The organism is Serratia sp. NGAS9, assembly GCF_009905295.1.
Taxonomy (GTDB): Bacteria; Pseudomonadota; Gammaproteobacteria; order Enterobacterales; family Enterobacteriaceae; genus Serratia; species Serratia bockelmannii.
This window is the reverse complement of record NZ_CP047605.1, coordinates 514325-973333: the sequence shown is the minus strand read 5'-3', so window position 1 is coordinate 973333 and position 459009 is coordinate 514325. Positions and strand designations below refer to the sequence as shown.

Genomic DNA, 459009 nt, shown 5'->3' with positions numbered 1-459009 from the left:
CCCGCTTTCAACGCGAGCGGCACAGAGCGTCACCTGCGTGCCGTCCAACAGGCGCGACACCAGCAGCTTATCGCCCTGTTGCGGCGCATAACGCTCGGCGATCTGCCCGGCATCCAGGCCGTCCAGCAAACCGACGTGCCTCACCCGCTCCGCCGGCAGATAAGCAGACAGCAGCGGCATGATATCGCTGCGCGGCGCCTGACCGAGGGTCAGCGTGGCGAATGAAGCCGTCATGGGTCTATCTCCTTTTTTGCAGGTGGCTCAGACTGCCGTACAGCGCCAGCAGCTGGCCGAATTCGGCAGCATCGTAGAACCGGCAAGTGCCGCGGCCAAATTCTTTGGCGACCTCCACCGCGAATTTGACCACCAGCGCGATGTCCGTTTCGTGGCTGGCGCCGGTGCCGCAGCCCGGCACCACAGATTCGCTGCAAATCGCCACGCCGACCACCGGCGCCGCAGTAGCGGTCGAGGGCTGCAGGATGCTGTTGAGGTGATGCACGCCGTTGCCATAAGGGGTGATATCCTGCGTGGTGATCGGGAAGGTCACCGCCGGGCGGCCGCTGGTCATCTCCATGATGCGCAGCAGATCTTCCGCCACCCGCAGGATGTAGCCCTCTTTCACCGTCGGCGACAGCGCATAGCCTTTGTGGTTGATGATGCGATTGCCCTTGGTGGTATCGATCGACAGGATGGCGTCAGCCTCCGGCACCACTTCATTATCGTTCATCGTCACGTCATCGATCGGCGAATCCATAAAATCGACCGGATCGTGCGGCCGGGTCGGCGCGTTCGGGCAAATATGAGTGGTGACGATCACATCGCCCGGCAGCGTGTCGCCCTTACGCTGCATCTCTGCCAGCTTCAGCGCGGCGGCAATGGCGGCGATCGCGCCGTCGCCGTCAGACACCAGCCCGATACGCGTCGGCCGCGCGCCGATGCCGCCCAGGCGGCCGATAATGCCCAGCGTCGGCGCCGCACCACCAGCGAATTGGCCTGCGCTACCGGGGATCTCGATGCGCACGAAATCGGTACCGCCCTTCGGCCCGTCGGCGCGCAAGGTGCTGGCCCGGATCGCCGGGTAAGGCGCAAACAGATCGACGACGTCCTGGCCGCTGACGAATGCGCTATCAATCAATTCAAAAACCTGCAGCGTTTGTTGCAAACTCATGGTCGTTTTACCTCACCAATGTCATCGGCAGGGGCTATTTGCCCTTGCTGGAAAAAATCGAGCTGAAGAAGTTGTAGAGCGCGTCGCCGGCGATAAACCCGGCCGCCATGATCTCCATCGGTGTGCGGCCACGATCGCCCCAACGGCGCAGGATCGCCACGCGCAGCGCGATACCCACCAGCACCGCCCACCCGGCCAAGGCGTTATTGATCAGCAGACCGGTCGCCAGCAACACGCCGAGCTGGCGCTTAGGGCCGCCGATCAGCTGTACCACGGCGCCGGGGATCGCCCAGATCAAAAGGCTCCAGGCGATGCCCGGCTGCGCACCGGCCTCGATGGTCTTCGCGTAAACGCGCGCGACCGGCGGGATCAGGTCCTGCAGGAAATAGCTGTGATAAGAGAGGTAAACCACCGGAATGGCGATGAGGAAGGCAATCAGCGCCGCAAACAGCTGAATGCGGCGCCCCAGCAGCTCCTGCCGCAGATCCTCGCCGTAGCCACGCAGGATGAAGCCGGCTTTCAAATCAAAGCCCATGTCGGCGAAGGCCGGCCCGGTGGCGGCGGTAAAACCGGTCAGGATGCACAGCGCCAGCGGTGGGAAACCGATCAGGATACCGACGATCAGGGTGATCAACGCCACCGCGAACGCAGGAAACCAGCCGGAGTGCATGGCGGCGATACCGACGATCAGCTCATGAACGAAAGCGGCGAACGCCGCGTATATCACGAACAGCGCCAACATCGGCAGCGACATCTCGCTGAACAGCCCGCCGATCAGAGCTAAAAACGCGGCGATGGCGATGTAGCCGACCGCGCCCAGGCCGAGCGCTTTGCTTACCGCACTGTCCGGTTGGGTATAACCGGCGCTATCGGCGCGGCGGCTGCGGATCACCTGCGCAACCTGGATCAGCGCCACCAGGCCGGCGCCGACCATCACGCCGTGCGGAATAAAATGGGCATTGATATCGAAACCGGCCACCGGATCGGCGTAAGCCCGCAACAATAACCCGACGCCAAACATGCTCAGCGCCCAGATATTGCCGATAAAGGCGGTGCCGAAGGCCGCCATGGGGATCTTGAGCATTGATCCGGCGATACCTACCCCTACGCCCACCACCAAAAGCCAGGCCTGCTTGCCGCCGCGATCGCCGGCTTTAATCGCTTCCGCGGCGGCGACGCCGGGCGGCCAGGCATTGGCGGCGGGGAACACTTTGGTATCGAACAGGCGATAAAGCAGATAGGCGTCAAGCAACATCGCCGCCGCCACGCCGCAGAACATCGGTAAAATAAGCTGCGGTTGCCCCATCACGTAAGGCACCGCAATCGGCATCAGCAGACAATTGGCCGCGCCGAAGGTGGCAGAGGAGATCACCGTCTGCGCCAGGTTCTGAGTGTGCACCGAGCGGTAGCGTTGGAACATTTTCAGCGGAATGCGTGCCAACAGCATGGCAATCAGCGCACCGATGATCGAGGTGTTGGGCGTCACGCCCAGCGTGGTGATCAGCTGAACGCCGATGATCGCCCCCACCACCGAAAGTAACGCCATGACCAACAGCGTGCCGGCCTCTTTTAGCGGATTATTTGATTTCATGCTTGGTTTCCCTGAATATTTCCTACTGCGTGGCGGAAATAACGCCAAACGATAGCTCGCCGCGGCAGTTCCATTATTTGGAACTACCGGTGTCACAACGTGATTATTTTCTTATTCAGCCTGTCTATTTCTTACCAATAAAATACGGTGAAATATAATTAATGAGTTCCCTGGTGTCGGCGCTCGTTAATTATGATGCAACACGATAGCTCAGGCGCGTTATTTGATCTGCTGCCAATAATCATCGCCATATTTTTCCGCCAGTTGGCGGCTGACTGCGGTTAATTCGGCCAAGACTTCCGGTACAAACGGCTGCTCCTCGCCCTGCGAGGGGAAGGACAGGCACAACCCCACCGTCTCGCTGCCGTGCTTGTTCACCAGCGCGGTCGCCAGCGAACTGATGCTGTTCAAGGTTTCATTGCGCGCCAGCGACCATCCCTGACGCCTCACCTGCTGCAACGTCTGCAACAGCGCATCCAACGTTTGCGGCGCATTGGGCGAAGTCGCCCGGTAACCGCCGGCGTAACGCGCCCGAACCTGCTCGTCGCTTTCACGCGCCAGTATCGCCCGGCCGACCGAGGTTTCCGCCGCTGGCGAACGGTAACCCGCCGGGGTGACCACCTGCAAAAAGTGGCGGCCGGGAAACATGCGCATCACCATGATCTCCTGCCCTTCCAATATAGAAAGGTAGCCGGTACAGGCCGTCTGGCGGCACAGCTGCGCCATACTGGCCGCCAGGTTGTCCACCAGCGGCATCGACAGATAGTGGCTGGATGCCGCCAGCAACAGCGCGCCGATGTGATAACGCCGGCTATCGGGATCGCGCTCCAGCATGCCCTGATTTTCCATGGTCTGCAGCAGGCGCGATACCGTGCTTTTCGGCAGCGCCAATTGCTCAACCACGTCGCTGAATGCAATACCCGGTTGGCCATGCATCACACGTTGTTGAGAAAAGAGTTTTAATACCGCAGCGGCATTTTCCAGCGTTGTCATGATCCGCCTTGTTCCACTATATGGAACTCAGTTCCTGTTTTATAATTAAAAACTAAAACCCGAACTCCGCAGCGTCAAGCTGTTTATTTTTTGTCAGCCGCAAAATAAAAGGCATTCGTGCTTTTCAAATGAAAATATTGCGTAGAACGCCGACTTATCCGCGCCGAATAAAATAACGATACGCTCTGAAAATAATGAATAGCAGGACAAGCTGCTGAAAAATGATTTTCTCAGGAGGAGATATTGCCGCGGCTCAGAAACCCGCGCCGCGCAAACTGAAATCGATCGGCAACGTCAATTCCACCGTGCCGTTGACGTAGGCGTCCGCCGGCGGCGTGGGCAGCGGCGAAGCGCGTTTGACCAGCGCCTGGATTTCGCGATCCAGCGACGGCAACCCGGCGCTGCTGACCAGCGTCACCGCCAGCACATGGCCCTGCCTGTCCAACGTGAAACGCACCTGCCCGACGCCCTGGCGCTTTAGCCGCAATGCGTCTTTGGGGTAACGTTTAAAACGATTCAGGCGGCCGCTGATGCGGCTGCGCCAGTTGTCCACCCCCGCCTGAGCATAGGGCGTCAGGCGAGTTTGCGGCGCGGCCGTTTTATCCGCCCGGCCCGGCGGTGGCGCACCGACGCTTTGCTCCTGAACCTTCGGCGGCGCGATCGTTTTCTCCTGCGGCGGTGTGCGCGGCAGGGGGGGAGTCTTCACCGGCTTGGGCGGTTTTTTCTGCTTCGGCGGTACGGCGATGTTCGGCCGCACGGCTTCAGGCACCTTCACCGTCGGCAAGGGTTCCGGCGGCGACGGCGGTTCAACCTGAGGCGGCGGCGTCATTTGCCCCGGCGGTTGTTTTACCTCAGCCGGGGCCTGCGGTGCGGCGGCCATCACCACCATGACCGCCGGCGGCGGCACCCACGCCGGCGCGGCCTTGTCTCGCCAGGGCCAGAACAGCGCCACGACCAGCAGGTGCAATGCCAGCACCAGCACCAGGCAACGGCGCCAGGGCATGACGGCACCGGGTGCGGCGAAAGGCAGCGGCGAAACCGACATGCTCACTCTTCCGTCAAGGCCAGATGAAGGCGATCGGTCAGCGGTTTGAACAGGTAGTTCATCATCGAACGCTCGCCGGTGCGAATGAAGCCTTCGACCGGCATCCCCGGGCGGATTTCCAACCCGTTCAAACGTTGCAACCCTTCTTCGCTGACCTTGGCGCGCACGCTGTAATAGGGCGCGCCGCTTTTCTCGTCGGTCAGGCGATCGGCCCCGACCAGCGTCACCTCGCCCTCGACGCGCGGCGTGGTGCTTTGGTTGAACGCCGAGAACAACAGTTCGACCGGCAGCCCTACCTGCACCTTGTCGATCAGTTCGACCGGGATACGCGCCTCCACCTGCAGCCCCCGATCGCTGGGCACGATCTCCATCAGTTGCTGACCGGCGCCGATCACGCCACCTTCGGTGAACACGCTCAGCCCCACCACGGTGCCCGCCACCGGCGCTTTCACCTGCGTATGACCCAGATCGGCCTCCGCCTTGGCCAGGCGGTTATCCAGTTCGTCCAGCTTCATCCGCACCTCGGCCAGCTGGCTACTGACCTCTTTCTGATACTCTTCCCGCCGCTGGATCGCCCGCAACTTCAGCTCCAGTATTTGGCGGCCCAGGCGGCCGATATTCCCGGTGTCCTCGGACGCCTGGCCGTCGATCTGCGCATGCTGCCCTTCCAGATCCAGCAGCCGATTGCGCGCCACATACCCCTGCGCAGCCAGTTTGCGCATACCGCTCAGCTGCTCCTGCAACATGGCCTTTTGCCGTTGCTTGCTGGCGTAAGACTGACGGATCCCTTCCAGCATCGCCTGCGATCCGGCAATGCTCTCCGCGATCGCCGCCAGCTCACTCTGCAGCGCCGCTCGGCGGCTGGTGAACAGCTGCTGCTGCAGCAGCATCAACGACATCACCTCTGGCTCCTCCCGCCGCGCCTGCAGCAATGCCGGGAAAGCGATCGCCTGCAAGCCGTCGCGTTCGGCCTGCAGCCGCGCCCGCTGCGCGGCGTTGCTCAACTGCTGGCTGCGCAGCGCATCGCGCTGGGTGCGGCTGTCGACGGTATCCATCAGCAACAGCACCTGCCCGGCGCGAACCCGGTCGCCTTCATGCACCTGAATTTGCGACACCACGCCGCCGCTCGGGTGCTGCACCGCCTTACGGTTGCCGGCCACCACCACGCTGCCGGAAACCGGCACGCCTTTGTCCAGCGGCGCCAACAGCCCCCACAGCAGGAAGCCGCCAAACCCCAACAGCACCAGCCAGCCGCCGAGCCGCAGATGGCGCCCTTCGTCGAACTGTCGGGAAAGGGCGTCGATATCGCCGGGGATCACACTCTGATTGCTCATACTTTTCGTTCACCGCTGGCCGTTTTGGCAAAGTTGGCGTAGTTGACGTTGAAGCCGCCGCTGCTGCGGCCGACGTTGGCCGGTACGGCTGCAGGCGCAAAACCAGGCAGTTTCTTCAGGATGGCGTCGCTGGGGCCGAAGTGCTGCACCTGGCCGGCGGCCAGCACCAGCAATTTGTCGGTGGTCGCCAGGATCGCCGGTTTGTGGGTCACCAACACGATGGTGGTACCGCGCGCCTTCAGCGCTTCGATCGCCCGCTGCAGCGCCTCTTCCCCTTCACGATCGAGGTTGGCATTCGGTTCGTCCAACACCACCAACGCCGGAGAGCCATACAGCGCGCGCGCCAGCGCCACCCGCTGACGCTGGCCGCCGGACAGGCCGCTGCCGCCCTCGCCCAGCTCGGTTTCATACCCTTTGGGTAAATGCAGGATCAATTGGTGCACGCCGGCCAGCGCGGCGGCGGCCACCACCTTCTCGGCGTCAACCTGGCCAAAGCGGGCGATGTTTTCCGTCAGGGTGCCAGCGAACAGCTGGATATCCTGCGGCAAGTAGCCGATATGCGGCCCCAGCTGCTGTTTATCCCACTGCCGGATATCTGCACCGTCCAGCCTCACGTCGCCGCTGAGCGGCGTCAACGCGCCGACCAGTTGGCGCATCAGCAACGTTTTGCCGGAGCCGGATGCGCCAATGACGCCCAGCACCTCGCCGGCCTCCAGACGAAAACTGACGCCGTGCAATACCGGTGCGCTCCCGCCGGGCGCGCTGGCGGCCAGCTGATTCACGGTCAATGTCCCGTTGGGCGCCGGCAGCGGCAGGCTCGCCGCCCGCGGCGGATTAGCGGCCAACATCACCTCCAGCCGTTGCAGGGACTGGCGCGCCGACGACCACTGCTTCCAGGCGCCGATCAGCTGATCGATCGGCCCCAGCACCCTGCCGATCAGGATCGATCCGGCGATCATCATGCCCGGCGTAATGTCGCCGTTCACCGCCAGCAGCGCGCCGCAGCCCAACATCAGCGACTGCAATGCCAGCCGCACGGTTTTCGACCAGGCGGTGACGGCGGCGATTTTCTCGCTGGCGCGGTTCTGCAACAGCAGGAACTGCTGATGCTGCCGCAGCCAGCGCAGGCGCAAGTCGGTCAGCATCCCCATGGCGGCGATAGCTTCGGCATTACGCAGGTTGCCGTTGGCCTGCTGCGTGGCGCTCAGCGCGACCCGGCCGGCCTCCGCGAGCGGCGCCTGCGACACCCGCTGGTTGAGCCAGGCCAGCAGCACCAGCACGATCACTCCGGCGCTGGCCAACGCGCCAAGCCAGGGGTGGAGCAGAAACACCACCAGCAGATAAACCGGGAACCAGGGGGCATCGAAAAAGGCGAACAGCGCATTGCCGGTGGCAAATTGGCGCAGGTTGGTCAGATCGTTCAGCGCCTGCCCCGCCAGCGGGTTGCCGGTTTTCAGATTGGTTTCGAAGGCGGCGTCGTAGACCCGCTGATTCAGGCGCATATCCATCTGGGCGCCGAGGCGGATCACCACCTGGCTGCGCACCCACTCCAGCAGCCCCATAAACAGGTAAAGACCGACCACCATCAGGGTCAGCATCGCCAGCGTCATGCGGTTGCCCGACGGCAACACGCGATCGTAGACCTGCAGCATGTACAGCGCCGGTGCCAGCATCAACAGGTTGATCACCGCGGTAAACAGCGCGATGCCCCAAAATCCGCGCCGGTATGCGGCCAGCACGCTCATCACTTCTCCGCGCCTGACGGCGTTTTTCATGGCGTTTTCCATCGGCTAAAAACGAGAAAACGCCCGCCGGGGCGCGCGGCGCCGGCGGGCAAACGGCCGCGATCAGGCCGCCAGCAGTTCCGGGCTGTCGGCGTGCTGCACGCCCACCGCCGTCGCCGCCGCCACCTGATCGAAGGTGGAATTGACGCTCAGGCCGTAGTCGTCGAGGATGCCGTTCAGCGCGGTTTCCAGCGCGCCGGTATCGCCGGACATCAGGCCGTACACTACCTGGTGCACCACGCCATCGTGGCCCTGCGCCTGCAGGCTGCTGAGGTTCAGGCCGCCGAAGCTGACGTCAGGCACCTGGATGTTGTACGGCGTGGAGCCGCCGCCGTTCAGGCCGTCGCCGAACGACAGCGAATCCAGCTGGCCGTACAGGGTGTGCGCCGGGGCATTGAACAAGGTGTAGGTCAGGTTGCCGCCCGCCACGAACGAGGTAACGTTGTTGGCGGTGCTGGTCACGGCGTATTGGCTGCCGGACAGGCTGCCGCCATAGAAGCCGCCGCTGTTGGAGTCGGTGACGTTACCGTTGGTGTGGTTGATATCGCCAAATGACGACGCCCACTCGTTCAGATAGTTATGGATGCTGTAGCTGCCGAAGCTGCTGTCATAGTTGACTGAAAATGCCATTTCTCTATCTCCATTGATGAATGGCGCCCCTTGCGAGGCCGCCCTTGTGCTCAAGAATGAGCAACGCCCTTTTACTGCTTAAAAACGGTATTCCACCCCGCCCTGCACGGTGCGGCCGCGCCCCAGCGTGTTGGCCAGCGTCTCGCCGTAGCTGACGACGTAGGCGCGGTTGGTCAGGTTCTCCACCGAGCCGCGCAGCGTCAGGCTGTCGGTCAGCTTGTAGCTGGCATACAGATCGAACAGGGTGTACTTCGGCCAGTCGGCCAGGTACGGGTAGTTGGACGGCACCGAACTGTCCTGATAGCCCGGCGCGAAGCGCACGGTCACCCCGGCGTCCAGCTTGCGATCGAAAGCGCGGCCGCCCAGCGTGACCGAGCCGCGATCGCCCGGCAGATAGGCTGCCGTGCCGAACTGCGAACCCCCGTCGCACGTGACGGCATCATTGGACGCGGCATCCGGTTCAACATAGAAGTTGCCGCGGCGCGATCCGTCGCCATAGCGCAGACGCCCTCCCAACCAGGCCTTGTTCGAGCAGAACTCGTTTTTGCCGATCATGTGGGTGTAGGTCAGGTCGGCGTAGAACACCCCGGCGTCATAGTTGAGCTGGTACTCCAGCCCGCGGAAGCGGGTTTTCGACAGGTTGTTGACGTAAGCGGCATTGCCGATGCTCGGCTGCACCAGCCCCGGTTTATTGCGGTCTATCGCCAGGTTGATGTAGTTATCCACTTTGGTGTCGAAGTAGGCCACCTTGGCCACCAGCCGATCGCCCTCAAACCACAGATCCGGCTGCTGCACGTTGAACCCGACTTCCCAGGCGCGCGAGCGCTCGGCCTGCAGAAACGGGTTGGGGTATTGCGTGGAGGAGCCGTGCGCACTGCCGTTGGTCAGCGTTTCGGTGATCGCCGGCGGCCGCCAGGATTTGCCGTAGGTGGAATACAGCTCCAGCCACTCCACGCCGGGACGCACCGCCACCGCCAGCGTCGGCGACAGCTTGCCCTGATCGCGGTCAACCGCCCAATCTTCGCGGGTGGTGGTTGAACAACCGGTCAGACGCAGCGCTTTGCAAGGATTGTCAATCGTGTAGCGTTGCCCATCCTTGGCCAAATCCGGATAGCTCAGGCCGGTCTGGCCGCGCAGGCGATAGCGGTCGTAACGCAGCCCGCCCTCCAACGTCAGCCAGCCGTCGTAGTCGTAGGTCAGGTTGGCGAACAGGCTGGCGACCGAACGGTTGCCGGCCGGCGTCACCCCTTCCATGCCCTGACGAGAAGAGTCGCTGGTCGCCTTGTCGTAATAGAACTCCAGCCCGTAGTTGGCGCGGAAGTCATGCCCCGGCGCCAGGCTGAAGCGCGAGGTGTTTTGCGCCTGCGCGCCATAGGTACGCAGCCGGGTACGCGTCGCGTAGCCGTTGTCCAGCAGCGAGCTGGTGCTGTAGGTGTCGCTGTCGTCCTGAGTATCGACGTAATACAGCTTGGCCTGAAAATCGAGCCAGTCGACGCCTTCCGGCGCCAGGCTGTAATCAAACGCCGCGTTGCGCGCCATCACGTCGCTGTAACCGGTGCGCTTCCAGCCCAGTTCATAGGGTGGGCGAGTGCCCAGGTTGGTCAGCGTGCCGGCGATCGGCGACGCAGTCTGGGTCTGCAGATAGCTCAGCTGCAGGCGCTGATTGGCGGGCAGATTCCAGCCCACCTTGGCCAGCCGCGAGTGCATGCGGTAATTTGTGTCGGGGATTTTGTTGTTCTTGATGCTCTCGGCGTAGCGATCGTAATTGCCGGTGTCATTATTGATACGAATGTTACCGATATCGCCCTTGTTGCCGGGCCAATAGTCGCCGAGGTGGCGTTCGCTGGCGGCCAGCAGGATATCGCCGGTTTCGTTGCCCAATGCCAGTATGCCGCTGCCGATGAAGTGGGTGCCGTTATCGCCGGTGCTGGCGTGCAGCTTGCCGCCCAGCTCTTTGCCCGGCGCCAGGAAATCGCTCGCGCTGACGGTATTGAAGGTGGCGATGCCGCCGAGCGTGCCGGCGCTGCCCATGCCGCCGGTGGTGCCCTTGTCGATGGTCACGCCGGACAGCAGTTCGGAATCGATGTACATGGTGCCATTACGCTGGCCATGGCCGCTCTTTTGAAAATTCTGCCGCATGCCGTCGATGTTCATGTTCACCCGGCCATAGTCTTGTATGCCGCGGATGTTGACCGACAGCGCCGGATCTTGCTGGCTGACGCTGGAATAGGCTCCCGTAGTCTGCTCCAGAATATCGGCCGCGTGCCGCGCCGGGCGGTTATCCATCTGTTCGCGGCTGATGACGCTGACCGAGCGCGGTTCGTCGTAAACCCAATCGTTGGCGTTGATGCCGCCGGCGCCCAGCACCGTCAGGCTGTCCAGCGCCAGCGCGCCACCGTCGCCGTTTGCCGCTGGCAACCGGCTCAATACGATCTGCCCCTGCGGCTGCAGGCGGAAAGCCACCGGATTGTCGCCAATCAAGCGCCGCAGGCCCTGTTCAACGCTCATGCTGCCGTTCAGCGCCGCCGCCTGCATGCCGTCGAGCTTCACCTCGTCGAAAAATACCTGCATATCGGCCTGCTCGGCGAAGCGCAACATGGCGCTCTGCAGCGGTTGCGCCGCAATGTTGAAATTCTTTTGCTGTGCGGCCTGCGCGCTGCTCGCATCAGCCTGGGCGGCGAGCGCTACCGCCGGCTGAGTCAGCATCATCGCCGCCAGCGCGGCGCGTACCGCCGTGGCCAATCGGCCGGCCGGCGTGGTTCCCTTGTGAATAAACATGCGTGTGTGTTCCACCCGAAAGAATGCCAAACTAAGTGATAATGGAAATCAATCTCGTTTAAACATAAGGACGTTCCGGGAGGCAAAAACCCGTAAAGATTTTTTACAGAAAGTGAAAATAGCGGCGAAGCGGGCATCCCGGCCCGCCTTTAGCCGCTCAGTAAAGCAATGTGATGCCGGGGAGATTCAGTTGGCGGGCGGAGAGTTCCTGACGAATGGCGCCGACGCCGTCGTCGAGTTTATTGAGCGCGAACACGCCGCTCACCGTGCGCGCTCTTAGCGCGGGATTGACCGCCACGATGCGGGTTTCGCGATAGCGATTGAGCTGCACGAGCGCCTGCGTCAGCGGTTGGCGGTCGATCACCAGCCAGCCGCGTCGCCAAGCGTCATCACCGGCCGTTTGCCGCGTCAGCTGCAGCTGCCCGTTGCGGTAATGCGCCGCCTGGCGTTGCGCGACCACCAGCGAGCGCTCGCCGCGCTCAAGCGTCACCCGCACGCTGTGCTGATGCACGCTGACGTCCACGCCCTGTTCAGTGCGCGCCACGCTGAACTCGGTGCCCAGCGCCTGGGTGACGCCGTTTTTCGCTTCCACCCTGAACGGACGGCTTTCCGCCCCGCCCAACGGCGCGACGATAAAATAGGCGGCGCCGCTCAGCAGCCGCACCTTGCGCTCATCTGCGGAATACGCCAGCGCGATCGCGCTGCCGCTGTCCAGCGCCACCCGGCTGCCGTCCGGCAAAGCAACTTCGCGCACCTCACCGCGAACGGTTTGATAATCGGCCTGCAGGCCGATCCACAGATCCGGCCCGCGATAAACGCCGAACGAAACGGCGAGCGCCACCACCGCTGCCACCGCCCAGCGGGGCCATCGATGGCGAGAGGGCGTTTTCAGCGCCGCCACCTGCGGTTGTAACGCCTGCCGCTGCTCAGGCGGCAGTTGCCCAAGCGTCGTCCACAGCAGGCGAGCCTGACGCAGCGCCGCCGGATGCTGCGGATCGGCGGCCAGCCAGGCGTCCAACGCTCGCCGCCGATCGGCCGGCAGCGCCCCTTCGGCCAGACTCACGGCCCAGGCGGCCGCCTGCTGTCGCGCCTGTGCGGTTAGCGGTTTCATAATGGCATAGACCTCTGTTTTTTCTGGTTATAGGTTAAGACGTCTGAGCGCGGATAAACCCGTAAAAAAATTGCCATTATTGTTCTTCCATCCGCGCCATCAGCCGCTCGAGCGCGCTGGCCAGGTGTTTTTCCACCGTACTGAGCGACACGCCCAGCTGCGCCGCCACCTGCGCCTGGGTCAGGCCATCGAGCCGGTTAAGGCGGAAAATTTGCTGCGTGCGCGGCGGCATGTCCGCTAGCGCCTGCTGCAACAGCTGCAGCAATTGGCTATCGATCGCCCGTTGTTCAAGCGCCGGTTCACCGGAGGGATACTGCGCCAGAATGTCGTCTTCGACCGCTTCGGTCTGCCGCCGCTGCTGCTGCCGCAGATGGTCGAGCATCAGGTTTTTGGCGGTTTTGTACAGGTAGGCTTCGATATCGAGAATGTTACCCTGCGGATATTGCTCGGTAAGGCGGGTAAAACTTTCCTGCGCCAAATCCGCGGCCAGCTGAGGGTCGCGCAGTTTGGCGTTCAAATAGGCTTGCAGCGGCCGCATATGGCGCAGAAACAGCGCCTGCAACTCGGAATTGGACATCTCTTTTCCCAGAAGTGAAACACCCAATAGGGGCGATAAAAATCACATAAATGATTATCATTATCAATATTGTTCTGGGAAATATATGCTAACGCGGGGGGATAAACAGGAAACCGGCCTGGCGCCGGTTTCCGCTGTGCAGCAGGTCAGAGCTCTAGCGCCTCGTCTTCATAGCGGTGCTTGGCGTCGAGCGCTTCCTGCTCGGTTTCATGTTCACTGAGCAGCGTATTCGGCTCAATGTCGTCGGTGCGCACTTCAAAACGGCGCAGATGCAGGTTCGGGTCGCCCCGAAACACCTCAACGACGCGGGCGCTCCGTGGATAAGCAGGTTGATCATTTTCGCGCATGCCGTTCTCCCGTGTGTTTCACACAGTAGCAAGTATAGCAGCCGCCCTCATTCCGGCACGCGCGAGCCAAGATCGCGATCGCCGGGGGCGCCCGCCAACAGCTCGGTCAGTTCGTCGCAGGCGCAAATGCGACCTTCACGCACGGTGAAGTGCGCCAGCACCCGCACGCGGCTGCGGGTACCGTCGCGCTTTTCCACCTCGACCAGATGGTGGGTCAGCACTGCCTCGCCCTGCTCCGCCGCCGCGATCACGCTCAGCGTCATGCGGCGGGTTTGCCGTTTCAGCAGCGCCATATGTTGCTCAAACTGCGCGAAGTTCAGCACCTTGCCATCCACCTGCTGGCGGTAGTCTGCGCTGAAACGGGCAGCGAGCTGCGTCGGCCGATGCTCCGGGCTGGCGACGACCTGCTGCAGCGTATCGAGCACCAGGTTCAGTGGGGTAACTTGAGTCATCACGTTTCTCCGAAATAGGGTGAACGGCGATCCTATCCCGGCCAGGCGATGGCATAATAACCACATCAAGACTTTCAATAACGTTAAACGGCCAACATGACGCAGATCCGCAGCCAACGCCTTCAGCATGAAAAAAAGCACCTGACGCCCTGGCACCGGCACGAAGGCGGCCAGATCTATCTCTTGACGCGTGGCATGCTGGCAATGGAACTCCCGGGCCGGCAATGGGCGATCACCGGCGGTACGCTGGGCTGGCTGCCGCCGGGATGCGCCCATCAGGCGCTGGCCTGCGGCGACGTGGCGGGCTGGAGTCTGTATCTACCGGGGGAAAGCGTGCCGGAGATGCCGCCGCAGCCGCAGCTGTTCACGGCCTCTGCGCTGTTGCAGGCCCTGGTGGAGCGTATCGCGCAGTTCCCCGCCGGCCCACTGAGTGCGCCGCAACGGCGGCTGCTGCAGGTGCTGCTGGATGAAATGCATACGGCAAGCCACGCGCCGTTGCAATTGCCGCTGCCGCAGGACGCCCGGTTGCTGAACATCGCCCGGGCGCTGCTGAACGATCCCGCCAGCCTGCGCAGCCAGCGCGACTGGGCCGACTGGGCCGGGCTCAGCCCGCGCACCCTGAGCCGCCGCTTTGTGCAGGAAACCGGCATCAGCTTCGCGCTGTGGCGCCAGCAGGCGCGGGTATTGCGTTCACTGGAGGGATTATCACGCGGCGCAGCGGTCGCCGAAGTGGCCGACACCTGTGGCTACGACAACGTCAGCGCCTACATCGCCGCCTTTCGCCGCCGCTTCGGCGTCACGCCCGGGGCGTACTTTGCGGCCGCTCGGCAAACGTAATAGGAAAACGGGCACCCAGCGCCCGAAGAGAAGAAAGGGTTATTTCACCGTCTCACGCGGCAGCACCGCGAGGATTTGCTCCACCACCCGCTGCGGATCGGCGGCGCCGTCCATCACGTAATGCGCGGCGTCCTGATACAGCGCTTCACGCGCCGCCAGCACCTCGAGCATCTCTTCGGCGATCGGCCTGCCGGTGAGCGTCGGGCGCTGCGCATCTTCCGGGTACTCTTCCAACCGCTGCGCCAACACGCTGGCCGGCGCGCGCAGATAGATAACGGTGCCATGCTGGCGCATAAACTGACGGTTCTCTTCCGCCAGGATCGCGCCGCCACCGGTGGCAACTACAGTTGACGGTTTGGTCACGGTTTGCAACGCGATGGTTTCGCGGCGACGGAACCCCAGCCAGCCCTCGCGCTCGACCATTTCCGCCACGCTCATCTGTACCGCTTGCTGCATAAACAGATCGGTATCGACAAACTGATAGCCCAACGCCAGCGCCAATGCGCTGCCTACCGTGGTCTTGCCGGCTCCGCGAGCGCCTATCATGAACAGGGTTTGTGTCATTACGGGTTGTCCCTTATGCGGTGACTTGAGTGCATTGCATACCAAAATACCGAGCGGGTGCGATGGCGTGGTGGCTGCATCATACCCTGCCCGCTCTGTATTTCAATATTTACGATAGTGTAAATTCCATGGCACAGCGACTGCCGACGGCAAAGCCGTGCGCCAGATCCTCATCCAGGTGCCGCCGCAGGGCGACCGTGAGCCGCGCGTCGTCGAGCGGCCGGAATCCCAGCCGCCGGTAGTAGGGCGCATTCCACGGCACATCAATGAAGGTGGTGAGCGTCAGGCGAGTGGCGCCCTGCCGTTTGGCTTCTTCCACCACCGCGCCGATCAGGCGGCGGCCGACGCCCTGCCGTTGCCAGGCAGCGGCGACCGATAATTCGGCGACATGCCAGTCTTCCCCCTGAGCCAACACGGCGATAAAACCGGCGCACTCACCGTTGTCGCTTTCCGCCAGCCATTCACGGCGCTCGGCGATAAACGCGGCGTGCTGTTTCGGGGCCATCACCTCGCCTTCGGCGATAAAGCGCCATTCCGGCTGCTGGCGAAACAGCTGCGCCGCCGAACGTTCAACCGCCATCAGATGCGCGATATCTCGCTGCTGCGCCAAACGGATCTGCAGGCTCATGAGTTCTCCTTAACGTTGGGGCGGTTATTTAAACAAATTCCACCGCCCGTGGCTCAGATATCGATACTGCCGCGCAGCACCACCTCACGCGGCTCTCCCACCGCCACGCGCAGATTGCCACCGCTGGACGGATAGTAGGTTTTATCGAACAGGTTCTTCACGTTCAGCTGCCATTTCACCCGATAGCCGTTGATCGGCATGGTGTAAGCGGCGAACGCATCGGCAACGGTGTAGTTATCCAGGTAGAAGCTGTTGGCGGCGTCGCCCGGGCGCCGGCCCACGTAGCGCGCGCCGGCGCCGATACGCACCTCATCTCCGCTGTACAGGCCCAGGCTGCCGAGGTTCTGGGTCAGAAACAGCGAGGCGGTATGGCGCGCCACGTTGGTCATCTCTTTCCCCTTGTTGTCCGGATCGTCCACCACGCGGGCGTCGGTATACGCATAGGAACCGATCAGGCTCAGCGAGTCGGTGAGATTGCCGGCCACGTCCAGCTCCACGCCCTGCGAACGCACGCGCCCGGCGGTGCGCGTCACGGTTTCGCCCTCCACCAGCTCATTGACCATGACGTTACGCTTGGTGATGTCGAACAGCGCCAGCGTGCCGGTAACGCCGTTCGGCAACGCCAGCTTGCCGCCGACTTCCCACGACTTGCCCTGCTCCGGCGGCAGCGAATCAATTTGGGTGGCGATGGAAGAGTTCGGCTTGAACGACTCGGTATAGCTGCTGTACAGCGACACGTAAGGCGTCAGCTTGTAGACCACCCCGGCGCGCGGCACCAGCTTGCCGTCCGAGCTGTCGGTGTTGGTCTGGAACGGCCGCCCCTTGCCGGCATAGACGTCGAAAGCGTCGTAACGCAGCCCACCCATCACCAGCCATTTATCAGTCAATTGGATAGAATCCTGCATAAACCAACCGTAGCTGGTGAGGTTTTCCCGCTGGTCGCTGTCTTTGGCGCTGACCGCGGTCGACGGCGGCATCAGGCCGTATACCGGATGATAGATATTGAAATCGCTGTTCTTTTTACCGCGGATCATATCGCCGCGGTAGGTACGGTTATCTTCAAAATCAAAGCCGAACAGCATCTGGTGGTTGATGCTGCCCCAGTCCACGTCGCCATTGAGCGTCAGCTGCACCGCGTTGGCGTGGCTGACGGCGTTGGCGGTCGAGTCGGCCTGGCGGCTCAACACGCCGGTCACCGGGTTCAGCGCCGTGGCGCGCGCCTGGTTGTCACTGTAGCTGTTGCGGCTGTAGGCGTAGGTCAGCGAGCTTTTCCAGCGCTCGTTGAGCGTTTGATCGATCTGCAGGGTAATGCTGTCCTGATCGCCGCGGGTAGCATTATAGGCTTCGTCGAAACGGCGATCGCGCGGCGTATTCACCGGTTTGCCGGTGCGCGAATCGATAATGGTGCCGCGATCGAACGGCACCAGATATTCCATATGCTCGTAGGCCAAGCGCACGGTGGTGTTCTCGCCGTACCACATCAGCGAGGGCGCGATCACCGTCTGGCGGTTGCGGCCAAAGTTGCGCCAGTAGTCGGTTTCATCGTGATCGACGATCATGCGATAGGCGAATCCCGACGTGCCGAGCGGCCCGGTAACGTCGAGCTGGCCGCCGCCGCCGTTGAAGCTGCTGCCCCAGCCTTCCACGTGGGTATGTTGCTGCAGCTGGGGCTTTTTGGTGATCATATTGATCATCCCGCCCGGCTCGCCCATGCCATACAGCATCGAGGCCGGCCCCTTGAGCACCTCCACCCGCTCGGTGGTCGGCGTAAAGTTGCGCGCCTGCACCGAGCGCACGCCATCGCGCAGAATAGAGCCGTCGCGGTTGTCGCCAAAGCCGCGTTTCATGACCGCGTCCTGAGTGCCGCCCAGCGTGTTGGCCTGGGTAATGCCGCTGACGTTGTACAGCGCTTCGTCCAGGCTGCTGACCGCCTGATCGGTAATCACCTGCTGCGGCACCACGTCGATCGCCTGCGGCACATTCAACAGGTTGGTTTCGCTGCGGGTGCCGGTGACGCTGGTCAACGGCTGATAGCTCTGCACACCGTCGGCGTCTTTGCGGCCAATCACCGTCAGGCTTTCTTCTTTCGACGCGACTTTTTCCGCCGCCCACGTCGGCAATGTTGCGCAGGCCGCCAAAGGCAATGCGCACCACCAGCCGCGCTTGTTGTTATTCATTATCTAACTGACTCCAATAGGTCCCTGAAAAAGGTAACGGTAAAAACTGCTGATACAGCTGTTGGAAGGTCTGCTGCGGGTTGATGTCGGCGAACAGATCCGGGTAAAACGCTTTGGCGAACATCTCGACCAGCACCACGTGGTACGGGCTGAGGTAAAAGTTGTGCCAGACGCTCCAGGCACGGTGGTTTTTCACCGCCTGCAGGTTGGTCAGCATCGGCTGTTTGGCGATCAGCCGGCGGAAGCTGTCGGCGGCCTCCTGTGGGCTGACCTGCGGCCCGAGGCGCAGATCGGACAGCCGTTTGCCCTGCGGGCCGGCCATGCCGGTGGCGAGGTACACATCAGGATTGGCGCTCAGAATGGTTTCCGGGTTCAGTTCGCCATACACCCCTTTGACGCTGGCGTTGGCGATGTTGTCGCCGCCGGCGAAGGTCAGCAGATCGCCAAGGTTGCCGTGTGCGGCGGTGGTGCAACAGGTATCGCGCCGCCCCAGATGCAGGTGCAGCATCACTTTGGGCTTCGCCCCCTGATAGCCCGCCAGCCGTTGCTGAACCACCGCCATATGCTGCTGATAAAACGCGATGAACTGCTCGGCGCGCTGCTGGCGATTGAGCACTTCGCCCAGCAGCCGCACACTCGGCACGGTGTTGTTCAGCAGATCGATACGCAGATCGACGTAGATCACCGCCACACCGGCCTTGTTCAGCGCGGAAACCAGCAGATCGTTGTTACCGTCTTCACGCGCGTAGCGCGCCAGGATCACCAGATCCGGCTTCAGCTGCAGCAGGCTTTCGATGTTGACCTGGCGGAAATTATTGCCGCTGATAATGGGGATCGCGGCGATCTGCGGGAACTTCTGCGTATAGCGTTGCCAGCTTTGCGCATCGAAACGCGCCAGATCCGCCGGCCAGCCGACGATGCGCTGCGCCGGGTTGCCCGGCTCCAGCAGCGCCAGCGTATACAACATGCGGCTCTCCCCCACCACGATGCGCTGCGGATTGTCCGGCACCACAACCTGACGGCCGGTGATATCGGTCACCGTCTTCGCCTGGGCGGAGAACACGCCGAACCACAGAGAAAGCAGCAGTAAAATGAGGGAATTGCGCATGATTGAGCCGAAACGGGGGAAATAATGTGCGCATGATAATCACTCTCATTAACACTTGCAATCCCACGCCGCGATTGCCAAAAGAAATCCGGGAAACGGCGCCGGGCGCGCGGCAAACACGGCGAAACCGCTAAAATAACGGCTTTAAAAAGTTAAAAAAATGGCGGGGAAATCGGTTAAATAGAACGGGGAAACAGCTAAAAACCGGGAGACCTCCATGACTCAACGCATCATTCCGCTGTCGGATTGCCCGCAGTTTGCCGATGTGTGCGCCGCCTGGGCCTTCGGCCAATGGGGCTCACAGCGTGGCGGTTCGCTGGAGCGCACCCAGTTGCGCTTCGCCCACTGCAGCCGGCCAAGCGACGATCACCTGACGCTGATGATGATCGACGGCGATCGTCCGGTGGGCATGGCCAGCCTGTGGCCCAGCGACGATCATCAGCGCCAGGATCTCACCCCATGGCTGGCCGGCGTCTTCGTGCATCCCGATCACCGCCGCAAGGGCATCGCCCACCGTCTTGAGATGGCCATCGTCGAGGCGGCGCGGCAACGCCATCACTCGGTTTTGCATCTCATCACCGACAAATCGGAAGCGCTGTACGCCGGCTGGGGTTGGCATCCCGTGGAACGCCGGCGGCAGCATGACGAAGAAGTGGTAGTAATGGCGAAAACGCTGTAGCTAACGCGGCGTACAGACATACACCAGCGCCGGCGGGAAGTTGCGCACCACCCGCAGGCGCTTCCAGTGAAAATAGCGGGACAGCAATTTTTCCGACAGGTGGCTGTATTGGAACAGCACCAGCGTGCCGTTGCGCGCCAGCAGCCGCTGCCGGGCCTGCTGAAGAATGCGCACGCTGATCCTGACCGGGATCGACAGCAGCGGCAGGCAGGAAAACACCACGTCGTAATCCGTGGCCATTTGGGTCGCCGAATGGGGCATCACCTGCAGCCGCCGATCGTCTATCCCCCGCAGCCGATGCACGAAATGCGGTTGAATTTCGAAAGCCTCCAGCGCCGCATCGGCGCGCATCCGCCCCAGGATGCGTTTGGTCAGTACGCCGTCCGCCGCGCCCAGCTCCGCGATCGACAGCGCACGGGTCCATTCAATCTGGTTCAGCATCGCCTGGCACAGCCACGGGGAAGAAGGCGCCAGCGTACCGACGGTGCGCGGTGAAGCCATAAATTGCTGCAGGTAAGCGAAGTGATTCATCAGTTGCAGCCGGGTCGCATTTAACATTGAGGCCTCCTTGGGTTAAGCCCCCAATGTGAGCCGAATTTCTTAAGTAATCATTAACATGATTCCGAAAGCGGCAGACACAGTTGTAATAAAATGCGACCTCAGCCACGACGGCACAAAGAAAAACGGTCGTAATAATGACCTGAAAATAAGCCGTTTATGCGCCGACTGTTCAGATAATTATTACGACCGTTTATTTTATTGGCCACGTTGCCGTGGCCAGAGAGTAACAATCAACGCTTAGCGATAAATTTCCGCATTGCCGCGCCAGTTACTGGAGTCCCCGGGGGTGTCCAGGCCGATAATGCGGTAATGGCTGGCGCCGTCCGCCGCGGCTTTTTCTTTCAGGGCGGTGATGGCGTCATGCGGTGAGCCGCTAATGCCGGAAACCGACACGACGCCGATGCTTTGCAGATTGGCGGCCTGCTCGCTGTTGACCTGTTTCACCGACGACAGCGGCGCGGCGAAAGTGGAGAAGGAAGCGGCGGCGATCAATACGGCTGCGATGCTTGGGATAAGTTTCATGATTGACTCCAGGTGTTCTTGTTTATTAGCTCGTTGTCAGTGATGTTAATTATCCGCTAGCCAATGAAAACGGACGTCATGCAACGTAAAGAACATCAATCATTGTGAGGAGAATAAGGAGGATATGAGTGCGAGTGTGTATTTTCAGGCAGGAATGACTTTATTGAGTTCACCTTACCCCTATTTGATGAACAATTAAAGACAGGGCGAAAGAAAGAACGCACGCCGCCGCTATTTAAGATTTTTTACCCGCCGAGGCGCGCTGAGCTACGCTGATTTTGTGGCTTACCCTTTTAAGGAAGAACGCTTATGTCGCAAAACCTGCTGCGCGTGCGTGACGGTCAGGGCGCGTCGGTCTCATTCTCCGAACTGCTGTTCGATCTGATCTACGTTTTCGCCGTGACCCAACTTTCCCACTATCTGTTGCATCACCTGACGCTGACCGGCGCGCTGGAAACCCTGCTGCTGTGGTTCGCCGTCTGGCTGGCCTGGCAATACACCGCCTGGGTCACCAACTGGTTCAATCCCGATACCCGTCAGATCCGCCTGCTGCTGTTCGCGATCATGCTGCTAGGGCTGTTCGCCGCCGCCGCGCTGCCACAGGCGTTTGGCGAACGCGGTCTGATCTTCGCGCTGTTCTACGTCGCCATTCAGGTTGGCCGCTCCGTCACGGTGCTACGCCTGCTGGCGCCCGATCATCCGTTAAAACAAAACTTTCGCCGCATTCTCGGTTGGCTGTGCATCTCCGCCGTCTTCTGGATCGTCGGTGGGCTGGCAGAAGGCAATGCCCGCCTGGCGCTGTGGGCGATCGCCGTCTTGTGCGAATACGTCTCGCCGATGTTCGGCTTCCGTTTACCGGTCCTGGGGCGCTCGGACAGCAGCAGCGAATGGACCATCGAAGGCCACCATCTGGCAGAACGTTGCCAGCTGTTCGTGATCGTAGCGCTGGGAGAAACCATTCTGATCACCGGCGCCACCCTGAGCGAGATGGAAAGCTGGAGTCTGCCGGTGCTCATCGCCTCGCTGGTGGCCTTTCTCGGCAGCCTGGCGATGTGGTGGGTTTACTTCGACACCAGCAGCAAAGCCGGCAGCCACGCCATCAGCCAGGCGGAAAACCCCGGCCAACTGGGCGCTTATTTCCATTATGTGCACGTCGCGCTGGTGGGGGCGATCATCGTCTGCGCCGTGGCCAACGAGCTGGTGATCGCCCATCCCGACGGCCGTATCCAACACGCCACGGCGGCGGTGCTGCTGCTCGGCCCGGCGATTTACCTGTTCGCCAACGCGCTGTACAAACGGCTGGTGTATCACCGTTTTCCGCTGTCGCACCTGGTTGGGCTGCTGGCGCTGGCGGTATTGGCCCCTATCGCCTATTTAACCGATCTGCTGATGGTCAATGGCCTGACGACGCTGATCATGGTGATGGTGGCGGTGTGGGAGAGCATCTCGCGCGGCAGAGCGCCGCAGCAGCATGCGGAAGCCTGACACAAACGGGGGCGCTATCGCCCCCGCTGTGAGATTGATGACAAACCTCATGCCATTGCCGGGTTTGCAAAGAGCAGCGGATAAAAAACAAGGAAAATCAATTTATTGATTTTCGGCTGATGGCCACAAAGGAGGAAAAACCACGTTTTTTCCTCCTTTGTCAACGGTCTGACGGGGGCGCTATCGCCCCCCTATCTCGGTCACTTCAAGGGTTGCGGCAAGGTGAGCACCCAAAGCTCACTCAGCGATTCCGGCTGCTCCAGAGGGCGCAATTCGATGCGGGCGTCGGTTTTGTCGCCTTCGAGGCTCAGCCGCCCTCCTTTCTCCAGCTGATAGTCACCGATTTTCTTGCTCTTTGGCGACGCATCCACCAGCTTGGCCTGCAAGCCGAAATCGTTGTCATTGATCACCGCCAGCGTGCGATTGTCGATCAGCGCCAACCCTTCCGCTTTCTCCTGGCGCCAACCCAACTGACGCAGATCCGCCACTTCCCGTTTCTGCGCCAGCTTCACGCCGCGTTTAGCCAGATCTTTCGCATCATCGAACTCCAGCGCTTTACCCTGGCCGTCAAACGCGCTCAGATCGCTGGCCTGCGCGAGATCCACCAGATAGATCTTGTTGATCATCGTCTTTTCTTTACCGGTTCCCTGTTCAATCAACAGGATGCGCTGGTTGTCCAACGCCACGACATCGCCAATTTTGGCGTCTTTGGCTTTTTTATAGCTGTCGATATCGATGGGATAGCCGTACATCGCGGTTTTGCCACTGCGCGGATCGAAGCTCACCAGCCGGGTAAACTGCGCCTTGTTTTTGCTTTTGCCGTCGACATCCAGCGTGCTCTGCACCGCCGCCAGAATGCGCCCATCCGGCATCCGGGTCAGCCCCTCAAAACCGCGGTTAGGCTGGCGCCACTTCAGGATGTTCGGTAACCCGCTCACCACCGCCTGCTCGCCGGCCTGCGGCGTTGGGCCATATTTGGCGAGGATTTTACCTTTGCCGTCGACATGGATCAGAAACGGGCCGTACTCATCGCACAGCCAATAACCGCCGTTACCGTCACCGATGATGCCTTCGGTATCCAACCCGCGGCGATCGCCGGACAGCGGTTGCAGCGCGTCGTTCAACGCCACTTCGTTCGTGGAACCAATCAGCTCACTCGGCAGCGGCAGCCCGCTAATCGGCCCTTTTTCGTCATGCAAGGGCCGCGCATTCTCGGCCACGGCCTTGCCGCCGCCGATACGAATGTCCATCAACAGAGGCGTGAATTGCGGATTGGCGAAAATCTTGGCCTCTTGCTTGCCTACCGCCGGGGCATCGGCATTCGGGCCGCGATCGGTCAGCGTCGTCAGCACCAAATCGTCGCCCTGCTTCTTGTTGAACATCAACCCGGAGCCGATCCCCACCGGCAACCCCTGCGGGAAATGCTTGGCGAACGCCCCCTGATAGGCGACGCGTTCCCCACCGGGGAAGCCGACCACATAACGCGCCACCTCAATGTCGGCAGCGTGGGCCAATACAGGAAACAGTGAAGCCAACAGCAGGGAGAGCGATTTTATTTTCATATTTATTACCCGAGGTTAAATGAAGCGTTGTCAGGCAGAAGACGATATTAATTTAGCATGACACTTAGATGACAATAGGCAATTCGTCAAATGCACATCAGGCAATAAGGCTGGCTGGCAAATAGAAATTAGCAATTAACCTGAGCGTATTGAATGGAGAAAACCGCTGGAAAAAACCGCCCGGAAATAACCCGTCATTTTGCTTAGGGTAAATTCTGATAACAAAGATAAAAAAATCGGCAAACGCGCGTCAACACGGCGAAAAACGGTGTTTTCTCATAGACAAAATAAAATACCAGGGATTTAATACCGCCGTTATTCAAGGTGCATTAAGAAAATTCTATAGAATATCTGCATGAACTGAAAAAGCTGTTCTATAGTTTTTAGTGCTAACGCCCGTTAGTCAATTCCGCAGGATGGAATCTATGTCAAAGCGACTTTTTGCTGAATTTTTTGGCACATTTTGGTTGGTGTTTGGTGGTTGTGGTAGCGCAGTATTAGCAGCGGCATTCCCACAACTGGGTATTGGTTTCCTCGGCGTCGCGCTCGCTTTCGGTCTGACCGTGGTGACGATGGCCTATGCCGTCGGCCATATTTCCGGCGGGCACTTTAACCCGGCGATCACCGTCGGCTTATTCGCCGGCGGCCGTTTCGCGGCGAAAGACGTGATCCCTTACGTGATCGCACAGGTGATCGGCGGTATCGCCGCAGCGGCGGTGCTGTATCTGATCGCCAGCGGCAAAGCCGGTTTCGACGCCACCGCGGGCGGTTTCGCCTCCAACGGTTACGGCGAACACTCACCGGGCGGTTATTCTCTGCAATCAGCCATCGTGATTGAGCTGGTGCTGACGGCCTTCTTCCTGATCGTTATTCATGGCGTAACCGACAAGCGCGCGCCGGCAGGCTTTGCCCCGCTGGCGATCGGCCTGACGCTGACGCTGATCCACCTGATCAGCATCCCGGTGACCAACACCTCCGTCAACCCGGCGCGCAGCACCGGCGTAGCGATCTTCCAGGGCACCTGGGCGCTGCAGCAGCTGTGGGTGTTCTGGCTGGTGCCGCTGGTCGGCGGCATTATCGGCGGCCTGATCTACCGCTGCCTGCTGGAAGACAAAAAATAAGCGTATCGCAGTCGATCGCGTTTCACGGGGCAGCCTTCATCGGCTGCCCCGTTGCTTTCAGCCCTTCGTCACTTCAAACATCATGATATCGCTGGTAAAGGAGCCATCCAGCTGAATCGCGAAATGCTCCGCCACCTCTTGCGACACGCTTTGCTGCAGCGCGCGGATCGCGGTGACGAAATGCGCCGGGGTGCGCATGCGCGCCACCCAGCTGTCGAACTCCAGCATCAATCGATCCGACGTCACCTCACGCACCACCAGCCCGGCTTCGGTCAATAACGCCAGCCACTCGCCTGGCGCATAGTTGCGCACATGCGAGGTATCACGCAGCACTTCCACGGTTTGCAGGTAGATATCCAGCAGCGGATGCCCCGGCGAGACCACGTCCATAAAGATCGCTCTGCCGCCCGGTTTGAGCACCCGCCTGACCTCACGCAGCGCCTGGCCGACATCGTGCCAGTGGTGCGCCGAATAGCGGCTGATGACCAGATCGAAGCTGGCGTCCTCAAACGGCAAAGACTCCGCCACGCCTTGCTGCAGCTGAATGTTACCCAGGCCTTTTTCCGCCGCCGCCAGCTTCACCACCGCCAGCATTTGCGCCGACAGATCGTAGGCCACCACCTGCGCCACCCTGGCCGCCGCGGTGAAGCTGGCATGCCCGGCGCCGCAGCCCAAATCGAGCAGACGCGCGTCGGCATGCGGCGCCAGTAACTGCGCGAGGCGTTGCAAATCCTTGCCCTGCGCATGTACCGCGCTGGTTAAGTAGGCGTTGGCCTGCTCGCCGAACTGCCGGTCTACCGCGTTTTTGTGGCTGTTGCTGTTGCTCATGTTTGCTCCTGTTATTATCCGGCTTGCGCCTGTGCCTGAAGGCTTTTCGGCTACTATAATCAGGCTACTATACGGGTACAATATGAGCAGTTATCCTGGTATAAATAGGTACCACGCTATGTCATCAGAAGCCTTATCCGGGCCAAAAGCCCTCGGCGCATTTCTGCGCGCGCACCGCGAACGCATCACGCCGGAAATGATCGGCCTGCCTAGCTCTTCGCGCCGCCGCACCAGCGGCCTGCGCCGCGAAGAACTGGCGCAAATCAGCGGCATCAGCGCCACCTGGTATACCTGGATCGAACAGGGCCGCGAGGTGTCTATTTCCCCCTATACGCTGGCACGCATCGCCAAAGCGCTGCGGCTCGGCCCGGCCGAACGCCACTACCTGTTTACCCTGGCGCGCATCGCCGATCCCGAGCAGGAAGCGCACCGCGAAACCGCCAACGACGCGGTGCTGCAGAGCGTGCATCAGATGACGGTGCCCTGCTATCTACTGGACGTGACCTGGAACGTCGTCGCCTGGAACCCGCAGGCGGCGGCGCTGTTCCGCGGCTGGCTGGATGTGGCCAACAGCCCCAACCTGCTGCACTTCATGTTCTTCCACCCGTTGGCGAAAACGCTGGTCAGCGATTGGGAGGAACGCGCTCGCCGCGTGGTGGCCGAGTTTCGCGCCGAGACCAGCCATCATCAAAATACCGAAGAGATGCGCGCCTTCGTGCGCAACATGACGCACAACAGCGCGGACTTTAATCACTGGTGGAAGCAGCATGACGTGATGGCGCGCGAAGGCGGCGAAAGAGCGTTCGAACATCCTCAGCAAGGCGCACTGCGCTATCGCCAACTCACCTTCCATCCGGCGGAGCACGCCGGTCTGAAGCTGGTGATGCTGATCCCGCTGCCGCAATTGGTAACAAATTCATAGGCAGGTTTACCCACCATTTATTTATTGGTTCATGTAAACGCGCTAGGGTGATTGTTACCGATGATAGTCATCATCCAGCAACGTTATTTATCTCCCGAGGTACGCCTATGCAATCCGAAGAACAACGCCTTATCGATGGTCTGTTTGGCCGCCTGAAAGACGCCGAGACCAAGACGGGCCCACGGGATCTCCAGGCAGAGCAGCAAATCAACCAGCATATTCGCGAGCAGCCTTCCGCCCCTTATTACATGGCGCAGGCGATGATCATTCAGGAAGCAGCGCTCAAGCAGATGGACCAGCGGGTCAAAGATCTGGAAGCCCAGGTCGCGCAGCTGCAGCAAACCGCCCACGGCCAGCAAAGCAGCGGCGGTTTCCTGGCCGGTCTGTTTGGCGGCGGCAGCCGCACGCCAAGCCCGCGCGAACAGTATCAGGCGCAGCAGCAAAATACGGCGGCCTGGAACAACGCGCAGCAACAGCCTCAGCAACCGGCCTATGCCCAACCGCAGCAGGCGGCGCCTTCACGTGCCGGCGGCTTCCTGGGCGGCGCCTTGCAAACGGCGGCGGGCGTCGCCGGCGGCGTGGTATTGGCCGACATGCTGACCGGCATGTTCCGCCATTCGCAGCCGCAGGAAATCGTGAATATTATCGAAGAAACCCCGGCGCCGCTGGACGACAGCGCGATGCGCAATTTCGACGCCTCCAACAACCTTGATACCTTCAACAACGGCGACGGTGGCAGCTTCCTGAACCAGGACAACGGCTTCCAGAACGCCAACTATCAGGACGACACGGACTACGCCGACGACGATTACAGCGACGACGACGACTCCTTCCTGTAATGCCCTCTCCCCCTCTCACCCGCAGAGGGGATTTCCCGTTTCGCCAATCTGGTCTACAGTGAACACTGTTCATTTATCCAGCGGAGAGAAACGATGACAAGCTTTAATCCTGCCACCCCTTTCTTCAGCGAACGCCTGCAGATGCGCCCACCGGTAATGGCGGACCTCGCACGTTTCTACGCCATCTTTGGCGATCCGCAAACGCAGCGTTTCAATCCCGCCGGCCCACTCACCAGCGAAGCGCAGGCCGCATCGGCGCTGCACGAGAGGATTGCCGGGTGGCAACAACACGGTTACGGTTCCTGGGCGATCGCTCTGCGCGAACGGCCGGATTGGATTATCGGCTTTGGCGGATTGTCCCGGAAAGCGCTCGGGGCGCAGCGCACCGTGAACCTCGGCTATCGCTTCGATACTCGCGTCTGGGGCATGGGATTGGCCACCGAGATGGCGCGGGCTTCGCTGCAATACGGTTTTGTCGGATTGGCGCTGGAGGAGATTTCCGCCATTGTACGTGCGGAGAATCAGGCCTCGTGGCGAGTATTGGAAAAGGTCGGTTTACGGCGGGTGGATACGCTGGATGACGTGCCCGGCGCAGCGCCGAGCCTGGTGTATACGCTAAAGCGCGGCGACTATCAGGGTTGATCGTCGCTGATTTTGGCCAACGCCATGCGGTAAGATTTGACCTTCTGACGCTTTTTCAACCAGGTGGTGGTAGACACGATAAACACCGCGCCCGACATCGCCAACACGCCGGTCGGGTGGCCGTAAAACACCATCAAGGCAAAGTACACGGCGGAAACGATCGCCACCCATTTCGCCGTATTGCCCATGTCGTTCTTCTCCTGGGTCAAACGGCGGATGTGCTCTTCTTCACTGATTCCCATACGCGCTCCTTGTTGGCTGAACGCTCCATTATATGGAGCTGGAGTGTTGATATTTCAAGCGGTTGGATGGTAAAGAAGCGTAAAGCTCAGGCCGGCGGTTCCTGCCGCCGGGGCAGATAACGCCCGGGCTGATCGGTGCCCGGCAGGCCGGTGCCGTCGTTGCGGCCAAACAGCCGGTAGCGATTGCCGGCGACCGCATCATAGACCTTGTCCGCCAGTCGCGGCGGCAGGTAACGCGCCAGCGCCAGTACGCGGTACGGCCACCCCACTTGACGCAGCGCCTGAAACAACGCCGCCGAACGTAGCCAACAGCGCCCCTGCTCAACATAGACCACGGAATCGAAACGATCGGTAGGCAATCCCAGCGCCTGCAGGATCGCCTGCCCTTCGGCGGATTGCACCGTCGCCAACAGAATGCGCCGCTGCCGATCGGCGCGAATAAGATACCTCACCAGCCCGTGACACAGATTACATTCGCCGTCGAACAACAGCGCGCGATCGCCGGGCTGGAGATAAGGCAGATGTGATAAAGGGGTCATCCCGCCTCCCGAAAAACGCTCGCCTTAGCCTAACGCGCCTAGCGCGCCCAGGCCAGAGCGGGATGACAGGGCGTGTTAAGGCGCGGGCGGTGCGTCAGGCACCGCCACCACCGCGACGCGAACTTCGTAATGTTTGGCGCTGCCCGCCGGGATCACCGCCGTCAGTTTGTTGATGGTTTCCACCGGATTGTCGCTGGCCGAGGTGGCGCAGAACAGCTCGCCGCCGTGGCAGAACCCCGGCTTGGGCGGGTGCCCGCCCGGGAAAGGCGGCATGCGCATCGGTTCATCCGCCACAGGCGGCAACGCTTTGGCCGCAGGCGCCTCGGGGGCCGACATCGCGCTCGCGCTGAACAACAGCGCCATGCCCATGCAGGGCAGCGCCAGGATCTTGATTGCTTGTTTCATTGAATTAGCCTCATTTGCCGGGTTCGGGATTACGCTACCCCGCCCCCGGCCCATGAGAAAGCCGCTTTTCGCTATCTTTTCGCCCCGCTACGTTTTGCTTACATCCCGCGTCTAACGTGATGAAAGGCGAAAGGTTGGGTAAAGGGCCGTCGCGTTACTTGCCGTTCGTCAGCGTGTTGTAGCTGGTCATCAGATTGCGGTAGTCCGGGATATGGTTGGAGAACAGCGCGCCCAGCCCTTCGATGTCATTGCGCCAGTCGCGGTGCAGCTCGCAGGCGACGCCGAACCAGGTCATCAACTGCGCGCCGGCGGCCTCCATGCGGCTCCAGGCCGACTGACGCGTCAACTCATTGAAGGTGCCGGAGGCGTCGGTCACCACAAAGACCTCGAAACCTTCATTGAGCGCCGACAGCGCCGGGAATGCCACGCACACTTCGGTTACTACTCCGGCGATGATCAGTTGCTTGCGGCCGGTGGCTTTTACTGCCTTGACGAAGTCGTCGTTGTCCCAGGCGTTGATCTGGCCAGGGCGAGGAATGAAGGGAGCATCGGGGAATTGGGCTTTCAGTTCCGGCACCAGCGGGCCGTTGGGGCCGTTTTCGAAACTGGTGGTAAGAATGGTCGGCAGGTTGAAGTATTTCGCTAAATCACCCAGCGCCAGCACGTTGTTTTTAAACCGATCGGGATCGATATCACGCACCAGCGAAAGCAGCCCTGCCTGATGATCCACCAGCAATACGGCGGCCTGGTCTTTGTCGAGGCGCTTGTAGTTTGCAGTCATGGTTTTACTCCTGTGGGGTTGATGTTGCGGATGAAACGCCCCGCCTGGCGGCGGGGCGTTGAGGTTTAAGTGTAGCGCCTGAGCCGGGGAACACGGCCCGCCCCAGGCGCCAAAGTTCAACCGGCGCTCGCTTCGGCGTTCATGCTGCCGAACTTACCGCTGTTGAAATCGCGGAACGCCTGCTGGATTTCCGCGTCGCTGTTCATGACGAACGGGCCGTAGCCGACGATAGGCTCATCGATCGGTTCGCCGCTCAGCACCAGCAGTGCGACGTCATTGTTAGCTTCGATGGTGATCGAATCCCCCGCCCGGTCGAAACGCACCATTTGGGTTTCGCGCACCACGTCTTCGCCGTTGACCAGGATCGCACCGTGCAACATCACCAGCGCCAGCGTATGGCCTTCTTTCACCGTCAGCGTGGTGGTATGGCCGGCATTCAGCTTCATGTCCCACACGTTGAGCGGGCTGAAAGTGCGTGCCGGGCCGGCGTGGCCGCCAAAGTCACCGGCAATCACCCGCACCTGCCCGGCGCCGTCCGCCAGCGGAACCACCGGAATATCGGCGTTCAGCAGCGTCTGGTAACCCGGCTCGGCCATTTTGTCCTTGGCCGGCAGGTTAACCCACAGCTGCACCATTTCCATGGTGCCGCCCTTGCGCGAGAAGTCCCGAGAATGGAACTCTTCGTGCAGAATGCCAGAGGCGGCGGTCATCCACTGGACGTCGCCGGGGCCAATCACCCCACCGCTGCCGGTCGAGTCGCGGTGTTCCACTTCGCCCTGATAGACGATGGTCACCGTTTCAAACCCGCGATGCGGGTGCTGACCCACGCCACGAGTGCCGGAGGCGGAGCGGAATTTGGTTGGCGCTGCGTGATCCAGCAGCAAGAACGGGCTCATTTCCGCCCCCAAATCGTTATAAGAGAACAGCGAATTCACCAGGAAACCGTTACCGACCCAATGTGCTTCCGGGCTGTTGTGAATACCGAGGATTTTTTTCATCTTGAACTCCCGTTTCAGACCTCACGGCCTTAAGTTGATGTCAGAAGTTTAATCCGCCGGGGTTTGCTGCAGTAGTAGGCAAGATGTACACTCAGCGTTCTACTGATAGAACGATAAGGGATGCGATGCTGACCGATCTGAACGACCTGTTTTTCTTCGCCAGCGTGGTCGATCACCAGGGATTCGCCCCCGCCGGCCGGGCGCTGGGCATTCCCAAATCCAAGCTCAGCCGCCGCGTGGCGCTGCTGGAAGAGCGGTTGGGCGTGCGCCTGATCCAGCGCTCGACGCGGCGCTTCTCGGTGACCGAGCTCGGCCAAACCTATTACGCGCACTGCAAGGCGATGCTGGTGGAAGCGGAAGCGGCGCAGCAAGCGATCGAGCAGACCCGCGCCGAGCCCTGCGGCACGGTGCGCATGTCCTGCCCGGTGGCGATCTTGCACACCCGCGTCGGCAGCATGGTGGCAGCTTTTATGGCCGATTACCCCAAGGTGACGGTGCATCTGGAAGCCACCAACCGCCGGGTGGACGTGGTGGGGGAAGGGTTGGATCTGGCGATCCGCGTACGGCCGCCGCCGCTGGAGGACAGCGATCTGGTGCTGAAGATCCTCGCGCAGCGCACCTGGTGCGTCGCCGCCAGCCCGGCGCTGGTGCGCACCCTCGGGCCGGCGCAAACGCCGGAAGACCTGCGTAAATACCCGACGCTCGATCTCGGCCCGGCGCGCGCTCAGCACCAATGGCGGCTGACCGGCCCGCAGGGTGAACGGGTGGAGTGGGAACACACGCCGCGGCTGGTCACCGACGACATGCTGATGCTGCGTACCGCCGCCATCGCCGGCGCCGGCATCGTTCAGCTACCGGCGATGATGATGCGCGACGACATGCTGCGCGGCGAGCTGGTGCAACTGTTGCCGGGCTGGCAGCCACAGGGCGGCGTGGTGCACGCAGTCTACCCGTCGCGCCGCGGCCTGCTGCCGGCAGTGCGGCTGCTGCTCGACTATCTGGGGGAGCAATTCGCCAGCATTGAAGAAGAGTGATCAGGCGGTGATTTCGATCGCGTTGCCATCCGGATCGCGAATGACGGCCTCGTAGAAGCCGTCGCCGGTCCAGCGCGGCGCGGACAGCAAAATGCCCTCCTGCTGTGCGCGCTGCGCCAACCGATCGACCTGCCGCTCATCCCCCAGCGACAGCGCGATGTGCGCCCAACCGACCCGCTCCTCCTGCGCCTGCGCCGGCAGCAACGTCGGCACGCACATGATCTCCAGCGACGGCCCGGCCGCCAGTCTGACGAAGCGGGAAACGAACCCCGGCCGGTTGCGGCTGACATACTCCTCCCCCGCTTCACCGTTGAAATAGCGCTGCCAGAACGCCAGCTGCGCGTCGATGTCATGGGTCCACAGGGCAACATGGGCTATTTTCATCATCATTCTCCGATCGATAAATCGCTGTGCCAGATCTGGCCGCCGCCTTGCGCCACCTGCAACTCAAGCTGCGGGTGCGCGCCGCGCGCCGTCACCAGATGATCCACCCGCCCGGCGGGCAGGAAGGGGTAAGGGGCATAGGTATTGAGTTTGTCGCGGGTGCACAGCACCGCCACGCTGCCGGCGCGCGTCAGTAAGCGCTTTTTGAACGTGGCGTCCTGATAGCTCAATGCGGAAAAGCCACCGGCCGGGTCGTATGCGCAGATGCCGGTGAACACCAGATCGAAATGGAACCCGTCTATCTCTTCCGCCGCCTTGGCGTCCACGCAGCCGCCGACCTGCGCATCCAGTTCGCCGCCGATCAGGATGGTGCGGATCCCCGGCCGTTCCAGCATTTTGCCGGCGATGCTCAACGCATTAGTTACCACCGTCAAACGCCGATCGCGTGGCAACAGCTCTGCCAGATACAGGTGGGAGCTGCCGGCATCGAGGAAGATCAGCTGTTCTTCGCCGATCACCCCCAGCGCGGTCTGCGCCAACGCCAGCTTCTCATCGCCGCTGAGGGCAATGCGCGCCGTCATGGGGCCTTCGGCCGGGGTCGGCGCCAGCGCACCGCCATAGATGCGTTTGCACAGGTTCTGCGCCGCCAACTGGCGCAGATCGCGGCGGATGGTCGCTTCGGTGGTATTCAGCCGCTGCGCCATCTCCAGGGCCAGCACCCGCCCCTGTTGGCGAAGCGTGTCGAGAATGGCCTGATGGCGCTCATTGGGTAACAGTTTGGACATCGCGGGGATCCGGTGGCGCTAAAGTGATCATAAATGTACACAAACGTACATAATCGAACAATCACTTTTTTGGTAACACTCGAGCGGCAGTGCTCGTCTAGACTGAAAGTGACATCACCAATAAGGGATTATGACGCGATGACCTCCGCCGTGCTTTATACGCTGTTTCCCGCCGCAGCCACCGTCGTCGGCGCAGCGGTGGCGCTCTATCGCCGCCCCGGTGACGCCGCAATGCGCGTCATCCATCACTTTACCGCCGGCATCGTTTTCGCCGCCGCCGCCACCGAAATCCTGCCCGATCTCAAGCAGCAGTCGCCTGTGGCGGTGTTGCTGGGCGGCGCTGCGGGGGTGCTGTTAATGCTGCTGGTTCGGCGGCTGGGTGAAAAAGCGCAGGGGCCGGTCGGTTTTATCGCCGCGGTCGGCGTCGATATCTTTATCGATGGGCTGGTGCTGGGTATTGCCTTCGCGGCCGGCGCCAAGGCCGGCCTGCTGTTGACGCTGGCGTTAACGCTGGAAGTGCTGTTCCTCGGATTATCGATCGTCGGCGATTTGAAAGACTTTCTCGGCAGGCGGCTGCGTGCCATGGCGGCGATAGTCGGCCTGGCGCTGCTGCTGCCCATCGGTGGCCTGCTGGGGGCGCCGGTGGCCATGCTGGGCACATTTTGGCTGACCGCCTTTTTGGCCTTTGGCCTGATCGCCCTGCTCTACCTGGTGACCGAGGAGTTGCTGGTCGAAGCGCATGAGGGCGGGAAAGAGACACCGTTCGCCACCGCGATGTTCTTTACCGGCTTCCTGCTGCTGTTGTTGCTAGAGGAAGGTTTGGGGTAAAAAACGGGAATTTCATGGCGCATGCCGCCCGATGGCAACGCTTTGGCTATACTGTGGCAAGCGAAGTTACCGCAGACGTAACGGCTTGGGCGTAAAGGGAAAACGATGTTATTGACGATCGCAAGGTGGCTGTTTCAACTCCCCGGGAAGCTGTTCGGGCTGATTTTCAAAAATCGCCTGAGGATATTTTTGTTCTTCATGCTGGTCGCCATCGCGGTGCTCGGCGCCAAGCGCTATCTGCGCGCCCACCAGTATGACGACGAGTTCAGCCTCGCCGCCCCCGCCGATTACAACCGCGCAATAAAGCGCGAAATGCCGTTGCGCGAAGCGCGTGAACAGTGCGGTGGGCCGTTGCACGACAATGCCGGCCAGCCGTGGCCCGCCTCAGCCGGTTATCTGCATCAGCCGACCAGGCTGCCCGCGACCAGTCTGCATCGGCTGACGCTGGATAATCAGGGCAACGATTTCGCGGTGCTGGTCAAGCTGGAAACGCCGGCGGCGCCGCAGCAGCTGGCGGAAGTCTTTATTCCGCCCGCTGGCAGCTTCGAGGTAAAAATCAATGCCGACGCGGAACACGTGATGAAAATCAAGAACATCAAGACCGGCTGCATGTTCCGCTCCAGGTCATTCAACCTGGATAAACAGCGCGATTGGCGCATGCCGCTGACGCTACAGAAGGACGGCAGCCTGCAGCTGCAATCTATAGGCGATCGCCAATTCTGATCGGGCGCCGGGCAGAAAGAGCCGGCGCCGCATAGGGTTACTTTTTCACCGGATGATCGCGGCGGAACAGTTCCCAGCTTTCAATTTCCTGCCCACTCGGCAAGGTACAGGTGGAATACTGGCCTGCCGCATTCTCTTTGGCGTTCAGCTTGCCGCCGATTTTGGTGCAATACACGTCGGCCGGGTTCGCCATGCCGATCGGTTTCACCTGCGGCGGTGGTGGCGCCTCGTTGGATTTCACGGAACACCCCTGCAACATCGTCATCCCTGCCAGCAGGGAAAGCATCAACGTTTTTTTCATTTTTTCAGCTTATGCAAAAACGAACGGCGGAGCGCTCCGCCGTTCGCTCATCATGAAATAAAGGATTTGCCCTGTTTCAGCACCAGATCGCAGGCTTTTTGCTTCACCTTCTCGGTGATCTGCGAGGTGCCCAGGCTGTTCAGATCCAGACTCTTGCCTTCGCCAGTCTGCAGCAAGCCGCCCAGGCCCTGCTGATAATCCTGGCTCTTGGCGTCTTCGGTGCTGGTGATGCCCAGCTTGCTGAGCAGCTGATCTTTCACCCCTTCGGCGCCGTTAGCCGACAGCACGTTGTTTTTCACGCAGTACTGCAGGATACCGGCGGCATTGGTCATGCTGCTGGAGCTCAGCGCCTTGTCGCCGCCGTTCAGCAGACCGGTCAACGAGGAGAGTGACATGCCGCTGCTGCTATCGCCGCCCGACTTGCTCAGTTCACCCGCCGCGCTGCTGAGGGAATCCATCAGCCCGGCGGCCTGGGAGGCACCGCTGGCCAGGGTAGCGGACAGCGCCAAGGCCAGCAGTAAACGATGTTTGGTGATCATAGTGGTGAAACTCCTGTAATAACGGCATGCGATCGGCGCAGCGCGCCGGGATACCCTTCCGACGCCGCCGACGGCGACAAGTTCCTTTTATCTCGCCACCGCGCCGTTTTTCGGAATTCAGGAAGTTTAGAACTGCCAGCGCAGCCAGGCGAAGAACACGTTGCCGTTGTTATAGGTACCGGGAATGTAGGTCGCCTGGAACGTCAGCCGCTGATAGCCGATAGAGGCCAGCGGCAGCGGCGCCGGAATAGGGATGTATTTCCAGTTGTCGCGCGCGGTGACGCTGGCGGTGAAGCCCAGCCCCAGGCGGAAATCCTTGTCATCCAGCGGGCGCCAGATCTTCTCGTAGGCGTAACCACCGATCGGCTCCCATTTGTTGAAGGAGTCCTTGAACGCCATGATGTAGATGCCGTGCCAGTCACCGTCGCTGTCGTAGCGGGAGATGCCGTAACCGGCGCCCCACGGGCGCTCGTTGTACTTATCGATATGTTCATCATCGTAAGTCCAACGGTTGTGCCAGGTGATGGCCGGGATATAGAGATCGTGGTTAGGCGAGTTGTTCCAGGTCTCCGCCACGTTATCGGTAAAACGCTGCCATAGACCCGGTTTTTCAGCCTGTGCGGTATTGCCACTTTCTGTACCAACCTCAGCGTAAGAAGGCAGTGCAGGAAATATCAACGCCAGAGAACATGCCAAAAGAGTCCGTTTGAGAAACATCGTAAAGCTCCTGTAAAAATACGGCCGCAGATTCTTACCGATAGCCCAAGCAAGATCAAGCTGTATCTAATTTATCCAACGCCCGTTGTGCTTTGGTTAAGTTTAGCACCGGAATATTCCCAATAATTTTTAACAGGTTGCACCGGTTTCCCCTATGCTATCGCCTTTAGGAGGGCAAAACCGTGGGAAAAGTCCGCTTTGTCGTTCGCTACTCGCGGGCCAGGTGCTTGACCAATACATCGACATCGAGGCGGTTCACAAATTCCAGAGAATATGAGGAATAGAGGCCGAACAGGCGGTTTTGGTGCCCGACCACCACCAGATCGATGCCAGCCTGATGAATGAAATCGCTCACGTCCTTAAAGCGCCGGATGGTGACGATTTCCTTGACCGCAACCGGCGCCTCGACGGCGCTCACCAGCCGGCTCAGCATCGCCTTGGCGGCGATCACCTCCTGCGCCTGGCGATCTTTGACCAGCGCATCGCTGCCGTACTCCAGCTCGGCGTAGTCGGCGTTAAGGTGGCCGACGGTGAGGGCAATCGGCAGCCCGCGCACCATCGCCACCGTTTGACGCAGCAACGGCAGCCCGTCACGCTCATCATGAATCAGTACCAGAATATGTCGATAGCTTTTCATCGCAGTTCCCCCCACAGGCCAGTACCGCTGGGACATCATCCCCTCTGGTAGGTATACGCCATCTGCGCGCACGTAGAGAAAAGTTTACGTATCACTTCCTACGGAATGTGATGGCCACCACGTTATATTAATGCCCGTGACGGCACATTTTAGCGCCGGCCCGACGTGGCGCGCACTGCAGGCCCGTAAAGCAAAGCTGACGAAAAAAGGCGGACAAAAAACGATCGTTGTTAATTTTTTGTTTTTGATTGGTTACAAGGTGGTTTCATGAAATAAGCGTGCGGCGGATCACCAAAATCCCCCTTTACGCCAGGTTCTGCTTTTCTTTCCCAGGCAAAAAGCGTTACGCCACCCGATGGGATTTAACGCGGCGTCAAAAGTACCGGATGACTCACCCTGCATCACGATAAATGCCAATGCGCCGCCGCTTCTCTAGCGATATACCGACAATGAAAAATACCGTCTCTTTCCAATATCCAATACCCCTACTTTTTATGTATTACTCAATCGCGTAAAGCGCCGAATACAAACCGCCTATTCACCGGCCGCCCCCCTTATCTTGAACAAGCTGAGACTTTAAATAACTGTTAATGCTAACGACACAACATCGCCAGCAATTTATTTTTGCTGATTTTCGCCTGACAAAATAAAGATAAATAATCCGGAGCAATCAATGAAAATAACTATCGGGTCATTCATTCTGCAACAGCTTCACGCCCTGAACGTCGATCGTATTTATGGCGTGCCCGGCGACTATAACCTCAGCCTGCTGGAGCTGCTGGAAAACGACGAGCGGCTGGCGTTTGTCGGCAACTGCAATGAATTGAACGCCTCCTACGCCGCAGACGGTTACGCCCGCATGAAAGGCGCCGGCGCGCTGATCGTCACCTACGGCGTCGGCGATCTGGCCGCGCTGTCCGGCATCGCCGGGGCCTATGCCGAATCTTCGCCGGTTATCTGCATCGCCGGCACGCCGCCGCTGCATGCGATGAAGAATCATCAGCTCTTGCACCATACCCTGGGCGATGGGAATTTCGACAACGTCATGAACTGCTTTAAACAATTCACCGTCGCTCAGGCTCTGATCACGCCGGAAAATGCCGCACAAGAAATACCACGCGTTATTTCCCGCGCCTGGATAGAGAAGAAACCGGTGTATTTACAGCTGCCGTCGGATATTTGCGATGTGGAAATTGAAATCGCCGCGGCGGCGACGGCACCGCAATTACCGGCCAGCGATAAATACAATGTGCAATTAGCGGCGATGGCGCTGTTAACCAAAATCAAACGCGCACAGCGCCCAATCATGTTGGTCGATCAAATGGTGGATCGCTACCAGTTGCAGCAGTTGGTCATCGCGGTCGCTCACCGCTTCGCCATTCCGCTGACCAATATGCCCACCGCCAAATGCATTATCCCGGAAAACACCGCCGGTTGGATGGGCGGCTACAGCGGCAATCTGTCGCGCCCCGAACTGTATGAACACATGGCCCACTCGGACTGCGTGCTGAGCTTCGGCGTACGTCTGGTAGACTCCACCACCGGCTATTTCTCGCAGCAAATTCCCGCCGCCGCTCAGGTGGATATTCAGCCGTTTTCGATGAAACTGGACAACACCTCCTACCCAGCGGTAGCGACGGCGGATCTGCTGCAGGCACTGCTGGATCTGAGCGAAGACGCGCCGGCGCAGCGTTTATCACCGCTGGCCGATCCCCGTGAGAAGCTGGCGACGCCGAGCGACGCGCCTATCGACCAGGCCTATCTGTGGCGACGCATCCAACGCTTCATCCAGGCGGATGACGTGGTAGTGGTGGAAAACGGCACCTCAGGCGCGGCCATCGGCGGCATGCGCATGCCAGGGGGCGTCAAGGTGGTCAACCAACCGATTTGGGGCTCGATCGGTTATACCCTGCCGGCGCTGCTCGGCACCCTGATGGCGGCGCCGGAGCGCCGCCACCTGCTGTTCATCGGCGACGGCTCCTTCCAGCTCACCGCGCAGGAAGTGTCTACCCTGCTGCGCTGCGAGCAAAAGCCGATCATCTTCCTGATCAACAACGACGGCTACACCATTGAACGCTATATCCTCGGCGAAAACTCGTCTTACAACGACATCAGCCCGTGGGACTACGCCAAACTGCCGGCGGTATTGAATACCCAGGCGCAGCCGTTCAGCGTGGCGGTGGAAACCACGCAACAGCTGGAAATGGCCCTGGAACACGCCTCGCGGCAGGATCGGCTGGCGTTTATCGAGGTGAAAGTGCCGATGATGGACACGCCGCCGGTGATGAAAGAGTTCTGTAACCGCTGCAACAGCTTTAACTTTGGCCTGACCAACCCGCGTCGCAGCGCCTGATGCGCGATCGCGCCGCCGGTGGTTCAGGAAACCGGCGGCGTTTTTTTATGCCGTTACCCGCCGGCGCGCGCCATGCAGCGCTGGCGGCGTTCGTCCACCCGCTTGGCGAACCAGGCGGTGGTCAGCTTGCGGGTGATTTTCGGGCTCTCCAACTGGATACCCGGCAGCATCTCGCGCGGCAGCTTGCCGCCCGCCAGCGCATAGACCTTCTTATACAGGTCGGTATCGGCAAAGTCGGCCGTGTCGCCTTTCTCGAGCGCCCGGCGAATGGCGCTGTCGCTCATGTTCAGGCGCTTGCCGAGCGTGCGCACCGCCAGCTCGGTCGAACCGGGCTTGTCGCTGCCAAAGTCGATCAGATCGCCGTCCAGCGCCAGCGGAATGGCGCTCGCCCGGCTGACCGCGTTTTGGAACGCCGCGTTGCGGCTGGCGTACCAGCCGGCGTTGAAGTCGGCGAAGCGGTAAATCGGCCGGCTGTAATCGGCCGGGTACCCCAGCAAATGCATAATGCCGAAGTACATACCGCCGCGCCGGCTGAAAACTTCGCGGCGAATCGAGCCGTCGACCGGATAAGGGTACCCTTTGGCGTGCACCTCGGCGAAGGCGATGCTCACCTGCATCGGGCCGCCGGTATGTACCGGATTTAAATGGCCGAACAGCTTCTGCCCCATCGGCACGCGGTCGATCATGTCATCGAAGATATCGCTCAGATCCTTCTCGGTGCGCACCTTATCCAGCCGCTCGCTGTAGCTCTGGCCGTTCGACGACGAAATCTTCAATGCGGTGTGCACCAAAAAGTTCGGGATGTGCATCTGATCGGCGCGGCGGTCGATCTCCTTCCAAGCGATCTTCGGCAGCCCCGGCACCTGCGGGTTAGCCTGGAACGTCGACTCCTGTTCGGTCACCGCCAGCACCGAACACAGGTTCTCATCGCTCGGCTCGATGCCCTGCGCGGCGAAGGCGGCGGTAATATCGGTAGCCCAGCCCTGCCGATCGCCGGCGTTGGCCGGGATCAGCATCATCAGCCGGGCTTTGACGTCGGCGGGGCGCGCCGCCGGTGCCGTGGTGGTGGTTTTGCTGGTACAGCCCGCCAGCGCCAGCAGCGCGGCCAGGCTTAGCAAACGGAAGGGCATCGGGTGGAATAAACGAAGTATCGGCATCTTTTCCCTGAACGTGATGACATGAACAGCACTGAAATTAGCCCAGCCGCCGCGCACAATCCAGTATAAATATACCCGTTCCGCCGCACAGGTGGGCCGGGAAATACCCAACAACGCAGGGAGAACAAAATGATCGAACTCAAAGAAATGACGGCGCAGGAACTGGATCACTACCGTAAATACGGGGTAAAGGCTTACGCAGACGATTTGGCGCGTTCGTTTCAGCTCAGCCAGGAACACGCGTTGATCGAGGCCGAAGCCAATTTCAAACGAGGGCTGGCGATGCCCGGCCAACGGTTGGTATGCGCGAGGCTGCCGAATGTCGAGGACAGCATCGCCACCGTCTGGTACGCCATTGAGCAACGAACCTTCGGTAAGCAGCTGTTTATCTATGATTTTGAAGTGACGCACGCCTGGCGTGGCAAAGGCTATGGCGAGCGGGTACTAAATGCGGTGCTGGACGCGGCGAGAGCACAGGGGGCGGAATATGCCGAACTGACGGTGTTCAACGATAATCCGACGGCCGCGCGCCTGTATTCCAAGTTAGGTTTCGATGCGGTCACCACCCGTATGCGCCGCCGTTTGTAGCAATAGGTTTGCGAAGCTCGGGATTTTCAAATGACGAATAAAGATGTATTTTATATGCATCATATAAATCACTTTGCTTGCCCAGCCAAAGGAGCCCCCTATGGAGCAGCAGCTGCTTTGCTATAAAACCCTGCCAGAATGGAACAGCGACACGCTGCCGGCGGCCTTCCGCCAGCGCCACAACACCCAGAGCGGCACCTGGGCGAAGCTCACCGTACTGAGCGGCAACCTGACGTTCGCCATGATGACCGAAGACGGCGCCACCACCGAGACCTGGCAGTTCAGCCCCGAAAGCCAGCCGCCGTTTATCGCACCGCAGCAGTGGCATCGCATCGTTTCCTTTTCGGACGACATGACCTGCCGGCTGGCGTTTTACTGCGCGCCGGAAGATTACTACCACAAGAAATACGAACTGACGCGCACCCACTCCGAAGTGATCGAAGCGGCGGCGCGCATCGCGCCGGGCAAGGCGCTGGATCTGGGCTGCGGCGGCGGGCGCAATTCGCTCTATCTCAATCTGAAAGGTTTCGACGTCACCGCCTGGGACAAGCACGCGCCGTCGATAGCCCGCCTCAATCAGATCGTCGACGCCGAGCAGCTGACCCGCCTGAGTGCCGGGGTGCAGGATCTCAATACCCATCGCTTCAGCGGCGACTACGACTTCATCCTGTCCACCGTGGTAATGATGTTCCTCGAGCGGCAGCAGATCCCGCCTATCGTGCAAAACATGCAGGACAGCACCGTGCGCGGCGGCCATAACCTGATCGTGGCGGCGATGGATACCGAGGATTATCCCTGCCCGCTGCCGTTCCCGTTCACCTTCAGCCCGGGTGAGCTGAAGCATTATTATCGCGACTGGGAGATCCTCAAATACAACGAGGACGTCGGCCAACTGCACAAGACCGACGCCGCCGGCAACCGTATCTCGCTGCGCTTCGCCACCCTGCTGGCGCGCAAGCTATAGCGCGTCGTGAAAGATAATCCCCAGCGTGTGGCGTTGGCCGGCGCGTATTCGGCTGACGCCGTGGCGCAGATTGACCCGATAACAGCCTTTCACTCCCTCCACCGGCCGGTGATGCACGGCGAACACCACCGCGTCGCCCTGTTGCAGCGGCACCACCTCCGCCCGGCTCTGCATCCGCGGCCGCTGTTCGGTCAGCACGAACTCGCCGCCGGTGAAGTCCTGCTCGGGGGCGGAGAGCAGAAACGCCACCTGCAGCGGAAACACTCGTTCGCCGTACAGGTCCTGATGCAGACAGTTGTAATCCCCCGTTTCGTAGCGCAACAGCAGCGGCGTCGGCCGCCGCTGGCCGGCCCGGTGGCATTCCGCCAGGTAGGTTTCATGTGCGGCGGGATAGCGCGCCGCCAGCCCCAACAAGGCGTTCCAACGGTTGGCCACCGGCGCCAGCCGCGCATACATCAGGCTGCGCGCTTCGGCCACCGGCGGCGGCAGCGGATAGGCGAAATAGCGGTACTCGCCGCGGCCAAAACCGTGCTTCGCCATCACGACGCGGCTGCGAAAATGCGCATCCTGCGGGTAGAGCGCTGTCAGCTCGCGGCACAGCTCTTGGCTGAGCACGCCCGGCAGACGCGCGCAGCCCTGCGCATCGAGTTCACGTTCAATTGCCGCCCAGTCCAATTCGGCCAGCCGGGTCGCCAGCGCGCCGCTCATCGCTGCGCCTCTTTTTCCAGCAACGCTTTCTTGCGATCGACGCCCCAGCGGTAGCCGGACAGCGTGCCGTCGTTGCGCACCACCCGGTGGCAAGGGATCGCCACCGCCAGCATGTTGGCGGCGCAGGCGCCGGCCACCGCGCGCACCGCTTTGGGCGCGCCGATGCGCCGGGCGATATCGGCATAGCTGACGGTTTCCCCGACCGGTATCGCCTGCAGCGCCCGCCAGACCCGCTGTTGAAACGCGGTGCCGCGAATATCCAGCGGCAGCGCCAACCCGTTCTCCGGCGCTTCAATCAGGCCCACCACCTGCGCCATCAGCGCTTCATACTGCGCGTCGCCGCCGATCAGCTCGGCGTTGGGGAATTTGTCCTGCAGATCCTGCACCAGCTGCTGCGCATCGTCCCCCAGCAGAATGGCGCAGATGCCCACCTCGCTCTGCGCCGCCAGGATCTCGCCCAGCGAACAGCGCCCGACGGCGAAATGAATGCGCATGCCTTTGCCGCCGGCTCGGTAGGCCTTCGGCGTCATGCCCAGCGCGGCGTTGGCTTGCTGGTAGAAGCGGCCGTTGGCGCCATAGCCGGCGTCGAAGATCGCGTCGGTCACCGTTTCCTGCTGCGTAAGGCCGGTGCGCAAGCGTTGGCTGCGCTGCGCGTCGGCGTAGCCTTTCGGCGTCAGGCCGGTGATCGCTTTGAACAGCCGGTGGAAATGGTATTGGCTCAACCCGACGTGGCGCGCCAGCGTCTGCAGCGACGGCGCTTTCTCCGCCCGTTCGATATAGCGGCAGGCCTCGGCTATCTGCCGCGCATGCTGTTCCGTCAACGGCGTCAGCCCCTGGCGGCAGCGTTTGCAGGGCCGATAACCCGCCGCTTCCGCCTGTTCGGCATCGTCGAACAGCTCCACGTTTTGCCGATTCGGCTGACGTGACGGGCAAGAAGGCGAGCAATACACGCCGGTGGTTTTCACCGCGTAGATAAAGCGGCCGTCGGCGTGCTTGTCGCGGCTGACGATCGCCAGCCAGCGCGGATCGGCGCTGTCGATTACGTTTTTCATCATCCGTTCCTCACTGCGGTTTCGATGTTAACCAGCATAGTGACGGGCCGTTGGCGAAACACGCCGACTCTTGCTTTTTAATTCGGCGCCGACGTTTTCAACAATGTTTCGACAATTTTTAACCAACAACATGAAGTTTATTACGTTGCCAACCTGGTTGCACGGCGTTAGGATCGCGGCCGGCCACGGGCGTGGCCAGTGTTTTTGCCTGTTAGTTGCGCGCATGGAGAGGTTATTGTGTTAGAGAGTTTTGGCGTCCTGAATTTATGGACCTATTTGGCCGGGGTGGTCTTCATCATCATTCTGCCGGGGCCGAATACGCTGTACGTGCTGAAAACCGGCATATCGCGCGGCGTGCGCGCCGGCTATACCGCCGCGCTGGGCGTGTTTATCGGCGATGCGATCCTGATCTTCTGCGCCTATATCGGCGTGGCGTCGCTGATCCGCACCACGCCGTTCCTGTTTACCCTGGTGCGTTTTCTCGGCGCAATTTACCTGCTGTTCCTCGGCGCAAAAATCCTCTACGCCACCTTCGTGCAGAAGGCGCAGGCGCAACAGCAGCAGATTGAGGGCGGCCACAGCATTCTGCGAAAATCGCTGACGCTGAGCCTGACCAACCCGAAGGCGATCCTGTTTTACGTGTCGTTCTTCGTGCAGTTCATCGATTTCAACTATGCGCACACCGGGCTGTCGTTCACCATTTTGGCGCTGATCCTCGAAGCCGTCAGCTTTATCTACATGAGCACGCTGATCTTCTCCGGCGCGATGCTGGCGCATTTCTTCAATCACAAGAAAGGCCTGGCGAAGCTCGGCAACGGCCTGATCGGCCTGCTGTTCCTTGGTTTCGCCACCCGTCTGGCGACCCTGAGCTCGTGATCCCTCCCGGCCGGCGCCCGCCGGCCTCGGTTTACCCTTCCGTCACGGCAAAATGACACGCAGGACAAACCGAATGTCAGGCAGACCAAAGCCGCCGCTTTCCCGCTGATCTAGACTTGCAGGGTTAACGATAACCTGATGAGCCTGATCGGAGGATGTATGTCTGACAATACCGTAGCCGTGCTGGATAGCGTATCGCGTTTTCTCGATCGTCAGCATGGGCTGTATATCGACGGCCAGTGGCGCGCGTCCGCCGCGGAAGGCCGCCTGGCGGTGTATAACCCCGCCAATGGGCAGCAGATCGCCACCACCGCCGACGCCAATGAACACGACGTCGCACTGGCGGTGCAGTCCGCCCACAAAGCCTTCAGTGAAGGCGTCTGGGCGCAGCGTCTACCGGTCGAGCGCGAACGTATCCTGCTGCGCTTCGCCGATCTGGTGGAGCAGCACGCCGAAGAGCTGGCGCAGCTCGAAACCCTGGAGCAGGGCAAATCCATCAACATCGCCCGCGCTTTCGAAGTCGGCAGCACCCTGAACTGGATGCGTTACACCGCCGGGCTGGCGACCAAAATCACCGGTCAAACGCTGGACGTCTCTATTCCGATGCCGCCGGGCGCCAAATATCAGGTTTATACCCGTAAAGAGCCGATCGGCGTGGTCGCCGGCATCGTGCCCTGGAACTTCCCGCTGATGATCGGCATGTGGAAAGTGATGCCGGCGCTGGCCGCGGGCTGCTCCATCGTCATCAAGCCGTCGGAAACCACCCCGCTCACCCTGCTGCGCATCGCCGAGCTGGCGAGCGAAGCCGGCGTGCCGCCGGGCGTGTTCAACGTGGTCACCGGCCGCGGCACCGTGTGCGGCAAAGCGCTGACCGAACATCCACTGATCGCCAAAGTCAGCTTTACCGGCTCCACCCCGGTGGGCAAAAGCATCGCGCGCGCGGCGGCGGATCGCCTGACCCGCGTGACGCTGGAGCTGGGCGGCAAAAACCCGGCCATCGTGCTGAAAGATGCCGATCCGCAGCAGGTGATCGAAGGCCTGATGCTTGGCAGCTTCCTCAATCAGGGGCAGGTATGCGCCGCCAGCTCGCGAATTTATATTGAAGCGCCGATTTATGATCGGTTGGTGGCCGGATTCGAACAGGCGGTGAAATCGCTGTCGGTCGGGCCGGGGATGGATACCGGCGCGCAAATCAACCCGCTGGTGTCGCTCGCGCACCGCAACAAGGTGGCGGCCTACCTGGACGACGCCCGGGCGAAAAACGCTGAGCTTATCGGCGGCGCGGCCGGGCCGGACGCCAACGGCTTCTACATTCCGCCGACGCTGGTGATCAACCCGGACGATCGGCTGAACCTGACGCGCGAGGAAGTGTTCGGCCCGGTGGTCAACCTGATTCGGGTGGCGAGCGCCGAAGAGGCACTGAGCAAGGCCAACGACACCGACTTCGGGCTGACCGCCAGCCTGTGGACCACCAGCCTGCAGCAGGCGATGGCGCTGACGCCGCGCATTCAGGCCGGCACCGTGTGGGTCAACACCCATACGCTGATCGACCCGAACATGCCGTTCGGCGGGTTCAAACAGTCGGGCAGCGGCCGTGATTTCGGCCCGGATTGGCTGGATGCCTACACCGAATCGAAATCGGTCTGCATCCGCTATTGAGTGAAGCGGCGCGGGCCTGGCCCGCGCCCTGACTTACTGATACTGCCGACGGTATTCGCTCGGCGACATGCCGAAACGCTGCTTGAAAGCGGTCGAGAAATGGCTGTGATCGGTGAAGCCCCAGTCGAGGCCGACGCCGGCCAGTTTTTCCTGCCCGGCGGCGCTGCGCAGCGCCTGCGCGCACAGATCCAGCCTGCGGTTCCTGATGTACTGCGCCACCACCAGCCCCTGACGGGCGAACACCCGATACAGACTGCGTAACGACACCCCCAACTCGGCCGCCACCCACTCAGGGCGCAGCTGCGCCGACTGAATATGCCTGTCGATCAATGCCAGCGCCTTGTCAAAGACCGGTTGCTGCCCCTCCGGCCGCGCCTGCTCGAGCGCCAGGGCCGGGCGCAGCAGCGCCGCCAGCGCATTCAGCACCGCCTCGCTTTCCGCCGCGGCAAGCTGAGGATCCTGCATGCTGCTCAGCACCAGCTGGCGGCTGAGGCGCACCGCGCTGAGCTCGGCTCCCAGACGCTGAGCGCAAGGCGGCGGCAGCGGCAGGCAGCCGCGCGGCAACAACAGGGAGATTTGGCGCGAATCGCGCTGGAAAGTGAAACTGCTGGGCTGTGAGGCATCGATCAGCGTCATGTCGCCGGGAGAGAGCACCGTTTGGCGATCGCCCTGCTCCATCAATGCGCTGCCGCGCAGCTGGATGACGGTGAAAAAGTGCGCACCGTCGCTGCGGGCAATTTCACGCGGCGTGCGGTACAGCCGAGCCTGGGACACATCGACCACGCTCAGGCGCAGGGCATGGGCGCGAAACTCCTGCATCGCCCCGCTGAAGCCGGGCCCCAACGTTTTCGCGCAGAATCGGCCGCAGGCGGTGTTGATTTTCCCCAGCCACTCTTCGAAGCCGACGTCCCGGAGCGTTGCCAATGCCGTCATGATCTCTCCCTTCAAACAGCAGCGGTGCTGCGCCGTTGAACAGAAAAACACCATAACAATCCGTTAACACACAATCAATGGCGAGCGGGGGATTTGGCGCCGCGATCACAGATCATCGGGCGCCCGTCATCAATCCGCCACGAAACCGTCATCTCATCGTCACAGGCCTCGCCAAAAATACAGGCTGTTCCCCCTTCACGTTGACTCCCTGGACATGACCCGATGAAATCGTTGCAGAAATCCATTTTAGCGCTGTGTTTGTTTACCACCAGCGCCCTGGCCGCGTTCCATGCGCAGGCGGCAGAGGAAGCCCAACCGTTCACCACCGCGCAGCAGGTGGATCTGACCCACATCCTGCCGCCGCCGCCGGCCAACGACTCGGCGCAGACCCAGCGCGAACTGCGGGAAGTGCTCGACATGCAGCAGAAACGCACGCCGGAAATGGCCAGCCAGGCTAAGGCGGATGCGGAAGAGAACGTCTGGGTATACAGCAACGTGATGGGGCCGAAGTTCAACGCCGAAGCGTTGCCGGCCGTGAGCGCCTTCTTCGATCGCATCGTCGCAACCGAAGCGGCGGTGGTCGATCCGGCGAAAGATTTCTGGAAGCGCCCGCGCCCGCATATGCTGGACAGCCGCATCGAGCCGATCGTCAAGCGCTCCAGCTCCGGCTCCTGGCCTTCCGGCCACACCACGCTGGGCACGCTGATGGGCATCACCCTGGCCAATATGGTGCCGGAGAAGCGTGCCGCCATCATGACGCGCGCCTGGCAATACGGCGACAACCGGGTGGTGGCGGGGATCCACTACCCTTCCGATATCGAGATGGGCCGCATCGCCGGCAGCGTCATCAGCCAGCAGCTTTCACAGCAGCAGGATTTCCAGCAGCAGTACCGGCAAGCACGCGACGAGCTGCGCCAGGCGCTGGATTTACCCGCGGCGAAATAGACCCGGCGGCTAGCACCGGGCCCTGACGGCCCGGTTTACGGCTGTTTGTCCAACAGGTAACGCACCACCGCCGCGTACTCTTTGGCGTAGCCTTCAACGCTGGTGCTGGCCATGCCGGCATTGTCTATCTTGTATTTGCCGGCCACGTAGAACGACGGGGTGCCGCGCACCTCGAATGCTTTCACCGCTTCGTTCTGCTTGGCGATCAATCCTTTGACCAGCAGGCTGTGGCGCGCGTTTTCATAGGTAGCGGCATCGATGCCGGCCGCCGTAAACACCCGCTGAATATCGTCGGCGCCGTTGACGGCGCGCTGTTTCTGCACCGCGTCGAACATCGCCCCTTCAATCTTGTCTTCCACGCCCAGCACCGTCGCCACCGCCCAGGCTTCGGTCAGCTCATTGCCCAGTTTGCCCATCAGGCTGACGTGATATTTGGTGACTTTCTCACCGGCGGGCAGCGCCTGCGCCACGGTACTGCCTACGCGATAGGTATCGGCGAACTGATAGCAAGGGCCGCAGTAGAAGGAGAAGAACTCCACCACCGCCGGCGCGGCGGCCACCGGCTTATCCAGCCGGGTGTATTGCTCGCCCGCACGGTAATCCGCGGCCTGAACCGCAGGCAGCGCCAACATCAATACGACGGCGGCGGCGAACGAACGCTTAACTTTTGCCAACATAAACACTCCTGGTTTCATCTATGAACATCGTCCTTAGCGGCGGTTTTTATAATCAAATAACCGCCAGAAGACCAGTTTTTATTACCTTCTATTTGTGAGGGATTATGTTCAGCGACCTTCGTAACCGTCCCAGTACGCACCTACCGCTTCCTGTGAGAGCACCTGGCGGCGCTTAGGATTGTCGGCGCTGCTGTAGGCGCGATTAATGAAAATGGTTTTGTGTTCCATGTTCTGCTGGAACTCCGCGCTGGCCAGGTAATCGGCCTTTTTCTGCGCCTCGCTGCGCGCCACGCCTGCCGCGCGATCCTTTTTCCCCAGCTGGTAGAACTGTTCGAACATCGGCACGGCGTTCTTAATACTGCCGTTCACATCGGTGCGGAATTGCGGATCAAAATCGTCGCGAGTTTGATAAACGTAGTGTTTGGCATGCTGCTCGGCACTGCTGAGGTGATGGGTGCAGGCGCTGAGCGCCAACAGCGGCAACAACAGCGCCGCGCTTTTCAGTCTTTTCATGTCGTCTGTCCCTGTCAGTGAGGAAGGTTCCTTTAGCGCCACGAGCATAGCGCCGCCACCCGGCAAACGTCAAACGACAAAAAACGCATCACATTGTTTTATATTAATATTATATACACTGATTGGTATTCATTGCCTGAAACACTATGCTTTAACAGAACAGGGTAAACACTCACCGACAGCGAGGCGGCCAATGAAACCGATCGACAAAAACGTGGGGGAGTACGACCTCACGGCGGAAAAAAAAGCGGGCATGATCACCGGCACCATCCGCGGCGAACTGCCGGACAGCGACGCCAATCTGCCGCTGCTGCCCTTCTCCGGCACTTTCGCCGGCCCCAGCGTGGCCGAAGCCATCGCCGATATTCAGCAACAGTTCCCCGACATCGAACCGGCGATTATCGACGATTTGCGCGAGGAACTGCTGAAGGCCGGGTTCTAATCCGGATCGCGGTGCCGCACGAACGGACTGTAGACCGGCGCGCCGGGCTTCAGCGCCAGATCGGCGTCAAAATCTTCATTGCGATTGAACGGCACCGCCGGCCAGGTGGAAAACGCGTTCAAACCGTCCCGGTACGTCTGTGTCACCTGTGCCAAAGCGACATTTTGCGCCTCCAGAGCTTCGCCCGCCAACCCGCCGCGCACGCCATAGACCAGGAACGGCTCCAGCACGCTAAAGCCGATATAGTGCAGCGCATGCATGATTGGCCACAGCATCAGCCGCATATCGCCGTCGCGCCCGTTCGGCGCGCAGGCCTGTGCGGAAGCGCCGGCGGTCACGGTCAGCAGCGCCCGCTTACCGCACATCACGCCGTTCTCATGGCGGTGGCGGCTGTCGTAGATCCCGCCGTAAACGAACACCCGATCCATCCAGCCCTTGATGATGGCCGGCGCGCCGAACCACCAGAAAGGGAACTGCAGCACCAGCGTATCCGCCCAGCGCAACAGCTCGATATGCCGCCGGATCTCCGCCGGCAGCGCCTGGATCGTCCAGTGATGGCGCTGCTCCTGCATCGCATCGAACCGGTCCACCTGCTTTCTGCTGGGGTAATGGCCGGCGCCCTCGCGCGGATCAAACCCCTCCTGATACAGATCGACCGTTTTCACCTGATGCCCCTGCGCCAGCCAGGCCTGCCGCGCCTGTTCGGCCAAATGGGCATTGAAAGAATGCGGCTCGGGGTGAGCCAGCACAATCAGCACGTTCATCCTGTGTCTCCCGTTGTAAGGTGGTGCTGTTATGCTGTGGCTTTATCGTCCCCTTGGCAATTACGCACCTGAAGGTAACCCCCAATGGCTTATCCCGGCGACGTCTATTCGAGCAAGTGTTCCGCACGCGATGCGCTGGCGCTGATTTCCGGCAAGTGGGTGATGCTGATCCTGCCTGCGCTGGCGCAGCGCCCGATGCGCAACGGCGAGCTGCTGCGCCGCATCGACGGCATTTCGCAGAAGGTGCTGACGCAAACGCTGCGCCAGCTGGAACGCAACGGGCTGCTCGAACGGCTAGATTTAAGTGAAAAGAATCAGGCGCATGTGGAATACCGGCTCAGCGCCGTCGCCTGCTCGCTGGTCGAGACGCTGGCGGCGCTGGACCGATGGGCGGAATACCATTTCCCCGAGCTGGACGCCGCCCGCGAGCGCTATGATGCCGACCGCGGACGCGAGACCGATTAAAGCGGTTTGGCCCGCAGCGTCTCGCCGCTGCGCACGAAGTTGCCGGCCCCCAGATGATGAATGGTGTGCAGATCCGCATTGGCGGCGGTGAAGTTCCAGCGCCCTTGCTGGAACACCCGCTCGTCCGCTGCCGCGCTCAACACCTCGCCGAAGCAGGTGTCGTATTTTTCCTGTGCGCCGCTTTCCGGCAATAAGCGGCACTCCAGCCACGCCACGCAACCCTGTTCGATCAGCGGCACCTGCAGCGTGGCGCTCGGCGCTGCGGCGATGTGAAAGCGGGCAAACTTGTCTTCATCCAGCCCGGACACGCTGCCAACCGCGTAGGTGGCGTCGATGAACATGGCCGCCGGCACGCAAATGCCGAATGCGCCGCTCTCCTCGATCATTTGCCGGCTGTGCGCCCCTTTGTCCACCACAATGGCGATGCGCGGCGGGCTGAACTCCACCGGCATCGACCAGGCGGCGGCCATCACGTTGCGTTTGGCGCCGTCGTGGCTGCGGCTGGTGATCAATACTGTCGGGCCGTGGTTCAGCAGGCGGCTGGCGTGTTCGAGGGCGACAGGACGAAAGTGGCTCATCGGGAAATCCTTGCGAGTGACTGACTGTCCCGCAGTGTAGATCTGCGCTGCGGCGGCAGGCAACGCGGGGCGCACAGAATGCGCAGGTGAGACGCTTGTTCCCCGTCTCGCCATCCGTTATCTATAGTTAGATCAATTCGCCGGTAACGGCCCACTCCACCTGAGGATCTTGCCTTGACGTTTTTAAAACACCCTATCGCCGGATTGGTGCTGGCCGGCTGCGGCCTGCTGTCGGCGGGCGGCGCGCTGGCCGCTTCCGATGCGCTGGTGTACTGCACCGTCGCCTCGCCGGAATCGTTCAACCCGCAGCTCTCCAGCTCCGGGCCGACCTTTATCGCCACCTCGCAGGTGCTGTACAACCGCTTGGTGACGCTGCGCGAAAGCGATAAAACCCCGGCCCCGTCGCTGGCCACCGAGTGGAGCGTCAGCCCGGACGGCAAGACCTATACCTTTACCCTGCGCCAGGGCGTGAAATTCAACAGCAACAAATACTTCACCCCGACACGCGACTTCAACGCCGAAGACGTGGTGTTCACCGTGATGCGGCAGAAGGATCCCGCTAACCCTTATCACAAGGTCTCCGGCGGCAACTATGAATACTTCACCGACATGGGCCTGGATAAGCTGATCACCAAGGTGGAAGCGGTGGACGAGCATCACGTGCGCTTCACGCTGAGCCAGCCCAACGCCGCCTTCGTCGCTGACTGGGCGATGGATTTCGCCTCGATCCTGTCCGCCGAATACGCCGACGCCATGCTGAAAAAGGGCACGCCGGAATACGTCGACAACTGGCCGATCGGCACCGGGCCGTTTGCGCTGCAGCAGTACAAGCAGGATTCGCTGATCCGCTACATCGCCAACCCGCACTACTGGCAGGGCGAAGTGGCCAGCAAGCACCTCATCTTCTCCATCACGCCGGATCCGCAAACCCGGCTGGCCAAGCTGAAAACCAACGAATGCCAGATCATCCCCGCGCCGCTGCCGGAACAGTTCGCCGCCATCAAGGCCGACGGCAACCTGCAGCTGCACGACATTACCGGGCTGAACGTCGGCTATCTGGCGTTCAACACCCAGAAAAAACCGTTCGACAACCTGCTGGTGCGTCAGGCGTTGAGCTACGCGGTGGACAAGAAAGCGATCGTCGCCGCGGTGTTCAAAGACAGCGGCACGCCGGCCAATTCACTGCTGCCGCCGGGCATGCTGGGCTACAACGACAAACTGCCGGAGTACGCCTACGATCCGCAGAAGGCGCGCGAGCTGCTGAAGCAGGCCGGGCTGGAACAGGGCTTTGAAACCGACATCTGGTCGATGCCGGTACAGCGCCCTTACAACCCGAACTCCAAGCGCATCGCCGAGATGATCCAGAGCGACTGGGCGAAGGTGGGCGTGAAGGCCAAGATCGTCACCTGGGAGTGGGGGCAGTATCTGGCCGGGCTGCGCAAAGGCGAGCAACAGAGCGCGCTGTACGGCTGGGTGTCGGACAATGGCGATCCGGACAACTTCGCCACCCTGCTCGGCTGCGCCGGCGTGCAGAGCGGCGCCAACGTGGCACGCTGGTGCGATAAGGATTATGACCGGCTGATCCAGCAGGCGATCCAGGAGAACCAGCCGCAGGCGCGCGCCAAGCTGTATCAACAGGCGCAGGTGATCTTCGCCAAACAGGCGCCGTGGCTGCCGCTGGCCACCGGCAAAGTGTTCTACGCCACCCGCAGCAACCTGAGCGGCTATGTGGTGGACGTGAACGGCAGCGATTTCGCCAAGGCCAAATTGAACTGATCTTAGGCGCCGCAGCGAGGGCTGCGGCGTAACCCGCTTCATCGCTTAATAAGCTGCCAGCCTCTGAACCTATCATTATTAGCTTCATAACTTACGGCGCTCACCTATCACCAGACGCATATCCCACTAAACCAATAGCTTAATAAGCGAGCTGAACCTGGCGTTTTGCCTAAATTGCGCGCACGCGCTTTCCTCCGATGTAACATTTCGTTACCATCGACGCACAGACCCTTTAACATCAAAAGGTAACCCGGTGCAGAACACCTACATGCCGTGGCAAATTCGCCTGCACTGGCTGGTGGCGATCCTGCTGGTCATCACCTGTGTCACCATCGAGCTGCGGGGCTTTGCCGAACCGGGCAGCGCCCCTTGGTACGTGCTGGTTGTCACCCACTTCAGCTGCGGCGTAACGGTATTTGCGCTGATGATCGCCCGCCTGTTCCTGCGCTGGCGCCACCCCTCGCCCGCCATCGCGCCCAAACCGCCGAAGTGGCAAACCGGCCTGGCGCACCTGACGCACACCCTGATCTACCTGCTGCTGCTGACGCTGCCGGTGCTGGGGGTCTATTCGCGCTATCTGGGGGGCAAAGAGTGGTATCTATTCGGCCTGCCGATGCCGTTCGCCGACGTGGCCGATCGGCCGCAGGCGCGGGCGATTATCGGCTGGCACAAAACGCTGGCGTCATTCGGCTACTGGCTGATCGGCCTGCATACCGCCGCCGCACTATTCCACCACTATATCGTCAAGGACAATGCGCTGGTGCGCATGCTGCCACTGATGAAAAAGCGCTGACCATCCGGCGCCAGGGATGAATTTTCGGGCCACGCCTGCTGACAGGGAATGATATGCAAACCCAATTTTTTCATGTGACCGTCGAGCAATGCGCTTGCCAACAGACGGCGCCCGACAATCTGGTGAGGATCATCGCCTCCGGCCAGACGTTCTTTTTTTATCGCGATGACTTCAGCGACAGCGAAAATCTGCTGGCCAGGCTCGCTGCCGGCGATCGGGTGAAGATCGGCGCCCACCGCCTGCGGGACGGCAGCTACTGGCTGCACTGGCTGCTGCACGGCACGAAAGGCCGGCTGGAGCCTGACAGAACGCTGAAATATAAGCTGAAATACTTCGCCCTGCTGCTGCTGGGCGCGGCGCTGGCCGGCGGTTTCCCGGCGGCCTTTTTCATCATGGACCGGGAAGATTCCTGGCTGACCATCGTCCTGTTCTTTATCGCCATCATCGCCGGCCTTATCGGCATCGGCATGGTGCTGTTCGTCGGTTCGGAGCTCCTGTTGATTGCGCACCGCGGCCGCAGGCGCCTGCTCAGAGCGCTGGATCGCGTGCTGCAGGGGCAAGACGTCACGCCGCCCGGCTCGCTCAGCCTGAAAATCCCCGGCATCAGATACCGGGCCGTCCGCGCAGACGCCGCGCCAGTGCCCGCAATGCCACAAACCGAGTTCCCCCTCCCCGAGGGCGTCGAGGCCTCCAGCATAGAGACGGTCAACGCCCTGAGCTACGAACTCTGCCACTATGAGATCCCGCGGCAGGTGCAGTATTTGGACACTTATGCGTGGCGTCAGAAGGAGAGGCACTTCGCGTTGACGACCCGCGCGCTCAACGTCCCCAATACCAAACTGCACCCAGTATTTCGTCGGCAACATCCGCTTTTCATCGCCAAAGGCGATCCGCTGCAGGTGCTGTATTGCGAAAACGACACCGTCCCCGAGTTGCCGACGGTGCGTGGGATCATCAATCATCGCGATCGCCAAACCTATCTCATCGGCGGCAGCCGCTACTTCACCGAAGCCGGCCTTAACCTGTGCGCGCGCGTTGTCTTCATTTTTGGGGCAATCGTGGCGTGTTTTGTGCTCGGCATGACGGTGGTGGATAACGCCGATACCCCGGCGGGCTTTTACCTGGATGCCTGGACCCTGAAGCGCCTCGGCAGTGAATTGCCGCCGATTATTCTGCTGCTGATGCTGATGGTCAGCGGCCTGGCGCTGCTGATCGAGGGTTTCGCCCAGATCTGTCGCCTGTACTCTTTTGACCAGCACCGCACGTTTAAAACGTTTAAATACCTGCGAAATCTGCGCCGCAGGTTGTGGCGGCAGGCTCAGGTGACGGAGCTGAAATGATGACGTTAGCGCTTTATAAAAGACCCCTTATTATCCTGACGCTGTTTTTAGCCAGCGCGCTGGGCGTCTATTTGCTCGCCCCTGAGCAACGCTATGCGCAGTGGCAATGGACTCGGGGCGACCAGGCGTTGCCGACGATAGCCCGTTACGATCTCATCCACAGCTACCCGGCGCCGGACGGCGCCCTGCTGCTCACCAGCAAAAGAAGTGAAGACCGCGCGTACAATAGCTTTTACGGTTGGGCGGCCAACTACCTCAGCCAGGTGCTGTTTGCCGGCCCAAAAGGGTTACAAATGCTGGGGGAACTCGACGACTTGATCCACGATGCGGTTTGCGGCGAGCAGGAGTGCGTGCTTTTTCTCTCTGAGGGCCGCAGGCTGGTTGATGTGCAACGGGGTACCATCGGGGCGCTGATCCCCTGGCCGGAGGGCGACGACAACCGGCCTTCCTTTGTCGGCGGCAAACTGGTGGCGCAACCGGGAAAACGCGCGCTGTATCTCATCAGCACCGAAGGCGTATTCTACAGCCCGGACTTCGGCGCCCATTGGCGGCAGACGCTGGATCTGCCGGCGCTGCTGGACGCGCGGCAACTGCTGGGCTTTGAGCGCGGCGAGGAGGAGTCACCGACGGCTTACGCCTCCGGTAAGCGCAAATCCGTACCCGAGATATTCACCGCCATTGATGGCGACCGCGTGCATTTCTGGATGAACCCGGTGCTCGGATCTGGCGCGTTACACATCGCCGTTAACGGTAAAACCGGCGAGGTGATTGAAATGCATTGGCTGCTGGTGCGCGTGGAGGAAAGCGCGCAAGCCCCGGACGGCGGCATCTACCTGATCGCACAAACGCTGGACAGAGGGCTGTATCAGCTTCTGCGTTATCAATCCGACGGGCAGTTGAAGGTGCTGCTGGAGACCGGCGATAAATCGCTGTATCAGCTCTGGGCGGGCAACGATAAGCTGGTCGCCCAAACGGATAACGGCGATGCGCGTCTTTCGCTGATTTTCGATCTGCGCTCATCCGACGTGCACTACCGACAGCCGTTGGAGTACCGGTACAACGGGCGCGACGACGCGCGCCAAACCGTGATCGAACCAGAAAGCCACTATGACGATGACGGGGAGATCCCGGCGCTGCCCTACTTCGTTCGCTATCGCTCCACCACGCCGTGAACATAAGGAACTTGCCATGCTGTTAGGTTATGGCGCCGGCGCCGCCGGCCTGCTGGCGCTGTTATTGGCCCTGCTGCTCGCCGGCATCCTGCTCGCCTGGTGGGGCTGGCGCTACGCCGCCGCCCGCTGCGGCCGCCCGCGCCCGCCGCTTTCCTGGGGCGGCTATCTGTTGGCCTCGGCGCTGGCGATCTACCCGGTGGCGTTCGCGCTGATGCTGATCGGCATGGCCATCCAGGACATCAAGAGCCAGCGGGCGGAAGATCGTTGGAATCAACGCAGCTACTTGACGCTCGACGAGGCAAAGCCGTTCGGTGAAACGACGCTGCCGAAAGGCAGTTGGGTAAACCGCCAGGAGCCACGCCTGCCCGGCACCGAAGACAGCCCTATCACGATGAACGGCGTGACCGCCGTGCGTTTTCCTCAGCCGCAGAGCGTGGCCGGCGTGCCGATCATCGCCTTCGAGGTTTTACCGCCGGTGATGGAGCTGGCGAGCGCGCACACCTTTACCCGCCCGAGCGGCCAAAGGGTGCACTGCGAAGCGGGTTGGCTGGTCTCTTTCTCTTTACCGCCGGATAAGCCGACCCCGCAGTGGGAGGAGTGGCAGGCCGGGCTGCCTGCGGCGGCGTTTCGGCCCAGCGACTGGATCTTTAGGGAGTGCTTCTCCGGCAGCCCGATCGCGGTGCTGACCTTGCACGACGGCGAAGTCAGGGTGCTGCCTTAAGCCTTACGCCGCGGCGTTGGGCAAGCGCACGGTCACGCGGTTGTTGGCCGTTGGCAACTGCAGCGGCGTTTCCTGCCAACTCACCGCGATAACCAATACCGGCGGGGCCGGCACGCGCGGCTCACGCCCGTCGGGCCCCACGCTGTAGGCATCCCACTCAATCACAAACACCCCGCCGTCTTGCGGCTCGACCCGCTCGACGAAAAAGGTGGTGTCCGAACCGCGCCCGCCCGCCGGTTTATGCGCGTAAGAGAGCAGGCTGAACCACTCGCCGGCGAAGTACAGATGGTAAAGGCCATCGACGATATGCTCGCCGCGGAACTGGCAGCCGCCGACGCTCAAACCGTCACCCGCCGGGGATTCCGCCACGCGTTCGAGATCGCGCACGAAGCGATCGGTCGGCCTGTTATCCAGCAACAGTTCATAAGGCGGCGTATGCAGCAGCGCGGCAGGATCGTCCGCCTGGCGCAGATCCGCCGGCAACATCGAGCGCGCCGCCAGCACGCGGCCGCTGGGCAACGTGATCTCCAGCCGATCGGCCGGATCCGCTACCCACTGCGGCACCCACAGACCGCGCACAAGGTGCAACGGCGTGGCCTCCACCTGCCGACACGTCGCCCGCAGCCGCGCCAGCGCCTCGGCGGTACCGGCGGCCAGCGCGTCCTGCTCGCGATCGGTCAATGCCGGCAGCGCGTACATCATCCGGGCAGCAGGCTCGTACACCGTCAGCCCCTCACCCTCACGACTGCGGGTCGGGATCAGGCGCAGCTTGCCATCGTCCACGTCCTGCGGCGCCGCACAGGCGCCATGCACAATCGCCCCGTCACGCAGCAGCAGCGTCCAAAAACTGGGGCCGCCCATGCCCAGCTCCCCCACGCCGCCAATCTGCCGATCGCTGTCGCCGGCGTGCGCCATTTCAATCGGCTGCGAATGCCAGTCGGTTTTGCGCCACTCTGCGGCCTCTTCGGGGTCTTGCACGCCTTTAGCGGCGTACTTCACCCATTGCAGCACGGCAAACAGCGCGATGCACAGCACGCCGAAAATCGGGTGATCCTGCCAAATCAACCCCCAACCGACGATCAAAAAGGCCCAGGCGGCCATGGCGATATCCTTTTCCACGAGAAAACCGCCTGATTCTAGCGCAGGAAACGCAAAGGGTTGAAGCCTATGCCATGAATAATTAGCCGTTAAATAGAAAGATAATAATTTCAGCGTTATTTCTGTGACTACAAAGATCACATAAATAACGCTTCAAAGAGTGATTTGAACGTAGAAAAGACAACTCCCTGTATCTCAATGCAATATTCGCAACCCTATTAAAAACCAAAAGATAAAAGGGAAAAAAACTGCAGTAATTTGTGCATATTCTAAACATTGACTATGTTTATACATACTCTTTATATGCAGGTAAACAGACTGAAAAACAAAAGAGAAAGGCTCCCAATATAATTAAACAAACCTCGCATACCGTGTGGGTGAAACGCTATTAATTATAAAAATTCCGAGGGTATTTTATCTCCGCGGAACGGGTCACTTTGCATTTTATCGGACCAATAGGCTACACACCGCAATTAATATCATTATTAGCATTCCGGAGACCGACAATGAAAATCGTTACGGGCATTATCCTTACCTCTGTGGCCGCCTTCAGCGGCGCGGCTTACGCGGCCGATGCGCAGCCTACCACAGGCAGCGCGGAAGTGACGCTGGAACACGTGCACGCCGTGATGGAAAACGGCAGCCCGGCGCCACAGCACGACGCCGCCTGCCAAAAAGAACTTTCCATGCCGGAATCGAAATATATCGGCATGAAGGTTAAAACCGATTACAGCATCAACAGCAGCACCATGATGATGTCGGCCAAATCGATGTTCCCATCGCCGAATGACAAACAGCCGATGGAACTGACGGTCGATCTCTCCGCGCTGGGCCTGGCGGATGTGTATGCCTTCGGCGCCTTTAAACCGGCCGCGTTGCCGCAGGCCTATATTTATTTCACCATCGACAAAGATTTTAAAAATCCGGTCAGCACCTTTATGGTCATCAACCAAGGCAAGCAATATAACTGCGTGATCTCCAGCTCGAATAAAATGATGAGTGAAGAGATGCGCGGCAAGATGATGAAGAAACAGTAGCGGAATGAAAAACGGCGCTTCCCGCAACAGGAAGCGCCGTCAGCAAAGCCTTAAATCAGACCCGGATTGTATTTCTGGTTGAACTTCTCTTCCGATTGGAACAGATAAATAATGCCTTCGATAAAGCCGACAATCGCCGGGATCCCCGTCCAGCAGAACAGCAGGTAGAACAGCCCCCACCACTTCATACCTAAGTAAAACTTGTGAATGCCCAGCCCACCCAGGAAGATGGCCAGCAGGGCCGCCGCGAGCTTGTCTTTTCTGCTCATAGTGCACTTCTCCTTACTTCTCACCGAACCACCGGCATGTCCAAAAAACGGATGCCGCTCCGCAGAGCGCCGCATCGCAGTGCTTGAGGAGAAAACATTCACCCATCAAGGCTCAACAGGGGTAATTATAACAGTGATTAATTAAACGGTTGTTTAACCGACGAAAAGGTAAGCAAAGGGAATCTGAAGGAGAGATGGTGCCGATAATAGGAGTCGAACCTACGACCTTCGCATTACGAATGCGCTGCTCTACCAACTGAGCTATATCGGCATCGAGCCGGGCCTGCGGGGCAAGCCGGAAGTGCGTTGAACAAGGTAGACCTGCGCGCGAAATGAGTCAATAGCCGCCGGGGTGTTTGGTTGTTTTGCAAGCAACCAGACTGTCGTGCAGACCCTCTTTTCCAAAAACAATCAGGGCACAGCCTGCTGCGCCCTGACCTCTTTATGAATGACCGCAATGCGGCCTTAGCTGCGCACTAGATCGTCGCCGTAGCCGATCCACTTGTAGGTGGTCAGCGCGTCCAGGCCCATCGGGCCGCGGGCGTGCAGTTTCTGGGTGCTCACCGCCACTTCCGCGCCCAGGCCGAACTGGCCGCCGTCGGTGAAGCGGGTGCTGGCGTTGACGTACACCGCCGAGGAGTCCACTGCGCGCACGAAATGCTCGGCGCTGTTCAGCGAACGGGTGAGGATCGCGTCGGAGTGGTTGGTGCCGTGAGTGCGGATGTGGTCGATGGCCTGATCGATATCGTCCACCAGCAGCACGTTCAGATCCAGCGACAGCCATTCGTCGTCGTAATCCTCCGCGTTCACCGGCACCACCGTCGCCGGGCCGCCCTGCAGCAGCGGCAGCGCGTTTTCCGCCGCGTGCAGCGTCACGCCCGCCGCCGCCATTTTGGCGCTCAGCGCCGGCAGGAACTCGGCGGCGATGCCGCGGTTCACCAGCAGCGTCTCCAGCGAGTTACAGGCGCTCGGGCGCTGGATCTTGGCGTTTTCAATCACCGTCAGCGCCTTGTCGAAATCGACATCGGCATCCACGTAGGTATGGCACACGCCGATGCCGCCGGTGATCACCGGGATGGTCGATTGCTCGCGGCACAGCTTGTGCAGGCCGGCGCCGCCGCGTGGGATCAGCATGTCGACATAGCGATCCAGGCGCAGCAGTTCGTTCACCAGCGCACGATCCGGGCTGTCGATCGCCTGCACCGCCGCCGCCGGCAGGCCGCACTGTTCTAGCGCCTGCTGGATCACTTTCACCGTCGCCTGGTTGGTGTTGTGCGTCTCTTTCCCGCCGCGCAGGATCACCGCGTTGCCGGTTTTCAGGCACAGGCTGGCGACGTCGATGGTGACGTTCGGCCGCGCCTCGTAAATCACGCCGATCACGCCGAGCGGCACCCGGCGGCGCTCCAGCTTCAGCCCGCTGTCCAGCACGTGGCCGTCCAGCACGTGGCCGACCGGATCGTTCAGGCGGCATACCTGGCGCACGTCGTTGGCGATCGCCGCCAGCCGCGCCGGGGTCAACAGCAGGCGGTCGAGCAGCGCTTCGCTCATGCCGGTGGCGCGCGCCTGCGCCATGTCTTGTTCATTCGCCAGCAGGATCGCTTCACTGTTGGCTTCCAGCCTGTCGGCCATCACCGACAGCACCTGATTTTTCTTCGCCGTGCTCAGCACCGCCAGCTGCCAGGAGGCCTGCTTGGCGGCCTTCCCCATCTGCTCCAGCATGCTCACTCCTTAACTGACAATCATATCGTCGCGGTGCACTGCCACCGGACCGTATTCATAACCGAGGATCTCGCTGATTTCCTGCGAGTGGTGCCCGGCGATCATGCGCATCGCGTCGCTGTTGTAGCGGCTGACGCCGTGCGCCAGATCGCGCCCCGCCAGGTTGCGGATGCGGATCACTTCGCCGCGCGAGAAGTCGCCCTTCACTTCGCGGATGCCCTTCGGCAACAGCGAGCTGCCGCGCGCCATCATCGCTTCCACCGCGCCATCGTCGACGGTGATCTCACCGGCCGGTGGCGCGCCGAAGATCCAGCGCTTGCGGTTTTCCAGCGGGGTTTCCAACGCGTGGAAACGGGTGCCCACCGGTTTGCCTTCGATCACGTCCGCCACCACGCCCGGCTTGCTGCCGGCGGCGATCACCACGTCGATGCCGGCGCGGCAGGCCACGTCGGCCGCCTGCAGCTTGGTGCCCATGCCGCCGGTGCCCAGACCGGAGACGCTGTCGCCGGCGATGGCGCGCAGCGCGTCGTCGATGCCGTGCACTTCACGGATCAGTTCGGCCTGTGGGTTGTTGCGCGGATCGGCGGTGTAGAGGCCCTGCTGATCGGTAAGCAGCAGCAGTTTGTCAGCCCCGGCCAGAATGGCCGCCAGCGCCGACAGGTTATCGTTGTCGCCCACCTTGATTTCGGCGGTGGCGACGGCGTCATTCTCATTGATTACCGGCACGATGCGGTTATCCAGCAGCGCCGTCATGGTGTCGCGCGCGTTGAGGAAGCGCTCGCGGTCCTCCAGATCGGCACGCGTCAGCAGCATCTGCCCGACGTGAATGCCGTAAATGGAGAACAGCTGTTCCCACAGCTGGATCAGCCGGCTCTGCCCTACCGCTGCCAGCAGCTGCTTGGAGGCGATGGTGGCGGGCAGCTCGGGGTAGCCCAGGTGTTCGCGCCCGGCGGCGATGGCGCCGGAAGTGACGATGACAATGCGGTGGCCCGCGGCGTGTTGCTGCGCACATTGGCGCACCAATTCGACAATGTGGGCGCGGTTCAGACGCAGCGATCCGCCGGTCAACACGCTGGTGCCCAATTTCACAACCAATGTCTGGCTGCCGTTCATAGTATTTCTGCCGTGTGTAATGATGAGAAGAAGAGTGCAAAGGTCTTTGTAACAGGAGAGACGCGTTATGCCAACAGGCACAACGCGAAATCAGCACAATACGTGGTCAAACGGGGTCAGGCGGAGAGTTTGATCAGTTTTTCTTTGAAATCGTCGGCGGGTTCCAGCCCCAGTTCCATGGTCGCCAGCAGCTCGCCCAGGCGGCGATGGAAGTCGCGCAGGGTGTCTTCCAGCTTGGCGTTTACTTCATCATCCTTAATGTTTTGCGCCGTCCAGTCGCCTTCCTTGTCGAACAGGCCGAATTGGTACGAATAGGTGAAGCGCGCCTCTTCCGCCTGCAGCTCCATCCACCAGCCCCAGAACTCACGCTTCTCCGGAGCGGGCTTTACATTGACGCAGACGGCCAAACAATCAAAGAAAAAACGGTCGTTTTCACATTGCCCTTCACGCAGGTACGGCCCCAAGCTGGCAAAACGTTTCATTAGTCGGCTTTTAGGGTGACCACTCGGTAACGTCATTCTCTAACCTCCTCAATGTAGACCACTCTTTTTAACAAACTGTTAAAATTTAGCAACTAATTAACGCATTTTGTCCCTCAGCCAACCGGACATCTGCAGCAACGCCCGGTGGAAGCTGTCGTACACCGGGGTGCGCGGGATGGCGACCAGCTTGCCGCTCACCGAGGAGGTGACGATCAGCTGCGACTCCTCTTTCGGACTGAGCGTATCGCGCTCCCAGTAGCCGGAGATCATCGGCGTCGGGCAACGGCGCCCCAGCAGCCCCTGCATTTTCAGCGAGTAGCTGTTCAGCTCCACCTTCAGCACGTTGTCCGAGGCGTTAGCCATGCCCATGCGGCTGGCCAGCACGTCCATATACATGTCCGGCACGTTCAACTGGGTGCTGCTGTCGCACAGCAGGCGATGCACCACCGGCCCCAGGCAGGCTACGCCGCGCAGCCGCTGCGGCTCCAGATAGGCCAGCCGCACCGCCACGTTGGCGCCGAAGCGGAAGCCGAAGGCGCTCACCCGCTGATGATCCACCCACGGCACCGAGGCCAGCTGGATCAGCACCTGTTGGTGCAGGTAGCTGGAGTCCTGCGTCAGCTTCCATTTGCACGAAGAACCGATCGACGGCATATCGAGCGTCAGCATGGCGATGCCGTGCGGCGCCAGGTAGTCGCGGAACAGGCGATGATAGTCGGTCTGCAGCGTATCGAGGCTGCCGCACATCAGCACCGTCGGGAACGGCGCCTCGCCCTTCTCCGGCATGTGCAGGAAACCGGTGACGCTGCCGCCGCCTTCGATGCGGAACTCCAGCTCTTTCAGCTGATACGGCAGCAACAGCGCCGCCTCTTCGTAAGCGCGGTTGGCGAGCATCTCCGCCTGTTCGGCCAGCTCGTCGCCCTTCAGGTGCGGGTAACCGGCGATGCTGTACAGGCTCGCGGCCTTCAGCCAGTACTCGCCGCCGAGCAGCGGATCCTGCTGTTCCGTCGCCCGCTGCTGCCACTGCATGCCCTGATGGATCCACTCGTAGATCCAGTTGCCGTTGCGGTAGCCCACCACGGTATCCAGCCGCTGCGGATTGCTGCGCTCGGCGTCCGAGGCGGCGATGCGCGCCAGCACTTCGTGGATTTCGATCGGGCTGACGCCGCGCCAGGCCCACAGCAACGGATTCAGCATGCGATACCAGCTGCCGGTGGTGTCGCCTTCCAATGCGGAATGCATGGCGGCGCTCACTTTGTTGCGCGCGCGCAGCACCAGCGTCGAGGTTTCAGGGTGTTTGAATTTGGGCTTGAAAAGAATTTCAGAAAGGTTGGCCTGTGCCATGGTAACAACAGCCTCCGTAAATCTGGCGATAGGCCGCAAAAGGCCTACTTAACTGGAGGTAGTGTACCTAACTCTGGCGGGATAAACCAAGATAACGCAAACGCCCGGCATAACCGGGCGTTGGGCTGGAACTGGCTGGACTTAGCGACCGCCGATCGGGGGAACGAAGCTGACGCCCATGTCCCACGGCTGTTCGATCCAGGTATCCTGCGGGATGTCGACTTCGTAGTCGTCCACCAGCGGACGGCCCGCCGGCTTGGCGAAGATGGTGACGAAATGCGCTTTCGGGTACATGTCGCGGATCGCTTTCGCGGTGCCGCCGGTATCCACCAGATCGTCCACCACGATGAAGCCTTCACCGTCGCCTTCGGCGCGCTTGAGCACTTTCATTTCGCGTTGGTTGTCATGGTCATAGCTGGAAATGCAGACGGTATCCACATAGCGGATGCCCAGTTCGCGCGCCAGCAGGCCCGCCGGTACCAGACCGCCGCGGCTTACGGCAATGATGCCTGTCCATTTGTCGGCAGGCAGCAGGCGGTGCGCCAGCTTGCGTGCGTGCATTTGCAGCATATCCCAGGTAACAACGTATTTTTCGCTCATAGAATCGTGTCCCAGCCGGCGGTGAAGCGGCTTATTTGTAGTTCAGGGGAAAAAAGGTTGCGCGAGATTATAGAGACTGGCCGCGTTGAATTCCAGCTGTACCGAGGAAAACCTCGCGATTTCCGCCGGGCGGCTTTTCGGTGATTGATGCTGAAAAAGCGAGCGTTCCCGCAGCGAAGCCATGTGATCAAGCGCTTAAACCGCACAATACGGGGGGCGCACCGCCGGAAATAAAGTGATATTCTCTGACGATCGTGCCACGACGCACAGATACCCGCTCACCTTAACCGCGCGGCATGCCCGTCCTGTCGGAGCCTGCCGTCACAGGAGACTTATAGTGTCTGAATTGTCTCAGCTTTCGCCACAGCCGCTGTGGGATATTTTCGCCAAGATCTGTTCTATCCCGCACCCTTCTTATCATGAAGAAGCGCTGGCGCAGCACATCCTCACCTGGGCCAAAGAAAAGAACCTGCACGCCGAGCGTGATCAGGTCGGCAATATCCTGCTGCGCAAGCCGGCCACCAAAGGCATGGAAAACCGCAAGCCGGTCGCACTGCAGGCGCACCTGGACATGGTGCCGCAAAAGAATAACGACACCGTGCACGACTTCGCCAAGGATCCGATCCAGCCTTATATCGCCGGCGAGTGGGTGAAAGCACGCGGCACCACGCTGGGCGCCGACAACGGCATCGGCATGGCCTCCGCCCTGGCGGTGCTGGCCGACGACAGCGTTGAGCACGGCCCGCTGGAAGTGCTGCTGACCATGACCGAAGAAGCGGGTATGGACGGCGCCTTCGGGCTGCAGCCGAACTGGCTGCAGGCGGATATCCTGATCAATACCGATTCCGAAGAAGAAGGCGAAATCTACATGGGTTGCGCCGGCGGTATCGACTTCATCACCACCCTGCCGCTGCAGCGCGAAGCGGTGCCGGCCGGTTACCAAACCCTGAAGCTGACCCTCAAGGGCCTGAAAGGCGGCCATTCCGGCGCCGAGATCCACGTCGGGCTGGGCAACGCCAACAAACTGCTGGCGCGCTTCCTGTTCGCCCATGCGGCGGCGCTGAACCTGCGCGTGCTGGACCTGAACGGCGGCACCCTGCGCAACGCCATCCCGCGTGAAGCCTCCGCGGTGGTAGCGGTGCCGGCGGACAAGGCCGACGTACTGAAAGCGCTGAGCCAGGAGTTCCTGGCCGTGCTGCAGAACGAACTCTCCGCCAAAGAGAAGAACATCACCGTGCTGTTGGAGCCGACCACCAGCGCTTCGCTGGCGCTGAGCGCCGACAGCCAGCAGCGCTTCCTGGCGCTGCTGAACGGCACGCCGAACGGCGTGATCCGCATGAGCGACGCGGTGAAAGGCGTGGTGGAAACCTCGCTGAACGTCGGCGTGGTCACCACCAGCGAAAACGAAGCGGAAATCATCTGCCTGATCCGCTCCCTGATCGACAGTGGCAAAGACTACGTGGTCGAGATGCTGACCGCGTTGGGCCAGCTGGCCGGCGCTAAAGTGGCGCCGAAGGGCGGCTACCCGGGCTGGCAGCCGGACGCCGACTCGCCGGTGATGCACCTGGTGCGCGAGCTGTATCAGGATCTGTTCGACAAGACGCCGAACATCATGGTGATCCACGCCGGTCTGGAATGCGGTCTGTTCAAAAAGCCATATCCAAACATGGACATGGTATCGATCGGGCCAACCATCACCGGCCCGCATTCGCCGGATGAGCAGGTGCATATCGAAAGCGTCGGCCTGTACTGGAAGCTGCTGACCTCGTTGCTGAAAGCAATCCCTGAGCGCGCGTAATCTGCACGCTTAACGCAAAAAGCCGGCGACCGCCGGCTTTTTTATTCCCACGACAGCGCCAGCTGCCGCTCCAGCTGCGGATCGAGCAGCGTCACATGCAACCCCACCAGCCGCACGCCGCGCCCTTCGCGCCGCTCGCGCCACGCCTGCCGCGCCACCTCCAGCAAATCCTGCCGGTTCAGCACCGGGAACACGTGCTCCTGGGTGGTTTGCTGAAAATCCTGAAACTTCAGCTTCACGCCCTGCCGGGCGATGTGCAGATCCGGCTTCACCTTGCGCAGCCGCATCTCCAGCTCGGGATAGAGTTTGTCGATAATCAGCGTTTCGCAGTCTTCCCAGTCGTGAATATCCTCCGCCAGCGTGCGCTCCACCCCCACCGATTTGCGCAGCCGCTCAGGAGAGATTTCGCGCCGATCGATGCCCTGACAGCGCTCCCACAGCACCCGGCCGAACTTGCCGAAGCGCTTGAGCAGCTGCGCCAAATCGTATTGCTGCACGTCGGCGCAGGTGATAAGCCCCACTTCCTCCAGCCGCTTGGCGGTCACCTTGCCGACGCCGGGGATCTTGCTGAGCGGCAGCTGCTGCAAAAACGCCGGCACCTGCGCCGGCGTGATCACGTATTGCCCGTTCGGCTTGTTCATCTCGGAGGCGATTTTAGCGAGAAACTTGATTGGCGCGATGCCGGCCGACGCGGTGAGGTTCAGCTCGTCGGCGATCGCCTGACGGATTTCCTGGGCGATCAGCGTCGCCGAACCGTTGCATTGCGGGCTGTCGGTCACGTCGAGGTAGGCCTCGTCGAGCGAAAGCGGCTCGATCAACGGGGTATAGCGGGCAAAGATTTCGCGGATGTGCAGCGAAGCTTCTTTGTAGGCCGCCATGCGCCCCGGCAGCAGGGTGAGATGCGGGCACAGTTTGAACGCCATCGCCGTGGACATGGCACTGTGCACGCCGTAGCGCCGCGCCGGGTAGTTGGCGGTGCTGATCACCCCGCGGCGATCGGCGCTACCGCCAATCGCCAGCGGGATATCGCGCAGGTTGGGATCGTCGCGCATCTCCACTGCCGCGAAGAAGCAGTCCATATCGACATGAATGATTTTACGCATCGCACCCTCCAACAATACTGTATAAGTATACAGCCAGGCACCAAAAGCTCAAGGCCGCAGAGCTCGAGGAAAGCGGCGTTTCTGACAGATATTTCCGCGTTGTTAAAAAAGCTTAATTTTTCAATAGTATGATTTCCGCCATCCCGTGCGGCTCACCACAACGATAACGACAAGGTACCCTACATGATCAGATTTTCTCATTTGCTGCTGGCTTCCGCGCTGTCGCTGAGCGCGCTGGCGGCCAGCGCCGCCGCCGGTCATGCGCCGGCGATCGTCGCCCATCGCGGCGGCACCGCCGATGCGCCGGAAAACACTCGCATCGCCATCGAAACCGCGCTGAAAAACGGCGCCGACGCCATCTGGATCACCCTGCAAGCATCCAAAGACGGCGTCATCGTGCTGTATCGCCCCTCGGACCTGAAAGCGCTGACCAACCGGCAGGGCCCGGTTTCTGCCTATACCGCCGCCCAGTTGGCCGAGACCGACGCCGGTTGGGCCTTCGCCAAGGGTGATGCGCACCCGTTTCGCGGCCAGGGTATCGGCATTCCACGGCTCGACGACGTGCTTAAAGCGTTTCCGCACGTCACCTTTTATCTGGACATCAAATCCCCGGACGCCGATCCGACGCAGTTTGGCCAGGCGCTGCTGGCGACGCTGGAAAGCACCGACAGCCTGAATCGCACCCGCGTCTACTCTACCGACGCCAAATACCTGCAGGCGCTGCCACCGGCCATCCCGCGCTTTGAAAGCCGCGACGAAACCCGCACGCTGCTGGCCAATATCACCATGGCGCACCAGTGCGACGTCAAACCGGACAACCGCCAGCAGCGCTGGTACGGACTGGAGCTGAAGCGCGAGGTGGAAGTGGTGGAGAAATATACCCTCGGCGAAGGGCGTTCTAAGGCGTTTCTGACCTGGGATAAAGAGTCGATAGACTGTTTCCGCTCGCAGGGTCCGGCGCACATCATTCTGTTCGGCGTCAACTCGCCGCAGGAATATCAGCAGGCGCTGGCGCTGGGCGCCGACGGCGTGATGGTCAACTCACCGGCCGAGGCGAAAAGCTTCCGCAAGGCGAAATAAAAAACCCGGCCAAGGCCGGGTTTTCGCTACAGAATACGGTGCTTTTCCAACTGCTCGCGCCGCTGCGCCGCTTTGGCTTCGCGCTTTTTGCGCGCATCGCACGGCTCCGGGCAGTCGCAGACTTTCTCCATGCCCAGCGCGGTGATGCCGCCGCAGCTGCCCTGCAGGCTTTTGCGTTTGAACACATAGCCCAGCGACATGCCGCCGACGATCAGCAGAAACAACACGAAAGTAGCGGCGAATACCGTCAACATAGCAACCTCACGAACGCTTTTTCAGATAGGGCTTGAACGCGTCTGAGTAACGCTCCTCAAACCCGTCGGCGGTTTTCACGATCATGAACACCGGGATACCGAGCAGGTTGGCCAGCGCCAGGCCGCGCTCCGGCCCCATCACGTTCAGGCCGGTGGACAGGCCGTCGGCGGTCATGCAGGTCGGGCTCAGCACGGTGATCGACACCAAACGGTGGTGAATGGGTCGGCCGGTGACCGGATCGATGGTGTGCGAATAGCGCACCCCGTCCTGCTCGAAGTAGTTGCGATAGTCACCCGAGGTAGCGATCGACATCTCCCCCGGCTGGATCACCAGCTGCGCCTGCTGTTGCGTACCGGCGGTCGGGCGCTCGATGGCGATGCGCCACGGCTTTTGCTCGCCGTTATGCCCGCGCGTGCGCACCTCGCCGCCGATATCCACCATGTAGTTCTTCACATGCCGGGACTGCAGATATTCCGCCACCACGTCCACGCCATACCCTTTGGCGATCGACGACAGATCGACGTACAGCTCAGGGATGCTTTTCACCAGCGCGCTGCCCTGCACCGACAGTTTGTCGGCGCCGGTCCAGGCGCGGCGGTGCGCCAGTTCCGCCTCGCTCGGCACTTTGTCCGGCCGCCCTTCCGGGCCGAAGCCCCACAGGTTGACCAGCGGCCCGACGGTCACGTCCAGCGCGCCGTCGGTGACGCGGTTGATGCGCAGCGCTTCGCGCACCACTTCGGCGGTGGCCGGCGAAACCGGGAACGGCCGGTCAATGTCGCGGTTGGCATTGAAGCGGCTCAGCTCGGAATCCGGCCGGTAGGTGGACATCTGATCGTTCACCTGCTCCAGCCGTTTGTCGATCTCCGCCTGCATCTCGCGCGCCGACGGCGTATCTTCGCCGGTCACGTAACGGATCGAATACGAGGTGCCCATGGTTTTACCCATCAGGTCCACCTGTTCCGGCCCGCAGCCGGTCAGCAGCAGGGTGGCGCTCAGCGCCACACCCGTCAGCCAGTTCTTCATCGCCAATGCGCGCAATTTAGCCACCAAAGTCATCCAGCATGATGTTTTCGTCTTCGACGCCCAGATCTTTGAGCATCTTGATCACCGCGGCGTTCATCATCGGCGGCCCGCACATGTAAAACTCGCAGTCCTCCGGTGCCGGGTGGTTCCTCAGGTAGTTCTCCAGCAGAACATTATGGATAAAGCCGGTGTAGCCGGTCCAGTTATCTTCCGGCTGCGGATCCGACAGCGCCACGTGCCAGGTGAAGTTTTCGTTCTCCGCCTGCAGCTGGTTGAAGTCGTCTTCATAGAACATCTCGCGCAGCGAACGCGCGCCGTACCAGAAGGTGATCTTGCGCTTCGAGTTCAGGCGCTTGAGCTGGTCGAAGATGTGCGAACGCATCGGCGCCATGCCCGCGCCGCCGCCGATGAAGATCATTTCGGCGTCGGTGTCCTTGGCGAAGAACTCGCCGAACGGCCCGGAGATGGTCACCTTATCACCGGCTTTCAGCGACCAGATATAGGAAGACATGATGCCCGGCGGCACGTCCGGATTGTTCGGCGGCGGCGTGGCGATACGCACGTTGAGCATGATGATGCCCTTCTCTTCCGGGTAGTTGGCCATCGAGTAGGCGCGCACCGTGGTGTCGTTCACCGTCGAGCGGTAGCGGAACAGGTTGAACTTGTCCCAGTCGCCGCGATACTCCTGCGGCACGTCGAAGTCGGCGTAGCTGATGTCGTGCGCCGGTGCTTCGATCTGGATAAAGCCGCCCGCGCGGAACGGCACGTCCTCGCCATCGGGGATCTTCAGCTTCAGCTCTTTGATAAAGGTGGCTTTGTTATCGTTGGAGATAACCTCGCACTCCCATTTCTTCACGCCGAAGATCTCTTCCGGCAGCTCGATCTTCAGGTTCTGCTTCACGTTCACCTGGCACGCCAGGCGGCACCCTTCTTTCGCTTCGCGCTTGTTGATGTGCGAAAGCTCGGTCGGCAGGATATCGCCGCCGCCCTCTTTGATCACCACCCGGCACTGGCCGCAGGAACCGCCGCCGCCGCAGGCCGAGGAGACGAAGATCCCCTGGCTGGAGAGCACGTTGAGCAGCTTGTCGCCCGCCGGCGCATGGAAGCTCTTATCCAGATCGCCGTTGATTTCCACCGCGATGTCACCGGTGTTCACCAGCTTCGATTTGGCGAACAGGATCAGCAACACCAGCACCATCACGATGGTGGTGAACATTGCTACGCCTAAAATAATTTCCATAAATTCTTCCTGCCTTTACAACTGAACACCGGAGAAGGACATGAAGCCCAGCGCCATCAGTCCGGTGGTGATAAAGGTAATGCCCAGGCCGCGCAGCCCTGCCGGCACGTTGGCATACTTGAGTTTTTCGCGGATCCCCGCCATGGCGACGATCGCCAGCATCCAGCCGGTGCCGGAACCAAAGCCGTACACCACCGATTCGGCGAAGTTATAGTCGCGCTGCACCATGAAGGACACGCCGCCGAAGATGGCGCAGTTCACGGTGATGAGCGGCAGGAAGATGCCGAGCGCGTTATACAGCGACGGGAAGAAGCGATCGAGGATCATCTCCAAAATCTGTACCAGCGCCGCGATCACGCCGATGAAGGTGATGAAGTTGAGGAAGCTCAGATCGACGCCTTCCACCAGCGCGCCGTCGCGCAGGATCAGGTTGTAGACCAGGTTGTTCACCGGCACCGAAATGCCGAGCACGATGGTCACCGCGATGCCCAGGCCAAAGGCGGTCGAGACCTTCTTCGACACCGCCAGGAAGGTACACATCCCGAGGAAGAACGCCAGCGCCATGTTCTCGACGAACACGGCGCGCACAAACAGGCTGATATAGTGTTCCATCGGCCTTTACTCCTTTTCGATCTGCGCCGGCTTCAGGGTGCGCAGCACCCAGATCAGCAGGCCGATGATGAAGAACGCGCTCGGCGCCAGCAGGAACAGGCCGTTCGGCTGGTACCAGCCGCCGTTCTGCACCGTTTCCAGCACCGGGACGCCGAACAGCTTGCCGGAGCCAATCAGCTCGCGCAGGAAACCGACCAGCACCAGGATCACCCCGTAACCCAGCCCGTTGCCGATGCCGTCCATAAAGCTCTCGATCGGCGGCGACTTCATGGCGTAAGCCTCGGCGCGCCCCATCACGATGCAGTTGGTGATGATAAGGCCGACGAACACCGACAGCTGCTTGGAGATCTCGAACGCATAGGCGCGCAGCAGCTGATCGACCACGATCACCAGCGAGGCGATGATCGCCATCTGCACGATGATGCGCACGCTGTTGGGAATATGGTGACGGATCAGCGAGATGAAGAAGCTGGAGAACGCGGTCACCAGCGTCACCGCAATGGTCATCACCACCGCCGTCTCCAGCTTGGTGGTCACCGCCAACGCAGAACAGACGCCCAACACCTGCAGGGCGATCGGGTTATTGTCGAACAGCGGCCCCAGCAGGACCCGCTTTATCTCTTTGGAATCAGCCATTTTTCAGCGCTCCTTCACGAACTTTTTTCAGGAACGGGCCGAAGCCGTGCTCGCCCAACCAGAAATCAAACGTATGCTGCACACCGTTGGAGGTCAGCGTGGCGCCGGATAGGCCGTCCACTCCGTGCACATCCCCCTGACGTGCGCCGCCTTTCACCACGCGGATCGCCGGCTGGCCGTTGTCGTCGAACAGCTGTTTACCGACCCACTGCTGGCGCCAGGACGGATTCTCGACCTCACCGCCCAGCCCTGGGGTTTCCCCCTGGTCGTAGTAGGTGATGCCCTTGACCGTATTGCCGTCGTTATCCAGCGCCACGAAGGCGTACATCATCGACCACAGGCCGGTGCCGTATACCGGCAGCACAAGCTTGTTCACCTGGCCGCTTTCGTCGCGCACCAGGTAGATTTCCGCCTGGTTGCTACGGCGTTTGATACCGGCCGGATCGTCGCCCGCGGGCAACGCCACGCTTTTGGCGTCGTCGCGCAGCGCGGCGCCCAGATCGAACGCCGCCGCCTTGCCAGCGACAAACTCGCCGCTGTTCAGATCCACCAGGCGCGGTTCGATGCGCTCGCTGTACAGACGCTTGACCTGCTCGCTCTCCATTTTCGGCTGCAACAGGCCGGCTACGTCGAGAATATTGCGCTGCTTATCGAGCAGCTTTTGCTCCTGCTGTTTGGACTTCAGGCCGACGGCGGAGCCCGCCACCACCACTGAACACACCAGACACAGCAGCAGCACTACCAGCAGCGTTTTACCGATGCCGTCGTTTTTCGCTTCATTCGCCACGGGCTTTTCTCCGCTTGATGTTGGCCTGCACCACCAGGTAATCGAACAGCGGTGCGAACAGGTTGGCGAACAGGATCGCCAGCATCATGCCTTCCGGATAGGCGGGGTTGACCACCCGGATCAGCACGCACATCACGCCGATCAGAATGCCGTACCACCATTTCCCCTTATTGGTGAAGGAGGCGGAAACCGGGTCGGTCGCCATAAAGATCATGCCGAAGGCGAAGCCGCCCAGCACCAGATGCCAGTACCACGGCATGGCGAACATCGGGTTGGTGTCCGAACCGATGGCGTTGAACAACAGTGCAGAAGCCACCATGCCGAGCATCACGCCGGCGACGATGCGCCAGGAGGCCACGCGGCCGAACAGGATAATCGCCCCGCCGATCAGGATCATCAGCGTGGAGACTTCACCGATGGAGCCGGGAATGTTGCCGAGGAAGGCGTCCAGCCAACTGATGGACTGGCCGGTGGCCACGTTGCTCAGGCTGTGCGCCCCGCCTGCACTCCACTGCGCCAGCGGCGTCGCGCCGGAGAAACCGTCCGCGGAGGTCCACACCAAATCGCCGGAGATCTGCGCCGGATAGGCGAAGAACAGGAAGGCGCGGCCGGCCAGCGCCGGGTTGAGGAAGTTGCGCCCGGTGCCGCCGAAGATCTCTTTGGCCACCACCACGCCGAAGGTGATGCCCAGCGCGGCCTGCCACAGCGGCAGGGTCGGCGGCACGATCAGCGCAAACAGGATTGAAGTGACGAAGAAACCTTCGTTGACCTCATGCTTGCGGATGATGGCGAACAGCACTTCCCAGAAACCGCCGACGACGAACACCACGGCGTATATCGGCAGGAAGTAACAGGCGCCCAGCACCATCTTGCTGACCCAGCCGGCGTCGGCCGCCAGCGAGGCGCCTAGCCACTGCGCCAGACGATAATGCCAGTCGCCCGCCAGCACCTGTTGCAGCGCGTCGCCGCTGTACAGATGGTGCAGCGCCGGGATCGCCTGCTGGCCAACGTTGTACATGCCCCAGAACATCGCCGGGAACACCGCCAGCCACACCAGGATCATCATGCGTTTCAAATCGATGGCGTCGCGCACGTGCGAAGCGCCGCGCGTCACCGTTCCGGGGGTATAAAACACCGTGGTGGTCGCTTCATACAGCGGGTACCACTTTTCCAGTTTGCCGCCCGGCGTGAAGTGATGCTCTATCTTCTCAAAATAATTCTTCAGGCCCATCGGTTATCCTTCCTGCTCAATCTTGGTCAGCACCTCGCGCAGCACCGGCGCGTACTCATACTTGCCGGGGCAAACGAAGGTGCACAACGCCAGATCTTCCTCGTCCAGCTCCAGGCAGCCCAGCGCCTGCGCACTGTCGCTGTCGCCCGCCAGCAAATCGCGCAGCAGCAGCGTCGGCAAAATATCCAGCGGCATCACCCGCTCGTAGTTGCCGATCGGCACCATGGCGCGTTCGCCGCCGTTAGTGGTGGTCGAGAAGGCGAACAGTTTGTTTTTCAGGAAGTGGCCCAGCGTGGTTCGGGTAATAGAGAACTTGTTCGGCGACGGCACGATCCAGCCGAACAGCTCTTTGTCGCGCCCTTCTTCCAGCACCGACACCTGCGAGTGGAAACGGCCGAGCCAGGCGTTCGGCCCGGCGGCGTGCATGCCGTTCAGCACCGAACCGGAGATCACCCGGTTCTCGCCGTCTTTCAGGCGGCCGGCGGTCAGCTCCTCGAGGCTGGCCCCCAGGCGGGTGCGCAGCAGCGCCGGCTGCGCCACCTGCGGCCCGGCCAGCGCCACGACCCGGCGGGTATCGAGCTTACCGGTGGTGAACAGCGTGCCGATGGCGATGACGTCCTGGTAGCCGATGTGCCAAACGATTTTCTTCAGGCTAACCGGTTCAAGGAAGTGAATGTGGGTGCCCACCAGCCCGGCGGGATGCGGGCCGGCAAATTCGCTGTAGGCGATCTGCGGGCCGCTCTGCTGGCCAACGGAGGCGCCGGCGGCGTGACATACGTGCACCTTGCCCGCCGTCAGGCGTGCCAAGACCACCAGCCCGGCGTTGAACGCCGCCTGCTGCTCGGCGATGATCACCTGCGGATCGGCGGCCAACGGTTGGGTATCCATCGCGGTGACGAAAATGGCGCGCGGTTCGCTGCCGGGGCTTGGCGTTTTACTGAACGGGCGGGTGCGCAGTGCGGTCCACAGGCCACTGGCGATCAGTTCGCTCTCGACCTGTTCGCGTGGCAACTGGGCCAATTCCCCCTGCGGGTAGTGCGCAAACTCGAGCTGATCGTCGCCGCCGTTTTCCAGCGCAATCACCACCGATTGCAATACGCGCCGCTCGCCGCGGTTAATCGCGACGATGCGGCCGCTGGCGGGAGCCGTGAAGAAAACCCCGGGGTTTTTCTTATCTTCGAACAACGCCTGGCCTTTCTTAACGGTATCGCCTTCCTGCACCAGCATGGAGGGGCGCATTCCGACATACTCTTCCCCAAGCAGGGCGACATGCTGAATGTTCGGGCCATCTTGGATCGCCTGAACCGGGGCTCCGGCTATCGGCAGATCTAACCCTTTTCTGATCTTAATCATAGGATTTATACGATGTAGTTGGGTTTACACGTCTGCCCGGCCCCAGAGGCGGGTGCTGACGATGCCAGGATTGCCGGGCAGTGCGCACAACGGCACGCCCAACATGAACTTTCTCGCAGTGAAAAACTGGGGTAACGCGCATTCCCTTGAGTCCCCCTTTCCGTTGTTTGCGCGACAGTCGATGTGTTAACGGCATGTAGCCAAATAACCATCAAAACGGCCGGGTTATATGCAATAACTCTTGCCGCTTCAATCGCCACAGCGCGTTAAATTGAAGAGAGAATATTAACATTGTTCGCAACATTGTTCTGCGTTACGTCGTGACTTGGGTCAAGCAAACGCAATTAAATTTCGCCTGTTTTTCACTACTTATCGTTAAAATCTGCCGGTCATTTCACTTTTATCGAGCTTTGTCGTTTTTTTATACATATCACGTATTGCTAAAAATAAACGCGCTGGTAATCTGGCGGTGTTTTGCAGCAGTAAAAACAATAATCAGTGGCATGTTGGCCAACCTCAATTGCGCCGGCAGATAAATATAAGCAGGAATAATAATGAGCAAAATCGCGCTGTTGTTTGCGATGCTTGTTTCTATGCCGATGATCACGGCCTGCAGCGCCAGCGAGCAGGTACCCGAAGCACCGGTAGTTAAACAGCAATTATTGGGTTCGCCGGTCTATATTCAGATCTTCAAAGAGGAACGCAAGCTGGAATTGTATGCCAAAATGGGCAATGAATTCCGCCTGGTCAACACGTTCCCGATCTGTAATTTCTCCGGCGGGCTGGGTCCTAAACGTCGTGAAGGCGACTTTAAAAGTCCGGAAGGCTTTTATAGCGTTGACGCACGCCATCTGAAACCCGACAGCAAGTATTATCGGGCGATCAATATCGGTTTCCCTAACGATTACGATAAATCGCAGGGCTATTCCGGCGCTTATCTGATGATCCACGGCGAATGTAAATCGATCGGCTGTTACGCGATGACCAACACCTATATGGATGAGATCTATCGCTACGTCGAAGCCGCCTTTGCCTATGGCCAAAGCCGCGTCGATATCAGCATTTATCCGTTCCGCATGACCGAGCAAAACCTCAAGCGCCATGCGTCATCCAGCTATATCGCCTTCTGGCGCCAGCTGAAGCCGGGTTACGATTACTTCGCGAAGAACCACCAGCCGCCGATGATGACCGTAGACAACGGCCAGTATGTGCTGGGTCAACCGTTGATGAGCAGCGGCCAGATGACGCAGTACGCGTCAGCCAGCCCGACGCCCAACACCAATCCCTTCGCTCAGAACAAGCCGCTCACCGAAGTGAAATAACGCGAACTCGCCTGGCTCAATCTTGTGCCAGGTTTCGTTGGCGGTCAGCGGTTGGGTGGCGATCACCGTGACCACATCGTTCGGTGTGGTCTGCTGCTGAAAATCGATCTCCACATCCTGATCCAGTAACGTCGCCTTACCGAACGGCGCGCGGCGCGTGATCCAATACAGGTTGGTGGAGCAATAGGCCATCACGAAGCGCCCGTCCGACAACAGCATGTTGAACACCCCTTTCTTGCGCAGCTGGCTCGCCAACAGGCCGATATAGCGGAAGACCGCCGGCCATTGGCTCGGGGTGCGCGGGTATTTCAGCGCCAGCTGATGCAGCAGCCAGCAGAACGCGTATTCGCTGTCGGTCTGGCCGACCGGGCGGAACGTGCCGGTATCCAGCTGACGATAGCCTTTTAATTGGCCGTTGTGCGCGTAGGTCCAGTTGCGGCCCCACAGTTCACGGGTGAACGGATGGGTGTTTTCCAGCGCCACTTCGCCGCGGTTGGCCTGGCGAATATGGGACACCACCGCGCAGGACTTGATCGGATAGTCCTGCACCAGGCGGGCGATCGGCGAGTTGAAGCTCGGCTGCGGATCCTTGAATGTGCGGCAGCCGTTCCCTTCATAGAAGGTAATGCCCCAGCCATCCTTATGCGGCCCGGTGCGGCCGCCGCGCTGTACCAGGCCGGTAAAGCTGAAGCAGATATCGGTCGGTACGTTTGCGCTCATCCCGAGCAGTTCACACATCGCCAGCACTCCTTAACCACACTGACACAGGCTGTGCGGACGCACCATGCGGCGTCCGCCGTCTTATTCATGGGGAGCCGCAGCTCCCCGAAGGCTATCAAGCCTTAACCATCTCTTTTTCGATCAGCTGAATCAAGATGTGAATCGCTTTGATGTGGATTTCCTGAATGCGGTCGGCGTAGCCGAAGTGCGGCACGCGAATTTCCACATCGGCGGAACCCGCCATCTTGCCGCCGTCCTTGCCGGTCAGGGTGATCACTTTCATCCCCTTGGCACGCGCCGCGTCGATGGCCTTGATGATGTTGCCGGAGTTGCCGGAAGTAGAAATGCCCAGCAGCACGTCGCCTTCGCGACCCACCGCTTCCACATAGCGCGAGAACACATACTCATAACCGAAGTCGTTGCTGACGCAGGACAGGTGGCTCACGTCCGAGATGGCAATTGCCGGGTAGCCCGGGCGGTTTTCACGGTAGCGGCCGGTCAGCTCTTCGGCGAAGTGCATCGCGTCGCAATGGGAACCGCCGTTGCCGCAGGAAATCACTTTACCGCCGGCTTTGAAGGAATCCGCCAGCAGCACCGCCGCACGTTGGATGGCGTCGATGTTGGCGTCGTCATTGATAAATTTCGCCAGGGTATCAGCTGCTTCGTTCAGTTCACTGCGAATAAGGTCGTGGTACATGAGGAACCTCTTGTTATCGTCAAATCTTCCGCTTCGCAGTGTACCGGATCGCGGAAACAGCGAGAAGCATTCTCAGCCAAACAGCGCGCCAGTTAAGGAAGCGGAGAGGTTTTTGATGATTGGTGCTGTCAGTTTGTGACCTGAGTTGTAATTAAACTGTAAACGCATTGATAAAAATTCTGCCTTGTACTAAAACCTATTACATACACACAACAGGTCAGACCTCTTACTACTTCGGAGCTTCTTATGATGGTTCTTAGTATCGTCGTTTTCCTGGCTCTCCTCGGCGTGGTGTTCTACCACCGAGTGAACCTTACCCTCAGCAGCCTGATCCTGGTGGCGTACACTGCCGCCATGGGTGCTATCGGCCTGTGGAGCTTCTGGCTGTTGCTGCCGCTGGCGATCGTGCTGCTGCCGCTGAACCTTTCCTCTGTACGCCGTTCCCTGCTCTCCGCGCCGGCGCTGCGCGCCTTCCGCAAGGTGATGCCGCCGATGTCCACCACCGAGAAGGAAGCGATCGACGCCGGTACCACCTGGTGGGAAGGCGATCTGTTCCGCGGCGCGCCGGACTGGAACAAGCTGCACAGCTACCCGAAACCGCGCCTGACGGAAGAAGAGCAGGCGTTTATCGACGGCCCGGTGGAAGAAGCCTGCCGCATGGCCAACGACTTCCAGATCACCCACGAACTGGCCGATCTGCCGCCTGAACTCTGGGCGTACCTGAAAGAACACCGTTTCTTCGCGATGATCATCAAGAAAGAGTACGGCGGTCTGGAATTCTCACCTTACGCTCAGGCGATGGTGCTGCAAAAACTGGCCGGCGTTTCCGGCATCCTGGCGATCACCGTCGGCGTGCCAAACTCCCTCGGCCCGGGCGAACTGCTGCAGCACTACGGTACCGAAGAACAGAAAAACCACTATCTGCCGGGCCTGGCGCGCGGCGACGAAATTCCTTGCTTCGCGCTGACCAGCCCGGAAGCGGGTTCCGATGCCGGCGCGATCCCGGACGTGGGCACCGTGTGCATGGGCGAATGGCAAGGCAAGCAGGTACTGGGCATGCGCCTGACCTGGAACAAGCGCTACATCACGCTGGCGCCGGTCGCTACCGTACTGGGCCTAGCGTTCAAACTGCATGACCCGAATCGCCTGCTGAGCGACAACGAATCCCCGGGCATCACCTGTGCGCTGATCCCAACCAGCACGTCGGGCGTGGAAATCGGCAACCGTCACTTCCCGCTGAACGTGCCGTTCCAGAACGGCCCAACCCGCGGCACCGACGTGTTCGTGCCGATCGATTACATCATCGGCGGCCCGAAAATGGCCGGCCAGGGCTGGCGCATGCTGGTTGAATGCCTGTCGGTCGGTCGCGGCATCACCCTGCCGTCCAACTCTACCGGCAGCCTGAAATCCATCGCCCTGGCGACCGGCGCCTACGCGCACATTCGCCGTCAGTTCAAGATCTCCATCGGCAAGATGGAGGGGATCGAAGAGCCGTTGGCACGCATCGCCGGCAACACCTATGTGATGGACGCCGCCGCTTCGCTGATCACCTACGCGCTGGTGCAGGGCGAGAAACCGGCCGTGCTGTCGGCCATCGTCAAATACCACTGTACACACCGCGGCCAGCAGTCGATCGTTGACGCCATGGACATCGCCGGCGGTAAAGGCATCATGCTGGGCGAATCCAACTTCCTGGCTCGAGCCTATCAGGGCGCACCGATCGCCATCACGGTGGAAGGCGCGAACATCCTGACCCGCACCATGATGATCTTCGGCCAGGGCGCAATCCGCTGCCATCCTTATGTGCTGGATGAAATGGCAGCGGCACAGAACAACGATCTGAACGCCTTCGATAAATCGCTGTTCGGCCACTTGGGCCACGTCGGCAGCAACAAGGTACGCAGCTTCTGGCTGGGCCTGACCAACGGCCGCACCAGCGCCACGCCGACCAAGGACGCGACCCGTCGTTACTATCAGCAGCTGAACCGCCTGAGCGCCAACCTGGCGCTGCTGTCGGACGTTTCCATGGGCGTGCTGGGCGGCAGCCTGAAGCGCCGTGAGCGCATCTCCGCTCGCCTGGGGGATATCCTCAGCCAGATGTATTTGGCTTCCGCCGTGCTGAAACGCTTTGACGACGAAGGCCGTCAGAAAGAAGATCTGCCGCTGGTGCATTGGGGCGTGCAAGACAGCCTGCATAAAGCCGAACAGGCGCTGGATGACCTGCTGCGCAACTTCCCGAACCGCTTTATCGCTGGCGCGATGCGCTTCGTGGTCTTCCCGTTCGGCCGCGTGCATACCGCACCGTCCGATCGCCTGGATCACCAGTTGGCCAAGATCCTGCAGGTGCCTTCCGCCACCCGCAGCCGCCTGGGGCGCGGTCAGTACCTGACGCCGAGCGAACATAACCCAATCGGCCTGCTGGAAGCGGCGCTGGCCGACGTGATGGCCGCCGAGCCGATTCACGAACGTCTGTGCAAGGCAGCCGGCAAAAACCTGCCGTTCACCCGTCTGGATCGTTTGGCGGAACGCGCGCTGGAAGAAGGCAAGATCAGCGCCGACGAAGCGAAGATCCTGGTGAAAGCCGAAGAGAGCCGTCTGCGCTCCATCAACGTGGACGACTTTGCACCGGATGCGCTGGCGGCCGCTAAGCCGGAAAAGCCGGCGGCGCAGTCTAAGCGCCAACAGCAGACCGAAGCGGCTTAACGCCAATTCCCACTCCACGCATCCAAGGGGCGATCATCATCGCCCCTTTTTCTTTTCTTGCACCACAAACTGCGCACCGCGCCGCAGGTTGGCGCAACGGCAGATTTCACGGGAAGGAAGTTCGAGTAGACTGCGCAGCGGGTGCTCTGGATCTTTCTGTCCGGAGCCTTGGCAAAGGAGAGAAAGAGAAAGGCCCCGAGTCGATATTATCAACCCGAGGCCACTCTGATGCCAAGCAACCTCAGGTTAGCCTCTTGCCCGCCGCAAGGCAAGGATAGGGAGGTCAAAAATGCAGCAAAAACGGGTCGTACTTAAACTGGTGATCGTCTGTATGACGCTGATCGCGTTCATCTGGCTAACCCGCGGTTCGCTGTGCGAACTGCGCATCAGGTTGGGAGACTCGGAGGTTGCGGCCACTTTGGCTTACGAATCCGAACGGTAAGGCAACCCAACGGCGGGGTTCGCCCCGCCCGTTGGCTGATAATGTCAGGCAGGATCCACGAGCACCCGCCTTTTCAGCCCTGCTGGCGAATACGCGCCAACAGCGCATCGATATGCTCGATCTGCGGCGCATTGACGATCAGCGTGCGCCCCAATCCCAGGGCGTGACGCTGACAGTCGAGGCGCATGTCGGCGTCGGCGATGCTGTCCAGATCGGCGACGTGCGCCAGGCCGATGGTGCGCCGGATCAGTTCGGTGCCACAGTACCCTACTGCGTCAGCCCAGACCTGCTGCAGGAACTGCTCGGCGTAACCCGGCGTCGCCAGCGCCGCATCGCGGCTTTGCTGATGGCACAGCGCCAGGAAGCGATCGGCGAAAATCAGCCACAGCTCGCGCACATCCTGCAGGCGCTGCTCGCGTCCGGCGGCGGCGTCGCGCGGCCCGAACAGCCCCGGCTGGCCACAATAGTTGAGCAGCAAGTTGCCTAACGCAGTGCCGACATCGAAACCGATCGGGCCGTAGAAACCGAATTCAGCGTCGATCGCTTTCAACCGCCCTTCCGCCACGAAAATTGAACCACTGTGAATATCGCCGTGCAGTAGCGCCTCCGCTTTGCTGAGGAAACGATGTTTCAGGCCGGCGACCGCCAGCTTCAGCGGCGCATCCTCACGCAGCGCCTGCACCTGCGGCAACAGCGCCGCCTCGAACTGATTGCGCTCATGGTCGGTATAGGGGTCGGTAAAGAACAGATCTTCGGTGATCTGGCACAGCTCGGGGTTGGTGAAACGGCTGACTTCCGCCTTCTTCTGCTGCGCCGACTGATAAAAATCGGAGGTGTGAAACAGCGTCTGCGCCAGGTATTCCGCCAGTTGCCCAGCCGCCAGCGGGTGATAGTTCCCCTGCACCAGTTCACTGCGCCAGATGCGATGATCGGAGAGATCTTCCTGCACCATCACCGCCAATTCGGGATCGTGATGCAAGACTTTTACCGTATGCCTTGGGCAGAAACTGCCGTGGACCAGCAGCGTTTCCGCTTCGATGCGCGCCCGATCCAACGTCAGCGGCCAGGATTCGCCCACGCAGCGCACGTAGGGCAGCGCCTGTTTGACGATCACCCGACTCACGCCTTCGCGATCGCGGATCTTGAACACCAGGTTCAGGTTGCCGTCACCGATCTCGTCGGCGCTCACCAGCGCCTGCGGTTCGGCCACCTGCCCGTATTGGCGGGCATATTCAACGGCATCGGCAGCCGTAAACGTACGATAAAGCGACATTCCCCAACCCCTCTGTTCTCTCTCACTGACCCAGCGACTCTGATTATTTAGACGTAAAAGCATTTGGACGTCTATACATCTGGAAGTCATGTTGGCAGAATAGCGTTTCAGATGCAATAACCACGCAACAAGGAATTAACCGCCGATGCAAGCGCTTAACACCACCAGTTTGACCCTGCGAGATAACCGCCTTTGGATCCTCGATCAGCAAGCTCTGCCGCAGGAAAAGCGGTGGCGGGCCTGCGACAGCGTGGAAGAGTTGGTCGGGCACATTCACAGCCTGCGGGTGCGCGGCGCGCCGCTGATCGGGCTGTCCGCCAGCCTGCTGTTGGCGCTGCTGGCGGAACGCGGTCTGCCGCGCGCCGAGCTGGAACAGGCGCTGCACACGCTGCGCGCCGCGCGCCCGACGGCGGTTAACCTGATGAACAATCTGGATCGCATGAAGCTGGCGCTGGCGGAGCCTGACTGGGCGCCGGCAATGGTGAACGAAGCGCTGCGGCTGGTGGAGGAAGATCGCCGGCTGTGCGATCGCATCGCCGATCACGGCGCTGGGCTGGTCAAGCCCGGCAGCCGCCTGCTGACCCACTGCAATACCGGCGGGTTGGCCACCGCCGGCGTCGGCACCGCCATCGGGGTGCTGCTGCGCGCCCACCAGCAGGGCAAAGTGCAACAGGTGTGGGTCGATGAAACCCGGCCGCTGCTGCAGGGCGGTCGTCTGACCGCCTGGGAACTGGGCGAGCTGGGCATTCCCTATCGTCTGATCTGCGATTCGATGGCCGCCAGCCTGATGGCGCAGGGCCAGGTCGATGCGGTGTGGGTCGGCGCGGATCGCATCGCCGCCAACGGCGACGTCGCCAACAAGATTGGCACCTACAGCCTGGCGGTGCTGGCGCACTATCACGGCATCCCGTTCTACGTGGCCGCCCCGCACACCACCCACGATCCGCACTGTCCGGACGGCGCCGCCATCCCGATCGAGCAACGCGCGGCGGCCGAAGTCACCGGCGTTTCAGGCAGCTTCGGCGCCTGCCAGTGGGCGCCGAACGAGGCACCGGTGTACAATCCGGCGTTCGATGTCACGCCGGCGAAGCTTATCAGCGGGTGGGTGTTCGACAGCGGCGTGATCACGCCGCAACAGGTTGAAGCGGGGATTTTCCAGCGGGCGCTGGGGTAACGCCCGCCGGTTGACGATCAGTCCAAACGCGGATAGGCATCGGCGATCGTGTCGCCGGTGAAATGCGCCACCCAGCCTTCCGGGTTGTCAAATACCCGGATCGCGGTAAAGTGCGGCGCCGAGCCCATATCGAACCAGTGACGGGTGTTGGCCGGCACCGAGATCAGATCGTTCTTTTCGCACAGGATCTGGAAGATCTTGCCGTCCAGATGCAGGCAAAACAGCCCCGCCCCTTCAACGAAAAAGCGCACTTCATCCTCGCCGTGCGTGTGTTCGGACAGGAATTTTTCGCGCAGCGCCTGACGCTGCTCGTGGTCCGGCCGCATGCTGATCACGTCCCAACTCTGGTAGCCCTTTTCCGCCACCAGCCGGTCGATCTCATGCTGGTAGGCGGCGATCACTGCCTCCGGCTGCGGGTTGTCGCCCAGCTCGCGATCCGCCTGCCAGCGCTCAAAGCGCACGCCGATTTGCGCCAGCTGGCGCTGGATCTCCTGCGCGTCGCGGCTCTGCCACAGCGGCTGCTGCGGCGCTTTATCGCTGAAAATGGTCAATCCACTCATGAGACGAACTCCCCTAAATCGATACGATCAAAACGGTTAACCTGCGGATGCCGGCTTTGCTCGTCCGCCTCATCGCGGATCAGCTGGCAGGTATGCCAGCCGGCGGCCTGCGCGGCGTCCAGCTCCTGGTGGATGTCGGACAAGAACAGCAGCTCGTCGGGCGCGATGCCGATAGCCTGCGCGATGTTGCGGTACGACGCGGTTTCACGCTTGGCGCCGACGTGCGTATCGAAATAGCCGCTGAACAGCGGCTGCAGATCGCCGGCGTCGCTGTGGCCGAACAGCAGCTTCTGCGCTTCCACCGAACCGGAGGAATAGACGTAAAGCTTCACTCCCTGCCGCTGCCAGGCGGCCAACTGCCCGGCGACTTCCGGGTACAGATGCCCGCGAAAATCCCCTTCGCGGTAACCGCTGCGCCAGATGATGCCCTGCAACGCCTTGAGCGCGGTGGATTTGCGATCTTCATCCATAAAGCGGTACAGGGCGGCGATCAGCGCATCGAGATCTGCCTGCGGCTGGTCAATTTCAGCGCGCAGCGCCGCCAGCGGCGCGGCGACTTCGCTCTCAGCGGCATGGCGGCGCACAAAATCCGCCAGCCGTTCGCGGGCATAAGGAAACAGTACCTGATGCACAAAGCGAATATCGCTGGTGGTGCCTTCAATATCGGTCACGATGGCGCGGATCATTTCGCCTCCAGTAAGCGGCGTTGCAGTTCACACTGGAATAGGAATTCCAGCCCTTCGAGATGGCGGCGGGCTTCCGCCACCTGGCTTCCCCAGCAATACAGACCGTGGCCGCGCACCAGAAAGCCGTATTGCAGCGGCGTGGCCTCGGCATAGGCCGCCACGCGCGCCGCCAACCGGGGGATATCCTGATCGTTATCAAAAATGGGGATCGCCACACTGTCCAGGTGGCTGCGCTGGCCGGCCAGCGACTTCTGCATTTCGTATCCCTGCAGCACCAGCGCATCGCCGCGTTCCACCCGCGACAGTACGGTAGCGTTGACGGAATGGGTATGCAGCACCGCGCCGATGTGCGCAGACAGGCGGTAGAGCAGCGTATGCAGCCCGCTCTCCGCCGACGGCGTGCGGCCGCTCGGCACATGATTGTCGGCGATATCCACCCGCAGAAAATCGGCGGCGCTCAGGCTGCCCTTGTCTTTGCCGGACTCGGTGACCAGGCACTGACGTTCGTCGAGGCGCAGCGACATGTTGCCGCCGGTCGCCGGGCACCAGCCTTTGTCGCCAATCCAGTGGCAGGCCGCCAGCAATGCGGTAAATTGCGGATTATCCGTCATTATTATCATTTCCCGTTCTGTAAGGCGGCCGGCAGATGAAACTTTGCCTGCCGCGTGGCGGGCTAAGCACTTTTTCGCATTTAGCCATCTAAGCGTCTTGATTGCCAAATACTAGCATCGTGTTATATTGACGGCAATATAAGCGCCTGGAGTATTCACCTGCTATGAGCACTTCCGCATTGATTCCCGAAAGTAAACTGCCTGCCCTGGGCACCACCATCTTTACCCAAATGAGCGCGCTAGCGCAGCAGCATCAGGCGATCAACCTGTCTCAGGGCTTCCCTGATTTCGACGGGCCGGACTACCTGAAAGAACGCTTGGCCTGGCACGTCGCCCAGGGCGCCAACCAATATGCGCCGATGACCGGGGTGGCGCCGCTGCGCGAAGCCATCGCCGACAAAACCGCCGAGCTGTATGGCTGGCAGCCGGACGCCGCTGCTGAAGTGACCGTCACCGCCGGCGCCACCGAAGCGCTGTTCGCCGCCATCAGCGCGCTGGTGCGCCCCGGCGATGAGGTGGTCTGCTTCGATCCCAGCTACGATAGCTATGCGCCGGCGGTGACGCTGGCCGGCGGCGTACTCAAACGCCTCGCCCTGCAGCCGCCCGCGTTTGCCGTGGATTGGCAACAGTTCGCCGCCGCGCTGTCGCCGCGCACCCGCCTGGTGATCGTCAACACGCCGCACAACCCGTCCGCCACCGCCTGGCAGGCGGAAGATATGCAGCAGCTGTGGCACGCCATTGCAGAACGCGAAATCTACGTGCTCAGCGACGAAGTCTACGAACACATCTGCTTCGCCAAAGGCGGCCACGCCAGCGTGTTGGCCCACCCGCAGCTGCGCCAACGGGCGATCGCGGTGTCCTCCTTCGGTAAAACCTTCCACATGACCGGCTGGAAAGTGGGTTACTGCGTGGCGCCCGCCGCGCTGAGCGCCGAGGTGCGCAAGGTGCATCAATACCTGACCTTTTCGGTCAACACCCCGGCGCAGCTGGCGCTAGCGGATAGCCTGCGTGCCGAGCCGGAGCACTGGCGGCAGTTGCCGGCGTTCTATCGCGCCAAGCGCGATCGCTTTGTGCAGGCGCTGGCGCGCAGCCGACTGGAAATTTTACCCTGCGCGGGTACATACTTCTTACTGGCGGACTACAGCGCCATCTCCGATCTGGACGATGTGGCGTTCTGCCATTGGTTAACCGAGCACGTGGGCGTGGCGGCCATTCCGCTGTCGGTCTTCTGTGCCGATCCTTTCCCCCATAAATTGATCCGGCTGTGCTTCGCTAAACAGGACGCCACGCTGGATGCAGCTGCGGAGCGGTTATGTCGACTTTAAAAATTACCCTGTTGCAGCAACCTCTGGTCTGGCGCGACGGCCTCGCTAACCTGGCCGCCTTCGACGCGTTGCTGGCGCCGATCGCCGGGCGCGATCTCATCGTTTTGCCGGAAATGTTCACCACCGGTTTTGCCATGGATGCCGGCGAGAGCGCCCTGCCCGAACAGCAGGTGATCGACTGGCTGCGCAGTTGGGCGGTGAAAAGCCACGCGTTAATCGGCGGCAGCGTGGCGCTGAAAACGCCCGAAGGCGCGGTCAACCGCTTCCTGCTGGTAGAGCCGGGCGGCCAGGTGCATGCCTATGATAAACGCCACCTGTTCCGCATGGCCGGCGAACACCTGCATTACCAGGCCGGCAACCGGCGTGAAATCTTCGAGTGGCGCGGCTGGCGCATCCTGCCGCAGATCTGCTACGACCTGCGTTTCCCGGTCTGGGCGCGCTATCAGCAGGATTACGATCTGGCGCTGTACGTCGCCAACTGGCCGGCGCCGCGCAGCCACCATTGGCAAACGCTGCTGACGGCGCGGGCGATTGAGAATCAGGTGTATGTGGCGGGCTGCAACCGGGTGGGCGAAGATCCTAACGGACTGAGCTACAGCGGAGACAGCTTAATCATCAGCCCTCAGGGCGAGATCCTGGCGGATGCGGAACCCGGCGCGGCCACGCGCCTGGACGCCGAGCTGTCGCTGGAAACCCTGCAGAGCTACCGCAGCGCCTTCCCGGCCTGGCGCGATGCCGACAGCTTTCTGCGTCTCGACTGATTAAACACGCTCCCAGCCGGCGATTAGCGCGTCGATCTTCGGCAGAGAGATAAAGACTCCGCGCCGATGCCGGAAAAGGACGGCTCGTTCAGCACCAATAGGCCATGAAGTTGACGGTGGAGCGATCCAGATCGCGTTCGCCAATCAGGTAACGCCGCAGCGTTTTCACCGCAGAAGATTCGGCCGCCACCCAGGCATAAAAAGCGTTGCTGCCGGCCGCCCGCTCCCACAGCACCTCATCGCTCAGGCTGCTTTCCGCCAGTGACTGCGCCTGTGCGCACGCCGATGCGGGGATATCCACCCGCTGGCGCACCGCTTCCACCAGCAGCGTACCGTGTGCCAGCTGGCGGCCGACGTCACGCGGCAGCCAGTAGACCTCGGCGAACGGGAAATGCGCCAAATCCAGGCAATCCCCCGCCACCGGCACCTCAAAAAACGCCTGCACCCGCGGCGGATTGGCCTGCTGCGCCAGCTGTTCCAGAATCGCCATCGCCGCCGGCACCGCCGTCTCATCGGCGATCAGCAACGCCTGTTGCAACTGCGCCGGCGGCGCCCATTCGTAACCGCCGCTGTCGCCGTCGAAGTCACCGTTGGGGGCGACCGTTTGAATCGTGTCTCCGGGTTCGGCATGGGTCGCCCAGGCGGAAGCCGGGCCGTTCACGCCATGCAACACGAACTCGACGTCCATCTGATTCTGCTCGCGGCGCAGCGCACGCAACGTATAGGTGCGCATCACCGGACGCTGTTCTTTGGGGATCGCCATGTAATCGCCGTACCAGTCAGAGCTGTTGACCAACTGCGGGATCTTGCCGTCCGCCGCCGGGAACAACAGTTTGATGCGCTGGTCCGGCGCTTCGAGCTTCATCCGATGAATATCCGCACCTTCAAACACGCAGCGCACCAGCGAAGATGAAATCAGCGTTTTGCTTTTCAAGGTGATATCAAAAATTCTGTAGCTGGCGGACATGTTCTCGATTCTCCGGCAACGGCTGTCGCTTGTGCGTATGGCCGATCGGCTGCCGTGTTGACGGCGTGGGGTGCTCGATCGCGCAGCGGGCAAAATGTTAATAAAACTAATTAATTACGTTAATGTATCGCAAAAAATCATATCACGATTTTATTGATAACAAGAAACGTTATTGATAAAAGAAGCATTCTCAAAAAAACACAATAACAATATCACCAGGAAATAACGATGAAACGCAAACACCTTTGGGTATTGAACCCTTGTCTGCTGGCAATGCTTGCGCCGGCGGCTTGGGCTGAAGATCAGAAAGCCGGCACCGAAGAGCAGATGGTGGTCTCCGCCAGCCGTTCGCACCGCAGCACGGCGGAAATGGCACAGACCACTTGGATTATTGAAAGCCAGGAGATCGAACAGCAGGTTCAGGGCGGTAAAGAGATCAAGGACATGTTGGCGCAGTTGATCCCCGGCATGGACGTCAGCGGTCAGGGCCGTACCAACTATGGCATGAATATGCGCGGCCGCTCGATGATGGTGATGATTGACGGCGTACGCCTGAATTCATCGCGCAGCGACAGCCGCCAGTTGGATTCGATCGATCCATTCAATATCGATCATATCGAGGTGATTTCCGGCGCGACCTCTCTGTACGGCGGCGGCAGCACCGGCGGCCTGATCAATATCGTCACCAAAAAAGGGCAACAGGAACAGCAGGTCGAGTTGCAGGTCGGCGGTAAAACCGGCTTTGGCGGCCATAACGATCACGACGAGAACGTGGCGGCGGCGGTCAGCGGCGGCAACGACAACGCCTCTGGGCGCCTGTCCGTTTCTTACCAGCGCTATGGCGGCTGGTATGACGGCAAAGGCAATGAGGTACTGATCGACAATACCCAAACCGGCCTGCAGTATTCCGATCGCCTCGACGTCATGGGCACCGGCACCCTCAACATCGACGATCATCAACAGCTGCAGCTGACCACCCAATACTACAAAAGCCAATCCGACGGCGATCACGGCCTGTTCCTGGGAGAGAACTTTGCGGCGGTGACGGGCAACGCCAAGGCATATAACAGCGGTAACTTAAATTCCGACCGCATCCCCGGTACCGAACGCCACCTGATCAACCTGCAGTATTCCAACACTGATTTCCTCGGCCAGGATTTGGTGGCGCAGGTCTACTACCGCGACGAAACGTTGACCTTCTACCCGTTCCCGACGCTGGCGGGCAAAGCGCCGAACTATTACGTCAACAGCATTGGTGCTTCACAGCAAAAAACCGATTTCTACGGCGGCAAGCTGACGTTAAACAGCAAACCTGTCGACGCACTGACGCTGACTTACGGCATTGACGCCGAGCATGAAAGCTTCAACGCCAATCAGCAGTTCTTTAACCTGGCGAAGGCTCAGCAGTCCGGCGGCATGATGCTGGAGAACGCTTACAGCACCGGCCGCTACCCGAGCTATACCACCAGCAACCTGGCGTCGTTCCTGCAGGCCAGTTACGACATTAATCCCATTTTCACCCTGAGCGGCGGCGTGCGTTACCAGTACACCGAAAACAAGATCGACGACTTCGTCGGTTATAACCAGCAGCAGGCGATCGCCACCGGCGCCGCGACATCCGCCGACGCTATACCGGGCGGGAAAACCGACTACAACAACGCGCTGTTCAACGCCGGCCTGTTGGCACATCTGACCGAGCGCCAGCAAACCTGGTTCAACTTCTCTCAGGGCTTCGAGATCCCGGATCCGGGCAAATATTACGGTAACGGCACCTACGCGTTGAACGGCGGCCATTACCAGTTGTTGAAGAGCGTCAACGTCGGCGATTCCAAGCTGGAAGGCATCAAGGTCAATGCCTACGAGCTGGGCTGGCGCTATACCGGCGATAACCTGCGCACGCAAATCGCCGCTTACTACTCGCTGTCCGACAAGAGCATCGCTATCAACAAAACCGACATGACCATTAACGTCAATGCGGACAAGCGGCGCATCTATGGGCTGGAAGGCGCGGTGGACTACTTCTTTGAAGACAGCGACTGGAGCGCCGGCACCAACTTCAACGTTATCCGTTCCGAAACCAAGGTCAACGGCGAATGGAAGAAGCTGGTGGTCGATACCGCCAGCCCATCGAAAGTCACCGCTTACGTCGGCTGGGCGCCGGGCGACTGGAATCTGCGCTTGCAGTCGCAGCAAACCTTCGATGTGTCGGACGACGGCGATTACACCAAGGCCAACTCCACCCAAGGCCGCAAAATCGATGGCTACAACACCCTCGATTTTCTCGGCAGCTATACCCTGCCGGTAGGGAAAATCAGCTTCAGCGTGGAAAACCTGCTGGACAAGGAATACACCACCGTTTGGGGCCAACGCGCGCCGATCCTGTACAGCCCGACCTACGGCTCGCCTGAGCTGTACAGCTATAAGGGCCGCGGACGCACCTTCGGTTTGAACTACTCGGTGTTGTTCTGAGGAATAAGGGGCCGGTCTGCCGGCCCCGTTCATTGGGCCGTACCGTTTTGCCGAGAGCAGAAACGACGAAGCCCTGAGTTATCGCTAACTCAGGGCTTCTGAATAGTGGCGGAACGGACGGGGCTCGAACCCGCGACCCCCTGCGTGACAGGCAGGTATTCTAACCAACTGAACTACCGCTCCGCGCCATTCCCTCTTGCGGGGGAACGAGGCGCATATTACGGACGCCTCTCGGTTCCGTCAACGCCTTTTTCTCACCAAATGAACCGTTTGCACAGTTTTTCAACGAAGGTTCATCCGGTGCGTTTTTTTCGTGCAAAAATGCCGTTACTCGGCCGGCGCACCGCGCCACAGGCAGCTGCCGCCCTTTTTCGCCACCAGATCCAGACGCGCCTCGTGCGCCTTCACTTCTTCGTCGCTGGCGTAGACCACTTTCATCGCCGTCGCCGGGCGGACGATGCGCTGAATTTCTTGCGTGGCGTCGTTTTGCTGGGTATCGCCTTCCATTTGGAACGCTATCGAGGTCTGACCGCCGGTCATCGCCAGATAGACTTCCGCCAGGATCTCGGCATCGAGCAATGCGCCGTGCAGCGTACGCTTGCTGTTGTCTATCTCATAACGGCTGCACAAGGCATCGAGGTTGTTGCGCTTGCCCGGGAACAGGCGGCGCGCCATCAGCAGGCTGTCGGTGATGGTGCAGAAGGTCTCGGTCTTCGGGATGCCCTGCTGCAACATGCGGAATTCGTGATCCATAAAGCCGATATCGAACGCCGCGTTATGGATCACCAGCTCGCCGCCGCGGATAAAGTCGAGGAATTCGTCGGCAACCTGATCGAAGGTCGGCTTGTCGGCCAGGAAGTCGTCGCTGATGCCGTGTACGCCGTACGCTTCCGGATCCACCAGCCGATCCGGCTTGATGTAAACGTGGAAGTTGCGCCCAGTCAGGCGGCGGTTAATCACCTCCACCGCACCGATTTCAATGATACGGTGCCCTTCGTAGTGCACCCCAAGCTTGTTCATACCGGTGGTTTCGGTATCGAGGACAATCTGTCTGGTGGTTGTAGAGATCATATTGCAGTGCTCACAGCGCTCGTTTATGTCAGACTTGGCTTTTATAAAACTGATAGGAAGAGTCTACCAGAGATGCTCAAACAGGTAGAAATTTTCACCGACGGCTCCTGCCTTGGCAACCCCGGCCCCGGTGGCTACGGCGCGATATTACGCTATAAGCAAACGGAAAAAACCTTCAGCGAGGGTTTTCGTCTGACCACCAATAACCGCATGGAAATGATGGCGGCGATCGTGGCGCTGGAAGCGCTGACCGTGCCCTGCGCCGTGACGCTCAGTACCGACAGCCAGTATGTGCGCCAGGGCATCACCAGTTGGATCCATAACTGGAAGAAGCGCGGCTGGAAAACCGCCGACAAAAAGCCGGTCAAGAATGTCGATCTGTGGCAGCGGTTGGATCTGGCCATTCAGCGCCACGAGGTGAAATGGGAATGGGTCAAAGGCCACGCCGGCCATCCGGAGAACGAACGTTGTGACGTGCTGGCGCGCGAAGCGGCCGGTAAGCCGACGCAGGAAGACGTCGGTTACCAACCGGAAGCCTAAGGCAGCTTGCGATAGCTCTTGGTCGCGCCCACCGCGCGGCTAAGAGACGGCTTTCTCGCCCCCAGTTTCATCGGCGTAGGCGTTAGCGGCAAGGTGCGTTTGCGCGCCACAATCACGCTCATGCAGCCCAGCGCTGGCAAATGGGTACATAAAAACTTGCCGCCCTTGCGGTGCCACGGCAGCACGTGAAAACGCGACTGATGCAGCACCTCATAATTCAGCAGGCTGAGCCAATCCAACAGCCGCATCTGGGTAAACATGCGGCTGACATAGGGCTGGCGATGACGCAACCCGGGCACCAGCTTGCCCAATCCCAGCAGGCTGAACGGATTGAAGCTGCTGATAACCAACCAGCCGTCGTCGATCAATATCCTGTCCACCTCACGCAGCATGCGGTGCGGATCGTCCGCATAGGACAGCGTATGCGCCAACAGGCAGGCATCCACCGACTTGGCGGCGAACGGCAGTTGATAGGCATCGGCGATCACCTGCAGCCCGTCCCCCTCCAGCCCTACGTTGACCTGATGGGAAATCGCACATTTGTCCGTGGCCAGCTCGGCGCTGAGCATGCCCATCTTCAGCAGATGGAAACCGAACAGCTTGGGCCACCAGGGTTGCAACTGCCGCTCGAGCGCTTCACGATAGTACTCCCCCCACGGCAGCTCAGCCCAGGACTGCGGGCCGGTGAGCTTTTGTAGAGTATGGGCTGGTTTCATGATTTATTATCTTCTTTCAAGCCGTTGCCAACGAGAGGTACACCATGAATCTTATCAGCATTCCCGCCTTCCAGGACAATTACATTTGGTTATTGGATGACCGACAGGGGCGCTGCATTATCGTCGATCCGGGTGAAGCGCAGCCCGTACTCGAAGCGTTGCAGCGCCTGCAGCTGGCGCCGGCGGCGATCCTGCTGACCCACCATCATCACGATCACGTCGGCGGCGTGGCGCAAATCGTAGCGAAGTATCCCGGGCTGGCCGTCTATGGGCCGCAAGAAACCGCGGACAAAGGCGCCAACCACATCGTCCGCGACGGCGACACCTTTGACATCGATGGCCGCCAATACAGGACTATCGCCGTTCCCGGCCATACGTTGGGCCATGTGGCATTCTATAGTGCCCCTTATCTGTTCTGCGGCGACACCATTTTCTCCGCCGGCTGCGGCAGGCTGTTTGAAGGCACCGCCAAACAAATGTACGACTCATTTCAACAACTCGCGCAACTTCCCGATAACACCTTAATTTGCTGCGCGCATGAATATACTCTTTCTAATCTTAAGTTTGCGCGGGCTATTTTGCCGGAAGATCGAGAGATTGAAACATATCAACAACATGTTGAAGCGTTAAGGGCAAAAGGCCAAGCCAGTGTGCCGACCACGTTGCAATTAGAGCGCAAAATTAACCTGTTTTTACGTTGCCATGACGCTGATTTACAAAAGAAATTAGGCTTTAATTCACCACCGAAAAGCCTTCATTCAGTTTTTTCCGAATTACGCCTGCGGAAAGATAACTTCTAAGCTTTTAGTTGTGTTATTTGGCGAAGCAAAGTATTATTGCTCGTCTTTTAAGCAACTACATTGACACACACATGAAGGCTAAAGCGATATTTCTCGCCTCAGTCTTGCTAGTGGGTTGCCAGTCGTCCAGGCAGGACGCACCGGCGCCAGAACAGCATGCACAGAGTTTGTCTTCGGCTGGTCAAGATGGTGAAGCAGGAGAGTACACAGCAAATGGCCGAGCGAGCTCGGCGCGGTGGTTGGATAACAACAGTCCCGCCGCGCAACAGGACCTGTGGAACTTCATTAGCGACGAGCTGAAGATGGAGGTTCCGGAAAATTCCCGGATCCGTGATCAGAAAAGAAAGTACTTAAAAAGTAAGAGCTATCTCCACGATGTAACATTACGGGCAGAGCCGTACATGTACTGGATAGTCGGGCAGATTAAGAAACGTAATATGCCGATGGAACTGGTACTGCTACCCATAGTGGAGAGCGCTTTTGACCCACACGCCACGTCAAGTGCCAACGCCGCAGGGCTATGGCAAATCGTGCCGCAAACGGGTCGCAATTATGGTTTGAAAAACAATCAGTGGTATGACGGTCGACGCGATGTCGTCGCCTCGACAACCGCTGCGCTTAACATGATGCAGCGCTTGAACCGCATGTTTAACGGCGACTGGTTACTGACCGTAGCCGCCTATAACAGTGGTGAAGGCCGCGTGATGCAAGCGGTGAAGGCAAACAAACGCCAGGGTAAGCCAACCAATTTCTGGGCATTGTCGCTTCCGCGTGAAACGTCAATCTATGTCCCGAAAATGCTGGCACTGAGCGACATCATCAAGAACAGCAAGAAATACGGCGTGAAACTCCCGAAAACGGATGAAACCCGTGCGCTGGCTCGTATCGATGTCGGGCAGCAGATCCAGCTAACTCAGGCGGCTGAGATGGCAGGGCTTTCAGTCACCAAGATGAAAGCGTATAACCCAGGCTACAAAAAAGGCGTTACGGCACCCAACGGGCCCCATTACATCATGGTTCCCAAAGGGCATGCCGATCAGCTGAAAGACTCGCTGGCCGATGGCCAGATCGCCGTGACTCAGCCAACGACGCAGTTGGCGAAGAACAGCGGTTTGACCGGTGGCAGTTCGTATAAAGTGCGCTCAGGCGACACTTTATCGGGCATTGCCAAGCGGCTGAACGTTAAGACCAGCGATTTGCAGAGTTGGAACAACTTACGCGCCAAGAGCGCCATAAAAGTTGGGCAAACCCTGCAAGTGGCCAGCAATACTGGCAGTAACAGCAGTATCACCTACCAGGTTCGTAAAGGTGATTCGCTCGCCAGTATCGCACGTCGTCACGGCGTCGATATTAACGACGTGATGCGTTGGAATTCAACGCTCGCCAAAGGCAACCTGCAGCCAGGTCTGAAGCTGACCCTGTTTGTCGGCAACAAGATGACGCCGGATACTTAAATGTTCGTGACTAGTCCTGATATAGGTTGACACTTTTCAGCCGGATAACGCCCGATGAACCTCATCGGGCGTTTTGTATTTCAGCGACAAGTGCGGCCGCCGCGTGTTGTAGAGGTTCACCGATTCCCTGACCATCTTTCTTGCCTGCGCGATATCTTCTGGCCTGCCGAGCAGGTATTCCGTTTTGAGTATCCCGTTTATCCGTTCCGCCAGCGCGTTCTGATAACAGTCATACCCGTCCGTCATCGAGCAGATGACGCCATACTGCTGATGTAACGCCTGATATTCCTGCGAGCAGTACTGGATACCCCTGTCCGAATGATGCACCAACGGCAACGCCGTGCGTCTGCCGGCCAGTGCCATTTTGAACGCGCAGGCGACATGCCGGGTATGCAGACTGTCATGCACGTGATATCCCACGATTTTTCTCGACCAGGCATCCGTTACCAGGCTGACATACGCCGTCCCCGTTCTCAGCGGCAGGTAGGTGATATCCGCCACCCATACCTGTTCCGGACGGCTGGCTATTACTTGATTGTCTCCCGCTTTTAGCAGGTTGGGATGGCGATAAAAACGATGATGGCTGTGCGTCGTCTTGTGATATGCCCGTTTAGGCATCACCAGTAACCGCGCGCAGCGCAGGATACTGAACAGCCGGTCACGGCCCACATGCAACGCCGGTTCAGGGTGTTGCCGCAACAGGTGATGCAGCTTACGTGTCCCCAGTCGGGGTTGGTGCAAGCGGATGGCCGTCACCTGTTCGACGAGATGCCGGGCCTGCTCCTCTTTGCCTGCTTCACGCTGCAGGGACTGATACCACGCTTGTCGGCTGATGCCCATCCATCGGCAGGCCCGCGTTACTGTGAGTCCCGGTACTTGTGTTTGCGCGATAAGGCGGTTAGCTGCTTTTTTGTCAGCGTGGCGCCAAAGTCGGTGTTCATCACTTTGACGACAGCTTCGAAGAACTGGGCTTTGACTTCAGATTCAGCCAGTTGCTGCTCAAGTTCTTTAATACGCTGTTCGGGCGTCAGGGGGAGTTTGGGCATGTTGTCTCCGCACGTTCTGGTGGAAGGAGAAGTTCGCCAGTCAAGTTGACCGTATTTGCGCAGCCAGTTCATGACAGTCTGGCTGCCCTGGATACCGTAGCGATCTTGCGCCTGGCGGTATGTCATCTCGCCTTTTTCGACCTGTTCGACGACAGCCAGTTTAAAGGATAGAGAGTAATCGCGTTGTGTGCGTTTAATATACTGGTTCATCACATTTTCCTCTGTGCGTGAGTAAAATGTGTCAACGCTATTCAGGACGGGTCATCGGCACAAAAAAAGCACCCTTCGGGGTGCTTTTTTATTACCTGCGATTCACCATACCGGCGAGTCTTTCTCCGGATGAAACTCCACCAACAACGGATTGTGATCCGACGCGCTGGTCACCAGCACCGACGCCTCTACGACCCCAAGATTGCGGTAAAACACGAAGTCCAACGGACGGCCAAAAGCCTTGCGGCGGTGATCGTCGGTGAAGCTCACTTCGCGCAGCGCCATTTCGCCGGCGAAGTCATACAGCGCATTGATGCGCTTGCGGCTCCACGCGTTGAAATCCCCCGCCATAATCACCGGCCCCCGGTGACTGGCGATCTGTTCGCCTATCGGCCCCAACTGCTTGCTGTAGACGTCGACGCCCAGGCTAAAGTTCACCGCATGAATGTTCACCACCATCAACAGTTCGCCATTGTACAGCGGATAAACGGTGATCAGGGCCGACTTGGACAGCCGCAGCAGCGGCTCTCGCTCGCGCAGCGGGCAGCAGTAAACCGGATGAGCGGCCGCCAGCGTCATCACGCCGGAAGGATGCTGCGGCAGCACAAAGGCCGGAACCTGATCGGCCGCCAGATAGTTGGCGGTAGCGTAGCTCACCAGTTCCGGCGTGGTTTGCGCCTCTTGCAACAACACCAGCTGCGCGTCTTTGCCATGGTTTTTCAGCACCGAAAGCCAGTCGGCTCGCTGCTGTTTGAAAATATTCCATACCATAACGCGCAGAGCGCCGGTCGTCGGCAGCGCCGCCCCTGGCGGCAACGGCTGGTTAACGGCGCCAGGAAAGATTCGCTCAACTGGCTGACCTGCAACATACCTCATTGCATAAGTTCGTTTCGGCACGCGATTCGCCTATTACCCATTAACATGAAAACTGGCGATGAAGACTCGCCAACGATGAATTGATTATACGCCTACCCCGCATAGAGGGCATGGCTTTTGCGGGCATCACCTTTTCAGTTATAGGGGCCACCTGCAGCGATTTCAATCTTCTGACGGTATAGCTGTGTAAAGACAGGGAGTAATAGGTGAAAAATGCGAAAAGGCCCGCAAAATGCGGGCCAGACAACAATGATTTTGTGTATCAAGCTGTTTGCAGCTGAGACTTTTTATCCAGGCGGCCGCTGAGGCTAACCAGCAACAGTGCAACTACCACGATCAGCGCGCCAATCCAGGGGGTCTGCGCCAGCCCCAGTGAGGCGACGGTCTGACCGCCAATCACCGAACCGAGCGCAATACCGATGTTGAACGCCGCGATATTGAGACCGGACGCCACATCCACCGCATTTGGCGTGTATTGCGCGGCTTTCTGCACCACATAGACCTGCAGCCCCGGCACGTTACCGAAAGCGAACACGCCCATCGCAATCACCGTCAGCAAAGCGGCAATACTGTGGCTGGCGGTAAACTGAAACACCAGTAACAAAACAGCCAGCGCGGCAAAGATAAAGCTCAACGCACGCACCGCCCCATGGCGATCGGCCAGCTTGCCCCCCCAGATGTTACCCACCGCCACCGCGACACCATAAGCCAACAGTATCCAGCTCACGGTCGGAGCAGAGAAGCCCGCCAGTTCCTGCATCATTGGCGCAAGGAAGGTAAAGGTCGTGAAGACCCCGCCGTATCCCAATGCGGTAATTGCGTAAATCAGCAGCAGACGAGGATGGGTCAGTACTTTCATCTGTTCCCGCACGCCGGCGCTGCCCTGATTCTTGATATTGTTCGGCACCAGAATAATGCTGGCCACCGTAGCGACCGCGCCAATCAGAGAAACGGCCAGGAAGGTTTCACGCCAGCCAAACTGCTGGCCGATGAACGTCCCTAACGGTACGCCGGTCACCAGCGCCACCGTCAGGCCGCCAAACATGATGGCGATGGCGGAAGCCGCCTTCTCTTTCGCCACCAGGCTCGTCGCGATAGTGGAGCCGATAGAGAAGAACACGCCGTGCGCCAGGCCGGTCAACAACCGGGCAATCACCAGCGATTCATAGCTGGGTGATTGCCAGGCCAGCAGGTTACCGAGAGTGAACAGCACCATCAGGCCAACCAGCAGCAGCTTGCGCGGTATACGGCTGGTCAGGGCCGTCAGCACCGGCGCGCCAATGGCCACGCCGAGGGCATAGATAGTCACCAGCAATCCAGCGGACGGTACGGTCACCCCAATCTGCTCCGCGATAGTCGGGATCAACCCAACAATCACGAACTCGGTCGTGCCGATAGCAAAAGCGCTGATGGTTAAGGCAAGTAATGCGAGTGGCATTTTTTACTCCGAAATAGCATTCAAGTTGATGACGGCTATTATCTGCCTATGCTTAAATGATAAAAATGCTCAAAATTTCAAATTAACTTTGCTATCGGAGCAAAAATGAAAGCAAACTCAGACGAGCTGATCACTTTTGTCACCGTAGTGGAAAGTGGCAGTTTCAGCCGGGCGGCCGAACGCCTGGAACAAGCGAACTCCGTAGTCAGCCGAACGGTAAAAAAACTGGAAAGCAAACTGGGCGTGACGTTGCTCAACCGCACCACGCGCCAAATCAGCCTGACTCAGGAAGGAGAGAATTACTTTCGCCAGGTGCAGAAGGTACTGAACGACATGGCCGCGGCGGAAAATGCGCTGATGGAAAGCCGCCAGCGTCCGCAAGGTCTGCTGCGCGTCGACGCGGCAACGCCGGTGGTGCTGCACATGCTGACGCCTTTAGTGGCGGAGTTCCGCGAACGTTATCCTGAAATGTCGTTATCGTTGGTGTCTTCGGAAAACTTTATCAACTTGATCGAGCGAAAAGTGGATATCGCAATCCGCGTAGGCGAACTGACCGATTCCACACTGAAAGCGCGCAAACTGATGACCAGCTACCGGCATGTGCTCGCCTCTCCCGCCTATCTGGCTCAACACGGCACGCCGCTAACGGTAGAAGATCTTGAACATCACTGCTGCATCGGCTTCAACGACCTTCCCAGCTTGAACCGCTGGCCACTGGCTTGCTCAGATGGCAGCCAGTTGGAAATCACCCCAGGCTTGACGACCAATAGCGGAGAAACCCAGCGCCATCTCTGTCTGCATGGCAACGGTATCGCCTGCCTGTCGGACTTTATGAGCGACGAAGATATCAAACGTGGAGATTTGGTCCCGATTCTGGTGGAAGCGACACTGCCGGTCGCCATGCCGATCAACGCGGTTTATTACAGCGACAGCGCCGTCAGCAACCGTCTCCGCAGTTTTATTGATTTTGTGAGTGAATACCTGAAACGATAAAAAAGGCGCCCCGATGGACGCCTTATGCTGACTACTGCGAGGAATGATTAATCCCAGTTTGGCGCCAGACCTTCTGGGCTAACCAGACGGCCGTTGCACTCCAGTGCGGCAATCTGCGCCATATCTTCGTCGGTCAGCGTCAGTTGCTGCGCCAACAGGTTGCTCGCCAGGTTTTCACGCTTGGTCGAAGAAGGAATAACCGCATAACCCAGCTTCAATGCCCAAGCCAGGACAACCTGTGCTGGGGTCGCATTGTGACGAGCAGCAATGCTTTTGATCGTTTCGTCCTGCAGCGCTTTGCCGTAGGCCAACGTCATGTAAGAGGTGATGGCGATGTCGTGCTGCTGCGCAAATTCTACCACCTTGCGGTTCTGCAAGAACGGTGACAGCTCGATTTGGTTGGTGGCGATTTCATCGGCGCCAATCGCGTCAATCGCTTGCTGCATCAAGTCGATGGTGAAGTTAGATACGCCGATTTGGCGGGTCAGCCCCAGCTTTTTCGCTTCCAGCAGCTCAGCCATAAATTCGGCAACCGGCACTTCGTCGTTGGGTGACGGCCAGTGGATCAGCGTCAGATCAACGTAGGACGTTTGCAGTTTTTTCAGGCTTTCTTGCAGGCTTGGGATCAGCGCGCCTTTCGCCAGGTTCGCGATCCAAATCTTGGTGGTGATGAACAGGTCTTCACGTTTCACGCCGCTGGCAGCGATAGCCTGGCCAACAGCCGCTTCGTTTTCATAGATCTGTGCAGTATCAATAGTGCGATAGCCCAGCTCGAGTGCGGTGCTGACAGAATCGATAACAACCTGATCCTGAAGGCGGAAAGTACCTAAACCAAATGCAGGGATGCTCATAATGTTTTCTCTCATTAATGGGTAGATGTGGTATGAGGAAGATTATGGCAACTTTTTTATTGATCAAAAACGCCTGGTTCGGCATAAGACTTTTGATCTAAAGGCAACAATATGGGGAGTAAGGCGGTAAGGAAGGACAATTCCGGCCTGAAAATCGCAAAATATAGATATGAAAAAGCCCTGAGTCAGAGACTCAGGGCTTATCAATTAAGTGGCGGAACGGACGGGGCTCGAACCCGCGACCCCCTGCGTGACAGGCAGGTATTCTAACCAACTGAACTACCGCTCCACCGATTCTTTTACGTTGCATCTCTCGATGCCGGCAAATTCGCGCTTTGCGATTTGCGCATTACCAGTCGTCACACTGATAACGTTTATTTGATGCCTGGCAGTGTCCTACTCTCGCATGGGGAGACCCCACACTACCATCGGCGCTACGGCGTTTCACTTCTGAGTTCGGCATGGGGTCAGGTGGGACCACCGCGCTATTGCCGCCAGGCAAATTCTGTTTCATTCCAACCGTCTCACTTCCGTGAAGCCATCAGAACCAATCTCGGAACTTCGCTGAAAATCTCTCTAAAAACACCTTCGGTGTTGTAAGGTTAAGCCTCACGGATCATTAGTACTGGTTAGCTCAATGCATCGCTGCACTTACACACCCAGCCTATCAACGTCTTAGTCTTAAACGTTCCTTCAGGGGCCTTAAAGGCCCAGGGAAGACTCATCTTGAGGCAAGTTTCGCGCTTAGATGCTTTCAGCGCTTATCTTTTCCGCACTTAGCTACCGGGCAATGCCATTGGCATGACAACCCGAACACCAGTGGTGCGTTCACTCCGGTCCTCTCGTACTAGGAGCAACCCCTCTCAATCTTCCAACGCCCACGGCAGATAGGGACCGAACTGTCTCACGACGTTCTAAACCCAGCTCGCGTACCACTTTAAATGGCGAACAGCCATACCCTTGGGACCTACTTCAGCCCCAGGATGTGATGAGCCGACATCGAGGTGCCAAACACCGCCGTCGATATGAACTCTTGGGCGGTATCAGCCTGTTATCCCCGGAGTACCTTTTATCCGTTGAGCGATGGCCCTTCCATTCAGAACCACCGGATCACTAAGACCTACTTTCGTACCTGCTCGAGCCGTCACTCTCGCAGTCAAGCTAGCTTATGCCTTTGCACTAACCTCACGATGTCCGACCGTGATTAGCTAACCTTCGTGCTCCTCCGTTACTCTTTGGGAGGAGACCGCCCCAGTCAAACTACCCACCAGACACTGTCCTCACCCCAGATTATGGGGCCGAGTTAGAACATCAAACATTAAAGGGTGGTATTTCAAGGATGGCTCCACGCAGACTGGCGTCCACGCTTCAAAGCCTCCCACCTATCCTACACATCAAGGCTCAATGTTCAGTGTCAAGCTATAGTAAAGGTTCACGGGGTCTTTCCGTCTTGCCGCGGGTACACTGCATCTTCACAGCGAGTTCAATTTCACTGAGTCTCGGGTGGAGACAGCCTGGCCATCATTACGCCATTCGTGCAGGTCGGAACTTACCCGACAAGGAATTTCGCTACCTTAGGACCGTTATAGTTACGGCCGCCGTTTACTGGGGCTTCGATCAAGAGCTTCGCCTTGCGGCTGACCCCATCAATTAACCTTCCAGCACCGGGCAGGCGTCACACCGTATACGTCCACTTTCGTGTTTGCACAGTGCTGTGTTTTTATTAAACAGTTGCAGCCAGCTGGTATCTTCGACTGGCTTCAGCTCCATCCGCGAGGGACTTCACCTACATGCCAGCGTGCCTTCTCCCGAAGTTACGGCACCATTTTGCCTAGTTCCTTCACCCGAGTTCTCTCAAGCGCCTTGGTATTCTCTACCTGACCACCTGTGTCGGTTTGGGGTACGATTTAATGTTACCTGATGCTTAGAGGATTTTCCTGGAAGCAGGGCATCAACTACTTCTGCACCGTAGTGCATCGTCATCACGCCTCAGGGTTAGTATGCAACCGGATTTACCAGGTCACACCCCCTACACGCTTAAACCGGGACAACCGTCGCCCGGCTAGCCTAGCCTTCTCCGTCCCCCCTTCGCAGTAACACCAAGTACAGGAATATTAACCTGTTTCCCATCGACTACGCTTTTCAGCCTCGCCTTAGGGGTCGACTCACCCTGCCCCGATTAACGTTGGACAGGAACCCTTGGTCTTCCGGCGAGCGGGCTTTTCACCCGCTTTATCGTTACTTATGTCAGCATTCGCACTTCTGATACCTCCAGCAACCCTCACAGGCCACCTTCAACGGCTTACAGAACGCTCCCCTACCCAACAACGCCTAAGCGTCGCTGCCGCAGCTTCGGTGCATGGTTTAGCCCCGTTACATCTTCCGCGCAGGCCGACTCGACCAGTGAGCTATTACGCTTTCTTTAAATGATGGCTGCTTCTAAGCCAACATCCTGGCTGTCTATGCCTTCCCACATCGTTTCCCACTTAACCATGACTTTGGGACCTTAGCTGGCGGTCTGGGTTGTTTCCCTCTTCACGACGGACGTTAGCACCCGCCGTGTGTCTCCCGTGATAACATTCTTCGGTATTCGGAGTTTGCATCGGTTTGGTAAGCCGGGATGGCCCCCTAGCCGAAACAGTGCTCTACCCCCGAAGATGAGTTCACGAGGCGCTACCTAAATAGCTTTCGGGGAGAACCAGCTATCTCCCGGTTTGATTGGCCTTTCACCCCCAGCCACAAGTCATCCGCTAATTTTTCAACATTAGTCGGTTCGGTCCTCCAGTTAGTGTTACCCAACCTTCAACCTGCCCATGGCTAGATCACCGGGTTTCGGGTCTATACCTTGCAACTATTCGCCCAGTTAAGACTCGGTTTCCCTACGGCTCCCCTATACGGTTAACCTTGCTACAAAATATAAGTCGCTGACCCATTATACAAAAGGTACGCAGTCACACCACGAAGGTGCTCCCACTGCTTGTACGTACACGGTTTCAGGTTCTATTTCACTCCCCTCGCCGGGGTTCTTTTCGCCTTTCCCTCACGGTACTGGTTCACTATCGGTCAGTCAGGAGTATTTAGCCTTGGAGGATGGTCCCCCCATATTCAGACAGGATGTCACGTGTCCCGCCCTACTCATCGAACTCACGACCTGTGCATTTTAGTGTACGGGGCTATCACCCTTTGCTGCGCGACTTTCCAGACGCTTCCACTAACACACAAGCCGATTCAGGTTCTGGGCTCCTCCCCGTTCGCTCGCCGCTACTGGGGGAATCTCGGTTGATTTCTTTTCCTCGGGGTACTTAGATGTTTCAGTTCCCCCGGTTCGCCTCATGCCACTATGTATTCATGACATGATAGTGTGTCGAAACACACTGGGTTTCCCCATTCGGGTATCGCCGGTTATAACGGTTCATATCACCTTACCGACGCTTTTCGCAGATTAGCACGCCCTTCATCGCCTCTGACTGCCTAGGCATCCACCGTGTACGCTTAGTCACTTAACCTCACAACCCGAAGATGTTTCCATCGTTCGTGCTGCAAACATTTGAGAGACTCTATGACAGGTTACTCTTTATCCCAGTACATCTACGGAGGGATAAATTTCAGCCGTCATGTTTCAATTTTCAGCTTGTTCCAGATTGTTAAAGAGCAATATCTTAAACATGACTCGCAAGTCATCTTTAAGATTTTTTCGGTTATCGCTAACCGGTGATAATGTCTTTCACTCATTATCGGAATGGCGTCCCCAAGGGGATTCGAACCCCTGTTACAGCCGTGAAAGGGCAGTGTCCTAGGCCTCTAGACGATGGGGACACGAAAATCCGATTAAACTGAATAACTTAATCGGTTCGTATCAGCATGAATGACTCATGGCATCAACAGGTAGCGCTTTGCTCGTTACTTTTCATCAGACAATCTGTGTGAGCACGCCACTCGAACTAATATCTTTAGGTAAGGAGGTGATCCAACCGCAGGTTCCCCTACGGTTACCTTGTTACGACTTCACCCCAGTCATGAATCACAAAGTGGTAAGCGCCCTCCCGAAGGTTAAGCTACCTACTTCTTTTGCAACCCACTCCCATGGTGTGACGGGCGGTGTGTACAAGGCCCGGGAACGTATTCACCGTAGCATTCTGATCTACGATTACTAGCGATTCCGACTTCATGGAGTCGAGTTGCAGACTCCAATCCGGACTACGACATACTTTATGAGGTCCGCTTGCTCTCGCGAGGTCGCTTCTCTTTGTATATGCCATTGTAGCACGTGTGTAGCCCTACTCGTAAGGGCCATGATGACTTGACGTCATCCCCACCTTCCTCCAGTTTATCACTGGCAGTCTCCTTTGAGTTCCCGGCCGAACCGCTGGCAACAAAGGATAAGGGTTGCGCTCGTTGCGGGACTTAACCCAACATTTCACAACACGAGCTGACGACAGCCATGCAGCACCTGTCTCAGAGTTCCCGAAGGCACCAAAGCATCTCTGCTAAGTTCTCTGGATGTCAAGAGTAGGTAAGGTTCTTCGCGTTGCATCGAATTAAACCACATGCTCCACCGCTTGTGCGGGCCCCCGTCAATTCATTTGAGTTTTAACCTTGCGGCCGTACTCCCCAGGCGGTCGATTTAACGCGTTAGCTCCGGAAGCCACGCCTCAAGGGCACAACCTCCAAATCGACATCGTTTACAGCGTGGACTACCAGGGTATCTAATCCTGTTTGCTCCCCACGCTTTCGCACCTGAGCGTCAGTCTTCGTCCAGGGGGCCGCCTTCGCCACCGGTATTCCTCCAGATCTCTACGCATTTCACCGCTACACCTGGAATTCTACCCCCCTCTACGAGACTCTAGCTTGCCAGTTTCAAATGCAGTTCCCAGGTTGAGCCCGGGGATTTCACATCTGACTTAACAAACCGCCTGCGTGCGCTTTACGCCCAGTAATTCCGATTAACGCTTGCACCCTCCGTATTACCGCGGCTGCTGGCACGGAGTTAGCCGGTGCTTCTTCTGCGAGTAACGTCAATTGATGAGCGTATTAAGCTCACCACCTTCCTCCTCGCTGAAAGTGCTTTACAACCCGAAGGCCTTCTTCACACACGCGGCATGGCTGCATCAGGCTTGCGCCCATTGTGCAATATTCCCCACTGCTGCCTCCCGTAGGAGTCTGGACCGTGTCTCAGTTCCAGTGTGGCTGGTCATCCTCTCAGACCAGCTAGGGATCGTCGCCTAGGTGAGCCATTACCCCACCTACTAGCTAATCCCATCTGGGCACATCTGATGGCAAGAGGCCCGAAGGTCCCCCTCTTTGGTCTTGCGACGTTATGCGGTATTAGCTACCGTTTCCAGTAGTTATCCCCCTCCATCAGGCAGTTTCCCAGACATTACTCACCCGTCCGCCGCTCGTCACCCAGGGAGCAAGCTCCCCTGTGCTACCGCTCGACTTGCATGTGTTAAGCCTGCCGCCAGCGTTCAATCTGAGCCATGATCAAACTCTTCAATTAAAAGCTTGATTTGCTTCCACTCGAGAAGCGATGCTCAAAGATTTACTGCATGAATTTTACTTCAGTTAGTCACTCTTCAAGACTTGATATTTTTTTGCATCCGAAGATGCTGGATATCGTCTTGTGGAGTGCCCACACAGATTGTCTGATAAATTGTTAAAGAGCAGTGCCGAGAAACTCATCGGCGCGGGCTGCGTATATTACGCCTTTCGCCCTGAGAGTCAAGCGTTTATTTCGCTTTCTTCTCGCTGACCCGGCGGCTTGTCAGTCGTTGTTCCCGGTCAGTGGAGGCGCATTATAGGGAGTTCTCGGCGGGCCGCAACCCCTAAATGCAAAAAACTTTTCAAGCGTTCAAATAATCACCAAAAACGCCTTTTTAGGATGTTTATTAGTCAGAAAATACCGGTTTTAGCACAGTAATAGCGGCAAACCCTGTAAACAGGGGCAAACGAAGGTAAAGAAAAGGGAGCGGTCACCCGCTCCCTTTCATCTTTATTACGCTTAATTGCCGTTATTGTCGGGCAACGATATGGTCGTTTTCCACATCCAGCGTTACCAGCTTGCCGGGGATCAGCTTGCCAGACAGGATTTGCTGCGCCAGCGGGTTCTCGATCTCCTGCTGAATAGCACGCTTCAACGGACGCGCACCATACACAGGGTCGTAACCGGTTTTGCTCAACAGAGCCAGGGCCGGTTCGGTCATGGTCACTTCGTAACCGCGCTCTTCCAAACGCTTGTACAGACGCGACAGCTGAATCTTGGCGATCGCGGCAATGTGTTTCTCGCCCAGCGGGTGGAACACCACCACTTCGTCGATACGGTTGATGAACTCCGGACGGAAGTGGTGACTCACCATCTCCATCACCGACTCTTTCATCTGCGCGTAGTTCATCTGACCGAAATGCTCCTGGATCAGATCGGACCCCAGGTTGGACGTCATGATCACCACAGTATTGCGGAAATCGACGGTACGGCCTTGACCATCGGTCAGGCGGCCGTCATCCAACACCTGCAACAGAATATTGAACACGTCCGGATGCGCTTTCTCGACTTCATCCAGCAGAATCACCGAATAAGGCCGGCGACGTACGGCTTCCGTCAGGTAGCCGCCCTCTTCATAACCGACATAACCTGGAGGCGCACCGACCAGACGCGACACGGAGTGTTTCTCCATAAACTCGGACATATCGATACGCACCATAGCGTCGTCGCTGTCGAACAGGAACGAAGCCAGTGCCTTGCAGAGCTCGGTTTTCCCCACCCCGGTCGGGCCGAGGAACAGGAACGAACCGATCGGCCGATTAGGATCGGACAGCCCCGCACGGCTGCGGCGGATCGCATTGGAGACCGCGCTGACCGCTTCGTCTTGGCCAATCACTCGCGAATGCAGTTCTTGCTCCAGGCGCAGCAGCTTGTCGCGCTCACCTTCCAGCATTCTGGCCACCGGGATCCCGGTGGCACGCGCCAGCACTTCAGCAATCTCCGCATCGGTCACCCGGTTACGCAACAGCTTCATGCTCTTGCCTTCGGCCTGCGTAGCGGCGGCGAGCTGTTTCTCCAGCTCAGGGATCTTGCCGTACTGCAGTTCCGACATCCGCCCCAGATCGCCGACGCGGCGCGCCTGCTCCAGGGTGATTTTGGCCTGCTCGAGTTCAGCCTTGATGTTCTGGGTGCCGGAGAGCGACGCTTTTTCCGCTTTCCACTCTTCTTCCAGCTCAGAATATTCGCGCTCTTTCTGCCCCAGCTCATCGCTGAGCATGTCCAGGCGTTTCTTGCTGGCGTCGTCAGACTCTTTATTCAGCGCCTGCTGTTCCAGCTTCAATTGGATGATGCGGCGCTCAAGCCTGTCGAGCGACTCCGGCTTGGAGTCCATCTGCATACGGATGCTGGACGCCGCTTCGTCGATAAGGTCAATAGCCTTGTCCGGCAATTGACGATCGGCGATATAACGGTGCGAAAGCGTTGCCGCCGCCACGATGGCCGGGTCGGTGATTTGCACGTGGTGGTGCAGTTCATAACGCTCTTTCAGGCCGCGCAGGATAGCGATGGTGTCTTCCACGCTCGGCTCCGCCACATACACTTTCTGGAAACGACGTTCGAGCGCCGCATCCTTCTCTATATATTGACGATACTCGTCGAGCGTAGTCGCGCCAACGCAGTGCAGCTCGCCGCGCGCCAGCGCCGGCTTCAGCATGTTGCCTGCATCCATCGCGCCATCCGCCTTACCGGCGCCGACCATGGTGTGCAATTCGTCGATAAACAGGATAACGCTGCCTTCCTGCTTGGCCAGATCGTTGAGCACGCCTTTCAGACGCTCTTCAAACTCGCCGCGATATTTGGCCCCGGCGATCAAGGCGCCCATATCGAGGGACAATACGCGCTTGTGCTTCAGCCCTTCCGGCACTTCGCCGTTGATGATGCGCTGCGCCAGGCCTTCGACGATGGCGGTTTTACCCACGCCAGGCTCGCCGATCAGCACCGGGTTGTTTTTGGTACGACGTTGCAGCACCTGGATGGTGCGGCGGATCTCTTCGTCACGGCCGATCACCGGATCAAGCTTGCCCTGCTCGGCGCGCTCGGTCAGATCGATAGTGTATTTCTTCAATGCTTGCCGTTGGTCTTCGGCGCCTTGATCTTCCACGCTGTCACCGCCTCTCATTTGTTCAATAGCTTTGCTGATTTTGTCGGCCGTCGCGCCGGCCGCTTTCAACAAGTCGGTCAACGAGCCGCGATCTTCCAGCACCGCAAGCACAAACAGCTCGGAAGAAATGAATTTGTCCGCGCGCTTCTGCGCCAGCTTGTCGCACAGGTTCAGGACGCGCACCAGCTCATGGGACGGTTGAACGTCGCCACCGGTGCCTTCTACCTGCGGTAAACGGGACAGCGCCTGTTCGATCTCGGTGCGCACACGCCCGGCATCGATACCTGCGGAAGTTAATAGTGGACGAACCGTGCCCCCTTCCTGATTAAGCAGGGCGCTCATCAGATGTAGCGGTTCAATAAACTGGTTGTCGTGCCCAAGGGCTAGTGACTGGGCATCGGCGAGGGCAAGCTGGAATTTGTTGGTAAGACGATCCAGACGCATAACACCTCCAAGATGGGTCGAAATTGCTACTGGAGATTAAATGAGGTCATCCCTCAAATTTTCAAGGTTATCTCGACGCTAAATTTTCGGTACAACGCCATGCGTCGTTGGATCGTCCTAATTCAATAGGTTATATCAGCCAGATTAAACTTGCCAGACGTCCGGTTATTCCGTCGCGTCGATAGGAGAAAAAATGGCTCGTTTCGTTAACCGTGCAGCGATCGCCACCATAGATGGCCTGAACGCCTGCACGCAACAAGCGTTGGCGAGCCAGCAGGTAGATATTAGCCAAAAACTTATCGCCGTGCGGGGTAAATGCCGCTGCAGCTTCAGCATCTTCCGCCATGAAAGCGGCCCGCACCTCTGGCCCGACCTCAAACTGCTGCGGACCGATCGCCGGCCCCAGCCAGGCGCTAATCTGGCTCGGTGCGGCGCTGAACGCCGCCACGGTTTGCTCCAGCACGCCGTGGCACAATCCGCGCCAGCCGGCGTGGGCGGCAGCCACTTCGTCACCGTGCTGCGAGCAGAACAACACCGGCAGACAATCCGCCGTCATCACGGCACACACCTGCCCCGGCACATTGCTGTACACCGCATCCGCCCGCAAATCGGCAGGTGCTTTCCCCGTCAACGTCACCACGCGAGTGCCGTGCACCTGCTCGAGCCACACCGGCATCTGCGGCAAACCGGCGGCGATAACCAATCGTTCCCGATTGCGTGTCACCGCTTGCTCCTCGTCACCGACGTGGGTGCCGAGGTTCAGCGAGTCATAAGGCGGCAGGCTGACGCCGCCGCCGCGCGTGGTACTGCAGGCCTTAACGCCGGGAGGCAACGGCCAGTCAGGCAGAATGAGCGAGCTCATTACCAGTCCATCTGATCTTTGAATTCTTCGGTGTCCGCCTTCAGCGCGTTGATCAGATCAACCATGTCCTGCGGCAGCGGCGCATGCCACTCCATCTGGATGCCGCTGATCGGATGATACAAACGCAGCATGGTGGCGTGCAGCGCCTGACGGTCAAAGCCGCGCAGCGTGTTGATGAAGGCTTCCGAAGCGCCTTTCGGCGGACGTGGACGGCCGCCGTACAGCGGATCGCCCACCAGCGGATGGCTGATGTAAGCCATGTGTACGCGGATCTGGTGAGTACGGCCGGTTTCCAGACGCAGACGCAGGCGGGTGTGCGCACGGAAATGCTCCATGATGCGATAGTGCGTTACCGCCGGTTTACCCATCGGGTGCACCGCCATATGAGTGCGTTTGGTGGAGTGACGCGCGATAGGCTCTTCTACCGTGCCGCCAGCGGTCATGGTGCCGATCGCCACCGCTTCGTATTCACGGGTGATTTCACGCGCCTGCAGCGCTTCCACCAGCCGGGTTTGCGCCGGCACGGTTTTCGCCACCACCATCAGGCCGGTGGTGTCTTTATCCAGACGGTGCACGATGCCGGCACGCGGCACGTCGGCGATTTCCGGATAATGATACAGCAGCGCATTGAGCACCGTGCCGTCTGGGTTACCGGCACCGGGATGCACCACCAAATCGCGCGGCTTGTTGATCACCAGGATGTCGCTGTCTTCATAGACGATATCCAGCGCGATATCCTGTGGCTCCCAACGCGCCTCTTCTTCAATCTGTGCATCGATGGCGACTGTCTCTCCGCCCAGCACCTTCTCTTTCGGTTTATTTGACGTTTTGCCATTGACCTTCACCCGATCGCCCAGGATCCACTCTTTTATGCGAGATCGTGAATAATCAGGGAACAATTCGGCCAAAGCCTGATCTAAACGTTGTCCGAGTTGAGATTCGGCCACCGTTGCGGTGAGTTGTACTTGTTGTGCCATATGCAGCTTCTTCGTTAACGTTGGGTTTTCACGGCGATGCCGTTTAATATAATGTGCTATTGTACCTGGTCTTTGTCGGGAGCTTAACGGACAGTCTCCCGGAATAACACCCTGAGGATAATCAAAACGTCATGACGCGTATGAAATATCTGGTGGCGGCAGCCACGTTGAGCCTGGCGCTGGCAGGTTGCTCCACATCCAAGGATGCGGTTCCCGACAACCCACCTTCGGAAATCTATGCTACCGCGCAGCAAAAACTGCAGGACGGTAACTTCAAGGGCGCGATTACGCAACTCGAAGCGTTAGATAACCGCTATCCTTTCGGGCCGTATTCCCAGCAGGTCCAGCTGGATTTGATTTACGCCTACTATAAGGCCGCCGACTTGCCGATGGCTCAGGCATCCATCGATCGCTTCATGCGTCTGAACCCGACGCACCCGAACATCGATTACGTGATGTACATGCGCGGCCTGACCGACATGGCGCTCGATGACAGCGCGCTGCAGGGCTTCTTCGGGGTTGACCGTTCTGACCGCGATCCTCAGCACGCTCGCGCTGCGTTCCGCGACTTCAGCCAGTTGATTCAGCAATACCCGAACAGCCAATACGCGACCGACGCCAACAAGCGTTTGGTGTATTTGAAAGACCGCTTGGCCAAGTATGAGCTTTCGGTGGCGGAATACTACACTAAACGCGGTGCTTACGTCGCGGTCGTTAATCGCGCCGAACAGATGTTGCGTGAATTCCCGGATACCAAAGCGACGCACGACGTGTTGCCGCTGATGGAAAATGCCTACAAGCAGCTGCAGCTGAACGGCCAGGCTGACAAAGTGGCCAAAGTGATCGCCGCCAACCCGCAATAAGCGCGCGTCGGTAACGGCAGAAAAACAAAACGGCAGCCTCGGCTGCCGTTTTCATTGGCGTCGACCGGGTTTTCACTGGAAAAATACACAAGTAAAAACACGGTGTTAGCTAGCGCTCCTCACCGGTCAACTCATCGATAATGCGCCATCCGGCGGCAACTCTCAAGCATTAGATAGCCAATTCAAATGCTGAATCACAGATTGAACTAACTTTGCAAAAAGTGACAAAAAATCGTGATTTACATCACGCATTTAAACAAAAAGCGGGGTATGCTGGGTTCACCAAGACGGAAAGACAGAGAGGTAAGTTATATGACATTGAACATTACCAGCAAACAAATGGATATCACTCCCGCAATCCGCAATCACGTCGAAGACCGTCTCACCAAACTGGAAAAATGGCAGACCCAGCTGATAAACCCACATATCGTCTTATCTAAAGAACCGCAGGGGTTTGTCGCCGACGCTACCATTACCACGCCTAACGGCCCGCTGGTCGCCAGCGCCAAACATGATGACATGTACACCGCCGTTAATGAGCTGATCGCCAAGCTGGAACGCCAGTTGAACAAGGTGCAGCATAAAGGCGAAGCGCGCCGCTGCAATGCCAGCGTGAAAGACATCGTGCCGGAAGTCACGCAAGAGCAGGAATAACCGTCCGACAGCGATTGCCGCATCAAACGCGCCCGAGGGCGCGTTTTTTGTCGGGTATTTTTGTTGACGGGGTAAAAGCCAGCGGTTACTTTAAAACCTGTTCGCATTAACCTTAGGTAGACCATGCCACGCACACCGTTTTTCTTCGCATTCTTTTTTACCTTCCCCTGACTGGGAGGCGTTTCGTCGTGTAAGAAAGAATGCGAAGACGAACAACAAAGCCTCCTGGAAACAGGAGGCTTTTTTTATGGCTGTTTTACAACGAATAAGAACTGAAGGCGGAAGCTGATTATGACTGACAACCCGTTATTGGTGCTGCGCGAGCGCATCAGCGCACTGGACTTGAAACTGTTGGCCCTGCTGGCGGAACGCCGTGAGCTGGCGATCGAAGTCGGCAAGACCAAGCTGCACTCTCATCGCCCGATCCGCGATAAAGAGCGCGAGCGCGATCTGCTGGATGCGCTGATCGCCGCCGCCAAGCCTTACGACCTGGACGGCTTTTACGTCACCCGCCTGTTTCAACTGATCATCGAAGATTCCGTCCTGACCCAGCAGGCGTTGCTACAGCACCAGCTCAACCCCGTCAGCCAACATTCCGCCCGCATCGCCTTCCTCGGCCCAAAAGGCTCTTACTCACATCTGGCAGCACGCCAATACGCTGCCCGCCACTTCGATCAGCTGATCGAATGCGGCTGCCAGAAGTTTCAGGATATCTTCACCCAGGTGGAAACCGGCCAGGCGGACTATGCGATTCTGCCTATCGAGAACACCAGCTCCGGGTCGATTAACGAGGTGTACGATCTGCTGCAGCACACCAGCCTGTCGATCGTCGGCGAACTGACCAACCCGATCAATCACTGCGTTCTGATTGCCGGCGACAGCGATCTGAGCCAGATTGAAACCGTCTACAGCCACCCGCAACCGTTCCAGCAGTGCAGCCAGTTCCTGAACCGCTTCCCGCACTGGAAAATCGAATACACTGAAAGCACAGCGGCCGCGATGGAGAAAGTCGCCAAGCTGAATTCGCCGAAGGTGGCTGCTCTGGGCAGCGAAGCCGGCGGCGCACTGTATGGGCTGCAGGTGCTGGAACATAACCTCGCCAACCAGCAGCAGAACATCACCCGTTTTATCGTCCTGGCGCGCAAAGCGATCGACGTCTCCGAACAGGTGCCGGCCAAAACCACGCTGATCATGGCGACCGGCCAACAATCCGGCGCACTGGTCGAAGCGCTGCTGGTACTACGCGACAACGGCATAATCATGACCAAGCTGGAGTCACGCCCGATCAACGGCAATCCGTGGGAAGAGATGTTTTATATCGATGTGCAGGCCAACCTACGCGCCGAGGCGATGCAAAAAGCGCTGCGCGATCTGACGCCAATCACCCGCTCGCTGAAGGTGCTGGGCTGTTACCCGAGCGACACCGTGGTGCCGGTCAACCCATCCTGAAACCATAAAAAAAGGGTTCGGCTTGGCCGAACCCTTTACGTTTACTGCCCGCGTTTCACTGCCGGCTGTCGTTAGCCTGCCGCAACAGCGTGCGGCTCTCCACCAGAAAGCGCTGGGCGTAATCGCCGAACCAATGCTCTACCTTGCGGAAGCTATCGATAAACGCCTGTTTGTCGCCATGCTCCAACAGCTTGATCGCCTCGCCGAAGCGCTGGTAGTAACGCTTAATCAGCGCCACGTTTTCTTCCGACGACATGATGATGTCAGCGTACAGCTGCGGATCCTGCGCGAACAGGCGGCCAACCATCGCCAGCTCCAGCCGGTAGATCGGCGAGGAGAGCGCCAGCAGCTGCTCCAGTTGCACGTTCTCTTCCGCCAGGTGCAGCCCGTAGGCGAAGGTGGCGAAGTGCCGCAGCGCCTGAATAAACGCCATATTCTGATCGTGTTCGACCGCGCTGATACGATGCAGCCGCGCCCCCCACACCTGCAGCTGTTCAAGCAGCCATTGGTAAGCCTCCGGTTGGCGGCCATCGCAGTAAACCACCACCTGCTTCGCCACGCTGCCCACGTCCGGACCAAACATCGGATGCAACCCCACCACCGGGCCGCTGTGCGCCGCCAACATAGCATGCAGCGGACGATTCTTCACCGACGCCAGATCCACCAGAATGCAGTCGTCGGGCAACGGCGGCAGGCGGCTTATCACCTGCTCGGTCACATGGATCGGTACGCTGACAATCACCATACCGGCGTCGGCCAACAGCTGTTCCGCCTGCGGCCAATCTTCCTGATCCAATACCCTGACCTGATAACCCGACAGCGTCAGCAGACGGTTGAACAGCCGGCCCATCTGGCCGTTGCCGCCGATGATGACGATCGGCCGCAGCTGCGGGCACAGAGTTTTAAAACCTTTATCGTTCTCGCTGACGTACGATTCGCGCATCACACGGCGCAAGACGTCCTCGATCAAATCCGGCGGCACGCCGAGGTTTTCCGCCTCCTGGCGGCGCGAGGCCAGCATCGCCGCCTCGCGTTCCGGCACATAAACCGGTAAACCGTGGCGGCTTTTCACCTCCCCCACTTCCGCTACCAGATGCAGGCGTTTCGCCAGCAGATCCAGCAACGCTTTGTCCACCTCGTCGATTTGATCGCGCAGCGCGGTCAGTTCTGCCACCATAACTTACTTTTCTCCCGTGCGTGCCTTCAGCGCAGCGCCGAGTTCCTGATGCATGTGGCGCAGCAGCGTTTCCGTGCTCTCCCAGTCGATGCAGGCGTCGGTGACGGATACGCCGTAACGCATGTCAGCACGCGGCTGTTCGGAAGACTGATTGCCCTCATGCAGATGGCTCTCCAGCATAATGCCGGTAATCGAGCGGTTACCCGCTTTAATCTGCTCCACCACGGACTCGGCCACCGCCGGCTGACGGCGATAGTCTTTATTCGAGTTGCCATGGCTGCAATCTATCATCAAGGACGGATGGAGTCCCGCCTCGAGCATCTGTTTTTCACAGGCCGCAACGTGCTCGGCGCTGTAGTTCGGGGTTTTACCGCCGCGCAGGATCACGTGCCCGTCCGGATTGCCCTGAGTCTGCAGCAAGCAAACCTGGCCCGCCTGGTTGATGCCGACGAAGCGGTGCGGCATAGCGGCGGCGCGCATGGCATTGATGGCGGTACCCAGGCTGCCGTCGGTGCCGTTTTTGAACCCGACCGGCATCGACAGGCCAGAAGCCATTTCACGGTGGGTCTGCGATTCGGTGGTACGCGCACCGATCGCCGACCAGCTGAACAAGTCCCCCAGGTACTGCGGGCTGTTCGGATCCAACGCTTCGGTAGCCAACGGCAAGCCCATGCCCACCAGATCCAGCAACAGGCGACGCGCGATATGCAAGCCTGCTTCAACGTCAAACGAACCGTCCATGTACGGATCGTTGATCAAACCTTTCCAGCCGACAGTGGTTCTGGGTTTTTCAAAATAAACGCGCATAACGATATACAGCTGATCGCTCAAGTCAGCCGCCAGGGTTTTCAAACGACGGGCGTAGTCCAGTGCCGCATCCGGATCGTGGATCGAACAAGGCCCACACACGACCAACAGGCGATGATCGCGCCCCTGCAAAATGTTGGCGATGGTGTTACGCGCGGTGGCGATTTCATTTTCGTCGTCGGCGCTGAGCGGGAACTGGTTCTTCAGCTCCTCCGGCGTGATGAGAACCTGTTCTGCACTGATGTGTACGTTATTGAGCGCGTCTTTTTGCATGATGCTATTCCTGTCGTTTGGCGTTATGCGTTGAAATGGAACATTGAGCGTTTCAGGGCTCTACCCTATCACGATATGTAAAGTTTTCAATCCAATTTCCGTAAATAAAAAATTACCATAATTTATCTTATGAAAGAACATGCATAAATACATCAAGAAAATACAATAAAAACAAACAAATTCAATTAAATAATAAATTCACGAACGCCTCAAAACGCACCTGTTCGCCTTCCCGGCGAAAGCCCCATATCGTAAACATATGTGTACAATTTGTTTTACAGGCAAGATACGCCGCCCGGTCTCGGCGCCAACGAACGGGCAGGCGCGGATACCGTCAGACTCAGCACGAAATGCCGCCGAAAGCGATGAATTTCAGTAGAAGAAAAGCGAATAAATGAGGAATAAAAATTAAAAACTTAAGCTAATAGCGGCTATTTTTGTCGCTGAAATGAACCGATATAATGTGACCGTCATCAACAATAACCACCCTTAACAACTGGATCCAAGATGCTCTCTTCTCGCGCTCGTCGCGCTTTTCCGCTGTATATTTGCTGCTTAACGACTTTCACCAGTGTTTCAGCCTTTGCCGACAATACGCTTTTCACCGCGATGGACGATCCGGCCACCGCCAAGAAACCATTCGAAGGCAACGTGCAGGCGGGCTACAACGCCCAGTCAGGCAACTCGCAGAGCTCCACCCTGCTTGCCAACACCAACATGACCTGGTTCAACAGCGACGCGGCGTACAGCCTGTGGGGGGCGGCTAACAACACCACCTCCTCCAACGTGCGCTCGTCCGAAAAATACCAGGCCGGTGGCCGTACGCGCTATAACCTGACCGATCGCAACTACCTGTTCGGCCAGGCCAGCTGGCTGAGCGACCGTTTCAACGGTTACGACTCACGCTCCACGCTGACCGGCGGCTACGGCCGTCAACTCCTCAACGGGCCGCTTAGCGATCTGCGGGTGGAATTCGGTCCCGGCGTGCGCCATGACGAATACCATGGCGGCGGCCGCTCGACCAAAGGGTTGGCCTATGGCGCGGCCAACTATTCCTATCAGCTGACCGACAACACCAAGTTCATTCAGGGCGTTTCCGCACTGGCGAACGAAGAAACCACGCTGAACTCGGAAAGCGCGTTGAACGTGGCGATCAACGATCGCTTCTCGCTGCGCGTGGCTTACACTGTGACCTACAACAGCAAACCGCCGGCCTCGGCGCCGAAGAACACCGACACGACGACCTCGGTCACGCTGGTCTACGGCCTGTAATTTTCCCCCAATATTTCTCAAAGCCCATCATTGATGGGCTTTTTTTTATGCCTGCCGCCCTCTTTTGCACAATCTGCTAAAAATATTCACCCCACCCATTGACGACTTTAGCAAATAGCTTAATACTGTATGCATATACAGTAATTATTATACAGCCTCGGGGCATGATGGATTTCGATAGAGAGTGGCCAGAAACGCATCGATAGCCGCCACAGTTCCCGAGAGACTGTAAACAAAGCGAGCATAAGCTATGGAGAAAATCACCTCATTCATCACCTACGCCATGGCGTTGTTTCTCGCCTGGCTCGGCAAGCTGTCACCGCAGGACATTGCCTTTCTAGTCGGTGCGGCGGTAGGCATCGGCACGTTTCTGGTGAACTGGTACTACCGACGTAAAAGCCTGCAGATCTTGAAGGCTATTGAACGCAATGCGGCATCACGGAGGAAAATTTACGATGAATGCAATCGTTAAGCGCTGCAGCGTCGCCACCGTTTTGGCCATCGCCGTGCTATTGCCGTCATTTGGCGAGCTGCAAACCTCAGAAGCCGGCCTCAGGCTGATCGCCGATCTCGAAGGCTGCCGCCTGTCGCCTTACCAGTGTAGCGCCGGGGTGTGGACACAGGGCATTGGACACACTGCCGGCGTCATCCCAGACAAGATGATAGATGAACGCAAAGCCGCGGTGGATTTGGTAGACGATGTTCGCCGCACCGAACGCGGCATGGCCGCTTGCCTGCCGCATACGCTCTCGCAACAAACCTATGACGCAGTGATCGCCTTCGCCTTCAATGTGGGCGTCGGCGCAGCCTGCCACTCTACGCTGGTCGCGCTGCTGCAACAGCGCCAATGGCGGCAGGCCTGCGATCAGTTACCACGCTGGATTTACGTAAACGGAAAGAAAAATAAGGGGCTGGAACAGCGACGCGCCATGGAACGCGCACTGTGCTTGCAGGGGATTGCCTCATCATGACGAGTTCGCTCGCCAAAGGGTGATGCCACAACAATTTCACTTAATTTGTTCAAGGGGGTTCTTATGATGCACTGTCCACTATGCGGTCACGTGGCCCACACTCGCTCCAGCCGCTATCTGAGCGAGTCGACCAAAGAGCGTTACCATCAATGCCGCAACATCAATTGCAGCTGCACGTTCGCCACGCACGAGTCCGTCGCGCGGGTGATCGTCAAACCTGGCGATGACATTATCCCGGCGCAGCCTCACCCGCCGGAGAGTCAGCATAAACAAAGCGCCGCGGCGCTATAATGCAAAAAGCCTGCTTATGCAGGCTTTATTATGTTGGCGGCGCGCAGACGAAATCTCGCAAATGTAACCAGTCGAGATTTAAGATAAAAAAAGGGGTTGGCATAATGCCAACCCCTGATAACTATTAACTTTTGGATGCAGCGTTAGCCAACGCGGTTCAGACGCTCTTTGATACGAGCAGCCTTACCAGTACGCTCACGCAGGTAGTACAGTTTAGCTTTACGAACGGCACCACGACGTTTCACAGCAATGCTGTCGATTACTGGGGAGTGAGTCTGGAATACGCGCTCAACACCTTCGCCGTTGGAAATCTTACGAACAGTGAATGCAGAGTGCAGACCGCGGTTACGGATAGCGATAACCACGCCCTCGAATGCCTGCAGACGTTTTTTGCTACCTTCAACGACCCATACCTTCACTTCCACGGAATCACCCGGACGGAATGCAGGTACGTCTTGTTTCATCTGCTCTTGTTCAAGTTGCTTAATAATGTTGCTCATAATATGTCTCTTACCCTAGGTAAACTGATATATCGGTCCCGTCTGTTGTCAGACGTTTCCTTCATAGTCCTGTTGCCTGGCCTGATGTTCCCGTTGGAACTCAGCCAGCAACACCGCTTGCTCGTCAGTCAGAGCTAGGCTTTCTAGAAGTTCAGGTCTTCTAAGCCAGGTTCGGCCCAGCGACTGCTTTAAGCGCCAGCGACGTATCTCGGCATGGTTACCCGACAGCAGAACTGGCGGTACCTCCATCCCTTCCAACACCTCTGGGCGGGTATAGTGCGGGCAGTCCAGCAATCCGTCGGCGAAGGAGTCTTCCTCCGCTGAGGCCTGATGGCCCAGCACACCCGGTATGAAACGGGCGACTGAATCAATCAGGGTCATTGCCGGCAGTTCCCCGCCGCTGAGAACGTAATCGCCGATTGACCATTCTTCGTCAATTTCGGTTTGGATTACGCGCTCGTCTATCCCTTCGTAACGGCCGCATACCAGAATCATCTTCTGATTGGCCGCCAGTTCGCACACGCCGGTTTGATCCAGCTTGCGCCCCTGAGGTGACAGATAAATCACCTTTGCTCCCTCGCCTGCCGCTGCTTTCGCCGCATGAATGGCTTCCCGTAAAGGTTGCACCATCATCAGCATTCCCGGGCCGCCGCCGTAAGGGCGATCGTCCACGGTACGATGCCGGTCGTAGGTGAAGTCGCGAGGACTCCAACACTGCACGCTCAGCAGGCCATTTTTTACTGCCCGGCCAGTCACCCCGTAATCGGTGATAGCGCGGAACATCTCAGGAAACAGGCTTACAATACCGATGAACACAAGCCCATCCCCTTACCGTTATTCCACTTGCTTCGACCGTTTGATCCGGGGGTCAAAAACCAGGATCCCAATCTGCCTCAATCACGCGGGCAGTGAGATCGACTTTCTTGATAACCTGCCCATGAAGAAACGGAATCAACCGCTCCTTCATGCCGAACGCATCTTTCAGGTTCGCTTTCACAACCATCACATCGTTCGAGCCGGTTTCCATCATATCGATGACTTTACCCAGCTCGTAGCCGGCGGTGGTGACTACCTGGCAGCCCATCAGGTCTTTCCAGTAGTAATCGTCACCCTCCAGCGGAGGAAGTTGCTCAGAATCCACCATAATCTCGCGATTAGTCAGCAGATTCGCCGCGTCCCGATCGTCAATGCCTTTGACCTTGATGATCAGATCCTGACTGTGGCGCTTCCAGTCTTCCAACTCGATATGCTGCCACTGACCCGCCTGCTGGATAAACCACGGCTGATAGTCAAAAATGCTTTCGGCGTTCTCGGTGGATGAAAACACTCTGAGCCAACCACGAATGCCGTAAGCGGACCCCATTTTACCGAGTACAATCGGCTGCTTAGGCGCTACCGGTTTGAGTTGCTTGCTCATTGCCACCACCGCGACAGATTAAGCTGCTTTCTTAGCGTCTTTGATCAGCGCGTGAACGCGATCAGAAACGGTTGCACCCAGACCAACCCAGTGCTCGATGCGGTCCAGGTCCAGACGCAGTGCTTCAGCCTGACCGGAAGCGATCGGGTTGAAGAAGCCAACGCGCTCGATGAAACGACCATCACGAGCGTTGCGGCTGTCGGTCACTACTACTTGATAGAACGGACGCTTTTTAGCGCCGCCACGTGCCAAACGAATTGTTACCATAACATCCTCTTTAGTTAATAAAACAGCCGGGCCCCATTGAGGGACGGGGCCCGGTTGCAATATAAAAAGCCCGAAAATTTTACTCATTTTGGCGCAAAAAGCAATCTAAAGCGTCGATCGCAGGGGATAACTTTTGCAGCCTGTCAAATTTCGGGCGGTTTTCACCGCGAACGGCGAATCCTGAAAGCGCCCGCACTCAGCGTGCGGAGGCCCATCAGCGGCCTGGGAAGCCCGGTGGCATCATACCTTTCATGCCGCGCATCATCTTCGCCATACCGCCTTTCTTCATCTTCTTCATCATACGCTGCATTTCGTCGAACTGCTTCAGCAAGCGGTTGACGTCCTGCACCTGCATGCCGGCCCCCATCGCGATGCGGCGCTTGCGCGAGCCCTTGATGATTTCAGGTTTGGCGCGCTCTTTCAGCGTCATCGAGTTGATGATCGCCTCCATGCGCACCAGCACTTTGTCGTCCATCTGCGATTTGACGTTGTCCGGCAGTTGGCCCGCGCCCGGCAGCTTGCTCAACATGTTGGCCATACCGCCCATGTTGCGCATCTGCTTGAGCTGCTCCAGGAAGTCGGTCAGATCGAAACCGTCGCCCTTCTTCAGCTTGTTGGCCAGTTTCTCCGCCTGCTCGCGGTCGACCTTGCTTTCGATATCTTCGATCAGTGACAGCACGTCGCCCATGCCCAGGATGCGTGATGCCACGCGATCCGGGTAGAACGGCTCCAGCGCTTCGGTCTTCTCGCCCACGCCGAGGAATTTGATCGGCTTGCCGGTGATGTGGCGGATGGACAATGCGGCACCGCCGCGCGCGTCGCCGTCGACCTTGGTCAGCACCACGCCGGTCAGCGGCAGCGCTTCATTAAACGCCTTGGCGGTATTGGCGGCGTCCTGGCCGGTCATGGCGTCAACCACGAACAGGGTTTCCACCGGCTTGATCGCCGCATGCACCTGTTTGATCTCGTCCATCATCGCTTCGTCAACGTGCAGACGGCCGGCGGTATCGACGATCAGTACGTCGTAGAATTTCAGCTTGGCCTGTTGCAGCGCGCGATTGACGATGTCGATCGGTTTTTCTTTGACGTCAGACGGGAAGAAATCGATGCCGACACCTTCCGCCAGCGTTTCCAGCTGTTTGATCGCCGCTGGGCGATAAACGTCCGCGGAAACCACCAACACTTTCTTCTTCTGTTTTTCTTTCAGGAACTTGCCGAGCTTACCGACGCTGGTGGTTTTACCGGCGCCCTGCAGGCCCGCCATCAGCACCACGGCCGGCGGCTGAGCCGCCAGATTCAGCTCGGTGTTGACTTCGCCCATCGCGGCGATCAGCTCGCCCTTGACGATCTTGACGAACTCCTGCCCCGGCGTCAGGCTCTTGTTGACTTCATGGCCAACCGCGCTCTCTTTGACGCGGTTGATGAAGTCGCGCACCACCGGCAGCGCAACGTCCGCTTCCAGCAATGCCATACGCACTTCACGCAGGGTTTCCTTGATATTTTCTTCGGTCAGCCGCCCGCGGCCGCTGATATTGCGCAACGTGCGCGACAATCGATCGGTTAAATTTTCAAACATCGTCTCATGCTCAACGTGTAATGACAGGCCGCTCCGGCGACACAATTGCGCCGATGATAACACGAAGCGAGCAGGATCTCTGCCTCAGCGTTGGAGATAGGTTGGAGTGAAACGCGCGCAACGTTATACTGACACTCCAATTAACCACGCCGAAGCAAAATTAAACGCTATGCCAGTTTTCTCCATTGTGGCTTTGATGGCCTACCTGCTCAGCCTTGGACTGATCATTCCCAGCTTGTTGCGGAAGAACAGCGCATACCGTCGACTGGCCCTCGTCTCGGCGGTGGTGGCGCTGATTTGCCACGCCATCGCGCTGCAGCAGCGCATCTTTGACGTCAGCGCCGGGCAGAATCTCAGCCTGCTGAACATTGGTTCTATCGTCAGCCTGATCATCTGCTCGGTGATGACCTTCGTCGCTTCGCGCGACCGCGGCTGGTTCCTGCTGCCGATCGTCTACAGCTTCGCGATGATCAACCTGGCCTTCGCCAGCTTTATGCCCGGCGAGTTTATCACTCACCTGGAGGCCAGCCCGGAATTGATGGTGCATATCGGTCTGGCGCTGTTCTCTTACGCCACCCTGATCATCGCTGCACTCTACGCCTTGCAGCTCGCCTGGCTCGACTACCTGTTGAAAAACAAGAAGCTGACCTTCAGCGCCGACATGCCGCCGCTGATGAGCATCGAGCGCAAGATGTTCCATATCACCCAGATCGGCGTGGTGCTGCTGACGCTCACCCTGTGTACCGGCCTGCTGTACATGGATAACCTGTTCAGCAAAGAGAACGTGCATAAAGCCGTGCTGTCGATCATGGCCTGGTTCGTGTATATCGTGCTGTTGTGGGGCCATTACCATGAAGGCTGGCGCGGCCGCCGCGTCGTCTGGTTCAGCTTCGCCGGCGCCTTCCTGCTGACGCTCGCCTATTTCGGCAGCCGTCTGATTCAGCAGGTGATGGTGCGCTAGGCCAGCCTGGCTCAATTCTCCCTCTCTATAAGGAATACTGCATTGGAGCATGTGTCGACGGGGACCCTCATCATTATCCTGGTGATCATGATCGTGGTCTCCGCTTACTTCTCCGCCTCCGAAACCGGCATGATGACGCTCAACCGTTATCGCCTGCGTCATCTGTCCAAACAGGGCAACCGCTCGGCGCGTCGGGTGGAGAAGCTGCTGCAAAAACCGGATCGGCTGATCGGCCTGGTGCTGATCGGCAACAACCTGGTCAACATCCTCGCCTCGGCGCTGGCGACCATCGTCGGCATGCGGCTGTATGGCGATCTCGGCGTGGCGATCGCGACCGGCATACTGACCTTCGCCGTGCTGCTGTTCGCCGAAGTGCTGCCGAAGACCTTCGCCGCCCTCTATCCGGAACGTATTGCCTTCCCCAGCAGCGTCCTGCTGGCCCCGTTGCAAAAGGTGATGTTCCCGCTGGTCTGGTTGCTTAACGGCATCACCAGCCTGACCTTGCGCCTGTTCGGCATTCGCACCAACGTGCGCATCAGCGACGCCGTCAGCAAGGATGAGCTGCGCACCATCGTGCGCGAATCCCAGTCGCAGATCTCCCGCCGCAATCAGGACATGCTGATCTCGGTGCTGGATCTGGAAAAGGTGACGGTCAACGACATCATGGTGCCACGCACCGAGATCGTCGGCATCGACGTCAACGACGACTGGAAGTCGATCATGCGCCAGCTGACCCACTCGCCACACGGCCGCATCGTGCTGTATCGCAGCTCGTTGGACGATGCGATCGGCATGCTGCGCGTGCGCGAAGCCTATCGCCTGATGACCGAGAAAAAAGAGTTCAACAAAGAGAACCTGCTGCGCGCCGCCGACGAGATTTATTTCGTGCCGGAAGGCACGCCGCTCAACGTGCAGTTGGTGAAGTTCCAGCGCAATAAAGAGAAGGTCGGCATCGTGGTCGACGAGTACGGCGACATTCAGGGCCTGGTCACGGTGGAAGACATCCTCGAGGAGATCGTCGGCGACTTCACCACCTCGATGTCACCGACGCTGGCGGAAGAAGTCACGCCGCAGAGCGACGGTTCGGTCTTGATCGACGGCACCGCCAACGTACGGGAGCTGAACAAAGCCTTCAACTGGACCTTGCCGGCCAATGAAGCCCGTACCGTCAACGGTATGCTGCTGGAAGAACTGGAAGAGATCCCCGAAATCGGCACCCGGGTGCGTATCGGCCATTACGATATCGACATTCTCGACGTACAGGGCAACATGATCAAACAGGTGCGAGTCACGCCGATCACCTCGCTGCAGTCCAGCGTCGGCCATCACTGACCGCCGGCCAGAACGTAAAAAAGACGCGAAATCGCGTCTTTTTTGTTTCTGCGGGAAACGTACGGTCAGATATGCAGCTCCTGCAGCTTCTCTTTCGGCAGCGCCAGCTCGTCGTTGTGGTTCACCACCACGCCGTTATCCAGAATGTGCTTGGCGATTTCCTGCGCTTCTTCCAGCGAGTGCATGTGGTAGGTACCACACTGGTACTCGTTCAGCTCAGGGATCTTGCGCTGGTCGGTCACTTTCAGCACGTCGGCCATCGCCGCTTTCCAGGCATCGGCAACGCGCTGCTCTTCCGGCACGCCGATCAGGCTCATGTAGAAACCGGTGCGGCAGCCCATTGGGGAGATGTCGATAATCTCCACGCCCTGGCCGTTCAGGTGGTCGCGCATAAAGCCGGCGAACAGGTGTTCCAGCGTGTGAATGCCGCGTTCGGGCATCACTTCCAGGTTCGGGCGGCAAAAGCGCAGATCAAATACCGTGATGGTATCACCATGAGGCGTTTTCATGGTTTTCGCAACGCGGACAGCCGGGGCTGCCATACGGGTATGATCGACGGTAAAGCTATCCAGCAATGGCATTTCGCTACCTCCTCGTAAAAGAGCATTTATTTCGAAACTTTTTTTCCTAACCGGGAAACCTTTTCCAACCCTGCGAGTCTGAGTATGTGAAAGACGCGCATTTGTTATCATCATCCCTGTCATCAGAGATGCATATTTGGCCACATTGATGTGGCCTTTTTCTTTTTCAGCTTCCGCCGTTTTGCTTCAGGAACGCTTCAAAGCTTAGCGTATCATTGGCTTCTATGTCGCGTTGGCGCTGCCACGAGGCTTCCCGCTCTTTATCCAGCTCGGCCTCATTCAGGATTTCCAACGGTTCTTCCAGCAACGTCTGGCGATACTGCTCCGCCAGCTGCAGACCGACGCGCCCAGTGCCTTCCGCCTTCATCGCCTTCAGAATGCGCGCGGAGAAGGTCAGCTCAGGATCGTCAAATGCGGCGACCAGCTCATCGCACACCTGCTGGTATTGACGGTTGCCGGCTTCGCCGTCCAACACTTCCGCGACCCGACGCAGATCGGCGAACAGCGCCTTACCCACTTTTTCCAGCGGCTCATGGCTGGCACCACAGCCGATGCCGATGGTCTGGCCCGGCTTGCGCCCTTCCAGAATCACCCGGTTCCAGTTCTTGCGCGTGCACAGCAGTTCATCGCTGCTCATCTCCGGCGCATCGGCCAGCGCGCACCACACCAGGAACAGATCCAGGAAACGCGCCTGCACCGCATCCACGCCGATCGGCGAGAACGGGTTGATATCCAGCGAACGCACTTCGATATATTCGATACCGCCGCGCAGCAGCGCGTCTGACGGCGTCTCGCCGCTTTTGGTCACGCGCTTCGGCCGGATCGGCGCATACAGCTCGTTTTCGATTTGCAGCACGTTACTGTTCAACTGCAGGTAGCGGTCACCCTCTTTCACGCCCAGCTTGGCGAACTCTTCGGAAGGCGTAACGATCGCCCGCTTCAGACCGGCCACATAGCTGTGCAGATCGTTGAAGGTGATGCCCAGATTACTCTGCGACTTGTTGGTGTAACCCAGGTCGCTCAGACGCAGCGAGGTGGCGTACGGCAGATAGCACATCCCCTGCTCGGTGCGTTCGAACGGCAGAGTGGTCTCGCGCCCTTTGAGGAACGAAGAACAAATGGCCGGCGATGCGCCGAACAGATACGGGATCACCCAACCGAAACGGTAATAGTTGCGGATCAGGCGGAAATACCCCGCCGAGATCTGCTCTTTACCGCTTTCTGCGTCCTGCACGCCAGCCCAGGCCTGCCAAAACTCCAGCGGCAGCGAGAAGTTGTAGTGCACGCCGGAAATGGTCTGCATCAACGCGCCATAGCGATTCTTCAACCCTTCGCGGTACAGCGTCTTCATGCGGCCGATGTTCGACGAACCGAACTGCGCCAGCTCAATATCCTGCTCGGCTTCGATAAAGCACGGCATGCTGAGCGGCCACATGCGCTCATCGCCAATATTGCGCGCCACGTAGCGATGAATATCGCGCAGGAACGTCAGCAGGTGATCGATATTGTCATCAACCGGCGTAATAAACTCTAACAGCGCCTCGGCGAAGTCCGTGGTGATCCAGTGGTGCGTCAATGCCGCCCCCAGCTTTTCCGGATGCCCGGTGGTCGCCAAGGTGCCGTTCGGCGTGACTCGCAGCGTTTCACGCTCGATGCCGCGACGAATGCCTTTTAATGCCTGAGGATGGGCTTCCAACCAAGAAAGCGCCTGTGATACGTCCGGGATCAAATTGACCTCCCGCTTCTAAAAACAATAACTCGTAAGCATACTGAATCCGCACCCGAGAGAATATTGAGTTATATTCACTTGGTTACTGCCACCAGGCGATGCCCTGTACCGTTATCATAGTCAAAACGATGTAACGCAGCGCCTTTCCGATACACAGAAACAGCGCGACAGAGCCCCAGGGCATGCGCAGCCAACCTGCCAACACGCACAACAAATCGCCCACCACCGGCACCCAACTGAGCAACAGCGCAGCCGGGCCGAAGCGTTGCAGCCACCCGAGCGCCGTTGCCAGCCCCCGCTGTGGTTTCAACGCCGGTAACAGGCGCCCGATAATGACATTGGTCAAGCCGCCCAGCGTGTTGCCCAGGGTCGCGGCCAGCACCAGCAATTCCGGCGAGACGCGACTCTGGGTCAGCAAGGCGACCAGAACGATTTCTGAATTTCCCGGCAGCAGCGTCGCACTGAGGAAGCTACTGCCAAATAACGATATTACGGCTAGCGTACTACTCACAGCGTGCGGACGTCTACCACAGCCATACCGGCACTTTTCGCCGCCTGAATGCCAAATTCGGCATCTTCAAACACCACGCATTTTTCCGGCGGCACGCCGATCAGTTCAGCACAGCGTAAGAAGGTATCCGGCTCCGGTTTATGGCGCTGTACGTCGTCCGCGCCGACGATCGCGTCGAAGCAGTCGAACAGGCCGAGATGACGCAGCAGCATTTCCGCCATGCGGTGCTCGCTGCCGGTACCGACCGCCATCGGACGGCGACCGTGATAGGACTTCACCACCTCGATCAGCGGCAAGGGACGCACGCTATCCAGCAGCATCGCTTCCACCGCGCGGGTTTTCTCCGCCGCCAGGTGATGGGGATCGAGGTCGGCCTGATGGCTGGCGATAATCGCCTGAGCGATGCGCCAGGTCGGCGAACCGCTCAGCGCCACCATGGCCGTTTCATCAAACGTCATGCCATAACGGGACAACACTTCATGCCACGCTTTACGGTGCGTTGGCTCGGTGTCCAGAATCGTGCCGTCCATGTCGAAAATAAGACCCTGATAGCGGTCGTACATCGTTACTCCATGATCGTTGAGGAAAGAAAACTACTTTAGCGTAAAGCCGATGGGTTGTCGCTGACTGCGTCATAGCGGAATGTGCTGTGCCTAATCGTACACAAAGGGGAAAGAGGGGGAGATAGATAAAGGCTGAAAAGCGAAAAACCCGCCGAGGCGGGTTTCTCTTAGATGGTGCATCCAGGAGGATTCGAACCTCCGACCGCTCGGTTCGTAGCCGAGTACTCTATCCAGCTGAGCTATGGATGCATGTCTATTTTTTTACTGCTTGCCTGCTTCGCTAACGAAACACGACAGAAAGAATGGTGCATCCAGGAGGATTCGAACCTCCGACCGCTCGGTTCGTAGCCGAGTACTCTATCCAGCTGAGCTATGGATGCACAGGAATTCTTTTTTGATACCGTATGGTACGTTGTTACTACCCCACCATACTGCAAAATATGGTGCATCCAGGAGGATTCGAACCTCCGACCGCTCGGTTCGTAGCCGAGTACTCTATCCAGCTGAGCTATGGATGCAAATGGCGGTGAGGCGGGGATTCGAACCCCGGATGCAGCTTTTGACCGCATACTCCCTTAGCAGGGGAGCGCCTTCAGCCTCTCGGCCACCTCACCATACGCTTCTTTCGAATTGTGCCTAACTTGCTTTGGAGAAGCTCATCGGCACTGCGTGGCGCACATATTACTTTCTCCGACTTTTAAGTCAAACAATTTTTCCCAACTCATGCGCGTTTGCACAATTCACACCCAACATGGGCGATTTCACGGCAAAAAGGGCGTTTTATCAACAGGCAACCGCAGCGTCTGTGGCAACAAAGCAGGAAACTCACCGGGAAAATAATCACGAAAAAGAGAGGGGGGAACGAAAGAAGTGGGTAAAACGATGCAGTAGCGTCTCGTCTGGCAACGAGACGCTGCTTCGGAATCAGTAAGTCGTCTGCTGAGACTTCTCTGCCTGAATGCGCTGATAGATTTCTTCACGGTGAACCGAAACCTCTTTGGGGGCATTCACACCAATACGCACCTGGTTGCCTTTTACCCCTAGCACAGTGACCGTAACCTCATCGCCAATCATGAGGGTTTCACCAACTCGACGAGTCAGAATTAACATTCTTTGCTCCTTGAAAGATTAAAAGAGTCGGGTCTCTCAGTTTCCCCGTCATTATCCATCATATGTGGTGAAAACGTAAGCCGCGCAATCCACAATAAGTGTAAGCAGACTTGGTCCCACCTCAGATAATGGTAAGTTTAGCCGACCTGAAAAACTTTGTTCCCGCAATTGTAACTAAATTGTGTTAGCACAGTATGAAAACGCCATAATCAACAAAGTATTATGGCGTTTGTGCGTGCTATTTATTTATGTTCACAGCTTCGAGGCCACCCAGGCTTCTACGCTGTTTAACGCCGCTGGCAGGGCGTTGATATCCGTCCCCCCCGCCATCGCCATATCTGGGCGACCACCGCCCTTGCCGCCGACCTGCTGCGCCACGTTGCCGATCAACTCGCCGGCTTTCACGCGGTCAGTCAGATCCTTGGTCACGCCCGCGACCAGGCTGACTTTGTCATCAGCCGTCGTCGCCAACACGATAATGGCCGAACCCAATTGATTTTTCAGGTCATCCACCATAGTGCGCAGCATTTTGGCTTCGACATTGTCCAACTGGCTGACCAACAGCTTCACGCCGTTAACCACTTTCGCCTGACTGGACAGCGACGCGCTTTCCTGCGCCGCCTGCTGATCTTTCAGTTGCTGCAGTTCTTTTTCCAGCACGCGGGTGCGATCGAGCACCGAGCGCACTTTATCGGTCAGGTTGTTGCTATCGCCCTTCACCAACTGCGCAACGTCTTGCAACAAATCGCTTTGCTGATGCAGCGTAGCGATAGCGCCAGCGCCGGTTACCGCTTCAATACGGCGGATGCCCGCCGCGGTGCCAGACTCGCTCAGAATGCGGAACAGGCCGATATCGCCGGTGCGGCTGGCGTGGGTGCCGCCGCACAGCTCGGTGGAGAAGTCGCCCATGGTCAGCACGCGCACGTTGTCGTCGTACTTCTCACCGAACAGCGCCATCGCACCCTTCTCTTTAGCATCTTCCAACGCCATCAGCTCGGTCTGCACCGGCAGGTTACGACGCACCTGCTGGTTAACCAGATCTTCCACCGCGCGAATTTGTTCCGGCTTCATCGCTTCGAAATGCGAGAAGTCGAAGCGCAGGTATTTGTCGTTAACCAGAGAGCCTTTCTGCGCAACGTGCTCGCCCAACGTTTGGCGCAGCGCAGCGTGTAGCAGGTGGGTCGCGGAGTGGTTCAGGCGGATGCTGTTGCGGCGCTCAGTGTCGATCTGCGCGTCCACGCGATCGTTCAGCTTCAGCGAACCTTGCGCCAGCTTGCCTTGATGGCCGATAGCCTGACCGTATTTCTGGGTGTCGTTGACCACAAACTCGGCGCCTGCGGTTTTCAGCACGCCTTTATCGCCGACCTGGCCGCCGGATTCACCGTAGAACGGCGTCTCGTCCAGCACCACCACCGCCTCTTCGCCAGCGTTGATCTGATCGACCGGCTGGCCGTCGCGGAACAGCGCAATGACCATCGCCTGCTGCTCGTCGTGATCGTAGCCGCTGAACTGGCTGCTGCCGTCCACACGGATCAGGCTGTTGTAGTCGGCGCCGAAACCGCTGGATTCGCGCGCGCGGCGGCGCTGTGCTTCCATCGCCTCTTCAAAGCCCGCTTCGTCGACTTTCAGACCGCGCTCGCGGCAGACGTCAGCGGTCAGGTCCACCGGGAAGCCGTAGGTATCGTACAGACGGAAAGCGGTTTCGCCGTCCAGGGTATCGCCCTGCAGCTTGGCCAGCTCTTCGTCCAGCAGCGCCAGACCACGCTCCAGCGTACGGGCAAACTGCTCTTCTTCGGTTTTCAGCACCTGCTCCACCAGCGACTGCTGGCGTTTCAGTTCATCGGCCGCCGGGCCCATCACTTCGATCAGCGGCGCCACCAGCTTGTAGAAGAAGGTGTCTTTCGCGCCCAGCATGTTGCCATGGCGGATCGCACGACGAATGATGCGACGCAGCACGTAGCCGCGGTTTTCGTTAGACGGGATCACGCCGTCAGACACCAGGAAGGCGCAGGAACGGATGTGGTCGGCGATAACGCGCAGAGATTTATTGTCCAGATCGGTCGCACCGGTCACTTTCGCCACGGCGGCAATCAGGGTGCGGAACAGGTCGATCTCATAGTTGGAGTTCACATGCTGCAACACCGCCGCGATGCGTTCCAGGCCCATACCGGTATCCACCGAAGGTTTCGGCAGCGGCAACATGGTGCCGTCGGACTGACGGTTGAACTGCATGAAAACGATGTTCCAGATCTCGATGTAGCGATCGCCGTCTTCTTCCGGGCTGCCCGGAGGACCACCCCAAATGTGATCGCCGTGATCGTAGAAAATCTCGGTGCACGGGCCGCATGGGCCGGTATCGCCCATCTGCCAGAAGTTATCGGAAGCGAAAGGCGCGCCCTTGTTGTCGCCGATGCGGATAATGCGCTCGGCCGGTACGCCGATTTGCTTCTGCCAGATGTCGAATGCTTCGTCATCGGTTTCATACACGGTGACCCACAGTCGCTCTTTCGGCAGGTTGAACCAGTTTTCACCGGTCAGCAGTTCCCACGCGTAGCTGATCGCATCGTGCTTGAAGTAATCGCCGAAGCTGAAGTTGCCCAGCATTTCAAAGAAGGTGTGGTGACGAGCGGTATACCCGACGTTTTCCAGGTCGTTATGCTTGCCGCCTGCGCGCACGCAGCGCTGCGAGGTAGTGGCGCGGGAATAGGCGCGTTTGTCGAGCCCCAGGAAAACATCCTTAAATTGGTTCATGCCGGCATTGGTAAACAGCAATGTCGGATCATTGTTAGGCACCAGGGAGCTGCTTGCTACAACCTGATGACCCTTACTATGAAAGAAATCGAGAAACGCTTGACGGATCTCAGCGGTGCTCTTGCTCATAATTTTCCTGGAAAGGCTAGAATAACGACACGTGAGCCGGTGGCGCGTCATCCCGACGATGACAACCAGCTCACGAACAAAAAGTGGGGATAAGATAAATTTTCTTCAGAGGGAAGTAAAACCCCGTGTGCGCTCATTGCGCAAAATCACGGTAAATTGACTGAATTTCTTCCTGGAAAAAGCCGCGATAGAGCAGATAACGCTGCACTTTGGCTTTCTCTTTCCAGTCAGTTGGCAACGCATCGCCAAATTTTCGCTGCGCCACCTGTTTCGCCTGTTCACACCAGTCGATGTCGCATTCCGCCAGCGCGTCCTGTACCAGCGCTTTGTCGACGCCCTTTTGCATCAGTTCGCTGCGGATGCGCTGCGCGCCGTAACCTTTGCGGCTGCGGCTGCCAATGTAGCTGTGGGCGAAACGCTTATCGTCCAGCCAATTATGCTGATAACAGTAGGCGATAACCTGCTCGATCAGCGCAGGATCTACCGGCTCTTCAGCCACCGGCGGTGATGTCGACGCATGTGGCCCCTTGCCGCCAAAACGGGCTTTCGCCACAAACGGCTGCGCCGCAAGTTTGCGGCGCAGTTCAGCTTCACTATGATCGCGTTGCGACAGCAGGCGCATGGCGCGGCTTAGCAAGTCATTCATCATTTGAGCCTGAATTCAGGGGATGTGCGCCACATAAACGGCGGCGCACATCTTCAGCGATTAAAACTGCTCGCTGGTTTCCGCTTCGTCATCTTCGAAGTCGTCACCGGAGGCAGCCACCAGCTCACCGCCGCTGTGCAGCAGCAGGTCGCGCAGTTTCTTATCCAGCTCGGCGGCGATAGCCGGGTTTTCTTTCAGGAAGTTACAGGCGTTCGCCTTGCCCTGACCGATCTTCTCGCCGTTATAGCTGTACCAGGCGCCGGCTTTTTCGATCATCTTGTGCTTCACGCCCAGATCGACCAGCTCACCACGGCTGTTGATGCCTTCGCCGTACATGATTTGGAATTCAGCCTGTTTGAACGGCGCAGCGATTTTGTTCTTCACCACTTTCACGCGGGTTTCGCTGCCCACCACTTCGTCGCCCTCTTTGATGGCGCCGATACGACGGATATCCAGGCGTACCGAAGCGTAGAACTTCAGGGCGTTACCACCGGTGGTGGTTTCCGGGTTGCCGAACATCACACCGATCTTCATACGGATCTGGTTGATGAAGATCAGCAGGGTATTGGCGTTTTTCAGGTTGCCGGCCAGCTTACGCATCGCCTGGCTCATCATGCGCGCCGCCAGACCCATGTGCGAATCGCCGATTTCACCCTCGATTTCCGCCTTCGGCGTCAGCGCCGCCACGGAGTCGACGATGATGACGTCAACCGCGCCGGAGCGGGTCAGCGCATCACAGATTTCCAGCGCCTGCTCGCCGGTGTCCGGCTGGGAGCACAGCAGGTTGTCGATATCAACGCCCAGCTTTTTCGCATAGATAGGATCCAGCGCATGCTCAGCATCAATGAACGCACAGGTTTTTCCTTCGCGCTGCGCAGCGGCGATCACCTGCAGCGTCAGGGTAGTTTTACCGGACGATTCCGGGCCGTAGATTTCGACGATGCGGCCCATCGGCAGGCCGCCAGCGCCCAGAGCGATATCGAGTGACAGTGAGCCGGTGGAGATCGTTTCCACGTCCATGGAGCGGTCTTCACCCAGGCGCATGATGGAGCCTTTGCCGAACTGTTTCTCAATCTGGCCCAGTGCCGCAGCTAACGCCTTTTGCTTGTTCTCATCAATAGCCATTTTTGCTCCTTCGTTTCGCAATGCCGGTGTTACCCCACACTGCCACTGAATGTATGTTGTGCAGGAAATGTCACTAATTATACTGTATGGTCATACAGTATCAAGCCTAATTTACAAAAATTCGTCGATGGCGGTTTGCAGCGCGAAAATCGTCGCCTGCAGCCGCACCGCATCGCGGTCGCCCTCGAATTGCATCTTGCGCGACAGCCCCCGGCCATCGCTGCCGGCGAAACCGAACCACACGGTGCCGACCGGCTTTTCCGCGCTGCCGCCGTCCGGGCCGGCGATGCCGCTCACCGACAGCGCCAGATCGGCCTGCGCCGCACGCAGCGCCCCTATCGCCATCTCGCGCACCACCTCTTCGCTGACCGCGCCGTGCGCCGCCAACGTCGCTTCGTTCACCCCCAGCAGGTCATGCTTTGCCGCATTGCTGTAGGTGACGAAACCGCGATCGAAATAGGCGGAGCTGCCGGCGATATCGGTAATGGCCTTGGCGATCCCCCCCCCGGTGCAGGATTCCGCACAGGTGATCCAGCGGCCCTGAGCCTTCAGTTTCTCCCCTGCCAGCACGCTGAGCTGACGCAGTTGGTTTTCACTCATAATCCCTCCCTCGCGAATTCAGGTATATGCGCCCGATAGTAGCATTTATCAAGGCGCTGCAGCGGCTGACACGTTGAAATGCGCAGCGCCTCGCAGGAGGTGCGGTTTTAAGCGCCCGGCCAAGCTGCTAGTATCAAAAGAAGCGCCCCATCGAGCGGCGGCGCACCAGCACAAGGAACATCACGGAGGCGGCACGCTGCGGCGGCGGCCTCAGGGCGCACCAGAAGAGATTAGGATGATAGCGTGAAAAAAACGTTGGGCGTATTCTTGCCGTTGTACACCACCACCCTGCTGCTGCTGTTGGGCTCGGGCCTGCTCACCACCTACGTCTCGCTGCGGCTGACCTCCATCCACGTCAGCAGCGTGCTGATCGGCGCTATCATCGCCGCCAACTACATCGGGTTGGTGATCGGCGGTAAGGTCGGCCACTTTCTCATCGCCCGCGTCGGGCATATCCGCGCCTACGTGGCCTGCGCCGGCATCATCACCGCCGCGGTGCTGGGGCACGGCCTGACGGAGTTCATTCCCGCCTGGGTCGCGCTGCGTCTGGTGATCGGGCTGTGCATGATGTGCCAATATATGGTGCTGGAAAGCTGGCTGAACGACCAGGCGGAATCCAACCAGCGCGGCATGGTGTTCGGCTTCTATATGGCGGCGACCTATCTCGGCATGTCGCTGGGCCAGATCGTGCTGATGCTGCAAAGCAATCTGGGCATCACCACGCTGCTGGTGATCGCGCTGTGTTTCGCGCTCTGTCTGGTGCCGATCGCTCTCACCACCCGCACCAATGCGCGCCACATGTCGCCGGCCCCGATGGAGCTGCGCTACTTTGTCGGCGCCATTCCCAAGGTGCTGGCCACCACGTTGGTGATCGGCATGGTGGTGGGCTCGTTTTACGGCCTGGCGCCGGTCTACGCCAGCCTGCAATCCTTAACCACTCAGCAAACCGGCCTGTTCATGGCGCTGGCCATCTTCGCCGGGTTGGTGGCGCAGTTCCCGCTCAGTTGGCTGTCGGATCGCTATAACCGCCCGTTGCTGATGCGCTTCAACGCCATTTTGCTGATCGTGGCGGCGCTGCCGCTGGCGCTGCTGCCGCACATCGATTTCCCGCTGCTGCTGGCTGTGGGGTTCGTCGTCAGCATGCTGCAGTTTACGCTCTATCCGCTGGTGGTGGCATTGGCCAACGATCTGATCGAGCCGGAGCGCCGCGTCTCGCTGGCCGCCTGTCTGCTGATGGCGTTCGGCGTCGGCGCCAGCATCGGGCCGTTGGCGGTCGGCGCACTGATCGAACCGCTTGGCGGCAATATCCTGTACGCCTTCTTCGCTCTGTGCGGCGTACTGCTGGCGGCCCTCGGCCGTACGGCGAAAGCGGAGGAACCGCAGCTGGCACAGGACGCGCCGGTGCCGCACATTGCGCTGCCAGACAGCCTCGCCAGTTCACCGCTGTCGCCGGCGCTCAATCCGACCTTCGATGAGCAGATCATTCACGACACCATGCCGCCGCCGGAAGCGGCGCCCGATGTCGAGGAGCCACAGCCCGAAGAACAGGAGGAGGAACCCTTGCCTCAGGGAGCCGATCCGCAAGAGGACACCGGCCTGAAAAAGGCGCACGCCATGCTGTAAACGGTGGTGCTACAGATCCTGGAAGGAGCCCAGCATAAAACCGCGTTCGGCGATCGCCGCTTTCAGCGTCGGCGCGGTCAACACATCCAGCTCGACGAGGCGCGGGTGGCAGTATTTGCTCTGCAGGATCGTCGCATCGAGGAACGCCGGGTGGCACATCATTTCCAATGACTCGGCGCCCTGCGCGTCGGCGCGCGCCAACCTCTGCAGGAACAAGGCTTCGGAAATCGTTTCACCGTAGAATCCCGCGTCAAACGCGTCGGTGCTGTAGGGCGTCTGCAACGCAATACCGCGCCGTTTCGCCTCTTCGCGATCGAGGCGCAGCGGCAGACCCTGTGCCTGCGCAAACGCCTCCACCAGCGGGTAAATCTGCGGCTGCATATGCACATGGTGGTGGCTGTCGATGTGCGTTGGCGCCCTGCCGAACAGCGTCACAAACCGCGTGAACTGGCGCTGCAGCTCCTCCTGAATCTCGTCCAGCTGCAGCTCGCCGGCCTCGGCGCGGTGCCACAGCCATTTGCCCAGCTCGCCATGCTCATTGACCAGCGAAGGCATGGCGCCCAGCGGCCTGCCATGGGTCAAAACGAAATGCAGCCCGATCGGCAATCCGGGATATTGCCGGCTGAGCGCTGCAGCATGCTCCGCGCCGCCGCCGTTCACCATCGTCGTGGTGGAGGAAACGACGCCATGCTGATACGCCTCGACGACACCGTAGTTCTGTCCTTTGCTCAGGCCGAAGTCGTCGGCATTCACGATCAGTAGTTTTTCCATAATGGCTCCCGCAGGATGAATTTTCGGCAAGGAAAGGCCGACCGACCGGCGCGGCATTCCCCTTCTCGAAGGTAAAAATCGAATGATTAACCGGCCGGCGGCCTAAAGCTCATCGGCATATCGGCGTTAATACTGATCGGGAGCGGCCCTAAAGAGGGCCGTAACACTTTTTTCGGTAGTTGCCTGGGGTCACGTCGGTGAGCCGCTTGAAGTTTTTAATGAACAGACTGACGTCGCCATAGCCAGAATCAAAGGCGATATCGGAAACCGAATAGTTGGTGACCTCCAGCTGCGTCTTGGCGAAGTTGATGCGGATCTCGTTGATCACCTGCATCGGCGTCTTCTGGTAGTAGCGCCGCATCGCCCGGGTCAGATATTCCTGGGTTTTCCCCGACAGCGCCACCATGTTCGCCAACCCCCTTTCGCCGAACATCGCCTTGTCATGCATGCCGGCGAGGGTGTTCTTCAGCCACTGCGGGATATCATCGCCGCCGTCATTGTCTTCTTTATAGTGACGAATACGGCTGATCACATAGAAGGTCAGCGTTTCGAGAAATTCGGCGAAGTCATCCTCGCGAAACTGTGGCGAACTCACCACCGACTCGATGTAGGCCAAGAACTCGCTTCTCAGGCTGTAGGCTTGCGAGGCGACAAAGCAACGCGGCAGCTGCTGCAAATAGTGCTCTTCAAAGAACGCTTTGCTGACCGCCACGTTGAAGATTTTCGTCGCGCCGAACTCGTAAAAGCTCTGGTGGTAGGAGCCGATAGGGATAAAGACGAAATCCCCGCGTTCCAGCAGCACCCGCTTGCCGTTGATCTCCTGATAACATTTGCCGCTCAGCACGATGGTGAACTCGTAATAATCGTGCTGATGCAGCCCGGTGGCGCTTTCCACCTTGTTGTAGATAAACAGGTGAAAATCTTTGCAGTTAAAGAAATCCTGCTCGCGAATCAGCTTCACGTCGTTGGCACTCAGCGAAATTCGGTTATCGGACACGGCACCGGCCTCCCGTTAGTCAAACCCGTTGCGTCTGGCCGCCTCGGCAAACCAGTAGCCGCTTTTCTTGATGGTGCGGCGCTGATCTGCCCGATCCAAGCGCACCAGCCCATAACGATTCTTGTAGGCATTCAGCCAGGACCAGCAGTCGATAAAGGTCCACAGATGATAGCCCTTGCACTGCGAGCCTTCCGCCAGCGCGCGGTGCAGCCACTTCAGATGCTCGCGAATAAAGTCGATGCGGTAATCGTCCTCCACCCGCCCATCGGCGCCGATAAACGCCTCTTCGCCCTCGACGCCCATGCCGTTTTCGGAAATATAACAAGGCAGATTGCCGTAGTTCTCTTTCAGATCCATCAGGATGTCGTACAGCCCCTTCTCGTAGATCTCCCAGCCGCGGTGCGGATTGATTTTGCGGCCCGGCATTGCATAGTAACTGAACAAATCCTCCGGCGATGCGATCGGCCCCTCGGCACGACGCCCCTCTTTCGCCTGTACCCTGCGCGGCTGGTAGTAATTGACGCCGAGGATATCCACCACGCCGCCTTCGATCAGTTGCGCATCCTGCGGCTCGCAGTAGGGCATCAGCCCATGGCGCTCCAGCAAGTGCAGCAACGCCGCCGGATAACGCCCTTTGGCGACCGGATCGAGGAAACTGCGGTTGAGCAGCAGATCGGCGTCGTATGCGGCCTGCCGATCCTCCGGCGCGTCGGAGCGCGGATAGGTCGGGCTCAGATTCAGAATAATGCCGATGCTCCCCGGCAGCCCGCGCGCTCTGAAACGCTGCACCGCCATGGCGTGCGCCAGTACGCTGTGATACGCCACGGTGATCGCCCGTTTGAAATCCACCACGCAAGGGTAATGCAGGTCATTCAGGTAACCGGCCTCCACCGGCACGATCGGCTCGTTGAAGGTGAACCAGTGGGTGATCCGATCGCCAAACAGACCGAAGCAGATGTCGGCATAACGCGCATAGGCTTCGACCACTGCCCGGTTTTCCCAGCCGCCGCGCTGCTGCATGCACAGCGGCATATCGAAGTGAAAGAGATTGATAAACGGGGTGATGCCCTGCGCCAGCAGCTCGTCGATCATCGCGTTATAGAAGGCCACCGCCTGCGGGTTCACCTCGCCGTCGCCGTCCGGGATCAGCCGCGACCACGAAATCGAGGTTCTGAAGGTATTGTGGCCCAGCGTTTTGAGCAGCCCGATATCGGTACGGAAATGGTCGTAAAAGGTCGAGGCCTCGGCCGGCCCCACCCGATCGTGAAAGCGCTCGGGCGCGATCTCGTACCAATAATCGAAGATATTGCGGCTCTTGCCGTCCCGCGCTGCCGCACCTTCAGACTGCGGCGCGGAGGTGGCGCTGCCCCACCAGAACCCGTCGGCAAATTGATATTCCATACTCGTGTCCCTCGCGGGGCGGCCGCGCCGCCCCGTTCCACAGTTAGAATTTCAGCGCCTTGGCGATGTCTTCTTCGCTTTCCGTCGCCGCGTCGATCTGGCTCTGCGCCTTGTTGGAGATCGCCACGAACGGCAGATAAATCACGGTGGCGACCGCCAGGTTGAACAGGCTCAGCAACATGGCCATGATGCTGCCGTTGGTGTTGAAGAATGCCCCCAGGCCGACCGGCATGGTCCAGGGCGCAATGTTGGTGATCGGCGGGATCAGCCCGGAGTAATAAGCCAGCGAGGTGATAATGGTCAGTACCGGCTGCACCAGGATGAACGGAATGAACATCACCGGGTTCATGATCACCGGCAGGCCGAACAGAATCGGTTCGTTGATCTGGAAGATGCCGGACGGCGTCGCCAGCTTGGCGACCTGGCGGTAATCTTCGCGGCGCGAGGCGATGAAGATGGCGATGATCAGGCCCAGCGTCGAGCCGGTGCCGCCAAGGTAGATGTAGGAGTCGACGAACGGTTTCGCCCACATATGGAACTCTTTGCCGGCGGCCACCGCCGCTTCGACCGAACCGTATTTGTTGTACAGCTCCACGTTTTCCAGCGCGAACGGCGTCATGATGCCGCTGTCCAGCGCCGCCAGCGCCATGGAGCCGTGCACCCCGAAGAACCACAGCAGCGAGGAGAACAGCACGTACACCCAGCCCACCACGCTGCCCATCTTGGCCAGCGGCGCCGAAATGCCGTCCATGATGATCTGGTGGAAGTTGGTGCCCCAGTGCGCCAGCGCGAACGCCACCAGCCCCATGATGGAGAGGATGATAAAGCCGGGGATCAGCGCCGAGAAAGAGCGCGACACCGAAGCCGGCACGCTGTCCGGCAAGCTGATCACCCAGTTGCGCCGTACGATGAAAGCAAACATCTCAGCCACCGCCAGCCCGATCACCATACCGGAAATGATGTTGGCGCCGCCCAGCCAATTGGCGCCCACCGCATAGGCCTCGCCGACGTTGAACGGCGTGACGGTCATGAAGGCCGCCACCGCCAGCAGCGCCGAGGCCAGTGGATCGACCTTGCGCTCTTCGGCCAGCGCCATGCTGATAAAGAACGGCGTCATCAGGGACATGATCCCCAACGTACCGTTGTAAACGCTGCCGCCAATACTCTTCAGGCTATTGAGCGTCTCGATGGTGGACGCGTCCAATCGCACGCCCAGCGAATAGAAGAACGATCCCTCGCCAAAGCTCAGGAACACGTTATTGATCAACACGAACATCGCCCCGGTCAAGGTCAGCGGCATCAGGCGGATAAAGCCGTTTTTGATGGCGTTGACGTGGGGCTGCTTACCGATTTTTACGGCGAAAGGCAGGATAACCTTCTCGAGCGAGGCAATGAGGGTATTCACGGCGGCCTCCTGTTATTGATTGGCTTTCTTGATGGCGGCCACCGCGGCCTTCAGTACGCCCAGCCCATCGACCTTGCCGTACAACAGCGGATCGATGACTTCAACAGGTTTATTGGGCAGCTGTTTCTGCACTTCCGGCAGGGTGTAGGCGATCTGCGGCCCCAGCAGGATCAGATCCGCTTCAACGCCTTTCTCCGCGGCCAGCGCTTCCGGATAGGCGGCGATGATCACCGGCACTTCATATTTTTCGGCCTGCGCCTTCATTTTTGATACCAACAGGGAAGTGGACATACCGGCAGAACAAAACAGATAGATTTTTTTCTTTTCCATACCAAGCACCTCAGATAATCAAAAAAACCCGGTGTTATTTGTATGCCAGATGCAATCACGATTGCTTCACGCACATTCCTTATGAAAATTTCCGTCACGTTGCCCTGGTTACAGACAGTATACGGAGCATGAAAAACGGATCGGTAAGCCAAGAGGAGACAGAACCGTCTCTCATTGACCTGATGGATTGACCCTCTTCACATTTTGCACAAAAAAATAGTGTGACCGGGCTCTCAAATAACCGCCAAAAACTCAGAATATTCTTAATAAATAATCAAATAACAATTATAAACAGCAAGTTATGAACTCGCTGAGAATTTAAGAGGTTATTTGCGCCTGAACAAACGGCGAGGGAATAAAAATAGTTCAAGCTTGATTCGGCTGCTGCCATCCGAACGCGACGGCAGCAGGCGAAGAGGATTACATGGGCAGACGCAGCAACTCGATCACCGTGGCCAGCGCCACGGAATGGTTCCTGCGGTTGGGGTAATAGAGGTAAAAACCGGGAAACGGCGCGCACCAGTCGGCCAGCACCCGCCGCAACCGCCCGCTCGCCAGGTATTCTTCCACCTCCTGCTCGATGGCAAAAGCGATGCCGACGTTCGCCAGCGCCGCCTGCACCATCATCCTGCCGTCATCGAGTATCAACGGGCTGTTAACCGCCACAGAAAATCGCTGCTCCCCCTGCTGAAAAGCCCATTTGTAGCGCTCGCCTGAAGAGGCTTTGCGCCAACCGATGCAACGGTGCTGCAGTAAATCCCGCGGATGCGTCGGCTCGCCGTGCCGCTGAAAATAGTCCGGCGTGGCGACGATGGCAAAACGCAGATCCGGCGTCAGGCGCACCGCGCGCATATCGTTGTGCAGATCCTCGCCGAGCCGGATGCCGGCGTCAAAGCCTTGCTCGACGATGTTGGCGAACCCCTCGTCCGCCACCACTTCCAGCGTAATGCCGGGGTACTCGCTGGCCAACCGCCCCAGATGCGGCACGATGGCGAGATCGATCGCCGAACGCGGCGCGTTGATACGCACCAGGCCGCGTGGCCCTTCGCGAAACGCATTCAGGCTCTCCAGCGCGGCGTCGATGTCGGTAAAAGCGGGCACCAACTGTGCCAGCAGATGCTCACCGGCCTCCGTCGGCGAGACGTTGCGGGTGGTGCGATTCAGCAGGCGAATGCCCACCTGCGCTTCCAATTCGCGCAGGGTGTGGGTCAGCGTCGGCGGCGTCACGCCCAATCGGGCGGCGGCACGGCGGAAGCTGCGTTCACTGGCGATAGCCACGAAGGCCGCCAGGCCGGACAATTCGGGTTTCTTCATGCTATTAATATAAATTATCTAATAGTGAGATGAATTTTTAGCGGATAGTTATCCGTCATCTAACAACATAGCATTGCGATCGAACCCATTACCAGGTATCGAAGCGATGATTAATGCTACAGCTCCAACTCATGAAACACCGCGCCGTTTGGCGGACAAAGTCGTACTGGTGAGCGGCGGCGGTACCGGTATCGGCCGCGCTGCGGCGCTGGCCTATGCCCGCGAAGGTGCCAACGTCGCGCTGGTCGGCCGTCGCGCGGCGGAAATCGAAGCCACGGCGCGCGACATCGCGCTGGCCGGCGGCGACGCCCTGCCCATCGTGGCCGACGTCTCCCAGGAAGACGATATCCGCAGGCTGCTCGCCACGGTGAGCGCCCACTACGGCCGGCTCGACGTCGCCTTCAACAACGCCGGCATCATCGGCAACTTCGCCCCCATCACCGAACAGAGCAGCGAGGATTTTGACCGCGTGATCGCCATTAACCTTCGTGGCGTCTGGCTGGCGATGAAATACGAGATTGAAACCTTCCTGGCACAGCATTCAGGCGGCGTGATCATCAACACGTCCTCCTGGCTGACCCACGGCGCGCTGGCCGGCTCATCCAGCTATTCCGCCAGCAAAGGCGCGCTCGATGCGATGATCCGCGCGGTGGCGCTCGAATACAGCGGCCAGGGCATCCGCGTCAACAACATCAACCCCGGCATCATCGACACGCCGATGGCGCGCGGCAGCGTGGCCGACAGCGCGGCGTTCGCGCCCTTTATCGCCCACACGCCCGCCGGCCGCCTGGGCGAATCGGAAGACATCGGCGATGTGGCGCTGTGGCTGGCGACGGACGAAGCCCGCTTCATCACCGGCCAAAGCCTGCTGGTGGACGGCGGTTACACCATCGCCGGCATGCGCTGAGGAGACGACGCCATGAACTACGTACGGCTTGGCGACAGTGGTCTGCAGGTGTCCCGCCTCTGCCTGGGCTGCATGACCTACGGCGATCCGGCCTGGCGGCCCTGGGTGCTGAAAGAAGATGAAGCGCGCCCCTTTATCCGCGAGGCGCTGGAAGCAGGCATCAATTTTTTCGATACCGCCAACATTTACTCCGGCGGAGAAAGCGAGCGCATTCTCGGCCGCGCGCTGAAGGCGTTCGCCCGCCGTGAAGACGTGGTGATCGCCACCAAAGCCTACTTTCCGATGGACGCGCAGCCGAACAGCCGCGGACTGTCGCGCAAGCACCTGCTGCACAGCGTCGACGCCTCCTTGCAGCGGTTGGGGACGGATTATCTCGATCTGTTCGTGCTGCACCGCTTCGACACCGAAACGCCGATCGAAGAAACTGCCGACACCCTCGACGGCCTGGTGCGGGCGGGCAAAATCCGCTATCTCGGCGCCTCTTCGCTGCACGCCTGGCGCCTGATGAAAATGCTGGCCTTTCAACGTCAACACCGCCTGGCGCCGTTTATTTCGCTGCAAAGCCAATACAACCTGGTGACGCGTGAAGACGAAGAGGAGCTGATCCCGCTGTGTCTGGAGGAGGGCCTTGGCCTGACGCCCTGGTCGCCGCTGGCCCGCGGCGTACTGGCCGGTTCCGGCAGTGGCGGCACGCTGCGCGCCGCCACCGACGAACAGGTCCCCCGTTGGTATAACGGCAGAAACGAGGTAGAGCGCACCGTCGATGCGGTAGCGGAGGTGGCGGCCGCGCGCGGCGTTCCACCGGCGCAGATCGCGCTGGCCTGGCTGTTGGCCAAACCCGGCGTGACGTCACCGCTGGTGGGCATGTCCAAGCCGCACCATCTGCAGGATGCGCTGGCAGCGCTCACCCTCAGGCTATCGCCGGAAGACGTCGCCGCACTGGAGGCGCCAATGGCACAGGCTGCCCGCCCCGAGCGCTGGTAGCCCCTTTTCCCCCATTCCCGGAGAGAAACATGTCATACGCTGTTACCGCGCGAGCGGCGTTGTTCACCCTCGCTACCGCACTCACTCTTAGCCCACCGGCGCAGGCCGCCGTCAGCGCAGACTGCACAGAAAGCAGCATAACGCTGCCGCCCGGCGCGCTTTACCCCAACGGCATCGCCCGCGCAGCGGACGGTACGCTGTATGTCGGGCTGATCACCAGCGGCAACGTGCTGCGCAAACGGCCGGGTAAAGCGTGGGAAACCTTTTTCCCCGGTGCGGACACGGTGTTCGCCTCAAATGCGCTGCGGCTGGACGAACGGCGCGGGCTGCTGTGGGGCAATTCGCCGGACTTTCTCTCCGGCGGCAAAGCGCGCGCCAACCGCATCTATGCGCTGAACGTCGCGGATGGCACCCTCAACCGCAGCCTGGCGCTGCCGGCGGGAGAAATGGGCAACGATATCGTGCTCGGCGCAGACGGCACGGTGTACGTAACGGAAACCCGCGGCGGCGGCATCCTGCGCCTGCGGCCGGGCGAAGCGGCATTCAGTACGCTGTATCGGGATCCGCAATTGGCGGCTCCCAGCGGGTTGGGGGCCGCCGGGATCGTGCTGCTCGACGACCGGCTGATGGCAGTCGCCAATTTCGGCACCGGTAAGCTCTACACCCTCAGCTATAACGATCCAAAGCCGCAGTTGACGGAAATGCAGCTGCCGCGCCTGATTGAAAACCCGGACGGGATGGGATTGGCACCGGACGGCGCGCTGATCGTGCTGGAAAACGGGATCCAGAGCGGCCAAGGGCGGATCCTGCGGATCCCGTCACCCAAGGCGGCAGGGATGCACCAGCTTGAGGTCTTGCGCGAAGGCATGGAGTCGCCGGTCAACCTGACTATCACCCCGCAAGGCTGCGCCTTCGTCAGCGAGTCGCGCATCCGCCACCGTCTGCTGCCCGGCCATGAAACCGAAGTGCCCGACAGTTTCCGCCTCTATCAACTGCCCCTGCCTCTCACCGCCGCGCAATAAAGTCGCCCCCCCACTGCGGGCGGCGACTTGCGTTGTTGCCCGCAGGCGAACGACAATCTCGCTGCGTTACAAACCGGCCTTGCGCAGCGCTTCCCATTTTTACCTGTGACAGCCGATTGCCCGCTGGGCTAGTATAAGCGTCTGTGCAAACCTTGGGTTTGAGCGCGCCGTTTGGCGTTTTGATGATTTGATTTGCGCCGCCCGGCAAGCGCTAAAAGGGGCGGCGTCTGCTGAAACAATGTGATAGCGAATGACGACAATGAAAATCACAGTTCCCTTTACATTCAATGGATTGGAAAAATAATCGCATGAATAGCACCGATAAACTCGATTCGCACACGCCGATGATGCAGCAGTACCTGCGCCTCAAGGCCCAGCATCCTGAAATCCTGCTGTTCTACCGCATGGGCGACTTCTACGAGCTGTTTTACGACGACGCCAAGCGCGCTTCCCAACTGCTGGATATCTCGCTGACCAAACGCGGCGCCTCGGCGGGTGAACCGATCCCGATGGCCGGCGTGCCGCACCACGCGGTAGAGAACTACCTGGCCAAGCTGGTGCAGCTTGGCGAGTCCGTCGCCATCTGTGAGCAGATCGGCGATCCGGCCACCAGCAAAGGGCCGGTCGAGCGCAAAGTGGTGCGTATCGTCACCCCCGGCACCATCACCGACGAAGCGCTGCTGCAAGAACGCCAGGACAACCTGCTGGCGGCGATCTGGCAGGATGCGCGTGGCTTCGGTTATGCCACGCTGGACGTCAGCTCCGGCCGCTTCCGCGTCGCCGAGCCGCAGGATTTGGAAACCATGGCTGCCGAGCTGCAGCGCACCAATCCAGCCGAGCTGCTCTACCCGGAAACCTTCGAACAAATGGCGCTGATCGAACAACGCCACGGCCTGCGCCGCCGCCCGCTGTGGGAATTCGAACTGGAGACCGCACGCCAACAGCTCAACCTGCAGTTCGGTACCCGCGATCTGACCGGCTTCGGCGTCGAGCAGGCGCACCAGGCGCTGCGCGCCGCCGGCTGTCTGCTGCAGTACGTCAAAGATACTCAGCGTACTTCGCTGCCGCATATTCGCGGCATCACCATGGAGCGTCAGCAGGACGGCATCATCATGGACGCCGCCACCCGCCGCAACCTGGAGCTGACGCAGAGTCTGTCCGGCGGCAGCGACAACACGCTGGCGGCGATCCTCGATCGCACAGTCACGCCGATGGGCAGCCGCATGCTGAAACGCTGGCTGCACATGCCGACCCGAGACATCAAGGTGCTGACCGCCCGCCAACAGGCGATCGGCGCATTGCAGGAGCTGTTCGCCGATCTGCAGCCTTCGCTGCGCCAGGTGGGTGATCAGGAGCGAATTTTGGCGCGCCTGGCGCTGCGTACCGCGCGTCCGCGCGATCTGGCGCGCATGCGTCATGCTTTCCAGCAACTGCCGGACATCCGCGCGCTGCTGCAAGACGTGGACACCCCGCACGTGCAGCAGTTGCTGTCGCAGGTGGGCCAGTTCGACGAGCTGCGCGAGCTGCTGGAACGCGCGGTGATTGAATCGCCGCCGGTATTGGTGCGCGACGGCGGCGTGATCGCCCCCGGTTACAACAGCGAGCTGGACGAGTGGCGCGCGCTGGCCGACGGCGCCAGCGACTACCTCGACCGGCTGGAGATCCGCGAGCGTGAAAAGCTGGGGCTGGATACGCTCAAGGTCGGTTTTAACGGCGTACACGGCTACTATATTCAGGTGAGCCGCGGCCAAAGCCACCTGGTGCCGATTCATTATGTACGCCGCCAGACGCTGAAAAACGCCGAGCGCTACATCATCCCGGAATTGAAAGAGTACGAAGACAAAGTGCTCACCTCCAAGGGCAAGGCACTGGCGATCGAGAAAAGCCTGTACGACGAACTGTTCGATCTGCTGCTGCCGCACCTGGCGGAGCTGCAGCAGAGCGCCACCGCACTGGCCGAGCTGGACGTGCTGGCCAACCTGGCCGAGCGCGCCGATACCCTGAACTACGCTTGCCCGACCATGAGTGAGCAGCCGGGGATCCGCATTACCGAAGGCCGCCACCCGGTGGTGGAGCAGGTGCTGAGCGAACCGTTTATCTCCAACCCGCTCACCCTGTCGCCGCAGCGCCGCATGCTGATCATTACCGGCCCAAACATGGGCGGTAAAAGCACCTATATGCGACAAACGGCGCTGATCGTGCTGATGGCGCACATCGGCAGTTACGTGCCGGCCACCAAGGCCACCATCGGCCCGGTGGATCGCATCTTCACCCGCGTCGGCGCGGCGGACGATCTGGCTTCCGGCCGCTCCACCTTCATGGTGGAGATGACCGAAACCGCCAACATCCTGCACAACGCCACCGAGCACAGCCTGGTGTTGATGGATGAAATCGGCCGCGGTACCTCCACCTACGACGGCCTGTCGCTGGCCTGGGCCTGCGCCGAGAACCTGGCTAACCGCATCAAGGCGATGACACTGTTCGCCACCCACTACTTCGAACTGACGACCCTACCGGAGAAAATGGAGGGCGTGGTCAACGTGCATCTGGACGCGCTCGAACATGGCGACACCATCGCTTTTATGCACAGCGTACAGGACGGGGCTGCCAGCAAAAGCTATGGCCTGGCGGTCGCCGCGCTTGCTGGCGTGCCGCGCGACGTCATCAAGCGCGCCCGCCAGAAGCTGCGCGAGCTGGAGTCTATCTCCAGCCACACCGCTTCGGGCAGCGTCGATGCCACCCAGATGACGCTGCTGCAGGAAGAGGCCTCGCCGGCGGTTGAAGCCCTGGAAGCGCTGGATCCGGATTCCCTGTCGCCGCGCCAGGCGCTGGAATGGATCTACCGGCTGAAAAATATGGTGTAATCAGGCGCCAGACGCAGGCATAAAAAAACGGTGAGCATAATGCTCACCGTTTTTATTTGATGCGGTTCAACAACCGGCGTTATTCGCGGAACAGCGCCTCAATGCTCAGGCCCTGCATCTGCAGAATCTCACGCAGACGGCGCAGACCTTCAACCTGAATCTGACGGACGCGCTCGCGCGTCAGGCCAATCTCCCGGCCTACGTCTTCCAGCGTCGCCGCTTCATAGCCCAGCAGGCCGAAACGACGCGCCAACACTTCACGCTGTTTGGCGTTCAGTTCGAACAACCATTTGACGATGCTTTGTTTCATATCATCGTCTTGCGTGGTGTCTTCAGGCCCGTTGTCCTTCTCGTCGGCCAGAATGTCCAGCAGCGCTTTCTCCGAATCCCCGCCCAGCGGCGTATCCACCGAGGTGATGCGCTCATTCAGGCGCAGCATGCGGCTGACATCATCCACCGGCTTGTCGAGTTGCTCGGCAATCTCTTCAGCGCTCGGTTCATGATCCAGTTTATGGGAAAGCTCACGCGCGGTGCGCAGATAGACATTCAGTTCTTTGACGATATGGATAGGCAAACGAATAGTACGGGTTTGGTTCATGATCGCCCGTTCAATCGTCTGACGGATCCACCAGGTTGCATAAGTGGAGAAGCGGAAACCGCGCTCCGGGTCGAATTTTTCCACTGCGCGAATCAAACCGAGGTTACCTTCTTCGATCAGATCCAGCAGCGCCAGACCGCGGTTGCTGTAGCGACGGGCGATTTTCACCACCAGCCGCAGGTTGCTTTCAATCATGCGACGGCGGGACGGCACGTCACCGCGCAGAGCACGCCGCGCAAAATAGACTTCTTCCTCTGCGGTCAGCAGAGGTGAATAACCGATCTCACCCAGATAGAGCTGCGTCGCATCCAATACGCGTTGCGTAACGCCTTGAGACAACAGCTCTTCTTCCGCTAAATCGTTCTCGCTGGTCTCTTCTTCTACCAGCGCTTTTTCATCAAACGACTCGGCCTCAGCTCCATTCTCGTCGAAATCCGCATCATCATGTAACTCGTTAACTTTCAGCGTATTTTGGCTCATATGCTGCTCCTACCCGTGATACCGCGAGCAGAATCTCAGCGTATTCTGCCCAATCTATCGCTGCGGAAGATAACGCAGCGGGTTTACGGATTTCCCCTTGTAACGAATTTCAAAATGCAAACGTACTGAACTGGTACCGGTGCTACCCATGGTGGCTATTTTTTGACCCGCCTTCACTTCTTGTTGTTCCCGGACCAGCATTGTGTCGTTATGAGCGTAGGCGCTCAGGTAATCATCATTATGTTTGATGATGATTAGATTACCGTAACCCCGTAAAGCGTTGCCTGCATACACTACGCGACCATCGGCGGTAGCAAAGATAGGCTGCCCACGAGAACCGGCGATATCGACACCTTTATTCCCACCTTCTGATGAGGAAAAGTTATCAATAACCTTACCGTCAGTCGGCCATCTCCAGGTACTGACCGGAGCGCTGTTGCTGACGGTGCTGCTCACGGGAGGAGCGGCTTCCGGCGCGGTAACAGGCGCAGTCGCGGTCCCAACCGCTGCGGCACCTGCTGCAGGTAACATCTTACCTACATTCTGTTTACCCGAGTTTTCAGAATACGCGTTAGTTGATTGAGAATCAACCGTTGCCGTCTGGATCTGGGCGCTGGAAGGTGGCTTCGGAACGCCGCCTTTGGTCGCGTCTGTCGTCGTCAACATGCCGCCGCCGCCGTTGGCAGAACCATTACCAAGCTGAATGGTTTGGCCAACATTCAGGCTGTATGGCTCGGGAATATTGTTGCGCTGCGCCAGGTCGCGGAAATCGTTGCCGGTGATCCAGGCGATGTAAAACAGCGTGTCGCCGCGCTTGACCGTATAAGTTTCGCCGCCGCTGTAGCTCCCTTTAGGGATGGCGTTATAACTGCGATTATAGACAATGCGGCCCTCTGGGCTGGCCTGCTGCGCTCCGCCATTATTATTGCCGGATGGAACGGCGCCGCCGCCCACGCTGCTGATAGGGGCCGACGTTGAGGCCGTATTCGTACAACCCGCCAACCACAAACTTACCATCGTACACACCGCTACCCGGCGTAACGTAATCATTGGGCTTCCCGTGCTCATGCTTCCCCCATGACAGCAATATCAGTGATATATCCAAAATACCCTTTACATCGTAGCCGAGCTTTTGCCACTTCCCAGTTTCTGCGATGTAAAGGCGCCGCCGGCCGATCCCTGAACGCCAGGTCATCTCCCGCCGGAGCATCAAAACGCGCGCCAATGCTAACCACATTGGCGTCGCCGCACCATAAGACAACTACGTAGAAAGGCCAATTCTAGTGAAAATTAGCCTGATTGGAACGAGAAAACCTTATCCGCACGTGATGAAAGTGCAACAGATTTTGCAGACGGTCGAAAAATCAGACAATCGCTAGGCCAATTCGCCTTTCACCAGCGGCACAAAGCGCACCGCTTCTACCGCATCGACCACGAAATCGTTGCCATGACGCTGAATGCGTTTGAGGGTTTGGGCCTGCTCGCCCACCGGCAACACCAAAATGCCGCCGTCGTCCAGCTGCTCCACCAGCGCCTGCGGGATCTCCGGCGGCGCGGCAGTGACGATGATCGCATCGAATGGGCCGCGCGACGCCCAGCCCTGCCAGCCGTCGCCGTGGCGAGTGGAAACATTATGAAGATCGAGCTGCTTCAGGCGGCGCTTGGCCTGCCACTGCAGCCCCTTGATGCGCTCGACAGAACAAACGTGTTGCACCAGATGCGCCAGGATGGCGGTTTGATAACCGGAACCGGTGCCGATCTCCAGCACCCGTGAAGTGGGCTTCAGATTCAGCAGCTCGGTCATCCGCGCCACCATATAGGGCTGAGAAATGGTCTGGCCGGAACCGATCGGTAATGCAGTGTTTTCGTAGGCTTTGTGATCCAGCGCTTCGTCGACAAAACGCTCGCGCGGCACCGCCTCGATCGCTCTCAGCAGCTTTTCGTCCCGGATCCCTTGCTGACGCAGCTGCGTCAGCAATGTTTGCATACGCTTGTTCACCATTCCCCGCTAACCTCTGCCTTGGTTAACCATGTTGTCACGACTTCCTGCGCCGCGTAGGCGGTCAAATCCACCTGTAGCGGCGTGATCGCCACATAGCCTTGTTCCACCGCCGCAAAGTCGGTATCCGGCCCGACATCAAATTTATCACCAGGCGGCCCGATCCAGTAGAGATTTTGTCCACGCGGATCCTGCTGGCAGAAGACCTTATCGGCAGGATGGCGGCTACCACAGCGAGTGACGCGCAGGCCTTTGACCTCCGCCAGTGGCAAATCCGGCACATTGATATTCAGGATTTTTCCGGTGCGTAACGGTTCACGCTGCAGCGCACGCAGGATGCGGCAGGTAATGGCCGCTGCGGTTGCGTAGTGTTGGTGACCGTTCAGAGACACCGCCAGTGCGGGCAGCCCCAGGTGCCGGCCCTCCATCGCCGCCGCGACGGTGCCGGAATAGATGACGTCATCACCTAAATTCGGTCCGGCGTTAATGCCGGAGACGACGATATCCGGCGCCGGGCGCATCAATGCGTTGACGCCAAGATAAACGCAGTCGGTCGGCGTCCCCTGCAGCACCGCGATATCGCCGTTGGCCAGCGTCTGCGTGCGCAGCGGCGACTCCAGCGTCAGGGCGTTGGAAGAACCGCTGCGGTTACGATCCGGCGCCACGACCTGCACCTCGGCGAACTCCCGCAGCGCCGCCGCCAGCACCTGAATGCCCGGGGCGCTAACGCCGTCATCGTTACTCAGCAATATCCGCATCACTGTTATCCTGCTGCATGATTTCGCGAACTACGCTGGTGGCGAAGCTGCCTGCTGGCAGCCAGAAGCGCAGTTCCACGGTAACGTCATCCCACCAGTTCCACTGCAAATTTTGCGGCTGCAACAGCAGGGCCCGACGAGCGGGTTCGACACGCTCGCGCTTTAAAAGCGTAAGCAATTCCGGTTGTTCCGCCAAGCATTGTTGTTCAAAAGCCAAGGCTTTGCCGGCGGTGCCCGGCTCGCCGTCGCCCGGCAACGTCGCGGTGATAACCAGCTCACCGGCATCCAACCGCTGTTGCAGCGTCTCCAGCTCATCGGCCTTGGCGACGAACCAACTGCCGCGGCCGCTCAGCTGCAGGGCGTCCCCTTCCAGTACCGTGCGCTGCAGGCCATCGGCCAGGCGCCTGCTCGCGACCTGATTAAACAGCGCGCTGCGGCTGGCGGACAGGTAGAAACTGCGCTTGCTGCGCTCTTTGACGCGGATTTCGTCGTTCGCCCAGCGGCGCGCCATCACCAGATTGTTGCCGCCACGGCCGAAACGCTGGCTGCCGAAGTAGTTCGGCACGCCCTGCGCAGCGATGGCCTGCAGACGGCGCTCTACGTCCTGACGATCGGAAATCTGGCGCAGCACCAGCGTAAAGTGGTTGCCCTTCAGGTTGCCGATGCGCATTTTACGCAGGTGGCGGGCGAACGAAAGCACCTCGCAGCCTTCCAGCGCAAACTGGGAGAAATCCGGCGTGTCCTTGCCCGGCATGTGCAGGCAGAACCACTGTTCGGTCACCGCGTGGCGGTCTTTCAACCCCGCATAGCTGACCGAACGAGCGTGAATACCGGCGAAGCGCGCCAGATAGTCGGCCACGAACTGGGTATTGCAGCCGTTTTTACGGATGTTCACCAGCACATGCTCGCCTTCGCCGTCCGGCGCAAAGCCCAGGTCTTCCACCACCACGAAATCTTCCGGATTGGCTTTCAACACCCCGGTGCTCTGCGGCCGGCCATGCAGCCAGGTCAGATTCGCCATATCCATGCGGTTATTCCTTGATCAGCAAGGCGACCGCTTCGCAGGCGATGCCCTCGCCGCGCCCGGTGAAGCCGAGCTGCTCGGTGGTCGTGGCCTTCACGTTGACGTCATCCATATGGCACTGCAGATCTTCCGCCAGGAAGACGCGCATCTGCGGGATGTGCGGCGCCATTTTCGGCGCCTGAGCGATAATGGTGATATCGAGGTTACCGAGGCGGTATCCTTTGGCGCGAATGCGTTTCCAGGCTTCGCGCAGCAGCTCGCGGCTGTCGGCGCCTTTGAACGCCGGATCGGTATCGGGGAACAGTTTGCCGATATCGCCCAGCGCCGCCGCGCCCAGCAGAGCATCGGTCGCGGCGTGCAGCGCAACGTCACCGTCCGAGTGGGCCAGCAAACCTTTGTCGTAAGGGATGCGAACGCCACCGATCACCAACGGGCCTTCGCCGCCGAATTTATGTACGTCAAAACCGTGACCGATACGCATGATGCGCTCCTTAATTGTCTAACTGAGTCAAATAGAACGCCGCCAGCGCCAAATCCTCCGGCCGCGTTACTTTAATGTTGTCCGCCCGGCCGGCGATCAGCTGCGGATGATAACCGCAATGCTCCAGCGCCGAGGCTTCGTCGGTGACGTTCGCACCTTCATCCAGCGCGCGCTGCAGGCACTGCTTGAGCAGCGGCAGCGGAAACAGCTGCGGCGTCAGCGCGTGCCACAGATCCTGCCGTTCGACGGTGTGGGCGATGGTTTCGCGGCCGGGTTCGGCGCGTTTCATGGTGTCACGCACCGGCGCGGCGAGAATGCCGCCGACCTTGCTGTGTGCGGTGATCGCCAGCAGGCGCTCGAGATCGTCGGCGTGCAGGCAGGGGCGTGCAGCGTCGTGCACCAGTACCCAGTCCGCATCGCCCGCCAGTTTAAGTCCGGCCATCACCGAATCGGCGCGCTGTTTGCCGCCCTCAGTGACGGTCACCCGCGGATCCTGGGCGATGGGCAACCGTTCGAACTGGCGATCTTCCGGGCTAATCGCCACGATCACCCGTTCAATGCGCGGATGACGCAATAGGGCATGGATAGCGTGCTCGACGATACTGTGTCGGCCAATGGTTAAATATTGCTTCGGGCATTCCGCCTGCATGCGGCTGCCGATACCGGCAGCGGGCAGGACGGCAATCACCGAGGGAAAGGTGCCTGCGGAGTGATTCATGCGTTATTTTTGTGCGTTATTTTGCGAGGAAGACGCCGCGTTGCGTCTGGATTGGTCAGGAACCAGACGATAGAAAGTCTCACCGGGCTTGATCATGCCCAGCTCATTACGCGCTCGCTCTTCGATCGCTTCCTGACCGCCGTTCAAATCATCGATTTCGGCAAACAGCTGATCGTTACGCGCTTTCAACTTGGCGTTACTGCCCTGTTGGACCGCAACGTCTTCATTGACTCGCACGTAATCGTGAATACCATTTTTGCCCAGCCACAGTGAATACTGTAACCAACCGAGCAATGCCAGCAATAGCAGCGTAAGTTTTCCCATCTCCGCCCCCTGAAAAACCGACCAATCATCCCACAACTTCTCGTTGGACTCCACACTGAGAGCGGCATTTCAACGCCAAATTCAGAATACGGATGAAGGATTCCCGACTTTATCGCCTAATTCCGCCGCGAAAGCGGTAAAAAAAGCCCCTTTTGCCCGGCATGCGCGACGCATTTTCCGATGAGACATACACTGCCCTCCCCCCATTATGCAGCAAGAACCACTGCATCGCCGCTTGCTGACCCATCGCTTACGCCAAAGCAACGTCAAAAGTGAATATTTAACACCATAGAAAGAATAATCCTCATGCAGTGGTTGCACTTTCATTCATTGAAGCTTATTTTTATGCATTCATAGTGCATAAATAACTCCAATATATAACCATTCATTATCGGGGATCGCGATGTTAAAACGTTTAGTTCTGATCGGCGCCTGCCTGGCCGCCACCTTCTCCACCGCCGCGTTAGCGGCTGAAACGACCTACGTCGTCGGCTCCGGCGGCACCTATCGGCCGTTCGAGTTTGAAAACAGCCAAAAGCAGCTGGAAGGTTTCGACATCGACATCATCAAAGCGGTGGCCAAAGCCGAAGGCTTCCAAATCAAACTGATCAATACGCCGTGGGAGGGGATCTTCGCCACGTTGAATTCCGGCGATCGCGACATCATCATTTCCGGCATCACCATCACCGACAAGCGCAAGCAAATGGTTGATTTCTCGGCGCCTTACTTCCCGGCCGAACAGGCTATCGTGGTGCCGCAAGACTCGACGGTGGACTCCATCGCCGCGCTGAAGGCGCTGAAGGTCGGCGTGGTGAACTCCAGCACCGGCGACATCGTGGTGTCCGACGTGCTGGGTAAAAACAGCACCGCCATCAAGCGCTTCGACAATACCCCGCTGATGCTGCAGGAGCTGTATGAAGACGGCATCGGCGCGGCGGTCGGCGACGTCGGCGTGGCCAAGTTCTATATCAAAACCCACCCTGAGAAAGCCTTCAAGTTGGTGCCCGACGCCAAGTTTGAGCGCCAGTATTTCGGCATCGCCGTCGCCAAAGGCAACGATGAGCTGCGCAACAAAATCAACGCCGGCCTGAAGAAAATCGTCGCCGACGGCACCTACGCCAAGATCTACCAAACCTGGTTCGACAGCAACGTACCGACGCTGCCGGCGGAATAATGCCCTGCCGCCGGCGCCCGCATGGGCGTCGGCGCGCCACCGTTTCAGCCTACCAAGAAGGAACACCCTTTGAACTTCCGCTGGGAGATCATCCAGGAATACGCGCCGTTGTTTATGGAAGGCGCCTGGATGACCATCAAATGCACCATTATCTGCGTGCTGCTGGGCACCACCTGGGGCTTGATCCTCGGGCTGGGCCGCTTGGCGCAGGCGCCGCACGGCATCTGGAAACCCATCCTGCATTACGGCGTTCAGTGGCCGGTACGCATCTACATCAGCGCCTTTCGCGGCACGCCGCTGTTCGTGCAGATCATGGTGGTGCACTTTGCATTGGTGCCGCTGTTCATCAATCCGCGCGACGGCCTGTTGGTCACCAGCGGCCTGATGAGCGTCGATTTCGCCCGTGCTCTGCGCGCCGACTACGGTGCCTTTCTTTCCTGCGTGGTGGCGATCACGCTCAACGCCGGCGCCTATGTGTCGGAGATCTTCCGCGCCGGGATCCAATCGATCGATCGCGGTCAGATGGAGGCTTCGCGTTCGCTGGGCATGAGCTACGGCAAGACCATGCGACAGGTTATCTTGCCGCAGGCCTTCCGCCGCATGCTGCCGCCGCTGGGCAACAACGCCATCGCGATCGTCAAGGATTCGTCGCTGGCCTCCGCCATCGGCCTGGCGGATCTGGCCTATGCCGCCCGTACCGTCTCCGGCGCCTACGCCACTTACTGGGAGCCCTATCTGACCATTTCGCTGGTCTATTGGGTCATCACCTTCCTGCTCTCGCTGCTGGTGCAACACATGGAAAAGAGGTTCGGTAAAAGTGATTCGCGTACATAACCTGCAAAAACAGTTCGGCGAAAGCCACGTGCTGCGCGGCATTTCCTGTCAGATCGCCGCCAATGAAGTGGTGTGCGTCATCGGCCCTTCCGGCTCAGGGAAGAGCACCTTCCTGCGCTGCATCAACGCGCTGGAAACGCTCTCCGGCGGCGAGATCGAGGTGAATGGCTTCGCCGTCCACGATCAGAAAACCGACCTGAACAAAATGCGTGAAAGCGTGGGCATGGTATTTCAGCGCTTCAACCTGTTCCCGCACATGACGGTGTTGGAAAACATCATCATGGCACCGGTAAGCGTGAAGAAACTGCCGCGCGCCGAAGCCATTACGCAAGCTGAACAGCTGCTGCGCAAGGTCGGCCTGCTCGACAAGATTGACGCCTACCCCAACAGCCTGTCCGGCGGCCAGCAGCAGCGGGTGGCGATCGCCCGCGCGCTGGCGATGGAGCCGAAGATCATGCTGTTCGACGAACCGACCTCCGCGCTCGATCCGGAGCTGGTGGGCGAAGTATTGGCAGTGATGAAATCGCTGGCCCACGAGGGCATGACCATGGTGGTGGTAACGCATGAGATGGGCTTTGCCCGCGAGGTGGCCGACCGGGTGCTGTTTATCGATCAGGGGATCATTCAGGAAGAAGGGGTGCCGCAGCAGATCTTCAGCCATCCGACCAATCCGCGCACTCAGGCATTTCTAAGCAAAGTTTTGTAACCTTCGGCACCGCTTTGCAATCCTTCGGGCGCCGGCATCGGCGCCCGCTCTCTTACCACCCGGTCAGGAAGCTGAACACCAGCCAGAACAGGCACAGCACAATGGTGCCGGTCAGCAGCAGCGTCAAAATCAGACGACCGCGCAACAGCATGCTGAGGGTGATGCCGATCAGCACCGACAGCGGCATCAGCGCCAGGAAGAATGGCCAGGTATAGAGCAGGAAAAACAGCGTGTTGGAACCGTAAACCAGAAACGGCAACGCGAACGCCAGCCAGTAGAAAACAAAGCCGCTAACGCCGCCCAGGAAAGAATAAGAAGGCTCCTCTCTCTCCTGTTTTGACTGCTTGGCGTCGATCAAGATAGGCGTGACATTTTGCATAGTGATCCCTGGTTATTCGGCTCGCTCTGCGGCGGCTTAGAGTAAAAAGCGCATGGCGAAAAACGCCACACGCTTTTTTTGAATTCAGGGTTTGATAATAGCCTGACCACGCAACACGTCTAACAATTGCGCAATCAAATTTGTTACCAATTGTTGGCCATCAAGGTGGATTTCCGGCTGCTGCGGCGCCTCGTAAACCGCGTCGATACCGGTGAAATTGCGCAGCTCGCCGGCGCGCGCTTTCTTATACAATCCCTTCGGATCGCGCGCCTCGCAGATCGCCAACGGCGTATCGACAAACACCTCGATAAAGCGATCGTCGCCGAGCATCTCGCGCACCATTTGCCGCTCGGCGCGGTGCGGCGAAATGAACGCGGTCAGCACCACCAGCCCGGCGTCCACCATCAGCTTGGCCACTTCCCCCACCCGGCGAATGTTCTCGCGCCGATCCTCGTCGGAGAAGCCGAGATCGCGGCACAGGCCATGGCGCACGTTATCGCCGTCCAGCAGGTAGGTGCTGACGCCGAGCCCATGCAGCGCCTGCTCCAGCGTGCCGGCGACGGTGGATTTGCCCGAGCCGGACAGCCCGGTAAACCACAGCACCGCGCCGCGATGGCCGTTGCGCGCTTCGCGATCCGCGCGCGTCACCGCGTGCGGATGCCAAACCACATTTTCGTCGTCCGGCCCGGTCGCCCTCAGTTCAACGGCCACCTTATCGGCCACCGAGCAGATCGCGCGCGCCCCAGTGCGGGAAGTGCTTGCGCACCAGCGCATTCAGCTCCAGCTCGAAGGCGCTGAATTCGCCGCGCGCCGCCGATGCGGCCTGCAGCGTCTCACGCACCAGACCGGCACCAACCGTCACGTTGCTCATGCGATCGATAAAGATCAGCCCGCCGGTGTCGTGATTGTTCTGGTAGCTGTCCAGCACCAGCGGTTCGTCGAAGGTCAGTTCCACCAATCCGATGCCGTTGAGCGGCAACGTGTCGGCCGGATGCTGCGTCAGCGTATTGATCTCCACCTGATGACGGATGCTCTCCACGCGTGCGCGGGTCTTTTTACCGGCGATCTTGATGTCGTAGCTCTGGCCCGGCACCAACGGCTGCTCGGCCATCCATACTACGTCCACCAGCGCGCTCTGCGCCGCCTGCAGACTTTCGCCAGCGTCGACCAGCAGATCGCCCCGGCTGATGTCCACTTCATCCTTCAGCACCAGCGTAATCGCCTCGCCCGGCACCGCTTCTTGCAGATCGCCGTCGAAGGTCACGATGCGCGCCACGCTGGACTCCACACCGGAAGGCAGCACTTTGACCCGTTGCCCCACCCGCACCACGCCGGCAGACAGCGTGCCGGCATAGCCGCGAAAATCGAGGTTCGGGCGGTTGACGTACTGCACCGGGAAACGCAGCGGCTGGTTTTCTCGCTCGCTGATCACGTCAACGCTCTCCAGCACTTCCAGCAGCGTCGGGCCGCTGTACCACGGCATATGGGCGCTTTCGCTCGCCACGTTGTCGCCGTCCAGCGCCGACAGCGGCACAAATTTGATGTCCAGGTCGCCTGGCAGCTGCTGGGCGAAGGTCAGGTAATCCTGTTTGAACTGCTCGAACACCGCTTCCTGATAGTCCACCAGATCCATCTTGTTCACCGCGACCACCAGATGGCGAATGCCCAGCAGGGTCGCGATAAAGCTGTGGCGGCGAGTCTGATCCAGCACCCCTTTGCGAGCGTCGATCAGCAGGATCGCTAGATCGCAGGTAGAGGCACCGGTGGCCATGTTGCGGGTGTACTGCTCATGCCCCGGGGTATCGGCGATGATAAACTTGCGTTTTTCGGTCGAGAAGTAGCGATAGGCCACGTCGATGGTGATGCCTTGTTCGCGCTCGGCCTGCAGGCCGTCCACCAGCAGCGCCAGATCGAGCTTCTCGCCCTGGGTGCCGATGCGTTTGCTGTCGCTGTGCAGCGTCGACAGCTGATCCTCGTAGATCTGGCGGGTATCGTGCAGCAGGCGGCCGATCAGGGTGCTTTTGCCGTCGTCGACGCTGCCGCAGGTCAGAAAGCGCAGCAGGCTCTTGTGCTGCTGCGCGTGCAGATAGGACTCGACGCCGCCCTGGTCAGCGATTTGTTGTGCAATTGCGTTGTTCATCCGGCGGCTCCTTAGAAATACCCTTGACGCTTTTTCAGCTCCATCGAGCCGGACTGATCGCGATCGATCATCCGCCCCTGGCGTTCACTGGTGGTGGAGACCAGCATTTCTTCGATGATCTCCGGCAGGGTTTGCGCCTGCGAGTCCACCGCGCCGGTCAGCGGCCAGCACCCCAGGGTGCGGAAACGCACCATGCGCTGGCTGATCACTTCGCCCGGCTGCAGATCGATGCGATCGTCGTCCACCATCATCAGCATGCCGTCGCGCTCCACCACCGGGCGTGGTTTCGCCAGGTACAGCGGCACGATGTCGATCTTTTCCAGGAAGATGTACTGCCAGATATCCAGCTCGGTCCAGTTCGACAGCGGGAAGACGCGGATGCTCTCCCCTTTGTTGATCTGGCCGTTGTAGTTGTGCCACAGCTCCGGCCGTTGGTTTTTCGGATCCCAGCGGTGGAAGCGATCGCGGAACGAATAGATGCGCTCTTTGGCGCGCGATTTCTCCTCGTCGCGCCGCGCACCGCCGAAGGCGGCGTCGAAACCGTACTTGTTCAGCGCCTGCTTCAGGCCCTCGGTCTTCATGATGTCGGTATGCTTGGCGCTGCCGTGCACGAACGGGTTAATGCCCATCGCCACCCCTTCCGGGTTTTTATGCACCAGCAGCTCGAAGCCGTACTCCTTCGCGGTGCGATCGCGGAATTCGTACATTTCGCGGAATTTCCAGCCGGTATCGACGTGCAGCAGCGGGAACGGCAGCGTGCCGGGGAAGAACGCCTTGCGCGCCAGATGCAGCATCACGGAAGAGTCTTTGCCGATGGAATACAGCATCACCGGGTTGGCGAATTCAGCGGCGACTTCACGGATGATATGGATACTCTCCGCCTCCAATTGCCGCAAATGAGTGAGTCGTTTTTCGTCCATAACAGGTCCTTAAAAGCCTTGCCTATGCCAAATTCACGACGGCCGGGCGCGCTGCCCCTTCCGTCTGCGATTGATGCCCGAACCAGGCGATTTGATGGTGCAGTTCCACCACTTCGCCGATCACCAACAGCGCCGGCAGCGGCGCCTGTTGGGCCAGGTGTTCCAGTTGTTCCAGCGTGCCGATCTGCACCTGCTGATCGGCGCGCGTGCCGCGGCTGATCACCGCCACCGGCGTCGCGGCAGCGCGACCGTGGGCGATCAGCCGCTGGCTAATGTCCGCCGCCTTCATCGTGCCCATATAGATAGCCAACGTCTGCCGCGCCCGAGCCAGATCGGCCCAGTCCAGGCCATCGCCGTCGGGGCGGCAGTGGCCGGTGATAAAGGTCACGCTCTGCGCGTGGTCGCGGTGCGTCAGCGGAATGCCGGCGTAGGCGGTCGCCCCCGCGGCGGCCGTGACGCCCGGCACCACCTGGAACGGGATGCCGGCGGCGGCAGCCACCTGCAGCTCTTCGCCGCCGCGGCCAAAGATGAACGGATCGCCACCCTTGAGGCGCACCACGCGTTTGCCCTGCTGCGCCAGTTCCACCAGCAGCCGATTGGTCTCCTCCTGGATCACCGAGTGCGCGCCGGCGCGCTTGCCCACGCAGATGCGTTCGGCGTCACGGCGCACCAGATCGAGGATTTCGCCGCTGACCAGATGGTCATACAGCACCACGTCCGCCTGCTGCATCACCTGCAGCCCACGCAGGGTCAACAGCCCCACGTCGCCCGGCCCGGCGCCCACCAGAGCGATCTCGCCCTGCGCGCCTTCATCGCCTGCGGCGAAGCGGTGCAAATCCTGCTCCAGCTGCCGTTCCGCCTGCGCCGTCTGGCCGTTGGCCACCAGCGTGGCGAAACGACCGCCAAAGGTTTTCTCCCAGAAACGGCGACGCTCGCCAATCGAGGCCAGCCGCTGTTTGACCTGGCCGCGCCAGCGGCCCGCCACCTGCGCCATCTGCCCCAAACTGGCGGGTAGCAACGCCTCCAGCTTTTCGCGCAGCAACCGCGCCAGCACCGGCGCCTGGCCGCTGGACGATACGGCCACCACCAGCGGCGAGCGATCGATGATCGACGGGAAGATGAACGAACAACGCGGCTGATCGTCCACCACGTTGGCCAGCACCCGGCGTTTATCCGCCTCGGCGAACACCGCGGCGTTCAGCGCGTTGTCGTCCGTGGCGGCGATCGCCAGAAACACGTCGTCCAGCTGCTGCGGATCAAAGCTTTTCCCCAGCCAGAGCACCTGCCCTTGCTGACGTTGTTGTTCCAGTTCCGGTGAGAGCGACTGCGCAACTATCCGTATTTCAGCCCCGGCGCGCTGAAGCAGATCGACTTTGCGCGCCGCCACGTCACCACCGCCAACGACCAGTACCGGACGTTGTTTCAGGTCGGCGAATATTGGTAGATAGTCCACAACAGCCTTTTCATATAACAGAAAGATAGTGTGACTATACGGGCTGAGATTTAGCCTCTGAAATGACGAAAAGGAATGATTAGTTCCTTTATGGAATATAGGCCGCAACGCCGAAGGCAAACGGTGATACTCACGACAGCAGTTTGCGCGTTGGCGCGAAAATTAAGAGACAGGGAAATTGTGTAATGCCGCCCGGCGTCTCATACTGGGTGCCGAAGAAAAATGATCGGCAGCGCCGATAGCAAAGAAGGATTTTTCGGTATGTTTTCCCGTTTTTACCTGAAGACCAGCCTGCTGGCCCTCGCACTCGGCGGCGTCTTCAGCGTGTGTGCCGCACAGCCCGTAAAAGACGCGCCAATGGGCCGTTTCGCCGCCGAACAGACCCGCCACATCGCCACTTACTTCCCCGGCCGCATGGCGGGCAGCCCGGCCGAATTGCTCACCGCCGACTACCTGAAGCAGCAATTCAGCAAGATGGGTTACCAAAGCGATATTCGCAGCGTCAATACGCGCTATCTCTACACCAGCAAAGACGGCAAGAAGAACTGGAACAACGTCACCGCCAGCTCGGTGATCGCCGCCCGCAACGGCGACAGCCCGAAACAAATCGTGGTCGTCGCCCACTTCGACACCTATACGCCGCAGAGCGACGAGGATCTGGATAACAACCTCGGTGGCCTGACGCTGCAGGGCGTCGACGACAACGCCTCCGGCATCGGCGTAATGCTGGAACTGGCGGAACGCCTGAAGAACATCCCCACCGCCTACGGCCTGCGCTTCGTCGCCACCAGCGCCGAAGAGCTCGGTTCGCTGGGGGCGCAGAACTACCTGCAGCGAATGAGTGCGGAAGAGAAAAGCAACACCGTGCTGGTGATCAATCTCGACAGCCTGATCACTGGCGATCGGCTGTACTTCAACGCCGGGCGCAACTCGCCGCCGCAGATGGCGAAGCGCTCCCGCGATCGCGCGCTGGATATCGCCCATCGCTACGGCATCGCCGCCGCCACCAATCCAGGCAGCGCACAGCATCCGCAGGGCACCGGCTGCTGCTCCGATCAAGAGGTGTTCGATGCCGCAGGCATCCCGGTATTGTCGGTAGAGGCCACCAACTGGTCGTTGGGGGAGAAGGACGGCTATCAGCAGCGCGCCGTCAGCCCGCACTTCCCGCAGGGCATCACCTGGCACCGCCCGCAATACGACAACCTGCAGTATCTGGATCGCTATCTGCCGGGGCGGATCGACAAACGCAGCCGCGACAGCGTGCAGATCCTGCTGCCGCTGATCAAAGAGTTGGCGCAGGCGCACCCGCCGAAAGCACAAAAGAAAAAGTAGCCTACAAAAAAACAGGGCCCAGCATTGCTGAGCCCTGTCGGGTGATTCGCCTCTTTTAGCCTTCGTGCAGACCGCACTCGCGCTTCAGGCCGAAGAAACGCGTCTCTTCCTCACTCATGCCCGGCTCCCATTTCTGGGTGGTGTGGGTATCGCCTACCGACAGGTAGCCCTGTTCCCACAGCGGGTGATAACTCAGCCCGTGTTCGGTCAGATACTGGTAAATCTTGCGGTTGTCCCAGTCGATGATCGGCAGGATCTTGAACACCCCACGCTGCACCGCCAGCACCGGCAGATTGGCGCGGCTACCGGACTGCTCGCGCCGCAGACCGGCGAACCAGCTCTGCGCCCCCAGCGTCTCCAGCGCGCGGTTCATCGGCTCAACCTTGTTGATCTGGTTGTACTTTTCAATCCCTTCCACGCCCTGTTCCCACAGCTTGCCATAGCGCGCCTCTTGCCAGGCGGGAGACTGTTCGGCGCGGAACACCTGCAGATTCAGCTTCAGCTGGTCGGTCAGTTGATCGATAAAGCGATAGGTTTCCGGGAACAGGTAACCGGTGTCGGTCAGGATCACCGGGATATCCGGCCGGATGCGCGTCACCAGGTGCAGACATACCGCCGCCTGAATGCCGAAACTGGACGAGAGTACGAACTCGCCGGGCAGATGCTCCAGCGCCCATGCAACGCGCTGTTCGGCGCTGAGGGTCTCCAGTTGGCCGTTGACTACCGCCAATGCCAGCGCCTGCCCGGATTTGGGCAACGCGTTCAGCGCCGCCAGATCGAATTCAGCCATGTTGTCTCTCCTGATGCTTGAAATTACCTGCGCGGCCCCTCTGCCCAGAGGCCGCCCGGCCTCACTCCCAGAAATCTCGCGCCGGATCCAGCACCGGTTTGACGATGCCCGCACGCACGGTGAAGTCGCCGAAGCCTTCGCCGCCGTTGCGCTCCTCCGCCCAGCGCCCCACCAACAGGTCGATCTCGTTCAGGATCTCGTCTTCGTTGATGTTCTCGCGGTACATGCGCGGAATGCGCGTGCCTTCGCGGTTGCCGCCCAAATGCAGGTTATAACGGCCGACCGCCTTGCCCACCAGCCCCAGCTCCGCCAGCAGCGCGCGGCCGCAGCCGTTCGGGCAGCCGGTGATGCGCAGCACGATATGCTCGTCGCCCACCCCGTGCCGATGCATGATCCCTTCCACCTTGGTGACGAACTGCGGCAGGAAGCGCTCGGCCTCCGCCATCGCCAGCGGGCAGGTCGGGAACGACACGCAGGCCATAGAATTCTTGCGTTGCTCGCTGATCTCGTCGTCGATCAGGCCATGATCGCGCGCCAAGGCTTCGATCTTCGCCTTCTCGCTTTCCGGCACGCCGGCGATGATCACGTTTTGGTTCGCCGTCAGACGGAAGTCACCTTTATGGATCTTGGCGATCTCCGCCATGCCGGTCTTCAGCGGGCGCCCCGGATAGTCCAGCAGGCGGCCGTTCTCGATAAACAGCGTCAGGTGCCATTGATCGTCGATGCCCTTCACCCAACCGATGCGATCGCCGCGGCCGGTGAATTCATACGGCCGGATCGGCGCGAAAGTAATGCCGGCGCGCTTTTCCACTTCGGCGCGGAAAGCATCTACCCCGACGCGCTCCAGCGTGTATTTGGTCTTGGCGTTCTTGCGATCGGTGCGGTTGCCCCAGTCGCGCTGCGTGGTCACCACCGCTTCCGCTACCGCCAGCGTATGTTCAAGCGGAATGTAGCCGAACTCGCTGGCCTGGCGCGCGTAGGTTTTCTTGTTGCCGTGTTCGATGGACAGCCCGCCGCCCACCAGCAGGTTGAAGCCTACCAGCTTGCCGTTTTCGGCGATCGCCACAAAGTTCATGTCGTTGGCGTGCAGATCGACGTCGTTCTGTGGCGGGATCACCACCGTGGTTTTAAATTTGCGCGGCAGGTAGGTCGGCCCCAGAATCGGTTCTTCGTCGGTGGTGGCCACCTTTTCCTGATCCAGCCACACCTCGGCGTAGGCGCGGGTGCGCGGCAGCAGGTGTTCGGAGATCTTCTTCGCCCACTCGTAGGCTTCCTGATGCAGCTCGGACTCCACCGGGTTGGAGGTGCACAGCACGTTGCGGTTCACGTCGTTGGCGGTCGCCAGCGCGTCCAACCCCAGGCGATTCAGCAACTGGTGCACCGGTTTGACGTTGCCTTTCAGAATGCCGTGAAACTGGAACGTTTGGCGGTTGGTGATGCGAATGCTGCCGTACAGCGTGCTCTCCTGCGCGAACTTGTCGATGCCCAGCCACTGCTGCGGGCTGATGACGCCGCCCGGCAGGCGACAGCGCAGCATCATGGCGTGGCGCGGCTCCAGCTTCTGCTCGGCGCGTTCGGCACGAATGTCACGGTCATCCTGCTGGTACATGCCGTGAAAACGGATCAGCAGGAAGTTGTCGCCGTTGAAGCCGCCGGTCAGGCCGTCGTTCAAATCTTCGGCGATGGTGCCACGCAGGAAGTTGCTTTCCTTCTTCATGCGCTCCGCATCGGCCAGTTTGCCTTCGACTACCAAAGGCCCGGGGTGTTTATCACTCATCAGTAAACATCTCGCTGATAACGGCGCTCAAGGCGCAGCTCACTTAAAAATTCATCCGCCTGCTCGGTATCCATGCCACCGTGCTCGGCCACCAGTTCCAGTAATGTGTTTTCCACGTCTTTCGCCATGCGATTGGCATCGCCGCAGACGTAAATGTGCGCGCCTTCCTGAATCCAGCGCCACACTTCTGCGCCCTGTTCGCGCAGTTTGTCTTGTACGTATATTTTATGTTGCTGGTCACGGGACCAGGCCAGATCGATGCGGGTCAGCAGGCCGTCTTTCACGTAGCGCTGCCATTCGACCTGGTACAGGAAATCTTCGGTAAAGTGCGGGTTGCCGAAGAACAGCCAGTTCTTGCCGCCGGCGCCGTCGGCGTCGCGCTGCTGCATAAAGGCGCGGAACGGCGCGATGCCGGTGCCCGGGCCAATCATGATCACCGGCGCTTCCGGATTGGCCGGCAGGCGGAAGTTGTCGTTGTGCTCGATAAACACACGCACGTCACCGTCTTCCTCCAGGCGATCCGCCAGGAAGCCGGAGGCGCCGCCGCTGCGGGCGCGCCCGTCGATGTCGTAACGCACCACGCCCACGGTGATGTGCACTTCTCTTTCGTTCTCCGCCTGCGAAGAGGCGATGGAGTACAGGCGCGGCGTCAGCGGACGCAGCAGCCCGACCAGCTGTTCGGCGCTCAGATCCGCCGGCGCCTGGCGCACCATGTCGACGATCGGCGTGTTGTGCGCATACTGCTGTAGCGCAGCCTTATCCGCCAACAGACCGATCAGCGTTTCGTCGCGCGACAGCGCGGCGTATTTATCGACGATCGGCGTGGTGTTCTGCGTCAGTTCGAAATGGCTGCGCAGCGCCTGCGCCAGCGGCAGGGTCTGCCCTTCCACCTCGACCGGCTCGTCGCCTTTCAGCCACAACAGCTGCACCAGTTCGTCCACCAGCGCCGGATCGTTGTCGAACCATACGCCGAGCGCATCGCCCGGCTGATAGCGCAGGCCGGAGTCGCCCAGATCGATCTCGATATGGCGCACGTCTTTATCCGACGCGCGGCCGGTAATTTTCTGCTTGACCGCCAGTTGGGCGGTGAGCGGTTGTTCCTTGCTGTACGGACTGCTGTCGATCAGGTCAACCGCGCCGCTGGCCAACACGCCCGGCGCAGCGCTTTCCGCCGGCGCGCGCGCCTTCAGCACCGACACCACCTGTTTGCGCCAGGCGGCGGCCAGCTCCTGGTACTCCACGTCGGCATCTACGCGCTCCACCAGGCGCTCGGCACCCAGCTCGGCCAGCTTGCCGTCGAAATCTTTACCTGACTGGCAGAAATTCTCATAAGAGGTGTCGCCTAACCCGAACACCGCAAACGCGGTGTCATTGAGCTTCGGCGCCTTCTTCGAGAACAGGAATTTATGCAGCGCCACCGCTTCTTCCGCCGGTTCGCCTTCCCCTTGTGTGGAGGCGACGATCACCAACAGGCGCTCTTGCGCTATCTGTTTGAACTTGTAGTCGCCGGCGCTGACCAACGTGGCGCTCAGATTGGCGGCCAACAGATCGTCGCGCAACTGCTCCGCCAGGCGGCGCGCATTGCCGGTCTGCGAAGCGGAAATGATGGTGATGGCGGCCGCAGCCGCAGGGGCGGCAGGCGCAATGGCCACGGCTCCGGGCTGTTGATTGACCATGCCCCAAAAATAACCGGACAGCCACGCCAGCTGCGTCGGCGAATAGTCGCCGATCGTCGCCTGTAAGCGCGCCAGCTGTTCGGGCGTCAGCGGGAGCAAAGATGTTGGAGGAGCCTGAGTCGTCATTGCTGTACTTATTTCCTATACTTAGCGCCTTTCCTGCCAGGCGCGCGCCAGTGCCAGTCGCTGTCTCTTCGCTGCGTCGGGTGTGCGGAAAAGATCAGGAGAGTTTGTAAGGTTACCGAGCAGAATAGCAACGATTAAATAAGGGATAGCAATAAATCATAACCAAAATGACTAAGCTGTTTTTCTGGTAAGGGATAACGCTTAAACCGTTAAACAAAGTTTTTTATCCAGATGAAAATAAAGCACTTTTTTTCATCATTTTTTCACCGTTCAACATTTCGGCTCATAACCCCAGCCGATAGGTGCCGCAGACACCAAACAAAAAAAGTGTTAACCGGGTGCGTTTGCCGTGGCGGTAGACCATAACGGTATAAATGGCAAGCAGGCGCGCTTTCCGGTACTATGCGGCGGTTTTTGAGTCAATGAGGCCGTAATAATGGCAACCACGCTGTTTAAAGATTTTCAGTTTGAAGCCGCACACCGTTTGCCGCATGTACCGGAGGGCCACAAATGCGGCCGTCTGCATGGGCATTCGTTTATGGTGCGTCTGGAAGTGACCGGTGACGTGGATCCCCACACCGGTTGGGTGATGGATTTCGCCGAGCTCAAGGCTGTGTTTTCCCCGATCTGGGAGCGGCTGGATCACCATTATCTGAACGATATTCCAGGATTGGAAAATCCCACCAGCGAAGTGCTCGCCGCCTGGATTTGGCAGCAGCTCAAGCCTCAGTTACCGGAACTGACTGCGGTGATGGTGAAAGAGACCTGTACGGCGGGATGCGTATATAAAGGTTGATGCCGTGAGGGTATGTGCAGATACCCTCACACTACCTCGCCTTGCAGATCCAGGCGCCGCGCCACCCAGGGCCTTTCCGACAGGCTCAGCACCATTCCCCCGCGATAGACAAACGTTTTGCTCTCGCCATCCTCAATGAACGCCGTCTCGTTTTCCATCGCCCGATAGCCGGCGCCGGTATAGTACTTTTCGCTTACCGCAAACAGTATGGAATACGCGATCCCTTTACTGCGCAAATAGTCATGCGCCTTCACCAGCATGTTTGCGGCCACGCCGCGGCGCCGATGCGTGTGTGCCACGGCCACCAGCCCGATGATGCCGATCACCTCGGTCTCACCGTCAATCAACACCGGCCGCTTATGCACCGCCAATTGGCCGACGATCACCTCGCCTTCCGCGGCGGTCACCAGGCAAACCGGCACCTGCCGCCGATAAAATCCGTCGGTTATCTCGGGGAAAGCGTCGGACAACAGCGAGCGAATCGACCGCAATTCCGCTTCCGTCACCGCCTCGAATGCACGCGATACAATTTTCACCGTAACTCCCGTCCCGTTCGAAGGCCTGCGGCCAATAAAAAACTCAGGCGATATTCAGATATTTGTGGGTCTGCATCGACAGCCGCCAATTGCGCGCAATGCAGGTTTCGATGCACAGGCCGGTCGCCTCTTCTTTCTGGCTGATCGGTTGCAGCGCGATAATCCGCGCCTTGTCATCCTGCAACGTCGCCAGCAGCGCATCCAGCGCCTCGATGTCGCGCTCGCGCGCCACCGGATGCTTCACCTCGTCAGCGCGCCGCAGCGCCTGATCCAGCACCTTCATGCCGCCGCGCATATTCACCTTGGGTGAAACCGTCACCCAGGTGTTGGCGGAGCAGCGAATTTCGTGGGTGCCGCTGGTCTCAATCTGGCAACGGTAGCCGTGCTGTTCGAACAGCTCGGTCAGCGGCGCCAGATCGTAAATGCAGGGTTCGCCGCCGGTGATCACCACATGACGCGCGGTGTAGCCTTGTTGGCGCATCACCGCCAACAGCTGCTCGGCGCTGGCATTGCCCCAGGCGTCGCTCTCTTCTGTTTTGACCAGGATCCGTTGCAGGTCGACTTCCCGATGGGCTTCCTTTTCCCAGGTATGTTTGGTGTCGCACCAGCTGCACCCTACCGGGCAGCCCTGCAGGCGGATGAAAATGGCCGGCACGCCGGTGAAAAAGCCTTCGCCCTGCAAGGTTTGGAACATCTCGTTGATCGGGTACTGCATCGGTTTCTCAATCTGGAAAAGTAAAAAGCGATTATCGCAGATTCCGGCCCGGCGACCAAACGGCCAAAATTGTATTAAATTTTATCCTCCGCGCCGCCATCAGCATATCTCACCGCCAATGGCGTTCATTTAATTTGTTAACCGGTCTTTGGCCTTTCATCGGCGGTGCAACCTGCTCCACAGAAAACAACACGCAGTTAACAAATAAGATAATTATATTTGACATAAAGCGCTGACACGCAGATGTATATACAAGCAAACACAAGCCGAGCGCCAGTTTCGGCCACGTTCCATCACGACTACATCTGCGTTTAGAGGGTGCCATGACTCATTCCACCAGCGAGTTAAACATTCAACAGGCCATCGACGACAGCAAGTTTTCGCTGTTTCACTGGACCCTGATCATTCTCGGATTTCTGATCCTCGCCATCGACGGTTTCGATACCGCCGCCATGGGCTATATCGCCCCCTCGGTCGCCAAAGACTGGGGCATCGTCAAACAGGATCTGGGGCCGGTGCTGAGCGCCGCACTGCTGGGGCTGTCGCTCGGCGCGCTGATCGCCGGGCCGATCTCCGACCGCATCGGCCGCAAGCGCGTGCTGGTGTTTTCCTGCCTGTTCTTCGGCCTGTCGAGCCTGGCCACCGCCTACGCCGGTTCGCTCAACAGCCTGACGCTGTGGCGCTTCCTCACCGGCCTCGGGCTGGGGGCGGCGATGCCCAACGCCATTACCTTGATCTCCGAATACGCGCCGCAGCGCTGCCGTTCGCTGGCGATCAACACCATGTACTGCGGCTTTCCGCTGGGCGCAGCCGGCGGCGGCGCCATTTCATCGTGGCTGATCCCGAGCTACGGCTGGCACAGTGTGCTGCTGCTCGGCGCCATTGCGCCGCTGGTATTGACGGTTCTGCTGATCCTGCTGCTGCCGGAGTCGGTTAAATATATGGTTAACCGCGGCCAGGATGCGGCGAAGATCAAACGCATCGCGCAGCGTTTCGTCAACCGGAGCCTCGACGGCGTGACGCGTTTTTACCTGTACGAAGAGAAGCTGGCGCAGACCAAAACCAGCGTCGGCCTGCTGTTCAGCCGCCCCTATCTGCTCGGCACGCTGATGCTGTGGCTGACCTACTTTATGGGGTTGGTGATCTACTACGTGTTGCTGAGCTGGATGCCGATCCTGATGCAGGGATTGGGTTACCAGTTGGAACAATCGGCGATGCTCACCTCGCTGTTCACCTTCGGCGGCACGCTGGGCATTCTGGTGGCCGGCTGGCTGATGGATCGCTGGAATGCGCATAAAGTGGTCTCGAGCGGCTTTGTCGTCACCGCCCTGCTGATCGTGGCGATGGCCACCGAAGATAAACAGATCGTGCTGCTGGGCGCCTTCATCTTCCTGATGGGCGTCACCATGAACGGCGCGCAGTCCGGGCTGCAAACGCTGGCGGCGACCTTCTACCCGACCCACAGCCGCGCCACCGGCATCGCCTGGATGCAGGGCATCGGCCGCTTCGGCGGCGTCGCCGGCACCATGATGGGCGCCCAACTGCTGGCGATGCAGTGGGAAGTGCAGAGCATCCTGATGTTCCTGTGCGTGCCGGCGCTGATCGCCGCCATCGCCACGGTGTGCAAGATGAGCCGCAAACCGACGCTGCAGCCGGCCGCCTGACCCTTGCTAGCCCGCCCACGGCGGGCTTTCTTCCTTCGGTGATAGGGCTTTTTTATCCTGCGCCGTCAACTGTAATCAGACTGTAAAAATATTGTGACTAGCCGCCCAAAAATGAGTCAATTTTAATTCATTTTTGCCGAACAGCTCACTTTTCTCCGGCTTTCCGTACCTGAGACCGGCGATAAAAAATCGCATATCAACCTGATATAAAAAGAAAATAACTTTTTCTTATGCCACTTTTCAGCGGCAACTGGTCAGTGTTGCATATGCTTGTACATACAAGTATATGTTAATAAGCCCTATGCATTGTTATGCCGTGGTACTCATCCCCACCGCGGCATGGAATCTGCACCGATACTGTTTGAGGAAACTGCTGTGACTACAAATAACAAAGTTCGCAATGTCGATGTACGCGCGCCACGCGGCACACAATTAAACGCAAAAAGCTGGCTGACCGAAGCGCCGTTACGCATGCTGATGAACAACCTCGATCCTGAAGTTGCGGAGAACCCACACGAGCTGGTGGTGTACGGCGGCATCGGCCGCGCCGCGCGCGACTGGGATTGCTACGACAAGATCGTCGAAACCCTGAAAACGCTGGAAGAAGACGAAACCCTGCTGGTGCAGTCCGGCAAACCGGTCGGCGTCTTCAAAACCCACAGCAACGCGCCACGCGTGCTGATCGCCAACTCCAACCTGGTGCCGCACTGGGCAACCTGGGAACACTTCAACGAGCTGGACGCCAAAGGCCTGGCGATGTACGGCCAGATGACCGCCGGCAGCTGGATCTACATCGGCAGCCAGGGCATCGTTCAGGGCACCTATGAAACCTTCGTTGAAGCGGGCCGCCAGCACTACGACGGCAGCCTGCAGGGGCGCTGGGTGCTGACCGCCGGTCTGGGCGGCATGGGCGGCGCGCAGCCGCTGGCCGCGACGCTGGCGGGCGCCTGCTCGCTGAACATCGAATGTCAGCAGAGCCGCATCGATTTCCGTCTGAAAACCCGCTACGTCGATGAGCAGGCCAAAGATCTGGACGACGCGCTGGCCCGCATCAAGAAATACACCTCAGAAGGCAAAGCCATCTCCATCGCTCTGTGCGGCAACGCGGCGGAAATCCTGCCTGAGCTGGTGCGCCGCGGCGTGCGCCCGGACATGGTCACCGACCAGACCAGCGCCCACGATCCGCTGAACGGCTACCTGCCGAAGGGCTGGAGCTGGGAAGAGTATCGCCAGCGCGCGCAAACCGAGCCGGCCAAAGTGGTCGCCGCCGCCAAGCAGTCGATGGCCGATCACGTCAAAGCCATGCTGGCGTTCCAGCAGATGGGCGTGCCAACCTTCGACTACGGCAACAACATTCGCCAGATGGCGAAAGAAACCGGCGTCGACAACGCCTTCGACTTTCCGGGCTTCGTGCCGGCCTACATCCGTCCGCTGTTCTGCCGCGGTATCGGGCCGTTCCGCTGGGCGGCGCTGTCCGGCGATCCGCAGGACATCTACAAAACCGACGCCATGGTGAAAGAGCTGATCCCGGATGACGAACACCTGCACCGCTGGCTGGACATGGCGCGCGAGCGCATCAGCTTCCAGGGCCTGCCGGCGCGCATCTGCTGGGTTGGCCTCGGCCAGCGCGCCAAGCTGGGCCTGGCGTTCAACGAGATGGTACGCCGCGGCGAACTGTCCGCCCCGATCGTCATCGGCCGCGACCACCTGGATTCCGGCTCCGTTTCCAGCCCGAACCGTGAAACCGAAGCGATGAAAGACGGTTCCGATGCGGTTTCCGACTGGCCGCTGCTGAACGCCCTGCTGAACACCGCCAGCGGCGCCACCTGGGTTTCCCTGCACCACGGCGGCGGCGTCGGCATGGGCTTCTCCCAACACTCCGGCATGGTGATCGTCTGCGACGGCACCGACGAGGCCGCCGAGCGCATCGCCCGCGTCTTGCACAATGACCCGGCTACCGGGGTCATGCGTCACGCCGACGCCGGTTACGATATCGCTATCGACTGCGCCCGCGAGCAAGGCCTGAACCTGCCGATGGTTGCCGCGACCCAAGGAGAAAAAGCATGAAAGCGCTGACTATTCGCCCGGGCAAACTGACGCTGGCCCAGCTACGCGACGTGTATCAACATCCGGTGACGCTGACGCTGGACGACAACGCCTACGGCCCTATCCAACAGAGCGTGGCCTGCGTGGAACGCATCGTTGAAGAAAACCGCACCACTTACGGCATCAACACCGGGTTTGGCCTACTGGCTTCGACCCGCATCGCCCGCGACGATTTGGAAAACCTGCAGCGTTCGATCGTGCTGTCACACGCCGCCGGCGTGGGCGAGCCGACCGACGACGACCTGGTGCGCCTGATCATGGTGCTGAAGATCAACAGCCTGTCGCGCGGCTTCTCCGGCATTCGTCTGGAAGTCATTCAGGCGCTGATCGCGCTGGTCAACGCCGAAGTTTATCCGCATATTCCGCTGAAAGGCTCAGTCGGCGCCTCCGGCGACCTGGCGCCGCTGGCGCACATGAGCCTGGTGTTGCTGGGCGAAGGCCAGGCGCGCCATCAGGGCCAATGGCTGCCGGCGACCGAAGCGCTGGCCAAAGCCGGCCTGAAACCGCTGACGCTGGCGGCGAAAGAGGGCCTGGCGCTGCTGAACGGCACCCAAGTCTCCGCCGCCTTCGCGCTGCGCGGCCTGTTCGATGCCGAAGATCTGTTCGCCGCTGCGACCGTGGCGGGCAGTCTGACGGTGGAAGCGGCGCTGGGCTCTCGCAGCCCGTTCGATGCGCGTATCCACGAGGTGCGCGGCCAGCGCGGCCAGATCGACGCCGCCCTCGCCTATCGCCACCTGCTCGGCGCGCGCAGCGAAGTCTCCGACTCGCACCGCAACTGCGAAAAAGTGCAGGATCCTTACTCCCTGCGCTGCCAGCCACAGGTGATGGGCGCCTGCCTGACGCAGATCCGCCAGGCCGCCGAGGTGCTGGAAATCGAAGCCAACGCCGTCTCCGATAACCCGCTGGTGTTCGCCGAACAGGGCGACGTGCTGTCCGGCGGCAACTTCCACGCCGAACCGGTAGCGATGGCCGCCGATAACCTGGCGCTGGCGTTTGCCGAAATCGGTTCGCTGTCCGAACGCCGCATCTCGCTGATGATGGACAAACACATGTCGCAACTGCCGCCGTTCCTGGTGGAAAACGGCGGCGTGAACTCCGGCTTCATGATCGCCCAGGTCACCGCCGCGGCGCTGGCCAGCGAAAACAAAGCGCTGGCGCATCCGTCGAGCGTCGACAGCATCCCGACCTCCGCCAACCAGGAAGACCACGTCTCCATGGCGCCGGCCGCCGGTCGCCGCCTGTGGAGCATGGCGGACAACGTGCGCGGCATTCTGGCGGTCGAATGGCTGGCCGCCTGCCAGGGCCTGGATTTCCGCAACGGCCTGAAGACCTCGGAAGGTCTGGAGCAGGCGCGCCGTCTGCTGCGCGAGCATGTCAGTTTCTACGACAAGGATCGTTTCTTCGCCCCCGACATTGAAGCCGCCAGCCAACTTTTGGCGGCCGGTCACCTGACATCGCTGCTGCCTGCGGCGCTGCTGCCTAGCCAGGCATAATCATCACACACTGAATCACGCAGTTTGTTCTGCCCCGCCGGGTGCATTCCACCCGGCGCGGGCAGCGCGTGCCTGTTCGGCAAACACTTAACGGGAAACAACATGCGTAACGAAACGACACAACTCAGACGCGGACTAAACGCGCGGCATATCCGTTTCATGGCTCTCGGCTCGGCGATCGGCACCGGCCTGTTCTATGGCTCCGCCGGCGCCATCCAGCTGGCCGGCCCGGCCGTGCTGCTGGCCTACCTGGTGGGCGGCGCGGCGGTGTTCATGGTGATGCGCGCGCTGGGTGAAATGGCGGTACACCAGCCGGTTTCCGGCTCGTTCGGCCACTACGCCAGCCACTACCTCGGCCCGCTGGCCGGGTTCCTCACCGGCTGGACCTACACCTTTGAAATGGTGATCGTCGCCCTGGCGGACGTCACCGCCTTCGGCATCTATATGGGGCTGTGGTTCCCGGACGTCGCTCAGTGGGTTTGGGTGCTCAGCATCATCCTGTTTATTGGCGCGCTCAACCTGTGCAGCGTCAAGGTCTTCGGCGAGCTGGAGTTCTGGCTGTCGCTGGTCAAGGTCGCCGCCATCGTGGCGATGATCGTCGGCGGTGCGGCGGTGATGCTGTTCGGTTTCGGGCAGACCCAACACGCCACCGGTATCAGCAACCTGTGGCAGCACGGCGGCTTTATGCCTAACGGCTTCGGCGGCGTGGTCGCGTCATTGGCGGTGGTGATGTTCGCCTTCGGCGGCATCGAGATCATCGGCATTACCGCCAGCGAGGCGAAAGACCCCGCCAAAGTGCTGCCGAAGGCGATCAACGCCGTGCCGGTGCGCATCCTGCTGTTTTACGTGCTGACGCTGACGGTGCTGATGGCGATCTATCCGTGGAACAGCATCGGCCAGAACGGCAGCCCGTTCGTCGAGATTTTCAGCAACCTTGGCATCAGCTCCGCCGCCAACGTGCTGAACGTGGTGGTGATCACCGCGGCCATCTCGGCCATCAACAGCGACATCTTCGGCGCCGGCCGCATGATGTACGGCATGGCGCAGGACGGCCAGGCGCCGCGCAGCTTCACCAAACTGACCGCCAGCGGCGTGCCGTGGATGACGGTGCTGGTGATGTCGGTCGCCCTGCTGCTGGCGGTGGTGCTCAACTACCTGATCCCGGAGAAGGTCTTCATGATCATCGCCTCGATCGCCACCTTCGCCACCGTCTGGGTGTGGCTGATGATCCTGCTGTCGCAGATCGTCATGCGCCGCACGCTGTCGCCGGAAGAAACTCGTCAGTTGAGCTTCCCGGTGCCGTGGTGGCCGGTGGCGCCGGCATTGGCGACCGCCTTTATGGCGTTCGTCATCGGCCTGCTCGGCTACTTCGAAGAGAGCCGCATCGCGCTGTACGTCGGGCTGGTGTGGATCGCTTTACTCACCGTGGCTTACTGGCTGTGGGTGCGCAAAAAAGGCGGCGGCTCGCCGGTGACCGCGGCGACGCAACAGATGTAACGCCCGCTGTTGATAAAACCCGCTGCGGCGGGTTTTTTTATTGCGCTTGCGCCAGCGCCTGCAGGATATCGGCCTGCAGATCGTCAAACGCCTCCAGCCCGGCGGACAGCCGCACCAGCCCCTCGCTGATGTGGTGCCGTTTCCGCTCTTCCGGCGTGTAGGCCGAGTGCGTCATGCTGGCCGGGTGTTGCGCCAGGCTTTCGCAATCGCCCAGGCTGACCGCGCGCAAAATGAGCTGCAGCGCATTGAGGAAGCGAATGCCTGCACGCAGGCCGCCCCGCAGTTCAAACGCCAGCATGCCGCCGGGGCGCGCCATTTGCCGCTGCGCCAACGCATGCTGCGGGAAGTTCGCCAGGCCGGGGTAATACACCTGCTCGACCGCCGGATGCTCCGCCAACATCTCTGCCAGGCGCTGCGCGTTATCGCAATGACGATCCATGCGCAGCGGCAAGGTTTTTATCCCACGCAGCACCAGCGCGGCATCCTGCGCCGACAGTACCGCCCCGTTCATGTCCTTTAGCCCCTCCAGACGGATCGCCTCGGCCAACGCCTGACGCGTCACCACTATCCCGGCCAAGAGATCGCCGTGCCCGCCGAGGTACTTGGTCGCCGAGTGCACCACGATATCGGCACCTAACGCCAAGGGTCGCTGTAGATAGGGCGTGCAGTAGGTGTTGTCCACCAGCAGCAGCGCCTGATGCCGATGGGCGATCTCCGCTACGGCGGCGATATCGACCAAGCGCATATTGGGATTGGCCGGGGTTTCGCAATACACCAGTCGGGTATGCGGACCCATGGCCGACGCCAGCCGCTCCGGCCGGGTCAGGTCAACGTGGGTTATCTTGACGCCGAAGCGTGCCAGGCCATGATGAAAGTAGCTGAAGGTACAGCCATAGACGGTTTCATCGACAATCAGCTCATCGCCCGGTCTGAGCAGCGTCCAGCAACACGCGGTGATCGCCCCCATACCGGAAGCGAACGCCACCGCCGCCTCCCCCTCCTCCAGGTTGGCGATGCGTTGCTCGAGCAGGGTTAACGTCGGATTGGCGATGCGCGAATAAAAGTACCCCGGCTCGGTGCCGGCAAAGCAGGCACCGCCGTATTCCGCGGTGGGAAAAGCAAACGTAGAGCTCATAAACACCGGCGGAGACAGTGCCCCCTGATACCGCTGAGGATCGTAGCCGTAATGAATAGCCCGGGTGGCAAAGTCGTGGCCAACTGCTGTAGCGGACATAACACAACTCCTTACCTGAGTGGGTGAAGCTTAATTCGTTGATTCATCCGAAAGGGCCGGCGGCAATGCGCTGTCTCGCGTGCGCTGGCCGATGATTTGTAAAGTACGCAGCAGCAGCGTCAACCCCAGCAGGGTATCCGGCTGCTTCAGCAAGGCGTACAGCGCGCGAAAACTGGCCGGCGGAGGATTCAATTGCAGCTCGCTGTGCGCCATCTGCAACGCAGTCCCCCCCTCCCAACCGACCGTAACCAGCCCTTCAAACACGCCGGCCAGTTTCTCCACCAGCGCGTTGTCGGCGATATCCACCACGTCCGACAACAGCGACAACAGATCGACCACGTTATCCAACCGCCCGCCCGCCAGCAGCGGCTGCAATTTCTCGAGCAACGCCGCCAATGATTGCAGGTCCGCCGCATGCACCGTGCTTTCCGTCATATCAGCCCCCTTACCGTGGCCCAGTAAAGGCCGCGGTTAAACCCATTACGCAGCATGCCGCCTACCTTGGTGGCGGGCGTCGGCAGTACGTCATGCCGGTAGTCGTAGACCAGCGGCATGCCAGCATTCAGCCCCATTTGCGCGACCGCCTGCACCTTGCCATCGTAATGGCTCACGGGCTGGCCCAGCCGCATTTCCGCCACGATGTTGTCGGCAATGACCGGCGCCTGATTATGGCAAGAGCCGCCGGCCTTGCTGACCGGCAAATCCACGGTATCGCCGATCACATATACGCCCTGCTGGCCGTAGACCTGCAGCGTTTGATGATCGGTTGGCAGCCAGCCTTCGCCGTTTTGACTCTCGCTCAACCCGGTATTGCGCACCGCCTCGACTGCGCGAATCGGCGGCGTTGCCATCAGAATGTCGAACGGCTGTTCTTCCCCTTCGGCGGAATAGGCGATGTTACGCTGGGCGTCTACCCGGCTGAGGGTAAACCCACGCTGGTGGCGAATGTCGCGCGCGGCAAAAATGGCGGGCAGCGCTTCGCCGGTCGGCCGCTGCAAAAACAGGCAGTTGCGCAGCAGTTGGGAAATGGTCGGGTAGGTGTACACAATCTCTACCGCCTTGCGCACGCCGCGCCGCCGCAGGTAGTCGTCCAGCATCAAGGTGGTTTCGATCGGCGCAATGCCGCACTGATGGGGCACGTTGGGCGTTTCGGGGAAGGACACGGTGATGAAAATTCGGCCTTTTTCGATCGTCGCCAGCTTATGCGCCAGCCGCCTGGCGGCCTGATACTGATAAAAATGATCGCCCGCCTGCGCCAATCCTTCGATGCGCTCTGGCCAAGGGACACAGCCGGTAGCAAAGACCAGAAAGTCATAGGAATAAATTTTACCGCTTTGCGTAGCTATACTTCGCTGTTTTAAATCGAAAGATTGCGCTTTATCAACAATAAACTGTATTTCAGGCCGCAATAAACTCCGCTGTGAACGCGTGAGCTCTTGCTTGAAAAAAGCATTGAACGCCACATACATAAACGCCGGCTTGTAATAATGCAGCGGCGAATCCGATATCATTAATAACTCGACTTTATTATTAATAATCTCTTGGTGTAATTTTGCGGCCAATAAATTGGCCAGGATGGTGCCGCCGGTTCCACCGCCGATAATGATGATTCGCTGTCGCATCAAGCCCCCGCTCAACCGGCCAGCAAGCCGGCAGTATTAAGGTATGGTGATGATGAAGTTCTACGGCAGAACGGCGAGAAATAAACTGCCTTATTGGCAGTCTAGTAACGAATAGTTATAAAGCAAATAAAATGGGAATATAAAAACGGGAAAGAGAGATATCGGAATAAATTTACCCCGTTAAAAACTACCGTTTTTAATAAATAACTACTGGTTAATATATCGGTTATAGCCACAAAAAAACCCGCCGCAGCGGGTTTTTATTTAACAACCGAATCGGTCGAACTTACTGGCCTTTAACTTCTTTCAGGCCGTTGAATGGCGCACGGTCACCCAGCGCTTCTTCGATACGGATCAGTTGGTTGTATTTAGCAACGCGGTCAGAACGGCTCATGGAGCCGGTTTTGATCTGGCCAGCCGCAGTCCCTACCGCCAGGTCGGCGATGGTCGCGTCTTCGGTTTCACCGGAACGGTGAGAGATCACCGCGGTGTAACCAGCGTCTTTCGCCATCTTGATTGCAGCCAGAGTTTCGGTCAGAGAACCGATCTGGTTGAATTTGATCAGGATGGAGTTAGCGATGCCTTTCTCGATGCCTTCTTTCAGGATCTTGGTGTTGGTCACGAACAGGTCGTCGCCCACCAGCTGAATTTTGTCGCCCAGCACTTTGGTCTGGTAAGCGAAGCCCGCCCAGTCAGATTCATCCAGGCCGTCTTCGATAGACACGATTGGGTACTGTTTGGTCAGCTCTTCCAGGAAGTGAGTGAACTCTTCGGAAGTGAAGGCTTTATTGCCTTCGCCGGCCAGCACGTATTTACCGTCTTTGTAGAATTCGGAAGCCGCGCAGTCCATCGCCAGAGTAACGTCTTTGCCCAGCTCGTAGCCCGCCGCTTTTACCGCTTCAGCGATAACGGCCAGCGCTTCGGCGTTGGAACCCAGGTTTGGCGCGTAGCCGCCTTCGTCGCCCACGGCGGTGTTCATGCCTTTGGCTTTCAGAACTTTCGCCAGGTGGTGGAACACTTCAGAACCGATGCGCACCGCTTCTTTCAGGGTCTTCGCGCCAACCGGCTGAATCATGAATTCCTGAATGTCGACGTTGTTGTCAGCGTGCTCGCCGCCGTTGATGATGTTCATCATCGGCAGTGGCATGGAGAATTTGCCTGGGGTGCCGTTCAGCTCAGCGATGTGCTCGTACAGCGGCATGCCTTTAGAGGCTGCGGCCGCTTTCGCTGCTGCCAGGGAAACCGCCAAAATGGCGTTGGCGCCGAAGTTGGATTTGTTTTCGGTGCCGTCCAGATCGATCATGATCTTGTCGATGTTCGCCTGGTCTTTGGCATCTTTACCCAGTACTGCCTGAGCAATCGGACCGTTTACTGCAGCAACGGCTTTCAGTACGCCTTTACCCAGGAAACGAGACTTGTCACCGTCACGCAGTTCCAGCGCTTCGCGGGAACCGGTAGAAGCACCTGACGGCGCAGCAGCCAAGCCGACGAAACCGCCTTCCAGATGAACTTCGGCTTCAACAGTCGGGTTACCGCGGGAGTCGATGATTTCACGACCGATGACTTTAACGATTTTGGACATTAGGTTTTCCTCAGTACAAGTTAAACTAAAACTCCAGACAAACAGCGCGCGGTTCTCACCGCGCGCCGCCCACCAAATATTTTATTTCACCTGGCGCTTCTGATGCTCGCCTGCGGCTTTCACGAAGCCGGCGAACAGCGGATGCCCATCACGCGGCGTAGACGTAAATTCCGGGTGGAACTGACAGGCTACAAACCACGGGTGATTCGGCAGTTCAATGATCTCGACCAGCTTGTTGTCGGCGGAACGGCCGGCGACACGCAGCCCTGCGGCTTCGATCTGCTTCAACAGCATGTTGTTAACTTCGTAACGGTGACGATGACGCTCGACAATGGTCGGTTCGCCGTACAGCTGACGCACCAGGCTGTTGTCGCTCAGGTTGCACTGTTGGCCACCTACGCGCATCGTGCCGCCCAAATCGCTTTCTTCGCTGCGCACTTCGACGTTGCCGTCTTCGTCGCGCCATTCGGTGATCAACGCCACCACCGGGTACTTACAGTCTGGCATAAACTCGGTGGAGTTGGCGTTTTCCATGCCGGCCACGTTGCGAGCGAACTCCATCAACGCCACCTGCATGCCCAGGCAAATGCCCAGGTAAGGAATGTTGTTCTCGCGCGCATAGCGTGCGGTCATCACTTTGCCTTCCACGCCGCGGTAGCCGAAGCCGCCCGGGATCAGGATCGCATCCAGCCCTTTCAGCACTTCCACGCCGCGGGTTTCTACGTCCTGCGAGTCGATCAGCTTGATGTTCACGGTCAGACGGTTTTTCAGCCCGCCGTGTTTCAGCGCTTCGATCACCGACTTGTAGGCATCCGGCAGCTCAACGTATTTGCCGACCATACCGATGGTCACTTCGCCGCCCGGATTGGCTTCTTCGTAGATCACCTGTTCCCATTCGGCCAGGTTGGCTTCCGGTGCGTTCAAGCTGAATCGTTTACAAATATAATCGTCCAGCCCCTGAGATTTCAATAGGCCTGGGATTTTATAAATAGAATCAACGTCTTTCAGAGAGATAACCGCTTTTTCCGGCACGTTACAGAAAAGCGCGATTTTCGCGCGTTCGTTAGCAGGAACCGCGCGATCGGAACGGCAAATCAGCACATCAGGCTGAATACCGATGGAAAGCAGCTCTTTTACAGAATGCTGGGTCGGCTTGGTTTTCACTTCGCCCGCCGCCGCCATGTAAGGCACCAGCGTCAGGTGCATGTACAGGGTGTGCTCGCGGCCCACTTCCACCGCCATCTGACGGATGGCTTCGAGGAACGGCAGCGATTCGATATCGCCGACGGTGCCGCCGATTTCCACCAGCACCACATCGTGGCCTTCGCCGCCTTCGATGATGCGTTCTTTGATCGCGTTGGTGATGTGCGGAATGACCTGCACGGTCGCGCCCAGATAGTCGCCGCGACGTTCTTTACGCAGCACGTCGGAGTAGATGCGGCCGGTGGTGAAGTTGTTGCGACGCGACATTTTGGTGCGGATGAAGCGCTCGTAGTGACCCAAATCCAGATCGGTTTCTGCGCCGTCTTCGGTGACGAAAACTTCCCCATGCTGAATCGGGCTCATGGTGCCCGGATCCACGTTGATGTACGGGTCCAGTTTCATGATGGTAACGTTGAGGCCACGGGCTTCAAGAATAGCCGCCAGAGAGGCTGCGGCAATGCCTTTACCCAGAGAGGATACGACCCCGCCGGTCACAAAAATATAATTAGTTGTCATGCTGAACCTGAGAGTTTAGGTTTAAAGACGATGGAAGAACCAGGACGGGAAAGTAGTATACCCGAACCTCTCCTGACCTACAAACGATCGTTTTGCTGTCCATCATCTCGGCCGCCCTCCCGTGTTCATCAGGGTTTACTCCGCCGGCGCCGCCTAAACCCTCTAGGAAATACAAAGAGTTAGCGGAGAAAATTTCTTTTTACCGCCCCTGTCGAGCGATAAAACGCCTTAGATTTCAGTTTGTTGGCCTTTTGCTGCCGACGGCAGCCCTGCGCCTGTGACCTGACCGTAAGCTTAACCGTTTCAGCCTGAGTGAACCTTGTTTGCGATCAACATTGTCGTTGCAGCGATTCAACTTTCCTTGCGCTTCACCTGCTGCCAGGCGTCTTCCATCTGCTCCAGCGTGGCGTCTTCAAGCCGCAGCCCGCGTTGCTGGACGATCGCCTCCACCTCCCGGAAGCGGCGTTCGAACTTGCGGTTCGCCGCCTGCAGCGCGTTCTCGGCCTTGTGGCCCAAATGGCGCGACAGGTTCACGGTGGCGAACAGCAGATCGCCGATCTCCTCTTCCAGCTTGCTCTCATCGACCACCGCCTGGCGGGCTTCGTGCATCACTTCGTCGATCTCTTCATACACTTTGTCCAGCACCGGCCCCAGCGTGTTCCAGTCGAAGCCGACCGAGGCGCAGCGTTTTTGGATCTTGTGCGCCTTCATCAACGCCGGCAGCGCCTGTGGAATGTCGTCCAGCACCGAGTGCAGCGCTTTTTCGGCGCGCTCGCCGGCCTTCAGCTGCTCCCAGCGCGCCGCCACGGCTTCGCTGTCTCCGCCCTCGGCGTCGCCGAAGATGTGCGGATGTCGGCGCTCCAGCTTGTCGCTGATGGCGGTGCACACCTCATCAAAATCGAACAGCCCCTGCTCCTGCCCCATCTGGGCGTAGAACACCACCTGAAACAGCAAGTCGCCCAGCTCGTCGCGCAGATCGGCGTAGTCCTGCCGTTCGATGGCGTCCAGCACTTCGTAAGTCTCTTCCAACGTATAAGGCGCAATGGTGGCGAAGGTTTGCTTGCGGTCCCACGAGCAGCCGAGCTGCGGGTCGCGCAGCGTTTTCATGATGTTCAGCAGACGCTGCAGCGGAGTGGATTGGGTCATAAAAAATCTCTGAGAAAGAATGGGGGCGCAGGGGAGCGCCCGCAGAGTTCATGGATTTCGGGCCGCATCCGCTATCGATACGGCCCGAAAGGCGATATGGGCTTAGTTGCCGTGCAAACGCTTGGCGTCTATCACGTCCGGCAGCTGATTCAATTTCGCCAGTACCCGGCTCAACACCTGCTGGTTGTAGATTTCGATATCCATGTCGATAGTGGCCAACTGCTTCTTGGTATCGCTGCGGCTGGCGACGCCCAGCACGTTGACCTTTTCGTTGGCCAGAATGGTGGTGATATCGCGCAGCAGCCCGCTGCGATCGTTGGCCATCACGCGCACCACCAGCGAATAACCGCTGGAGTAGCTTTCGCCCCACACCGCATCGACGATGCGCTCCGGCGCATGCGATTGCAGATCGACCAGCTGATCGCAGTCCGCACGGTGGATCGAAATACCGCGCCCCTGGGTAATAAAACCGACGATGTCGTCGCCCGGGATCGGCTGGCAGCAGCGGGCGATGTGGTGCATCAGGTTGCCCACGCCCTCCACCACCACGCGGCCGTTATCCTTGTTGCGGGTCGGCGGCGGCGCTTTCTGCTGCACCAGCTGGCGCAGCGCCTCGCGATCCTGCTCTTCGGCGCTCGGCTTGTTGAACTTGCCCTGTAGGTAATTCACCATCTGGTTCAGGCGAATGTCCCCGCCGCCGATCGCCGCCAATACCTCGTCCAGCGAGTTCATGTTGTAGCGCGGGATCAACAGCTTCTCAGCCTCTTTCAGGCTGATGCCGAGATGCTCCAGTTCGTTGTCCAGCATCTGGCGGCCGGCGAGAATGTTCTTGTCGCGATCCTGCTTGCGGAACCAGTTGTGGATCTTCGAGCGCCCGCGGCTGGTGGTCACGTAGCCCAGGTTCGGGTTCAGCCAGTCGCGGCTCGGGTTTGGCTGTTTCTGGGTGATGATCTCAATCTGATCGCCCATCTTCAGCTGATAGGTAAACGGCACGATGCGGCCGCCGATCTTGGCGCCGATGCAGCGGTGACCGACGTCGCTGTGAATGTGGTAAGCGAAATCGAGCGGCGTGGAGCCGGCCGGCAGATCCACCACGTCGCCTTTCGGGGTAAAGACATAGACCCGATCGTCGAACACCTGGCTGCGCACTTCGTCGAGCATTTCGCCGGAGTCCGCCATCTCTTCCTGCCAGGCGATGAGCTTACGCAGCCAGGCGATGCGCTCTTCGTAGCCGGAGCGCACGGTCACCCCCGCGCCCTCTTTGTACTTCCAGTGTGCGGCCACGCCCAGCTCGGCGTCTTCATGCATTTGCCGGGTGCGGATCTGAATCTCGACGGTTTTGCCGCGCGGCCCCAGCACCACGGTGTGGATCGACTGGTAGCCGTTGGGTTTCGGGTTGGCGACGTAGTCGTCGAACTCGTCCGGCAGGTGGCGGAAGTGGGTATGCACGATGCCCAACGCCGCGTAGCAATCCTGTAGACGCTCCGCCACGATGCGCACCGCGCGCACGTCGAACAGTTCGTCAAACGCCAGGTGCTTTTTCTGCATCTTGCGCCAGATGCTGTAGATGTGTTTCGGCCGGCCGTAAATCTCCACCCGAATGCCTTCTTTGGCCATCTCGGCGCGCAGCCCGGCGACGAAGTCGTCGATGAACTGTTCGCGATCGATGCGGCGCTCATGCAACAGCTTGGCGATGCGCTTGTATTCTTCCGGGTGCAGGTAGCGGAAGCAGAAATCTTCCAGCTCCCACTTCAGTTGGCCGATGCCGAGCCGGTTAGCCAGCGGGGCGTAGATGTTGGAACACTCTTTCGCCGCCAACACGCGTTCGTCTTCCGGCGCGTCTTTCACCTCGCGCAGGTGGGCGATACGTTCCGCCAGCTTGATGACCACGCAGCGGAAATCCTCCACCATCGCCAACAGCATGCGGCGCACGTTGTCGACCTGTTCGGAGGCCATCGAGTCGTTTTGGGTGGCTTTCAGTTGACGAATGGCGTCCATGTCGCGCACGCCGTGCACCAGCGCGACGATGCCATTGCCGAACGCTTCGGTCAGGGTCTCTTCCTGCACGATGCCGGCGTCCACCAGCGGGAACAGCAGCGCGGCGCGCATACTGTCGTTGTCCATGCTCAGCGTCGAGAGGATTTCCACCATCTCCAGGCCGCGCCACAGCAGCAGCGAGGCGTCGGGATGGTTTTGGGTCTGCTGCTCACAATAACGCCAGGTTGCGGCCAATCGCTCACATGACTGCGGGTTGGGTAGCCCCAAGCCGGCGATCCACTCATCGAGAGCGAACTCACCCGCCGTATTCAGATGTGCACTTCTTACCGCAACCATAACTTCTCCCTACTTTGCAGCGACCTCTGGCGCGCGCTCGTTGATAAACAGCGCCATTGATTCAAGATGCCCCGTGTGCGGAAACATATCCAACATCCGCACGCGCGCAAGACGATAACCGGCGTTCAACAGCACTTTGCTGTCGCGAGCCAGCGTGGTGGGGTTACAGGAAACATACACCACCCGCGCCGGCGCCAGTTTTACAATGTGTGACATCACCCCGGCCGCACCGGCGCGGGCGGGATCCAGCATCACCTTATCAAACCCTTGTGCTGCCCATGGTTGCCGCTCAACGTCGTTCTCCAGATTCTCATGGAAGAACGACGCATTATTCAGCTTATTCTTATGTGCATTATATTGCCCATTCGCTACCAGCGTGGCAACACCTTCGATGCCCACCACCGCAGCGGCGCGGCGCGCTAGCGGCAGGGTGAAATTCCCCATGCCGCAGAACAGGTCCAGCACCCGATCATTGGGTTGAATGTCGAGCCATTCAAGGGCCTGCGCCACCATTTGTTGGTTTACGGCGTCATTGACCTGAATAAAGTCGCGCGGACTGAAGTCTAAGCGTAGCCCGTCAACCTGATAATACGGCGTTTCACCGCACAGTTTTTCCACGCGGTCGCTGTCCGGCGCCAGATAAACAGCGACGTTTTCCCGCTCGCCAAACGCCAACAGCGCCTGGCGATCCGCCTCTTTCAGGGCATCGAGATGGCGCAGCACCAGCAGCGGGCCGTTATCCGCCAGCACCAGCTCCACATGCCCCAGCCGCCGCACCGCCTGCAGCCCGCTCAGGCAGGCGCGCACCGGCGCCAGCAGCTGTTCCAGCTCCGGGCGCAGCACCGGGCAGTGCTCCACCGCTACCAGCTCGCTGGAGGCCGCCTGTCGAAACCCCATCATCAGGCGCTGCAGCTTCGGCTGCCACGCCAGGCTCAGGCGGGCGCGGCGGCGATAGCCGTATTCCGGGCCGGCGATCACCGGTTCCTGCTGCGGGGTCACCCCGGTTTCGCGGGCGATCATGCGCACCAGCGCCGCCGCCTTGCTCTGCTGCTGCAGCGCCTCATCCGCATGCTGCTGCTGGCAGCCGCCACACACGCCGAAATGCGGGCAGCGCGGTGCCACCCGCTGCGGGCTGCGGCTCAGCAGGCGCTTGAGCTTGCCTTTGGCGAACTGGCGCTTGTCTTCGGTCAGCTGGATTTCCGCCTGCTCGCCCGGCAATACGCCCGGCACGAACACCGCTTTGCCGTCGTGGCGCGCCACGCCCTGGCCGAAAGGATCGAGATCGCTCACCGTCACGGTGAAGATTTGTGAGCTCTGCCGGGTCGTCACGCGGCGTTTGGGAGAGTAGAATTGCGCCATATTTGTCGATTGTGTGCTGGTTCATTAAGCTAGTGTCAGCTGTCAATTCTCCCACATTGGAATCCCATGACCAAATACAGCCTGCGTGCGCGCATGATGATCCTGATTCTGGCCCCGACCTTGCTGATTGGTTTGCTGCTCAGCACCTTCTTCGTGGTGCACCGCTATAACGAGCTGCAGGAGCAATTGGTCGACGCCGGCGCCAGCATCATCGAGCCGCTGGCGGTGGCCAGCGAGTACGGCATGACGTTCCGCAGCCGCGAATCGGTCAGGCAGTTGGTCAGCCTGTTGCACCGCCGCCATTCGGACATCGTGCGTTCGATCACCGTGTTCGATGCGCAGAACAATTTGTTCGTCACCTCCAATTATCATCACAACTTCGCTCAGCTGCAGCTGCCGAAAGGCGTGCCGTTGCCCACCGAGCTGATGCTCACCCGACGCGGCGATTCGCTGATCCTCCGCACGCCGATCCTGTCGGAAAACCAATATCCGGATGAAACCGCTGACGGCGGCAGCCACCCCGACAACAACCTGGGCTATGTGGCGATCGAGCTGGATCTGCAGTCGGTGCGGTTGCAGCAATATAAAGAGGTGTTCGTCTCCACCCTGCTGCTGTTGCTGTGCATGTGTATCGCCATCCTGTTTGCTTACCGGCTGATGCGCGACGTGACCGGCCCGATCCGCAACATGGTGAACACCGTCGACCGCATCCGCCGCGGCCAGCTCGACAGCCGCGTGGAGGGCTACATGCTCGGCGAGCTGCACATGCTGAAGAACGGCATCAACTCGATGGCGATGTCGCTTACCGCCTATCACGAAGAGATGCAGCAGAACATCGATCAGGCCACCTCCGACCTGCGTGAAACGCTGGAGCAAATGGAGATCCAGAACGTCGAGCTGGATTTGGCGAAAAAACGCGCGCAGGAGGCAGCGCGCATCAAGTCCGAATTCCTGGCCAACATGTCGCACGAGCTGCGTACCCCGCTCAACGGCGTGATCGGTTTTACCCGCCAGATGCTGAAAACCGATCTGAGCGCAACCCAAACCGATTATTTGCAGACCATCGAACGCTCGGCCAACAACCTGCTGACCATCATCAACGATGTGCTGGACTTCTCCAAGCTGGAGGCCGGCAAGCTGGTGCTGGAGCATATTCCGTTCGCCCTGCGCGAAACGCTGGACGAAGTGGTGGTGCTGCTGGCCCCCAGCGCCCACGACAAAGGGCTGGAGCTGACGCTGGATGTGCACAACGACGTGCCGGAGCAGGTGATCGGCGACTCGCTGCGCCTGCAGCAAATCATCACCAACCTGCTGGGGAACGCCATCAAGTTCACCGAAACCGGCAATATCGATATCCGCGTCGAGCTGCGCAAACAGCTGGATCGCCGGGTGGAAGTGGAAGTGCAGATCCACGACACCGGCATCGGCATCTCCGAACGCCAGCAGTCGCAGCTGTTCCAGGCATTCCGTCAGGCAGACGCCAGCATCTCCCGCCGCCACGGCGGCACCGGGCTAGGGTTGGTGATCACGCAAAAGCTGGTGAAGGAGATGGGCGGCGACATCTGCTTCCACAGCCAACTGAATCGCGGCTCGACCTTCTGGTTCCACATCACGCTGGATCTGAACGAGGGCATGCTGTCGCTGGCGCCGAGCCTGCCGGATCTGAACGGCAAAACGCTGGCCTATATCGAGTCCAACCCGACGGCGGCACAGGCGACGCTCAACATGCTCAGCGTCACGCAGCTGGTGATCACCCACTCGCCGACGCTGGGCCAGCTGCCGTCAGGCCATTACGATTTCCTGCTGGCCGGCGTGCCGATCCCGTTCCGCGACAACATGGCGCAGCATCAGGACAAATTGTTGGCCTCGCTGAAGCTGGCCGATCGGGTGATTCTGGCACTGCCGTGCCAGGCGCAGATCGACGCCGAACTGCTCAAGCAACAAGGTGCGCTTGGCTGCCTGATCAAGCCTATCACCAGCACGCGTCTGTTCCCGCTGCTGAGAATGGAGACGCCCGATCGGCTCGCCGCCCCACCTGAGCGTAAACGTCTGCCGCTGACGGTGATGGCGGTGGACGACAATCCGGCCAACCTGAAGCTGATCGGCACGCTGCTGGGCGAACAGGTGGAAAAAACGCTGCTGTGCGAGAGCGGTGAGGAAGCGCTGGCGCTGGCGCGCAACAACGTGCTGGATCTGATCCTGATGGACATTCAAATGCCGAAGATGGACGGCATTCACGCCAGCGAACTGATCCGCCAACTGCCGCACCACAACTCCACGCCGATCGTCGCCGTCACTGCCCATGCCGCCAGCGGCGAACGCGAGCATCTGCTGCAGGCCGGGATGGACGACTACCTGGCCAAGCCGATCGACGAGAAAATGCTGACCCGCGTGCTGTCGCGCTACCATAGCGGCGACGTGGAAAGCGCCGTCGCCGACGATGCCCCGCTGTCGCTCGACTGGCCGCTGGCGCTGCGCCAGGCGGCCAATAAACCGGATCTGGCGCGCGATCTGCTGCAAATGCTGCTCGATTTCCTGCCGCAGGTGCGCGAACGGGTGCAGGCGCTGCTCGAGGGGCAACACGACGACGAGATCCTCGACCTGGTCCATAAGCTGCACGGCAGCTGCAGCTACAGCGGCGTGCCGCGCCTCAAGCAGCTGTGTTTCTACCTCGAGCGGCAGCTGCGCCAGGGCATCACCAACGACGAACTGGAGCCGGAGTGGCTGGAGCTGTTGGATGAGATTGAACTGGTGATCCACGCGGCGCGCGCGCATCTGGCGCAACCGGCCTGAATCCTCAGGCCATAATGCAAAAAGGCACGCCGTAGCGTGCCTTTGTTGCTTTTAGCGCCTGACGTTTATCACTGCGCCAGCAGGTACAGTTGGCTATCGCCACGCTGAATATTCAACGCCAGCACCGACGGTTTGCTGTCGAGGATTTTACGCAGCTCGCCCAGGTTCTGGATCGGCTGTTGGTTCACGCCCAGGATCACGTCGCCCTTTTTCAGGCCGATGCGCGCGGCGGCGCTGCCGGCTTTCACGCTGTCGACCTTGACGCCTTTCACGTTGCCGACCTGGGTATTGCTCAGCTCGGCACCTTCAATGCCGGTGTAGATATTGCCCGAGGCCACCTGGGTCTGCGCGCTTTGCTCCAGCGTGACGTCAATGGTTACCGGCTTGCCGTCGCGAATAATGCCCAGCGACATCTTGCTGCCGACCGGCAGCGTGCCGATCTCCGCCCGGAACGAGGCGAAGCTGGAGATGGCCTTGCCGTTCATGGTGACGATCACGTCGCCGGCCTTGATGCCCGCCTTCGCGGCGGAAGATTTCGGCATTACCTGGCTGACGAAGGCCCCGCGCTGCGCATCGACCTTCATCGCCTTGGCCAGCTCAGAGTTCAGCTCGGTGCCCATGATGCCCAGCTCGCCGCGTTTCACCTGGCCATACTCGACCATTTGCGCCGTCAGGTTTTTCACCATGTTGCTCGGAATAGCGAAGCCGATACCGATATTGCCGCCGTCCGGCGCCAGGATCGCGGTGTTGATGCCGATCAGCTCGCCGTTCAGGTTAACCAGCGCGCCGCCGGAGTTACCGCGGTTGATCGCCGCATCGGTCTGGATAAAGTTTTCGTAGTTTTCGATGTTCAGGCCGCTGCGCCCCAGGGCGGACACGATGCCCGAGGTGGCGGTTTCACCCAACCCGTACGGGTTGCCGATCGCCACGGTGTAATCGCCGACGCGCAGCTGATCGGAGTCCGCCATCTTGATCGCCGTCAGGTTCTTGAAGTCTTTCAGCTGGATCAACGCGATATCGGAACGCGGATCCTTGCCGATCACTTTGGCGTCGAAGCGGCGTCCGTCGCTCAGCTGCACCTGGATCTTGTTGGCGTTGTCCACCACGTGGTTATTGGTCACCACATAGCCCTTGGTGGCATCGATGACCACCCCGGCGCCCAGCGCCTGGAATTTCTGCTGCGTGCCCTGCGGCTGGCCATCCGGCCCTGGCTGTTCACCGCCCTGACACATCGGCGAGCCTTGGAACGGCGAACCGTCCTGGCAGAACGGCGAATCCTCACCGAAGAACTGTTGGAACTGCTGCGGCATGCGCGGCGTATTGACCGTGGTGCTGCCCTCAACGTTAATGCTCACGACGGAAGGCATCACCTTCTCCAGCATCGGTGCCAGGCTCGGCAGCTGTTGGGTGCTGGAAGAGGCGGTTTCAGCGGCGCTGACCGTCGCCGGGCCCATCGCCATACCGATACTGAATGCCAGTGCGCTCAGAACTAATGCGGTTTTTTTCATCTGTGTGTCTCTTATAAAGTCGTTCAAAAAGAATGGCCGTCTTGCGTGCTTATTCAGAGTTAATTAATAGCCCGAAGTTCCGGCACAGATGATTGGCAATAGTAAACAAATATTGTCCGTCTTTACAAAACTCGAGACAGCCAACCGGTTGGAATTGCTGGCAATTATTCTTCAGCTCAATTATTCTGCCGCCATCAATCGACGATATTCATCATAGGCGTACAGGTCGGTCATTCCGCTGATATAGTCCTGCAATAAACGCGCGCGGAAATAATATTCCCGAATGCCTTGCTGCTCCGGCGATAAATGCTGCAGCCCTTCTACCGCCTCCGCATACGCTAGCCGATGCTTGGTGGACAGCTTGTGGAACAGGCGTGTTTCAATCGGATAAGCGCGATGGCTGTCCTCGCGCACCAGCTGGCTGAAGTCCGCCAGCGACATCGCCAACAGCGGGCTGTAAATGTCCAGCAGGCCGCTGATCACCCGATAGCCTTGCAGCTCGAGCTGCTCGACCTCAGGGTGGTTGAACACGTGCTTGAACGCCACATTTTTAAATATCTTCAGTAGCCGATAGGCCGGGCTGGAATCCTCCAGCAGCGCCTGATTGAAACTGCCCTGATAGACCGCGTCCAGATTGTCGATAAAGCGCTGCGCCGCATGCGGCACCAGCCGCGCCACGGTAAACACCCGCAGATACATGAAGAACTGATCTTCCGCGCTGCGCCGCGCGCCGCCGCGATCGATCTTGCGAAACGCGCTGGCGACGGTCTTGTCGAACAGATCGCCCGGCACCACCTCGCCCCACTCCTGAATCAGGTGCTGATACAGCTGCTCGACGGTGAAAATGCTCTTCTCCACCGCGTCTTCCAGATCGGCCACGCAGTACGAGATATCGTCGGCGGCCTCCATAATATAGGTCAGCGGGAAACGATCGAACTCGCCCATGTGCAGCTCGCGCCGCAACCGATCGACGAAGGCCTCTTCCGCCAGATAGTAGCCGGGCTTTTTCATCAGGTAACTGTGGCTGGCAGGGATGTCGCTCGCCCAGTAGGCCGGGCGGGTGTATTTCAAAATGCAGCCGACCTGCGCGTAGGTCAGGTTGAGCTTGAGCAGGCTGTACACCATGCGGATCGCCTGGGCGTTGCCCTCGAAGTGGCTGAGATCCTGACGGATCCGGCTGCGCAGCCGGTTCAGATCGCCCTCCCCTTCATGCAGGCGCAGCGTCGCCACCTGGCAGCGATCGTGGCTGCCCGGCTCGCTGCCGCAGCTGGCGGGATCGAGCCGCTGGGCGAACCAGTCGTTGATCGCCGACTCGCCGAAGTGTCCGAACGGCGGATTACCGATGTCGTGCATCAGGCAGGCCATTTCCACGATGCTTTCAAACGGATCGAGCAGCCGGGTCAAGCCGAGCTCATCAATTCTCCCCGCCTGTTTGAAGCGATTGAGGATCTCTTTGGCGATGTGGCGCCCAACCTGCTGCACCTCCATCGAGTGCGTCAGGCGGCTGCGCACCGCCGCGTTGCGTTCCAGCGGAAACACCTGGGTTTTTTGCTGCAGACGGCGAATGGCGGCCGAGTTGACGATGCGCCCGCGATCGCTCTCGAACTGCCGCACGATGTCGTACTCTTCCTCGGCCTCGATCGGTTTGCTGAAAGGCCGTTGGAAGCTGATTTTTTGCTTGAAGTCGATCCCGGACATCTGTTTCTCCGCCGTTGCGCCCTGCCCCCGTGATAACAATTCCCGGCAGCGGATGCAACGCATTATCTCTGATACACAGCCATGATAGACTATGCCGCAATTCTCACGGCCAATCAGCGAGTGTTATTTATGAAAGTAGGCATCATCGGCGCAATGGAGCAGGAAGTCACCCTGCTGCGCGATCAAATCGAAAACCGTCAAACCATCCAGCGCGCGGGCTGCGAAATCTACACCGGCCAGATCGGCGGCGTTGACGTGGCCTTGCTGAAATCCGGCATCGGCAAAGTCTCTGCGGCCATGGGCACCACCCTGCTACTGGAACACTGCAGCCCGGATCTGGTGATCAACACCGGTTCCGCCGGCGGCCTGGCCAGCACCCTGCGCGTGGGCGATATCGTGGTGTCGGAAGAAGTGCGCTACCACGACGCCGACGTCACCGCCTTCGGCTACGAGCCGGGCCAGATGGCCGGCTGCCCGGCGGCGTTCGTCGCCGACGACGCGCTGATCGCGCTGGCGGAAAGCTGCATCAAACAGCTGGATCTGCACGCGGTGCGCGGCCTGATCTGCAGCGGTGACGCCTTCATCAACGGCGCCGAGCCGCTGGCGCGCATCCGCGCCACTTTCCCGCGCGTCGCCGCCGTGGAAATGGAAGCCGCGGCGATCGCCCACGTCTGCCATCTGTTCGGCACGCCGTTCGTGGTGGTGCGCGCCATTTCCGACGTCGCCGACAGCGAGTCGCACATGAGCTTTGACGAGTTCCTGGTGGTAGCGGCCAAGCAGTCTACGCTGATGGTCAATGCCATGCTGCAAACCCTGGCCAAGCGCGGTTGATGTGAGGCTGCGCTTCACCTCGATGCTCTGTCTGTTGGCGCTCTGGCTGGCCCTGCCGGTCGGCGCCGCCCAGCGGGTGATTAGCCTGGCGCCCAGCGCCACCGAGCTCGCCTATGCCGCCGGCATGGGCGAGGTGCTGGTGGCGGCGAGCGCCTATTCCGATTACCCGCCGCAGGCCGCCAAGCTGGAGCAGGTGGCCTCCTGGCAGGGCATCAACCTGGAGCGGGTGCTGGCGCTCAAGCCGGACCTGATCCTCGCCTGGCGCGGCGGCAATCCGCAGCGCGTGCTGGATCAGCTCGCCGCGTTCGGCATCCCGATCTTCTATGCGGACGCCGACAACCTCGGGGGGATCGCCGGCTTGCTGGATAAGCTGGCGCAATACAGCCCGCACCCGGATCAGGCGCATCAGGCGGCAGACGACCTTCGCCGACAGTTCGCCGCTCTCAAGCAACAATACGCCGCTAACTCACCACGGCGCGTGCTGCTGCAGTTCGGCACCCAGCCGCTGTTCACCAGCTCCGGCGCCACATTGCAAAGCCAGGTGCTGGCGCTGTGCGGCGGGCAGAACGTCTTCGCCGATAGCCGCACCCCTTGGCCGCAGATCAGCCGCGAGCAGGTGCTGGCGCGTCAACCCCAGGCCATCGTCATCACCGGCGGCGCGAAAGAGGCCGCCAATGTGAAAGCCTTCTGGGCGCCGCAGCTGCAGGTGCCGGTGATCGCGCTGAACGAAGACTGGTTCAATCGCGGCGGGCCGCGCCTGCTGTTGGCGGCGCAGCAGCTGTGCCGCCAGCTGGCGGAGATCCGCTGATGCTGGTGTTCTGGTTGGATATTCTCGGCACGGCGGTGTTCGCCGTCTCCGGCGTACTGTTAGCCGGCAAGCTGCGCATGGATCCGTTCGGCGTACTGGTATTGGGCGTGGTCACCGCGGTCGGCGGCGGCACCATCCGCGATATGGCGCTGGCCAACGGCCCGGTGTTCTGGGTCAAGGATCCCACCGATCTGGTGGTGGCGATGATCACCTGCGTCTTGACGCTGCTGCTGGTGCGCCAGCCGCGCCGCCTGCCGAAATGGGTGCTGCCGGTGCTCGACGCCGTCGGGCTGGCGGTGTTCGTCGGCATCGGCGTCAACAAGGCTTTCGCGGCCGGCACCGGCCCGCTGGTGGCGATCTGCATGGGAGTGATCACCGGCGTCGGCGGCGGCATTATCCGCGACGTGCTGGCGCGCGAGATCCCGATGATCCTGCGCACCGAAATTTACGCCACCGCCTGCATCATCGGCGGCATCGTGCACGCTACGGCGTTTTACACCTTCCACATGCCGCTGCAACAGGCCATGATGCTGGGCATGATCATCACGCTGGCCATTCGGCTGGCGGCCATCCGCTGGCACCTCAAGCTGCCCGCCTTTATTCTCGAACGCTGAGCCGTCGCCCTGCGGGGCGACGCGTGGCAACGCCGCACCGGGTGATTTATTAGACTAAAAACGGGTTCAGTGGTATTATTTTCGTCCAAAAAATAGCGTAGTGTCGATGTAAAATTCTGTTACCCGCAGGTTAATCCCTTCCCCACGCTGTTAAAACTTTTTAACTTTTTGCCGATAAGTCATCACAAGATGGCTTACGGATGACTATTCCCGCAATGATGAAAAAAATTCTGCTTGCCTGCTGTGGCGCCCTGCTGAGTGGCGCCGCGTATGCCGATGCCGTCAGCGGCCAGATCGGCGTTACCCTGACCATTGAACCGCAATGCGCCGTGCGCCTCGAAGCCGCCGTCCCCCAGGCCGAATGCAGCCACGCGACGGCGCAGCCGAAGATCATCCGCAACCCACCGACGCAGCAGAACGGTGCGGAAGTGATCCTCGTGGAATGGTAATGGTAGGCATAAAAAAACCCGCCGGCCTAAGGCGAGCGGGTTGATGTTCTGACAGGCAAACTCAGATGCTGAACGACGAACCGCAACCGCAGGTGGTTTTGGCATTCGGGTTGGTCACCACGAAGCGCGACCCTTCCAGCCCTTCGGTGTAGTCCACCGAACCGCCGACCAGATACTGCAGGCTCATCGGATCGACCACCAGCGCCACGCCCTGCTTCTCGATGGTCATGTCGCCATCGTTGACCTTGTCGTCAAAAGTGAAGCCGTACTGGAATCCGCTGCAGCCGCCGCCGGTAATGTAAACCCGCAACTTCAGGTTCGGGTTTTCTTCGTCAGCAATCAGGAACTTAACCTTGTTTGCTGCTGCCTCGGTAAATTGCAGGGGCAGTGCCGTTTGATCACTCATACTCTTTACTCCCAACATTGTTCAGCATCAGATCGCGACTATGGCTGCCTGATTAATATTAACGATTATCCGATACCTGAGTGTTGCGTTCAAGTATTCACCGCATTTGTTGTATTTTCTTTACCTGTTTTCTCCGCCGCTTCCCGTGCCAGCTGCGCCTCCTGCCTTTGCAGGGTGCGAGCCAAGATCGATGAATACAGCGGCTTGCCGCCGAGTAGCTGCGCCACTACCGTGGCGCCGAGGCAGGTGATGATCATCGGTAAAATCAGCTGGTAGTTGTCGGTCATTTCCAGCACCAGCACGATACCGGTCAACGGGGCCCGCACCGTGGCGGCGAACAGCGCCCCCATACCGGCGATGGCGAAGGTGCCCGCTTCGATGCCGTATTGCGGGAACAGATGCGCCCCCGCCAGCCCGAAGGCGGTGCCGAACAGCGTGCCCAGCGCCAGCATCGGCGCAAAGATGCCACCCGGCGCGCCGGAACCGAAGCACAGCAGCGTGGTGAAGATGCGGGTAATGAAGATAAACATCAACATGCCGACGCTGTAATTGCCCGCCGCGGCGATCGGGATCAGCCCAAAGCCGCCGCCCGCCGCCTCTGGCTGAATCAACCCCAGAATGCCACACACGCCGCCGAGCAACCCACCCATCAACAAGATATTGCGCATTCTGCCGCCGTGCAGGCGCGCGAACATGTCTTGGGTGCGGAAGATCAGCGCGTTGAACCCCACGCCCACCGCGCCGAATATCGCCCCCAGCACCAGATAGAGCCACAGGGTGTTGATGGGCGCCGAAGAAAGTTTGTCGACCGCGATCACCGAGCCCTGGCCGTTAAACAGCTGGTACACCACGCTCGACATGATAACGCCGATAAACACCGCTTTAATCGAGATCAGGTTGTAGCGAAACTGCGGCCGCATCTCTTCGATGATAAACAGAATGCCGGCCAGCGGCGCGTTGAACGCGGCGGACAGCCCGGCGGCGGCCCCGGTCGCCAGCAGCGAATGACGCGCCTCGGCGCCGCGAATGCGCAGCACGTCCAATACCATGCGCCCGACGTTGCCGCCCATTTGCACCGTGGGCCCTTCGCGCCCCAGCACCATGCCCGCCCCCAGCGTGCCCATGCCGCCGATGAATTTCACCGGTATCACGCGCCACCAGCGCACCGGCCGCAGCTCCTCCAGCGCGCCTTCGATCTCCGGAATGCCCGAGCCGCCCGCCTCAGGCGCAAAGCGCCGCACCAGGTAATAGCCCAGCGCCGCCAGCGCGGCGGACAGGATAAACGCCAGCGGCCACACCAAGATCCAGGAGTCGGCGACCTGCGCCAGCGAAGCCAGCCGCTGCTGCTGCACCCACTCCACCGCTTTATCGAAGGCTACGCCAAGCAAACCGGCCAGCGTCCCCACCAGCGCGGCCATCAACAGGATCGCCACCGGCGTTTTGTCGCGGCGGATAAACTGGCGCACCGCATCGCTGCGGCTAAGACGCGGGCTCAACGTCCCGACGGGCTGTGAGTGTGATTCTGTCATCGCGAGTGATTCGTCAGGTAATTTGTAATACAAATAGGCAGGGCGATAATTCTACCCCAACCCGGCGGCGGGCGCTGCCGTTAATGGTATCTGACTGTGATCGTTTCATAACGCAGCGCTCTCCTCTAGAATAGCGCGGTCAAATCATTCAAAAGAGAATCCAGGAGCCGATTTATGAGCCTACACAGCAAGTCCGAAAGTCTGTACGCCCAGGCGCAACAGTTGATCCCCGGCGGGGTAAACTCTCCGGTGCGTGCATTCACCGGCGTGGGCGGTGTGCCGCTGTTTATCGAGCGCGCAGACGGGGCTTACCTGTTCGATGCCGACGGCAAGGCCTATATCGACTATGTCGGTTCCTGGGGGCCGATGGTGCTGGGGCATAACCACCCGGCGATCCGCGACGCGGTGATCGAAGCGGCGCAGCGCGGCCTGAGCTTCGGCGCGCCGACCGAGATGGAAGTCAAAATGGCGCAGCTGGTCACCGAGCTGGTGCCGACGATGGATATGGTGCGCATGGTGAACTCGGGCACCGAAGCCACCATGAGCGCCATCCGCCTGGCGCGCGGCTACACCAACCGCGATAAAATCATCAAGTTCGAAGGCTGCTACCACGGCCACGCCGACTGCCTGCTGGTGAAAGCCGGCTCCGGCGCGCTGACCCTCGGCCAGCCGAACTCACCGGGCGTACCGGCCGACTTCGCCAAACACACCCTGACCTGCACCTATAACGATCTGGATTCGGTGCGCGCCGCCTTCGAACAGTACCCGTCCGAGATCGCCTGTATCATCGTCGAGCCGGTCGCCGGCAACATGAACTGCGTGCCGCCGCTGCCGGAATTCCTGCCGGGCCTGCGCGCCCTGTGCGACAAGTACGGCGCGCTCTTGATCATCGACGAAGTAATGACTGGCTTCCGCGTGGCGCTGTCCGGCGCGCAGTCCTATTACGGCGTCGAGCCGGATCTGACCTGCCTTGGCAAAATCATCGGCGGTGGCATGCCGGTGGGCGCCTTCGGCGGCCGTCGCGATGTGATGGAGGCGCTGGCGCCGACCGGTCCGGTCTACCAGGCGGGCACCCTGTCCGGCAACCCGATCGCCATGGCGGCGGGCTACGCTTGCCTGACCGAAGTGTCGCAGGTTGGCGTGCACCAGACGCTGACCGAACTGACCGAGATGCTGGCCGCAGGCCTGCTGCATGCGGCGCAGGAAGAGAATATCCCGTTGGTGGTCAACAACGTCGGCGGCATGTTCGGCCTGTTCTTCACCGACGCGCCGGCGGTCACCTGCTACCAGGACGTGATGCAGTGCGACGTGGAACGCTTCAAGCGCTTCTTCCACCTGATGTTGGAAGAAGGGGTGTATCTGGCACCGTCCGCCTTCGAAGCGGGCTTCATGTCCGTGGCGCACAGCAAAGAAGACATCCAGCGCACCATCGACGCCGCGCGTCGCTGCTTCGCCAAGCTGTAATCCCGGCCGGATGGCCAAAAAAATGGGCGCCTCGGCGCCCGTTTTGTTTTTCGCTGCGGTTTACAGCAGCGTGCCGTAAATGGTCAACAGCGCCACCACCACCACGATGATCATCGTCACCTTGCGCGCCAGCGTCACCGCCGCGCGCGGCGTTTGCACCGGATCCATATGCGGATCGCGCGCCAGCGAGAACTGCGCCAGCCGCGTCAACACCTGATACGACGACGAATGCCGATCCCCCAGCGAGGCGAACCAGGCCGGCAGCGCCCGCTCGCCGTGGCCAAATAGCGCATAGGCCACCCCGGCCAAACGCACCGGGATCCAGTCCAGCCAGTTCAGCAGGTGATCGATGCCCGACTGCGAACGCTCCAGCGGCGTATTGTGGCGCGCCAGCCAGGTTTGATAGGCGCGCAGGAAGGCATATCCCGCCAGCGCGATCGGCCCGTACGGCCCAAAGACCACGAACCAGAACAGCGGCGCCAGGTAATAGCGGAAGTTGATCCACAGCAGCGCGTTTTGCAGCTCGCGCAGACGCAGCTCTTCACTGCAGTCCACCGGCAAACCGTGGATCAACGCCAGCTCTTCCGCCATCTGATCGCTGGCATGGGTATCCCCCTGCCGCGCCGCTTTCAGGTAGGCGCGGTAGTGTTTGCGCTTGATGCCGGCGCCGACGCACAGCAGATCGATGACGATCCACAGCAGCAGCGTCACCACGCCAAAGAATAACCCGTGCGACAACCACAGAACGCCCCAGACGACAACCATCCAGGCGGCGGTCATCGCCAGCGTCTGCGCCAGCGAAACCCGATGCAGCCGCTGAAATACCACTTCGAGGCGATGATCCAGCTGCCAGTGTTCCCCCAGCTTGAACAGGCGCTCCCAGGCCAAAACCAGCAACAGCGTAAACAGCGTCATTAGCGATTCCTCTCCCTTTTTCTTGTCTCAAGCATAGCGTCGGCAGGCGCGCCGCGTTGTTCCAGAGATGCCAGATAGCGATCCCAATCGAACGCCGGCCCGGGATCGGTTTTGCGGCCGGGGGCGATATCGCAATGCCCGGCGATATGCGCCGCCAACGGCGGATAATGTTCGGCCAGCAGCGCGGTGACCGCCTGCAGCGTGCGATATTGCGCCTCGGTGTAGGCTAACTGGTCGGTGCCTTCCAGCTCGATGCCGATGGAGAAATCGTTGCACCGTTCGCGCCCCTGATACAGAGAAACGCCCGCGTGCCACGCGCGCTGGTCGAAGGGCACATACTGCACGATCTCCCCATCGCGGCGGATCAGGCAGTGCGCAGACACTCGCAGCTGATGGATCTCGGCGAAATAAGGGTGCTGCGCGGGATCGAGCGTGCCGGTGAACAGCTGGTCGATATAGGGGCCACCGAATTCGCCGGGCGGCAGGCTGATGTTATGGATGACCAGCAGCGAGGGCGGCTCGTCATCCGGGCGACGATCGCAGTGCGGCGAAACCACTCGCGTCACCCCGACAATCCAGCCATTTTCCAACTGCATCAGACACCTCTCTGCGGTGGTACTTATTCCTGCAACAGAGTAGCATGTTCCCCTACGATCTAACCGTCCATTTCGGAGTTTTCCATGCCGACACGCCGCTACAGTGCCGACCGTCGCCGTACCGAGCTTCTTGAACGTATTGAAAGTGATATTCCCTATTCCGTCGCCCAGGCGCTGCGCGAAGACCTGGGAGGTGAAGTTGACGCCGGGCGCGATATTACCGCGCAATTGTTACCGGCGGACAAGCAGGCCGAAGCCACCGTCATTACCCGCGAAGCCGGCGTGTTCTGTGGCCGCCGCTGGCTGAACGAAGTCTTTATTCAGTTGGGCAACCAGGTGCAGGTGGAGTGGCTGGTGGCAGACGGCGACCGTCTGATACCGAACCAACCGCTTTGCCGGCTGCGCGGCCCTGCGCGGGTGCTGTTGACCGGCGAGCGCACCGCGCTGAACTTCGTGCAGATGCTCTCCGGCGTGGCGACCGAGGTCAGCCGCTATGTGGCTCTGCTGGAAGGCACCCAGACTCGCCTGCTCGATACCCGCAAGACCTTGCCCGGCCTGCGCACCGCGTTGAAATATGCCGTACTGTGCGGGGGCGGCAGCAACCACCGGCTGGGGCTGTCCGATGCCTTCCTGATCAAGGAAAACCACATCATCGCCTCCGGCTCGATCAAAAACGCGGTGGAAAAAGCCTTCTGGCTGCACGCCGACGTGCCGGTGGAAGTGGAAGTCGAATCGCTTGATGAACTGCAGCAGGCGCTGGACGCCGGCGCCGACATCATCATGCTGGACAACTTCAGCGTCGAGATGATGCGTCAGGCGGTTGCCCAAACCCAGGGCCGCGCCCAGTTGGAGGTATCCGGCAACGTCACCAGCGAGACGCTGCGCACCTTCGCCGAGACCGGCGTGGATTACATTTCGGTCGGCGCGCTGACCAAACATGTGACCGCGCTCGATCTGTCGATGCGCTTCAAATGATCCCCTCGCCCCCGGCCGCCGCCGGGGGCGTTACCGCAGATTTGCGAAGCCCCTCGCACCGTTTTTCCCTCCGCTGCAAACGGCATCATTACTGATGGAAGCACGCCGAGAAACGCGTAAAACCCGCTCGCCGTTCCCCCGCGCAAACCGCTACCGTTGTTTTCCACACCCTTATGGAGGAAACAACGCATGGAAACGCAACGCGGCTTTAGCCTGATCGAACTGATGGTGGTGATCGCCATCATCGCCATCCTCAGCGCCATCGGCATTCCCGCCTACCAGCGCTACATCCAGAAAGCGGCGATGACCGACATGCTGCAAACCATGGCGCCGTATAAACTGGCGGTCGAACTGTGCGTGCTGGATGAAGGCGCGCCCGCCGGCTGTGACGCTGGCAGCAAAGGCATTCCCACCGGCGGCGCGTCGCGTTACGTCAGCGGGGTGAAAGTCGTTAAAGGCGTCATCACGCTGACCGGCGCCCAAACGCTGCAGGGGCTGGCGGTGGCGTTAACCCCCAAATCGAACGCAGATGGGCTGACCCACTGGACCCGGCTGTGCAGCAGCGAAAACGCGACGCTGGTTGAGGTGTGCCGGGAAGTCTTCCGCTTCGACGACGCGGCGGAGTAGCAGCGATGAACGCGCAAATCAGCGAAGAGGTTCACACCCTGTGTCGGCGCTATCAGGCGCTGGCGCTGAGCGAAGACCCGACCACCCTGACGGTCGCGCTCAGCGAAGAAGCGCCGCAGGGGCTGCTGGCGGCGCTGCGTTTCGCCACCGGCAAACGCATCCATCTGGAACAATGGCCGGCGGCCAGGTTGGAGCTGGCGCTGAATCAGCACCACGAGCCGCTCTCGGCACCGCTGGCGGCCGAAGAGGACACGACCGATATCGCCTACCCCGACGACGGCGATGCACCGGTGGTACAGTTCATCAACCAGACGCTGCGCCTGGCCATTCAGCGCCGCGCCTCGGACATCCACTTCGAGCCCTTTCGGCAGCATTTTCGCATTCGTCTGCGCATCGACGGCGTGCTGCAAACCCTCGCCTCACCGCCGCCGCAGCTGACCGCGCGCCTCATCGCCCGGCTGAAGATCCTCGGCCAGTTGGATATCGCCGAGCGCCGTCAGCCTCAGGACGGGCAGCTCAGCCTGACGCTGGACAGCGCGCGCTATGCCATGCGTATCGCCACCCTGCCGACGCTGCACGGCGAAAAGGTGGTACTGCGCGTCCAGCAGGGTGAGCAGCAGGAGCTGCCGCTGGATAAACTGGGCATGAGCCGGGCGGATCTGGCGCGCTACGCGACGGCGCTGGCCTGCCCGCAAGGGTTAATCCTGGTGACCGGCCCGACCGGCAGCGGCAAGACGGTGACGCTGTACAGCGGTCTGCGCCAGTTGAACGATGCGCAAAGCAACCTATGCAGCGTCGAGGATCCGGTCGAGATCCCGCTGTTCGGCATTAATCAGACCCAGATCAACGCCAAAACCGAACTGAGCTTCGCCCGGGTGCTGCGCGCCCTGCTGCGTCAGGATCCGGACGTCATCATGATCGGCGAGATCCGCGATACGGAAACCGCCGAGATCGCGGTCAAGGCCGCGCAAACTGGCCACCTGGTGCTGTCAACGCTGCATACCAACTCCACTGGCGAAACCCTGACGCGGCTGATGCACATGGGGATCCCCGGCTACCTGCTCGCCGGCTGCCTGAAGCTGATCGTCGCGCAGCGGTTGGTGCGCAGGCTGTGCCGCCACTGCCGCTATCCGCAAAGCCAGCCGACGCATTTTCCCACCGCTATCTGGCCAGAACCGCTGACCGCCTGGCGCGCCGACGGCTGCGAGCACTGCTTCGGCGGCTACTATGGGCGCATCGGCGTGTATGAGCTGTTGGCCATTACGCCGGAAATACAGGCGGCGCTGCTGGCGAACGCTGCTCCTAGCCTGCTGGCGAATATCGCCCGTGAGCAGGGGCAGCTTTCGCTGCTGCAGGCCGGGCTGACTCTGGCCGCCGAAGGCACGACCTCGCTGGAAGAACTGTATCGCGTGATCGACGTCGTCCAGCTCGGCGCAACCACGTCATGAAAGCGCGCCGCCTGTTTCTGTGGCAGGCTTTCGACGCTCAGGGCGCCTTACGCCGCGGCGAACTGATGAGCGAAGAAAAACGGCAGGTGAGCCGATTACTGATTGAGCAAGGCATGCAACCGTGCCGAATCGGGCACGGCAAACGCGTTACGCCCGGCCAATGGCGTGGAGAACCCTTAATCCACTTCACCCGCCAGCTCGCCACTCTGCTGCAGGCGGGGTTGCCGCTGGTCGATGCGCTGCAGTTGCTGGCAGCAGAGCATCCTTCGGCAGCCTGGCGCTGCCTGCTGCGCCAGCTGGCCGACCAGGTGCGCGAAGGGCAACCGCTTTCCGAAACCCTCGCCGAACAACCGGGGATTTTTCCCCTGATCTACCGCCAGCTGATCGCCATCGGCGAACTGACCGGTAACCTCGATCGCTGCTGCCTGCAGCTGGCACAACAGCAAGAAGCCCAGCTGCTGCTGCGCCGCAAGGTGACCAAGGCGCTGCGGTATCCCCTCTTCATCTGTGCGGTGGCGCTGCTGGTCAGCGTGCTGATGCTGGTGATGGTGCTGCCGGAATTCGCCAAGGTTTATCAATCGTTCGATGCGCCACTGCCCTGGTTTACCCAAGGGCTATTGAAGTTGTCCGCGCTGCTGATCGCCGTTGGCCCCTATTTGGCGCTGCTGCTCGGCGCATCGCTGTTCGGCTACTGCCGCTGGCTGCATCCGCGCCCGCCGTGGCGCAGACGTGAACAGGCACTCTTGCTTCGCCTGCCGCTGATCGCCCGGCTGGTGAGCGGCGGCGCGCTGAGCCAAACATTTCGCATCCTGACCATGACCCAACGCGCCGGACTGACGCTGGTGGAAGGCTTGAGCGCGGCGGCGCTGGCGGCTGACCATCTGCTGTACCGACGGGCGCTGGAGCAGGTGCGACGGCAGATCGCCGAAGGCGAAGCCTTTCATCAAGCCATGGGCCTGCAACCGCTGTTTCCGCCGCTGTGCCGGCAGTTGGTGCGGGTGGGCGAAGAGTCCGGTTCGCTGGACGCCTTGCTGGATAAATTGGCACAGTGGTATGAACGGCAGACGCACGAGCTGGCCGATACGCTGGCGCAAACGCTGGAGCCGCTGCTGATGCTGATGGTGGGCGGGATTGTCGGCGCTTTGGTGATCGCCATGTACCTGCCTATCTTTCAACTGGGCAGCGTGTTGGGATAAGGGGAAGAGGATAGCGGGCGCCGCGGTGTGCTGCGCCCGAATGCAAGCTGTGGCTTATTTGCTGCCGAAGACGCGGTTTTCCTGCTCTGCCACGCGGATAAAGGTGGTACGCTTGGTCAGCTCTTTCAGGCGCTCTGCACCGACGTAGGTACAGGCGGAACGCAGGCCGCCGAGGATATCGCGCACGGTAAACTCCACCTCGCCGCGCAGCGGCAGCTTGACGGTTTTCCCTTCGGCCGCGCGATACTCCGCGACGCCGCCGACGTGGCGCTTCATCGCCGACTCGGAGCTCATGCCGTAGAACAGCATGAACTTCTCGCCGTTCTCTTCCACCACGGTGCCTTCACACTCGTCGTGGCCGGCCAGCATGCCGCCCAGCATCACGAAGTCCGCGCCGCCGCCGAAGGCTTTGGCGACATCGCCCGGCACCGAGCAGCCGCCGTCGCTGACGATTTGGCCGCCCAGCCCGTGGGCCGCATCGGCGCATTCGATTACCGCCGACAGCTGCGGATAGCCCACGCCGGTTTTCACGCGGGTGGTGCATACCGACCCCGGGCCAATGCCGACTTTAACGATGTCGGCGCCGGAGAGGATCAACTCTTCCACCATCTCGCCGGTCACTACGTTGCCGGCGCAGATCACGTGATTCGGGCAGGCTTCGCGCGCTTTCTGCAGGAAGGCGACGAAGTGTTCAGAGTAGCCGTTGGCCACGTCGATACAGATGAATTTCAGCGCCGGAGACAGGGCCAGGATCTGCTGCATTTTGGTGAAGTCGGCTTCGGAAGTGCCGGTGGACACCATCACGTGGCGCAGCACCGATTCCGGCATGCGCTGCACGAAATCAGCCCATTGCTCGACGCTGTAATGTTTGTGTACGGCGGTGAGAACATCGAAAGAAGCCAGGGCCTCGGCCATGCGGAAGGTACCCACTGTGTCCATGTTGGCGGCGATAATCGGCACGCCGGACCAGCTGCAACCTGAATGCTTGAAGGTAAACTGACGTTCCAGTTCAACCTCGGAACGGCTTTTCAGCGTGGAGCGCTTAGGGCGGATCAACACGTCTTTAAAACCCAACTTCAAATCTTCTTCAATACGCATGACTTATGATTTCCTGGTTAATGGCGACGGATCGCAAGGAGGATGTTCGAACCTCTGCCCGACGGCTTTCCAGTGGCGCAAAAAGACGGCGGCGAGATTAATGCCAGTTCCAGTGACGTTATAATACGCGCTAATAATCGCCGAACAAGACTGCGAATTCGCCTTTATTTACGCTACAATCCGACAAATTTACCTGCATAATCGCAGTGTGATTACCCGCTCATTTTTGCCGTGCCGCTGCGCTTTTTCTCGCCGCCCGAACGGGGCCGACGCGCAAGCGCCGCCTGCCGACTTGCACTTCTGCGCGATCGCTTTATGATTCGTCTATTATTTTTTTATGAACATCGGATGCACCTAACACCATGGCCTACATTGTTGCGTTGACCGGGGGGATAGGCAGCGGCAAGACGACCGTCGCGAACGCCTTTGCGCGCCACGGCGCAACCCTTGTCGATGCCGACGTGATCGCCCGTCAGGTCGTCGAGCCGGGCACCCCTGCGTTGGCCGCGATCGCCGAACAATTTGGTAATGAAATGTTGCTGCCGGACGGCGCGCTCAACCGCGCTGCGCTACGTCAGCGCATCTTCAGCCACCCCGATGACAAAACCTGGCTGAACCAACTACTGCATCCGCTGATACACCGCGAGACCCAACGCCAACTGGCGCAGGCTGCCAGCCCGTACGCACTGTGGGTGGTGCCGCTGCTGGTGGAAAACCGCCTGCAGGATCGCGCCGATCGGGTGCTGGTGATCGACGTCGACGCTGAGACCCAGTTGGCTCGCACCATCGCGCGCGACGGCGTCAGCCGCGAGCAAGCGCAGAGCATTCTCGCCGCCCAGGCCACGCGCCAGCAGCGCCTCGCCGTGGCGGATGACATTATTGACAACAGCGGCGCCGCTCAGGGGATAGAGCCACAGGTCGCCGCACTGCATCGTCGCTACCTTGAACTGGCGGCAACAGCGCCCCAACAGGATTAAACTGCATGAGTGATGTTTCCCCAACCGTTCTCTTTGAACACCCGCTTAACGAAAAAATGCGCACCTGGCTGCGCATCGAATTTCTGCTGCAACAGCTGCACGGGCAGCGCGCCCTGAGCGAAACCGCCATCGCCCTTACCTTCTTTCGCACCATCTCCGACCTGCTGGACGTGCTGGAGCGCGGCGAAGTGCGCACCGAACTGCTCAAAGAGCTGGAGCGCCAGCAGCAAAAACTGTTGGCCTGGGCCGATGTGCCGGGCGTGGATATGGCGCTGATCGATCAGCTGCGCGGCCAGTTGAAGTCGCGCTCATCGGCGCTGATGGCGGCGCCGCGCCTCGGTCAGGCGCTGCGTGAAGACCGGCTGATCGGCCTGGTGCGCCAGCGGCTGAACATTCCCGGCGGCTGCTGCAGCTTCGATCTGCCAACCCTGCACATGTGGATGCACGCGCCGCAGCAGGATCGCGACGCCGACGTCGCCGCCTGGCTGCAGTCGTTGGATCCGCTGAACCAGGCGCTGATCATGGTGCTGGATCTGATCCGTCAGTCGGGGCCGTTCCGCAATCAAATCAGCCTGAACGGCTTTTTCCAGGACAACGCCGAAGGGGCGGATCTGCTACGCCTGCGCCTCCATCTGGCGCCGCAGCTTTATCCGCAGATTTCTGGCCACAAGACGCGTTATGCCATTCGTTTCCTGCCGCTGGACAGCGAAAATGGCGTGGTGCCTGAACGCCTGACGTTCGAACTGGCCTGTTGTTGAACTCATGAAAGCAAGCCTTCTCAGCACTGACAGAAGGCGTAAGGAACCGTTATGACGACCGTAGTGAAATGCCCAACCTGTGGCACCGGCGTGGTTTGGGGTGAAGTCAGCCCGTTCCGGCCGTTTTGCAGCAAGCGCTGCCAGCTGATTGATCTTGGCGAGTGGGCCGATGAAGAGAAGCGCATTCCGAGCAACAGCGATCTGTCGGAAAGCGAAGACTGGAGCGAACTCGACGACCGCTAGTCGCCGGTTGAAGGCCTGGCGGACGCCAGGCCAATCTTGTTATTGCGCGGCGTTTGCCTGCGCTACCAGCAGTTGAATAATGCCGACGTTGGCTTCCGGGAACTCGTCTTCACGCAGATCGGCCTGTTTTACCCAGCGCATCGGCTGCCCCTCACGGCCAAACGGCTCGCCCGCCCAACGCTCCACCAGATAAAAATTCAGTGTCACGATGCGATCGCTGAAACGATGTTCCACCACCTCCAACAGTTCGGCCCGCTCGGCTTCGATACCGGTCTCTTCGTGCAACTCGCGGCTCAGGGCCTGTTCCGGCGTCTCACCCGGTTCGATCTTGCCGCCGGGAAACTCCCAAAATCCGGCCATGTGCGTGTCAGCGGCGCGGCGGGTAATAAAGATCTCCCGTTGAGCATTGCGGATGATGCCCACGGCGATATTCAGATGTTTCATCTCACCCTCCTGATGGGTGCCAAAAAACAGGGGCTCAGCAAGCTGAACCCCTGGGTGTTATCGGTTAACCGCAGCCGGCATTACTGCAGGCGGCCGTGGCACTGCTTGTATTTCTTGCCGGAACCGCATGGGCAAGGATCGTTGCGGCCCACTTTGCGCTCGGCGGTGGTCGGCGCGTTCGGATCTTCGGTCACCAGCGCGTTCTCGTCGTGGTGGCTCAGCTGTTGCTGCTGCGCCAGGCGCTCAGCCTCTTCACGGCGCTGCTGTTCCAGCGCTTCCACTTCTTCCGGCATCCGCACCTGAACCTTGCTCAGCACGCTGATCACTTCATATTTCAGCGATTCCAGCATGGTGGCGAACATGTTGAAGGATTCGCGCTTGTACTCCTGCTTCGGATCCTTCTGCGCATAGCCGCGCAGGTGGATGCCCTGACGCAGGTAGTCCATCGCCGCCAGGTGCTCTTTCCACAGGGAATCCAGCGTCTGCAGCATCACGCCCTTCTCGAAGTTGCGCATCATTTCGCTGCCGACCACGTCTTCCTTACGCAGGTACTGCTCTTTGGCGTTCTCCAGAATACGTTCGCGCAGCGTCTCTTCGTGCAGCTCCGGCTCTTTGTCCAGCCACTGGGCAATTGGCATCTCCAGATCGAAGTCGTTCTTCAGGCGCTCTTCCAGCCCCTGAATGTCCCACTCTTCTTCCAGCGACTGCGGCGTGATGTAGTTGTCGATGGTGCTCTTGAACACGTCCTCGCGGATGCTGGCGATGGTTTCGCTCACGTCGGACACGTCCAGCAATTCGTTACGCTGGCTGTAGATAGCGCGGCGCTGATCGTTGGCGACATCGTCGTATTCCAGCAGTTGCTTACGGATATCGAAGTTACGGCTCTCCACCTTGCGCTGAGCGTTGGCAATCGCCTTGGTCACCCACGGGTGCTCAATCGCCTCGCCTTCTTTCATACCCAGTTTACGCATCATGCCAGACACGCGATCCGAGGCGAAGATACGCATCAGGGCATCTTCCATCGACAGGTAGAAGCGGGATGAACCGGCGTCGCCCTGACGACCGGAACGGCCGCGCAGCTGGTTATCGATACGGCGCGATTCATGGCGCTCGGTGCCGATGATATGCAGGCCGCCCGCCGCCAGCACCGCGTCGTGGCGCACTTTCCAGGCGGCTTTGATGGCTTCAATTTGCTCTTCGGTCGGTTCTTCCAGCAGCGCCACTTCGGCCTGCCAGCTGCCGCCCAGCACGATATCGGTACCACGGCCCGCCATGTTGGTGGCGATGGTCACCGCACCGCTCTGACCCGCCTGGGCAACGATGTCCGCCTCCATGGCGTGGAATTTGGCGTTCAGCACCTTGTGCTCGATACCCGCTTTGGTCAGCTCATGGGAAACCACTTCGGATTTCTCGATTGAGATGGTACCCACCAGCACCGGCTGGCCTTTGGCGGTACGCTCGCGGATGTCTTCGATGATGGCACCGATCTTCTCTTTCTCGGTCATGTACACCAGATCCGGCATATCCTTACGGATCATCGGACGGTTGGTTGGCACCACGATGGTGTCCAGCTTGTAGATCGAGCTGAATTCGAAGGCTTCGGTATCGGCGGTACCGGTCATCCCGGCCAGCTTCTCGTACAGACGGAAGTAGTTCTGGAAGGTAATCGAAGCCAGCGTCTGGTTCTCGTTCTGGATCTCCACGCCTTCTTTGGCTTCCACCGCCTGGTGCAAACCGTCGGACCAGCGGCGGCCCTGCATGGTACGGCCGGTGTGCTCATCGACGATGATCACTTCGCCGTCTTTCACGATGTAGTCCACGTCGCGGGTAAACAGCACGTGGGCACGCAGCGCGGCGGTAACGTGGTGCATCAGCATGATGTTGGTCGGCGAGTACAGCGATTCGCCTTCATCCATGATGCCAGCTTCCACCAGCATCTCTTCGATCAGGATCAGGCCGCGTTCGGTCAGGTGGACCTGACGCGCCTTCTCATCCACCGAGAAGTGCCCTTCACCCTTGAAGGTGTCGGAGTCTTCTTTTTCCTGGCGGATCAGTTTAGGGATCAGCTTGTTGACCTTGATGTACATCTCGGAGCTGTCTTCTGCCGGGCCGGAGATGATCAGCGGCGTACGCGCTTCATCGATCAGGATGGAGTCCACCTCATCCACCAGCGCATAGTGCAGTTTGCGCTGCACGCGCTCTTCCGGGCTGAACGCCATGTTGTCGCGCAGGTAGTCGAAGCCGTATTCGTTGTTGGTACCGTAGGTGATGTCGGCGGCGTAAGCTTCACGCTTGGCCGGCGCCGGCATGCCCGGCAGGTTGATACCGATGCTCAGGCCGAGGAACTCGAACAACGGACGGTTGTTTTCGGCGTCACGCTGCGCCAGATAGTCGTTGACGGTCACGACGTGCACGCCGCGGCCGCTCAGGGCGTTCAGATAAGCCGGCAGCGTCGCGGTCAGGGTTTTACCTTCACCGGTGCGCATCTCGGCGATACAGCGATCGTTCAGCACCATACCGCCCAGCAGCTGCACGTCGAAGTGACGCATGCCGAACACGCGCTTGCTCGCCTCACGCACCACGGCGAAGGCCTCAGGGATCAGGCTGTCCAGCGACTCGCCCTTCTCCAGGCGCGCGCGGAACTCGTTGGTTTTCGCTTTCAGCTCGTCATCGGACAGTTTTTCCATGTCCGGTTCCATGCGGTTGATCTGCTCAACCACTTTGCGCATGCGGCGCAGGGTACGATCGTTACGGCTGCCAAAAACTTTGGTTAATAATTTCACTAACATGATGTTTGATATCTCTGTCATGACGGCCGAGCACGGCAGTCAACTTGCTATTATTTATGGTTTTTGTGCCCGAAGGGCGAAGTCAGACGAGTGCGGCGGGCCCGGCACGAATGCCTTGCACCTGCGCCACCCACAAGCCGGTCTGATGCCGTGCCAGCGTTGGCAACACCTCAAGGTGGGTGTGACGAATGATGGTCGGCGGCTTCGGCTCGTGCGTCAGCAGCGCGTTGAGAGTAGAAAGCAGCGCCAGTTGCGCCACTTGCAAAGGGGGTTCCGCTTCGGCTTCGCTCTCCTGCACCCGCGCATAAACCGCCTGCGGCGCCAGCGCGAAAGAGAGGTGACGAATGACGGTGCGCAGCGCATGTTGCTGCCAATAATCTACGCTGAAGGTAGGACGGCGATGTGCGTCCTGCAGCAGGGCCAGGCTGTTGAAGGTGCCGTTGGCCGAATTTTGCCGGTTAAGGCTGGACGATGTGCTCGGCAGTGCGGCCTGATCGGGGGCGCCGGACAAATTGGAAGGTGCGCCAAGCGTGGCCGCAACCATCCCTAACAGGAGATGGGGCCAGAAATAACGTCTGCCAAATTGTCGCCAACGATTTAGAATACCGATCACGAGTTTATAATCCGCCGGAGCCCATTATGCGCGATAGCCGTCCACAATTATTAGATGTCCTGTTCGACGACGCGTCTGCCGGCAGCAAAGGGACGCTGCAAAACGTCCAGCAACGCGCGGTGGCGCTGCTCAAGCTTAACCGTGCAGTGAAGGGCCTGTTGCCCGCTCCCCTGCATCCCTGGTGCCGCGTCGCGAATTTCCGACAGGGTATTTTAGTGCTCGAAACGGCAAATGCCAGTTGGATGATGCGCTTGCGCTACGAACAACCCGCTTTGCTGTCTGCACTACGAGCGCAAATTCTACCATCATTGTCGTCGATCGACATCAGGATTAATCCGGCCTTGATGGCGAAAGGCAGCAACCAGGTGCAAAACGCCGAAAAAGCGCCTGAAAAACCCGTGCCAATGCGACATTTGAGTCTGGAAAGTGCGAAGGAACTGAGAGGATTGGCGAGCCGTAGCCCGGAAAAGCTGCGCAAGATATTGGAACGGCTGGCTGCATTGGCCGGAGAGGGTACCAACACAACCAGTCGTGATAAGTAATCAGCGACACGAACTGCAAAACACCCGACAGCCGGCATCACACCATCGCGAGCCTGAATTCTCAGGCTCTCAGGGGATGCGCCTGCCGTTATTCGCAGGCGAGGAATTCAGACCTTACGCCAATACGGTAGACGGTGCCTTGAATGCCAATGGCATTTCGGCTTCGTCCTGGAAGGTCACGTATTCCCACGCTTCCTGCTTGGCCAACACGGCCTGCAGCAGTTTGTTGTTCAGCGCGTGGCCAGACTTGAACGCGGTGAACGCGCCAATGATGTTGTGGCCGCACATGAACAGGTCGCCGATGGCGTCCAGCATTTTGTGACGTACGAATTCGTCTTCGAAACGCAGACCGTCTTCGTTCAGCACGCGGTAATCATCTACCACGATGGCGCAATCGAAGCTGCCGCCCAGGGCCAGGCCACGGGACTGCAGGTATTCGATGTCACGCATAAACCCGAAGGTGCGCGCGCGGCTGATTTGACGCACGAACGACTCAGCCGAGAAATCAAGGCGATAGCGCTGAGAGCTGGCGTCGATAGCCGGGTGGTTGAAGTCAATGGTGAAGTCCAGGCGGAACCCGTTATGCGGGGACAACTCGGCCCATTTATCGCCATCTTCAACACGCACAGTCTCTTTCAGACGCAGGAATTTCTTCGCCGAGTTCAGTTCTTCGATGCCGGCATCCAGCAGCAAGAACACGAACGGACTGGCGCTGCCGTCCATGATTGGGATTTCAGCGGCGTCGACTTCAATGACGATGTTGTCGATGCCCAGCCCAGCCAGCGCGGCGTTGAGGTGCTCAACGGTCGAAATACGCACGTCATGCTCATTCACCAGGCAAGTACAGAGCATGGTATCACGCACGGATTTTGCATCAGCCGGAAAATCAACCGGTGGATTCAAGTCAGTGCGACGATAGATGACCCCGGTATTAGCCGGCGCTGGGCGCATTGTCAGCGTGACTTTCTTGCCGGTATGCAAACCGACGCCAGTCGCCTGAACAATACGTTTTAATGTCCTTTGTTTGATCATCGTTTTATCTCGCAATGTTATCCATCCTACCAGCCAAGCATACAGCATGGCTGGCGGGACAGTTTAGCACAAAGAGCGGAGATTCCAAATTCTCAGGATATTCTTAGTCTGCCTGCTTACGCAGGAAGGCTGGAATATCAAGATAGTCGGGCTCTTTATTCGGCTGCGCAGCTTGGTCGTTGACCACCTTCGCGGCAGGTTTCACTTCCTGCGGCAGAGGCGACATGCCGTGCTGCTGATAACGGTGATCCATCACCGGCTGGCTGGCCTGCTTATTGGTCACCAGGGTGATTTCAGGACGCTTGTCCATACCGATACCGGTTGCAACCACGGTTACGCGCAGTTCGTCGTTCATTTCTGGATCCAGCGAGGTACCGATAACCACGGTAGCGTTGTCGGAAGCGAACGCGCGGATGGTGTTACCCACGGTTTCGAACTCATCCAGACGCAGGTCGAAGCCAGCGGTAATGTTGACCAACACGCCGCGCGCGCCGGACAGGTCGATGTCTTCCAGCAGTGGGCTGGAGATCGCCATTTCGGCCGCTTCTTCGGCGCGGTCTTCACCGCAAGCCACGCCGGAACCCATCATCGCGTAGCCCATTTCGGACATCACGGTGCGCACGTCGGCGAAGTCGACGTTCATCAGGCCCGGACGGGTGATCAGCTCGGCGATACCCTGCACCGCGCCTTTCAGCACGTCGTTGGCCGCGCCGAACGCGTCCAGCAGGGAAATGCCGCGACCCAGAACTTTCAACAGCTTGTCGTTCGGGATAGTGATCAGCGAGTCCACGTGTTTGGACAGCTCAGCGATACCCTGCTCCGCGAATGCCATGCGCTTCTTGCCTTCGAAGTTGAAAGGCTTGGTCACCACGGCCACGGTCAGAATACCCAAATCTTTAGCCACTTCAGCCACCACTGGCGCTGCACCGGTACCGGTACCGCCGCCCATGCCGGCTGCGATGAAGACCATGTCTGCGCCGTCCAGCGCTGCGCGCAGGGCTTCGCGGTCTTCTTCCGCTGAATTGCGACCCACTTCAGGGTTCGCGCCCGCACCCAGACCTTTGGTAATACCGCTACCAATCTGGATGGTTTGGCCAACCGCCGTTTTGCGGAGCGCCTGGGCGTCCGTGTTCACAGCGAAGAATTCAACACCTTCGATGCGCTCGCGCACCATGTGTTCAACGGCGTTGCCACCGCCGCCGCCGACGCCGATGACTTTAATCACCGCGTCATTGGTTAGTTCCATTGGTTCAAACATAGTTTCTCTCCGTTTTGTGCCTGTCGCTGCGAGATCATAAAAAGATTACTCAGCATGATCTCTTTGTTGAAACATTAAAACTCTTTTCTCAGCCAGCTATTGATGCGTTTAAACCAATTGCCCACCGAGGCGCGTTTTTCTACTTCTGTCTCACCGCTCAGGTGAGACTCTTTTCCATAGTGCAGCAGACCTACCGCCGTCGAGTAGTAAGGCTCCTGCGCATAATCCGTCAGACCCGTGATGTTCAAGGGTTGGCCGATGCGTACCTGGGTGTGGAACACCCGTTGCGCACAGGCTGCCAGGCCATCAATCTGGGCGGCGCCACCGGTCAGCACGATACCTGCCGCCAGATGATGCTTCACCCCTTGCTGACGCAGTTGCTCCTGCAATTGCAAAATTTCATCGTTAACCAGATTCAACAGTTCGGTGTAGCGTGGCTCAATGACTTCAGCCAGCGTCTGTCTTTGCAGACTGCGCGGAGGACGTCCCCCGACGCTAGGCACCTCTACATTCTCATCCTTGCTAACAATCGACCCAAGCGCACAACCGTGTCGAACTTTAATCGCTTCCGCGTCGGTCGGCGGCGTGCCGAAGGCGTAAGCGATATCGCTGGTGACCACGTTCCCGGCGTAAGGGATCACTTTGGTGTGGCGCAGCGCACCGCCGGTGTACACCGCCATATCCATGGTGCCGCCGCCGATATCCACCACGCAAACGCCGAGTTCGCGTTCATCTTCGGTCAGCACCGCGTAGCTCGCGGCCAGACCGGCGAAAATAAGTTGGTCAACTTTCAAGCCGCAACGTTCCACGGCCTTGACGATGTTCTTCGCCATATCGTTATGGCAGGTAATCAGATGCACCTTGGCCTGCATGCGCACGCCGGACAGCCCAACCGGGTTTTTGATGCCTTCCTGATAATCGATGGCGTATTCCTGAGGAATCACGTGCAGAATGCGGTGTTCGTCGCGCACGCGCACCGATTTGGCGGTGTGCACCACGTTCTCCACGTCGTCCTGCGTCACTTCCTCTTCCGAGATCGGCACCATGCCGATTTCGTTCTGGCAGCTGATGTGCTTGCCCGACAGCGCCAGATACACCGACGAGATCTGGCAGTCCGCCATCAGCTCGGCCTGATCGATGGCGCGTTGTACGCACTTCACCACCGACTCCAGGTCGTTTACGCCACCCTTATCCATGCCGCGAGACGGGCAGCTGCCCACCCCGATAATGTTGACCATGCCATCGGGCAGAACTTCCCCTACCAACGCGGAGACTTTTGCAGTACCGATCTCCAGTCCAACTACCAGTTTTCTGTCCGTCGACTTGATCATTGTTGTTTTGCCTGTGCCTGATTCTGTTGCTGATTACTGTTTTGCTGACCGCCAAGCGCCTGCGGATCGACCAACACCGGAGCCCACCCTACCGAAGCGCCGGACTCGTAGCGCAGATCGACATAGCTGACACGCTTGCTCTCCGCCTGGCCCTGCTGCTGCAATACCGGGTAAAGCTCGATAAACCGCTGCAAACGCCCATTGCGGTCATCGCGCCCCAGCTCAAGCCGGACATCGTTGTCCAGCGCCAGCTGCCAGGAATGGCGCGCGGTCATCGCCGCCATTTTCAGCGTATATTTGCTGGCCGCCAACGTGGCGCTCATCGCCCGATAGCCCTCCAGCACATCCTGCTCGCTCCCTTCCGGCCCGTAGAGCAGCGGCAACTTCTGCTTACCCGCCCGCTCCGCCGGCACGCTGAACGCTTTGCCCTCGGCGTCCACCATGTGCAAATCGTTCCAGCGCGCCACCGGGACGTACTCCACCAGATGGATCTTCAGCTCATCCGGCCATTGTTTGCGCACGCTGGCCTGCTTGATCCACGGCAGACGTTCGATCTGCTGCTGGATGACGTCCACATCCTGCGTCATAAAGGTGCCGGGGGCGCCCAGCGCCAGGATCGCCTGACGAATATCATCGTTGGTGGTGTAGTGGCGTTCGCCGGTCACCACCAGCCTTGAGAGCGGCAGGCGGCTGGCGTCTTTCATCCAGCCAAGCACCGCCCAACCGCTCCACACGACCGTTCCCAACACCATCAGCAGGAAAATCATTCCCGCCAACTGGGTTCCATTGCTGCGGCGCGGGCCGTTATCCACCTCGCGATCGCGCGCATTCAGGGCAGCTTGCGACATATCAGTCGGCCAACTCCAAAATTCTCGCCACTAGCTGCGAGAAGCTTAATCCAAACTGGCGCGCTGCCATCGGCACCAGGCTATGACTGGTCATGCCCGGAGAGGTGTTCACCTCAAGCAGATAGAAGCTGCCATCGCTGTCTTGCATCACGTCGACGCGGCCCCAGCCGCTGCAGTCCAGACCGCGGTAGGCGCGCAGCGCCAATGCCGCCATCTCGGCTTCCTGCTCGGCGCTCAAACCGCTCGGGCAGAAGTACTGCGTGTCGTCCGAAATGTACTTGGCCTGGTAGTCGTAAAACACACCGGCCGGCTGGATGCGGATCGACGGCAGCACCTGGTCGCCCAGCATTGCCACCGTGTATTCCGGGCCGCTCAGCCACTTCTCCACCAGCACATCGTCGTCATGGCGGAAGGCTTCTTCCAGCGCGGCTTCCAACGCAGCGCTCTCGGTGACCTTGCTCATGCCGACGCTGGAGCCTTCACGGCTCGGCTTGACGATCAGCGGCAGGCCGAGATCCGCCACGCGCGCCAGCAGCGCCGCTTTTTCGGCGCCGAGATACAGCTGGCGATTCAGCGCCACGTAAGGCGCCACCGGCAAGCCCATCGACTGCCACACCATCTTGGTGCGCCATTTGTCCATGGTCAGCGCCGAGGCCATCACGCCGCTGCCGGTATAAGGCAGCTCGAGGAACTCCAGCAGCCCCTGCAGGGTGCCGTCCTCGCCGCCGCGGCCGTGCAGCGCGATAAACACTTTGGTGAACCCTTGATCTTTCAGCTGGGTCACCGGGAAATCGCGGGTATCGACGCCGTGCGCATCGATGCCGGCTTCGCGCAACCCGGCCAGCACCGCGGCGCCGGACTGCAGAGAAACGTCACGTTCAGCGGAGGTGCCGCCCAGCAGAACTGCAACTTTATCAGCCATGGTGCTCCTCCTCTTTCTTCGGCGGCTGCAGCTTCAGCTCGGCCAGTTTACGGGCGATTTTGCCCACGTTGCCGGCGCCTTGCACCAGCACCAAGTCTTCATCCTGCAGCAGCTGCGCCAGCGTTTCCGGCACGGTATCGGCATCAGAAACCAGGATCGGATCCAGCTTGCCGCGGCTGCGGATGGTGCGGCACAGCGAGCGGCTGTCCGCGCCCGGGATCGGCGCTTCGCCGGCGGCGTACACGTCGAGCATCAGCAGCACATCCACCTGCGACAGCACGTTGGCGAAATCGTCGTACAGATCGCGAGTACGCGTGTAGCGGTGCGGCTGGAAGATCATCACCAGACGCTTGTCCGGCCAGCCGGCGCGCGCCGCTTTCAGCGTGGCGTCCACTTCGGTCGGATGGTGGCCGTAATCGTCCACCAGCATCGCACTGCCCGCTTTGCCGTTGACCGGCTCCAGCGGGAACTCACCGAGGAAATCGAAGCGGCGCCCAGTGCCCTGGAAGCCCGCCAGCGCGCGCAGGATATCTTCGTCGTCGATGCCTTCTTCGGTCGCTACCGCCACCGCCGCCGCTGCGTTCAACGCATTGTGGCGGCCCGGCGCGTTCAGCGTCACCGTCAGCAACGGTTTGTCCTGACGGCTCAGGGTAAAGTGCCCCTGCGGCCCAATCTGCCGGTAGTCTTCGATGCGCACGTCGGCATCTTCACTGAAGCCGTAGGTGGTGATATGGCGACCCACGCGCGGCAACAGCTCGCGCACCACCGGATCGTCGATGCACATTACCGCGCGGCCGTAGAACGGCAGGTTGTGCAAGAAATTGATAAACGTCTGCTTCAGGTTCTCGAAGTCGCCCTGGTAGGTGTCCATGTGGTCGGCTTCGATGTTGGTGACCACGGCCACCATCGGCTGCAGATGCAGGAACGACGCATCGCTCTCATCCGCTTCCGCGATCAGATAACGGCTGGACCCCAGTCGTGCGTGGGTCCCCGCCGCCTTCACCAGCCCGCCATTGACGAAGGTCGGGTCCAGGCGGGCTTCGGCGTAAATGCTCGAGACCATCGCCGTGGTGGTGGTTTTGCCGTGCGTGCCGGCGATAGCGATACCGTGGCGAAAACGCATCAGCTCCGCCAGCATTTCAGCGCGGCGGATCACCGGGATGCGCGCTTCACGAGCGGCGACGATCTCCGGGTTGTCGGCGGAGATGGCGGTAGACACCACCACCACGCTCGCATCCAGCACGTTTTCCGGACGGTGATTGAAATAAATCGTCGCCCCGAGCGCGCTCAACTGTTGGGTGACCGGATTCGGCGCCAGGTCGGAGCCGCTGATCTGATACCCTTCGTTTGCCAACACTTCGGCGATACCACCCATGCCGGCACCACCGATGCCGACAAAGTGAATGTGCCGGACGCGACGCATCTCGGGCACGATAGTACGTAGTTTCGCCAGTTGTTGTGTATTCATCACTCTCTCTAATCCGGATCCGGTACCCCGGCCCTACATCACATTGCTTTTATTCAGGTTCGGCGCGCCGAACCCCTGCACTCGTTACTTGGCGAGCCGCACCAGCTCCGCCGCCACGCGCTCGGTGGCATCCGGAATTGCGACCGCACGCGCTTTCTCGGCCATGGCCAGCAGCGTCTTGCGATCCCAACTCGCCAGCAGTTCGGCCACCACATCGGCGTTAAACTGCGGCTGTTCGATAATCTTCGCTGCGCCGGCTTCTTCCAGCGGGCGTGCGTTCCAGTACTGCTGACGATCCTTGTGCATGAACGGCACGAAGATCGCCGGCAGCCCCGCCGCCGCGATTTCACTGACGGTCAACGCGCCGGAGCGGCAGACCACCACGTCGGCCCAGGCATAGGCGGCGGCCATGTCGTCGATGAACTCGGTCACTTTGTGCTGCGTCTGCCCTACCCTTTCGTAGTCGCGCAGCACCGTTTCCAGCGCGCCCTTGCCAACCTGATGCCAGAGCGTAATTCTATCGCCCAAACGCGCCGCGACTTCAGGAACTGTCTGATTCAGCACGCGGGCGCCCTGACTTCCGCCAATCACCAGCACGCGGATCGGGCCTTCGCGCCCTTGCAACCGCTCTGCCGGCAGTGGCAGCGCCAACACGTCGGTACGCACCGGGTTGCCCACCACCTCGGCGTTCGGGAACGCGCCGGGGAAGGCCTGCATCACTTTGGCGGCGATGCGCGCCAGCCAGCGGTTGGTCAAGCCGGCGATGCCGTTCTGCTCGTGCAGCACCACCGGGATGCCGCACTGCCAGGCCGCCAGGCCGCCGGGGCCGGAAACGTAACCGCCCATCCCCAGCACCACATCCGGCTGATAACTGCGCATGATGGCTTTCGCCTGCCGCACCGCCTGCCAGATCCGCAGCGGCGCCGTCAACTGGGCCTTCAGGCCCTTGCCGCGCAGGCCAGAGATGCGGATAAAATCAATCTCGATCCCGTGCTTCGGCACCAGATCGGCTTCCATTCGGTCTGCGGTTCCGAGCCAGCGCACCTGCCAGCCCTGCGCCATCAGATGATGCGCGACCGCCAGCCCCGGGAACACGTGCCCGCCGGTACCGCCTGCCATCACCATTAAACGCTTAGGTTTCCCGCTCATCCCTTACCTCTTCACAAACGCCTGAGCCTTGGTCAGGCGCGTTTCATAATCAATTCGCAGCAACAGCACGATCGCCGTCGACATAATCAGCAAGCTCGAGCCGCCGTAACTGATCAGCGGCAGCGTCAGACCTTTGGTCGGCAACATGCCCGCGGCGGCGCCGACGTTAACCAGCGCCTGGAAGCTGAACCACACGCCGATCGCGCAGGCCAGGAAGCCGGAGAAGCGTTGGTCGATCTCCAGCGCGCGGCGCCCGATGGACATCGCGCGAAAAGCGACGAAGAATACCATTAACAGGGCTAAAACCACACCGATATAGCCCAGTTCTTCACCCAAAATGGAGAAGATGAAGTCGGTGTGCGCTTCCGGCAAATACTCCAGTTTCTGCACCGAGTTGCCGAGCCCCTGCCCCCAGAACTCGCCGCGGCCGAACGCCATCAGCGACTGGGTCAGCTGGTAGCCGCTGCCGAACGGGTCGGCCCACGGGTTCCAGAACGACGTCACGCGGCGCATACGGTACGGTTCCGCGATGATCAGCAGCACCACGGCGAACACGCCGGAGCCGATGATCGCCAGGAACTGCCACATTTTCGCGCCGGCCAGGAACAGCATCGCCAGCGTGGTGATGAACAGCACCACCACGGTGCCGAGATCCGGCTGCGCCAGCAGCAGCACCGCCAGCACCACCATCACGCCCATCGGCTTGCAGAAGCCCCAGAAGTTGCTGCGCACCTCTTCCACCTTGCGTACCAGATAGCTCGCCAGGTAGCAGAACAGCGACAGCTTGGACAGCTCCGCGGGCTGAATACGCAGCGGGCCGAGTGCGATCCAACGCGAGGCCCCGTTTACCGAGCTCCCCACCACCAGGACGATCAGCAGCATCACGATCGACATCAGCAGCATCACGTTGCTGTAGCGCTGCCAAATTTCCATCGGGATGCGCAGCGTCACCAGCGACAGGCCGAACGCCAGGCCGAGGTACAGCGCGTCACGTTTGGCGAACAGGAACGGATCGTCCGCCAGGCGTTGGCCGATCGGCATCGAGGCCGAGGTCACCATCACGAAGCCGATGATCGCCAAGCCGAAGGTCAACCACAGCAGGGTGCGATCGTACAGCACCATGTTGACCGCGTCGTTGTCGCGCGCGCCGGTCACCCAGTCTTTCAGCCGTTCTGTCAGCCCGAAGTTCGGCAAGCGTAGTTTCATCCGCCAAGCTCCTGCGCCAGGCGGGCGAACTCATCGCCGCGCACTTCAAAATTACGGAACTGATCGAGGCTGGCGCAGGCCGGCGACAACAGCACCATATCGCCGGGCTGTACGCGGCCGGCGATGGTGCGCATCGCCTGCTCCATGGTCTCGGTCAACGTCGCCACTTCCGGCCGCAGCTGTGCCAGCTGAGCGCAGTCACGGCCAAAACAATACAGACGCACGTTGTCGCCCTGCAGATAGCGCGCCAGCGGCGAGAAATCGGCGGACTTGCCGTCGCCGCCCAGCAGCAGATGCAGCGTGCCGTCCACCTGCAGGCCGTTCAGCGCCGCTTCGGTGCTGCCGACGTTGGTGGCTTTGGAATCGTTGATCCAACGCACGCCGTTGTGCTCCCAGGCCAGCTGGAAGCGGTGTGCCAGGCCGGTGAAGGTGGTCAGCGCCTTCAGGCTGGACGCACGCGGGATATTGACCGCATCCGCCAACGCCAGCGCCGCCAGGGCGTTGGTGTAATTGTGGCGGCCGGTCAGCTTCATTTCGCGCGTATTCAGCACCTTCTCACCGCGCACCCGCAGCCAGGTTTCCCCCTGCTGGCGGTTCAAGTGATAGTCGCCTACGTCCGCGCCGAAGCTGACACAGCGTTCGTCGGCGCCGCGCACCGGCATGGTCAGCGCGTCGTCCGCGTTCACCACGCACACCGCGGCGTTTTCATACACGCGCAGCTTGGCACCGCGATACTGCTGCAGACCGAACGGATAGCGATCCATATGATCTTCGGTCACGTTCAGGATGGTCGCCGCCGCCGCCCGCAGGCTATACGTCGTTTCCAGCTGGAAGCTGGACAGCTCCAGCACGTAAAGCTGACATTCCTGGCGCAACAGGCTCAGCGCCGGCAGGCCGATATTGCCGCCCACGCCCACCGCCCAACCGGCAGCTTTCGCCATCTCGCCCACCAGGGTGGTGACGGTGCTCTTGCCGTTGGAGCCGGTAATCGCCACGATCGGCGCCTGCGCCTCGCGGCAGAACAGTTCGACGTCGCCGACGATTTCCACGCCGGCTTCCGCCGCGGCGCTCAATGCCGGGGTCGCCAGCGCGACGCCCGGGCTGGCGACGATCAGATCCGCCGCCAGCAGCCAGTCCTGGTTCAGATCGCCCAGATGGCGCTCCACGCTTTCAGGCAGTTTGTCCAACCCTGGCGGCGCGATACGGGTATCCATCACGCGCGGCGTCACGCCGCGCGCCATGAAGAAATCGACACAGGACAGGCCGGTGAGGCCCAACCCGATGATGACGACTTTTCTACCCTGATAGTCTGCCATGATTAACGCACCTTCAGCGTTGCCAGGCCAATCAGCACTAGCATCAGCGAAATGATCCAGAAGCGCACGATCACGCGCGGCTCCGGCCAGCCTTTCAATTCATAGTGGTGGTGAATCGGCGCCATGCGGAAAATGCGTTGTCCGCGCAGCTTGAACGATCCCACCTGCAGGATCACCGACAGCGTCTCTACCACGAACACGCCGCCCATGATCACCAACAAAAACTCCTGGCGCAGCAGCACCGCGATGGTGCCCAGCGCGCCGCCCAGCGCCAGCGAACCGACGTCGCCCATAAACACCTGAGCCGGGTAGGTGTTGAACCACAGGAAGCCGAGGCCGGCGCCGACGATGGCGGTGCAGACGATCACCAACTCACCGGCATGACGCAGATACGGAATATGCAGGTAGTTGGCGAAGTTCATATTACCGGTCGCCCAGGCCACCAGCGCGAAGCCGGCCGCCACGAATACCGTCGGCATGATCGCCAGGCCGTCCAGGCCGTCGGTCAGGTTGACCGCGTTGCTGGTGCCGACGATGACGAAATAGGCCAGTAGGATGTACAGCAGGCCCAGCTGCGGCATCACGTCCTTAAAGAACGGCACAACCAGCTCGGTGGCTGGCGTGTCTTTTCCTACGGCGTACATGGCGAATGCGACAATCAGCGCAATCACCGATTGCCAGAAATACTTCCAGCGGGCGATCAGCCCTTTGGTGTCCTTACGCACCACCTTGCGGTAGTCATCGACGAAGCCGACGATGCCGTAACCCACCAGCACAAACAGCACGCACCAGACATATGGGTTGGACGGGTAGGCCCACATCAGCACCGAAATGGTGATGGAGGTCAGGATCATGATGCCGCCCATGGTCGGCGTGCCGCGCTTGCTGAAGTGCGACTCGGGGCCGTCGTTGCGCACCACCTGACCGAAGGACATTTCTTGCAGGCGCTTGATCACCCGCGGGCCCATCCACAGCGACAGGAACAGCGCGGTCAGCAGGCTGACAATGGCTCGGAACGTCAGATAAGAAAAGACGTTGAAGCCTGAGTAATACTTGACCAAATGTTCGGCCAGCCAAACTAACATGGTGCTTTCTCCTGTAACGCGCGTACTACCTGCTCCATTGCGGCACTACGTGAACCTTTGATTAACACGGTGATGACCGCATGTTCCGACAGTAATTCCGCCACGCGCGCGATCACTGCTGTCTTGCCCTGATAATGTTCGCCGTTGCCGGACGCTTCGCTCAGCACGCGGCTCAACCCGCCGACGCTGATCACTTTATCGACCCCGGCCAGGCGGGCGGCTTCACCCACCTGACGGTGGCACTCTTCCGCTTCTGCGCCCAGCTCGGCCATATCGCCGACCACCATCACGCGGTAGCCCGGCATTTCCGCCAGCACCTGCGCCGCCGCGGTCATCGACCCGACGTTGGCGTTATAGCTGTCGTCCAGCAGCAGCTTGCCTTCGGCCAGCGCCACCGGGAACAAGCGCCCCGGCACCGCCTGCAATTGTTTCAACCCCTGACGCACCGCTTCGAGCGTCGCGCCCACCGACATCGCCAGCGCCGTGGCCGCCAGCGCGTTGGCCACGTTGTGGCGCCCCGGCAGCGGCAGTGCGATCTCGGCGGTGCCGAACGGGCTGTGCAGCGTGAACTGCGTACCTGCGCCATTCACCCGCACGTTGTCCGCGAAGAAGTCCACACCTTCGGCGGCCTGCGGCGAGAAGCGCCAGACGGTTTTGCCGACCAGTATGCTCTGCCAGTGCGGCCAATCGTTGTTATCGGCGTTGATGATCGCCACGCCGTCGGCCGGCAGGCCGGTAAAGATTTCACCTTTCGCCTGAGCGACGCCGGCCAGCGAGCCGAAGCCTTCCAGGTGCGCCGCCGCCAGGTTATTCACCAAAGCGGTCTGCGGACGCGTCAATGCGGTGGTGTAAGCGATTTCGCCAATGTGGTTAGCGCCCAGCTCTATCACGGCAAAATCATGCTGCGGCTCCAGACGCAACAGCGTCAGCGGCACGCCGATGTCGTTATTGAAGTTACCGGCGGTATACAGCACTTCGCCGCATTCACGCAGAATGGCGGCGGTCATTTCTTTCACCGATGTCTTGCCCGAGGAGCCGGTCAGCGCCACCACGCGCGCCGGCACCTGCTGACGCACCCAGGCGCCAAGCTGCCCCAGCGCCAAACGGGTGTCTTCCACCACCAACTGCGGCACGTCCACCAATAAGCGCTTACTGACCAGCAACGCCCCGGCGCCTGCGGCTACGGCATCCGCCGCGAAGTCGTGAGCGTCGAAACGCTCACCTTTCAGCGCCACAAACAGGCAACCGGCGGTCACCTTGCGGGTGTCTGTCGTCACCTCGACAATTTGGCAATCGGCGCCGATCGGTTCAGCGCTCAATACCTCAGCCAGTGTCTGAAGAGAGACAGGGATCATGCCAGCACCCCCAGCAGTCGGGCGACCGTCGTGCGGTCGGAGTAATCCAGGCGGCGGTTGCCCACCAGCTGATAATCTTCATGGCCCTTGCCCGCCACCAACACCACATCCTGCGCCTGCGCTTGCATGATGGCGCTGGTTACCGCTTCGGCGCGGCCGTGGATCACCAGCGCCTGCCCGGCGTCCAGCAATCCGGTCAGGATGTCGTTGATAATTGCGCGCGGCTCTTCGGTACGCGGGTTGTCATCGGTGATCACCACGCGATCGGCGAACTGCTCGGCAATACCGCCCATCAGCGGACGCTTGCCCTTGTCGCGATCGCCGCCGCAGCCGAAGACGCACCACAGCTGCCCCTGGCAGTGCAGGCGCGCGGCTTCCAGCGCTTTCTCCAGCGCATCCGGCGTGTGGGCGTAATCCACCACCACCGTCGGTTTGCCCGGCGCGTTAAACACTTCCATGCGGCCGCAGACCGGCTGCAGACGGCTGCCGGTTTCCACCAGCGCCTCCAGCGGATAGCCCAGCGACAGCAGCGTCGCCAAGGCCAACAGCAGGTTGCTGACGTTGAACGCGCCCATCAGGCGGCTTTCGATCTCGCCGTCGCCCCAGTTGGAGCTGAAACGAACGGTGGCGCCGTTGTCGTGATAATCGACCGCCGTGGTTTTCAACCAGCGGCCGTGGCAGCCCGGCTGCAGGTTGCCCTGCATCGTCACCGCCACCGCATCCGGCAGCTTGCCGAGCCAGCGCTGACCGACTTCATCGTCGGCGTTGATGATCGCCTGCCCCACGCTGTGGGCGGCGAACAGCGACCATTTGGCCGCCTCGTAATTGGCCATGTCACCGTGGTAATCCAGGTGATCGCGGCTCAGGTTGGTAAAGACCGCCGCGGCGAACGGCAGCGCCGCCACCCGGTGTTGCACCAGACCGTGGGAAGAAACTTCCATGGCGGCGAAGGTCGCGCCCTGTTCCGCCAACTCGTTTAATACGTGTTGAACATCCACCGCAGAACCGGTGGTATTCTCGGTCGGACACACCTGGCCCAGCAGGCCGTTGCCGACGGTGCCCATCACCGCGCTGGTTTCGCCCAGCAGTTGGCTCCACTGCGCCAACAGCTGCGTAGTGGTGGTTTTGCCGTTGGTGCCGGTCACGCCGACCAGACGCAGACGCTCGCCCGGCTGGTGGTAAAAACGCCCGGCCAGCGCGGAAAGGCGCTGGTTCAGTTGGCTCAGGTAGATCACCGGCACGCCGTGCATCTCAACGATGGCGCCGTCTTCGGCCTGACCGTCAGCTTCGGCGATCACGGCGGCGACGCCCTGCGCAATGGCCTGCGGAATATAGCGGCGTCCATCCGTTTGATGGCCGACCACGGCGATAAACAGATCCCCGGCAGCCGCCACACGGCTGTCTAATGTCATTTCCCGCAGCGCGCGCCCGGGTGCCGTCGGCACCCACGGGGCGAGTAAGTCGCGCAAATTACGATCTGCCACCTGAACCCTCTTTCTTGTTAATCACTAATTCGCTTTTGTCACCGGTAGGCAACGCGTCAGGCTCGACGTTCATGGTGCGTAATACGCCGCCCATGATGGCGCCGAACACCGGCGCGGAGATTGCGCCACCATAGTATTTCCCACCCTGTGGATCGTTGATGACGACCACCAGGGCAAAACGGGGGTTACTTGCCGGCGCGACGCCGGCGGTATAAGCGATATATCGGTTGACGTATTTGCCGTCCGGGCCCACTTTTTTCGCGGTACCGGTTTTGATGGCGATACGGTACCCCTTGATGGCGGCTTTCACGCCGCCACCACCCGGCAAGGCCACGCTTTCCATCATGTGCACCACGGTGCGCACCAGAGGTTCAGGGAAAACGCGTTCGCCGGCGACCGGAGGGTCAACCTTGGTGATCGACAATGGGCGATACACGCCCAGGCTGCCGATCGTTGCATAGACTCGCGCCAACTGTAACGGAGTTACCATCAGCCCGTAGCCGAAAGAGAAGGTGGCCCTCTCTATGTCAGACCACCGTTGTTTTTTTGGGTATATGCCACTGCTTTCTCCGACCAGCCCCAAATTGGTCGCTTTTCCCAGCCCAAAACGAGAGTAAGTATCTACTAACGCTGAGGACGGCATCGCTAACGCCAGCTTTGAAACACCGACGTTACTCGACTTCTGCAAGATCCCGGTCAATGACAGCTCCGAGTACCGCGCCACGTCTTTGATCTCGTGGCCCTGAATGCGGTACGGGATGGTGTTCAGCACGCTGTTTTCTCTCACCACGCCGTTTTGCAGCGCGGTCATCACCACCATCGGCTTCACGGTTGAACCGGGTTCAAAAATATCGGTGATAGCACGGTTACGCATGGTTTCTTTCGGCGTACCGGCCATGTTGTTCGGGTTGTAAGACGGGCTGTTGGCCATCGCCAGCACTTCGCCGGTGTTCACGTCGATCAGCACCGCAGTGCCCGATTCGGCCTTGTTGAACGCCACGGCGTTGTTCAGCTCGCGATACACCAGCGCCTGCAGGCGCTCATCGACGCTCAGCACCAGGTTGTGCGCCGCCTGGCTGTCGACGGAGGAGATGTCTTCGATCACCCGGCCGAAACGATCCTTACGCACCGTTCTCTCGCCCGGTTGCCCGGTCAGCCAGCGGTCGAAGCTCTTCTCTACGCCTTCGATACCTTGCCCGTCGATGTTGGTCACGCCGATGATGTGCGACGTCACCTGCCCCGCCGGATAGTAACGGCGCGACTCCTGCCGCAGGTAGATCCCCGGCAGCTTGAGCTTGTGGATGTAGTCGCCGATCGCCGGGTTAACCTGGCGCGCCAGATAAACGAAGCGCCCTTTCGGGTTGGCGTTGATGCGGTTGGAGAGTTGGTCCAGCGGGATGTTCAGCGCATCGGAAAGCGCTTTCCAGCGGCTGTCCAGCGTGATGCCGCCGCGCTCGTTCAGCTCTTTCGGATCGGCCCACACCGCATTCACCGGCACGCTGACCGCCAACGGACGGCCGGCGCGATCGCTGATCATGCCGCGCGCGGTCGGCACTTCCTGCACGCGCAGCGAACGCATGTCACCTTCTTTCACCAGACGATCGGGGTTGATGACCTGCAGGTACGCGACGCGCAACATCAGGCCAACCATCGCCAGCAAAATGCAGCCGCACAGCAACGCAAAACGCCAGCTGACAAAGCTGGCCTGATCTTCCTGGCGTCTCAACTTACCGGGGCGCGCTGCTTTCATGCGTTTCCTTTCTACTCCGTGTCATTATTCCGGTTAAACCATTCATTGTTTAACGATGATATTTTCCTGCGATGGATCAACGTGTTGCATCTGCAGTTTTTCTGTCGCGATACGTTCAACCCGGCTGTGATCGCCGAGGGCGTTCTCTTCTAAAATCAGGTTGCGCCACTCGATGTCCAGCGCATCGCGCTCCAGAACCAGCTGTTCGCGCTCGGCGGTCAGCAGGCGGGTGCGGTGCGCGGTAGTCACCACGAAAATCGCGGAGACCAGTGACGCAATCAGTAAAATCAGGGGGATCTTGGCGTTGCGCAGCAGATCGCCGCCAATGACCCCAACCAGACCGTGACGTTCGTTGCCGATCACGCGGGCATCCTCTCAGCAATACGCAGCACCGAGCTGCGCGCACGCGGGTTGTCCGCCACTTCCGCTTCCGACGGCATCATTTTGCCCAGCGCTTTCAGCGTTCGTCCGCCCATGCTGCGCAGTTGCTCTTCGGTCAACGGAATGCCCGCCGGCACCTGAGCGCCGCGGCTGTGGTGACGCATAAAGCGTTTGACGATGCGGTCTTCCAGCGAGTGGAAACTTATGATCGACAAACGGCCCTGTGGGGCCAGCACTTCCAGCGCGCCGTCGAGCGCACGCTCGATCTCTTCCAGCTCGCTGTTGATATAGATGCGGATCGCCTGGAAGCTGCGCGTCGCCGGATGCTTGTGCTTTTCACGGAACGGGCTGGCATCGGCAATCAGATCCGCCAACTCTTTGGTGCGCGTCATCGGCTCCACGCGGTTTCTTTCGACGATGGCGCGTGCGATGCGCTTGGCGAAACGCTCTTCGCCAAAGGTTTTCAGCACCCAGGCGATATCGTCCGCCTCGGCCTTCATCAGCCAATCCGCGGCGGACAGGCCGGTGGACGGATCCATGCGCATGTCCAGCGGACCGTCGCGCATGAAGGAGAACCCGCGCTCTGCGTCGTCAAGCTGCGGCGAGGAAACGCCCAGATCGAGCAGAACGCCGTCGATCTTGCCGACCAGTTCGCGCTCCCGCACATAGTGCGACAACTCGGAAAATGGGCCGTGTACGATGGTGAAACGAGGATCTTCAATAGATTTGGCGGCTGCAATCGCCTGAGGGTCACGGTCAATTGCCAGCAAGCGCCCTTCCGGCCCCAGCTGGGACAGAATCAGACGAGAATGGCCACCGCGACCAAAAGTACCGTCGATATATATGCCGTTGCTGCGGATGTTGAGGCCGTTGACGGCTTCGTCCAGCAGGACGGTGGTGTGTTTATAGTTTTCCAACATGCTTATAGCGACAAGTCCTGTAGCCGCTCAGACAACGGTTCCTGAGTCGACTGTTCAGCGTCAATATCATCCTTGACTTGTTGATACCAGGTCTGTTCATCCCACAGTTCAAACTTGTTGAACTGACCGACCAGCATCACTTCTTTTGTGAGCCCGGCGTGTTGCCGCAGCGTATTGGCAAGCAGCAAACGACCGGCACTATCCATCTGACACTCACTGGCATGCCCCAACAGCAGGCGCTGAACGCGGCGCTCGGCGGGATTCATGCTCGACAGACGTGATAATTTTTGTTCAATAATTTCCCATTCGGGCAAAGGATAAAGCAGCAGGCAGGGCTGATGGAGGTCAATGGTACAGACCATTTGGCCTTGCGATTCCTCGTTGAGCAATTCCCGATATCGGGTAGGTACGGCGAGCCGCCCTTTGCTGTCGAGGTTGACCATCGTCGCTCCACGGAACATTCCTGAGCTACCCCTTAGTGACCGTTTTCACCACTTTACCCCACAAATTCCCACACAATGGAGTTTACGGAGGGTATGAAAACCTTGTCAAGCCAGAGCGCCAGCGCTTTGGCAATATTTCTCTGGTCATTTTGGGAGCTGACTCGCGAAAGAAACTCTGATTATTCGACGATTAAAAATTAACACCATGATAAACGGAGAGAATTTTCTAAGCGGAAAGAATCTGATTAAAAACCTGACGAACTGGCGATTAATTAACTCATTACTTCCTTCTGCAAGCCATGTCTCATTTTTCAGCTCGGCAATCTCAGGGCTGTAACCGCTGCCGCCCCGCGCCCGCCAAGGCTCAGCGCCTGGCGAATCGACCGAAGAATAAGGCCATAACCCCTTGAGTTAATAACGCTCAATCGTTATTCACCGTGAAACTGCGCGCTATTTTACTTCAATTTGTCCCGCCATGATGAGAGCACGATAAAAATAAATGGCTCGGATATTACGAGCAGAAGTAATTTCGATTTAAATCAATTTGGTAAGATTATTCCCAAAATACCTGTTTACAATTATGGTTTCATTTTCTTACACCTTTATTTCCACAATTTTTGCCGGAAAAAAACCTCTTCAAACACCAAAAATCGCAACTGCATGTTTTTAATGAATTTATTTAAATTCACCGATTTTAATCTCCCTGTCCCATCCTGTGCCCCTGTTTTGCGGGACAGAAACCGAACAAATGTTAAAAATAAAAATTTAAATCCAGTTAAAAAACACAATACAGATTAGTACACTATATGAAGCGCAAAAAACCAGAACTAACAACCACAAATAAATAATTTAACAGAATATTAACCAAAAAAAGGAGAGAGTGCATGCTTTCGCCCGCCCCTCACTGGCGTAGCGCCGCTGCCGATACGTTCGCACTGGTGGTGTACTGCTTTATCGCCGGCATGGCGATAGAAGTGTTGATCTCCGGCATGAGCTTCCAGCAATCCCTCTCTTCGCGCCTGCTGTCGATCCCGGTTAACATCCTGATCGCCTGGCCTTACGGCCGCTATCGCGATCTGTTTATCCGCACGGCACGCCGCTGCCCACGCGGCCAATTCCTACTGCGCAACCTCGCCGATCTGCTGGCTTACGTCAGTTTCCAGTCGCCGGTTTATGCCGCCATTCTGTGGAGCGTGGGCGCCGACGGCCAACAAATGCTGACGGCGGTGACCAGCAATGCGCTGGTCTCCATGGCGATGGGCGTGGTGTATGGCTATTTCCTGGAATATTGCCGACGGCTGTTTCGGGTCGCGGGTTACGTCTAAACCAGGAGCCCGACAACGCGGGCTCCTGTAGAGCGGCCTATTTGCGGCTCAGGCTACCGCGGCGGAACAGATTACGGCGGATCCGCGTCAGTCCCGGTTTGGGTTTACGCGGTTCGTCCAGGCTGGCCAACACCAGCTCCAGCACGCGTTCGGCCACGTCGCGATGGCGCTGCGCTACCGCGAGCACCGGGCACTCCAGAAAATCCAACAGCTCATGGTCGCCGAAGGTGGCAATCGCCAGATCGGTCGGCAAACGGCCGCGTTGCTTCAGCGTCACGTCCATCACGCCCTGCAATAAAGAGAACGACGTGGTGAACAGCGCCTGCGGCATCGGGTGCGTTTTCAGCCATTCGGCAAACAGCGCGCCGGCGGCCTCACGCTCATAGCTGTTGGCGTACAGATAATCGACATGGCGAGGATCCTCTTGCCAGGCCTGACGGAAGCCCTGCTCACGCAGGAAGCTGACCGAAAGCTCCGGCAAGGCGCCCAGGTACAGTACCGACTCCGCCGGGAAGGTGCGCAGCTCCTGCGCCAGCGCAAAGGCATCTTCCTCGTCGGCCCCGACGACGCTGATGAAATGCTCGCGATCCAACGCGCGGTCCAGTGCGATGATCGGCAGCGGATCGTTGGCCCAGCGTTGATAGAAGGGGTGCTCCGGCGGCAAGGCGGTGGAAACGATGATGGCGTCCACCTGACGCTGCAGCAAGTGCTCGATACAGCGCATTTCGTTGTCCGGCTGATCTTCGGAGCAGGCGATCAGCAATTGATAACCACGCTGGCGCGCCTGACGCTCCAGGTAGTTGGCGATACGGGTATAGCTGGTATTTTCCAGATCCGGGATCACCAGACCGATAGAACGGGTGCGCCCAGCGCGCAGCCCTGCCGCGACGGCATTCGGGTGGTAGTTATGCTCCCTGACCACGGCCATCACTTTCTCGACGGTTTTATCGCTGACACGATACTGCTTCGCCTTGCCGTTGATGACATAACTGGCCGTCGTGCGCGAAACGCCCGCGAGACGCGCGATTTCATCCAGTTTCACATTAACCCCTTAATGACGCTGAAAATAGAAGTGAAGGCTGTGCTCGGATTAACCATGACATCCCGTGCGGTTATTCAATCCAGCCTCTGCGATCTAACAGCAGAAAACACTACCTAGCAACCGCTTTTGCCGAAAGGTGCCAGCAATCGGGCAAAAAAATGCCGAAAAACAAAGGGCGCAGCCATGCCGCGCCCCGATTATTCGCCACTAAACCGCGCTCAGCGCATGATTTTGTCGCCGCGCGACACGCCGACCACGCCGGAACGCGCCACTTCCACAATCTCCGCCACTTCACGCACCGCGCTCAGGAAGGCGTCGAGCTTGTCGCTGGTGCCGGCCAGCTGTACCGTGTACAGCGTCGCCGTCACATCGACGATCTGGCCGCGGAAAATGTCGGCGCAGCGTTTCACCTCTTCACGGCCATAACCGCTGGCCTGCAGCTTCACCAGCATGATCTCGCGCTCGACGTGAGCGCCTTGCACCAGCTCGCTGACGCGCAGCACGTCCACCAGCTTGTGCAGCTGTTTCTCAATCTGCTCCAGCACTTTCTCGTCGCCGACGGTCTGGATAGTCATGCGCGACAGCGTCGGATCGTCGGTCGGCGCCACCGTCAGGCTTTCAATGTTATAACCGCGCTGGGAGAACAGCCCGACCACGCGCGACAAGGCGCCGGATTCGTTTTCCAGCAAGACAGATAAAATACGGCGCATGATCAGGTCCTCTCCGTTTTGCTAAGCCACATTTCGTCCATGCTTCCGCCGCGGATCTGCATCGGGTAAACATGTTCGGTTTCATCGACGGTCACGTCGACGAACACCAGCCGCTCTTTTTCCGCCAGCGCCTGCGCCAGCTTGCTTTCCAGCTCATCCGGCGTGCGGATGGCGATGCCGACATGGCCGTAAGCCTCGGCCAGCTTGACGAAGTCCGGCAGCGAATCCATGTAAGACTGCGAATGGCGGCCGGAATAAATCATGTCCTGCCACTGCTTCACCATGCCCAGATAACGGTTATTGAGGTTCACCACCACCACCGGCAGGTTATATTGCAGCGCAGTGGACAGCTCCTGAATATTCATCTGAATGCTGCCGTCGCCGGTCACGCACACCACGGTTTCTTCCGGCAGCGCCAGCTTGACGCCCAATGCCGCCGGCAGGCCGAAGCCCATGGTGCCGAGGCCGCCGGAGTTGATCCAGCGGCGCGGTTTGTCGAACGGATAATAGAGCGCGGCGAACATCTGGTGCTGGCCCACGTCCGAGGTGACGTAGGCGTCGCCTTTGGTCAGGCGGTGCAGGGTTTCGATCACCGCCTGCGGCTTGATGGTGCCGCTGTGCTTGTCGTAACCCAGGCAGTCGCGGGCACGCCACTGCTCGATAGACTGCCACCAGTCGCGCAGCGCATCGTGATCCTGCGCTTTCTCATCCTGCGCCAGCAGCTCCAGCATTTGAACCAACACCTGCTTGGCATCGCCGACGATCGGAATATCGGCGTCCACCGTTTTGGAGATCGAAGTCGGATCGATATCAATGTGCAGCACGGTGGCGTCCGGGCAGTATTTAGCCAGATTGTTGGTGGTGCGATCGTCGAAGCGCACGCCTACGGCGAAGATCACGTCGGCATGGTGCATGGTTTTGTTGGCTTCATAGGTTCCGTGCATGCCGAGCATACCGACGCTCTGACGATGGGTGCCGGGGAAAGCGCCCAATCCCATCAGGCTGCTGGTTACCGGCAGGTTCAGCTGCTCCGCCAACGACAGTAATTCAGCTTCACAACCGGCGTTGATCGCGCCGCCGCCGACGTACATCACCGGCTTTTTGGCCGCCAGAATGGTTTGTAACGCGCGTTTGATCTGCCCGCGGTGGCCCTGCACCGTCGGGTTATAAGAACGCATGCTCACGTCCTGCGGGTAGGCATAAGGCATCCGCACCGCCGGACCGACAATATCTTTCGGCAGATCGATCACTACCGGGCCGGGGCGGCCGCTGGAGGCCAGGTAAAAGGCCTTCTTCAACACCGCCGGGATGTCTTCGGTGCGTTTTACCAGGAAGCTGTGCTTCACCACCGGACGCGAAATCCCCACCATATCGCACTCCTGGAAGGCGTCGTAGCCGATCAGCGAGCTGGGCACTTGTCCCGACAGCACCACCATCGGGATCGAATCCATATAGGCGGTGGCAATACCGGTAATGGCATTGGTGGCGCCGGGGCCGGAGGTCACCAACACCACGCCCACTTCACCGGTGGCGCGCGCGTAACCGTCGGCCATGTGCACCGCACCTTGCTCGTGGCGCACCAGAATATGATCGATCCCTCCGACCGTATGCAGGGCGTCGTAGATATCGAGCACCGCCCCGCCGGGATAGCCGAATACATGCTTAACGCCCTGATCGATCAACGATCGGACGACCATCTCGGCTCCTGACAACATCTCCATGGGTTTGCCTCCAGGCTTGCTTATTCTTCTCTGGCGCCGGAACGTAGCGCCTGCTGCGGGGCAATGCCCCTAAATTTTTATGGGTTGTCGCTATCGAATTAACATAACGTCAGAAGATGGGGCAGGCAAACGGCAAAATGGCTTAACGGCGGCGGGGTTATTGCCAAGCGGCTGGAGATCGCGGCTTTATAAAAACAATGCGCTAGCCCCAGAGGCGTCAGGCTAGGCATTGTTTCGAACAGAGGGAAAATTACAGAACTAAATCAGGCGAGGTATATGCCGTTTTTTTCGCCGGACGCGCGATCCGGCGGCGGCGTCAAGCCTGTTCCTGGTACATTGAGTCGATTTCACGCTGATAGCGCTGCAGGATCACTTTGCGGCGCAGCTTCAGCGTTGGCGTCAGCTCTCCCAGCTCCATGGAAAAGGCCGCCGGCAGCAGAGTGAACTTCTTCACCTGTTCGAAGCGCGCCAGCTCCTTTTGCATCTCGCGCAGACGCTTTTCGAACATCTCGAGAATTTCACCGTTGCGCAGCAGTTCCAGACGATCTTGGTACTTCAGGTTGACTGACTTCGCGTACTCTTCCAGCGACTCAAAGCACGGCACGATCAGCGCGGAAACGAACTTGCGCGCATCGGCGATGATCGCCACCTGTTCGATAAAACGGTCCTGCGCCAGCGTACCTTCCAGCATCTGCGGCGCGATGTATTTGCCGCCGGAGGTTTTCATCAAATCCTTCAGGCGCTCGGTGATGAACAGATTGCCCTCTTCATCGATCGCCCCGGCATCGCCGGTTTTCAGCCAGCCGTCTGCGGTAAAGGTCGCGGCGGTTTCCAATGGCTTGTTGAAATAGCCGCGCATCACGATCGGCCCTCGCACCTGGATTTCATTTTCTTCACCGATGCGCACCTCGACCTCCGGCAGCGGTTTGCCGATGGAGCCGAAACGGAAATGCCCTTCTTCCCAGCAGGACACGGTCGCACAGGTTTCGGTCATGCCGTAGCCGTACTTGATGTTGACGCCCATCGCCTGGAAGAACAGGATCACATTGTCATCCAGCTTGGCACCCGCCGCCGGTAGAAAGCGCACCCGGCCGCCGAGGATACCGCGCAGCTTGCTCAATACCAGCTTGTCGGCCCAGCGATGGGAGAGTTCGAACAGTTTGCCCAACGGTTTGCCGGCCCGCTCCTGCAGGAACTTGCGCTCCCCGCAGACGATCGCCCAGTGGAACAGCGCGCGGCGCAGCCAAGGGGCCCGCGCCACTTTTTCATGCACCGCGCTGAAAATCTTCTCGTAGAAACGCGGTACCGCGCACATCAGCGTCGGGCGGACCTGCCCCATCGCTTCCCGCACCCAGTCGGTGTTCGGCAGGAAGACGTTCTGCGCGCCGGAATGCATCACAAAGAAGCTCCAGGCACGCTCGAACACGTGCGACAGCGGCAGGAAACTGAGCGACACATCTTCTTCGCCGACCGTCAGCCTTTCATCATGCAGGTAGAGCTGCGCCGCCAGATTGCGGTAGTCCAGCATCACCCCCTTAGGCTCACCGGTGGTGCCCGAGGTATAGATCAGGGTGAAGAGATCCTGAAGGTCGCACTCTTCAATGCGCTGCCGACGTTGAACGATAAAAGCCGCCGGATCGGCGGCACGCTCGAAGGCGCTCAGATGCTGTGCGATCTCGCAGCCGCGCAGATCGGCATCCTCGTCAAACACGATAATATGGCGCAGCTGTGGGCAAACGCCGCGCAGCGCGATGGCGGCGTCAAGCTGCGCCTGCTCGCCGACGAACAGTATACGGATGTCGGCGTCGTTGATGACAAATGTCGCCTGCGCCGGCGTATTGGTGGAATACAGCGGCACGCTGACGCCGCGCAGATGCAGGATAGCGAGATCGGCCAACGACCAGGCTATGCCGTTATTGGCGAATATACCTATGCGCTCTTGCACTTCGGCCCCAAGGGCCAACAGCCCGGCGGCAATGCGATCGATGCGGGTGGCAGCCTCTCCCCAGGTCAGTTGAAACTCGCCGTTGGGCGACCATTGGCGAAAAGCTGTGCGATCGGCTCGATGGGTGATTTGATGCTGTATACGATGGATAAGATGGTATTGCAGCAGATTAGTGATCATAGTGCTCTAAGCCTGAAATGAATCATACAGTTAAGCCTGAACGACGCCTTGCGGCCCTCATCTCAGCTTACACGTGTTTACTTTTTTCCGCGCAGTCTACCTACTCTCAGGCAGAGGGAAAAGTGATTTCAGCGTAGAAGTGTGAGCCAAAACTCAGGCCGGCTTTCGTGCTTTCATGGGTTGGACAGAACGGGAAGGAAAAGGTTGGGTGGCAGCAATAAAACGCGGCCCATCCGGGCCGCCGCATCGAATTAGTTTAAAATACCAGCCGAAAAGTAAAAATCAGAATATTAATTTATATTAATTATTTTTGGTAAACGAACCAACCCACCCTGAAAATAAGTTATTTTATCGCCGCAAAACCAAGAAACATCTTAATAAAAACCCAGATAGTTCTTAGCTTTTATCATGAGAAAAAAACGCTCAGTTGAATATTATTTTTGTATGACCCCATTTTTTATCGCGTTACTTTGGGTTACCGGCCTCAATCAGAACGGATTTCATCCACTGGTGGCCTTTATCCCGCTCGGAGGATTCATGCCAGGAGAGATAGCAAGTGGCTTTATTATCGTTGCCACATAAAGGAACCGACTTTATTTTCAACGCTTCCGTCTGTTGCCGCACCAGCCAGGCGGGCGCAATCGCCACCATGTCCGTTTGCGACACCATATTCAACACGCTGTAGAGATCCGTGCACTGTTGTGTCACGGTGCGCAGCATCGGTTCCTCTAAATAAAAAGGTTTACTGAAAGAACCAAAACTTTCCAGGGAAACTGCCGCGTGCTGTTCGGCCAACATTTTCTCCGGCGTCACCTCCTCCCCTATTCGCGGGTGCGCCTGCGCGACCGCCAGCACTAATTCGTCGTCGAACATTGCCAGGCTGCGAAACTCCGCCGACTCGAAACGGCTGTAGCCGATGACAAACTCGACGTCCTGATAACGCAATTGATGTTCGATATTATTGTTAATGTATGACTTTATTTGCAGGTTAAGCTGCGGCGCGATCTGTTTGACGTGATTGATTATTCCAGCGCCCAGACGTAAATCGAGCGGGCTGCACAGCGACAAGGAGAACGCTCGCGTGCTGGTCAGCGGCTCAAACTCAGATCCCGGCAACTCATTTTGCACCAACTGCAGCGCTTGCCGCACCGGCCCGAACAGCTGCCTGGCGCGCATAGTGGGCTGAATCCCGCGCCCGCAGCGCACAAACAGTTCATCGTTGAACATCACCTTCAGGCGCGCCACCGCGTTACTCACCGCCGGCTGCGACATCCCCAACGAATTAGCGGCTCGCGTAATATTTTGCATTTGCATCACGGCGTCAAACACCGTCAGCAAATTAAGATCGACGCTGCGCAAATGGATGTCCGCCGGCTCTTTGACCATGGCGATTTCTGAATCATATTCAGCCATATTTCACTCCACTAAATCCTGTGTAGATAATCTAATCCTTATGCTCGAAAAACAATGAAACGCCGCATTGTCTTATCTTTGCACGACAAATCCTGCTATTACCGTCATGAGCCGATAAAAAACCTCGTGTTATCGACACGATATAAGTCGTATATGGAATGCATGTCAGTCACTTATCCCGTCAGCAGGAAGAATGCTACCTGGGTGGTACCAACAATTAGGTATTAACAATGATTAATACAATTAAACAACGTAACCGCACTGTATGAGACAAACTATAAAAACACATCATAAGCAATCAAACCATCTAAAAACACCGCTCACTTTGTGTAAAATCGCATTATTTTGTTATATTATGACCAAAACAATCAATTAATCATATGAATCCAATTTCAATCATTTGAATTAAAAATGTTATTTTATTGCCTCCCGTGATTAATCTCTCTTAATTTTCATCACAAATCTTAACCCAACAAAATCCAGAAGCAATTAGCGCAGTCTCTATTCGATTCGTTTATGCTAAGCAACGCGCAAACTGCGCCCCACTTTTTCTCTAGAGCACCGCATTTTTACCGAATGTTCCTCTGTTTGGCCACTTAGCCGGTGCATTGTCCCCGCATTCAATCAGGTGTTGACATCGCCAGGCCAATCACGTATCAAATTAGGCAGACACCCAATTTAAGAGAAGCTGAACCCTTATGATCCGTACCCACCGTCTACTAGGCCTACTACTCAACGCATCTTGTTTGCGCGGTATGCCTGTGGATGAAGTTCGGAGCTGACTCAGCCGATCACCCATAAGAAACCCGCGCTACTGCGCGGGTTTTTTTTTGCCCGCTTAGCGTGAAATCAACACGATAAGGAATGCACCGATGAGCCAACAAGTCATTATTTTCGATACCACGCTGCGTGACGGCGAACAGGCATTGCAGGCCAGCCTGAGCGTAAAAGAGAAGATTCAGATTGCGCTGGCGCTGGAAAGAATGGGCGTTGACGTGATGGAAGTCGGCTTCCCGGTCTCTTCGCCGGGCGACTTCGAATCGGTGCAAACCATCGCGCGCCAGATCAAGAACAGTCGCGTCTGCGGCCTGGCCCGCTGCGTGGACAAAGACATCGACGTGGCCGCCGAAGCGCTGCGCGTCGCTGAAGCGTTCCGCATCCACGTGTTCCTGGCCACCTCCACCCTGCATATCGAATCGAAGCTGAAGCGCTCGTTCGACGAAGTGTTGGAGATGGCGGTGCGCTCGGTCAAACGCGCCCGCAACTACACCGACGACGTAGAGTTCTCCTGTGAAGACGCCGGCCGCACGCCGATCGACAATCTGTGCCGCGTGGTCGAAGCCGCCATCAACGCCGGCGCCACCACCATCAATATTCCGGACACCGTCGGCTACACCACGCCGAACCAGTTCGGCGGCATCATCACCACCTTGTATGACCGCGTGCCGAACATCGACAAAGCCATCATCTCCGTACACTGCCACGACGATTTGGGCATGGCGGTCGGCAACTCCATTGCCGCGGTCCAGGCCGGCGCCCGTCAGGTGGAAGGCACCCTGAACGGCATCGGTGAGCGCGCCGGCAACTGTTCACTGGAAGAGGTGATCATGGCGATTAAAGTGCGCCAGGACATCATGAACGTGCACACCAACATCAATCATCAGGAAATCTTCCGCACCAGCCAGATCGTCAGCCAGCTGTGCAACATGCCGATTCCGGCCAACAAGGCGATCGTCGGCTCCAACGCCTTCGCCCACTCCTCCGGCATTCACCAGGACGGCGTGCTGAAGAACCGCGAAAACTACGAAATCATGACCCCGCAGTCGATCGGCCTGAAGGACGTGCAGTTGAACCTGACCTCCCGCTCCGGCCGCGCGGCGGTGAAACACCGCATGGAAGAGATGGGCTACCAGGAGCAGGACTACAACCTGGATACCCTGTATGCCGCCTTCCTGAAGTTGGCCGACAAAAAAGGCCAGGTGTTCGACTATGACCTGGAGGCGCTGGCCTTCATCAATAAACAGCAGGAAGAGCCGGAGCACTTCAGCCTGGGCTACTTCAGCGTGCAGTCCGGCAGCAGCATCATGGCCACCGCCTCGGTGAAACTGATCTGCGGCGGCGAAGAGAAAGCCGAAGCCGCCACCGGCAACGGCCCGGTCGATGCGGTCTATCAGGCGATCAATCGCATCACCGATTACCCGATCGAGCTGGTGAAGTACCAGTTGACCGCCAAGGGCCATGGCCGCGACGCGCTGGGCCAGGTGGATATCGTCGTCTCTTACAACGGCCGCCGCTTCCACGGCGTAGGCCTGGCGACCGACATCGTCGAATCCTCTGCCAAGGCAATGGTGCACGTGTTGAACAATATTTGGCGCTCACAGCAGGTAGAAAAAGAAAAGCAGCGCCTGCAGCAAAACAAACATCAAAATAATCAGGAAACGGTGTGAACATGACGAAGACTTATCACATTGCCGTCTTGCCCGGAGACGGCATCGGCCCGGAAGTAATGGCTCAGGCGCGCAAAGTATTGGACGCGGTGCGTCAACGCTTTGATATTCGCATCACCACCGCCGAGTACGACGTCGGCGGCATCGCCATCGATCGCCACGGCAGCCCGTTGCCGGCGGCGACCGTCGCCGGCTGCGAGCAGGCCGACGCCATCCTGTTCGGCTCGGTGGGCGGCCCGAAATGGGAACACCTGCCGCCGGCCGAGCAGCCGGAACGCGGCGCGCTGTTGCCGCTGCGCAAGCACTTCAAACTGTTCAGCAACCTGCGCCCGGCCCGCCTGTATCAAGGGCTGGAGGCATTCTGCCCGCTGCGCGCCGACATCGCCGCCCGCGGCTTCGACATTCTGTGCGTGCGCGAACTGACCGGTGGCATCTACTTCGGCCAACCGAAGGGCCGCGAAGGCCAGGGCATGCAGGAGCGCGCTTTCGATACCGAGGTGTATCACCGTTTCGAGATTGAACGCATCGCACGCATCGCCTTCGAATCCGCCCGCAAGCGCCGCCACAAGGTGACGTCGATCGACAAGGCCAACGTACTGCAAAGCTCCATCCTGTGGCGTGAAGTGGTCAATCAGGTTGCCAAGGATTACCCGGACGTGTCGCTGTCGCACATGTATATCGACAACGCCACCATGCAGCTGATCAAGGATCCGTCCCAATTCGACGTGCTGCTGTGCTCCAACCTGTTCGGCGACATCCTGTCCGACGAATGCGCGATGATCACCGGCTCGATGGGCATGTTGCCATCCGCCAGCCTGAACGAGCAAGGCTTCGGCCTGTACGAACCGGCGGGCGGTTCCGCGCCGGATATTGCAGGCAAAGGCATCGCCAACCCAATTGCGCAGATCCTGTCCGCCACCCTGCTGCTGCGTTACAGCCTGGGCGCCGATGAAGCGGCCGACGCCGTGGAGCGCGCCATCAACCAGGCGTTGGAACAGGGCTACCGCACCGCCGATCTGGCCGGTGACGGCAAAGCCGTCAGCACCGATGAAATGGGCGACATCATCGCTCGCTTTGTAGCTCAGGGGGCATAACATGGCCAAGACCTTATATCAGAAGCTGTACGACGCCCACGTGGTATACGAAGCGCCGAACGAAACGCCGTTGCTGTATATCGACCGTCACCTGGTGCACGAAGTCACCTCGCCGCAGGCGTTCGACGGCCTGCGCGCCATGGGCCGCAAGGTACGCCAGCCCGGCAAAACCTTCGCCACCATGGATCACAACGTGTCGACCCAGACCAAAGACATCAACGCCAGCGGCGAGATGGCACGTATCCAGATGCAGGAGTTGATCAAGAACTGCGCGGAATTCGGCGTTTCGTTGTATGACCTGAATCACCCCTTCCAGGGCATCGTGCACGTGATCGGGCCTGAGCAAGGCATGACGCTGCCGGGCATGACCATCGTCTGCGGCGACTCGCACACCGCCACCCACGGCGCTTTCGGCTCGCTGGCGTTCGGCATCGGCACCTCCGAAGTGGAACACGTGCTGGCGACCCAAACCCTGAAGCAGGGCCGGGCCAAAACCATGAAGATTGAGGTTACCGGCGACGCCGCCGAGGGCATCACCGCCAAAGACATCGTGCTGGCGGTGATCGGCAAAACCGGCAGCGCCGGCGGCACCGGCCACGTGGTGGAGTTCTGCGGCAAGGCGATCGAAGCGTTGAGCATGGAAGGCCGCATGACCCTGTGCAACATGGCGATCGAAATGGGCGCCAAAGCCGGCTTAGTGGCGCCGGACGACACCACCTTCGCCTACCTGAAGGGGCGCCAGTTCGCGCCAACCGGCGAAAACTGGGAGCAGGCGGTCGCTTACTGGCGCACGTTGAAGTCCGACGCCGACGCCCAGTTCGATACCGTGGTGACGCTGCGCGCCGAAGAGATCGCACCGCAGGTCACCTGGGGCACCAACCCCGGCCAGGTGATCGCCGTCAATCAGGCGATCCCGGCGCCGGAATCGTTCAACGATCCGGTCGAGCGCGCCTCCGCCGAGAAAGCGCTGGCCTACATGGATTTGAAGCCGGGCATCAAATTGACCGACGTGCCGATCGACAAAGTGTTCATCGGCTCCTGCACCAACTCACGCATCGAAGATCTGCGCGCGGCGGCGGCGATCGCCAAGGGGCGCAAGGTCGCCAGCGGCGTGCAGGCCATCGTGGTGCCGGGATCCGGCCCAGTGAAGGCCCAGGCGGAAGCCGAAGGGTTGGACAAAATCTTTATCGAAGCCGGTTTCGAATGGCGTTTGCCGGGTTGCTCAATGTGTCTGGCGATGAACAACGACCGTCTGAATCCGGGCGAGCGCTGCGCATCCACCAGCAACCGTAATTTCGAAGGGCGTCAGGGCCGCGGTGGGCGCACCCACCTGGTCAGCCCGGCGATGGCCGCCGCGGCCGCCGTCGCCGGTCACTTCGCCGACATCCGTGATATTCACTAAGGGGCTAACGTGGCTAAATTTACTCAACATACCGGCTTAGTGGTGCCTTTGGATGCGGCCAACGTCGACACCGACGCCATTATTCCCAAGCAGTTCTTACAGAAGGTCACCCGCACCGGTTTCGGCCAGCATCTGTTCAACGACTGGCGCTTCCTCGACGATGCCGGCCAGCAACCGAACCCGGCGTTCGTGCTGAACAAACCGCGCTATAAAGGCGCCAGCATCCTGTTGGCGCGGGAGAACTTCGGCTGCGGCTCCTCGCGCGAACACGCCCCTTGGGCGCTGACCGACTACGGGTTCAAAGTGGTGATCGCGCCGAGCTTCGCCGATATCTTCTACGGCAACTCATTTAACAACCAGCTGTTGCCGGTAACGCTGAGCGAGCAGCAGGTGGATGAGCTGTTCAAACTGGTAGACGCCAACGAAGGGACGGAGTTCGTGGTGGATCTGGAGAACCAGACGGTCAACGCCGGCGGCAAAAGCTATCCGTTCGAAATCGACAGCTTCCGCCGCCACTGCATGATCAACGGGCTGGACAGCATCGGCCTGACGCTGCAGCACGAAGCGGACATCTCCCGCTACGAAGCGCAGCAGCCGGCGTTTCTGAATTAATCCCCTTCACCCGCCGCCCGGCGGGTGAATTTTTTCCTCACCAGTAGCCCAGCAGCTTCCACCACGCCCCGCCGATCAGCATCCAGATCAGCAGGTTAACCACACTCATCACCCATCCCGCTTTCCACCATTCTCCCAGCGTCACATAGCCGGAGCCAAAGATGATCGGCGCGGTGCCGGTGCCGTAATGCGTCAGCGACATCATCAGCGAAGAAGAAAACGCCAGGATCAGGCCCAGCAGCGCCGGTGGCGCGCCAAGCGCGATGCCGGCGGCGAAGAAGGCGGCGAACATCGCCGTCACGTGTGCGGTGGTGCTGGCGAAGAAATAGTGCGAATACAAGTAGATGAGAGTCAGCAAGATCGTACCGCCCACCCAGCTCATACCCATATGGTCAATGCCGTTGCCCACGGTCTGCGACAGCCAGCCGATCAGCCCCAGCTTGCCGAGGAAACTGGCCATCATCACCAGCGCCGAGAACCACACCACGGTGTCCCAGGCCCCTTTATGCTTCAGCACATCCTCCCAGCTCAGCACGCCAGTGGCCAGCAACACCGCCAGGCCGATCAGCGCCGCGGTGGTGGGATTGACCGCCAGCGCCGGTCCGAAGATCATCGCCGGAATGCCGGCCCACAGTATCAGCAACAGCGCGAACACCCCGAGGGTAATTTTTTCCGGCAGCGTCACCGGCCCCAACGCCTGCAGTTTTTCGCGCGCGAAGCGCGGCGCGTCCGGGGTGCTTTTCACCTCCGGCGGATACAGCAGGTAGATGACCAGCGGCATCACGAGCAGCGAACACAGCCCAGGTACCAGGGCGGCAATCGCCCACATCGACCAGGACAGCTCGAAGCTGCCATGGGTGCCTTTGGCGATCAGGCTGACGATCAACGGGTTAGGCGCAGTGGCGGTGATAAACATCGCCGAGGTGACCGGGTTGATGTTGTAGTTCACCAGCGACAGGTAGCGGCCGATCTTGCCGGAGGTATTGAGCTCCGGTTTTGAACCGAAACTGTCGGCGATCGATTTCATGATCGGGTGAATGATGCCGCCGCCGCGCGCGGTGTTGCTCGGCGTCACCGGCGCCAGCGTGGTTTCCGCCAGCGTCAGCGCATAGGCGATGCCCAGCGTTTTTTTGCCGAACAGCGAAATAAAATAGTAGCCGATGCGCGCGCCCAGCCCGGTTTTGTTCAGGCTGAGGGAGATCATGATCGAAAAGCCGATCAGCCAGATCAGCTGGTTGGAAAAACCGCTGAGCGCATCGTCCAGCGCGGCCCCCGGCTTGCCGGGATTAGTGACGCCGGTCACCGCCACCAGGGCGATGGCGATCACCGAGACCGCGCCAATCGGCATCGCTTTGCCGATAATGGCGATGATGGTGCCGATAAACAGCGCCAGCAGCTGCCAGGCGTTGGGCGCAACGCCCTCCGGCACGGGAATGAGGAACCAGATAATCAGCGTGGCGGGCAGGGCGCACAAGGAAGGAAGCGGTTTGAGCGGTGTGAGTTTATCCATAACGTTCCCACTGTTCTAAACAACAAGGCGGCATCTCAATAGCGAGACGGGCGTGGGCGCAACGATCGCGCTCCATATGCCTTCAGCTTGGGCGTCCGCTTCAGCCTTCTCAATGACTTGCATCAAGAATGCCGTCGTTTAACCTCACACTTCACGCACTTTGGCGCTCATCCCGAGCGCCGCCAGCGCCAACAGCGCCGCCATCCAATACACCGAGCCATGACCGAGGTTCTCCACCAGCGCGCCCTGCAGCACCCCGGCCAGGATCACCCCGGTCGAGATGCTGTTGGTGAACAGCGTGGTGGCGGCGCCCGGTCGGCCCGGCATCAAATCCTGAAAATAGAGCATGCCGATACCGGCGACGATACCGATAAACACCGCGTTGAGCAGCTGCAGCGCGATCAGGGCCGGCTTGCTCTCCAGTACCGTCAGCCCGAGGTAAAACAGCACGCCTGCCACCACCGCCAGCAGCATCATGTTGCGCTTGCCGAAACGTTTGACGTAGTAACCGGCCAGCAGCATCGCCGGGATCTCCAGCCCGGCGGCGGTGCCCATCAACACCCCGGCCAACCCTTCCGGCAGGCCGAGATCGGCGGTGATATACAGCGGCATATCGATGATATACAAGGTGTTGCAGGTCCACATCAGCATTGAGGCGATGAACAGCAGCCGCACGTCGCGATTGCGCCAGGCACTGGCGGGCGCGATCGGCGCAGACACCCCACCCTGCAGCCCCTCATTTTCCGCCGCGCGCGGCACCGAAGGCAGCATAAACCCCACCAGCAGCACGCAAACCGCGAAGGTGACGGCGGCAATCAGGAACATCACGGTGAATCCGTAGTTCAGCGCCAACGCAAACGACAGCGGCGGGCCGATCACCCACGCCAGCGAAAGCTGGGCGCGCATCACCGAGCTGAACATCACCACTTCACGCGCCTCGCTATCGGCATATTCCCGCGCCAGCGCGAAGATCTGCGGCATGGCGGTGTTGGCAACGGCGGACATCAGCACCCCGGCGGTGATCAGCGTCAGGTAGTCGCGGTTAAAGGCGAACAACAGGCAGTTACCGACCGCCATCAGGCAGCACAGCAGGATCAGTCTGCGGCGATCGCCGCGAGTGTCGGAACGTTTGGCCAGCAGGAAGCTGACGACGATGCCGGCCACCGCGTTGGCGGTGTAAAACAGCCCGACCCACAGCGGCCGCACCTTAACTTCGGTGGTCAGAAACAGGCTGAGCGTCGGCGTCAGCAATGCGCCGGCGATGCCGGAGAGAAAAGCGATCAGTAGGAATGCGGCAAAGATGGGGTTAATGCGCAGTGACAACCGGCTCAGGCGTTGCATATCGTCTTCCCTGACCTCAAAGCAGAAGAAAGAACCTTAGGCCACGGCAAGAAAAATGCAAGCGCATCGCCATGTCCATGCATAAAAAAACCAGTGGGTTGCCCCACTGGCTGGTGAAACAGCACCATTACTCAGAAACTTGTTGCCGCAGCCCCTACAGGTGCTCGCGATATTGCTTATCGGTCATCTCTTTGATGTCCCATTGCGTCAGGTGTGCCAGCATCGCCAGCCGCGCCTGTTCGGGCACCACGCTCAGCCAGTCGGCGCGTTGACGGCGCACCGCGCTGAAATAGCGCTGATAGAACTGTTTGGATAAGAAAGCTTTCATGATTACGCCCTCCCCTTTCATTGATGAAAATTATCGGCGTAATATAGGGAAAGAAAAATTGACGAGTTGAGGCGGGAGCGTTCCTCTTTTATGTCCACGTCCAGATTGCAGCAACAGTTCATCCGCCTGTGGCAGCGCTGCCACGGTGAAACCACCGACACCACCCTGCAGGATCTGGCGGAGGTGCTCAGCTGCTCGCGGCGCCACGTGCGCTCCCTGCTGAGCGCCATGCAGCGGGAAGGCTGGCTCACCTGGCAGGCGGAGTCGGGGCGCGGCAAGCGTTCACGGTTAACCTTCCACTACACCGGCCTGGCGCTGCAGCAACAGCGGGCCGAGGAGCTGTTGGAACAGGATCGCATCGATCAGTTGGTGCAGCTGGTGGGCGACAAAAACGTGGTGCGCCAAATGCTGCTGTCGCAGCTGGGGCGCAGCTTCCGCCAGGGTAAACACATCCTGCGGGTGCTCTACTACCGGCAGTTGTACAACCTGCTGCCCGGCTCGGCGCTGCGGCGTTCGGAAACCCATTTGGCGCGCCAGATCTTCAACGGCCTGACGCGCATAAATGAGGAAAACGGGGAACTGGAGTCCGATCTGTCCCACCATTGGCAGGCGCTGACGCCCTTGCACTGGCGGTTTTACCTGCGCCCGGCGATCCATTTTCATCACGGTCGCGAGCTGGAGATGGCAGACGTCATCACTTCCCTCTCGCGTCTGACCTCGCAACCGCTGTTCTCACATATCGAAAGCGTCACCTCGCCGACGCCGTTCGTTATCGACGTGCATCTGCGCAGCCCCGACCACTGGCTACCCTGGCTGCTGGGCAGCGTGCAGGCCATGATCCTGCCGCGCGAATGGCGCGAACTGCCGGACTTTGCCCGCCATCCGGTCGGCACCGGCCCCTACCGCGTGGTGCGCAATCTTCCCAGCCAGATGAAGATCCACGCCTTCGACGACTATTTCGGCTACCGGGCGCTGATCGACGAGGTGAACATCTGGGTGCTGCCGGAGTTCTCCGAAGAGCTGGTGCACTCCGGCGTGCAGCTGCAGGGCGATGAAACCGGCAAAAACGAACTGGAAAGCCGACTGGAAGAGGGCTGTTATTTCTTGCTGTTCGATCAGCGTTCCCCGCTGGCCGCCGACCCCGCCATTCGCAGCTGGCTGTGCGAATTGATCAACCCCATTTCATTGCTGAGCCACGCCGGGCCGCTCTACCAGCGCTATTGGTCGCCGGCATACGGCCTGCTGCCGCGCTGGCACCACAACCGCACGCTGGCGCAGCAACCCAAACCGGCGGGGCTGACTGAACTGACGATGACCCACTTCAATGAGCATTCGGAGTTTCACGCCATTCGCCAGGCGATCGAACCGCTGTTGGCGCAGCACGGCATCCGCCTGATCGTACAAAGCGTGGATTACGCCACCTGGCACCAGGGCGACGCGCGCAGCGATCTGTGGCTCGGCAGCGCCAACTTCTATCTGCCGCTGGAGTTTTCGCTGTTCGCCACGCTGTACGAACTGCCGCTGATGCAGCACTGCATGAACGAGGATCTGGCGCAGGACGCGGAGTTATGGCGCGCCAACCGCTTGCCGCTGGCGGAGTTTTGCCAGCGGCTAGTCAGCAACCACCAGCTACATCCGCTGTTCCACCACTGGCTGCAGCTGCACGGCCAGCGCAGCATGCGCGGCGTGCGAATGAACACCCTCGGCTGGTTCGACTTCAAGTCAGCCTGGTTTGCCCCGCCGGAGGCATAAGCGCCTTTCGCCCGGGTCGGTTAATCTTTACAATAGCGCCGTCTCAACGGGGTGCGGTGAGTCGGGCCGTGTGCATAAGCCCGATTTTCCGCTGAGAGCACACCCGTCGAACCTGATCCGGTCAATACCGGCGGAGGGATTTGAGCCCAGCGAACCGGCGACGCCGCCTCGCCCCCTCAGATACCCTTGCCCCCTTATTTTTCAGGAGTGCAACGTGGTCAAAAAATATCTGCCCTGCTTATTGCTGCTGTGCGCCGCGCCGGTGTTCGCCAAGCCGACGCTGACGGTTTACACCTACGATTCCTTTGCCGCCGACTGGGGCCCTGGCCCGGCGGTAAAAAAAGCCTTCGAAGCCGAGTGCGACTGTGAGCTGAAGTTCGTGGCGCTGGAAGACGGCGTCTCACTGCTCAACCGCCTGCGCATGGAAGGCAAGAACAGCGCCGCCGACGTGGTGCTGGGGCTGGACAACAACCTGTTGCAGGCGGCGCAGCAAACCGGCCTGTTCGCGCCGAGCGGCGTCGACACCGCCAAACTGACGGTGCCGGGCGGCTGGCAGGATACGACCTTCGTGCCTTACGACTACGGGTACTTCGCCTTCGTCTACAACAAAGAAAAACTAAAGAATCCACCGAAAAGCCTACAGGAGCTGATCAGCAGCGATCGCGACTGGAAGGTGATTTACGAAGATCCGCGCACCAGCACGCCGGGCCTCGGCCTGCTGCTGTGGATGCAAAAAGTGTATGGCGACAAGGCGCCGGCCGCCTGGCAGCAATTGGCGAAGAAGACCGTCACCGTCACCAAAGGTTGGAGCGAGGCCTATGGCCTGTTCCTGAAAGGCGAAGGCGATCTGGTGCTCAGCTACACCACGTCTCCCGCCTATCACCTGATCGCAGAGAAAAAAGACCTTTACGCCGCCGCCACGTTCAGCGAAGGCCACTACCTGCAGGTGGAAGTGGCGGGCAAGCTGAAGGCCGCCAAACAGCCTGAGCTGGCCGAGCGTTTCATGCGGTTCATGGTGACGCCGGCGTTCCAGAACACCATCCCGACCGGCAACTGGATGTATCCGGTGATCAACACCCCGCTGCCCGTCGGCTTTGAGCAGATGAACGTGCCGCAGACCGCGCTGCAATACAGCGCCGAAGAGGTGGCCACACAACGCGGCGGCTGGATCCGGGCATGGCAAACCGCCGTCAGCCGCTGATCCCCCGCTGGCTCTGGCCGGGGCTGCTGGCCGCCGGCGTGATCCTGCTGGTCGCAGCACTGGCGATGGGTTCGCTGTGGCGCCATGCGCCGGACAGCGACTGGCGCGGCCTGTGGCAGGACAGCTACTTGTGGCACGTGGTGCGCTTCACCTTCTGGCAGGCGCTGCTGTCAGCGCTGATTTCGGTGCTGCCCGCCGTTCTGCTGGCGCGTGCGCTCTATCGCCGCCGTTTCCCCGGCCGGCAGCTGTTGCTGCGGCTGTGCGCCATGACGCTGGTGCTGCCGGTGCTGGTGGCGGTGTTCGGCCTGCTCAGCGTCTATGGGCGCCAGGGCTGGCTGGCGACGCTGTGCGGCTGGCTGGGCGTCGAATATGGCTTCTCGCCCTACGGGCTGCAGGGCATTCTGCTGGCGCACCTGTTCTTTAACCTGCCACTGGCCGCCCGCCTGTTGCTGCAGGCGCTGGAGAACATTCCGGTGGAGCAACGCCAACTGGCCGCCCAACTGGGTATGAGCGGCTGGCAGCAGTTCCGCTTCGTCGAATGGCCGGCGCTGCGCCGCCAGATCCTGCCGAGCGGCGCGTTGATCTTCATGCTGTGTTTCGCCAGCTTCGCCACCGTGCTGTCGCTGGGCGGCGGACCGCAGGCCACCACCATCGAACTGGCGATCTACCAGGCGCTGAGTTACGACTACGATCTGGGCCGCGCCGCCATGCTGGCGCTGATCCAGTTAAGCTGTTGTCTGGGGCTGGTGTTGATCAGCCAGCGCCTGAGCCAGGTGCTGCCGGTGGGCCATACCCACGCCCAGTGCTGGCGCAACCCGGAAGACAGCCGGTGGCGGCGCATCAGCGATTTTCTGCTGATCGCCGCCGCGCTGCTGCTGCTGCTGCCGCCCCTGCTGGCGGTGATCGCCGACGGCGCCAATCAGGCCGTCGTCAGCGTGCTGCGCCAGCCGGTGCTGTGGCAGGCGCTGTTCACGTCGCTGCGCATCGCCCTCGGCGCCGGGCTATTGTGCGTGGCGCTCACGATGATGCTGCTGTGGAGCAGCCGCGAGCTGAAGCTGCGACAGCAACTGCGCGGCGGCCAGGCGCTGGAGCTGAGCGGCATGGTGATCCTGGCGATGCCGGGCATCGTGCTGGCCACTGGCTTCTTCCTGCTGCTGAGCGATACGATCGGGCTGCCGCAGTCGCCCTATGCGCTGGTGATCCTCACCAATGCGCTGATGGCGGTGCCCTATGCGCTGAAGGTGTTGGAGAACCCGATGCGCGACCTCGCCGAACGTTACAACCCGCTGTGCCTGTCGCTGGATATCCGCGGTTGGCAGCGGCTGCGGCTGATCGAACTACGCGCCCTGCGCCGCCCGCTGGCGCAGGCGCTGGCCTTCGCCTGCGTGCTGTCGATCGGCGATTTCGGCGTGGTCGCCTTGTTTGGCAATGAGCATTTCCGTACCCTGCCTTTTTACCTGTATCAGCAGATTGGCGCCTACCGCAGCAACGACGGGGCGGTGACCGCGCTGCTGTTGCTGCTGTTGTGCTTCCTGCTGTTTACCCTGATCGAACGCTTACCGGGGCGCCATGCTGACGCTTGAAAAACTGACCTACCTGTATGAACACCTGCCGATGCGCTTTGATCTGCGCATCCAGCCGGGCGAGCGCGTCGCGGTGCTCGGCCCCAGCGGCGCCGGTAAAAGTACCCTGCTGAGCCTGATCGCCGGTTTTCTGCCGGCGGCCAGCGGCCGGCTGCTGCTGAACGGCGAAGATCATACCGCCACGCCGCCGGCCAAGCGGCCGGTGTCGATGCTGTTTCAGGAGAACAACCTGTTCGCGCACCTGACGGTGGCGCAGAACATCGGGCTGGGATTGGATCCCGGCCTGCGCCTGACTGAACAACAGCGCCAACAGCGGGCGCATATCGCCCGTCAGGTCGGCCTGGAGGAGCACCTGGAGCGCCTGCCGTCGCAGCTTTCCGGCGGCCAGCGTCAGCGCGCCGCGCTGGCGCGCTGTTTGATTCGCCAACGGCCGATCCTGCTGCTCGACGAGCCCTTCTCGGCGCTCGATCCGGCGCTGCGCAACGAGATGTTGCAGCTGCTGCAGACGGTGTGCGAACAGCGTAATCTGACGCTGCTGATGGTGTCGCACAATCTCGACGACGCCGCACGCATCGCACCGCGCACGCTGCTGGTGGTCGACGGCCGCATCTACTACGACGGCCCGACGCAGGCCCTGCTGGACGGCAGCGCACCGGAAGCGCGCGTGCTGGGCATTTCGGGTAAAGCGTGATCTGACGCGCGTTTTTTATGCTGCGCCAATAAACCTGTTGTGCGAATTTTGCGCCTGTGTTTTTATAAAAACCTGACTTTTTTTACTGATGATAAGGTTCCCTGTGATCGCATCCTCGCTGACTTCGACCCTACTAGTTACCGCGCTACCAGCCGCGGTGGTCGTCGTGCGTGTGGTGGTGGTCGTCGGCAATGCGCCGTAGGGTCCGAATCAACGCATCGATTCCCAAACCCCGCCGGCGCAAACCGGGCGGGGTTTCTTGTTTTAGCACCCTGCCCAGCAAAGCTCACCGGCCTTGAGAAAGGACAGGAACATGGCAACTTCGGGCACGCCTCAATCGAGTACCCGCTTCACCGGCGCACAATTGATCGTTCATTTGCTGGAGCGTCAGGGCATCACCACCGTCGCCGGCATCCCCGGCGGTGCGGCGCTGCCGCTGTATGACGCGCTGAGCCAAAGCACCCGCATTCACCACGTGCTGGCGCGCCACGAACAGGGCGCGGGCTTTATGGCGCAAGGCATGGCGCGCGCCAACGGCAAGGCGGCGGTGTGCATCGCCTCCAGCGGGCCGGGCGCCACCAACCTGGTCACCGCTATCGCCGACGCCAAGCTCGACTCCATTCCGCTGGTGTGCATCACCGGTCAGGTGCCCTCCTCGATGATCGGCACTGACGCCTTCCAGGAAGTGGATACCTACGGCATTTCCATCCCGATCACCAAGCACAACCATCTGGTGCGCGATATCTGCGAACTGCCGCAGGTGATTGGCGACGCGTTCCGCATCGCCGAGTCCGGCCGCCCCGGCCCGGTCTGGATCGATGTGCCGAAAGACGTGCAAACCGCCACCATTACCCTGGAAGAACTGCCGCCGATCGCCGTGCCGGACGCCGCTCCGAGCTTCGATCCGGCGCTGGTTTCTCAGGCCGCCACGATGATCAACCAGGCGAAACGCCCGATCCTCTACCTGGGCGGCGGCATCATCTGCGCCGACGCTCACCGCCAGGCGGTGGAACTGGCCGAGCGCGCCGGTCTGCCTACCACCATGACGCTGATGGCGCTGGGCGCGATGCCGGTGGAACACCCACTGTCGCTGGGCATGCTGGGCATGCACGCGGCGCGCAGCACCAACTTCATTCTGCAGGAGGCCGATCTGCTGATCGTGCTGGGCGCACGCTTCGACGATCGGGCAATCGGCAAAACCGAGCAGTTCTGCCCTAACGCCGCCATCATTCACGTGGATATCGACCGCGCCGAGCTGGGCAAGGTCAAACAGGCCAACGTGGCAATCCATGCCGACGTCGGCCAGGTGCTGGAACAGCTGCTGCCGCAGATCGACACGCAGCCACGCAGCGCATGGCTGAACACCGTCAACGACCTGAAACGCGAATTCCCGTTCAACATGCCGAACGCCGACGATCCGCTGAGCCATTACGGCCTGGTGCTGGCCGCCGCGCGCTGCGTGGACGACAGCGCCATCATCACCACCGACGTGGGCCAGCATCAGATGTGGGTAGCGCAGGCCTATCCGCTGAGCCGGCCGCGCCAGTGGCTGACGTCGGGCGGCCTGGGCACCATGGGCTTCGGTCTGCCGGCGGCGATCGGCGCGGCGTTGGCAGAGCCCGAGCGCAAAGTACTGTGCTTCTCCGGCGACGGCAGCCTGATGATGAACATTCAGGAAATGGCCACCGCGGTCGAGCACGATTTGGACGTGAAAATCATTTTGATGAACAACCAGGCATTGGGGCTGGTGCACCAGCAGCAAACCCTATTCTACCAGCAGCGCATCTTCGCCGCCGCCTATCCGAAGCGTACCGACTTCCTGAAAATCGCCGCCGGATTCGGGCTGGATACCTGCGATCTGAATGCTGCGGAAGATCCGCAGGCGGCGCTGGCGGAGGCGATCCAGCGCCCAGGCCCTTGCCTGATCCATGCGCTGATCGATATCAACGAAAAAGTATTCCCGATGGTGCCGCCGGGCGCCGCCAACATCGACATGATTGGAGAATAAGCCATGCTGCAACCACAAGATAAACCCCAGGTGATCCTGGAGCTGGCCGTGCGCAACCATCCCGGCGTCATGTCGCACGTTTGTGGGTTGTTCGCCCGCCGCGCGTTCAACGTCGAAGGCATTCTGTGTCTGCCGCTGAAGGACGGCCAGCAGAGCCGCATTTGGCTATTGGTCGCCGACGATCAGCGGCTGGAGCAAATGATAAGCCAGGTAGAAAAGCTGGAAGACGTGCTGCAGGTGAAGCGCCACAGCGAAGACGTGCGGGTATTTGAACAGCTGGAAGCCTTCTTCCAGTGATACGAAGGGGGCTTACGCCCCCGCAATCATTGCCCGGCCAGCACTTTCCACAGCAGGTGCCGGTACACCGGCATCAGCGGCTGTTGGCTCAGCAGATAGCCGACCGCCAACGCCGCCAGCCAACTCAATCCGCACACCACGCGCAGCCGCAGCGGCGTCAGCCAACGGCTCAGCCGATCGGCGTTGCGCTTGCCCTCACGCCACCAGCGCCAGCTCAGCCACACCGCCAGCCAGAGGGTAAGCGCCGCAGCGAGCAGCAACCACTTGAACATCGCGCTGTTGGCGCCGGCGGGAATGTCGATCGCCACGCCCGCCAGGATGCCGGGGAAGAAATAGACCGGCGGCCAGGTCAGGCAACCAATGATGTTCGGCAACGCGAACTTGTACGGCGGCAAATCGAGCATGCCGGCCACCATCGGCACCAGCGGGCGCGTCGGGCCAACGAAGCGGCCGATCAAAATGGTCGCCATGCTATGCTGGTGCAAGGCATGTTCGGTTTTGTCGAGCAATGCTTTGTTCTTTTTCAGGAACGACCAGCGGTGCAAGGGCCCCTTAAAAGCGCGGCCGACGAAATAGGAGATCCAGTCGCCGAGCAGGCAGCCGACGATGCCCGCCGCCCAGGCGTAGTAAAAATCCACCTTGCCGCTGCCGATCAGCGCACCGATGCTGGCCATCATCACCGTGCCGGGCAGCAGCAGCCCCACCAGCGCTAGCGACTCGAGAAAAGCGACCAGCAGAACGACCATCAGGGTGAAAGCCAGTGACTGGGTGATCAAATCTTGTAAATAGGCTTCCATTACACCTCTGCGGATTATTCGGGCCAAACGGGGCGGAGGATTTTCCAGCGCCGCCGCTGGCGAGTCAATCGATGAATTGTATGCGTATTTGGCAACGCGCGCGGCGATGGACAATCACTGTATAAAAACCCATACTATAATATATCTATATTAGCGCCAAAACCGACATCACGCTGAACGTCGCGCACGCCGCCCGGTGGAAAACGAAGGGGTTATGACAGCACTGCAACAGGGGTTCCTGCTCACTCGCCACTGGCGCGACACGCCCGCCGGCACCGAGGTCGAATTTTGGCTGGCGACCGACGCAGGCCCGCGCCAACTGCGCTTGCCGCCGCAGACCTCGGTGGCGTTTATCCCCGCCGAACAAAGGCAGCGCGCGGAACTGCTGCTGCGTGAAGAGCGGCAGGTGGAACTGAAACCGCTGGCACTGACGGATTTTCATCACCGCCCGATGCTGGGGCTGTACTGCCGCCAGCACCGTCAGCTCATCAAGCTGGAAAAGCTGCTGCGGGAAGGCGGCGTTGCGGTCTACGAGGCCGACATTCGCCCGCCCGAGCGCTACCTGATGGAACGCTTCATTACCGCGCCGGTGTGGTTCAACGGCCAGGGCAACGGCGATGGGCCGTTGCTCAGCGGCCAGATGAAGCCGGCACCGGACTACCGCCCGACGCTCAGGCTGGTGTCGCTGGATATCGAAACCACCGCCCACGGCGAGCTTTACTCCATCGCGCTGGAAGGCTGTGGCCAGCGGCAGGTCTACATGCTGGGGCCGGCCAACGGCGGCGATGAGCCGCTGGATTTCGATCTGGAATACTGCGCCAGCCGCCCTCAACTGCTGGAACGGCTAAACGCGTGGCTGGAGCGTCACGATCCCGACGCCATCATCGGCTGGAACCTGGTGCAGTTCGATCTGCGGGTGCTGCAAAAGCACGCCGAGCGCTACCAAATCCCGCTGCGGCTAGGGCGCGGCGGCAACCTGCTGGAATGGCGCGAGCATGGCTTCAAGCAGAATCACTTTTTCGCCGCCGCCGCCGGCCGCCTGATCATCGACGGCATCGAGGCGCTGAAATCCGCCACCTGGAATTTTCCCTCCTTCAGCCTGGAATACGTTTCGCAGGAACTGCTGGGCGAAGGCAAGGCTATCGACAACCCTTATCAGCGCATGGCGGAGATCGACCGACGCTTCGCCGAAGACAAGCCGGCGCTGGCCCGCTACAACCTGAAGGACTGCGAGCTGGTGACGCGCATCTTCGCCAAGGCCGATCTGCTCAACTTCCTGCTGGAGCGCGCCACCGTCACCGGGTTGGCGGCCGATCGCAGCGGCGGATCGGTGGCGGCCTTCAGCCACCTCTATATGCCGCGCATGCATCGCCTGGGCTTTGTTGCCCCCAACCTCGGCGAACAGCCGGAGGAGCACAGCCCCGGCGGCTTTGTGATGGACTCCCAGCCCGGCCTGTACGATTCGGTGCTGGTACTGGACTATAAAAGCCTGTACCCGTCGATCATCCGCACCTTCCTGATCGATCCGGTCGGATTGGTGGAAGGCATGCGCCACCCCAGCGACGCCGATTCGGTGCCCGGCTTTCGCAACGCCCGCTTCTCGCGCAACAAACACTGCCTGCCGGCGATCGTCGAACAGATCTGGCAGGGGCGCGAGGCCGCCAAGCGCCAACACAACAAGCCCCTGTCGCAGGCGTTGAAGATCATCATGAACGCGCTGTACGGCGTGCTGGGATCGAGCGGCTGCCGCTTCTTCGATCCGCGGCTGGCGTCGTCGATCACCCTGCGCGGCCACGAGATCATGCGCCAAACCCGTGAGCTGATCGAAGCCGAAGGCTATCAGGTGATTTACGGCGACACCGACTCCACCTTCGTCTGGCTGAAACAGCCGCATGACGAGCAGCAGGCCGCGCAGATCGGCCGGGCGCTGGTGCAACGGGTCAACGCCTGGTGGCAACAGCATCTGCAGCAGCAGTTCGGGCTGGAGAACGCGCTGGAGCTGGAGTTCGAAACCCACTATTCCCGCTTCCTGATGCCGACCATTCGCGGCGCCGAGCAGGGCAGCAAGAAACGCTACGCCGGCCTGATCGCGCGTGCCGACGGCCAGGAAGAAATGGTGTACAAAGGCCTGGAAACGGTGCGCACCGACTGGACGCCGCTGGCGCAGCAGTTCCAGCAGCAGCTCTATCAGCGCATCTTCAAACGGCAACCCTACCAGGACTATGTGCGCGACTACGTCGGCAAAACCCTGAACGGCGACTTCGACGATCAATTGGTGTACCGCAAACGGCTGCGCAGAAAGCTCGACGACTATCAGCGCAACGTGCCGCCGCACGCCCGCGCCGCGCGCATCGCCGACGACTACAACCGCAGCCAGGGGCGGCCGCTGCAGTATCAAAACGGCGGCTGGATCAGCTACGTGATGACCGTCGCCGGGCCGGAACCGCTGGAAACCCGTCATTCGCCCATCGACTATCAGCATTACCTCGAACGCCAGCTGCAACCGGTGGCAGACGCTATACTCCCTTTCTTGCACGACGATTTCACTACGCTGGTCACCGGGCAGATGGGGCTGTTTTGAGATTGCGCCAGGTTAAGAAAAATCATCCGGTTTTGCAGGTGACGAACGCGCCGCCTTCCATTACCATAGCGCCCTTCCCAAAACTGAACCACGCTTAGCCCTGCCGTCTCGCGACGTCTGCATGGCGTGAACGGCTATTGCCCGTCAAATTTAAAACAAACCGGGATTAACCGATGTTCAGTACAGGTGCCGCGGCCCTTCCCGCCCGGTAACAAGACTTACTTACAAAGAATCGAGCCGACAATATATGCCTTTTACTCTTGGTCAACGCTGGATCAGCGATACGGAAAGCGAATTAGGACTGGGCACCGTCGTGGCGCTGGACGCGCGCATGGTTACCCTGCTTTTCCCCGCCACCGGTGAAAACCGCCTCTATGCCAGAAACGATTCGCCGATCACCCGCGTGATGTTCAACCCGGGCGATACCGTCAGCAGCCACGAGGGATGGCAGTTGCAGGTGGAAGAGGTGAAAGAGGAAAACGGTCTGTTGACCTATATCGGCACCCGCCTGGACACCCAGGAAAGCGGCGTGGCGATGCGCGAAGTGCTGCTGGACAGCAAACTGACCTTCAGCAAACCGCAGGATCGCCTGTTCGCCGGCCAAATCGACCGCATGGACCGTTTCGCGCTGCGTTTTCGCGCCCGCAAATACCAGAGCGAGCAGTATCGCCTGCCGTTCGCCGGCCTGCGCGGCATGCGCGCCAGCCTGATCCCGCACCAGCTGCACATCGCTCATGAAGTCGGCCAGCGCCATGCGCCGCGCGTTCTGTTGGCGGACGAAGTCGGCCTCGGCAAAACCATCGAAGCCGGCATGATCATCCACCAGCAACTGCTGGCGGGCCGCGCCGAGCGCGTGCTGATCGTGGTGCCGGAAACGCTGCAGCACCAGTGGCTGGTGGAGATGATGCGCCGTTTCAACCTCTACTTCTCGCTGTTCGACGACAGCCGCTACGCCGAAGCCAAGCTCGACAGCAGCAACCCGTTCGAGACCGAACAGCTGGTGATCTGCTCGCTGGACTTCGTGCGCCGCAACAAGCAGCGCCTGGAAGAGCTGGCGGACGCCCAGTGGGATCTGCTGGTGGTCGATGAAGCGCACCACCTGGCCTGGAGTGAAGAAGCGCCGAGCCGCGAATATCAGGTGATCGAACAGCTGGCCGAGCATATCCCCGGCGTGCTGCTGCTGACCGCCACCCCGGAACAGCTGGGCCAACAGAGCCACTTTGCGCGCCTGCGCCTGCTCGATCCGAACCGTTTCCACGACTACGGCGAGTTCGTTGCCGAGCAGCAAAAATACCGTCCGGTGGCCGACGCCGTCACCCTGCTGCTGAGCGGTGAACGCCTGGCCGACGACAAGCTGAACCTGCTGGGCGAGCTGATCGACGAACAGGACATCGAACCGCTGCTCAAAGCGGCCAACAGCGAAGGCGACAACGCCGAGCAGGCGCGCCAGGAGCTGGTTTCCATGCTGATGGATCGCCACGGCACCAGCCGCGTGCTGTTCCGCAACACCCGTAACGGCGTGAAGGGCTTCCCGCACCGCAACCTGCACCAGATCAAGCTGCCATTGCCGACCCAGTATCAGACCGCGATCAAAGTCTCCGGCATCATGGGTGCCAAGAAGTCCGTCGAAGCACGCGCGCGCGACATGCTGTACCCGGAGCAGATCTACCAGGAATTCGAAGGCGAAAACGCCACCTGGTGGAACTTCGACCCGCGCGTCGAGTGGTTGCTGGACTACCTGCTGGCCAACCGTAACGAAAAAGTGCTGGTGATCTGCGCCAAAGCCGACACCGCGCTGCAGCTGGAGCAGGTGCTGCGCGAACGTGAAGCGATCCGCGCCGCGGTGTTCCACGAAGGGCTGTCGATCATCGAGCGCGACCGCGCCGCCGCCTACTTCGCCTCCGAAGAGGAGGGCGCGCAGGTGCTGCTGTGTTCCGAGATCGGCTCCGAAGGCCGCAACTTCCAGTTCGCCAGCCAGCTGGTGATGTTCGATCTGCCGTTCAACCCGGATCTGCTGGAACAGCGTATCGGCCGTCTGGACCGTATCGGCCAAATGCACGATATCCAGATCATGGTGCCTTACCTGGAGCACACCGCGCAGGCGGTGCTGGGCCGTTGGTTCCACGAGGGGCTGGACGCCTTCGAACACACCTGCCCAACCGGCCGCACCATCTACGACAGCTGCTACGAGCAGTTGATCGGCTATCTGGCCGCGCCGACTGAACAAGAAGGCTTCGACGAATTCATCCACGCCTGCCGCCAGCAGCACGATCAGTTGAAAGCGCAGTTGGAACAGGGCCGCGACCGGCTGCTGGAGATGCACTCCAACGGCGGCGACAAAGCCCAGGCGCTGGCCGCCGCCATCGCCGAGCAGGATAACGACGTCAACCTGGTAGGCTTCGCGCTCAACCTGTTCGACATTGTCGGCATCAATCAGGAAGACCGCAGCGACAGCCTGATCGTGCTGACGCCGTCCGACCATATGCTGGTGCCGGACTTCCCGGGCCTGCCGCAGGACGGCTGCACCGTGACCTTCGACCGCGATCAGGCGCTGTCGCGCGAAGACGCGCAGTTCGTCAGCTGGGAGCACCCGATCATCCGCAATGGCCTGGATCTGATCCTGTCCGGCGATACCGGCAGCTGCGCGGTGTCCCTGTTGAAAAACAAAGCGCTGCCGGTTGGCACCCTGCTGGTTGAACTGGTCTATGTGGTGGAGGCCCAGGCGCCGAAACACCTGCAGCTGACCCGCTTCCTGCCACCGACGCCGATCCGCATGCTGATGGATCGCAAGGGCACCAACCTGGCGGCGCAGGTCGAGTTCGAAAGCTTCAACCGTCAGTTGAACGCGGTCAACCGCCACACCTCCAGCAAGCTGGTCAATGCCGTGCAACAAGACGTGCACGCCATGCTGCAGCAGGCGGAAAGCCTGGTGGAAGCGCAGGCGCGCCAGCTTATCGAACAGGCGAAGCAAGAGGCGGACGACAAGCTGAGCGCCGAGCTGGCGCGTCTGGAAGCGCTGAAGGCGGTCAACCCGAACATCCGCGACGACGAAGTCGAGACGCTGGAGTTCAACCGCCGTCAGGTGCTGGCCAACCTCAATGAAGCCGGCTGGCGTCTCGACGCCATTCGACTGGTGGTGGTCACCCACCAATAACCGGCGCGATGCGGGGAGGCCACCGTCTCCCCGTTCGGCCCTTTTCGCGGAGCCAAGATGGAACCCTACAATCCCCCGCAGGACCCGCTGCACATCCTGTATCAGGATGAACACATCATGGTGGTCAACAAGCCCAGCGGCTTGCTGTCGGTACCCGGCCGCGCCCCGGAAAACAAAGACAGTCTGATGACCCGCATTCAGGCCGATCATCCGGCCGCCGAATCGGTGCACCGGCTGGATATGGCCACCAGCGGGGTGATCGTGGTGGCGCTCAACAAGGCCGCCGAGCGTGAGCTGAAGCGTCAATTTCGCGAACGCGAACCGAAGAAATCCTATATCGCCCGCGTTTGGGGACATATGGCGCATGATGAAGGGTTAGTGGATTTGCCGCTGATCTGCGACTGGCCGAACCGGCCGCTGCAAAAAGTGTGTTTTGACACCGGCAAAGCGGCGCAGACGGAATATCGGGTGCTGTCGCGCGACGCCGACGGCAGCACCCGCGTGAAGCTGACGCCGATCACCGGCCGCTCGCACCAGCTGCGGGTGCACATGCTGGCGCTGGGACACCCGATCCTCGGCGACGGTTTCTACGCCCCGCCGGAAGCCAAAGCGATGGCGCCGCGGCTGCAGCTGCACGCGCAGGAGTTGCGCATCACCCACCCCGCCTTCCAGACGCCGATGCACTTTCGCGCCGAGCCGGATTTCTGAACCCCATGTTAAACGGGCCCGGCATGCCGGGCCCGCTTTCATCGCTTATTTAAAACCTTTCTCGCGTTTGATCAGGTCGTACGCCGCCTGGATCTCCTGCGCTTTCTGCTTGGCCATTTCCATCATCTCCGGCGGCAAGCCTTTCGCCACCAGCTTATCCGGATGGTGTTCGCTCATCAGCTTGCGGTAGGCGCGTTTGATGGTGGCGGCATCGTCGCTGCTGCGCACGCCAAGCACCTTGCACGCATCGTCGAGCGTCGGGCCGCGCTGAGCCTGCTGATAGCCGCCCTGCGAATACCCGCCCTGCTGACCGCCGCCGAACTGACGCCCGCCCTCCATCATGCTGAGGAACTGATCGAACTGCGCGCGCGAAATGCCCAGCTCTTCGGCGATGACATACAGCACCTGACGTTCGTTCGGGTGCAGCGAGCCGTCGGCGAACGCCGCCTGTATCTGAATTTCCAGAAACATCCGAATCAGATCGAAGCGGCCGAAACAGATACTGCGGAACTGCTGCAGCGTCTCACGCAGCGGGAACTGGCTCTGTTTGCCCTCGCGGAACGCCTGCTGCGCCGCGGTGCGCGCTTCGCCGTGCAGCTGAAGGCGATCCATAAACAGGCTGGCGATCTGAATATCCGCCTCGGTGACGCGTCCTTTGGATTTGGTCAGGTGGCCCATCACCTGAAAAGTGGTGCGGAAAAACAGCGTTTGCCGCGTTTGCTGGTCGGTGAAAAAGCCCCGACTGCGCTTGTTGCTGCGCGCCGTATCGATCATATGACCGATAATCAGCCCCAGAACTACACCCCAGAATCCCGCGCCAGACCAGATGGCGACGATGACGCCGAGCAGTTTTCCCCAATACTGCATATACTCCTCAATTATCATGCCGAAAGCCGCCCGCTCTCCTCCGTTTCAGGAAAGGGCGCAGGCGATTTTTCCTAGAATTTGGATTATCATACCTGTCATTTATCTTTGCGCCTAACGACGACGCAAGTAAACGGCTGGATTTAGCACTAGCGCAACGCAGATGAGTAATATAGTCTCTGACCGTTTGCCGGACACGACGCCTCTGATGACGGAACACCAAAACCGCGTATGAAAAAAAGTTTCCCAACACTGCTGGCCACGATGATTTGGACGGCACTCTACAGTCAGCATGCGCTGGCTGATCTGGCCGAGCAATGCATGCTTGGCGTTCCCGTTTACGACAAGCCTTTGGTCAGCGGCGATCCGAACAGCCAGCCGGTGACCATCAATGCCGATGACTCGCGCGCCGACTACCCGAAAAGCGCCCTGTTCAGCGGCAACGTGCATATCGAGCAGGGTAACAGCACCCTGACCGCCAAAGAAGTTGAGCTGAACCAGACGGAAAACCCCGGCCAGACGGATCCGGTGCGCACCGTCACCGCTACCGGCGACGTGCACTACAGCGACAATCAGATCAAACTGAAAGGCCCGAAGGCCTGGTCGAACCTGAATACCAAAGATACCGACGTCTATGAAGGCGACTACCAGATGGTCGGACGTCAGGGTCGCGGCGACGCCGACAAGATGAAAATGCGCGGCGCCAACCGTTACACCATCCTGGAAAACGGCACCTTTACCTCCTGCCTGCCGGGCGACGACAGCTGGAGCGTGGTCGGTTCCGAAGTGATCCACGATCGCGAAGAGCAGGTGGCGGAAATCTGGAACGCCCGCTTCCGCATCGGCGGCGTGCCGGTGTTCTACAGCCCGTACCTGCAATTGCCGGTCGGCGACAAGCGCCGTTCCGGCTTCCTGATCCCGAACGCCAAGTACGGCAGCAACAATGGCTTCGAGTTCATGTTGCCGTACTATTGGAACATCGCGCCGAACTACGACGCCACCATCACACCGCACTATATGTCCAAGCGCGGCCTGCAGTGGCAGACCGAGTTCCGTTATCTGGTGCAGCCGGGCCTCGGCCTGATGGAGTTCGACTGGCTGCCGGACGACAAGGAATACGGCAAAGATCATGACGACAACAAACGCTGGCTGTTCTACTGGAACCATAACGGCGTCATGGATCAGGTATGGCGCTTCAACGTCGACTACACCAAGGTCAGCGATTCCAAATACTTCACCGATCTGGACTCCAAATACGGTTCCACCACCGACGGCTACGCCACGCAGAAATTCAGCCTCGGCTACGCCAACGAAAACTGGAACGCCACGCTGAGCTCCAAACAATTCCAGATCTACGACGACACCGATCGTTCACAGTCGGACTCGTATAAAGTTCAGCCGCAGCTGGACCTGAACTACTACAAGAACGACCTCGGCCCGTTCGACTTCCATATTTACGGCCAGGCGGCCAAGTTCACCAGCGTCAACCCATATAGCCCTGACGCCACCCGTCTGCACATGGAGCCGACGCTGAGTCTGCCGCTCACTAACGGCTGGGCCAGCCTGAACACCGAAGCCAAGGTGATGGCGACCCACTACCAGCAGGATATTCCTGACGGTTTCGCTGCCAACTACCAGAGCCGCAAAAACGCTGCCGCGCCGGAGCTCGATGATTCGGTCAACCGCGTACTGCCGCAGTTCAAAGTCGACGGCAAGCTGGTGTTCGAGAGGCCGATGATCTGGGCCGAGGGCGCTACCCAGACGCTGGAGCCGCGCGTGCAGTACCTGTATGTGCCGTACCGCGACCAGAGCAACATCTACACCTACGACACCACGCTGCTGCAGACCGACTACTCCGGCCTGTTCCGCGATCGCACCTACAGCGGCTTGGATCGCATCGCTTCGCAGAACCGCGTCTCTACCGGTTTGACCACCCGCATTTATGATGACGCCCTGGTTGAACGTTTTAACGCTTCCGTGGGTCAAATCTACTACTTCAGCCGTTCGCGTACCGGTGACCAGATGACCGGTTACGACAACAACGACGATACCGGCAGCGTAGCCTGGGCCGGCGATACCTATTGGAAAATCGACGATCGTTGGGGCCTGCGCGGCGGCCTGCAGTACGACACCCGCCTGAACAGCGTCTCGCTGGGCAACGGCGTGGTGGAATACCGCCAGGACGCCGAGCGCGTGGTGCAGTTGAACTACCGTTACGCCACGCCGGAATATATCCAGACGGCGTTGAACACCAAAACGGTTCCGGCCTTCCAGGACGGCATCTCGCAGGTGGGCATCACCGGCAGTTGGCCGATCGCCGATCGTTGGGCGGTGGTCGGGGCGTACTACTACGACACCCGCGCCAAACAATCCGCCGATCAGTTGGTGGGGCTGAAGTACAACACCTGCTGCTGGGCGGTGACGCTGGGCTATGAGCGCAAGATCACCGACTGGAACAACAGCAACAATACCAGCGTTTACGACAACAGAGTTTCGTTCAACGTCGAACTGCGCGGCCTGAGCAGCGATCATAGTCTCGGCTCCGCAGAAATGCTGCGCTCCGGCATTCTGCCGTATCAGCGCGCATTCTGACGCTTTGCAACACTTTGAAAACGAGAACTTTCACCCGCATTTGCGGATTACATAATGGGAAATGTATGAAGAACTGGAGAACGCTTATTCTCGGATTGGTGGTTTGCGCCAATGCCGCGTTCGCAGCACCCCAAGAAGTGGATAAAGTCGCCGCCGTCGTGGATAACGGCGTGGTACTCGAAAGCGACGTCAACGGTCTGTTGCAGTCCGTGAAGCTCAACGCCCAGCAGGCCGGCCAACAGCTGCCGGACGACAAGACGCTGCGTCATCAGATCATCGAACGCCTGATCATGGATAACATCCAGCTGCAGATGGCCAAGAAAATGGGCATCACCGTGTCCGACGCCGATCTGGACAAGGCGATCGCCAACATCGCCGCGCAAAACAAGATGAGCGTCGATCAGCTGCGCAGCCGCCTGTCGTACGAAGGGTTGAACTACAACACCTACCGTTCGCAGATCCGTAAAGAGATGCTGATCTCCGAAGTGCGTAACAACGAAGTACGCCGCCGCGTCACCATCCTGCCGCAGGAAGTGGACTCGCTGGCGAAACAGGTGGGCGCGCAGAACGGCAGCGACACCGAAATGAACATCAGCCACATCCTGATCCCGCTGCCGGAGAACCCGTCGCAGCAGCAGGTCGACAAAGCCGAAGAGCTGGCCAAACGTCTGGTGGGTGAGATCAACAGCGGCGCCGACTTCGGCAAGCTGGCGATCACCTACTCCGCCGACTCTCAGGCGCTGAAAGGCGGCAACATGGGCTGGGGCAAACTGCAAGAAATCCCGACCCTGTTCGCGGAACGTCTGGTGAGCGCCAAGAAAGGCGACGTCGTCGGCCCAATCCGTTCCGGCGTCGGCTTCCACATCCTGAAAGTGAACGACATTCGCGGCGCCAGCCAGTCGGTGTCGGTCACCGAAGTGCACGCCCGTCACATCCTGCTGAAACCTTCGGTGGTGCTGACCGACGACCAGGCTCGCGCCAAACTGCAATCCGTGGCGGAAGCGATCAAGAGCGGCCGCGCCAAGTTTGCCGACGAAGCCAAACAGCTGTCGCAAGATCCGGGTTCTGCGATGCAGGGCGGCGATCTGGGCTGGGCTTCCCCGGACATCTACGATCCGGCCTTCCGCGATGCGTTGCTGAAACTGAGCAAGGGTGAAATCAGCGCGCCGGTCCACTCCTCCTTCGGTTGGCACCTGATCCAGCTGCTGGATACCCGCCAGGTGGATAAGACCGACGCTGCGCAGAAAGATCGCGCTTACCGTATGCTGTTCAACCGTAAGTTCGCCGAAGAAGCGCAGACCTGGATGCAGGAACAGCGCGCCCAGGCTTACGTGAAGATCCTCGATGGCAGCGATGCACAGCAATAAACGCGTCGTCATTACCCCCGGCGAACCTGCCGGGGTTGGGCCGGATTTGGTGGCAGCGCTGGCGCAACAGGATTGGCCTGTTGAGCTGGTGGTGTGCGCCGATCCGGCCCTGCTGCTTGAACGCGCCAAGCGTATGGGCCTGCCGCTGACGCTGCGCGACTACCAGCCGCAGCAACCGGCCGAAGCGCAACGCGCCGGCACGCTGACCGTGCTGCCGGTCCCGCTCGCTCACCCGGTGACCGCCGGTGAGTTGAACGTCGGCAACAGCGCCTACGTGGTGGAAACCCTGGCGCGCGCCTGCGACGGCTGCCTGAACGGCGAGTTCGCGGCGCTGATCACCGGCCCGGTGAACAAGGGCGTGATCAACGACGCCGGCGTGCCGTTTATCGGCCATACCGAATTCTTTGCCGATCGCAGCCGCTGCGATCGCGTGGTGATGATGCTCGCGACCGAAGAGCTGCGCGTGGCGCTGGCGACCACCCATCTGCCGCTGCTGGCGGTGCCGGGCGCCATCACGCAGCAGAGCCTGTTCGAAGTCATTCGCATCCTCGACCACGATCTGAAAACCAAATTTGGCATCGCCCAGCCGCACATTTACGTCTGCGGTCTGAATCCCCACGCCGGGGAAGGCGGCCATATGGGGCGCGAAGAGATAGACACCATCATCCCGGCGCTCGACGCGCTGCGCGCTGACGGCATCCATCTTGTCGGCCCGCTGCCGGCGGACACCCTGTTCCAGCCCAAATATCTGCAAGATGCCGATGCGGTGCTGGCGATGTATCACGATCAGGGGCTGCCGGTGCTAAAATACCAAGGGTTCGGCCGCGCGGTGAATATCACCCTCGGTTTGCCTTTCATACGCACCTCGGTCGACCACGGTACCGCTCTGGAACTGGCCGGCACCGGCACCGCCGATGTCGGCAGTTTCCAAACGGCCCTGAATCTCGCCATTAAAATGATAATTAATTGTAATGAATAACAGAGTCCACCAAGGGCACTTTGCCCGCAAACGCTTTGGACAAAACTTTTTAACCGATCAGTTTGTCATCGATAGCATTGTCTCCGCCATTCACCCGCAGCCGGGCGAAGCGGTGGTCGAGATCGGCCCCGGCCTCGGCGCCTTGACCGAGCCGGTCGGCGCGCGCATGGACCGCATGACGGTGATCGAACTGGACCGCGATCTGGCCACCCGGCTGGAGAACCACCCGCGGCTGAAAGACAAGCTGACCATCCACCAGCAGGACGCCATGACGGTGAATTTCGCCGAACTGGCCGAGGAAGCTGGCCAACCGCTGCGCGTATTTGGTAACCTGCCGTACAATATTTCGACGCCGCTGATGTTCCACCTTTTCAGCTATACTCAGGCAATCCGCGACATGCACTTTATGTTGCAAAAAGAGGTGGTCAACCGTCTGGTGGCCGGTCCGAACAGCAAGGCCTACGGGCGTTTGACCGTGATGGCGCAGTACTACTGCAACGTCATTCCGGTGCTGGAAGTGCCGCCGACCGCGTTCGCGCCGCCGCCGAAGGTCGATTCCGCCGTGGTGCGTCTGGTGCCGCACACCGAGCTGCCGAACCCGGTGGGCGACGTGCGCATGCTGAGCCGCATCACCACGCAGGCATTCAACCAGCGGCGGAAAACCATCCGCAATAGCCTGGGCGACCTGTTCACGCCGGAGCAGCTGACGGAGCTGGGCGTCGATCCTTCGCTCAGAGCAGAAAATATTTCTGTGGCGCAGTACTGCAAGCTGGCGAACTGGCTGTCAGCCAATCCGGCGCCGCAGCAATAAGGAGTTGTTGTCATGATTGATTCGCCCCGCGTGTGTATTCAGGTTCAGAGCATCTATGTGGAATCACAGTCGATCCCTGAAGAAGAGCGTTACGTCTTCGCCTATACCATCACCATCCGCAATCTGGGGCGGACCGACGTGCAACTGTTGGGCCGTTACTGGCTGATCACCAACAGCAACGGCCGTCAGACCGAAGTCCAGGGCGAAGGCGTGATCGGCGAACAGCCCGTCATTCCGCCCGGTGGCGAGTTTCAGTACACCAGCGGCGCCATTCTGGAAACGCCGCTGGGCACCATGGAAGGCCATTACGAAATGGTGGACCATCAGGGTCAGCCGTTCCGCACCGCTATTCCCGTGTTCCGCTTAGCCATTCCAACGCTGATCCATTAACTATGTCGACATACCTTATCGGCGACGTTCACGGCTGTTTCGATGAACTGAAGTCGCTGCTGGCTCAGGCTGCTTTCGATCCCGAGCGCGATCAACTGTGGCTGACCGGCGATCTGGTGGCGCGCGGCCCCGCCTCGCTGGACGTGCTGCGCTATGTGCGCTCGCTCGGCCCGGCGGTGCGCATGGTGCTGGGCAACCACGATCTGCACCTGCTGGCGGTTTACGCCGGCATTAGCCGCAACAAACCCAAAGATCGCATCACGCCGCTGCTGGAAGCGCCGGACGCCGACGAGCTGATCAATTGGCTGCGCCGCCAACCGGTGCTGCAGGTGGATGATGAGCAAAAGCTGGTGATGGCCCACGCCGGCATCACCCCGCAGTGGGACATCGACACCGCGAAAATGTGCGCACGCGAAGTGGAGGCGGTATTGAGCAGCGACAGCTATCCGCTGTTCCTCGACGCCATGTACGGCGACATGCCGAACAACTGGGCGCCGGAGCTGAGCGGCCTGGCGCGCCTGCGTTTCAGCACCAATGCGCTGACGCGCATGCGCTACTGCTTCCCCAACGGCCAGCTCGACATGATCTGCAAAGATGCGCCGGGCAGCGCGCCGGCGCCGCTGAAACCGTGGTTCGAGCTGCCGCGCCTGGTGGATCCGGAATACACCATCATCTTCGGCCACTGGGCCTCGCTGGAAGGCAAGGGTACGCCGGAGGGCGTGATCGGGCTGGATACCGGCTGCTGCTGGGGCGGCGATCTGACGATGCTGCGCTGGGAAGACCGCCGTTACTTCACGCAACCCGCCAATCGCGGCGAAGCGCCTGACCACGCCGGCAGATTAGCCGCATCCTGAAACGATAAAGGCGGCCCGGTGGCCGCCTTTGTTCTGTATTGATTGCCGCCTTACGCTCCAATCACTCCGCCATCTTCACGCGTGATCATCAACACCGATGAACGCGGGCGCGGGCTGTTGTTCGGGAAGTGCGAATCGCCCTCTTCTCCCGGATGCTGTACGTTGACGAACATCGTCTTGTAGTCCGGGGTGAAGGTGAGGCCGGTCAGTTCGCAGGACTTTGGCCCCACCATGAAACGGCGGATCTCGCCGCTGACCGGATCGCCCACCAGCATCTGGTTGTTGCCCTGCCCGACGTAATCGCCCTTGTTGCTGTACTTGCCATCGGTGAGGATCCACAGGCGGCCGGCGCGATCGAAGCCCAGCCCGTCCGGGCTGTTGAAGGTATTTTCCGCCGTGATATTCGGCGTGCCGCGGTTGACGCCTTCGGGGTGGGCGATCGGGTTGCCGCACAACGCATAGATGTCCCAGGCGAAGACGTCGGCGGTGGCGTCGCCGCCCTCGTCCCAGCGAATGATTTGGCCGTAGATATTGTTCGGTCGCGGGTTGGCGGCGTTCAACGGCATCCCTTCCTCGCCGCGCTTGCTGTTGTTGGTCAGCGTGCAGTACGCGCGCCCGTCATGCGGGTTGACCGCGATCCACTCAGGGCGATCCATCTTGGTGGCGCCGACCTGTTGCGCCGCCTTGCGGGCGAAGATCAGCACTTCGGCCTCGTCGCGGAAGCCGTTCTCCGGCGTCAGGCCGTTCTTGCCGAACTCGAGCGCAATCCAGCGCCCTTTGCCCTTCAGCAGCGTGCCGGCTTCGTCGCCGTCGAACTGCGCCACGTACAGCGTTCCCTCGTCCAGCAGCGTGCGATTGTTGGCCGGATTGGCGGCGTCGACCACGCCTTTGGAAACGTACTTATAGATATGTTCACCGCGCTCGTCGTCGCCCATATACACCACCAGACGGCCGTCTTTGGCCACGGTCACCGCCGCGTTTTCATGTTTGAAGCGGCCGAGCGCGGTGAGCTTGATGGGCGTCGAGGTCGGATTCAACGGATCGATCTCCACGATCCAGCCGTGGCGGTTGAATTCGTTGGGATTCTTCGCCACATCGAAGCGCTCGTCATAGCCCGGCCAGTTGCGCTCCGGTTCGTTGACCTTCAGCGTGTAGCGCTTCTGTTCCGGCGTGGTTCGATAATCGGCCTGACGGGTGCCGAAATAGGTGTCGAAGTTTTCCTCGCAGGTCAGGTAGGTGCCCCACGGCGTCTTGCCGTTGGCGCAATTGCCGAAGGTGCCCAGCACCTTGCGGCCGCTCGGATCGGCGGCGGTCTGCAACAGCGGATGTCCGGCGGCCGGGCCGCTGAATTGCATCTCGCTGTTGGCGGTGATGCGGCGGTTATAGCGCGACGGGCGCTCCACCGCCCAGCGCTGGCCGTCGCCGACCCGCTTGACCGCGACAATGGAGACGCCGTGCGCCGCCTGCGATTTGCGCACCTCTTCCAGGCTGGTGGCCTTGGCGCCGCCGTGGGCGAACAGGTACTGCTCGTTAACGTATTCGTTATTGATGGCCATCACGCCGTGATTGTCATCGATAGGGAAGAAGCTCATGCCATCGTTGTTGTCGCCAAACTGTTTTTCCTGATCGGCGGCGCTGTTGTTGCCCTGAGGATCGAAGGCCGGCGCGCCGTCCACCAGCGGCTCGCCCCAGGAGATCAGCACCTCGGCGCGGTAGCCTGGCGCTATCGTCACTTCATCGGCGGTAGACGCGGCGATGCCCCGGAAACCCAGCAGCGTGTTCGGCGGCAGATCCTCGGCTAACGCCTCGGCGGAGACCGACCAGATGCCGCCGCCGAGAAAACCGGCCAGGCCGACGGCGCCGGCGCTGCCGAGCAGCAGCTTGCGGCGAGTGGGATCGATCAGGCGGTCGGCGTCTAATTGCTCAATTTGCTTGGTCATAACGTGGTTACCTTTTTAGTTATGGCGCCGCGGTCAAGATTCACCAGAGTTGCCGTGGCGCTCGGAGTTGGGCTTCATACTAATCAGGTAATGTGACGGAAAGGTTACGAATGACCGGCGCAAAAAGACCGGGGGCGCAATTGCTTGCGCCCCCGGGGATAGCTGGCTAACGCGCTGAAATCAGCGGCGCTGCAGGATTTCGAAGCAGTAGCTGTGCGAATTCAGCTCGTCGGCGTCGTGGAATTCGCTGAACGTGGTTTCCCACTCGTCCGGCTCGTAATCCGGGAAGTGAGTATCACCGCCGACTTCGGCGTCGATGTGCGTCAGGTACAGGCGATCGGCGCGCGGCAGCAGCTGGGTATAGATGCGCCCACCGCCGATCACCATCACTTCTTCCACCTCACCCGCGGCGGCCAGCGCCTCATCCAGCGAGGTCACCCAGGTCACCCCGGCGGCATTACCTGGGCGGCTGCTCAAAACGATATTGTGGCGGCCCGGCAGCGGGCGGCCGATGGACTCGAAGGTCTTGCGGCCCATAATAACCGGCTTATTCAACGTGTTGCGTTTAAACCACGCCAGGTCCGCCGGCAGGTGCCACGGCATGGCGTTTTCCATGCCAATAACGCGATCCGCCGCCAAGGCAGCGATCAGGCTGATAATCATTGTTTAACCCTGTGTAGGCAGCAAAATTGGTGACACTATACGTAAAGGCCTGAGTGCCGTCGATAGGCTAATCAAGCAAGATGAATATATAAGATAGCTCTTATCAGCATATCTAATAACCAACGATCGCCCGCCGGGAAATTTCACACGCCGGGGCGTTTGCGATACAGCCACAGGCCCGGTAACGACAGGCCGATCGACAACGCGCCGACGATGAAACTGGCCTTGAGGAAGTTGGTGATCATGGTCTCCATCAAGGCTTCGCTGTAGCCAAGATGCGAGATCTCTACCACAGTTATCATCGCGGTATAGGCGGAAATGCCGGGGAACATCGGGATCACCGCCGCCACGGTGAATACCTTCGGATGCGCCAACAGCCAGCGCGACCAGTAGATGCCGATGATACCGATCAGGATCGCCGCCAGCAGCGACGCCCACTCGATATTCATGCCAGCGTGCATCATCAACATGCGCGAGCCGCGCCCGATTGCCCCGAGCAACGCGCAATAGCGCAGCGCGCGCAGCGGTACGTTGAACACCATGGCGAAGCCCAGCGCCGGTACCGCCGCCAACAGCATCTCCTGCAACAATGCCCACAGCAGATTCATGACCACCCCCGCAGATCCCACAGCGACATCGCCATCACCACCCCGATGCAGGTCGCCAGCGTCAGCAGGCTGGCCATCGCCCAGCGCGCCAGCCCGGTGTTGACGTGCCCCTTAAACATATCGGCCACTGCGTTGATCAGCGGGAAGCCCGGCACCAGCAACAGCACGCTGGCGGCCATCGCCACGCTCGAGGTCTCTTTAAACGCCGGTAGGCGCAGCAGCAGCCCAGATATCGACGTAGCGACAAACGCCGTCAGGCAAAAATTGATCAGCGGATTCATCTGGCGGGCGGTGAGGATCTGGCGCACCAGCATCGCCGCGCCGCTGGCGATAAAGGTCACCAAAAAGGCGTCGCCGCCGCCACCGTTGAGCATGCTGAAACACCCGCAGGACAACCCCACCATCAGCACCACCAGCCAGCGCGGGTAGCGCAGCGGCCGGATCCTTTCAAAGCGACGCGCCACGTCGTGCGCATCCGCCAGGCGATGCTCGGCGAGGATCACGATATGCTGCACTTCGGTCACCACCTGCATATTGATGCCGCGATCGACATTCTTGCGGGTGGTGGTCAGGCAGGCGCCGTGGCTGAGGGTGGTCAACACCACCGCATTGGCGGAGATTGAACTTTCCACGCTGTCCATCCCCAGCGCCAACCCCAGGCGGGTCGACAGCTGTTCCACCACCGTGCTCTCGGCGCCGTGCTGCAACAGCAGCAGCGCGCATTGAATGCACAAGCGGGTAATTTCACGCTGTTGCCGGTGCGGCTCCGGCCTCTCTGTGGCGGTAGTCTGCTGCATGGTGCTCCGTCGCTGGCGGTAGATGAATTATTATCATAGAGCCTAACAATACCTCATTGGGTTGATGCGCATCAGAGGAAGCGGCGTTATTATCGCCAGAACTCTGTCTTTTGCGCGAGACGCTCCCATGCTTGAAACTTCGCTGTTCGTCGCCGGCATTGCCGCCCTCGGCATGCTCTCCCCCGGCCCGGATTTTTTCCTGGTGATCAAAAACGCCGCCCGCTATCCTCGGCTAGCCGCCATGATGACCGCATTCGGCGTGATATGCGGTGTCGCCACCCACATGTCCTACTGCGTCGCCGGGCTGGCGGTGGTGATCACCACCACGCCGTGGCTGTTTAACCTGCTGAAATACGCCGGGGCGGTCTATCTGGTGTGGATCGGCATCCAGGCGCTGCTGTCGCGCGGCGGCGGCAAAATGAACGTCAGCAATCTGCCGCAGCAGCAGGTCAGCCTGAAGAGCGCCTTTGCGCAAGGCTACCTGTGCAACCTGCTGAACCCGAAAGCCACCCTGTTCTTCCTGGCGGTATTTACCCAGGTGCTGCAGATCGATTCCGGCCTGGGCGACAAGCTGTGGTACGCGGGGATTATTCTCGGCCTGTCGGTCATCTGGTGGCCGCTGCTGGTGTTCCTGATCCAAAGCGGGCCGGTGCGCCGCGGGCTGGAAAAGACGCAGAAGGTCGTCGACAAATTGCTGGGCGGCATGCTGATCGCCTTAGGGATCAAGGTCGCGTTGAGCTAAGCAAAAAAACGGGGCGCCATTACGGCGCCCCTGCTGTTATCCTTTGGCTTCCACCACCTCATCTTCCGGCGCCTTGCCGTCGATACTGCCGCGCCAGCCGGTCTGCTGCACCCGCGACAGCCGATTCTGATCCTGCTCGATGGCCGCACTGAGCATCTCCTTGGCTCGCTGCAGGCTGGCGATACGGAATTCAGTATCCTGATAATTCTCCAGCGTGTCTTCCAGCATCTTCAGGTTATAGCGGCGGAACGTGTCCGCCTTCTCGCGCGCCTCATAGGCGTCCAGCCCCAGCAGTTCCAGCGTTTCACGGCCGATGCGCAGCGAGCTTTCGAAAGTTTCGCGCTCCGGTTTTTCCACCCCTAGCTGCCGCAGCTGATACCAGTGATCGACGTCGCGCGCCCGCGCCACCACCTTCAGATGCGGGAAGTGCTGCCTGGCCAGCTCGGTTAACGCCAGGCTGTCTTCCACATCGTCGATGGCGTTGATCAGCACCTTGGCGTGAGCGGCGCCGGCGGCCTCCAGCAGATCGGCCCGCGTGGCGTCGCCGTAAAACACCTTGGTGTCGAATTTGCGCAGCGTTTCAATATGGTCCGGATCGTGATCCAGTACCACGGTGTGCACGCCGTTGGCCAACAGCAAACGGCCGGCGATCTGGCCGAAACGGCCGAAGCCGGCAATGATCACGCTGGCATTCTCGTCGTCGATGACGTCAGCCGGGCGCTCCTCTTTCGGCGCATTTTTTTCCAGCTGCGCGGCGATCACCAACAACAGCGGCGTGGCCGCCATCGACAGCGCTACCGCCAGCGTCAGCGACTTGGCCCATTCGACCGGCAATACGCCGGCCAGCTGCGCGGCGCTGAAAATCACAAAGGCAAACTCACTGCCCTGGCCCAGCAGAATGGCGAACAGGCCGCGCTGGCGCTTCGGCACCCCGAGCAGCGGCCCAATCAGCCACAGCAGCGCCGCCTTGATCAACATAAAGCCCAGCAGCAGCGAGGCGATCAGCAGCGGGTGATGGAACAGGGTGCCGAAGTCAATCGACATGCCAACGCCGATAAAGAACAGCCCCAGCAGCAACCCCTTGAACGGCTGAATATCGCTCTCCAGCGCGTGACGGTATTCCGAGCTCGCCAGCAGTACCCCGGCGAGGAACGCCCCCATCGCCATCGACAGTCCGGCCATCTCCAGCAGGATGCCAAAACCGAACACCAGGAACAGCGCCACGGCGCTGAACACCTCGCGCATGCCCGAACGGGCGACAAAGTGCAGCAGCGGGCGGGTGACGTAGCGGCCGAGCAGCACCACCATCGTCAACGCGCCCACCACCTTGGCCGCCGACAGTACGAAAGCGCCCAGCGTGGTGGTGGCGCCGCTGCTGGCGAGCAGCGGGATCATCGCCACCAGCGGGATCGCCGCGATATCCTGGAACAGCAGCACCGCAAACGCACTGCGGCCGATTGGCGACGGCGTCAAATTACGTTCGCTCATCGCCTGCATGGCGATGGCGGTAGATGAAAGCGCCAGCGTCAAACCGATCAGCAGCGCCACCTTCCAGTTGAGGCCGAGGAAGTAACAGAAGGCGCTCAGCGCCAGGCCACAGCCCACCATTTGGATGCTGCCGCCGCCGAACACCGAGGCGCGCAGCGTCCACAGCCGCTTGGGATCCAGCTCCAGGCCGATGATAAACAGCATCAGCACCACGCCGATCTCGGCGAAGGTCAGGATCGACTCGGCATCCGACACCAGCTTCAGCCCCCAGGGGCCGATAATACAGCCGGCGATCAGGTAGCCAAGCACCGAGCCCAGCCCCAGTCGCACCGCGATCGGCACGAACAGCGCCGCGGAGCCGAGGTAGATCAGTCCCTCGATCATCATGTGATGGTTATCCATGGCTGGCCTCCCGGGTTTCCGCTTCGGCATGTTCCATCAGGTAGTCAACCAACCGCTGGCGGTAGGCTTCGCCGGCGGCCAGCAGCGCCGGCTCGTTGCAGGTAAAGGTGTTGTGCACGGCGAAATAAGGTTGCCAGTTCATGCCGCAATAGATCGCCGTAGCCTGCAGCGGCTGCGCCAGCGTAGCGAAGTTAGGAAAGTCGCCCAGCTCGAAGTGGTGCTCGTCGCCGCCGCTGGTCACTGCCCACAGGCAGTCTTTACCCACCAGCGCATTGCCGTCGTGGCCGTAGGCCCAGCCGTGCTCCAGCACTTTGTCGATCCACAGCTTCAACAGCGGCGGGAAGCTGTACCACTGCATCGGATGCTGCAGCACCACCAGGTCGGCGCGCTCCAGCGCCTGTTGCTCGGCGTTGATATCGATATTGAAATCGGGGTACAGCTCATACAGCGAGCGCACCTCTACCTCGGGGAGATCCCTCACCGCCTGCAGCAGGCGCTGATTGGCATGCGAATGCCGGGGATACGGGTGAGCATAAATTATCAGAATCATTGTTATCGTCGTTCCTTCGTTTCTTGCCAATACACCAAGCATATACCAATCACACAGAGTGACAGTTTGCCCACTGATTGATAGCGGAAATTTTTAACACCAGCCGACAAATTCGCTGAATAAAAAAAGGCGCTGCATCTGCAGCGCCCTGGCATAACGTTCTCGCGCGGTTATTTGCCGATACGCGCGTGCATTTCCTGCACCGAAGTCACCTGCTCGGTCGGATCCGCTTTCAGCGCCATCGCGGTGGCAAAGCCGCCGTTCAGCGTGGTGTCGTAGTGCACCTTGTACTGCAGGGCGCTGCGGCGAATCAGCTTGGAGTCCTCAATCGCCTGGCGGCCTGCCGTGGTGTTGACGATGTAGGTGTACTCGCCGTTCTTGATACGGTCTTGAATATGCGGACGCCCTTCGTGCACCTTGTTGACCAGACGCGGGTTGATGCCCGCTTCGCCCAGCACCACCGCGGTGCCGTGGGTGGCATCCAACTCGAAGCCCTGCTTCAGCAGGCTGGCGGCCAAATCGACCACGCGGGCTTTATCGCCTTCGCGCACCGACAGCAGCGCGCGGCCCTGCTTCTTCATGCCCGAGTTGCTGCCCAGCATCGCTTTGGAGAAGGCTTCCGCGAAGGTGCGGCCTACGCCCATCACTTCCCCGGTAGAGCGCATTTCCGGCCCCAGAATCGGGTCGACGCCCGGGAATTTGTTGAACGGCAGCACCACTTCTTTCACCGAGTAGTACGGCGGGATAATTTCTTCGGTCACGCCCTGCTCAACCAGCGTTTTGCCCGCCATCACGCGCGCGGCCACTTTGGCCAGCGGCACGCCGGTCGCTTTGGACACGAACGGCACGGTACGCGCGGCGCGCGGGTTGACTTCAATCAGGTAGACTTCGTTGTCTTTCACCGCGAACTGCACGTTCATCAGACCGCGCACCTGCAGCTCGAACGCCAGTTTTTCCACCTGGCGACGCATCACGTCCTGAATTTCCTGGCTCAGGGTGTACGCCGGCAGTGAGCACGCGGAGTCGCCGGAGTGCACGCCCGCCTGCTCGATGTGCTCCATGATGCCGCCAATCAGCACGCGCTCGCCGTCGCAGATAGCATCGACGTCCACTTCCACCGCGTCGTCCAGGAAGCGGTCCAGCAACACCGGCGCATCGTTGGACACGCTGACCGCGGTCTGGAAATAACGGCGCAGGTCGGTTTCGTCATAGACGATTTCCATCGCCCGGCCGCCCAGCACGTAGGAAGGACGCACTACCAGCGGATAGCCGATGCCCGCCGCCTTCTCGACCGCCTGCTCGATGGCGGTAACGGTGGCGTTGGCCGGCTGCTTCAGGCCCAGGCGGTTGACCGCCTGCTGGAAGCGTTCGCGGTCTTCGGCACGGTCGATGGCGTCCGGGCTGGTACCGATGATCGGCACGCCTGCGGCTTCCAGCTCACGCGCCAGCTTCAGCGGGGTCTGGCCGCCGTACTGTACGATAACGCCTTTTGGTTTCTCGATGCGCACGATTTCCAGCACGTCTTCCAGGGTCACCGGCTCAAAGTACAGGCGGTCCGAGGTGTCGTAGTCGGTGGAGACGGTTTCCGGGTTACAGTTGACCATGATGGTCTCGTAACCGTCTTCGCGCAGCGCCAGAGAGGCGTGCACGCAGCAGTAGTCGAACTCGATGCCTTGGCCGATACGGTTCGGCCCGCCGCCCAACACCATCACTTTCGGCCGGTCGTTGGTCGGGTTGGACTCGCACTCTTCTTCATAGGTGGAGTACATGTAGGCGGTGTCGGTGGCGAATTCCGCCGCGCAGGTATCCACGCGCTTGTACACCGGATGCAGACCGTGGCTGTGACGCAGCTTGCGAATTTCGCTCTCGGCGACACCGGCTAGCTTGGCCAGACGCGCATCGGCGAAGCCCTTGCGCTTCAACGTGCGCAGGAAGTCTTTGTCCAGGCCGTTGATGCCCGCTTCGGCTACCTGCTCTTCCAGGCGCACCAGCTCTTCAATCTGCACCAGGAACCAGCGATCGACGTTGGTCAGGTTGAAGACGCCGTCGACCGACAGACCGGCGCGGAAGGCGTCGGCGATGTACCAGATGCGGTCGGAACCGGCGTCTTTCAGCTCGCGGCGGATTTTGGTCAGCGCTTCCGGATCGTCCAGGCTCACTTTCGGATCGAAGCCGGTGGCGCCCACTTCCAGACCGCGCAGCGCTTTCTGCAGCGACTCCTGCTGAGTGCGGCCGATGGCCATCACTTCGCCGACCGACTTCATCTGGGTAGTCAGGCGATCGTTGGCGCCGGCGAACTTCTCGAAGTTGAAGCGCGGGATCTTGGTCACGACGTAGTCGATGGACGGCTCGAACGACGCCGGAGTGCGGCCGCCGGTGATGTCGTTCATCAGCTCATCGAGGGTATAGCCCACTGCCAGTTTGGCGGCGATCTTAGCGATCGGGAAGCCGGTGGCTTTCGACGCCAGCGCCGAAGAGCGCGACACGCGCGGGTTCATCTCGATGACGATCAGGCGGCCGGTTTTCGGGTTAACCGAGAACTGCACGTTGGAGCCGCCGGTTTCAACGCCGATCTCACGCAGCACCGCCATCGAGGCGTTGCGCATGATTTGGTATTCCTTGTCGGTCAGGGTCTGGGCCGGCGCAACGGTGATCGAGTCGCCGGTGTGGATGCCCATGGCGTCGAAGTTTTCGATGGAGCAAACGATGATGCAGTTGTCGTTCTTATCACGCACCACTTCCATCTCGTACTCTTTCCAACCGATCAGCGATTCGTCGATCAGCAGCTCGTTGGTCGGCGACAGGTCCAGACCGCGTTCGCAGATCTCTTCGAACTCTTCGCGGTTGTAAGCGATGCCGCCGCCGGTGCCGCCCATGGTAAAGGAAGGACGGATAATGCACGGGAAGCCGACGTCAGCGGCTACCGCCAGCGCTTCTTCCATGGTGTGCGCGATGCCGGAACGCGCGGTATCCAAACCGATTTTCTTCATCGCCACGTCGAAACGGCGGCGGTCTTCGGCCTTGTCGATGGCATCGGCGGTCGCGCCGATCATGGTGACGCCGAACTCGGCCAGCACGCCCTGACGCTCCAGCTCCAGCGCGCAGTTCAGCGCCGTCTGGCCGCCCATGGTCGGCAGCACCGCATCCGGGCGCTCTTTTTCGATGATCTTGCGCACCACTTCCCAGTGGATCGGCTCAATGTAGGTCGCGTCGGCCATCTCCGGGTCGGTCATGATGGTCGCCGGGTTGGAGTTGACCAGAATGACGCGGTAGCCCTCTTCGCGCAGCGCTTTACACGCCTGGGCGCCCGAGTAGTCGAACTCACACGCCTGGCCGATAACGATCGGACCCGCGCCGAGGATCAGGATGCTTTTTATGTCTGTACGTTTTGGCATTTTTTACTGCTCCTGATTATTTGGCGTTAGAACGGTAAGTCTCAATCAGTTCGATAAAGTGATCGAACAGCGGCGCGGCGTCGTGCGGGCCTGGGCTGGCTTCCGGGTGCCCCTGGAAGCTGAACGCCGCCTTGTCGGTGCGGTGAATGCCCTGCACCGTGTGGTCGAACAGCGATTTGTGCGTCACGCGCAGATTCGCCGGCAGGTTGTTTTCATCTACCGCAAAGCCGTGGTTCTGCGCGGTGATCATCACGGTGTTGTTGTCCAGATCCTTCACCGGGTGGTTGCCGCCGTGGTGGCCGAGCTTCATCTTCATGGTTTTCGCCCCGCTGGCCAGCGCCAGCAGCTGGTGACCCAGACAGATGCCGAACACCGGAATGTCGGTTTCCAGGAACTGTTTGATGGCGGCGATGGCGTAGTCGCACGGCTCCGGGTCGCCCGGGCCGTTGGACAGGAAGATGCCGTCCGGATTCATTTTCAGCACTTCGTCGGCTGGGGTCTGCGCCGGCACCACGGTCAGGCGGCAGCCGCGATCCACCAGCATGCGCAAGATGTTGCGCTTGGCGCCGTAGTCGTAAGCCACCACGTGGAACGGCAGTTCCGCGGCGGTTTTGGCTTCCGGCAGATCGCCTTCAAGCGTCCAGCTGCCTTGCTGCCAGCTGTAGGCCTCTTGAGTGGTGACCTCTTTCGCCAAATCCATGCCCTTCAACCCCGGGAAGCCTTGCGCCTTGGCCAGGGCCAGCGCGGCGTCCGGCGAATCGGCGGCAACGATGCAGCCGTTCTGGGCGCCTTTTTCGCGCAGCAGGCGGGTCAATTTACGGGTATCGATATCGGCGATCGCCACGATGTTGTGACGCTTGAGGTAGTCGGACAGGCTTTCTTCACTGCGGTAGTTGCTGGCGATCAGCGGGAGGTCACGAATGACGAGGCCTTGGGCGTGTACTGCGGAGGATTCTTCGTCGGAAGCATTGGTGCCGACATTGCCGATATGAGGATAAGTAAGAGTAACGATCTGGCGGGAATAGGAAGGATCAGTGAGGATTTCTTGATAACCGGTCATCGACGTATTGAAGACCACTTCCCCCACTGCCGCTCCCTCTGCCCCGATGGCCCGACCGTGGAATTGGGTTCCGTCTTCCAGAACCAATAGCGCTGACTTTATCAAAACATCCTCCGAGGAATAATCAATCACAATATTTGCATATTAATTCAGATATCGCGATCTAAATCAATGCAAAAACCGTCCGCGAGGCCAATTTTTGGCAAATTGGGCGCATTTTAATGATGAGTGCCTGGCTTGTCTACCCAAACTGCCAATTTTTGTTTTATTTTTGCAGTTCTCGGCGCTCATGCGGCGTGAGCGGCGATAAAAACACAGAAAACCGGGGCTAGGAAACGGTTGCGGGGAAGAATGACGGAAAACGCGGCCAGAATGGGACGAAAAAGACGCTAAAAAAGCTGTAAGCGGAAAAAACGGAGGTAATCAGCAGGATAAACACACAAAAACAACCACTTCAATGACAAAGTAAACAAAACATAATATTTATCATGTTAAAAAAAAGGACAATAAAATTATTGCCCTATTATCATAGCATTATGATCAACACAACCACATCACGATGGTATTCAATTTAGTTATATCTGGTCCAAACTTAGCACATCGCGCATATCAAACAGGCCTTTATCCCGGTTATGCAACCAGGAAGCCGCGCGCACCGCGCCGCTGGCAAAAGTCATACGGCTTGAGGCCTTATGGGTGATTTCCACCCGTTCACCGATGTCGGCGAACATCGCGGTGTGCTCGCCGACGATGTCGCCGGCGCGAATGGTGGCAAAGCCGATGCTTTTCGGATCGCGTTCGCCGGTATGGCCTTCGCGCGCATAGACCGCACAGCTTTTCAAATCGCGCCCCAGCGCGCCGGCGATCGCTTCGCCCATGGCCAACGCCGTGCCCGACGGCGCATCCACTTTGTGGCGATGGTGCGCCTCAACGATTTCGATATCGGTATAGTCGCCCATCACCTGCGCGGCCTTCTCAAGCAGTTTCAGCACCAGGTTGACGCCGACGCTGAAGTTGGCGGCGAACACGATGCCGATATGCTGCGCCGCATCGCGGATCGCCTGCTTGCCGGCGTCATCAAAGCCGGTGGTACCAATCACCATCGCCTTATGGTGCGCCACGCAAAATTCCAGGTAGCCCAGGGTGCTTTCAGGGCGGGTGAAGTCGATCAGAATGTCGAACTCGCTCGCCACGTTATCCAGACTGTCGCTCACCTTGACGCCCAGCGCGCCGATGCCCGCCAGCTCGCCGGCGTCGACGCCGATCAGGCTTGAACCCGGGCGCGACAGCGCCGCTCCCAACACCACGCCTTCCGCCTGCTGCACCGCCTGGATCAACTGACGGCCCATCCGGCCGCCGGCGCCCGCAATCGCAATGCGGATTTGTGAATCACTCATGCTTGCTCTCTTCTTGTTTTGACGCCTATCCCATTAGGCTATCGATTCAGGGTAACCGTCCCACTTCAGCGTCGCCAGAGGATTCATTTCATAATTAGAAAATTATGATATTCCCCCGCTTTCATCAGCGGCGCTGTCGTGAGATTAACATTCAACCGATTTGGCGGCCTGCGACGATTGTACATAATCATGCAGTTTCCATGGCAAGAAAATGCAGAAAAAAGGCGCCGAAAACGGCGCCTGGGGAAAGGAACACTGCGAGGTCAGGCGGTAATGGCGGCCACTTCGTTGGCGATCGCCGTGAGCGCATCGTGGCGGGCATAGTCCTCACGCACCAGCGCTGCGCGTTGCCGATAGATCGGCTGCTGCAGAATACGCGACGCCGCCGCCAGGATCTGTTCTGCGCTCGGCGTGCTGGTGTGCAGACTGATGCCGCAGCCGGCGGCCACCACGCGCGCGGCCGCCTCCAGCTTGTCCTCGCCGGTGCCGGCGACAATCAGCGGCACGCCGCTGTCCAGCGCATAGTTGATCGAGCCGTAACCGCCGTTGGTGATCAGCAGCGCCGCCTGCGGTAACCAGTGTTCGAAGGAGATGAACGCCCGCACTCGGGCGTTGTCCGGCAACGCGTCCATCAGCCCTTCGGTCGCTCGCCCGCCGGTGGTGGCCAACACCCGCACCGGCAGATGCGCCAGCGCCTGCAGCGTCGGCACGATCAGCTGATGCAGATCGACATTGGCCAGCGTGCCCTGAGACACGATCACCAGCGGCCGACGATCGTCCTCCTCCCACAGCGCCTCTTCCGCGGCCGGTTGACCACCGCTGCGCAGCGGCCCGACGAAGCGCACACCGCTCGGCAGGTCGTCGCGCTCATATTCCAGCGCCGTGGTGGCCAACTGCAGGAAACGCTCGCAGCCGCCGATCAGCGCATCGGTAAACGGGCGATTCAGCGGCCGCCCGCCCGCTTGCACCAGCGCGGCATCAAAGCTTTGCTGCACCTCATCAAGCAACACCCGCGTCGCTTCATCCACCAATTGCTCGCGGGTCAGCGCCCGCGGCAGCAGCGCCGGCGGGATGCGCGGGCCATAGAAAATGGCGTCGCGCGAAGAATACGACAGCGGCGTGACGCCGATCCCGAAGACCGGCGGCCGTTCGGCGGACTGCAGCAGCGGCAGCACGCCGTAGAAGCAGTTCTCCACCATCAGCAGATCGGTCTTTTCGGCGGCGATGGCCGCACGCAGCTGACGATCCAACAGTGGGATCGGCGCGGCGAAGAAATCTTTCAGCGCCAGCGCCATCTGCGCATTGCCCGGCGGCAGCGCGGCGCGCTCGGGGAAATGCTCCTCCAGGTGGCGATAGTCGAAATCCACCTGCGCGTCGAACGGCACGAAGCTCGCCCCAGCCGCTTCGGCGCGTTCGCGGAACAGCGCGCCGGTCATCACCCGCACCTGATGCCCTTGGGCAACCAGGTGGCGAGCGATGGCCAACATCGGGTAGACGTGCCCCGGAGTGGCGACCGCCGCCATCAGTATCCTTGCCATAATGCTCCTTTACGCTTCTGCGTTGGCCGGCTTCAGCGCCAGATTGGCGCACACCGGGTTGCTCTGAATATGCACGCGCTGCAAATGACGCGCGGAACGAGCGGTAAAGCCCTCACGGCCGTGCAGCAGCGAGAAGTTGTCCGCCACCACCACGTCGCCCTGTTGCCACTGATGGGCATAATAGTGACGCGGATCGTACAGGTGCTGCTGCAGAGTGTGATGGAACTGTTCCTGCTGTTGTTCCGGCACGCCGTGATATTCCAGCGCATGCTGGTTGAGGAATTTTTTCCCCTCCGTCGGCGGTTCATTGTAGCGCATGATCAAGCCCCTGCCGTTCGGGTGCTGCACCACCAACGGCGAACAGACTTCTCCGCCGTAATGCACCACCTGCTTGATGCGGTAGGTGATCGACACCGACAGCCACTGATCCAGCAACGTTTCGTCCGCATTGGCCAGCAGCCGCGTGGTATCGACGAAGGTAGTGCACCCGCCTTCGTCCTGCGACGGCGCCGCCACGCAGTGGAACAGCTGGAACTCGGGGATGGTCGGCTTATACATACCATCCCAATGCAGCGGGACGTAGCTGCTGTCGAAAATATGATCCTTGGCGTCAGGATGTTCCTTCACGTCCAGCACCGCGCCGAACGGCCACATCATGATCTCGCCCCACTGCTCGGCGTAGCGCGTCAGAACCTCCCCATCGCTGAAACCGGAGTCGAATCCGCGCAGCACCAGCAAGTGGTGCTCCTGCGCCAGCGCTCGCAGCGCCGCCACCGGTAGCTCGCCGATCTTTTGCCCCGGATGCTGCGGCGTCAGGATCGCGCCGAACGGGGTATTCGGTTGGATATGGCAATTAAGCGGTTGGTTGTTCATCAGTATTCTCCTTGCATCGAATGTGCTGCTCACACGGCAACGTGCCGTCAAAAACGCGCCCGTCAGGATTTCGGGCGCAAAAGCATGCAGCGGCCTCGGGCCATCTGCGGTTGTTCGATCAGGTAATGGCTCGGCGTGCCGCGGATCTCTACCAGCTCGCCGTCCAGGCTCTGCGCGTCTTTACGTTTCATCAGCACGAACTGGCCGTTCACGTTGGCTGCCACGCCGTGCCACGGCGTCAGCCAGTCGTCTTTGGTCGGCATCATGTGGATACCCATTTTCAGACTGTCGACCGGCTGCGGGTGAATCGACAGACGGATCGCCGCCGGGAAGTGCTGCGCCAGCAGATTGCCCCAGGCCCAGCTGCGCTGGATCACGCCGCAAGCGCGCTGTTTGGCGTCTTTCTGCAGCGCGGCGTTGGAACCGCTGTAGCCCGGCAGTTGGCTGTCTTCATACAGGAAGCGCGTGATGGCGCGGTACAGCAAGAGGCCCTGTTCGTCCTGCATCAGTTGCTGTTTGATCGCCTCTTCCGATTCGGCATAGCCCTCCACCAACAATCGGCGCAGCAGATCATAATCATCGGTATGCTCCGCCAGGCCTTTGACATCGCCGAGGTTGAACACGCTCAGGTATGTCGCGCCCACTTCATGCAGCAGGCTTTCAATCTCGCGCTGATAGTGGTTGATCGCGTCGTCGCTGACGCGGATCAGATCGCCGAACACGTGACCGTCGGAGCAGATAACGATATGCGCCCCCGGCGGGTAATAGAGCTGAATGCGCTGGCACAGCGAGTTGAGGAAGATCAGCGACAGCCGCTCCGCCATGTCCGGCACCGCACCGATCACCTTGTTGGTGTTGGGCGACTTGGTCGGGAAAGCCGGCAGCACGAATTCGATACGTTGCTCGTTTTCGATGAATGCCCGAATACGCGGCAATTGCACCTGAGTGACCCGCCGTTCTTCTTCGGCGATCGAGGTGTCGTCGCCGGGGAAACGGCGGCGGTATTGCAATAATTCACGTAGGATCTTTAACGATATTTCTTCTTTCTGAGCGCTGTCCACAATGAGCTCCTGTTGCGATGTGGCGCGGGTGTATTATTGATAAGCGCAATAAGATTTATCAAAAAGAGAAAAAATCTCTGCAAAATAATAATCAGCCCGGCGTTTATATGCTTCAGGCAATATAGAAGAGATGGTGCTATATTATTAGCCCGTATAATTCACAATCTTGGTTAAGTTGTGCTTAACAAACTATGAGCAATATTTTAAAACGCATGGCCATTTTCTCAAAAGTGGTCGATTGCGGCGCATTCAGCATGGCGGCAAAAGAATTGGGCATGACGACCTCCGCCGTCAGCCAACATATTCGCCAGCTGGAGGAACATCTGGGCATTCAATTGCTGTTGCGATCGACGCGTTCATTGAGTCTGACCGAAGCAGGATTGTGTTTTTATGAAGATTGCCTGCTGATGATCCACGCAGCCGAACGTGGCCAACAACGGATCGCCGCGCTGCGTGGCGAGCTGGTCGGCGAACTGCGTGTCGCCACCTCCACTGAATTCGCCACCCACTATCTGGTGCCGGCGCTGCAAAGCTTCCTCGATGAACACCCGCAGCTTACGCTGCGACTGGAAATCCACGATGAGAAGATAGACCTCATCACGCAACGCATCGATCTGGCGATACGTGGCGGCGTGCTGGCCGACTCCAGCTACGTTTCCACGCGGCTGGCGCGCTGCCGTGAAGTGTTATGCGCCTCACCGGCCTACCTGGCACACCACGGCGTGCCGGATTCACCGCAGGCGCTGAGCCATCACCACTGGGTCACCTTTACACCGCTCGGCAACCCGCAGTTTGTCCGTCTTATCCATCGCGACGGCGGCGAACACCGCATGCGTATGACGGGGCGTTTGTTCACCAACAGCGGTATGGCGATGAAAGAGTTGGCGCTGACCGGCAAGGGGATCATTCGCAATTTCTTCGCCAACGTTGAACGTGAATTGCGCAGCGGTGAGCTGATTGAAATATTGCCTGATTGGCGGTTACCGGAAATTAATTGCTATGCCATTATGCCGCGCAGGGAGATCCAGCCATTAAAAGTCAGACGGTTGCTGGAACATATGAAACTCTATTTGCAGGAGAAGGGATTAACGGCCGTAGAACATATTCGACAGGAATAAAATAAGAAACATCTGCAACATCCATTATTGTAATTATTGTAATCACTTTGCCAACACCGGGCTTCATTTAGATTGCAGCCTAATGATATTCTGATTAATGACTTTTCGCCAGCCTATATAATTAATTACACCGACGTTATTTCAAATACTCAGAATAAATTTGACTTTAGTTAGCAGAAAATTTGAATATGCATGGCATGTTATTTTTAACGCGGCACGATTCCAAAAAAAACGGGAAGCCTAAGCTCCCCGCTGTCATCCGCCGGCGCATGTCAGTCAATCTGACGAACGTCCACCCGCAGCTCTTTAGGCACTTCAAACACGATGTTCTCTTCACGCCCGCTGATTTCATGCACGTCCAGGCCGCCCAGCGCTTTCAGGCGAGAGATCACCTCCTGCACCAGCACGTCCGGTGCCGAGGCGCCGGCGGTAACGCCGATATTGCGCGCTTCGCTCAGCCAGCTCTCCTGAATATCCGCCGCCGAATCGATCAGATAAGCCGGTTTGCCCACGCGCTGCGCCAGTTCAGCCAGACGGTTAGAGTTGGAAGAGTTCTTTGACCCCACCACCAGCACCACATCCGCATCGCCGGCCAGGTTACGCACCGCTTCCTGACGGTTAGTGGTGGCGTAGCAAATGTCATCCTTACGCGGACCGATAATACTCGGGAAGCGCTGACGCAGCGCGTCAATCACGTCCGAGGTATCATCAACCGACAGCGTGGTCTGCGTCATGAAGCACAGATTGCTTTCGTCTTTCACCTGCAGCTTCCACACGTCTTCCGGCGATTCGACCAGGTACATGCCGCCCTTCGGGTTGCTGTACTGGCCCATGGTGCCTTCCACCTCCGGATGACCGGCATGGCCAATCAGAATCGCTTCGGTGCCGCGGCGGCTGGCGCGCGCCACTTCCATATGCACCTTGGTCACCAATGGGCAAGTGGCATCGAACAACATGGTCAGATCGCGCGCCTTGGCTTCGGCGCGTACCGCCTGAGACACGCCGTGCGCCGAGAAGATCAGGATAGAACCGTCCGGCACTTCGGCGATCTCTTCGATAAACACGGCGCCCCGCTCACGCAGGCTGTCAACCACGTAGCGGTTGTGCACCACTTCATGCCGTACGTAGATCGGCGCGCCATACAGCTCCAGCGCACGTTCCACGATGCTGATCGCACGATCAACCCCGGCGCAGAAGCCACGCGGGTTAGCCAGCAATATTTGCATGCGTCTCCTCCTGCTGCGGATCGATCTCCAGCACTTCAATGTCAAAGGTCACCGGATGGCCCGCCAGCGGATGGTTGAAATCGACGGTGATTGAATCCTCCGCCACCGCGCGCACCACGCCCGGCATTTCGCTGCCGTCGATGGCGGTAAACAGCATGATGGTGCCCACGTCCGGCACGCCGGTTTCCGCGAAGTCGCGGCGCGAGAAGAACTGGACCAGATCCGGGTTCTCCGCGCCGAACGCCGCTTCCGGCTGCAGGGTAAAGGCACACTTGTCGCCCGCTCGCAGGCCGAGCAGCTGCGCTTCCAGCGGCGCCGACAGGCTGCCGTCACCCAGACGGAACAGCGCAGGTTTGCCGCTGCTGCGGGTAGATTCGGCGGTCGAACCGTCTTCCAGTTTCAGCGTAAAGTGAACCAGCACCGCGCTGTCACTGATAATCTGAGCCGTCATGTTACTCACCTTTACTCTTTGCGCCTTTGTTCGCCGGCGACAGGAAACCTTCCAGCACGATCATCGCCGCACCCACGCAGATAAAGCTGTCCGCCAGATTGAAGGTCGGGTAGTGCCAGTCACCGACGTAGAAGTCGATGAAATCGACCACAAAACCGTGCCACAGGCGATCGAACAGGTTGCCCAACGCCCCACCGATGATGAAGGCGTAGGCAATGTTGTTCAGCTTCTGCTGCGCCGCGCTGCGGTACATCATCACCAGCAGCACCGCGACGATGGCGATGGCGATGCCGGCGAAGAACCAGCGCTGCCAACCGCCGTGATCGGCCAGGAAGCTGAACGCAGCGCCGTAGTTGCGCGCGTAAAACAGGTTGAACGACGGGATCAACGGCTGGGACTGGCCCAGCGTAAAGTTAGCGAGGATCCACTGCTTGCTGCCGAAATCCAGCGCCAGCACCGCCACTACAACCCACAGCCAACGCAGGCCGGTCGAACAAATTGGTTTACTCATCAGGCGCGAGTTCTCAGGCAAAGTTACGCTTCTCGCCGTCACCGGCGACGTTGCTCACACAGCGGCCGCAGATGTCTGCGTGCTCCGCCACCAGACCGATATCGGTGGTGTAATGCCAGCAGCGCGGGCACTTCTCACCTGGCGCCGTGCTGAAGGCGATCTTCAGCCCTTTCAACAGCTCGGAGGCCTGCGCGTCGGCCGGCGCATCCGCCAATGGCGCAACGCTTGCCGCAGAGGTCAGCAGCACGAAGCGCAGCTCATCCTGCAGGCTGTTCAGGCGAGCCGCTAGCTCGCTGTCGGCATACAGCGTCACCGCCGCTTCCAGCGAACCGCCGAGGCGTTTGTCGGCACGCGCCTGCTCCAGCACCTTGTTCACTTCGCCGCGCACTTTCAGCAGCTCAGCCCAGAAAGCGTCGTTCATCGGCTCGCCTTCCGCCAGCCCGAACAGGCCGTCGTACCACTCTTCGGTGAACACGTACTGCGCGCGTTTGCCCGGCATGAAGCCCCAGATCTCGTCTGCGGTGAACGACATGATCGGCGCCATCCAGCGCACCAGCGCTTCCACGATGTGATACAGCGCGGTCTGGCAGCTGCGGCGGGCGACGCTGTCGCTCTTGGCGGTGTACTGGCGATCCTTGATGATATCCAGGTAGAAGGAGCCCATCTCGACCGAACAGAACTGCATCAGACGCTGCACCACTTCATGGAAATCGTAGTTGGCGTAAGCCTGTTCGATATCCTGCTGCGCCGCCAGCGCGCGGCCGACCGCCCAGCGATCCAGCACCACCATGTCTTCAGGCGCCACGCAGTCGGTGCTCGGCTCGAACCCGTTCAGGTTGGCCAGCAGGAAGCGCGCGGTGTTGCGGATGCGGCGGTAAGAGTCGGCGGAACGCTTGAGGATCTCGTCGGATACCGCGATCTCGCCGGTGTAATCGGTCGACGCCACCCACAGACGCAGAATGTCGCCGCCGAGCTTGTTCATCACGTCCTGCGGGCTGACGGTGTTGCCGATCGACTTGGACATCTTGCGGCCCTGGCCGTCGACGGTGAAGCCGTGAGTCAGCACTTCCTTGTAAGGCGCCTTGCCCTTCATCGCGGTGGAGATCATCAGCGATGACATGAACCAGCCGCGGTGTTGGTCGGAGCCTTCCAGATACATGTCGGCGCCGTGGCCGTTGAATTCAGGGCGCACATCGACAACAGAGGCGTGGGTAGAACCGGAATCGAACCACACGTCCAGCGTATCCGGCACTTTCACGTAGTCGGCGGCTTCCGCGCCGAGGATGTCGGCCGCGTCCAGATCCCACCAGGCCTGAATGCCGTCTTGCGCGACGCGCTTGGCCACTTCTTCCATCAGCTCAACGGTGCGTGGGTGCAGTTGCTCGGTCTCTTTGTGCACGAACAGCGACATCGGTACGCCCCAGGTGCGCTGACGCGAGATGCACCAGTCCGGGCGGTTGGCGACCATCATTTCGATGCGCGCCTGGCCCCAATCCGGGATCCACTGCACGCCCTTGATCTCTTCCAGCGACTGCTGACGCAGGCCTTTCTGATCCATGCTGATGAACCATTGCGGCGTGGCGCGGAAGATGATTGGCGTCTTGTGGCGCCAACAGCACGGATAGCTGTGCAGGAACTTCTCGACGTGCAGCAACGCGCCTTTGTCACGCAGCAGATCGACGATCAGATCGTTAGCCTTGAAAACAAACTTGCCGTCCAGTAGCGGGTAGGTGCCGGTCAGGTAGCAGCCGTTCGGCCCTACCGGGTTGGCCACTTCCAGGCCGTATTTCTGGCCGATCACGAAGTCGTCCGGGCCGTGGCCTGGCGCGGTGTGCACCGCACCGGTACCGGCGTCCAGCGTCACGTGCTCGCCGAGGATCGCCGGCACGTCGAAGTCCATGAACGGGTGTTTGAAGCGCAGCAGCTCCAGATCGGCGCCTTTGCAGCTGCCCAGCACCGTCCACTCGGTGATGCCGGCGCGTTTCATCACGCTTTCCACCAGTTCGGCCGCCAGGATCAGGCACTGGCCGTCAACCTGCACCAGTTGATAGGTGAAGTCCGGATGCAGCGAGATCGCGCGGTTGGCTGGCAGGGTCCACGGGGTGGTGGTCCAGATAACCAGCGAGATGGCGCCGTTGAAGTGGCTCACGCCAAACTTGGCCGCCACGGCAGCCGCGTCGGCCGCGTGGAAGGTCACGTCGATAGACGGCGAAGTCTTGTCGTAGTACTCCACTTCCGCTTCCGCCAGCGATGAGCCGCAGTCGGTGCACCAGTGAACCGGCTTGGCGCCTTTCAGCAGGTGGCCGTTGCTGATGATCTTGCCCAGCGCGCGGATAATGTTGGCTTCGGTTTTGAAATCCATGGTCAGGTAGGGACGATCCCAGTCGCCCAGCACGCCCAGGCGGATGAAGTCCTTCTTCTGACCTTCAACCTGCTCGGCCGCGTACTCGCGGCACTTCTGGCGGAACTCGGCCGCCGTCAGCTTCTCGCCCGGTTTGCCGTACAGCTGTTCCACCTTCAGTTCGATCGGCAGGCCGTGGCAATCCCAACCCGGCACATAAGGCGAGTCGAAGCCGGCCATCCCTTTCGACTTGATGATAATGTCTTTGAGAATCTTGTTAACCGAGTGACCAATGTGAATGCTGCCGTTCGCATACGGAGGGCCGTCATGCAAAATGAAGGTTTTTTTGCCCTTTTTGGCAGTACGAATAATCCCGTACAGATCCTGTTCATACCAACGTTGCAGCATGCCAGGTTCGCGCTTGGCGAGATCGCCGCGCATCGGGAACCCTGTTTCCGGCAAGTTCAGGGTATTCTTGTAGTCACTCATTAGATTCTCGGTTCCGTTTTCGGCTATAGAGATTAAACCGGTGTCTGTAGCCCGAAGAACTTCCGGGCCGTCACCACATCATTGGCGATTTGCTGCTTCAGGGCATCGAGCGAAGCAAACCGTTGTTCATTGCGCAATTTTGCGCGGAGCACCACCTCAATATGGCGCCCGTAAAGATCCATTGTGACATCCAGCAGATGCACTTCCAGCTGCTGGCGCACGCCGGCGACGGTCGGACGCGTGCCGATGTTGGCCACGCCCGGCAGCGACTGCGGCCCCAGGCCGTACACCTCCACCGCATACACCCCTTTCACCGGCGCCACCAGGCGCTTGAGCGGCAGGTTGGCGGTCGGGAAGCCGATGGTGCGGCCCAGCTCATCGCCGTGCACCACGCGCCCGGAGATGCTGTACGGGTGGCCCAGCAGGGTCTCTGCCAGCGGCAGATCGTCCTCGCTCAGCGCGGTGCGGATCGCGGTGCTGCTGATGCGCCGCTCGCCTTCGCGGAAGGTCGGGGTACTGACCACATCGAAGCCGTACTCTTTTCCGGCCTGCTGCAATAGCGGAAAATCGCCCTGACGCCCGGCGCCAAAGCGAAAATCATCCCCCACCATCAGGAATTTGACGCCCAGTTTTTCCACCAGCAGCTCGGCGACGAACGCCTGCGCGGTGTTGGCGGCGAAACGCGGATCGAACTTGACGCACAGCAGGTAATCAACGCCCGCCTGCGCCAGATAGTTGGCCTTGTCGCGCAGGCGCGTCAAACGGGCCGGCGCCTTGTCTGCGGCGAACATCTCCAGCGGCTGCGGCTCAAAGATCATGACCATCACCGGCAGCCCGAGGCGTTGCCCTTGTTGCTTCAACTGCTCCAGCAGCGCCTGATGACCGCGGTGTACGCCGTCAAAGTTGCCGATGGTGAGCACGCAACCATGGTGGCGCGCCCGGATATTGTGAATGCCGCGAATTAGCTCCATAGCTGGCTCAAAACAGTGGAAATCGGCGGATTATACCTTGTACAGCCGGTAAGGTTAACCCGCGATTGGTGCCTTTATGTAATAGACATACCATACCGGAGATAATCTGCGCGTGAAACGGCTTCGCCGCAGTTTATCCGGCGCCACCGGGCCGATTCTCGACCGCGGCCAACGGCTTGCGTCCGCCGCGGCAAAACATTGGCGAATTTTCTCGCGAAACACTGTATTCCCAAGAGCGAAGCTGGTAAAATCCTGCGCCATCACAACGTAGCGAGTGCCGCCTGTACAAACGGCGCTTATTTGCACAAATCCATTGACAAACGAAGGCTAAAAGGGCATATTCCTCGGCCTTTGAATTGTCCTCAATAGAATATATTTGGGAGTTGGACCTTGGCTAATATCAAATCAGCTAAGAAACGCGCCGTACAGTCTGAGAAACGCCGCAAGCATAACGCAAGCCGTCGCTCAATGGTGCGTACCTTCATCAAGAAGGTAGACGCAGCTATCGCAGCTGGCGACAAAGAAGCAGCACAAAATGCATTCCTGGTAATGCAGCCACTGGTGGACCGTCAGGCAGCTAAAGGCCTGATCCACAAAAACAAAGCAGCGCGTCATAAGTCAAACCTGACTGCACGCATCAACGCAATGCAGTAAGCATTTCGTTATCTGCTTGATAAAAAAACCGGCTCAGGCCGGTTTTTTTACGCCCTGCGTTCAGTGAACCGCTAGCAGGAAAACAGCGCCGAGAAGTCTTTGTTGCAGACGCGCTGCACCGCCGGATGCTGGATCATGCGCTCGGCGAAGATGATGTAATACTCCTCCTGCACGCTGTCTATACGTCCAATCTCCACCACGTTATCATCGTTGTAGGTATCCTGCGCATACAGCGTCGGCGCCACGAAGATCGCGTTGTGGTACATGCCGAAAGCCTTCATCAGCGCCGCATCGTCGAACTCGCCCAGAATCTCCACCTGGATGCCCTGCGTATTGAACCAGTTGAGCAGTTTGCGCCCCAGCATCGAACGGCGGCCGGGGATCAGCAACTTACGCTGCTCCAGGCAGGCCGGGAACGGCAACTCCGGCACCGGCTGGCGACAGAAGAAGCTGATGCCGCACTCGCCCAGCTTCAGCGAGAACAGCCCTTCCTGCTGGCTGGAGTCCACCGGGCAATCCGACAGGATCATATCCAGCTTGTGCTGGCTGAGCTGCTCCAGCAGCATCTCGTGCGTCGATTCAAAACAACGCAGGTGGATCTGTTCGTTGTCCACCACCACCGCCGTTTCCAACACCTGGCTGACCAGGCGCTTCGACAGCGCGTCCGCCACGCCGACGTCGAACAGCAGATTCGACTCTTTGCGATAGTTGACGATATCCAGCATTTCCTGGCTGAGCATAAACATCTTGTCAGCATAGCGGAACACCAACTGCCCCAGCTCCGAAGGCACCAACCCGCGCCCCTGGCGTTTGAACAGCTTGCCGTCCAACCGCTCTTCCAGCGCCTTGATCTGGCCGGTGATGGTCTGCGGCGTCAGAAACAACGCTTCAGCGGCGCCGACCACGGAACCGGCCTTGCAGACCTGCCAGAAATAGTAAAGGTGATTAAAGTTGATATGCGACATCCTCACGAGCGGCTCTCCTTAACAACGTTTCGCAGCGGCAAACGGTGTGCCGTGACGAGCGACAAACTTCCTTTCCCTGCTTCAGACAACGTATAGCCCCATTAGTCCCAACGAAGAACGGCCGAAGCTGCACATATTTTATACCGTACAGCTCCGACCAGCCATTTTATTATGTGCCCTTACCGGGCACATTCAGGATTAACGTACGCGCGGCAACGCCAGACGCAGCAATCCATACCCTACCACCGCCGCAGCCGTCGAGCCCAACAGGATCCCCAGGCGGGAATAGGTGCTGAGCGCCATATCCGCCTCGCCGAACGCCAGCGAGGCGATAAAAATCGACATGGTGAAACCAATACCGCAAAGCACCGAAACGGCAAATACCTGTTTGAAGCCGATGCCTTCAGGCAAACGGGCGATGCCCATTTTCACCGCCAGCAGGCTGAAGAGGAAAATCCCCAGCGGCTTACCGATAAACAAGCCAGCCGCAATCCCGACCGGCAGCAGCGACGTCAATCCTTCCAGCGATACGCCCTGCAAAGAGACCCCGGCGTTAGCGAAAGCGAACAGCGGCAGGATCATAAACGCGACCCACGGGTGCAGCTCATGCTCCAGCGTTTCCGATGGCGATGGCCCCTTCTTGACGTTCAGCGGGATCATAAAGCCGACGATCACCCCGGCCAACGTCGCGTGCACCCCGGACTTGAGGATCGCCACCCACAACACCAGGCCAACCATCATATACAGCGAGGTTTTTCCCACGCCACGCCAGTTCATCACCGCCAGCAGCACCGTCGCCGCCGCTGCCACGCCCAGCGCCACCATCGACACTTCGTGGGTGTAGAACAGCGCGATGATGATAATCACGCCCAGGTCATCGATGATCGCCAACGCCAGCAGGAATACTTTCAGGCTAGTCGGCACGCGGTTGCCCAGCAGCGCCATTACGCCCAGCGCGAAGGCGATATCGGTCGCCGCCGGGATTGCCCAACCCTGGCGAGTGACTTCATCCGCGCCGTTGAAAAGCAGGTAAATCAGCGCCGGCGCCAGCATGCCGCCCAGTGCGGCGATCGCCGGAAACACCGCCTTGTCACGCCCGGACAGCGAGCCTTGCATCAGCTCGCGCTTGACCTCGAGCCCCACCACCAGGAAGAAGATGGCCATCAGGCCGTCGTTGATCCACAGCAGCAGCGGCTTGGCGATCTCCAGCGAAGCAATTTTCACCATCACTGGCAGGTTAAGGAATGCCTGATAGATCCCCTGCGCCGGGCTGTTGGCCATGATCAGGGCGACGATCGCCGCCGCGATCAGAATGATGCCGCCCGCGGCTTCCTGACGTAAAAATTGACGAATGATGTTGGTCACAGTACGCCTCTCCAAATCTGTGCAGGACGTAGCGCCCTGCGAACCACAGTCATGAAGTGAGTATAGAGGGCGTTTTAGTTCGAAAAAATAAGTTTATAAATGCTAAATAACTCGAAAAAACCGATCAAAAGCACGAGTAAATCACATTATTCTTAGGGAACGAGCGTTGTAGCACGCAAATAAAAACCCCGGGCAAATGCCCGGGGTTCTAACATAAACCAACAGAAACAGAAGGTTAGCGAGTCAGATCGTCAAAGAACTTTTTCACCCCGTCGAAGAAGCTCTTCGAGCGCGGGCTGTTCTTGTCGCCGGATGGGCCGCCCAGGCTCTCTTCCAGCTCACGCAGCAGTTGCTTCTGCTTGTCGTTCAGATTGACCGGTGTTTCCACCACTACGCGGCACAGCAGGTCGCCCTGGCTGCCGCCACGCACCGATTTCACACCCTTGCCGCGCATGCGGAACAGCTTGCCGGTTTGGGTCTCCGAAGGCACCTTCAGTTTCACCCGGCCATCCAGCGTCGGCACTTCAATCTCGCCGCCCAGCGCTGCCATGGCGAAGTTGATCGGCACTTCACAGTACAGGTTGTTGCCTTCACGCTCGAAGATCGGGTGCGCCTTCACCTGCACCTGAACGTACAGATCGCCCGCCGGTGCGCCGTGCTCGCCGGCTTCGCCTTCACCCGCCAGGCGGATGCGGTCGCCAGTATCGACGCCGGCCGGAATTTTCACCGACAGCGTTTTGGATTTCTCAACCCGGCCGTGGCCGTGGCACTTGTTGCACGGATCTTTGATGATCTGGCCGCGGCCATGGCAGTGTGGACACGCCTGCTGCACGGTGAAGAAGCCCTGACGCATTTGCACCTGGCCTTGACCGTGACAGGTTGGGCAGGTGACCGGTGAACTGCCCGGCTTGGCGCCGCTGCCGTGGCAGACGTCGCACTCTTCCAGCGTCGGGATGCGGATCTCTTTGGTGACGCCACGTACCGCTTCCTCGAGGGTCAGCTCCATGTTATAGCGCAGATCAGAACCGCGGCTGGCGCGCTGACGGCGGCCTCCGCCGAAGATATCGCCAAACACGTCGCCAAAGATATCGCTGAAGTCGGCACCGCCGCCAAAGCCGCCGCCGCCCATGCCGCCCTGTTCAAAGGCCGCGTGGCCATACTGGTCGTAGGCCGCGCGTTTCTGGTCGTCGGTCAGGACTTCGTAAGCTTCTTTAACTTCTTTAAACTTGGTTTCGGCGTCTTGTTCCTGGTTGCGGTCAGGATGGTATTTCATCGCCAGGCGTTTATACGCCTTCTTGATCTCACGTTCATCCGCCGTCTTGCTGACGCCGAGAATCTCGTAATAGTCTTTCTTCGCCATTCTTTCGCTTACCCTTAACATGCGTGCACGGGCGCAGAGTTGCCTCGACGCCCGTGCTGGTTTTCGGTAGCGGCATCTCGGCCGCCCCGTGCCCGCTTAAGGGCGATTATTTTTTGTCTTTAACTTCTTCGAACTCAGCGTCAACCACGTCGTCGTCTTTCTGCGCCGCGTTGTCCGCGCCGGCGTCAGCACCCTGCTGAGCCTGCTGCGCCTGAGCCATTTCCAGCAGCTTGCCGGAAACCTGCACCAGCGCCTGAGTCTTCGCTTCGATCTCGGCTTTATCTTCGCCTTTCACCGCCGCTTCCAGATCTTTCAGCGCCGCTTCGATCGCCGTTTTATCTTCCGCCGGCAGTTTGTCACCCGCTTCTTCCAGCTGCTTGCGAGTACCGTGGATCAGGTGATCCGCCTGGTTACGCGTCTGTACCAGCTCTTCGAACTTGCGGTCAGCTTCAGCGTTCAGCTCGGCATCGCGCACCATTTTCTGGATTTCGTCTTCGTTCAGGCCAGAAGATGCCTTGATGGTGATCTTCTGCTCACGACCGGTGTTCTTGTCTTTGGCAGACACGTGCAGGATGCCGTCAGCATCGATATCGAAGGTCACTTCGATCTGCGCCATGCCGCGCGGTGCCGCCTGGATGCCGTCCAGGTTGAACTGGCCCAGAGATTTGTTATCGCTGGCGCGCTTACGCTCACCCTGCAGCACGTGGATGGTTACTGCAGACTGGTTGTCTTCCGCAGTAGAGAACACCTGGCTGTGCTTGGTCGGGATCGTGGTGTTTTTGGTGATCAGCGGCGTCATCACGCTGCCCATGGTTTCGATACCCAGCGACAGCGGGGTCACGTCCAGCAGCAGAACGTCCTTCACATCACCGGCCAACACGCCGCCCTGTACCGCAGCGCCTACGGCAACCGCTTCGTCCGGGTTCACGTCTTTACGCGGTTCTTTGCCGAAGAAGTCTGCGACTTTCTTCTGCACCATTGGCATACGGGTCTGGCCGCCCACCAGGATCACGTCCTGGATGTCGGAAACCGACAGGCCTGCGTCTTTCAGCGCCACTTTCAGCGGCTCGATAGAACGCGCAACCAGATCTTCAACCAGAGACTCGAGTTTGGCGCGAGTCACTTTGATGTTCATGTGTTTTGGACCGGTCGCGTCTGCAGTGATGTACGGCAGGTTAACGTCGGTCTGCTGAGCGGAAGACAGTTCAATCTTCGCTTTCTCAGCGGCTTCTTTCAGGCGCTGCATCGCCAGCGGATCGTTGCGCAGATCGATACCCTGATCTTTCTTGAACTCTTCCACCAGGTAGTTGATCAGACGGCTGTCGAAGTCTTCGCCACCCAGGTGGGTGTCACCGTTGGTCGCCAGCACTTCAAAGGTTTTTTCGCCGTCAACGTCGTCGATTTCGATGATAGAGATATCGAAAGTACCGCCGCCCAGGTCATAAACCGCGATGGTGCGGTTGCCGACTTCTTTGTCCAGGCCGTAGGCCAGGGCCGCAGCGGTCGGTTCGTTGATGATGCGTTTGACTTCCAGACCCGCGATGCGGCCGGCGTCTTTGGTCGCCTGACGCTGGGCGTCGTTGAAGTAAGCCGGTACGGTGATAACCGCTTCAGTTACCGGTTCGCCCAGGTAATCTTCCGCCGTTTTCTTCATTTTTTTCAGCACTTCCGCAGAGATCTGCGGCGGAGCCATTTTCTGGCCTTTCACTTCCAGCCAGGCGTCGCCGTTGTCGGCTTCGACGATTTTGTACGGCATGATCGCTTTGTCGCGCTGCGCTTCTTCATCCTGGAAGCGGCGACCGATCAGGCGCTTGATGGCGAACAGGGTGTTTTCAGGGTTGGTCACTGCCTGACGCTTAGCCGGCTGGCCAACCAGAGTTTCACCGTCCTGGGTATATGCGATAATAGAAGGAGTGGTGCGGTCGCCCTCGGCGTTTTCCAGCACGCGTGCCTTGGCACCATCCATAATTGCTACGCAAGAGTTGGTAGTACCCAGGTCGATACCAATAATTTTGCCCATCTAAACGTCTCCACTAAAAAATTCATAATCAGTCAGGTTGCTAACCTATATGCGGGCGATTTTTTGCTTTTCAACTGCCCGATATCTCAGTGCGACCCGCGGTTAGCAGCTGCGGTTGCAAATAAGATGGGGCCATCCCGTCCGGCATCAAGGGGCAAGGCGAAAAAAATTTCTTTTTTTATCGTCATTCAGATCATTGTTTCCGGCTGCGGGGATCATTATGATGCGCGCGCTCTGGTGGAAAACTTCGATTTTTTGGCCATTCAGACCATTTATGATTTTACTTCGCTGTTTCCGTTAATTTTCTGTTATCGCAGAGGACTTATGCACACCAACAAGTTGGCGAATCCCGGCCCTCTCGGCCTGATGGGCTTCGGGATGACCACCGTCTTGCTGAACCTGCACAACGCGGGCTTTTTCCCACTGAACTCCGCCATCATCAGCATGGGGATTTTCTTCGGTGGCCTGGCCCAGATCCTGGCCGGTCTGCTGGAGTACAAGAAGGGCAACACCTTCGGCATGACGGCGTTCACCGCCTACGGCAGCTTCTGGCTGAGCCTGGTCGGCCTGCTGCTGCTGCCGCGTCTGGGCCTGGCTGAAGCCACCGAGGCGCACGTGCTGGGCATCTACCTGGCGCTGTGGGGCGTCTTCACCCTGTTCATGTTCTTCGGCACCCTGGCCGCCAACCGCGTGCTGCAGTTCGTGTTCGCCAGCCTCACGCTGCTGTTCGCCTTGCTGGCCGTCGGCAATATCACCGGCAACCACGCACTGCTGACCTTCGCCGGTTATGAGGGCATCATCTGCGGTGCCAGCGCCATTTACCTGGCGATGGCCGAAGTGCTCAACGAGCAATACGGCCGCACCGTGCTGCCAATTGGCGAGCCGGCTCCGGCCCGCGTCGCGGCCTCGCCGGTCACGGCGTAATCGCCCTTCCCTGACGAAAAAGCCCTGCAGTGCAGGGCTTTTTTTTAGCTGTAGGAATCGGCTCGCCGCTCGCCGGCTTCGCTGTTCAGGTCGCGATGCAGGTAGACGCCGAGCAGCAGCCCGATGAGCGACAGCGCCAGCACATAGTAAGCGGGCGCTAACGGGGTCAATTTCATGATCAGCGTCACAAAAATAGGGGTTAAACCGCCAAAAATAGCGTACGAGACGTTATATGAGAACGAGATGCCGGTAAACCGCACTTCCGCCGGGAAGGCCCGCACCATCACATACGGCACGGCCCCCACCACGCCTACGCTGAAGCCCACCAGCGCATAGCAGGCGAACAACATTTCCGGGCGCACACCCACCGTTTGATAGAACAGCCAGCTGCAGCCAGCCAGCAGCACACTGCCGACCACCAGCGTTTTGCTGGCGCCGAAGCGATCGGCCGACAAACCGGCGACAATGCAGCCGGCGATCAGCATGATGGTGGCGATACTGTTGGCCTGCAGCGTCAAAGCCGGCGCAATGGCGAACTGTTTTTGCAGATAGGTTGGGGTCATCAGGATCACCACCACGATACCCGCAGAGAGCAACCAGGTCAGCAGCATCGACACCACCACTTCCCGTTTGTGATTGAGCACCACCGATTTCAGCGGCAGCTCTTCGGCCAGCGCTTTACGCGCCTGCATCTCGATAAAGATTGGCGTTTCCTGCAGCCAGCGGCGCAGGTACATCGCCACCAAGCCGAACATGCCACCCAACAGGAAAGGAATACGCCAGCCGCCACCGGCGATGCTCTGCGGGCTAAGCGTGGTGTTGATCACCGTCGCCACCACCGAACCCAGCAAGATGCCTACCGTCAACCCGGCGGTCAGCGTACCGCAGGCGAAACCGATGCGCCGGCGCGGCACGTGTTCGGCGACGAAGACCCAGGCGCCCGGCACCTCACCGCCGATCGCCGCGCCTTGCAGCACGCGCATCAACAGCAGCAGCAGCGGCGCGGCGATGCCGATGCTGGCGTAGGTCGGCAGCAGACCCATCGCCAACGTCGGCAACGCCATCAGCAGAATGCTCAGGGTAAACATCTTTTTGCGGCCGACCAGATCGCCGAAGTGCGCCATCACGATGCCGCCCAGCGGGCGGGCAAGATAGCCGGCGGCGAAGATGCCGAAGGTTTGCACCAGCCGCAGCCACTCCGGCATGTCCGCCGGGAAGAACAGATCGCCGACCACGGCGGCGAAGAACACGAAGATGATGAAGTCGTAAAACTCCAGCGCGCCGCCCAACGCGGCCAACGTCAGCGTTTTGTAGTCTTGCCGGTTCAGCCGGCGATTATTGTCGTGAGGCATAGGGCACCGTCGGTAAAGGCTGTAAAAATAAAAGCCGCAGGCTTTCTGTAAAAGAATCCTTACTATAACGGCAAATTATTTTCACACCAGACGGGCTGAAGCCGATCTCGCAGAACGCTGAAATTTAGAGGTTTATCTCGCGACGCGCGCTCTTTGGCCGAAATGCTGCTACCACCGCGGCGTGCGTTTCGACGTAAGGCCCGTCGAGCAGTTGAATGCAATAAGGCACGCTGGCGAAGATGCCGTGCACCACCGCATTGCCCTGCTCATCCTTTACCCCTTCCAGCGTTTCTTTGATCGACTTCGGTTGGCCGGGCAAGTTGATGATCAGCGCCTGCTTGCGGATCGCTCCCACCTGGCGAGAAAGAATTGCCGTTGGCACATAGTGTAGGCTGATCTGACGCATTTGCTCGCCGAAGCCGGGCATCACGCGATCGGCGATCGCCAGCGTGGCGTCGGGGGTGACGTCGCGACGCGCCGGCCCGGTGCCGCCGGTGGTCAGCACCAGATGGCAGCCCATTTCGTCCACCAACTCACACAGCGTTTGTTCAATTTGCGTCTGCTCATCGGGGATCAGCCGGGTTTCCAGCTTGAACGGCGTCGCCAGCGCGCCGGCCAGCCACTCCTCCAGCGCCGGAATGCCTTTATCCTGGTAAACGCCGCCGGAAGCGCGGTCAGAAACGGAAACCAAACCAATACGTAAAATATCCATGCGTAACCTCTACAGCCTGATGGGGTCCGAACGGGTTCGTCTCCCGTTCTGTTGTCATTGCCGAGAGTATAAGGGCTTCCCCCGCCGGCGGGAGCGTCGGGCATAAAAAAAGGTGGCCTGAGCCACCTTTTTACTGCGCGATCTGCAGGAATTACAGCAGGTCGGCGATCATTTTTTCCAGTTTACCCTGGTCTACGGCGAACTTGCGGATGCCGTCGGTCAGTTTCTCAACCGCCATCGGATCCTGGTTGTGCTGCCAGTAGAACTCAGGTTCGGTCAGTGCGGCAGGACGCGCCTTCACTTCACCGGTGTAAGACAGTTTGCGCTCCAGCGCGCCTTCGCTCTCCGCCAGCTCTTTCAGCAGCGCAGGCGCGATGGTCAGGCGGTCGCAGCCGGCCAGTTCGATGATTTCGCCGACGTTACGGAAGCTGGCGCCCATCACCACGGTGTTGTAACCGTGCTGTTTGTAGTACTGGTAAATTTCGGTCACGGAGATCACGCCCGGATCTTCGTGCGGGGCGAACTCTTTCTTGTCGCCGTTGGCTTTGTACCAGTCGAGGATACGGCCAACGAACGGCGAGATCAGGTAAACGCCGGCTTCGGCACAGGCGCGAGCCTGAGCGAAGGAGAACAGCAGCGTCAGGTTACAGTTGATGCCTTCTTTCTCCAGCTGCTCCGCCGCGCGGATGCCCTGCCAGGTCGAGGCCAGTTTGATCAGAATGCGATCGTTGCTGATGCCGGCTTCGTTGTACAGCTTGATCAGGCGCTTGGCCTTGGCCACGCTGGCAACGGTGTCGTAAGACAGACGCGCGTCAACCTCGGTGGAGATGCGGCCCGGAACCAGTTTGAGGATCTCCAGACCGATGTTGACTGCCAGCTTGTCGGCGGCGTCGGCGATCTGCTGCTCGCGATCGCTGCTCTGGCCGCGCGCCCAGGCGATGGCTTCGTCAATCAGTTTGCGGTATTCAGGAATTTGGGCTGCATTGAGGATCAGCGAAGGGTTGGTTGTGGCGTCCTGCGGTTGATACAGCTTCATTGCCGCGATATCACCCGTATCTGCAACCACTGTAGTCAGCTGGCGCAGGGAAGTTAATTTGTCGGTCATGTTGGCATTATCTCATCGTTTGTGCATGAACTTTTGGCATTGTTCAACCATGCCCTGCCCTGATAATAACATGCGCCAAGCCCGGCGCAAGGCTGGAAAACCGCGGCGCGCAAGCATCTGTTTTATCCTTGGGCGAGCAACCGTTTACGCCGATATCTTTCGCCATAACCGAGCGGATGGAAAGGCAATAACGTGCTATCGCCCGAATAAATTATGTTAAATTCGAAAAAATTGATGCAATTCGTCCGCTAATCTGCGAAAAATCTTAATCGACTGACGCCGGACCGATTCCAGCTAAGCTCTTGTAAAAAATAGGCCAATGTTTTTCACCTGCGGTGGATGCTGCCAGGTGCGCATGACATTTCGATAAGAGGAGGGATCCCTTGACGGACCTGATGAATTTTATAAACAACATTTTGTGGGGGTCAGTGCTGATTTATCTGTTGCTCGGCACCGGCATCTACTTCACGTTGCGTACCCGCTTTATCCAGCTTCGCCACTTCAGCCACATGTTCTCGGTGTTGAAAAACAGCAATAAAAGCGACAGCGCCGGCATCTCCTCTTTTCAGGCGCTCTGTACCACGCTGGCGGCGCGCGTCGGCACCGGTAACCTGACCGGCGTCGCCATTGCCCTCACCGCCGGCGGCCCCGGCGCCATCTTCTGGATGTGGGTGGTGGCGTTTATCGGCATGGCCACCTCCTTTGTGGAAAGCTCGCTGGCTCAGCTCTACAAAACCAAAGACGATAACGGCAACTACCGCGGTGGCCCGGCCTATTACATGGAAAAAGGTCTCGGCATGCGCTGGATGGGCGTGCTGTTCTCCATCTTCCTGATCATCGCGTTCGGCCTGGTATTCAACGCCGTGCAGGCCAACTCCATCGCCCAGGCCTCCGCCGTCGCCTTCCATTTGCAGCCGCTGCACGTCGGCATCGGCCTGGTGTTGCTGAGCGGCGTGGTGATCTTCGGCGGCATCCGTTCCATCGCCAAAGTGGCCGAACTGGTGGTGCCGCTGATGGCCGGCGCCTACCTGCTGTTGGCTCTCTGGGTGATTGGCCATAACATCGAACACATGCCGGCGATCCTGGCGCTGATCTTCAAAAGCGCCTTCGGCCTGCAGGAAGCCGCGGCCGGCGCCGTCGGTTACGGTATTTCCCAGGCGATGACTCAGGGCGTGCAGCGTGGCCTGTTCTCCAACGAAGCCGGCATGGGCTCGGCGCCCAACGCGGCGGCGTCCGCCTCGCCTTATCCGCCGCATCCGGCTTCGCAAGGTTATGTGCAAATGCTCGGGGTGTTTATCGATACCATCGTCATCTGCAGCGCCACCGCGGCGATCATCCTCTCTTCCGGCATACTCGATCAGCCGACCGACAGCATCAGCGGCATCGATCTGACCCAGCGCGCGCTGTCAACCGCCGTCGGCAGTTGGGGGGCACCGTTCGTCGCCATCGCCATCTTCTTCTTCGCCTTCACCTCGATCATCGCCAACTATGCCTATGCCGAGAGCAACCTGGTGTTCCTCGAGCACAACCACCCGGGCGGCCTGCTGATTTTCCGCTGCGTGGCGCTGGGCATGGTGATGTTCGGCGCGCTGGCGGAGCTGCCGCTGGTGTGGAAAATGGCAGATACCTCCATGGCCCTGATGGCGATCACCAACCTGACGGCGATCCTGCTGCTGTCGCGGGTGGCGCTGAAACTGGCCGACGACTACCATCGCCAACGCCGCCTGGGCAAGCTGCCAACCTTCGACGCCACCCGTTATCCGGAGCTGAAGTCGCAGCTGGAGCCGGGCGTGTGGGACGACCAAAAGCCGCCGCGCTGAGTTTTCCGGGGCGCCTGCGATACGCGCCCCGGCCTATTGGACCGATTGCCCCTTTTTCCCGCGCTTTTTGCTACAGTATCCGCACTTGGATAAACAGGATCTGGCCATGCTCGTTATTATTTCCCCTGCAAAAACGCTCGATTACGAAAGCCCGCTGGCGACAGAACGCTTCACGCAGCCCGAACTGCTGGACAAGTCGAAACAGCTGATCAAAATTTGCCGCGAGCTGACGCCGGCGCAAATCGCCAGCCTGATGAGCATCAGCGACAAGCTGGCCGGGCTGAACGCCGCGCGCTTTAGCGAGTGGCAGCCGACATTTACCCCGGACAATGCCCGTCAGGCGCTGCTGGCGTTCAAGGGAGACGTTTACACCGGCCTGCAGGCGCAGGATTTCAACGAAGCCGATTTCGACTTCGCCCAGCAGCATCTGCGCATGCTGTCCGGCCTGTATGGCGTGCTGCGCCCGCTCGATCTGATGATGCCGTACCGGCTGGAGATGGGCATCAAGCTGGAAAACCCGAAGGGCAAAGACCTGTACAGCTTCTGGGGCGATCAGATCACCAAAAAGCTCAACGAAGCGCTGGAGCAACAGGGCGATGACGTGGTGGTCAATCTGGCGTCCGACGAGTATTTCAAGGCGGTGAAGCCGGCCAAACTGCACGGCGCGCTGATCAAACCGGTGTTCCTCGACGAGAAGAACGGCAAGTACAAGGTCATCAGTTTCTACGCCAAGAAAGCGCGCGGGTTGATGAGCCGCTTTATCATCAAAAATCGCCTGACGCGTAGCGAACAGCTGGTGGACTTCAACCTGGAAGGCTACGCCTTCGACGAAGCCGCCTCGCAGGGTAATGAACTGGTGTTCAAACGCCCGGAGCAGGCATAAAAAAAGCCGTCGCAAGACGGCTTTTCGCATTTTAGCCTGCTGAACTTCAGGCCGGCAGTCCCATCAGGAACTTGCGCAGCTCGCCGAAATTGGCCGGCAGCGAGTGCGACAGCAGCGGCAGATCGGCCCGCAGCGCCAGCGCTTTCGGCAACGGCAGTTCCTGGCCGAGGATCGCTTCTACGCTCTCTTTAAACTTGGCCGGATGCGCGGTACCGAGGAACAGGCCAAACTCTCCTTCCTGCAGCTGATCGCGCAGCGCGCGATAGGCAATGGCCGCGTGTGGTTCTGAGATATAGCCCAGCTCGGCCAGTTCACGCATCGTTTCCCTGGTGGTCTCATCGCTGACCGCCGCGTGACCCAGCTCTTTCAGTTGCCAGACCTTACGACGGAACAGCTCTTCCACGCGCGGCCAGTTGTTTGGCTGGCTGACGTCCATGGCGTTGGACAGCGTCGCGACCGTAGCGTGCGGCTGCCACTGGCCGCTGGTCAGGAAGCGCGGCACGGTGTCGTTGGCGTTGGTGGCGGCGATGAAGCGCTTCACCGGCAGACCCAGCGACTTGGCCAGCAGCCCGGCGGTCAGATCGCCGAAGTTGCCGCTCGGCACCGAAATGACCAGCTGATTGCGCGCTTCCTGCGGCAGCTGCGCCACCGCTTCGAAGTAGTAACAGATCTGCGCCAGCAAGCGGCTGATGTTGATCGAGTTGGCCGAGTTCAGGTGTAGCGCATCTTTCAACTCCTGATCGTCGAACGCCTGCTTCACCAGCGCCTGACAGGCGTCGAAGTCGCCGTCGATCGCCACGGTATGAATGTTGCCGCCCAGGGTGCAGAACAGCTTTTCCTGCAGCGGGCTGATTTTGCCCTGCGGATACAGGATCACCACCCGGACGTTTTTCAGGCCGTAGAAGGCGTGTGCCACGGCGGCGCCGGTGTCGCCGGAGGTGGCGGTCAAAATGGTCACCGGCTGATCGCCGGCCACTTCCGCCAGCATCTGCGCCATAAAGCGGCCTCCAAAGTCTTTGAACGCCAGCGTCGGGCCGTGGAACAGCTCCAGGCAGGAGACGTCTTCCGTCACTTTCGCCACCGGCGCCGGGAACTCAAAGGCGGCCTGTACGCGTTTCTTCAGCGCCGCTTCCGGCACCTCTTCGCCGATAAAGGCCGACAGAATGCGGCTGCTGCGGGTGACAAAATCCTGCTCCAGCAGCTGGTCGATCTCGGTCAGTTCGAACGCCGGCAACTCCAGCGGGAAAAACAGCCCCTGCTGCTTGCCCAGGCCTTGTTTGATCGCCTGCGCGAAGCTGACCTGCTCGTTGTGATCCTTAAGGTTGTACAGTTTCATGCGTTATCCCAGTAGTCGAGCGCCTGCGGTATCCAGACGGCAAATATGAACAAAACCTTCGTCGTTTTGCAGATAGTGTTGTTGCAGCCAGGCGGCCATGCGTTGCGCGGTGGCGCCGTCGTTGCAGACGGCGAACAGCGTCGGGCCGGAGCCGGAGATGCCGCAGGCCAGCGCGCCGATGTCCTGCGCCGCCTTGCGCGCTTCGGCGAAGCCCGGCAACAGCCGGGTGCGGTACGGTTCAGCGATCACGTCCTGCATTAATTTGGCGGCCAGCTGAGGCTGCCGGGTGTGGCAGGAGTGAATAAAGCCGGCCAGGTAGCGGCCGTGGCTGATACAATCCTGACGACGGTATTGTGCGGGTAAAATGGCGCGCGCTTCGGCGGTGGACACCTTGATGCCGGGATAGGCCATGACCCACAGCCAATCGTCGAAGCACGGCACCTCCTGGCTGATGATGCCTTCTTCTTCCAGCATCAGCTGCAGGCCACCCAAATAGCATGGCGCCACGTTGTCGTAATGCACGCTGCCGGAAATGCGCCCTTCCAGCTCGCCCATCAGGCCGAGCAGCGTCATTTTATCCAGCGGCCGATCGCAGAATTCGTTCATCGCCATCAGCCCAGCCACCACCGAACAGGCGCTGGAACCCAGCCCCGATCCGATCGGCATGTTCTTTTCCAACCGCATCGCCACCGGCACTTCGCGGCCGATCTCCTGGCAGAAACGCTCCCAGCATTGATAAACGATGTTCTCTTTCGGCTCGGCCGGCAGCTTGCTGACGAAGCGCCCGGCATTCTGCAAAGTGAACGTTTCGGCGGCTTCGACGCTGACGCAGTCGCCCAGCAGCGTGCCGTCGATCGGCGAAACCGCCGCGCCCAACACATCGAAACCGACGCTGACGTTACCGATCGAGGCCGGTGCATACACCTTAACCATATTAAACTCCCAACTTCCATGACAGTGTGCGCAGCAGATCGGCAAACACGCCCGCTGCGGTCACATCGTTACCGGCGCCGTAGCCGCGCAGCACCAGCGGCAGCGGCTGATAATAGCGGCTGTAGAAGGCCAGCGCGTTCTCGCCGTTCTTCACTTTATACAACGGATCGTTGCCGTCCACCGCCTCGATGCGCACCTTGCAGCGCCCTTCGTCGATCAGGCCGACATAGCGCAGCACCTTGCCTTGCTCGGCGGCGTTGGCCACGTTGCGCGCGAATTCTTTATCCAGCTCCGGCAGCCGCGCCAGGAACTGATCCACATCGCCCGACGCGTCGAAGGACGGCGGCAGCACCGCCTCAACCTCGATATCGCTCAGTTCCAGTTTGTAACCGGCCTCGCGCGCCAGGATCAGCAGCTTGCGCGCCACGTCCATACCGGACAGGTCGTCGCGCGGATCCGGTTCGGTGTAGCCGTTGGCCCTGGCCTGCAGGGTCGCAGCCGACAGCGACATCCCTTCGTCCAGCTTGCCGAAGATAAAGGACAGCGACCCGGACAGGATGCCGGAGAAGCGCACCAGCTCATCGCCGGCGTTCAGCAGGTTTTGCAGGTTCTCAATCACCGGCAGACCGGCGCCGACGTTGGTGTCATAGAGGAACTTGCGGTGCGAACCGGCAGCGGCCGCGCGCAGTTGCTGATAATAGTTCATCGACGAGGTGTTGGCCTTTTTGTTCGGCGTCACCACGTGGAAACCGTCCGCCAGGAAGTCCACGTATTGATCGGCCACCGCCTGGCTGGAGGTACAGTCGACGATCACCGGGTTCAGCAGATGATACTCCTTCACCAGCCGGATCAGGCGGCCGAGATTGAACGGCTCCTGCGCGCCGGCCAGCTCGTCGCGCCAGCTGTCCAGCGCGATGCCGTGCACGTTGGTCAGCATCACGCGCGAGTTGGCGATGCCGCACACCCGCAGATCGATATGTTTTTGCTTCAGCCACGGCTGCTGGCGGTAGACTTGCTCGATCAGCGCCCCGCCGACGCCGCCGACGCCGATGACGAACACTTCGATCACCTGATCGGTGTTGAACAGCATCTGGTGGCTAACGCGCACGCCGGTGGTGGCGGAATCATTGCTGACCACCACCGAAATTGAACGCTCGGAAGAGCCCTGGGCGATAGCGACGATATTGATGTTGGCGCGCGCCAGCGCGGAGAAGAAGCGCGCGGAGATGCCACGCAGGGTGCGCATGCCGTCACCGACCACCGAGATGATCGCCAGGCGTTCCATGACGTCCAGCGGATCCAGCACGCCGTCTTTCAGCTCCAGGTAGAACTCCTCCTCCAGCGCCCGGCGGGCGCGCTGCAGTTCACCCTGCGGCACGCAGAAGCTGATGCTGTATTCGGAAGAGGATTGGGTGATCAACACCACCGAAATGCCGGCGCGCGACATCACGGCGAACACCCGCGCGGCCATGCCGACCATGCCTTTCATGCCCGGGCCGGAGACGTTGATCATCGCCATGTTGTTCAGGTTGGTAATGCCTTTGACCGGCATCGCGTCATCGGTGCTGTCTTTGCCGATCAGCGTGCCGGGGGCTTGCGGGTTAGAGGTGTTTTTAATCAGGCAAGGGATTTGGAACTGGGCAATCGGTGTGATGGTGCGAGGGTGCAGCACTTTGGCGCCGAAGTAGGAGAGCTCCATCGCCTCCTGGTACGACATCGATTTCAGCAGCCTGGCGTCCGGTACGGTGCGCGGATCGCAGGTATACACACCGTCGACGTCGGTCCAGATTTCGCAACAGTCGGCGCGCAGGCAGGCGGCCAGCACCGCGGCGGAATAGTCGGAGCCGTTGCGGCCCAACACCACCAGCTCGCCCTTGTCGTTACCGGCGGTGAAACCGGCCATCAGCACGATGTGGTCGGCCGGGATCGCCGCGGCGGCGATGCGTAGCGTGGACTCGGCGATGTCCACGGTAGACTCCAGGTAGTGGCCCTGCGCCAGCAGCTTCTCCACCGGGTTGATCACCGTGACCGGATAGCCCTTGGCGCGGAACACCCCCTCCATGATGGCGATGGAGAGTTTTTCGCCGCGACAGATGATCGCCGCGTTCACGCTGTCCGGGCACTGCCCCAGCAGCGAGACGCCGTGCAACACCTGCTTGAGTTGCGCGAACTCCTGATCGACCACGCCTTTCAGGCGATCGTATTCAAAGCCCGGCAGCGCCTGCGCCAGGCCGCTCAGCAGATCGGCAAAGATCCGCTCGGCGTCGCTGATATTCGGCAGAATGTCCTGACCCGCCACCGTCTTGTCGATCATCGCCACCAGATGGTTGGTGATCTTTGCGGGGGCGGACAAGACCGTGGCTACCTGTCCCTGACGCGCGTTACTCTCCATGATGTCGGCGACGCGCAGAAAACGTTCCGCATTCGCTACCGAGGTTCCGCCAAATTTCAGCACTCGCATGTGTCATCTCTCCGAATTTAAGCCGAAAAAAAAGCCCGCACTGATTAGGTGCGGGCTTTTTTCTGTGTTTCCTGTGCGCGTCAGCCCGCCCCGTTACCTGTGGTATCGGTGGTGGTAATAATTGTGGTTTTCAGGCTGATGTTGCGCATGTTGTCTGTCTGTCTCATGAAATACTCTGTCCCCTCTATTGGTTAAAGCAATCGCTATCCCAAGTCAAACTATTTCTTTTTTTTGCTTATTTTCCGTTCAGCGGCGACATTGCGCGATATCGGAGGTGAAAAGCAAAACGACAGAACAAAAAAACAACTTAAAGCCGATTTACTAGTGGATCACGCTGGGTAACCGTCTGATGGAGCCGCTATCACTTGGCGAGTTTTTTTTCGATGTCGTGCAGCAGCGTATGCAACATCGCCGTGTCTCGCTGTTGCAACGCCCCGAGGCGCTGATGCAGCCAATCGCGCAATTTTTGGTCATCGCCGACATCCAAAGCGTTCAACAAGGCATCGGCGCGGTGGCGCAGCGCTTTGAGTGGCCCTTCCGACGCCACCTTTTCCTGCGGCGTGCTGACGCCCATCAGGCTCGCCAACTGGTAGCAGTACACCATCACCGCCTGGCCCAGGTTAAGCGACGGGTAGTCCGCCTGCATCGGCACGCCGGTCAGCAAATCCGCCAGCGCCAGCTCTTCGTTGGTCAGGCCGGAATCTTCGCGGCCGAACACCAGCGCGGCCTGGCCGACCCACTGCTTACGCTCACTCAGCTGTTCCAGCAGCTCAGGCGGCGTGCAGTAGTAGTGAAAACGCGCGCGACTGCGGGCGGTGGTGGCGACCGTGAAGTCTACATCCGCCAGCGCCTGTTCCAACGTGGCGAACGTTTGCACGCCGTCGAGGATCTCGCCGGCCCCGTGTGCCACCCAGCGTGCAGCCGGCTGCAGGTGCGCCTCGCTGTCGACGATGCGCAACGAAGCGAAGCCCATGGTTTTCATCGCGCGCGCCGCCGCGCCGACGTTTTCCGGCCGCGCCGGAGCCACTAAAACAATATGAAGCTGCATCACTCTTCCACCGAAGGCGGGCCTGCGCTTTTGGCGGTATCGCAGCGCCCGCTTATATTTACAATTGCGTAACAATAAACGCGTTAATAGCAACAAACAAGATTAAACGGCTCGTTGAGCTAATAAATCCGCCGTAATAGTCATTATTCATGCTTATGTTTTACTGTATTTATTTATCAATGAGTTAAAACAAGACGATGATCAATAAGCGAATAATTGTATCCTATCGGGCCCGATAATGCTGAATCGTTCACAGAATTTGAGGTTCTGTGACTTAAACTGGCATTTCTGTAAGTGTTTTTCACAAATCTGTTAACGTGCTACAATTGAATTTGATATATGTCAACAAAGCGTAGTTTTGTTGGGTGATGAATTCGGCACGCGCTGTTATATTGCTGTTAATGGGGTTAGGATATGCGCCGATTTGGCACCCCAGGGGTTGTAGGGAACAGCATCCCCACCAGGCTAGCGATCTTGTTGACATGAGATGGAAAGTGCATCAAGAACGAGTTTACGTACTTTAGTCATTTGCTGAGAGGGAACGTGGCGCTATCTCTGCCCTCCTCTAAGAAAACAGAGACTTCTGTACTTCCTATTTTCTATTTTGTTGGCAATTTTAGGTAGCAAATATGCAGACCCCGCACATTCTGATTGTCGAAGACGAGTTAGTCACTCGTAACACCCTGAAGAGCATTTTCGAGGCGGAAGGCTACATTGTTCATGAAGCCAATGATGGTGCAGAGATGCACAATATCCTGTCTGAAAATGATATCAATCTGGTCATCATGGACATCAACCTGCCAGGCAAAAACGGCCTGCTGTTGGCGCGCGAACTGCGTGAACAGGCCAGCGTCGCCTTGATGTTCCTGACCGGCCGCGATAACGAAGTGGATAAGATCCTCGGCCTGGAAATCGGCGCCGACGATTACATCACCAAGCCGTTCAACCCGCGTGAGCTGACTATCCGCGCACGTAACCTGCTGTCGCGCACCATGAATCTGGGCAGCCTGGGCGAAGAGCGCCGCCTGGTCGAGAGCTACAAGTTCAACGGGTGGGAACTGGACATCAACAGCCGCTCGCTGATCAGCCCGGCCGGCGAACAGTACAAACTGCCGCGCAGTGAATTCCGCGCCATGCTGCACTTCTGCGAAAACCCGGGCAAGATCCAATCCCGCGGCGAACTGCTGAAGAAGATGACCGGTCGCGAACTGAAGCCACATGACCGCACCGTGGACGTCACCATCCGTCGCATTCGCAAACACTTCGAATCGACGCCGGACACGCCGGAAATCATCGCCACCATTCACGGCGAAGGCTACCGCTTCTGCGGCGAGCTGGAAGAGTAACTCCCGCCTGCCGTCATGAAAACGGGGTTCAGCATGCTGAACCCCGTTTTTTTTATTTCGTCTCAGCCCACGGCATGATCGGCACCGCGCTCAGCGCATTTTTCGGCGAGCCATCGATCACCTTGTCGGAATAGCTCAGGTAGATCAGTGAATTGCGCTTGGCGTCGTAGAAGCGCACCACCTGCAGCTTCTTGAACACCAGCGAAGTGCGTTTCTGGAACACCACATCGCCTTCCGCCTTGCCGTTTTTGATCTTGTCGCTCAGCTCTATAGGCCCGACCTGCTGGCAGGAAATGGCCGCGTCGGCGGTGTCTTCCGCCAGCCCCAGGCCGCCTTTGATACCGCCGGTTTTGGCGCGGCTGATATAACAAGTTACATTTTTAACATCCGGATCGTCGAACGCTTCGACCACGATTTTGTGGTCCGGCCCCAACAATTTAAACACCGTATCAACGGAGCCCACTTGCTCCGCCTGTGCGCTTCCCACGGTTGCGCAAACCAAACCGAATAAAAATATCCAGCTTTTTTTCATTTACTTAACTCCGATATAACCTTGCCGCAAAAATAGGTTCGGCGATCGCCATTATTTATGTCTAAGCTCACGGAATCGGTTTTATACGGGTCCGCACCGTCCGTTTTAGCACAGAGCGTGACAAAAATCTTTGAGAGTCGCGGAGTAAAAAAGTTGCTATGATGCGGCGTCGTTATTTCTTTGCGCCCACTACGGTGTACCCCAATCCAACTCTGGCGCGGCATGCGCAGCAGAGGCAAAGAGTGCAACGCATAATGGCTCATGGATCGGTCTGATAGCGCAGCACCAGCGTGACGAATCAACAGTTCGGGTTCCTACCCCCAAGCTTTACGAGGAAGATCTATGGATCAAGCCGGTATCATTCGTGATCTGCTTAGCTGGCTGGAAAGCCATTTGGACCAACCCTTGTCGCTGGATAACGTGGCGGCCAAGGCCGGCTACTCCAAATGGCATCTGCAACGGATGTTCAAAGATATTACCGGTAATGCCATCGGTGCTTACATCCGGGCAAGGAGACTGTCCAAAGCCGCCGTCGCGCTGCGTCTGACCAGCCGGCCGATTTTGGATATCGCCCTGCAATATCGTTTCGACTCGCAGCAGACCTTCACCCGCGCCTTCAAAAAACAGTTTGCGCAAACGCCGGCGCTGTACCGCCGCGCCGAGGACTGGAATGCGTTCGGCATCTGTCCGCCGATCCGTCTGGGGGCCTTCACTCTGCCGCAGCCGGAATTCGTCTCGCTGCCAGACAAACACCTGGTCGGCCTGACCCAAAGCTACTCCTGTACGCTGGAACAGATCACCACCGTGCGCACTGAACTGCGCTCGCAGTTCTGGCGTCAGTTCCTCGGTGACGTCGAAACCCTGCCGCCGGTGCTGTACGGGCTGCACCACTCGCGCCCAAGCCAGGAGAAGGACGACGAACAGGAAGTGCTGTATACCACGGCGCTGGAGCCGGATCAGGTGCCTGACAAGGTACAGGAAGGCCAGCCGCTGGTGTTGCCGGGCGGTGAGTTTGCGATGTTCAGCTACGAAGGGCCAACCGAGAACCTGCAAGACTTTATTCTGACGGTGTACGGCACCTGCCTGCCGGCGCTCCAGCTGACGCGCCGCAAAGGGCACGACATCGAACGCTTCTACCCGAAAGGCGAGCGCCGTCCGCATCAGGCGCCTATCGAGATCAAGTGCGATTACCTGATCCCGATTCGGCGTTAACGCTGCAGTTCGTCCAACGCGGGCATGTCCAGGTGCGTGACATCGCCCGCCGTTTCCACGATCCAGCCGGAAGCCAGCCACGGGCTCTGCTGATGATCGACGCGCGACAGTGAGCAGTTGCGCAAGCGCAAGCGGCGTTCCGCATAGGCCGGCAGCCCCAGCACCGTACTGATCAAACACCCCAAAGCGATGCCATGACTGACGAGCAGCGGCTTGCTGCCTTCCGGCAGCATCAGGCAGCTCTCCAGCGCGGCGCGCATGCGCTCGCCGAGTTCCTCCATGGATTCGCCTTGAGGGATACGGCCGTCAGGAGTACCATCGACCATCTGTTTGCGCCACTGCTCTTCCTGCGGCGTCAAACTGTCGATCAGGCGTTCTTCCAGAACCCCCATGTGCAGCTCACGCAAACGCGGATCGCCAATCACTTCGCAGCCACAGGCTTCGGCGATGATTTGCGCGGTGCGGCGCGTGCGCCCCAGATCGCTGGTAATGATGTGCGTAATGCCTTCTTTGCTGACCCGCCTGGCGACCAGACGGGCCTGGTGTTCACCCATGGCGGTTAACGGGCTGTCGGACTGACCCTGGATGCGGCGAGCCGCGTTCCATTCCGTTTCGCCATGGCGAACGAGGTATACCTGTAACATTTTTGTTTTCCGTTATACTGCGTGAAATTTGCGTTTATCCCCGGCCCGGCGGCGCTTTTGCCGCTGCCCGGCGTATCGGCCAGAAGGATATCAAACCCGTTATGTACCATGTTGTCGCTGCAACTACCAACCCGGCAAAGATCAAGGCTATTCAACTCGCCTTCGATGACGTCTTTGGCGCGGGCCAATACCGCATTGAATCCGTTGACGTCGCCAGCGGCGTCTCGCTGCAGCCGATAGGCAACCACGAAACCCGCACCGGTTCGCGTCAACGCGTCATGGAAGCGCGCCAGGTCAGGCCCGAGGCCGATTTTTGGGTCGGCGTGGAAGCCGGGATTGAAGAGAATATGACCTTCGCCTGGATGACCATCGAGAACCCGCACATCCGTGGCGAATCCCGCTCGGCGAGCCTGATGCTGCCGGAAGTCATCTTACAAGGTATTCGCGCCGGTCGCGAATTGGGCAGCGAAATGGCGGCGATCACCGGCAACGCCGAGGTGAAACGTCAGGGCGGCGCCATCGGCGTCTTCACCGACGGCCGGCTGAGCCGCACCAGCGTTTACCACCAGGCGCTGCTGCTGGCGCTGGTGCCGTTCCACAACGCCATCTATCAGCAATAACGCTGAGTCTGCTAGGGCGCGTCGTGCAGCAACTGCTGCTCAAGCCACTGTTTCAGCGCGGGTGAAGCCGCTTTCAGGCTGTTAGAACCGCGGGTGATGGTGGCGATCCCCGCGCCCAGTTCATTTTTCAGCTCGCGCTGGCTCATCTCGCCGCGCATCAATTCCTGAATGATCCGCACCCGGGTGCCCAGCGCGGTGCGCTCGTCCGGCGTCAACATCAGCTGCAACAGCGGTTGATGAAGTTCTTGCGCAAACGAATTCTGCAGCAGCGCGACGAAGCGCAGCCAATCCTCATTGCCTTGTTCTGAAAGAGCGGGGTCGTTTAACGATAATTGCGTCATGGCAGCCACCATACTATTTAACTAGTACAGCAGCATACCATAGGGCCGTCAAAATCAATAACGTCTCTGCCACTCGGCGTCGGTCAGCACCTTGGCCGGCCGGTGCGTCAGATAACGGTAAAACGCATCATAAGCCAGCACGTTCTTGACGTAGCCGCGGGTTTCAGAGAACGGAATGCTTTCGATGAACGCCACCGGATCGATCCGCCCCGCGCTGTTGCCCAGCCAGGTATTCACCCGCGACGGGCCGGCATTATAGGCGGCGCTCGACAGAATGCGGTTGCGGCCGAACTGCTGATAGACCGACTCCAGATAGCTGGTGCCGATGGTGATATTGGTCTGCGGATCGAACAGTTGGCTCGGGCCGACATAGCCGGGAATATTGAACATCTGCACCGTATGCTGCGCGGTGCGCGGCATCACCTGCATCAGGCCGGCGGCACCGACCGGCGACTGCGCCTTCGGATTCCAGGCGCTCTCCTGGCGCGCGATCGCCATCGCATAGCTGCTGGTGATCCCCTTGTCATCGGTGGCGCGGCGGAACTCCTGTGGCCAAGCGACCGGGAAGCGTTCCTCCAGATGATCCCACAGCTTGCCGACGATGGTCGCCTGCACGCTCAGATCGGCCCATTTTTGCTCAAAGGCGTAGCGCGCCAGTGCCTCTTGTTCCGGCCGGCTGCGGCTAGCGACGTAGGAGCCCCATTCGCTGCGGGCCAGGTTGTCCATATTCCAGTACATCAGCTCGCGTACCCGGGCGACCTCCGGCCCGTCGACCAGCGACGTGCGCGGCTTGGCCGCCACCGCCACCATCACTGGATAAGTGGCGTTCAGCTTCTGCGCCGCCACCATCGGATAGAAACCGCGTTCGGTCATCAGGTTGCGCAACATCTCCTCGCCTTCGGCGCGTTTGCCTTCGTCCATCAGCTGACTGGCGCGCCAGTAGCGCCACTCATCCTTGTTGCGCGACGCTTCCGGCAGACGGGCCAGCCAGGTCGCGACGCCCTGCCGATCGCCGTTACCCAGCGCCATGCGCACCCGGCGCTCCAGCAGCGAAGGCGAACGGCTGCGCAGAATCACCTGATCGCGCCACTGCGCCTGTTCATAGGTAGCGTCGCTGCCCATCAGGCGCCAGGCCACCGACTCTTCCAGCCCCAGCCGCTCGTCGTCGCTCATTTTCTGCAGCCGCGCGAGCGTCGGGATCATCGCCCGCGCGTTTTCCACATCCTGCCGCGCCAGGCGTTCAAAGGCGATGCCGGTGGCGGCACGGGTAAAGTCGGTCGGCCCTACGCTGCGGGCGAAGGCTTCCACGGTGGTCGGATCGTTTTGCAAGCGCACCAGGGCGTTGCCCATGGTTTGATAGTCGGCCGGCAGTTGGCTGTAAAGGTTGCTGACCAGCGAGCTGTTGCCCTCTTTCAGCGCCAGCTTCATACGCGCCAGAATATCCAGCGGCGTTTGCTTGCCTGCGCCGCGCCAGACGCTGAACAGCCGATCGCAGGCGCTCGGCAACGTTTTGCCGTTCAACCACAGTTCATCGGCGCCGCTCCAGGCCGCCTGCTGGTCGCCGGTAGCCCATTTGGCGTAGTAATAGTTGCAGCGCGCCGCCATCGGTTTGGGCGGCTGTGGGCTGAAGGCCAGCAGGGTGCGCCAGTCTTCGCGCCGCGCTAGCTCATTGACGAAGCGCGGCGCCAGCGATTTCGCCGGCGGCAGCGTCGGGTTGCGCTTGATAAAGTCGTTCACCTCGGAGAACCCCGCCTGGCTAAGATCCTGTGTCAGCTCGCGGTATTCCAGGTAAGGATAAAGCGGATAATCACGCAGCGTCGGCATCAGCTGCGCCACCACGTCCATCTGATTGCCGTCCCACGCCTGTTTGATCTGCTGGTAGCGCTGACGTTGCGCATCCAGAGAATCCGCCAGCGCCGCGCCTGAAAACGCCGTCAGGCACAGCCCCATTGCCAACAGCCGTCGCTTGTCCACCTTGACCATCCTCGCTCTTTCCTCACTGGTTGTACCGAGGGAGCCGCCCAGCCCCCCCGGTGACCGCCGCGCACGGCGCCGCGGGACAAAATAAAGCCGGGCGCACGGCCCGGACGCAGATATCTACCATAGACAGCGCAATCGCTTATCCATTCAATACTGTAGAAGAAGAAGTGTATCGCCATGACGGGAGCCAGGTAAAAAACGTTTACTTTGACTGACAAATCAGGTCGCCGGGATATTTCCAGTCACCGGATTTTTATTAACCGGCCCGGTGTTTATGAAAGAAGTAAAATGCTTTTTAATTATTAGCTATCACATTATTTCATTTGAGATATGAGCCCGCCGTTGCGCAAATCGCCTGACAGCTGGCCAAACGCGCCAACTTTGCAGAAAAGCGGTGGCAAACCCGGGTAGGCATTTTTATACTATCAAAAATAAGTAGGATAATTCCGAGAAAACAGCACATAAAGCGCCCAACGAAGACATCTTATAATACAATCCGCGCCAATTATGGGTTAGATAGTGTTCATTAGGCAGTGCGACTGACAGCTTTCAGCAAAACGATAGTCCCTTCAAGCGGGCCAGATTTTTCCTTGTCAGGCCACGGCCTGCGGGCGGTGGATCAGGCCGGAATGGCGGGTGAAGATGGCGAATAAGACCGCGATAGCAATGCGTTGCGCAAAAAGCCCCGAGCCGGGCTTCCTTGGCGCACGCCTGAATATCGGTCGCCTGCTGCTGATCGTTTTGTTAGCGCTGCTGACGTTGTCCGGGCCTGCGCACGCCGCCGATGATCCCTATCAAAAGCGCACGCACGCCGTGACGACCGTGGTGGTAGGCATCATCAGCTACGCCCGCTGGTCGCGTGAACCCAATCCGATCCGCTTGTGCGTGACCGCGCCCACCCAGTATGCCGAAGGGCTGTTCGATCCGATCCTGCTGAGCGCGCCGCGCCCGATTAAAGCCGAGCGCGTGCCGTTCGACAGCCCAACGCTGAGTACCGGCTGCGATGTCATCTACTTAGGGAACATCACCGCCGCGCAGAGACAAAATTTCATGCAGCGCATTTCCGGCAACTCCATTCTCAGCATCAGCGAAAACGATAGCGAATGCTCCGCCGGCAGCGCTTTTTGCCTGCAGATCGATGGGGACCAGGCCAGTTTCAAGGTCAACCTGGACGCTCTGGCGCGCAGCGGCGTGCGCGTTCACCCCAACGTGCTGCAGCTGGCACGCAAACAGGCGCCGCCGCTATGAGGCTGTTGCGTAGAAACCGCTCCGGCAATGCGCGCCCGACGCTGGGCCGAGTGCTGCAGCGGGTGCATCTTGGGCTGGCGCTGATCGCCGTCGGCACCGCCGGCATCTTTTTGACGCTGGTGGCGCTGTTTGCGCTGCGCGCCTATGCCAATCACAACCTGCACCTGATCGCGCGCTCCATCAGCTATACCGTCGAAGCCGCCGTAGTGTTTGAAGATCGCACTGCCGCGCGCGAGGCGCTGATGCTGATCGCCTCCAACGAAGAGGTATCGGACGTGCGGATCCTCGACAACAACGGCAAGATGCTAGCCAACTGGCGCCATCCCACCGATGGGCCGCTGCATGGCCTTGAGCAGATCGTCGCGCACTGGGCGCTGCCCGAGCCGGTCATTCTGCCTATCACCCACGAGGGCAAGCAGGTCGGTCAGGTCTGGCTGAGCGGTAACGGCGGCAGCCTGCTGCGTTTCCTGTTGCGCGGCATGGTCGGCATGATCGCCTGCCTGGTGCTCAGCACCCTGTGCGCCCTGGTGTTGTCGCGCCGTATGCTGGTCGGCATCGTCAGTTCGCTGGACGACATCGCCAATGTGGCGCATGCGGTGCGCCGCGATCGCACCTTCGGCCTGCGGGTGCCGTCGGCGCCTATCGCCGAGTTGCATGAGCTCAGCAATGATTTCAACGGCTTGCTCGACGAGCTGGAGGCCTGGCAGGCCCATCTGAAGCAGGAGAACGACTCGCTGGCGCACCGGGCAACGCACGACAGCCTGACCGGTTTGCCGAACCGCGCCTTCTTCGAAGGGCGACTGAGCCGGGCGCTGGGCGATATCGAATCGCCGGCGAAATTGGCGGTGCTGTTTATCGACGGCGATCGTTTCAAGGAGGTGAACGACAGTTACGGCCACGCCGCAGGCGATGCGGTGCTGACCACCATTGCCGGGCGCATTCGCGCGCAGCTGCGCGAAACCGATCTGGTCGCACGCCTGGGAGGGGATGAATTCGCCGTGCTGCTGGCGCCGGTACACGGCACGGAAGATGTCTTGCAGATCGCTGACAACATCATCGACTGCATGACGCAACCGGTCATTTTGCCGAACGACGAGACGGTCATTACCTCTCTGAGTATCGGTATTGCGCTGTACCCTGATCACGCGTCAACGCCTCAGGGTCTTTTGCACGAAGCTGACGATGCGATGTATCAGGCAAAGCATCGTTATAACGGAGGCTGGCGGCTGGCTATACATAAATAAGAGCCCCGGCTATAACACTTGAACTAGGGATTTTGACTATGATACAGCAACTGTTTAAAGGTCGTTTTTCACTGCTGGCGATGGCGTTCGTCGCCCTGCTGGCGCTCGCCGGCTGCCAGAGCAAACCGCAGGGCCTGACGCCCGAGCAGGTTGCACTGCTGCAATCGCAGGGCTTCAAACTGACCGATAACGGCTGGGAGTTCGGCCTGTCGGATAAAGTACTGTTCGGCAACAATATCGGCAAGCTGAACCCGGAAAGCACCGAGACGGTGCAGAAGATGGGCCGTGCGCTGCTGAGCGTCGGCATCACCAAGTTCCGCCTGGACGGCCATACCGACAACTACGGTGAAGACAGCTACAACGACCAGCTATCCCTGCGCCGCGCCGATGCGGTGGCCGATCTGCTGGCCAGCGTCGGCATTCCGCGCGCCAATATCGAAACTCGCGGCATGGGCAAACGCGACCCCGTTGCCGATAACCGCACCTCCAGCGGCCGCGCGGAAAACCGCCGCGTCGCGATCGTCGTCACGCCATAAGCCACCAATATGCGCCTTTATCGGCGCATAAACGGTTATACTTAGCGATCGCTGAGCGATGTCTGGGATCCGAGATCGAAACGGGCTACACTCATGCCGCCAGACATCCTATAAATACTGATATAGAGAGGCTTAGAGCAACGTGGCTCAATACGTCTATACCATGCACCGCGTCGGCAAGGTAGTACCGCCGAAGCGTCATATTTTGAAAAACATCTCCCTGAGCTTCTTCCCTGGGGCAAAAATCGGCGTACTGGGCCTGAACGGCGCCGGTAAGTCCACCCTGCTGCGCATCATGGCCGGCATCGATACCGATATCGAAGGGGAAGCGCGCCCGCAACCGGGCATCAAGATCGGTTATCTGCCGCAGGAGCCGCAGCTTAACCTCGAACACACCGTGCGTGAATCGGTGGAAGAAGCGCTGGCGGAAGTGGTCGGCGCGCTGAAACGCCTGGACGAAGTGTACGCGCTGTACGCGGAAGAAGGCGCAGACTTCGACAAGCTGGCCGCCGAACAGGGCCGCCTGGAAGAGATCATTCAGGCGCACGACGGTCACAACCTCAACGCCCAACTGGAACGCGCCGCCGATGCGCTGCGCCTGCCGGACTGGGACGCCAAAATCGCCCACCTGTCCGGGGGTGAACGCCGCCGCGTCGCGCTGTGCCGCCTGCTGCTGGAAAAACCGGACATGCTGCTGCTGGACGAACCGACCAACCACCTGGACGCCGAGTCCGTGGCCTGGCTGGAACGCTTCCTGCACGACTTCGAAGGCACCGTGGTGGCGATCACCCACGACCGTTACTTCCTGGATAACGTGGCCGGCTGGATCCTCGAACTGGACCGCGGCGAAGGCATCCCGTGGGAAGGCAACTACTCGTCCTGGCTGGAGCAGAAAGACGCGCGTCTGGCGCAGGAAGCGTCCGCCGAAGCCGCTCGTCGCAAGTCGATCGAGAAAGAGCTGGAGTGGGTGCGTCAGGGTGCCAAAGGCCGTCAGTCCAAAGGCAAGGCCCGTTTGGCCCGCTTCGAAGAGCTGAACAACACCGAATACCAGAAACGTAACGAAACCAACGAACTGTTCATCCCACCTGGCGCGCGCCTGGGCGATAAAGTGGTCGAAGTCAGCAACCTGCGCAAGTCCTACGGCGACCGCCTGCTGATCGATGACCTGTCGTTCTCGGTGCCTAAAGGGGCAATCGTCGGCATCATCGGCCCGAACGGCGCGGGTAAATCCACGCTGTTCCGCATGATGTCCGGTCAGGAACAACCTGACTCCGGCAGCATCGTGTTGGGCGATACCGTCAAGCTGGCGTCCGTCGATCAGTTCCGCGACAGCATGGACGGTTCGAAAACCGTGTGGGAAGAAGTCTCCGGCGGGCAGGACATCATGCGCATCGGCAACACCGAGATGCCGAGCCGTGCCTATGTCGGCCGCTTCAACTTCAAGGGCGTCGATCAGGGCAAACGCGTGGGCGAGCTGTCCGGCGGTGAGCGTGGCCGTCTGCACCTGGCCAAGCTGCTGCAGGTTGGCGGCAACGTGCTGCTGCTCGATGAACCGACCAACGACCTGGATATCGAAACCTTGCGCGCACTGGAAAACGCCCTGCTGGAATTCCCTGGCTGCGCCATGGTGATCTCGCACGACCGTTGGTTCCTCGACCGTATCGCCACCCACATCCTGGACTACCAGGACGAGGGCAAGGTGGAATTCTTCGAAGGCAACTTCACCGAGTACGAAGAGTACAAGAAGCGTACGCTGGGCGCCGACGCGCTCGAGCCGCACCGCATCAAGTACAAGAAGATCGCCAAGTAATCCCCAAGGCGCCGCATGCGGCGCCTTTTTTTTACTCCCGCGCCAGCTCGCGCGCGTAGTCGTCGAACGCCGGATGCTGCAGCACCACATCGATGAAACAGGCCAGCGCCGGGGAATTCAGCTTGCGGCTCGGGTAGACCAGATACAGCTCGTTCCCTTCCGCACGCCACGCCGGCAACACCTCCACCAACAGCTTCTGCGCCACCACCTCGCGGCTGAGAAACGCCGGCAGCAGCGTGATGCCGGCACCGGCAATGGCACATTCGCGTGCATACAGCAGGTTGTCGGTGGTGTGCGCCAGCGGCAGCTGCCAGCGGTAATAATCGTCGCCGCAGCGCAGGTTCCACGCCGTCCAAGCCCGATGGGCGATGCAACGATGCTGCTGCAGTTGCTGCGGGTGTTCGATCGGCGGATGCTGCGCCAGATAGGACGGCGCAGCCAACAGATAGCGCGGCGCGTACCCGAGGCGGCGGCCGATCAGTGAAGAATCCTGCGGCTTGCCGGTACGCAGTGCGGCGTCGTAACCTTCCTGCACCAGATCCACCATGGCGTCGGACACCGACACCTCCAGCGAAACGTCCGGGTACTGGCGCTGAAAATCCGCCGCCAGCCGCGCCACCAGGGTTGCCCCTAGCCCGGCAGGCGTCGAGATGCGCAGGCGGCCGCTCGGGTTATCGCGCAGCCGCTGCAGCGCCAGATCGGCGCGTTCGGCGGCGGACATCATCGCCTGACAATGCTCCAGATAACGCTCACCGGCGAAGGTCAGGTTCAGCTGGCGCGTGGTGCGATTGAGCAATCGCAGCCCCAGCGTTTGTTCGAGCTGGCTGATACGCTGGCTGACGCTGGACTTCGGCAGCCCGACGCGCTGCGCGGCGGCGGTAAAACTGCCGCACTCCGCCACCAGCGCGAACAGCGCCATGTCCTGCAGCTGTTTGAATTCCATTGTTCACCTTAAACGAACACTCCGTTAGATATTGTCCATCTTATCACTCCACTGCTGCGGGTCTACACTGGGGGCATCATTTGAAAGGAGTACAATCATGTCGATAAAAGCCATTGCCGTAGACCCGCAGAACCCCGCCGGTTTCATCGAAATCTCACCGGAGATGCCGGTACCCGGTCAGTACGATCTGTTGGTGGAAGTGAAAGCGGCGTCGGTCAATCCGGTGGACACCAAAGTGCACGCCGGTCTGCAGAAAAGCGGCCTGCAGCAGCCACGCGTCCTTGGCTGGGACGCCAGCGGCATCGTGGTGGGCGTGGGCAGCAGCGTCAGCGGCTTCAAGCCCGGCGATGAAGTGTGGTACGCCGGCGACATCACCCGGCCCGGCAGCAACAGCAGCCACCAGCTGATCGACTCACGCATCGCCGCTCACAAACCGCGCAGCCTGAACTGGGCCGAGTCCGCCGCCATGCCGCTCACCGCCCTCACCGCCTGGGAAGCGCTGTTCGAACACCTGAACATTCAGGACGCGCCGGAGCACAAGACGCTGCTGATCATCGGCGGCGCCGGCGGTGTCGGCTCGCTGGCCATTCCGCTGGCCGCATTGCGCAGCAAGGTGAAAGTAATCGCTACCGCATCAAGACCGGAATCCGCCGCCTGGTGCCGTGAGCGCGGCGCCGATCTGGTGGTGGATTACCGCGATCTGAAGGGCAACCTGGCGCAGCAGGGCATCGAGCAGGTGGATTACATCCTGTGTCTGAACGACACCGACGGCCACTGGCCGGCGATGGCCGAGCTGGTCGCGCCGCTCGGCCATATCTGCACCATCGTCGAGAACGCGCAGCCGTTGGATCAAAACGCGCTGAAGCTGAAAAGCGCCGCACTGCACTGGGAATTCATGTTCACCCGCAGCATGTTCACCACCCCGGACATCGCGCAACAGGGCAAGATCCTGCAGCAAGTGGCGCAGCTGCTGGACGAGGGCAAGCTGAGCACCACGCTGAGCGAAACCCTGCACGGGCTGTCGGTAGACACGCTGACCGCCGCACATCAACAGCTACTCGGCGGCCACATGCAAGGCAAGCTGGTTATCGCTTACTAAGTTCGCATCGCGGCGGCGTTCTGCGCCGCCGTTATTGCGGACGAACGAAACCGACGCACAGCGTTTGCTCATCGGCCTGCGGATCGGCGCGGAAGGTCAGCGTCTGCTGCCAGTCGAGGCGCAGTTTCGGCCAGTGGGCCAGCTCCCCGCCGAAATCGCTATGCGCGCAGTCTTCACCCAACCGCCCGAACAGGGCGACGCCGTGCTGCGCAATCTGCGGATAGCTGATGTTGACGTTGTAGATATTCGGCCGCGTATGATTGGACCAGCGCGTAATGGTCTGCGGCCGGGAACCGGCGTACACCGTCATCCACTGCGACAGGTATTCGCCGCCGACGTAGCGTAGGTCGACGCCATACCGCTCCCGCCACAGCCGCTCCACCCCGGCGCTGAACGCCTTGATACCCACCATCTTCTGGCCGGCGTTGCGCACGTTGCCCAGCATCACCGCGGCATACCCCAGATAGACCGCCAGCGCTGCGCACATCAGCCCGAGGGTCGCCGCGCGCAGCGAACGCACCGGCGGCTGACGCACGCAACCGACCAGCAGCGCGGGCGCCAGCATGAAGAACGGCTGCAGCCATTCGGTCAGCCGGCCGCCGACGTTGAAAGAGAACCAGAAGGTAATGATGCCGAGCGGCAACAGGTAGACCCACAGCAACACCCGCATCGGCAAGGCCGATGGCCAGGCCAGCACCGCCCCGCTGCGCCGCAGGATCCCCCACAGCACCAGCGACGGATAAAACACCAGCAGCAGCGACTGCAGCATGTCGAGATTGAGCTGCATCTTGATCTGCGAATCCACCCACTTAAAGGCGGCAAAGTCGTGATTCCACAGCCAGAACACGTTCGGCAGCACCAGCGCCAACCAGATCGCCACCGCTAGATAGAACTGCGGCTGGCGGTAGCAGCGGCGGATCTGCGGTACGAACAGCGTCGACAGCGCCGCGAAATAGACGAAGGCGAAGGTCGAGTACTTCGCCATCATCGCCAGCCCGGCGGCCAATGCGAAGGCCGGCCACCAGTTGGCCGAACGCGAGATCGCCAGGTGGAAGAACAGCGCCATCCACGGCCACAGCATCACCAACAGGTAGTTGTCGTTGTAGGGAATGATGTCGAAATTGATGATGCCGGACAGGTTGAGCGTCAGCAGCGCCATCCAGGCCAGCGAGGTGCTGCCGCTCAGGCGGCGCGCCAATAGCCAGACGCCCAACATGCCGATGGCGATGGCGATGAAGTGGCCGCCGTACCAGTAAACGTTCAGCGGCAGCCACGAGAGCCAGATCGCCGGCTGCATCGCCGCACCGACCAACCAAGGATTTTTCGGTGAGCCCCACTCGCCGTTGAGGCCCCAGTTGAGCGCCTCAACGGCGTCGTAAGGCAGGGTAGGATCGAGATGAACGGTCAGCAGCGTCCAGGCTGCGGCATAGCAGACCAACCAGAGAGCGAGTAAGCGATAAGACATGACTTCTTCTGAGCGTTATTGTAAAGAAAATCTTAACTTAGTCGCTGTCGAATGAACCATGTTTAAACAAGCCGTTAAATGTGCGCCCGGGCGGCCGTTTCTGCCGCCGCGATCGCACATTACGCTAATTTCCCTCAGCCTGCGGCGTGGCGATGGGCGGGCGCATTCGCCAGCCGGCCGGCGTCCGCCGCCAGCAGTTGTTGCACCAGCTCGACGCAGCGCAGGAAGCGCTCTTCGTAATCGCTGGACTCAACGTGCACGTACTCGATGTTGTTGGCGCGCAGCATCTCCTCCAGCAGGCGCTGGAACGCCAGGCGATCGGCGCTGCTGCCGAGGCTGCGCAGCCCGTCCGCCACCCACGGCGTGTTGTTTTCCAGCAGGATCACCAGATCGAAACGGTATTCGTCGATCAGCGCCTGCACGAAGGGGTGTTCACGCCCTTCGTACTTTTTGCAAAACGCCTGCGTAGTCACGAAATCGGTATCGATAAACGCCACCTTGTTGGCATATTTGACTGCGAAGTCCACGTATTGCGCCTGCCCGAGGGCAATTTTGTCGTAGTCGGAGTACTGCAGCGCCATCTCGTCGCCGCCCAGGTGCGAAAACACGTAATCGCGGCCATATTCCCAGGCGCTGGTGGTGTTGAAGATGTTGGCCAGCTTGTTGACCAGCGTCGACTTGCCGCTCGACTCACCGCCGAGGATCGCCACGGTGCGCACGAAGAACGGCTTCACCTCGGTCGGGATGTAATCCCAATAGCGGAACGGATCCTGGCGGATCTGATTGCCGCTGATGTTCATGAACGACCGTTCGGGATCAACCAAAATGGTTTCGATGCCCAGATGCTCGCGGTAGCGCGGCGCATCCTGCGCTTCGCTGGAATAGATAAAGCTCGGCACGATGCCCTTCTGTTCCATAAAGGCCTTCATGCCGTCGCTCCACACGTTCCAGCCGTGCGGATACGGTTCGATGCCCTGCTCGTCGAACGAGTGGATATGGATGTTTTTCTGATACTTGAAGGTCTGCAGCAGCCAGCGCAGGCGATCGCTGACCGTCGGCTGTTGCGACATCGAACTGTTCTCGAACAGCTCGCGGTCGCGCGGTTCGTCGTGGCACAAAATAACGTGCAACTCGTCCACCTGGCTGCAGGCGCGCTGGATCAGATAGATGTGGCCGGTGTGCAGTGGGTAAAATTTACCAAACACCACTCCGACTTTAACCTCTTTGCGCGGGAACTCCAGCCCGAGAAAACGGTGCAGCGCCTCGAGCTTTTGCGCGCTCGGGCTTTTGATTTTGTCGTTCAACAGCTGGCTCAGATAGCCCTTGGTCATGCCGCTGGCATCCGCCACCTGCTGCAGAGTACAACCCTTTTGCTTGATGGACGTCTTCAGGTAATCAAATTGCGGCATGGCCACCTCCGTTTAATATGCTAAACAAAATAGCATATCTTGCTCGCCGTCAGCGACATTAATAAAACTCTTCCAGCACGTCCAGCGCGTCCGCCAGCTTCTTGACCCCGAACACCTGCATGTTGGCCGGCGGCTTCTTCGGCATATTGCCGTGCGGCACGATGGCGCGCTTGAAGCCGTGCTTGGCCGCTTCGGAGATGCGCTCCTGGCCGCTCGGCACCGGGCGGATCTCCCCCGCCAGCCCCACTTCGCCGAACACCACCAGATCGTTCGGCAGCGGCCGATCGCGCAGGCTCGAGACCAGCGACATCAGCAGCGCCAGATCGGCGCTGGTCTCGCTGACCTTCACCCCGCCGACCACGTTGACGAACACGTCCTGATCCGACATCTGCAGCCCGCCGTGCCGGTGCAGCACCGCCAGCAGGATCGCCAACCGGTTCTGCTCCAGGCCCACCGCCACGCGGCGCGGGTTGGACATCATCGAGTGATCCACCAGCGCCTGGATCTCCACCAGCAGCGGCCGGGTGCCTTCCCACACCACCATCACCGAGCTGCCGGAAGTGACTTCATCGCCGCGGCTAAGGAAGATCGCCGAAGGGTTGCTGACTTCGCGCAGCCCCTGTTCGGTCATGGCGAACACGCCCAGCTCGTTGACCGCGCCGAAGCGGTTCTTGTGGCTGCGCAGGGTACGGAAGCGGGAATCGGCGTCGCCGTCCAGCAGCACCGAACAGTCAATGCAGTGTTCCAGCACTTTTGGCCCGGCCAGCGAGCCATCTTTGGTGACGTGCCCGACCATCACGATCGCCACGCCGCGCGTCTTGGCGAAGCGCGTCAGATAGGCGGCGGTTTCCCGCACCTGCGCCACGCTGCCCGGCGAAGACTGAATGTCCGCCATGTGCATCACCTGAATCGAGTCGATCACCATCAGCTTCGGCTGCTCCTGCTCAGCGATCAGGCAGATCTGCTCGATGCTGGTTTCCGACAGCATGTTCAGGCCGCCGGTCGGCAGCCCCAGACGGTGAGCACGCATCGCCACCTGCTGCAGCGATTCCTCGCCGGTGACGTACAGGGTTTTCATCTGTTCGGACAGTTTGCACAACACCTGCAGCAACAGGGTACTTTTGCCGGCGCCGGGGTTGCCGCCGATCAGAATGGCGCTGCCGGGCACCACGCCGCCGCCCAGCACGCGGTCGAACTCGAGAAAGCCGGTGGTGAAGCGCGGCAGCGCCTCCAGGCTGATTTCCGACAGCTTCTGCACTTTGCTGACGCCGGCGTCGCCGGCATAGCCGCTGAGGCGATCGTTGCGCGCCGCAGCGGGCGACGCGGCCAAACGCACTTCCGTGATGGTGTTCCAGGCATGGCAGGCACTGCACTGCCCCTGCCAACGCGGATAGTCCGCCCCGCACTCATTGCACACAAATGCCCGTTTTGCCGCTTTTGCCACGTCTTACCTCAATCTTTCGTTATCGCACTTCGTGTTTCAGGCTGCCGGTGAGAATACACAGTACGCCCATCAAATCCGCATGCCGGATCGCCACCTGCGCTTTTTCATACACTTTCGGTTTGGCGTGGTAGGCGATGCCCAGCCCCGCCGCCTGCATCATTTTCAAATCGTTGGCGCCGTCGCCGATGGCCACGGTTTGCGCCAGCGGGATCTCCAGCTTCTCCGCCAGCCGCAGCAGCGTATCGGCTTTGAACTGCGCGTCCACCACCGGCCCCAACACTTCGCCGGTCAGCTTGCCGTCGCGGATCTCCAGCTCGTTGGCCGCCGCCGCCACCAGCCGCAGCCGGTTGCGCAGGTATTCGGCGTAGTAGGTGAAACCGCCGGAGGCGATCGCCACATGCCAGCCCATCGCCTGCAGCTTACCCACCAGGCTGGTCAGCCCCGGCATCAACGGCAGTTCGTCGCGCACCTGCTTGAGGATATTGGCGTCAGCCCCTTTCAGCGTGCCGACGCGCTGGCGCAGGCTGGCGGTAAAATCCAGTTCGCCGCGCATCGCGCGTTCGGTGACTTCCGCCACCTGCTCGCCGACGCCCGCCAGCTTGGCGATCTCATCAATGCACTCGATCTCGATCGCCGTCGAATCCATATCCATCACCAGCAGCCCCGGCGTGCGCAGGTGCGGGATTTTGCCGAGCGGCGCCACATCCAGCCCGCTCTCCGCCGCCAGCAGCTTGGCGCGCGGCGTCAAGGTTCCCGCCAGCCGCACCACCTGATAATCGTCCACGCCCCAGGCGGTGACGATCACCATCGCCGCGCCCAGCTTGCGTTGGAATTGGGTAATGCGCGCCTTGTCCAGCTTTCTGCCATATAACAGCCACCCGGTATTACCCGCCCGGTAGTCCAGCGGCATCACTTCGTCGCCGCTGAGCGAAAGGGGAAGACCCGGCCATTGAGAGATCTCCGCCGGAAGATCGCAATAGGTCAGACTGTTTGACATCATTGACTCCTGAATGGACAAAAACGCTGCATGATAAAACGACGCATCAAGCTATCCTATCGCCAGCGGTTCTGGCAACATAAAGTGTCCCCGATGCCCAAGGAACCTGCATGGCTCGCGCTAAACTGAAATTTCGCCTGCACCGCACCGCTATTATCCTGATTTGCCTGGCTTTGCTGGTGCTGCTGATGCAGGGCGCCTCTTATTTTAGCCTGAGTCACCAAATGGCGCGATCCGAGCAGGTGGAAGAGCTGGCGCAGACGCTGACCAAACAGGTCGCCTACAGCCTGGCGCCGCTGCTGGACGACGACGGCAACACCCCGCGCATCGACGCCATCCTCAAGCAGCTCACCGATCACAGCCGCATTCTCGACGTCAGCGTGTATCAGCAGGATGGCACGCTGGTCTCCCACGCCGGGGAACAGATAAGTATACGCGATCGCCTGTCGCTCGACGGCAAGCGCGCCGGCAGCTATTTCAACCACCAGTTGGTCGAATCCATTCAGGGCAAAGACGGCCCGATCGGCTTTATCCGCATCACCCTCGACACCCACGTGCTGGCGACCGAATCCAAGCAGGTGGACAACACCACCAACCTGCTGCGCCTGATGATCCTGCTGGCGCTGGCGATCGGCATCATTCTGGCGCGCACCCTGCTGCAACACCGCCGCAGCCGCTGGCAGCAGTCGCCGTACCTGTTGACCGCCAACACGCCGTTGGCAGAAGGCAATACGGTGGAAGACGACGAAGAGGATGCGCCGGAGACAAAGCAGGAAGCGCCGAAGAAGGAATAACTCAGGCCAAGCGTTGAATGCGCTCGTGCCGTTTTCTTGTCCTTTCGGTGAATAGATTGTCCGTAACAACGGGATCCACAACCAATTGAAAGGTAAAGCGTTAGCCAAAAATGGCCGTGCGGAATGAATAGATTGACAGGCGGGCGCCATGACGACGCCCGCCGCGGTATTACGCTTTGTCGCCCAGCAGCACGGATTCCAGCGCGATAACGATCATTTCGTTAAAGGTGGTCTGGCGTTCCGCCGCCGTGGTCGCTTCGTGACGCAGGATGTGGTCGGACACGGTGCAGATGGTCAGTGCCTTACAGCCGAACTCTTCGTACAGCTCCGCCGCCACGCCGTAGATGCCGGCCGCTTCCATTTCCACGCCCAGGATGCCGTACTTCTTCATCACCTGGAACATGTCCGGATCCGGGGTGTAGAACAGATCGGCGGAGAAGATGTTGCCCACGCGCGCCGGGATGCCCTGCGCCGCCGCCGCGTCGACCGCGTTGCGCACCATGTCGAAGTCGGCGATCGCCGCGTAGTCGTTGTCCTTGAAGCGCAGACGGTTCACCTTGGAGTCGGTGCACGCGCCCATGCCGATCACCACGTCGCGCAGTTTGATATCGTCACGCACCGCGCCGCAGGAACCGACGCGAATGATCTTCTTCACGCCGAATTCGGCAATCAGCTCGCGCGCATAGATGGAGCAGGACGGGATGCCCATACCGTGGCCCATTACGGAGATGCGGCGGCCTTTGTAGGTGCCGGTGAAGCCCAACATGCCGCGCACGTTGTTCACTTCCACCGCGCCTTCCAGGAAGGTTTCGGCGATGTATTTTGCGCGCAGCGGGTCGCCCGGCATCAGTACTACGTCAGCGAAATCACCCATCTCAGCATTAATGTGCGGCGTAGCCATAATTTTCTTCCTTTAGAAATCTTATTTAATAAAAACGTCAAACATCTAAGCCTTGAATGTCGAGTTGCAGCCAGGCAGCTAGCGGGTGAATCCCCAGTCGCTTACTTGAGTAAGCGACTGGGGTTCACGCGTGAAGCTAACAACGCTACGGCTTGAAAGACAGAGCTTAGAACAGGGTCTTACCGTAATCCATCGGCGACAGGCCAAAGTAATTGGCGACGGTCTGGCCGATGTCGGCGAAGGTCTCGCGGTGGCCCAGCGAGCCCGGTTTCACTTTCGGGCCGTAAACCAGCACCGGGATGTGCTCGCGGGTGTGGTCGGTGCCCGGCCAGGTTGGGTCGCAGCCGTGGTCGGCGGTGAAGATGATGATGTCTTCGTCTTTCACCAGCTTCAGCAGCTCCGGCAGGCGGCGGTCGAACAGCTCCAGCGCGGCGGCGTAGCCCGCCACGTCGCGGCGGTGGCCGTAAGAGGAGTCGAAGTCCACGAAGTTGGTGAACACAATGGTGTTATCGCCGGCCTTTTCCATTTCAATCAGGGTCGCGTCAAACAGCGCATCGATGCCGGTCGCCTTCACCTTCTTGGTGATGCCAACGTTGGCGTAGATGTCGGCGATTTTACCGATCGACACCACTTCGCCGCCCTTCTCGTCCACCAGCTTTTTCAGCACGGTCGGCGCCGGCGGCTCTACCGCCAGATCGTGACGGTTGCCGGTGCGCTGGAAGTGGCCCGGCTTATCGCCGACGAACGGACGCGCGATCACGCGACCGATGTTGTAACCGCCTTCGGTCAGCTCTTCACGCGCAATTTCGCACAGCTCATACAGACGATCCAGGCCGAAGGTTTCTTCATGGCAGGCGATCTGGAACACCGAGTCAGCGGAGGTGTAGAAAATCGGCTTGCCGGTTTTCATGTGCTCTTCGCCCAGCTGATCGAGGATCACGGTGCCGGATGAGTGGCAGTTGCCCAGGTAGCCCGGCAGCTTGGCGCGTTCGACCAGTTTGTCCAGCAGCGCCTGCGGGAAGCTGTTGTGCTCGTCCTTGAAGTAACCCCAGTCGAACAGCACCGGCACGCCGGCGATTTCCCAGTGGCCCGACGGCGTGTCTTTACCGGAAGAGAGTTCGCTGGCGTAAGCGTAAGCACCGATGATATCGGCGTTGCGATCCAGCCCCTGCGGGAAGTTGCCGGTGGACTCTTCCGCCGCTTTGCCAAGGCCCAGGCGGCTCAGGTTAGGCAGCGTCAGCGGGCCCTGGCGGCCCACGTTGGCCTCACCACGCGCGCAAACTTCGGCAATATGGCCCAGGGTGTCAGAACCCCGATCGCCAAAACGTTCGGCGTCTTCGCTGGCACCGATACCGAAGGAGTCCAATACCATAATAAATGTACGTTTCATCTGTGCTCTCCTGCGTGTTCTCACGCTTTGGACGGCCGCGAAAAAGCCGCGGTCGTTCCTGATTCTTGGGTTATTCCGTGATGCGCTTATACACCACCGGCGTCGCTTCCGGCGCCTTGTCGCTCAGCGTCATTGCGCTGCGCACCGCATCGGCCGCCAGCTGCCAGCTCTCTTCATCGTTGGCGTGGATCATCGCCAGCGGTTGCTGGGTATCCACCTTATCGCCCAGGCGCGCCACCTCGGTCAGGCCAACGCTGTAATCGATGGCGTCGCTCGCCCGGCGACGGCCGCCGCCCAGCGACACCACCGCCATACCCAGCGCACGGGTATCCATGGCGCTGATGATGCCCGGCTTTTCAGCATACACCGGCTTGCTCAGCGTTGCCGCCGGCAGATAGCTATCATAACGTTCGACGAAGTCTATCGGCCCTTGCTGCGCCGCCACCATGCGGCCAAACACCTCAGCCGCTTTGCCGTTGTCCAGCACCGCCTGCAGTTTGGCGCGCGCATCGGCCTCGTCTTGCGCCAGGCCGCCGGACAGCAGCATCTCCACGCACAGCGCCAGCGTCACTTCCAGCAGGCGCGGGTTGCGGTATTCGCCGGTCAGGAAGCGCACCGCTTCGCGCACTTCCACCGCGTTACCGGCGCTGGAAGCCAGCACCTGATTCATGTCGGTCAGCAGCGCGGTGGTCTTGCAGCCCGCGCCGTTGGCCACGCCGACGATCGCCTGCGCCAAATCTTGCGACAGGGCATAGGTCGGCATAAAGGCGCCCGAGCCCACCTTCACGTCCATCACCAGCGCATCCAGCCCTTCCGCCAGCTTCTTGGCCAGAATGGAGGCGGTGATCAGCGGGATCGAATCCACGGTGGCGGTGATATCGCGGGTGGCGTAGAAACGTTTGTCCGCCGGCGCCAGCGAGCTGGTCTGGCCGATGATCGCCACGCCGACGTCCTGAATAATTTTGCGGAAGGCGTTATCGTCCGGGAAAATATTGAAGCCCGGAATGGCTTCCAGCTTGTCCAGCGTGCCGCCGGTATGCCCCAGGCCGCGGCCGGAGATCATCGGCACATAGCCGCCGCAGGCCGCCACCATCGGGCCGAGCATCAGCGAGGTCACGTCGCCCACGCCGCCGGTCGAATGCTTGTCGACGATAGGGCCGTTCAGCGCCAGGCTCTTCCAGTCCAGCACGGTGCCGGAATCGCGCATCGCCATGGTGAGCGCCACGCGCTCCGGCATGCTCATGTCATGGAAATAAATGGTCATCGCCAGCGCGGCGATCTGCCCTTCCGACACCACATTGTCGCGAATGCCGTTGATGAAGAAGCGGATTTCCGCTTCGCTTAACGGCTGGCCGTCGCGTTTCTTACGAATAATTTCTTGAGCCAGGAACAAGGCATCCCCCTGTGTCGCCGAGAGTCGGTGCAGACGGGCGCGCCTGGCGCCCGCCAACGATATCGATCAGTAGCCGCCGCCGGCGGTCTGGGTTTGGTGGCCCAGCGCGGCCAGCAAGCTGGCCAGCAGGCTGGAAGCGCCAAAGCGGAAATGCCGCGCGTCGGCCCACCCCTCGCCCAGAATACGATCGGCAAGTTGCAGATAATGCAGCGCGTCTTCCGCGGTGCGCACGCCGCCGGCCGGCTTGAAGCCCACGGTCTTCGCCACGCCCATATCGCGGATCACCGACATCATCAGCTCGGCGCTCTCCAGGGTGGCGTTGACCGGCACCTTGCCGGTGGAGGTCTTGATAAAGTCAGCCCCGGCCTTGATGGCGATCTCGGACGCTTTGCGGATCAGATCGGCCTGCTTCAGCTCACCGGTTTCGACGATCACTTTCAGCAGCACGTTGGCCGCCTGGCATGCCTGCTTGCACTGTTTCACCAGCTCGAAGCCGACCTGTTCGTTGCCGGCGATCAGCGCGCGGTAAGGGAACACCACGTCCACTTCATCCGCGCCATAGGCGATGGCCGCGCGGGTTTCCGCCAGCGCGATGTCGATATCGTCGTTGCCATGCGGGAAGTTGGTCACGGTGGCGATACGGATGTCCGGCGTGCCTTGCTCGCGCAGCGCCTTACGCGCCACCGGGATAAAACGCGGGTAGATGCAGATGGCCGCCGTGTGGCCGGCCGGGCTGTTGGCCTGACGACAGAGGGCGATCACTTTCTCGTCGGTGTCATCATCATTCAGCGTGGTTAAATCCATCAAGTTCAGCGCACGTTGCGCTGCTGCGGTTAATTCGGTCATAAAACTCTCCAACTGAGTACCTGGGTGTTGGCGAGCGGACTTGGTTCCATGAAGATAGCGCAGGGGAACGGCGTTCCCGCGGCGGCAACTGAGATCCTTCTCACCGCACATGGCCACCCGCCTTGCGGCCGGCCAGTAATAGCTATTTGAACACGAATGCCGAGGGCGATTCGCGTTCATCGTCACACTATATGAAATAGCACTGTAACAGACCGGAATTATATGTGAAGAACATCACAAAATAACGCGATATCGTTCACAAATTCGCTAAAGAAGCGGCTGAAGATCGCGGGTGCGACAAACACCCACGTTGCTTAGAGTATAGGCGGAGTCCCGCGATCGGTCGCGCCGTCGCGGGCTCCGTGAAGGCTTACAGCGCCAGGAAGAAACCGGCGATGGTGGCGCTCATCAGGTTGGACAGCGTGCCCGCCGCCACGGCTTTCAGACCGAAGCGCGCGATGTCATGGCGACGGTTGGGCGCCATGCTGCCCAAACCGCCCAGCAGGATCGCCACCGAGGAGAGGTTGGCGAAACCGCACAGCGCAAAGGAGATGATCGCCTTGGTGTGCGTTGACAGCACCTGCAGGCCTTCTGCCGCCACCACATCGTCCGAGCGCAGATAGGCGCCGAAGTTCATGTAGGCGACAAACTCGTTGACGATGATCTTCTGGCCGATAAACGAACCGGCGGTCATCGCTTCACTCCACGGCACGCCGATCAGGAAGGCGATCGGTGAGAACACCCAACCGAGGATCAGTTCGAGCGACAGCTGCGGGTAATCGAACCAGCCGCCGATGCCGCCGAGAATGCCGTTGAGCAAGGCGATCAGCGCGATAAACGCCAGCAGCATCGCACCGACGTTCAGCGCCAGCTGCATGCCGGAGGCCGCGCCGGAAGCCGCCGCGTCGATCACGTTGGCCGGACGCTCTTCTTCGGCGATCAGCTTCATCGCATCGTCTTTATCGTGGGTCTGCTCGGTTTCCGGCACCATCAGCTTGGCGAACAGCAGCCCGCCCGGCGCGGCCATGAAGGACGCGGCGATCAGGTATTCCAACGGTACGCCCATCTGCGCGTACCCCGCCAACACCGAACCGGCCACCGAGGCCAGGCCGCCGCACATCACGGCGAACAGTTCTGACTGGCTCATGGTGGCGATATACGGGCGCACCACCAGCGGCGCTTCGGTCTGGCCGACGAAAATGTTGGCGGTCGCCGACAGCGATTCGGTGCGCGAGGTGCCCAGCAGCTTGTGCAGGCCGCCGCCCAGCACGCGGATCACCAACTGCATGATGCCGAGGTAGTACAGCACCGCAATCAGCGAGGAGAAGAACACGATCACCGGTAGAACGCGCAGCGCGAACACGAAGCCGCCGCCGCCGAACACTTCGAACATCTTGTCGGACACCAGCCCGCCGAAGATGAACGAAATGCCCTGATTGCCGTAGGCGATAACGTTTGCCACGCCGTTAGACATACTGCCGAGGATGCTGCGGCCCAGCGGCACGTAGAGCACCAGCGCGCCGATGCCGATCTGAATGATGAACGCCCACACGACGGTGCGCAATTTGATGGCCCGGCGGTTGCTGGAGAGCAGCACCGCAATGGCGATCAGCACCGCCATGCCAACCAGACTCATGATGAGTTGCATGCAAAGTTTCCCTGTTGCAAAAAATAAAATACATCCCTGCTCATGAAGAGAGGTCTGCTATTGGAGAGTTTCGGGGGGATTATACTGAGCGAGGTCACCCTCGCACCGATTTATGTCACAAATGTATACAACGAGACGCAAATGAAAATCTTATAACGTGACGTAGGTCACGTTATGCAGACCTCAATTCGGCATGGCGAACAGCGCTTGGGTATTGCGTTGCAGGTGGGCGGCGATCTCGTCGGCCGGTTCCGGGCGCAGTTCACACAGCGTCTGAAACACCTCGGCGGCGCGTTCGGGGCGATTCGGTTGCCCCTGATAGCCGGCCAGCGGCATGTCCGGCGCATCGGTCTCCAGCAGCAGCGCCTCAAGCGGCAGCTGCGCCATCACGGCGCGCGTTTTCTGCGCCCGCTCATAAGTGATGGTGCCGCCCACGCCGATGTAATAGCCGAGGCGGATAAACGCCTGCGCCTGCGACAGGCTACCGGCAAAGCCGTGCACCACACCGCGACGCGGCAGCTGCATGCGCCGCAGCGCGGCGGCCAACTGATCGTGGGTGCGGCGCGAATGCAGGATCACCGGCAGGTCATACTGTTTCGCCAGCTTCAACTGGGCCAGCAGCAGGCTTTGCTGCCGCTCGAACTGTGGGTTGTCCATATACAGATCGAGCCCGATCTCCCCCACCGCCACCAGCTTGTGCGGCCGTTCGGCCAACAGCATCGCCAGCTGTTCCATCTGCGGCTCATGATGCTGCGCGATATATAGCGGGTGCAGACCCAGCGCGGCGAACAGCGGCGCATGCTCCTGCGCCAGCCGCAACACCCGCGCGAAGCGATCGGCAGTGACCGTCGGGACGATGATGCGCTGCACGCCGGCGCTTGCCGCCCGCGCCAGGCTCTCGACTTCATGCCCGGTAAAGGGCGGGAAATCGAAATGGCAGTGGGTATCGGTAAAGGCGTAACTCACAGCGCCCCCCCTTCACCCGGCGGCAAATCGCCCGGCAGGATGATTTTCGGCGCCGCTACCGCCGCCTCCGGCTGCGCCGCCCGCTCGGTGGGCATGGCGATGTCGGTCACGATCGGCGAAGGCATTCTGACGTTCTCCGGCTGGATCAGGCGGCGCGACAACGCTTTTCGCACCTTGATGCCGTCGGGCTCCGGCTGTGCCATCCACTGGCCGACGGTGGCCAGAAAGTAGCGGCCACAGCGGCGCCCCAGGTGATAATCCTGATTGAGCGCTCCCAATCGGCTGCCCAGCGCATTGCTGGCCAACGGCTTCGGCGGGAAGATCTCGAAGATGCGCAGCTTGCCCGGCGGCTTTTCGATAAAGCGCTGGATGCGGTGATAGCTTTGCTCGTGATGCTGCAGGATGCGCACCATCTGCTGCAGGCTGCTGTCGCTCAGCCAATGCTCCATGCGCTTCATCCACTGCGGGGTGTAGTACATCTGCGAAGGCACGGTGCGGATCACCACGATAGTGTCGGCGCCGCGGCGATAGGCCTCTTCCACCGGGATCGCATCACTGATGCCGCCGTCCTGATAGCTGACGCCGTCCAGCTCCACGCCCTGGCGATAGAAGCCGGGAATGGCGCTGGATGCCTTGATGGCCGGCAGCCAGCGTTCGCGCTGCGCAGGCAGATAGGTCGGCTCGAAATCGTCGCTGCGGCAGGCGCACAGTAAGAATTCGCGCCCGTCGGTAAAATGCTGTTCCGCCACGTCCATCGCCAGCGGCATCTGCGCCGCCGCCGTATCAACCAGCCAATCGAGATCGATCAGATGCCCGCCACGCACGAAGCGCAGCGGATTGAAGAACTGTGCCGAAGTGGTGTAACGGGTGATCACCCGGCGCGCGTAGCCCATCTGCCCGCAGATATAGGCAGACAGATTCTGGGCGCCGGCCGACGTGCCGATCAACAGATCGAAAGGGTTAAAGCCCGCGCGCTGAAACTCGTCCAGCACGCCGGCGGTGAAAATGCCGCGCTGGCCGCCGCCTTCGCAGACCAGCGCCATTTTGCCTGGCCGAAAGGGTTTAGACGCCAGCGGTTCTATATTGCCGAGCGTGATGGGTATTCTGTATCCCAACTTGGCATCCTCAGTGAGACGTTTTCTCCGAGGATACCGCGTCTCGCTCTCTTCCGTAATCCTCTTGCAGTACGCCGGCGAGGAAATCGTTGCTGCCGGCCAGCCAGGCGCAATCGCTGCCGGACCATTCGGCCCACGCCTGCCATACCTGGCCTTTCAGCTGTTTCCAGCGCCCGACGATGATGTCGCTGTTCATGTCCGGCCCTCCCCGACGTGAGAAAAGGAGTTAAGCTTTGTTACAGTTTACGGGAAAATGCCGGCCAGCTAAGGGCGCCGGCGGCCGGTGAACAGGCTGACCAGGAACAGGATGATGCCGACGACGAACACGATTTTAGCCGCCCAGGCGGCGGTGCCCGCCAGCGAACCGAACCCCAGTGCTGCAGCGATAAGCGCGATAACTAAAAAGATAATGCCCCAACGAAACATAAGCTTCTCCTTACCATTGTGAAAAAATTCGCTGCCGTCTACCGCCCCGACAACGGGACATCGACGGCAAATCAGTTTCTTTTTTTGGTGGTACACGTCGGGCCGCCTTGACGGCCCGACAGATGCGGCTTGTTGTTACTTGTTACGGGCGCCTGGCGGGATTACTGCTTAACCACCAGGTCGTTTTTCACGCTTTTCACGCCATCGATAGCCTTGGCGATGCTTTCGGCACGCTCAGACTGCGCCTGCGTTTTCACTTCACCGGAAAGCTGCACCACGCCATCGGTGGTTTCCACTTTCACATTGCGCGACGGCACGATGTCATCGGCCAGCAGCTTGGCTTTCAGCTCACTGGTGGTGGCGGTGTCGCCGGCATACGATTTGATCGATTGATTGGCTTCATCTTTCACGTGCAGCTTGTCGCTAACGGTTTTGACGCCTTCCACCTTGCCGGCAACCGCAACTGCATGCTCCGCCTGCGCCTGGCTGCCGACAAACCCGCTCAGGATCACGGTGCCTTTTTCGGTTTTCACCGAAATGTCAGTGCTTTTGATGGTCTTATCGTCCACCAACGCACTTTTAACTTTAGCCGTTATCGCGCTGTCATCCATGTAACCGTCAACTTTTTTCATGGAGCTATCGATTTTGGCACCGGCACTGTCCGCGGCGTTAGACGCCTTGTTGAGCAGACTGTCTTCGGCTAGCGCAGTGCCGCTCACCAAAGCAGAACCCAAAACAACAGCCATCAGCGAGTGTGCAAATTTGGTCTTTTTCATCGATCTCTTCCTTTTGTTGGGGGCCCGCAGCGCCAGAGTGCTGGAACCCTTCAGCCACCTTCACGCGGCCTCTCGGTAAATACTTCATCATCGCTATACGATTAAGCGTTCACGATAGGAATATTGCAACAGCCGTGCCAACTCAATAAACACCTTTAAAATCAAGAAAAAGAAGCGTTGAGTCGGATTTTTAATCAAAAAACTGTCGCCTATTGACGACAGACTAAGTGACACGAAACGGTAAAATAGTCATCTCATTGATATTTAAGGAAACAGACTGTCTCCCATCGGCAACACATCAGAATAACTCACCAAATAATCAGCGTATTGCAGTGATTTACTCTCAAGCAATGTGCGGACATCTCGTTAAAGATAGACCATGCGGCGGAAAACGCAGGCCAATCGCGTCTCGCCTTGGCGATGTCGATTCGCAGGATAAAATATGAGGAAGTTTTATTAATTAGCGGAGTGAGAATACGGGGAGCTGGCAGGGCGCACCGGGCGCCCTGCAGAGTTATCAGTGTTCGCGGGTTTTGCGGAAGGTCACGTCAGGATAGCGTTCCTGCGTCAGGTTGAGGTTCACCATGGTCGGCGCGATGTAGGACAGGTTGTCCCCACCGTCCAGCGCCAGGTTGATCTCGTTCTTGCGCTTGAACTCTTCGAACTTCTTCACGTCGTCGCACTCAACCCAGCGCGCCGTCGACACGTTGACCGACTCATACAGCGCTTCCACGTTGTACTCACTCTTCAAACGCGCCACGACCACGTCGAACTGCAGCACGCCGACCGCACCGACGATCAGATCGTTGTTGGCGATCGGGCGGAACACCTGCACCGCGCCCTCTTCGGACAGCTGCACCAACCCCTTCAACAGCTGTTTCTGCTTCAGCGGATCGCGCAGGCGAATGCGGCGGAACAGTTCCGGCGCGAAGTTCGGGATGCCGGTGAACTTCATGTCTTCGCCCTGGGTGAAGGTATCGCCGATCTGAATGGTGCCGTGGTTGTGCAGACCGATGATGTCGCCCGGGTAGGCTTCTTCCACGTGCGAACGGTCACCGGCCATAAAGGTCAGCGCGTCGGAGATCACCACGTCTTTGCCGGTGCGCACCTGGCGCAGCTTCATGCCTTTCTCGTAACGGCCGGACACCACGCGCATAAAGGCCACGCGGTCGCGGTGCTTCGGATCCATGTTGGCCTGGATCTTGAACACGAAACCGGTGAATTTCTCTTCCGCCGCCGTTACTTCACGGGTGTCGGTTTTACGCGGCATCGGCGCCGGCGCCCAGGCCACCAGGCCGTCCAGCATATGATCCACGCCGAAGTTGCCGAGTGCGGTACCGAAGAACACCGGCGTCAGCTCGCCGCTCAGGAAGGCCTCCTGATCGAACTCATGGGAAGCGCCCTGCACCAGTTCCAACTCATCGCGCAGCTGCGCCGCCAGATCTTCGCCCACGGCGATATCCAGTTCCGGGTTGTTCAGGCCTTTGACGATGCGCACTTCCTGAATGGTGTGGCCTTTACCGGTCTGGTACAGGTAGGTTTCATCCTTGTACAGGTGGTAAACGCCTTTGAACAGCTTGCCGCAGCCGATCGGCCAGGTGATAGGCGAACAGGCGATTTTCAGTTCGCGTTCGACTTCGTCCATCACCTCCATCGGATCGCGGATGTCGCGGTCCAGCTTGTTCATAAAGGTCAGGATCGGCGTGTCGCGCAGACGGGTGACTTCCATCAGCTTGCGGGTACGATCCTCAACGCCCTTGGCGGCGTCGATCACCATCAGACAGCAGTCCACGGCGGTCAGGGTGCGGTACGTATCTTCGGAGAAGTCCTCGTGCCCCGGGGTATCCAGCAGGTTGACCAGGCTGTCGCGATACGGGAACTGCATCACCGAGGTGGTGATCGAGATCCCACGCTGCTTTTCCATTTCCATCCAGTCGGATTTGGCGTGCTGGCTGGAGCCGCGGCCTTTTACCGTACCGGCGGTCTGGATCGCCTGTCCGAACAGCAGCACTTTTTCGGTAATGGTGGTTTTACCGGCATCGGGGTGCGAGATGATGGCGAAAGTTCTTCTTTTGGAGACTTCGCGGGCAAATTCACTAGGAGACATGGTTTTCAGGTTCTACGGTTAGTCCGCCCTGCGACATCATCAGAACGCGCCGATCGCGGCGCCGGGCAAAGCGGTGAATAAAAGATAACAGCCGGGCATTTTCGCCGATTTGCCAACCGGTGACAATCAATGGATCCGATTTCCCGCTAACGCAGGCGGAAATCGGGAGACAAAGCGGCCCAATGCCGGCGCAATACCGATTTGTGATCGTCCGCCATCGGCAGCTCTTCCAATAAGGCCGGCCACAAATTTCGCGCCTTGTCGATGGCATCCACCAGGTGCACCCGTATCGCAGACCAGGGAATATCGACCCGTTCAGCCCAGCGTTCGAAGGTTTGCATTGAGATCCTATCCCAGCGCTTTTCCTTCGCCATATTGAGCGCAGCCTCAGACTCACCAGGAATATAAGCCAACGTAGTGACGATGTCATAAGCGGGAGAAAGCCGAATATCAGTCTGGTTTGGATAGAACATGGACCAATTTTTTACGTGCGCATCGCCATTGGCGAGCAAAATATTCGCCAACAGACGGCGCGCCATTTGCTGCACATCCGCTAAAGATTCACTGCCATACTCATAGAGATAAGCCGCTATTTGATCGTAATTTTTGCCGCGGTATTTATCGTGCGCGTAAATCTCGAATATCTGGGCAAAATCTTCTGCATGCACTCGCCCGCTTTCGCTGCGGTCAAAACGACGGGTGGCATAAGCATAGGGTTCATCCGCCAAGCGAATATCAGGCAAGTGTTCAAGTCGTGTCAGTTCAACCAGCTCAATATCAGGAATATCCACGCCGATGGCTTGCGCCAAACGCATTGCCGTATATTCATTTTCAGGGAGATGACGATGAACCGTTGAAGGCGTTTTAATGATCCAGCTATCAGCGCCCACCTGAGAAGAAATGTTGAAGCGGCCCTCTTTGCGCACAGAGGAAAATTTCATTTGTACCCCTGCCAGAGAAAACTTTTGCGCCTCCATCCCAACATCAATTTGCACGGCTTCCAACTCGCCGCGCGACCTTAACGCCCAGGCGGGTATGTCACTGGCAGCCAACGGCCGTGCTTCAAGCGCTCCCGGCAAGTTTCCACCGGCCCAGGCAATTAAAGGAAACTCCTCATTCACATGGGCTTTCAACGACTGTGCCACCCAAGCGCGCAGTGCGCCTTCGGGTAACAAGTTGGATAAAACGGGCGGCAGACGCTGCGATGACTGTAAAACTTGCTCAAGATACCCCGCGTGCGCCTTCTGCCTGAGCGTAAACAAAGGACGAACACGCTCCGGCAAAGCGAGGTAGTGTGGATCAAACGTCAGGATGTTTCTGCCGCCGCTGTAATGCGCCAGCACGCCAACACGCACGCCATGCAATATCAAGGCTAATGCCTGTACCGATTCAACCTGTCGCAGCCCTTTCATCAGCTAGTCCTCGAGATCTTTCAGTTTTTTTTCAAAATCCTGCGGCTTACCGACTTCCGGTGCGCTACTCACTTCCTGTTGCAGCAGGCACTCCACATCACGGGCAGACTTTTTTGGCACGATGACATATTCCAAATTCATCGCCGCCAATATTCGTAGCAACGTGCTTACCCGCATATCGCTCCCCGCTTCAATACGCTGATATTGCTGTTGGGTCATGCCAATCTTCATTAAAAAGTCTTTTTGACTCCAACCCAACTCACTGCGTTTTTCTTTCAGCAACGCTGATATTTCGGATAGTTTTCTCATCCGCGCCTCCAAACAACGCATTGATTGTCTCACCAGCAATAAACAACAAATTAGTTGTCGAGACAGTGAAAAACAACTTTTTTGATGTAAATTAATGAAGAAACAACTTTTTAGTTGTAAAAGGGAATGCAAACAATAAACAGGATGTTTTAGATTACCCCAGCGGCAGCGCCATCACGATCGCGTCTTCGCGGCCGTGGGCGCTCGGGTAATAATTGCGGCGCACGGTGACCTCGTTGAAACCGAGATCTTCATACAGCGCGATCGCCGCCTGGTTGGAGGCGCGGACTTCCAGCCACAGCGTAACCACGCCGCGGCTCTCCAGCTGTTCGATCACCGCGTTGAGCAGCAGGCGGCCAAAGCCCCGGCGCTGGTGCCGCGGATGAATGGCGATGTTGAACAGCGTGGCTTCGTCCAGCACGATCTGCGTGATGGCGAACCCCGCCATCTCCCCATCGGCGCTCAGCTTCAGGTTAAGGTAGCGATCGCCCTGATTGCTGGCAAAGGTGGTTTCCGTCCAGGGGAAAGCGTGGCTGGCTTGCTCAATGTTGAAGGCCGTGGCCAGGTCGGCCGCCGTCAGGGTAGAAATCGTGTTCATGATGACAAATCTGCTGCCAGAGGGCGCGTTTGGCCCCCGCGTCTTGGGAAAGCTCGGCCAGCGCCGGGCTGTGTAGCTGCGCGCCGGCGACCGCGAGCGGTTCCGTCACGCCCAGCCGCCAACTGTTGCATGCGGTCTCTTCAGGCAGCATCGCCACCTGTTCCGGCGTCAGGCTGTAGGTTTGCGCCGGCGTCAGCCCCAGGCTGCGCAGCACGTCGCAAAACAGCGGATCGTCGGGCGCCGGCAGCGTCTGCGCCACCACCAGCAGGCGCGTCTCGGGCGGCAGACTGACCGCCACTTCGCCCTGCAACACGCTCGGGCGGCGCAATGTCCACTGCGTAATACCCAGTTGTTGTAACAGCCAGTCGCGTTTTGATGCCATGCCGATTCCTACCCGTTGTGGTGCGCCATGCCTGCCATGCGCCGCGCTATGCTAACAAACCCGCGCAGCCCGCGCCAACAAACCCGTCGAACATATCGCCACAAAGCTCTATAATCCCCGGTCTCATTTCCAGGAGCCAATATCTGATGTCTGCATTAACCCCCGCCAGTGAAGTCATGCTGCGCCACAGTGATGAATTTATCGAACGCCGCGTGCTGTTTGCCGGCGACCTGCAGGACAGCCTGCCGGCCCAATTCGAGGCCGCGGACGTGCGCGTCCACACTCAGCAATACCATCACTGGCAGTTACTGAACCGGACGATGGGCGATAACGTGCAGTTCGGTTTGACCGTCGATCCCGCTTTCGTCGCCGACTGCGACACGCTGGTTTACTACTGGCCGAAGAGCAAGCAGGAAGCGCAATTCCAGCTGTGCAACCTCCTGGCGCTGCTGCCGGTGGGCGCGGACGTGTTCGTGGTCGGTGAAAACCGCAGCGGCGTGCGCAGCGCCGAGCCAACGCTGGAAGGCCACGTCACGCTGGTGAAAATCGACAGTGCGCGCCGCTGCGGCCTGTATCATGGCCGCCTGGACGCGCAGACCGAGTTCGACCTGAACGACTGGTGGGACAGCTATCAGCTGCACGATCTGGAAGTGAAAACGCTGCCGGGCGTGTTCAGCCGCGACGGTCTGGACGTCGGCAGCTCGCTGCTGCTGTCGACGCTGGAAAAACACATGAAAGGCAAGGTGCTGGACATCGGCTGCGGCGCCGGCGTCATGGCCTCGGTAATGTCCAAGCTGTCGCCGAAGGTGAAACTGACCCTCAGCGACGTCAACGCCGCCGCGGTGGAATCCAGCCGCGCAACGCTGGCCGCCAACGGCATCGAAGGCGAAGTGATCGTCAGCAACGTTTACTCCGACATCACCGGCCGTTTCGACATGATCATCTCCAACCCGCCGTTCCACGACGGGCTGCAGACCAGCCTGACCGCTGCTGAAACCCTGATCCGCGGCGCGGTGAAGCACCTGCCGATCGGCGGCAGGCTGCGCATCGTCGCCAACGCCTTCCTGCCGTACCCGGACATTCTGGACGCCACCTTCGGCAGCCATGAAGTGCTGGCGCAGAACGGCCGCTTCAAGGTGTATCAGGCCACCGTCGGCCGCCCGCCGCGCGCGCCGAAGAAGAAATAATTCGCCGTTGGCGGAAAACGACAGAGCGCGGCCTGAGGCCGCGCTTTTTTTTAGCCGTTGATATAGGTCATCGACTCGGCGCCGTAGCGTTCGCCGGCCGCCGCACTCAGTGGGAACACCGCGTCGATCGCCGCCAGCTCAGCCGCGCTCAGCGTTATCTCCGCCGCCGCGACGTTCTCTTCCAGGTAGCGACGGCGTTTGGTGCCGGGGATCGGCACGATGTGCTCGCCCTGCGCCAACACCCAGGCCAGCGCCAGCTGCGAAGGTTTGACGCCCTTCTGCGCCGCCAGCTCGCCCACCTTCTCCACCAGCGCCAGGTTGCGGGCGAAGTTTTCCCCCTGGAAACGCGGGTTGCCGCGGCGGAAATCGTCCTCGGCCAGATCCTCCGGCCGCCGGATAGCGCCGGTGAGGAAACCGCGCCCTAACGGGCTGTAAGGCACAAAGCCGATCCCCAGTCGCTCACAGGCCGCCAGCACGCCCTGCTCGGCGTCGCGCGTCCACAGTGAATACTCGGTCTGCAGCGCGGTGATCGGATGCACCTTGTGCGCCCGCTCCAGCGTGGCGACCGACGCCTCGCTCAGGCCGATGTGGCGGATCTTGCCTTCGCGGATCAGATCCGCCATCGTGCCCACGACGTCTTCGATCGGCACCTGCGGATCGACCCGGTGCTGATAATAAAGATCGATCTCCTCCACGCCCAAGCGCCGCAGGCTGCCCTCGACGGAGCGCCGGATATACTCGGGGCGGCTGCTGACGCCGCGCGCCGAAGGATCCGCCGGATCGCGCAGGATGCCGAACTTGGTGGCCAGGAACACCTGTTGCCGTTTGCCTTTGATCGCTTCCCCCACCAGCGCTTCGTTGGTGTGCGGGCCATACATGTCGGCGGTGTCGAGCAGCGTGACGCCCAGCTCCAGCGCCCGGTGCAGCGTGGCGATGGCTTCTTGCCGATCGGCGCCGGTGGAGTAGAAGTCGCTCATGCCCATGCATCCCAGCCCCAGGGCGGAGACGACGGGACCGTGGGAACCCAGTTTACGTTGTTGCATTGTGCTGCCCTCATGCGGTGAATGGATAACGCAGCAAAGTCTGGTTGTTTACACTACAAAGATAAATAATGCAGATTGCACATCACTGTTCAAAAATCACCAACAATCCGGAGTGGACATGGATCAGGTTCAAGCCATGCGCATTTTTACCCGCATCGTCGAACTGGGCAGCTTCAGCCGGGCGGCCGAACGCCTGCAGCTGCCGCGCGCCACGGTCAGCAACGCGTTAAAACGGCTGGAGCAGCGGCTGGGCGTTCGCCTGCTGATCCGCACCACCCGCCAGGTACAGGTGACCAGCGAAGGCAGCCTCTACTATCAACGCTGCGTGCAGTTGCTGGGGGCACTGGAGGAGGCGGACACGCTGTTCAGTCACCATAAGCTGCAGCCGTCCGGCAAGGTGCGCATCGATATGCCCCATTCGCTGGCGCGCCAGATCGTCATTCCGGCGTTGGACGACTTTTACCAGCGTTATCCCGACATCACCCTGGCGCTGGGTGCCAACGACAACCACGTCGATCTGTTGCGCGAAGGCGTTGACTGCGTGCTGCGCGCCTGGGAAACCGAAGACGACAGCCTGGTGGCGCGGCGCATCGCCCAGTTGCCACAGATCACCTGCGCTTCCCCCGCTTACCTGCAGGCCTGCGGCACGCCGCTCGACATCGATAGCCTGGCGCCGCACCGCGCGGTGGGGTATTTTTCGCTGGCCAGCAACCGCGATTACCCGCTAGAGTTCTGCCGCGGCGGCAAGCTGGAACTACGCGAACTCCCCGCCCGGCTGAGCGTCAGCGGCGCCGACGCCTATATCGCCGGCGCGCGAGCCGGTATGGGATTGATACAGGCGGCGCGCTATTCGCTTGCCCCCTGGCTGGAACAGGGCGAACTGGTGGAAGTATTGACGGACACGCCGCCCCCGCCGATGCCGATTTACATCATGTATCCGCCTGGCCGTTTCCTGGCGCCACGGGTCAGGGTGTTGATTGATTGGCTGATTTGGCTGTTTGACCAGCAGAAAAGCGGCGATATGGCTGTTTTTCCAGCAAACGCCCGCAAAGCGGGGAAATAACTGTTGACGTGCCCGCCAAAATCTCTAGAATTCGCCTCCGTGGTAACGTTACTCCGGTAATGTTTCTGGTACGCGAAGGTGGCGGAATTGGTAGACGCGCTAGCTTCAGGTGTTAGTGTCCTTACGGACGTGAGGGTTCAAGTCCCTCTCTTCGCACCAAATAACCACATGATTTATATTGCACTCAGCATCGATGCGAAGGTGGCGGAATTGGTAGACGCGCTAGCTTCAGGTGTTAGTGTTCTTACGGACGTGAGGGTTCAAGTCCCTCTCTTCGCACCACGCTGGCGACGTAATATAAATCAAAGCAACAACATCGACTGTGCGAAGGTGGCGGAATTGGTAGACGCGCTAGCTTCAGGTGTTAGTGTCCTTACGGACGTGAGGGTTCAAGTCCCTCTCTTCGCACCAATTGATGATCTCTCCGGTAGTCTCCCCGAAAAAATCCCAACGCATTGATGAATCACACGCTAAAGCGTGGTTTTGCCGTTTCGGGCGTTTCACCCGAAGCTGAAGTTTAGGCTGACCGCCGCCAGGCCGCCCGCCAGCGCCATACAGGAAGGCAGCAGCAGATAGTGGCGCAGCCGGCTGTTGAACAGCATCACCAGCGTGGCCAACATCGCTATCACGATCAGGGTGCGCAACTGCAGCATATCCAGGTTGATCAGGGCCAACAGCGGCATCAACGCACAAGGCAGCAAAACGCCCCAGGCGCTGGCCAGGCGATCGCCGAGGCACCAACTGACGCCCCACAGCCCGCACGCGGCAATCATGGCAGTGAGCATGACAACCCTCCTCAAGTGATAATGATAACCAATATCATATAACACTTTTTTGGCCGCCGCATCATTTTCACTGCGCTGACCAAACTCAGATGACACCAGCAGGAAAAAATGATAATTTGACATAAGAAAATTCCTAGTCCTGTTTGCATGATAATAATCACAATCCTCAACCATGCAATTCAAGTGGATATTCGCGCCAAGGGAATGCTTCTCAACCTTAATTATTCGACAGAACGACTTTGCAAAGAGTGACCTCCGTATGAACGCCCGTTCTTATCAGGAATTACTGAACAGCAAGCAGCGCCTGGCATTATTTCTTTTTCTGATAATGAATGCCGCCTCTTCCGTATTTACATTATTGTTCCCTTTTAGGGATACGCCCGCATTTACCCTACCTTTATTATGTATACCGCTATTTTGTCTGGTAGCAGCGCTATTTTCTCTGCAAACGCCACGTAAATATTTGTGCAAACTCAACCTGTTCTCCAGCGTGCTTGGCCTGCTATGGGCCGCACATATTTACGTTAAAAGTCAATATTGCTTGCCGAATAACCAAGATTTTTTATTAATTAGTTTGTTCAGCATCTTTTTTATCAGCGCTATTTCTCTGACGGATAACTTTACCGCCTTTTGTTTACACGCCGTGCCTTCCGCAATGGTGATCCTGGCTTTAGACGGCATGCATAATACCCTGCGGATATTATTCACCACGCTATTACCTATTATCGCTTTCTCCATTCATCACCTGATGTTGAAACGCAGTGAAATCTTTACCCACGCGCTGGTGGCCAACCTGTATAACGAGCGGGACAAATTCAATAATTTGAGCATGCTCGATCCCCTGACCGGCCTTTATAACCGGCGTGGCCTGGAAAATAAGATCACTATGCTGCTGGAACCGCAAACCGGCCGCCACTACGTGCTGCTGCTGGATATCGACCACTTCAAGGTCTACAACGACAGCTACGGCCACGCCATGGGCGACCGGGCGCTGGTGCAGGTAGCGGTCGCCATTCGCGATGCGGTACGTTCGCGCGACATCGTGGTGCGCTACGGCGGGGAAGAGTTTTTGGTGCTGCTGACCAACGTGCACGAAGGCTATGCGGCGCAGCTGGCCGAACGGGTGCGTCAACGCGTGGCGGAGCTGAACATCCCGCACGGCGCCAGTCCGCAGCACAGCGGCACGCTGACGCTCAGCGCCGGCATCTCCGCGCTGGAAAAACTGGACATCGAATCGGCGATAGGCGCAGCCGACGCCGCGCTCTATCTGGCGAAGCACAGCGGCCGCAACAATATTCAGCTGGCGCAAAACGTCGAGCCCGCCGCCGTTCACCCTTAAGCCGCCGCCGTAACGGCGCGGCGGCTGACATCAACACTTATACGGCTATACGGCGGTGGAACGCAGCCCGTTCAGCAACAGATTCAAACTGACCAAGGCTTGTTCCAGCCCCACGTCTTTTTCCGGATGATGGGCGACCCACAGCGCGGCATCCATCAGGCCGCCGTTGATTAAATGCGCCAGCGATTCCGGCTCGGCGACGGCGATGCGCCGCTGCGCCATCAAGGCCTGCAATGCGCCCGTCATCCAGCTGATGCACGCCAGCTTGCTGGCCCGCAGATATTCAGCTCCCAGCACCGAAGGTGAATCACGCAACAGAATGCGTTGCGCTTGCGGCTCCGTCATCATGATCAGATAACCGCGGCAACGCGCCGCAAAAGCCTCCCAGTCATCCGCAGTACTCGCGGTTATGTCAGCCAGATGCGCATCCATCTCCGAGTCTATCGCCTGCACCACCGCCAGGAACAGCCCCTTTTTATCGCCAAAATGGTGATAGAGCGCGCCGCGCGTCAGGCCGGCCTGGGCGGTGAGATCATCCATCACCGTCTCGGCATACCCCACGCTGCCAAACTGCCGGCGGGCCGCCGCCACCAGCTTTTGTCGGGTTTCTTCAATCATTTCGGTGCGCGCTTTACGTGCCATGGGTCCACTCCGCCTCATATTGATGACGTTATAATTGACATACGCCATGTATGTCAATTAACGTAACATACGTGGCGTATGTCAATGATGGACATTGAGCGAATACCGAGCCGCCAACATTCCGGAGCCCTTTCCATGGCAAATCCTTATTTCAAACTGTTCAACGCCCCGGGCAGCAAGGCGTTTTCCTCTGCCGGGCTAATCGCGCGCCTGCCGGTCTCGATGACCGGTATCGGCATCATCACCATGCTCTCGCAGGTACGCGGTTCCTATTGGTTGGCGGGTGCGGTGGCGGCGACGTTCGCCTTTTCCATGGCGCTGCTTGCGCCGCAAATCGCGCGCGCGGCGGATCGTCACGGCCAAAGCCGCGTGTTGCCGTATGCCACCGGGATCAGCGCGATCGCCCTGCTGCTGCTGTTGTTCTGCACCCACTATCGGGCACCGGACTGGACTCTGTTTGTCTTCGCCGCGCTCGCGGGCGGCATGCCCAGCATCTCCGCGATGGTCAGGGCCCGCTGGAGCGAAATTTATCGCGGCACGCCACAGCTGCACACGGCATTTTCATTCGAGTCCGTATTGGACGAGGTGGCCTTTATCGTCGGCCCACCGATCGCCGTGGGGCTTAGCGTTTCACTCTTCCCAGAGGCCGGCCCTCTGGTGGCCGCGCTGCTTCTGGTGGCGGGCGTTGCGGCATTCGCCGCGCAAAAAAGCACCCAGCCCCCGGTTTACGCCCACAATAACCAGCGGCAGCGCGCCATCCTGACCATGCCGTCGATGCAGATCCTGGTGCTGGCGCTGATCGCCCTCGGCACCATCGTCGGCACCGTGGACGTCATCAGCGTGGCCTTCGCCGAGCAGCAAGGGCAGCCGGCCGCCGCCAGCATCGTACTGTCGGTTTACGCGTTCGGCTCCTGCCTGGCCGGGCTGATTTTCGGCGCAATGAAGATCCCCGTCCCCTTGCCTCGTCTGTTCTTATACGCGGCGTTCGCCACCGCTTTCACCACCTTGCCGCTGCTGTGGGTGCACAATGTTTTAACGCTGGCGGCGTCGATGTTTGTCGCCGGATTGTTTTTTGCGCCGACCATGATCGTTGCCATGGGGCTGGTTGAAAACATCGTGCCGCCCTCCCGGCTGACGGAAGGATTGACCTGGATGGTCACCGGCCTGGGGATAGGCGTGGCACTCGGCGCCGCATTGGCGGGCCTGGCGATCGACGCTGCGGGGATAACGGCCGGCTTTGGCGTCACGCTCACGGCCGGCCTGGTCGTACTGCTGGTGGCGGCCGGCGGCTACCGCTTAATGCAGCGAACGCTGGCCTTGAAAGCGGCGTGAATCGCCCGCGCTAAGCGGTTTCCCAAATCGCCTTGCCCTGCCAGCGCCGTTCGATCGCCGTCAGAAACAGTTTCACCTTGGGGGAGAGATGGCGCCGGCTGGGATAGACGGCGCAGATCGGCGGCCCCGGGCGACAATAGCGCTCCAGCACCGGCACCAGCATGCCGGCCGCAATCTGCTCGCCGACCAGAAACGCCCCCACTTGGCACAGACCCGCCCCGGCGACGGCCGCATCCCGCAAGGCCTCGACGTTGTTGAAACGCATCCGGCCGCGCACCGGCTGTTCGTGCAGTTGGCCGTTGACCAAATAGCGCCAGGGCGCCGGCAGCCCCTGATGGCTGAAGACCAGCGTCTCGTGATCGCCCAACGCCTCCGGTTTCGCAGGCGTGCCGTAGCGCGCCAGATAGTCCGGCGCCGCGCAGGTGATCAGGCGATGCGGCGCGAGCACTCGCCGCACCAGCCGGCTGTCGTCGCTGCCGCCGACCCGGATAGCTACGTCGATGCCGTCGCGCACCAGATCGCTGTACTCATCGGAGAAGCTGACGTCGGCGTCCACCTCCGGCCACTGTGCCAAAAACTCCCGTAAAATCGGCAGGATATGCAACCGCCCCAGCGAGACCGGCAGATCCAACCGCAGCCGCCCGCGCGGGGTTTGCCGCCGCGTATTGAGCGCCGTTTCCGCCTCTTCGGCCTGCGACAGGATGCGCTGCGCATACTCGTAAAACACCGCGCCGTCTTCGGTCAGGCTGACGCTGCGCGTGGTGCGCTGCAGCAGCCGGGTCGCCAATCGCTCCTCCAATCGGTTCACGCATTTGCCCGCCGCCGATCGGGAGATACCCAGCCTCTCGGCCGCCAGCGTGAAGCTGCAGGCGTCGGCGACGCGGATGAACACCAGCAGGTCTGTCAGGTTATCCAACGGCATAGACGGTAAATTAGCCACGACTTGTCCCCAATGTTGCGCAATCAGGCCAGTTTATCAGCCATTTTGGCGCGGATACACTGAGGTTATTCATCTGTTGGGAGGATCCTTATGAATGCCTTACACGCCGACGGCGGCGCAAAACCCTGGCTGGCGACCTTCGCGGTCGGCCTGTCCACCTTTACCGTCGTCACCGCAGAAATGCTGCCCGTCGGGCTGCTGACTCCGATCGTCAGCACCTTGAACGCATCGATAGGCCGTGCCGGGCTGCTGATTTCCCTGCCGGCCCTGTTCGCCGCGCTGTTCGCCCCGCTGGTGGTGCTGGGCGCCCGGCGCACGGATCGCCGCAGCCTGTTGGTGGGCTTTCTGCTGCTGCTGATCGCCGCTAACCTGCTGGCCGCCGCTGCCACCTCCCTGGCCCTGCTGTTCGCCGCGCGCATCCTGCTAGGCTTTTGCATCGGCGGTATCTGGGCCATCGCCGGCGGGTTGGCGGAACGCCTGGTGCCGCCGGCCTCCGTCGGATTGGCGCTGTCCGTCATCTTCGGCGGCGTAGCGGCGGCCTCGGTGTTCGGCGTGCCACTCGGGGTGCTCCTCGGCGAAGCGCTGGGTTGGCGCATGGCGTTTCTGGCCGTCGCCGTCCTGGCGGCGCTGACCCTGCTGTTGCTGCTGTGCGTGCTGCCGTCGCTGCCGGTCACGCAGGCGATAAGCTGGCGGTCGTTCACCGCGCAGCGCGCGAATCGCCGACTGCTCCTTGGGCTGCTGCTGACGTTTCTGCTGGTCGCCGGCCACTTTATGGCTTACACCTTTGTTCGCCCGCTGTTGCAGACGGTCGCCGGCATCGAGGGCCGCTGGGTGGGGCCGCTGCTGTTCGCCTACGGCGTCGCCGGTATCGCCGGGAATTTCATCGCCGGCCAGGCCGCCGCCAAACGGCTGCGCCGCACTCTGGCGCTGATCGCCCTCGGGCTGGCGCTCGCCGTCCTGCTGCTGCCGCTGCTGGGCCACGCGCCGCTGAGCGGCAGTGCCTTCCTCCTGCTGTGGGGCATCGCCTACGGCGGCGTTTCCGTTTCACTGATGGCATGGATGCTCAAGGCGGCCCCCGACGCGGTAGAGGTCGCCTCTTCTCTGTATATCGCGCTGTTTAATCTGGCGATTTCCTGCGGTTCGCTGGCGGGTGGGCTGGTGGTGGACACCGGAGGCCTGACGATAAACGGCGTGCTGTCCGGCATGGTGCTGCTATTGGCGTTGGCGATCCTGATACGAACCCGCCCGCAGACGCTGGCAACGGCGGCGAAGGCCGATTCGCCGCCGGGTTGAATCAAGCGCGGCGCTGCCGCAGGCCGTAAACCAGCACCACCGCGAAGCACAGCAGCGGCAGCAGATAAGAGATCGCGGTGCTGTAACGATCGGCCAGCGCCCCCATAAAGTACGGCATGATGGCGCCGCCGACGATCGCCATGATCATAAAGGAGCTGGCGCGCTTGGTGTGTTTACCCAAATTTTTCACCCCCAGGGCGAAAATGGTCGGGAACATGATCGACATAAAGAAGAACACCGCGATCAGCGCCACCACCGATACGCCGTCGACGCTCAGCATCACCACGCCGCACAGCGCGATGTTGATCAGCGCATAGGCCGCCAGCAGCGTCGCCGGTTTGACTCGCCCCATCAGCCAGGTGCTGAAGAAGCGTCCGACCATAAAGCAGATCATGGCGATCGACAGCAGGTAAGAGGCGCTCTGGTTAGACACCTCGCGCCAGTGCTCGGTGGCGTAGTTGATGAAGAACGCCCCGACGCCCACCTGCGCCGCCACGTAGAAGAACTGTGTGATAACCCCGCCGACGAAATGCGGATGCTGCCACAATCCTTGCGCTATCACGCCGTGCACCGGTTTTTCCTCTTCGCGGATCGCCGGCAGCCGTGTGCGGCTGAACAACAGCGCGATCAGCAGCACCAGCGCGGCGATCGCCACATAGGTCATCTTCACCGCGCTCTGATCGCCGCCGCCGGTGGACTGGCTGGCGGAGAAGAACAGCGTGCCGCCGATCAGCGGGCCGATAAACTGCCCGAGGCCGTTGAACGACTGGGCCAGATTCAGCCGCCGTTCGGCGCCCTGCGCATCGCCCAGCACCGTGGCGTACGGGTTGGCCGCCGTTTCCAGGCAGCCCAGGCCGCTGGCGATAACGAACAGCGCGAACAGGAATACGCCGAAGCTGTTGGCCGACGCCGCCGGCACGAACAGCAGCGCCCCCAGCGCATACAGGCACAGCCCGACCAGAATGCCCGCCTTATAGCCCTTGCGATCCATAAAGTACCCGGCGGGCAGCGCCACCAGGAAATAGGCGCCGAAATAGGCCGCCTGCAGCAGCCCCGACTGCGCCTTGGTGACGTGCAACGTCTCCTGAAAATGTTTGTTTAATACGTCCAGCAGGCCATAGGACAGCCCCCACATGAAGAACAGGCTGGTGACCAGGATAAAGGCCCAGCGCAGATTGGCGGTCACGGGGACGCCCGGCTGCGCGGAGGCCGCACTTTTTTCAGCAAGCATGGTGATACCCTCGTATCGTCTGGCGATGATGATGTTGGCGTTATTGCTGTTGCAGAGAGAAAATCCGCGCCATTTCCACCCATTTTTCGCCCTGCGGCGTCCAGGGGGTGGCGGCCTGGTAGTGCCACATCAGCGCTTCCCATCGCTGTACTTCGGGGTTGTTCAGGCTGGCGGCGTCAAAACGCGCGGCGTCAAAATCGGCGCTGACCTCCACGATCATGAACAGCCGGGTGCCCAACCGGTAAATCTCCATGTCCAGAATGCCGTGCTTGCGCAAATGCGCGGCGATGCCCGGCCAGATGCGCTGATGATGCTGCTGGTACTCCGCAATCAGCGCCGGTGAGTCAATCAGATCGAGCGCCTGGCAGAAACGGCGCCGCCCTGCCGCCGCGCCGCTCACGTCAGCGCCCGATCGAGATGCAGGTAGCCGCCGTCCACCGATAGCCACTGCCCGGTGGTATGCGATGACCGCGACGACAGCAGAAACGCCACGGTATCGGCGATCTCCTGCGGCGTAGTCATGCGCTGCCCGAGCGGAATGCGCGCGGTGATTTTCTCCATCTGCCGCTGCGGCTCGGCGAAGGTGTTGAGCCAGCGCTGGTACTGCGGGGTGATCACCTCCGCCGGCACCACCGCGTTCACCCGCACCCCGTCATGGCGCAGCGACACCGCCCATTCGCGCGTCAGCGCCAGCACCGCGCCCTTGGCGGCGGTGTAGCCGCTGGTGCCCCCCTGCCCGCTGAGCGCGGTCTTAGAGGCGATGTTGACGATGGCGCCCCGGCTTTCCTGCAGCGCCGCCTGGCACAGGTGCGCCATCAGGTAGTAGTGCACCAAGTTCTTCTCCAGCGAGCCGACGAACGCTTCACGCCCCGCCTCCAGCCCGACGCCGTCATTGACCCCGGCGTTGTTCACCAGTCCGTCGATGCGGCCGAAGGTCGCCAGCGTCTGGCTGACCGCCCGGCGGCAGGCCGCCTCGTCGCACAATTCGGTGAGGATCACCTCGGTGCGCGGCTGCAGCCGCTGCAAATCGGCCAGCAGCGCCGCCTCCGGCGCGGCGTTGGTGACCAGCACCGGGATCGCCCCCTCCTCGGCCAGCACATGAGCAATCGCCGCGCCGATGCCGGCACCGCCGCCGGTGACCAGCACCACCTTATCTTGCAGATACAGATCCATAACCAGACTCCGTTAAACCGTAAATTCGCCAGGCGGTGCCGCCCCAAATCGCCGCCTGCTCGGCGGCCCCCAGCGTCGACAGCGCCCGTTCGCACAGTTGCACCACCTGGCGGTAGTCGCCGGCCAGCAGGCACACCGGCCAGTCGGAGCCGAACATCAGCCGCTCCGGGCCGAACGCCTCCAGCGCGGCGTCGAAGAACGGCAGCAGTTCTTCCGCCCGCCACCGGCCGCCCGGCGCCTCGGTGATCAGCCCCGATAGCTTGCAGGCCACGTGCGGCAGCGCCGCCAGCGGCCGGATTTGCTGCGCCCAGTGCCGCACGCCGCGCGCGATGTCCGGCTTGCCGAGGTGATCCAGCACCAGCCAGTGTTCGTCATGGCGGGCGGCGAACGCCGCCGCGGCCGCCAGATGCCGATGCGTCACCAGGATCTCGTACACATACCCGGCGCGCTGCAGCGTTTGCATGCCGCGTTCCACCTCCGGCCGCGCCAACCAGGCCGCCGGATCCGCTTCGTCCTGCACCTGATGGCGCACCCCGCGCAGCGCGCTGTAAGGCCGCAAGGCCTCCAGGCGCTGCGCCAGCTGCGGCGCGGCGATATCCAGCCAGCCCACCACGCCGCATACGCCCTCGCTCTGCTCAGCCAGCGCCAGCAGGGTCAGCGTCTCGTCCTCGCTGGGGCGCGCCTGCACCGCCAGCGCGCCGTCGAAACCGTGTTCCTGCAACAGCGGCCGCAGCCGGGGCGGATCGAAATCCTGCCGCAGCACCCGCATCCGCTCGTCGATCCACGGGTAGTGCCGTGGGTGATAGCGCCAGTAGTGCTGATGCGCGTCGATGCGCGGCATGCGATCCTCCCGCCTCACCCGCGGAACCGATACTGCTCGATCGACGACGGATGCATCTCGATCGAATAGCCGGGACGGCTCGGCGGCATGTAGGCCGCGCCGTTGATCACGCAGGGATCGACAAAGTGTTCATGCAAATGATCGACGTACTCGATCACCCGGCCTTCGTGGGTGCCGGCGATGCACAGGTAGTCGATCATCGACAGGTGCTGCACGTACTCGCACAGCCCGACGCCGCCAGCGTGCGGGCAGACCGGCAGCTGGTATTTGGCCGCCATCAGCATCACCGCCAGCACTTCGTTGACGCCGCCGAGACGGCAGGCGTCGATCTGCACCACGTCTACCGCGCCGCGCATGATGAACTGCTTGAACATGATGCGGTTCTGACACATCTCACCGGTGGCCACCTTGACCGGCGCCACCCCTTCGCGGATGCGGCGATGCCCTTCCACGTCGTCCGGGCTGGTCGGCTCTTCGATAAACCAGGGTTTGGCGAACGCCAGATGCTTCACCCACGGAATGGCTTCGTCCACTTCCCACACCTGGTTGGCGTCGATCATCAGCCGGCGATCTGGGCCGATCACCTCGCGGGCGATGCGCACCCGGCGGATGTCGTCTTCCAGATCGCGCCCGACCTTCAGCTTCAGGTAGGAGAAACCGGCGTCGACCGCTTCCTGGCACAGGCGGCGCAGCTTGTCGTCCGGGTAGCCCAGCCAGCCGGCGGAGGTGGTGTAACAGGGATACCCCTCCTGCAGCAGCCGCTCCAGGCGCCGTTCTTTGCCCTCGGCCCGCTGTTTCAGCAGCGCCAGCGCTTCCTGCGGCGTGATGCAGTCGGTGATGTAACGGAAGTCGATGCAGCGCACCAGCTCCTCCGGCGTCATCTCCGCCACCAGCCGCCACACCGGCTTGCCGACCGATTTGGCCCACAGATCCCACACCGCGTTGACCACCGCGCCGGTCGCCAGGTGAATGGCGCCTTTGTCCGGCCCGATCCAGCGCAGCTGGCTGTCGCTGGTGAAGCGCCGCCAGAAGGCGCCCATATCGGCGGCGATCGTCTCCAGCCGCTCACCGACGATCTGATGCTCCAGCGCGCGGATCGCCGCGCAGCAGATCTCGTTGCCGCGGCCGATGGTGAACGTCAGTCCGTGGCCGCTGAGATCCGCGCGATCGGTCTCCAGGATCACGTAGGCGGCGGAATAGTCGGGATCCGGATTCATGGCGTCGGATCCGTCCAGCCCCAGCGACGTGGGGAAACGAATGTCTTCAACCCGCAGTGCGGTAATGGTGGTCATGGCGGCGCTCCCGGTTAAGCCTGTACGGTTTGCTGGCGCTGTTCGCCCAGCCCTTCAATGCCCAGACGCATCGTCTGGCCCGCCCGCAGGTAGATGGGCTGCGGTTTCTGCCCCATGCCGACGCCCGGCGGCGTGCCGGTGGAGATCACGTCGCCCGGCTGCAGGCTCATAAAGCGGCTGAGGTAGCTGACGATCTGCGGAATGCGGAAGATCATGGTGCTGGTGTTGCCGTCCTGATAGCGCTTGCCGTCCACCTCCAGCCACAGGTTCAGGCTGTGCGGATCGGCGATTTCGTCGGCGGTCACCAGCCAGGGGCCGATCGGCCCAAAGGTGTCGCAGCCTTTGCCCTTGTCCCAGGTGCCGCCGCGCTCAATTTGATATTCGCGTTCTGAGACGTCGTTGATCACGCAATAACCGGCGACGTGGCGCATCGCATCCGCTTCGCTGATGTAGCGCCCGCCCAGGCCGATCACCACGCCCAGCTCCACTTCCCAGTCGGTTTTCTGCGATCCGCGCGGGATCTCCACCCGGTCGTAGGGGCCGACCACCGCGCTGGTCCATTTGTTGAACACCACCGGTTCCTCAGGAATGGCCGCACCGGTCTCCGCCGCGTGATCGGCGTAATTCAGGCCGATGCAGATGAACTTGCCGATGCCGCCGACGCAGGCGCCGAGACGCGGCTGCCCCTCGACCAGCGGCAATGCGGCGCTGTCCAGCGTGCGCAGTTTGGCGAGCGACGCCGGCGATAACGCGGCGCCGCCCACGTCGGCGATATGCTGCGACAGATCGCGCAGGCGGCCCTGCTCATCCAACATGCCGGGGCGCTCTTGCCCGGGTTCCCCATAACGTAAAAGTTTCATGCGTTCCTCTCTCAAAACTGGCGGCTCAGTTGCTCCAGCCACCGTCGATGATCTGCACCGTTCCTGTGGTGTACGAGCTGGCGTCGGAGGCCAGATACAGCGCCAATTGGGCGATTTCCTCGGTGGTGCCGATGCGCCCGATCGGCTGACGGGCGACGAACGCCTGATACACCTCTTGCTCGCTGCGCCCCTGTTCGCGCGCCTGCTCGGCGATGCGCTGGCGCAGCGACGGCGATTCCACCGTGCCGGGGCAAATGGCGTTGCAGCGGATGCCCTGGGTGACGTAATCCGCCGCCACCGAGCGCGTTAGGCCGATCACCGCCGCCTTGCTGGCGCTGTAGGCGAAGCGGTTCGGCACCCCTTTCACGCTCGAGGCCACCGAAGACATGTTGATGATCGAGCCTTTGCCGCGCGCCAACATGCCCGGCAGGAAGGCGCGGATCATGCGGAACATCGCGGTGACGTTGAGATCGAGCGCGAACGCCCACTGATCTTCGCTGCAGTCGAGGATCGATCCGCTGTGCACCACGCCAGCGCAGTTGAACAGCACGTCGATCGGGCCGATCGCTTCCGCCGCCGCCGCGATGGCGGCCGGATCGGTGACGTTCAGCGTCAGCGCGCGGATCCCGGCGGAGCCCTGCAGGCGCTCGAGGTTGATGTCGCTGGCGATCACTTCAGCGCCGGCGGCGGCGAACAGCCTGGCGGTGGTGAATCCGATCCCTTGCCCGGCGGCGGTGATCAGTACGCGTTTCCCGGTTAAATCCATCTTGACTCCTCGGCCTAAAGGTCTAATGGTCAGGCCACTAAAGGCGGTTAAAGGTCAGGCCTCTAACATGACAAAAGACGCTTTACGCGTTATCGTTGGGGGAAGAAGTTAATAAAAACAGCCTTGAAACCGCATTTCAATTAACCATTTTTTTACACTTGAATAACGATTACTCAAGCGCCTTATCGCATAATTGTGCGCCAAATCACTGAACGCCGAATCGTCAAAGGTCAAAAATGCCGATTACCCGACTGGAAAACCCAAGAATTTACAGACAGATAGCTGACCAACTCAAACGTCTGATCGAAAATAACGAATTTCCGCCGGGCAGCCGTCTGCCCTCGGAGCGCGATCTCGCCCAGCAATTGCAGGTCAGCCGCGCGTCGGTGCGCGAGGCGCTGATCGCGCTGGAAGTGATCGGCCTGGTAGACGTCAAGGTCGGCAACGGGGTGATCGTGCGCTCGCCAACGCCGCTGGCGCCGTCGCAGGAGCCGGTGATGGCCCAAGCCGGCCGCAACCAGTGGGCGGAGATCGACGACGAACTGAACATCGAGCTGGATTTCAACGCCGAGTTGCCGCCGTTTTCTCTGCTGCAAACCCGCCTGCTGATCGAACCGGAGACCGCCGCGCTGGCCGCGCGCCACGCCACCGACGAAGAGCTGGCGGGTATCCGCGCCGCCTATGAACAGAACTGCCGCGATAACCGCGCCGGTTCCGCCACCCACCCCGGCGATCGGCTGTTCCACATCCGCATCGCCCAGGCCAGCGGCAACCCGGCCTATGCGTTCATCATCGGCCACCTGCTCGGCCACCGTTACGGCAGCATGTTCCGCGTGCTGCAGCGCCACTATACGCCGGACGACATGCCGCACCGCTCCGAGCTGGAACACCGGGCGATCCTGGCGGCGATCGAAGCGCGCGACGTGCGCGGCGCCCGCAAGGCGATGAAGGCGCACCTGGACGAAGTGATCGCCATTTTCGCCCGCGCGCAGTAGGCCGCCGGCGGTGAAAAAATTTTATCGCCACCGCTCTTTTTTCTACATGCAGCCGGGGCCTGGGGGCATTACACTGGGCGACGAATAAGCCCTTTCCCCGCTGCATTGTTAAATGGATAACGACCGTTGAAGAACTCTGTCTCCGCTTTATTGCTGGCGCTGGGCCTGTGCGCCGCGCCGCTGGCCGTGCAGGCCGCGCCCCCGCAGCTGGCTTCGCAAATCGTCGACCAGTATGCCGAACATATTTTCTACAACAGCGGCGCCACCGGCATGGCGCTGGTGGTGATCGACGGCAATCAGGTGGTTAACCGCAGCTTCGGCGACACCAAGCCCGGCAACAACCTGCGCCCGCGCCCGGATTCGCTGATCCGCATCGCGTCGATCACCAAGCTGATGACCAGTGAAGTGATGGTAAAAATGGCGGCGGCAGGCCAGGTCAAACTGACCGATCCGCTGCGCAAGTACGCTCCCAAAGGCGCCTATGTGCCGGCTTACAACGCCGGCCAGCCGATCACGTTATTGAACCTGGCCACCCACACCAGCGCGCTGCCGCGCGAGCAGCCGGGCAAGAAGCCGCCTAAAACGCCGGTCTTCACCTGGCCGACCAAAGCCCAGCGCTGGCAATGGCTGGCGCATGCCAACGTCACGGTGCCGCCGGGCGTACACGCCGCTTATTCCAACCTGGCGTACGATCTGCTGGCCGATGCGCTGTCGCGCGCCGCAGGCAAACCCTACAACGCGCTGCTGAAAGAGAAAATCACCGCGCCGCTCGGCATGGTGGATACCACGCTGACGCCGAGCCCTGAACAGTGTTCGCGCCTGATGGTGGCGGCGGCCGGCCCGAGCGCCTGCCGCGACACCACCGCCGCAGCCGGCAGCGGCGGCGTCTACTCCACCCCACGCGACATGCAGCGCTGGATGCAGCAGTTCCTCTCCTCCAGCGCCAGCGGCCCGCGCAAAGCCACCGCCGCCAGCGAACAAACCATGTACTTCCAGCGCCACGATCTGGTGTCGCTGAAGGGCATGGACGTGCCGGGGCAAGCAGATGCGCTGGGGTTAGGCTGGGTGTATATGGCGCCGAAGGACGGGCTGCCGGGCATCATTCAGAAGACCGGCGGCGGCGGCGGGTTCATCACCTACATGGCGATGATCCCGGCGAAAAATGTCGGGGTGTTCGTGGTGGTGACCCGTTCGGAGCTGAGTAAGTTCACCAACATGAGCGATCCGGTCAACCGCCTGGTGAGCGATCTGGCAGCCAACAAGAGTTGATATGTGGGGCGCAGCTGGCTGCGCCCCCACGTCTCAGGCCAGCACCGCCATCTGATGGATCACCGGATGGAAGTTGCGCTTGAAGTAGATCAGGCCGTTACCGGCTTCGCTCAACGCGATCTGCTTGATCTGCACCAGGTACATCTGGTGGGTACCGATGCTCTGGATCTGCTCGATTTCCCCTTCCAGGCTGGCCAGGGTATTGCGCAGCACCGGCTGCCCCAGTGCGCCGAGCTGCCACTCTTCCAGCCGGAAACGATCTTCCATGCTGACGCCGGTCATGCCGGCGAAGTGGCGCGCCATCAGCTCCTGCTCATGGTTGAGCACGTTGACGCACAGCCTGCGGTTTTCCTGAAACACCGGGTTCATCGCGCTGTTGCGGTTGATGCACACCAGCAGCGTCGGCGGCGTATCGGTTACCGAGCACACCGCCGTGGCGGTGATGCCGCAGCGCCCCGCCGGGCCGTCGGTGGTGACGATATTCACCGCCGCCGACAGGCTGGCCATGGCGTCGCGAAAGCGCAGGCGCTGTTCATTTTCCTGAGACATACAACCTCCTCCTGAATTACTTCAGCAGATTATCCAACTGATTAATATCGTCATTGTTCCGCAGGTGCGGCACCTTCCAGCCGTGCTGATCGTAATCGGCCAGGCACTTGTCGACCATCTGCATCATGCGATCCATATTGCCGGATCCCTGCGCATGGCGCAGGCACTGCAGGCGGATCTCATCCTGGCTGCCGGCGTAGTTGATCTCATACAGCTCGTGGCGCCCGCCGAACTCACTGCCGATCGCGTCCCACATCAGCTTGAGGATCTTGATGCGCTCGACGTGATCCATGCCGTCCGATCCGCGCACGTAGCGCGCCAGGTACTTGTCGATCTCCGGGTTGTTCATGTCGCGCACGCTGGACGGCAGGTAGATCAGGCCGCTGGTGACGTTCTTCTCGATGATGTGTTTCACCTTGGTGTAGGCCATCGGCGCCATCACGCGGTAGGTTTGCAGCGCGGCGGAATCCGGCAGGTAGGCGCCGTTTTCCCATTGCGTGGCTTCGGCGCACATCGCGTCGCTCAGCGACCAGAACAGGTTGCGCCAGGCCACCACTTCGCCCAGATCGGCCTGCACGCCGCGGAACTCCAGCACGCCGGTGCACGATAGGCTCTTTTGCAACAGCGCGGTGATGAAATCCATCTTCACCGCCAGGCGCACGCAGGCCTGCAGCGGGAACAGCCGGGCGAAACCGCCCTGGGTGCTCCAGCGGCGGCAGCGGTCGAAATCGCGGTAGATCAGCACGTTTTCCCACGGGATCAGCACATGATCCATGATCAGGATCGCGTCGTTCTCGTCGAAGCGGCTGGTGAGCGGATAGTCAAACGGCGATCCGGTGGCGCCGGCCACCAGCTCGTAGGAGGCGCGCGAAATCAGCTTCACTCCTTCGGCGTCCATCGGCGCCACGAACATCAGCGCGAAGTCCGGATTATCGCCCATCACCTGCGCCGAACCGAAGCCGATGAAGTTGTAGTGGGTCAACGCCGAGTTGGTAGCCACCACTTTGGCGCCGCTGACCACGATGCCGGCGTCAGTTTCTTTCTCCACCTGAATGTAGACGTCCTTCACCTCATTGACCGGCTTATGACGATCGATCGGCGGGTTGACGATGGCGTGGTTGAAATAGAGCCCGGTTTCCTGAATGCGTTTGTACCAGTGGCGCGCGTTATCGGCGAACTGGCCGTAGAACTCCGGATAAGCGCCCAGCGCGCAGCCGAAGGCCGCCTTATAATCCGGCGTGCGCCCCATCCAGCCGTAGCTTTGGCGTGACCAGTCGGCGATGGCGTCACGCTGCTGGCGCATCTCTTCCGGGCTGCGGGCGTAGCGGAAGAATTTGTGGGTATAGCCGCCGTTGCCGGTGTCGGTATTCCAGCACAGGCGATCCTGGCTGGCCGGATCGTGCAGCGCGTCGTACAGCTGGCCGACCGACGCCGCCGCGTTGCGGAACGCCGGGTGGGTGGTGACGTCTTTTACGCGTTCGCCGTAAATGTAGATTTCGCGGCTATCCTGCAAACTTTTCAGGTATTCGGCGCCGGTGAACGGGCGTTTGCTGTCGGCACGAAAGTCTTCTGGTTTCATCGGGTCTTCCTCGTCATCGGCATTTTTCAGGCCGCGGAGTCGGCCATTTGTTAAAATAATGTTTTCTTTTGGTTGCTTAATTGAAGCTGACAAAGCCGGTTTCGAGAAGAGACTTTTGCGGCAATCGCCGGTACTTTTCAGGTCAGTTTGCCGCTTTCGCGGCAAACTGTGATCGCGGTTACGAAAGGGCGTGTTGCGCCGCGCGGTAGGTCGAGGGGGAACAGCCTTCCAGCCGATTGAAAAAACGGGCGAAATAGGCCGGATCCTTGAAGCCGAGGCTGTAAGCGGTTTCATGCACCGTGCAGGCGCTGAACAGCAGCATGCGCTTGGCCTCGCGCAGCAGCCGATCGAAAATCAGCCGTTTGGGCGGCCGGTTGGCGAAGCGCCGACACAGGTCGTTGAGCCGCGATTCGGTCACGCCCAACGCCTGCGCATACTCCGGCACCGGCAGATGCTCGCGGAAACGCTCGTCCACCATCTTGTTAAACCGTTGAAACAGCTGCAGTTCGCCGCGCACGCCGCTGTTGGCGCTGTCTTCCAGCGCGGTGTTGCGCAGCAGCAGCGTGAACACCGCCTGCGCCAACAGCGCCAGCGTCTGTTCGCGCCCGGCCAGGTTCTGCGCGAACTCGCGGCGGATCAGCGCCCAGTAGTGGCTGAGCGCCGTCAGCTCCTGCGGCGCATCGGCCAGCGACAGGCAGATGCCCGGCATGTCCAGCGCCAGGTTGCTGCCGGGGTACAGGCGCTCCAGCAGCGGCCAAATCAGCTCCTGGCGCACCGTCAGCACGTGGCCGTCGCTGTCCGGTTCGGTGAAGAACGCATGCGGCACCGACGGCGGCGTGAGGATGAACAGCGGCGCCTGCACCGAATAGTGCTGATCGTCGAGCTGCAACTCTATCTTGCCGGTCTCCAGGAAATGCACCTGGAAGAAGCAGTCGTGCCAGTGCACCTGCATGTCGCGGCCGAAGAATGCCGCCAGCCCGGCGAAGGTTTCGTAGTGCACCTCGTCGGCGGCGTAGCGCGCGTCATACTCTTTGCAAATATCGATGTTGGCGATAAAGCCGGTACTTTTCCGCACCTCATGACCTCCTGCAATCATGCCCACTTGCGCATCAAGGCGTCGCTCTCGGGCGCGAATCCTTCATCGGAATGCGCCACACCAGCACGGCGCCGACGATCAACAGCGCCGAAACGAAATACAGCCCGGAGTTGAAGCTGCCGGTCATGTCCTTGAACCAGCCGATCAGCAGCGGGCTGAGCGCCGATCCGATGTTACCGGTGGCGTTGATCACCGCGATCCCCACCGCCCGCGCTTCCAGGCTGATCGACTGATCCGGCGTGGTCCAGAAGATCGCCATGGCGGTAAAGGAGCCGACCGAGGCCATCACGATCCCGAGCAGCTGGATCAGGCTGTGATCGGTGGCGGACGCCAATAGCCAGCCGGCGGCGGCGAACAGGTACGGCAGCGCGGTGTGATGCTTGCGCTCCTGCAGCCTGTCGGATCGTTTGCTCCACCACACCATGCCGGCGATGGTGCAGATCTGCGGGATCGCCGCCAGAATGCCGATCGTCACGTTGCTGCTGCCCTGGTTGAAGCTCTGCAGGATCTGCGGCGTCCAGATGTTGATCGCGCTCAGGGTGTTGGTCAGGCAGAAATAGGCCAGCGTGTACATCAGCACAATCGGCGTGCAGATCTCACGCCACAGGCTGCGCTGCTGCAGCGCGCGGTGGCTGCTCGGCCCGTTGGGCTGCACCAGCTGCAGCTTGTCGGCCTCCATCATCGCCTGCAGGCTGGCTTTTTCCTCGTCGGTCAGCCACTTGGCCTTGGCCGGGGTGTCGTCGAGATAGAACCACACCACCACGCCCAGCAGCACCGATGGAATGCCTTCCAGCAGGAACAGCCACTGCCAACCCTTCAGGTTCATCACCCCGTCCAGCGCCAGGATATAGCCGGAGACCAGCGAGCCGATCGCCATGGTCACCGGCATGGCGATCATGAACAGCGCGTTGGCGCGGGCGCGGTAAAACGCCGGGAACCAGTAGGTGAGGTACACCAGAATGCCCGGCAGGAAGCCGGCCTCGGTGATGCCGACAATCATGCGCAGCACGTACAGGCTGGTCGGCCCGGTGGCGAACATGGTGCAGGTGGAGGCGATGCCCCACAGCACCATGATGGTGGCGATCCAGCGCCGCGCACCGACCCGGCTCAGCATCATGTTGCTCGGTATGCCAAAGATCACGTAGGTGACATAGAACAACGTCGCCGCCAGCCCGAACATGGTCGAGCTGAGGCCGAGATCTTTGCCCATCGTCAGCCCGGCGAAGCCGATGTTGATACGATCGAGGAAAGAGAAAACAAACAACACGAACAGGAAAATGATCAGGCGCCGAAACAACTTTTTAATCACCGATTGCTCGGCGGCGGTTAACGCTTTATGTTGCTGCGCCGGGTTGGCCGGCGGCAGCGAATCGACGTGGTTCATGGTTCAGTAGACTCCCGATGAAGGCGCTTGCGCCCCGCCCTGTTTGAACTCGTCCGCCAGGGCTTCCGCCGCCCGCGCCAGCAGGGTGGTATCCACCCCCACCGCAACGAACAGCGCGCCGGCCTCCAGATAGCGCTGCGCCAGTACCTTGTTGGCCATCAAAATGCCCGGCGCCTTGCCGGCGGCGCGGATACGCGCGATGGCGTCGTCGATGGTGCGCTGCACCTCCGGGTGCTGCGGATTACCGGCAAAGCCCATGTCGGCGCTGAGATCCGCCGGGCCGATAAACACGCCGTCCACCCCTTCCACCTGCAAAATGGCGTCGAGGTTTTTCACCGCTTCGCGGGTTTCAATTTGCACCAGCACGCACATCTGCTCATCGGCCTGCTGCAGGTAATCGGGCACCCGGTTCCAGCGTGAGGCGCGCGCCAGGGCGCTGCCGACGCCGCGCACGCCGTGCGGCGGATAGCGCGTGGCGCGCACCGCGTCGCGCGCCTGTTCGGCATTCTGAATCATCGGGATCAATAAGGTTTGCGCGCCGACGTCCAGCAGTTGCTTGATGATCACCGCGTCGTTCCACGGCGGGCGCACCACCGGCTGGCTCGGGTAAGGCGCGACCGCCTGCAGCTGCCCCAGCACCGTTTGCACGTTGTTGGGCGCATGTTCGCCGTCGATCAGCAGCCAGTCGAAACCGGCGCCGGCCAGCAGCTCGGCGCTGTAGCTACTGCACAGCCCGAGCCACAGCCCGATCTGCGGGCGTTTTTCCTGCAGCGCTCGCTTGAAGTGGTTGGTTAACATCGCATTCTCCCTGACAAGCGGGCGCGACGCGTGGCCCCCGCCCGATTATTGCGGCCCGGTTCGCCGAGCCGGCTTATTAGACGAAGCGGCAGCTGATGCAGCCCATCGGGCCGTAATCGACGTGGAAAGTATCGCCGCGCCGCGCCGGCACCGGCCGGGTGAAGGAACCGCCGAGGATCACCTGCCCCGCTTCCAGCTCCACCTCATACGGCGCCAGTTTGTTGGCCAGCCAGGCCACACCGTTGGCCGGATGATTGAGCACCGCCGCCGCCACGCCGGACTCTTCAATCACGCCGTTGCGGTACAGCAGCGCGGAGATCCAGCGCAGATCCAGCGCATCCGGCTTGATTGGCCGCCCGCCCATCACCACCCCGGCGTTGGCGGCGTTGTCGGAGATGGTGTCGAACACCTTGCGCGGCCGCTGCGTCTCGGGATCGACGTTGTGGCTGCGCGCGTCGATGATCTCCAGCGCCGGAATGACGTAGTCGGTGGCGTTGTAGACGTCGAACAGCGTGCAGTTCGGCCCGCGCAGCGGCTTGCCCAGCACGAACGCCAGTTCCACCTCCACCCGCGGCACGATAAAGCGGTCGATCGGAATGTCGCTGCCGTCGTTGAAGAACATGTCGTCCAGCAACGCGCCGTAGTCCGGCTCGGTGATCTGCGAGCTCACCTGCATGGCGCGCGACGTCAGGCCGATCTTGTGGCCTTTGAGCGTGCGCCCCTCGGCGATCTTCAGCGCCACCCACTGCCGCTGAATGGCATAGGCGTCTTCAATGGTGATCTCGGGATGATCGAGCGACAGCGCGCGGATCTGCTCACGACTCTTTTCCGCCTGATGCAGGCGCTGCACGGCGCGGTTAATCTGCTCTTTATCCAGCATGTACGACCCCTTATTCACGCCTTGTTGAACAGCGCGTGGACATTGTTCTGTTTGTAATTCAGCACCGGATCCAGCTCTTCCATGGTGAAAGAGAGCGCCAGGTAACGCTGCGCCATCAGCGCGGCAAAGTGTTCCTTGATCAGCGCAAACAGCATCTCGCCCACCTGCTGCCGGCTTTCCAGACTGCGGCCGTGGCCGATCTTCAGCGTCATGTGCACGAAGGCGTAATCCTGCTTGCCGTCGGCCATCTGCCAGGTATCGAGCCAGATGGCGCGGCTGCGCACGCCGGCCAGCGGGAAGATACCGGTCACCGCCAGCGCCTCGTTGACCTTGGCGAACAGGGTGGGCAAATCCGCCTCGCGGCGGATGTTGTCGGTACATTCAGCGTAAAAATGGGGCATAGCGTTCTCCAGACGGCGCATAGACGCGGGCAAGGCCCGCGCAGCGGCATTTACAGCGTATTGCCAAGTTTGAAACCTTTTTCCGTATCGCCCTCGCGGGTATAGGAAAAACCGTCTGCGCCGATGGTGACGGCCATTTCGCTGGGCGCACTGCGCTCGATGACCGGCTGCGGCTGCCCATCGAGATCCAGCACCAGCGATCCTTCGGTGTACCAGCTCGGCACCACCGGATTGCCCCACCAGTCGCGGCGCTGGTTGTCATGTACGTCCCAGGTCACGGTCGGGTTGTCCGGATCGCCGGTGTAGTAATCCTGCGTGTAGATTTCCACCCGGTGGCCATCGGGATCGCGCAGGTAGAGATAGAACGCGTTGGAGACGCCGTGGCGACCAGGGCCGCGTTCGATCAAATCGGATTTGCGCAGCGCGCCGAGCTTGTCGCAGATGGCCAAAATGTTGTGCTTTTCATGGGTGGCGAAGGCGATGTGGTGCATGCGCGGCCCGGCGCCGCCGGTCATCGCGGTATCGTGCACCGTCGCCTTGCGGCGCATCCAGGCCGCGTAAACCACGCCGTCTTCATCGCGGATGTCTTCCGTCACGCGGAAGCCCAGCCCCTGGATGTATTCCACGGCGCGCGGCACGTCAGGGGTGATTTGGTTAAAGTGGTCGAGGCGCACCAGCGCGCCCGGCGTATACAGATCGTAGCGCCAGGCCAGACGCTCGACGTGCTGCACGTCGTAGAAAAACTCATACGGAAAACCGAGCGGATCCTCTACCCGCACCGCATCGCCGATGCCTTTGGCGAACCCGTTCACCCGACGCTCGGTACGGCAGCCAAGCGCCTTGAAATACGCTTCGGCGCGATCGACGTCTTCCGGCGTGCGCACGCGGAAAGCAAACGCCGCCACGGCGGCGACCGGGCCTTCGCGCAGCACCAGGTTATGATGAATAAACTCCTCCATCGAACGCAGGTAGAGGGTTTTATCCTCTTCGGCGGTCACGACCAGGCCGAGGATATCGACGTAAAATTCGCGTGCGGCTTTAAGGTTCGTGACCTGAATTTCCATGTAGGCACAGCGCACGACGTCGGGAGCAGGGACAGCATCAGTGGTCAGTTTTGTCGTCATTGTTCTCATCTCTTTCGTTATTATTGTGGCCTGAGGCTCAAACGCCCCATTTCGGGATCGGGTGGTCGCCCATGGAAATGCACACGTTCTTCATTTCGGCGAACACTTCGAAGCTGTATTCGCCGCCTTCGCGGCCGGTGCCGGAGGCTTTCACGCCGCCGAACGGTTGGCGCAGATCGCGTACGTTTTGGGTGTTGACGAAAACCATGCCCGCTTCAATGCCGCGGGCCAGGCGCAGAACCTTGCTCACATCCTGCGTCCAGATGTACGACGCCAGGCCGTACTCCACGTCGTTGGCCATGCGCAGGCCGTCTTCTTCCGACTTGAACGGCAGCAGGCAGGCCACCGGCCCGAAAATCTCCTCCTGCGCCACGCGCATCCGGTTATCGACATCCGCCAGCACCGTCGGGCGCAGGAAGTTGCCGTGGCTCAAACCGGCCGGTTTGTCCGGGCCGCCGGCCAGCAGGGTTGCCCCTTCTTCCACCCCGAGGCGGATATAGCCGGAGACTTTTTCCCAGTGCTGCGGGCTGATCAACGCGCCCACCTGGGTGTTGGGATCTTGCGGATCGCCCACGCGCAGACGGTTGGCGCGCTCGGCAAAGCGTTTGACGAATTCCGGGTAGATGCTCTCCTGAATGAATATGCGCGAACCGGCAGTGCAGCGTTCACCGTTGATCGAGAAGATGGTGAACAGCGCGGCGTCGAGCGCCCGCTCGATGTCGGCGTCTTCAAAGATCAGCACCGGCGACTTGCCGCCCAGTTCCATGGAGAATTTCTTCAACCCAGCGCTTTCGATGATGCGGCGGCCGGTGGCGGTGCCGCCGGTGAAGGAGACCGCACGCACGTCTTTATGGCGCACCAATGCGTCACCGGCGGTGGCGCCGTAGCCCTGCACCACATTCAGCACCCCGGCCGGGATGCCGGCCTCCAGCGCCAGCTCGCCCAGGCGGTCGGCGGTCAGCGGCGACAGTTCGGACATCTTCAGCACCGCCGTGTTGCCCAGCGCCAGGCAAGGCGCGGTTTTCCAGGTGGCGGTCATGAACGGCACGTTCCACGGCGATACCAGCGCGCATACCCCTACCGGCTGCACCAGCGTGTAGTTGAGCATCTTGTCGTCCACCGGGTAGGTCTTGCCGTTCATCTGCTGGCACACCTCGGCGAAGAACTCGAAGTTGTGCGAAGCGCGCGGGATCAGCACGTTTTTGGTCTGGTGGATCGGCAGGCCGGTGTCGGCGGTTTCCAGTTCGGCGATCTGCGGCACGTTCTGGTCGATCAGTTCACCCAAACGGCGCATCAGGCGCGCGCGCTCTTTCATCGGCGTATTCGCCCACTTGGGGAACGCCTCTTTCGCCGCGGCCACCGCCTGGTCTATCTCCAGCTGGCCGCCGGAGGCCACTTCCGCCAGCACCTCGCCGTTCGCCGGGTTGGTGGTGGTGAAATACTCTTTGCTGGCGACGTTCTTACCGTTGATCCAGTGGTTGATGGTTTTCATCGCAGGCTCTCCTCGTAATCTTTTTCACTGATAATGTGGTTAACCAAACGGCCGATACCTTCGATCTCCACCACCACTTCGTCGCCCGGCTGCACGTCGGCCAGCCCTTTCGGCGTGCCGGTGGCGATCATGTCGCCCGGCTGCAGCGTCATGAATTCGCTCAGGTAGGCGATCAGGAACGGAATGTCGAAAATCATGTCGGCGGTGCTGCCGCGCTGGCGCAGCTCACCGTTGACATAGGTGCTGAGCGCCAGCCGATGCGGATCGGCGACGTCGTCGCGATCGACGATATACGGCCCGATCGGCGTCAGGGTGTCGCGGCTCTTCACCCGCAGATTCGGCCGGTAGTAGTTCTCCAGGTAGTCGCGGATGGCGTAGTCGTTGCACAGGGTGTAACCCGCCACATACTCCATGGCGCGCTCGCGACTGACGTTGCGCGCGGTCTTGCCGATCACTGCCACCAGCTCGGCTTCGTAATGCATGTACTCCACGCCGGCCGGACGCACCGACACCTGACGGTGGCCAGTCAGGGTGTTCGGCGCCTTGAGGAACACCAGCGGCTCTTCCGGCGCTTTAAATTCCAGCTCGCTGGCGTGGTCGGCATAGTTCAGTCCCAGGGCGAACACCGTGCCCTGCGCCGGCGGCAGCCATTCCACTTCGCGCTCCTGCAGCACCTCGCCGTTCGGCAGCGTGACACGCAGTTGGTCGTCCACCTGAACGTTGACGATCTGGCCATGATGGCGAATACGGGCATGTTTCATGATGCGGCTCCTGCCTGGGTGACGCGGTTGGTGAGAGTGGGCAGGCCGGCGGCGCGCACCGTCACCTCATCCCCCGGTTTGATCTCCACCCGCTGGTGCGGGGTGCCGATCAACACCGCATCGCCCGGCTGCAGGGTGATGAAATCGCTGATGGCGGCGATCAGTTCCGGCACCGAGCGCACCAGATCGGCGGTGGACCAGCGGTCCTGCTCCACGCCGTTGATCTCGGTGACGATCTCCAGCCGATCGGCATTCTCCAGCAGACCAATCTCCCCCAGCGGGCAGAACCCGTCGCGGCATTTGGCCTTGATCGCCGGGCGGTAGAAGCTGCTTTCCGGCAGGCTGACGTCGTTGGCCAGCGCGTAACCGGCCAGATAACGGCTCACCTGCGCCGCCGGCACCTTGCGCACGGTATCGCCGATGATCACCGCCAGCGTGCCGCCGCTTTGCACGGTTTCACCGGCCGGAAACGGGATCGCCCCGCCGTTGGCGAGGTGGGTGTTGCGCGGTTTGATAAACCACACCGGGGTTTTGGGTGGGGTTTGATACGGTGGCTGGTGAAACGCCTGATCCCAGGCGTCCAGTTGGCTGCGGTGGTTCAGCGCAACGGAAAATACGGTGCCTTTCATGCGAACTCCTCCAATGGCAAAACATGACAACCGGCATTCATTAATATATTAATGATTACTTTTATACGCTGTGCAGCTTTTACGCAACGCGCTTGGAGTGATTTGTGATCGTGATAACAAAATATTCACAAACAACGAACATTAGCGTGATTATTCAGCGTATTAATCATTTTTATCGCCATTTTTCGCTGCCCCGCGCATTTTTGCTTTATCCCTGCGGGTAACTTTGGCTACTATTAAGTTATTAATAAAATCGGGCCTGGCGGGGTAACAGCCCTGCGGTAAGCGCCGTGACAACGAACACCTTGATAGCTAAGGCCAAACTTATGCATGAATCGTTAACCATCGCCCTGCTGCAGGCGCGCGAAACCGCCATGGGGTTCTTTCGCCCGATCCTGAAAAGCCACAACCTGACCGAGCAGCAGTGGCGCATCATCCGCGTGCTGGCCAACAGCCGTTCGATCGAATTCCACGAACTGGCGGCGGAAACCTGCATCCTGCGCCCCAGCCTGACCGGCATTCTGTCGCGCATGGAGCGTGATAAGCTGATCTTCCGCCTCAAGCCGGTTAACGATCAGCGCAAGCTGTACGTGTCGCTGACCCAGCAGGGCCAGGATCTGTATGAAGTGGCGCGCCACCAGGTGGAACAGGGCTACGCCGAGATTGAAGCCGCTTTCTCGCGGCAGAAAATGGACCAGCTGATGACGTTGCTGGACGAGCTGATCACCCTGGGTGACAGCCTGCCTGCCAACGTCGCCGCGCATCCCGCCAAGCAGTGATTTAACCAACCGGAATGCTCAAATTAATTGGCGTTGCAGCCAACAACGCTGCAGCGTCAAGTAAGCAGAGAATTCGTTTCCGGCAACAGCGCGCCGCCGTCCACCACCAGCGTCTGGCCGGTGATGTAGGCCGCCGCCGGCGAGGCGAGAAACACCATCGCCGCGGCGATGTCTTCCGGTTCCCCCAGCCGCCCGAGCGGCACCGAGGCGGCGATCGCCTGATTCACCTGCGCGTCGCCCAGGTTGGCCATCGCCGGCGTGCGGATCATCCCCGGCTCCACGCCGTTGACGCGAATGTTCTCCGCCGCCAACTCCAGCGCCGCCGCGCGAATAAATCCGTTCACCCCGGCCTTGGAGGCCGCATAGTGCGCCAGCCCCGGGTAGGCCACCCGCGGGCCGGTCACCGACGAGGTCACCAGAATGCAGCCTCCGCCCCGACGGCGCATCCACGGCAGCGCCGCCTGCGCCAGAAAGAACGGCGCCATCAGATTGACGCTCAGCGTGCGTTGCAACAAGGCCGCGTCGATGGCGGTAAACGGCGTCAGCGGAAAATAGGCGGCGTTGTGGATCACCACGTCCAACCGTTGACGGCGCTCACCCACCGCCGCCACTCCCTCGGCAATCTGCCCCGGCTCGGCCAGATCGCAGGCCAGCGCCTGTACGCTCAGCCCTTCGTCCCGCAGCGTTTGCGCCGCCGCCTGCGCCTGCGGCAGCTGCACGTCCGCGATCGTCACCTCGGCGCCCAGCCGGGCAAAGGCGCTGACAATCGCCAGCCCAATGCCCTGAGCGCCGCCGGTCACCAGCACCACCTGCCCCGCGAAGGCATTGGCCGCATAGGTTGCGCTCATCGGCCTATCCTCGCGGGTGGTGCGTGGTGTTCAGCACCTGCGCGTGGGCGCCGACCGCAAAGTTGCTCAGCGCGCTGAAATCGCTGCCCTGATAGCCGAGGATCTTGCCGTCGGTGCGCATGCCCTGCAGATCGATCATCACCACGCCCAGCGTCGGGATGATCTTCTCGCGCCAGACGAACAGATAAAGCTGATCCGCCACCTTCACGTAGTGGCAGCGATCGACGTCCGCCAGTCCTTTCTCCACCCCGTCCAGACACTGCCAGGCGTAGAAGTTGTCGTTCAGGTAGATATGCTCGTACCGCTCGGTCGGGCTGTAGGTGTACATGTTGCGCATGCCGATCAGCTCGTCGGTAAAGCCCGGCGGCGCCACGTCGGCGTCGTCCAGCGTGCCGAAGCGGAATTCGGCCTCGACCGCGGTCAGCGGCAGCCCCTGCTCCACCCGGCTGAAGGCATCGAGCCGCGTCTGCGCTTCGTCCGGCAGTTGGCCGTATACCGCAGTGAAGTTGCCTTGATTACGGTCGCATACCAGCGTAATGCTGGCGTTGGCGCGGGCAGGATCGAGAAAATCGATGAACAACACGCCGGGGCGAATGCTGGTAGCGCGATAGGCGACGCCGCGCCGCTCCCCCCACTCCATCGTCTGCTCGTCGGTAAACCGACAGCGCTGCGTCGCGCCGTCGCTAAAGCGCAGCGTCAGCGTGGTGCCCGCCAGGCCGTGCTGGCGTTCCAGCGTATTGCTGTGCGGCGCAAAGCCTTCCGCCAGCGCGCCAACCTGAATGAATACCGCTTCTGAACTCATGGAAATGCTCCTTACAGGGAAGTGAAAGCCAGGGTCGGCACATCGACGATGGTGGAGCCGCCGTCGGCCACCAGCGCCGCGCCGGTTATGATTGAAGCCTCGCTGGAACAGAGGAAACGGCAGACGCGGGCGATCTCCTCGGCGCTGGCCGGCCGGCGCAGCGGTACGTCGCGACAGACCATTTGGTAGGCCTGCTCCAGCGAAATCTGATGGGCGTCCATCAGCAGTTGCATCTCTTCGTCCGCCATCGGCGTGGTCACCCAGCCCGGGCACACCGCGTTGGCGCGCACGCCCAGCGGGCCATAGTCGCGGGCGATGGAGCGCATCAGCCCGATCAGTGCATGTTTGGCGGTAACGTAGCCGCAGACCTCCGGCCCTGCGGCCAGCGAAGCGATCGAGGCCACGAACAGCAGGTTGCCGCCGCTTTTAATCAGCTCCGGCAGGCAGGCGCGCGCACTGGCGAAAGCGCTGTTGAGGTTACTGTCCATCGCCCCTTGCCACTGCGCGTCGGTCATCTCGGTGATGCGCTTGAAGCCCATGCCGCCGGCGCTGCCGATCAGGCAGTCGATGCGCCCGGCGTCGCGCAGAATCGCCGGCAGCAGCGTGTGGTTCCAGCTCTCGCCGCTGGCGGCGTCGCCCACCAAAGCCTGCGCGCCGATCTCTTGCGCCAGCGCCGCCAACGGTTCCGGGCGGCGGCCGATGATGAACACCCGATCGCCCTGCGCCGCCAGCAGACGGGCGCAGGCGGCGCCGACGCCGGTGCCGCCGCCGGTAATCACAACCACTCTATTCATGATTCAGCTTCTCCATCAGTTGGCCGATCATCAGCAGGCTGCTCAACAGCAGCCGCCGCTGTTCGGCATCCAGCCGCAGATAGCGGCGGCCGGCCGGCAAACGGCTGACCACCTCCGACGCGGCAAAATGCTCGATATCCACCTGCCAGCGCCCGTCGTTCACCGTCAGCCGCACGCGGCGAAAATCCAGCTGCGCCAGCGTCTCGCCGATCTGCGGGTAGCGCTGCAGCCCTTCCAGCACTCGCTGCGCGGCTGCATGGCGTTGGCGCAACAGATAGCGCACCCCGCGCCGCCGCAGCCAGCCGCCGGTCACCACGTCCAGCGTCAGCGGAGGCTGCTCTGCGCATGCGCCCTGCAACCGAAAACGGTGGCTGACGATATGCGCCATAAACAGCCCCTGCACCTGTTCGCCGATCTCGATCTGCGGCCCCTGCGGCAGCGTCAGCCGCAGCAGGCCCGGCGCCAGGCGTTCGCACGCGTAGGGTTCCAGATTGCGCGCCAGACGATCCAGCGCGGCGCCCGGCCGATAGCCCGACGGCGCGCGCCGCCAGGCGCGATTAAGTGAGGGAAGTAAGCCGATCAAACTGCGCCTCCTCGTTTTCACCCTTGGCAAATGCGTTCTCCAGCACCTGCTCGACCGGCACCGGCTTGAACGGGTTCACTTTCTGCACGCACAGCGTCCAGAACAGCGCATAGGCGGCGGTCAGGCCGATCATCCAGCCGAAGGGAATGTAGATGTCGCTCGGGTTCATCCCCGGCGGCGTGATGTAGACGATGGCCAGCACGATGCCGACGCTGGAAACGATTTGCGGCAGCGGGAACCACGGCGATTTATAGGCGCGCGGCAGGTCGGGGCGGCGCACGCGCAGGATCACCACCGAACAGGTCACCAGCAGGTAGGCCACGCCCCAGGCGCACACCGCCGCCAGCACCAGCGGAATGATCCTGTCGAGGTTGCCCTGAATGGCGAAGGCGTGTACGCAGGGGATCAGGACCGCCACCAAAATGCCGACCACCGGCGTTTTAAAGCGCGGGTGCAGATAAGCGAACATGCGCGGCAGCGCGCCGTCCAGCGCCATGCCGTACAGAATGCGCGGCACCGCCGCCATCAGCGTGTTGATGGTCGCCGCGCCCGCCAACAGCAGGCCGACGCCCAACCAGTATTTGCCTAACTGGCCCATCACCTGGCCGGCGAACGCCGGGATGGCCATCGGCGTTTCCAGCAGGCGCGTACCGCTGGCGGCGTCGATCACCACGTTTTCCACCTGATGGCTGAGTGCCGCGCCATACAGCGCCATGCACACCGCCACGCCGCACAGCCCGAGCGCCATCGCGCGCGGGATCACCCAATCGCAGCGTTTGATCTCCGGCGCCATCGGTGTCACCAGCTCACAGCCGACGAACATGAACATCGCCATGCCGATCAGGCTGAACACCGCGAACGGATCGTTCAGGCTCAGCGTGCTGCCGAACCAGCCCTCGAGCGGCACCGCATGCGGCGACAGCAGCCCGACGATGCCGAAAATCACCAGCGTGCTCCACATGGCGAAGGTCAGCACGATCTCCGCCTTGCCGAAGGCCTCGATGCCAAACGCGTTGAGCAGGCCGAACACGACAACCAGCCCGACGCCGACCATCCAGGAGGCATTGTGGCTTTCCATCAGGGTGTTGAGGTGCTCGAAGTTCACCAGCGCCATGATGCCGGAAAGAATGGTCTCGGCGGTGCCGGCGAAGATATGCACGATCAGGTAGGCCGACAGCGCGCCGGTGATGGCGAAAAAGCGCCCCATGCCGCAGGAGATGTAGTCGTAAACCGAACCGGAGGTCGGCAGCAGCGACGCCGCTTCGGAGAAGGTGGTGAGCTGCGCCTGCATCATGATGAAGGCGATCAGCATCGCCAGCGCGAAGGTGTCGCCGCCGATGCCGAAGCCGCTGGTGACCGTCAGGATCACCGGGCTGGCCATGATCACCCCGACCGAACTGGCCAGGGTGGTGGGAAAGCCGACCTTGCCTCTAGCCAGGTGGGCGTGCAACCGCGACGACAGGTTCATGGTTATTTCCTCTTATAGTTTTGGCCTGATGCATGCAGGTGCTTGCAGGTTTTTCACCGCCAGCGGCGGTAATCTCACTATAGAGAGGAAAGGAAAATGCTGACTATCGTCCTTAAGGACGAGACGGTTTCAACCTGCGGCGGCGCTCACGGCGGCGCGCCATTGCATCGCCCCCTGCGGGCTGCGCGGGTAGGCGCGCAGCGGCGCCAGCAGCGCGGAAAAGAAGGCGTAATAACCGGCACACAGCCGGTTATAGCGATCTTCGCCCACATGCGCCGGGCAGCCGCCCTGGCAGACGCTTTTCACGCTGCAGCGTTGGCACTCGCGGCGCAGGCTCTTGTTTTTACCGAACGGCATCTCCGCCGCCCTTGCCGCCAGGGTGGCGAGCGGCGTGTGGCGATCGGCATGGCCGAGCAGATGCTGCGCATTGATCAGATGATCGCAGGCGTAAAGCCGCCCGTCCGGCTCCATCACCAGATTGCCGCCGCAGCGTTCGGCGTGCACGCAGCTGGGGCTGACGTGGGTGAAATACTGCGCGTAGACCTGTTCGATGTTCATCACGAAGACCTGGCCGATATGCCCGCGGCTGCGCCAGCGGCGATATACCGCCAGCATAAAGCGCCCCCAGTTGGCGGCGCTCAGTCCGTAACCGGCGGTGGGCGCATCCCCTTCCAGCATCAGCGGCTGAAACTGCAGATAACGCGCCCCGATCGCCACCGCATGATCGTAGATCGCCTCGGCGCGATCCGCGACGCCGTCGTGCACCACCATCAGCAGGTTGAAGTCGATCTGATGGCGCTGCAACAACGCAATGCCGCGCAGCGCGGCGTCATAGCTGGCGCCGCCGCGCTTGTCCGGCCGGTGGGCGTCCTGTACCTCGCGGTCGCCGTCCAGGCTGACGCCGAGGATAAAGTGATGCTGCCGGAACAGCCGGCACCAGGCGTCGTTCAGCAGGGTACCGTTGGTCTGCAGGCTGTTGCTGATCCGCATGCCCGGCGGCGCGTAGCGGCGTTGCAACGCCAGCGCCCGCTTGTAAAAACCGATCCCCGCCAGCAGCGGTTCACCGCCCTGCCAGACGAAGTTGATCTCGCGGCTGTAACGCGGCTGGGCGGCGATGTAGCCGCGGATAAATTCCGCCAGCAGGTCGTCGTCCATCTTGCGCGTCCGCTCCTGCTGGCGCTGCGGGTAGTAGCAGTAGCGGCAACCCAGGTTGCAGCCGGCGCCGATCGGCTTCACCAGCAAATGAAAAGGCGCCGCCGCGCGCGGTTCGCTCTCTACCGGGATCTGCTGCGCGCGCAGCTGGGCCAGGTTCATGGCGCCGCCTGCGGCAACGGTTTGTGGGTCAGCGGATCCAGGCCGATGTAGTCACCGGTGCTGGCGTCAACGCCGAGGTAGTCGATCGCTGCGCCTTTGGCTTCAATGACCATGCCCTGCTGCGCAAAGCGACGATACGCCTCGCTCAGCCGTTTGACTCGATCCGGGTTGGCGGCGGCCAGATCGCGCGTTTCCAGCGGATCGTCATGCAGGTTGAACAGCCCCCACGGCGCCATCTGCGCCGTCGGCCCGGCCTTCACCAACCGCCGCAGCTTCCAGACGCCATCCACATAGGCGGCCTGGTTATGCAGCTCCACGCCGTAGGTCGCGCGCGGCACGCCGTCGGCCTCGCCGCTGAAATAGCGCTTGAAGCTGACGCCGACCATCGGCAGCGTCGGTTTGGCCTTCAGCGGTTTGTTGGCGTCGATGCCGGCATAGTCATACAGCGTCGGCGCGATGTCATACACCGCCATCGGCGTGCGGTCGATGCCGCCGCGTCCCTTCAGCCGCGGCGCGGAGATGATGAAATCGGTATTGATGCCGCCCTGCGCGCTGGTGGTTTTGTGGTAGTTGGCGTACGGCGCGTTGCTGACGTTGGCCCAGTGCGGCCCGTAGGAAATGAACGATCCCTTGCGGCCGAGGTTGGCGTAGCTGTTGTCGAACTGCCGCCAATACTCCGGCTTCGAGCCGTAGTAGAAGCCGCTGGCGGGGTTGGCGCCGTTGTCGGTGGCGAACACGATCACCGTATTTTGGTCACGGCCGGTCTGCTTCAGGGTGTTCAGCACCGCGCCGATCTGATCGTCCATATAAGCGATCATCGCCGCGTACACCTGCATGGTCTTGGCTTCATATTTTTGCTGCTCGGGCGTCAGCGTGTTCCAGGCCTTATCCAGCGCCAGCGTCGGCATCGGCGTGCGATCGGAAATCAACCCCAGCGCCTTCAGGCGCTGAATGCGCCGCTGATAGGCCTGCTGATAGCCGGCGTCGTATTTGCCGTCGAATTTGGCGATCCAGTCATCCGGCGCCTGCAGCGGATCGTGCGGCGCGGTAAACGCCAGATAGGCGAAGACGGGTTTGCTCTGCGGCGTATCGCGGATCCACTGTTCCAGCTGATCGGCATAGGCCTTGCTGGAATAGAAATCTTTGGGCAACGACACGCGTTTGCCGTTCAGGGTGTAGAAGGTATGGAACGCCTCCACGGTGCCCAGCGGTTTCGCATCGTCGAAATGGCTGGTGCCGCCCCCCATAAAGGCGAAGGCGCGCTCGAAGCCGCGATCGGTCGGTTTGGCGCCGTCGACATAGCCCAGGTGCCATTTGCCCGCCATCATGGTGGCGTAACCTGCATCGCGAAAACGCTCCGGCAATGTGGTCACGCGGTCGGTCAGCCGCATTTCATAGCCCGGCTGCGCGGCGGTGCTCTCATACCACCACATGCCGCCCATGCCGGCCTGCTGGTTGGTGTTGCCGGTCATCAACATCGACCGCGCCGGCGCCGACATCGGCGAGGTGTAGTACTGGCTCATGCGCACGCCCCGCTCGGCCAGCGCCTGCAGGTTGGGGGTCGGTATCTCGCCGCCGAACGGGCTGATGTCGGAGTAGCCCATGTCGTCCACCAGAATGATCAGCACATTGGGGCGATCGGCGTCCGCCCCCTGAGCCAGGCCCGATAAGGCACCGCTCAACGCCACCGCCAACGTTTTTTTCTGCATCGTTCGTTCCCCGTATGGTCATGCGGACTGAACAACCCGACGCCTCAGCCCGAGAAAGGTCATCATTTTTTCGTCTTATACGTTTGGCGCCGCCTGGCGCTATCTTCAATTCGCAGTGTAGGAAGCGGTGGAAAAGCCTGGCTATCGTTCTTAAGAACGAGGGACGGCGACGGTCGCGCCGGTTGTAGCACGCGCAGAGCGGCGAGGGCCTCGCCCAGGCAAGCATTCAAAAGCGCTGTAAATTCAGCGGGAAAAGCGACGAACTATTTCATTAACCTATTAATGAAAATCGCGAAAAATCCGCCCTAAAAAGCCCTGATAAACGCAGTGTCATCTTGTTATTTATGTGTTTTATTGCAATCGGCCTCACGTTGTTAATATGTTTTTATTGTGTTGCCAAATTGCTACAACTATGCTTGTATCGTTCATATATTGACCGCCAACATTCTCCAGTTGAACGATAAAGGGAGGAATACGAATCATGCACAGCACCGCATCCGATGCCTTTATCAACAGTTGTTTGGCGACCATTACGCACCTGATCCCGGTGTCCGCCGGGGTGTTTTATCTGGTCGATCGCGACCTGCGGCCGGATCACTACATCCTGCACGGCATGCCCGATAAAACGCATCAGCAGTACCTGAACCACTTCCAGCAGATAGACCCGCTGCAGCCGGCCAATTTCCATCGCCAGGACATCACCATGGTCGGCATGAGCCCGGCGGCGATCGCCGGCAACCGCCGCTATTACCACGACTTTATGCTGCCGAACGACATGCGCGACATGACGGAGATCTTCATCCGCCAGCGCAAGCGCATCGTCGCCGGGGTATCGCTGATCCGCGATACGCCGTTTACTGACGTGGAGCGCGGCCGCCTGCGCGCGGTGCTGCCGCTGATCGAGCTGGCGACGCGCGATCTGCTGCCCGACGGCGAGGCGCAGCTGTTGACCGCCAAAGAGCAAGAGATCGTCAACCTGGTTCGCGAAGGCGCCAGCAATAAGCGCATCGCCCTGAAGCTGGGCATTTCGCTGTCCACGGTGAAAACCCATATGCGCAATATTTTCGCCAAAACCGACGTGGTGAACCGCACCGAACTGGTCGCCGGCGGCTTTCTCGCCCACGGTTAACGCCCGATAACGGCCGCCGCTGCCGACGGCCGGAAAATAACGCCAAAACGTATTCGCCATTTATGGCGCGGCCTCCCCCTGCCCGCAATCGGGCCAGGCGGGATATTTCATCGTCACTCAACGCTTGGGGAAAAGGTTTATGTCCAGTGATTCGGTTTCCGCGCCCGCCGTCGGCGCGGCGCTCCCCTGCCCGCCGCGGCTGTTGACCGCCATTATCGTCTTCGCCGCCATCGCGCCGGGCATTCTGATGACCGCCCCCGCCGTGGCCGCCCAGCTCGCTACTCAGTGGCAGCTCGGCCCGGCGCAGATCGGCCACCTGTTCTCCACCGAACTCGGCGCCATGAGCCTGGCCACGCTGCCGGCGTGGTGGTGGATCGGGCGCATCAACTGGCGGCGGGTCGCTACGCTGTCGGCGCTGGTGTTTATCGCCGGCAACCTGGCTTCGGCGCTGGTGCAAGATTTTACCTTGCTGCTACCGCTGCGCTTTATCGCCTCGCTGGCGGGCGGCACCTTGATGATCCTGTGCATCACCTGCGCTGCCGGCACCGCCAATCCCAGCCGCGTCTATGCCTTCTGGGTGCTCGGCCAGCTGGTGCTGGGCGCGGTCGGGCTGCTGGTGCTGCCACCGTTGTTTGCGCTCTTCGGCCTGATGGCGGTCTACCTGATTTTGGCCGCCATCATGCTGTGCTGCCTGCCGCTCATCCCGGCGTTCCCCAACGGTTTCACCGCCGCCCGCACCGCCCGCAGCGGCCCCGCCGCCTCGCTGGCGCGCAAGCTGTGCGCCGTGCTGGCGGTGCTGACCTTTTACATCAGCCTGAGCGCGGTCTGGACCTTTATCGGCGGCATCGCCGCCGGCGCCGGGCTGTCGCCGGCCCACAGCGGCCAGGTGCTGGCCGTCGCCACCTTGATCGGCATCGTCGGCGCGGGGGCCGCGGCGCTGATCGGCGCGCGCTTCGGCGGCGGACGCCTGATCGTGCTGGGGTACGCCCTTCTGCTGGCCAGCGTGGCGCTGCTGATGGGCCAGCCCCTGCTCCTGCGCTTCGCCCTGGCCGCCCTGCTGTTCAAATTCACCTGGACCTTCGTGCTGCCGTTCATTCTGGCGCGGGTCGCCGGGCTGGATAACGACGGCAAGCTGATGAACGGCATCAACCTGGTGATCGGCGGCGGCATGGCCATCGGCCCGACGCTGGCCGGCTCTCTGATCGAATCTTCCGGCGGTTTCAACGCCTTGCTGTTCGGCGCGCTGGGCTGCGCGCTGCTGTCGCTGCTGTTGATTTCGCTGGCTTCACCGCGCGCACCGCGCCGTATAACAGGAGGAGAAAGGTGAAAAGAACAACCGGTTTCTTGTTTGATGAACGCTGTTTCTGGCACAGCACCGGCCTGCACGCCACCACCCTGCCGGTCGGCGGCTGGGTGCAACCGCCCTCGGGCGCCGGCCATGCCGAATCGCCGGAAACCAAACGGCGTATGAAGAACCTGATGGACGTATCCGGCCTGTCGCGCCAGCTCACCCTGCTGAGCGCCGAACCGGCGACGGAAGAAGACCTGCTGCGCATCCACCCCGCCCACTACCTGCAGCGCTTCAAACAGGTGAGCGACAGCGGCGGCGGCCTGCTGGGGGAGGAAGCGCCGCTGGGGCCGGGCAGCTATGAAATCGCCAAACTCTCCGCCGGGCTGGCCTGCGCGGCGGTGGAGGCGGTGCTGCAGGGCGAGCTGGATAATGCCTATGCGCTGTCGCGCCCGCCGGGCCACCACTGCCTGCCGGATCAATCGATGGGCTTCTGCTTCCTGGCCAATATTCCCATCGCCATCGAGCGCGCCAAGGCCCGCTACGGCCTCGGCAAAGTCGCGGTGCTCGACTGGGACGTGCACCACGGCAACGGCACCCAGCACATCTATTGGCAGCGCGGCGACGTGCTGACGCTGTCGCTGCATCAGGACGGCTGCTTCCCGGCGGGCTATTCCGGCGAGCAGGATCGCGGCGAAGGCGACGGGGCGGGCTGCAACGTTAACGTGCCGATGCTGGCCGGCGCCGGCGACGACGGCTACCTGCACGCCATGCGGCGCATCATCATCCCGGTACTGGAAAAATTCGAGCCGGAGCTGATCATCGTCGCCTGCGGTTACGACGCCAACGCCCTCGATCCGCTGGCGCGCATGCAGCTGCACAGCGACAGCTTCCGCGCCATGACCGCGCTGGTGCAGGAGGCCGCCGACCGGCTATGCGGCGGCAAACTGGTGATGGTGCATGAAGGCGGCTACGCCGAATCCTACGTGCCGTTCTGCGGGCTGGCGGTGATGGAACAGCTAAGCGGCGTGCGCACTGAAGTGCAGGATCCGCTGCTGACGTTCATCCAACAGCAGCAGCCGCGCGACGCCTTCAACCGCTTCCAGCGCGAAGCGCTCGACGAGCTGGCGCGCCAGTTCAGCCTGTAATCCCCTCTCTGCGGGCGCCGCACCCGGCGCCCCTGACAACCTCGCCGCCAGCCGCTACGCTGAAAGGCAACCCTACCACCATGAGAACAATAACATGTCCGAACAAACCGTCAGCTTTATCAAAGGCCGTCACGGCGACATCGCCGTGCACGACTGGGGAAACGACAAGCCGCACTATCTGGCGCTGCTGGTGCACGGCTACGGCGAGCACCTCGGCCGCTATCAATACGTGGCGCGCACGCTGCAGGCGCAGGGCGCGCGGGTGTTCGGCCCCGACCATCTCGGCCACGGCCTGTCGCAGGGCGAGCGCGTGCTGATCGAAGATTATGACGCCGTGGTCGACGACGTGCAGCGCGTGGTCAGCCATTTCCGGCAGCAATACCCCACCTTGCCGCTGGTGGTGATCGGCCACTCGATGGGCGGCATGATCGCCACCCGCTACGTGCAGCGCCATGGCGAGGAGGTACGCGCGCTGGTGCTGTCCGGCCCGCTGCTCGGCGACAGAACGGCGATTTCCGATCTGGCTGAACTGCCGACGATCCCCGACGCGCCGCTGGATACCGCGACCCTGGCGCGCGATCCGGCGGTTGGCGCGGCGTATCAGGAAGATCCGCTGGTGTGGCACGGGCCGTTCAAGCGTCCCACCCTACGCGCCATGCAGCGGATCCTCGCCGCCATCAACGCCGGGCCGGGCTTCGGCGCGCTGCCCACGCTGTGGATCCATGGCGACGACGATCGGCTGGTGCTGATGAGCGAAACGCAAACCGCGCTCGATCGTCTGCGCGGCGACGATTTCGAACGGATGATCAATGCGGGCGGGCGGCACGAGAGCTTTAACGAAACCAATAAGGATCAGATCCTCAAGCGGGTGACTGATTTTATTACGCGGGCGTTAGGCTAAGGCGCTCCCCCTCGGCATTCAGCCTGCTGAGGGGGGCATGACGGCGTCAGCCTTCGACGATGGCGAGGTAGTGTTTGACGAAGCGATCCGAGGTGATGTCCCAGCGCACCGGGGTGCCTTTCTCGACGAACCAGGAATCGCCGGCCTGATACTGCACCGATTCGCCGGTGCGTTCGTTGGTCAGGGTCGCGCTGCCTTCCCACACCGTAGCGTGCTCGGCGAACGGATACTCCATCACGAAGCTGCCGCGGGTGCAGCTGAACACGCCGCAGTTCAAGTTGTCGGTCGGTTCGCCGAAGATGCTGGCCACGCCGACGTTTGGCGTGCCGGCGATCACCGTGGCGCCCAGGTTGCTGACGCTGCCGATCTCCAGCAGTTCTGGCAGCGGTTGTTTAAGCAATAACGGTTTCATGAGATTCTCCTCTGAGGGTTAACGGCGGCCTTTCCAGTAGCCGGATGTCTGGTGCCAAACCTTACCGGCGGTGGTCATCACCCGCCGCAGCTTGTCCTTGCCGAAGATGTTGACGTGCGGGATCGAGCTCATCAGATCGTACCGATCGGATCCTTCGCTCATGCCCTCCGCCAGCACCTTGCACACGATGTGGCTCGGCGTCACGCCGAAGCCGGAGTAGCCCTGCACGTAAAACACGTTGTCGCGATCCGGCAGCGTGCCGATCTGCGGGAACAGGTTGGCGCTACAGCACAGCGGGCCGCCCCAGGCCAGATCGATCTTCACGTCTTTCAGGTACGGGAACACCTTCAGCATCAGGTTGCGGTTCCAGGCCTTGAGATCCGATGGGAAATATTCGATCAGGCGGGTGGCGCTGCCGAACAGCAGCCGGTTCTCGTTGGTCACCCGGTAATAATCGATCACCGGGCGGATGTCGCTGTAGGCGCCGCGGATCGGGCTGATCTGACGGATCAGATCGTCAGACAGCGGCTCGGTGGCCAGCTGGAAGGCGTAGGTATTGATGGTCTTGCGGTAGATCTGCGGCTCCATGCCGTTGAGAAAGCCGTTGCAGGCCCACAGCATCTTGTTGGCGCGCACAGAGCCCATGGCGGTGCGCACCGTGATGCGCGGGCCATACTCCACGTTGAGCACGCTGCTGTTCTCAAAGATTTTCACCCCGTAGCCGCTCAGCGCCTTGGCCTCGCCCAGCAGCAGGTTGAGCGAATGTACGTGGCCGCCGCCCATGTGCTTCAGCGCGCAGGTGTAGGCGTCTGAGCCCACCACCTGCTTCACCTCCGCCCCGGTGTAGAGCTCAATCTCCTCCTGCGGCGCTACCGCCTTGAACTCCTTCAGCCAGCCGCGCAGGGTCTTCTCCTGGCGCGCGTTGCTGCCGAGATAGCCGTAGCCGAAGCAGAAGTCGGCGTCGATGTCATATTTCTTGATGCGCTCGCGGATAATGCCGGCGCCGAGGTTACTGATTTTGAAGATGGTTTCCAGCCCGGCCGGGCCAACGTGGCGCTTGATCTTCTCCAGATCGTGGCCGATGCCGGCCATCACCTGGCCGCCGTTGCGTCCGGTGCCGCCGTAACCCAGATAGCGGCCTTCGAGAATGGCGATGTTGGTGATGCCCTTCTCCGCCAGCTCCAGCGCGGTGTTGATGCCGGAGAAGCCGCCGCCGATGATCACCACGTCGACGTCCAGATCCTCTTCCAGCGTCGGGAAGCGCAGATCGTATTTTTTGGTCGCCGCGTAGTAGGTTAAGGACTCGATTTCGTTGTTCACTGCCGCACTCCCGATTGCCTATGCCATGACATCGGATTATCGGGAGCAGTGGGATCGTTCGCTATGTCCCCTTAGGGACATTCGCTACAAAAAATTAACATTCACGCGCTGCGCCGCTGCGGGGCGGTCAGCAGCAGGCTAAACAACTCGGCCTGCGAGCCGATGTTCAGCTTGCCGTAGATGTTCTTGCGGTGATTTTTTACCGTGCCGAGGCTGATGAACAGCCGGTCGGCAATCTGCTGCGAACCGCAGCCGGCGAGGATCAGATCGACGATCTCGCGCTCGCGCGGCGTCAGCAGATAACGCGCCTGCCCGCCGTCATCGTTCACCGTCGCGGCCTCGGCCGGCGCCGCCACCACTTCGCCGTGCAGCCGCGCCACGCTTTTCACCAGCGTCAGCGCACTGCGCAGATCCGCCCGCTGCGGATAGCGTACCGCCACCGTGCGGCGCACCGAGCCGAAGAATACCCCCAGCCCGCGCTCCGGCGTCAGCTGCAGCAGCACGCCGGCCTCGTCGTGCCAGCCGGTCTTGCGATAAAAATTACGGTAATAATCGCTGTGATAAAACCCGCAGGGTGCCAGCTGGCGCAGCGTGAGCACCTCGCCTTCGCCGCCGTCGCTCAGCGCGCGGTAAAACGGATCCTGCAGGTAGGCGCCCTGTTGGTAGATCTGATTGACCGCATCGCTGTTTTCCCGCTCGGTTTTGATCAGGCAGCGCGGCGGCCGGCCGCGTTCGAAGGCATAGACGATGGCGTTGTCGAAGGCGAAAAATCCCTCCAGCCAATTCAACAGGCTGGGATAAAAACGCGGGCTAGCCACCGCATCGATCACCGCAGACAAGCGTTCAACCTGAATTTCCATACCCGCCTCGCCATTATTAACACATTAACAATCTACCGATTTCGGATGGGGTTGGCCGCACGACGGCCGGTACTGTTAAAAAAAGCACCCAAAACGCCGAAATGCAAGAACGCGATCGTTTACATGTTAAACAACTCACAGGTTGCCGCGGCGGGGAAAGCGGTGGCCGCTCCGCGCCCGCTGGCTTATGCTGTGGCATCGCGCTCTGCAACGCCGTCAAGGAGATCTCATGTCCGTCAGCCACATCATCGCCAATCGCCAGACCTGGTTCGGCCACGGCAGCATCCAGCAGCTGCCGCCGCTGCTGCTTGCCGACCCGCAGCCGACGCTGCTGTTCAGCTGTCGATCTTTTCTCAACGGCCCGGTGTATGCCGGCCTGCGCGAATCGCTGACGCCGCTGCTTATCGGCACGGAGATCGTCAGCCACGAGGCGTCGCCGCAGGAAATAGACGCCTGGGTGGCGCGCTGGCGCGGCCAGGCGCGGCGCGTAGTGGCCATCGGCGGCGGCAGCGTGCTGGACGCCGCCAAGGCGTTCTCCGCGCTGGTGGAGCATCCGCTGCCGACGCTGCGCTATATGGAAAAAGTCGGCGACAGCAAAATCAGCGGCGCCACCCTGCCGCTGATCGCCATTCCCACCACCGCCGGCACCGGCAGCGAGGTGACGCAGAACGCGGTGATCACCGACACCCAGGTCAGCAAAGTGAAGGCCTCGCTGCGCCACAATAACTTCGTGCCGCACACCGCCATTCTCGATCCGCAGCTGCTGGCGGGCGCGCCGGACAAAGTGTTGGCCTACTGCGCTATCGACGCCTTCACCCACCTGTTCGAGGCCTATCTGTCGAAAACCGCCGGCGCCATGACGCGCGACATGTCGCTGAACGGCATACGCCACTTCCTCGCCGCCTGGCCGGCGCTCAACCGCAGCGATGCGGCGCGCGAGGCGATCATGCAGGCTTCCTACCTCGGCGGGCTGACGCTGAGCGCCGCCGGGCTGGGGGTCATTCACGGCATCGCCGGCGAGATCGGCGCGCTGCGCGACTACCACCACGGCCAAGTCTGTGGCCGCCTGCTGCTGCCGTTCCTCGCCCTGCTGGAAACCAGCGAACAGCCGCAGCAACGCGCGCTGATGGCCGAGCTGGCCGCGCGCCTGTACCCGCACTGGCAGGGCAGCCCGGAGAGCTACCTGACCGATTTCATCACCCGCCACGCCATTGCGCCGTTCTGGCAGGACGATTTGCCGATTTCCGGCCAGGAATTGGCGGTGGCGCTGGAGAAATCCAACAGCAAGAATTCCTGGATCGACTATGCGCCGGCGCAGCGGCAACGGATGATCGAAGAGGCGTTTCGCGTCGAATGATTATATAATCAGATCAACGCACTAGCAGGAGTTAAGAAAATGGGCATCATCGGCTGGATCTTCGCCGGCATCGCGGTCGGCATCCTGGTCGGCGCGCTGATCAGGATCTTCGGCAAGAAGAAAGAGCAGTAAGCGTCACGCTGTTCCGTGGGCCGCCAGCAGGCACTCATGGAACAGCTTCACCACCCGCTGCGGCACCGGCGAGCGGCGCAGCACGCTGGAGTATTCACAGTGATAGCGGAACAGCGCCGGTTTGATCGCCCGCATCATATTCTGCGCCACGAAAAACGCCGCGTAGTGATCAGGCAAAAAGCCGACGTATTTGCCGGACAGGATCAGCGTGGCGATCGACTCCTGCGCAAACCCCGTCGCCTTGCGATGCAAATGTTGCTGCAGGCTCAGTTCCATATTCGGCGAATGATAGCCTAATCCGGCGAAGGCATAATTGTGCAGCAGATCCCAATTTAATGTTTCATGGGGGCCGGAAAATAATTCATGCTGCGCGCCGCAATATAAGAACATCCTCTCACTGAATAACGAATGATAAGATAAACTTTCCGCGCTGCGGTGCATGGGAATAACGCCAACCTGAAATTGCCCGTCAATGACGCCGCGTTCAATGGTATTAATCGGCTCCACGTACATTTGCAAAGAAACCTCCGGCGCGCGCTCGCTGAATAACGCGATGGCCCGGCCGATCTGCGCCTGCGGATTGCTGACCGTATGGTCGAATATCGCCACGTGCAGCTGCCCGCCCATGCGCTGGTGCACCTCGTCCACCCCGCGCCGGAACGCCTCGGTGGCCGCCAGCAGGTTGACCGTTTCCTGATAGATCAACAGCCCCTCGTCGGTAACCGCAAAACCCTCGCGCCCGCGCTGGCACAGCGTCAGGCCCAGCCGCTGCTCCAGATCCTTGATGTGCTTGCTAATGGTCGACAGGCTGATATTCAGCTCCAGTTCGGCGGCGCTCATGCCGCCGCAGTCGACCACGGCCTTGAATACCCGCAGCAAACGCAGATCCATATCCGACAATTGCCCTAACAGCGCGCGCTTTTTTACTTGCATAAAACCTTAAGTAAGTTTCGACATATGATTATTCACAGTAGAGAACAAGCGGTACATAGTCAATTTCGCACAACAATTCGTTAACAACTCATTTTATTTAATTAATCGCACTTATTTTCCTGCCCGGAGGAAAACATGGCCGCTGAAAATTATTCGCTTAATCGTCTCGATGCCGAAGGGTTAGAGGCCCATTGGATGCCTTTTACCGGCAACCGTAATTTTAAAGCGCAGCCGCGCATCATTACTCAGGCCGCAGGGGCGTATTACACCAGCCACGACGGCAGAAAGATTTTCGACGGCCTGTCCGGATTGTGGTGCTGCGGATTGGGGCACGGCCGGCAGGAAATCACCGACGCCGCCCAGCGCCAGCTGGCGACGCTGGATTACTCGCCGGCGTTTCAGTTCGGCCACCCGCTGTCGTTCGAGCTGGCCAACAAAATCAAGGCGCTGACGCCGGCGGGGCTGGATTACGTGTTCTTCACCGGCTCCGGCTCGGAAGCGGCGGACACCTCGCTGAAAATGGCGCGCGCTTACTGGCGCGCCAAAGGCCAGGCGGGCAAAACCTGCTTTATCGGCCGGGAGAAGGGCTATCACGGCGTTAACTTCGGCGGTATCTCGGTCGGCGGCATCGCCGGCAACCGCAAGACGTTCGGCGCCGGCGCCGAGGCGGACCATCTGCCGCACACCCTGCTGGCCGGCAACGCCTTTTCGCGCGGCATGCCGCAACAGGGGGCGGAGCTGGCGGAAGAGCTCAGCCGCATCATCGCGCTGCGCGACGCCTCGACGATCGCCGCAGTGATCGTCGAGCCGTTCTCCGGCTCCGCCGGGGTGATCGTGCCGCCGGTCGGCTACTTGCAGCGCCTGCGCGAAATCTGTACCCAGCATGACATCCTGCTGATCTTCGACGAAGTGATCACCGCCTTCGGCCGCTGCGGCGCGATGACCGGCGCCGAGGCTTTCGGCGTCACGCCGGACATCATGAACATCGCCAAACAGGTGACCAACGGCGCGCAGCCGATGGGCGCGGTGGTGGTACGGCCGGAGATTTACCACACCTTCATGAACGGCGGCGAGCCGAACTACCAGCTCGAATTCCCGCACGGCTACACCTACTCCGCCCATCCGGTCAGCTGCGCGGTCGCGCTGGCGACGCTGGACATCCTGCAGCGCGAACAGATGGTGGAGCGCGTACAGGCGCTGGCGCCCTACTTCGAGCGCGCGGTGCACAGCCTGCAGGGGGCCAAACACGTCGCCGACATTCGCAATATCGGCCTGGCGGCCGGCATCACGCTGGCGGCGCGGCCCGGCGAGCCGGCGCGGCGCCCCTTCGAGGCGGCGATGCGCTGCTGGGAAAGCGGATTTTACGTGCGCTACGGCGGCGACACCCTGCAGCTGGCACCGCCGTTCATCAGCAGCGAAGCGCAGATCGATGCGCTGATCAACGCCGTGGGCGACGCCCTCAACGCCACCGAATAAGGAGAGAACCATGACCATCACCCATTGGATCAACGGCGAGCCCGCCGCCGGCGGCGAACGCAGCCAGCCGGTTTACGACCCGGCCACCGGCCAATCGGCGCAGGAGGTGCAGTTGGCCGACCGCGCCACGGTGGAGCGCGCCATCGCCGCCGCCGAACAGGCTTATCCCGCCTGGCGCGATACCCCTCCGCTGAAGCGCGCGCGCATCATGATGAAGCTCAAGGATCTGCTGGAGCAACACGCCGACGCCATCTGCCAGTTAATCACCGCCGAGCACGGCAAGGTGCTCAGCGACGCCCTGGGCGAACTGCAGCGCGGCATTGAGAATATCGAATACGCCAGCTATGTGCCGGAACTGCTGAAGGGTGAACACAGCAAAGAGGCAGGCCCGGGCATCGACAGCTGGAGCGAGTTTCAGCCGCTGGGGGTGGTGGCGGGCATCACCCCGTTCAACTTCCCGGCGATGGTGCCGCTGTGGATGTGGCCAATGGCGGTCGCCTGCGGCAACACCTTCGTGCTGAAACCTTCCGAGCGAGTGCCTTCCGCCGCGCTGTATATCGCCCGGCTGGCGGCGGAAGCCGGGCTGCCACCGGGGGTGCTCAACGTGGTCAACGGCGATCGTGAAGCGGTGGAGACGCTGCTGCATGACGGGCGCGTCAAAGCGATCAGCTTCGTCGGTTCGACGCCGGTGGCGGAGCACATCTATCACACCGGCTGCGGCCAGAACAAACGGGTGCAGGCGCTGGGCGGCGCCAAAAACCACGCGGTGGTGCTGCCGGACGCCGATATCCCCGGCGCGGTCGGCGCGCTGATGGGCGCGGCGTTCGGCTCGTGCGGCCAGCGCTGCATGGCCATCCCGCTGGTGGTGGCGGTGGGCGACGACACCGCCGACGCGCTGATCGCCGGGCTGCGGCAACAGATGGCCGCCATGCGCGTCGGCCCCGGCAGCGACAACCGCAACGACATGGGGCCGCTGGTGACCCAGCAGCATTATCAGAAGGTGAAAGGCTATATCGATCAGGGCGTAGCCGAAGGCGCCGAGCTGCTGGTGGACGGCCGCGAGCTGAGCGTGATCGGCGCCGACGGCCGCCCCAGCCAGGGGTATTTCCTCGGCCCGACGCTGTTCGATCGCGTGACGCCCGGCATGCGCATCTATCAGGAGGAGATCTTCGGCCCGGTGCTCGGCGTGGTGCGCGCGGCCTCGCTGCCGGAGGCGATGGCCTTGATCGACGCCCACGAATACGGCAACGGCACCTGCCTGTTCACCCGCGACGGCGAAGCGGCACGCCACTTTTCCAGCCGCATTCAGGTCGGCATGGTGGGGATCAACGTGGCGCTGCCTGTGCCGGTGGCCTACCACTCGTTCGGCGGCTGGAAGCGCTCGCTGTTTGGCGATCTGCACGCCTACGGCCCGGACGCCGTCAGGTTCTACACCAAACGCAAGACCGTGACCCAGCGCTGGCCGGCCTCCGGCGATGCCCGCCGCGCCAGCTTCAGCTTCCCGTCGGGGCAGGGGTAACACATAAGAACAATAAACTTCCGGGGAGCAACGCTCCCCGGCATTTAGCGCGCTCCATTTGATTCCTGCGTACAGCCTGTGCAGCAAAACAATAACTCACTCACACGTTAATGGAGTCGTTATCCCATGAAAGAGTCCGCCCCTGAACACACCTTCAAAGGCAATCTCAGCGTCCTCGACGTGGTGATGATCACCGCGTCCGGCGTGACGCCGGCCAGTTCGATCTTCGTTATCGCGCCGCTGGCGATCGCCAACGCCGGCAGCGGCGCCTTTCTGTCGTTTCTGATCGCCGCCTGCGTCGCCGCCGCCATCGCGTTGTGCTATGCCGAGCTCGGCGCCGCACACCCCAGCGCCGGCGGCGAATACAGCATCATCAAGCGCCTGTTCGGCACCCTGTGCGGGTTGCAGACCTACCTGTTTATCCTCAGCGCCTCGCTGTTCGTGCCGGCGGTGCTGGCCACCGGCGCAGTGCCTTACCTGAACACCGCGCTGGGCACCCAATTCGACGCCTCGACCGCCGGCATGCTCACCGTGCTGGTCGGCGGTATCTGCGCCATTTTCAACATCAAGGCCAACGCCCTGCTGACCGGCGCCTTTCTGGTGGTGGAAGTGGCGGTGCTGGCGCTGATCGCCTGGCTCGGCTTCAGCCACCCGCATCAGAGTACGGAGATCCTCACCGCGCCGGTGATGCTGGACGCGCAGGGCAGCCTGGCGCCGGTATCGCTGCCGCTGATCGTCGCCATGGTCGGGGTCGCGCTGTTCTCCTACAACGGCTACGGCGCGGCGGTGTACATGGCGGAAGACATGCGCGAACAGGGCAGGCCGATGGCGATCGCGATCATGCTGACGCTGGTCATCGTGGTGCTGGTGGAACTGGTGCCGTTCACCGCCCTGCTGATCGGCTCGCCGTCGCTGACGGAGATGGCCAAACAGGCCGATCCGGTCGGCTACGTGGTCACCCAGCTCGGCGGCCCGACGCTGGCGCGGGTGGTGAGTGGCGCAATCTATCTGTCGGTGTTCAACGCCATTATCGCCATCGTGGCGCAGTTCAGCCGCATGATGTTCGCCAGCGGACGTGACGGCTTCTGGCTGCCGGCGTTCAACCGGGCGCTGAAAATCATCCACCCGCGTTTCGGCACCCCCTGGATCGCCACCCTGCTGTTCGGCGTGCCGTCGGCGCTGCTGGCGTTTTGCTCCGATCTCGAATCGCTGACCTCGTTCACCGTGATCCTGCTGCTGCTGGTGTACATCATTATGGCGGTGGCGGCGCTGATCAGTCGCCGTCGCCGCCACTTCCACCACCCGTACCTGATGCCGCTGTGGCCGCTGCCGGTGGTGGTGGCGCTGCTGTGCTGCCTGTACGTGCTATGGACGATTTTGATCGCCAGCAGCCTGAAAGACTTTATTATCATTGCCGGCATCATCGGCTTCGGGTTGGCGCTGAACCATCTGCGCGGCCGCCAGACGGCGCCCCTCGCCGCCCCCTCAATAGAAGGAGAATAACCATGACGCAGCGCGCTCAGAATCTGGGCATCATCATCGGCCAGGGCACGCCCGGCCCGCTGAACGCCATCACCGACGTGCCCGGCGTGCGCGTCGGCCATGCCAGCATTCATGCCGACTTGGCGGACGGGCGCAGCGTGCGCACCGGCGTGACGGTGATCGAACCGCGCCCCGGCTCCGCCCGCCACGCGCCCTGCTTCGCCGGCGTGCACGTGCTGAACGGCAACGGCGACGCCACCGGCCTGGAATGGGTGCGCGAAGCGGGCCTGCTGACCAGCCCGATCGCCTTCACCAACACCCACAGCGTGGGCGTGGTGCGCGATGCGCTGATCGCGCTGGAGCGTGAAGCGCTGCCCGCAGGCGACAACGCGGTGTATTGGAATATGCCGGTGGTGATGGAAACCTTCGATGGCCTGCTCAACGACATCAACGGCTTTCACGTCAAGGCCGAGCACGTGCGCGAGGCGCAGCAGGCGGCCCAGGGCGGCTTGCCGCAGGAAGGCGCGGTCGGCGGCGGCAGCGGCATGATCTGCCATGAATTCAAAGGCGGCAGCGGCACCGCCTCGCGCCGCTTGCCTGCCGATCAAGGCGGCTGGACGGTGGGCGCTATCGTGCAGGCCAACCACGGCAAGCGCGAGTCGCTGCTGGTCGGCGGTTACCCGGTGGGCCGGCATCTGAGGCATATCCCCTCGCCGTTCACGCCGCAGTTGCCGCATCCCGGCATGGGCTCCATCGTGGTGGCGCTGGCGACCGACGCGCCGCTGCTGCCGCACCAGTGCGCGCGGCTGGCGCAGCGCGCCAGCATCGGCATCGCCCGCACCGGCGGCGGCACCGAGGATTCGAGCGGCGATATCTTTATCGCCTTCGCCACCGGCAACGACGGCCTGCCGCCCGCCGACTACGCCAATAAAGGCGCTTTTACCACGCCGCTGCGCATGGTGAACAACGACTACATTTCGGCGCTGTTCGCCGCGGCGGCGGAAGCGGTGGAAGAGGCGATCGTCAATGCGCTGCTGGCGGCCAATACCGTCAGCGGCAACGGCCATCGGGCGGAAGGGTTAAGCGCCGAACAGCTGGTGACGGCGCTGGAGAAGGCCGGCTGGCGGCGGTAAACAACGCGGGGCGCGGGTTAACGCGCCCTGACCGTCAGGATTCGCCGCCCGGTTTGGGCGTCGGATAGTCGTAATCAAGCCGCAACGGTTCGGCGTAGACGCTGTTCCACAGCTGTTGGTACAGCTGGTCCAACCGCCCGCTCATCGCCGCGCTGTGCATCACCAGCTCCAGATTGCGCGAGTTGTCCAGATAGCCGCCGGTCCAGTTGCTGGTGCCCACCCAGGCAATCTCATCGTCGATGGTCATCAGCTTGCTGTGGATCACGCGGGCAAACGGAATGAAGCCGCTGCTGGCCGGCGGAATGGTCACCACCTTGATCTGCACGTTCGGCACCAGCGCCAGGCTCTTCAGCCAGGCGATATCCGGCTTTTTGGTGTTCCAGTTGGCCACCATCAGCTCGATCTGCACGCCGCGCGCCGCCGCGCTGCGCAGCGCGTTGTCGATCACCGCGTAGAAGGGACGGCTGCGCTCCGGGCCAAACGACAGCGGCGCGTAGTCCATCACCTGCACCCGCACCCGCCGTTTGGCGCCGGCCAGCAAGCGCGGCAGCTCGGCCTGCGAATCGAGCACGCCCGCCGGGTTGTAGGCGCGCGGGCTGGCCACCAGATAGTTGCCCTGCGGCTGCGCCGTCGGCGGCGAATCGGGCAACGCCGGCACCGGCTTATCCTGCGCCAACAGCGCCTGCGCCCGCCAGTCCTGTTCGAAGATCGCCTGGATCTGCCCCACCACTTTAGCATCGCTGATGCGCAGCCCGGTTTCGTGAATATGCTCCAACGCGCGCCAGTCGAAATTCTGGCTGCCGACAAACGCCTGCTCGCCGTCCACCAGCAGATATTTGGCGTGCAGGATGCCGCCGCTCAGCTTCTGGTAAGGAATGATGCGCAGCTCCAGATTGGGGATCGTCTTCAGCTGTTCCAGCGTTTCGGCGGTAGAAATGCGAATGCCCTTCTCTTCCACCAAAAAGCGGATTTTCACCCCGCGCTCACCGGCCGCCTTCAGGTGCTGCAGCACGCCGTCCAGCAGCGAACCGTCCTGATTCGCCACGTAAAACTGCCCCAGGTCGATGCGGGTTTTCGCCGCGTCGAACATCTCGCGCCACACCTCGGCGGTGTTGCGCAGGTCGTCGGCCTGCAGCGCGGTTTCCACCGGCGCGGTGTACACCAGCTCATAGCCGGGAATCGCAAAACGCGCCGCAGCGCTCTGGCTCAACATCAACAAACAACCGCTCCACAATGCCGCATAAAGGCGGCCGAGCGGCCGCCGTACTGGATGGCCATTAGGCATAGCGCGGCGCTCCGCTGTCAACCCATTGTTCGCCGCTGCCGTTCTCCGGGCGGCTGGTCGGCTGACCGGCGCGGATCAGCAGCACCTTCAGCAGCTCGTTGATGCGCTCCATGCGGCTCTGCAGGAAGTTGTTGGCCACCAGGCACAGCAGCGCGATGGCGATGCCGAGGCCAGTGGCGTACAGCGCGGTGCCCATCCCGGCCGACACCAGGCTCGGCTCGGACACCCCCGAGGCGGCCAGCGCCTTGAAGGTTTCGATGATCCCCATCACCGTGCCGAGCAACCCCAGCAGCGGCGCGGCGGTGACCACGGTTTCCAGCAGCCACAGGCCGCGCGCCATCGGCGGCTTGCTCAGCAGGTACTGGGCGTCGATCAGATCGCCGATCGCCTCGCGGTCGCCGGCGCGGTGCTTCTGCGCCAATACCGGCGCGATCACCGCCATCGGCAGGCTGTTGCGCTGGGTCAGCTCGTCCGGCAGATCGGCGGCGCGGCGTACGTCCGGCGTCAGCGCCTGCTCCAGCCGGCGCGCCTGGCGTTGGGTATAGGCGAAGTACAGCGTGCGTTCGATGATGATCACCAGCGCGATCGCCAGCGCGGCGTACATCACGTAGAAAATAATGTCGTGCAACAGATTGGCGTCCATACAGGGCTCCTCTTCCCCGCCGCCGGGCAGGCGGCGGGGTATTCAGTTAAAAGGTGGCTTCCAGCGAGACGCTGAAGGTGCGTTCTTCGCCGACGTTGTAATACGGCGTGCTGGCCTTCACGCCGCCGTACGGCGCCGCGTTGAAGGTGGTGGTGCGCACCGAGGTCAGGTATTCCTTGTCAAACAGGTTGCTGATGCCAAAGCGCAGCGCGGCGCTTTTGACGATTTTCTTGTCCACGGGCAGATGCACCCCCGCCGCCAGATCGAACACCGTGCGGCCGCCGATCTTCTCGTCGTTGGTCAGATCGCCGTAGAACGCACTGACGTACTTGCCGCTGACGCTGCCGTAATACAGCCCGTCGTCATAACCCAACGTCATGTTCAGCAGGTTTTTCGGCACGTTCGGCACTTCTTTGCCGGAGGTCGGCAGCGGCTGCCCGCCGTTGCTGACGATGTCGCTCTTCTGCTTCGATTGGGTATAGGTATATGAGGTGTAGTAGTTGAAGTTATGCGGCAGTTGGCCGCTCCACTCCAGCTCCAGCCCTTTGTTCTCCACATTGCCGATGTTCATCATCTCGTAATCGCCGGCCGAGTTGGTGGTGGAGATCTGGCGATCGCTGTAGCGCATGTAGAACAGCGTGGCGCTCAGCAGCATGTCCTCTTGCTGGAAACGCCAGCCCAGTTCGTGGTTCCAGCTGAGTTCCGGCTTGGTGCTGAGCGAGTCGCCGACGTTGTACAGCACGTAGTTTGGCGGCGTGCGCATGTTGCGCGTCAGGTTGTAGAACACCTGGTTTTCCTGGTTCACCTTATAGCTGGCGCTGAAGTTCGGCAGGAATTCGTGATAGGTGGCTTTGCGCTTCTCCGGCACGTTGTACAGGCTGCCGCGGTTGTCCCCTTTGCGCTCCACGTACTGATAGGCCAGGCCGCCGACGAAGGTCCAGTCCGGCGTGGCGAACCAGGTGTCCTGCAGCCACACCTTCTGCGCCGGGGTGATGGTGTACTGGTTGCGCCCCTGCACCGTATTGCCGTTGGCGTCCTTCACCTGATCGGATCCGCCCGGTTTGCCCGAGATTTGCGCCGGATTGCCATCATCTTTGATGCTGATGAACGGTTGGGTCTGCAGCTGGCGCGCGCGCTCGTACCAGTAACCGATGTCCAGGCTGTGCTGATCGTTGATGTCCCACTTCAGCTTGGTGGTGATGCCCGGCCGCCAGGTTTGGGTCCACGACGGGCGGTAATAGGTGTTGGACTGCAGGTTGCTGAGGTCATACTGCCCGGCCTTGTCCGACGTGCTGGACAGCACCGAGGCCGTCTGGCCGTTGAAGCTGCCGCCGTTGCCCCAGTAGTAATACGGTTGCAGAGTCAGCGACAGGTTATCGCGCAGCTGCAGCTTCTGGGTGAACGACAGCGTGAAGGTTTCGAACGGGTTGCGTTCAATCTTGTAGTACTTGTTCAACTGCCCTTTGCTGTTGTACTCCGGTGTGGTGACGTAGTCGGTGTCACGGCCGTCGTTTTGGAACTGCGCCTTGCTCAGAGTGTTGTAGTTGGTGTTGTTCTGGCGGTTGTACTTCATCACCAGGTTGCTGCTGTTGCCGTTGCCGTCTTCGTACAGCGAGTTCATCTCGAACTTGTCGGAATACAGTCGCCCCTCGCCGCGCCACTTCTTCGCCTCGGTGTGCGAATAAGAGAGCCAGTTACTGAAGCCGTTGTACTCGCCGGTCTCCAGGCGGGCAAAGGTTTTGCTCAGGCTGTTGCTGCCCAGCGTTTGCTTGACGAAACCGCCGAAGTCTTTCGCCGGGCGGCGCGTCACCAGGCCGATGTTGCCGCCGCTGGAGCCGATGTGCGGGCCGTCCGCTTCGGAAGACCCTTGGGTGACGAACACCTCCTCCAGGTTTTCCGCATCGCCGAGCAGGTTCGGGTATACCGCGTAGTTGCCGGAGTCGTTGATCGGAATGCCGTCCATCGACAGGCCGATCTGATCCGAGTTCATGCCGCGCATGGTGTAGTCCACGCCGCTCAGGCCGCTGGCGTCGTTGCTGTTGACGTTCAGGCCCGGCGTGTATTTCAGCTTGTCGATGGCGTTGGCCGCCGACGGCATTTTGTCCATCGCCTCTTTGGTGACGGTAGAACGCGCCTTGGCGCTGTCATCCTGCACCATCATGCCGCCGCCGAGCGACTGCCCCTTGACGCTGATGGTGCCGACATCGGTGGCGTCGGCCGCCAGCGCGGCGCCCGGCAGCATCGCCGACATCACCGCCAGATAGATCCCAGAACGATTAAACGATTTCATTGTGTGCATCCCATAAAAATCAAACGATTAACCCTTGCGCTAAGGCGCCTGATAATTGAACGTTGCGGTAAATCTTTTGGTTGTTTGCCCGGCGAACGCCTCGCTCGGGAACGGCTTCACTGAACTGATGCTTTGCAGGCTGCTCATCGCCGCGCGGTTCAACAGCATGCTGGCGGCTTTGTTGGCGATGCCGGAAGAGAGCACCCGCCCGCTGCGATCGACCTCCAGCCACACTTCGACGTTGCCCTGCGGGCGCTCGAGTGAGGCCTGACGCCCGCTTGGGTAGCGCTTGCGCTGTTCCAGCTCGCGGCGCAAGGCCAGCAGATAGCCGTTTTCAATCGCCTGCGCGTTCACCTTCGGCGCCGCGGGGGCGGCCGGTGCGGGCTGCGCCGCCGGTTTGCTGACCAGCGCGCGCGGCGCGGCGGGCGCCGGCGTCGGTTTAGGTTTCTCTACCGGTTTGGCTTTCTCTTTTACCGGCTTGGGCTTCGGCTTCGGCTGCGGTTTCGGCACCGGCTTGGCTTCCACGATCGGTTCCGGCGCCGGCACCACCGGTTCGGGGATCGGCTCCGGCTCGGGCGGCGGCGGTTCGGGCTGAGGTTCCGGCGGCGTTTCCGGTTGAGGTTCAGGCGCCGGTTCAGGCTCCAGCAGCGCCAGTTCGATGGCAGTTTCGTCGTAGCGCGGCTGGATCTTCAGCGCCGCCTGCTGGCTGGCGAACAGCAGGCAACCGGCGACAATCAGCGCCGGCAGCCAGCTGAAAAGATGACGTGAGCGATAGAGCAGATACATGTCACAGCTTCCGTGTCGCGATGGAGACGGAGAAGAAACCGCCCTGGCGCAGGTTGTCCATGACCGCCACCAGCCGCTCGACCGCCACGCCCTTGTCGCTGTTGACGATGATGGTGGTGGTCTGGTTGGCCTGCTGCTGTTGCTTGAGCGTAGTGACCAACGCGCCGAGCGCGATCGGCTGGCCATCCAGCTGCAGCTGTTCGTCGGCCCCCAGCGTGATAATCGCTTTCTTCTGCGGTTTCAGCTGCTGCGCACTGCCGGCGGACGGCAGCTGCGTTTTCAGCCCGAGCGCCGGAATGACGTTCAGGCTAATCAAGACGAAAAACACCAATAAAAACATCATCACGTCGATCATCGGGATCAGTTCGATGTGCGCTTTGTTCTTTTTCGGTTCGTTCCAGTTACGCATGACACTCCCTCCCAAAAGCGAAGCAGCCAATATAGGAGGGGTATGTTTACCTTTTGTTACGCTTGTGTGATCTTATTTTCACAGTGTGGTTTTTTTGCGAGAATTTTTTCAATGGCAGGCGATAAGGGAGAAGATATAACTTATTAATTAGCGATAGTTTTTATTGGAATAATTGCGATATGGGTATTTCAGAGAGCCAAAGCCAGAGAGGATAATGTGAGAATAGTGACAGCCCAAACGGTCACTACAACAAGACCTCAAGCCCGTGCTTACGTACGATCGAAAGCAGCTTAAGCGACACGCCGCCGGGCCGTTTCACCCCCGTCTCCCACTTCTGTATGGTCGATACGCTGGTATTCAGATAACGGGCAAAAACCGGTTGGCTTAAACATAGCTGCTCACGCAAGGCTTTGATCTCTTGGGGCTGTAACATCTCGACCGGAGCAAGGCAAGACTCGTCGAAACTGCGTAGGGTTTCCAGAGAAATGGCGCCAGTACGATGCAATCCTTCAGCCGCGCTGTGAATCGCCTCAAAGGCCGGACTCCGAAACGTTTTTTCCTTCTTCATGGCAAATCTCCATCCATTCGTTCTTTACGACCAAGGATTGGAGCATTTCGTCGCTCAACGCGCCAAAATGCACCGCCAACTTGCGAAAAGCTTGCAATTCCGCCCCAGAGATATTGGCCTGGACCTGCTTGGCAAACAAAAAAACATACACCCAATGCCGACCGTTTTTCGCTAATACCAACGCACGGTCCCGATTGTGATTAAGACGTTTTTTAAATACACCACCGCCTAAATCCACAGCCAAACCCCGTTGTACATCGTGTACCGCCCGACATAATGCCTTATCGGTAATGCCGTGCGCCTGAGCCTTCTTGCTAAACCAACGAGTTTTAAATGTACGCATTGCAATGACTTCCCCATGAAACATAGCACTGAGTGAAACACTTTTCCAGAGCATTCCTTCTCGCCAGCATCACCTCAAACGTCGATGATGGCCACCATGGGAAACCCGATTTGCATGATGGCGCGCATCATGACTTCTTTCTGTGCAATGCTGAGGGCATCATTGCGAACGCACACGCAACAACATGTTTTACAAGCATAAAAAAAGACGCCCGCAGGCGTCTTCTTGGCATTTTCACTGAGGCCGGAAGGCTTTCAGTTCACTTTCACCGGCATACCGGAACGGGCCTTGATCGCCGCGTCCACTTCGCTCTGGTTAACACCGGCGTCCATCAGCACTTTGCCGACTGGCGCGGAAATGGTCAGCGGCACCGGATCTTTCGATTGCAGCTGCTCTTCGTTGGCCGACAGCGGGTTGTGCACTTCCACATAGCGCGAGCCGTCCGGTTCGACGGTGGCTTTCATCGGTTCGTTGATGAACTGCACGCGAGTGCCGACCGGCACGTTCTCGAACAGGTACTTGATGTCGTCGGCACGCAGACGCACGCAGCCGTGGCTCACGCGCAGGCCGATACCGAAGTTGGCGTTGGTGCCGTGGATGGCGTACAGGCGGCCAACATACAGCGCATACAGCCCCATCGGGTTGTCCGGGCCGGCCGGGAACACCGCAGGCAGGATCTCGCCGTCAGCCGCATATTCAGCGCGCATCTTGGCGGTCGGCGTCCAGGTTGGGCCGTCTTTCTTGCGCTGCACGGTGGTGGTCCAGTTCAGCGGGGTGTCTTTACCCAGCTGGCCGATGCCGATCGGCAGCACCACCACGGTGTTGGAACCTTTCGGGTAGTAGTACAGACGCATCTCGGCGCTGTTGATGATGATGCCTTCACGCGGCGCGTCCGGCAGGATCAGCTGCTGCGGAATGGTCAGGGTGCTGCCGGCCTTCGGCAGGAACGGATCCACGCCCGGGTTAGCCTCCAGCATGTTGCTCAGCCCCATCTGATACTGGGCGGCGAAGCTTTCCAGCGGCAGTTTGCTGTCTTCCGGTACGGTGATTTGGATATTCTCGCCCACCAAACGGCTGTCTTTTGGCGGCAGCGGGTAGACGACGGCGAAGGCAGCCTGGCTGAATGCAACCAGTGCCGTAAACAGGGTTAGTAACGCGCGAATGCTCATTTTCATCTTCGTGTTGGTCAAGGCCACTGGCGATTATGGGTATCGGTTTCTACGGCCACTTTACCCCGTTGAATTTCAGCCGACAGCCAACGGCGCTGCGGCCTGAAAAGCCAGGGGGGTTTGACCGGATGCGCATTATATGTGCACATCAATCAAAGTGTGAACCATTACCGATGTAATATCGCAATTTTTTGTAACCTGACGCGCCACGAAGGCGATTTTTTGCGAGAACCGCCTCCTAACTGGCGGCGGCCAACGCTTCCCCCCGCCGAATGGGGATCAGATATTCACAGCGGATCGCCGCGCCGCCGAGCGGGCAACAGCCCTCCTGCGCCGGGTAGAAACGCTCGATATCCTGCCCCGGCCGGCGGATGGCGTTCATCTGCGGCATGGCAGTGTCATACAATCGGACAATAAAGTTTTGTAACCCTTCCGCCTGCCCCTGATAGGTGAAACGGGCATACTCCCCCTGTTCGATAGTCACCCGCTCCCCCATCGCCCCTTCGTCCGGCAAAGCGGCGGTATACGCCATACGCGGGCAGCCCCGGCGTTGCCTGTCGACCTCCAGGCTGGTGAGGCCGTACACCACCTCCGGCAGCGCCTGCGGCCGCAGCAGTTGCCGCCAGGCATGGCGGCGCAGCTCGCACTTGGAGTCCGCCAACTGCCCTAGCGTGAAGCTGCGGCGCTGGGTGTTGCCCACCAGCTGCATGGCGGGCAGCGTCACGATGTCGGCCTGCGGCAACGGCGCTTCGGTCAGCCGCAGCGGCGGCTGCAGGCCATAGCTCGACCAATCTTGGCTGCGGCGATAGCTGGCCGGCGGCAAACCGAATTGCTTGCGGAAGCAGCGGGTGAAGGTCTGCTGTGAATCGAACTGGTAAGTATCGGCGATGCAGGCCACGCTGGTGCCGGTCAGGCGCAGTTCGCGCGCGGCGGCGGTCAGCCTTCTGCGGCGCGCGTAAGTGCCGAGAATATGGCCGGTATGCTGCTTGAATATCCGCTGCAAATGCCACTTGGAGTAGCCGGACTTGGCGGCAATGTCGTCCAGCGTCAGCGGCTGATCCAGGCTCTGTTCGATCCAGGCCAGCAGCTGTTCAATCACCTGTTGCTGGTGCATGGTATTCCCCTTATTTGCTCAGTAATGTCTGCGCCAGCATCCGGCCTGTGGCTTCATCGGTGGCCACCAGTATCGGATAACCCCAGAATTTGGCGCCGTATTCGGCGAATTCTTCCGCCGCCGCGCGTTTGGCGTCGTCCGGCTCCAGCATGATCATGCCTTTCACCCACTGCTTCAGCGCCTCGCGGTTATCGCGTTTCCACAGCGCCACCTGGGTGCGGGCATCGCGATCGTGCTCTTCACCTTCATCGCCGACGCTGCGGTCGGTCATCAAGACAAAGGGTTCGGCGCGCGCCAACAGCGCGCTGAATTCAGCCAGCTCGGCCTGGGTATCGCGCCCGTTTCGGCGCATCCACACCAGCGGAAAAGTGGCGGTATCGAGTGACATAATCAGTTTCCTCGCGAAAGGGTTTTAGGACTGGCGCTTACTTTATCGGCACCGACGCTAGACCACATTGCGCAATCAGGACATAATACTTTTCAATTCCGCCAAATTGAGAATTATTCTCATGAAAGTACAGATCCCTCGCCGCAATCTCGATATCGATCAGGTGCCGCGCCCGCTGTTCGCCGTACAGAGTTCCACTATCGAACAGGACTGGGAAGTCGAGCCGCACCGTCATCAAAAGGCGCAGCTGATCTATACCGTGCGCGGCATGATCCGCTGCGAAGTGGAAAACGGCCTGTGGCTGGTGCCACCGCAGTGCGCGCTGTGGATGCCGGGCAACGTGTTGCACAACGCCCAAGGCGCCGGCTCAACGGAAGCTTACTGCCTGTTCGTCGATCAACACGTCGTCGCAGGCTTGCCGCAAAGCTGCTGCACGCTGTCGGTCTCGCCGCTGCTGCGCGAACTGCTGCTGCAGGCCACCACCTTCGAGCCGCTCTACGACGAACAGGGCGCCGAAGGGCGCCTGACGGCGGTACTGCTGGATCAGCTGGTGGCCGCGCCGATCGAGAATCTGCACCTGCCAGTATCAGACGACGCGCGCATCCGGCAGTTGACCGAAGGCATGCTGAGCTGCCCGGCGGACAAATCCACCCTCGGGCAGTGGGCGCAGCGCATCGGCATGAGCGAGCGCTCCCTCAGCCGCACCTTGCAACAGCAGATGGGCATGAGCTTCGGCCACTGGCGGCGCCAGCTGCACGTGATGCTGGCGCTGCAGCGCTTGACGCAGGGCGAGAGCGTACAGACGGTAGCGTTGGATCTGGGCTATGAAAGCGCCAGCGGCTTCGTCACCATGTTCAGAAAGGCGGTGGGCAAACCGCCGGCGCGTTATCTGGCGGAGCGCAACGCCTCCGGGCAACCCCTGGGCGGCGCGATCAGCATGTGAACGGCCGGCGTATGCCGGCCTGGCAAGAGGCGGATCAGAAGTCGTAGAACACCGTAATCCAGGTGGAGTCCGGCTCGTTGTCGCTGCTGTTGGCCAGCGTGCGCTCCACATACACCGACAGACCGTAACCAATGGTGGTGCCCGCGCCAAGGTAAACGTGGTTGGCGTGATACGCCTCGTCACCCTTCAGCCGCAGCGAGTCCGCCGCCACGTAAGGCTGGATCGATTTGAGGAACGGCTTGTCGATATTGAAGGTGTAACCGACAAAACCTTCCAGCCCGTAGCCGTCACCGGCGAAGAAGTGCGACAGTGTGCGCTGGCGGGTGCTCGGCACATAGTCTTTGTAATAGCTGGCGGTGCCGACGATGTACCAGTTGTTCGGCTGCCAGGTCAACGCGGTGCCGGACAGCTGCTGGTGATAATCCTTTTCGCTGTACAGATTGTCTTTGATCTTCGCATCGGTATAACTGTAGGCCGCGCTGAAGGTGAAGTCTTTCGTCACCTTGTAATCGAAGCCCAACCCACCTCCGCCCTTGCGGCGGTAAATCAGGTTATCCGCAGTGTGCAGATCGTCTTCCGGCAATAAATAGTTGGCGTACAGCGTCACCGGCCCGAAATCATTGGTGTACTTGATGCTGTTTTTCGGTTTATTGCCGCCGTCGTAGTCGCCGGAAATACCGATGCCGGTGCCGCCCGCATGGCCATCGTTATCCCAGACGTCGCTTTTGATGCCGACCACCGAATAATAGATGCCGTATTGATGGCCGTAGGTCAGGGTACCGTAACGATCGTCCTTGAAACCGGCGTACAGCTGGCGCTGATAGTCGCGCTTGCCGTCTTCGTTATAGTGCCCGTCCCAGCTGAGCGCGTGCGCAAGATCCACGCCCCACTCGTAATAGCCGATGATCGAGGTGTCCTGCGTCAGCGCATAGTCGCCGCTGAAGCGAAAACGCGTGCCGCCGTCGTGGCCGTTTTTGTCATAGCCCGGCTCCGGGCCGTTATTGAAGATCCACTCGGGGCGAATGCTGCCGCCCACCTTTAAACTGAGCGGCGCCAGCAACACATTACTCTGCGGGTTTTTATCCAGAATGGTGATCTCGGCCTGTGCGCCGGCGGATAACGCCAACAGCAAGACGCCGCCAATGAATATTGGCGTTGTATTTTTTCTCATTATTACCCCTGCCCGAAAAAATTATTGTTATAAACACGGTGGTCTTAAGCCACGCGGAAATAATTACCCGATGTAAACAGCGCACGCAAGATATAAAAACTCACGTCATAATCTGCCATTATTCCAGGCTGGCTTTATTTTCAGCATAAACGTGTTCATCTGTAACGCGAAGAAAAACAATGTAATAACCGCAGCACGAAATAAACCAATCCGCATCTTTTATCCAAAATAACCCGGCGTGATTATCCGGGAATAAAGATAGCAAATAACAAATAAATATTATTGCCGCAGGTAAACCGTCACGCAGGGGAATTAACTAAAGGCGGGAAATAACGACGGAGCGCGTTGCGCGCTCCGGGAGAGAGAATTCACTACTGCGCCAGCCAGCCGCCGTCCATGTTCCAGGCGGCGCCGCGCACCTGCGCCGCCGCATCACTGCACAGGAACAGCGCCAGCTCGCCGAGCTGCTCAGGCGTGACGAACGCTTGCGAAGGCTGCTTCTCCGCCAACAGCTCATCGCATGCCTGCTGCGGATCGGTCCCGGCGGCAATGCGTTTGTCGATCTGCTGCTGCACCAGCGGCGTCAGCACCCAGCCGGGGCAGATGGCGTTGCAGGTGACGGGCGTGCGCGCGGTCTCCAGCGCCAGCGTCTTGGTCAGCCCCACCACGCCGTGCTTGGCCGCCACATAGGCCGACTTGTCTTTCGACGCCACCAGCCCGTGCACCGACGCCACGTTGATGATGCGCCCCCAGTTGCGCTCGCGCATCCCCGGCAGCGCCAATCGGCAGGTGTGGAACACCGCCGACAGGTTGATGGCGAGAATGGCGTTCCATTTCTCCACCGGGAACTGATCCAGCGGCGCCACGTGCTGAATGCCGGCGTTGTTCACCAGAATATCCACGCCGCCGAACTCGCGTTCGGCATAGTGCATCATGTCCGCTATCTGGCCCGCATCGCCGAGATCGGCGCCGTGATATCCCGGCGCGGCGCCCAGCCGCGCGACCTGCATTTGCGCCTGCTCCACGTCGCCGAAGCCGTTGAGGATCACGCGCGCGCCGGCGGCGGCCAGCACGGATGCTATCCCGAGGCCGATGCCGCTGGTCGAGCCGGTCACCAGCGCGGTTTTGCCTTGTACACTCATGGTATCGCTCCTTTAAACAATGCCGGTCAGGTAGAACACGCCGATCACGAACAGCACCGCGGCGCTCTTGATCAGGGTGATGGCGAAGATGCCGCCATAGGCCTGCCGGTGGCTGAGGCCGGTGATCGCCAGCAGGGTGATCACCGCGCCGTTGTGCGGCAAGGTGTCCATGCCGCCGCTGGCCATCGAGGCCACCCGGTGCAGCACCTCCAGCGGAATCTGTGCCGCATGGGCGGCGGCGATAAAGCTGTCGGACATCGCCGCCAGCGCGATGCTCATGCCGCCGGAGGCCGACCCGGTGATGCCGGCCAACAGGGTGACGCTGATCGCTTCGTTCAGCAGCGGGTTGGGGATCGCCGACAGCGCCTGCGACAGCACCAAAAAGCCCGGCAGCGCGGCGATCACCGCGCCGAAGCCGTATTCGGAGGCGGTGTTCATCGCCGCCAGAATTGCGCCGCCGACCGCCGTCTTGCTGCCTTCCGCCAGCCGGCCGCGAATATTGCGAAAGCCGAACACCACCACCAGCAGAATACCCGACACCAGCGCCGCTTCCACCGCCCAGATGGCGGTGATCTTCGCCACATCGGTGGTGATCGGCTTGGCCAGCCCCGGCAGCGTCAGGTCGTGGCTGGCGCCGTACCACTGCGGGATCCAATGGGTGAAGCCAAGGTTGAATACCCCGACCAAAATCAACGGCAGGATGGCGATCAGCGGGTTCGGCAGGTTGATGTCGTCCGGGGTTTCCGGCTCGTTCAGCAGATCGGTACCGTAACCCTCCCCCTTCAGCTGCGCCTTGCGCCGCTGGCGTTCAAGATACAGCAGACCGACCGCGATGATGAACAGCGAGCCGATCAGCCCCAGCCAGGGCGCAGCCCAGGCATTGGTGCCGAAGAAACTGGTCGGGATGATGTTTTGGATCTGCGGCGTGCCCGGCAAGGCGTCCATGGTGAAGGAGAAGGCGCCGAGCGCCACGGTAGCCGGGATCAGCCGCTTGGGGATACTACTCTGGCGGAACAGCTCGGCGGCGAACGGATAGACCGCGAACGCCACCACGAACAGCGACACCCCGCCGTAGGTCAGCAGCGCGCACACCAGCACGATCACCGGAATGGCGTGACGCCGGCCGAGAATGCGGATCGCCGCCGCGACGATCGAACGGGAGAAGCCGGACAGCTCGATCAGCTTGCCGAACACCGCCCCCAGCAGGAACACCGGGAAATAGAGCTTCACGAAGCCGACCATCTTCTCCATAAACAGCCCGGTGAAGGTCGGCGCCACCGCGCCGGGATCGGTCAACAGCACCGCGCCCAGCGCGGCGATCGGGGCGAACAAAATCACGCTGTAGCCGCGATAGGCGGCCAGCATCAGTAATCCCAGTGCTGCCAGGGCAATCAAAACGCTCATCGGACACCTCGCTATCGTTGTTATTGTCAGGTACGGAGTGCGAAATTACGGTTTCAGCGCAAAGCGCAGCTGATGCGCCCGTCGCCGTTGAATGCGTTCCCTGCGGGCTTCATCCCAAAGATAAAATCCCCGGCCGCTGCGCTGGCCGGTATCGCCGCGCTGCAGCCGCTGTTCCACCAGCGCCATCATCTCGTCGCCGGTCGCCAGTTCCGGGAACAGGTGGCGAGCGATGTCCGCCACCGTCGCCAGCCCGGTCATGTCGGCGGCCTCCAGCGGGCCGACCATGGCGTAACGCCGCCCCAGCGAGGCGCGCATCACCTGATCCACCACCTCGGCGCTGGCGATGCCGCTGTGGACGATGTGCAGCGCCTCGCGCAGCACCGCAAACTGCAGCCGGTTGCCGACAAACCCCGGCGCGGCGCGCTCCAGCAGCACCGCCTCCAACGCCATCCCGCCGAGCAGCGCCTGCACCGCCGCCAGATGGCGCGGATCGGTGGCGCGGCCGGGCACGATCTCCACCAGCGGGATCAGGTGCGGCGGGTGCCAGAAGTGGGCGATCAGCAGGCGCTGCGGATGGGTCATGCGCGCCGCCAACTCGTCCGGCGGCAGGCCGCTGGTGTTGCTGGCAATCACCGCGTCGTCGGCGATCAGCCCTTCCAACTGCTCATACAGCGCGTGCTTCAGCTCGAGCCGTTCCGGGATCGCCTCGATAAGCAGCCGGGCGCGCGCCACGTCGTTCAGATCGCCGGTCACACGCAGGCGCGCCAGCGCCGCATCGCGCTCAGCGTTATCAAACTGCCCGACGTCGCTCAGCTCGGCCAGAATGCCGCTCGCCACCGCAGGCGCTTCCACCCGCCGCTGCGGATCCGGGTCATACAGCAGCACCTCATGGCCGTGGCGAATAAAGTGGGTGGCGATACCCACCCCCATCAGCCCGGCGCCCAGTACCGCATAGTCAGATGACTGCATGGTGCCCTCCTCGGTTGTTTACGGGCGCTCTACCGCCAGCGCCACGCCCTGCCCGCCGCCGATGCACAGCATCGCCAGCCCCTTGTTCACCCCACGGCGCTGCATTTCGAACAGCAACGACACCAAAATGCGGCAGCCGGACGCGCCGATCGGATGCCCCAGCGCGATCGCCCCGCCGTTGACGTTGACCCGCTCCGCCTCCCAGCCCAGTTCTTTGCCCACCGCCAGCGCCTGCGCGGCGAAGGCTTCGTTGGCTTCGATCAGATCGACTTCCTCCAGCCGCCAGCCGGCTTTTTCCAGGCAGCGGCGCGCGGCCGGCGCCGGGCCGATGCCCATGATCGCCGGATCGACGCCCGACGACGCGTAACCGGCGATGCGCGCCAGCACCGGCAAGCGCAGCGCGGCGGCTTTTTCCGCGCTCATCAGCAGCACCACGGCAGCACCGTCGTTGAGCGACGAAGCGTTGCCGGCGGTCACCGTGCCTTCCTTGCGAAACGCCGGGCGCAGCCGCGCCAGCGCCTCCAGGCTGGTGTCGCGCGGCTGTTCGTCGTGCTCAACGCTCAGCGCTTCCCCCTTCGGCTTCGGCACCGTCACCGGCGTGATCTCCTGCACAAAACGCCCGGCCTGCTGTGCTGCCTGCGCCTTCTGCTGCGAGCGCAGCGCGAACTTGTCTTGTTCTTCCCTGCTGATGGCGTATTTCTCCGCCAGGTTCTCGGCGGTGATGCCCATGTGGTAGTCGTTGAACGCGTCCCACAGGCCATCGTGGATCACGCTGTCCACCATCTGCGCGTGACCGAGGCGCAGGCCGGCGCGCGCGCCGGCCATCAGGTAAGGCGACTGGCTCATGCTCTCCTGGCCGCCGGCGATCACCGCGTCGGCGTCGCCGCTGCGGATCGCCTGCACCGCCAGATGCACCGCCTTCAAACCGGAGCCGCACACCTTGTTGATGGTCAGCGCCGGCGTCGTCACGGGCAGCCCGGCATTCAGCGCGGTCTGGCGCGCCGGATTCTGCCCGCAGCCGGCGGTCAGCACCTGGCCGAGGATCACTTCATCGATCTGCTGCGGCGCCACGCCGCTTTGCGCCAGCAGCCCCTGCACCACCGCCGTGCCCAGCTCCACCGCCGTCAGCGGCGCCAGCGCGCCGTGAAAACTGCCGACCGGCGTGCGCGTCGCCGCCACAATCACCACTTCACGTTGTTGCACATTCACCTCCCGTTTCAGAAACGCATTTCCGGCACATGCTCCGGCACGATCAGCCGGCCGGCGGTTTTGGCGACAATCTCCGCCACGCTGACGCCCGGCGCGCGTTCGCGCAGCACGAAGGCGCCCTCTTCAATTTCCAGATAGGCCAGATCGGTCAATACCTTGCGGATGCAGTTGGCGCCAGTCAGCGGCAGCGTGCAGCGCGGCAGCAGCTTGGACTCGCCGCCTTTCGCGGCGTGGGTCATCACCACGATGATGTTCTCCGCCCCCGCCACCAGATCCATCGCGCCGCCCATGCCCTTGACCATCTTGCCGGGGATCATCCACGAGGCGATGTTGCCCTCGACGTCCACTTCAAACGCCCCCAGTACGGTCAGATCGACGTGGCCGCCGCGGATCATGGCGAACGACTGCGCCGAATCGAAGATCGACGCGCCGAGGCGCGCGGTGACCGTCTGCTTGCCGGCGTTGATCATGTCGGCGTCCAGCTGCTGCTCGGTCGGGAACTCGCCCATCCCCAGCAGGCCGTTTTCCGACTGCAGCATCACGTCCATGCCCGCCGGCACGTAGTTGGCCACCAGCGTCGGGATGCCGATGCCCAGGTTGACGTAGTAACCGTCCCTCAGCTCTTGCGCCACGCGCTGCGCCATTTGTTCACGGGTAAGCATGCGAATTCTCCTTATGCCCGCAGGGTGCGTTGTTCGATACGCTTTTCGAAGGTGCCCTGAATCAGCCGATCGACGTAGATGCCGGGGGTGTGGATCGCCGCCGGATCCAGCTCGCCCGGTACGACGATCTCTTCCACTTCCACCACCGTGATGCGCCCGGCGGTCGCCATCAGCGGATTGAAGTTCTGCGCGGTGTGGCGGTAGATGACGTTGCCGAAGTAATCGGCCTTCCAGCCTTTCACGATGGCGAAATCGCCGGTGATGGCGGTTTCCATGATGTAGGGGCGGCCGTTGAACTCGCGCACCTCTTTGCCTTCGGCGATCGGCGTGCCGTAACCGGTGGCGGTGAAGAACGCCGGGATGCCGGCGCCGCCGGCGCGGATCTTCTCCGCCAGCGTGCCCTGCGGCGTGAGATCCACCTCCAGCTCTCCGCTGAGCGCCTGCTGCTCGAACAGCGCGTTTTCACCGACGTAAGATCCCACCACCTTGCGGATCTGATGGGTTTCCAGCAGCCGCCCGAGGCCGAACCCGTCGACGCCGCAGTTGTTGGAAACCACCGTCAACCCGCGCACGCCGCGCCGGCGGATCTCTTCGATCAGATTTTCCGGGATGCCGCACAGGCCAAAGCCGCCCGCCAGCACCGTCATGTTGTCCGTCAGGCCTGCCAGCGCTTCCTGGTAGCTGCCGACGCGTTTGTCGAGCCCTGCCATATCGTTGCCCCTGCATGTTGCGGCGCAGGGCGAAATGCCCTGGCTTGCGTGAGGGCATCTTCAGGTCACAAAAATGATTTGTTAATTTTGTTTTTATGCCGCATTCATTTAGAATTTTTATTAATCAGTCGTTAACCGACAATTAACAAAGAGTTAACGCCAACCAAAATGAAAATGAGCATCAAACAGTTACGTGCGTTTTTAGCGGTAGCTCACACTCTGAATTTCGCCCAGGCCAGCGAGCGGCTGAATATTTCTCAGCCGGCGCTCAGCCTGGCGATCCGTGGGCTGGAAGACGCGCTGGGCGGGCCGCTGCTGCTGCGCACCACCCGCCGGGTGACGCTGACGCCGGAGGGGGAAACCTTCTTCCCGATGGCGCGCCAGCTGCTGGCGGATTGGGACAACGCGGAAGAGGCGATGCGTCAGCGCTTCACCCTGCAGATGGGCAAGGTGGCGATCGCCGCCATGCCGTCGTTCGCCGGCAACCCGCTGCCGCCGATCCTCAAGGCGTTTCGCGATCGCTATGCCGGCATCAACGTGGCGGTGCATGACGTCATCAACGAACAGGTGTTTGAAATGATCCGCGAAGGGCGGGTAGAGATGGGCATCGCCTTCGAGCCGGAGCCGAGCGACACCCTGCACTTCACCCCGCTGTGCCGCGATCGCTTTCTGGCGGTGGTGCCGAAGGATTCGGCGCTGGCGCGCAAGGCGCAGGTGAGCTGGAAGGAGCTGCTGACGCTGGATTTCATCACCCTGCAGCGGCCATCGGCGGTGCGGCTGCTGCTGGAGCAGGAGCTGGCCCGCAGCGGGCGAACGCTGGAGGTGGCGTTTGAAAGCCACCAGTTGGTGACGGTCGGGCGCATGGTGGCCAATGGCCTCGGTGCCAGCGCGGTGCCGGCGCTGTGCGAGAAACAGATGGATGAGCTGGGGGCGGTCTGCGTGCCGCTGATCGGCCCGATCATCGAACGGCGCGTGGGCCTGATCCGCCTGGCGCAGCACCAACTCTCTTCCGCCGCGCAGGCGCTGGCGACGGTGATCGAACGAGAAATGGCGGGGAGTGGCGGGCAGCCTGCGCTTAAACCGTAAACCCGACGTGCTTGCCGCCCGGCAGCTCAACGTCCAGGCGCAACGTGCCGCCCATCGCTTCCACGTAGCGTTTCAGGGTCGAAATCTTCAGTTCATTGCCGCGCCCTTCGATGGCCGCGACCGAAGGCTGGGAAATGCCCAGCGTTTTCGCCAATTCCTGTTGGGAAATATTCAGCGCTTCCCGCAGCTGGTGCAGGTGTGCTTCAAACAGCATCTCTTCGGCCATTTCCTCGATGCACCGGCGGCTCTCCGCGGTGCGGGAGGCCAGCAGTTGCTTTAAGGTACTCATGGGTTACTCCTTGAAATAACACATCAAATATTGGGTGAACTGCGCATCCGCGATGGGCAGAGAAGAAAACATGCGGATTTGGCGAGGTAATGAAGCACGCAACCCGATTTTTTATTTATGAATTAATATAAAAATAATAAATCATTCTCCATATCAATCAATTAATTACACCAAGCACGCCTTTGCCTTTCCGTCTTGTGAGCGAACGCAAAAGATTATGACAAAGTGGGTTAATCATGTCTGAACTTTCGCTATGGTGCTTTTTTCATGTTTTAACGGATTAAAACCATGGCCACAACTCAAGGAAACGCCAGAAAACTTACGGCCGGTGAAATCACATTGGCTAGACTGCTCTACAAAAATGCTGTCGATTACTCCCGCGTTCGCGTCCATAACGGCAGCTATTTCCCCTTCGGCTTACAGCATGAAGATACGGCCGTAACACCAAATGGCACGCTCTATTTTATGCCCAAACACTTTCAAGAAGACTTTGCCACGGCAAACGCCTACGATCAGCATTGGTTTATCCATGAAATGGCGCATGTCTGGCAATATCAATTAGGCATGAACGTACGTCTGCGCGGGTTGGCTAGTTGGGCGGTTTCCTATCAGTATTCCTTGCCCAATTATCATCTTCTATCCGATTATGGAATGGAGGCACAGGCAAGTATCATTGCTGACTATTTCTACCTAACTAAATTCGGACGCAATGGCTTTCAAGTAATCACCAACTACAGCGGCATTATTGGGCCAGACATCAAAAAACGCTATGAATGGGTATTGCGAGCTTTCCTGAACAATCCAAAGAACCGGAACACCTTGTCATGATAAGACTTTATCTCTCGTTACTGTGCGCACTGCTACTGAACGGCTGTCAATCCACTCAACCCTGGTACCATCCGTTGGATGTCTCACTAAAAGACAACCAACCTTGCTTTGCAGTGCCTATCAACAGTGTTCGCAGCGGCGACAGCCTGCAAAACCGGGGAGTGATCGTCTCACGACAGGAACAACGGCAATGGCATATCGTCTGGACCTCACCAGAAGTCACTCCGTTGCCTGACCTGAAACCAGGGCAATGCGTCACTTATCCGCAGGTAAACTGGGCTGCGGGAGAATACTCGGTCTTGCTCGGCGTCTCGATGAATAACGATACGGAAAGGCGTAAATACATGAGAACCTTTACTTTGAGCATCGAGCGTAATGGAAAGACACTATTACGTAGCGATCATTAAGCTACCCATCGTTGTATTTTCAGATGATTCTCCGATCGAGAGCGTGAGGCCAGAACCTGGCCTGCACCACCGGCCGCGAACAGGAGTGCGCCAAGATCGCGGTGAAGGGATACAGTCATTTTGCGGCAAGTACTGCGGCGGGGATTTGGGTAGGGAATGCAGGTGCAGGTCTTGCGATTGCAGCCTGTTCAATTGTGTTAGGTGCAGCAACAGCAGGAACAGGTGTGATCGTTTGTGGTATCGCTGGAGCCGCTATAGGCGGCGCAGCAGGATCCACACTGGATGGCATGGGTTCCGATTATTTGACGACGTTAGTGGTAGGTGAATGATGAAATTTATCGTCATATCGTGTTTGATATTGCTGGTTTTAAGCGCCTTCATCCAGTTCATTGGTTATCGTCGCCATAAAAAAGAGTTTGATGCTTTCTATCAACATTACGCTGGCAGCGGACATTTTATTCCGCCCTACGTCGCCTTTGCCGATAGCCTCGGCATGCTTGGAACCTCATTGAAAGCACAGTGGTTTCTTTGGATTCTGAAAAGGAAAAAAATAAAAATAAGGGATCAAGTTTGGCTCGATGCGAAAACCTACGATTTCGTGCAAAAAACCGCCTCTCCTGAGCTACAGAAGTGGCTGGCGATGGACTTTATACTTTTGCTCGTAGAAGCCATTATTACCACCGTGGGCTGTATTTTTATTTATCTCATCAAAATCAGCGTATAAAAATGATCAATTATATTGAGTCTTACATAAAAGAGATAAAACTCTTAGTGGTATTACTATTCTTTCTTTTCCTTCTTATCGCTATTATCCAATTTATTTACTATCGACTTCATAAAAAAGAGTTTGATCTCTTTTATCAACACTATGTGGTGAGTAAACACCCTGTTCCACTTTTTGTCGTGATAGCGGACAACCTTAACTTCATCGGTGTTTCACTAAAAGCCCAGTGGTTTCGTTGGATTTTGAACAACCGGAAATTAAAACTGACTCGCAACGTTTGGCTAAGTCCCAAAACCTACGATTTCGTTCGAGCAGCTTCATCACCAAGGTTAAAAAATTGGATCCGTAATGATTTCAGATTATTAATGTTACAAGGAGCACTCTTAATCATCATGTGTCTCCTGAAGTCGGTCTAATCCCCCTCCACCGCCTGCACCGCCGCCTTCTGCGTGGCGCGCTGATATAAGCACAGCTCCCTGCCCGGCTGGTTTTTCATAAACGGCTGCGGGTAGCGCCCACCGATAAACAGCGCCGAATAGCCGACGTCATCACCGTAGTGAACGATCGCCCCTTCCACCCTGGCGTTTTTTAGCCCGCTGGCTTTCAGGCAGGCGGCGCGCATCGCCCGCTCGCTCTCGGCCCACGCCTGTGGGGAAGACGCGGTGGCGTGGAACGCGGCCAGCGCGGCGATAAGCAGCCCTATTCTCTTCATCGTTATCTCTCCTTCTACGGCCCATCTCGCCAGTATAGACCGTGCCGACCCGGCCAGCCCGCCGCGCTCTTTACGGCATTTTTATTCCGCGCCCCGTTAACGTTACGGCGTTTTTACAGACAGTTTTTGCCGCCGCAGATACCCTTTTCACATCGCCGCTATGGCCTCACAAGAGAGTTGTCTCATGCGTTTATCCCTGCCTCTGGCCGTGACCGGTCTTCGTTCTGGAGCGCGCCATGCATTCTAATATCATCGGCTTCAATCCTCTGCTGGCGGAGCTGCCCACATCGCCGACGCGCACCTTCCGCAAAGAGCTGGAACACTACCTGCAGCGCTATCCGGATACCGAACAGCTGGATATTTATCTGCACGATCTGAACGGCCAGCTGCGCGGCAAGCGCCTGCCGATCGCCGAAGCCTTTGGCCTGGAAAAAGGCTGCTACTTCCCGCTGTCGATCTACGCCCTGGATCTGCACGGCCGGGTGATTGAAGAAAGCGGGCTGGGGCAGCGGGCGGGGGAGCCGGATCGGCTGTGCCTGCCGGTGCCCGGCACGCTGCGCCCCTGCGCGCGCGATCCCGAACGCCACGCCCAGCTGCTGCTGACGATGCAAAACGCCGACGGCGGCGCCTGCGAGCTGGAGCCGCGTGTGGTGCTGCAACGGGTGCTGAAGCGCCTGCACGAGCGCAACTGCTTCCCGGTGGTGGCGGCCGAACTGGAGTTCTACCTGCAGGATCCGCAGCGCCCCGCCGAGGCGGAAACCTGCCCGACGCAGAGCTTCGCGGTGGATGCGCCCGAGCGCCACCATGCGCTGCTGAGCGACATCGAACGGCACGCGCGGCTGCAAAGCCTGCCGCTGACCGGCGTGGTGGCCGAAGCCGCTTCCGGCCAATACGAGCTGAATCTGCATCACAGCCGGCGCGTGCTGGAAGCCTGCGACCAGATCATGGCGCTGAAACGCCTGACGCGGCAGATTGCCGAGCAGCATCACCAGCACGCCTGCTTTATGGCCAAGCCCTGCGCCCACGCCGCCGGCAGCGGGCTGCATTTCCATATCAGCTTGCAGGACGAGCACGGCGAGAACCTGCTGACCGGCGCGCCGGGCGAACTGAGCGATAACATGCAGCAGGCGATGGCGGGCATGCTGGCGCTGATGCCGGCATCGATGGCGATCCTGGCGCCCAACATCAACGCGTTTCGCCGCTTCCGCCCCGGCATGCACGTGCCGCTGCGCGCCTCCTGGGGCCACAACAACCGCACGGTGGCGCTGCGCCTGCCCTGCGCCGACAGCGCCAACCAGCGTATCGAATACCGCCTGGCCGGCGCCGACGCCAACCCTTATCTGGCGCTGGCGGTGATGCTCGGCGGCCTGTTGCACGGGCTGGAACACCCGCTGCCGCTGCCGCCCGCCGCCAACGGCTGCGAGAGCGATAACGCCGCGCCCTTGCCGCTCGGCCAGCAGGAGGCGCTGGCGCTGTTCCGCCACAGCGATCCGCTGCGTGAGCTGCTCGGCCCGGCGTTCTGTACCCTGTGGCACACCTGCAAAAGCGCCGAGCTGCGCCGCTTCGAGGAACAGGTCACCGCCGCCGAACTCGGCTGGATGCTGTAACCGACCTCCGATTCGTTAACCTAAGGATAATCATGAACATGCAACCGCAACGGGCGTCCGTGCAGCCGCTGCTCTGCTGGCGCAAAGGCGTTTTTCATATCAGCACCGATCGGCAGTTGTTGGATATCGACGCGATCCAGCGTTTCCTCAGCCTGCAGGATCGGGCGGCGGCGGAGCGCCTGGTACACCACGGCCTGTGCTTCGGGCTATACCGCAAGCGCCACCTGCTCGGTTTCGCCCGCATGGTGACCGACTACGCCACCTTCGCCTCGGTGAGCGAACTGTTCGTCAGCGCCGAGTACCGCGGCGTCGGGCTGGGAAGCTGGCTGGCGCGCTGCTGCCTGGCGCACCCGGCTTTGCGCGGCCTGCGCGTCACGCTGCCCGCTCTGCAAGCGCCCTGGCGCGCCGATGGTTCGGCGCACGCCCTGCGTGCCCTTCACTGATAAGGAGACCCTCATGTCTCGTTTGGTGCTGATTTCCAACAAGCAGTGCGACGGCAAGGATCTGGCCTGCGCCGGCCAGACGCTGGCGGCCGACGCCGAACCGGGGCTGTGGCTCGGCTGGAACGGCGACGTGCAGAATTTCGCGCAGCGCCCGATCAGTTGCCGCCAACGTGCCGGTTATGATCAGGTGACCTTCCCGTTGTCGATCGAAGAGTTCCGCCGCCACTATCAGGGCTACTACCACGACGGCCTGTGGCCGGTGTTCCACAACCAGCCGGAGAAAGCGCACTTCACGCCGGAAAACTACCGCGCCTACCGGCAGCTGAACCGCCGTTTCGCCGATATCGCCTGCGAACACCTGTGCCCGGGCGACATCGTCTGCATCGACGACTACCAGCTGCTGCCCTGCGCGCAGGCGCTGAAGGAACAGGGGCTGCTGAACGCCTGCGCGTTCTTCTTCCACCTGCCGTTTCCGTCGGCGGCGCTGCTGCGGCGCATCCCGGAACATCGCCAGCTGATCGCGTCGCTGCTGTTCTACGATTTGATCGGTTTTACCACCACCGACGATCGCAACGCCTTTCTCAGCTGCCTGGCGGGCGAATTCCCGCTGGAGATGCTGCCCGACGATCAGATCCAGGCCAACGGGCATCTGTTCGCCACCGGCATTTTCCCCGCCGGCATCAACGGCAGGCAGATTTATTGATTTACGGCGGTGCGCCCCCTTCGGGCGCGCCGTTTTATTTCGCCGTGATTTATTTTCACCGTATTTACCGCCATCAAAATAGGTTATTTTATTTTCTGAATATAGCGATTAAAAAATGAATATTCATCCTGTTACATATCAACCGTAAAAACCCTACGCCGCCAATTGCTTTTTATCAGCGAAACACATTACCCTCTCCCTGCCATATTTAAACCGAGGAGGGCCCCATGGGCGATGAAAGTTTTAGTTTTACGCTAATGCTATTGGGCGTCTTTCAGTAATGCCATCCGCGTTGCATTCTGAAAGACACAGAATGCGGCATCCGCTCCCCTTCTGACGGTTTTCCCGCTCTGCCTGCCCGCCCATCGCCCCGCTGCGAAAACAACGTCTGTCTCAACCGCTACAGCGGTATTTATCTGGTGTCGCCGGGCCTATTACCCGAGCGGCGACGGATTTCTTATGGGAAAAATAAGGTATTGCGTTATGCAAAATAACCGGGGTACATCTATTTTCAGAAAGTCTTATTTAAATGACTTTATCGTTATCGCCATCGGCGTTTTCTTCATTGCCTTTTTTATTCGCGCGTGGGGCGACATGCACGGCGACTTCAATGAACAAAACGTCTCTGCCATTAGTCTCGATGCCTGGAACCTGCTTTATTATTCGCTCAGAACCAGCATGCGTTTTCTCCTCGGCATGGCCTGGTCGCTGCTGTTTTCTGTGGTGTTCGCCGTGCTGGCCGCGCGCTATGCGCCGCTGCGCCGGGTGATCTTGCCCTTCGTCAACTTTATGGAGTCGGTGCCGCTGGTGGGGTTCCTGACCTTCACGACCGTGTACTTTCTCAACCTCTACCCGCACAGCGTGATGGGGCTGGAGTGCACCGCCATCTTCGCGGTGTTTACCGGCCAGGCCTGGAACATGATGCTGACGCTGTATCAGACGCTGCGCATCGTGCCCAAGGAGCTGGATGAAGCCGCCCGCAGCTTCAATTACAACCCGTGGCAACGCTTCTGGCGGCTGGAATTCATCTATTCGGTGCCGGGCCTGCTGTGGAACGCCATGGTGTCGCAATCCGCCGCCTGGTTCGCCCTGGTGGCCTCCGAAGCCATTCCGGTCGGCGATCGCTCGGTCGAACTGCCCGGCGTCGGCTCCTATATCGCCGAAGCGCTGGCGCAGCAGAACGTGCCGGCGATCCTGTATGCGATCGTCGCGCTGGCCGCCAACATCGTGCTGCTCGATCAGCTGGTTTTCCGCCCGCTGGTGCGTTACACCGCCCGCTTCAAATACGAAGACGTCACCGCCAATCGCCCGCTCGGCAATCCGTGGTTTTACAACAGCCTGGCCTTCTCGCACGTCGGCGCGGCGCTCGGCCGCACGCTGCGCGCGCTGGCTGACCTGTGGCTGTTCAAACTGCCGCGGCTGTGGTACGCCCTCGGCCTGCACCGCCTGTTCAGGCTCGCCGCCAAGGGGAACTGGTTGTGGCGCAGCCTGTGGTATCTCGGCGTGGTGCTGGCCTGCGTCTGGTTCGGTTACCGGCTGTGGGAATACTTCCCCAAACAGTACTTCGCCATGCTGCCGGAATGGATGCTGCTCACCACCGCGCGCGTGGCCGCGGCCATGCTACTTAGCGTGGCGATCTTCACGCCGCTGGGGGTGTGGATCGGCATGAATCCGCGGCTGGTGAAGATCTTCCAGCCGATCATCCAGATCCTGGCGGCCATTCCGCCCAATATTTTCTACCCGCTGATCGCCGCCTTCATCGCCATTTATCACCAGGATCTCGGCTGGTGGGCCATCCCGATGATCATGCTGGGCACCCAGTGGTACGTGTTGTTCAACGTGATCGCCGGCGTTTCCGCCATTCCGACGCAGATCACCGAGGTCAGCGAAACCTTCGGGCTGCGCCGTTTCCGCTGGTGGCGCTACTACATGCTGCCGGCAATTTTCCCCTACATCGTGACCGGCATCATCTCCGCCGCCGGCGGCGCCTGGAACAGCGCCATCGCCGCCGAGGTGATCCAGTGGGGCAGCACCACCCTCAGCGCCACCGGGCTGGGCGCGTTCATTTCCGTCGTCACCGACGCCGGCAAGAACCCGGAGTCTGCGCTGGGCTGCGCCGCCATGTGCGCGCTGGTGGCGCTGTGCATCATCTTCGTCTGGCAACCGCTGTATCGCATCGCGGAAACCAAATTCAAATATGACTGATCAAGGGGGAACAACATGCTGACTCAAGAGGTAATTATCAGCGCCCGCCGGCTGAACAAGACGTTTATCGGCGAAAACAAGCGCCCCACCCCCGTGCTGCGCGACGTGTCGCTGACCGTGCACGCCGGCGAGTTCGTCACCATTCTGGGGCAATCCGGTTCGGGTAAGTCCACGCTGCTGCGCATGCTGGCCGGGCTGATCCCGCCGGACAGCGGCACGCTCACCCTGGCGGGCAAACCGATCAATGGCCCGAGCGCGAACGCCGGCATGGTGTTTCAATCCTACGCGCTCTACCCCTGGCTAACGGTGTACGACAACATCGCCTTCGGGCTGCTGGCGCAACGGCTGCCGCCGCAGACGATCGCCGAGCGGCTGGGGGCGCTGCTGCGCCTGGTGGGGCTGAGCGGCTATGAGCACGCCTGGCCGCGCGAGCTCTCGGGCGGCATGCGCCAGCGCGTGGGCTTCGCCCGGGCGTTGGCGGTAGAGCCCGATGTCTTGCTGCTGGACGAGCCCTTCTCCGCCCTCGATATCTTTACCGCGCAAAAACTGCGCAGCGATCTGCTGGCGCTGTGGAGAGACAACCGGCTGCGCACGCGCGCCATGGTGATGGTGACGCACGACGTCGAAGAGGCGGTGCTGATGTCCGATCGGGTGCTGATCCTGGACGCGACCAGCAAACGGATCGATGACGAATTCAGCATCAATATTCCCCGCGCGGCGCGCAACCGGGACAGCCTGCGGCACCTCACCGATCGGATCCGCAGCTGCCTGTACAAAAAAATCGCGCGGGCGCAACCGGCCGGATAAGGCCGCATTTTCGTTAACTCAGGGTAGTGAAATGAAACATAAAAGCTTACTGATGGCGCTGGTCATCCTGCTGCCGGCCGCCGCCGCCGGCGCGGAAATCATCAATAAAGACGGCAATAAACTGGATCTGTACGGCCAGCTGAACGGCGTGCATTACTTCAGCAGCGACGCCGACAATAACGGCGACCGCTCCTATACCCGCTTCGGTTTCAAAGGCGAGACGCAGATCGCCGACGGGCTGACAGGGTATGGCCAATGGGAATATCAGGCGGGGCTCGATCAGCCGGAAAGCGCCGGGCCGGGCAATAGCTATACCCGGCTGGGCTTCGCCGGGCTGACGTTCGGCCACTGGGGCAGCCTGGACTACGGCCGCAACTACGGCCTGCTGTATGACGTGGCCGGCTGGACGGACGTGCTGCCTGAATTCGGCAACGACAGCTACGAAGCGGCCGACAACTTTATGACCGGCCGCGCCAACGGCCTGCTGACCTACCACAACCGCAGCCTGGGCGGCCTGGTCGACGGCCTGGATCTCGGCCTGCAATATCAGGGGAAGAATCGGGGGGACGACGCTCTGCGGGCGAAGGATATCCAGACGCAAAACGGCGATGGCTACGCCTTTTCCGCCACCTACGACACCGGCGTGGGGCTCAATGTTGGCGGCGCCTACGCCAACTCTGCGCGCACGCTGGCGCAACAGCGCTTCGGCCTGGCTGACGGCGATCGCGCTCGGGCCTGGACCCTGGGGCTGAAATACGACCAGGACAACCTCTACCTGGCGGCCAGCTACGCGCGCACCGAGAACATGACCTACGTCGACGGCGATCGCTACGCCGGCTTCGCCCCCCGCGCGGACGCTATTGAGGCGGTCGCGCAGTATCACTTCGATTCCGGCGTCACGCCCTCGGTAGCCTACCTGCAAACGCGCGGCCGTAACCTGCCCGGCATCGGCGACGCCGATCTGGTCAAATACCTGGATCTGGCGCTGAACTACAGCTTCAACGCCAATATGTCGACCTACGTGGAGTACAAGCTCAACCTGCTGCAACGGCAGAACGCCGTCGGCGCCGGCGCCGACGACATTGTCGAAACCGGCATCATGTATCAGTTCTGACCCGATACCGGCCGCAGCGCGCGCTGCGGCCGGTTCATTATTTGTCTTGCGCCCGCCCTGTTATTCTCTCGTTTAATTCAGGTTTATATTTCCATAAAATAGCGCCTATATTCACTCTCATGATTTTCGTTGACGCCCCGTTTAATAAATAAAGAAAAACTTTCCCGTATTCATATTAAATTACATTTTGCCGCGATAATTCCGCCTAACCACATTGAATCACAGGCAATATCACGCGTATTATGGCCACACGAAAAATAACGGGGAAATGATATGGACGGCGACAGTTGGTTGTTTATTTTATTGTTGGAATCGCTGAGGTCACAGGAGCAATAGTCATCCCATTGCATCCTGAAAGTGTCAGGATATGCGTCAGTTACCACATCCCTTCGCTTTACCCCTTCAGCACATGGCCTCCGCGTACGCCGCTCCGGCGCGCCTGACAGGCTAATCCTTCCAGCATACGCTTATTAACAGTCCGATAACGCTCAGGCTTATTTGCGCTCGCATTTATTTTACCCCTGCGCGGCGATAACTATCGGCCATTTTCCCATGCTCATATTTTTAATTGAGTGGAGAAACATCATGATGGTAAAAAAAACCACGCTGCTGACGGTTAATAACGTCAGCAAAAGCGTTCAGCCTACCGGTAAAAAAAAACGCCTGGTGCTGAATGAAATCAACCTGCGCCTCTACGATAACGAGGTCGTCAGCATTTTGGGGCAGTCCGGCTCGGGCAAATCCACCCTGCTGCGCATACTTTCCGGCCTGATCGCGCCGGATCTGGGCACCGTGATGCTGGGGGATAAAAAAGTCTCGGGGCCGAATCCGCAGATCAACATGGTGTTCCAGACCTTCGCCATTTTCCCGTGGCTGAACGTCTATCAAAATATCGCCTTCGGGCTGCAGGCGCAGGATCTGCCGCCGCAGGTGGTCGAAACCCAGACGCTGAAAATGCTCGATCTGGTCGGTCTCGCGCCCTACCGCGACGCCTACCCGCGCGAGCTTTCCGGCGGCATGCGCCAACGGGTCGGCTTTGCGCGCGCGCTGGCGGTAGAACCGATGCTGCTGTTGCTGGACGAGCCCTTTTCCGCGCTGGACGTCTATACCGGCGAACACCTGCGCAGCGATCTGCTGCGCATCTGGAGCACGCGCCAGATCAAAACCCGCTCCATCGTGCTGGTGACCCACAGCGTAGAGGAAGCGGTGATGATGTCTGATCGCATCCTCCTGCTGGGCGCCGGCACCCTCGACGGCTGCTATCACATCGCGCAGCGCCGCGAGACGCGCACCCGCGAGGGGATGCAGCCGCTGACGGACAAAATCAGCGAGACGCTCAGCCGGCAGATCGCCGCCGCGCACTGAGCGCCGCCCTGGCCTGGCCTGGCGGGACGAGTCCCGCCAACTTAACTACCTGTTTATCAAGAGTTACCCCGCCACGGGTGGCTCATGATAAGCGGATAATACATCGAGTTATTATCATGCATTTCATTCATACACTGCTGACGCTGCTGACCGCGTCCGTCCTGGGCGCCGCCATCGGCTACGAAAGACAATTCCGCCAGCGCACCGCCGGGCTGCGCACCAATACGCTGGTGGCCACCAGCGCGGCGATCTTCGTCCACCTGGCCATGACCATCGACGGCAGCGGCGGCGCGGTGCGCGTCATCTCCTACGTGGTCTCCGGCGTCGGCTTTCTCGGCGCCGGGGCCATCATGAAAGAAGGGATGAACATCCGCGGCCTGAACACCGCCGCCACGCTCTGGGGCTCCGCGGCGGTCGGCGCCTGCGCCGGCTGCGGCCTGTACGGCGATGCGCTAGCCGCCACGCTGTTCGTGCTCGCCGCCAACACCCTGCTGCGCCCTCTGGTCAATATGGTCAACAAACAGCCCTTCAATGACGTTAACGGCGAATCCACCTACCAGATTTGCGTCATTGCCTTCGAGCATGAACAGCGTGAAGCGCTGGCCAAATTCAAACAGGTGCTGCAAGGAGAAAACTGCTTTATCTCGCATCTGGATATCGAACCCTTTGGCGACGACGACGTGGAGATCACCGCCACGCTGATGCCGGCCTCCGTCACCACGCCGGTGCTCGACCAGACCATCAATAAACTGCTGAACGACAGCATGATGAAACAGGCCTATTACAGCCGCATCGCCGGCTCCGGCTAATGCCGTTCACTTCCAGGGAGATCCACCATGAAAACCATGCCAAAACTGGCTCATCTGACGATGTTCAAAGACATCGTTCACTGCGGAAGTTTGCACGATGCCGCGAAAAAACTGGCCGTCTCGCAACCGACGCTCAGCCGGGTGCTCAAAGAGCTGGAAATGTCCATCGGCGCGCGGCTGCTGGAGCGCAGCAACCGCGGCGTGCGCCTGACGGCGGTCGGCGAGCTGTTTTACCGGCGGATAGACGCCGCCACCAATCAGTTGCTCAGCGCGTTTGACGAGCTGCGCGGCATGAGCGCCGGCGGCGAGAAGCGCCTGCGGGTGGGGATGAGCGTCGATCCGCTGCTGTGCTACCTGCCCCAGGTGCTTGAAGGCTTCAACCGCCGCTACCCGCATACCCGGGTGACGGTGGTGGAAGACGGCCCGGAAGGCCTGCTGGCCCGGCTGAGAAACTGCGAGCTGGATTTGGCGGTCAGCAGCCTGAACGGCGCGGCGGGCGGCGCCGATCTGGCCATGCAGGCGCTGAAGAGCGAGCGCTTCTCGCTCTATCAAGGGGGCGACCTGACCGCCGCCGGGCAGCCGCCGGCCGAAGCCAAATGGGTGGTGCCGCGCTCCTGCTCGGTGGGGCACGCCGCCATCCGCGAGATCGCCGAACGCTACACGCCGCACGGCCAGATCGTCGAGACCGACTCCTTTCTGGCGACCTGGTGCCTGGTCAGGCAGCAGGGCTATATCGCGCTGCTGAGCGATCGGGTGGTCGCGCACTACGCCCCGCAGCTTCACCTGCAGAAAATCCCGACGCACGAGATCGACATCAGCGCGCGCTTTTACGTCTTTACCCGCCATGAGCCGGCCACGCCGCCGCTCAGCGCCGCCTTTATCCACCTGCTACAAACTCTGCAAACGGGTTGAACGCTCAGGCCGCTGCCCGCTGGCGCTCCAGTTCGCGCACCAGCGGGATCACTTCGCGGCCGAAGTACTCCACCTCTTCCTGGAAGTGCAGAAATGCCAGCAACAGCAGATCCACCCCGGCGTCTTTCAACGCGATGATGCGCTCGGCGATCTGCTGCGGCGTGCCGATCAGGTTGGTTTTAAACCCGTCGTTATACTGCACCAAATCTTCGAAGGTGGACTTGGCCCAGTTGCCCTCGCCCTCGGGCGAGGCCGCCCCGGCGTTTTTCACCTCGTGCCCGAAGCCCTGCACCGCCTCCGGGTTGGCGTGATCGATGATCTCCTGCAGCACCGCCTGCGCCGCCTGTTCGCTCTCGCGGGCGATGACGAAACCGTTCACCCCCACCTTCACCCGATGGTGATTGGCCTGCGCCTTGCTCTGGATGTCCTCCACCTGCCGGCGAATGCCCTCCACGCTGTTGCCATTGGTGAAATACCAGTCCGAGACCCGCGCCGCCATGTCGCGCGCCGCGCGTGAGCTGCCGCCCTGGAAAATTTCCGGCAACGGCGCCAGCGGCTTCGGCTTCAGCGAGTAGTCGCGGAAACGGTAGAAATCGCCGGCGAAGGTGAAGCTGGGCTCAGTCCAGATGCCGCGCAGGCAGCGGATAAACTCTTCCGAACGCAGGTAGCGCTCCTCATGATCCAGCCACGGCTCGCCGATGGCCTTGAACTCGCCGCGGAACCAACCGCTGACAATGTTCACCGCAATGCGCGCGTTGGAAAGATGGCTGATGGTGGCGATCTGTTTGGCCGCCAGCGTGGGGTTCCACGGCCCCGGCAGCAGCGCGGCGATCACTTTCAGTTTCTCGGTGGCGTCCAACAGGGCCTGTGAGAACGACACCGATTCGTGCTGGTTTTCCGCGCCGTAACCGGCGGTGAAGCGGATCTGGGTAAGCGCGTAGTCGAAACCGGCGCGCTCGGCGATCTGCGCCAGCTTGCGGTTATAACCGATGTCCCAACCGGTGCGCTGCGGGATATTGCTGATCACCAGGCCGCCGGAAACGTTCGGCACCCAGTAGGCGAACTGAATCGGCTGCTGCGAGTGGTTTGCTGCTGACATGCTTCTCTCCCTCTGACCGTCGGCGCCGTTATGCAGCGCGCATATAACCATTATTGATTTCCAAATATTGAAAACCTTGTTTTGGTTATAAAACCGATAGCAGGATGCGTGCCAACCGCCACGTTAAGGCATCTGGCTGAAAAACCGGGAGTTTAAAGCCAGCGGGTTCGGGCGGGTGCTGCATTGGCAACAGCGGCTGACGGGCGGCTGTTGGTTATGCAACAAACCGCTTACCCCGCCAATCCAACCGTTCACCCGGCGGATCTGACCGCTGACCGAAATACGCCTGTCTTCCCCCCTTACCCCCGGCGATGATGAGCTGTTCCTAAACCCGCCTTACCTCGGGAAAGACGCTACGGCTCACCGCGCCACTCTGACATCTCTTACAAGCGGATGAGTTCATTCATATTTTGCAGACTGGAATTAAGGATACCTCATGAAACGAGAGGGGATTTTAAAGCACATTCCGTGGATGCTGCTGGGGATACTCGGCGCAGCCTGCCTCGGCGTGGTGGCGCTACGCCGCGGCGAACACATCAGCGCATTGTGGATCGTCGTCGCTTCGGTGGCGGTGTATCTGGTGGCCTACCGCTACTACAGCCTGTACATCGCCACCAAGGTGATGAAGCTGGACGCCGGCCGCGCCACCCCGGCGGTGGTCAACAACGACGGCCTGAACTACGTGCCGACCAACAAGAACGTGCTGTTCGGCCACCACTTTGCCGCCATCGCCGGCGCCGGGCCGCTGGTGGGGCCGGTGCTGGCCGCGCAGGTCGGCTACCTGCCCGGTACGCTGTGGCTGCTGGGCGGCGTGGTGCTGGCGGGGGCGGTGCAGGACTTTATGGTGCTGTTCATCTCCTCGCGCCGCAACGGTGCCTCGCTCGGTGAGATCATCAAAAAAGAGATGGGGCCGATACCGGGCACCATCGCGCTGTTCGGCTGCTTCCTGATCATGATCATCATCCTGGCGGTGCTGGCGCTGATCGTGGTGAAAGCGCTGGCGGAAAGCCCGTGGGGCGTGTTCACCGTCTGCTCCACCGTGCCGATCGCGCTGTTTATGGGCATCTACATGCGCTACCTGCGCCCCGGCCGCGTGGGTGAAGTGTCAATCATCGGCATCGTGCTGCTGGTGGCCGCCATCTGGTTCGGCGGCGTGGTGGCGCACGACCCGTACTGGGGCCCGGCGCTGACCTTTAAAGACACCACCATCACCTTCACGCTGATCGGCTACGCGTTCGTCTCCGCTCTGCTGCCGGTGTGGCTAATCCTGGCGCCACGCGACTACCTGGCCACCTTCCTGAAAATCGGCGTGATCGTCGGGCTGGCGATCGGCATCGTGATCCTCAACCCCGAGCTGAAAATGCCGGCGGTGACCCAGTTCGTCGACGGCACCGGCCCGGTGTGGAAAGGCACGCTGTTCCCGTTCTTGTTCATCACCATCGCCTGCGGCGCGGTCTCCGGCTTCCACGCGCTGATCGCCTCCGGCACCACGCCGAAACTGCTGGCCAATGAGACCGACGCGCGCTTTATCGGCTACGGCGCGATGCTGATGGAGTCCTTCGTCGCCATCATGGCGCTGGTGGCGGCTTCCATCATCGAGCCGGGCCTGTACTTCGCCATGAACACCCCGCCGGCGGCGCTGGGCATCACCATGCCGGATCTGCACCGCCTGGGCACCGAAGACGCACCGATGATCATGGCTTCGCTGAAGGACGTGACCGTGCACGCGGCGGCGGCGGTCAGCTCCTGGGGCTTCGTCATCAGCCCGGAACAGATCCTGCAGACCGCCACCGACATCGGCGAACCTTCGGTGCTGAACCGCGCCGGCGGCGCGCCAACGCTGGCGGTGGGCATCGCCCACGTGTTCCACCAGATCATTCCGGGCGCCAACATGGGCTTCTGGTATCACTTCGGCATTCTGTTCGAGGCGCTGTTCATCCTGACCGCGCTGGACGCCGGCACCCGTTCCGGCCGCTTTATGCTGCAGGATCTGCTCGGCAACTTCGTGCCGTTCCTGAAGAAAACCGACTCGCTGGTGGCCGGCATCATCGGCACCGCCGGCTGCGTCGGGCTGTGGGGCTACCTGCTGTATCAGGGCGTGGTGGATCCGCTCGGCGGCGTGAAGAGCCTGTGGCCGCTGTTCGGCATCTCCAACCAGATGCTGGCCGCCGTGGCGCTGGTGCTGGGCACCGTGGTGCTGATTAAGATGAAGCGCACCCAATACATCTGGGTGACCGTGCTGCCGGCGGTGTGGCTGCTGATCTGCACCACCTACGCGCTGGGCCTGAAGCTGTTCAGCGACAACCCGCAGCTGGAAGGCTTCTTCTTCTTGGCCGGCGAGTACAAACGCAAAATCGCCGAGGGCGGCGCCGAGCTGAGCGCCCAGCAGATCGCCAACATGAACCACATCGTGATAAACAACTACACCAACGCCGGGCTGAGCATTCTGTTCCTGCTGGTGGTGTACAGCATCATCTTCTACGGGGTGAAAACCGCGATGGCGGCGCACAAGAACCCGAAACGCACCGACCAGGAAACGCCTTACGTGCCGGTGCCGCAGGCCGCGCCCGCCGACGGCGTAACTGAGGGGGAAGTCAAAGTTTCGACCCAGCATTGATGTGATTTAACGGATACCCTGCATAATAAACGTTAAGTAGTACCCAAAGCCGCACGGCCTACGTATCGCAAGATGCCAGGCGTGCGGCGCGATGCAATCGAGATACCCGGGGCGACCCGGAGGTGGGGCATCCCTGCGGGAACCCCATCCCCCGGCTTCCCCTAATATCAGGCTTAAGCAAGCGCTGTAGTGATGCAGGGTAAAGTTGGAGAAGGCTTATGTTCGGAAATCTCGGCCAGGCGGGGAAATATCTCGGGCAGGCGGCGCGCATGTTGGTGGGCGTGCCTGACTACGATACCTACGTCCAGCACATGAAAGACAACCACCCGGACAAGCCGGTGATGACCTATAAAGAATTTTTCCGCGAGCGCCAGCAAGCGCGCTACGGCGGCGACGGCAAAGGCGGCATGCGCTGCTGTTAACCCGCAGTCACAAGGATCCGTATGAAACCCATTGCAGTCACCATCCTGACCGGCTTTTTGGGCGCCGGCAAAACCACCCTGCTGCGCCACATCCTGAACGCCGAACACGGCTATAAAATCGCGGTCATCGAGAACGAGTTCGGCGAAGTGCCGATCGACGATGCGCTGATCGGCGATCGCGCCAGCCGCATCACCACGTTGAGCAACGGCTGCATCTGCTGCAGCAAGTCCAACGAACTGGCGGACGCGCTGCTGGATCTGCTGGACGGCGTCGACAGCGGCCAGTTGGCGTTCGACCGGCTGATCATCGAATGCACCGGCATGGCCGATCCCGGCCCGATTACCCAGACCTTTTTCTCGCACGAGATCCTGTGCGAGCGCTTCCTGCTGGACGGCATCATCACCCTGGTGGACGCGGCGCACGCCGAGCAGCAGCTGAGCCAGTTCAGCATCGCCCAGGCGCAGGTGGGCTACGCCGACCGCCTCCTGCTGACCAAAACCGACGTGGCGCCGGACTGCGAAGCGCTGATCCAGCGGCTGCAGCGGATGAACGCCCGCGCGCCGGTCTACAAGGTGACGCACGGCGACATCGATCTGAGCGTGCTGTTCGACATCGAAGGCTTCACGCTGAACGACAAACTCAACCTGACGCCGCCCGCCCCGCTGTTCCGCCGCATCCCGCAGCCACAGAGCGACATCCGCTCAATTGTCGTGACGCTGGAGCTCCCGCTGCCACTGATGCAAATCTCCGACGTGATGGAAGGCCTGCTGCTGGAATACGCCGACAACCTGCTGCGCTACAAAGGCATTCTGTCTATCGAAGACGAGCCGCGCCGCCTGCTGTTCCAGGGGGTGCAGCGGCTGTATAACGCCGACTGGGATCGGGAATGGCTGCCTGAGGAAGAGCGCAAGAGCACGCTGGTGTTTATCGGCGTGGATCTGCCGGAGGAGGAGATTCGAGGAAGGATTGGGGGATTGGGGTAAGATAAACCATTCCCCAGGCCAACACGGCCCATATCCAGCAAACTCAAGGATGAACGATGGCAAACAACGTGATGATAGTAGGATTAAAGGCGCTTAACCTGTGCGCGAGCGCCTATATCGTCATCAAACTGAGCACGGTGTTAGCCATCGGCATCATGTTTCTTATTGTCTCTTACGCCGGCGTAGAGGACGTTGGGCTGTCCAATCTCCTCGCCGGGGCGCTCATCATTCTGCCGCTGTTGGTCGTCGTCGGTGGCCCCCTTATCGTCTGCGCCGTCGCCGCCTATCTCAACCTAAAGGCGCCCTATCGTAAAAAAGCGCTGTTCTTTAGCCTGCTGTTGGGCAGCCTCTCTGCGGTTGGCCTGCTGCTGCCCTACACGCGCGAGTTCGCGCTATCCACGGCAGCCGCCAGCGCCCTGGCATTGGGCAGCGCGCTGGGGATTTTTGCTTTATCGAGGAGGTGTGTTCAAGCGTTGTAGTGTCTGAGATGGTCGAGAAGGCGCTATTTAAGAATGGCTAGTTCAATTTCCAAGTAAAACCTCATCATATAACTCACGCAAATAGGGTATTTCTTGCAGTGAAGAAGACTGCATAACTACCGTCTTCTTTTTTGAACTGAAAGATTAGCGCTATACTTTCTGCCGCTCAATCATTTCTCTAAGCTCATCAATAGAAAGCGTTTTATCTTTTTTACGATGAATGATGCTATGGCAGTTAGCGCAAACGGGCACCAGATCGGTTTGAGGATCTACTGTTTTCTTTCCGCCAAATTCCGAGACCGGCACCACGTGGTGGATATGGATAAACCCTTCAGCATAGTCCCCGTAAAAGGCCTCAAAGTTGAAACCACAAGCACAGCAAGTTGAACCGTGTAACTTCAGGGCTGCACGTCTTAACTTGGGATTACGCTCATATTTGGTGGTGAAATAACCAATCTTTGCCCCTTCTTGAGGAGTGTCCGCAGATTCTAGACTTTGGTTGTAATCCTCTTCTTCAATCACAGACTCAATCACCGGGCCAAGTACCGCCTGTGCCACAATTGCCTGATAAATGTCCTTAGTGATTGGCCGCACGCCATCACGCCAATAGTTCGATTGGCGACTTGCCGGGATCACCTCGAAATAACCTGTGGCGGTCTTTGCCAACAGCGGCTTAGTGAAAGGCTGAAAATCCTCGACTATCGCGTATAATTCCCCATTCTGCGCATTTGGATCGGAATAAACATAGGCAATAGTAGCTACCGCAAAGTAATGCGGTTCATCCGTCATTCGTTCATCTCGGTAGAGCTTATCTCTCAACTTACCTTTGTAGTAAACCACTCGAGTACCAGGAGTAAGCATAGCGGTGTAACGCTTAGGGAAGTGATACTTCTCACCGGGCTTATCATCCCACTTTGACTCATCCATTTCTGCGATTACGGTAAACGGCATACGGATATCCACATAAAAAGTAAATCATGTGAATATATCCAAATCCATTGATTTATTAAATATTTTAAGAGATGAAATATTTTTCAGATTAAATATTAGAGAAACCAATAAAGATAACAACCAACATTATTAGCCGTGAAATAGTAATAGGCGGTTACAATGCGGTTGATTATTCAGCAAAAACTCTGAGGGTATTCAAAATATCAACCGCATTGGGTCTTAAAGGAAATCTATTCCTCCATGGAAAAATCTCTGCCAGTAAGTTTGAAATAGCACCCCTGCAAGACCAAATCATGGCGATTTTTTAGTACCAACGGATGTAACAACGGATTTTCCCTATGTTCCCCGGTGAAATTTACCTGCAAACGCTCCAAAGCATAATGAAGCAAAGGCATCCGCTGAGTAATCAACAAATGCCCATCTCTCATCGCATAATCACTGGCAATAATCGCGCGTTGAGCAGCATTCAGCTCTGGATTCGGTACGACAATGGCTGTCACAAAAGTGTTCCATTCACTATCTTTATCCCGCCCTCTGTCCGAGGCATCAAGCAACTCAGGAATACCGCGAAAACGGCTCATGACGAAGTCCAAATAATTCCCTTTTTTCTCACAATAAGCTCGAACATGCCAACGAATCCCATCATAAACCAATGTGTGCGGAACAATGTTGCGGCCACTTTGCTCCCCAGAGTTGAGGGAAACATAATCAACATCCACTCTCAATTGATAACGCGCCGCCTGCACCAATCCGCGTACCATTATTGGGTTAACATGACGAGTTGGGACGCTCAAGATTTCGATATGACCATATCGAAGATCCATTAATGGCAGAGTAGCTCCCTTATCAAAGCATTCATTCGTCTGCTGTTTTTCCTGATGCAGCAGCATCAGGTATTCATCAACTTTCCCTTCACTGAACTTTGGTACAAATTGCGCGGTCGGCCTGAATCCCTTTAGCTTAGAATCATACTCTACGCCGTTCAGCGCATAATTATTTATATACCAATTGATATCTCGTGATGCCTGTTGGCGGCCTATATTAAAAGCAGTACAAAGGTGGTTAGTCGTCAACCGCCCCTCCCATTGCAACACGATCTCAAGCAAGCGAAAACGTAGAGTCTGATCCCAAGTTAGCCCAACCATAGCCATATATGCTCCGAAATGCGACATGTTCAACTAACCAGTATCGGAATATCTTTCAACATCTAATATACTGGTTATATTCACAATATTCAGGTTAGAAAAAACAATGTGTTATATAACTTCAACAAAGAAATCTCACTTTACCTTTATCGACTGGATTTTGGAATACCTTTGTAGAGACATAAAATTGCAACTTTGTGAAACTAAATCAAGACGAATCATGTTTATACAGTGATAAACATCTACAAGCATGCGATGCGAAGAGAGAACAAAGTATAATCAACCTTCAAATTAGGATAATGCATGAGAATCGAACGGGCTTATAGCATTGAATTAGGAAAAGATATTACAGCAGAAGAGGCTGACAAATTATTCGCTGAAAAGATCGTAGCATCAAAGCATCTATTTAAATGCCCTGAAAAAAATTGCTTAGCTCAAGTCACATGTGCCAACCTGGACAGACCAAAACGACTGCGCAAACGCGATCCTTATTTTAAGTTTGTTTCCGAGCATAGCCCTGGTTGCCAACTTGAAGCCGAAACGGACGAAGACCTACGACGAGTAAAATCAGTCAGAGAAGACCCTGAAGCCCTTCCTTTTATACGAGATGATATTGTTGACATTGACTTGTCTCCACTAAATATGCGTTTTATTCGTGATATTCCCTCTTCAGAGGATGAAGAAGACATAACAAAGCGTCAACGAAAAATAGCGGGTGAGGAGCAAGAAGATAATAACCAACGTCGTCACTCCAGAAAACGACTTTCTGGTTTGGTTAATTCGTTTATTGCAAAAGAGAATTTCTTCCTAAATACAGCTGAAGGTAAGCTCCACTTAAGGGATTTCTTCATCAGTATTAATGACAGGAAAGACTTAAGCACATATATCGATGAGCCACGAATTTACTATGGTAAAGCGTGGATTAACCGTAAAGATGACTACTACTTGGTCCGTTTCGATAATGAGATGAAAGCAGGAATGATAAAATATAAACCAACATTTTTTATCCCTTCTCGCCTTGTTGATAGCTCCGAATACCGTAGAACCTCACGAGAGAAGCTGGATGAGCTTGCGATGGCCACGCCACCAAGACCTCTATATTTATTTATTTTTAGCGAGTTACCGCCCGTTAAAAGCAATGTTGGTGATTATATCAATTTCAAATTAGACGATTTAACCTATTTATATTACCTTCCATGGGGAAAGAAAAAATAAAACAAGAAAGCGTAAGCTCTCTTACTGGCACTTCCCTCATGAATAAAAAGATGCTGCACTTCAGGATCCTAGCTCGCATAATTTTTTATATACGGCCCAACTCCCCGTGCGAGCTCATCGCCGTGTACTGATTCTGCAGCCCAAAAACAGGTAGCACCACCACGCTCAGATAGAAAATAGTGTTACCAAACGCTGAACGCGCCAGGTTGACTTCGCCCGGCGTTAACGCCCGCGTGATCTCTTTCTGTTGTGGCTCCATCCTGGAACTCCTTGTTCTGAAAGAGTTCAATGAAATACAATTTTTTCATTTAATGTCAATTATATATGCGTTATGAAAGCATCAGGACGATCTGGTTTTTACTAAAGTGAAAAGCGCATCACCCCGTGGCTGATAATTGAAATGAGCCATACAGGGCAAATCCCTAACACAAAAAACCACCTACCGGTGGCTTCTTGTTCGCACTGTACTAACGCTGCCAGATGATGAGCTACCGCCCTCATCTTCACTGACGTAGTCACACATTCAGCGTGTTTTTAAATATCGCGCCTGAAGTTGCAAGCGGTCTTATCTGTGCAAATCACCGACGGTAAGTATTTGTCCTCTCGCACCTTGGTTGGGATAACCGCACACTGTTTGCTCAGTTCTAGCCTGCGTGTTGCCCTAACGGTCATCGACTTATCCTGGGGAATAACGAAATTAACTTCAATTTTTTCTGGCTTGTCTCCAAACCACAAGCCAATCGTACCTTTGGCCTGTACCATCTCCTCCCCTTTCTCATCAAAAACATAGTAACTGCCAGTGCAACTACGATTTTCTAGTATACGGATTGGACCGCTGGGATAATTATTGGCAATGGCATCATTCTCCCACAAGTCTCGTACACAATATGCCATTCCTGCTGTACCCGGTGTTCCCGAAAAAGTATCCACGACTTTATTCGTACTGCAGGCTGACAAAGCAAGAAAGGACATAAAAAATAGAGGTTTAATAGACATTTAATCAAAGCATCCCTGGCTTTATTTTGGAAGTGCTTATCATATCACTGATACACTTTATTGAGAATGAATATCAATATCACATGAATGATGCATCTCTACACGAATTTGCCAACTGATGCGCTAGATAAGCTATTTCATCAGATCGATTATGAGCCCTCTCACTGGGCAGCAATCATGCCAGTCGCATCAGCAAATCTCGGTCAAATCAGTCTCAATGGCACTGAGCCAAGGCGTATCGCGATATATGAATGACCCCAAAACACATAACTCTACTTATGAGTTAGCAAGGAACAAAGGCGGGGGACTGTTCGCAACCAAATTCCAGGCACAAAAAAACCACCTTTCGGTGGCTTCTTGTTCACGCGGTACTTAATGGTGCCGAAGGCCGGACTCGAACCGGCACGTATCTCTACGGTTGATTTTGAATCAACTGCGTCTACCGATTTCGCCACTTCGGCACTGAAGTAGTATGCGGAAAACGGGTGCATTATACCTTCCCGCGATCGGTGCGCAAGAGTTATCAGGCATTCAATGAGTTAAATGTCGAAAAAAGCGTCACAATCCCCATTTACCCTCTTATTGCGGCGTTTACCGCATCTTCCTCCCGCACTTTCACGCCCCTCACCACAAAACCGCAGATCCGATCACAATTTCACCAAATGATGATTTTAAAGCCATATGAAAGAGAATAAGGTGAATAAATAAAATCAAATGAAAATAAAAGAAGGATAAACGCAATGAATGAAACAACCAGACGCATGGCCAGGTTGATCGATCTGAGCGCGGTGCAGGCCACCAATACCGAGGAAGACGTGCGCCACTGCGCCGCGCTGGCCAGCCGCTATCGCATCATCTCGGTGCACGTGCTGCCGTGCTGGACGCGTTTCCTCAGTACCCTGCTGCCGGAGCACGGCCAGGCGGACGTGATGATTGGCGGGCCGGTCGGCTTTCCCGGCGGTGGGCAGACCACCGATCTCAAGGTGCAGGAGGTGCGCCAGCTGATCGCCGAGGGCGCGCGCGAGGTCGATATGGTGGTGAACATCGGCAAGGTGCTGTCGGGGGATTACGGCTACGTGCGTGAAGATCTGCGCCGAGTAGTCGAGGCCGCCGCACCGGTGCCGGCCAAAGTCATTCTGGAGACGCACTATCTGAACGAGCAGCAGATCCGTCGGGTGTGCGATATCGCCGTCGAAGTCGGCATGGTCTGGGTGAAAACCTCCACCGGCTGGGCACCGACCGGCGCCACGGTAGAGAAAGTGGCGATCATCGCCGATCAGTTGCGTGGCCGCATCCAGATCAAAGGGGCCGGCGGCATTCGCGATTTGGACACGGTGCGCGCGTTGTATCGGCTGGGCGTACGCCGCTTTGGCATGAGCGCGGCGGCCACCCAGCGCGTGCTGGAGCAGCTCGAACAGGAGCCAGGCCTGTTCCCAGAGCTGAACGATAACTAATCTTGCGCGATCCCAGCGCACGCTTCTGCGGGTGGCCCGCACCATCCGCCACGGGAGTGATAACAATGAAAGATTTACTTCTTACCCTTGATATCGGCACCGGCAGCACCCGCGCCGGGCTGGTCACCAACACCGGGGAAATCCTTGGCTTCGCCCAGCGTGAGTACGAACAGATCACGCAGCAGGCCGGTTGGTCGGAACAACCGCCTTCACTGTGGTGGCAGAGTGTCTGCCAGTGTACGCAGGAGCTGTACGCACGCTACGCCGAATACTGGCCGCGTATCGCCGCCGTCGGCGCCTGCGGGCAGATGCACGGCACGGTCTTGCTCGATGCCGACGGCGAGCTGGTCGTCGATCGCGCCATGCTGTGGAACGACAAACGCGCGCAGCCGCAGGTGGCGCGCTTTAGCCACCAACAGCCGCCGCAGCCCTGGCTCGAACTGTTGAACAATCCCCCCACCGCCGCCTGGCCGGCGTTCAAGCTGGCCTGGCTGCGTGAGCATCACCCATCGCAGTGGGAGCGCATCGCCACGGTGTTGATGCCTAAGGACTACGTCAATTTCCGGCTCTGCGGCGTACGCGCCACCGACTACAGTGAAGCCTCCTGCTATTACCTGATGGACAGCGCCACGCTGCAGTGGTCGCCAGAGGCGCTGCGGCAGTTCGGGCTGCGCGCCGATCAGCTGCCCGCCATCCACCTCTCCAGCGAGGTGATTGGCCACATTACGCCCGCAGCGGCAAGCGTTACCGGTCTGCCGCCGGGCGTGCCGGTAGTAGCGGGCACGGCGGATATGGCCGCTACCCTGCTCGGTTCCGGCGTCTATCAGGCTGGCATCGCCTCCGACAGCACCGGCACCTCCACGCTGCTCACCGTGGTCTCGGAACACCCGCTGCTCTCTGCCAGCGTCAACAACCTGCACCTGGCCAACTCGGCCTGGGGCGGCTTTACCCTGCTCGATGCCGGTGGCGACGCCATGCGCTGGGCGCGTTCGGCGCTAAGCGCCGGCCAACTCAGCCACCAACAGATGCTCGATATGGCGGCCGAGGTGCCGCCGGGTGCCGAGGGGCTGCTGTTCCTGCCCTACCTGACCGGCGAGCGGCTGGCGGAACACACCAACTCGCGCGCGCAGTTCTTCGGCCTGCAGCGCAAGCATGGGCAGCCGCATCTCTACCGCGCGGTGCTGGAAGGCGTAGCGCTGGCCTCCCTGCGTAATCTGCAGCAGCTCAGGCGCCACGCACAGGAGCCGGAGGCAATGATCGCCTCCGGCGGCGGCGCGCGCAGCCCGCTGTGGCTGCAGATCAAAGCCTCGGTCTATAACCTGCCGCTGCTGCAGACGCGCAATCAGGAGAACGGCACCACCGGCTGCGCGATCGTCGCCGGGGTCGGCGTCGGGCTATTCAGCAGTTTCGCCCAAGGGGTGAGCCGCACTGTCAGCATCGAGCGCGAATTTACTCCCGATCCACGCCAGCACGAGCACTACCTGCGCTGCTTCGAGCTGTTCGAACAGCTCTACCGCCAGGCGCAGCCCCTCTACGAGCAGCTTGACGTTATTAGCTCGTTCTCTTTTTCTCCGGATGAAGGAACACCGTAATGAGCGACTCTCTGATTAATAAGGGCGACGTGGCGCAACACGCCGCGGCCGAAAGCATCGACCGCAGCGCCTATCTGCCCGCCACGCCCTGGCTGCAGCTGATGCTGGTCTGCTGCCTGTTCGCCCTGTGGGGCATGGCCGGCAACCTGAACGATATTCTGATCGCCCAGTTCAAAAAAGGCTTCGATCTGTCGGATACCCAAACCGCACTGGTGCAGTCGATCTTCTTCCTCGGCTACTTCGTGATGGCGCTGCCCGCCGCAGCGGTAATCAAACGCTACTCGTACAAGGTGGCGATCGTGATCGGCCTGTGCCTGTACGCGCTCGGCTGTTTCCTGTTTATCCCTGCAGCACAGATCATGACCTACGGCGCTTTCCTGGCCTGCCTGGGGGTGATCGCCACCGGGCTGTCGTTCCTGGAAACCTCCGCCAATACCTACTCCAGCCTGCTGGGGCCGCTGGAAACCTCCACCCAGCGCATCAACTTCTCGCAGATCTTCAACTCGCTGGGGATCATTTTTGGCGTATTGATCGGCCAGCAGATGGTGTTCGGCAAAAACGATCCCAGCCATGCCGAGCTGCTGCAGATGCCACCGGCGGCGGCCGAAGCGGCACGCACCCAGATGGTGTCGCAGGTGGTCACACCTTATCTGATCATCGGCAGCGTGCTGATCGTGTTGGCACTGATCTTTGTGGCGGTGAAATTCCCCGCCTGTAAAACCCAACGCTCGCACCAGGGAGCAGGCAAGCCGCTGATGCAATCGCTGAAGATCCTGCTGGCGCTGCCGCGCTTCCGGTTGGGAGTGCTGTCGCAGTTCCTGTATGTCGGCGCGCAGGTAGGGCTGTGGAGTTTCACCATTCGTTTTGTGCAGATGATTGAACAGGGGGCAACCGAGCATTCAGCCACCTACTGGCTGCTGGCCACGCTGGTCTGTTACTCGGCCGGCAAGGTGGTCACCACCGCGCTGATGAAAAAGTTCAGCCCGGCGCGGCTGCTCGGCGTGTTTTGTTCGGTATGCGTGCTGCTGTTGCTGCTGGCCGTCAACATCCAAAGCCTGCTGGCGGTGGTGGCGATCATGGGCGTCAACTTTTGCATGGCGCTGTGCTGGCCAACCAACTTTGGCCTGACGATCAAAGGGCTGGGCGAAGAAACTCAGGTGGCCGGTTCGATCGTAGTGATGTCGATCATCGGCGGCGCGGTGGTGCCGTTAATCATGGGCATCATCTCCGATCTCAACGGCGGCGATATGCAGATCGCCTTCGCGGTGCCGCTGGTCTGCTTCGCCTACGTCGCCTTCTATGGCTTCTACTGCGCGCGCAAGGGGATTTGATATGGCACACCGAATTAACGGGCTGATGCACGTCGGTTTGCGCTGCGCCGATATCGAACGAGCCGCCGGCTTCTATCGTTCACTCGGTTTCGAACCCCGGCAAACGCTGGCGCTCAGCGGCCCCGTCGCCGTACAGTTTTTGCAGTTGGGTGAGTTAACGCTGGAGTTATACCAGCTACCCGCCGAAGGGCTGACTCGCCCCGCCAGCACCTATGGTATCGACCACATCGCTTTGCGGGTCATCGATCTGGCGGCCACGCAGCGTTGGCTGGCGGAGCTGGGGTATCCGGTGATTGAAGGGCCGACGCTGCAGCCCAGCGGCGCCAACGGCGTGCGCTATCTGATGATCGCCGGGCCGGACGGCGAACGAGTGGAGTTCAGCCAACCGTTGTAATGTTTCTTCCCACATAGCACAAGGCCCGATGGCTGTTATAAGCCATCGGGCCTCATTCGCTTTTTTGTCAGCTCACGCGTCTTTATAACCTTGGCTCGCCGCTTGTCGGGTTATGCTTGTTACTCCCCCGATCTATGTAAACGATGCCAAATAATCCCGAACCGGGATAACAATGCTGAAAATAATTGCATCACAATAATTCAGCCAATAAAAAATATGTTTGCACAACATTTCGACAACACTATTTTTTCATCTACGGCAGTCATAACTGGAATAAGTCAATGGGAACGGGGTTGTCAGGGGAGAGATGTTATTTCTTGATATGGGATTTTATCTAGAACCAACAGAAAATAGCGTGCATACGTAACAAAACAGCAACCCAGAGCTAAAAACCAGCAGAGAACACTTGCCTCTGCTGAGTTGATAGCTTTAAGATGGTGTAAGAAAATTTTCCCTGGTGTTGGCCGATCTTGGCAGCCTGACCCTACGAGGTCAGGTTTTTTTTATGTTTTTTTCATCAAAAATTGACTAGAAAAGTGTATCGCCTTAGGGAGTTAGAAGCTAGTTAGACTAAAGTATAGTACCCTACTAGACCTTCATCAGTTCAGTTGGGTTATTATTTCACATAGCGGAAATCGGGTGCTAGCACTATTTTTCGCTCTGTATCTCAGCCGCCACGGCGTTCTATCAAGACCACCACACATTGCTCATTTCACCCAGCAGCCCAACATACCCGCAGAACCATCACGAAATAGCACCGTTCCTGTCATTACAATAATGTGATCTCTATCAGATATTTTTTAAGAGCGGACTTGGTCACGCAGGAGTACAGGTCCGAGGACATACTGTAAAAATCACACTGGCCGCCATTTTCACGCTTATTCCTCTGCGGGACGACGAAGTCATGCCTTATAGGCAAATCTTCAGTAGGAAAATATCACCAATTCACTATTAAAATAATTAAGACACCATTCATTATAAAATCACCAGTTAATATTTCGCCATGGCAGACAAGGCCGGGCAGCCCATGATAGCAATTCTGGAATCCTCTCCTGTCTTTAATCGGCCAGGCCGTTCAATTTCGCCGGCCTGCTGTGTTCACTGTGCCATTGCCCTGAAACTGCCTCGCGGCACGGCATAATAAGGTTAGCGCCGATCGCTTAAAAAGCCTTATCATTCTCACGCACCGGCATGCTCGTAGTGAAACTTCGCTGATGTTACTGGATAAAGTTATTTCTCTTAATTTATTCAAAGGTAACATTATGTTTAATATTTACAGCACCAACTACGCATCAATGAGCACCGAAAAATCAGCAGATCTTTATGTTTTAAGGAAAAATGTCTTTAAAGACAGGCTGCAATGGGCCGTGAACTGTTCAGACGGCAAGGAGCTGGATGAGTTTGATAATGATAAGACAAACTATATATTTGGCGTAAAGGACAACATGATAGTTTGTGGTACCAGGATGATTGATATGAAACACAAGAATATGCTCAACAGCGCATTTTCCTCTTTCTTTCATGACATCGTCATTCCAGAAGGGAATTTCATCGAATCCACACGCTTTTTCGTTGATAAAGAAAGAACCCAGTCACTGCTGGGTCGCCGGTTCCCTGTGACTCTGGCGCTGTTCTTGTCGCTGATCAACTATGCGCGGCAACACGGCTATGACGGCATACTGGCCGTCTCCAGCCATCCGATGTTGCATATCATCAAAAGCTCCGGCTGGAACGTCACGCTGCTGAAGACAGGCATATCGGAAAAGAACGAGCCCGTTCATTTGCTGTTGGGCCACGTTGATCGTCAGAGCCAGGAGGCATTAAAAAACAAAATATTCAAAAAGTTGAATACGCAAGACGAGCACATGCTAAACGCCTGGCCGTTGAGCGACGAACCTGCATTCTAATCACCCCACCGGTTTAATCAGCTGAAGTTCCATCCCTAAACGGATAGCATGCCGGGCATTCGCCACCCCCAGCTTTTTGACAATGTTCCCCATATGAAACTTGATGGTGCAAGTTTTGATCCCCAGGATCATACCCATTTCCTGGTAGGTTTTCCCTACGCTGGCCCAATAGAGGATCTCGTTTTCTCTCTCGGTAAAACGGGCGTTTTTTTCCTGGCGCGCGGTGTTTTTTTCGGACAGTGAAGTCAGCGTCAAATACATCTCATGGGTCGATGCCAGCAGCAACGAAATATCGCCTTTATGCTGATTCAGCATCTGCATGGTTTCCGCCTTGCGCTCGGCAGCGAGGGTAAAGGAAAGGGTCACCAGATTATTATTAAAATCATGCAACACGAAGGTATAGCCGTCGGCTACGCCGAATTCGCGTGCTTGCTCGAACAACTCAGAAAAGCGGAAGCCGGCACCGGCCATCAGATTTTCATCCCAGGCAAAAGGCGTCAGGCGATTGAGCGCCGTAATGACTACCGGATCGGTATATTGTAGCCCTTGCTCTTTATATTGCTTTACCCATTCACCGGGATAATTGGTGACGCCAAAGATACATGACATATCTTTCTTGGATAACACCACGTAGGCCCAGATAAGCTCGCCGAAATCGCCTAATGCCGCTTCCAGATGCTTGCTGATAATGTGACTGATATTCTCTTCATATTCCATTAACTGCCTGCCCCGCTACCCAATACGCTGCTGGGTAGACTATACCAAAAAGGATCGACGCGCCGTAATCTTCACATCTTGCACGGATAATGCCCGGTGGAATATTGCCCTCGGTGGCCGGCAAGCGCTTTGCCTGCCGCCGATACGCGGGGTATATTAGCCGCACGTCCATTGTGCCTGTCAGGAGTGAATGAGTGAGCATGTTCGCAGAAGAGCGCCAGGAAAAACTCCTCGCCATTCTCAAGGAGAAGCGCAAGCTCTCCGTGGGGGAAATGAGCTCGCGCTTTAACGTCTCCGGCGCCACCATCCGCACCGATCTGCGCATTCTGGAAGACGCCGGTATGCTGACACGCACCCACGGCGGCGCCATTCTGCGCACCCGCGCCAGCTTCGAGGTCGGCTCCGATCAGCGTGAAGAGGTGAACCTCAGTGCCAAGGAGCAAATCGGTCAATTGGCCGCCGGCCTGGTGGAAGACGGCGACATCATCGTATTGGATACCGGCACCACCACCCTGCAGATCGCCCGCCATCTGCGCCAGCGCCGCAATCTGACCGTGGTCACCAACGATTTCATGATCGCCAAGAGTCTGGAAGACGTCGAATCGATCCAGATCATCCTGCTGGGTGGCATCGTCAAAAAGGGTTATCACTGCGCGGTCGCCATCAACGGCCGTTCGCTGCTTGATACGCTGAACATCGACAAGGCGTTTATGGGTGCCAACGCATTGTCGCTGAAACAAGGCGCCTGTGTGGCCGACATCATGCTGGCCGAAACCAAGCGCGCGATGGTGGAGCATGCCAATCAAGTGATCGTAGTGTGCGATCACTCCAAGCTGAGCAACACCTCGCTGGCGCAGTTCGCCTCCCCTGCACAGATCGATACCCTGGTGCTGGATCGCCTGCCGGAAGATGCGCAGGCCTATCAGGATGCCGGCATCGCGCTGCTGAGCGTCAGCTAATCCTCCCAACAAAAAAGGCGCGGCCCCATGGCCACGCCTTTCTTCACTACCGATCGCCCCGCTACTTGCGTTTGAGCAGCATATACACGCTGATCAGCAGGAACAGCATGCTCGGCAGCAGCGCGCCCAGCACCGGCGGCATGCTGTAGACCATGCTCAGCGGGCCGAAGATCTGATCCAGCACGTAGAACAGGAAGCCGAAGCTGATGCCGGTCACCACGCGGATACCCATCGGCACGCTGCGCAGCGGGCCGAAGATGAACGACAGCGCCATCAGCATCATCACCGCCACCGACAGCGGCGAGAAGATTTTGCTCCACATGTTGAGCTGGTAACGGTTGGATTCCTGGCCGCTCTGCTTCAGGTACTTCACGTAGTTGTGCAGCCCACTGATAGAGAGCGAATCCGGATCCAGCGCCACCACGCCCAGCTTGTCCGGGGTTAGGTTAGTTTTCCATTCGCCGGTCAGCGTCTGGGTGCCGGTCACCTGTTTCGGGTTGGTCAGATCCGAGGTGTCCACCTGCGAAAGCTGCCACAGGCCGTTCTCGAAGCTGGCGGTAGCGGCATAGCGCACCGTTTCCAGGCGACGCTGATCGTTGAAGTGGTAGATGTTCACACCGGAGAGTTCTTTATCGCCGGAGACGCGCTCGATGTAGATGAAGTCATTGCCGTCCTTCGCCCACAGCCCGCTCTTGGTGGAGAGCAGCGAGCCGCCGTACATCTGCTGGGCGCGGTAGTTGCGCGCCATCTGCTCGCCCTGCGGCGCTACCCACTCGCCGATCGCCATGGTCAGCAGCACCAGCGGAATGGCGGTTTTCATCACCGAGCCGGCGATCTGCAGGCGGGTAAAGCCGGAAGCCTGCATCACCACCAGTTCGCTGCGCGTCGCCAGTTGGCCCAGGCCGAGCAGCGCGCCAAGCAGCGCCGCCATCGGGAAAAAGATCTCGATGTCTTTCGGCACGCTCAGCAGGGTGTACATGCCGGCGCTCAGCGCGGTGTACTCGCCCTGGCCGACCTTGCGCAGCTGATCGACGAACTTGATGATGCCGGACAGCGACACCAGCATGAACAGCGTCATGATGATGGTGTTGAAAATCGTTTTACCGATATACCGGTCTAATACGCCAAACATCAGGCCGCTCCTCTCAGGCGTGCGCGCAGCTTGCGCATCGGCACGGTATCCCACAGGTTCAGCGCCAGCGCGATCGCGAAGTAAACGCCGTTAACCAGCCACAGCCACAGCATCGGATCCAGCTTGCCCTTGCCGGCGTTGGAGCGCAGCGAGGTCTGCAGCAGGAAGAAGATCAGATACAGCAGGATGGCCGGCAGCATGCTCAGCACGCGGCCCTGGCGCGGGTTCACCACGCTGAGCGGCACCACCAGCAGCGCCATCAGCGCCACCGACACCACCAGCGTCAGGCGCCAGTGGAATTCGGCGCGCGCGTCCGGATCGTCGGATTCCCACAGCGTCTGCATCGACATCTGTTCGGATTCGGTGTTGTCCGCCGCCACGGTGCGGTGGCCAATCACCGCCTTGTAGTCGGTGAAGTCGGTAATGCGGAAGTCGCGCAGCAGCGCGGTGCCTTCAAAGCGGGTGCCCTTGTCGAGCGTCACCACCTGCGAGCCGTCTTTCTGCTGCACGATGTTGCCGTGCTCGGCCACCACTACCGACGGGCGTTGGTTGCCGTTCGGCCGCAGCTGCGCCAGGAACACGTCGTTGAAGGTGCTGCCCTTCACGTTGCCGATAAACAGCACCGCGTTGCCGTCCTGCGAGGGCTTGAACTGCCCTTCCGCCAGCCCGGCGATGCTCGGGTTGGCCTTGGCTTCGTTCACCACCACGTCCTGATAGCGCGAGGCCCAGGGGCCGGCCCAAAACACGTTCACCGCCGCGACCGCAGAGGTGAGCAGCGCCAGGATCATGGCGGCGATAATCAGGGTGCGTTTGCCCAGCCCACAGGCGTGCATGACGGTGATTTCGCTCTCGGTATACAACCGCCCAAGCGTCATCAGCAAGCCGAGAAACAGGCTCAAAGGCAGGATGAGCTGCGCCATTTTCGGCACGCCCAGAGCGAGCAGAGAAAGTACTAAGTTTGTCGGGATATTGCCGTCCACCGCGTCGCCCAACACCCTGACCAGGTTCTGACAAAAGAAGATCAGAAGCAGGATGAACAGGATGGCGATTTGGCTCTTGAGCGTTTCCCGTACCAGATATCTTATGATGATCACGCTTATTACGCCTGTGAAAACTTGTCTTTTTGCAGGAAAATCGATAATTTCATCGTTAATCCGCCATTTATTCTCATCATATGGCAACCTTCACAGCTAAAATAGTATTACAACATCAAGCCGTTTGGGTGTCCTATAGGAACTTGCTTATAGTCGCCAAAACAGAGCAATTTATGCCGTTCAGGTTAACATAATCCGTTAACTCAAATGGCAGGAGATCGTTACGGAGTCGGTTATTCTAGCCGTAGCGTCCGCCTTTGTCTTTAAGATTCAGGAGAGTGCATGGAGTTCAGTGTAAAAAGCGGTAGCCCGGAAAAACAGCGCAGTGCCTGTATTGTAGTCGGCGTTTTCGAACCGCGCCGCCTGTCCCCTATCGCAGAACAACTCGACAAAATCAGTGATGGTTATATCAGCGCATTGCTGCGCCGTGGCGAACTGGAAGGCAAGGTCGGGCAGACGCTGCTACTGCACCATGTGCCCAACATTCTCTCCGAGCGCATCCTGCTGATCGGCTGCGGCAAAGAGCGCGAGCTCGATGAGCGCCAATACAAGCAGGTGATCCAGAAAACCATCAATACCCTCAACGACACCGGCTCGATGGAAGCGGTCTGCTTCCTGACCGAACTGCACGTGAAAGGCCGCAACACCTACTGGAAAGTGCGTCAGGCGGTAGAAACCGCCAAAGAGACGCTCTACACCTTCGATCAGCTGAAAAGCAACAAGGTGGAGCCGCGTCGTCCGCTGCGCAAAATGGTGTTCAACGTGCCGACCCGCCGTGAGCTCACCAGCGGCGAGCGCGCGATTCAGCACGGCCTGGCGGTGGCTTCCGGCATCAAGGCGGCCAAAGATCTCGGCAACATGCCGCCGAACATCTGTAACGCCGGCTACCTGGCCTCGCAGGCCCGTCAGTTGGCGGACGCCTTCAGCACCAACATCACCACCCGCGTCATCGGCGAACAGCAGATGAAAGAGCTGGGCATGAACGCCTATCTGGCGGTCGGCGCTGGTTCGCAGAACGAATCATTGATGTCGGTGATGGAATATAAGGGCAACCCAAATCCGGACGCTAAGCCGATCGTGCTGGTAGGCAAAGGGCTGACCTTCGACTCCGGCGGCATCTCGATCAAACCGGCCGACGGCATGGACGAGATGAAATACGACATGTGCGGCGCGGCGACCGTGTACGGCGTGATGCGCGTGGTGGCGGAGCTGAACCTGCCGCTGAACGTGATCGGCGTGCTGGCCGGCTGTGAAAACATGCCGGGCGGCCGGGCGTATCGTCCGGGCGACGTGCTGACCACCATGTCCGGCCAGACCGTCGAGGTGCTCAACACCGACGCCGAAGGCCGCCTGGTGCTGTGCGACACCCTGACCTACGTCGAGCGCTTCGAACCGGAGCTGGTGATCGACATCGCCACCCTGACCGGCGCCTGCGTGATCGCCTTGGGCCACCACATCACCGGCCTGATGTCGAACCACAACCCGCTGGCGCACGAGCTGCTGGGCGCTTCCGAGCAGGCCGGCGACCGCGCCTGGCGCCTGCCGATGGCCGACGAGTACTACGAGCAGTTGGACTCCAACTTCGCCGACATGGCGAACATCGGTGGCCGCCCTGGTGGCGCCATCACCGCCGCCTGCTTCCTGTCGCGCTTCACCCGCAAGTACACCTGGGCACACCTGGATATCGCCGGCACCGCCTGGCGCTCCGGTAAAGCCAAGGGCGCGACCGGCCGCCCGGTGGCGCTGCTGTCGCAGTTCCTGCTCAACCGTGCAGGTCTGAACGGCGACGATTAAATCTGAGCGGTAATTCAGGTATAATCCCAAGGGGCACAGCATGCTGTGCCCCTACATTTTTTTATCGGCAGCGGTGGATCCTTAATGAAACAGGCGACGTTTTATTTGCTCGACAACGCGGAACCGTCAGGCGCGCTCAGCGCCCATGAGGCCGTGGCCTGCGCCGTTGCCGCCAACGGCTTCCGCGCCGGCAAGCGGGTGCTGATCGCCTGCGAGAGCCAGGAGCAGGCCCAGCGGCTGGACGAAGCGCTGTGGCAGCGCGAGCCGCATGAATTCGTGCCGCACAACCTGGCCGGCGAAGGGCCGCACTACGGCGCGCCGGTGGAACTGTGCTGGCCCGGCAAGCGCGGCAACGCCCCGCGCGATCTGCTGATCGCCCTGCTGCCGCAGTTTGCCGATTTTGCTACCGCTTTCCATGAAGTGGTAGACTTCGTTCCTTACGAAGACACTCTGAAACAGTTGGCGCGCGACCGTTACAAGGCCTATCGCAGCGTCGGCTTCCATTTGACCACGGCTACGCCGCCAACTCACTGAATACGATAAAGAATGGAAAAGACAAACAGTCAGCTCGACACCGCATACGACCCAAAACAGATCGAACAGAAGCTGTACGATCACTGGGAGAATCAGGGTTACTTCAAGCCGAACGGCGACACCAGCCAGGAAAGCTTCTGCATCATGATCCCGCCGCCGAACGTCACTGGCAGCCTGCACATGGGCCACGCGTTCCAGCAGACCATCATGGACACCATGATTCGCTATCAGCGCATGCAGGGTAAAAACACCCTGTGGCAGGCGGGCACCGACCACGCCGGCATCGCCACCCAGATGGTGGTGGAGCGCAAGATCGCCGCGGAAGAAGGCAAAACCCGCCACGACTACGGCCGTGACGCGTTCATCGACAAAATCTGGCAGTGGAAGGCGGAATCCGGCGGCACCATCACCCGCCAGATGCGCCGTCTGGGCAACTCCGTGGACTGGGAGCGCGAGCGCTTCACCATGGACGAAGGCCTGTCGAACGCGGTGCGCGAAGTGTTTGTCCGTCTGCACAAAGAAGACCTGATCTACCGCGGCAAGCGCCTGGTGAACTGGGATCCGAAGCTGCGCACCGCCATCTCCGATCTGGAAGTGGAAAACCGCGAGTCCAAAGGTTCCATGTGGCACCTGCGCTACCCGCTGGCCGACGGCGCGAAAACCGCCGAGGGCAAAGACTATCTGGTGGTCGCCACCACCCGTCCGGAAACCGTGCTGGGCGATACCGGCGTGGCCGTCAACCCGGAAGATCCACGCTATAAAGACCTGATCGGCAAAGAGATCATTCTGCCACTGGTCGGCCGCCGCATCCGCATCGTCGGCGACGAACACGCCGATATGGAAAAAGGCACCGGCTGCGTGAAGATCACCCCGGCGCACGATTTCAACGACTACGAAGTCGGCAAACGCCACGGCCTGCCGATGATCAACATTCTGACCTTCGACGGCGACATCCGTCAGGAAGCGGAAGTGTTCAACACCCTGGGCGAAGTCTGCACCGACTACTGCAACGAGATCCCGGCCGAGTTCCGCGGCCTGGAGCGCTTCGCCGCGCGTAAAGCGGTGGTTGCCGCCTTCGATCAGTTGGGCCTGCTGGACGAGATCAAACCGCACGACCTGACGGTGCCTTACGGCGACCGCGGCGGCGTGGTGATCGAGCCGATGCTGACCGACCAATGGTACGTGCGCACCGCGCCGCTGGCCAAAGTGGCGGTGGAAGCGGTCGAACAGGGCGACATCCAGTTCGTGCCGAAGCAGTACGAAAACATGTATTTCAGCTGGATGCGCGACATTCAGGACTGGTGCATCTCGCGTCAGCTGTGGTGGGGCCACCGCATCCCGGCCTGGTACGACGTGAACGGCAAAGTCTACGTGGGCCGCAGCGAAGAAGAAGTGCGCAGCGAGAACAACCTGGGCGCCGACGTGGTGCTGACCCAGGACGAAGACGTGCTGGACACCTGGTTCTCGTCCGGCCTGTGGACCTTCTCCACCCTGGGCTGGCCGGAGCAGACCGAGGCGCTGAAAACCTTCCACCCGACCAGCGTGATGGTCAGCGGCTTCGACATCATCTTCTTCTGGATCGCGCGCATGATCATGCTGACCATGCACTTCATCAAGGATGAAAACGGCAAGCCGCAGGTGCCGTTCAAGACCGTCTACATGACCGGCCTTATCCGCGACGACGAAGGCCAGAAGATGTCCAAGTCGAAAGGCAACGTGATCGACCCGCTGGACATGGTCGACGGCATCTCGCTGGAAGATCTGCTGGAAAAACGCACCGGCAACATGATGCAGCCGCAGCTGGCGGAGAAAATACGCAAGCGCACCGAGAAGCAGTTCCCGAACGGCATCGAGCCGCACGGCACCGACGCCCTGCGCTTCACCCTGGCGGCGCTGGCCTCGACCGGCCGCGACATCAACTGGGACATGAAGCGCCTGGAAGGCTACCGCAACTTCTGTAACAAGCTGTGGAACGCCAGCCGCTTCGTGTTGATGAACACCGAAGCGCACGACTGCGGCTTCAACGGCGGCGAGAAAGTGCTGTCGCTGGCGGATCGCTGGATCCTGGCCGAATTCAACCGCACGGTGAAAGCCTACCGCGAAGCGCTGGATACCTACCGCTTCGATCTGGCGGCCAACATCCTGTACGAATTCACCTGGAACCAGTTCTGCGACTGGTATCTGGAGCTGACCAAGCCGGTGGTGAGCAACGGCAGCGAAGCGGAACAGCGCGGCACCCGCCACACGCTGATCACCGTGCTGGAAGCACTGCTGCGCCTGGCGCACCCGATCATTCCGTTCATCACCGAAACCATCTGGCAGCGCGTGAAGCCGCTGACCGGCACGACCGCAGACACCATCATGCTACAGCCGTTCCCGGCCTACGACGCCGCGCTGGAAGACGAGCAGGCGCTGAACGATCTGGAGTGGATCAAGCAAACCATCATCGCCGTGCGCAACATCCGCGCCGAGATGAACATCGCGCCAAGCAAAGCGCTCGACGTGCTGCTGCGCAACTGCAGCGCCGACGCCCAGCGCCGCGTGCAGGAGAACCAAAGCTTTATCGCCCGTCTGGCGCGCCTGGAATCCATCGCGCTGTTGCCGGCCGGTGAGAAAGGCCCGGTCTCCGTCACCAAGCTGGTGGACGGCGCCGAGCTGCTGATCCCGATGGCCGGTTTCATCGACAAGGACGCCGAGATCGCGCGTCTGGCCAAAGAGATGGGCAAGCTGGATGCGGAAATCGCTTCGATCGAAGGCAAACTGGCGAACGAAGGCTTCGTGGCGCGCGCGCCGGAGGCGGTGGTCGCCAAAGAGCGCGATCGTCTGGCGGCCTGCAAAGAAGGCAAAGTGAAGCTGCAGGAACAGCAGGCGACCATCGCCGCGCTGTAATCCACTGGCTCACGCCAACGCCTGAAAAACAGCGGGGTCTTCCCCGCTGTTTTTTTATCGCCGTTGCATCCGGGCCGGGTTAGATGTTATTACAAGATATTACTGCTGCAGGGACGCCGCCGGGAAATAATCCCCGGCGCGTTTCGTGCTGCGATAAAAACGAAAAACGAACGTGGTCTCTTTCAATGGCGAGTGTAAACATGACAACAGCAACCCCGGCGCGCCTGCTGGTGCGCCCCATCACGGCGGAAGACAATCCCGCCATTGCTCACGTCATTCGCGAAGTCTCCGCCGAGCACGGCCTGACGGCGGATAAAGGCTATACCGTCTCCGATCCCAATCTGGACGCCCTGTATCAGCTCTACAGCCTGCCGCGCAGCGCTTACTGGGTGATCGAGGTGGACGGCCAGGTCGCCGGCGGCGGCGGCATCGCGCCGCTGCAGGGCGGCGCAGACGATATTTGCGAATTGCAGAAGATGTATTTCCTGCCGGTGTTGCGCGGCAAGGGGTTGGCGAAACGCCTGGCGCTGCAGGCGCTGGATTTCGCCCGCCAGCACGGCTTCCGCTGTTGTTACCTCGAGACCACCGCCAGCCTGACGCAGGCCGTCGCACTGTACGAACACCTGGGCTTCGAACACATCGACCACGCGATGGGCGCCACCGGCCACGTCGATTGCGAAGTCACCATGCTGAAAACGCTGTAATCGTCCCCCGCCTCTCTATCATGGCGCAGCGTGCTGCGCCATTTTATTAATATCGCAATCAATCAGTAAAACTCGCTATAACGCCGTTTTTCAAGCAGATAAACTGACGTTAAAAACCATGATGTAAATTTAATGTGAAGTTCGTTAATAAATTAACGATCGCAAATTGACCGTTTTTCCCCCCGCGCTACTCTGCCAGTATCCCAATCGCGCACGGAGAGCTGTCATGTCGGAAAATACCTTTGATTACATCATCGTCGGCGCCGGTTCCGCCGGCTGCGTGCTGGCGGCGCAGCTGATCCGCCGCACCCAGGCGCGGGTGCTGCTGCTGGAAGCCGGCGGCGACGACAATAACCTGTTTATCAAGATGCCGGCCGGGGTGGCCAAGATCATCGCCAAAAAAAGCTGGCCCTACGAGACGGAACCGGAACCTCATGCCAATAACCGCCGCATGCAGATCGCGCAGGGCAAGGTGCTGGGCGGCAGCAGTTCGGTCAACGGTATGATCTACCTGCGCGGCCAGCCGCAGGACTACGACGACTGGGCCG

At 60.1% G+C, this 459009-nt stretch carries 428 protein-coding genes, 12 tRNA genes, 3 rRNA genes, 1 pseudogene, 1 riboswitch and 2 other annotated features (2 of these 447 only partly in view); of the genes and pseudogenes, 162 read left to right on the top strand and 282 right to left on the bottom strand.

From position 1 onward, the window contains the following. From GUC32_RS04580 to GUC32_RS04520, 13 genes are all read right to left on the bottom strand, one after another. A protein-coding gene (locus GUC32_RS04580; protein ID WP_049209292.1) for an AroM family protein crosses the window boundary here: on the bottom strand, window positions 1-234 show its 5' end (the start). It extends 444 nt beyond the left edge of the window; only the first 234 of its 678 coding nucleotides appear in the window; it begins with the start codon at window positions 232-234; the stop codon falls past the left edge of the window. 4 nt (window positions 235-238) lie between these two features. Further along, complete coding sequence (locus tag GUC32_RS04575) at window positions 239-1168, bottom strand: DUF1177 domain-containing protein (RefSeq protein ID WP_025301732.1); 930 nt, start codon at window positions 1166-1168, stop codon at window positions 239-241. 34 nt (window positions 1169-1202) lie between these two features. After that, window positions 1203-2759 (bottom strand): OPT/YSL family transporter, encoded by a 1557-nt coding sequence (locus GUC32_RS04570; RefSeq protein ID WP_049209291.1) that lies wholly within the window; start codon window positions 2757-2759, stop codon window positions 1203-1205. A 219-nt stretch (window positions 2760-2978) separates the two neighbouring features. Continuing rightward, window positions 2979-3752, bottom strand: coding sequence for an IclR family transcriptional regulator (locus tag GUC32_RS04565; protein ID WP_025301730.1), 774 nt, complete (start codon window positions 3750-3752; stop codon window positions 2979-2981). Window positions 3753-4005: 253 nt separating this feature from the next. Next, on the bottom strand, window positions 4006-4797 hold the full coding sequence (locus GUC32_RS04560; RefSeq protein ID WP_369435582.1) for an energy transducer TonB: 792 nt from the start codon (window positions 4795-4797) through the stop codon (window positions 4006-4008). A 2-nt stretch (window positions 4798-4799) separates the two neighbouring features. After that, complete coding sequence (locus GUC32_RS04555) at window positions 4800-6131, bottom strand: HlyD family type I secretion periplasmic adaptor subunit (protein WP_197835205.1); 1332 nt, start codon at window positions 6129-6131, stop codon at window positions 4800-4802. Beyond that, the gene (locus GUC32_RS04550; RefSeq protein WP_049206216.1) at window positions 6128-7906 is read right to left on the bottom strand and encodes a type I secretion system permease/ATPase; all 1779 of its coding nucleotides are present in this window, start codon (window positions 7904-7906) and stop codon (window positions 6128-6130) included. Before GUC32_RS04550 ends, GUC32_RS04555 begins: the two co-directional genes overlap by 4 nt. A gap of 72 nt (window positions 7907-7978) precedes the next feature. Continuing rightward, complete coding sequence (locus tag GUC32_RS04545) at window positions 7979-8545, bottom strand: heme acquisition protein HasA (protein WP_033642038.1); 567 nt, start codon at window positions 8543-8545, stop codon at window positions 7979-7981. A 78-nt stretch (window positions 8546-8623) separates the two neighbouring features. Further along, window positions 8624-11323, bottom strand: coding sequence for a TonB-dependent receptor (locus tag GUC32_RS04540; RefSeq protein WP_164063539.1), 2700 nt, complete (start codon window positions 11321-11323; stop codon window positions 8624-8626). A gap of 157 nt (window positions 11324-11480) precedes the next feature. Then, window positions 11481-12434, bottom strand: a complete 954-nt coding sequence (locus tag GUC32_RS04535; RefSeq protein WP_164063537.1) for a FecR domain-containing protein — start codon at window positions 12432-12434, stop codon at window positions 11481-11483. A gap of 76 nt (window positions 12435-12510) precedes the next feature. After that, entirely contained in the window at window positions 12511-13011 is a 501-nt protein-coding gene (locus GUC32_RS04530) for an RNA polymerase sigma factor (RefSeq protein WP_025301723.1), read from the bottom strand. Between the two features lie 146 nt (window positions 13012-13157). Next, window positions 13158-13358, bottom strand: a complete 201-nt coding sequence (locus GUC32_RS04525; protein WP_004940491.1) for a YaiA family protein — start codon at window positions 13356-13358, stop codon at window positions 13158-13160. Window positions 13359-13405: 47 nt separating this feature from the next. After that, window positions 13406-13810, bottom strand: coding sequence for a nuclear transport factor 2 family protein (locus GUC32_RS04520; RefSeq protein WP_060432538.1), 405 nt, complete (start codon window positions 13808-13810; stop codon window positions 13406-13408). A 96-nt stretch (window positions 13811-13906) separates the two neighbouring features. Between GUC32_RS04520 and GUC32_RS04515 the strand changes: the two genes are divergently transcribed. Next, a complete protein-coding gene (locus GUC32_RS04515; protein WP_142590770.1) occupies window positions 13907-14647 on the top strand; it encodes an AraC family transcriptional regulator in 741 nt (246 codons plus the stop codon). Window positions 14648-14686: 39 nt separating this feature from the next. On the opposite strand, the gene aroL is transcribed toward GUC32_RS04515, so the two are convergent. The 4 genes from aroL to GUC32_RS04495 form a co-directional block, all read right to left on the bottom strand. Next, window positions 14687-15211: a shikimate kinase AroL gene (gene aroL / locus GUC32_RS04510; RefSeq protein WP_025301720.1), complete on the bottom strand. Its 525-nt coding sequence runs from the start codon at window positions 15209-15211 to the stop codon at window positions 14687-14689. Between the two features lie 109 nt (window positions 15212-15320). Then, complete coding sequence (locus GUC32_RS04505; protein WP_049206222.1) at window positions 15321-15839, bottom strand: GNAT family N-acetyltransferase; 519 nt, start codon at window positions 15837-15839, stop codon at window positions 15321-15323. 53 nt (window positions 15840-15892) lie between these two features. Beyond that, window positions 15893-18016, bottom strand: coding sequence for a TonB-dependent siderophore receptor (locus GUC32_RS04500; RefSeq protein WP_369435581.1), 2124 nt, complete (start codon window positions 18014-18016; stop codon window positions 15893-15895). Beyond that, a complete protein-coding gene (locus tag GUC32_RS04495; protein WP_049206224.1) occupies window positions 18009-19124 on the bottom strand; it encodes an ABC transporter substrate-binding protein in 1116 nt (371 codons plus the stop codon). Before GUC32_RS04495 ends, GUC32_RS04500 begins: the two co-directional genes overlap by 8 nt. Before the next feature lie 217 nt (window positions 19125-19341). Between GUC32_RS04495 and GUC32_RS04490 the strand changes: the two genes are divergently transcribed. Beyond that, on the top strand, window positions 19342-19803 hold the full coding sequence (locus GUC32_RS04490) for a GNAT family N-acetyltransferase (RefSeq protein ID WP_049206225.1): 462 nt from the start codon (window positions 19342-19344) through the stop codon (window positions 19801-19803). Here GUC32_RS04490 and GUC32_RS04485 read toward each other — a convergent pair whose 3' ends face one another. Then, on the bottom strand, window positions 19804-20361 hold the full coding sequence (locus GUC32_RS04485) for a class I SAM-dependent methyltransferase (RefSeq protein ID WP_025301715.1): 558 nt from the start codon (window positions 20359-20361) through the stop codon (window positions 19804-19806). Window positions 20362-20601: 240 nt separating this feature from the next. Next, the gene (locus GUC32_RS04480) at window positions 20602-20886 is read right to left on the bottom strand and encodes a YdgH/BhsA/McbA-like domain containing protein (RefSeq protein WP_004940519.1); all 285 of its coding nucleotides are present in this window, start codon (window positions 20884-20886) and stop codon (window positions 20602-20604) included. A 309-nt stretch (window positions 20887-21195) separates the two neighbouring features. Between GUC32_RS04480 and GUC32_RS04475 the strand changes: the two genes are divergently transcribed. Further along, on the top strand, window positions 21196-22371 hold the full coding sequence (locus GUC32_RS04475) for a low temperature requirement protein A (protein ID WP_043135588.1): 1176 nt from the start codon (window positions 21196-21198) through the stop codon (window positions 22369-22371). A gap of 200 nt (window positions 22372-22571) precedes the next feature. Here GUC32_RS04475 and GUC32_RS04470 read toward each other — a convergent pair whose 3' ends face one another. Next, on the bottom strand, window positions 22572-23933 hold the full coding sequence (locus GUC32_RS04470; protein ID WP_342094905.1) for an esterase-like activity of phytase family protein: 1362 nt from the start codon (window positions 23931-23933) through the stop codon (window positions 22572-22574). Between the two features lie 425 nt (window positions 23934-24358). On the opposite strand from GUC32_RS04470, the gene aqpZ reads away from it, so the two are divergent. Then, window positions 24359-25054 carry an aquaporin Z gene (gene aqpZ / locus GUC32_RS04465; RefSeq protein WP_025301712.1) on the top strand — a complete coding sequence of 232 codons (696 nt, stop codon included), beginning with the start codon at window positions 24359-24361 and terminating at the stop codon, window positions 25052-25054. A 57-nt stretch (window positions 25055-25111) separates the two neighbouring features. Here aqpZ and GUC32_RS04460 read toward each other — a convergent pair whose 3' ends face one another. Next, on the bottom strand, window positions 25112-25882 hold the full coding sequence (locus tag GUC32_RS04460; protein ID WP_193402555.1) for a class I SAM-dependent methyltransferase: 771 nt from the start codon (window positions 25880-25882) through the stop codon (window positions 25112-25114). Between the two features lie 118 nt (window positions 25883-26000). Between GUC32_RS04460 and GUC32_RS04455 the strand changes: the two genes are divergently transcribed. From GUC32_RS04455 to GUC32_RS04445, 3 genes are all read left to right on the top strand, one after another. Next, complete coding sequence (locus GUC32_RS04455) at window positions 26001-26804, top strand: helix-turn-helix transcriptional regulator (RefSeq protein ID WP_025301710.1); 804 nt, start codon at window positions 26001-26003, stop codon at window positions 26802-26804. A gap of 107 nt (window positions 26805-26911) precedes the next feature. Continuing rightward, window positions 26912-27643 carry a DUF2076 domain-containing protein gene (locus GUC32_RS04450; RefSeq protein WP_369435580.1) on the top strand — a complete coding sequence of 244 codons (732 nt, stop codon included), beginning with the start codon at window positions 26912-26914 and terminating at the stop codon, window positions 27641-27643. Between the two features lie 93 nt (window positions 27644-27736). Then, a complete protein-coding gene (locus GUC32_RS04445) occupies window positions 27737-28285 on the top strand; it encodes a GNAT family N-acetyltransferase (protein WP_025301708.1) in 549 nt (182 codons plus the stop codon). Here GUC32_RS04445 and GUC32_RS04440 read toward each other — a convergent pair. From GUC32_RS04440 to GUC32_RS04420, 5 genes are all read right to left on the bottom strand, one after another. Further along, complete coding sequence (locus GUC32_RS04440) at window positions 28276-28527, bottom strand: hypothetical protein (RefSeq protein WP_025301707.1); 252 nt, start codon at window positions 28525-28527, stop codon at window positions 28276-28278. The genes GUC32_RS04445 and GUC32_RS04440 overlap by 10 nt on opposite strands. A gap of 86 nt (window positions 28528-28613) precedes the next feature. Then, complete coding sequence (locus GUC32_RS04435) at window positions 28614-29066, bottom strand: DUF393 domain-containing protein (RefSeq protein ID WP_025301706.1); 453 nt, start codon at window positions 29064-29066, stop codon at window positions 28614-28616. A gap of 75 nt (window positions 29067-29141) precedes the next feature. Beyond that, complete coding sequence (locus GUC32_RS04430; protein WP_025301705.1) at window positions 29142-29471, bottom strand: hypothetical protein; 330 nt, start codon at window positions 29469-29471, stop codon at window positions 29142-29144. A 154-nt stretch (window positions 29472-29625) separates the two neighbouring features. Next, entirely contained in the window at window positions 29626-30252 is a 627-nt protein-coding gene (gene ycaC, locus GUC32_RS04425; protein WP_025301704.1) for an isochorismate family cysteine hydrolase YcaC, read from the bottom strand. Window positions 30253-30368: 116 nt separating this feature from the next. After that, window positions 30369-31250, bottom strand: a complete 882-nt coding sequence (locus tag GUC32_RS04420; protein ID WP_016928920.1) for a pirin family protein — start codon at window positions 31248-31250, stop codon at window positions 30369-30371. 125 nt (window positions 31251-31375) lie between these two features. On the opposite strand from GUC32_RS04420, the gene GUC32_RS04415 reads away from it, so the two are divergent. Next, window positions 31376-32284, top strand: a complete 909-nt coding sequence (locus tag GUC32_RS04415; RefSeq protein ID WP_043135578.1) for a LysR family transcriptional regulator — start codon at window positions 31376-31378, stop codon at window positions 32282-32284. On the opposite strand, the gene GUC32_RS04410 is transcribed toward GUC32_RS04415, so the two are convergent. After that, window positions 32285-32668, bottom strand: coding sequence for a VOC family protein (locus GUC32_RS04410; protein WP_089180581.1), 384 nt, complete (start codon window positions 32666-32668; stop codon window positions 32285-32287). It lies immediately after the preceding gene. A 2-nt stretch (window positions 32669-32670) separates the two neighbouring features. After that, entirely contained in the window at window positions 32671-33453 is a 783-nt protein-coding gene (locus tag GUC32_RS04405) for a DeoR/GlpR family DNA-binding transcription regulator (RefSeq protein ID WP_043135576.1), read from the bottom strand. Between the two features lie 138 nt (window positions 33454-33591). On the opposite strand from GUC32_RS04405, the gene GUC32_RS04400 reads away from it, so the two are divergent. After that, complete coding sequence (locus tag GUC32_RS04400; protein ID WP_369435579.1) at window positions 33592-34281, top strand: transporter; 690 nt, start codon at window positions 33592-33594, stop codon at window positions 34279-34281. 105 nt (window positions 34282-34386) lie between these two features. Then, window positions 34387-35004, top strand: coding sequence for a hypothetical protein (locus tag GUC32_RS04395; RefSeq protein ID WP_049206229.1), 618 nt, complete (start codon window positions 34387-34389; stop codon window positions 35002-35004). 37 nt (window positions 35005-35041) lie between these two features. Here GUC32_RS04395 and GUC32_RS04390 read toward each other — a convergent pair whose 3' ends face one another. From GUC32_RS04390 to GUC32_RS04375, 4 genes are all read right to left on the bottom strand, one after another. After that, the gene (locus GUC32_RS04390) at window positions 35042-35305 is read right to left on the bottom strand and encodes a DUF333 domain-containing protein (protein WP_043135572.1); all 264 of its coding nucleotides are present in this window, start codon (window positions 35303-35305) and stop codon (window positions 35042-35044) included. Between the two features lie 50 nt (window positions 35306-35355). Continuing rightward, complete coding sequence (locus GUC32_RS04385; protein WP_350430084.1) at window positions 35356-35844, bottom strand: DUF2501 domain-containing protein; 489 nt, start codon at window positions 35842-35844, stop codon at window positions 35356-35358. A 126-nt stretch (window positions 35845-35970) separates the two neighbouring features. Further along, window positions 35971-36561: a lipid IV(A) palmitoyltransferase PagP gene (gene pagP / locus GUC32_RS04380; protein ID WP_025301698.1), complete on the bottom strand. Its 591-nt coding sequence runs from the start codon at window positions 36559-36561 to the stop codon at window positions 35971-35973. Window positions 36562-36769: 208 nt separating this feature from the next. Beyond that, the gene (locus GUC32_RS04375) at window positions 36770-37198 is read right to left on the bottom strand and encodes a universal stress protein (RefSeq protein WP_025301697.1); all 429 of its coding nucleotides are present in this window, start codon (window positions 37196-37198) and stop codon (window positions 36770-36772) included. Window positions 37199-37871: 673 nt separating this feature from the next. On the opposite strand from GUC32_RS04375, the gene GUC32_RS04370 reads away from it, so the two are divergent. Next, window positions 37872-39551: an alpha-keto acid decarboxylase family protein gene (locus GUC32_RS04370; protein ID WP_049206230.1), complete on the top strand. Its 1680-nt coding sequence runs from the start codon at window positions 37872-37874 to the stop codon at window positions 39549-39551. A 53-nt stretch (window positions 39552-39604) separates the two neighbouring features. Here GUC32_RS04370 and GUC32_RS04365 read toward each other — a convergent pair whose 3' ends face one another. Next, window positions 39605-40708, bottom strand: a complete 1104-nt coding sequence (locus GUC32_RS04365) for a DUF1615 domain-containing protein (protein ID WP_346412266.1) — start codon at window positions 40706-40708, stop codon at window positions 39605-39607. Window positions 40709-40837: 129 nt separating this feature from the next. Between GUC32_RS04365 and GUC32_RS04360 the strand changes: the two genes are divergently transcribed. Together GUC32_RS04360 and tehB are read left to right on the top strand one after the other, a co-directional pair. Further along, window positions 40838-41296: an N-acetyltransferase gene (locus GUC32_RS04360; protein WP_025301694.1), complete on the top strand. Its 459-nt coding sequence runs from the start codon at window positions 40838-40840 to the stop codon at window positions 41294-41296. Between the two features lie 100 nt (window positions 41297-41396). After that, window positions 41397-42260: an SAM-dependent methyltransferase TehB gene (tehB, locus tag GUC32_RS04355; RefSeq protein ID WP_325977986.1), complete on the top strand. Its 864-nt coding sequence runs from the start codon at window positions 41397-41399 to the stop codon at window positions 42258-42260. Here the strand turns inward: tehB and GUC32_RS04350 are convergent. Continuing rightward, entirely contained in the window at window positions 42255-42968 is a 714-nt protein-coding gene (locus tag GUC32_RS04350) for a 2OG-Fe(II) oxygenase (protein WP_325977988.1), read from the bottom strand. The two genes, tehB and GUC32_RS04350, sit on opposite strands and share 6 nt — an antisense overlap. Then, window positions 42965-44020 carry a bifunctional DNA-binding transcriptional regulator/O6-methylguanine-DNA methyltransferase Ada gene (gene ada, locus GUC32_RS04345; RefSeq protein ID WP_369435578.1) on the bottom strand — a complete coding sequence of 352 codons (1056 nt, stop codon included), beginning with the start codon at window positions 44018-44020 and terminating at the stop codon, window positions 42965-42967. The genes GUC32_RS04350 and ada overlap by 4 nt, the downstream gene beginning before the upstream one ends. 237 nt (window positions 44021-44257) lie before the next feature. On the opposite strand from ada, the gene leuE reads away from it, so the two are divergent. After that, window positions 44258-44896 (top strand): leucine efflux protein LeuE, encoded by a 639-nt coding sequence (gene leuE / locus GUC32_RS04340; protein ID WP_004940625.1) that lies wholly within the window; start codon window positions 44258-44260, stop codon window positions 44894-44896. Window positions 44897-45055: 159 nt separating this feature from the next. Further along, on the top strand, window positions 45056-46555 hold the full coding sequence (locus GUC32_RS04335) for an aldehyde dehydrogenase family protein (protein WP_016928934.1): 1500 nt from the start codon (window positions 45056-45058) through the stop codon (window positions 46553-46555). 33 nt (window positions 46556-46588) lie between these two features. Here the strand turns inward: GUC32_RS04335 and feaR are convergent, their stop codons facing one another. Continuing rightward, complete coding sequence (gene feaR, locus GUC32_RS04330) at window positions 46589-47488, bottom strand: transcriptional regulator FeaR (protein WP_049206237.1); 900 nt, start codon at window positions 47486-47488, stop codon at window positions 46589-46591. 222 nt (window positions 47489-47710) lie between these two features. On the opposite strand from feaR, the gene GUC32_RS04325 reads away from it, so the two are divergent. Further along, window positions 47711-48433, top strand: coding sequence for a phosphatase PAP2 family protein (locus GUC32_RS04325; protein WP_060447665.1), 723 nt, complete (start codon window positions 47711-47713; stop codon window positions 48431-48433). Window positions 48434-48468: 35 nt separating this feature from the next. On the opposite strand, the gene GUC32_RS04320 is transcribed toward GUC32_RS04325, so the two are convergent. After that, window positions 48469-49110 carry a DsbA family protein gene (locus GUC32_RS04320; RefSeq protein WP_043135553.1) on the bottom strand — a complete coding sequence of 214 codons (642 nt, stop codon included), beginning with the start codon at window positions 49108-49110 and terminating at the stop codon, window positions 48469-48471. 108 nt (window positions 49111-49218) lie between these two features. Continuing rightward, the gene (locus GUC32_RS04315; protein ID WP_060447666.1) at window positions 49219-49623 is read right to left on the bottom strand and encodes an Exc2 family lipoprotein; all 405 of its coding nucleotides are present in this window, start codon (window positions 49621-49623) and stop codon (window positions 49219-49221) included. Window positions 49624-49816: 193 nt separating this feature from the next. Here GUC32_RS04315 and GUC32_RS04310 point away from each other — a divergent pair, with 193 nt between their 5' ends. Next, entirely contained in the window at window positions 49817-50065 is a 249-nt protein-coding gene (locus GUC32_RS04310; protein WP_019454278.1) for a hypothetical protein, read from the top strand. On the opposite strand, the gene GUC32_RS04305 is transcribed toward GUC32_RS04310, so the two are convergent. Beyond that, a complete protein-coding gene (locus tag GUC32_RS04305) occupies window positions 50062-50829 on the bottom strand; it encodes an NAD(P)H-dependent oxidoreductase (protein WP_141997291.1) in 768 nt (255 codons plus the stop codon). The genes GUC32_RS04310 and GUC32_RS04305 overlap by 4 nt on opposite strands. A gap of 84 nt (window positions 50830-50913) precedes the next feature. Between GUC32_RS04305 and GUC32_RS04300 the strand changes: the two genes are divergently transcribed. Next, entirely contained in the window at window positions 50914-51294 is a 381-nt protein-coding gene (locus GUC32_RS04300) for a helix-turn-helix domain-containing protein (protein ID WP_060447667.1), read from the top strand. Here GUC32_RS04300 and GUC32_RS04295 read toward each other — a convergent pair. Further along, the gene (locus GUC32_RS04295; protein WP_043135548.1) at window positions 51291-51872 is read right to left on the bottom strand and encodes a flavin reductase family protein; all 582 of its coding nucleotides are present in this window, start codon (window positions 51870-51872) and stop codon (window positions 51291-51293) included. The genes GUC32_RS04300 and GUC32_RS04295 overlap by 4 nt on opposite strands. 174 nt (window positions 51873-52046) lie before the next feature. Here GUC32_RS04295 and GUC32_RS04290 point away from each other — a divergent pair, with 174 nt between their 5' ends. The 5 genes from GUC32_RS04290 to GUC32_RS04270 all read left to right on the top strand — a co-directional run bounded on the left by GUC32_RS04290 (window position 52047) and on the right by GUC32_RS04270 (window position 57674). Continuing rightward, window positions 52047-53648 (top strand): ABC transporter substrate-binding protein, encoded by a 1602-nt coding sequence (locus tag GUC32_RS04290; protein WP_025301682.1) that lies wholly within the window; start codon window positions 52047-52049, stop codon window positions 53646-53648. 268 nt (window positions 53649-53916) lie between these two features. Beyond that, entirely contained in the window at window positions 53917-54441 is a 525-nt protein-coding gene (cybB, locus tag GUC32_RS04285; RefSeq protein ID WP_080271280.1) for a cytochrome b561, read from the top strand. Window positions 54442-54494: 53 nt separating this feature from the next. After that, on the top strand, window positions 54495-55781 hold the full coding sequence (locus tag GUC32_RS04280) for a hypothetical protein (RefSeq protein ID WP_369435577.1): 1287 nt from the start codon (window positions 54495-54497) through the stop codon (window positions 55779-55781). After that, on the top strand, window positions 55778-56953 hold the full coding sequence (locus GUC32_RS04275; protein WP_043135547.1) for a hypothetical protein: 1176 nt from the start codon (window positions 55778-55780) through the stop codon (window positions 56951-56953). Before GUC32_RS04280 ends, GUC32_RS04275 begins: the two co-directional genes overlap by 4 nt. 16 nt (window positions 56954-56969) lie before the next feature. Beyond that, window positions 56970-57674, top strand: coding sequence for a hypothetical protein (locus GUC32_RS04270; protein ID WP_025301678.1), 705 nt, complete (start codon window positions 56970-56972; stop codon window positions 57672-57674). A gap of 3 nt (window positions 57675-57677) precedes the next feature. On the opposite strand, the gene GUC32_RS04265 is transcribed toward GUC32_RS04270, so the two are convergent. Beyond that, window positions 57678-58793, bottom strand: coding sequence for a hypothetical protein (locus GUC32_RS04265; protein ID WP_369435576.1), 1116 nt, complete (start codon window positions 58791-58793; stop codon window positions 57678-57680). 485 nt (window positions 58794-59278) lie between these two features. Between GUC32_RS04265 and GUC32_RS04260 the strand changes: the two genes are divergently transcribed. Next, window positions 59279-59809 (top strand): hypothetical protein, encoded by a 531-nt coding sequence (locus GUC32_RS04260; protein ID WP_164063520.1) that lies wholly within the window; start codon window positions 59279-59281, stop codon window positions 59807-59809. A 50-nt stretch (window positions 59810-59859) separates the two neighbouring features. Here GUC32_RS04260 and GUC32_RS04255 read toward each other — a convergent pair whose 3' ends face one another. The 7 genes from GUC32_RS04255 to gpt form a co-directional block, all read right to left on the bottom strand. Further along, on the bottom strand, window positions 59860-60078 hold the full coding sequence (locus GUC32_RS04255) for a TM2 domain-containing protein (protein WP_015376761.1): 219 nt from the start codon (window positions 60076-60078) through the stop codon (window positions 59860-59862). Between the two features lie 195 nt (window positions 60079-60273). Then, a tRNA-Thr gene (locus GUC32_RS04250) sits at window positions 60274-60349 on the bottom strand. A 194-nt stretch (window positions 60350-60543) separates the two neighbouring features. Further along, window positions 60544-61797, bottom strand: a complete 1254-nt coding sequence (gene proA / locus GUC32_RS04245) for a glutamate-5-semialdehyde dehydrogenase (protein ID WP_369435575.1) — start codon at window positions 61795-61797, stop codon at window positions 60544-60546. 9 nt (window positions 61798-61806) lie between these two features. After that, window positions 61807-62910: a glutamate 5-kinase gene (proB, locus tag GUC32_RS04240; RefSeq protein ID WP_015376738.1), complete on the bottom strand. Its 1104-nt coding sequence runs from the start codon at window positions 62908-62910 to the stop codon at window positions 61807-61809. A gap of 116 nt (window positions 62911-63026) precedes the next feature. Next, complete coding sequence (gene crl, locus GUC32_RS04235; protein ID WP_004930258.1) at window positions 63027-63428, bottom strand: sigma factor-binding protein Crl; 402 nt, start codon at window positions 63426-63428, stop codon at window positions 63027-63029. Between the two features lie 60 nt (window positions 63429-63488). Then, the gene (gene frsA / locus GUC32_RS04230) at window positions 63489-64736 is read right to left on the bottom strand and encodes an esterase FrsA (RefSeq protein ID WP_021504999.1); all 1248 of its coding nucleotides are present in this window, start codon (window positions 64734-64736) and stop codon (window positions 63489-63491) included. Window positions 64737-64877: 141 nt separating this feature from the next. Then, on the bottom strand, window positions 64878-65336 hold the full coding sequence (gpt, locus tag GUC32_RS04225; protein ID WP_025301674.1) for a xanthine phosphoribosyltransferase: 459 nt from the start codon (window positions 65334-65336) through the stop codon (window positions 64878-64880). Between the two features lie 337 nt (window positions 65337-65673). On the opposite strand from gpt, the gene pepD reads away from it, so the two are divergent. Next, window positions 65674-67134, top strand: coding sequence for a beta-Ala-His dipeptidase (gene pepD, locus GUC32_RS04220; RefSeq protein WP_025301673.1), 1461 nt, complete (start codon window positions 65674-65676; stop codon window positions 67132-67134). A gap of 41 nt (window positions 67135-67175) precedes the next feature. On the opposite strand, the gene dinB is transcribed toward pepD, so the two are convergent. Then, the gene (gene dinB / locus GUC32_RS04215; protein WP_369435574.1) at window positions 67176-68237 is read right to left on the bottom strand and encodes a DNA polymerase IV; all 1062 of its coding nucleotides are present in this window, start codon (window positions 68235-68237) and stop codon (window positions 67176-67178) included. A 183-nt stretch (window positions 68238-68420) separates the two neighbouring features. Here dinB and GUC32_RS04210 point away from each other — a divergent pair, with 183 nt between their 5' ends. Further along, complete coding sequence (locus tag GUC32_RS04210) at window positions 68421-69317, top strand: glycerophosphodiester phosphodiesterase family protein (RefSeq protein ID WP_151429053.1); 897 nt, start codon at window positions 68421-68423, stop codon at window positions 69315-69317. Window positions 69318-69343: 26 nt separating this feature from the next. Here GUC32_RS04210 and nqrM read toward each other — a convergent pair whose 3' ends face one another. From nqrM to GUC32_RS04170, 8 genes are read right to left on the bottom strand one after another with little or no spacing between them, the layout of a single operon-like run. Continuing rightward, window positions 69344-69571, bottom strand: coding sequence for a (Na+)-NQR maturation NqrM (gene nqrM, locus GUC32_RS04205; protein ID WP_016928987.1), 228 nt, complete (start codon window positions 69569-69571; stop codon window positions 69344-69346). Window positions 69572-69578: 7 nt separating this feature from the next. Beyond that, complete coding sequence (locus GUC32_RS04200) at window positions 69579-70628, bottom strand: FAD:protein FMN transferase (RefSeq protein ID WP_043135534.1); 1050 nt, start codon at window positions 70626-70628, stop codon at window positions 69579-69581. Beyond that, complete coding sequence (gene nqrF, locus GUC32_RS04195) at window positions 70612-71835, bottom strand: NADH:ubiquinone reductase (Na(+)-transporting) subunit F (RefSeq protein WP_043135532.1); 1224 nt, start codon at window positions 71833-71835, stop codon at window positions 70612-70614. The genes GUC32_RS04200 and nqrF overlap by 17 nt, the downstream gene beginning before the upstream one ends. Before the next feature lie 15 nt (window positions 71836-71850). Further along, window positions 71851-72447 carry an NADH:ubiquinone reductase (Na(+)-transporting) subunit E gene (nqrE, locus tag GUC32_RS04190; protein ID WP_004930235.1) on the bottom strand — a complete coding sequence of 199 codons (597 nt, stop codon included), beginning with the start codon at window positions 72445-72447 and terminating at the stop codon, window positions 71851-71853. A gap of 6 nt (window positions 72448-72453) precedes the next feature. Then, window positions 72454-73083 (bottom strand): NADH:ubiquinone reductase (Na(+)-transporting) subunit D, encoded by a 630-nt coding sequence (locus GUC32_RS04185; protein ID WP_004930232.1) that lies wholly within the window; start codon window positions 73081-73083, stop codon window positions 72454-72456. Further along, entirely contained in the window at window positions 73076-73870 is a 795-nt protein-coding gene (locus tag GUC32_RS04180) for a Na(+)-translocating NADH-quinone reductase subunit C (RefSeq protein ID WP_025301668.1), read from the bottom strand. Before GUC32_RS04180 ends, GUC32_RS04185 begins: the two co-directional genes overlap by 8 nt. Next, entirely contained in the window at window positions 73860-75101 is a 1242-nt protein-coding gene (locus tag GUC32_RS04175) for an NADH:ubiquinone reductase (Na(+)-transporting) subunit B (RefSeq protein WP_016928991.1), read from the bottom strand. The genes GUC32_RS04180 and GUC32_RS04175 overlap by 11 nt, the downstream gene beginning before the upstream one ends. Window positions 75102-75104: 3 nt before the next feature. Next, the gene (locus tag GUC32_RS04170) at window positions 75105-76454 is read right to left on the bottom strand and encodes a Na(+)-translocating NADH-quinone reductase subunit A (protein ID WP_049208695.1); all 1350 of its coding nucleotides are present in this window, start codon (window positions 76452-76454) and stop codon (window positions 75105-75107) included. 554 nt (window positions 76455-77008) lie between these two features. Between GUC32_RS04170 and dpaA the strand changes: the two genes are divergently transcribed. Continuing rightward, on the top strand, window positions 77009-77776 hold the full coding sequence (gene dpaA, locus GUC32_RS04165; protein ID WP_025301666.1) for a peptidoglycan meso-diaminopimelic acid protein amidase: 768 nt from the start codon (window positions 77009-77011) through the stop codon (window positions 77774-77776). Here the strand turns inward: dpaA and GUC32_RS04160 are convergent. Both GUC32_RS04160 and lpcA read right to left on the bottom strand, forming a co-directional pair. Continuing rightward, window positions 77711-78514, bottom strand: a complete 804-nt coding sequence (locus tag GUC32_RS04160) for a class II glutamine amidotransferase (protein ID WP_019454310.1) — start codon at window positions 78512-78514, stop codon at window positions 77711-77713. The two genes, dpaA and GUC32_RS04160, sit on opposite strands and share 66 nt — an antisense overlap. Window positions 78515-78611: 97 nt before the next feature. Beyond that, window positions 78612-79193 carry a D-sedoheptulose 7-phosphate isomerase gene (gene lpcA, locus GUC32_RS04155; protein ID WP_004930220.1) on the bottom strand — a complete coding sequence of 194 codons (582 nt, stop codon included), beginning with the start codon at window positions 79191-79193 and terminating at the stop codon, window positions 78612-78614. 246 nt (window positions 79194-79439) lie between these two features. Between lpcA and fadE the strand changes: the two genes are divergently transcribed. Further along, entirely contained in the window at window positions 79440-81896 is a 2457-nt protein-coding gene (gene fadE, locus GUC32_RS04150) for an acyl-CoA dehydrogenase FadE (protein WP_369435573.1), read from the top strand. Between the two features lie 289 nt (window positions 81897-82185). Continuing rightward, window positions 82186-82338 (top strand): Hok/Gef family protein, encoded by a 153-nt coding sequence (locus tag GUC32_RS04145; protein ID WP_004930217.1) that lies wholly within the window; start codon window positions 82186-82188, stop codon window positions 82336-82338. 73 nt (window positions 82339-82411) lie between these two features. Here the strand turns inward: GUC32_RS04145 and mtnK are convergent, their stop codons facing one another. Continuing rightward, complete coding sequence (mtnK, locus tag GUC32_RS04140) at window positions 82412-83611, bottom strand: S-methyl-5-thioribose kinase (protein WP_025301663.1); 1200 nt, start codon at window positions 83609-83611, stop codon at window positions 82412-82414. Window positions 83612-83756: 145 nt separating this feature from the next. On the opposite strand from mtnK, the gene mtnA reads away from it, so the two are divergent. Continuing rightward, the gene (mtnA, locus tag GUC32_RS04135) at window positions 83757-84785 is read left to right on the top strand and encodes an S-methyl-5-thioribose-1-phosphate isomerase (protein ID WP_025301662.1); all 1029 of its coding nucleotides are present in this window, start codon (window positions 83757-83759) and stop codon (window positions 84783-84785) included. Window positions 84786-84802: 17 nt separating this feature from the next. Here the strand turns inward: mtnA and GUC32_RS04130 are convergent, their stop codons facing one another. The 3 genes from GUC32_RS04130 to GUC32_RS04120 are packed head-to-tail and all read right to left on the bottom strand — an operon-like array spanning window position 84803 to window position 86642. Continuing rightward, complete coding sequence (locus GUC32_RS04130; RefSeq protein ID WP_043135518.1) at window positions 84803-85345, bottom strand: acireductone dioxygenase; 543 nt, start codon at window positions 85343-85345, stop codon at window positions 84803-84805. Beyond that, on the bottom strand, window positions 85342-86031 hold the full coding sequence (gene mtnC, locus GUC32_RS04125) for an acireductone synthase (RefSeq protein WP_043135516.1): 690 nt from the start codon (window positions 86029-86031) through the stop codon (window positions 85342-85344). The genes GUC32_RS04130 and mtnC overlap by 4 nt, the downstream gene beginning before the upstream one ends. Beyond that, on the bottom strand, window positions 86028-86642 hold the full coding sequence (locus GUC32_RS04120; RefSeq protein WP_043135512.1) for a methylthioribulose 1-phosphate dehydratase: 615 nt from the start codon (window positions 86640-86642) through the stop codon (window positions 86028-86030). The genes mtnC and GUC32_RS04120 overlap by 4 nt, the downstream gene beginning before the upstream one ends. 164 nt (window positions 86643-86806) lie before the next feature. On the opposite strand from GUC32_RS04120, the gene GUC32_RS04115 reads away from it, so the two are divergent. Beyond that, window positions 86807-87967, top strand: coding sequence for a pyridoxal phosphate-dependent aminotransferase (locus GUC32_RS04115; protein ID WP_043135510.1), 1161 nt, complete (start codon window positions 86807-86809; stop codon window positions 87965-87967). After that, the gene (locus GUC32_RS04110) at window positions 87955-88728 is read left to right on the top strand and encodes an amidohydrolase (RefSeq protein ID WP_043135508.1); all 774 of its coding nucleotides are present in this window, start codon (window positions 87955-87957) and stop codon (window positions 88726-88728) included. The genes GUC32_RS04115 and GUC32_RS04110 overlap by 13 nt, the downstream gene beginning before the upstream one ends. 88 nt (window positions 88729-88816) lie before the next feature. Here the strand turns inward: GUC32_RS04110 and GUC32_RS04105 are convergent, their stop codons facing one another. Continuing rightward, window positions 88817-89695, bottom strand: coding sequence for a siderophore-interacting protein (locus GUC32_RS04105; protein WP_043135506.1), 879 nt, complete (start codon window positions 89693-89695; stop codon window positions 88817-88819). Between the two features lie 228 nt (window positions 89696-89923). On the opposite strand from GUC32_RS04105, the gene GUC32_RS04100 reads away from it, so the two are divergent. Beyond that, window positions 89924-92164, top strand: a complete 2241-nt coding sequence (locus GUC32_RS04100; RefSeq protein WP_060447683.1) for a TonB-dependent siderophore receptor — start codon at window positions 89924-89926, stop codon at window positions 92162-92164. A gap of 106 nt (window positions 92165-92270) precedes the next feature. Here GUC32_RS04100 and GUC32_RS04095 read toward each other — a convergent pair. Both GUC32_RS04095 and dnaQ read right to left on the bottom strand, forming a co-directional pair. Beyond that, window positions 92271-92347 (bottom strand) — tRNA-Asp (locus GUC32_RS04095). Window positions 92348-92491: 144 nt separating this feature from the next. Beyond that, on the bottom strand, window positions 92492-93235 hold the full coding sequence (dnaQ, locus tag GUC32_RS04090) for a DNA polymerase III subunit epsilon (protein ID WP_025301654.1): 744 nt from the start codon (window positions 93233-93235) through the stop codon (window positions 92492-92494). A gap of 72 nt (window positions 93236-93307) precedes the next feature. Between dnaQ and rnhA the strand changes: the two genes are divergently transcribed. Beyond that, window positions 93308-93775, top strand: a complete 468-nt coding sequence (rnhA, locus tag GUC32_RS04085) for a ribonuclease HI (RefSeq protein WP_033649910.1) — start codon at window positions 93308-93310, stop codon at window positions 93773-93775. On the opposite strand, the gene GUC32_RS04080 is transcribed toward rnhA, so the two are convergent. Further along, window positions 93772-94491 (bottom strand): class I SAM-dependent methyltransferase, encoded by a 720-nt coding sequence (locus tag GUC32_RS04080; protein WP_025301652.1) that lies wholly within the window; start codon window positions 94489-94491, stop codon window positions 93772-93774. The two genes, rnhA and GUC32_RS04080, sit on opposite strands and share 4 nt — an antisense overlap. Before the next feature lie 44 nt (window positions 94492-94535). On the opposite strand from GUC32_RS04080, the gene gloB reads away from it, so the two are divergent. Both gloB and mltD read left to right on the top strand, forming a co-directional pair. Further along, window positions 94536-95291, top strand: coding sequence for a hydroxyacylglutathione hydrolase (gene gloB / locus GUC32_RS04075; RefSeq protein ID WP_369435572.1), 756 nt, complete (start codon window positions 94536-94538; stop codon window positions 95289-95291). A gap of 71 nt (window positions 95292-95362) precedes the next feature. After that, complete coding sequence (gene mltD / locus GUC32_RS04070) at window positions 95363-96745, top strand: murein transglycosylase D (protein ID WP_099817540.1); 1383 nt, start codon at window positions 95363-95365, stop codon at window positions 96743-96745. 10 nt (window positions 96746-96755) lie between these two features. Here mltD and GUC32_RS04065 read toward each other — a convergent pair. From GUC32_RS04065 to GUC32_RS04055, 3 genes and pseudogenes are all read right to left on the bottom strand, one after another. Further along, a pseudogene (locus GUC32_RS04065) lies at window positions 96756-98001 on the bottom strand (IS3 family transposase). Window positions 98002-98103: 102 nt separating this feature from the next. Then, the gene (locus tag GUC32_RS04060; protein ID WP_025160092.1) at window positions 98104-98898 is read right to left on the bottom strand and encodes an endonuclease/exonuclease/phosphatase family protein; all 795 of its coding nucleotides are present in this window, start codon (window positions 98896-98898) and stop codon (window positions 98104-98106) included. Between the two features lie 241 nt (window positions 98899-99139). Next, window positions 99140-100315, bottom strand: a complete 1176-nt coding sequence (locus GUC32_RS04055; protein ID WP_025301649.1) for an MFS transporter — start codon at window positions 100313-100315, stop codon at window positions 99140-99142. A 105-nt stretch (window positions 100316-100420) separates the two neighbouring features. Between GUC32_RS04055 and yafC the strand changes: the two genes are divergently transcribed. Continuing rightward, window positions 100421-101308, top strand: coding sequence for a DNA-binding transcriptional regulator YafC (gene yafC, locus GUC32_RS04050; protein WP_025301648.1), 888 nt, complete (start codon window positions 100421-100423; stop codon window positions 101306-101308). 47 nt (window positions 101309-101355) lie between these two features. Here the strand turns inward: yafC and dkgB are convergent, their stop codons facing one another. The 9 genes from dkgB to rluD all read right to left on the bottom strand — a co-directional run bounded on the left by dkgB (window position 101356) and on the right by rluD (window position 112580). Further along, complete coding sequence (gene dkgB, locus GUC32_RS04045) at window positions 101356-102159, bottom strand: 2,5-didehydrogluconate reductase DkgB (RefSeq protein ID WP_043135486.1); 804 nt, start codon at window positions 102157-102159, stop codon at window positions 101356-101358. Window positions 102160-102371: 212 nt separating this feature from the next. Further along, window positions 102372-102448, bottom strand: a tRNA-Asp gene (locus GUC32_RS04040). A gap of 94 nt (window positions 102449-102542) precedes the next feature. Continuing rightward, window positions 102543-102658 (bottom strand): 5S ribosomal RNA (gene rrf, locus GUC32_RS04035). A 99-nt stretch (window positions 102659-102757) separates the two neighbouring features. Continuing rightward, window positions 102758-105665: ribosomal RNA gene (locus tag GUC32_RS04030) — 23S ribosomal RNA — on the bottom strand. Window positions 105666-105899: 234 nt separating this feature from the next. Further along, window positions 105900-105975 (bottom strand) — tRNA-Glu (locus GUC32_RS04025). A 139-nt stretch (window positions 105976-106114) separates the two neighbouring features. Then, window positions 106115-107656, bottom strand: a 16S ribosomal RNA gene (locus tag GUC32_RS04020). Together the 16S, 23S and 5S rRNA genes with 2 tRNA genes alongside form the textbook arrangement of a ribosomal RNA operon. A 511-nt stretch (window positions 107657-108167) precedes the next feature. Then, window positions 108168-110741, bottom strand: a complete 2574-nt coding sequence (gene clpB / locus GUC32_RS04015; RefSeq protein WP_025301647.1) for an ATP-dependent chaperone ClpB — start codon at window positions 110739-110741, stop codon at window positions 108168-108170. Window positions 110742-110871: 130 nt separating this feature from the next. Next, complete coding sequence (gene yfiH, locus GUC32_RS04010; RefSeq protein WP_025301646.1) at window positions 110872-111603, bottom strand: purine nucleoside phosphorylase YfiH; 732 nt, start codon at window positions 111601-111603, stop codon at window positions 110872-110874. Beyond that, window positions 111603-112580, bottom strand: a complete 978-nt coding sequence (gene rluD, locus GUC32_RS04005) for a 23S rRNA pseudouridine(1911/1915/1917) synthase RluD (protein ID WP_028127833.1) — start codon at window positions 112578-112580, stop codon at window positions 111603-111605. The genes yfiH and rluD overlap by 1 nt, the downstream gene beginning before the upstream one ends. A 131-nt stretch (window positions 112581-112711) precedes the next feature. On the opposite strand from rluD, the gene bamD reads away from it, so the two are divergent. The 4 genes from bamD (at window position 112712) to pheA (ending at window position 115546) form a co-directional block, all read left to right on the top strand. Then, window positions 112712-113443 (top strand): outer membrane protein assembly factor BamD, encoded by a 732-nt coding sequence (bamD, locus tag GUC32_RS04000; protein WP_004932456.1) that lies wholly within the window; start codon window positions 112712-112714, stop codon window positions 113441-113443. Window positions 113444-113755: 312 nt separating this feature from the next. Then, a complete protein-coding gene (gene raiA, locus GUC32_RS03995) occupies window positions 113756-114097 on the top strand; it encodes a ribosome-associated translation inhibitor RaiA (RefSeq protein ID WP_004932457.1) in 342 nt (113 codons plus the stop codon). 122 nt (window positions 114098-114219) lie between these two features. Next, window positions 114220-114346, top strand: a sequence feature (Phe leader region). Further along, window positions 114221-114268: a hypothetical protein gene (locus GUC32_RS03990; protein WP_101428074.1), complete on the top strand. Its 48-nt coding sequence runs from the start codon at window positions 114221-114223 to the stop codon at window positions 114266-114268. It overlaps the preceding feature by 48 nt. A 42-nt stretch (window positions 114347-114388) precedes the next feature. Next, window positions 114389-115546 carry a bifunctional chorismate mutase/prephenate dehydratase gene (pheA, locus tag GUC32_RS03985; protein ID WP_025301644.1) on the top strand — a complete coding sequence of 386 codons (1158 nt, stop codon included), beginning with the start codon at window positions 114389-114391 and terminating at the stop codon, window positions 115544-115546. 55 nt (window positions 115547-115601) lie between these two features. Here pheA and tyrA read toward each other — a convergent pair whose 3' ends face one another. Beyond that, complete coding sequence (gene tyrA, locus GUC32_RS03980) at window positions 115602-116723, bottom strand: bifunctional chorismate mutase/prephenate dehydrogenase (protein ID WP_016929015.1); 1122 nt, start codon at window positions 116721-116723, stop codon at window positions 115602-115604. A 3-nt stretch (window positions 116724-116726) separates the two neighbouring features. Continuing rightward, complete coding sequence (locus tag GUC32_RS03975; protein ID WP_025301643.1) at window positions 116727-117803, bottom strand: 3-deoxy-7-phosphoheptulonate synthase; 1077 nt, start codon at window positions 117801-117803, stop codon at window positions 116727-116729. A gap of 507 nt (window positions 117804-118310) precedes the next feature. Between GUC32_RS03975 and GUC32_RS03970 the strand changes: the two genes are divergently transcribed. The 4 genes from GUC32_RS03970 (at window position 118311) to GUC32_RS03955 (ending at window position 120337) form a co-directional block, all read left to right on the top strand. Further along, complete coding sequence (locus tag GUC32_RS03970) at window positions 118311-119075, top strand: YdiY family protein (RefSeq protein WP_025301642.1); 765 nt, start codon at window positions 118311-118313, stop codon at window positions 119073-119075. Window positions 119076-119325: 250 nt separating this feature from the next. Next, window positions 119326-119547 carry a holin gene (locus GUC32_RS03965; RefSeq protein ID WP_025301641.1) on the top strand — a complete coding sequence of 74 codons (222 nt, stop codon included), beginning with the start codon at window positions 119326-119328 and terminating at the stop codon, window positions 119545-119547. Then, window positions 119531-120046: a lysozyme gene (locus tag GUC32_RS03960; protein WP_049208782.1), complete on the top strand. Its 516-nt coding sequence runs from the start codon at window positions 119531-119533 to the stop codon at window positions 120044-120046. Before GUC32_RS03965 ends, GUC32_RS03960 begins: the two co-directional genes overlap by 17 nt. 63 nt (window positions 120047-120109) lie before the next feature. After that, window positions 120110-120337, top strand: coding sequence for an ogr/Delta-like zinc finger family protein (locus GUC32_RS03955; RefSeq protein WP_025301639.1), 228 nt, complete (start codon window positions 120110-120112; stop codon window positions 120335-120337). Window positions 120338-120480: 143 nt separating this feature from the next. Here GUC32_RS03955 and rplS read toward each other — a convergent pair whose 3' ends face one another. From rplS to ffh, 5 genes are all read right to left on the bottom strand, one after another. Next, on the bottom strand, window positions 120481-120837 hold the full coding sequence (gene rplS / locus GUC32_RS03950) for a 50S ribosomal protein L19 (RefSeq protein ID WP_025301638.1): 357 nt from the start codon (window positions 120835-120837) through the stop codon (window positions 120481-120483). 48 nt (window positions 120838-120885) lie between these two features. Further along, window positions 120886-121653 (bottom strand): tRNA (guanosine(37)-N1)-methyltransferase TrmD, encoded by a 768-nt coding sequence (gene trmD / locus GUC32_RS03945; RefSeq protein ID WP_004932485.1) that lies wholly within the window; start codon window positions 121651-121653, stop codon window positions 120886-120888. 52 nt (window positions 121654-121705) lie between these two features. Beyond that, window positions 121706-122254, bottom strand: a complete 549-nt coding sequence (gene rimM / locus GUC32_RS03940) for a ribosome maturation factor RimM (protein ID WP_019455135.1) — start codon at window positions 122252-122254, stop codon at window positions 121706-121708. Window positions 122255-122272: 18 nt separating this feature from the next. Continuing rightward, complete coding sequence (gene rpsP / locus GUC32_RS03935) at window positions 122273-122521, bottom strand: 30S ribosomal protein S16 (RefSeq protein ID WP_004932501.1); 249 nt, start codon at window positions 122519-122521, stop codon at window positions 122273-122275. A 214-nt stretch (window positions 122522-122735) separates the two neighbouring features. After that, on the bottom strand, window positions 122736-124097 hold the full coding sequence (gene ffh / locus GUC32_RS03930; protein WP_004932504.1) for a signal recognition particle protein: 1362 nt from the start codon (window positions 124095-124097) through the stop codon (window positions 122736-122738). A 169-nt stretch (window positions 124098-124266) separates the two neighbouring features. Here ffh and GUC32_RS03925 point away from each other — a divergent pair, with 169 nt between their 5' ends. Next, window positions 124267-125058, top strand: a complete 792-nt coding sequence (locus GUC32_RS03925) for an inner membrane protein YpjD (RefSeq protein ID WP_004932506.1) — start codon at window positions 124267-124269, stop codon at window positions 125056-125058. 42 nt (window positions 125059-125100) lie between these two features. Further along, entirely contained in the window at window positions 125101-126390 is a 1290-nt protein-coding gene (locus tag GUC32_RS03920; protein ID WP_016929024.1) for an HlyC/CorC family transporter, read from the top strand. Between the two features lie 65 nt (window positions 126391-126455). Here GUC32_RS03920 and luxS read toward each other — a convergent pair whose 3' ends face one another. The 10 genes from luxS to alaS form a co-directional block, all read right to left on the bottom strand. Further along, complete coding sequence (luxS, locus tag GUC32_RS03915) at window positions 126456-126971, bottom strand: S-ribosylhomocysteine lyase (RefSeq protein ID WP_004932513.1); 516 nt, start codon at window positions 126969-126971, stop codon at window positions 126456-126458. A gap of 166 nt (window positions 126972-127137) precedes the next feature. After that, window positions 127138-128700, bottom strand: a complete 1563-nt coding sequence (gene gshA / locus GUC32_RS03910; RefSeq protein ID WP_015376703.1) for a glutamate--cysteine ligase — start codon at window positions 128698-128700, stop codon at window positions 127138-127140. Window positions 128701-128782: 82 nt separating this feature from the next. Then, entirely contained in the window at window positions 128783-129211 is a 429-nt protein-coding gene (locus GUC32_RS03905) for a YqaA family protein (RefSeq protein WP_025159656.1), read from the bottom strand. Beyond that, window positions 129208-129774, bottom strand: coding sequence for a fructose-1-phosphate/6-phosphogluconate phosphatase (gene yqaB, locus GUC32_RS03900; RefSeq protein ID WP_025301636.1), 567 nt, complete (start codon window positions 129772-129774; stop codon window positions 129208-129210). The genes GUC32_RS03905 and yqaB overlap by 4 nt, the downstream gene beginning before the upstream one ends. Window positions 129775-129946: 172 nt before the next feature. Beyond that, window positions 129947-130023, bottom strand: a tRNA-Arg gene (locus tag GUC32_RS03895). A gap of 54 nt (window positions 130024-130077) precedes the next feature. Continuing rightward, window positions 130078-130154 (bottom strand) — tRNA-Arg (locus GUC32_RS03890). A 61-nt stretch (window positions 130155-130215) separates the two neighbouring features. Further along, window positions 130216-130292: transfer RNA gene (locus GUC32_RS03885), tRNA-Arg, on the bottom strand. A gap of 3 nt (window positions 130293-130295) precedes the next feature. Beyond that, a tRNA-Ser gene (locus tag GUC32_RS03880) sits at window positions 130296-130388 on the bottom strand. A gap of 310 nt (window positions 130389-130698) precedes the next feature. After that, the gene (gene csrA, locus GUC32_RS03875; RefSeq protein ID WP_004091602.1) at window positions 130699-130884 is read right to left on the bottom strand and encodes a carbon storage regulator CsrA; all 186 of its coding nucleotides are present in this window, start codon (window positions 130882-130884) and stop codon (window positions 130699-130701) included. A 252-nt stretch (window positions 130885-131136) separates the two neighbouring features. Further along, window positions 131137-133764: an alanine--tRNA ligase gene (gene alaS, locus GUC32_RS03870; protein WP_025301635.1), complete on the bottom strand. Its 2628-nt coding sequence runs from the start codon at window positions 133762-133764 to the stop codon at window positions 131137-131139. Between alaS and GUC32_RS03865 the strand changes: the two genes are divergently transcribed. Next, window positions 133714-133857 (top strand): hypothetical protein, encoded by a 144-nt coding sequence (locus GUC32_RS03865; RefSeq protein WP_162180460.1) that lies wholly within the window; start codon window positions 133714-133716, stop codon window positions 133855-133857. The genes alaS and GUC32_RS03865 overlap by 51 nt on opposite strands. 40 nt (window positions 133858-133897) lie before the next feature. Here GUC32_RS03865 and recX read toward each other — a convergent pair whose 3' ends face one another. From recX to pncC, 3 genes are all read right to left on the bottom strand, one after another. After that, the gene (gene recX, locus GUC32_RS03860) at window positions 133898-134410 is read right to left on the bottom strand and encodes a recombination regulator RecX (protein ID WP_025301634.1); all 513 of its coding nucleotides are present in this window, start codon (window positions 134408-134410) and stop codon (window positions 133898-133900) included. Between the two features lie 60 nt (window positions 134411-134470). Next, on the bottom strand, window positions 134471-135535 hold the full coding sequence (gene recA, locus GUC32_RS03855; protein ID WP_004932541.1) for a recombinase RecA: 1065 nt from the start codon (window positions 135533-135535) through the stop codon (window positions 134471-134473). 111 nt (window positions 135536-135646) lie between these two features. Next, window positions 135647-136135, bottom strand: a complete 489-nt coding sequence (gene pncC, locus GUC32_RS03850; protein ID WP_025301633.1) for a nicotinamide-nucleotide amidase — start codon at window positions 136133-136135, stop codon at window positions 135647-135649. 243 nt (window positions 136136-136378) lie between these two features. On the opposite strand from pncC, the gene GUC32_RS03845 reads away from it, so the two are divergent. Then, window positions 136379-137758, top strand: coding sequence for an MFS transporter (locus tag GUC32_RS03845; protein ID WP_025301632.1), 1380 nt, complete (start codon window positions 136379-136381; stop codon window positions 137756-137758). Window positions 137759-137767: 9 nt separating this feature from the next. Here GUC32_RS03845 and chbG read toward each other — a convergent pair whose 3' ends face one another. From chbG to GUC32_RS03815, 6 genes are all read right to left on the bottom strand, one after another. Beyond that, window positions 137768-138529: a chitin disaccharide deacetylase gene (gene chbG, locus GUC32_RS03840; RefSeq protein ID WP_337045878.1), complete on the bottom strand. Its 762-nt coding sequence runs from the start codon at window positions 138527-138529 to the stop codon at window positions 137768-137770. 148 nt (window positions 138530-138677) lie between these two features. Continuing rightward, entirely contained in the window at window positions 138678-139526 is an 849-nt protein-coding gene (gene chbR / locus GUC32_RS03835; protein ID WP_369435571.1) for a transcriptional regulator ChbR, read from the bottom strand. Between the two features lie 15 nt (window positions 139527-139541). Further along, entirely contained in the window at window positions 139542-140927 is a 1386-nt protein-coding gene (locus GUC32_RS03830) for a glycoside hydrolase family 1 protein (protein ID WP_049207208.1), read from the bottom strand. 43 nt (window positions 140928-140970) lie between these two features. After that, window positions 140971-142332, bottom strand: a complete 1362-nt coding sequence (chbC, locus tag GUC32_RS03825; RefSeq protein ID WP_016929034.1) for a PTS N,N'-diacetylchitobiose transporter subunit IIC — start codon at window positions 142330-142332, stop codon at window positions 140971-140973. Between the two features lie 12 nt (window positions 142333-142344). Next, window positions 142345-142662: a PTS sugar transporter subunit IIB gene (locus tag GUC32_RS03820; RefSeq protein WP_004932561.1), complete on the bottom strand. Its 318-nt coding sequence runs from the start codon at window positions 142660-142662 to the stop codon at window positions 142345-142347. 420 nt (window positions 142663-143082) lie between these two features. Further along, entirely contained in the window at window positions 143083-143976 is an 894-nt protein-coding gene (locus GUC32_RS03815; protein ID WP_043135815.1) for a LysR family transcriptional regulator, read from the bottom strand. Between the two features lie 169 nt (window positions 143977-144145). Between GUC32_RS03815 and GUC32_RS03810 the strand changes: the two genes are divergently transcribed. The 4 genes from GUC32_RS03810 to mutS all read left to right on the top strand — a co-directional run bounded on the left by GUC32_RS03810 (window position 144146) and on the right by mutS (window position 149753). Beyond that, a complete protein-coding gene (locus GUC32_RS03810; RefSeq protein WP_369435772.1) occupies window positions 144146-144883 on the top strand; it encodes an SDR family NAD(P)-dependent oxidoreductase in 738 nt (245 codons plus the stop codon). Window positions 144884-144895: 12 nt separating this feature from the next. Beyond that, window positions 144896-145867 (top strand): aldo/keto reductase, encoded by a 972-nt coding sequence (locus tag GUC32_RS03805; protein ID WP_369435570.1) that lies wholly within the window; start codon window positions 144896-144898, stop codon window positions 145865-145867. 29 nt (window positions 145868-145896) lie between these two features. Beyond that, window positions 145897-146889 (top strand): hypothetical protein, encoded by a 993-nt coding sequence (locus GUC32_RS03800; RefSeq protein WP_227255626.1) that lies wholly within the window; start codon window positions 145897-145899, stop codon window positions 146887-146889. A gap of 308 nt (window positions 146890-147197) precedes the next feature. After that, complete coding sequence (gene mutS / locus GUC32_RS03795) at window positions 147198-149753, top strand: DNA mismatch repair protein MutS (RefSeq protein WP_369435569.1); 2556 nt, start codon at window positions 147198-147200, stop codon at window positions 149751-149753. Between the two features lie 79 nt (window positions 149754-149832). Here the strand turns inward: mutS and rpoS are convergent, their stop codons facing one another. The 8 genes from rpoS to ftsB all read right to left on the bottom strand — a co-directional run bounded on the left by rpoS (window position 149833) and on the right by ftsB (window position 156135). After that, window positions 149833-150831: an RNA polymerase sigma factor RpoS gene (gene rpoS / locus GUC32_RS03790; protein WP_004932578.1), complete on the bottom strand. Its 999-nt coding sequence runs from the start codon at window positions 150829-150831 to the stop codon at window positions 149833-149835. A 54-nt stretch (window positions 150832-150885) separates the two neighbouring features. Then, complete coding sequence (nlpD, locus tag GUC32_RS03785) at window positions 150886-151881, bottom strand: murein hydrolase activator NlpD (RefSeq protein WP_369435568.1); 996 nt, start codon at window positions 151879-151881, stop codon at window positions 150886-150888. Window positions 151882-152206: 325 nt separating this feature from the next. Further along, window positions 152207-152833, bottom strand: a complete 627-nt coding sequence (locus GUC32_RS03780; protein WP_004932585.1) for a protein-L-isoaspartate(D-aspartate) O-methyltransferase — start codon at window positions 152831-152833, stop codon at window positions 152207-152209. Next, window positions 152827-153588, bottom strand: coding sequence for a 5'/3'-nucleotidase SurE (gene surE / locus GUC32_RS03775; protein ID WP_060434262.1), 762 nt, complete (start codon window positions 153586-153588; stop codon window positions 152827-152829). Before surE ends, GUC32_RS03780 begins: the two co-directional genes overlap by 7 nt. Next, the gene (gene truD / locus GUC32_RS03770) at window positions 153569-154615 is read right to left on the bottom strand and encodes a tRNA pseudouridine(13) synthase TruD (protein WP_369435567.1); all 1047 of its coding nucleotides are present in this window, start codon (window positions 154613-154615) and stop codon (window positions 153569-153571) included. The genes surE and truD overlap by 20 nt, the downstream gene beginning before the upstream one ends. 4 nt (window positions 154616-154619) lie before the next feature. After that, complete coding sequence (ispF, locus tag GUC32_RS03765) at window positions 154620-155093, bottom strand: 2-C-methyl-D-erythritol 2,4-cyclodiphosphate synthase (protein ID WP_004932594.1); 474 nt, start codon at window positions 155091-155093, stop codon at window positions 154620-154622. Between the two features lie 10 nt (window positions 155094-155103). Further along, window positions 155104-155811, bottom strand: coding sequence for a 2-C-methyl-D-erythritol 4-phosphate cytidylyltransferase (gene ispD / locus GUC32_RS03760; protein WP_369435566.1), 708 nt, complete (start codon window positions 155809-155811; stop codon window positions 155104-155106). 3 nt (window positions 155812-155814) lie between these two features. Then, a complete protein-coding gene (ftsB, locus tag GUC32_RS03755; RefSeq protein ID WP_021505314.1) occupies window positions 155815-156135 on the bottom strand; it encodes a cell division protein FtsB in 321 nt (106 codons plus the stop codon). A gap of 403 nt (window positions 156136-156538) precedes the next feature. Between ftsB and GUC32_RS03750 the strand changes: the two genes are divergently transcribed. From GUC32_RS03750 to GUC32_RS03740, 3 genes are all read left to right on the top strand, one after another. After that, window positions 156539-157309, top strand: coding sequence for a basic amino acid ABC transporter substrate-binding protein (locus tag GUC32_RS03750; RefSeq protein ID WP_025301618.1), 771 nt, complete (start codon window positions 156539-156541; stop codon window positions 157307-157309). Window positions 157310-157423: 114 nt separating this feature from the next. Beyond that, window positions 157424-158143 carry an amino acid ABC transporter permease gene (locus tag GUC32_RS03745; protein ID WP_042706788.1) on the top strand — a complete coding sequence of 240 codons (720 nt, stop codon included), beginning with the start codon at window positions 157424-157426 and terminating at the stop codon, window positions 158141-158143. Next, the gene (locus tag GUC32_RS03740) at window positions 158127-158849 is read left to right on the top strand and encodes an amino acid ABC transporter ATP-binding protein (protein ID WP_230489618.1); all 723 of its coding nucleotides are present in this window, start codon (window positions 158127-158129) and stop codon (window positions 158847-158849) included. Before GUC32_RS03745 ends, GUC32_RS03740 begins: the two co-directional genes overlap by 17 nt. A gap of 52 nt (window positions 158850-158901) precedes the next feature. Here the strand turns inward: GUC32_RS03740 and GUC32_RS03735 are convergent, their stop codons facing one another. From GUC32_RS03735 to cysG, 5 genes are all read right to left on the bottom strand, one after another. Further along, window positions 158902-159228 carry a DUF3561 family protein gene (locus GUC32_RS03735; protein ID WP_025301616.1) on the bottom strand — a complete coding sequence of 109 codons (327 nt, stop codon included), beginning with the start codon at window positions 159226-159228 and terminating at the stop codon, window positions 158902-158904. Window positions 159229-159312: 84 nt separating this feature from the next. Continuing rightward, window positions 159313-160002 carry an adenylyl-sulfate kinase gene (gene cysC / locus GUC32_RS03730; RefSeq protein WP_080287102.1) on the bottom strand — a complete coding sequence of 230 codons (690 nt, stop codon included), beginning with the start codon at window positions 160000-160002 and terminating at the stop codon, window positions 159313-159315. After that, window positions 159941-161368 (bottom strand): sulfate adenylyltransferase subunit CysN, encoded by a 1428-nt coding sequence (cysN, locus tag GUC32_RS03725; RefSeq protein WP_043135846.1) that lies wholly within the window; start codon window positions 161366-161368, stop codon window positions 159941-159943. The genes cysC and cysN overlap by 62 nt, the downstream gene beginning before the upstream one ends. An 11-nt stretch (window positions 161369-161379) precedes the next feature. Further along, complete coding sequence (cysD, locus tag GUC32_RS03720; protein ID WP_004932620.1) at window positions 161380-162288, bottom strand: sulfate adenylyltransferase subunit CysD; 909 nt, start codon at window positions 162286-162288, stop codon at window positions 161380-161382. A gap of 22 nt (window positions 162289-162310) precedes the next feature. Beyond that, window positions 162311-163741, bottom strand: coding sequence for a siroheme synthase CysG (gene cysG / locus GUC32_RS03715; RefSeq protein WP_043135853.1), 1431 nt, complete (start codon window positions 163739-163741; stop codon window positions 162311-162313). A gap of 261 nt (window positions 163742-164002) precedes the next feature. On the opposite strand from cysG, the gene GUC32_RS03710 reads away from it, so the two are divergent. After that, complete coding sequence (locus tag GUC32_RS03710; protein ID WP_142590863.1) at window positions 164003-165073, top strand: aminopeptidase; 1071 nt, start codon at window positions 164003-164005, stop codon at window positions 165071-165073. 55 nt (window positions 165074-165128) lie between these two features. Here GUC32_RS03710 and GUC32_RS03705 read toward each other — a convergent pair whose 3' ends face one another. The 3 genes from GUC32_RS03705 to cysJ form a co-directional block, all read right to left on the bottom strand. Further along, the gene (locus tag GUC32_RS03705; RefSeq protein ID WP_016929052.1) at window positions 165129-165863 is read right to left on the bottom strand and encodes a phosphoadenylyl-sulfate reductase; all 735 of its coding nucleotides are present in this window, start codon (window positions 165861-165863) and stop codon (window positions 165129-165131) included. A 61-nt stretch (window positions 165864-165924) separates the two neighbouring features. Next, window positions 165925-167640 (bottom strand): assimilatory sulfite reductase (NADPH) hemoprotein subunit, encoded by a 1716-nt coding sequence (cysI, locus tag GUC32_RS03700; protein WP_099816572.1) that lies wholly within the window; start codon window positions 167638-167640, stop codon window positions 165925-165927. Next, on the bottom strand, window positions 167640-169442 hold the full coding sequence (gene cysJ, locus GUC32_RS03695) for an NADPH-dependent assimilatory sulfite reductase flavoprotein subunit (protein WP_369435565.1): 1803 nt from the start codon (window positions 169440-169442) through the stop codon (window positions 167640-167642). The genes cysI and cysJ overlap by 1 nt, the downstream gene beginning before the upstream one ends. A 436-nt stretch (window positions 169443-169878) precedes the next feature. On the opposite strand from cysJ, the gene queD reads away from it, so the two are divergent. After that, window positions 169879-170238, top strand: a complete 360-nt coding sequence (queD, locus tag GUC32_RS03690; protein ID WP_025301608.1) for a 6-carboxytetrahydropterin synthase QueD — start codon at window positions 169879-169881, stop codon at window positions 170236-170238. Window positions 170239-170264: 26 nt separating this feature from the next. Here queD and GUC32_RS03685 read toward each other — a convergent pair whose 3' ends face one another. Both GUC32_RS03685 and queE read right to left on the bottom strand, forming a co-directional pair. After that, window positions 170265-170774, bottom strand: a complete 510-nt coding sequence (locus GUC32_RS03685) for a GNAT family N-acetyltransferase (RefSeq protein WP_060448153.1) — start codon at window positions 170772-170774, stop codon at window positions 170265-170267. Window positions 170775-170817: 43 nt separating this feature from the next. Next, window positions 170818-171489 (bottom strand): 7-carboxy-7-deazaguanine synthase QueE, encoded by a 672-nt coding sequence (gene queE, locus GUC32_RS03680; RefSeq protein WP_369435564.1) that lies wholly within the window; start codon window positions 171487-171489, stop codon window positions 170818-170820. A 323-nt stretch (window positions 171490-171812) separates the two neighbouring features. Between queE and GUC32_RS03675 the strand changes: the two genes are divergently transcribed. From GUC32_RS03675 to GUC32_RS03660, 4 genes are all read left to right on the top strand, one after another. Beyond that, window positions 171813-173153, top strand: coding sequence for an aromatic acid/H+ symport family MFS transporter (locus GUC32_RS03675; RefSeq protein ID WP_049207202.1), 1341 nt, complete (start codon window positions 171813-171815; stop codon window positions 173151-173153). 375 nt (window positions 173154-173528) lie between these two features. Further along, window positions 173529-175220 carry a urocanate hydratase gene (hutU, locus tag GUC32_RS03670; RefSeq protein WP_025159649.1) on the top strand — a complete coding sequence of 564 codons (1692 nt, stop codon included), beginning with the start codon at window positions 173529-173531 and terminating at the stop codon, window positions 175218-175220. Continuing rightward, a complete protein-coding gene (gene hutH, locus GUC32_RS03665) occupies window positions 175217-176752 on the top strand; it encodes a histidine ammonia-lyase (protein ID WP_369435563.1) in 1536 nt (511 codons plus the stop codon). The genes hutU and hutH overlap by 4 nt, the downstream gene beginning before the upstream one ends. A 102-nt stretch (window positions 176753-176854) precedes the next feature. After that, entirely contained in the window at window positions 176855-178249 is a 1395-nt protein-coding gene (locus tag GUC32_RS03660; protein ID WP_025301603.1) for an amino acid permease, read from the top strand. A 37-nt stretch (window positions 178250-178286) separates the two neighbouring features. On the opposite strand, the gene GUC32_RS03655 is transcribed toward GUC32_RS03660, so the two are convergent. The 8 genes from GUC32_RS03655 to rlmD all read right to left on the bottom strand — a co-directional run bounded on the left by GUC32_RS03655 (window position 178287) and on the right by rlmD (window position 189245). Continuing rightward, window positions 178287-179483, bottom strand: coding sequence for a methionine gamma-lyase (locus GUC32_RS03655; protein ID WP_369435562.1), 1197 nt, complete (start codon window positions 179481-179483; stop codon window positions 178287-178289). A gap of 30 nt (window positions 179484-179513) precedes the next feature. Further along, complete coding sequence (locus tag GUC32_RS03650) at window positions 179514-179918, bottom strand: hypothetical protein (protein ID WP_080271238.1); 405 nt, start codon at window positions 179916-179918, stop codon at window positions 179514-179516. After that, window positions 179915-181105, bottom strand: coding sequence for an FAD/NAD(P)-binding oxidoreductase (locus tag GUC32_RS03645; protein WP_025301600.1), 1191 nt, complete (start codon window positions 181103-181105; stop codon window positions 179915-179917). The genes GUC32_RS03650 and GUC32_RS03645 overlap by 4 nt, the downstream gene beginning before the upstream one ends. Before the next feature lie 286 nt (window positions 181106-181391). Beyond that, the gene (gene eno / locus GUC32_RS03640) at window positions 181392-182687 is read right to left on the bottom strand and encodes a phosphopyruvate hydratase (protein WP_025301599.1); all 1296 of its coding nucleotides are present in this window, start codon (window positions 182685-182687) and stop codon (window positions 181392-181394) included. A gap of 81 nt (window positions 182688-182768) precedes the next feature. Continuing rightward, a complete protein-coding gene (gene pyrG, locus GUC32_RS03635; RefSeq protein WP_004932674.1) occupies window positions 182769-184406 on the bottom strand; it encodes a glutamine hydrolyzing CTP synthase in 1638 nt (545 codons plus the stop codon). 351 nt (window positions 184407-184757) lie between these two features. Continuing rightward, a complete protein-coding gene (gene mazG / locus GUC32_RS03630; RefSeq protein WP_089180568.1) occupies window positions 184758-185552 on the bottom strand; it encodes a nucleoside triphosphate pyrophosphohydrolase in 795 nt (264 codons plus the stop codon). Between the two features lie 102 nt (window positions 185553-185654). After that, window positions 185655-187886, bottom strand: a complete 2232-nt coding sequence (relA, locus tag GUC32_RS03625; protein ID WP_025301597.1) for a GTP diphosphokinase — start codon at window positions 187884-187886, stop codon at window positions 185655-185657. Between the two features lie 9 nt (window positions 187887-187895). Continuing rightward, entirely contained in the window at window positions 187896-189245 is a 1350-nt protein-coding gene (gene rlmD, locus GUC32_RS03620; protein ID WP_369435561.1) for a 23S rRNA (uracil(1939)-C(5))-methyltransferase RlmD, read from the bottom strand. 66 nt (window positions 189246-189311) lie between these two features. Between rlmD and barA the strand changes: the two genes are divergently transcribed. Continuing rightward, window positions 189312-192038, top strand: coding sequence for a two-component sensor histidine kinase BarA (barA, locus tag GUC32_RS03615; protein WP_049204768.1), 2727 nt, complete (start codon window positions 189312-189314; stop codon window positions 192036-192038). 68 nt (window positions 192039-192106) lie between these two features. Here barA and degP read toward each other — a convergent pair whose 3' ends face one another. Then, window positions 192107-193546: a serine endoprotease DegP gene (gene degP, locus GUC32_RS03610; protein ID WP_049210253.1), complete on the bottom strand. Its 1440-nt coding sequence runs from the start codon at window positions 193544-193546 to the stop codon at window positions 192107-192109. A 180-nt stretch (window positions 193547-193726) separates the two neighbouring features. Next, window positions 193727-195244 (bottom strand): dGTPase, encoded by a 1518-nt coding sequence (dgt, locus tag GUC32_RS03605; protein ID WP_049207270.1) that lies wholly within the window; start codon window positions 195242-195244, stop codon window positions 193727-193729. 129 nt (window positions 195245-195373) lie between these two features. Between dgt and mtnN the strand changes: the two genes are divergently transcribed. The 4 genes from mtnN to GUC32_RS03585 all read left to right on the top strand — a co-directional run bounded on the left by mtnN (window position 195374) and on the right by GUC32_RS03585 (window position 197946). After that, window positions 195374-196075, top strand: coding sequence for a 5'-methylthioadenosine/S-adenosylhomocysteine nucleosidase (gene mtnN, locus GUC32_RS03600; RefSeq protein ID WP_049200308.1), 702 nt, complete (start codon window positions 195374-195376; stop codon window positions 196073-196075). A 22-nt stretch (window positions 196076-196097) separates the two neighbouring features. Continuing rightward, window positions 196098-196883, top strand: coding sequence for a vitamin B12 ABC transporter substrate-binding protein BtuF (btuF, locus tag GUC32_RS03595; RefSeq protein WP_197836268.1), 786 nt, complete (start codon window positions 196098-196100; stop codon window positions 196881-196883). Next, window positions 196883-197497: a TRIC cation channel family protein gene (locus GUC32_RS03590; protein WP_038873529.1), complete on the top strand. Its 615-nt coding sequence runs from the start codon at window positions 196883-196885 to the stop codon at window positions 197495-197497. Before btuF ends, GUC32_RS03590 begins: the two co-directional genes overlap by 1 nt. 200 nt (window positions 197498-197697) lie before the next feature. Further along, entirely contained in the window at window positions 197698-197946 is a 249-nt protein-coding gene (locus GUC32_RS03585; RefSeq protein WP_065424607.1) for a hypothetical protein, read from the top strand. A gap of 61 nt (window positions 197947-198007) precedes the next feature. Here GUC32_RS03585 and erpA read toward each other — a convergent pair whose 3' ends face one another. Together erpA and clcA are read right to left on the bottom strand one after the other, a co-directional pair. Then, window positions 198008-198352: an iron-sulfur cluster insertion protein ErpA gene (gene erpA / locus GUC32_RS03580; RefSeq protein ID WP_004932708.1), complete on the bottom strand. Its 345-nt coding sequence runs from the start codon at window positions 198350-198352 to the stop codon at window positions 198008-198010. A gap of 89 nt (window positions 198353-198441) precedes the next feature. Continuing rightward, window positions 198442-199881, bottom strand: coding sequence for a H(+)/Cl(-) exchange transporter ClcA (gene clcA, locus GUC32_RS03575; protein WP_025301588.1), 1440 nt, complete (start codon window positions 199879-199881; stop codon window positions 198442-198444). A 174-nt stretch (window positions 199882-200055) separates the two neighbouring features. Between clcA and hemL the strand changes: the two genes are divergently transcribed. Next, entirely contained in the window at window positions 200056-201345 is a 1290-nt protein-coding gene (gene hemL / locus GUC32_RS03570; RefSeq protein ID WP_049207267.1) for a glutamate-1-semialdehyde 2,1-aminomutase, read from the top strand. A 60-nt stretch (window positions 201346-201405) separates the two neighbouring features. Here hemL and ampE read toward each other — a convergent pair whose 3' ends face one another. After that, window positions 201406-202260 carry a beta-lactamase regulator AmpE gene (gene ampE / locus GUC32_RS03565; RefSeq protein WP_025301586.1) on the bottom strand — a complete coding sequence of 285 codons (855 nt, stop codon included), beginning with the start codon at window positions 202258-202260 and terminating at the stop codon, window positions 201406-201408. Then, on the bottom strand, window positions 202260-202856 hold the full coding sequence (gene ampD, locus GUC32_RS03560; protein WP_025301585.1) for a 1,6-anhydro-N-acetylmuramyl-L-alanine amidase AmpD: 597 nt from the start codon (window positions 202854-202856) through the stop codon (window positions 202260-202262). Before ampD ends, ampE begins: the two co-directional genes overlap by 1 nt. 84 nt (window positions 202857-202940) lie before the next feature. On the opposite strand from ampD, the gene nadC reads away from it, so the two are divergent. The 4 genes from nadC (at window position 202941) to hofC (ending at window position 207102) form a co-directional block, all read left to right on the top strand. Beyond that, on the top strand, window positions 202941-203831 hold the full coding sequence (nadC, locus tag GUC32_RS03555; RefSeq protein ID WP_025301584.1) for a carboxylating nicotinate-nucleotide diphosphorylase: 891 nt from the start codon (window positions 202941-202943) through the stop codon (window positions 203829-203831). Window positions 203832-204020: 189 nt separating this feature from the next. Beyond that, the gene (gene ppdD / locus GUC32_RS03550; RefSeq protein ID WP_043135904.1) at window positions 204021-204458 is read left to right on the top strand and encodes a prepilin peptidase-dependent pilin; all 438 of its coding nucleotides are present in this window, start codon (window positions 204021-204023) and stop codon (window positions 204456-204458) included. 5 nt (window positions 204459-204463) lie between these two features. Beyond that, window positions 204464-205906 carry a type II secretion system protein GspE gene (gspE, locus tag GUC32_RS03545; RefSeq protein ID WP_025301582.1) on the top strand — a complete coding sequence of 481 codons (1443 nt, stop codon included), beginning with the start codon at window positions 204464-204466 and terminating at the stop codon, window positions 205904-205906. Further along, a complete protein-coding gene (hofC, locus tag GUC32_RS03540) occupies window positions 205903-207102 on the top strand; it encodes a protein transport protein HofC (protein ID WP_369435560.1) in 1200 nt (399 codons plus the stop codon). The genes gspE and hofC overlap by 4 nt, the downstream gene beginning before the upstream one ends. Window positions 207103-207156: 54 nt before the next feature. Here hofC and GUC32_RS03535 read toward each other — a convergent pair whose 3' ends face one another. Next, a complete protein-coding gene (locus tag GUC32_RS03535) occupies window positions 207157-208200 on the bottom strand; it encodes a GMP reductase (RefSeq protein ID WP_049204784.1) in 1044 nt (347 codons plus the stop codon). A 362-nt stretch (window positions 208201-208562) separates the two neighbouring features. On the opposite strand from GUC32_RS03535, the gene coaE reads away from it, so the two are divergent. Genes coaE through yacG form a run of 3 tightly spaced genes read left to right on the top strand, consistent with a single transcriptional unit; the run spans window position 208563 to window position 210178 of the window. Next, on the top strand, window positions 208563-209177 hold the full coding sequence (gene coaE / locus GUC32_RS03530) for a dephospho-CoA kinase (RefSeq protein WP_089180565.1): 615 nt from the start codon (window positions 208563-208565) through the stop codon (window positions 209175-209177). A gap of 5 nt (window positions 209178-209182) precedes the next feature. Continuing rightward, window positions 209183-209935 (top strand): cell division protein ZapD, encoded by a 753-nt coding sequence (gene zapD, locus GUC32_RS03525; RefSeq protein ID WP_261464184.1) that lies wholly within the window; start codon window positions 209183-209185, stop codon window positions 209933-209935. Between the two features lie 51 nt (window positions 209936-209986). After that, entirely contained in the window at window positions 209987-210178 is a 192-nt protein-coding gene (yacG, locus tag GUC32_RS03520; RefSeq protein WP_025301578.1) for a DNA gyrase inhibitor YacG, read from the top strand. Between the two features lie 39 nt (window positions 210179-210217). On the opposite strand, the gene mutT is transcribed toward yacG, so the two are convergent. The 3 genes from mutT to secM form a co-directional block, all read right to left on the bottom strand. Beyond that, window positions 210218-210622 (bottom strand): 8-oxo-dGTP diphosphatase MutT, encoded by a 405-nt coding sequence (gene mutT, locus GUC32_RS03515; protein WP_049204788.1) that lies wholly within the window; start codon window positions 210620-210622, stop codon window positions 210218-210220. A gap of 80 nt (window positions 210623-210702) precedes the next feature. Next, window positions 210703-213411, bottom strand: a complete 2709-nt coding sequence (gene secA, locus GUC32_RS03510; RefSeq protein WP_369435559.1) for a preprotein translocase subunit SecA — start codon at window positions 213409-213411, stop codon at window positions 210703-210705. Between the two features lie 82 nt (window positions 213412-213493). Further along, the gene (secM, locus tag GUC32_RS03505) at window positions 213494-214024 is read right to left on the bottom strand and encodes a secA translation cis-regulator SecM (protein ID WP_049204789.1); all 531 of its coding nucleotides are present in this window, start codon (window positions 214022-214024) and stop codon (window positions 213494-213496) included. A 26-nt stretch (window positions 214025-214050) separates the two neighbouring features. Between secM and GUC32_RS03500 the strand changes: the two genes are divergently transcribed. Beyond that, window positions 214051-214566: a DUF721 domain-containing protein gene (locus GUC32_RS03500; protein ID WP_164064006.1), complete on the top strand. Its 516-nt coding sequence runs from the start codon at window positions 214051-214053 to the stop codon at window positions 214564-214566. Between the two features lie 114 nt (window positions 214567-214680). Here GUC32_RS03500 and lpxC read toward each other — a convergent pair whose 3' ends face one another. The 16 genes from lpxC to mraZ form a co-directional block, all read right to left on the bottom strand. Continuing rightward, complete coding sequence (gene lpxC / locus GUC32_RS03495; protein ID WP_004932754.1) at window positions 214681-215598, bottom strand: UDP-3-O-acyl-N-acetylglucosamine deacetylase; 918 nt, start codon at window positions 215596-215598, stop codon at window positions 214681-214683. 103 nt (window positions 215599-215701) lie between these two features. Next, window positions 215702-216856 carry a cell division protein FtsZ gene (gene ftsZ, locus GUC32_RS03490; RefSeq protein WP_004932757.1) on the bottom strand — a complete coding sequence of 385 codons (1155 nt, stop codon included), beginning with the start codon at window positions 216854-216856 and terminating at the stop codon, window positions 215702-215704. A 74-nt stretch (window positions 216857-216930) separates the two neighbouring features. Beyond that, window positions 216931-218187: a cell division protein FtsA gene (gene ftsA / locus GUC32_RS03485; RefSeq protein WP_004932758.1), complete on the bottom strand. Its 1257-nt coding sequence runs from the start codon at window positions 218185-218187 to the stop codon at window positions 216931-216933. Further along, entirely contained in the window at window positions 218184-219035 is an 852-nt protein-coding gene (gene ftsQ / locus GUC32_RS03480) for a cell division protein FtsQ (protein ID WP_004932761.1), read from the bottom strand. Before ftsQ ends, ftsA begins: the two co-directional genes overlap by 4 nt. A gap of 1 nt (window position 219036) precedes the next feature. Continuing rightward, window positions 219037-219957 carry a D-alanine--D-alanine ligase gene (locus tag GUC32_RS03475; RefSeq protein WP_127146503.1) on the bottom strand — a complete coding sequence of 307 codons (921 nt, stop codon included), beginning with the start codon at window positions 219955-219957 and terminating at the stop codon, window positions 219037-219039. Then, entirely contained in the window at window positions 219950-221425 is a 1476-nt protein-coding gene (murC, locus tag GUC32_RS03470) for a UDP-N-acetylmuramate--L-alanine ligase (protein ID WP_025301571.1), read from the bottom strand. The genes GUC32_RS03475 and murC overlap by 8 nt, the downstream gene beginning before the upstream one ends. A gap of 84 nt (window positions 221426-221509) precedes the next feature. Next, window positions 221510-222574, bottom strand: a complete 1065-nt coding sequence (murG, locus tag GUC32_RS03465) for an undecaprenyldiphospho-muramoylpentapeptide beta-N-acetylglucosaminyltransferase (RefSeq protein ID WP_004932773.1) — start codon at window positions 222572-222574, stop codon at window positions 221510-221512. Between the two features lie 3 nt (window positions 222575-222577). Next, a complete protein-coding gene (ftsW, locus tag GUC32_RS03460; protein WP_025301570.1) occupies window positions 222578-223780 on the bottom strand; it encodes a cell division protein FtsW in 1203 nt (400 codons plus the stop codon). Then, window positions 223777-225096 carry a UDP-N-acetylmuramoyl-L-alanine--D-glutamate ligase gene (gene murD, locus GUC32_RS03455; protein ID WP_369435558.1) on the bottom strand — a complete coding sequence of 440 codons (1320 nt, stop codon included), beginning with the start codon at window positions 225094-225096 and terminating at the stop codon, window positions 223777-223779. Before murD ends, ftsW begins: the two co-directional genes overlap by 4 nt. A 2-nt stretch (window positions 225097-225098) precedes the next feature. Next, the gene (gene mraY, locus GUC32_RS03450; protein WP_004932782.1) at window positions 225099-226181 is read right to left on the bottom strand and encodes a phospho-N-acetylmuramoyl-pentapeptide-transferase; all 1083 of its coding nucleotides are present in this window, start codon (window positions 226179-226181) and stop codon (window positions 225099-225101) included. Beyond that, window positions 226175-227536, bottom strand: a complete 1362-nt coding sequence (gene murF / locus GUC32_RS03445) for a UDP-N-acetylmuramoyl-tripeptide--D-alanyl-D-alanine ligase (RefSeq protein ID WP_369435557.1) — start codon at window positions 227534-227536, stop codon at window positions 226175-226177. Before murF ends, mraY begins: the two co-directional genes overlap by 7 nt. Beyond that, window positions 227533-229020 (bottom strand): UDP-N-acetylmuramoyl-L-alanyl-D-glutamate--2,6-diaminopimelate ligase, encoded by a 1488-nt coding sequence (gene murE / locus GUC32_RS03440; protein WP_369435556.1) that lies wholly within the window; start codon window positions 229018-229020, stop codon window positions 227533-227535. The genes murF and murE overlap by 4 nt, the downstream gene beginning before the upstream one ends. After that, entirely contained in the window at window positions 229007-230770 is a 1764-nt protein-coding gene (locus GUC32_RS03435) for a peptidoglycan glycosyltransferase FtsI (RefSeq protein WP_004932790.1), read from the bottom strand. Before GUC32_RS03435 ends, murE begins: the two co-directional genes overlap by 14 nt. A gap of 42 nt (window positions 230771-230812) precedes the next feature. Then, on the bottom strand, window positions 230813-231133 hold the full coding sequence (gene ftsL, locus GUC32_RS03430) for a cell division protein FtsL (protein WP_015376645.1): 321 nt from the start codon (window positions 231131-231133) through the stop codon (window positions 230813-230815). Beyond that, the gene (gene rsmH / locus GUC32_RS03425) at window positions 231130-232071 is read right to left on the bottom strand and encodes a 16S rRNA (cytosine(1402)-N(4))-methyltransferase RsmH (RefSeq protein ID WP_025301565.1); all 942 of its coding nucleotides are present in this window, start codon (window positions 232069-232071) and stop codon (window positions 231130-231132) included. Before rsmH ends, ftsL begins: the two co-directional genes overlap by 4 nt. A 2-nt stretch (window positions 232072-232073) precedes the next feature. Next, a complete protein-coding gene (gene mraZ, locus GUC32_RS03420) occupies window positions 232074-232532 on the bottom strand; it encodes a division/cell wall cluster transcriptional repressor MraZ (protein ID WP_025159638.1) in 459 nt (152 codons plus the stop codon). Between the two features lie 866 nt (window positions 232533-233398). Between mraZ and GUC32_RS03415 the strand changes: the two genes are divergently transcribed. Further along, on the top strand, window positions 233399-233839 hold the full coding sequence (locus GUC32_RS03415) for an L-alanine exporter AlaE (RefSeq protein ID WP_261427470.1): 441 nt from the start codon (window positions 233399-233401) through the stop codon (window positions 233837-233839). Between the two features lie 37 nt (window positions 233840-233876). On the opposite strand, the gene cra is transcribed toward GUC32_RS03415, so the two are convergent. The 5 genes from cra to leuO form a co-directional block, all read right to left on the bottom strand. Beyond that, complete coding sequence (cra, locus tag GUC32_RS03410) at window positions 233877-234881, bottom strand: catabolite repressor/activator (protein ID WP_025301563.1); 1005 nt, start codon at window positions 234879-234881, stop codon at window positions 233877-233879. A 218-nt stretch (window positions 234882-235099) separates the two neighbouring features. Further along, complete coding sequence (gene ilvN / locus GUC32_RS03405; RefSeq protein WP_004932806.1) at window positions 235100-235591, bottom strand: acetolactate synthase small subunit; 492 nt, start codon at window positions 235589-235591, stop codon at window positions 235100-235102. A gap of 2 nt (window positions 235592-235593) precedes the next feature. Beyond that, window positions 235594-237312: an acetolactate synthase 3 large subunit gene (gene ilvI / locus GUC32_RS03400; protein ID WP_043135936.1), complete on the bottom strand. Its 1719-nt coding sequence runs from the start codon at window positions 237310-237312 to the stop codon at window positions 235594-235596. A 316-nt stretch (window positions 237313-237628) separates the two neighbouring features. Next, a complete protein-coding gene (locus GUC32_RS03395) occupies window positions 237629-239437 on the bottom strand; it encodes a long-chain fatty acid--CoA ligase (RefSeq protein WP_369435555.1) in 1809 nt (602 codons plus the stop codon). Window positions 239438-239902: 465 nt separating this feature from the next. Further along, window positions 239903-240850 (bottom strand): transcriptional regulator LeuO, encoded by a 948-nt coding sequence (leuO, locus tag GUC32_RS03390; protein WP_025301560.1) that lies wholly within the window; start codon window positions 240848-240850, stop codon window positions 239903-239905. Window positions 240851-241722: 872 nt separating this feature from the next. On the opposite strand from leuO, the gene leuA reads away from it, so the two are divergent. Genes leuA through leuD form a run of 4 tightly spaced genes read left to right on the top strand, consistent with a single transcriptional unit; the run spans window position 241723 to window position 246405 of the window. Further along, window positions 241723-243297: a 2-isopropylmalate synthase gene (leuA, locus tag GUC32_RS03385; RefSeq protein ID WP_004932820.1), complete on the top strand. Its 1575-nt coding sequence runs from the start codon at window positions 241723-241725 to the stop codon at window positions 243295-243297. Between the two features lie 2 nt (window positions 243298-243299). Then, window positions 243300-244391 (top strand): 3-isopropylmalate dehydrogenase, encoded by a 1092-nt coding sequence (gene leuB, locus GUC32_RS03380; protein ID WP_025159635.1) that lies wholly within the window; start codon window positions 243300-243302, stop codon window positions 244389-244391. 1 nt (window position 244392) lies between these two features. After that, window positions 244393-245793 carry a 3-isopropylmalate dehydratase large subunit gene (leuC, locus tag GUC32_RS03375; RefSeq protein WP_025301558.1) on the top strand — a complete coding sequence of 467 codons (1401 nt, stop codon included), beginning with the start codon at window positions 244393-244395 and terminating at the stop codon, window positions 245791-245793. A gap of 9 nt (window positions 245794-245802) precedes the next feature. Then, a complete protein-coding gene (leuD, locus tag GUC32_RS03370) occupies window positions 245803-246405 on the top strand; it encodes a 3-isopropylmalate dehydratase small subunit (protein WP_004932829.1) in 603 nt (200 codons plus the stop codon). A gap of 37 nt (window positions 246406-246442) precedes the next feature. On the opposite strand, the gene GUC32_RS03365 is transcribed toward leuD, so the two are convergent. The 3 genes from GUC32_RS03365 to sgrT all read right to left on the bottom strand — a co-directional run bounded on the left by GUC32_RS03365 (window position 246443) and on the right by sgrT (window position 249584). Further along, window positions 246443-247915, bottom strand: coding sequence for a DASS family sodium-coupled anion symporter (locus GUC32_RS03365; RefSeq protein WP_369435554.1), 1473 nt, complete (start codon window positions 247913-247915; stop codon window positions 246443-246445). Window positions 247916-248059: 144 nt separating this feature from the next. Then, the gene (locus tag GUC32_RS03360; RefSeq protein ID WP_060448169.1) at window positions 248060-249256 is read right to left on the bottom strand and encodes a sugar efflux transporter; all 1197 of its coding nucleotides are present in this window, start codon (window positions 249254-249256) and stop codon (window positions 248060-248062) included. A 154-nt stretch (window positions 249257-249410) separates the two neighbouring features. Then, entirely contained in the window at window positions 249411-249584 is a 174-nt protein-coding gene (sgrT, locus tag GUC32_RS03355) for a glucose uptake inhibitor SgrT (RefSeq protein WP_071826098.1), read from the bottom strand. Window positions 249585-249674: 90 nt separating this feature from the next. On the opposite strand from sgrT, the gene sgrR reads away from it, so the two are divergent. The 7 genes from sgrR (at window position 249675) to ilvN (GUC32_RS03320) (ending at window position 257116) form a co-directional block, all read left to right on the top strand. Then, a complete protein-coding gene (gene sgrR / locus GUC32_RS03350) occupies window positions 249675-251336 on the top strand; it encodes an HTH-type transcriptional regulator SgrR (protein ID WP_043135953.1) in 1662 nt (553 codons plus the stop codon). Window positions 251337-251373: 37 nt separating this feature from the next. Next, window positions 251374-251493, top strand: a riboswitch (TPP riboswitch). Between the two features lie 57 nt (window positions 251494-251550). Then, entirely contained in the window at window positions 251551-252537 is a 987-nt protein-coding gene (gene thiB, locus GUC32_RS03345) for a thiamine ABC transporter substrate binding subunit (RefSeq protein ID WP_089180559.1), read from the top strand. After that, entirely contained in the window at window positions 252513-254120 is a 1608-nt protein-coding gene (thiP, locus tag GUC32_RS03340; RefSeq protein WP_197837241.1) for a thiamine/thiamine pyrophosphate ABC transporter permease ThiP, read from the top strand. The genes thiB and thiP overlap by 25 nt, the downstream gene beginning before the upstream one ends. Next, entirely contained in the window at window positions 254107-254811 is a 705-nt protein-coding gene (gene thiQ, locus GUC32_RS03335; protein ID WP_025301552.1) for a thiamine ABC transporter ATP-binding protein ThiQ, read from the top strand. The genes thiP and thiQ overlap by 14 nt, the downstream gene beginning before the upstream one ends. A gap of 103 nt (window positions 254812-254914) precedes the next feature. Further along, window positions 254915-255013 (top strand): ilvB operon leader peptide IvbL, encoded by a 99-nt coding sequence (gene ivbL / locus GUC32_RS03330; RefSeq protein WP_099785722.1) that lies wholly within the window; start codon window positions 254915-254917, stop codon window positions 255011-255013. A 111-nt stretch (window positions 255014-255124) separates the two neighbouring features. Continuing rightward, window positions 255125-256819, top strand: a complete 1695-nt coding sequence (gene ilvB, locus GUC32_RS03325; RefSeq protein WP_197837242.1) for an acetolactate synthase large subunit — start codon at window positions 255125-255127, stop codon at window positions 256817-256819. A 3-nt stretch (window positions 256820-256822) separates the two neighbouring features. Beyond that, entirely contained in the window at window positions 256823-257116 is a 294-nt protein-coding gene (ilvN, locus tag GUC32_RS03320; RefSeq protein ID WP_016929110.1) for an acetolactate synthase small subunit, read from the top strand. Between the two features lie 26 nt (window positions 257117-257142). On the opposite strand, the gene GUC32_RS03315 is transcribed toward ilvN (GUC32_RS03320), so the two are convergent. After that, on the bottom strand, window positions 257143-257913 hold the full coding sequence (locus tag GUC32_RS03315; RefSeq protein WP_060448171.1) for a DedA family protein: 771 nt from the start codon (window positions 257911-257913) through the stop codon (window positions 257143-257145). A 214-nt stretch (window positions 257914-258127) separates the two neighbouring features. Here GUC32_RS03315 and GUC32_RS03310 point away from each other — a divergent pair, with 214 nt between their 5' ends. From GUC32_RS03310 to rluA, 3 genes are all read left to right on the top strand, one after another. Continuing rightward, window positions 258128-260494, top strand: coding sequence for a DNA polymerase II (locus GUC32_RS03310; protein ID WP_369435553.1), 2367 nt, complete (start codon window positions 258128-258130; stop codon window positions 260492-260494). A 247-nt stretch (window positions 260495-260741) separates the two neighbouring features. Continuing rightward, window positions 260742-263648, top strand: a complete 2907-nt coding sequence (rapA, locus tag GUC32_RS03305) for an RNA polymerase-associated protein RapA (RefSeq protein WP_151428293.1) — start codon at window positions 260742-260744, stop codon at window positions 263646-263648. A gap of 57 nt (window positions 263649-263705) precedes the next feature. After that, window positions 263706-264356: a bifunctional tRNA pseudouridine(32) synthase/23S rRNA pseudouridine(746) synthase RluA gene (gene rluA / locus GUC32_RS03300; protein WP_043135978.1), complete on the top strand. Its 651-nt coding sequence runs from the start codon at window positions 263706-263708 to the stop codon at window positions 264354-264356. 45 nt (window positions 264357-264401) lie between these two features. On the opposite strand, the gene djlA is transcribed toward rluA, so the two are convergent. Beyond that, on the bottom strand, window positions 264402-265223 hold the full coding sequence (gene djlA, locus GUC32_RS03295) for a co-chaperone DjlA (RefSeq protein WP_025301546.1): 822 nt from the start codon (window positions 265221-265223) through the stop codon (window positions 264402-264404). Window positions 265224-265451: 228 nt separating this feature from the next. On the opposite strand from djlA, the gene lptD reads away from it, so the two are divergent. The 6 genes from lptD (at window position 265452) to apaH (ending at window position 272213) form a co-directional block, all read left to right on the top strand. Next, window positions 265452-267812: an LPS assembly protein LptD gene (lptD, locus tag GUC32_RS03290; protein WP_043135981.1), complete on the top strand. Its 2361-nt coding sequence runs from the start codon at window positions 265452-265454 to the stop codon at window positions 267810-267812. Window positions 267813-267877: 65 nt separating this feature from the next. Further along, window positions 267878-269179 (top strand): peptidylprolyl isomerase SurA, encoded by a 1302-nt coding sequence (surA, locus tag GUC32_RS03285; protein ID WP_048232625.1) that lies wholly within the window; start codon window positions 267878-267880, stop codon window positions 269177-269179. After that, window positions 269166-270158, top strand: coding sequence for a 4-hydroxythreonine-4-phosphate dehydrogenase PdxA (gene pdxA / locus GUC32_RS03280; protein ID WP_049205446.1), 993 nt, complete (start codon window positions 269166-269168; stop codon window positions 270156-270158). The genes surA and pdxA overlap by 14 nt, the downstream gene beginning before the upstream one ends. Beyond that, complete coding sequence (gene rsmA / locus GUC32_RS03275; RefSeq protein ID WP_025301542.1) at window positions 270151-270969, top strand: 16S rRNA (adenine(1518)-N(6)/adenine(1519)-N(6))-dimethyltransferase RsmA; 819 nt, start codon at window positions 270151-270153, stop codon at window positions 270967-270969. Before pdxA ends, rsmA begins: the two co-directional genes overlap by 8 nt. Before the next feature lie 12 nt (window positions 270970-270981). Beyond that, window positions 270982-271359 carry a Co2+/Mg2+ efflux protein ApaG gene (apaG, locus tag GUC32_RS03270; RefSeq protein ID WP_016929119.1) on the top strand — a complete coding sequence of 126 codons (378 nt, stop codon included), beginning with the start codon at window positions 270982-270984 and terminating at the stop codon, window positions 271357-271359. Window positions 271360-271361: 2 nt separating this feature from the next. Next, on the top strand, window positions 271362-272213 hold the full coding sequence (gene apaH / locus GUC32_RS03265) for a bis(5'-nucleosyl)-tetraphosphatase (symmetrical) ApaH (protein ID WP_043135986.1): 852 nt from the start codon (window positions 271362-271364) through the stop codon (window positions 272211-272213). Window positions 272214-272263: 50 nt separating this feature from the next. Here the strand turns inward: apaH and GUC32_RS03260 are convergent, their stop codons facing one another. The 5 genes from GUC32_RS03260 to GUC32_RS03240 all read right to left on the bottom strand — a co-directional run bounded on the left by GUC32_RS03260 (window position 272264) and on the right by GUC32_RS03240 (window position 276221). Continuing rightward, window positions 272264-273946, bottom strand: coding sequence for a PhoX family phosphatase (locus GUC32_RS03260; protein ID WP_369435771.1), 1683 nt, complete (start codon window positions 273944-273946; stop codon window positions 272264-272266). A 65-nt stretch (window positions 273947-274011) separates the two neighbouring features. After that, on the bottom strand, window positions 274012-274110 hold the full coding sequence (locus tag GUC32_RS03255) for an MYXO-CTERM sorting domain-containing protein (protein WP_225735559.1): 99 nt from the start codon (window positions 274108-274110) through the stop codon (window positions 274012-274014). Window positions 274111-274333: 223 nt separating this feature from the next. After that, on the bottom strand, window positions 274334-274816 hold the full coding sequence (folA, locus tag GUC32_RS03250) for a type 3 dihydrofolate reductase (protein WP_025301539.1): 483 nt from the start codon (window positions 274814-274816) through the stop codon (window positions 274334-274336). Between the two features lie 143 nt (window positions 274817-274959). Next, window positions 274960-275424 (bottom strand): threonine/serine exporter, encoded by a 465-nt coding sequence (locus tag GUC32_RS03245; protein ID WP_015376621.1) that lies wholly within the window; start codon window positions 275422-275424, stop codon window positions 274960-274962. Next, window positions 275421-276221 (bottom strand): threonine/serine exporter ThrE family protein, encoded by an 801-nt coding sequence (locus GUC32_RS03240; protein WP_025301537.1) that lies wholly within the window; start codon window positions 276219-276221, stop codon window positions 275421-275423. The genes GUC32_RS03245 and GUC32_RS03240 overlap by 4 nt, the downstream gene beginning before the upstream one ends. Before the next feature lie 127 nt (window positions 276222-276348). Between GUC32_RS03240 and GUC32_RS03235 the strand changes: the two genes are divergently transcribed. Then, window positions 276349-276963 (top strand): LysE family translocator, encoded by a 615-nt coding sequence (locus tag GUC32_RS03235; RefSeq protein WP_025301536.1) that lies wholly within the window; start codon window positions 276349-276351, stop codon window positions 276961-276963. Window positions 276964-276999: 36 nt separating this feature from the next. Here GUC32_RS03235 and kefC read toward each other — a convergent pair whose 3' ends face one another. The 8 genes from kefC to pvcA all read right to left on the bottom strand — a co-directional run bounded on the left by kefC (window position 277000) and on the right by pvcA (window position 288727). Then, window positions 277000-278853 (bottom strand): glutathione-regulated potassium-efflux system protein KefC, encoded by a 1854-nt coding sequence (gene kefC, locus GUC32_RS03230; RefSeq protein WP_025301535.1) that lies wholly within the window; start codon window positions 278851-278853, stop codon window positions 277000-277002. Further along, on the bottom strand, window positions 278846-279403 hold the full coding sequence (gene kefF, locus GUC32_RS03225) for a glutathione-regulated potassium-efflux system oxidoreductase KefF (RefSeq protein WP_025301534.1): 558 nt from the start codon (window positions 279401-279403) through the stop codon (window positions 278846-278848). Before kefF ends, kefC begins: the two co-directional genes overlap by 8 nt. Before the next feature lie 170 nt (window positions 279404-279573). Continuing rightward, complete coding sequence (gene carB, locus GUC32_RS03220) at window positions 279574-282798, bottom strand: carbamoyl-phosphate synthase large subunit (RefSeq protein ID WP_025301533.1); 3225 nt, start codon at window positions 282796-282798, stop codon at window positions 279574-279576. A 16-nt stretch (window positions 282799-282814) separates the two neighbouring features. Next, a complete protein-coding gene (gene carA, locus GUC32_RS03215) occupies window positions 282815-283963 on the bottom strand; it encodes a glutamine-hydrolyzing carbamoyl-phosphate synthase small subunit (protein WP_369435552.1) in 1149 nt (382 codons plus the stop codon). Window positions 283964-284433: 470 nt separating this feature from the next. Then, window positions 284434-285255, bottom strand: a complete 822-nt coding sequence (dapB, locus tag GUC32_RS03210) for a 4-hydroxy-tetrahydrodipicolinate reductase (RefSeq protein ID WP_025301531.1) — start codon at window positions 285253-285255, stop codon at window positions 284434-284436. A gap of 263 nt (window positions 285256-285518) precedes the next feature. Then, window positions 285519-286778, bottom strand: a complete 1260-nt coding sequence (locus GUC32_RS03205; RefSeq protein ID WP_025301530.1) for a glycosyltransferase — start codon at window positions 286776-286778, stop codon at window positions 285519-285521. A gap of 24 nt (window positions 286779-286802) precedes the next feature. Further along, entirely contained in the window at window positions 286803-287666 is an 864-nt protein-coding gene (locus GUC32_RS03200; RefSeq protein ID WP_025301529.1) for a TauD/TfdA family dioxygenase, read from the bottom strand. Window positions 287667-287728: 62 nt separating this feature from the next. Next, complete coding sequence (pvcA, locus tag GUC32_RS03195) at window positions 287729-288727, bottom strand: L-tyrosine isonitrile synthase (RefSeq protein WP_369435551.1); 999 nt, start codon at window positions 288725-288727, stop codon at window positions 287729-287731. A 191-nt stretch (window positions 288728-288918) separates the two neighbouring features. Between pvcA and GUC32_RS03190 the strand changes: the two genes are divergently transcribed. Further along, complete coding sequence (locus tag GUC32_RS03190) at window positions 288919-289845, top strand: LysR family transcriptional regulator (protein ID WP_025301527.1); 927 nt, start codon at window positions 288919-288921, stop codon at window positions 289843-289845. 272 nt (window positions 289846-290117) lie between these two features. Here the strand turns inward: GUC32_RS03190 and ispH are convergent, their stop codons facing one another. Genes ispH through ribF form a run of 5 tightly spaced genes read right to left on the bottom strand, consistent with a single transcriptional unit; the run spans window position 290118 to window position 295834 of the window. Further along, window positions 290118-291071 carry a 4-hydroxy-3-methylbut-2-enyl diphosphate reductase gene (gene ispH / locus GUC32_RS03185; RefSeq protein ID WP_025301526.1) on the bottom strand — a complete coding sequence of 318 codons (954 nt, stop codon included), beginning with the start codon at window positions 291069-291071 and terminating at the stop codon, window positions 290118-290120. Then, complete coding sequence (fkpB, locus tag GUC32_RS03180; protein ID WP_038628869.1) at window positions 291052-291522, bottom strand: FKBP-type peptidyl-prolyl cis-trans isomerase; 471 nt, start codon at window positions 291520-291522, stop codon at window positions 291052-291054. Before fkpB ends, ispH begins: the two co-directional genes overlap by 20 nt. A gap of 1 nt (window position 291523) precedes the next feature. Then, complete coding sequence (lspA, locus tag GUC32_RS03175; protein WP_025301524.1) at window positions 291524-292033, bottom strand: signal peptidase II; 510 nt, start codon at window positions 292031-292033, stop codon at window positions 291524-291526. A gap of 13 nt (window positions 292034-292046) precedes the next feature. Continuing rightward, complete coding sequence (gene ileS, locus GUC32_RS03170) at window positions 292047-294863, bottom strand: isoleucine--tRNA ligase (RefSeq protein ID WP_369435550.1); 2817 nt, start codon at window positions 294861-294863, stop codon at window positions 292047-292049. A 32-nt stretch (window positions 294864-294895) separates the two neighbouring features. After that, window positions 294896-295834, bottom strand: a complete 939-nt coding sequence (gene ribF / locus GUC32_RS03165; RefSeq protein ID WP_260515870.1) for a bifunctional riboflavin kinase/FAD synthetase — start codon at window positions 295832-295834, stop codon at window positions 294896-294898. A 390-nt stretch (window positions 295835-296224) separates the two neighbouring features. Between ribF and rpsT the strand changes: the two genes are divergently transcribed. Next, the gene (rpsT, locus tag GUC32_RS03160; protein ID WP_004932960.1) at window positions 296225-296488 is read left to right on the top strand and encodes a 30S ribosomal protein S20; all 264 of its coding nucleotides are present in this window, start codon (window positions 296225-296227) and stop codon (window positions 296486-296488) included. A gap of 71 nt (window positions 296489-296559) precedes the next feature. Here the strand turns inward: rpsT and nhaR are convergent, their stop codons facing one another. From nhaR to dnaK, 4 genes are all read right to left on the bottom strand, one after another. Next, window positions 296560-297459, bottom strand: a complete 900-nt coding sequence (gene nhaR / locus GUC32_RS03155; RefSeq protein WP_174136513.1) for a transcriptional activator NhaR — start codon at window positions 297457-297459, stop codon at window positions 296560-296562. Between the two features lie 192 nt (window positions 297460-297651). After that, on the bottom strand, window positions 297652-298818 hold the full coding sequence (gene nhaA, locus GUC32_RS03150; RefSeq protein ID WP_025301521.1) for a Na+/H+ antiporter NhaA: 1167 nt from the start codon (window positions 298816-298818) through the stop codon (window positions 297652-297654). Window positions 298819-299053: 235 nt separating this feature from the next. Continuing rightward, complete coding sequence (dnaJ, locus tag GUC32_RS03145) at window positions 299054-300178, bottom strand: molecular chaperone DnaJ (protein WP_004932969.1); 1125 nt, start codon at window positions 300176-300178, stop codon at window positions 299054-299056. A 106-nt stretch (window positions 300179-300284) separates the two neighbouring features. Beyond that, a complete protein-coding gene (dnaK, locus tag GUC32_RS03140; protein WP_004932972.1) occupies window positions 300285-302198 on the bottom strand; it encodes a molecular chaperone DnaK in 1914 nt (637 codons plus the stop codon). 324 nt (window positions 302199-302522) lie between these two features. Here dnaK and satP point away from each other — a divergent pair, with 324 nt between their 5' ends. Beyond that, entirely contained in the window at window positions 302523-303122 is a 600-nt protein-coding gene (gene satP, locus GUC32_RS03135; protein WP_025301520.1) for an acetate uptake transporter, read from the top strand. 44 nt (window positions 303123-303166) lie between these two features. Here the strand turns inward: satP and GUC32_RS03130 are convergent, their stop codons facing one another. From GUC32_RS03130 to tal, 3 genes are all read right to left on the bottom strand, one after another. Then, window positions 303167-304474, bottom strand: a complete 1308-nt coding sequence (locus GUC32_RS03130) for an MFS transporter (RefSeq protein WP_049205425.1) — start codon at window positions 304472-304474, stop codon at window positions 303167-303169. Window positions 304475-304598: 124 nt separating this feature from the next. Then, on the bottom strand, window positions 304599-305186 hold the full coding sequence (gene mog, locus GUC32_RS03125) for a molybdopterin adenylyltransferase (protein ID WP_015376607.1): 588 nt from the start codon (window positions 305184-305186) through the stop codon (window positions 304599-304601). A 151-nt stretch (window positions 305187-305337) separates the two neighbouring features. Next, on the bottom strand, window positions 305338-306291 hold the full coding sequence (gene tal, locus GUC32_RS03120) for a transaldolase (RefSeq protein ID WP_004932982.1): 954 nt from the start codon (window positions 306289-306291) through the stop codon (window positions 305338-305340). Window positions 306292-306674: 383 nt separating this feature from the next. On the opposite strand from tal, the gene GUC32_RS03115 reads away from it, so the two are divergent. After that, on the top strand, window positions 306675-308111 hold the full coding sequence (locus GUC32_RS03115) for a sodium:alanine symporter family protein (protein ID WP_025301518.1): 1437 nt from the start codon (window positions 306675-306677) through the stop codon (window positions 308109-308111). A 106-nt stretch (window positions 308112-308217) separates the two neighbouring features. Further along, window positions 308218-308994: a peroxide stress protein YaaA gene (gene yaaA / locus GUC32_RS03110; RefSeq protein ID WP_043136008.1), complete on the top strand. Its 777-nt coding sequence runs from the start codon at window positions 308218-308220 to the stop codon at window positions 308992-308994. Between the two features lie 46 nt (window positions 308995-309040). On the opposite strand, the gene thrC is transcribed toward yaaA, so the two are convergent. The 5 genes from thrC to GUC32_RS03085 form a co-directional block, all read right to left on the bottom strand. Then, window positions 309041-310330: a threonine synthase gene (thrC, locus tag GUC32_RS03105; RefSeq protein ID WP_043136010.1), complete on the bottom strand. Its 1290-nt coding sequence runs from the start codon at window positions 310328-310330 to the stop codon at window positions 309041-309043. Window positions 310331-310333: 3 nt separating this feature from the next. Beyond that, window positions 310334-311263 carry a homoserine kinase gene (thrB, locus tag GUC32_RS03100; RefSeq protein ID WP_043136013.1) on the bottom strand — a complete coding sequence of 310 codons (930 nt, stop codon included), beginning with the start codon at window positions 311261-311263 and terminating at the stop codon, window positions 310334-310336. A gap of 1 nt (window position 311264) precedes the next feature. Next, complete coding sequence (gene thrA / locus GUC32_RS03095; protein WP_043136016.1) at window positions 311265-313724, bottom strand: bifunctional aspartate kinase/homoserine dehydrogenase I; 2460 nt, start codon at window positions 313722-313724, stop codon at window positions 311265-311267. A gap of 24 nt (window positions 313725-313748) precedes the next feature. Beyond that, window positions 313749-313866 (bottom strand) — a sequence feature (Thr leader region). Beyond that, window positions 313805-313873 (bottom strand): thr operon leader peptide, encoded by a 69-nt coding sequence (gene thrL, locus GUC32_RS03090; protein WP_086581142.1) that lies wholly within the window; start codon window positions 313871-313873, stop codon window positions 313805-313807. It overlaps the preceding feature by 62 nt. Before the next feature lie 212 nt (window positions 313874-314085). Continuing rightward, window positions 314086-314772 carry a tRNA/rRNA methyltransferase gene (locus tag GUC32_RS03085; protein ID WP_043136020.1) on the bottom strand — a complete coding sequence of 229 codons (687 nt, stop codon included), beginning with the start codon at window positions 314770-314772 and terminating at the stop codon, window positions 314086-314088. Between the two features lie 629 nt (window positions 314773-315401). On the opposite strand from GUC32_RS03085, the gene arcA reads away from it, so the two are divergent. Further along, the gene (arcA, locus tag GUC32_RS03080; protein ID WP_025305229.1) at window positions 315402-316118 is read left to right on the top strand and encodes a two-component system response regulator ArcA; all 717 of its coding nucleotides are present in this window, start codon (window positions 315402-315404) and stop codon (window positions 316116-316118) included. Window positions 316119-316170: 52 nt separating this feature from the next. Here the strand turns inward: arcA and creA are convergent, their stop codons facing one another. Beyond that, window positions 316171-316650 (bottom strand): protein CreA, encoded by a 480-nt coding sequence (creA, locus tag GUC32_RS03075; RefSeq protein WP_004933005.1) that lies wholly within the window; start codon window positions 316648-316650, stop codon window positions 316171-316173. Window positions 316651-316992: 342 nt separating this feature from the next. Between creA and robA the strand changes: the two genes are divergently transcribed. Then, complete coding sequence (robA, locus tag GUC32_RS03070; RefSeq protein ID WP_025305228.1) at window positions 316993-317862, top strand: MDR efflux pump AcrAB transcriptional activator RobA; 870 nt, start codon at window positions 316993-316995, stop codon at window positions 317860-317862. Here the strand turns inward: robA and gpmB are convergent. Next, complete coding sequence (gene gpmB / locus GUC32_RS03065; RefSeq protein WP_025305227.1) at window positions 317859-318506, bottom strand: 2,3-diphosphoglycerate-dependent phosphoglycerate mutase GpmB; 648 nt, start codon at window positions 318504-318506, stop codon at window positions 317859-317861. The two genes, robA and gpmB, sit on opposite strands and share 4 nt — an antisense overlap. A 101-nt stretch (window positions 318507-318607) precedes the next feature. On the opposite strand from gpmB, the gene yjjX reads away from it, so the two are divergent. Next, window positions 318608-319126 carry an inosine/xanthosine triphosphatase gene (yjjX, locus tag GUC32_RS03060; RefSeq protein WP_004933015.1) on the top strand — a complete coding sequence of 173 codons (519 nt, stop codon included), beginning with the start codon at window positions 318608-318610 and terminating at the stop codon, window positions 319124-319126. A gap of 11 nt (window positions 319127-319137) precedes the next feature. On the opposite strand, the gene trpR is transcribed toward yjjX, so the two are convergent. Together trpR and sltY are read right to left on the bottom strand one after the other, a co-directional pair. Beyond that, complete coding sequence (gene trpR / locus GUC32_RS03055; protein WP_016929152.1) at window positions 319138-319467, bottom strand: trp operon repressor; 330 nt, start codon at window positions 319465-319467, stop codon at window positions 319138-319140. Between the two features lie 54 nt (window positions 319468-319521). Then, complete coding sequence (sltY, locus tag GUC32_RS03050; RefSeq protein WP_049205432.1) at window positions 319522-321450, bottom strand: murein transglycosylase; 1929 nt, start codon at window positions 321448-321450, stop codon at window positions 319522-319524. Between the two features lie 639 nt (window positions 321451-322089). On the opposite strand from sltY, the gene GUC32_RS03045 reads away from it, so the two are divergent. The 4 genes from GUC32_RS03045 (at window position 322090) to ettA (ending at window position 326285) form a co-directional block, all read left to right on the top strand. Then, window positions 322090-322695, top strand: a complete 606-nt coding sequence (locus tag GUC32_RS03045) for a YfiR family protein (RefSeq protein WP_038630191.1) — start codon at window positions 322090-322092, stop codon at window positions 322693-322695. Further along, a complete protein-coding gene (locus tag GUC32_RS03040; protein ID WP_025305223.1) occupies window positions 322692-323939 on the top strand; it encodes a diguanylate cyclase in 1248 nt (415 codons plus the stop codon). The genes GUC32_RS03045 and GUC32_RS03040 overlap by 4 nt, the downstream gene beginning before the upstream one ends. Window positions 323940-323977: 38 nt before the next feature. Then, window positions 323978-324475 carry an OmpA family protein gene (locus tag GUC32_RS03035; RefSeq protein WP_016929155.1) on the top strand — a complete coding sequence of 166 codons (498 nt, stop codon included), beginning with the start codon at window positions 323978-323980 and terminating at the stop codon, window positions 324473-324475. 142 nt (window positions 324476-324617) lie between these two features. Beyond that, entirely contained in the window at window positions 324618-326285 is a 1668-nt protein-coding gene (gene ettA, locus GUC32_RS03030; protein WP_025159620.1) for an energy-dependent translational throttle protein EttA, read from the top strand. 31 nt (window positions 326286-326316) lie between these two features. Here ettA and GUC32_RS03025 read toward each other — a convergent pair whose 3' ends face one another. Beyond that, window positions 326317-327228, bottom strand: coding sequence for a LysR family transcriptional regulator (locus GUC32_RS03025; protein ID WP_025305222.1), 912 nt, complete (start codon window positions 327226-327228; stop codon window positions 326317-326319). Window positions 327229-327325: 97 nt separating this feature from the next. On the opposite strand from GUC32_RS03025, the gene GUC32_RS03020 reads away from it, so the two are divergent. Further along, window positions 327326-328327: a zinc-binding alcohol dehydrogenase family protein gene (locus GUC32_RS03020; protein ID WP_049205434.1), complete on the top strand. Its 1002-nt coding sequence runs from the start codon at window positions 327326-327328 to the stop codon at window positions 328325-328327. A gap of 31 nt (window positions 328328-328358) precedes the next feature. On the opposite strand, the gene GUC32_RS03015 is transcribed toward GUC32_RS03020, so the two are convergent. The 4 genes from GUC32_RS03015 to serB form a co-directional block, all read right to left on the bottom strand. Beyond that, a complete protein-coding gene (locus GUC32_RS03015) occupies window positions 328359-329792 on the bottom strand; it encodes a glycosyltransferase family 39 protein (RefSeq protein WP_164064031.1) in 1434 nt (477 codons plus the stop codon). A 134-nt stretch (window positions 329793-329926) separates the two neighbouring features. Continuing rightward, window positions 329927-331201 (bottom strand): multifunctional transcriptional regulator/nicotinamide-nucleotide adenylyltransferase/ribosylnicotinamide kinase NadR, encoded by a 1275-nt coding sequence (gene nadR / locus GUC32_RS03010; RefSeq protein ID WP_025305219.1) that lies wholly within the window; start codon window positions 331199-331201, stop codon window positions 329927-329929. 58 nt (window positions 331202-331259) lie between these two features. Further along, window positions 331260-332645, bottom strand: a complete 1386-nt coding sequence (gene radA, locus GUC32_RS03005) for a DNA repair protein RadA (RefSeq protein ID WP_025159617.1) — start codon at window positions 332643-332645, stop codon at window positions 331260-331262. A 19-nt stretch (window positions 332646-332664) separates the two neighbouring features. Next, the gene (gene serB, locus GUC32_RS03000; protein WP_016929162.1) at window positions 332665-333642 is read right to left on the bottom strand and encodes a phosphoserine phosphatase; all 978 of its coding nucleotides are present in this window, start codon (window positions 333640-333642) and stop codon (window positions 332665-332667) included. A gap of 110 nt (window positions 333643-333752) precedes the next feature. Between serB and GUC32_RS02995 the strand changes: the two genes are divergently transcribed. After that, the gene (locus GUC32_RS02995; RefSeq protein ID WP_025305217.1) at window positions 333753-334436 is read left to right on the top strand and encodes a YtjB family periplasmic protein; all 684 of its coding nucleotides are present in this window, start codon (window positions 333753-333755) and stop codon (window positions 334434-334436) included. Between the two features lie 169 nt (window positions 334437-334605). Here GUC32_RS02995 and deoD read toward each other — a convergent pair whose 3' ends face one another. The 15 genes from deoD to GUC32_RS02920 form a co-directional block, all read right to left on the bottom strand. Beyond that, window positions 334606-335337: a purine-nucleoside phosphorylase gene (deoD, locus tag GUC32_RS02990; RefSeq protein ID WP_004933059.1), complete on the bottom strand. Its 732-nt coding sequence runs from the start codon at window positions 335335-335337 to the stop codon at window positions 334606-334608. A 166-nt stretch (window positions 335338-335503) separates the two neighbouring features. Then, complete coding sequence (gene deoB / locus GUC32_RS02985) at window positions 335504-336727, bottom strand: phosphopentomutase (protein ID WP_043136044.1); 1224 nt, start codon at window positions 336725-336727, stop codon at window positions 335504-335506. A gap of 70 nt (window positions 336728-336797) precedes the next feature. Beyond that, window positions 336798-338120, bottom strand: a complete 1323-nt coding sequence (gene deoA / locus GUC32_RS02980; RefSeq protein WP_043136047.1) for a thymidine phosphorylase — start codon at window positions 338118-338120, stop codon at window positions 336798-336800. A 66-nt stretch (window positions 338121-338186) separates the two neighbouring features. After that, window positions 338187-338966, bottom strand: a complete 780-nt coding sequence (deoC, locus tag GUC32_RS02975) for a deoxyribose-phosphate aldolase (RefSeq protein ID WP_060434186.1) — start codon at window positions 338964-338966, stop codon at window positions 338187-338189. A 370-nt stretch (window positions 338967-339336) separates the two neighbouring features. Beyond that, on the bottom strand, window positions 339337-340614 hold the full coding sequence (locus GUC32_RS02970; protein WP_369435549.1) for a NupC/NupG family nucleoside CNT transporter: 1278 nt from the start codon (window positions 340612-340614) through the stop codon (window positions 339337-339339). A 183-nt stretch (window positions 340615-340797) separates the two neighbouring features. After that, window positions 340798-341580, bottom strand: a complete 783-nt coding sequence (locus tag GUC32_RS02965; RefSeq protein WP_369435548.1) for a TatD family hydrolase — start codon at window positions 341578-341580, stop codon at window positions 340798-340800. Beyond that, window positions 341577-342695 (bottom strand): patatin family protein, encoded by a 1119-nt coding sequence (locus GUC32_RS02960; RefSeq protein ID WP_025305211.1) that lies wholly within the window; start codon window positions 342693-342695, stop codon window positions 341577-341579. The genes GUC32_RS02965 and GUC32_RS02960 overlap by 4 nt, the downstream gene beginning before the upstream one ends. 10 nt (window positions 342696-342705) lie before the next feature. Further along, a complete protein-coding gene (locus GUC32_RS02955) occupies window positions 342706-342891 on the bottom strand; it encodes a stress response protein (protein WP_025305210.1) in 186 nt (61 codons plus the stop codon). A gap of 68 nt (window positions 342892-342959) precedes the next feature. After that, the gene (locus GUC32_RS02950) at window positions 342960-343121 is read right to left on the bottom strand and encodes a DUF1328 domain-containing protein (protein ID WP_004857650.1); all 162 of its coding nucleotides are present in this window, start codon (window positions 343119-343121) and stop codon (window positions 342960-342962) included. Window positions 343122-343282: 161 nt separating this feature from the next. Next, window positions 343283-343897, bottom strand: a complete 615-nt coding sequence (osmY, locus tag GUC32_RS02945) for a molecular chaperone OsmY (RefSeq protein ID WP_025305209.1) — start codon at window positions 343895-343897, stop codon at window positions 343283-343285. Window positions 343898-344414: 517 nt separating this feature from the next. Beyond that, window positions 344415-346004, bottom strand: coding sequence for a peptide chain release factor 3 (prfC, locus tag GUC32_RS02940; protein WP_025305208.1), 1590 nt, complete (start codon window positions 346002-346004; stop codon window positions 344415-344417). Window positions 346005-346150: 146 nt separating this feature from the next. After that, window positions 346151-347416, bottom strand: coding sequence for a type II toxin-antitoxin system HipA family toxin (locus tag GUC32_RS02935; RefSeq protein WP_043136059.1), 1266 nt, complete (start codon window positions 347414-347416; stop codon window positions 346151-346153). 3 nt (window positions 347417-347419) lie between these two features. Continuing rightward, a complete protein-coding gene (locus GUC32_RS02930) occupies window positions 347420-347725 on the bottom strand; it encodes a helix-turn-helix domain-containing protein (protein ID WP_043136062.1) in 306 nt (101 codons plus the stop codon). A 154-nt stretch (window positions 347726-347879) separates the two neighbouring features. After that, the gene (gene rimI, locus GUC32_RS02925) at window positions 347880-348323 is read right to left on the bottom strand and encodes a ribosomal protein S18-alanine N-acetyltransferase (protein ID WP_043136064.1); all 444 of its coding nucleotides are present in this window, start codon (window positions 348321-348323) and stop codon (window positions 347880-347882) included. Further along, window positions 348268-348705 (bottom strand): DNA polymerase III subunit psi, encoded by a 438-nt coding sequence (locus tag GUC32_RS02920; protein WP_025305206.1) that lies wholly within the window; start codon window positions 348703-348705, stop codon window positions 348268-348270. Before GUC32_RS02920 ends, rimI begins: the two co-directional genes overlap by 56 nt. A gap of 146 nt (window positions 348706-348851) precedes the next feature. Between GUC32_RS02920 and rsmC the strand changes: the two genes are divergently transcribed. Continuing rightward, window positions 348852-349892 carry a 16S rRNA (guanine(1207)-N(2))-methyltransferase RsmC gene (gene rsmC, locus GUC32_RS02915; protein ID WP_025305205.1) on the top strand — a complete coding sequence of 347 codons (1041 nt, stop codon included), beginning with the start codon at window positions 348852-348854 and terminating at the stop codon, window positions 349890-349892. A 50-nt stretch (window positions 349893-349942) separates the two neighbouring features. Here rsmC and GUC32_RS02910 read toward each other — a convergent pair whose 3' ends face one another. Continuing rightward, window positions 349943-350935, bottom strand: a complete 993-nt coding sequence (locus GUC32_RS02910) for an aldo/keto reductase (protein ID WP_025305204.1) — start codon at window positions 350933-350935, stop codon at window positions 349943-349945. 118 nt (window positions 350936-351053) lie between these two features. Here GUC32_RS02910 and GUC32_RS02905 point away from each other — a divergent pair, with 118 nt between their 5' ends. From GUC32_RS02905 to GUC32_RS02890, 4 genes are all read left to right on the top strand, one after another. Continuing rightward, a complete protein-coding gene (locus GUC32_RS02905; RefSeq protein WP_369435547.1) occupies window positions 351054-351998 on the top strand; it encodes a LysR substrate-binding domain-containing protein in 945 nt (314 codons plus the stop codon). Window positions 351999-352070: 72 nt separating this feature from the next. Then, window positions 352071-352157: transfer RNA gene (locus tag GUC32_RS02900), tRNA-Leu, on the top strand. 36 nt (window positions 352158-352193) lie between these two features. Next, window positions 352194-352280, top strand: a tRNA-Leu gene (locus GUC32_RS02895). Window positions 352281-352322: 42 nt separating this feature from the next. Beyond that, window positions 352323-352409: transfer RNA gene (locus GUC32_RS02890), tRNA-Leu, on the top strand. Window positions 352410-352498: 89 nt separating this feature from the next. Here the strand turns inward: GUC32_RS02890 and GUC32_RS02885 are convergent. Next, complete coding sequence (locus GUC32_RS02885) at window positions 352499-352783, bottom strand: DUF1435 domain-containing protein (RefSeq protein ID WP_004933115.1); 285 nt, start codon at window positions 352781-352783, stop codon at window positions 352499-352501. A 259-nt stretch (window positions 352784-353042) separates the two neighbouring features. On the opposite strand from GUC32_RS02885, the gene GUC32_RS02880 reads away from it, so the two are divergent. Next, on the top strand, window positions 353043-354122 hold the full coding sequence (locus GUC32_RS02880; protein ID WP_025305202.1) for a GGDEF domain-containing protein: 1080 nt from the start codon (window positions 353043-353045) through the stop codon (window positions 354120-354122). A gap of 45 nt (window positions 354123-354167) precedes the next feature. Here the strand turns inward: GUC32_RS02880 and GUC32_RS02875 are convergent, their stop codons facing one another. Then, window positions 354168-354764: a TetR/AcrR family transcriptional regulator gene (locus GUC32_RS02875; protein ID WP_025305201.1), complete on the bottom strand. Its 597-nt coding sequence runs from the start codon at window positions 354762-354764 to the stop codon at window positions 354168-354170. Between the two features lie 135 nt (window positions 354765-354899). Here GUC32_RS02875 and GUC32_RS02870 point away from each other — a divergent pair, with 135 nt between their 5' ends. Beyond that, window positions 354900-356096: an MFS transporter gene (locus tag GUC32_RS02870; RefSeq protein ID WP_025305200.1), complete on the top strand. Its 1197-nt coding sequence runs from the start codon at window positions 354900-354902 to the stop codon at window positions 356094-356096. Window positions 356097-356106: 10 nt separating this feature from the next. Here the strand turns inward: GUC32_RS02870 and GUC32_RS02865 are convergent, their stop codons facing one another. After that, window positions 356107-357018: a LysR family transcriptional regulator gene (locus GUC32_RS02865; protein ID WP_197824233.1), complete on the bottom strand. Its 912-nt coding sequence runs from the start codon at window positions 357016-357018 to the stop codon at window positions 356107-356109. Between the two features lie 108 nt (window positions 357019-357126). Here GUC32_RS02865 and GUC32_RS02860 point away from each other — a divergent pair, with 108 nt between their 5' ends. Then, window positions 357127-358329 carry an MFS transporter gene (locus tag GUC32_RS02860; protein WP_049204627.1) on the top strand — a complete coding sequence of 401 codons (1203 nt, stop codon included), beginning with the start codon at window positions 357127-357129 and terminating at the stop codon, window positions 358327-358329. A 1-nt stretch (window position 358330) separates the two neighbouring features. On the opposite strand, the gene fucP (GUC32_RS02855) is transcribed toward GUC32_RS02860, so the two are convergent. From fucP (GUC32_RS02855) to GUC32_RS02825, 7 genes are read right to left on the bottom strand one after another with little or no spacing between them, the layout of a single operon-like run. Continuing rightward, a complete protein-coding gene (gene fucP / locus GUC32_RS02855) occupies window positions 358331-359560 on the bottom strand; it encodes an L-fucose:H+ symporter permease (RefSeq protein ID WP_025305197.1) in 1230 nt (409 codons plus the stop codon). A gap of 40 nt (window positions 359561-359600) precedes the next feature. After that, window positions 359601-359960: an L-rhamnose mutarotase gene (locus GUC32_RS02850; RefSeq protein ID WP_043136092.1), complete on the bottom strand. Its 360-nt coding sequence runs from the start codon at window positions 359958-359960 to the stop codon at window positions 359601-359603. Beyond that, a complete protein-coding gene (locus GUC32_RS02845) occupies window positions 359957-360733 on the bottom strand; it encodes an SDR family oxidoreductase (protein WP_043136096.1) in 777 nt (258 codons plus the stop codon). Before GUC32_RS02845 ends, GUC32_RS02850 begins: the two co-directional genes overlap by 4 nt. Continuing rightward, window positions 360711-361574, bottom strand: coding sequence for an amidohydrolase (locus tag GUC32_RS02840; protein ID WP_089196494.1), 864 nt, complete (start codon window positions 361572-361574; stop codon window positions 360711-360713). Before GUC32_RS02840 ends, GUC32_RS02845 begins: the two co-directional genes overlap by 23 nt. Window positions 361575-361588: 14 nt before the next feature. Beyond that, entirely contained in the window at window positions 361589-362866 is a 1278-nt protein-coding gene (locus GUC32_RS02835; RefSeq protein ID WP_025305193.1) for an L-fuconate dehydratase, read from the bottom strand. Window positions 362867-362880: 14 nt separating this feature from the next. Next, the gene (locus tag GUC32_RS02830; RefSeq protein ID WP_043136103.1) at window positions 362881-363726 is read right to left on the bottom strand and encodes a fumarylacetoacetate hydrolase family protein; all 846 of its coding nucleotides are present in this window, start codon (window positions 363724-363726) and stop codon (window positions 362881-362883) included. Between the two features lie 25 nt (window positions 363727-363751). Continuing rightward, a complete protein-coding gene (locus tag GUC32_RS02825; RefSeq protein WP_043136107.1) occupies window positions 363752-364492 on the bottom strand; it encodes an SDR family oxidoreductase in 741 nt (246 codons plus the stop codon). Between the two features lie 236 nt (window positions 364493-364728). Between GUC32_RS02825 and GUC32_RS02820 the strand changes: the two genes are divergently transcribed. Together GUC32_RS02820 and ampH are read left to right on the top strand one after the other, a co-directional pair. Then, on the top strand, window positions 364729-365487 hold the full coding sequence (locus tag GUC32_RS02820) for a FadR/GntR family transcriptional regulator (protein WP_025305190.1): 759 nt from the start codon (window positions 364729-364731) through the stop codon (window positions 365485-365487). Between the two features lie 126 nt (window positions 365488-365613). Next, the gene (gene ampH, locus GUC32_RS02815; protein WP_197771535.1) at window positions 365614-366756 is read left to right on the top strand and encodes a D-alanyl-D-alanine-carboxypeptidase/endopeptidase AmpH; all 1143 of its coding nucleotides are present in this window, start codon (window positions 365614-365616) and stop codon (window positions 366754-366756) included. Between the two features lie 33 nt (window positions 366757-366789). Here ampH and hpaC read toward each other — a convergent pair whose 3' ends face one another. From hpaC to GUC32_RS02760, 11 genes are all read right to left on the bottom strand, one after another. Further along, the gene (gene hpaC, locus GUC32_RS02810) at window positions 366790-367305 is read right to left on the bottom strand and encodes a 4-hydroxyphenylacetate 3-monooxygenase, reductase component (protein WP_025305188.1); all 516 of its coding nucleotides are present in this window, start codon (window positions 367303-367305) and stop codon (window positions 366790-366792) included. Window positions 367306-367321: 16 nt separating this feature from the next. Next, complete coding sequence (gene hpaB / locus GUC32_RS02805; RefSeq protein ID WP_043136111.1) at window positions 367322-368884, bottom strand: 4-hydroxyphenylacetate 3-monooxygenase, oxygenase component; 1563 nt, start codon at window positions 368882-368884, stop codon at window positions 367322-367324. 178 nt (window positions 368885-369062) lie between these two features. After that, entirely contained in the window at window positions 369063-369959 is an 897-nt protein-coding gene (gene hpaA / locus GUC32_RS02800; protein ID WP_004933161.1) for a 4-hydroxyphenylacetate catabolism regulatory protein HpaA, read from the bottom strand. A gap of 34 nt (window positions 369960-369993) precedes the next feature. Beyond that, the gene (gene hpaX / locus GUC32_RS02795) at window positions 369994-371364 is read right to left on the bottom strand and encodes a 4-hydroxyphenylacetate permease (protein ID WP_089181649.1); all 1371 of its coding nucleotides are present in this window, start codon (window positions 371362-371364) and stop codon (window positions 369994-369996) included. A 3-nt stretch (window positions 371365-371367) separates the two neighbouring features. After that, entirely contained in the window at window positions 371368-372162 is a 795-nt protein-coding gene (gene hpaI / locus GUC32_RS02790) for a 4-hydroxy-2-oxoheptanedioate aldolase (RefSeq protein WP_099816600.1), read from the bottom strand. 76 nt (window positions 372163-372238) lie between these two features. Beyond that, window positions 372239-373042 (bottom strand): 2-oxo-hept-4-ene-1,7-dioate hydratase, encoded by an 804-nt coding sequence (gene hpaH, locus GUC32_RS02785; RefSeq protein WP_369435546.1) that lies wholly within the window; start codon window positions 373040-373042, stop codon window positions 372239-372241. A 14-nt stretch (window positions 373043-373056) separates the two neighbouring features. Continuing rightward, a complete protein-coding gene (locus GUC32_RS02780) occupies window positions 373057-373443 on the bottom strand; it encodes a 5-carboxymethyl-2-hydroxymuconate Delta-isomerase (protein WP_193402598.1) in 387 nt (128 codons plus the stop codon). Window positions 373444-373493: 50 nt separating this feature from the next. Continuing rightward, window positions 373494-374567, bottom strand: coding sequence for a 3,4-dihydroxyphenylacetate 2,3-dioxygenase (gene hpaD, locus GUC32_RS02775; protein WP_089180517.1), 1074 nt, complete (start codon window positions 374565-374567; stop codon window positions 373494-373496). 37 nt (window positions 374568-374604) lie between these two features. Continuing rightward, complete coding sequence (gene hpaE / locus GUC32_RS02770; protein WP_033636981.1) at window positions 374605-376059, bottom strand: 5-carboxymethyl-2-hydroxymuconate semialdehyde dehydrogenase; 1455 nt, start codon at window positions 376057-376059, stop codon at window positions 374605-374607. Then, window positions 376056-376820 (bottom strand): fumarylacetoacetate hydrolase family protein, encoded by a 765-nt coding sequence (locus tag GUC32_RS02765; protein WP_016929192.1) that lies wholly within the window; start codon window positions 376818-376820, stop codon window positions 376056-376058. The genes hpaE and GUC32_RS02765 overlap by 4 nt, the downstream gene beginning before the upstream one ends. Further along, window positions 376817-377449: a fumarylacetoacetate hydrolase family protein gene (locus tag GUC32_RS02760; protein WP_049207851.1), complete on the bottom strand. Its 633-nt coding sequence runs from the start codon at window positions 377447-377449 to the stop codon at window positions 376817-376819. The genes GUC32_RS02765 and GUC32_RS02760 overlap by 4 nt, the downstream gene beginning before the upstream one ends. Window positions 377450-377775: 326 nt before the next feature. Here GUC32_RS02760 and hpaR point away from each other — a divergent pair, with 326 nt between their 5' ends. After that, window positions 377776-378228 (top strand): homoprotocatechuate degradation operon regulator HpaR, encoded by a 453-nt coding sequence (gene hpaR / locus GUC32_RS02755; RefSeq protein ID WP_049204618.1) that lies wholly within the window; start codon window positions 377776-377778, stop codon window positions 378226-378228. A gap of 56 nt (window positions 378229-378284) precedes the next feature. Here hpaR and GUC32_RS02750 read toward each other — a convergent pair whose 3' ends face one another. The 7 genes from GUC32_RS02750 to GUC32_RS02720 form a co-directional block, all read right to left on the bottom strand. Next, window positions 378285-379076: an SDR family oxidoreductase gene (locus GUC32_RS02750; RefSeq protein ID WP_033641763.1), complete on the bottom strand. Its 792-nt coding sequence runs from the start codon at window positions 379074-379076 to the stop codon at window positions 378285-378287. Window positions 379077-379080: 4 nt separating this feature from the next. Continuing rightward, window positions 379081-379878 (bottom strand): molybdenum cofactor biosynthesis F family protein, encoded by a 798-nt coding sequence (locus GUC32_RS02745; protein ID WP_308369823.1) that lies wholly within the window; start codon window positions 379876-379878, stop codon window positions 379081-379083. A gap of 11 nt (window positions 379879-379889) precedes the next feature. After that, window positions 379890-380672 (bottom strand): SDR family NAD(P)-dependent oxidoreductase, encoded by a 783-nt coding sequence (locus GUC32_RS02740; protein WP_043136148.1) that lies wholly within the window; start codon window positions 380670-380672, stop codon window positions 379890-379892. Further along, window positions 380665-381255 (bottom strand): DUF3156 family protein, encoded by a 591-nt coding sequence (locus GUC32_RS02735; RefSeq protein ID WP_049207849.1) that lies wholly within the window; start codon window positions 381253-381255, stop codon window positions 380665-380667. Before GUC32_RS02735 ends, GUC32_RS02740 begins: the two co-directional genes overlap by 8 nt. Continuing rightward, window positions 381230-382723, bottom strand: a complete 1494-nt coding sequence (locus GUC32_RS02730; RefSeq protein ID WP_148123103.1) for an APC family permease — start codon at window positions 382721-382723, stop codon at window positions 381230-381232. Before GUC32_RS02730 ends, GUC32_RS02735 begins: the two co-directional genes overlap by 26 nt. Before the next feature lie 129 nt (window positions 382724-382852). Continuing rightward, complete coding sequence (locus GUC32_RS02725) at window positions 382853-384037, bottom strand: anaerobic sulfatase maturase (RefSeq protein ID WP_369435545.1); 1185 nt, start codon at window positions 384035-384037, stop codon at window positions 382853-382855. Continuing rightward, window positions 384034-385746 carry an arylsulfatase gene (locus tag GUC32_RS02720; RefSeq protein ID WP_149542347.1) on the bottom strand — a complete coding sequence of 571 codons (1713 nt, stop codon included), beginning with the start codon at window positions 385744-385746 and terminating at the stop codon, window positions 384034-384036. The genes GUC32_RS02725 and GUC32_RS02720 overlap by 4 nt, the downstream gene beginning before the upstream one ends. Before the next feature lie 481 nt (window positions 385747-386227). Between GUC32_RS02720 and GUC32_RS02715 the strand changes: the two genes are divergently transcribed. The 4 genes from GUC32_RS02715 (at window position 386228) to GUC32_RS02700 (ending at window position 390212) form a co-directional block, all read left to right on the top strand. Continuing rightward, on the top strand, window positions 386228-386875 hold the full coding sequence (locus GUC32_RS02715) for a LuxR family transcriptional regulator (protein ID WP_043136164.1): 648 nt from the start codon (window positions 386228-386230) through the stop codon (window positions 386873-386875). A 139-nt stretch (window positions 386876-387014) separates the two neighbouring features. Next, window positions 387015-388202 carry an MFS transporter gene (locus tag GUC32_RS02710; protein ID WP_313258850.1) on the top strand — a complete coding sequence of 396 codons (1188 nt, stop codon included), beginning with the start codon at window positions 387015-387017 and terminating at the stop codon, window positions 388200-388202. Next, complete coding sequence (locus GUC32_RS02705) at window positions 388199-389311, top strand: class II histone deacetylase (protein ID WP_369435544.1); 1113 nt, start codon at window positions 388199-388201, stop codon at window positions 389309-389311. The genes GUC32_RS02710 and GUC32_RS02705 overlap by 4 nt, the downstream gene beginning before the upstream one ends. 94 nt (window positions 389312-389405) lie before the next feature. Beyond that, the gene (locus GUC32_RS02700) at window positions 389406-390212 is read left to right on the top strand and encodes an alpha/beta hydrolase (RefSeq protein ID WP_147823083.1); all 807 of its coding nucleotides are present in this window, start codon (window positions 389406-389408) and stop codon (window positions 390210-390212) included. A 46-nt stretch (window positions 390213-390258) separates the two neighbouring features. On the opposite strand, the gene GUC32_RS02695 is transcribed toward GUC32_RS02700, so the two are convergent. The 3 genes from GUC32_RS02695 to GUC32_RS02685 form a co-directional block, all read right to left on the bottom strand. Continuing rightward, a complete protein-coding gene (locus GUC32_RS02695; protein ID WP_015376517.1) occupies window positions 390259-390624 on the bottom strand; it encodes a cupin domain-containing protein in 366 nt (121 codons plus the stop codon). Between the two features lie 18 nt (window positions 390625-390642). Further along, on the bottom strand, window positions 390643-391944 hold the full coding sequence (locus tag GUC32_RS02690; protein WP_033636959.1) for an FAD-binding oxidoreductase: 1302 nt from the start codon (window positions 391942-391944) through the stop codon (window positions 390643-390645). Window positions 391945-392045: 101 nt separating this feature from the next. Continuing rightward, entirely contained in the window at window positions 392046-392804 is a 759-nt protein-coding gene (locus GUC32_RS02685) for a helix-turn-helix transcriptional regulator (protein ID WP_049204602.1), read from the bottom strand. A gap of 229 nt (window positions 392805-393033) precedes the next feature. Here GUC32_RS02685 and GUC32_RS02680 point away from each other — a divergent pair, with 229 nt between their 5' ends. Further along, window positions 393034-394161: an iron-containing alcohol dehydrogenase gene (locus GUC32_RS02680; protein WP_043136185.1), complete on the top strand. Its 1128-nt coding sequence runs from the start codon at window positions 393034-393036 to the stop codon at window positions 394159-394161. Window positions 394162-394296: 135 nt separating this feature from the next. Here the strand turns inward: GUC32_RS02680 and GUC32_RS02675 are convergent, their stop codons facing one another. Then, complete coding sequence (locus GUC32_RS02675; RefSeq protein WP_025305173.1) at window positions 394297-395226, bottom strand: LysR family transcriptional regulator; 930 nt, start codon at window positions 395224-395226, stop codon at window positions 394297-394299. 135 nt (window positions 395227-395361) lie between these two features. Here GUC32_RS02675 and GUC32_RS02670 point away from each other — a divergent pair, with 135 nt between their 5' ends. The 4 genes from GUC32_RS02670 (at window position 395362) to GUC32_RS02655 (ending at window position 400836) form a co-directional block, all read left to right on the top strand. Then, the gene (locus GUC32_RS02670; protein ID WP_049204597.1) at window positions 395362-396702 is read left to right on the top strand and encodes an aspartate aminotransferase family protein; all 1341 of its coding nucleotides are present in this window, start codon (window positions 395362-395364) and stop codon (window positions 396700-396702) included. A 10-nt stretch (window positions 396703-396712) separates the two neighbouring features. Further along, on the top strand, window positions 396713-398221 hold the full coding sequence (locus tag GUC32_RS02665) for a CoA-acylating methylmalonate-semialdehyde dehydrogenase (RefSeq protein WP_193402594.1): 1509 nt from the start codon (window positions 396713-396715) through the stop codon (window positions 398219-398221). 126 nt (window positions 398222-398347) lie between these two features. Next, the gene (locus tag GUC32_RS02660) at window positions 398348-399724 is read left to right on the top strand and encodes an APC family permease (protein WP_025305170.1); all 1377 of its coding nucleotides are present in this window, start codon (window positions 398348-398350) and stop codon (window positions 399722-399724) included. 2 nt (window positions 399725-399726) lie between these two features. Next, on the top strand, window positions 399727-400836 hold the full coding sequence (locus GUC32_RS02655; RefSeq protein WP_369435543.1) for a P1 family peptidase: 1110 nt from the start codon (window positions 399727-399729) through the stop codon (window positions 400834-400836). 34 nt (window positions 400837-400870) lie between these two features. On the opposite strand, the gene GUC32_RS02650 is transcribed toward GUC32_RS02655, so the two are convergent. From GUC32_RS02650 to GUC32_RS02605, 10 genes are all read right to left on the bottom strand, one after another. After that, entirely contained in the window at window positions 400871-402121 is a 1251-nt protein-coding gene (locus GUC32_RS02650) for a phospholipase D-like domain-containing protein (RefSeq protein ID WP_369435542.1), read from the bottom strand. Then, window positions 402114-402764 (bottom strand): MotA/TolQ/ExbB proton channel family protein, encoded by a 651-nt coding sequence (locus GUC32_RS02645; RefSeq protein ID WP_089196478.1) that lies wholly within the window; start codon window positions 402762-402764, stop codon window positions 402114-402116. The genes GUC32_RS02650 and GUC32_RS02645 overlap by 8 nt, the downstream gene beginning before the upstream one ends. 46 nt (window positions 402765-402810) lie before the next feature. Beyond that, entirely contained in the window at window positions 402811-405054 is a 2244-nt protein-coding gene (locus GUC32_RS02640) for a TonB-dependent receptor (RefSeq protein ID WP_049204587.1), read from the bottom strand. 39 nt (window positions 405055-405093) lie between these two features. Further along, window positions 405094-405840, bottom strand: a complete 747-nt coding sequence (locus GUC32_RS02635) for an energy transducer TonB (protein ID WP_369435541.1) — start codon at window positions 405838-405840, stop codon at window positions 405094-405096. Window position 405841: 1 nt separating this feature from the next. Continuing rightward, window positions 405842-406249 carry a biopolymer transporter ExbD gene (locus GUC32_RS02630; protein WP_049207797.1) on the bottom strand — a complete coding sequence of 136 codons (408 nt, stop codon included), beginning with the start codon at window positions 406247-406249 and terminating at the stop codon, window positions 405842-405844. Window positions 406250-406493: 244 nt separating this feature from the next. Next, window positions 406494-406817: a DNA-binding transcriptional regulator gene (locus GUC32_RS02625; protein WP_049207794.1), complete on the bottom strand. Its 324-nt coding sequence runs from the start codon at window positions 406815-406817 to the stop codon at window positions 406494-406496. Continuing rightward, window positions 406780-407160 (bottom strand): type II toxin-antitoxin system RelE/ParE family toxin, encoded by a 381-nt coding sequence (locus GUC32_RS02620; RefSeq protein WP_033641319.1) that lies wholly within the window; start codon window positions 407158-407160, stop codon window positions 406780-406782. The genes GUC32_RS02625 and GUC32_RS02620 overlap by 38 nt, the downstream gene beginning before the upstream one ends. 254 nt (window positions 407161-407414) lie before the next feature. Next, window positions 407415-408335, bottom strand: coding sequence for a L,D-transpeptidase family protein (locus GUC32_RS02615; RefSeq protein WP_025305160.1), 921 nt, complete (start codon window positions 408333-408335; stop codon window positions 407415-407417). A gap of 232 nt (window positions 408336-408567) precedes the next feature. Then, window positions 408568-409443, bottom strand: a complete 876-nt coding sequence (locus tag GUC32_RS02610; protein ID WP_043136214.1) for a helix-turn-helix domain-containing protein — start codon at window positions 409441-409443, stop codon at window positions 408568-408570. Between the two features lie 10 nt (window positions 409444-409453). Then, entirely contained in the window at window positions 409454-409831 is a 378-nt protein-coding gene (locus tag GUC32_RS02605) for a hypothetical protein (RefSeq protein ID WP_049204575.1), read from the bottom strand. Between the two features lie 121 nt (window positions 409832-409952). On the opposite strand from GUC32_RS02605, the gene GUC32_RS02600 reads away from it, so the two are divergent. Continuing rightward, a complete protein-coding gene (locus GUC32_RS02600; RefSeq protein WP_049204574.1) occupies window positions 409953-410774 on the top strand; it encodes a helix-turn-helix transcriptional regulator in 822 nt (273 codons plus the stop codon). Between the two features lie 34 nt (window positions 410775-410808). Here the strand turns inward: GUC32_RS02600 and GUC32_RS02595 are convergent, their stop codons facing one another. The 7 genes from GUC32_RS02595 to GUC32_RS02565 form a co-directional block, all read right to left on the bottom strand. Then, window positions 410809-411945 (bottom strand): porin, encoded by a 1137-nt coding sequence (locus tag GUC32_RS02595; RefSeq protein ID WP_369435540.1) that lies wholly within the window; start codon window positions 411943-411945, stop codon window positions 410809-410811. Between the two features lie 371 nt (window positions 411946-412316). Beyond that, window positions 412317-413087: a 3-hydroxybutyrate dehydrogenase gene (locus GUC32_RS02590; protein WP_197759188.1), complete on the bottom strand. Its 771-nt coding sequence runs from the start codon at window positions 413085-413087 to the stop codon at window positions 412317-412319. A gap of 12 nt (window positions 413088-413099) precedes the next feature. After that, window positions 413100-414491, bottom strand: coding sequence for a GntP family permease (locus tag GUC32_RS02585; protein WP_043136224.1), 1392 nt, complete (start codon window positions 414489-414491; stop codon window positions 413100-413102). 45 nt (window positions 414492-414536) lie between these two features. Beyond that, window positions 414537-415460 (bottom strand): 3-hydroxyacyl-CoA dehydrogenase family protein, encoded by a 924-nt coding sequence (locus GUC32_RS02580; protein WP_043136227.1) that lies wholly within the window; start codon window positions 415458-415460, stop codon window positions 414537-414539. Window positions 415461-415478: 18 nt separating this feature from the next. Beyond that, window positions 415479-416663, bottom strand: coding sequence for an acetyl-CoA C-acetyltransferase (locus tag GUC32_RS02575; protein ID WP_043136230.1), 1185 nt, complete (start codon window positions 416661-416663; stop codon window positions 415479-415481). Between the two features lie 14 nt (window positions 416664-416677). Further along, window positions 416678-417331 (bottom strand): CoA transferase subunit B, encoded by a 654-nt coding sequence (locus tag GUC32_RS02570; RefSeq protein WP_197812973.1) that lies wholly within the window; start codon window positions 417329-417331, stop codon window positions 416678-416680. Window positions 417332-417342: 11 nt separating this feature from the next. Next, complete coding sequence (locus GUC32_RS02565; protein ID WP_148123096.1) at window positions 417343-418041, bottom strand: CoA transferase subunit A; 699 nt, start codon at window positions 418039-418041, stop codon at window positions 417343-417345. A 168-nt stretch (window positions 418042-418209) separates the two neighbouring features. Between GUC32_RS02565 and GUC32_RS02560 the strand changes: the two genes are divergently transcribed. Then, window positions 418210-419127 (top strand): LysR family transcriptional regulator, encoded by a 918-nt coding sequence (locus GUC32_RS02560; RefSeq protein ID WP_049272489.1) that lies wholly within the window; start codon window positions 418210-418212, stop codon window positions 419125-419127. Here the strand turns inward: GUC32_RS02560 and GUC32_RS02555 are convergent. Then, on the bottom strand, window positions 419117-419416 hold the full coding sequence (locus GUC32_RS02555) for a helix-turn-helix domain-containing protein (protein WP_025305149.1): 300 nt from the start codon (window positions 419414-419416) through the stop codon (window positions 419117-419119). The two genes, GUC32_RS02560 and GUC32_RS02555, sit on opposite strands and share 11 nt — an antisense overlap. A 288-nt stretch (window positions 419417-419704) precedes the next feature. On the opposite strand from GUC32_RS02555, the gene GUC32_RS02550 reads away from it, so the two are divergent. The 3 genes from GUC32_RS02550 to GUC32_RS02540 all read left to right on the top strand — a co-directional run bounded on the left by GUC32_RS02550 (window position 419705) and on the right by GUC32_RS02540 (window position 421375). Beyond that, entirely contained in the window at window positions 419705-420244 is a 540-nt protein-coding gene (locus GUC32_RS02550) for a hypothetical protein (protein ID WP_025305148.1), read from the top strand. Beyond that, window positions 420241-420651, top strand: coding sequence for a putative T6SS immunity periplasmic lipoprotein (locus GUC32_RS02545; protein ID WP_127146464.1), 411 nt, complete (start codon window positions 420241-420243; stop codon window positions 420649-420651). Before GUC32_RS02550 ends, GUC32_RS02545 begins: the two co-directional genes overlap by 4 nt. A 325-nt stretch (window positions 420652-420976) precedes the next feature. Continuing rightward, complete coding sequence (locus GUC32_RS02540) at window positions 420977-421375, top strand: hypothetical protein (RefSeq protein WP_369435539.1); 399 nt, start codon at window positions 420977-420979, stop codon at window positions 421373-421375. 412 nt (window positions 421376-421787) lie between these two features. Here GUC32_RS02540 and GUC32_RS02535 read toward each other — a convergent pair whose 3' ends face one another. Further along, the gene (locus GUC32_RS02535; protein WP_163966142.1) at window positions 421788-422087 is read right to left on the bottom strand and encodes a hypothetical protein; all 300 of its coding nucleotides are present in this window, start codon (window positions 422085-422087) and stop codon (window positions 421788-421790) included. Window positions 422088-422323: 236 nt separating this feature from the next. Between GUC32_RS02535 and GUC32_RS02530 the strand changes: the two genes are divergently transcribed. From GUC32_RS02530 to GUC32_RS02490, 9 genes are all read left to right on the top strand, one after another. After that, the gene (locus GUC32_RS02530; protein WP_141997167.1) at window positions 422324-423694 is read left to right on the top strand and encodes a glutamine synthetase family protein; all 1371 of its coding nucleotides are present in this window, start codon (window positions 422324-422326) and stop codon (window positions 423692-423694) included. A gap of 32 nt (window positions 423695-423726) precedes the next feature. Next, window positions 423727-424137: a GNAT family N-acetyltransferase gene (locus GUC32_RS02525; protein ID WP_025305143.1), complete on the top strand. Its 411-nt coding sequence runs from the start codon at window positions 423727-423729 to the stop codon at window positions 424135-424137. A 13-nt stretch (window positions 424138-424150) separates the two neighbouring features. Continuing rightward, the gene (locus GUC32_RS02520) at window positions 424151-424840 is read left to right on the top strand and encodes a trehalose-6-phosphate synthase (RefSeq protein ID WP_148123093.1); all 690 of its coding nucleotides are present in this window, start codon (window positions 424151-424153) and stop codon (window positions 424838-424840) included. 483 nt (window positions 424841-425323) lie between these two features. Continuing rightward, on the top strand, window positions 425324-427045 hold the full coding sequence (locus GUC32_RS02515) for an ABC transporter permease subunit (RefSeq protein WP_049294776.1): 1722 nt from the start codon (window positions 425324-425326) through the stop codon (window positions 427043-427045). Window positions 427046-427060: 15 nt separating this feature from the next. Continuing rightward, entirely contained in the window at window positions 427061-427852 is a 792-nt protein-coding gene (locus GUC32_RS02510) for an ABC transporter ATP-binding protein (protein WP_369435538.1), read from the top strand. A gap of 31 nt (window positions 427853-427883) precedes the next feature. Further along, on the top strand, window positions 427884-428966 hold the full coding sequence (locus GUC32_RS02505; RefSeq protein WP_369435537.1) for a porin: 1083 nt from the start codon (window positions 427884-427886) through the stop codon (window positions 428964-428966). Between the two features lie 585 nt (window positions 428967-429551). Beyond that, entirely contained in the window at window positions 429552-430331 is a 780-nt protein-coding gene (locus GUC32_RS02500; protein WP_147823105.1) for an ABC transporter ATP-binding protein, read from the top strand. Between the two features lie 116 nt (window positions 430332-430447). After that, a complete protein-coding gene (locus GUC32_RS02495; RefSeq protein ID WP_019453282.1) occupies window positions 430448-431140 on the top strand; it encodes an MgtC/SapB family protein in 693 nt (230 codons plus the stop codon). A 27-nt stretch (window positions 431141-431167) separates the two neighbouring features. Beyond that, window positions 431168-432052 carry a LysR family transcriptional regulator gene (locus GUC32_RS02490; RefSeq protein WP_049207766.1) on the top strand — a complete coding sequence of 295 codons (885 nt, stop codon included), beginning with the start codon at window positions 431168-431170 and terminating at the stop codon, window positions 432050-432052. A 4-nt stretch (window positions 432053-432056) separates the two neighbouring features. On the opposite strand, the gene sfnG is transcribed toward GUC32_RS02490, so the two are convergent. After that, window positions 432057-433151 (bottom strand): dimethylsulfone monooxygenase SfnG, encoded by a 1095-nt coding sequence (sfnG, locus tag GUC32_RS02485; RefSeq protein ID WP_025305137.1) that lies wholly within the window; start codon window positions 433149-433151, stop codon window positions 432057-432059. 436 nt (window positions 433152-433587) lie between these two features. Between sfnG and GUC32_RS02480 the strand changes: the two genes are divergently transcribed. From GUC32_RS02480 to GUC32_RS02465, 4 genes are all read left to right on the top strand, one after another. Beyond that, on the top strand, window positions 433588-435768 hold the full coding sequence (locus tag GUC32_RS02480; protein ID WP_261456559.1) for a carbon starvation CstA family protein: 2181 nt from the start codon (window positions 433588-433590) through the stop codon (window positions 435766-435768). Window positions 435769-435986: 218 nt separating this feature from the next. Continuing rightward, a complete protein-coding gene (locus GUC32_RS02475; protein ID WP_004953088.1) occupies window positions 435987-436190 on the top strand; it encodes a YbdD/YjiX family protein in 204 nt (67 codons plus the stop codon). 21 nt (window positions 436191-436211) lie between these two features. Further along, window positions 436212-437174: a GTPase gene (gene yjiA / locus GUC32_RS02470; protein WP_369435536.1), complete on the top strand. Its 963-nt coding sequence runs from the start codon at window positions 436212-436214 to the stop codon at window positions 437172-437174. 56 nt (window positions 437175-437230) lie between these two features. Next, a complete protein-coding gene (locus GUC32_RS02465; protein WP_043136269.1) occupies window positions 437231-437653 on the top strand; it encodes a hypothetical protein in 423 nt (140 codons plus the stop codon). A 150-nt stretch (window positions 437654-437803) separates the two neighbouring features. Here the strand turns inward: GUC32_RS02465 and GUC32_RS02460 are convergent, their stop codons facing one another. Then, entirely contained in the window at window positions 437804-438604 is an 801-nt protein-coding gene (locus GUC32_RS02460; protein WP_369435535.1) for an HNH endonuclease, read from the bottom strand. Window positions 438605-438834: 230 nt separating this feature from the next. Next, a complete protein-coding gene (locus tag GUC32_RS02455; protein ID WP_043136272.1) occupies window positions 438835-439755 on the bottom strand; it encodes a WYL domain-containing protein in 921 nt (306 codons plus the stop codon). Window positions 439756-440052: 297 nt separating this feature from the next. Between GUC32_RS02455 and GUC32_RS02450 the strand changes: the two genes are divergently transcribed. Then, complete coding sequence (locus tag GUC32_RS02450; protein ID WP_369435534.1) at window positions 440053-440964, top strand: hypothetical protein; 912 nt, start codon at window positions 440053-440055, stop codon at window positions 440962-440964. A gap of 85 nt (window positions 440965-441049) precedes the next feature. On the opposite strand, the gene GUC32_RS02445 is transcribed toward GUC32_RS02450, so the two are convergent. From GUC32_RS02445 to GUC32_RS02435, 3 genes are all read right to left on the bottom strand, one after another. Beyond that, complete coding sequence (locus GUC32_RS02445) at window positions 441050-441223, bottom strand: hypothetical protein (RefSeq protein ID WP_154618042.1); 174 nt, start codon at window positions 441221-441223, stop codon at window positions 441050-441052. A 275-nt stretch (window positions 441224-441498) separates the two neighbouring features. Continuing rightward, window positions 441499-441960 (bottom strand): hypothetical protein, encoded by a 462-nt coding sequence (locus GUC32_RS02440; protein WP_369435533.1) that lies wholly within the window; start codon window positions 441958-441960, stop codon window positions 441499-441501. A gap of 376 nt (window positions 441961-442336) precedes the next feature. Further along, a tRNA-Leu gene (locus tag GUC32_RS02435) sits at window positions 442337-442421 on the bottom strand. Between the two features lie 243 nt (window positions 442422-442664). Here GUC32_RS02435 and deoC (GUC32_RS02430) point away from each other — a divergent pair. From deoC (GUC32_RS02430) to GUC32_RS02410, 5 genes are all read left to right on the top strand, one after another. After that, entirely contained in the window at window positions 442665-443414 is a 750-nt protein-coding gene (gene deoC, locus GUC32_RS02430) for a deoxyribose-phosphate aldolase (protein WP_043136281.1), read from the top strand. 65 nt (window positions 443415-443479) lie between these two features. Beyond that, complete coding sequence (locus GUC32_RS02425) at window positions 443480-445006, top strand: FGGY-family carbohydrate kinase (RefSeq protein WP_043136284.1); 1527 nt, start codon at window positions 443480-443482, stop codon at window positions 445004-445006. Continuing rightward, window positions 445006-446337: an L-fucose:H+ symporter permease gene (gene fucP / locus GUC32_RS02420; RefSeq protein ID WP_281041719.1), complete on the top strand. Its 1332-nt coding sequence runs from the start codon at window positions 445006-445008 to the stop codon at window positions 446335-446337. The genes GUC32_RS02425 and fucP (GUC32_RS02420) overlap by 1 nt, the downstream gene beginning before the upstream one ends. Before the next feature lies 1 nt (window position 446338). Next, a complete protein-coding gene (locus tag GUC32_RS02415) occupies window positions 446339-446731 on the top strand; it encodes a VOC family protein (RefSeq protein WP_158523823.1) in 393 nt (130 codons plus the stop codon). A 1214-nt stretch (window positions 446732-447945) separates the two neighbouring features. Then, on the top strand, window positions 447946-448638 hold the full coding sequence (locus tag GUC32_RS02410) for an acyl-homoserine-lactone synthase (RefSeq protein ID WP_080287126.1): 693 nt from the start codon (window positions 447946-447948) through the stop codon (window positions 448636-448638). Here the strand turns inward: GUC32_RS02410 and GUC32_RS02405 are convergent, their stop codons facing one another. Continuing rightward, window positions 448639-449355, bottom strand: coding sequence for a LuxR family transcriptional regulator (locus GUC32_RS02405; protein ID WP_033636878.1), 717 nt, complete (start codon window positions 449353-449355; stop codon window positions 448639-448641). It abuts the gene before it with no gap. 200 nt (window positions 449356-449555) lie between these two features. On the opposite strand from GUC32_RS02405, the gene GUC32_RS02400 reads away from it, so the two are divergent. Further along, complete coding sequence (locus tag GUC32_RS02400; RefSeq protein ID WP_033636877.1) at window positions 449556-450314, top strand: DeoR/GlpR family DNA-binding transcription regulator; 759 nt, start codon at window positions 449556-449558, stop codon at window positions 450312-450314. A gap of 61 nt (window positions 450315-450375) precedes the next feature. On the opposite strand, the gene lptG is transcribed toward GUC32_RS02400, so the two are convergent. Further along, window positions 450376-451446: an LPS export ABC transporter permease LptG gene (gene lptG / locus GUC32_RS02395; RefSeq protein WP_019453290.1), complete on the bottom strand. Its 1071-nt coding sequence runs from the start codon at window positions 451444-451446 to the stop codon at window positions 450376-450378. Continuing rightward, entirely contained in the window at window positions 451446-452540 is a 1095-nt protein-coding gene (gene lptF, locus GUC32_RS02390) for an LPS export ABC transporter permease LptF (protein WP_044029829.1), read from the bottom strand. The genes lptG and lptF overlap by 1 nt, the downstream gene beginning before the upstream one ends. A gap of 282 nt (window positions 452541-452822) precedes the next feature. Between lptF and pepA the strand changes: the two genes are divergently transcribed. The 5 genes from pepA to GUC32_RS02365 form a co-directional block, all read left to right on the top strand. Then, window positions 452823-454334 (top strand): leucyl aminopeptidase, encoded by a 1512-nt coding sequence (gene pepA, locus GUC32_RS02385; protein WP_004933352.1) that lies wholly within the window; start codon window positions 452823-452825, stop codon window positions 454332-454334. An 84-nt stretch (window positions 454335-454418) separates the two neighbouring features. Next, window positions 454419-454868 carry a DNA polymerase III subunit chi gene (locus GUC32_RS02380; RefSeq protein WP_004933353.1) on the top strand — a complete coding sequence of 150 codons (450 nt, stop codon included), beginning with the start codon at window positions 454419-454421 and terminating at the stop codon, window positions 454866-454868. A 12-nt stretch (window positions 454869-454880) separates the two neighbouring features. Further along, complete coding sequence (locus GUC32_RS02375; protein WP_060434043.1) at window positions 454881-457757, top strand: valine--tRNA ligase; 2877 nt, start codon at window positions 454881-454883, stop codon at window positions 457755-457757. 200 nt (window positions 457758-457957) lie between these two features. After that, window positions 457958-458461: a GNAT family N-acetyltransferase gene (locus tag GUC32_RS02370; protein ID WP_004933360.1), complete on the top strand. Its 504-nt coding sequence runs from the start codon at window positions 457958-457960 to the stop codon at window positions 458459-458461. Between the two features lie 226 nt (window positions 458462-458687). Continuing rightward, window positions 458688-459009 carry the beginning of a GMC family oxidoreductase gene (locus GUC32_RS02365; protein ID WP_369435532.1) on the top strand. The gene runs 1286 nt beyond the window's last position, so the window shows 322 of its 1608 coding nt (coding positions 1-322); it begins with the start codon at window positions 458688-458690; the stop codon falls past the right edge of the window.

Bases quoted from the DNA above. Each gene is read 5' to 3' on its own strand.
- GUC32_RS04575 (WP_025301732.1), bottom strand. From the start codon at position 1,168: ATGAGTTTGCAACAAACGCTGCAGGTTTTTGAATTGATTGATAGCGCA.
- GUC32_RS04570 (WP_049209291.1), bottom strand. From the start codon at position 2,759: ATGAAATCAAATAATCCGCTAAAAGAGGCCGGCACGCTGTTGGTCATG.
- GUC32_RS04565 (WP_025301730.1), bottom strand. From the start codon at position 3,752: ATGACAACGCTGGAAAATGCCGCTGCGGTATTAAAACTCTTTTCTCAA.
- GUC32_RS04560 (WP_369435582.1), bottom strand. From the start codon at position 4,797: ATGTCGGTTTCGCCGCTGCCTTTCGCCGCACCCGGTGCCGTCATGCCC.
- GUC32_RS04555 (WP_197835205.1), bottom strand. From the start codon at position 6,131: ATGAGCAATCAGAGTGTGATCCCCGGCGATATCGACGCCCTTTCCCGA.
- GUC32_RS04550 (WP_049206216.1), bottom strand. From the start codon at position 7,906: ATGAAAAACGCCGTCAGGCGCGGAGAAGTGATGAGCGTGCTGGCCGCA.
- GUC32_RS04545 (WP_033642038.1), bottom strand. From the start codon at position 8,545: ATGGCATTTTCAGTCAACTATGACAGCAGCTTCGGCAGCTACAGCATC.
- GUC32_RS04540 (WP_164063539.1), bottom strand. From the start codon at position 11,323: ATGTTTATTCACAAGGGAACCACGCCGGCCGGCCGATTGGCCACGGCG.
- GUC32_RS04535 (WP_164063537.1), bottom strand. From the start codon at position 12,434: ATGAAACCGCTAACCGCACAGGCGCGACAGCAGGCGGCCGCCTGGGCC.
- GUC32_RS04530 (WP_025301723.1), bottom strand. From the start codon at position 13,011: ATGTCCAATTCCGAGTTGCAGGCGCTGTTTCTGCGCCATATGCGGCCG.
- GUC32_RS04525 (WP_004940491.1), bottom strand. From the start codon at position 13,358: ATGCGCGAAAATGATCAACCTGCTTATCCACGGAGCGCCCGCGTCGTT.
- GUC32_RS04520 (WP_060432538.1), bottom strand. From the start codon at position 13,810: ATGACTCAAGTTACCCCACTGAACCTGGTGCTCGATACGCTGCAGCAG.
- GUC32_RS04515 (WP_142590770.1), top strand. From the start codon at position 13,907: ATGACGCAGATCCGCAGCCAACGCCTTCAGCATGAAAAAAAGCACCTG.
- aroL (WP_025301720.1), bottom strand. From the start codon at position 15,211: ATGACACAAACCCTGTTCATGATAGGCGCTCGCGGAGCCGGCAAGACC.
- GUC32_RS04505 (WP_049206222.1), bottom strand. From the start codon at position 15,839: ATGAGCCTGCAGATCCGTTTGGCGCAGCAGCGAGATATCGCGCATCTG.
- GUC32_RS04500 (WP_369435581.1), bottom strand. From the start codon at position 18,016: ATGAATAACAACAAGCGCGGCTGGTGGTGCGCATTGCCTTTGGCGGCC.
- GUC32_RS04495 (WP_049206224.1), bottom strand. From the start codon at position 19,124: ATGCGCAATTCCCTCATTTTACTGCTGCTTTCTCTGTGGTTCGGCGTG.
- GUC32_RS04490 (WP_049206225.1), top strand. From the start codon at position 19,342: ATGACTCAACGCATCATTCCGCTGTCGGATTGCCCGCAGTTTGCCGAT.
- GUC32_RS04485 (WP_025301715.1), bottom strand. From the start codon at position 20,361: ATGTTAAATGCGACCCGGCTGCAACTGATGAATCACTTCGCTTACCTG.
- GUC32_RS04480 (WP_004940519.1), bottom strand. From the start codon at position 20,886: ATGAAACTTATCCCAAGCATCGCAGCCGTATTGATCGCCGCCGCTTCC.
- GUC32_RS04475 (WP_043135588.1), top strand. From the start codon at position 21,196: ATGTCGCAAAACCTGCTGCGCGTGCGTGACGGTCAGGGCGCGTCGGTC.
- GUC32_RS04470 (WP_342094905.1), bottom strand. From the start codon at position 23,933: ATGAAAATAAAATCGCTCTCCCTGCTGTTGGCTTCACTGTTTCCTGTA.
- aqpZ (WP_025301712.1), top strand. From the start codon at position 24,359: ATGTCAAAGCGACTTTTTGCTGAATTTTTTGGCACATTTTGGTTGGTG.
- GUC32_RS04460 (WP_193402555.1), bottom strand. From the start codon at position 25,882: ATGAGCAACAGCAACAGCCACAAAAACGCGGTAGACCGGCAGTTCGGC.
- GUC32_RS04455 (WP_025301710.1), top strand. From the start codon at position 26,001: ATGTCATCAGAAGCCTTATCCGGGCCAAAAGCCCTCGGCGCATTTCTG.
- GUC32_RS04450 (WP_369435580.1), top strand. From the start codon at position 26,912: ATGCAATCCGAAGAACAACGCCTTATCGATGGTCTGTTTGGCCGCCTG.
- GUC32_RS04445 (WP_025301708.1), top strand. From the start codon at position 27,737: ATGACAAGCTTTAATCCTGCCACCCCTTTCTTCAGCGAACGCCTGCAG.
- GUC32_RS04440 (WP_025301707.1), bottom strand. From the start codon at position 28,527: ATGGGAATCAGTGAAGAAGAGCACATCCGCCGTTTGACCCAGGAGAAG.
- GUC32_RS04435 (WP_025301706.1), bottom strand. From the start codon at position 29,066: ATGACCCCTTTATCACATCTGCCTTATCTCCAGCCCGGCGATCGCGCG.
- GUC32_RS04430 (WP_025301705.1), bottom strand. From the start codon at position 29,471: ATGAAACAAGCAATCAAGATCCTGGCGCTGCCCTGCATGGGCATGGCG.
- ycaC (WP_025301704.1), bottom strand. From the start codon at position 30,252: ATGACTGCAAACTACAAGCGCCTCGACAAAGACCAGGCCGCCGTATTG.
- GUC32_RS04420 (WP_016928920.1), bottom strand. From the start codon at position 31,250: ATGAAAAAAATCCTCGGTATTCACAACAGCCCGGAAGCACATTGGGTC.
- GUC32_RS04415 (WP_043135578.1), top strand. From the start codon at position 31,376: ATGCTGACCGATCTGAACGACCTGTTTTTCTTCGCCAGCGTGGTCGAT.
- GUC32_RS04410 (WP_089180581.1), bottom strand. From the start codon at position 32,668: ATGAAAATAGCCCATGTTGCCCTGTGGACCCATGACATCGACGCGCAG.
- GUC32_RS04405 (WP_043135576.1), bottom strand. From the start codon at position 33,453: ATGTCCAAACTGTTACCCAATGAGCGCCATCAGGCCATTCTCGACACG.
- GUC32_RS04400 (WP_369435579.1), top strand. From the start codon at position 33,592: ATGACCTCCGCCGTGCTTTATACGCTGTTTCCCGCCGCAGCCACCGTC.
- GUC32_RS04395 (WP_049206229.1), top strand. From the start codon at position 34,387: ATGTTATTGACGATCGCAAGGTGGCTGTTTCAACTCCCCGGGAAGCTG.
- GUC32_RS04390 (WP_043135572.1), bottom strand. From the start codon at position 35,305: ATGAAAAAAACGTTGATGCTTTCCCTGCTGGCAGGGATGACGATGTTG.
- GUC32_RS04385 (WP_350430084.1), bottom strand. From the start codon at position 35,844: ATGATCACCAAACATCGTTTACTGCTGGCCTTGGCGCTGTCCGCTACC.
- pagP (WP_025301698.1), bottom strand. From the start codon at position 36,561: ATGTTTCTCAAACGGACTCTTTTGGCATGTTCTCTGGCGTTGATATTT.
- GUC32_RS04375 (WP_025301697.1), bottom strand. From the start codon at position 37,198: ATGAAAAGCTATCGACATATTCTGGTACTGATTCATGATGAGCGTGAC.
- GUC32_RS04370 (WP_049206230.1), top strand. From the start codon at position 37,872: ATGAAAATAACTATCGGGTCATTCATTCTGCAACAGCTTCACGCCCTG.
- GUC32_RS04365 (WP_346412266.1), bottom strand. From the start codon at position 40,708: ATGCCGATACTTCGTTTATTCCACCCGATGCCCTTCCGTTTGCTAAGC.
- GUC32_RS04360 (WP_025301694.1), top strand. From the start codon at position 40,838: ATGATCGAACTCAAAGAAATGACGGCGCAGGAACTGGATCACTACCGT.
- tehB (WP_325977986.1), top strand. From the start codon at position 41,397: ATGGAGCAGCAGCTGCTTTGCTATAAAACCCTGCCAGAATGGAACAGC.
- GUC32_RS04350 (WP_325977988.1), bottom strand. From the start codon at position 42,968: ATGAGCGGCGCGCTGGCGACCCGGCTGGCCGAATTGGACTGGGCGGCA.
- ada (WP_369435578.1), bottom strand. From the start codon at position 44,020: ATGAAAAACGTAATCGACAGCGCCGATCCGCGCTGGCTGGCGATCGTC.
- GUC32_RS04335 (WP_016928934.1), top strand. From the start codon at position 45,056: ATGTCTGACAATACCGTAGCCGTGCTGGATAGCGTATCGCGTTTTCTC.
- feaR (WP_049206237.1), bottom strand. From the start codon at position 47,488: ATGACGGCATTGGCAACGCTCCGGGACGTCGGCTTCGAAGAGTGGCTG.
- GUC32_RS04325 (WP_060447665.1), top strand. From the start codon at position 47,711: ATGAAATCGTTGCAGAAATCCATTTTAGCGCTGTGTTTGTTTACCACC.
- GUC32_RS04320 (WP_043135553.1), bottom strand. From the start codon at position 49,110: ATGTTGGCAAAAGTTAAGCGTTCGTTCGCCGCCGCCGTCGTATTGATG.
- GUC32_RS04315 (WP_060447666.1), bottom strand. From the start codon at position 49,623: ATGAAAAGACTGAAAAGCGCGGCGCTGTTGTTGCCGCTGTTGGCGCTC.
- GUC32_RS04310 (WP_019454278.1), top strand. From the start codon at position 49,817: ATGAAACCGATCGACAAAAACGTGGGGGAGTACGACCTCACGGCGGAA.
- GUC32_RS04305 (WP_141997291.1), bottom strand. From the start codon at position 50,829: ATGAACGTGCTGATTGTGCTGGCTCACCCCGAGCCGCATTCTTTCAAT.
- GUC32_RS04300 (WP_060447667.1), top strand. From the start codon at position 50,914: ATGGCTTATCCCGGCGACGTCTATTCGAGCAAGTGTTCCGCACGCGAT.
- GUC32_RS04295 (WP_043135548.1), bottom strand. From the start codon at position 51,872: ATGAGCCACTTTCGTCCTGTCGCCCTCGAACACGCCAGCCGCCTGCTG.
- cybB (WP_080271280.1), top strand. From the start codon at position 53,917: ATGCCGTGGCAAATTCGCCTGCACTGGCTGGTGGCGATCCTGCTGGTC.
- GUC32_RS04280 (WP_369435577.1), top strand. From the start codon at position 54,495: ATGCAAACCCAATTTTTTCATGTGACCGTCGAGCAATGCGCTTGCCAA.
- GUC32_RS04275 (WP_043135547.1), top strand. From the start codon at position 55,778: ATGATGACGTTAGCGCTTTATAAAAGACCCCTTATTATCCTGACGCTG.
- GUC32_RS04270 (WP_025301678.1), top strand. From the start codon at position 56,970: ATGCTGTTAGGTTATGGCGCCGGCGCCGCCGGCCTGCTGGCGCTGTTA.
- GUC32_RS04260 (WP_164063520.1), top strand. From the start codon at position 59,279: ATGAAAATCGTTACGGGCATTATCCTTACCTCTGTGGCCGCCTTCAGC.
- GUC32_RS04255 (WP_015376761.1), bottom strand. From the start codon at position 60,078: ATGAGCAGAAAAGACAAGCTCGCGGCGGCCCTGCTGGCCATCTTCCTG.
- proA (WP_369435575.1), bottom strand. From the start codon at position 61,797: ATGCTGGAGCAGATGGGGAAGGCCGCCAAGCAGGCCTCCTGGCAGCTG.
- proB (WP_015376738.1), bottom strand. From the start codon at position 62,910: ATGAACGGCAGCCAGACATTGGTTGTGAAATTGGGCACCAGCGTGTTG.
- crl (WP_004930258.1), bottom strand. From the start codon at position 63,428: ATGACGTTACCGAGTGGTCACCCTAAAAGCCGACTAATGAAACGTTTT.
- frsA (WP_021504999.1), bottom strand. From the start codon at position 64,736: ATGGCACAGGCCAACCTTTCTGAAATTCTTTTCAAGCCCAAATTCAAA.
- gpt (WP_025301674.1), bottom strand. From the start codon at position 65,336: ATGAGCGAAAAATACGTTGTTACCTGGGATATGCTGCAAATGCACGCA.
- dinB (WP_369435574.1), bottom strand. From the start codon at position 68,237: ATGCGTAAAATCATTCATGTCGATATGGACTGCTTCTTCGCGGCAGTG.
- GUC32_RS04210 (WP_151429053.1), top strand. From the start codon at position 68,421: ATGATCAGATTTTCTCATTTGCTGCTGGCTTCCGCGCTGTCGCTGAGC.
- nqrM (WP_016928987.1), bottom strand. From the start codon at position 69,571: ATGTTGACGGTATTCGCCGCTACTTTCGTGTTGTTTCTGCTGATCGTC.
- GUC32_RS04200 (WP_043135534.1), bottom strand. From the start codon at position 70,628: ATGACTTTGGTGGCTAAATTGCGCGCATTGGCGATGAAGAACTGGCTG.
- nqrF (WP_043135532.1), bottom strand. From the start codon at position 71,835: ATGGAAATTATTTTAGGCGTAGCAATGTTCACCACCATCGTGATGGTG.
- nqrE (WP_004930235.1), bottom strand. From the start codon at position 72,447: ATGGAACACTATATCAGCCTGTTTGTGCGCGCCGTGTTCGTCGAGAAC.
- GUC32_RS04185 (WP_004930232.1), bottom strand. From the start codon at position 73,083: ATGGCTGATTCCAAAGAGATAAAGCGGGTCCTGCTGGGGCCGCTGTTC.
- GUC32_RS04175 (WP_016928991.1), bottom strand. From the start codon at position 75,101: ATGGGCCTGAAGAATTATTTTGAGAAGATAGAGCATCACTTCACGCCG.
- GUC32_RS04170 (WP_049208695.1), bottom strand. From the start codon at position 76,454: ATGATTAAGATCAGAAAAGGGTTAGATCTGCCGATAGCCGGAGCCCCG.
- dpaA (WP_025301666.1), top strand. From the start codon at position 77,009: ATGAGCAAAATCGCGCTGTTGTTTGCGATGCTTGTTTCTATGCCGATG.
- GUC32_RS04160 (WP_019454310.1), bottom strand. From the start codon at position 78,514: ATGTGTGAACTGCTCGGGATGAGCGCAAACGTACCGACCGATATCTGC.
- lpcA (WP_004930220.1), bottom strand. From the start codon at position 79,193: ATGTACCACGACCTTATTCGCAGTGAACTGAACGAAGCAGCTGATACC.
- fadE (WP_369435573.1), top strand. From the start codon at position 79,440: ATGATGGTTCTTAGTATCGTCGTTTTCCTGGCTCTCCTCGGCGTGGTG.
- GUC32_RS04145 (WP_004930217.1), top strand. From the start codon at position 82,186: ATGCAGCAAAAACGGGTCGTACTTAAACTGGTGATCGTCTGTATGACG.
- mtnK (WP_025301663.1), bottom strand. From the start codon at position 83,611: ATGTCGCTTTATCGTACGTTTACGGCTGCCGATGCCGTTGAATATGCC.
- mtnA (WP_025301662.1), top strand. From the start codon at position 83,757: ATGCAAGCGCTTAACACCACCAGTTTGACCCTGCGAGATAACCGCCTT.
- GUC32_RS04130 (WP_043135518.1), bottom strand. From the start codon at position 85,345: ATGAGTGGATTGACCATTTTCAGCGATAAAGCGCCGCAGCAGCCGCTG.
- mtnC (WP_043135516.1), bottom strand. From the start codon at position 86,031: ATGATCCGCGCCATCGTGACCGATATTGAAGGCACCACCAGCGATATT.
- GUC32_RS04120 (WP_043135512.1), bottom strand. From the start codon at position 86,642: ATGACGGATAATCCGCAATTTACCGCATTGCTGGCGGCCTGCCACTGG.
- GUC32_RS04115 (WP_043135510.1), top strand. From the start codon at position 86,807: ATGAGCACTTCCGCATTGATTCCCGAAAGTAAACTGCCTGCCCTGGGC.
- GUC32_RS04110 (WP_043135508.1), top strand. From the start codon at position 87,955: ATGTCGACTTTAAAAATTACCCTGTTGCAGCAACCTCTGGTCTGGCGC.
- GUC32_RS04105 (WP_043135506.1), bottom strand. From the start codon at position 89,695: ATGTCCGCCAGCTACAGAATTTTTGATATCACCTTGAAAAGCAAAACG.
- GUC32_RS04100 (WP_060447683.1), top strand. From the start codon at position 89,924: ATGAAACGCAAACACCTTTGGGTATTGAACCCTTGTCTGCTGGCAATG.
- dnaQ (WP_025301654.1), bottom strand. From the start codon at position 93,235: ATGATCTCTACAACCACCAGACAGATTGTCCTCGATACCGAAACCACC.
- rnhA (WP_033649910.1), top strand. From the start codon at position 93,308: ATGCTCAAACAGGTAGAAATTTTCACCGACGGCTCCTGCCTTGGCAAC.
- GUC32_RS04080 (WP_025301652.1), bottom strand. From the start codon at position 94,491: ATGAAACCAGCCCATACTCTACAAAAGCTCACCGGCCCGCAGTCCTGG.
- gloB (WP_369435572.1), top strand. From the start codon at position 94,536: ATGAATCTTATCAGCATTCCCGCCTTCCAGGACAATTACATTTGGTTA.
- mltD (WP_099817540.1), top strand. From the start codon at position 95,363: ATGAAGGCTAAAGCGATATTTCTCGCCTCAGTCTTGCTAGTGGGTTGC.
- GUC32_RS04055 (WP_025301649.1), bottom strand. From the start codon at position 100,315: ATGCCACTCGCATTACTTGCCTTAACCATCAGCGCTTTTGCTATCGGC.
- yafC (WP_025301648.1), top strand. From the start codon at position 100,421: ATGAAAGCAAACTCAGACGAGCTGATCACTTTTGTCACCGTAGTGGAA.
- dkgB (WP_043135486.1), bottom strand. From the start codon at position 102,159: ATGAGCATCCCTGCATTTGGTTTAGGTACTTTCCGCCTTCAGGATCAG.
- clpB (WP_025301647.1), bottom strand. From the start codon at position 110,741: ATGCGTCTGGATCGTCTTACCAACAAATTCCAGCTTGCCCTCGCCGAT.
- yfiH (WP_025301646.1), bottom strand. From the start codon at position 111,603: ATGAGCTCGCTCATTCTGCCTGACTGGCCGTTGCCTCCCGGCGTTAAG.
- rluD (WP_028127833.1), bottom strand. From the start codon at position 112,580: ATGGCACAACAAGTACAACTCACCGCAACGGTGGCCGAATCTCAACTC.
- bamD (WP_004932456.1), top strand. From the start codon at position 112,712: ATGACGCGTATGAAATATCTGGTGGCGGCAGCCACGTTGAGCCTGGCG.
- raiA (WP_004932457.1), top strand. From the start codon at position 113,756: ATGACATTGAACATTACCAGCAAACAAATGGATATCACTCCCGCAATC.
- pheA (WP_025301644.1), top strand. From the start codon at position 114,389: ATGACTGACAACCCGTTATTGGTGCTGCGCGAGCGCATCAGCGCACTG.
- tyrA (WP_016929015.1), bottom strand. From the start codon at position 116,723: ATGGTGGCAGAACTGACCGCGCTGCGCGATCAAATCGACGAGGTGGAC.
- GUC32_RS03975 (WP_025301643.1), bottom strand. From the start codon at position 117,803: ATGCAAAAAGACGCGCTCAATAACGTACACATCAGTGCAGAACAGGTT.
- GUC32_RS03970 (WP_025301642.1), top strand. From the start codon at position 118,311: ATGCTCTCTTCTCGCGCTCGTCGCGCTTTTCCGCTGTATATTTGCTGC.
- GUC32_RS03965 (WP_025301641.1), top strand. From the start codon at position 119,326: ATGGAGAAAATCACCTCATTCATCACCTACGCCATGGCGTTGTTTCTC.
- GUC32_RS03960 (WP_049208782.1), top strand. From the start codon at position 119,531: ATGAATGCAATCGTTAAGCGCTGCAGCGTCGCCACCGTTTTGGCCATC.
- GUC32_RS03955 (WP_025301639.1), top strand. From the start codon at position 120,110: ATGATGCACTGTCCACTATGCGGTCACGTGGCCCACACTCGCTCCAGC.
- rplS (WP_025301638.1), bottom strand. From the start codon at position 120,837: ATGAGCAACATTATTAAGCAACTTGAACAAGAGCAGATGAAACAAGAC.
- rimM (WP_019455135.1), bottom strand. From the start codon at position 122,254: ATGAGCAAGCAACTCAAACCGGTAGCGCCTAAGCAGCCGATTGTACTC.
- rpsP (WP_004932501.1), bottom strand. From the start codon at position 122,521: ATGGTAACAATTCGTTTGGCACGTGGCGGCGCTAAAAAGCGTCCGTTC.
- ffh (WP_004932504.1), bottom strand. From the start codon at position 124,097: ATGTTTGAAAATTTAACCGATCGATTGTCGCGCACGTTGCGCAATATC.
- GUC32_RS03925 (WP_004932506.1), top strand. From the start codon at position 124,267: ATGCCAGTTTTCTCCATTGTGGCTTTGATGGCCTACCTGCTCAGCCTT.
- luxS (WP_004932513.1), bottom strand. From the start codon at position 126,971: ATGCCATTGCTGGATAGCTTTACCGTCGATCATACCCGTATGGCAGCC.
- yqaB (WP_025301636.1), bottom strand. From the start codon at position 129,774: ATGTACGACCGCTATCAGGGTCTTATTTTCGACATGGACGGCACGATT.
- csrA (WP_004091602.1), bottom strand. From the start codon at position 130,884: ATGTTAATTCTGACTCGTCGAGTTGGTGAAACCCTCATGATTGGCGAT.
- GUC32_RS03865 (WP_162180460.1), top strand. From the start codon at position 133,714: ATGAAAGAAATCGAGAAACGCTTGACGGATCTCAGCGGTGCTCTTGCT.
- alaS (WP_025301635.1), bottom strand. From the start codon at position 133,764: ATGAGCAAGAGCACCGCTGAGATCCGTCAAGCGTTTCTCGATTTCTTT.
- recX (WP_025301634.1), bottom strand. From the start codon at position 134,410: ATGAATGACTTGCTAAGCCGCGCCATGCGCCTGCTGTCGCAACGCGAT.
- recA (WP_004932541.1), bottom strand. From the start codon at position 135,535: ATGGCTATTGATGAGAACAAGCAAAAGGCGTTAGCTGCGGCACTGGGC.
- pncC (WP_025301633.1), bottom strand. From the start codon at position 136,135: ATGAGTGAAAACCAACTGCGTCAGCTCAGCGTGCTGGCAGGGGAGAAA.
- chbG (WP_337045878.1), bottom strand. From the start codon at position 138,529: ATGGAAAAACTACTGATCGTGAATGCCGACGACTTCGGCCTGAGCAAA.
- GUC32_RS03830 (WP_049207208.1), bottom strand. From the start codon at position 140,927: ATGGAATATCAATTTGCCGACGGGTTCTGGTGGGGCAGCGCCACCTCC.
- GUC32_RS03820 (WP_004932561.1), bottom strand. From the start codon at position 142,662: ATGGAAAAGAAAAAAATCTATCTGTTTTGTTCTGCCGGTATGTCCACT.
- GUC32_RS03815 (WP_043135815.1), bottom strand. From the start codon at position 143,976: ATGAAGAAACCCGAATTGTCCGGCCTGGCGGCCTTCGTGGCTATCGCC.
- GUC32_RS03805 (WP_369435570.1), top strand. From the start codon at position 144,896: ATGAACTACGTACGGCTTGGCGACAGTGGTCTGCAGGTGTCCCGCCTC.
- GUC32_RS03800 (WP_227255626.1), top strand. From the start codon at position 145,897: ATGTCATACGCTGTTACCGCGCGAGCGGCGTTGTTCACCCTCGCTACC.
- mutS (WP_369435569.1), top strand. From the start codon at position 147,198: ATGAATAGCACCGATAAACTCGATTCGCACACGCCGATGATGCAGCAG.
- rpoS (WP_004932578.1), bottom strand. From the start codon at position 150,831: ATGAGCCAAAATACGCTGAAAGTTAACGAGTTACATGATGATGCGGAT.
- nlpD (WP_369435568.1), bottom strand. From the start codon at position 151,881: ATGATTACGTTACGCCGGGTAGCGGTGTGTACGATGGTAAGTTTGTGG.
- GUC32_RS03780 (WP_004932585.1), bottom strand. From the start codon at position 152,833: ATGGTGAACAAGCGTATGCAAACATTGCTGACGCAGCTGCGTCAGCAA.
- surE (WP_060434262.1), bottom strand. From the start codon at position 153,588: ATGCGGATATTGCTGAGTAACGATGACGGCGTTAGCGCCCCGGGCATT.
- truD (WP_369435567.1), bottom strand. From the start codon at position 154,615: ATGGATATGGCGAATCTGACCTGGCTGCATGGCCGGCCGCAGAGCACC.
- ispF (WP_004932594.1), bottom strand. From the start codon at position 155,093: ATGCGTATCGGTCACGGTTTTGACGTACATAAATTCGGCGGCGAAGGC.
- ispD (WP_369435566.1), bottom strand. From the start codon at position 155,811: ATGAATCACTCCGCAGGCACCTTTCCCTCGGTGATTGCCGTCCTGCCC.
- ftsB (WP_021505314.1), bottom strand. From the start codon at position 156,135: ATGGGAAAACTTACGCTGCTATTGCTGGCATTGCTCGGTTGGTTACAG.
- GUC32_RS03750 (WP_025301618.1), top strand. From the start codon at position 156,539: ATGTTAAAACGTTTAGTTCTGATCGGCGCCTGCCTGGCCGCCACCTTC.
- GUC32_RS03745 (WP_042706788.1), top strand. From the start codon at position 157,424: ATGGAAGGCGCCTGGATGACCATCAAATGCACCATTATCTGCGTGCTG.
- GUC32_RS03735 (WP_025301616.1), bottom strand. From the start codon at position 159,228: ATGCAAAATGTCACGCCTATCTTGATCGACGCCAAGCAGTCAAAACAG.
- cysC (WP_080287102.1), bottom strand. From the start codon at position 160,002: ATGCGCTGGTGCGCAAGCACTTCCCGCACTGGGGCGCGCGCGATCTGC.
- cysN (WP_043135846.1), bottom strand. From the start codon at position 161,368: ATGAACAACGCAATTGCACAACAAATCGCTGACCAGGGCGGCGTCGAG.
- cysD (WP_004932620.1), bottom strand. From the start codon at position 162,288: ATGGACGAAAAACGACTCACTCATTTGCGGCAATTGGAGGCGGAGAGT.
- GUC32_RS03710 (WP_142590863.1), top strand. From the start codon at position 164,003: ATGTTTTCCCGTTTTTACCTGAAGACCAGCCTGCTGGCCCTCGCACTC.
- GUC32_RS03705 (WP_016929052.1), bottom strand. From the start codon at position 165,863: ATGGCTGAATTCGATCTGGCGGCGCTGAACGCGTTGCCCAAATCCGGG.
- cysI (WP_099816572.1), bottom strand. From the start codon at position 167,640: ATGAGTGATAAACACCCCGGGCCTTTGGTAGTCGAAGGCAAACTGGCC.
- cysJ (WP_369435565.1), bottom strand. From the start codon at position 169,442: ATGACGACTCAGGCTCCTCCAACATCTTTGCTCCCGCTGACGCCCGAA.
- queD (WP_025301608.1), top strand. From the start codon at position 169,879: ATGGCAACCACGCTGTTTAAAGATTTTCAGTTTGAAGCCGCACACCGT.
- queE (WP_369435564.1), bottom strand. From the start codon at position 171,489: ATGCAGTACCCGATCAACGAGATGTTCCAAACCTTGCAGGGCGAAGGC.
- GUC32_RS03675 (WP_049207202.1), top strand. From the start codon at position 171,813: ATGACTCATTCCACCAGCGAGTTAAACATTCAACAGGCCATCGACGAC.
- hutH (WP_369435563.1), top strand. From the start codon at position 175,217: ATGAAAGCGCTGACTATTCGCCCGGGCAAACTGACGCTGGCCCAGCTA.
- GUC32_RS03660 (WP_025301603.1), top strand. From the start codon at position 176,855: ATGCGTAACGAAACGACACAACTCAGACGCGGACTAAACGCGCGGCAT.
- GUC32_RS03655 (WP_369435562.1), bottom strand. From the start codon at position 179,483: ATGTCCGCTACAGCAGTTGGCCACGACTTTGCCACCCGGGCTATTCAT.
- GUC32_RS03650 (WP_080271238.1), bottom strand. From the start codon at position 179,918: ATGACGGAAAGCACGGTGCATGCGGCGGACCTGCAATCATTGGCGGCG.
- GUC32_RS03645 (WP_025301600.1), bottom strand. From the start codon at position 181,105: ATGCGACAGCGAATCATCATTATCGGCGGTGGAACCGGCGGCACCATC.
- eno (WP_025301599.1), bottom strand. From the start codon at position 182,687: ATGTCCAAAATCGTTAAAGTCATCGGTCGTGAAATCATCGACTCCCGC.
- pyrG (WP_004932674.1), bottom strand. From the start codon at position 184,406: ATGACAACTAATTATATTTTTGTGACCGGCGGGGTCGTATCCTCTCTG.
- mazG (WP_089180568.1), bottom strand. From the start codon at position 185,552: ATGACCCAATCCACTCCGCTGCAGCGTCTGCTGAACATCATGAAAACG.
- relA (WP_025301597.1), bottom strand. From the start codon at position 187,886: ATGGTTGCGGTAAGAAGTGCACATCTGAATACGGCGGGTGAGTTCGCT.
- rlmD (WP_369435561.1), bottom strand. From the start codon at position 189,245: ATGGCGCAATTCTACTCTCCCAAACGCCGCGTGACGACCCGGCAGAGC.
- barA (WP_049204768.1), top strand. From the start codon at position 189,312: ATGACCAAATACAGCCTGCGTGCGCGCATGATGATCCTGATTCTGGCC.
- degP (WP_049210253.1), bottom strand. From the start codon at position 193,546: ATGAAAAAAACCGCATTAGTTCTGAGCGCACTGGCATTCAGTATCGGT.
- dgt (WP_049207270.1), bottom strand. From the start codon at position 195,244: ATGTCCGGGATCGACTTCAAGCAAAAAATCAGCTTCCAACGGCCTTTC.
- mtnN (WP_049200308.1), top strand. From the start codon at position 195,374: ATGAAAGTAGGCATCATCGGCGCAATGGAGCAGGAAGTCACCCTGCTG.
- btuF (WP_197836268.1), top strand. From the start codon at position 196,098: ATGCTCTGTCTGTTGGCGCTCTGGCTGGCCCTGCCGGTCGGCGCCGCC.
- GUC32_RS03590 (WP_038873529.1), top strand. From the start codon at position 196,883: ATGCTGGTGTTCTGGTTGGATATTCTCGGCACGGCGGTGTTCGCCGTC.
- GUC32_RS03585 (WP_065424607.1), top strand. From the start codon at position 197,698: ATGACTATTCCCGCAATGATGAAAAAAATTCTGCTTGCCTGCTGTGGC.
- erpA (WP_004932708.1), bottom strand. From the start codon at position 198,352: ATGAGTGATCAAACGGCACTGCCCCTGCAATTTACCGAGGCAGCAGCA.
- clcA (WP_025301588.1), bottom strand. From the start codon at position 199,881: ATGACAGAATCACACTCACAGCCCGTCGGGACGTTGAGCCCGCGTCTT.
- hemL (WP_049207267.1), top strand. From the start codon at position 200,056: ATGAGCCTACACAGCAAGTCCGAAAGTCTGTACGCCCAGGCGCAACAG.
- ampE (WP_025301586.1), bottom strand. From the start codon at position 202,260: ATGACGCTGTTTACGCTGTTGCTGGTTTTGGCCTGGGAGCGCCTGTTC.
- ampD (WP_025301585.1), bottom strand. From the start codon at position 202,856: ATGCAGTTGGAAAATGGCTGGATTGTCGGGGTGACGCGAGTGGTTTCG.
- nadC (WP_025301584.1), top strand. From the start codon at position 202,941: ATGCCGACACGCCGCTACAGTGCCGACCGTCGCCGTACCGAGCTTCTT.
- ppdD (WP_043135904.1), top strand. From the start codon at position 204,021: ATGGAAACGCAACGCGGCTTTAGCCTGATCGAACTGATGGTGGTGATC.
- gspE (WP_025301582.1), top strand. From the start codon at position 204,464: ATGAACGCGCAAATCAGCGAAGAGGTTCACACCCTGTGTCGGCGCTAT.
- hofC (WP_369435560.1), top strand. From the start codon at position 205,903: ATGAAAGCGCGCCGCCTGTTTCTGTGGCAGGCTTTCGACGCTCAGGGC.
- GUC32_RS03535 (WP_049204784.1), bottom strand. From the start codon at position 208,200: ATGCGTATTGAAGAAGATTTGAAGTTGGGTTTTAAAGACGTGTTGATC.
- coaE (WP_089180565.1), top strand. From the start codon at position 208,563: ATGGCCTACATTGTTGCGTTGACCGGGGGGATAGGCAGCGGCAAGACG.
- zapD (WP_261464184.1), top strand. From the start codon at position 209,183: ATGAGTGATGTTTCCCCAACCGTTCTCTTTGAACACCCGCTTAACGAA.
- yacG (WP_025301578.1), top strand. From the start codon at position 209,987: ATGACGACCGTAGTGAAATGCCCAACCTGTGGCACCGGCGTGGTTTGG.
- mutT (WP_049204788.1), bottom strand. From the start codon at position 210,622: ATGAAACATCTGAATATCGCCGTGGGCATCATCCGCAATGCTCAACGG.
- secA (WP_369435559.1), bottom strand. From the start codon at position 213,411: ATGTTAGTGAAATTATTAACCAAAGTTTTTGGCAGCCGTAACGATCGT.
- GUC32_RS03500 (WP_164064006.1), top strand. From the start codon at position 214,051: ATGCGCGATAGCCGTCCACAATTATTAGATGTCCTGTTCGACGACGCG.
- lpxC (WP_004932754.1), bottom strand. From the start codon at position 215,598: ATGATCAAACAAAGGACATTAAAACGTATTGTTCAGGCGACTGGCGTC.
- ftsZ (WP_004932757.1), bottom strand. From the start codon at position 216,856: ATGTTTGAACCAATGGAACTAACCAATGACGCGGTGATTAAAGTCATC.
- ftsA (WP_004932758.1), bottom strand. From the start codon at position 218,187: ATGATCAAGTCGACGGACAGAAAACTGGTAGTTGGACTGGAGATCGGT.
- ftsQ (WP_004932761.1), bottom strand. From the start codon at position 219,035: ATGTCGCAAGCTGCCCTGAATGCGCGCGATCGCGAGGTGGATAACGGC.
- GUC32_RS03475 (WP_127146503.1), bottom strand. From the start codon at position 219,957: ATGGCTGATAAAGTTGCAGTTCTGCTGGGCGGCACCTCCGCTGAACGT.
- murC (WP_025301571.1), bottom strand. From the start codon at position 221,425: ATGAATACACAACAACTGGCGAAACTACGTACTATCGTGCCCGAGATG.
- murG (WP_004932773.1), bottom strand. From the start codon at position 222,574: ATGAGCGGGAAACCTAAGCGTTTAATGGTGATGGCAGGCGGTACCGGC.
- ftsW (WP_025301570.1), bottom strand. From the start codon at position 223,780: ATGAAACTACGCTTGCCGAACTTCGGGCTGACAGAACGGCTGAAAGAC.
- murD (WP_369435558.1), bottom strand. From the start codon at position 225,096: ATGGCAGACTATCAGGGTAGAAAAGTCGTCATCATCGGGTTGGGCCTC.
- mraY (WP_004932782.1), bottom strand. From the start codon at position 226,181: ATGTTAGTTTGGCTGGCCGAACATTTGGTCAAGTATTACTCAGGCTTC.
- murF (WP_369435557.1), bottom strand. From the start codon at position 227,536: ATGATCCCTGTCTCTCTTCAGACACTGGCTGAGGTATTGAGCGCTGAA.
- GUC32_RS03435 (WP_004932790.1), bottom strand. From the start codon at position 230,770: ATGAAAGCAGCGCGCCCCGGTAAGTTGAGACGCCAGGAAGATCAGGCC.
- rsmH (WP_025301565.1), bottom strand. From the start codon at position 232,071: ATGTTGGAAAACTATAAACACACCACCGTCCTGCTGGACGAAGCCGTC.
- mraZ (WP_025159638.1), bottom strand. From the start codon at position 232,532: ATGTTCCGTGGAGCGACGATGGTCAACCTCGACAGCAAAGGGCGGCTC.
- GUC32_RS03415 (WP_261427470.1), top strand. From the start codon at position 233,399: ATGCTTTCGCCCGCCCCTCACTGGCGTAGCGCCGCTGCCGATACGTTC.
- ilvN (WP_004932806.1), bottom strand. From the start codon at position 235,591: ATGCGCCGTATTTTATCTGTCTTGCTGGAAAACGAATCCGGCGCCTTG.
- ilvI (WP_043135936.1), bottom strand. From the start codon at position 237,312: ATGGAGATGTTGTCAGGAGCCGAGATGGTCGTCCGATCGTTGATCGAT.
- GUC32_RS03395 (WP_369435555.1), bottom strand. From the start codon at position 239,437: ATGATCACTAATCTGCTGCAATACCATCTTATCCATCGTATACAGCAT.
- leuO (WP_025301560.1), bottom strand. From the start codon at position 240,850: ATGGCTGAATATGATTCAGAAATCGCCATGGTCAAAGAGCCGGCGGAC.
- leuA (WP_004932820.1), top strand. From the start codon at position 241,723: ATGAGCCAACAAGTCATTATTTTCGATACCACGCTGCGTGACGGCGAA.
- leuB (WP_025159635.1), top strand. From the start codon at position 243,300: ATGACGAAGACTTATCACATTGCCGTCTTGCCCGGAGACGGCATCGGC.
- leuC (WP_025301558.1), top strand. From the start codon at position 244,393: ATGGCCAAGACCTTATATCAGAAGCTGTACGACGCCCACGTGGTATAC.
- GUC32_RS03365 (WP_369435554.1), bottom strand. From the start codon at position 247,915: ATGGATAAACTCACACCGCTCAAACCGCTTCCTTCCTTGTGCGCCCTG.
- GUC32_RS03360 (WP_060448169.1), bottom strand. From the start codon at position 249,256: ATGCAACGCCTGAGCCGGTTGTCACTGCGCATTAACCCCATCTTTGCC.
- sgrT (WP_071826098.1), bottom strand. From the start codon at position 249,584: ATGAAAGCTTTCTTATCCAAACAGTTCTATCAGCGCTATTTCAGCGCG.
- sgrR (WP_043135953.1), top strand. From the start codon at position 249,675: ATGTCCACGTCCAGATTGCAGCAACAGTTCATCCGCCTGTGGCAGCGC.
- thiP (WP_197837241.1), top strand. From the start codon at position 252,513: ATGGCAAACCGCCGTCAGCCGCTGATCCCCCGCTGGCTCTGGCCGGGG.
- thiQ (WP_025301552.1), top strand. From the start codon at position 254,107: ATGCTGACGCTTGAAAAACTGACCTACCTGTATGAACACCTGCCGATG.
- ilvB (WP_197837242.1), top strand. From the start codon at position 255,125: ATGGCAACTTCGGGCACGCCTCAATCGAGTACCCGCTTCACCGGCGCA.
- ilvN (WP_016929110.1), top strand. From the start codon at position 256,823: ATGCTGCAACCACAAGATAAACCCCAGGTGATCCTGGAGCTGGCCGTG.
- GUC32_RS03315 (WP_060448171.1), bottom strand. From the start codon at position 257,913: ATGGAAGCCTATTTACAAGATTTGATCACCCAGTCACTGGCTTTCACC.
- GUC32_RS03310 (WP_369435553.1), top strand. From the start codon at position 258,128: ATGACAGCACTGCAACAGGGGTTCCTGCTCACTCGCCACTGGCGCGAC.
- rapA (WP_151428293.1), top strand. From the start codon at position 260,742: ATGCCTTTTACTCTTGGTCAACGCTGGATCAGCGATACGGAAAGCGAA.
- rluA (WP_043135978.1), top strand. From the start codon at position 263,706: ATGGAACCCTACAATCCCCCGCAGGACCCGCTGCACATCCTGTATCAG.
- djlA (WP_025301546.1), bottom strand. From the start codon at position 265,223: ATGCAGTATTGGGGAAAACTGCTCGGCGTCATCGTCGCCATCTGGTCT.
- lptD (WP_043135981.1), top strand. From the start codon at position 265,452: ATGAAAAAAAGTTTCCCAACACTGCTGGCCACGATGATTTGGACGGCA.
- surA (WP_048232625.1), top strand. From the start codon at position 267,878: ATGAAGAACTGGAGAACGCTTATTCTCGGATTGGTGGTTTGCGCCAAT.
- pdxA (WP_049205446.1), top strand. From the start codon at position 269,166: ATGCACAGCAATAAACGCGTCGTCATTACCCCCGGCGAACCTGCCGGG.
- rsmA (WP_025301542.1), top strand. From the start codon at position 270,151: ATGAATAACAGAGTCCACCAAGGGCACTTTGCCCGCAAACGCTTTGGA.
- apaG (WP_016929119.1), top strand. From the start codon at position 270,982: ATGATTGATTCGCCCCGCGTGTGTATTCAGGTTCAGAGCATCTATGTG.
- apaH (WP_043135986.1), top strand. From the start codon at position 271,362: ATGTCGACATACCTTATCGGCGACGTTCACGGCTGTTTCGATGAACTG.
- folA (WP_025301539.1), bottom strand. From the start codon at position 274,816: ATGATTATCAGCCTGATCGCTGCCTTGGCGGCGGATCGCGTTATTGGC.
- GUC32_RS03245 (WP_015376621.1), bottom strand. From the start codon at position 275,424: ATGAATCTGCTGTGGGCATTGTTGCAGGAGATGCTGTTGGCGGCGGTA.
- GUC32_RS03240 (WP_025301537.1), bottom strand. From the start codon at position 276,221: ATGCAGCAGACTACCGCCACAGAGAGGCCGGAGCCGCACCGGCAACAG.
- GUC32_RS03235 (WP_025301536.1), top strand. From the start codon at position 276,349: ATGCTTGAAACTTCGCTGTTCGTCGCCGGCATTGCCGCCCTCGGCATG.
- kefC (WP_025301535.1), bottom strand. From the start codon at position 278,853: ATGGATAACCATCACATGATGATCGAGGGACTGATCTACCTCGGCTCC.
- kefF (WP_025301534.1), bottom strand. From the start codon at position 279,403: ATGATTCTGATAATTTATGCTCACCCGTATCCCCGGCATTCGCATGCC.
- carB (WP_025301533.1), bottom strand. From the start codon at position 282,798: ATGCCAAAACGTACAGACATAAAAAGCATCCTGATCCTCGGCGCGGGT.
- dapB (WP_025301531.1), bottom strand. From the start codon at position 285,255: ATGAGTGATTCACAAATCCGCATTGCGATTGCGGGCGCCGGCGGCCGG.
- GUC32_RS03205 (WP_025301530.1), bottom strand. From the start codon at position 286,778: ATGGCGGCGGTCGCCACTCCGGGGCACGTCTACCCGATGTTGGCCATC.
- GUC32_RS03200 (WP_025301529.1), bottom strand. From the start codon at position 287,666: ATGAACAACCAACCGCTTAATTGCCATATCCAACCGAATACCCCGTTC.
- GUC32_RS03190 (WP_025301527.1), top strand. From the start codon at position 288,919: ATGAGCAATATTTTAAAACGCATGGCCATTTTCTCAAAAGTGGTCGAT.
- ispH (WP_025301526.1), bottom strand. From the start codon at position 291,071: ATGCAAATATTGCTGGCTAACCCGCGTGGCTTCTGCGCCGGGGTTGAT.
- fkpB (WP_038628869.1), bottom strand. From the start codon at position 291,522: ATGACGGCTCAGATTATCAGTGACAGCGCGGTGCTGGTTCACTTTACG.
- lspA (WP_025301524.1), bottom strand. From the start codon at position 292,033: ATGAGTAAACCAATTTGTTCGACCGGCCTGCGTTGGCTGTGGGTTGTA.
- ileS (WP_369435550.1), bottom strand. From the start codon at position 294,863: ATGAGTGACTACAAGAATACCCTGAACTTGCCGGAAACAGGGTTCCCG.
- ribF (WP_260515870.1), bottom strand. From the start codon at position 295,834: ATGGAGCTAATTCGCGGCATTCACAATATCCGGGCGCGCCACCATGGT.
- dnaJ (WP_004932969.1), bottom strand. From the start codon at position 300,178: ATGGCGAAGAAAGACTATTACGAGATTCTCGGCGTCAGCAAGACGGCG.
- dnaK (WP_004932972.1), bottom strand. From the start codon at position 302,198: ATGGGCAAAATTATTGGTATCGACCTGGGTACTACCAACTCTTGCGTA.
- satP (WP_025301520.1), top strand. From the start codon at position 302,523: ATGCACACCAACAAGTTGGCGAATCCCGGCCCTCTCGGCCTGATGGGC.
- GUC32_RS03130 (WP_049205425.1), bottom strand. From the start codon at position 304,474: ATGCCTCACGACAATAATCGCCGGCTGAACCGGCAAGACTACAAAACG.
- mog (WP_015376607.1), bottom strand. From the start codon at position 305,186: ATGGATATTTTACGTATTGGTTTGGTTTCCGTTTCTGACCGCGCTTCC.
- tal (WP_004932982.1), bottom strand. From the start codon at position 306,291: ATGACCGACAAATTAACTTCCCTGCGCCAGCTGACTACAGTGGTTGCA.
- yaaA (WP_043136008.1), top strand. From the start codon at position 308,218: ATGCTCGTTATTATTTCCCCTGCAAAAACGCTCGATTACGAAAGCCCG.
- thrC (WP_043136010.1), bottom strand. From the start codon at position 310,330: ATGAAACTGTACAACCTTAAGGATCACAACGAGCAGGTCAGCTTCGCG.
- thrB (WP_043136013.1), bottom strand. From the start codon at position 311,263: ATGGTTAAGGTGTATGCACCGGCCTCGATCGGTAACGTCAGCGTCGGT.
- thrA (WP_043136016.1), bottom strand. From the start codon at position 313,724: ATGCGAGTGCTGAAATTTGGCGGAACCTCGGTAGCGAATGCGGAACGT.
- GUC32_RS03085 (WP_043136020.1), bottom strand. From the start codon at position 314,772: ATGCAGCTTCATATTGTTTTAGTGGCTCCGGCGCGGCCGGAAAACGTC.
- arcA (WP_025305229.1), top strand. From the start codon at position 315,402: ATGCAGACCCCGCACATTCTGATTGTCGAAGACGAGTTAGTCACTCGT.
- creA (WP_004933005.1), bottom strand. From the start codon at position 316,650: ATGAAAAAAAGCTGGATATTTTTATTCGGTTTGGTTTGCGCAACCGTG.
- robA (WP_025305228.1), top strand. From the start codon at position 316,993: ATGGATCAAGCCGGTATCATTCGTGATCTGCTTAGCTGGCTGGAAAGC.
- gpmB (WP_025305227.1), bottom strand. From the start codon at position 318,506: ATGTTACAGGTATACCTCGTTCGCCATGGCGAAACGGAATGGAACGCG.
- yjjX (WP_004933015.1), top strand. From the start codon at position 318,608: ATGTACCATGTTGTCGCTGCAACTACCAACCCGGCAAAGATCAAGGCT.
- trpR (WP_016929152.1), bottom strand. From the start codon at position 319,467: ATGACGCAATTATCGTTAAACGACCCCGCTCTTTCAGAACAAGGCAAT.
- sltY (WP_049205432.1), bottom strand. From the start codon at position 321,450: ATGGTCAAGGTGGACAAGCGACGGCTGTTGGCAATGGGGCTGTGCCTG.
- GUC32_RS03045 (WP_038630191.1), top strand. From the start codon at position 322,090: ATGGCGAATAAGACCGCGATAGCAATGCGTTGCGCAAAAAGCCCCGAG.
- GUC32_RS03040 (WP_025305223.1), top strand. From the start codon at position 322,692: ATGAGGCTGTTGCGTAGAAACCGCTCCGGCAATGCGCGCCCGACGCTG.
- GUC32_RS03035 (WP_016929155.1), top strand. From the start codon at position 323,978: ATGATACAGCAACTGTTTAAAGGTCGTTTTTCACTGCTGGCGATGGCG.
- GUC32_RS03025 (WP_025305222.1), bottom strand. From the start codon at position 327,228: ATGGAATTCAAACAGCTGCAGGACATGGCGCTGTTCGCGCTGGTGGCG.
- GUC32_RS03020 (WP_049205434.1), top strand. From the start codon at position 327,326: ATGTCGATAAAAGCCATTGCCGTAGACCCGCAGAACCCCGCCGGTTTC.
- GUC32_RS03015 (WP_164064031.1), bottom strand. From the start codon at position 329,792: ATGTCTTATCGCTTACTCGCTCTCTGGTTGGTCTGCTATGCCGCAGCC.
- nadR (WP_025305219.1), bottom strand. From the start codon at position 331,201: ATGCCGCAATTTGATTACCTGAAGACGTCCATCAAGCAAAAGGGTTGT.
- serB (WP_016929162.1), bottom strand. From the start codon at position 333,642: ATGTCAAACAGTCTGACCTATTGCGATCTTCCGGCGGAGATCTCTCAA.
- GUC32_RS02995 (WP_025305217.1), top strand. From the start codon at position 333,753: ATGGCTCGCGCTAAACTGAAATTTCGCCTGCACCGCACCGCTATTATC.
- deoD (WP_004933059.1), bottom strand. From the start codon at position 335,337: ATGGCTACGCCGCACATTAATGCTGAGATGGGTGATTTCGCTGACGTA.
- deoB (WP_043136044.1), bottom strand. From the start codon at position 336,727: ATGAAACGTACATTTATTATGGTATTGGACTCCTTCGGTATCGGTGCC.
- deoC (WP_060434186.1), bottom strand. From the start codon at position 338,966: ATGACCGAATTAACCGCAGCAGCGCAACGTGCGCTGAACTTGATGGAT.
- GUC32_RS02970 (WP_369435549.1), bottom strand. From the start codon at position 340,614: ATGCAACTCATCATGAGTCTGGTTGGCATGGCGGTGCTGATCGCCATT.
- GUC32_RS02955 (WP_025305210.1), bottom strand. From the start codon at position 342,891: ATGAACAGCGACATCATCGTCGGGCGCTGGAAACAGCTGAAAGGCCAG.
- GUC32_RS02950 (WP_004857650.1), bottom strand. From the start codon at position 343,121: ATGTTTCGTTGGGGCATTATCTTTTTAGTTATCGCGCTTATCGCTGCA.
- osmY (WP_025305209.1), bottom strand. From the start codon at position 343,897: ATGAAAAAGACCAAATTTGCACACTCGCTGATGGCTGTTGTTTTGGGT.
- prfC (WP_025305208.1), bottom strand. From the start codon at position 346,004: ATGTCTCCTAGTGAATTTGCCCGCGAAGTCTCCAAAAGAAGAACTTTC.
- GUC32_RS02935 (WP_043136059.1), bottom strand. From the start codon at position 347,416: ATGAAAGGGCTGCGACAGGTTGAATCGGTACAGGCATTAGCCTTGATA.
- GUC32_RS02930 (WP_043136062.1), bottom strand. From the start codon at position 347,725: ATGAGAAAACTATCCGAAATATCAGCGTTGCTGAAAGAAAAACGCAGT.
- rimI (WP_043136064.1), bottom strand. From the start codon at position 348,323: ATGAACACGATTTCTACCCTGACGGCGGCCGACCTGGCCACGGCCTTC.
- GUC32_RS02920 (WP_025305206.1), bottom strand. From the start codon at position 348,705: ATGGCATCAAAACGCGACTGGCTGTTACAACAACTGGGTATTACGCAG.
- rsmC (WP_025305205.1), top strand. From the start codon at position 348,852: ATGTCTGCATTAACCCCCGCCAGTGAAGTCATGCTGCGCCACAGTGAT.
- GUC32_RS02910 (WP_025305204.1), bottom strand. From the start codon at position 350,935: ATGCAACAACGTAAACTGGGTTCCCACGGTCCCGTCGTCTCCGCCCTG.
- GUC32_RS02905 (WP_369435547.1), top strand. From the start codon at position 351,054: ATGGATCAGGTTCAAGCCATGCGCATTTTTACCCGCATCGTCGAACTG.
- GUC32_RS02885 (WP_004933115.1), bottom strand. From the start codon at position 352,783: ATGCTCACTGCCATGATTGCCGCGTGCGGGCTGTGGGGCGTCAGTTGG.
- GUC32_RS02880 (WP_025305202.1), top strand. From the start codon at position 353,043: ATGAACGCCCGTTCTTATCAGGAATTACTGAACAGCAAGCAGCGCCTG.
- GUC32_RS02875 (WP_025305201.1), bottom strand. From the start codon at position 354,764: ATGGCACGTAAAGCGCGCACCGAAATGATTGAAGAAACCCGACAAAAG.
- GUC32_RS02870 (WP_025305200.1), top strand. From the start codon at position 354,900: ATGGCAAATCCTTATTTCAAACTGTTCAACGCCCCGGGCAGCAAGGCG.
- GUC32_RS02865 (WP_197824233.1), bottom strand. From the start codon at position 357,018: ATGCCGTTGGATAACCTGACAGACCTGCTGGTGTTCATCCGCGTCGCC.
- GUC32_RS02860 (WP_049204627.1), top strand. From the start codon at position 357,127: ATGAATGCCTTACACGCCGACGGCGGCGCAAAACCCTGGCTGGCGACC.
- fucP (WP_025305197.1), bottom strand. From the start codon at position 359,560: ATGCTTGCTGAAAAAAGTGCGGCCTCCGCGCAGCCGGGCGTCCCCGTG.
- GUC32_RS02845 (WP_043136096.1), bottom strand. From the start codon at position 360,733: ATGGATCTGTATCTGCAAGATAAGGTGGTGCTGGTCACCGGCGGCGGT.
- GUC32_RS02840 (WP_089196494.1), bottom strand. From the start codon at position 361,574: ATGCCGCGCATCGACGCGCATCAGCACTACTGGCGCTATCACCCACGG.
- GUC32_RS02835 (WP_025305193.1), bottom strand. From the start codon at position 362,866: ATGACCACCATTACCGCACTGCGGGTTGAAGACATTCGTTTCCCCACG.
- GUC32_RS02830 (WP_043136103.1), bottom strand. From the start codon at position 363,726: ATGAAACTTTTACGTTATGGGGAACCCGGGCAAGAGCGCCCCGGCATG.
- GUC32_RS02825 (WP_043136107.1), bottom strand. From the start codon at position 364,492: ATGGATTTAACCGGGAAACGCGTACTGATCACCGCCGCCGGGCAAGGG.
- GUC32_RS02820 (WP_025305190.1), top strand. From the start codon at position 364,729: ATGCCGATTACCCGACTGGAAAACCCAAGAATTTACAGACAGATAGCT.
- hpaC (WP_025305188.1), bottom strand. From the start codon at position 367,305: ATGTCTCAGGAAAATGAACAGCGCCTGCGCTTTCGCGACGCCATGGCC.
- hpaB (WP_043136111.1), bottom strand. From the start codon at position 368,884: ATGAAACCAGAAGACTTTCGTGCCGACAGCAAACGCCCGTTCACCGGC.
- hpaX (WP_089181649.1), bottom strand. From the start codon at position 371,364: ATGAACCACGTCGATTCGCTGCCGCCGGCCAACCCGGCGCAGCAACAT.
- hpaI (WP_099816600.1), bottom strand. From the start codon at position 372,162: ATGTTAACCAACCACTTCAAGCGAGCGCTGCAGGAAAAACGCCCGCAG.
- hpaH (WP_369435546.1), bottom strand. From the start codon at position 373,042: ATGCTGGATAAAGAGCAGATTAACCGCGCCGTGCAGCGCCTGCATCAG.
- GUC32_RS02780 (WP_193402598.1), bottom strand. From the start codon at position 373,443: ATGCCCCATTTTTACGCTGAATGTACCGACAACATCCGCCGCGAGGCG.
- hpaD (WP_089180517.1), bottom strand. From the start codon at position 374,567: ATGACGACAAAACTGACCACTGATGCTGTCCCTGCTCCCGACGTCGTG.
- hpaE (WP_033636981.1), bottom strand. From the start codon at position 376,059: ATGAAAACCATCAACCACTGGATCAACGGTAAGAACGTCGCCAGCAAA.
- GUC32_RS02765 (WP_016929192.1), bottom strand. From the start codon at position 376,820: ATGAAACATGCCCGTATTCGCCATCATGGCCAGATCGTCAACGTTCAG.
- GUC32_RS02760 (WP_049207851.1), bottom strand. From the start codon at position 377,449: ATGAAAGGCACCGTATTTTCCGTTGCGCTGAACCACCGCAGCCAACTG.
- hpaR (WP_049204618.1), top strand. From the start codon at position 377,776: ATGCATGAATCGTTAACCATCGCCCTGCTGCAGGCGCGCGAAACCGCC.
- GUC32_RS02750 (WP_033641763.1), bottom strand. From the start codon at position 379,076: ATGAGCGCAACCTATGCGGCCAATGCCTTCGCGGGGCAGGTGGTGCTG.
- GUC32_RS02745 (WP_308369823.1), bottom strand. From the start codon at position 379,878: ATGAGTTCAGAAGCGGTATTCATTCAGGTTGGCGCGCTGGCGGAAGGC.
- GUC32_RS02740 (WP_043136148.1), bottom strand. From the start codon at position 380,672: ATGAATAGAGTGGTTGTGATTACCGGCGGCGGCACCGGCGTCGGCGCC.
- GUC32_RS02730 (WP_148123103.1), bottom strand. From the start codon at position 382,723: ATGAACCTGTCGTCGCGGTTGCACGCCCACCTGGCTAGAGGCAAGGTC.
- GUC32_RS02725 (WP_369435545.1), bottom strand. From the start codon at position 384,037: ATGAACCTGGCCCAGCTGCGCGCGCAGCAGATCCCGGTAGAGAGCGAA.
- GUC32_RS02720 (WP_149542347.1), bottom strand. From the start codon at position 385,746: ATGCAGAAAAAAACGTTGGCGGTGGCGTTGAGCGGTGCCTTATCGGGC.
- GUC32_RS02715 (WP_043136164.1), top strand. From the start codon at position 386,228: ATGCACAGCACCGCATCCGATGCCTTTATCAACAGTTGTTTGGCGACC.
- GUC32_RS02710 (WP_313258850.1), top strand. From the start codon at position 387,015: ATGTCCAGTGATTCGGTTTCCGCGCCCGCCGTCGGCGCGGCGCTCCCC.
- GUC32_RS02700 (WP_147823083.1), top strand. From the start codon at position 389,406: ATGTCCGAACAAACCGTCAGCTTTATCAAAGGCCGTCACGGCGACATC.
- GUC32_RS02695 (WP_015376517.1), bottom strand. From the start codon at position 390,624: ATGAAACCGTTATTGCTTAAACAACCGCTGCCAGAACTGCTGGAGATC.
- GUC32_RS02685 (WP_049204602.1), bottom strand. From the start codon at position 392,804: ATGGAAATTCAGGTTGAACGCTTGTCTGCGGTGATCGATGCGGTGGCT.
- GUC32_RS02680 (WP_043136185.1), top strand. From the start codon at position 393,034: ATGTCCGTCAGCCACATCATCGCCAATCGCCAGACCTGGTTCGGCCAC.
- GUC32_RS02675 (WP_025305173.1), bottom strand. From the start codon at position 395,226: ATGCAAGTAAAAAAGCGCGCGCTGTTAGGGCAATTGTCGGATATGGAT.
- GUC32_RS02670 (WP_049204597.1), top strand. From the start codon at position 395,362: ATGGCCGCTGAAAATTATTCGCTTAATCGTCTCGATGCCGAAGGGTTA.
- GUC32_RS02665 (WP_193402594.1), top strand. From the start codon at position 396,713: ATGACCATCACCCATTGGATCAACGGCGAGCCCGCCGCCGGCGGCGAA.
- GUC32_RS02660 (WP_025305170.1), top strand. From the start codon at position 398,348: ATGAAAGAGTCCGCCCCTGAACACACCTTCAAAGGCAATCTCAGCGTC.
- GUC32_RS02655 (WP_369435543.1), top strand. From the start codon at position 399,727: ATGACGCAGCGCGCTCAGAATCTGGGCATCATCATCGGCCAGGGCACG.
- GUC32_RS02650 (WP_369435542.1), bottom strand. From the start codon at position 402,121: ATGCCTAATGGCCATCCAGTACGGCGGCCGCTCGGCCGCCTTTATGCG.
- GUC32_RS02645 (WP_089196478.1), bottom strand. From the start codon at position 402,764: ATGGACGCCAATCTGTTGCACGACATTATTTTCTACGTGATGTACGCC.
- GUC32_RS02640 (WP_049204587.1), bottom strand. From the start codon at position 405,054: ATGAAATCGTTTAATCGTTCTGGGATCTATCTGGCGGTGATGTCGGCG.
- GUC32_RS02635 (WP_369435541.1), bottom strand. From the start codon at position 405,840: ATGTATCTGCTCTATCGCTCACGTCATCTTTTCAGCTGGCTGCCGGCG.
- GUC32_RS02630 (WP_049207797.1), bottom strand. From the start codon at position 406,249: ATGCGTAACTGGAACGAACCGAAAAAGAACAAAGCGCACATCGAACTG.
- GUC32_RS02625 (WP_049207794.1), bottom strand. From the start codon at position 406,817: ATGAAGAAGGAAAAAACGTTTCGGAGTCCGGCCTTTGAGGCGATTCAC.
- GUC32_RS02620 (WP_033641319.1), bottom strand. From the start codon at position 407,160: ATGCGTACATTTAAAACTCGTTGGTTTAGCAAGAAGGCTCAGGCGCAC.
- GUC32_RS02615 (WP_025305160.1), bottom strand. From the start codon at position 408,335: ATGAAAATGAGCATTCGCGCGTTACTAACCCTGTTTACGGCACTGGTT.
- GUC32_RS02610 (WP_043136214.1), bottom strand. From the start codon at position 409,443: ATGCACCAGCAACAGGTGATTGAACAGCTGCTGGCCTGGATCGAACAG.
- GUC32_RS02605 (WP_049204575.1), bottom strand. From the start codon at position 409,831: ATGTCACTCGATACCGCCACTTTTCCGCTGGTGTGGATGCGCCGAAAC.
- GUC32_RS02600 (WP_049204574.1), top strand. From the start codon at position 409,953: ATGAAAGTACAGATCCCTCGCCGCAATCTCGATATCGATCAGGTGCCG.
- GUC32_RS02595 (WP_369435540.1), bottom strand. From the start codon at position 411,945: ATGAGAAAAAATACAACGCCAATATTCATTGGCGGCGTCTTGCTGTTG.
- GUC32_RS02590 (WP_197759188.1), bottom strand. From the start codon at position 413,087: ATGAGTGTACAAGGCAAAACCGCGCTGGTGACCGGCTCGACCAGCGGC.
- GUC32_RS02585 (WP_043136224.1), bottom strand. From the start codon at position 414,491: ATGAGCGTTTTGATTGCCCTGGCAGCACTGGGATTACTGATGCTGGCC.
- GUC32_RS02580 (WP_043136227.1), bottom strand. From the start codon at position 415,460: ATGCAGTCATCTGACTATGCGGTACTGGGCGCCGGGCTGATGGGGGTG.
- GUC32_RS02570 (WP_197812973.1), bottom strand. From the start codon at position 417,331: ATGCTTACCCGTGAACAAATGGCGCAGCGCGTGGCGCAAGAGCTGAGG.
- GUC32_RS02565 (WP_148123096.1), bottom strand. From the start codon at position 418,041: ATGGCAGGGCTCGACAAACGCGTCGGCAGCTACCAGGAAGCGCTGGCA.
- GUC32_RS02560 (WP_049272489.1), top strand. From the start codon at position 418,210: ATGAAAATGAGCATCAAACAGTTACGTGCGTTTTTAGCGGTAGCTCAC.
- GUC32_RS02555 (WP_025305149.1), bottom strand. From the start codon at position 419,416: ATGAGTACCTTAAAGCAACTGCTGGCCTCCCGCACCGCGGAGAGCCGC.
- GUC32_RS02550 (WP_025305148.1), top strand. From the start codon at position 419,705: ATGGCCACAACTCAAGGAAACGCCAGAAAACTTACGGCCGGTGAAATC.
- GUC32_RS02545 (WP_127146464.1), top strand. From the start codon at position 420,241: ATGATAAGACTTTATCTCTCGTTACTGTGCGCACTGCTACTGAACGGC.
- GUC32_RS02540 (WP_369435539.1), top strand. From the start codon at position 420,977: ATGATGAAATTTATCGTCATATCGTGTTTGATATTGCTGGTTTTAAGC.
- GUC32_RS02535 (WP_163966142.1), bottom strand. From the start codon at position 422,087: ATGAAGAGAATAGGGCTGCTTATCGCCGCGCTGGCCGCGTTCCACGCC.
- GUC32_RS02530 (WP_141997167.1), top strand. From the start codon at position 422,324: ATGCATTCTAATATCATCGGCTTCAATCCTCTGCTGGCGGAGCTGCCC.
- GUC32_RS02525 (WP_025305143.1), top strand. From the start codon at position 423,727: ATGAACATGCAACCGCAACGGGCGTCCGTGCAGCCGCTGCTCTGCTGG.
- GUC32_RS02520 (WP_148123093.1), top strand. From the start codon at position 424,151: ATGTCTCGTTTGGTGCTGATTTCCAACAAGCAGTGCGACGGCAAGGAT.
- GUC32_RS02515 (WP_049294776.1), top strand. From the start codon at position 425,324: ATGCAAAATAACCGGGGTACATCTATTTTCAGAAAGTCTTATTTAAAT.
- GUC32_RS02510 (WP_369435538.1), top strand. From the start codon at position 427,061: ATGCTGACTCAAGAGGTAATTATCAGCGCCCGCCGGCTGAACAAGACG.
- GUC32_RS02505 (WP_369435537.1), top strand. From the start codon at position 427,884: ATGAAACATAAAAGCTTACTGATGGCGCTGGTCATCCTGCTGCCGGCC.
- GUC32_RS02500 (WP_147823105.1), top strand. From the start codon at position 429,552: ATGATGGTAAAAAAAACCACGCTGCTGACGGTTAATAACGTCAGCAAA.
- GUC32_RS02495 (WP_019453282.1), top strand. From the start codon at position 430,448: ATGCATTTCATTCATACACTGCTGACGCTGCTGACCGCGTCCGTCCTG.
- GUC32_RS02490 (WP_049207766.1), top strand. From the start codon at position 431,168: ATGAAAACCATGCCAAAACTGGCTCATCTGACGATGTTCAAAGACATC.
- sfnG (WP_025305137.1), bottom strand. From the start codon at position 433,151: ATGTCAGCAGCAAACCACTCGCAGCAGCCGATTCAGTTCGCCTACTGG.
- GUC32_RS02480 (WP_261456559.1), top strand. From the start codon at position 433,588: ATGAAACGAGAGGGGATTTTAAAGCACATTCCGTGGATGCTGCTGGGG.
- GUC32_RS02475 (WP_004953088.1), top strand. From the start codon at position 435,987: ATGTTCGGAAATCTCGGCCAGGCGGGGAAATATCTCGGGCAGGCGGCG.
- yjiA (WP_369435536.1), top strand. From the start codon at position 436,212: ATGAAACCCATTGCAGTCACCATCCTGACCGGCTTTTTGGGCGCCGGC.
- GUC32_RS02465 (WP_043136269.1), top strand. From the start codon at position 437,231: ATGGCAAACAACGTGATGATAGTAGGATTAAAGGCGCTTAACCTGTGC.
- GUC32_RS02460 (WP_369435535.1), bottom strand. From the start codon at position 438,604: ATGCCGTTTACCGTAATCGCAGAAATGGATGAGTCAAAGTGGGATGAT.
- GUC32_RS02455 (WP_043136272.1), bottom strand. From the start codon at position 439,755: ATGGCTATGGTTGGGCTAACTTGGGATCAGACTCTACGTTTTCGCTTG.
- GUC32_RS02450 (WP_369435534.1), top strand. From the start codon at position 440,053: ATGAGAATCGAACGGGCTTATAGCATTGAATTAGGAAAAGATATTACA.
- GUC32_RS02445 (WP_154618042.1), bottom strand. From the start codon at position 441,223: ATGGAGCCACAACAGAAAGAGATCACGCGGGCGTTAACGCCGGGCGAA.
- GUC32_RS02440 (WP_369435533.1), bottom strand. From the start codon at position 441,960: ATGTCTATTAAACCTCTATTTTTTATGTCCTTTCTTGCTTTGTCAGCC.
- GUC32_RS02425 (WP_043136284.1), top strand. From the start codon at position 443,480: ATGAAAGATTTACTTCTTACCCTTGATATCGGCACCGGCAGCACCCGC.
- fucP (WP_281041719.1), top strand. From the start codon at position 445,006: ATGAGCGACTCTCTGATTAATAAGGGCGACGTGGCGCAACACGCCGCG.
- GUC32_RS02415 (WP_158523823.1), top strand. From the start codon at position 446,339: ATGGCACACCGAATTAACGGGCTGATGCACGTCGGTTTGCGCTGCGCC.
- GUC32_RS02410 (WP_080287126.1), top strand. From the start codon at position 447,946: ATGTTACTGGATAAAGTTATTTCTCTTAATTTATTCAAAGGTAACATT.
- GUC32_RS02405 (WP_033636878.1), bottom strand. From the start codon at position 449,355: ATGGAATATGAAGAGAATATCAGTCACATTATCAGCAAGCATCTGGAA.
- GUC32_RS02400 (WP_033636877.1), top strand. From the start codon at position 449,556: ATGTTCGCAGAAGAGCGCCAGGAAAAACTCCTCGCCATTCTCAAGGAG.
- lptG (WP_019453290.1), bottom strand. From the start codon at position 451,446: ATGTTTGGCGTATTAGACCGGTATATCGGTAAAACGATTTTCAACACC.
- pepA (WP_004933352.1), top strand. From the start codon at position 452,823: ATGGAGTTCAGTGTAAAAAGCGGTAGCCCGGAAAAACAGCGCAGTGCC.
- GUC32_RS02380 (WP_004933353.1), top strand. From the start codon at position 454,419: ATGAAACAGGCGACGTTTTATTTGCTCGACAACGCGGAACCGTCAGGC.
- GUC32_RS02375 (WP_060434043.1), top strand. From the start codon at position 454,881: ATGGAAAAGACAAACAGTCAGCTCGACACCGCATACGACCCAAAACAG.
- GUC32_RS02370 (WP_004933360.1), top strand. From the start codon at position 457,958: ATGACAACAGCAACCCCGGCGCGCCTGCTGGTGCGCCCCATCACGGCG.